This window comes from Bradyrhizobium sp. SZCCHNRI1009 (assembly GCF_032487575.1).
In the GTDB taxonomy this organism is placed as follows: Bacteria; Pseudomonadota; Alphaproteobacteria; order Rhizobiales; family Xanthobacteraceae; genus Bradyrhizobium.
This window is the reverse complement of record NZ_JAUEUL010000002.1, coordinates 57672-519044: the sequence shown is the minus strand read 5'-3', so window position 1 is coordinate 519044 and position 461373 is coordinate 57672. Positions and strand designations below refer to the sequence as shown.

The following is a 461373-nucleotide window of genomic DNA, read 5'->3' as shown; positions in this document are numbered from 1 at the left end:
AGATGTCGCGGATGGCGCCGACCGATTCCTGCGTTGCCGCCTGGATGCTGCCGATCTGCTGGCCGATCTCGCCGGTCGCCTTGGCGGTCTGCTCGGCCAGGGCCTTGACCTCGGAGGCGACCACCGCGAAGCCGCGGCCGGCGTCGCCGGCGCGGGCCGCCTCGATGGTGGCGTTCAAGGCGAGCAGGTTGGTCTGGCCGGCGATTGAGTTGATCAGCTCGACGACGTCGCCGATGCGTGCCGCTGCCTTCGACAGCTCGCCTACGCGATCATTGGTCTGGCGGGCCTGCGAGACGGCCTCCTGCGCCATCCGCGCCGATTCCTGCACCTGGCGGCTGATCTCGGTGATCGACGACGACAGCTCCTCGGTGGCCGAGGCCACCGACTGCACGTTGGTCGAGGCTTCCTCGGACGCTGCCGCGACCTGGGTAGAAATTTCCTGCGAGCGGGTCGCGGTCGATGACAGTGCGCCGGCGGAGTGCTCGAGCTCGGTCGAGGCGGACGACACCGTCTGCACGATCTCGCCGATCGTCGTCTCGAACTGGCGGGTGATGTTGTCGACGCGGCGGCCGCGCTCGATCTTGGCCTCGGCGTCGGCGGCGGCGCGCTCGTCGGCCTCCTTCTTGGCGATCAGGGCCTCCTTGAACACCTGCAAGGTGTCGGCCATCGCACCCATTTCGGTCGGCTCGCCGCGGTGTGGCACCTCGGCCGAAAGATCGCCCTGCCCGAGCGCCTGCATCGGCCTGATGATCGAGGCGATGCCGGCCGAGACGTCCTGCACGAGGTAGAAGCCGACGCCGATGCCCGCAGCGATCGTCGCGATCAGGATGGTTGCCATGATCCAGAAGGCGCTGTTGTAGCCATCGACAGCCTCCTGAGTTGCCGTTGCTGCGCCCTTGTCGTTCAACTCGATCGCCTTGATCAGAAGATTCTCGGACTCGGCCGACGCAACGCCGGTGCCCCTGAACAGCCCCTCGATGTCATCAGGCAGGCGGCCGACGCTGTTGCGGGAGACATCGAGGACCTTGTCGGCCTCAACCGTGTATTTTTCCCAAGCCTTCTTCCAGGCCTCGTACAGCCTGTGCTCCTCGGGGTCCGAGATCAGCGGCTCATAGGTCCGGATGTCCTTCCTGACGTTGTCGAGCATGGCCGCCATTCGCTTGTCGACGTTCGCCTTGGCCTCCGCCGACAGCGCCATCACGTGGGCGCGAAGTGTGAGCCGGTAGACGTTGATGTCGGCACGCAGCGCCCCGAGCACCCGCACGCTGGGAAGCCAGTTTGTGGCGATGTCGACGGTGCGGACGTTGATCGACTGCATGCTGCGCACCGCGAGCAGGCCAAGCCCTGACATCGCCACCAGCATGAAGGCGATGACCGCGATGATCTTCAGACGAATGGAAAGCCTGGACACGTCCTGATCCTCCGAGGGAAAGCATCTCGCTGTCGGCCGCCTGGAGGGAGGCCGGCTTCCGCGGTGACCGACCGCGCCGCGGTGGAGACGAAAAAGCGGCACCTGCTGGGGAGCAGGGTGCCGCCGATTACCGCAAAGTTCCGTTAATGCTGAACGTCGTATGACTACGGGACGCGATCTAATCCCGCTCGTCGGACAGATCAGGCCGCGCGCACCGACTCCAGGAACGTCGCCACCTCACGCTTCAGCCGGTCGCTGTCCGAGGCCAGCGATTGCGCCGCGGCCAGCACGTGCGTGGAAGCCGTACCAGTCTCGGTGGCGCCGCGCTGCACGTCGACGACATTCACGGAAACCTGCTGCGTGCCCTCCGATGCCTGCTGGACGTTGCGCGAGATCTCCTGCGTGGCGGCACCCTGCTCTTCCACGGCCGCCGCGATCGCCGACGAGATTTCCGACAGTTTCTCGATGGTCGTGGAGATCGCCCGGATGGCGCCGACCGATTCCTGCGTCGCGGCCTGGATACCGGACACCTGTTGGCCGATCTCGTCGGTCGCCTTGGCGGTCTGCTCGGCCAGCGCCTTCACCTCGGAGGCGACGACCGCGAAGCCGCGGCCAGCTTCGCCGGCGCGCGCCGCCTCGATGGTCGCATTCAGCGCCAGCAGGTTGGTCTGGCCTGCAATCGTGTTGATCAGCTCGACCACGTCGCCGATGCGCGCGGCCGCCTTGCTCAGCTCGCCGACACGATCATTGGTCGTACGCGCCTGCTCGACCGCCTCGTTGGCCATGCGGGCCGATTCCTGCACCTGGCGGCTGATCTCGGTGATCGAGGACGACAGCTCCTCGGTCGCAGAGGCAACCGACTGCACGTTGGTGGAGGCCTCCTCGGAGGCCGCCGCGACCATCGTGGAGATCTCCTGCGAGCGCGTCGCCGTGGATGACAGCGCGCCCGCGGAATGCTCGAGCTCGGTCGAGGCCGACGATACCGTCTGCACGATCTCGCCGATCGTCGCCTCGAACTGGCGGGTGATGTTGTCGACGCGCCGGCCGCGTTCGATCTTGGCCTCGGCATCGTGGGCCGCGAGCTCGTCGGCCTCCTTCTTGGCGATCAGCGCCTCCTTGAACACCTGCAGCGTATCGGCCATGGCGCCGATCTCGGTCGGCTCGCCGCGATGCGTCACCTCCGCGCCGAGATCGCCCTTGGCGAGCTCCTGCATCGGCTTGATGATCGAGGCGATGCCGGACGAGACGTTCTGCACGAGATAGAATCCGACGGCGATGCCGGCAATGACGGCCGCGGCAATGATCGATGCCACGAGCCAGATCGCCCGCGAGTAGCTCTCGGCAGCCTGCCGCGTGGCGTTGTCGGCGCCCTTGTTGTTGAACTCGATGTCCTGGATGAAGTATTTGTCGGCGTCGCGCGCGATCGCGGCGGCCGATTTTTCCAGCATTTCGGTGGCTTCGTGCGGGATCTTGCCGACGCTCTTGTTGGATTCGTCCATCACCTGCTTGACCGCGACGACGTACTTCTCCCAGGACTGCACCCAGTTGTTGTAGATCGCACGTTCCTCGGCCGAGGTGATCATCGGCTCATAGGTCTTGCGGTCCTTGTTGATCGTCTCGAGGATTCCGTTGACGCGCTTCTCCGCGGACTGCTTGGTCTCGGCCGTCTCCGACATCACATGCGCGCGCAAGGCGATGCGCAGCAGGTTGATGTTGGCGCGCAGCTCGCCGATCGCGCGTACGCTCGGCAGCCAGTTTTGGGCGATGTCGACCGTGTTGGCATTGATCGACTGCAGGCTGGTGACAGCGAGCACGCCGAGCCCGCACATGGTGACGAGCATGAAGGCGATGACCGATATGATCTTCGTACGGATGGACATTGTTGACACGGAGGACCCCAGCTGACTGCGTGGTTCGGCCGCGTTCTGCCAGCGCCAACGGACGGCCCGAACATTCAGGTCTGCGCTGCGCTGCGCGGTCGAAGGTCAGGAGATCGGCAGACTCCGAAAATTCCGGACCCGCACGTCGTCGCTGACGGAACTCATTGGGCGCGAAACAGGCTTATCGGAGGTTAATGCGGGAACCGTAAGATTACGGACAAACCGCATAAAATGATCATCGTGCGCAACGACGCGGTGCTCCGAAACCGGCCCGCGCTGGACCAAGTCTCCCGATACCGTTGCAGGATTGCGTCGAAGCAGGAGCTTCAAACGGTGCGCCGGGCAAAGGGCGATCACTGCCGCCACCCGCACTGGCAGGCGCCGCAGCTACCGACGACGCTGATCATCGTGCGTATCTATCGGAGATGAGTTGGCCGCGGCACGACGCGGAGCTAGGGCCGAACTCTACCGGGTTGCGGCCGACCCGCCCGGAGTGGACGCAGACTTCATCGAAAGATGCCCCGCACGAGCGATCGGCGCCACGGCAAACCGGGCCGGGCTCCGACGGCCCACAACCCAATCACCCGGACAGCCGGACCTCAGCCGACCGCTTCGGACACGAGGCGAATCCGGAACACCGGCTGCTTGGCCTCGTCGAGCAGTTCCATCTGCCACTCGGCCCCCTGCTGCAACGACTTCGAGATCCCACCGATCAGGTCGGAGCAGACAGCCGTCAGCTCGTTCCAGGCGGTTTCCCGGTTGGCGAATTCATAAGGCTGGTCAGCAGCGCCAGAATAGCGGCCCTGGCTGATCCGGAAGAAATAAAGCGACATAACGACCCTTTCTCATGGGCCACCCCCCTGGTCGCAAACTGCACACGAGTCGCTACCGAGGCATGAATTTAAGATTCCGTACGACTACGGCGCAATGACCACTAACGTGCGGTCAGCTTAAAATATTGCTCTATGTTAATAGGGAGCTGGTTTTTCAATGATCGGTGAACTAACAACTAATCGGTCGAGCGACGCAGCTCCGGCGCCGCATCCGACTTCGCGTTATCGGATTTGGTCATCTCAGCCTTCGCGTTTTCGGCCTTGATGTTCTCAGTCTTGGAACTGTCCGCCTTGGCGGCCTTCGCAGCATCTGCCTTCAAGGGTTCAACCTTGCTGCGTTCCACCCGCGGGGTCTCGACCCGCGCCGCGACTTCGGTGTGCGAGCCGTCAGCCGCGGGCGCAGCAGCGCGTGCGCGCGGCCGCGCCACGGCGCGCGCCATCAGCATGGTGGCTCCGCCCTGGTGCTGGAAATCGCAATAGGCGAAGGCGCCCAGCCCGGAGACCGAGCCGCGGAAGCTGCGGTCGTCCTTCTTGTCGAGGTTGAAGCACGGCTCGAACGGCATGCCCTTGATGGCAGCGCAGACATTCTGGCCGCGAATCTGCAGGGTATTGCCGGGCAGACGGATGTGACGCACCGGGCCAGAGCCGGAGAACTGCACCGCGCCGGCGGCGCCCATGTCGTCGAGGATGCGGCCCGCGCCACGGGTGCCGTCGACACAGGTGAAGGCGAACACCTTCCCGGCGACGAATTTGCGGGCCTCGTCGGCGGTCATCGAACCCGCGATCGCGGGAGCAATCACGGCACCGGCAGTCACGGTCCCCAGCAATATACGCGCGAGCATGCATCAAACTCCCACTTAACCCCACGCAGCGGGTAAGGCGGTATCTTTACCCCATGCTTACCATACCAACCATGGCAACAATGGAGCAGCATGGTTTGAAAAGTCTGAACGTCCTCAGGATATTCTTACCACCGTACGGCCGCGGACCTGGCCCGCGAGGATCTGCGGACCCAGCGACGCGACCTGGTCCAGGGCAATTTCGTGAGTGATTTCAGCTAGTTTTGCGCGATCCAGATCGGTCGAGAGGCGCTGCCAGGCCGCCTTGCGCGCCGGCAGCGGGCACATCACCGAATCGATGCCGAGGAGGCACACGCCGCGCAAAATGAACGGCGCCACCGACGATGGCAAATCCATGCCGGCAGCGAGGCCGCAGGCGGCGATGGCGCCGCCATATTGAGTCATCGCCAGCAGGTTGGCGAGCGTATTGGAGCCGACGCTGTCGATGCCACCCGCCCAGCGCTCCTTCGCCAGCGGCTTGGCCGGCCCGGACAGCTCATTGCGGTCGATGATCTCGGCGGCGCCGAGCGACTTGAGATAGTCGGCCTCGGCCAGGCGGCCGGTCGAGGCGATCACGTGGTAGCCGAGCCTGGCGAGCACCGCCGTCGCCACCGAGCCGACGCCGCCGGCCGCGCCGGTCACCACCACCGGCCCGCTCGCCGGCGTCAGCCCGTGCTTCTCCAGCGCCAGCACCGCGAGCATCGCGGTGAAGCCGGCGGTGCCGATCGCCATCGCGTCGCGGGCCGACAGCCCCTGCGGCAGGCCGACCAGCCAGTCGCCCTTGACCCGCGCCTTCTCGGCATAGGCGCCGAGATGGGTCTCGCCCATGCCCCAGCCGGTGCAGATCACGGCATCGCCCGGCTTCCAGGCCGGATGGCTGGACTGCTCGACCGTGCCGGCGAAATCGATCCCCGCGATCATCGGGAAGCGGCGCACCACCGGCGCCTTGCCGGTCAGCGCCAGCCCATCCTTGTAGTTCAGCGCCGACCACTCGACCTTCACGGTGACGTCACCGTCCATCAATTCAGCTTCATCGAACTGCGTCAGCGCCGCGGTCGTTCCGTTGTCCGCCTTGTCGATCCGGATCGCCTTGAACGTTCCCACAGCCGCACTCCCTGCGCTTTCTTCGTCTCACGCCATGTTTAGCCGATCGGGTCGGCAGCGCAACTCAGGTCGCGGGAACGGCACGCGCGACCGGCTTCTCGACGATCGGCAGGTTGATCAGCGCCGACAGCACGCCGAACAGGATCGAGAGCCACCAGATCGGCGTATACGAGCCGTAGCGCTCGAACACGATGCCGCCGAGCCAGACGCCGAGGAAGCCGCCGACCTGGTGGCTGACGAAGGCGAAGCCATAGAGCGTGGCGAGCCAGCGGGTGCCGAACATGATCGCGACCAGCGACGAGGTCGGCGGCACCGTGGACAGCCAGGCGAGCCCCGACACCGCGCCGAACGCGATCGCCGTCGCCGGCGTCACAGGGAACGAGATGAAGGCGAGCGTCGCCAGCGCGCGGGTGAAATAGATGAAGGACAGGATGTAGCGCTTCGGCAGCCGGCTCTGCAGCCAGCCGACGCTGAGCGAGCCGATGATGTTGAACAGCCCGATCGCCGCGATCACCCAGCCGCCGGTCTGCGCCGACAGGCCTCGATCGACCAGGAATGCCGGCAAATGCACGGTGATGAAGGCGAGCTGGAAGCCGCAGGTGAAGAAGCCGAGCACCAGCAGCACGTAGGAGCGGTGGCCGAACGCCTCCATCAGCGCCGTCGTGAACGACTGCTGCTCGGCCTCCGTCGGCTTGGCCTCGGCGGCCGGCGGCGTTGCCACGGCGAGCGAGAGCGGGACGATGAACAGCATCAGGCAAGCGAACACCATCAGTGCGCTCTGCCAGCCGAACTGGTCGATCAGCGCGACGCCGAAGGGCGCGAACAGGAACTGGCCGAGCGAGCCGGCCGCGGTGCCGGCGCCGAGCGCGATGCCGCGCCGCTCCGGCGGCAGCAGCTTGCTGAAGGCCGACAGGATGAGGTTGAACGAGCAGCCCGACAGGCCGAAGCCGACCAGCACGCCGGCGCCGATGTTCAGCGACAGCGGCGAGCTGGAATAGCGCATCATCAGCAGGCCGCCGGCATAGAGCAGCGCGCCGACACAGATCACGCGCATCACGCCGAAACGATCGGCGATGGCGCCGGCGAGCGGCTGACCGAGCCCCCACAACAAATTCTGCACCGCCACTGCAAGGGCGAACACGTCGCGCCCCCAGGCGAACTCACGGCTCATCGGCTGCACGAAGAAGCCGAGGCTGGAGCGCGGACCGAAGCTCAGCAGCGCAATCGCGCAGCCGCACACGATGATGACCACCGGCGTGCGCCAGCTCTGGTTGCGGGACACGGTGCCGAGATCGCCTGCCTGTACCGACATCCGTGTCCTCCCCTGGCGCGGTCGCTGTCCGCCGCGCCTCTCCGGTTAATGCATTTGCATTGAACTCCCAAGCTCAAAAGCGGAACCCAGCCATGAAAAATTTCGATGCGGCGGCCAGCCATGAACAGGTGTCATCCGAAGCGAGTTCCAGCGGCGGAACCCGCTCATGCGTCTTTGTCCCGGGGGCGAAACGTCCTGATGCGCGAGTCGCGAACGACGATTCATCCTGCGCGGGAGCGACCTTCAGAACGGCCGCTATTTGTCGCCAAACACCAATAAACAGCGAAGGAAGTCTCTGAAGAAGAACTAACAGGTACCGCGGTACACATGGGCACGGAATGTGGAATTTGGACAGCACATGGACCACGATCAGATCGAGACATCCGGCCACGTCGTGATCGTCGGCGCCGGAGTTGCCGGACTGTTCTGCGCGCTGAAGCTCGCCCCGCAGCCGGTCACGCTGATCTCCGCCACCTCATTGGGCGAGGCCTCGTTCGGCACGACGATGCAGGCCGACATCGCGGCAGCGGTGTCATCCGGCGACAGCCCCGATACCCACGCCGCCGACATGATCGCTGCGGGTGGGGGCCTGGTCGACGCGACGGCTGCGCTGGCGCTCGCGCGCGATGCTTCGGCCGCGATCGAGGACCTGGTCCGCCTCGGCGTGACATTCGATCGTGATCACGGCGGCAGGCTGGCGACGTCTCGTGCGGCTGCGCACGCCGCGCGACGGATTCTCAGCGTTCGCGGGGACTTCACCGGACAGGCGATCATCACCGCGCTGTCGCAAGCCGTGCGCGCGACGCCCTCGATCCGCATCATCGAGGGCCATGTCGCCGACGCGTTGCTGACGGAAGACGGCGCGGTGCGTGGCCTGCAACTCCGGCCGACCGATGACGACGCGGCCGCGCCGATGCTGATCGCAGCGCCGGCAATCGTGCTGGCCACCGGCGGCATCGGCCGGCTGTTCGCGGCGACCACGAATCCGCCGCACGCCACCGGCATCGGTCTCGCCATCGCCGCGCGCGCCGGTGCGGTGATTGCCGATCCGGAGTTCGTGCAGTTTCATCCGACCGCGATGATGACCGGTCGCGATCCGGCGCCGGTTGTGAGCGAGAGTCTGCGCGGCGCCGGCGCGATCCTGGTCAACCGGCGCGGCCAGCGCTTCATGCTGCCGCGCCATCCGCTGGTCGATCTTGCCCCGCGCGACACGGTGGCCCGCGGCGTCATGGCCGAGATCATCGCCGGACGCGGCGCCTTTCTCGATGCGCGCGACGTGCTCGATGACGACGTCGCCGAGCGCTATCCGATGCTGCACCGGGCCTGCGCCGCCGCGGGGCTCGATCCGACCCGCCAGCCGATTCCAGTGGCGCCGGCGGCGCATTTCCACATGGGCGGGATCGCGGTCGACGCGCGGGGCCGCAGCACGATCGAGGGGCTCTGGGCGGCAGGTGAAGTCGCCGCGACGGCAACGGATGGCGCCAATCACATCGCCGGCAACGCGCTGCTCGGCGCGCTGGTGTTCGCCCGGCGGATTGCCGACGACATCTCCGGCCGGACGTTCACCGCCTCCTCCACCCTGCAGCACGTTGCGTTCGCCGATCCGGCCGGATCCTGTGCGGGCGCTGCGGAGGTGTCGCTGCGCGAGATGATGACGAGCCAGCTCGGCGTCATCCGCGACGAGGAGCGGCTGGCCGAGGCCATCGCCGCGATTGCCAGGATGGAGCGCGACGCCGGCAGCCCGAGGCTGCGCAACATGGCGAGCGCCGCGCTGCTGATCGCCACCGCGGCCTGGAGCCGGCGCGAGAGCCGCGGCGCGCATTGCCGCGCCGATTGCCCGGCCGAGAATCCGGGCTTTGCGCAGCGGACGATGACGACGCTCACGGCGGCGCGCGAAATCGCCGACGAGCTCAGCGCGCGGCCGACGGTGCGCCTGCCACGCTCGCTCAGCGCCTAGCGCCGCGTCCAGTTCGGATTGATCTCGGCCTCGCTCTTGGCGGCCTCGGTGAGCTCGGCCGAAATGGCCGCCGTCTGCTGTGGCGTGCCCCAGCTCGGCGCGTCGCTGCCGTCGCCCCACTTCTTCGGCCGGTAGAAGGTGTGGACGCCGAACTTGTACATCCGCTTCATCTCGGCGACCCAGGATGGCCGCACCCAATAGGCATGATAGTGGGTCGACTTGCCAACCTCCGGCAGCCAGATCTGGCCGTCGAGCATGGCCTTCGCGATCTTCCTGGCGCGGTCCCACATCTCGGGCTCGCGAATGACCTCCGGATTGTTGTCGCAGGCGAAGGTGAACTGGCAGGCGAAGTGGCGGTATTTGTTCTGGTAGACGACGCCGCACACCGTGGTGGGATAGTAGCCGGAGAACGCCCGGTTCAGCACGACCTGCGCCACGGCCATCTGGCCGCGCACCGCCTCGCCGCGGGATTCGAAATAGACCGCTTCAGCGAGGCACTTCTCGGACTTGAAGCGCGCCTTCTCGTCGGTGAGCCCCAGGCGTTCAGCCGGAGTCCTGTCGCGCTGATTGTCGGCGTTGACCTCGCCTTTCGGCGCGATGCTCTCGCCGCCATCACCGGCCTTGGCAGCATCGTCGGCCGGCTGTGACAGCACCGCCATCGGCTTGAGGTCCGGATCCGGCATCACGATCAGCGGCGCCTCGCCCGGCAGCCATGTCTCCATGGTGCCGGCAGCACCGCCCAGCGACGACGTGCCGAAATAGAGATTGGACGTCTTGACGTTGAGGCCGTCATAGCTGACGGCGCCGTCCACCAGGATCTGATCGGTTGCAGGCTTCAGCTCGCCCGAGGGCTGGATCTCGGACTTCGTCGCGTCGTATTGCGCGAGCGGCGGCGCGCTCAGCGCCTCCTGCAATTCGGGATCGAGTGCAGCGCGCTGCGGGAGCGGCGCCTGCGCCGGCGCTTCCGTCGTCTTGGCGCCGAACACGGAGGAGTTCGAATCGGGCTGTGTCGATGGCGTTGGCGCGGGCTCGGACGGCGCGGGCTCGACGGGCGCGGCCGATTCGGTCGGCTGCGCCGGCACCGTCGGCGGGCGCACGACGAGACGATCGCCCTTCAGCGTGCGATCGACCTTGGGAAAGTCGGAGGCTTGGTAGCGCGGCGGAACCTGCAGCACCGGATTGCGCGGCGTCGACCCGGTGATGTCGAGGCCGCGGCCATCGAGGCTCGCGAGGCGGATGCTCCCCGCCTGCGGCGCCGAGGTTCCGATCGGACGGCCGAAACTGTAGGTAGCGAGCTGAATGGAGGCCGCAGCCGAGAACACGCGCTTCTGCCAACGCTCGGCGACGCCCGGCTGGCGGGCGAGCAGAGAAGCGATGTCTTGATACCCGGTCTCTGTCGGCATCAGAGCGAAGACGCAGAGACCGAGTCCGAAGGACGCATATCGCGCGCCCTTCGGACCGGGACGCAGAACTAACATCGGTACGCTCAACGCAACGCTTACTGGATCGACCGAACAACAGTGCTTCCGTGCAATTCGATCTTCTCTCTTCGTATCGGGTTTAGGTTGCCGAGGAGTTAATCCGCGTTGCAATCGTGAGACAGGCAAGCGGGGAAGTTGCAGAGCGTTTTGCGATCGATATGTGTGGTAAACAGCGCGCCGACGAGAACGGTGAACATTCGATCAACGAACGCGGTGAATGAAAATCATCTGCGCATGATTGACGGCGGCGGAGTGTTCCATCGGACCTGCGCCGTTGCTCTCTCCACTCCTCATTCCGGAGCGCCCCCGGAATGACGGCAGAGTCGGAGAAGGAGTGCGCCTTGCGTCACGTGCGCACCCCATCGTGACGAACCTCACCAATGAAAAAGGCCGGCAACATGTGCCGGCCTTCATCAGATCAGATCGATCGCAGCAAGATCAGGCCTGGCTCGCGATCTCCTTGCCGAGCGCGGATTGCGCGGCGGCGAGGCGCGCGATCGGCACGCGGTAGGGCGAGCACGAGACGTAGTTCATGCCGACCTTGTGGCAGAACGCCACCGAGGCCGGATCGCCGCCATGCTCGCCGCAGATGCCGACCTTGAGCGTGGGCCGCGTGGCGCGGCCGCGCTCGACGCCGATCTTGACCAGCTCGCCGACACCCTCGCGGTCGATCGAGATGAACGGATCGATCTCGAGGATGCCCTTGGCGACGTAGGCGCCGAGGAAGCTGCCGGCGTCGTCGCGGCTGATGCCGTAGGTGGTCTGCGTCAGATCGTTGGTGCCGAACGAGAAGAACTCGGCGGCTTCCGCGATCTGGCCGGCCATCAGGGCTGCGCGCGGCAGCTCGATCATGGTGCCGACCTGGTACTCCAGCTTGGCGCCGGTCTCGCGGACCACCGCCTGCGCCATCGCGTCGATGCGCGCCTTGACCAGATCGAACTCGGCCTTGGTCGCGATCAGCGGCACCATCACTTCGAGGCCGACGGCCTCGCCGGTGCGCTTCTCGGCCTCGACCGCCGCCTCGAAGATCGCGCGCGCTTGCATCTCCGCGATCTCCGGATAGGCGATCGCCAGACGGCAGCCGCGGAAGCCGAGCATCGGGTTGAACTCGGAGAGCTCGCGGGCGCGGTCGGCCAGGCGACGCGGATCGGTATTCATCGCGCGGGCGACTTCCTCGACCTCGGCCTGGGTGTGCGGCAGGAACTCGTGCAGCGGCGGATCGAGCAGACGGATCGTGACGGGAAGCCCCTTCATGATCTCGAACAGCTCGACGAAGTCGGCGCGCTGCATCGGCAGCAGCTTGGCGAGCGCGGCGCGGCGCTCCTGCTCTTCCTCGGAGAGGATCATCTCGCGCACCGTGCGGATGCGCGTCTCCTCGAAGAACATGTGCTCGGTGCGGCACAGGCCGATGCCCTCGGCGCCGAACTTGATGGCGGTGCGCGCATCCTCCGGGGTGTCGGCATTGACGCGCACGCCGGTCTCGCGCACGGCGTCCGCCCAGCCCATCAGGGTGCCGAACTCGCCGGACAGCTCCGGCTCGATCATCGGCATGCGGCCGGCCAGCACCTGGCCGACGGAGCCGTCAATGGTGATGACGTCGCCGGTCTTGAAGGTGCGCGAGCCGATGCTCATCGTGCCCCGGCCGTAGTCGACGCGGATGGTGCCGCAGCCGGAGACGCAGGGCTTGCCCATGCCGCGCGCGACGACGGCGGCGTGCGAGGTCATGCCGCCGCGCGTGGTCAGGATGCCCTCGGCGGCATGCATGCCGTGGATATCCTCCGGCGAGGTCTCGATGCGGACCAGGATCACCTTGCGACCGTCGGCCTGCAGCTTGGTGGCTTCGTCCGAGGAGAACACGATCTCGCCCGAGGCCGCGCCCGGCGAGGCCGGCAGGCCGGTCGCGACCACATCGCGCTTGGCGGCGGGATCGATGGTCGGGTGCAGGAGCTGATCGAGCGAGGCCGGGTCGACGCGGAGCACGGCATCGTTCTCCGAGATCAGGCCCTCATTGGCGAGCTCGACGGCGATGCGCAGCGCCGCCTTGGCGGTGCGCTTGCCGCTGCGGGTCTGCAGCATCCACAGCTTGCCGCGCTCGACCGTGAACTCCATGTCCTGCATGTCACGGTAGTGCTGCTCGAGCAGCGTGTAGATCCGGGTCAGCTCCTTGAACGCGTCGGGCATCGCGACTTCCATCGACGCCTTGTCGGAGCCGGACTCGACGCGGGCATCCTCGGTGATGTCCTGCGGGGTGCGGATGCCGGCGACGACGTCCTCGCCCTGCGCATTGATCAGGAACTCGCCGTAGAGCTTGCTCTCGCCGGTCGAGGGATTGCGGGTGAAGGCGACGCCGGTGGCCGAGGTGTCGCCCATGTTGCCGAACACCATGGCCTGGACGTTGACGGCGGTGCCCCAGGATTCCGGGATGTCGTGTAGCTTGCGATAGGTCACCGCGCGCGCGTTCATCCAGGATGAGAACACCGCGCCGATGGCGCCCCAGAGCTGGTCATGCGGGTCCTGCGGGAAGTCCTTGCCGGTCTCGGTGGCGACGGCTTCCTTGTACTTGCCGACCAGCATCTCCCAATCCTCGGACGAGAGGTCGGTGTCGAGCTGATAGCCCTGGGCGTCCTTGAAGCTGTCGAGGATGTCCTCGAAATGATGGTGCTCGAAGCCGAGCACGACATCCGAATACATCGTGATGAAACGGCGATAGCTGTCGAAGGCGAAGCGGCGATCGCCCGACAGCGACGCCAGCGCCTCCACCGTCTGGTCGTTGAGACCGAGATTGAGCACGGTGTCCATCATGCCCGGCATCGAGGCGCGGGCGCCGGAGCGCACCGAGACCAGCAGCGGGTTCTCCGGATCGCCGAATTTCTTGCCGGTCAATTTGCCGATGTAGTCGAGCGCCTTGTCGACCTGCGACTGCAGCTCCTTCGGGTAGGTCTTGTCGTTGGCGTAGAAGTAGGTGCAGACCGAGGTCGGGATGGTGAAGCCCGGGGGCACCGGCAGGCCGAGATTGGCCATCTCGGCCAGATTGGCGCCCTTGCCGCCGAGCAGATCGCGCAGACCGGCCTTACCTTCGGCCTTGCCGTCACCGAAGGTGTAGACCCACTTGTTCGGCTTGATCGCGGTGGCCGCGCTCTTGGCCGGGGCCTTTGCCGCCGACGCCTTCGCAGCCTTGGCGACCGGCCTGGCAGCCGTTTTGGCCGGCTTCTTCGGAGCGGTTTTCACTGGCGCCTTCGGTGCAGACCTGGGCGCGACCTTGGCCGGAGCCTTGGCAACGGGCTTCGACGCCGTCTTGAGCGCCTTGCGCGGCGGAGCGAGTGCTGCGGTCTTGGCCTTACCCGGCTTGGAAGGCTTTGATTTCGCTGTAACTTTCTTAGACTTCGCTACCGCTTTGGCCATGAGGTGCTTCGATCCGCAAATGGGAGGAGAAATCGCGCGCCTTACACCACTTTGAGCGCTACGGCGCAAGCTCGGGGGTTCCCGACCTTGGGACTAGAAGTGCAGCCACTTCAGCAGGCCCATGCCGATCAGACCGTTCAGGATGAGGAAGATCGCAACGATCAGGTTCAGCAGGCGCGGCATGATCAGGATCAGGACGCCGGCGATCACGGACATGATCGGCGAGATATGGGCAACGGTCAGGGTCATCGACGAGCTCTGAATGATTGAAGGACGAGGCTGGGGCGATTCGATTTGGCCGGACTTTATCCTGGCCCATCGTGGCGGAATAGGAGACGCACGGCACGAGTTCCGGTTCCCCCACCACCGGATCTGCCGCAAAAATGCCGCCGGTTCCACCGTCCGCCGCGCGGAACGATGATCTGTTGCGGGCATTGGGAAGCAGGTGCCGGCACGCGCCGGTCTCTCTCAGCGATCAACAGCTCAGGAGTCCCGTCCATGCGAACCCATCTCACCCTTGCTGCCCTCGTGGCCGCAGTCGTGATTCCGGCGACCGCACAGGCGCAATCCTACACGACGGGCGTCGGCCGCAGCGTCGTGGTCGAGGAGGACGCTCCAGTGATCACGGTCGAGCGCCGGCCGGAGTTTCGCGAATATGTCGTCCGCGAGCGCGTTCCCAACTATGTGATCCCCGATCGCGTAGTTGTTGGCGCCGTGCTGCCGGAGTCCGGTGTTACATATTACGACGTTCCGCAGCGCTTCGGCGCGACACCTTACCGATACACCGTGGTGAACGGCGAAACTGTTCTCGTCGAGCCGCGATCCCGGCGGATCATTGAGGTGGTTGAGTAGTTATAGAGCTGCATTTGGTCGCCAACGCCCCCGCAAGCGGCCAGATGTAAAGGCCCTGCCCGGTTCCCCCCGCCGGGCGGGGCTTACTTTTGTGGGATACCGCTTCTGGTCGTCATCGCGAGCGCAGCGACGCGATCCAGGGGCCACACAGACAGTCTGCCGTCGGAGCCCCTGGATTGCTTCGGCGCAAGAGCGCCTCGCAATGACGAGCCAGAGGATGCAGCGCGACGCCCCTTCACTCAACCGGCCTTCTTCACCACCATGCGGTGAATGATCTTGCCTGAGGACTTACTGACGACCTGCTCGTCGAGCAGCGTCGTATCTCCTGCAAAGACCGCGCGGACGGTTGCGAGGTCGACCACCGCATAGAGCCGGCCGTGCCCATCGCGCTGATCGGCCTGCTCCGTCACCCGCCAGCTCAAATACAGGACGCCACCGGGCTTCGTGATCGCGCGCATCCGCCGCACCGACGGCACCACGTCGCTGCGATCGAGATGCATCAGCACGGTCTCGCACAGCAAATTGTCGAAGCTTGCATCCGCGATGCTGGCGAGGGCAGGCAGTTCGGCATGCGTGAACGACGCGTTCGGATAGCGCGTGCGGGCTTCAGCCAGCAGTCCCTCCGACGCGTCGAAACCTTCCGCAGGATACCCGTTGGCATTCAGCCAGCCGACCTCGCGGCCGCTGCCGCAGCCGATGTCCGCGGTGCGGCCACCGGACACGAAGCAGCGCCTGATGATGGCGTGGAGATCGGCCGGCGCCGGCTGCGCATGCCAGTCGGCCGCGAACGCCGCCGCCTCACGGTCATAGGCGGCGAGCGTCGGGTGGTCCATCCTCAGCCCTCGATCTTGGAGAAGTCCGCGACCGCGCGCGTAGCGCTACGGATCTCGTTCAGCAGCCTGAGTCGGTTCTCGCGGATGGCTGCGTCGTCGTCGTTGACCTTCACCTTGTCGAAGAACGCATCGACCGCCGGACGCAGCTTCGCCATGGCACGCATCGCCGCGGCGAAGTCCTCCTTGGCGACGGCGGCGCCCGCTTCCGCAGCGACCTCGCCGATCGCCTTGGCCAGCGCCTTCTCCTCGTCGAGCTTGTAGAGCGCGGCATCCGGCGCACCCTCGAACTTGCGCTTGTCCTTCTTCTCCTCGATGGCGAGGATGTTGGAGGCGCGCTTGGTGCCAGCGAGCAGGTTCTTGCCGTCGTCGCTGTCAAGGAACTTGCCGAGCGCCTCGACGCGGCGGACGACCATCAGCAGGTCATCCTGCCCGCCGAGCGCGAACACGGCGTCGACGAGATCGTGGCGGGCGCCCTGCTCGCGCAGCTGCACCTTCAGGCGATCGGCGAAGAAGGAGAGAAGGTCGCGGCTTAGCCCTCTCGCAGCGGTGAACTCAATCTTCGAGAATCGCTCCGCGTATGCGTTTGCGATCTTCTCAGCATCAATGTGTGAAATGTCCGCTATCCGTCCGGCAGCCTCTGCCCGACTCAGCAGCTCATTGAGGTTGATATAGCCGTCAGTTCCCCCCCCAGCAGCTTCCAACTCTGCCAGATGATCCGCAGCCTTAGTGTGATCCGCAAGTACGCTGGCGACTATTCGATCATGGACAGCTTGAGCTTCCTGCTCAATGTCGAACCCGCGACTCGCCAATACGATTTCCTCAAGATCTAAGCGCAAATCATTTTCAAGGATGATCCGAATCACGCCCAATGCGGCGCGACGCAGCGCATAGGGGTCCTTTGAGCCTGTCGGCTTCTCGTCGATCGCCCAGAAGCCAACCAGCGTGTCGAGCTTGTCGGCGAGCGCCACGGCCACCGCGACCTTGTCGGTCGGCACACGATCTCCCGGCCCCTGCGGCTTGTAGTGCTCTTCGCAAGCGGCAGCGACCGACGCATCTTCACCCTGGGCCAGCGCGTAGTACTTGCCCATCAGCCCCTGCACTTCCGGAAACTCACCGACGACCTCGGTCAGCAGGTCGGCCTTGGCGAGCTTGGCCGCACGCGCGGTCTTCGCGGCATCGGCGCCGACAGTAGGCGCGATCTCGGCTGCCAGTTTCTCGATGCGGGCGATACGCGCGGCCTGCGTCCCCAGCTTCTCATGGAACACGATCTGCTCAAACTTCGGCAGCCGGTCCTCGAGCTTCGTCTTGAGGTCCGTCTCGTAGAAGAACTTCGCGTCCGACAGCCGGGCGCGGATGACGCGCTCGTTGCCGGCGATGATGGTCTTGCCGCCGTCGGTGGCCTCGATGTTGGCGGTCAGGATGAACTTCGGCGCAAGACCTCCCGTCTTGGGATCGCGGACCACGAAGCATTTCTGGTTGTTGCGGATGGTGGCGCGGATCACCTCGCCGGGGACCTTCAGATACTCCGGATCGAACGATCCCATCAGCACCACCGGCCATTCGACCAGGCCCGCGACCTCATCGAGCAATACGGGGTCCTCGACCAGCTCATAGCCTTGCGCAAACGCGAGCTGCTTGGCGTCGGTGACGATGGTGTCCTTGCGGCGGTCAGGATCGAGCACGACCTTGGCGTCGAGCAGCTTCGCCTCATAGTCCTCGAAGCGGCGCACCGAGATCGGCGCGGGCGCCATGAAGCGGTGGCCGAACGTGGTCTGTCCCGCCTCGATGCCGTCGACGGCGAAGCTGATCACGTCGGGCTCCTCGGTCTCCAGGCCGAAGGTCGCGGTGATCGCGTGCAGCGGACGCACCCAGTTCAGCGCACCAGGCTTTTCCGAGCGCTTGCCCCAGCGCATCGATTTCGGCCACGGGAATGTGCGCACGATCACCGGCAGCATCTCGGCGAGCACGTCGAGCGTGGCGCGGCCGGGCTTCTCGATCAGCGCGACGTAGAAATCGCCCTTCTTCGGATCGCGCTGGATCGTGGCTTCCTCGATCGAGGACAGGCCGGTTGCTTTCAGAAATCCCTGGATCGCCGCGTCAGCGCCGCCCACGCGCGGACCCTTGCGCTCCTCTTTCAAGTCAGCCTGCCGCGCGGGAATGCCGTGCACGGTCAGCGCCAGCCGCCGCGGCGTCGCGAACGCCTTGGCGCCTTCATAGACGAGCCCTTCGGCGACCAGCTTGTCGGTGACCATGCGGCGCAGATCGTCGGCCGCCTTGGCCTGCATGCGCGCGGGGATTTCTTCGGAGAACAGTTCGAGGAGAAGGTCGGGCATGTCTCAAGTCTCTCTGCACGAAGAACCACCTTCCCCTGGAGGGGCAGGCCATCGCGAATTGCTAAACTCGTGGAAAGCAGCTTGCCTCCCACCGTCCTTCGAGACGCCCGGCGAAGGCGGGCTCCTCAGGACGAGGTCTGATTTTGCGGCGAGATCCGAAAGACCCTCATGGTGAGGAGCGCCGCCGGCGGCGCGTCTCGAACCATGAGGCCCCGGACGCAGCCGCGTTCGTTCTATCCAGCGCCCGCCCCGCCCGCTTCCGTATGCAGCCAAGCCTCGCCGCAGGCCTTGGCAAGCTCGCGGACGCGCAGGATGTAGCTCTGGCGTTCGGTGACGGAGATGACGCCGCGGGCGTCGAGCAGGTTGAAGACGTGGCTGGCCTTGATGCACTGGTCGTAGGCCGGCAGCGCCATCTGGTGCTCCTTGCGATTGCCGTCACGCCAACCGGCGTCGAGATATTTGCGGCAGGCGCCCTCGGCCATCTTGAACTGCTCGAACAGCATGTCGGTGTCGGCATGCTCGAAATTGTGCCGCGAATATTCGCGCTCGGCCTGCAGGAAGACGTCGCCATAGGTGACCTTGGCGTCGCCGTCGCGGCCGTTGAAGTTGAGGTCATAGACGCGGTCGACGCCCTGGACGTACATCGCCAGGCGCTCGAGCCCATAAGTGAGCTCGCCCGCGACCGGCGCGCATTCGAAGCCCGCGACCTGCTGGAAATAGGTGAACTGCGACACTTCCATGCCGTCGCACCAGCACTCCCAGCCGAGCCCCCAGGCGCCGAGGGTCGGGCTCTCCCAATCGTCCTCGACGAAGCGGATGTCGTGCACGGCGGCGTCGATGCCGATGGCGCCGAGCGACTTCAGGTACAATTCCTGAAGGTTCGGTGGCGACGGCTTCATGATCACCTGAAACTGGTAGTAGTGCTGCATCCGGTTCGGATTCTCGCCGTAGCGGCCGTCCTTCGGCCGCCGCGACGGCTGCACGTAGGCGGCATTCCACGGCTTCGGCCCGAGCGCGCGCAAGGTCGTCGCCGGGTGGAAGGTGCCGGCGCCCATCTCCATGTCGTAGGGCTGCAGGATCACGCAGCCCTGCTCGGCCCAGAACCGTTGCAGGGCCAGGATGAAGCCCTGGAACGAACGTTCGGGGCGCATGTGCAGAGGCAGCGAGTCCATCGTCGGTATCGGTCTTTCGCAGGCGTCGGAAAAGCGCGCGGACCGTATCGGCGGGGCCATCAGGAATCAAGGCAATAGGGCCCTCGAAACGACGGCGACGTCCCGTCGTTCGAAGGTCGGCGGAGCGTGTCAGCCCGGCCGGTAGGCGCCGGTGACGGGATCGCGGCGCAGAGTCTTGATCTCGGCGGCCCGCGCGGCCTCGGCGACGCGTGACAGCCGCGCCTCTTCGAGCTCGCGGTTGATCTTCTGCGCGGCCTTGTAGGCCCAGCGAACCACGGCTAGCCCGCCCAGCATACCCGCGAAAGCAACGAACGGCGGCATTGGTCGATCCTCGTTCATGAACAGAGCCACCCCGACTCCCATTGTCGCCGATCCCGGTTCCCCCCGCAATCGGATTGCGAGGGGCGAAATGGCGCGCCCCCCGGGTTCTAGAACCCGAAACGAGCCCAGATCGCCCGGGTTTCGACCGCGGAGATCAGCTCCTCCGCTAGCCCGGTCCAACCGATCCCCAGGCTCCCGGCGCCTGCCGCCCGCCGTCCGAGCAGCCCGGACAGCAGGCCGCCGGCCGGCGCCACCACGGGCATAGCGACCTTGTCGCCGAAGCGGGCGCGCAGCACCGCACGGAGGTCGCCGATGGCGTCCGCCAGCCCCAGCGTGACGGCGCTGTCGCCGGCCCAGTACTCGCCGGTGAACAGCACATCGTCGGCGCCCTTCAGCCGGGTGGTGCGGCTCTCCTTGACCAGCGAGATGAACAGCGCGTGGATCTCGCGCTGGATCTTCTTCAGCCGCGCCACGTCGTCGGGATTCTCCGGCAGGAACGGATCGAGCATCGCCTTGTGCTCGCCGGCGGTATAGAGCCTGCGCTCGATGCCGATCTTCTTGATCAGGTCCTGCAGCCCGAACGAGCCGCCGACCACGCCGATCGAGCCGAGGATCGAGGACGGATCGCAGAAGATCTCGTCGCCGGCGCACGCAATCATGTAGCCGCCGGACGCCGCGACGTCCTCGACGAACACCAGCACCGGCAGCTTCTTCTCCGCCGCGAGCTGGCGGATGCGCAAGTAGATCTGGCGCGACTGCACCGGCGAGCCGCCCGGCGAATTGATCACCAGCGCCACGGCCTTGGCGTTGCGCATCGAGAACGCCCGCTCCAGCACCTTGGCGACGCCCGCGAGCGTCAGCCCCGGCCGCAACGGCGTCACCGCGCCGATCACGCCGGACAGGCGGACGACCGGCACCACCGGTACGCCGCGCAGCCGCGCCGGAAGCAGCGCCTTCAGCCGATCGAATAGCCCGGCTGCATCGCTGGGTTGTGTCAAATTGTCCACCATTCAGTTACCTCGGATTTACCATTTTTTATCGCGCCGCTGCCATCCAAAGGGCTGGAACGAGCCTTGCAATGCCCTGGGCAATTGCACGGCGAGCACAAGGTGCAGAGTGCGGCGGAGGAATACATGAAGGTCTACCTGTTGATGCTGCTGATCGGTACTCTATTGACTGCGATCCGTTTCACGACGGTAACCGAACGCCAGTCGGAAGCTCAGACGCAATAACGCCCGACCACGATCAACCGTTCAGGGGGTGCTCAAGGCCAGCGCCCCCTGCCCCGACAGCACGCGCACGGCCTCGTCATTCGGCACGCCTGCCACCTCATTCAGCACCACTCCGGCGAGAATCTGGGTCGGCGCCCGCCCTCCCTTAACGGCCCGGACCAGGATACGGATCGCCGGCTTGCCCGCCTGGCCATGCACCGGTTGAACGGCAAGACTGCCGAAGCCGCGCGCCAGCGCCGCGACCACCTCGCTCAAACCATCGGCCCGCCAGATCAAGGTCAGCACGCCGCCGGATTTCAGCATCCGCCGCGCGGCATGCGTCCAGATCTCCAACGTCGTCGCCGTTGCCATGTGCGCGGTCGCGCGCGCGGCGTCGGGCGAGGCACGGTGACGGGCAACATCGTGGAACGGCGGATTCATCAGCACGACGTCGACACTATCGGGCCCGAGCCCTGCGGCAGCGAAAGCAGCCGCGTCCGCGGCGACGTCCAGCGCCACGACCTCCGCCGGCAACGCATTGGCGCGTGCGTTGTCGCGCGCGAGCCGCGCCAGATCCGGCTCGCGCTCGACCAGCGTCAAGCTGAGACCGCCCACGCGCCGGGCCAAGGCCAGCCCGGCCGTCCCCACGCCGGCACCGAGATCGACCACGCGATCGCCCGAACGCGCGGCCGTCGCCGCCGCCAGCAGGATTGCGTCGTGGCCGGCGCGATGGCCCGTCGTGGGCTGCCGCAGGCGCAATTGGCCGCCGAGCACGGCGTCCTCCGAAATGTCGACAGCGTCACTCATCAGGGCGCAGTTCATGCGCCAGACCGGCGTCGGTGAGAAGCCGCCGGGCCTGGAGAATGTCGTCCTCATGCACGAGGATCCGCCGCGGCAGGATGCCGAGCGAGCCCTCGATGATGCTCATGTTCTGATCGAGCACGAGGTGATGGATGTCGGCGCCGTCGAGCAGCGCCCCTATCGCCGAAACCAGCACGATATCATTGGTCCGAACCAATTCCTTCAATCGTTATGTCTCCATGCGGGCCTGGGTCAAGAAGGGCTTGGGTCAAGAAGAAGGCTTGGGTCAACAAGGCCTGGGTCAAGGTTCCGTGTCTGCCCTTGCCGCCTGCGGCCGCAGTTTCTATTGTCGTTTCGAGCATAGCAAAATCGGAGACCAGAGTGGCGGTTATCGTACCTTTCGAGAGTCCATCGGGAGCCTCCATCGATGGGCTGGTCGCGCTGGTCGCAGCCGACATGGAACGGGTCAACGCTACGATTTTGTCGCGCACCGGGTCGGACGTCACGATGATCCCGGAGGTCGCAAACCACCTGATCTCCTCCGGCGGCAAGCGGCTGCGGCCGATGCTGACGCTGGCGATGGCTCATCTCACCGACTACACCGGCGACGGTCACGTCAAGCTCGCCGCGGCCGTCGAGTTCATGCACACGGCGACGCTGCTGCATGACGACGTGGTTGACGAGAGCGAAATGCGCCGCGGCAAATTGTCCGCGCGCATGCTGTGGGGCAACGAGGCCAGCGTGCTGGTCGGCGACTTCCTGCTCGGCCAGGCGTTCCGCATGATGGTCGAGGTCGGCTCGCTGCGCGCGCTCGACATTCTCTCCGCCGCTGCCGCCACCATCGCCGAGGGCGAGGTGATGCAGCTCGCCGCCGCCAAGAACACCGCCACCACCGAGGACGAATATCTCGCCGTGATCCGCGGCAAGACCGCCGAGCTGTTCGCCGCCGCCTGCGAGGTCGGGCCGGTGCTCGCCGATCGGCCCAAGGCCGAGCAGACCGCCTCGCGGTCCTTCGGCATGAATCTCGGCATCGCCTTCCAGCTCGTCGACGACGTGCTCGACTATGGCGGCAAGGCCGCCAAGCTCGGAAAGAATGTCGGCGACGATTTTCGCGAGGGCAAGATCACGCTGCCGGTGGTGCTCGCGTTCCGCCGCGGTAGCGACAGCGAGCGTGCCTTCTGGATCAAGGCGCTGGAGCGCGGCGAGATCAGCGATCACGATCTCGACCATGCGATCGGGCTGATGAACAAGCACCGCGCCCTGGAGGACACGATCAGCCGCGCGCATCACTATGGCGCGATGGCCGTCGATGCGCTGGCGCTGTTCCCGGCCTCACCGATGAAGACCGCGCTGGAGCAGGTGGTGGCGTTCTGTCTGGCCAGGTCGCATTAGTTGCTTCTAGCGACTGCCGCTGCGACTGCGGTGCTCGTGAATGCGCCCTCGCCCCCAAGGCGAAGCGAAGCTTCGCCTTGGGCGCGAGGGCGCTGTATTGGGCAGTCGTTTCGCAGATGCTGATGAGTTAGCTCAGCGTCCCCGCATGCACCCACCATTCGGGATGCGCGGCGGCGATCGCGGCGCCGGCGGCCTTCGCGTCGGCCTTGCTGCCATAGATCGCAAAGCACGTCGCGCCGGAGCCCGACATCCGCGCCAGCAGCACGCCCGCGCTCGTGCGCAGCGCCTCGAGCACGGTGCCGATGATCGGCTGCACCTTCAGCGCCGGCGGCTCGAGGTCGTTGCGCACCTGATCGAGTGCATCGACCCAGCCGCCGACCGAGGCTCCGGCCTTCGGCCAGGACGGCGCGGTGAGAACATCCGTCACCCCGATCAGCAGATCGCCCGGCTTGAGACCAAGCGCCTGGAACACGTCCTTGGTCGCCACCGGCACGCGCGGATTGATCATCACGCAGGGCAGGACGGGAAGCGCGAGCGGCTGCAGGTTCTCGCCGACGCCCGTCATGGTGCAGGCGCGCGAGGGCACGCAAACCGGCACGTCGGCGCCGGTCTTCAAGGCCACCGCCGCGAGGCGCGGGTCGTCCAGGGACAGGCCATTCAGTTTCGCCAGCAACCGCAGCGCCGCCGCCGCATCGGCGGAGCCGCCCCCAATGCCCGCCGCGACCGGCAGCACCTTCTCGAGGGTGAAGGCGCCGAGCTTCAGGCCGGGAACGGCCTCCGCCAGCAGCCGCGCCGCCTTCAGCACCAGATTGTCCGTGGTCTCGCCGCAGGCGTCCGCCAGAGGACCGGTCGTCGTCAGCGTCAGCTCCGGGCCCGGCACCAGCGTCAGCTGGTCCGCGCAGTCGGCAAAAGCAACGACGCTTTCGAGATCATGATAGCCGTCGACCCTGCGGCCGACGACCCGCAGGGTCAGATTGACCTTGGCGCGCCCCTGCTCCTGCAGCGCGCCGGTGACCGTGGACGCCAACATCGGCGCAATGCCCCCAGCATGTTCGGTGGTGGAGGTCGGTTGCCAACGCGCTGCGGCCCAGGCCGAAACGGACGTGGCCGACAACCGCCACCCCTTCATCAAAATCATCCGGGCTCCCCGGCAAGCCGAGGAGCCCGTGATGGCTCTCATATCGCGATCAGGACGAACTAGCCGCCCTTGCCATCGTCCTTCTTGGCGTCGGACGGCGTGTCCTTGGTGTCGTTGCTGGCCGCAGCGGGCGCCGGATCATCGGGCAGGCCATTCTGGATCTTGGCCTCGATCTTCGGCAGCTCCTCGGCCTCCGGCTTCAGGTCGCGGGCATGGGCCCACTGGAACTTGGCTTCCAGCTTGCGGCCGACGCGCCAATAGGCGTCGCCGAGATGGTCGTTGATGGTCGGATCCTCGGGCTTGAGGTCGATCGCGCGCTCGAGGTTCTTGACCGCCTCCTCGTAATTGCCGATGCGGTAATAGGCCCAGCCGAGCGAGTCGACGATGTAGCCGTCGTCGGGCCGCTGCTCGACGGCGCGCTTGATCATCTTCATGCCTTCGTCGAGATTGATGCCCTGGTCGATCCAGGAATAGCCGAGATAGTTCAGCACGTGCGGCTGGTCGGGCTGCAGCTCGAGCGCCTTGCGCATGTCGGCCTCGGCCTTCGGCCACTGCTTGGAGCGCTCCAGGCAGATGCCGCGATAGTAGTAATAGACGCTGTTGGCCTTGTCGTTGTTGGCGGGCAGCGAATCGACGCCGAGCGAATAGGTCTTGGCGCAATCGGCGAACTTCTTGCGGCCGCGCTCGATGTTGCCGAGCGCCATGATCGCCTCGAGATCCTTCGGATCCTGGGCAATCACGTCCTTGAGGATCTTGATCGCCTCGTCGCTGCGGTCGGCGCTGTCGAGATCGGTGGCGAGCTGGATCTGGGCGTTGCGCTTCAGCGGCGAGCTCGCCGGCACGCGCTCATAGACCTTGATCGCCATCTGCGGCTTCTTCACCGTCTCGTAGAGATCGGCGAGCGACAGCAGCGCCAGCGGATGATTCGGCTGCAGGTGCAGCGCGAGCTGCAGATAGACCAGCGCCAGATCCTCGCCGCCGCGGCGGCTCAAGGTGGCGCCGATGCCGTACAGCGCCTCGGCGGCGCCGGCCTGCGGCGAGTCGACCAGCGGCGGCAGCTTCTTGCCGGCCTTGGTCTCGCGCAGGCCCTCCTGCACCAGCGGATGGCGCGCGAGCTTCTTGTCGAAGGCTTCATAGATCGCGGTCGCCGCCGCCGCATCCTTGTTGCGCGACAGCCAATGCGCATAGGCCTCGGTGATGCGCAGCATCGAATCGTCGAGCTTGTAGGCGCGCTCGAACCGGGTGCCGGCGTCCTTCTCCTTGCCGGCCAGCTCCAGGATCATGCCGGCATGAAGGTCCTTGAACAGCGGATACCATTCGGGACCGGTCAGCTTGTCGATATTGGCGACGGCGGTCTTCGAATCGCCCGCGCCCGCCGCGGCCCACGCCGACAGCAAGGTGGCGACGAGATCGGTGATCGGCCCGCGCACCGACTGGTTGATGTTGGTCTGGGCAGCCGCGTATTTCTTCTGCTTGATGTCCTGCACGCCGACCACGAGCCGCGCGATGCGGTTCGACTTGTCGATCGTGAGCACGCGCTCGGCGAGCTTCACGGCCTCGTCGATGTCGCCATCGGCAACCGAGGAGATGAAGGCGCGGTCGAGCAGCTCGTTGTTCTTCGGGTCGCTGCGTAGCGCCGAGCGGTAGAACGCCGCCGCCGAGGCTGCGTCGCGCTCGACGCTGGCGTGGCGGGCCGCCAGATAGCTGCCCGATGTGGTGAGCGACTTCAGATCGACGCTGGTTGGAAATTTTGCGGCGTTATCCGCAGGATGATCCGGCGTCTGGGCCAGGACGGCACCGGGGAGCAGCAAGGCAGAAACGGCAATTGCGGTCCAGCGATTGCGAATTGACAACATCACGGTGCGCTCTGGTTGTTGGAAATGACGGATCGGTACGGACACGAACCCGATCGGCAGCTCTTCAAGGCGCCGACAATGCCGCGTTTGGCGGCCAACCGCAAGGATTTGCAGGATATTCGGGTCAGCCGGGAGCCCCTTTGGCGAAGGTGACCTGCGTCAAACCGCGCCAGTATGGCCGTATCGTGGCCGGCTGCCCTCCCCGGGGCAGCCGACTCACGCAATCGTGCGCATGCGGAGGCTACATCGCCTCGTAGTTCGGCCCGCCGCCGCCTTCCGGAGGAACCCAGGTGATGTTGCCGTTGGGATCCTTGACGTCGCAGGTTTTGCAGTGGACGCAGTTCTGCGCGTTGATCACGAAGCGCGGGCTCGTGCCCTCCTCGACCCATTCGTACACGCCCGCCGGGCAATAGCGGTTGGACGGTCCGGCATAGACGTCGTGCTCTGAGCTCTTCTGCAAGCCCATGTCGGCGACCTTCAGATGCACCGGCTGGTCTTCCTCGTGATTGGTGTTCGACAGGAACACCGAGGACAGCCGGTCGAAGGTCAGCTTGCCGTCCGGCTTCATCGCAGGCTTCGGCTGATGCGCCTTGGCGGGATCGAGCGTGGCGCGATCGGGCTTGGCGTGCGACTGGGTGCCGAACAGCGAGAAGCCAAGGGTGTTGCACCACATGTCGAAGCCGCCGAGGACGACGCCGAGCACGGTGCCGAACTTCGACCACAGCGGCTTGACGTTGCGCACCTTGAACAGGTCCTCGCCCACCGGCGAGCCGCGCCAGGCGTTCTCGTAACTCACCAGCTCGTCATTGGCGCGGCCGGATGCGAGCGCGGCATTGACGTGCTCGGCCGCGAGCATCGCGCTGCCCATCGCATTGTGCACGCCCTTGATGCGCGGCACGTTGACGAACCCCGCCGCGCAGCCGATCAGCGCGCCGCCGGCGAACGACAGCCGCGGCACCGACTGATAGCCGCCCTCGGTGATCGCGCGCGCCCCGTAGGCAAGCCGCTTGCCGCCCTCGAACACGCCGCGGATCGAGGGATGGGTCTTGAAGCGCTGGAATTCCTCGAACGGCGACAGATAGGGATCGTCGTAGTTCAGGTGGACGACGAAGCCGACCGCGACGAGGTTGTCGTCATAGTGATACAGGAACGAGCCGCCGCCGGTCTTCATGTCGAGCGGCCAGCCGAACGAATGCTGGATCAGGCCCTTCTGATGCTTGGCCGGATCGATCTGCCAGACTTCCTTGAGACCGATGCCGAATTTCGCCGGCTCGCTCTTGGCGTCCAGCGCGAACTTGGCGATCAGCTGCTTGGACAGGCTGCCGCGCGCGCCCTCGGCGAACAGCGTGTACTTGCCGAGCAGCTCCATGCCGCGGGTGAACGAGGCTTTCGGCTTGCCGTCCTTGCCGATGCCCATGTCGCCGGTGGCGATGCCGCGCACCGCGCCCTGCTCGTCATACAGCACCTCGGTGGCCGCGAAGCCCGGATAGATCTCGACGCCGAGCGCCTCGGCCTTGCGCGACAGCCAGCGGCAGACATTGCCGAGCGAGCCGACGTAGCAATGATGGTTGTCCATCAAGGGCGGCATCGCGAAGCCCGGCAGCGGGATCGCGCTGCTTTCGGTCATCCAGAAGAACTTGTCGACCTTGACCTGGGTCTTCAGCGGGCAATCATCGTCCGAGCGCCAATCGGGAATGAGCTTGTCGAGCGCAGCCGGATCGATCACCGCACCGGACAGGATGTGCGCGCCGACCTCGGAGCCCTTCTCGACCACGACGATGTTGAGGTCGGCATTGAGCTGCTTCAGCCGGATCGCGGCAGTCAGGCCCGACGGGCCGGCGCCGACGATGACGACGTCGAACTCCATGGATTCGCGCGGAGGTAACTCTTCGGTGCTCATGTCTCTCAATCTCAGGCCCGGCCGGTGCAGTGGATCTGGCCTTTGCATCCCCCTGGCGCGTGCAAAGGTCAAACCCGGAGCTACAACAGCAACAATGACTTAACTAGGGTTCCTGGAGGCGCCGGCGGTTCGCTGATGGGCAGGTCCCGAGGGGAGCGAAGGCTGGCGCCGGAACACTAGGGCGTTCCGTCCCTTTTTTGGGTTATTCCAAGCTCTTGTTTCCGATTTTTCGAGGCAGGACAACCACCGAAATGCATTCCGCCATGCGCCGAGGCGGCGTACACTGTGGCGACGATCGATCATGATGACCCCCGAGCCCCTCCCCGACGTCCGCCAATTGCTCGCCTTCTATCTGGAGGCGGGAGTCGATTGCGCGCTCGCCGACGAGCCGATCAACAGGCTGGTGGAGCCTGAGGCCGCGGCTGCTGCCGCTCCTGCCGCCCGTCAGGCGGCGGCGCCGCAGGCCGGCCGGCTGGCGGCGCCGGCGATCATTCCGCCGCGCGGCGAACCGCCGCCTCCGCCGGAAGCGGCCGTCGCCTCGGCCCGCGAGGCGGCGCGGACAGCGCCGACCCTGGAGGCGCTGCGCGCGCTGCTGGAGAGTTTCGACGGCTGCGCGCTGAAGCAGACGGCGTCGCGGCTGGTGTTCGCCGACGGCAATCCGCAGGCACGCGTCATGCTGGTCGGCGAGGCGCCCGGCCGCGACGAGGACATCGAGGGCCTGCCGTTCGTCGGCCGCTCCGGCAAGCTGCTCGACCGCATGATCGCCGCCATCGGGCTCGACCGCAGCAAGGTCTACATCGCCAACGTCATTCCATGGCGCCCGCCCGGCAACCGCACGCCGACGCCGCAGGAGACGCAGATCTGCCTGCCGTTCATCCGCCGCCAGATCGAGCTGGTCGATCCGGACGTGCTGGTGACGCTCGGCAACCCGTCGACCCAGGCGCTGCTCGGCACCACCGAGGGCATCATGCGCACGCGCGGCAAATGGCGCGACTACGACACCGGCAAGCGCACCATCCGCGCGATCGCGACGTTCCATCCGGCCTATCTGTTGCGCTCGCCGTCCTACAAGCGGCTGTCCTGGCAAGACCTGCGCGCGATCGCGACGGTGCTGGCGGTCTGAGCGCCAGTCTCCCCCGTCATTGCGAGCGAAGCGACTTGTCCGCCGAAGCCTTCTTGGGCGTAGGCGGAAGCGATCCAGAGTCCCGCCCACGATTCTGGATTGCTTCGTCGCTGCGCTCCTCGCAATGACGGAGAGCGCGGCGAAGCGCTACGGCCCTTTCGGTCGCACGATCGCCCAGCCGATGCGCAGCACCGGCTGGCGGCCGTTGATCAGCCAGTCGAAGCTGCGCGGCACCTCCGGCACCAGCCCGGGAAAGCGCTGGGCGATCTCCGGCGGGGGGGTGCCGACCGTGTCGGAGGCGCGCCACACCACGACGCCGCCGCTCTCGGCGAATTTGGCCGGCGTGACCCAGGGTGTCCGCTGCGGGGTGGCATCGAGGAACAGATGCGCGCGGCGGCGGCCGAGCGCGACCAGGCTGGCGAGTTGCGGATCGCCGGCGACCGCCTGCAGCCGCTGGTTGGTACGGCGCTCGAAACTCTCGACGAAGAAACGGGAGATGTCGCGGGCCGGCATCGCCGTCGCGACCTCGCGGTCGCCGAGCAACGGCAGCACCACAGCGCTGCCCGCCGCGAGGATGGCGGGCGCGGCGACCGCAACCGCCCAGACCAGGCGCAGCAGCCGCTGCCGCCGCAGATAGATCAGATCGCCCGACGCGACCACCAGGGCAAGGCCGACCATGGTCAGGGTCACGGCAGTGCCGCCGTACACGGTCGGGAGGCCGAACAGAGCGGAGATCAGACTGCCCGCCAGCGCTGGTGCAATCGCGAAGCAATAGACGAAGTCGCGCGCGAGCGGCGGCACCGAGCGGCGATAGATGATCGGCGCATCGGTCTCGCCGCGATCGATCCAGCCGACGTCGAGCAGCACCAGCAACAGCACGGCCGAGATCGCCAGCAGCAGTCCCCCCGCCAGCGCGAGCCAATGCCAGGCGCGCACCGAAAGCTCGGCGAGAACGGGCAGCGCCGGTAGGCCGACGCTGTCGGAACGCAGCACGAAAATGAGATAAGGCAGTGCCAGCGCCACCACCACAAGCAGCGCGAACAGCGGATCGAACGAGCGCAGCACGCGGCGGCCCTGCGCGGTCGAGACCACGAAGCCCGCGATCAGCAGCAGCAGGCCGGCGGCGGCCGGCGTGGTCAGCAGCAGCAGGCCAGCCTCGATCGACCAGGCAAACCAGGCGTTGCGCCGGCCCTCGCCGAGAATCCGCCAGCTATGGAGCAGCAGCAGCGCCCAGAGCGGACGCGCCAGCACCTCCGGACCGAATTCCAGCGTGGGCGCACCGAACGCGGTGATGGTCATGGTCAGCAGCACGGCGAGCACCGCCTGCTGGCCGCCGACGATCGCCGCCGCCAGGAGATACATCACCCACAGGCTGAGCGCCGAGCACAGCACGGCCAGCACATAGACGCCGAGCAGATGATCGCCGGCGACGCGATAGGCGATGTCCGACAGCCAGAACGACAGCGGCGGGCCGAGATCGGTGCCAACCTGGTACTCGCGTCCGAATGCAATGGTGGTGGCAAGCTGGCCGGGCGGGCTGCGATAGAACAGCATGGCCACGCCGAGCCACATCAGGGCCTGGCACAGCACCACGATGACGACGACCAGCCGCGGCCTTGCGCGGATCAGTTCGACAACCAGGGACGTGAAACGCATGAACGGCTGGATCGCTTGGCTGAATCGCTGACGACGTCGAGGAGGCCGGCAGGACCGTCGCTCATCCGCAGCAGCCTCGCTGTCCGACGCCCGCAATCGATACCGCATGATCGGGGCGCACAAGACCGCCCCCGCTGCGAGGAGTGACACTTCGTGCCGGTTCGCTATCTCAAGCTTTAAGACCGCGGCGCGATCGAGGCAACCAGCATCAGGCCCCGAGCGAGATTTCGGTGGACGTGACCACGGTCACCTCTGCGAAAAGGTCGGGCTCCGGCACCTCGGTCCAGGGCTGATGCTTGCGCCGGGCGGCGACGACCGGCGCAAACAGGCTGCGATGATGTACCGAGGGGCCGAGCCGGTCCAATGCGGCGAGGTGTTCGGGCACAGCATAGCCCTTGTGCTGCTCGAATCCGTAACCAGGGCAGTCCTGCGCCAGTGCGCACATCAGCCGGTCGCGCGTGACCTTGGCGACGATCGAGGCGGCCGCGATCGACATCACCAGACCATCGCCGCCGATCACCGCCTCGCACGCGCAATCGACGTCGATGCGGTCGCGACCGTCGACGAACACGTGCTTCGGCGCCTCGGGCAGCGCCCTCACGGCGCGAGACAGCGCCCACAGCGAGGCACGCAGGATGTTGTCGCGGTCGATTCGGGCCGGCGAGGCGACGGCCACCGCAAACGCAGACGTCTTGCAGATCTTGTCGAACAGCGCCTCGCGCTGCTCCGCGCTCAGCCGCTTGGAATCATCGAGCCCCTTCGGAATGCGCGCGGGATCGAGAATCACGGCAGCAGCGACCACCGGACCAGCCAGCGGCCCCCGTCCCGCCTCGTCGCAGCCCGCGACCGGCCAGATCCCCTGCTTCAGCAGCGCACGCTCCCGCCGGAAGCTCGGCGGCGCCACCGCGATGACGCCCTTGCCGAGCTTGGCGGCGGTCTTGCCCTTGGCGCTCTGCGGCGCAGGCTTGGTCCCGGCCTTTGCAGCGGCGCTCTTCGCCACGGCACCGCTGGCGGCCTTCGCCCTGCCCGGTTTCTTTGACTGATCGCGAATCATGGCCGGCATGGTGCGGAACGGCCCGCGGCGGTGCAACCCGAACGGACCTCAATTCCCCGCTATTCGCACCCTCTCCGGCAACCGGCTACGCCGGCAGATGCACCCGATCATCGTCGCCGACATCGATTCCCGGCGCCACCACCACTTCCCAGACATGACCGTCCGGATCGGCAAAATAGCCGCTGTAACCGCCATAGTCGGTCCGTTGCGCGAGCTTCAGCAGCAGCGCGCCCTTCTCCACTGCCGACGCGAGCGCCGCATCGACCTCAGCCTCCGAACGGCAGTTCCATGCCAGTGTCACGCCGCGGAATGCCTGCGGCCGCGGCGTGTCCGGCACACCCGCGTCGTGGGCGAGCGCGCTCCACGGGTACAGCGCCAGCACCGTCCCGCCAGTGTCGAAGAATGCCACTTCCTCGCCGGTCGCGCGGAATTTTCTGACGAAGCCGAGCGATGCATAGAAGGCGATGCTCCGCCGCATCTCGGATACACCGAGTGTGATGACGGTGAACCGCGGGATAACCGCACCTGCACTCATCGCGCCACCTCCACACATGTCAGAACAGGCTGAGCTGCTGCCCGCCGCCCTTCGGCCGGACGAAATGATCGGTCGTCAGCTTGGTCCGGCGCTTGTTCAGCCCCAGCTTTTCGCAGGCGATCTCGAAGCGGCGGCCGATCATCCAGGCCATCGGGCCTGTCCCCTTCATCCGCGTGCCCCATTGCGAGTCGTAATCGCGGCCGCCGCGCATGTCGCGGATCAGGGTGAAGACGTGGCGGTAGCGGTCGGGATAATGCTCGAGCAGCCATTCGCGGAACAAATCGCGCACCTCCAGCGGCAGCCGCAGCAGCACATAGGAGGCTTCCTTGACCCCGGCATGGGCGGCGGCATCGAGGATGCGCTCGATCTCGCTGTCATTGAGCGCGGGGATCACCGGCGCCACCATCACCGTCGTCGGGATGCCGGCCTTGGACAGCGCCTGCAACGCCTCCAGCCGCTTCGATGGCGTCGAGGCCCGCGGCTCCATGGTACGTGCCAGCTTCGGATCCAGCGTGGTCACTGATATCGCGACCTTCGCCAGGTTCTTCTTGGCCATCCGCGCCAGGATGTCGGCATCACGCATCACCAGCGCCGACTTCGTGACGATCCCGACGGGATGGCCAACCTTTTCCAGCACCTCGAGGATGCCGCGCATGATCTTCCGCTCGCGCTCGATCGGCTGGTAGGGATCGGTGTTGGTCCCGATCGCGATCATCCGCGGCTCGTAGCCGCTGGCCGCGAGCTCCTTCTCCAGGAGCGCGGGCGCATCCGGCTTCACGAACAGCTTGGATTCGAAGTCGAGGCCAGGCGACAGCCCGAGAAACGCATGGGTCGGCCGCGCGAAGCAGTAGACACAGCCGTGCTCGCAGCCGCGATACGGATTGATCGAGCGATCGAAACCGATGTCCGGCGAGTCGTTGCGGGTGATGACCTTGCGCGAGGTATCGGTCGCGACCGTGGTCTTGAACGGCGGCAGGTCTTCGAGGCTCTGCCAGCCGTCGTCGAAGACAACGCGCGCCTCCGCCTCGTAGCGGCCGCTCGCATTGGATTGTGCACCCCGGCCGCGGCGCCGGCCCCGTTCGATGGCGACCGCGAGTTCCGGGAAGTCCTTGTCAGGACCGAAAGAAGGCGCGCCCGCCGGCTCGGAGGGCACCGGGACCGGCGGGCGCTTGAGGGCATGTGAAGATGCTCGGCTCATGGCCAAGACATAGCACACAAAAAGAACATTACAAGAACAAAAGAGAACATCTGCGTGGTGGTTCTGAGCCGGCGCAAGGCCAACCATCACATTCCCGTTCTATCCTCGCAGCGCACTGGAACGGGACGGTGCGGCATTACTCTAATGCACTCTCCCGCGGGCGCGAAGCGGACGGCAAGCGAGGTTACATGAACATCACGTCTTCCCACCAGACGATCCCGGCCGATGATCTCGACCTGCTCGACCGCTACTGGCGTGCGGCCAATTATCTCTCGGTCGGGCAGATCTATCTGCTCGACAACCCGCTGCTGCGCGAGCCGCTGAAAGCGGAGCACGTCAAGCCGCGCCTGCTCGGCCACTGGGGGACGACGCCCGGACTGAATTTCATCTACGCCCATCTCAATCGCGCCATCCAGGCCCAGGATCTCAGCGTCATCTATATCTGCGGTCCCGGCCATGGCGGTCCGGGCATGGTCGCAAACACCTATCTCGAAGGCACATACAGCGAGATCTATCCGGATATCACGGGCGATGCCGATGGCCTGCGCAAGCTGTTCCGGCAGTTCTCCTTCCCTGGCGGCATTCCGAGCCATGCGGCGCCGGAAACGCCGGGCTCGATCCATGAAGGCGGCGAGCTCGGCTACGCGCTGGTGCACGCCTATGGCGCGGCGTTCGATAATCCCGATCTGATCGTGGCCTGCGTGGTCGGCGACGGCGAGGCCGAGACCGGCCCGCTCGCCGCGTCCTGGCATTCGAACAAGTTCCTGAACCCGGCCCATGACGGCGCGGTGCTGCCGATCCTGCATCTCAACGGCTACAAGATCGCCAATCCCACCGTGCTCGGCCGCATGGGCGACGCCGAGCTCAAATGCCTGTTCGAAGGTTACGGTTATGAGCCGCTGTTCGTCGAAGGCGCCGAGCCCAAGGCGATGCATCGGCAGATGGCGGACGCGCTCGATGTCGCGCTCGCAAGCATCCGCTCGATCCAGCAGAATGCGCGTCAGCCGGATGCAACGATCCAACGGCCGCGCTGGCCGATGATCGTGCTGCGCAGCCCGAAGGGCTGGACGGGCCCGAAGGAGGTCGACGGCCTCAAGGTCGAAGGTTTCTGGCGTGCCCACCAGGTGCCGATCGCCAATCCGCGCGGCAAGCCGGAGCATCTCGCGCTGCTCGAAGCCTGGCTGAAGAGCTACGAGCCGGACACATTGTTCGACGCGCAGGGCCGGCTGATGCCGGAGCTGCAGGCGCTGGCGCCGAAGGGCGCGCGGCGCATGGGCGCCAACCCGCACGCCAATGGCGGCTTGCTCAAGCGTGAGCTCAAGCTCCCAAACTACCAGCATTTTGCGGTCGACGTGTCCTCTCCGGGCCAGACCATCGCTGAAGCCACGCGCGAACTCGGCAAGTTCCTGCGCGACGTGATCACGCTGAATGCAGAGACACGCAACTTCCGCATCATGGGCCCGGACGAAACCGCCTCGAACCGGCTCGATGCCGTGTTCGAGGTCACCGAGCGGGTGTGGATGGAGGGCATCGAGCCCTACGACGTCCACCTCGCCCATGACGGCCGCGTCATGGAGGTGCTGAGCGAGCACCTCTGCCAGGGCTGGCTGGAAGGCTATCTGCTCACCGGCCGCCACGGCCTGTTCTCCTGCTACGAGGCGTTCATCCACATCGTCGATTCGATGTTCAACCAGCACGCCAAATGGCTGAAAGTGTCACGCGAGCTGCCGTGGCGGCGCCCGGTCGCGTCGCTGAACTATCTCCTGACCTCGCATGTCTGGCGGCAGGACCATAACGGCTTCAGCCACCAGGATCCGGGCTTCGTCGACCTCGTCGCCAACAAGAAGGCGGACATCGTCCGCATCTACTTCCCGCCGGACGCCAACACGCTGCTGTGGATCGCCGACCACTGCCTGCGCACCTATGACCGCATCAACGTCATCGTCGCCGGCAAGCAGCCTGCGCCGCAATGGCTGTCGATGCAAGATGCGGCCATCCATTGCGACGCCGGCATCGGCATCTGGTCGTGGGCCGGCACCGAGCCCGCCGACGAGGAGCCCGACGTGGTGATGGCCTGCGCCGGAGACGTCCCGACTTTGGAAACGCTCGCTGCCGTCGATCTGCTGCGCAAGGAATTGCCCGACCTCAAGATCCGCGTCGTCAACGTCGTTGACCTCATGACCCTGCAGCCGAAGCAGGACCATCCGCACGGCCTCAGCGACCGCGACTTCGACAGCCTGTTCACGACCGACAAGCCGGTGATCTTCGCCTATCACGGCTATCCGTATCTCATCCATCGTCTCACCTACAGCCGCACCAACCATGCCGGCATGCACGTGCGCGGCTTCATCGAGGAAGGCACCACGACGACTCCGTTCGACATGGTCGTGCTCAACGAGCTCGACCGTTTCCACCTCGCCATCGAGGCGATCGAGCGCGTGCCCGGCCTCAGTGTGTCGGCGGCCCATGTGAAGCAGAAATTCCGCGACGCACTGATCGAGCATGCCCGCTACATCCGGGCGCATGGCGAGGACATGCCCGAGATCCGCGACTGGGTCTGGCCGAACAGCACCGGCGGCACCACGCCGACACAGGCAGGCGACTGACGTCGCCCGCACACCTTGTGTGACGGTTCGATGAATGATCCAACGCAAGGACTTGCGTGCGGTGCTGAGGCACGGTGACGGCATCGGAAACCTGATCGACGCCGTCATGAAATCCCAGATCATCAAGGAGCTCGGCGAAGCCGACATCCTGCTGCCGTCACTGATTGCCGACGGTCTCGCTGCCAACGACCGTGTCAAGGTGCGCATGAGCGCGCTGCAGGCCGCCGCCCAGCACGCTCAGGCGCCGGAACAGCGGCCGACCGATCTCTCGACCGAGTGCCGCGCCGCGCGCATCGCACCGGCTGATCTCGCGAGCCTGATCGGCGGCGCGCATCGCACCGCGACCGGACGCCTTGCCGCTCCCGGTCTCGCCGCGCTGATCGGTGATATCGAAAACGATACGCGCGCGATGATCCGCGCGGTCAACGCCGGACGAAGCTCCGAGGGCCAGTCTGCCGAACGCCGGCTCGGCACGATGCAACGCGCGGGCCTGCTGACGATAGGCGACGAAATCGATTTCACGCGCGTCGCGCGTCTGACTGGCGCCCAGGAAGAAGCGGACAGCCTGCACCGGCTGGTGATGGATCTCCACAAGGCGCTCAACCGCATCGCCGCCGACTGCGCCGAGGACACGCTCGACGGAGCTCATGTGTACGGGCTCGCCGCTGACGACAAGCCCGCTGTCGTCGCCTTCATGCGTGGGCTCAACGCGACGCGCGCACTCAAGTTCGACCATCCCGGCCTGGACACGATGGCGACCCGCGCCAGCGAACGCCTCCTAATCCAGAACGACATCGGCACCACCGATGCGCATGTCATGGTGGTCGCGGTCCAAGGTCTGACGGTCACGGTCACCTACACCGACGTTCACCTCGCCCGCGCGAAGTTCTTCGTTCGCCTGTTCGATGGTTTCGCGGCGACCTGGAGCGGTCTCGACCGTCACACCGGGACGAACCTCGCGGACGAGAACGCGTTCTACCTGGTGACCGGCCAATTCCAGGGCAACACCGCGCAAGCGCGCGACGATTTCCTCACGGCACTCGGCGCCGCGCTGGTGTTCCTGATCGACTGGAACAAGGCCCGGAAACTGCTGCGGACCTGGCTGTCCAAGGATGATGCGATCAGACTTCTCGACTGGGCGGCGCGCAACCGGATCGGCCACCGCGCCTTCCTCGAGCTCGGCGGCAACGAACTGTTGGGTGCGGCCGTCCGAAACGCTGCGCCCCATCGTATCGGCTTCGGCGAACGTCTGGATCGCGCCCTGGGCCGCACCGCTGCAGTCGAATTTCTCAAGGCCGCGTTGCGTGCTGCGACCGAGGGCCTGCAGGCCGGCCGCTCGGTGCGGCTGGTCCGCGACCAGATCGAAGCCGATCTGGTGCGGCATCTCGATCGTGCCGACGGTGCGCTGCTCGCGATCGTGATGCGCCAGCTCGGCCTGGCCCACGACCTCGCCGCCGCGCTGAACCGCGATCTCAGTGCGCTGCAGTCCGGTGTTTCCGGCGACCGCAAGCTGCTGGCCGCACGCGCCAGCAGGATCGAACAGAAGGCCGACCGGATCGCGATCGAGGCCCGCGAGGAGATCACGCGGCTCAAGGCCGAGCCGCTGATCGCGCAACTGGTCGACCGGGTCGAAGAGGCCGTCGACGAACTCGAACAGGCGGCGTTCATCGCCTCGCTCGCGCCGGCTGCGATGCCGCCAACGCTGTCGGCGGCCTTGGCCGAGCTCTGCAAGGTCGCCATTGGCGGGATCGAGGCGGCCGCGAGCGGCCTCGCCGCCGCTGCCGAGGTGCCCGAAGGACGGCGGGCGGATTCCGATGATGCGCTCGCCGCCGTGCTGCGCCTCATGGACAGCGAACACGCGGCCGATGCGCAGGAACGCGCGATCACCGCCCTCGTGTTCACAGCGGGCTTCGACGTCGCGACATCGCTGTCCGGGCTGGAGCTGGCGCGCGCCATCGAGCGTGCGACCGACCGCCTGGCGAGCTTCGGACATCTGCTGCGCCAGTACATCATGATCGATCTCGCGGGTTAGGAACTGCCATGTCCATCATTTGCATTTTCGGCACGAACACCGAGCCATGCTCGGCCGAGACCGTCGGCGCCAAGGCCGCCAATCTGGCGCGCATGGCGACGCTCGGACTGCCCGTGCCGCCGGCCTTCGTGCTTCCCGTCGAGCTCTGCGCCGACATCATTGCGAACCAGGCCGATGCCGAACGGCGCCTGCGCGACGGCCTGCGGGCGGGCATCCGGTTTCTCGAACAGACGACCGGCCGGGTCTTCGGCGATCATCGCCGGCCCTTGCTTGTATCCGTCCGCTCCGGCGCTGCGCGATCCATGCCGGGCATGCTCGACACCGTGCTCAATGTCGGCTGCACCTCGGCTGCCATGCGCGGCCTGATCCGCAGCACCGGACGGCCGCGCCTCGCCTTCGACTGTCGCCGGCGCTTCATCGAGAGCTTCTCCGAAACCGTGCTCGGCTTCGATGCCGGGACGCTCGCGGCGCGGCGCGACGAGCTGGTTGCGCACGAAGGTGTTGCCAACGACCGGGATCTGGACAGCGAAGCCATTGCGCGGCTCGCGGCCGACGAACAGGCGCTGGTCGAGACCGGCAGCGATGGCTGGCTGGAGGATGCCGCAGCGCAGCTCATGGCCGCGGCGCGTGCCGTCTATGGTTCGTGGAGCAGCGAGCGTGCGCAGACCTATCGCAAGCTGCAGAACCTGGAGGACCTGCGCGGCACAGCCGTGACCGTGCAGACGATGGTGTTCGGCAATGGCGGTCTCAGCTCGGGCGCGGGTGTCGCGTTCTCGCGCGATCCCTCCACCGGGGCGCGGCAGCCCATGATCGACCTCGTGCTCGATGCGCAGGGCGAGGACGTCGTCTCCGGCCGCCGCATGCCGGACAGCGAGGATGCGATCACGCGCGCACTTCCCGCTCTGCAGGATGAGCTCGGTGCGGTGCTGCGGCAGCTCGAACAGGCATTCGGCGACGTGCAGGACGTCGAGTTCACCGTTGAAGATGGCCATTTGTGGATTCTCCAGACCCGGGCCGCCAAGCGCACGCCGCGCGCTGCGTTGAGGTTTGCGGTGGATTTGGTTCGCGAGCGGGTCATCGCGCCTCATGAGGCCCTGGAGCGGCTGGCCGACATCGATCTGGAGCGGCTGGTCGAGACGTCGCTGGTCGCGGCCGGCGCCCCGGTCGCAACAGGCATCGGTGCCTCCGGCGGCATCGCCACAGGGCGCGCCGCCTTCGACGCGGACGGCGCCAAGCGGCTGGCCGCCAGCGGCGAGCCGGTCATCCTGATGCGCCCGGATACCTCGACGGCCGATGTCGCGGGCTTCGCCGTCGCAGCCGGCATCGTGACGTCGGTCGGCGCACGCACCGCCCACGCCGCTCTGGTCGCGCGCCAACTCGGGCGGCCCTGCATCGTCGGCTGTCGTGCGCTTGAGGTGCGTGTCGAAGCCGGCTGCGCGACACTCGCCGGAACGCCGGTCGGAAGCGGCGACTGGGTGACCATCGACGGCGATCGAGGCTGCCTCTATCTCGGACGGCTGGAGATCGTGGCGACTCGACCCGACGCCGAGCTGGCCGAGGTCGCGGCCTGGCGCAGCGGTGCGACCCAGCCCGACAAACGGCTGTCCGCCTGACCCTCCCTTTTCCTCCCCGTGCCGCCAAACCGGCATGCTGCAAAATTCCGCAGCGCAGCGGGCTGATTTGGCTATGACAAGATGATAACAATCATGCCGGAGGCGCGACAGATAACGATGCCAGGTTCATGCTGAGCGTGATCATCCCGACCGAAGGTGTCGAGCAGACCGCCGTGGCCACCCTGTCGGCGCTGGTGCCCGGCGCTGCGGCCGGTGTCGTCACCGAGGTGCTGCTGGTCGATCGCTCGCCCGATTCCAGCGTGATCGAACGTGTCGCCGACGTTGCCGGCTGCCACTTCATGAAGTTCGAGGGCTCCCAGGCCGCTGCCCTCGCGGCAGGGGCGGCGAAAGCGCGTGCGCCCTGGCTGATGTTTCTGCCGGCCGGCGCGATGCTCGATCCCGGCTGGATCGACGAAACCATGCAGTTCGTCCAGAGCGTCGCCGCCGCTGGCCGGCCGCGCGCCGGCGTCTTCCGCTATGCCCGGTCTCCCTATGCCGCCATCAGCCTGCGCGACCGGCTGCGCGCGGTTGCGCGGGTCCTGGTCGGACCGCTCGGCGATCAGGGCCTGCTGATCGCCAGGGATCACTACCGGCAGCTCGGTGGATACAAGCCCGACCACAAGCGCGCCGAGACGCGGCTGCTGCGTCAGCTCGGCCGGTCCTCGCGGACGATGCTGCGCAGCCGGATCGTGATGGTGTAGCGGCACGACCATACTTGCCAAAGTCAACCAATTGGTTGACAATGGCAAATATTGGAGGCACCCCCATGAATTCCACCCCAGCCGACGGCCAAGTCGCCGCCATCCGCGCGTTCAACCGCTTCTACACCAGGAAGCTCGGCGCACTGGACCAGCATCTGCTCGACAGTCCGTTTTCGCTGGCCGAGGCGCGTGTGCTCTATGAGCTCGCACAGTACGAGGCCATCTCGGCCAAGGAGATCGGTCTCTCGCTCGGCCTCGATGCCGGCTATCTCAGCCGCATCGTCCAGAGCTTCGACGAGCAGGGGCTGATCACCCGCACGCCTTTGCCAACCGACCGCAGGCAGCAGCAGCTCGGCCTGACCGCGAAGGGACGGCAGGCCTATGCCAAGCTTGACCGCAGCTCGCAGAAGGAGATCGCGGCCATGCTGGCGCCGCTGGCGCCCTCCGTGCGCGACCGGCTGGTCGGTGCAATGACGACGATCGCGACCGCCCTGGAGCCGCAGCAGCCGGGCCGCTCCCCGGTTCTGCTGCGCAGCCATCGCCCGGGCGACATCGGCTGGGTGGTTTCACGGCATGGCGCCGTCTACGCCGAGGAATATGGCTGGGACGTCTCGTTCGAGGCGCTGGTCGCCGAGATCGGCGCACAGTTCATCAGGAGCTACGATCCGGCGCGCGAGCACTGCTGGATCGCCGAGCTCGCGGGCGAGCCGGTCGGCTCGATCTTCCTGGTCAAGGGCAGCGACGAGGTCGCCAAGCTGCGGCTGCTGCTGGTCGAGAAGAAGGCACGCGGGCTCGGCGTCGGCCGGGCTCTGACCGAACAATGCATCCGCTTCGCGCGCGAGAAGAACTACAGGACGATCGAGCTGTGGACGCAGAGCATCCTCACCGCCGCACGCGACATCTATGCCCGCGCCGGGTTTCGCAAGATCGCCGAGGAGCCGCACGCCATGTTCGGCGTCCCGCTGACCGGCGAGACATGGCGGCTGGAGCTGTAGCCGCGCGGCTAGCACAACAACCGCCGGTAGGCCGAGATCACCTCCACAACAGGCTGCGCATGCCGATTGCGAAGTTCCGGCGCGCCGGTAGTATCGCGCCAAACCGGGGCGGGTATCGGCAGTGATGCAATCGATGGTGCGTTCGAAGCTTGCGGCGCTTGTCGCGCTGGCAGGCTTGTTTGGGGTCGAGGCCGGGACGGCGGCTCACGCCGCACCCAAAGGGCGCGCAACGGTCGCGATTACGCGCACGACGGACTTCCTCTATCTGGCGGCGCCGGCGGCGATCGAGATCAATGGCGCCAAGGTGGCGAGCCTTGGCCGCGGCGAGAGCTATAGCGGCCCGATTGCGCCGGGCGCCACCACGATCACCGTATCGACATGGTCCTCGCCGGGCTCGTCGAACATTCGTTTCACCGCCGTGCCCGGCAAGACCTACCGGATGGTCGTGGGGCCGCGCGGCCAGAATTTCGCGGCCAGCATGATGGGCGGCCTCATCGGCGCGGCGATCGAAGGCGGCGGCGCTTTCGATATCGTACCAACGAAGTGAGACGCGCGATCAACGCGCGATACGGCATTGCGCCGTGGCCCTACGCCGTCGCGCCCTGCGCCTTGGGCCGGCGCAGATGCTCGTCGAGCCGCGGCATGATCTCGACGAAGTTGCAGGGTCGCGTGCGATAGTCGAACTGGGCGGCGAGGATGCCGTCCCAGCCGTCACGGCAGGCGCCCGGTGATCCCGGCAGGCAGAAGATGTAGGTCGCCCCGGCGACGCCGGCCGTGGCCCGGCTCTGGATCGTCGACGTCCCGATCTTGGCGTGGCTCAGCATGTGGAAGGCGATCGAGAAGCCGTCCATGCGCTTCTCGAACAGGGGCTCGATCGCTTCCGGCGTGACGTCACGGCCGGTGAAGCCGGTGCCGCCGGTGGTGATGACGACGTCGACGCCGGGGTCGGCGATCCACGACTTCACCACCGCGCGAATCTTCTCGACATCGTCGGTGACGATCTCGCGCGCCGCGAGCTTGTGGCCGGCGGCGGTCAGGCGGTCGCTCAAGGTGGTGCCCGACTTGTCGTCGGCGAGCGAACGCGTGTCCGACACCGTCAGCACGGCGATGTTGAGGGGAATGAAGCTCTTGCTCTCGTCGATCGCCATGAGCGCGTCTCCTACAGCGAACCGGCGCTGAACGTATTGCAGGCCTGCACCGTGCCCTGCTGATAGCCGACCATGAACCAGCGCTTGCGCTGCGCGGCAGAGCCATGGGTGAACGAATCCGGCACCACCCGTCCGGTCGCCTTCCGCTGCAGGGTGTCGTCGCCGATCGCCGAGGCCGTCGTCAGCGCGGCGTCGATGTCGCCATCCTCGAGGAAGCCCGGACGCTTCTTGGCCTCACGATTGACCCACACCCCGGACAGGCAGTCGGCCTGCAGCTCGACCTTGACCTGCAGCGCGTTGGCTTCGGCCTTGTTGTCCGACTGCTGCTGCATCCGCGTGACGCGCGGCAGGATGCCGAGCAGGTTCTGGACGTGGTGTCCCGCCTCGTGGGCAATGATGTAGGCCGCGGTGAACTTGCAGGCGCTGCCCGAGCAGCCCCGGAAGCGCGTCTCGACCTCGCGGAAGAAGTTGGTGTCGAGGAAGATCTGCCGGTCCGGCGGACAGTAGAACGGCCCCATCGCCGACTGCGCCATGCCGCAGCGGCCGCCATTGGTGCTGTTGCGAAACAGCACGATCTTGGGCCCGGTATAATTCTGGCCGCTGGCCTGGAAGATCTCGCTCCAGCGGTCGTCGATCTCGCCGAGCACACCGGAGATCATGTCGCCCATCTCGTCCTTCGGCGCGCCGGTCTTGCCGGGCGACCGCCGGTCGGCCTGCTCCATCGGTGCGCCGCCATGGGTGATCATCTCGGCGCCGCCGATCAGGATACGAGGGTCGATTCCGAAGGCGTAGCCGATCAGGCCGAGCACGATGATGGTGCCGATGCCGAGCCCGCCGCCGCCGATCGGCAGACCCATACCGCCGCCCATCCCGCCGCCTTCATCGCGACGGTCGTCGATGTCGTCGCTGCGACGGAAATCATCGTAACGCATGGCGGCCTTTCCTCACTGTCCTTGCGCGGCTCTGCGCGAAATGCCTAACGCGGCAAACAGGTAAAATTTCCACTGTGTTAATCAATAACCCGGCCGGCAAATTTTGCCTAGCGCGAGCCGAAAAATCCGGCATGTGCAACCTCCCCTCGCCGGGCGGCGGCGTGCGCGCGAAGCGAAAAAGCCCATCGCAATCGCCACGTTGCGCAGAGATCATCGCGCATCGACGAACGGCTCATCATCGTCGGTGCGCGTGATGAACGCGTGCGCATCGATGCGAAAAATTTTCCCGATTAAGTCCATTTTTACTTTGCCACGTCAATGTGTGGGCAGTCGGTTGTTAGGTCCCGCGTCGCCGACAGCGTCGCCTGAGTCAGAGTTCTTGAGTCATGGTAGAGTCGCGTCGCGGGGCGTCTGCAAAGGCGCCCCGCACTAAATTTCAGCCGCTTGAAGAGCAACGAATCATCGTCGGCGACTGCGTCGCCGAGATGTCGAAACTGCAGGCCGCATCCGTCGACCTGGTGTTCGCGGATCCTCCCTACAATCTGCAGCTCAAGGGCGAGCTCAAGCGTCCCGACGAATCGCAGGTCGATGCCGTCGACGACGATTGGGACAAGTTCTCCTCGTTCGCCGCCTATGACGACTTCACCCGCGCCTGGCTGCTCGCCGCGCGCCGCGCGATGAAGCCGAGCGCGACGATCTGGGTGATCGGCTCCTATCACAACATCTTCCGCGTCGGCGCGATCATGCAGGATCTCGGCTTCTGGATCCTCAACGACATCGTCTGGCGCAAGTCCAACCCGATGCCGAACTTCCGCGGCCGCCGCTTCACCAACGCGCACGAGACCATGATCTGGGCCGCGCGTGACGAGAAGGCGAAGGGCTACACGTTCAACTACGAAGTGCTGAAGGCCGCCAACGAGGACGTTCAGGCGCGCTCGGACTGGCTGATTCCGTTGTGCACCGGCGAGGAGCGGCTGAAGGACGGCGACGGCAAGAAGGTTCATCCGACGCAGAAGCCCGAGGGCCTGCTGGCGCGGGTGCTGCTGTCGTCATCGAAGCCCGGCGATCTCGTGATCGATCCGTTCAACGGCACCGGCACGACCGGGGCCGTGGCAAAACGCCTCGGCCGCCGCTATATCGGCTTCGAGCGCGACAAGGTCTATGCGAAGGCAGCAGAGCGGCGCATCGCCGCGGTCGAGCCGCTGCCGGAGGCCACGCTCGCACCATTCATGACGGCGCGCGAAGCGCCGCGCGTCGCCTTCTCGGAGCTGATCGAACGCGGCATGATCGCGCCCGGCACCAAGCTCGTCGACTCCAAGCGCCGCCACGGCGCGCTGGTGCGCGCCGATGGGGCCATCATGCTGGGCGACAAGGTCGGCTCGATCCACCGCATCGGCGCGGTGGCGCAAGGTCTGCCGGCCTGCAACGGCTGGACCTTCTGGCATGTCGAGACGAAGGGCGGCCTCAGGCTGATCGACGAATTGCGCGCCGAGATTCGCTCCGAGATGTCCGTCGCCTGACGCTCACGAATTCCGGCGTTCCTGTCCGGAATAACGCGCCAGCAGGTCTTCGACCTCGTACTGCTCATCGTAGCGAGCGTCGTCGCGCGGCACGACCGAGACCTGCGCAGTCGACTGCGACGATTTACCCCTGCGTCCCGCCAGGGCCGGATAGTAGCTGTCCACCGGCGGCAGCTGCATGCGATCGAGCTCAGGCTCCGCCGGCCAACGCGTGACGCGCCGGGCGGCCGCCGGCTCGATGCGGAGCTGCCGCCTGCCCCGGGCGCGCGCAAACAGCACGCTGATCGAGAAGCCCGCAATCGCGACTGCGCCGAGGAAAGCGAACATCCGCGTCTTGGACGCATCGTCCCCGGACATGCCGATCGTCACGGCCGGCGACGCATCCGCAGCGGCCAGCGCCGGCGTCGCGGGAGCAGCCGCTTCCGCGGCGCTGGTGTCGCTGGCGGCAGCGAGCGTGTAGGAGGATGCGCGCGGCGCGCCGGGCTCCGCCGCTGCCTGCAGCGTGCCGGACTGGTCGGGCCAACGCGTCGCAACAGCAGATTCGTTCACAGCCGCGCCGACCGGGTCGGGCGAACCCGCCGACGCTGACGCGACGGGCGCCGGCGCGGCGACCGGTGCAGGCGCGGGCGAAAATGCAGCAACCGGCGGAAACGCAGACGTCGCCGGCACAGACGCCGCAGCGGTCGGCGTCGAGGACACGACCTTCACCTCATCGGCGGCGTCCTTGGACGACGATTGGATCTCGGCACGTGCATTGGCCGCGGTCGACGAGAGCTGAGCCCGCTCCTTCTGCGAGGCGAGCTTGCGCGTGACCAGCGACGCGCCCTTCGCTTCGCGATCGTCGTCGCGCAGATACCAGCACTGCTTCTTGGTCGCGCGATCGATGCGATAGAACCAGTGCTTCCCCGCCGGCGTCCCCGCAGGCTTTGCAAGGCATTCGTCTGCAGCCGATGCCGGTGTAAACTCGATTGTCGTCGCAGCCGCTCCCGCCAGCACGGCGATAGCAACGCACGGCAACAAACTCGTCGTTCGATTCGTCATCAGACCTCCGACGATTCAACGCGCCCCCGTTGCGCCGTTTCGGCGATGACTTCGTTCGGAATAAGGCTGCGGAGGTTCCATTTGTCGAAACAATGTTAGAACAGCGGTGTCCTTTGGATGCGTTCTAATATTTTCGGGCTGTTTTGTCGCAGCAACAGTGGGAATAGTCGATGCTGTGTCTCCCATCGTGCGTTATGTCGCTCACGACAAACACGCGGATGTGAGAAAACCCAAGACTGCAATCATGAATGCCAATCACCGCGACGCGCAAAGCCGACTTTGATGCGCGTGCGACTCATTTGATCTTCATCAATGCCTTCTCGACGACTTCGCGCGTGTACGGCTTCTGAATCACCGGCATGTCGGACAGCTCCACCGGAATCGGCGCACGCTCGCCATAGCCGGTCGCGAACATGAAGGGCACGCCGAGTTCCTTCAACCGGTGCCCGACCGGCAGGCTGCTCTCCGCGCCAAGGTTGATGTCGAGCAGCGCGAAGCTCGGCACCGCGCGCTCGATCGACTTCAACGCCTGATTGACGGAGGCCGCGGTGTCGATGTGCCGCGCACCCAGCTCGAGCAGAATCACTTCGGCGCCCATCGCGATGATCAGATTGTCCTCGACGATCAGCACCGTACCGGACAGCCGCGGCGTGTCCTCTTCCTTGAACTGATGACGGGAGGGAGCGCCTGTCATCGCCGGCACCATCTGGACGAAATTGGCAGGGATCACGAAACGCGCCTGCACGCCGAGCAGGTCGAAGCGGATCTCGGCGTCGCCCTTGAGGTCGAACGGCACCGAACGCTCGATGATGGTGGTGCCGAAGCCGCGCCGCGACGGCGGCTGCACAGGCGGGCCGCCGCTCTCCTTCCAGTCGATGACCAGGCTCGAGCCGGGATCGAGCCGCCAGCTCACCTGCACCTGTCCGGTGGAGTCGGCCAGCGCGCCGTATTTCGCCGAGTTGGTCATCATCTCGTGCACGACGAGCGCGAGCGTTGCGAACGCCTTGGGGTCGAGCGCGACATCCGGCCCTTCCATCAGCACCCGCCCTGCCCGCGAACCGAGATAGGCCCCCGCTTCCGATTCGAGCAGCGCGCGCAACGCGACCGGCGCCCAATTGAGATTGGTGATCTGGTCGTGGGCGCGCGCCAACGACTGAATGCGACCGCCGAGCACGGAAGCGAACTCCTCGACAGAGCTCGAGGTCTCCTTGCTGTGCGCGACCAAGCCGCGCACGAGGCTGAGGATGTTGCGGACGCGGTGATTCAGCTCCGCGATCATCAGCTCCTGCCGCTCCTGTGCGCCGCGGCGCTCGCGCTCGGCGAGCTCCGAAAGCTGCAGAATCACTTCAAGCAGAGTGATGCGCAGGCCCTCGGCGATGCGCAGGTCCGCCGAAGACCATGGCTTCGACTGGCCGGCCACCGTCTGCTGCCACAGCTCGAAGCTCTTGCGCGGCGTCAGGCGCGGCCCGAGCGGCCCCTCGGCATAGGTCTTGTTCGGATCGCCCGCCCAGTTGACCGAGCGCAACACCTCGCGGCGGAAGAAGATCAGGCAGTCGCGCGGCGTGCGCGAGATCGGGACGGCGAGGAAGCCGGCGGCGCGATCGCGGAATACCTCGCCGGCCGCGTACACCTTGGCAATCTCGGCGCTGGCGCAGATGCGGCCGGGGGAGGTCCGGTTGATGAAGCCGATGAGGTCCTGCACCTCCTCTTCGGTCGGCGTCTCGCCCTCGAGCGTGATCTCGTCGTCGGACCACACGGCGATGCCGTCGCACTCGATCATCTGCCGATAGTCGGCGACAAGGTCGAGGATCGCGCGCTTGCTGTGCGCCTGCGCAGCCGCGCGCTCGATCAGCCGTTCCTGGATCTGATGCGCACGCGCCTCATAGGCGACGTCGGTCTCGCGCTCGCGCGCCTCGAGCAGCCAGGAGTACATCTGGCCGAACAGCTCGGCCGCGGTACGCTTCTCGAACGACAGATGATGCGGCGCATAGTGATGGCAGGCGAACAGGCCCCACAGCTTGCCTTCGCGCAGAATCGAGACCGACATCGACGCGGCGACGCCCATGTTGCGGAGATACTCGATGTGAACGGGCGAGACCGCGCGCAGCACGCTCATCGACAGGTCGAGCAGTCCGGCATTGTGCGTAGGCGTCGACTGCAGCGGCGCAGGCGCGGCGTTGATGTCGGCGATGATCCGGAGCCAGTTGCGCTGATAGAGCTGCCGCGCCTGCTTGGGAATGTCCGAGGCCGGATAATGCAGCCCGAGGAACGGCTCCAGGCCGGAGCCCGCGACCTCGGCGATCACCTCGCCCGAGCCGTCGGGATGAAACCGATACACCATCACACGATCGAAGCCGGTCAGCAGCTTGAGCTGGCGCGCCGCCTCCTGCGCCAGATCCATCATCCCCGTCGTCTTGCGGATGCGGCCGAGCATCAGCCGCACCAGTTCGCCGGAATTGACGCCGGGCTCGATCAGACTGGGCTCGGCCTCGACGACGAGATACGCACCGGAAAAGTGGATGGCGAGGTCGAAAAGCTTGCCACGACCCTGCAGATCGACGCCGAACACGCGCTCGACCGCATCCGGGCCGCTGAGATAGTCGACCCTGGCACGGATCGCGGCCGCGGCCGCCTCCGAGAGCACGGCATCGAGCGGCCGCTGCAGCAGCCACCCGAGGTCGCCGCCGAGAAAGTCCGGCGCGTTCTCCGAGGCCATGCATATGGTGAAGTCCGACACCAGCGCCAGCAGGAATCCGAACGGCTGCACCGTTCCGGGGACATGGATCGGCTCGCGATCGCAATTGGTGAGGTTGACCGGCTCGTTCATGCTGCTGCCATCGCCTTCGCAAACATCGCGAACGCTTCGCGTGCACTCATGATCACTCTGACATCGTCGCCGGGAGGAAGCGGCTCTTCCGCAAGCTGTGACAGGAAGCTGCGCCACAGCCCCTGCCCCGCGCCGTGACGCAGATAGCGCGTTGCCCGTCGCACGCGGGGGTCGGCCGAAGCCGCGACGATGCGCAGCAGATAGGCCGCCCCGAGACGCGAGCCTTCCAGAACATAGAGCGTGCCGAAGACGAAGGCACGATCGAGCGGCCGCGCCGGCAGGTCCATGGGAACGATACGGCCGTTGAGATCGGCAAGATCGGCGCGGATCGCCTCCGCGCGCCGCCGCCGGGTCCAGTCGCCGAGCATCGCGTCGGCGCCGGCACGGTCGAGCATCTGTTCCAGCGGCAACAGCACGGCCGCGCTCGCCTGCAGGAAGCGGCGATAATGCGCCGTCGTGGTCAGGTCGAAGCAGCTGAGGCGCTCGTCGAGGGCATGATGAGCCGCCGACGTGGCGGCCTTCAATCTGTCGCGAATGCCCTCGGTGCCGTCAGCGGGAATTGGATCATCGGAAATGGCAGCCAGCGACATCAAGGGGCTCAGAAAAAGGAGATGGGGCCGCGCGGCGCGCCACGGCCTCATGCAACGTCACTGGAACGGGTGAGTTCCCGCTCCAAGCGACGTTTTTTCTGGCATCCCCGGGGGCCTTGGCATTCCTCAGGCCGAGACCTCGGCAAGCGCCTTCTTCACCGCCGGCCGTTCAGCCATGCGCTTGAAATGAGCGGCGACCTTCGGGAAGGCGTTGATGTCGACGCCGTCGCCCTCGAGCCATTGCGCGATCGTGAACAGATAGGGATCGCAGATCGTGTACTGCTCGCCCATCACCCAGGGACCGCGCAACATCTTCTGCTCGATCAGCGCGAAGCAGGCACCCATCGTCTCCGGCACCTTCTTCTTCATGTCGGCGAAAGAGGAGTCTTCGGTCGCCCAGCGATAGCCGCGCATCTTGTGCGCGTGGGCGATGTGGACCGTCGAGCAGAGATAGCTGGTGAACGACTGCACCTCCGCGAAGGCGAAGACATCGTCGAGCGGTGCAAGACGAGCCTCCGGGAAGCGCTGCGCGATATAGGCGAGCATCGCCGGCGTCTCGGTCAGAACCCCCTGCTCGGTCACCAGCGCCGGAACGCGCCCCTTGGGATTGATCGCGAGATAGTCCGGGCTGTTCTGCTGGTTGGTCTTGAAGCTGAGCTTCTCGGCGACGTAGTCGGCGCCGGTCTCGGCCAGCGCGATGTGTGAAGCGAGCGCGCAGGTGCCTGGCGCCACATAGAGCTTGAGCATGGTGATCCCTGACAAGACGAGACGCGAACCTAGCGGCGGCGGCATCGGCCGTCCATCCCGCTGTCGAGGGAACACGTCTGCGCAGCCAGCATGCGCCGGCGGTCGGGCAAACGGCAAGGCGGCCTCAGGTCACAGCGGCGCCACATCCATCGTGTGGACCGCCGTCGGGAAGTAGCGGAAGCCGTCACCGGCCTTGCCGATGTGCCCGATGCCCGGCCATGGGAAGTGATAACCGAGAATCCGCGTGCGGTTGGCGGCGAGCATGTCGAGCACGCGGACGCGGGTCTTGGCGGCCTGTTTCGGGTCGGTGTCATAGGCGAACTCGATCAGCGGCTTTTCGATCAGCAGCACCGGATGATGGGAGATGTCACCGATATAGGCGAGCTGATCCTTGCCCGACTGGATCAGGAAGATCGTATGCCCGACGGTGTGGCCCGGCGTGAACATCGCCTGGACGCCCGGCAGGAACTCCTGGCCGTCCTTGAAGAAGGTGATGCGGTCCTTGACAGGAACGAGATTGCGCACCGCCTGCTCGTAGAACGCCTTGTAGTTGGGGCCGACCTTGGCCTCGTCGGTCCAGAAGGTGAAGTCGGCTTCGGAGATGAACAGCTCGGCATTGGGGAAGCTCGGCTTGCCGTCCGGGCCGATGACGCCGCCGCAATGATCGATATGGGCATGCGTCATGACCAGCGCATCGACGTCCTTGGCCTCGATGCCCGCCTGCTTCAGGGTCGTCAGCATCTTGCCGGTGGTGTCACCGAACAGCTTCGAGACACCCATGCCGTTGTCGAAGATGATGATCTTGTCTCCCGTGTTGAGCACCAGGATGTTCTGCTCGAGGGTCGCGGCGCCTGTCGGCAGAAAGTTGCTCGTCAGCATCGCATCGAGGTCACCGGGAGAAATGCCGAGGAACGCCGCATGGGGATCGCCAAGCGGCAGCACGCCATCGGAAATGATGGTGGCCTCGGCCGAGCCGAGCTTGAAGCGGAAGAACGTCGGCGCCTGCGTGTTCAGGAACGGCCCCTTGGCCAGGACGGGATTCGTGAGACCGTACAGCCCGGCCGCAGCGCCAAGGCCCAGCATCGAACGACGTGAAAATCCTGTTAGCTTTGTCATCTTTGCCTCCCCAAATCGATCTTATTCCTTGCTCGCGTTGGTCCGAGCTGCCGATCATGATGTTGTCACTTCAACAAGGTGCCGACGCTTTCCCCTTCTCGATCAGCACGCCCGTTCTCGATGAGCACGCCGCTCATGGTCATGTGCAGCACCGGTTTCCGCGCTCAACCCTCATGGTGAGGAAGCGCGCAGCGCCGTCTCCGGACGATGCTACGCATCGCCGGGAGAACCATGAGGCCCCAGGGTGGCCTCGCCCTTCGAGACGCCCGCCTGCGGCGGACTCCTCAGGGTGGGGCGCAGCAGCTCGGAACACGTCTGCGCGCTCGAAGAGCATGACCATCAAACACAATCTAAGATTATCTACATCTGCAATGCAGTCGCAACGTAAAAGACAAGCCAAGCGAAAGGATTCAGCGCTGCAGCCGCGAAACTTGGCGCAGCATCGGCGGTTGCTTGCAGAATGATCGTTCCAGGCGACGCGACGCAGGGTCCATCGGCGCGGATCGGATGTCTGGCTATGCGAGTCAGGCACGCCCCTGCCCTTGAGAAACAGTGTTCCTGTCGATCGATGGCGAAACACGACAGACACGACCTCGCCGTCTCGCGGCGCGACGCGCCCGAGCTGTTGCCGAGAAGGACCCTCGCAAAGAGGAGGGCGCAGGGAATGCCGGGTGCTGGCCGCAACCCATGGCCCGCCTGCAACAAAGAAAGCAGGCGGCAGTCACCACAGGTCCAGCCGGTCATCCGGCATTCCCTGCGCGATGGGCTTCCGTCTTATACGTGATCTCCCCGGGGACCGGCTGTCTTGCCCCCGTCACCGGCGGATCATCATCACCGCCCGCTTGGCATCAGCACCGGGATGCCAGGACCACACGATTTCAACGTCCGCGAAAGACCTCGCACCCACCCCACGCCGGCAAGCCGACGCAGCGCTGCACGAGACCGGTCGACGTCGTTCGTCGGACGACGCCGTCGCAGCCACCGCATCCCGCCCCGCGTGTCGTGACGACGCGTACGCCCCTCCTGCCGGGACGGAACGGGGCTGATAAGACACCTGATTTGGGGGGAGAGTCAAGAGGAATTCTGAAAAACGGAACTTGCGTCTGGATGACTGCCAGGGTTGGCCCGCTGCAGTTGCCTCGTCGCCTCCCGCTCGTCGGAGCAGGTTTTATGCAGCGTCACCGTAGCTCTGTAACTCCGTTCTTCGAACTGGCGAAGCCATCATTGCGGGCGAAGCAGCGCGACTTCCTGTGAGGTGCCGCGTGTTTCTTCCGCTTCAGGAACATCTTCCACGGAGCACCGATCCAGCAGTGAGCGATGCTTGGCGAAGCCGCCGCATCGCCGAAGGATATGACCGAGTTGTCGCATCTTGGCGGGCTCAACGCACGACAGCTGTTGCTCGCCAGCTTAATATCAAACGAGAGTTAGTTCAGGACGCCGAAAATCGGGGATAAATCGATGATCCGAGAACAAGTCGCATCGAGCAATATACGATCGCTCGGCTATGATGCTGCGTCTGAAACTCTTGAAGTAGAGTTCATCTCAGGCTCGATCTATCAATATTACAACGTCAGTGAAGCGCTCCACGAACAGCTAATGCAGGCCCCATCAAAAGGCCAATTCCTCAACTCATATATTAAGAACGCCTACCCTTTTTCTCGCACAGGATAGAGAACCGGGGAGCTCTATTCAGATGCGACGGGAACGACAGGGTGGGCACGCCTCTGCCTGCCTTGGTCACTCTCGAAACCCATCCGCCATGACCTTGCGCATCACGTTCGGCAGCGCCTCGCCATCGAGCGTCGCGATCGGCACCCACCGCATGCCTTCCGGTGCGCGGGTTGGCGCTGGCACGCGCGCGGTGTAGACTACGAGCTTCAGCGGCGAATGCGTGAAGACGTGGGTGACGACGCCGAGCTTGCGGTCGCAGCTTTTCACGCTCGCCAGCTCCGGCGCCTGCGCCAACGCGCCGGCATCTCCTGGCCGGCGAGCCAGTCCGAGCCGGGGACCTCGGTCATGCCGCCGAGCAGGCCCTTTGTAGCGCGCAAACGGACCAGCAACTCTTCACCACGGGTGACTACAAAAGCCGCGCCACGGCGCAGTGCGCCGGTCTTCTTGGCGGCATTGCGCGGAAACGTGTCCTGGTCGCCGCGCTCACGCGCCGCGCAGTCGTTGTTCAGCGGACAGAGCGAGCTGCGCCGTTGATGCGATCAGCGCCGGCCGGTATGCAGCCGTCTCGTCGGGAGCAGCTCGCCACGGCAACTCTTATGCAACGTTACCGCAATACCCGGCGTGATACCGCCACCGACAAAGCGTGGGGCGTTACTTTGCTTTAGCTTCGCGGCATGCTGTCGATTGGTTCGTTGGATGGAGTTGAGCAACGCGAAACCCACCAATTGGTCTACGAGACAATAATGATGGGTATCGCTTCGATCCACCCGTCCCACCCGCTGGCGCGTTTGTCCGATCTGGTGACGCAGAGGAAGTCTTTGACCTCATACGCCCGACGCGGAAGGGCGCCACCATATTCATGTTCATCCTCTGACGGATTGCCTCGCGGCCGATCGCCAGTATGACGACGAACTCACACTGGGCGCTTCCGCTCAAGCTTCGCGACCAAGCGCGCGCCAAGCCTACGCGCAATCGATGGGAAGAGCCGAAGGCCGAGGACGGCCAGCCGGGCACGCCCACCCGGAACGATGAAATGCCGATCGCGCTGGATTCCCCGCAATGTATCCGCAACCACGAGGTCCAAGGGAGTTCTCGGGATGGTCAGCGTATGTCTCCGGTTCTCCAGTGTCCGATAGGAATCGAGCTCCGCGACCATCGGCGTCTCGAATCCGCCGGGCAGACGAGGTGAACCTTGATACCTTGGCGCAGCAGCTCGTAGTGCAGGCATTCGGTGAAGCCGACCAAGGCATGTTTCGCAGATCCATAGGCGGTGAAACCGAAAATGCCGGTCAAACCAGCGATCGATGCTATATTGATCAACCGCCCGCCAGTGGCGCCCAGATGGGGTAAAGCAGCCCTGGTGACGTTCACCACACCAAAGAAATTCGTTTGCATCACGTCCCGGAAGTCATTGTCGGTGAGGGTCTCGAACCGCCCCTCGCGCATCACGCCGGCATTGTTGAACACCATGTCGATCCCGCCTCGGCGACGAGCAACCTCCCCGATGGCCTGGAACGTCGCAATTGGATCGCCAACATCGACGGCCTGAACCTCGATGTCGGCGCCGGCGTGTCGCCGACGAAGTTCGTGAGCCGCGAGGTCCAGATTATCGGTCCGCCGCGAGAGGAGCGTCAGCCGAGCGCCTTGAGGGGTAAGCGCGTTCGCTATCGCAAAGCCCAGGCCTGTCGCTCCCCCGGTGATGACAATGCTAAGTGAACGAAACATGTGAGAATCCTTGCTGAGCTTCCCAGGTGCCGTTGCTGAGCAGGACTTCGGACAAGCTCCCAGTGCTTGAAGCCTCCGGTGAGACCCCGCAGGGCGACGGCCCGTCGCCGCAAGGCATGACCACATCGTCTTCGTGCTGCCACATCCGAGCTATTCCGATCGGTATTTGAGCGACAGCGGACCGCATGCCGGGCTGCGGTCAATCGAGCGCAGCGGCGATGCGGTCGGCGAGGGCGAGCAGGGTTTCTGGTTTACCCATCGGCGCCTCCCCGTGGCCCTTCATCGGCACGTCAGCCCAGCGAGGTATGATGTGGAAATGCAGGTGGAAGACGGTCTGACCGCTGGCAGCCCCGTTCAACTGCACGATCAGGAAACCCTCGGGTGCGAGCGCCTTGACCACGGCCCGGGCGGTGCGTCGGGTGGCTACGGCCATCCGAGCGAGCACGTCCGGCTCCACGTCCAGCAGGGTGCGGGAGGTCGAGGTCTTCGAGATCACCAGGATGTGCCCCTCCGACTGCGGAAAGGCGTCCATGAACGCGAGGACGTGATCGTCCTCCCAGACCTTGGCGGCGGGGACTTCGCCGCGAAGGATTCGGCCAAAGATGTTGTTGGGGTCGTAGGGGGCGGTGAGGGTCATCTGGTGCTCCGGAGTATGGGAGAGGCTGCGGTGGGGCGTTTTGTGTAACGGCGCGGCGCTCCATCGGCCGAGGACGCGTGGTCCGCGGCACGGCGGCGCAATCGCTGAGGGGGTCTCGCGTGCCGGGCGCGGCGCGCGTGACACGGACCGTCGTCTCTTAGTCTGGCCGAGGCTGACCGGGTGCGTGTTGCAAGCGGGCTGTACCGTGTAGGCGGCATTTCCAGATGCCGGCCACGGCAAGAAGCCGCCACAACTCAACAGTCGCAATCAAGAGAGCGTTGGACATCATTTCCCCAAACAGATCTTTCCGCTATGGACGCCGCGTACGACAAAAGCTTGCGCGCCCAGGTCGCTGGATTGCGTCGGCGTGATCTTCTCGCAGCATAGACGTGTGGAGGAATGGTCGCTTGCCAGAATCGGCTACCAACTTCGACGAGAGAGCTTTGTTGTGCCTCTGGCCTCAGCGAATGATGTTCATCGGGCGTCCAGGTGCGCTGCCGCTGCACCGGCATCCAATATCGGTCTGCCTGGTGGCGCTTCAGGGGCCTCTGCGGATCGGCACCACAATGGCCGGGGAAAGCCTGACCTGCCTTACGGCCATCGTCCCCGCAGGCTTGTCGCATACCCTTGATCCAAGCGGGGCGCCGGTCGCCGTGATATACAACAATCCTGACGATCCTTACTATCGGCGCCTCTCGCCCCATCAGGGATGTGGCCTAAGCTCACTGGCCCCTGACGTCGAAAGCTCGCTTATCGTCGCTGTGCGGAATCTCTACGCGTTGCATCAGGCCGGTCATAGACTACGCTTCGACGATTTCGATTTCGCGGCTGAGCAGGCATTGGGGATCGAACCGCGTCCACCACGAGTCGATGCTCGGGTCGAACATATCGTGTCGATCATAAGGGCTGACATCGCCCGCAATCACTCGATCCAGGAACTGGCCCGGCGAGTCGACCTTTCCCCCAGCCGCCTGCAGCATCTGTTCGTCCAAGAGATCGGGGTGCCATTCAGGACGTTCAGGATCTGGATTCGTTTCCGGCACGCTGTGGAGCGTGTGGGAGGCGGCGACTCCATCACGTCGGCGGCCCTCGATGCAGGCTTTGCGAGCTCCAGCCATTTCAGCCACGCCTTCAAGGCAACCTTTGGCGCGACCGCGGCCAGCGTGCTCAAGGACGCTCCGTCCAGGGTCCAGATTCAATTGATCGGGTAGCTACGAGGGCCGCCATGGGCGCGGCGGACGAGCGTCGCGATCGGCCGAGATCAGGTAGGGTGAACAAAGCAGCCGCCCGCCAGGGCGGCAGCGTGCCCACCGCGTCACCGCGCACCCAGAGCCAAACGATGGGCACGGCGCGCGAAACAGCGCGGCCGTGGCGAGCTGTGGTGATGCGCACCTTTGCCCACTCTACGTCAGCTAGCCGGGTTCTTCAGCCTCCGTCACAGACGCATCCTCAATCACCCAACCCATGCGCCACCACCTTGCGCATCACGTTGGGCAGCGCCTCGCCGTCGAGCGTCGCGATCGGGACCCAGCGCATGCCGTCCGGCGCGCGCGTACGTGCCGGCACGCGGGCCGCGTAGACCACGAGCTCCAGCGGAAAATGCGTGAAGACATGTGTGACGACGCCGAGCTTGCGGTGCCAGCCTTTCACACCGGCCAACTCCGGCGCCTGCGCCAGCGCGTCGGCGTCGTCCTGGCCGGCGCGCCACGCCGAGCCGGGGACCTCGGTCATGCCGCCGAGCAGGCCCTTCGAGGGACGCGAGCGCACCAGCAGCTCATCGCCCCTGACGACGACGAAGGCGGCGCCACGCCGCAGCGCGCCGGTCTTCTTGGCGCCTTTGCGCGGGAACGTCTCCTGGTCACCGCGCTCGCGCGCTGCGCAGTCGTCGTTCAGCGGGCACAGCGCGCAGGCCGGCTTCTTCGGCGTGCAGATGGTGGCGCCGAGGTCCATCAGCGCCTGCGCGCTGTCGCCGGCGCGGGACGGTCCGAGCAAGGTGGCGGCTAGCGCCTGGATCTGCGGCTTGGCCTGCGGCAATGCCTCCTCCACGGCGAATAGCCGCGAGACGACGCGCTCGATGTTGCCGTCGACCGGCATGGTCAGGCGATCGAACGCGATCGCGGCGATGGCCGCGGCAGTATAGGGACCGATGCCGGGCAGCGCGCGCAAGCCTTCCTCCGTGTCCGGGAAGGCGCCGTCATGCCCGCGCATCACGGTGACGGCGCAGGCATGCAGGTTGCGCGCCCGCGAATAATAGCCGAGCCCCGCCCACATCCGCAGCACGTCGTCGAGATCGGCGCTGCCGAGCGCAGTGACATCAGGCCAGCGGGCGACAAACTTCTCGAAATACGGCCCGACCGCCTTCACCGTGGTCTGCTGCAGCATGATCTCCGACAACCAGACCCGATACGGATCGGAGCGCTGTCCGGCTGGCGCACGCCATGGCAGCCGCCGGCGATGGCGGTCGTACCAGGCGAGAAGCTGTGCGGGACGCCCTGCTTCCCCGACAGCGATATCATGTTTGCGAGAAGCCTTGAGTTGAGCCACCCCTCCTCCATACGAGGAAACGAGCAACGAGACCAGAACCCTGATCCGGAAGTCCCCAACTCGTGGCAGAGCCAAATAGAATGCGCTCGCATTCTATAACGTCCCGCGTTATAAGTTCCGGATGATCCAGAGCTTCGCGGATCGCGAGACGGAGCTGATATGGAGCGGCCGACGGAGCCGGAGATTGCCGTCCGACATCCAGGATGTCGCGCTTCGCAAACTTCGTCTTTTGAATCAGGCGCGGGTTCTCGACGATCTCCGCGTGCCGCCGGGCAACCGTCTCGAAGCCTTGAAGGCTGACCGCGTCGGCCAGCATTCGATCAGGATCAACGATCAATGGCGAATTTGCTTCGTCTGGGATGATAGAGGACCGGCGCATGTCGAAATCGTCGACTACCACCGCTAGAAGCAACCTGCTGCACAATCCCCATCCCGGCGAAATCCTGCTGGAAGAGTTCCTCAAGCCGATGGGGCTGAGCCAGAACGCGCTGGCGCGTGCCGTTCACGTGCCGCCCCGGCGGATCAATGAAATCGTGCTGGGCAAGCGCGACATCACTGCCGACACCGACCTGCGCCTTGCCCGTTATTTCCGGATCTCGGAGGGCTTTTTCCTCGGTCTCCAGATGGATTATGATCTCATGCAGCGGCGCCGCGAGATTGCGCCGGACCTGAAGGCCATCCGGCCGCGTGCGGCCTGACGCCCGCGCCGTTGCGAGCATTGATCATGGCAAAGCCCGGCCGTCTCACCGCAAAGCCTCTCTCGCTGATGATGGGCGACGTGCTGACGGCCGCCTATGCCAAGCAGGGGTTTGCCGCACGTGAACTCGTGACACGCTGGCCGGAGATCGCGGGCCGCGACATCGCCGAGCATGCCCAGCCGTTGAAGATGCAATGGCCGCGGCCGGTCGAGGGCCAGCCGCAGGAGCCGGCCACCTTGATCCTGCGCGTCGAGGGGCCGATGGCGCTGGAGATCCAGCATTCCTCGGATGTGATCCTGGAGCGGGTCAACCGGTTCTTCGGCTGGCATGCGGTGGGCAAGCTGGCGCTGCGCCAGGGGCCGCTGACCCGGCCGCCGGTGAAGCGCCGCCCGGCCCCGCCCGATCCGAAGACGGTGGCGAAAGTCGCGCAGACCCTGACCGCGATCGAGGACGACGCGCTGCGTGACGCGCTGGCCCGGCTGGGCGCGGCCATCAAGCGAAATTGACGTTCGCCGTTTGATCCCGGCTTGAGCGCCGGCATTGCCTCCAACTGGGTTTCAAGCTAGCGAAAAGCCACGTCACGAGTGTTTCAGGCGCGAGATGCGCCCATTTCGGAGCAGAGCCTTGATCATTACCCGCCGCGCCTTCACCGCAGCCTTGTCGCTGACCGGCCTCGCCGCCCTGGCGGGCCTGTCCCCGCTGCGGCTGATCTCGGACGCGATGGCGCAGAGCGCCGCCGATGTCGCCAAGCCCCAGTCCTTGCCCGACATGGCGATCGGGCCGGCAGACGCTGCGGTGACCATCACCGAATACGCCTCCATGACCTGCCCGCATTGCGCGGCGTTCAACGCCACCGTGTTCCCGAAGCTGAAGGCCGAATACATCGATACCGGCAAGATCCGCTACATCTTCCGCGAGTTCCCGCTCGACATCAAAGCCGCCGCGGGCTCGATGCTGACGCGCTGCATCGCCAATGGCGACGCACAGAAGTATTTTGCCGTCACCGACATGCTGTTCCGCTCGCAGAACGACTGGGTGGTGAAGAACACCACGGAGACCCTGACGCGGATCGGCAAGCAGGCCGGCCTCAGCCAGCAGCAGGTCGAGGCCTGCCTCAAGGACCAGGCGCTGCTCGACAAGATCGCCGCCGACCAGAAATACGCGAGCGACATTCTCAAGGTCGATTCGACGCCGACCTTCTTCATCAACGGCGAGAAGATCAAGGGCGAGGCTTCGATCGAGGAGTTTCAGAAGAAGATCAACCCGCTTCTGAAGAGCTGATTCGAGAGACTGAGTCCGACAAGACACAGCGCGGCCCCTTCGTGGGGCCGCTTCTGATTCGTGGGCCGTTCGCCGCGAGAAAGCCTTGGAAAAGCGGGGCCGCCGGGTTGCCCTCGCGGGCGGCCATCGCCATTGTCCGGCCCCTAGAATGGGGCGCAAAGGCGACTCAGTCCACATTGACATTGCCTTCCATGGTATTGTCGGGGTTGGGAGATTCGTCTCCCGCCAACAGAGAATCTGTGCATGAAACTCACGCGTCTTCGTCTTCACGGTTTCAAGACGTTCGTCGAACCGACTGACTTCGTGATCGAACCCGGTCTCACCGGCGTCGTCGGTCCGAACGGCTGCGGCAAGTCGAATCTGGTCGAGGCGCTGCGCTGGGCGATGGGCGAGACCTCGCACAAATCGCTGCGCGCGGCCGACATGGACGCCGTGATCTTCTCCGGCTCGAACACGCGGCCCTCGCGCAACCACGCCGAAGTGGTGATGACGATCGACAACAGCGATCGCACCGCGCCCGCCGCCGTGAACGACCGCGACATTCTCGAGATCTCTCGCCGCATCGAGCGCGAGGCCGGCTCGGTGTATCGCATCAACGGCCGCGACGTGCGCGCCCGCGACGTGCAGATCCTGTTCGCCGACGCCGCCACCGGCGCGCGTTCGCCGGCGCTGGTCCACCAGGGCAAGATCGGCGAGATCATTCAGGCCAAGCCCGAGCAGCGCCGCCGCGTGCTGGAAGACGCCGCCGGCGTCGCCGGCCTGCATGCGCGCCGCCACGAGGCCGAGCTGCGGCTGAAGGCGGCCGAGACCAATCTGCTGCGCGTCGAGGACGTCATCGGCCAGCTCTCCGGCCAGATGGAAGGCCTGCGCAAGCAGGCGCGGCAGGCGATCCGCTATCGCGAGGTCGCCGCCAAGGTGCGCAAGGCCGAAGCGACGCTCTATCATCTGCGCTGGATGGGCGCGCATGCCGACCTCAACGACGCCGCGCATGTGCACGATGTCGCGGTGCGCGAGATGGCCGAGCGGACCCGCGAGCAGGCCGAATCCGCCCGCATCCAGGCGATCCGCTCGTCGCACCTGCCGGCGCTGCGCGAGGCCGAGGCCCGCGCCGCCGCGACGATGCAGCGGCTGAAGAACGCCCGCGACCTGCTCGACCGCGAGGAGGTGCGCGCCAAGGAGCGCGTCGGCGAGCTCGACCGCCGCCTGATGCAGCTCACCGCCGACGTCGCGCGCGAGCAGCAGCAGAACCAGGATGCGCAGGTCGCGCTGCAACGTCTTGAAACTGAAGATGCGGAGCTGAAGGAAGAGATCAAGGCGCGCGTCGAGATGCGCAGCGGTGTCGACGAGCGCGTCGCCGAAGCCGAGGCTGATCTGGCCGAGACCGAGCGCCAGTTCACCGAGCTGACGACGCAGCTCGCCGATCTCACCGCGCGCCGCAACCAGCTCGAGGCCAACGTCCGCAGCCACCGCGACCGTCTCGCCCGGCTCGACCAGGACATCGCCAATGTCCGCGCCGACGAGGAGCGTCTGGCGCAGGAGACCGCCCATCTCGGCGATCTCGACACGCTCGCCGCTTCGCTCGAAGCGGCGGAGGAATCCGAGGCGCAGGCCGAGGCCGCCGTGCAGACCAACGAGTCGGCGCAGGCCAATGCGCGGCAGAAGCTCGAAGCCTCGCGCGCCCCGCTCGCCGAGGCCGAGAAGCGGGTGCAGCGGCTCGAGACCGAGGCGCGCACCATCTCCAAGATGGTCAACAGCGAGACCAAGAACCTGTGGCCGCCGATCATCGACGGCGTCACCGTTGCCAAGGGCTTTGAGAAGGCGCTCGGCGCCGTGCTCGGCGACGATCTCGATGCCCCGGTCGATGCGTCCGCGCCGATGCACTGGACCGTCGCCGGCGCCGAGGTCACCGACCCCGCATTGCCCGACGGCGTCGAGCCGCTCGCCGCCTATGTGCAGGCGCCGCCGGAGCTGTCGCGTCGTCTCGCCCAGATCGGCGTGGTGTCGCGCGATCGCGGCGCGCAGCTGGTATCGCAGCTGCGGACCGGCCAGCGGCTCGTGTCGCCGGAAGGCGACGTCTGGCGCTGGGACGGCTTCATTGCCGCCGCGCACGCGCCGACCGGCGCGGCCCGCCGGCTCGCCGAGCGAGCCCGCCTGATCGACATCGAGGCCGAGCTGGAGCAGGCGCGCATCGACGCCGCCAACAAGCGCCAGGCGCTGGAGAGCGCCGAGGCCGAGGTGAAGGCTGCGACCGCCGCCGAGAGCGCCGCGCGCGAAGCCTGGCGCGCCGCGCAGCGCGAGGTGAACTCGGCGCGCGAGCGCCACGCCAACGCCGAGCGCGAAATCAACCGCCATTCGGCGCGCAAATCGGCGCTGGTCGAGGCGTCCACGCGCCTCGCCCACGACCGCGCCGAGATCGCCGAGCTGCACCAGAATGCGCTGGAGGCGATCGAGGAGCTGCCGGCGACGACCGAGGCCGACGGCCGGCTGGCGGCCGTGCGCGCCGAGATCGAGACCAAGCGCCGCGCCGCCGCGCAGGTGCGCGCCGAAGCCCAGGCGCTGGCCCGCGAGGCCGAGCTCGCCGATCGCCGCGTGCAGGCGATCATCAGCGAGCGCAACGACTGGTTCAACCGCATCCGCGGCGCCGGCTCGCAGATCGCCACCATCGAGGCGCGCATCGCCGAGGTGAGGGACGAGCGCGCCGAGCTCGACAACGCGCCGGAGATCTTTGCCGAGAAGCGCAGCGCGCTGATCGACGAGCTCGCGATCGCCGAGGAGGAGCGCCAGGTCGCGGCCGACGCGCTCGCCGAGGCCGAGACCGCGATGGGCGACACCGATCGCGCCGCCAAGGCGTCGCTGGAAGCGTTGTCGAAGTCGCGCGAGGCGGCTGCGCGCGCCGAGGAGCGGCTGGAGAGCGCCAAGCGCCGCATCGGCGACGTCGAGCGCGAGATCCACGACATGCTCGAATGCGAGCCGCAGGCCGTCGCGGCGATGGCCGAGATCGGTCCGGACACGCAACTGCCGCCGCTGCACGAGATCGAAGAGACCCTGGAGAAGCTGCGCCGCGACCGCGAGCGGCTCGGCGCCGTCAACCTGCGTGCCGAGGAGGAGCTCACCGAGGTCGAGGGCTCGCACACCGCGCTGACCACCGAGCGCGACGACCTGGTCGAGGCCATCAAGCGGCTGCGCCAGGGCATCCAGAGCCTGAACAAGGAGGCGCGCGAGCGCCTGCAGTCTTCGTTCGAGACCGTCAACGACCACTTCAAGCGTCTCTTCACCGAGCTGTTCGGCGGCGGCGAGGCGGCGCTGCACCTGATCGAGAGCGACGATCCGCTCGAGGCCGGCCTCGAGATCATCGCCAAGCCGCCGGGCAAGAAGCCGCAGACGCTGTCGCTCTTGTCGGGCGGCGAGCAGGCGCTGACGGCGATGGCGCTGATCTTCGCGGTGTTCCTGACCAACCCCTCGCCGATCTGCGTGCTGGACGAGGTCGACGCGCCGCTCGACGACCACAACGTCGAACGCTTCTGCAACCTGCTGCACGAGATGAAGGGCTCGACCGAGACCCGCTTCATCATCATCACCCACAACCCGATCACCATGGCGCGCATGAACCGGCTGTTCGGCGTCACCATGGCCGAGCGCGGCGTGTCGCAGCTCGTCTCGGTCGCGCTCGACGAGGCCGTGAAGATCCTCGACCAGCAGGTGGCGTGATCGTGCTTCCTCATTCCGGACCGCCGCTCGCGCGGCGCCCGGGATGACGCATGGAGAGGACGATGATCTCTCCCGATCTGCCCGCCGCGCTGAAGGCGTCCCTCGAAGCCAGGCTGCACGGGCAGTCGCGGCAGGATGCAGCGGCCCGAGCGGCCCGCATCTCGGCCGCCTATCGCAGCGGCGGCAATTCCGGAACGATCACGAGCGACGCCGACGCCATCGCCTATGCCACCGTGCGGATGCCGGCGACTTATGCCGCGATCGCGGCGAGCCTGAACGCCGTGATGCAGGCCTGCCCGGACTTCGCACCGGCCTCGCTGCTGGACGTCGGTGCCGGGCCAGCGACCGCGAGCTTCGCTGCGGCGGAAGCCTTTCCGTCGCTGACCTCGTTCAGCGCCGTCGATTCCAATCCAGCGTTGCGCGGGTTGGCGCTGACGCTCGCTGAGGACACGATGCGCCTCAGCGGCCTCTCTTATGCGCTGGGACCGGCGCGAGGGCTGCTCGATCGTGCCGGACGTGCCGATCTCGTCATCGCCAGCTACATGATCGGCGAGTTGGCGGACGCTGAACGCTCCGCGATCGTGGACGCGCTGTGGGCGACGACCGGCGATACGCTCCTCATCGTCGAGCCCGGCACGCCCGCCGGCTATCAGCGCATCATCGCGGCGCGCGACCGCCTGATCGCGGCCGGGGCTCATGTCGCGGCGCCCTGCCCGCACGCAGCCCCCTGCCCGCTGGTCGCACCGGACTGGTGCCACTTCGCGCAGCGGCTGGCGCGGTCCCGGGCGCATCGCGAGCTGAAGGGCGCCGACGTCCCGTTCGAGGACGAGAAGTTCAGCTTCATTGCCCTCACTCGCAAGCCAGCAACGCATCGGCCCGCCGCACGCGTGCTCGCGCCGCCGTCGGTCACCAAGGTCGCGACAGCCGCGAAGCTGTGCCAGGCGGATGGCGCTGCCCGCGTCGTCAGCATCCCGCGCCGCGACAAGCCCGCCTTCGCCGCCGCCCGGCGCTGGGACTGGGGCGACGGCGTCGAGCCGCCGCCGCGCCACTGAATACCTGCCCGGCCGCCGATGGTTAACGACAGGTCGAGTTTGTCTCTCATTTTCGCGATTTCGCGAAACCGGCGAGAAATCCGCGTTTGCTACGGTGAGCTGCAACGGGCGCTGACATGCGCTGCTCACAAGGGAATGCATTTCGATGTTCAGGACGATGACGATCGCTGCGATGCTGCTGGCTTCGGCAGGGACCGCCTTCGCGGGCGGCCATGGCGGCGAGTCCTCGGCGCCGCCGCCGGCTCCCAAGCAGGAAGGCCCGCCGGCCAGGGCGATCATCGGCAAGAACGGGCCGGTTCTGACGGACCCGAAAGGCATGACGCTGTACTATACCGAGCGCGACACGACCGGGAACAAATCGACCTGCGACGGCGACTGTGCCCAGAAGCGCCCCCCGCTGGCGGCGCCCGACAACGCGGTCGCGACCGGCGACTTCACCGTCATCACCCGCAGCGACGGCAAGAAGATGTGGGCCTACCGCTACCGGCCGCTCTACACCTCGCAGCTCGACAGCGCCCCCGGCGATATCAAGGGCAACGACCCCACGCAGCAATGGCGGGTCGCCCGTCCCTATTGAGCCTTGCGCGTCGTTGCCTCCGGCGCCAACTCGGCCGCCTGGGCGTCCATCGAACGGACCGGTCAGGCTAAAACGACTTGAACGGGCCTCCATCCTGATGCGACCAATGCACGCCGGTCCACCTGCGGACCGGCGGCGCCGTCGCGTGTCGGCCGCCTCGTCCTCCCGCCCCCTCCCTCGGAGCCCGTCATGTCCGGCTGGATCGTCCTCGGCATCATCGTCATTCTCGTGCTGTTCGCCCTTGGCGCCTACAACCGGCTGGTCGCCCTCAGCCAGCGGGTCGGCCAGGCCTTTGCCGACATCGACGTCCAGCTCAAGCAGCGCCACGATCTGATCCCGAACCTGGTCGAGACCGTGAAGGGCTATGCCGCGCATGAGCGCGGTACGCTGGACGAGGTGATCAAGGCCCGCAATGCGGCCATGTCGGCGCAGGGACCGGCCCAGGTCTCGGCGGCCGAAGGCCAGCTCTCCGGTGCGCTCGGCCGGCTGATCGCGCTGTCCGAGGCCTATCCGGATCTGAAGGCCAATGCGAACTTCCAGCAGCTCGCCAGCGAGCTGTCCGACATCGAGAACAAGATCGCCGCCAGCCGCCGCTTCTTCAACAACGCTGTGCAGGAATACAACACCGGCATCCAGCAGATGCCCGCCGCACTGTTCGCCGGCACCTTCGGCTTCACCCGCAAGGAGTTCTTCGATCTCGGCGCCAGCCGGGCCGACGTCGAGGCCGCGCCGAGCGTCAAGTTCTGATCCCGCGCCTTCCGCGCTGAAGGGTCCGACGCCATGGCCGCCTACGGTCTCTACACCCACATCGCATCGAACAAGACCCGTTCGGTGCTGCTGCTCGGCGGCCTGTTCCTGCTGATCTATGTGCTGGTGTTCGCCGGCGCGCTGATCGCGGAGGTCATGATCAACGGCAATGGCAGCGTCGCCTATTACATGAACGCCGCCACCCGCGACCTGATCAAGGCGCTGCCCTGGGCCACGCTGGGCGCGGCGGCCTGGATCGTGATCGCCTATTTCTTTCACCAGACGATGATCGACGCCGTGACCGGGGGCACCGCGGTCACCCGTCAGGAGCAGCCGCGGCTGTACAATCTGCTCGAGAACCTCTGCATCTCGCGCGGCATCACCATGCCGAAGCTGAAGATCATGGACAGCCCGGCCCTGAATGCCTTCGCCACCGGCCTCAATCAGCGGCAATACGCCGTCACCGTCACGACCGGCCTGCTCGCTGCGCTCGATGACAAGGAGATCGAGGCGGTGCTGGGTCACGAGCTCACCCACATCCGCAACGGCGACGTGCAGCTGATGGTGGTGGCCGTCATCATCGCCGGCGTGGTTGGCTTCTTCGGCGAATTGTTCTTCCGCCTGTTCACCAACATGAGCTGGGGCGGCGGCTGGGGCCGCTCGTCGTCGTCCTCCTCCTCATCCGACTCCGACCGCAAGGGCTCCGGCGGCGGGGCGATCATCGTCGTGATCATCGCGGTCGTGCTGATCGTGGTGGCCTGGCTGTTGTCCCAGGTGGTCAAGCTGGCGCTGTCGCGCACCCGCGAATACCTCGCCGATGCCGGGTCGGTCGAGTTGACCAAGAATCCGGACGCCATGATCAGCGCTCTGCGCAAGATCGAAGGGCGCGGCGAGCTGCCCGGCGCCACCTCCGCCGTCATGGAATTGTGCGTCGACAATCCGCGCGAGGGCTTTGCCGACCTGTTCGCCACCCATCCCTCGGTCGATGCCCGGGTCCAGGCGCTGATCAAGTTCGCCGGCGGCCATGATCCGGGCCCGCTGTCGCTGCCCACGGACGAGGCACAGCCGGACGACACCGGCGCCGACGCGACCGAAAGCGACGCTCCGCCACCGCTGCCGTCCGGTGGTCCCTGGGGCCAGGCCGATGGCCCGGCCACGCCATCCGGCCAGGGACAGGCCGCTCCCGAGGGACCTTGGAGCACACCCGCAACCGGTCCCTGGGGCCGACACTAGACCCCCGCCTTCGCAGCGGAATCAGGGTCCAATCCCGTGCGACGGGCAATCATCCTGCCACTCGCTTGCAAGTGCTTGCTCGCCGGCACGAACGTTTGGCCGGAATGCCTCCATTGCTCCGGCCCGCGGCGGCGAGGGTGCAAATTTCCCTGGTCCCGTGCTGCAATGAATTTGAATTCTCCAGCGTTTCTGCCATGTTCGCGCCCAAAGCAGAATGCAATGCGCCGGCCCCCTGGCCGGCCTCAGGGCTGAAGGACTTTCCATGGCGAAACCGGCAGTGGTTGTGGTGGGCGCGGACAAGGGCGGGGTCGGCAAGACCACGGTGTCGCGGACGTTGCTCGATTATTTCAGCGCCAACAATGTCCCCACCCGGGCGTTCGACACCGAGCATCCGCGCGGCACCCTGAAGCGCTTCCACCCGGAGATCACCGAGATCGTCGACATGAATTCGACGCCGGACCAGATGAAGATCTTCGACACATTGAGCGCGGTGGCGCCCTCGGTGACCGTGATCGACGTCCGCGCCGGCCTGATGTCACCGACACTGGCCGCCTTGCGCGACATCGGCTTCCTCGACGCCGCCCGCTCCGGCCAGATCACCTTCGCGGTGTTCCACATCCTGGGCTCGTCGATCGCCTCGCTCGACGAGATCGCCGAGACCGCGAGCTACATGATCGGCGCGAAATATTTCCTGGTGAAGAACTTCATCAACAACACCAGCTTCTTCGAGTGGGACCAGTCGACCTACAACTCCTACTTCCACCGCATCAAGGACGCGACCGAGCTGACCATCCCCAAGCTCAACGAGATGGCGTTCGAGCAGGTCGAGGTGGCGTCGGTGCCGTTCCTCAAATTCGTCGCCAACAAGGGGCCGCGCGACGAGGCCGCCAACTACTCCTTCGTGCTGCGCGGCTATGTCCGGCATTGGCTCGCCAATGTCTGGAGCGAGTACGACCGCATCAAGCTGACCGACATCGTCGGCTCGACCAAGGCGGCGGCGCCGCGGCCGGCCGGGGAAAAATAGCATTCCCGTGACTGATGGGACTTTATCGCAACCGCATTTGACCTGATATAGGTCGGATGCCCGCGACGCCCGTCTACATCGTCTGCTCGCCCCGGCCGCAATCCGGGAAGACGCTGCTTGCGCGGGTCCTGAGCGAGTTCCTGCTGCTCAAGAACGGCCAGGTGCTCGCCTTCGACGTCACCCTGCGCGAGCCGTCGCTGCTCGACTTCCTGCCGCAGATCACGGAAACCGCGACGATCGAGGACACTTACGGCAAGATCCAATTGATGGACCGGGTGATCCTCAACGACGGTATCCCCAAGGTGATCGACCTCGGCTACTACTCGTTCGACGAGTTCTTCAAAATGTCCGAACAGATCGGCTTTTTGAAGGAGGCCGCACGGCGGAACGTGGTCCCGATCGTGCTGTACTGCGCCGAGGGCGACCGCGTCTCGATGCGCGCCTATGACGCCCTGCGGCGGCAGATCCCGAAGGCACAGCTGATCGTGGTCGAGAACGACCACGTGCTACGCGAGGAGCTCCCCGACCTCTACAGCCGCAGCAAGCATCTGCACATTGCCGCCCTGCCCGCCTTCCTCCGAACCTACATCGAGCGCTTCTCGTTCTCCTTCACCGGCTATCTGCGCCAGGAGAAGGACCCCTCCACCGAGCTCTATCAATGGATCCGGCGCAACTATTATGCGCTGCGCGAGATCGAGAACGAGCTCCTGATGCAGCGGTCCTGACGCCGCCGCGCGCGTTTCAGTGCCCTTCGAACGAGATCAGCGTGCGCACGGGCACGTCGAGCGCGCGCAGCTTGGCGGCGCCGCCGAGATCCGGCAGGTCGATGATGAAGCAGGCCGCCACCACGGTCGCGCCGATCTGGCGCAGCAGCTTCACCGCGCCCTCGGCCGTGCCGCCGGTGGCGATGAGATCGTCGACCAGGATCACGCGCTCGCCGGGCTGCACCGCGTCGACATGCATCTCCATCTCGTCGGTGCCGTATTCCAGCGCGTAGGACATGCTGACCGTCTTGTGCGGCAGCTTGCCCTTCTTGCGGATCGGCACGAACCCGGCCGAGAGCTGATGCGCGACCGCGCCGCCGAGGATGAAGCCGCGGGCCTCGATGCCGGCGACCTTGTCGATCTTCGATCCGGCCCAGGGATGCACCAGCTCGTCCACCGCGCGGCGGAACGCGCGCGCGTCCGCCAACAGCGTCGTGATGTCCCGGAACAGGATGCCGGGCTTCGGATAGTCCGGAATGGTGCGGACCGTGTTCTTGATGTCCAGATCGAACGTCATCGTGCTCTCGCTACCTTGTTTTGCCGTGACCGCGAGGAATTCGTCATTGCGAGCGAAGCGAAGCAATCCAGGGCCGCGAAAACAACTCTGGATCGCTTCGTCGCTACGCTCCTCGCGATGACGGCGACCACCTGTTACGCCGGCTGCTTCAGCCGGAATGCATTCTCCACGATCCGCAAACCGACGGCATCGCCGAGCGACATCAGCGATTCCGGATGGAACTGCACGCCGCCGACCGGCAGCGTCTTGTGCTCGATCGCCATCGCCACGCCGTCCTCGGTTGCCGCCGTCACCGTCAGCACCTCGGGCATGCTGTCGCGCTCGACGAACAGCGAGTGATAGCGGCCGATCACGATCTCATTCGGCAGCCCCTGCATCAGGCGGCCGCCGCGCACCTGGACCCGCGAGGGCCTTCCATGCGCCGGCTGGGCGAGCTGGCCGAGCTGGCCGCCGAAATACTCTCCCATCGCCTGCACGCCGAGACAGACGCCGAAGATCGGCAGCTTCTTTTGAAGCGCGGCATCGATGGTGGTCGAGATCTTGAAGTCCTCGGGACGGCCCGGCCCCGGCGAGAGCACGATCAGATCCCAGCTGCGCTCGGCCAGCATCTTCAGTGCATGGACATAACGCACCACCGTGACGTTGGCGCCGACCTGGCGGAAATAGTCGGCCAGCATGTGCACGAACGAGTCGTCATGATCGATCAGCAGCACGTTCTTGCCGGAGCCTGTCGCGTCCGGCGCCGTCGACGACAGCGGCTTCGGCGGATCGCCGCGCAGCGCCTGGAACAGCGCCGCCGCCTTGACCTGGCACTCGCGATCCTCGGCCGCGGGGTCCGAATCGAACAAACAGGTGGCGCCAACGCGCACCTCGGCGAGCCCGTCCTTCATGCGGATGGTGCGGATGGTGAGGCCGGTGTTGATCGAGCCGTCGAAATTCACGGCGCCGATCGCGCCGGCGTACCAGCGCCGCGGCGAGCGCTCATTGTCCTCGACGAACTGCATCGCCCACAGCTTTGGCGCGCCGGTGACGGTCACGGCCCAGGCGTGGGTCAGGAACGCGTCGAGCGCGTCGAAGCCCGGCCGCAGCATGCCCTCGACGTGGTCGACGGTGTGGAACAGCTTCGAGTAGGTCTCGATCTGGCGGCGCGCCAGCACCTTGATGGTGCCGGGCACGCAGATGCGCGCCTTGTCGTTGCGGTCGACGTCGGTGCACATGTTGAGCTCGAACTCGTCCTTCTCCGAGTTCAGGAGCTGACGGATCTGCTCGGCATCGCCGATGGCGTCGCGGCCGCGCGCGATGGTGCCGGAGATCGGGCAGGTCTCGACGCGGCGGCCGTCGGAGCGGACGAACATCTCGGGCGACGCCGACACCAGGAACTCGCCGTCGCCGAGATTCATCAGCGCGCCATAGGGCGACGGGTTGATCCGGCAGAGCCGCTGGAACACTTCCGCCGGCGAGCGCTCGCACGGCTCGGCAAACAACTGGCCGGGCACCGCCTCGAACAGGTCGCCGCGGGCAAAGGCGGCGCGGGCCTTCTCGACCGTGGCCTGGTACTCGCCCGGCGCGTGGTCGGCAAAGCCCTGGCGCGGCTCCTTCAGATAGACGCTGGCGTCGGTGTCGCGCGGCAGGCCTGATGTCGACTGGCCGTTCCAGGAGAAATCATAAGACAGCACGACGCCGCGGCCGGTGGCGCGGTCATAGGCCAGAAGGCGATCGGGCACGTAGAGCACGATGTCGCGCTGGTCCTTTTCGCGCGGCCGCTTCTGCACGAGGTCCTCGATCTGGAAGACGAGGTCGTAGGCGAAGGCGCCGAACAGGCCGAGCAGCGGATCGTCATTGGCGGACAGCGCGGCGATCATCGCCCGCACCAGCGACATCACGCTGGCGCGGCGGGTGCGTTGGTCCTCCTCGACCGGGGCAGGCCCGCGGACGATGTGTCCGGCCAGCCGCGCCGGCGAAGCCGCAGTAATGACCACGCAGGGCTCGCGCAACGTGTCCTTCAGGAACGCGATCAGCACCTCGCCGCGGCGGTTGAGCGCCTGCAGGGTGAAGTCGGCGCCCTTGGTTTCCAGCACCAGCGGCGGGTCGGCGAAGCCGAGGTCAAAACTCTCGTAGCGGCCGGGCACGGTCGTGCCCGAGGACAGCACCACGCCGCGGCGGCGGTCGAGCAGGTCGATCAGGTCGTCGAGCCGGCTGGCATTGCCGGAAAACTGCTCGACGGCGCGCGTGATCGCGAGCCCGCTGGAGGTGCGGTAGTCGCTGCGGGCCGGAAGGGCGAAAACGGTCCTGTTCATGGGGTCCTCTTGGGCGTCCTCTTACGGAATTTGCCGAGGAAACGCCACACAGGACCAACCGGAAGCCGCCGCTGCGTGGCGGCCCCTCTGCGATCGAATGTCAAATGAATCGCACCGGCCACCTCTTACAAGGTGCGCCACCAGAGACGGGCTGGGCGGACAAGGGTGCTCATGCGGCGGAACTGACCACGGGCGGCGGGCGGGGTCAAGGGGCGGCGGGGACACAGGTGGGGGTGGCGCTTACGTGTGCGCGTCTTTCTCCACCTCGTCATGGCCGGGCTTGTCCCGGCCATCCACGTCGTCCGGCATGCTGAGAACGATGTGGATGCCCGGGACAAGCCCGGGCATGACGGAGCAACTAGTCGGCAGGATAGTTCGCTGGGATAGCTCCGCATCTCCATATGCGACAGCCCTGCCCTGGAGTGCCCCTTGCAGGGAGCGGGGCTCACCGCTGTTGGGCGAGCGGCAACTCACAACTTGCGAAGCTGAGTACTCGCGCGGCAATTGCCCTACAGCAGCCCGCGCGCGGCTTGCTTGAGATGGGCGGCGATGGCGTCGCGGGCTTCGGGTGAGGCGACGCTGCGCGCCATGGTCACGCCGCCCGAGAGAAGCGCCATCAATGCCCAGGCCTTTTGCAGCCGCGCCTCGTCGGTCTTTCCCTGCAACCCTTTCGCGATCTGCCGGGCGACCCGTTCGAGCGCCGCGCCGTAGCTGGCCTTGATGGCCGCGCTGGCGCGCGTGACGTCCGGGGTCAGGCTCTGCAGGCCGCAGCTCGCATCCAGCGCGCAAGTGAGGCGCTCACCGAGATAGAAGGCGACGAACGTCTCGGCCCAGCGGGCGCCCTGCTCCGCCTGAAGGGCTGCAATGCCGGCTCTGAGTTCCTCGAGTCCGGCCAAGGCGGCGGATTCGAACGCGGCGTCCTTCGACTTGAAATGACCGTAGAATGCGCCGGAGGTGACCCCGGCCTCCTTGGCCAGACCATCGACGCCGATCCCGCCATAGCCGAGCCGGCGAAATCCGCGGCCTGCGGCCTCCAACAGTTTTGCCTTTGCTTCCAGCTTATGTTCGGCCTGATACCGCATCTGGCGCCTTTCATAGCGATCGTTATTTCACGATTGACTCATAACGATCGTTATTCTATATATACATCACGGTCGTTATATAATGACCGCCATTCCCCGGACAACCGCCATAGGGCGGGCACAGGAGGACTCATGCCGATCAGTCTCACACTCACCGAAGGCGTCATCGCTGCCGACAAGGCGCCGATCGCGGTCGCGCGGATCACGGAAGCGTTCCTGAGACATCATGGTCTCGCGGGAAACAGGATCATGACGGCGAACGTCACGGCCCATCTGAACATCCTGCCGAAGGGCCAGACCTTCGCCGGCGGCCAACCGGTCGATGGCGCCTGGATCGAGACCAAGACGCCGTCCTTTGCGCTCGCCAGCCGCGACATCCAGACGGCGTTCTTCGGCGAAGCCACCGACATTCTGCATGACCTCTCCGGCGGCGCGCTGGCGAGGGACCGGATCTGGTCCAACGGCGTCCATGCCGTCGACGGCACCTGGAATCTGCACGGCAGGCCGATGACCAACGAAGCGCTTGTGGGAGCCATCACCGCAGGCTGACCACGGCCATCGCGGCCGCTACCGCATCGCGCGGCGGCGGCCGTGACTGAATGCCGACCGCTCACGTCACCGGCTTCACCAGCCCGAGCTCCGCGAACTTCTGCTCCGTGGCCACCACCGCGTTCTCATACACCTCGCCGCGCTCGACGAAGTAGTTGAAGTAGCCGGCCGGCGTCTCCGGCTGGATCTCGACCAGCTCCACGGTCTTGTATTTGGGATCGGTGATGGCGCCGCTCGCGATCAGGTCGTTGATGCGCTTGAGCGCATCGACCTCGGCCTTGTAGCCGACCGAGAACCACATCTCGGTGGTCCAGTCCTGCACCTCGAACCAATTGGCCGGCGCCTGGCCCTGCCACCCCTGTGCGAGCGGGCGGACGGCGAAGACGCGGTCGAAACCGTGCAGCTCGGAGATGATGCTGGCACGGTGATAGGCGCCGTCCATCTGTCCCTGCGGCAGCTTGGTGAAGCCGTAGAGCGACAGCCACAGCGCCGCCTTGACCGCCTCCGGCGTGATCGGGCGGATGGCGCGCTCGGCCAGCACCTCGGAGGCGTAGCGCAGGTCGCGCTTCGCCGCCGATTGCCGCGCCTTGACGGCATGAGCATTGGGAACCGACTTCTCCGACGGCAGCAGCGCCCGCGCCGCCTCGTTGCCGTAGAGATAGCCGGTGCCGGTCTCGGGATCATAGGTGTTGAACACGACGCCGATCGGCGTGGCGTTGAGCGTCTCCGCCGCGTGCGCGAAGTCGGCCTCGCTGCGCACCGGGACATATTGCTGCGCCGGCCACAGCCGGTCGGCGAGGGCGTTGAACGGGCCGTCGCGCCAATCCGGCCAGGAGACGAGGCGCGCCAGCGCCTCGGCATAGGCGGGACGGAACACCCCGGGATAGCCGAACATCACCGTGCGCAACTGCGACGCCGGATCCCGGTGGCGGTCGGAGGACATCAGCTCGTTGCGCAGATCGAGACCCTGAAGCCACGCCGACAGCACCAGGATCTGGCCGGATGTCGCGGTGACGAGATCCGGCGTCACGCCCCAGGCGCGGGCCGTATCGAGGAAGCCGGCGCCATGGGCGTTCAAGCCGCCCAGCCCGGCCAGCGCAAAGGCCACACGCACGGCTTTCTCCATCAGCAGAGGGATCGGGGAATGCTACCTCAGATTGTTTCTGCGACGCAACCGGCGACGAGACGCGGCGAATTCGAACATCGAACGAAGCGACGCGTTTCGAACATGATCAACGCTCATATCCCGGCGAAACAACGGTGATTCGCGGAAACCTCGCAGCGCCAGGCGGCGGAAGGCTGCAGCCGGCGGCTGTGCGGCCCGTCACAACCTCATGTTGCGCGCGTGCATGAGGCCTCTCCTGTCGATCGGCGGTTGTCACAACCGCAAAAAGTTACATAACTTGACCGTGCGTGAGGGCAACACCTGTTGTCTATCTGCCATAGTATGGCAATGATTGGTTAACCATATTGAATTACCTTGGTTAACATGGCTCGCGGCAAACAGCCTTCTGTGTCGCATGCGCTTCCGAAGCAGCAGACGCTGCTCGATTGCTTCCTGGAAGCGCAGGCGAAGAGGACGAAGCGTCGACGGCGCTCCGCCGACGCGGCGACCAGCATCGATCCCGCCCGTCCCTTGGAGCCGACCGACGACGCCTCGTCCCGCGACGAGGCCGAACAGACGTCGGCCGAGATCAAGGCCGTCCGCGCGGTGTAAAGTCCGCGCGGCACCGCTTCGGACCGGTGCGCCCCTGCCCTCAGCTCAGCCGAGATGCTTGTGGAAGAACGCCGTGGCGCGGCCCCAGGCGAGCTCGGCGGCCGCGCGGTCGTGCACGGTCATGCGCTGCTCGTTCACGAAGGCATGCTCGGCGTCGTAGCGGTAGAGCTCGAGCGACTTGCCGGCGGCCTTCATCGCCGCCTCGAAGCCGTCCACCAGCGCCGGCGTGCACCAATCGTCCTTGTTGGCGAAATGGGCCTGCAGCGGAATCTTGACGTCGGCGGGCTTGGCCGCCTGCTCCGGCGGAATGCCGTAGAACACGACGCCGGCGGTCAGCTCAGCGATCCGGGTGGCGCCGATGATCGTCACCGCGCCGCCGAGACAGAAGCCGGTGAGGCCGACCTTGGCGCCGTTACGGGCGAGATATTGCGCGGCGCCGCGCACCGTCTGCGTGGTCGCGTCCATGAAGTCGAGCGAGTTCATCTCGCGGCCGGCGGCGTCCGTGTCGTGATAGGGCACCACTGTGCCCTTGTAGAGATCCGGCGCCAGCGCGTTGAAGCCGGCCAGCGCGAACCGGTCGCACATGCCCTTGATCTGATCCTGCAGGCCCCACCATTCCTGGATGACGACGACGCCCGGCGCATTGCCCTGCGCCGCCTTGGCGAGATAGCCCTTGGCCTCCTGGCCGTCGGGGCGCTTGAAGCTGATGAGTGTGCCCATGATGGTCCTCCGCAATTTCTGTTTGGGACGTTGGGAATGCGGTTTACCGCAAATGCGCGTCCGGCGCGACGGGAGGGGATCGGGTTCGCTTCAACGTGACCGCCTTCGTAGCCGGATGTCGCCACGCTCGGCCACGGGTCGCCGCGCTACACAGGCAGCGACCGTGGCGCGAACAGGATCACGGCCATGCCGGCGAGGCAGATCAGGGCGCCGGCGGCGTCCCACAGATCGGGGCGATGGTCTTCGACCAGCCAGCCCCACAGCAGCGCCGACGTGATGTAGATGCCGCCATAGGCGGCGTAGGCGCGGCCGGCGAGCGGGCTGTCGGCGAGGGTCAGCAGATAGGCGAAGCCGGCAAGCGCGGCCATCCCCGGCAACAGCCATAGCGGCGAATGGCCGAGCCGCAGCCAAGCCCAGAACGCAAAGCAGCCGCCGATCTCGAGCACGGCAGCGCCTGCGAAGGCCAACAATGACGTCATGCGTCCCCTCCTCTGCCGTGCCTCGCCAATGCTACGACGGCCAGAGCGGCCAAAAGAAAAAAAGCCCCCAGAGGGGGCTTTTTCAATCGCATGCGGGCGATGGCTCGCGCTCCGCTCAATGCGCGGCAGCCCAGACCCGCTTCTTGGTGAAGTACATCAGCCCGGCGAAGATGATCAGGAAGATGAACACCTGATAGCCGAGGCGCTTGCGTGCTTCCATGTGCGGCTCGGCGGTCCACATCAGGAAGGTCGCGACGTCGTGGGCATACTGCTTCACGGTGGCCGGCGAGCCGTCGTCGAACGTCACCTGGCCGTCGGACAGCGGCGGCGGCATCTTGATCGCGTGGCCGGGGAAGTACTTGTTGTAGTACGAGCCGTCCGGGATGGTCACGCCGTGCGGCGGGGTCTCTTCATAGCCCTGCAGCAGTGCGTTGACGTAGTTCGGGCCCTGCTCCTGGAACTGGGTGAAGAAGTCGATCAGGAACCAGGGGAAGCCGCGCTTGTAGGAGCGCGCCTTGGCGATCAGCGACAGGTCCGGCGGCGCCGCACCGCCATTGGCCGCACGGGCCGCCTGCTCGTTCGGGAACGGCGCCGGAAAGTAGTCGGCGGGACGGCCCGGGCGCTCGAACATGTCGCCGGCGTCGTTCGGACCGTCCTTGATCTTGTACTCGGCGGCGAACGCGGCCGCCTGGGCTGGCGAGTAGCCCGGGCCGCCAGGCTCGGCCAGATTGCGGAACGCCACATAGTTCAGCGAATGGCAGTTCGAGCAGACTTCCTTGTAGATCTTCAGGCCGCGCTGCACGGCGCCGCGATCGAAGGTGCCGAACGGACCTGCAAACGACCACTTCACCGACGGCGGGTTCTCCTGGCCTTCGCTGGCACGGGCATCGCCCATGCTGCCAGCGAGCAGCGACACCGCGGCGACCAGCGCAATCGCGGCCGAGGCCACCACCTTGCGGCCGGACTTCGCCAGCACGTCGTCGGCGATCGAGTTCGGCAGCGGCCGCGGCCGCTCGATGCGGGCGAGCAGCGGCAGCACGATCAGGAAGTAGGCGAAGTACAGCACGGTCAGGATACGGCCGAGCACGACGTAGACGCCCTCCGGCGGCTGCGCGCCGAGATAGCCGAGGCCGACGCAGACGACGACAAAGATCCAGAAGAACTGCTTGCCGAGCGGACGGTACTTGTTCGAGCGGGTCTTGGCCGAGTCGAGCCAGGGCAGGAACACCAGCACGATGATCGCCGCGAACATCGCGATCACGCCGGCGAGCTTGTTCGGCACCGAGCGCAGGATGGCGTAGAACGGCAGGTAGTACCATTCGGGCACGATGTGCGCCGGGGTCACCGCCGGGTTGGCCGGGATGTAGTTGTCGGCGTCGCCGAGATAGTTCGGCATGTAGAAGATGAACCAGGAATAGAAGATCAGGAAGCAGGCGACGCCGAAGAAGTCCTTGATCGTGGCATAGGGCGTGAACGGCACCATGTCCTTCTCGGTCTTCGGCTCGACGCCGGCCGGATTGTTCTGGCCAACCACGTGCAGCGCCCAGACGTGCAGCACGACCACGCCGGCGATCAGGAACGGCAGCAGGTAGTGGAGCGCGAAGAAGCGGTTCAGGGTGGGATTGCCGACGGAGTAGCCGCCCCACAGCAGGGTCACGATGCTCTCGCCGAAATAGGGCACCGCCGAGAACAAATTGGTGATGACGGTGGCGCCCCAGAAGCTCATCTGGCCCCACGGCAGCACGTAGCCCATGAAGCCCGTTGCCATCATCAGGAGATAAATGATGACGCCGAGGATCCAGAGCACCTCGCGCGGCGCCTTGTATGACCCGTAATACAGGCCGCGGAACATGTGGATGTAGACGGCAAGGAAAAACATCGACGCGCCGGAGGCATGCATGTTGCGCAGCAGCCAGCCGTAGTTCACGTCGCGCACGATCAGCTCGACCGACTTGAAGGCCATGTCGGCGTGCGGCGTGTAGTGCATCGCCAGGATGACGCCGGTGACGATCTGCACGCCCAGCATGATCGAAAGGATGGCGCCGAACGTCCACCAGTAGTTCAGGTTCCGCGGCGTCGGATAGGCAACGAAGGACGAGTGGACCAGGCCGATGATCGGAAGTCGTTGCTCGAGCCACTTCAAGGCGGGGTGGCTCGGCTGGTAGTCAGAAGGTCCACTCATGATGCGTTCCTGAAGAAATTATCTTGCACGATCGAGCGTGAGCTCAAGACAAACGTCTGCTCAGCCGATCTGGATCTTGGTGTCGGAAACGAACTGATAGGGCGGGACGGGAAGGTTGAGCGGCGCCGGTCCCTGGCGCACGCGGCCGGAAGCGTCGTACTGCGAGCCGTGGCACGGGCAGAAGAAGCCGTCGTAATTGCCTTCATGCGCGATCGGGATGCAGCCGAGATGGGTGCAGATGCCGATCACGACCAGCCACTGCTCGTGGCCGTCCTTGGTGCGGGACTGGTCGGTCGCCGGATCCGGCAGGCTCGACACCGGCACCGCGCGCACTTCCTCGACCTGCTTCTTGGTGCGGTGGGAGATGTAGATCGGCTTGCCGCGCCAGAACACCTTGATGTCCTGTCCTTCGGCGACGGGCGCGAGATCGACCTCGATCGGCGCACCGGCCGCGATGGTCGAGGCATCGGGGTTCATCTGGGAGATGAAGGGCCACAGGGCGAGCACACCGCCGACTGCCGCGGTAGCGCCCGTGGCGACGAAAAGAAAATCCCGGCGTGTCGGATGATCCGCAGTAGACGCTGTCACGATTCCAACCCTTTCTTCGTTGCAGCCGGTGGAACCGCCCCGCTCGACGTCTGACGATCTCGACCTGGGAGATCACGTGACCGGGAGATCCTGCCGGCGCCCGCGTCCCCCGCGGCGGCAGAAAACGGCTCGCTCCACCGCCCCTGGGGAACAAGCCGTCCAGAATCGTTCTATTGGCACCCTTGCGATACGAGCGCAAGCCCGCTATCGGCCCTGCAGCACGCCATGCACCAATTCCCGCTTCCGAAGCGGACTTTCAGCCTCAGTCTTAAGACCAATTCGCATGCAGATCGCGCTCTATCAGCCCGACATTCCGCAGAACACCGGAACGATTCTGCGCCTCTGCGCCTGCCTCGGGCTCGCGGCCCACATCATCGAGCCGGCGGGCTTTCCGGTGTCCGACCGCCAGTTCCGCCGCGCCGGCATGGACTATCTGGACCAGCTGAATTGGCGGCGGCACGATTCCTGGAGCGCGTTCGAGGCCTGGCGGTCCGGAGCGGGCCATCGCCTGCTGCTGCTGACGACCAGGGCCGCGACCTGCTATCTCGACGTCAGCTACCGGCCGGACGACATCCTGCTGCTCGGGCGCGAGAGCGCCGGCGTGCCGGACGGCGTGGCGGCAGCGGCCGATGCGCGGTTGCGGATTCCGCTCAAGCCCGGACTGCGCTCGCTGAACGTGGCGATGGCGGCGGCGATCGCCACCGGCGAGGCGCTGCGCCAGACCGGACAATTCGTCCAATTGCAGTCACAAGGAGCCGGAGCGTGAGCTACGCGGTGAAGGAAATCTTCATGACCCTGCAGGGCGAAGGCGCCCAGGCGGGCCGTGCCGCCGTGTTCTGCCGCTTCGCCGGCTGCAACCTGTGGAGCGGCCGCGAGGCCGACCGCGCAACCGCGACGTGCCGGTTCTGTGACACCGATTTCGTCGGCACCGACGGCACGCTAGGCGGCCGTTACGCCAATGCCGCCGACCTGGCCGCGGCCATCGCCGGGCAATGGACAGGCGGGGCGGCCGACCGCTATACGATCCTCACCGGCGGGGAGCCGCTGCTGCAGGTCGATGCCGACCTGATCGAAGCGCTCCACGCCCGCGGCTTCGCGGTCGGGGTCGAAACCAACGGTACGCTCATTCCGCCTGACGGGATCGACTGGATCTGCGTCAGCCCGAAGGCCGGCGCCGAGCTGAACCTGCGGCAGGGCCACGAGCTGAAGCTGGTCTATCCGCAACAGGGAGCCGAGCCGGAGCGGTTCGACGGCCTCGCCTTCGAGCGCTTCTCGCTGCAGCCGATGGACGGGCCCGAGGCGGCCGCGAACACGGCGCGCGCCATCGATTACTGCCAGCATCATCCGCAATGGCGGCTCAGCCTGCAGACGCACAAGATGATCGGCATCAGATAGGATTGTGACTGACACGATGTGGGAATTGACCAAGTCGTTCACCTTCGAGGCCGCGCATACGCTGCCGATCACGACGCTCGGCGAAGCCAGCCAGGAGATCCACGGCCACTCCTTCCGCGCCGAGGTGACGGTGCGGGGCGATGCGACCAATCCCGAGACCGGCATGGTGGTGGATTTCGGCGTGCTGACGCAGCGCCTGGGCGAGATCCAGACCATGCTCGACCACAAGTTCCTGAACAAGATCGAGGCGATCGGGCTGCCGACGCTGGAGAACCTGTCGCGCTTCATCTATGAGCGCGTCCGCTCCATCGGCCATGTCACCAAGGTCAGCGTCCACCGCGACAGCTGCCGCGAGACCTGCACCTATTTCGGTCCGCAGGCCTGATCGATTGTGGTAGGACCGAACCGTAGCGACAACAGCACTGTCACCTCCGGCTGTCATGGACTCTTGACGGCGGGGTGACCGCCAATGTGCCAGGGGGGAGCGTCCATGACCATCGCCGCCATCGAGGATCGCAAGGCCCGCGCCCGCGCCTGGTTCGAGAGCCTGCGCGACCAGATCTGCGCGGCGTTCGAGCGGCTCGAGGACGAGGCGCCGGCTGCGCTCTATCCGCGCGCACCGAGCCGGTTCGTGCGCACGCCGTGGGAGCGCACCGATCATGGCGGCGGGCATGGCGGCGGCGGCGTCATGAGCATGATGCACGGCCGGCTGTTCGAGAAGGTCGGCGTGCACTGCTCGACCGTGCATGGCGAGTTCGCCCCGGAATTCCGCAGCCAGATTCCCGGCGCCTCGGAAGACCCGCGGTTCTGGGCCTCCGGCATCTCGCTGATCGCGCATCTGTGGTCGCCGCACGTGCCGGCGGTGCACATGAACACGCGCTTCGTCGTCACGACAAAAGCCTGGTTCGGCGGCGGCGCCGATCTGACGCCGGTGCTGGACCGCCGCCGCACCCAGGAGGACCCTGACACGGTCGCCTTCCACGCCGCGATGAAAGGTGCCTGCGACGCGCACGCGGCTGTCGCCTCCTATGACAAGTACAAGCGCTGGTGCGACGAGTACTTCTACCTGCCCCACCGCAAGGAGCCGCGCGGCATCGGCGGCATCTTCTACGACCATCACGATTCCGGCGACTGGGAGGCCGACCTCGCCTTCACCCAGGACGTCGGCCGCGCCTTTCTCGCCATCTATCCCGAGCTGGTCCGGCGCAATTTTGCCACCCCCTGGACCGAGGCGGACCGCGAGGAGCAGCTGATCCGGCGCGGCCGCTATGTGGAATTCAACCTGCTTTATGACCGCGGCACCACATTTGGGCTGAAAACCGGTGGCAATGTGGAGTCCATTCTGTCGTCGATGCCGCCTGAAGTGAAATGGCCCTGAAACCCTTGTTTGATTGACCCGTAAGCTCATTATGACCGCCGCCCTGCCCCGCGCCATGCTGATCGACATGGACGACACTATCCTGTCGGCCTATGGCCGTCCCGAGATCGCCTGGAACATCGTCGCCACCGAGTTCGCCGACGAACTCGCGCCGCATACGCCGCAGGCCGTGGCCGCCGCGATCCTGGCCTCGGCCCGCAGCTTCTGGTCGGTCGCGGGCGCGGAGTGGCGGATGAAGCTGATCCAGGCGCGGCAGGAGGTGGTGAAGGGCGGCTTCGCGGCGCTGACCAGCGCCGGCGCCGCCCTGCCGACCGAGCTCGCGATCCGCATCGCCGACCGCTTCACCGCCTACCGCGACGAGCAGATGTTCGTCTTCCCCGGCGCCCACGAGGCGATCGACGCGTTCAAGGCGCGCGGCGTCAGGCTGGCGCTCGTCACCAACGGCGAGGCCGGCCAGCAGCGCGCCAAGATCGAGCGCTTCGCGCTGGCGCATCGCTTCGACCACATCCAGATCGAGGGCGAGCACGGCTTCGGCAAGCCCGAGGAGCGCGCCTATTGGCACGCGATGGAGCGGCTCGGCGTCGGTCCGGACGACACCTGGATGATCGGCGACAATCTCGAATGGGAGATCGTCGCGCCGCAGCGGCTCGGCATCTATTCGATCTGGATCGACGTCCATGGCGACGGCCTGCCCGAAGGCACCGACGTCAAGCCCGACCGCATCATCCGCTCGCTGACCGAGCTGGTGCCGGCCTGAGCGTTAGCCCGTCGTTCACCTTGACGGGACACGCGCCTTTAACCGCGCGCGCCTTTCGTGCCCTCCCCCGGTGACCTGCGGCCTGCCCGTAACCGAATCGAAATTCGCACAAGCGTCTATTCGCTGCGGGGCTTGGAGGGGAATAGGCGCCAGTCCTTGCGCGCCGCTTCGACCGATCGCAAGCCGGTTCGAGCAGCGTCGGTGTCATGGCTCTCAATCTGCCGCAGATCTCCCTGGGCGTGTCGATCAAGAACTCGCTCCTGACGTCCGTCTTCCTGCTGCTGGCGATCCTCGCCGGCGTGTCGGTCATGGCGACGATGCGGCTGTCGGCGCTGCAGGACGCGATCGAGAACATCAACCGCGACCGGCTGCCGAAGATTCACACCCTGGGTGATCTCAACGTCAGCATCGCCCACACCCATCTCGTCGCGATCCGCGCAGCCCTCTCCACCGCGGCCGAGCCACGCGCCGCGTCCGAGCAGGAGCTGAGACGCCGCACCACCGACGTCGATGCGAAGATCGCGCGCTTCCAGGACACGATCGGCACCGACGCGCCGTTGAAGATGGCGTTCGACGAGTTCGTCAACAAATGGGACCTGTACCAGAAGCAGCAGGCGGTGATGCTCGAGCCGGAGGTCGGGGCGAGCCGCGACCGCCTGGAGCATGTCGTCAACATCGAAACGCCGCCGGTCTTCCAGGCCGTGGTCGATGCAATCGGACACGGCATCAGGCTCGCCGACCATCGCGCCGACAGCGCGATCGAGAGCGCGACGCTGGATGCCCAGGTGTTTCGCCTGGTGCTGTGGTCGGTCAACGGCGTCAGCGTGCTGATCGGGCTGGCGACGCTGCTGTTCGTCGTCCACGATGTCTCGATGCCGATCTTCCGCATCACCCGCAGCATGGAGGCGATCGCCAGGGGCGAGCTGCAGACCGAGATTCCCTATGCCGGCCACAGCAACGAGCTCGGCATGATGGCGCGGGCGCTGGCCGTGTTCCGCAAGAGCCTGGTCGAGAACGAACGCCTGAACGCGGCGACACGAACCCTCTCGGAGCTCAGCGAATGGCTGCAGTCGGCCAAGTCCGAGAGCGAGCTCTACGGGATGATCTCGACCGTGCTCGGCGGACTGATGCCGGAATGCACGGGCGCGCTCTACATCTACGCCGACAGCCGCGACGTGCTCGAACTGGCCGCCGAATGGAACGGCACGCTGCCCACCCGGACCCTGCACCCCGACGATTGCTGGAGCCTGCGCCGCGGCCATGTCTACGTCCATGGCACGAGCGAGGTCGAATTCCGCTGCGACCACGTGCACCACGAGACCAATGAGAACTACTGCTGCATCCCGATCCTGGCCCATGGCGAGACTGTCGGACTGCTGCACGTCGCCTACAATTTCGACGACCGCGACACCGCGGCCGAGGCCAAGGCGCGCTTCGCCGATCGGGCCCGCCTCGCGCTCGCCTGCGCCGAGCACCTGTCGATTGCCATCGCCAACATGAAGCTGCGCGAAGGCCTGCGTGACCAGTCGCTACGCGATACGCTGACCGGGCTGAACAATCGCCGCTATCTGATCGAGACGGCACGCCGCGAACTGCTGCGCGCCGCGCGCAATCAGACGCCGCTGAGCGTGGTGACCTTGGACATCGACCACTTCAAGTCGTTCAACGACAATCACGGTCACGAAGCCGGCGACACCGTGCTGCGCCATGTCGGAGAGATCCTCAAGGCCACGTTCCGCGGCGACGACGTGCCCTGCCGCCTCGGCGGCGAGGAGTTCGTCGTCATGCTGCCGAACTGCGGAATCGAGGAGGCCGCGCTGCGCGCGGAGGAGCTGCGCGCCCGCGTCGAGGCGCTCAACATCAGCTATGGCGAGGGCATGCTGCCGCGAGTGACGATCTCGGTCGGCGTCGCCGCCTATCCCGAGGCCGGCCTCGACCTGACGGAGATCCTGCGCGTCGCCGACGGCGCGCTGTACCGCGCCAAGCACAAGGGCCGCAACCGGGTCGAGCTCGCCTCCGGCGGCATGGTCCCGCCGATCGACGAGGTGACCACCTGCGCCGTCGCAACCCTCGATTCAATCGTGGCGCAAGCAGAAACCAAGGCGCTGAGACGATCCGAAAACTCGCCGGACACCGAGGTGGCGTGACGCGGCGACCCGGACGGTCAGGCCTGTTCCAGATATCAGCGCATTGCGCAGGGCCGCGCCTCCATGGAGCAGCTGCCGAGCCCGCGCCGCGTCCAGTGCCGGTGCGCACAGCGCCGAACCCTGTTCCGTCGGATCGACCCGCGTCCGGCGCGCGGCGGCGAGGAGCGACGGATATGGCTTTTGCATTCCAGCATGGCCGCGTGAACCAGTCCTGATGCAGCGACGCCGGCACTGCAACTTGCAACTGCAACGCAATCTTTAATTGCGTCATCTTGATCTGTCGCAACGAACATGCTTACGCAGGACCTATGAATGGCAGCGTTCGCTATCCGATACGCCAAGCGGTAATTTCGATGTCATGTCAGATGCACCGCTCGACCAGAATTCGCATGCGGGGTTTGATCCAAAGGCGTTTCTCGCCAAACCCGGCGCCGGGGTCAGGCTCGAACGTTTTCCAGCGGGCTGGCAGATCCACGCCCAAGGCGACCCCGCCGACAGCGTGTGCTACATCCGCAAGGGACGCGTGAAGGTCGCGACGTTCTCCAACCGCGGCAAGGAAGCCATCGTCGGGATCCTTCAAGAAGGCCAGTTCTTCGGGGAGCCCTGCCTTAGGGACACACGCCTTCGGACCGCAACGATCGTCACCCTCGATGACTGCCTGATCACCTCCGTCTCCAAGGAAGTGATGCTCTCGACGCTCGGCTCAGAGCCCAAGTTCTCGGCGTTCTTCCTCGCGCATCTGTTGTCGCGGACTACCAGGCTCGAGGAGGATCTCGGCGACCAATTGCTGAACTTGAGCGAGCGACGTCTCGCGCGGCTTCTGCTCGTTCTTGCCGACGCCGGTCGCGACGGTGATCGTACGAACGAAATCAACCTCAGTCAGGAAGTGCTCGCAGAGATGGTCGGCACGACCCGATCGAGAATCAGCACCTTCATGAACAGGTTTCGCGAGCAAGGACTGATCAGCTACGACAGCCATGGCCGGAAGATCGTGGTCTATGTCGCCCTCCTCGCCTCGGTGTTAGGCTTGTAGCTGTCCGTACTGCAAGCCAGGATCATTCAAGAGTGCTGAGATAGGCTGCGACGGCCTTGATATGCGCCTGCGTCAGCTTATGGGCGATCGGTTCCATGACCGCCGAGCTGTCGGGATTGGCCTTGTCCTGGCCGCGCTCCTTGTCCCAGTTCGTCAGCTTCTTGATCATGTAGTCGTGGAGCTGGCCGGCCAGGCGCGGAAACGCATCGGCACCTTTGGCGTCCGGTCCGTGGCAGGACGCGCACGGCGGTACATCGGCGGCCGGAACGCCTTCTTCATAGATTTTCGCTCCAGCCGCCAGAGAGTCCCTGGGCGCCCCTCCCAAGGGTTTCGGGACGAGATCCTTGAAGTACGCCGACAACGCTGTGACCATCGCCGGAGTCAGAACATGCGCCACGTTGAACATCACGGGATTGGTCCGCCGGCGTTCGATGAAGGCCTGCAGTTGATTTTTGACGTATTCGGGTTGCTGCCCCGCGAGCCGCGGCATCGGAAACGATCCACGAAACCCCTGTCCGGATAGCCCGTGACATGTTTTGCAGTAGTCCGTCTTGGCCTTGAGCTCCTGCGCAGAAACGGGGGCGCTCTTGTCTTGTGCGAAGCTCGCCCCTGAGACGCCCGCAACGAGAACTGCCGTCAGCAGCGCCGGTGTCAGTTCAGTGACCTTCATGATCGCCCTCCGATGATGGACGCCAAGTAACTCGCAAATCCTTGCGGCAACGCAGCGTGCTGCAACTTTGCTTTGTTTACGCCCAATCTATGTTGCGAAAACGCCTCACACGTCTCAAATCCAATTTGCTGTTCTTTTTTGAACAGTCGACTTTTGCGCTTCAGTTTTAGCTCGGCTGTCCTCGTTGATCATGACCGTGATAACGGCGTGCTGCGAGCAGATGGGATGGCGCGATGCGAGCCAGATGTTGTGTTTTCCTTCGCTCCTATCGAAGCTCGAGGCTGCTCTCGGTAGCAGCAATCCTGTATGCGACGCTCTGGCTGACGATCTATTTTGCTCCGCCTGCGCAGGCATTGCCGAGCTTCGCGCGCCAGACCGGGCAGCCCTGCGGCACCTGTCATACCGACTTCCCGTCGCTGACCCCTTACGGACGACGCTTCAAGCTGCTGGGGTACACGGCCGGTGGCGGCCAATTTCGCACGACCCCGTTTTCGTCCAGCGGCGGCGTCAATGCGCGTGCCGAGCTCGACAAGCTGCGCGGCTACGCCAAGGCGATCAATCCACCCGCGGCGGACGACAGCAAAGTCTACGTCCCACCCGTCTCGTTGATGGCGATCGTCGGCTACACCCATACTCAGGCGGCAACCGTGGCACCGCCGACTGATCCCTACAAGGCCAACGACAACGTGGTGCTGTCACCCTTCAGCGCCTTCTGGGGTGGCGCCATCACGGATCACGTCGGCGCCTTTGCCCAGGTCACTTACAGCGGGCCGGATCCCTTGTCCGCGTTCTCGGGAACGCCGGCGGATCAGTTCAAGCATACCTGGTCTTGGGACAATGCCGACGTCCGTTTTGCGAGCACCGGAAATTTCGGTCCGATCGACTTCGTCTACGGCATCACCGCCAACAACAATCCGACCGTCCAGGACCTGTGGAATACGACGCCGGCATGGTCCTTTCCCTACGCGGTCTCGTCGCTTGCGGGAACGCCGGGCGCGAGCACGATGATCGAGGGCGCCTTTGCCGCGCGCGTCGGCGGCGTCGGCGCCTACACCTCGATCAACGACCTGCTCTATCTGGAGTTCACCGCGTACAAGACCCTCGGCTTCGGCCAGCAGAATTCACTCGGCATGAATCCGTTCGACGGCCCAGGCCTGTTCGGCGGCGTGGCGCCCTATTGGCGTGTCGCGCTCGAGCCGCATTGGGGCCGGCATTCGCTCATGATCGGCACGTTCGGCATGTATTTCGACGTCCACCCGTGGCTCGACTCCAGCTTCGCCACGGGAACGACGGCAACCCTGCCCCAGTCGAACAGGTTCACGGATATCGGCTTCGACACGCAATACCAATATCAAGGCGACAATTACTGGCTGACATTGCGCGGCAGCTATATCCGCGAGTTTCAGAGGCTGGATGCGAGCTTTGCCAATTTGGCCGCGGCCAATCCGACCAATCTGCTCAACAGCATGAAGCTCCAGGCCTCGTTCGCCTACGGCAACGACAACAGAATCGTTCTGACCGGCCAATATTTCAACATCTGGGGCACCGCCGATGCCGGGCTGTTCGGAACCGATCCCAACACCGGGATGGCGATGACGCCGAACAGCAACGGCTGGACTGCCGAGGTCGCCTACATTCCCTTCAGCGCGAGCAAGTCGATTGGCTGGCCCTGGTTCAATGCACGTATTGGCCTGCAATATACCTACTACAACAAGTTCGACGGCACCACGATCGGTGCGCACGATAACAACACGCTGTTCCTTCATGCCTGGCTTGCCATGTAGGCAGGTCTGGTCGCAGACGGAGTTGGTCGAATGAGACGATTGCTGCTCGCACATCTCACTCCCCTGGCGGTGACGCTTGCCGGCCCTGCTGTCGCCGCCGACATGCCACGCAAGACTGAGACACCCTTCGCGGCAAGATTCAATTGGACCGGCTGCTATCTCGGCGGCCATCTCGGCGGTGGCTTCGCCCGCAAAGCCATCACCGATCCGGTCCAACTGGTGCAGGATTCCTTTGGGGGAGCGGGCTCCACGCCCGGTGTCACCAGCGTGAACCCGGGCCCTGCCGGCGCGGTGATCGGCGGGCAGATCGGCTGTGACTACCAGTTTGCTCCGTCCTGGGTGGCCGGCATCGAAGGTGCCGCGTCGGGCTCGACCATGGAACGCTCCACGAACGTGGCGCTCCCGCTCGGCAACCCCGATACGGCATTGGTGCGAGCCAAGACCGATTTCCTTGCCAGCGTGACGGCACGGATCGGCTACACCTTCGACGACGCGCTGCTCTATGCGAGGGGCGGCGCGGCCATGGCATCCGACCGGTACGACGTCTCCGGCTCTTTCGTCGGCACGCCGTTCGGCTTCACGGGACTGGAAAACCGCTTCGGCTGGACGGCGGGCGGCGGCGTTGAATGGGCGTTCACGCAGCATTGGTCTGTCAGCATCGAATACGACTACTACAAATTCGGACATCGCACGGTGGCGATGTCCGACGCGACCAACGCGTTCCTCGGCAGCGTGGATGTCAGGCAGAACATCCAGGTCGTCAAGGCGGGGCTGAACTTTCACATCGGGGCGAACGGTTGGTGATGATCGAATTCCCTGCAGCGAAGCGGACGCGATTGCGTCGGATGATCGGCCTTCGCACGGCCCTGCCGGCGATCATTCTGGCCGCGGCATTCGCCGTTGTGGTCCGAGCAGAGGAGCGCGGCGAGACGGTAAGGGGAGGCTTCGAGGCCAAGCTGGAATATTGCATGACCTGCCATGGGCTGTCGGGCCAAGGGTATCGTGGATATTTTCCAATGCCGCGGCTGGCCGGCCAGCAGCCGCAATACATCGAGAACCAACTGCGAGCCTTCATCGAGCGCAGGCGCAGCAATCCCGTCATGGCCAACGTCGCCCGCGTGCTGAGCCCAGCGATGGTGTCGGCCCTGGCCGCCCATTTCAAGAAGCTCGATCCGAAGCCTCTCGGAGAGCCGCCGCACGGCTCTCCCGCAATCGGCAAGCGAATTTATGATGAGGGGATTCCGGAAGCCAACGTGCCGGCGTGCTCAGCCTGTCACGGCACGGACGGCAAGGGCCAGAACGAAATTCCGCGTCTTGCCGGTCAGCTCTACGACTACACGGTCGGCCAGCTCACAGGATGGTCGAAGGTGCGAGGTCAGGAATCGGCCGCCGGCACATCGGCAGTCATGGGGCAGATCACGCACAACCTGACGCGGTCTCAGGCCGAAGCGGTTGCCGCCTATGTCAGTCATTTGCAATGATGGGAGCCCCGCTTCGAAGCAAGGCGTCCAAGAACCTCAGGGCCCAAAGGCGTGTGGACATGAAGCGCATCGGTTGGACAATCGTGGTTCTGGCTATCACCGGCTCAATCGCGCCCGCGTCCGCGTGGGAGGACGGCCCTGCCCAGGTTCGCAACTGCACGTGGTGTCATGGCACAGCGGGACAAGGATACACGGTCGCGCCGCGGCTGGCTGGTCAGCGTCGGGAATATCTCGAGAGCCAGATCAAGAGCTTTCGCGAGCACACACGCGACGAACCATTTTCCAGGCAGTACATGTGGAGCGCTGTCGCGACGCTCGGGCCGCTGGAGGCGCGCGACCTTGCGACCTATTTCGCATCCATTGCGCCGAAGCCTGCCAACGACGGCGACAAAAACCTGACCGCACGAGGCAAGACCATTTTCCTCGAGGGAATTCCGGAGGCGAACATCGCGTCCTGCTACGCTTGTCACGGACCGAACGCGGAGGGCGTGCGTGAGATTCCTCGCCTTGCAGGCCTTGCCTATCCCTACCTGAAGATCCGGCTCGAGCAGTGGGGCCAGGGCTATCATTCCGGAGCGGGTACTCCGATGCCGATCGTCGCCCGCTCGCTCGGCCCCGCTGAAATTGACGCCCTCGCTTCCTACCTGAGCTTCCTCCGGTAGACCGGACCGTCCGTCGAACGGCAACACCGTGAACCAGCCCCCACGCGGAGCCGATCGATCTGGTTGACGACGGGATGGAGCTTGGATCGGCCGGCATGCCGGCTACGGCGAGACTGCAGGCCATAGGCTTCGCACGGCCGACGCGATCATCACGCCGCCGCCGGTGATCACGGCGGCATCGAGGATGGCGGCGTGGATGTGCACCGGCATGCGGGCAACGAAGGCCTTGGCGAGGAACGCGCCGGGCACCGCGACCGCGCCGATCAGCAGGGCGAAGGCCAGCACCTGCGCCGTGACCACGCCTGCGAGGCCGAACACCGAGATCTTGATGACGCCCGTCGCCACCGAGATCATCGCATCGGTGGCGATGACCGCGGCGCCTTCGAGGCCGGCGGCCATCAGCAGCGACAGCAGGATCACGCCGGAACCAGAGGTGCCGCCGACCAGCACGCCATAACCGACCGCGCCGGCGGCAAGCCCGCCATTGCCGATCCGGACCTCGCGCTTGCGCAGGATCCGCCGCAGCGGAACGCTCATCATGAGCATCGTGCCGATCACGAACGCCGCGCCGGCATTGGTCAGTCGCGTGTAGCCGTAGGCGCCGAGCGCGGTCGTGAGCGCTGCCGCCGCGATGACGATTCCGGCGCGCGCACGGTCGGCGTGGCTGATATAGGCAACGACACGGCTGAGGTTGGTGAGGATCGCGGAGATCGCGATGATCGGCACTACCGGTTCGGCGCCGACCATCGGCACCAGTACGAGCGGCATGAGAGCGCCGGTGCCGTAGCCGGCAAGACCGCCGATGATGGAAGCGAACAGGGCGACGGCGGCGACGAGCAGGAGTTGCGAGAGCGAGATGTCGGCAAAGCCTGCCAGAAAATTCATGAACGTCCGTCGCGATTGACGCGCGCCGCCGCCTGGTCGGCGATCGCGTTCAGCGATGCCTCGTCGAGCGGAAAGTCCGCAGCCAACCAGGCATCCTCTGCGAGGGTGAGCACATGACCGAGAAGCGGTCCCTCCGCAACCCCACGCGCGATGAAATCGGCCGCCTTCAACGGCAATTTCGGCGGCGTGAAGCGCTGCGGCAACAGCGCACGCTCGCGCCATCGCCGGTCGCCGCGATCGCGCGCCCGCGCCCAGCCGAGCATCAGGCGGTCGCGGTAGACGGTCTCGCCGAGACGATACAGCAGACGCCGGACCCGCGCCTCGTCGGCGGAAGCGAACCGCCACCAGCGATGGCCCATGCCGTCGAGCGCCTTGGTCTCGGCATTGGAGAGCTTCAGCCTGACGCCGAGCCGGCGCGCATCCTCGGTCACGGCGACCGCGAGCGCGGCAAGACGGCGGACCGCGCTCGGCGGCAGCTCCAGCTCGCGCTCGATGCCGATCATCGCGGCGAACGGACCGAGATAGGCGACGCCGCCGAGGATCGCCGTCAGCAACCCGCCATCCGCCATCGCCGCGACGGCGCCGACCGCGCCGTCGGTGACGAGCAGCTTCAGCATCTCCATGCGCACGCGCTCGGCTGACAGCGTCGCAAGCCCGCCACGGCCGGCGATGCAGGCCAGATAGCCCTCGCGATCAGGGGCGCCATGCCCGAATGCCGCATGGATGCGGAAGAAGCGCAGGATGCGCAGATAATCCTCGGCGATGCGCTGGGCGGGATCGCCGATGAAGCGCACGCGGCGTTGGGCGATGTCGGCGAGACCGCCGACGTGATCATGCACCACGCCGTCCGGCCCGACGGAGAGCGCGTTGATGGTGAAGTCGCGCCGGTGCGCGTCGCCGACCCAGTCGCGGCCGAACTCGACTTTGGCCTTGCGGCCGAAGGTCTCGGTATCCTCGCGCAGCGTCGTGACCTCGAACGGATGCCCCTCGAGCACGAGGGTCACGGTGCCGTGGTCGATGCCGGTCGGAACGCTCTTGATCGACGCCGCCTTGGCACGCCGGAGCACCTCCGCCGGCAGCGCCGTGGTCGCGATGTCGATGTCGCCGATGGCGATGCCGAGCAGCGCATTGCGCACGGCGCCGCCGACCACCCGCGCCTCCTCGCCGTCGCAATTGAGCAGCGCGAGCACGCGCGCGGCGGGACCGGACGAGAGCCAGGGCGCGTGCAGCACCCGCGCGTCGATCATTTCTCGACCCCTGGAACGAGCCTGCCGTTCTCGACATGAGCGGGGACGTAGGTCGAACGCGGCGGCGCGCCGGAGAACTCGGCGAGCAGGACCAGACTTGCAATCACCAACACCAGCGCCGCCACCGTCAATTTTGTGATCAGATGAAAGGGCCAGCTGGCCGGCACCAACAGCCCCGATTTGGTCGCGAGCAAGAACAACACATAAACCGCAAAAGGAATGAGGAAAATTCCGATTTCCGTCAACACGCCACGGATCATGGCCGACATATCCGTTCGTACAAGACCCGAAGGATGCCGGCTGTGGCGCCCCATATGTAGCGCTCGGCGAACGGCATCGCGTAATACGAGCGCTCCATGCCGCGAAACTCCTTGGAATGCAGCTGATGATTGGCGGGGTCCATCAGGAAGGCCAGCGGCACCTCGAAGGCGTCGTCGACCTCGCCGGCGTTGATCTTGAGCGTGAATCCGGGCCGCACCCGCGCCACCGTGGGCAGGATGCGGAAGCCGAACGCGGTGCCGTAGACGTCGAGATAGCCGATCGGGTCGACGAAGCTGCGGTCGAGCCCGACCTCCTCCTCGGCCTCGCGCAGGGCGGCATCGAGCGGCGAGGCATCGGTGACGTCGATCTTGCCGCCGGGAAAGGCGATCTGTCCGGCATGGCTCGAGAGGTTCGGCGAGCGCTGGGTCAAAAGGACCGTCGGCTCGGGATGGTCGACCACCGGGATCAGCACTGCCGCGGGGCGGATCGGCTGCTCGCGGGAGATGATCTCGAGCATGCGGTCGGTGCCGGAATCTCCGCTGGCCGGAATGACATCGGGATCGAGCAGGGCCTGCGGAACGTCGAAGCGCAGCCGCGCGCGGCCCCGCGCGAAGAAATCCGCTGAATTGACCACAGCGGCGGCCCCGTTCCTCACCATGGGCTGGTTCAAAGCGCCGCCCTCACCTCTTCTGCATCGGCCATGGGGAAGAACGCGCCGCCGGACCCCACGCCGAACATGACACGCCCATCGATCATCCGCTCCTCGCCCATGTCAACAAGCTCGTAGTACAGCGCCCGGGTCACCTTGGCCCAGAGATCGGCCCGCACATGCAGATAGGGCGTCAGGCCGCCGCTGTCGCCGGGCTCGAAGCGCAGCCGGTGCGCGGCATCGCATGCGACCCAATCATCGACATTGGTGCGGAATCGCAGCAGCGGTCCGCGCGCATCGCTCTCCGTCCGCATTTCTACGGCCGTGAAGGGAGCGTCATCGACGCGGATGCCGACCTTCTCCACCGGCGTGACCAGGAAATAGCGGTCACCTTCACGCTTGAGGATGGTCGAGAACAGCCGCACGAGCGCCGGCCGCCCGATTGGCGTGCCCATGTAGTACCAGCTACCATCACCGGCGATTCGCATGTCGAGATCGCCGCAGAATGGCGGATTCCACAAATGCACCGGCGGCAATCCCTTTGCGGACGTGCCGGCCTGCGTTGCCGCCGACGTCAGCCGATCGAGTCCGTTGGCGGTGTCGAGTCCGTTGTCGGTGGTCTGCCCTTGCTTCGCCATGGTTTGCCTTGAGTTTGCGTCCACCTTGGCACGATTGGTGCAAGATTCCATCGCCGTCGTCTGTGCAAAAGTTCCTGGCGGCCCTGCAGGTCAGGTAAGGTCGCCATAACGTGATGCCGTCAATACCCCGTAATGCCGATAATATGGGGATAGTTTAACTCAACGAATACAGCGCCTTCGCATAGATTGGCATCCGCTTCCCCGGCAAACTGGAGCGGAACGTCCGTCCGAAAGTCGAAGACGCGGGGCAGAAGGAGCGACGGGAATGGCTGAGAGTGCCGAGAAGCTCGAGGATGCGATCGTCCGGTCGGCCGAACAGGTCTCCGGCCAGATCCGAGCGGCAAAGGATGCGATCTCCAGCGTCATCTTCGGCCAGGACCGCGTGGTGGAAAACACGCTGGTGACCATCCTGTCCGGCGGCCACGCGCTGCTGATCGGCGTCCCCGGCCTTGCCAAGACCAAGCTGGTCGAGACCCTGGGCGTCACGCTCGGCCTCGATGCCAAGCGCATCCAGTTCACGCCCGACCTGATGCCGTCGGACATCCTCGGCGCCGAGGTGCTCGACGAGAGTGCCGGCGGCAAGCGCTCGTTCCGCTTCATCGCCGGCCCGGTGTTCGCGCAACTCCTGATGGCGGACGAGATCAACCGCGCCAGCCCGCGCACGCAGTCGGCGTTGCTGCAAGCCATGCAGGAGCAGCACATCACGGTTGCAGGCGCCCGCCATGACCTGCCCAAGCCCTTCCACGTCCTCGCGACCCAGAATCCACTGGAGCAGGAAGGAACCTATCCGCTGCCCGAGGCTCAGCTCGACCGCTTCCTGATGGAGATCGACGTCGACTATCCCGATCGTGACGCCGAGCGCCGCATCCTGTTCGAGACCACCGGCGCCGAGGAGAGTGCCGCCAAGGGCGCGATGACGGCGGACGCACTGATCGCCGCGCAGCGGCTGGTGCGGCGGCTGCCGGTCGGCGATTCCGTCGTCGAGGCGATCCTGTCGCTGGTCCGCTCGGCGCGTCCCGGTCCGGAGGCCGGCGAGGCCGGCAAGCTGATCGCCTGGGGCCCCGGTCCGCGCGCCAGCCAATCGCTGATGCTCGCGGTGCGCGCGCGCGCGCTGCTCGACGGCCGCCTCGCGCCCTCGATCGACGACGTGCTCGATCTCGCCGAGCCCGTGCTCAAGCACCGCATGGCGCTGACCTTCCCGGCGCGCGCCGAGGGACGCACCATTCCGGACGTGATCCGCCAACTGAAGAGCCGGATTGGCTGATGGCCGCAGCGACGGGGCACGCCGACAAGGAAATTCTCGCGATACGGCGTGCCGATGGCGAAAGCCGGACGCTGGCATCGTCGCTGCCGCGTCTCGTGCTGGAAGCGCGCCAGATCGCCGCCAACGTGATCCATGGTCTGCATGGCCGTCGTCGCGCCGGCTCCGGCGAAAGCTTCTGGCAATATCGCCGCTTCGTTTCCGGCGAGCCGTCGCAGCGCGTCGACTGGCGCCGCTCTGCGCGCGACGATCATCTCTATGTCCGCGAGCAGGAATGGGAGGCCGCGCACACGGTGTGGATCTGGCCCGACCGCTCGCCCTCGATGGCGTTCGCGTCGAAAGGCGCGCGCGACAGCAAGCTCGAGCGCGCCCTGATCGTGACCTTCGCCCTGGCCGAGCTGCTGGTCGCCGGCGGCGAACGCGTCGGCATTCCCGGCCTGATCAATCCGACCGCGAGCCGCAACGTGATCGACCGCATCGCGCAGGCGATGCTGCACGATGAGGCGGTCAGGCCCAGCCTGCCGCCCTCCTTCGTCCCCTCGGCGCTCGCCGAGATCGTCGTGCTGTCCGACTTCTGGTCGCCGATCTCGGAGATCAGCACCATGCTGGCCGGCCTGTCCGCGTCGGGCGCACACGGCACGATGGTGCAGGTGGTCGATCCCGCCGAGGAGACCTTCCCCTATTCCGGCCGCGTCGAGTTCGTCGAGCCGGAAGGCGGCGAGGTGATCACCGCCGGCCGCGCCGAGAGTTGGGCGCAAGACTACGTCGCCCGCGTGGCGCTGCATCGCGACCAGATCCGCGCCGAGACCGGCAGGCTCGACTGGCTGTTCACCACCCACACCACCAGCCGCTCGGCCGCCGAGCTGCTGCTGTTCCTGCACGCCGGCATGACGACCGCGAAGGTCGGCGCGCGCGGCGGCGTCAAAGTGGGCGCTGGCCCCGGAGGGCTCGGCGCATGATGGGCCTGCCGCTGTCGTTCGCCGAACCGCTGCTGCTGACCGGCCTCGTCAGCCTGCCGGTGCTGTGGTGGCTGCTGCGGGTGATGCCGCCGCGGCCGCGCCGGATCGAGTTTCCGCCGACCCGCCTCCTGTTCGACATCACGCCCAAGGAAGAGACACCGTCGCGCTCGCCGTGGTGGCTGACCCTGCTGCGGCTGATCGCGGCGGCGCTCGTGATCTTCGCCGCGGCCGGCCCGATCTGGAATCCGCGCACCGAGGCCGTCGGCAGCAAGGCGCCGCTGGTGCTGCTGCTCGACGACAGCTGGAGCGCGGCCGCAAGCTGGGACACCCGCATCAGGGCCGCCGACGAGATCATCGCCAATGCCGATGCCGACCGCCGCGGCGTCGCGCTGCTGCCGCTGTCGGAGCCCGCGCGTGACCTCACCTTGATGGCGGCCGGCGCGGCGCGCGTCGCGCTGCGCCAGATCACGCCCAAGGCCTACACGACCGAGCGCGCCGATGCGCTGCCGCAGCTCGATCGCTTCCTGAAGGCGACCGGCGATGCCGAGATCATGTGGTTCTCCGACGGCGTCGATCCCGGCCGCGGCAGCGAGTTCGTGACGGGTCTCGCTAAGACCATCGGCGACCGCAGCCTGACGGTGTTCGAAGGCGGCACGCCCTCGCCGCTGGCGCTCGCCGGTGCCGAGAACGCCGCCGCCAAGATGACGGTGAAGGTGCTGCGCGCCGATCTCTCCGTTCCCGGTGGCATCGTCCGCGCGCTCGATGCCAAGGGCTCGCCGCTCGGCGAGGCACAATTCAGCTTCGCCGCCGGCGCGCACGACGCCGAGGCGAGCTTCGACCTGCCGGTCGAGCTGCGCAACGACATCACGCGGCTGGAGATCGCGGGCGAGCGCTCGGCTGGAGCCGTACAGCTGCTCGACAAGCGCTGGCGCCGCCGCGCCGTCGGCATCGTCTCCGGCGCCACCAGCGACACCGCGCAGCCGCTGCTCGCCCCGACCTTCTACCTCACCCGCGCGCTGTCGCCGTTCGCCGATCTCCGGCTCGGCGACCGCGGTGCGCCGCAGCAGGTCATCACGCAATTCCTCGACCAGAAGGTGCCGATGATCGTGATGGCCGATGTCGGCACGCTGTCTCCGGAGTTGCGCGACCGGCTCAACGGCTGGATCGAGAACGGCGGCGTGCTGGTCCGTTTCGCCGGACCGCGCCTCGCGCAAGGCGACGACGATCTCGTGCCGGTCAAGCTGCGCCGCGGCGGCCGCACGCTCGGCGGCAGCCTGACCTGGGAGAAGCCGCAGCATCTGGCAGCGTTTGCTGCCGACGGCCCGTTCGCCGGCATCACCGTGCCGAAGGACGTCACCGTCAACCGCCAGGTCCTCGCCGAGCCCGACGCCGTGTTGGCGACCAAGAGCTGGGCATCGCTGGAGGACGGCACGCCGCTCGTCACCGGCGAGCATCGCGGCAAAGGCCTGATCGCGCTGTTCCACGTCAGCGCGGACATGCGCTGGTCCGATCTGCCGATGTCCGGCGCGATGGTCGAGATGCTCCGCCGCATCGTCGACATGTCCGGCTACACCTCGACGCCGGGACCGGGTCCCGCCGGCGAGACCGCCAAGGCCACGCTGGCACCGCTGCACATCCTCGACGGCTTCGGCGCCTTCGGACCGCCGCCTTCGACCGCCAAGCCGCTGCCGGCCGATTTCAACGACCGGGCTTCGCTGGATCATCCGCCCGGATTCTATGGCCCAGCCGAGGGACCCACCGCAGTGAACACGCTGAGCCCCGCCGATCGCATTCTTCAGCTCGACACGTCGGCGCTGCGCGCCAACCGCGCCAGCTACACCACCGCCGAGCCGCGCGATCTCCGGGGCATCCTGCTGTCGACCGCACTGCTGCTTTTCCTGATCGACGCGGTCATCGTCGCTCTCCTCGGCGGCGCGCTGGCCTCGCTCGCACGGCGGCGACGTGCAGCACCCGCGTCCATCGCGCTTGCGGTGCTTGCAACCGGCGCCCTGCTCGCCGTCGCAATGCCGACCACCGCGCGCGCCGATGCGGCAAGCGATGATTTCGCGATGCGCGCGGTGTCGCAGACGCGGCTTGCCTATGTCGTGACCGGCAATGCCGACGTCGATTCCATCGTCAAGGCCGGGCTGACCGGACTGACCTTGTTCCTGGCGCAGCGGACTGCGCTCGAAGCCGGCGATCCCGTCGGCGTCGATCCCGCCCATGACGAGCTTGCCTTCTTCCCGCTGATCTACTGGCCGATCGTGCCGGGCGTGCCGAAGCCGCCGCAGGACGCGATCAACAAGATCGATGCCTACATGAAGCAGGGCGGCACAGTGATCTTCGATACCCGCGACGCGGTCGAGGCGCCCCCCGGCGAGAACGGCGCGCAGCAGACCCCGGGCATGCAGTCGCTGCGCGAGATCCTGTCGTCGCTCGATGTGCCCGAGCTCGAGCCGGTGCCGCGCGAGCACGTGCTGACCAAGACGTTCTACCTGCTGCGCGACTTCCCCGGCCGCTTCACCACAGGACAGACCTGGGTCGAGGCGCTGCCGAAGGACGAGGACGAGGACAGCGCCTCGCGCCCGGCGCGCGGCGGCGACGGTGTCTCGCCGATCATCATCACCTCCAACGATCTGGCCGGTGCCTGGGCCATCCGCCCCGACGGCCAGGCCATGCTGCCGATGGTTCCGGGCGAGCCGCGGCAGCGCGAATTCGCCTTCCGCGCCGGCGTCAACATCGTGATGTACACGCTGACCGGCAACTACAAGGCTGATCAAGTGCACGCACCGGCGCTGATCGAACGGCTCGGGCAATGAAATTAGCTGTGCGCGAAGGTCGCGCCAAACCCATAGCCGTCATGGCCGGGCTTGCCCCGGCCATCCACGACCAGCGGCGCACGCTGCGCGACGTGGATGCCCGGCACGAGGCCGGGCATGACGACAACTGCGAGTTTGCCTCATGAACTACGGCATCGCGTTCACACCTCTGGTCCCGCCGATCGTGCTGTGGCTCGCGATCGGCGCGATCGTCGTCATCGCGGCGCTGCTGTTGCTCGGCCGCTCGCGTTCGGCCTGGATCCGCGTCACCGCGCTGGCCTTGATCGCGCTCGCGCTGGCCAATCCGCAGTTCACGCGCGAGGACCGCGAGCCGCTGAGCTCGGTCGCCGCCGTCGTGGTCGACAAGAGCCCGAGCCAGAATTTCGGTGACCGCAACAAGCAGACCCAGGCGGCCCAGGAGTCGCTGGTCGACAGCCTGAAGAAGATCAAGGGCCTCGAGGTCCGCGTGGTCGATGCCGGCCAGGCGGACGGCGAGACCGACGGCACGCATCTGTTCAGCGCGCTGACATCGGCCCTGTCGGACGTCCCCGTCGATCGGGTCGCGGGCGCCTTCATGATCACTGATGGCCGCGTGCACGACATTCCCGGCAACCTCGCCGCGCTCGGCTTCCAGGCTCCGCTGCAGGCCCTGATCACGGGCCAGAAGGCCGAGCGTGACCGCCGCGTCGCGATCACCGCGGCCCCTCGTTTCGGCATCGTCGGCCAGCCCCAGACCATCAGCTTCCGGCTCGATGATCAGGGCATCGCGGGCGCCAGCGCGAAGGTCGTGATCCGCCGCGACGGCGAGGTCATCAGCGAGCGCACCTTGACCAGCGGCCAGGCTGCCAATGTCGACGTCGACGTCAAGCACGAAGGTCAGAACATCGTCGAGATCGAAGCCTCGCCGCTCGACAACGAGCTGACCCTCGTCAACAACCGCGCGGTGGTCTCGATCGATGGCGTCCGCGACAAGCTGCGCGTGCTGCTGGTGTCGGGCGAGCCGCATTCGGGCGAGCGTACCTGGCGCAACCTGTTGAAGTCAGACGCCAGCATCGATCTCGTCCACTTCACGATCCTCCGGCCACCGGAGAAGCAGGACGGCACCCCGATCAACGAGCTGTCGCTGATCGCGTTTCCGACCCGCGAGCTGTTTCAGCAGAAGATCAACGAATTCCAGCTGATCATCTTCGACCGCTATGCCCGCCAGGGCGTGCTGCCGGTCGCCTATTTCGACAACATCGCGCGCTACGTGCGCAATGGCGGCGCGGTGCTGGTCTCGGCCGGCCCGGACTACGCCTCCAACACCAGCATCTGGCGCACACCGCTCGACTCGGTGCTGCCCGCCGAGCCGGTCGGCGTCACCGAGAAGCCGTTCTATGCGCATCTGTCCGACGCCGGCAAACGGCATCCGGTGACGCGCGGCCTCGAAGGCTCGGGCTCCGAGCCGCCGCGCTGGAGCCGCTTCTTCCGCACCGTCGAGACGCGCAATGCGGTCAGCCCGCCGGTGATGACCGGCGCCGACGGCAAGCCGCTCTTGCTGCTGTCGCGCTTCGGCGCCGGCCGCGTCGCGCTGCTGCTATCCGACCACATCTGGCTGTGGGCGCGCGGCTACGAGGGCGGCGGTCCGCATCTCGACCTGCTCCGACGCACGTCGCACTGGCTGATGCAGCAGCCTGACCTGGATGAGGAGGCGCTGCGACTCCAGATCCAGGGCAAGGATCTCGCCGTCATCCGCCAGACCATGGGCGACACCGTGCCGCCGGTCACCGTGACTTCGCCGTCCGGCCAGACGCGTGAGCTGACGTTGAGCCAGGGCGATCCCGGCGAATGGCGCGCGACCTTGCCGGCCAACGAGCTCGGCCTGTGGCAGGCCACGGACGGCACCTTGAAGGCGCTCATCAATGTCGGCCCGACCAATCCGAAGGAATTCTCCGAGGTCACTTCGACCACCGAGACGCTGAAGCCGCTGGCACAGGCCACCGGCGGCGACGCCCGCCGCATCGCCGACGGATCCGGCATCGACATGCCGCGCATCGTCCCCGTCAGGTCATCGACGCTGTTCAGCGGCGACGGCTGGATGGGCGTGCGGATGCGCGACGCCAGCGTCGTCAAGGGCGTCGGCGTGCTGCCGATGTTCGCCGGCGTGATCGGCCTGTTGCTGCTGCTCGGCGCGCTCGCCGCCACCTGGCTGCGCGAGGGTCGCTGACACAACGACACGAGCACGCGCCACCGCCTCGTGCGACGTGGCGCGAAGGGCACAGCGACGGGGATTCCACCCGCCGTCGCAGTGCGCTGATTGACAGGTGTGAAGCCCCCTTGCGATGTTACATTGTAACAACGGCTGATCATCCTCCCAGCCGAACGGGGTGGCCTATTCACATGAGGCCGATTTACATGAGCCAGAGCTGGCGATGAGCTGGTTTCGCGCGAACATCAAGGATGTCTCGCGGCTGGCGCTGTTTGCGCTGGTGCTGCAATTCGCGCTCGCGTTCGGCCACGTTCATTGGCTCTCCGCGCAGGCGCTGGACGGCGGCCGTCTCACGACGGCGCAGGCCCATACCGGCTCCTCTCCAGCAAGCCAGGACCCCGACCAGCAGCCATCCGCTGACGGCTGCGCCATCTGCGCCGTCATGGCGATGGCGCAGTCGATCCTGCTGTCACCGGCGCCCGTTCTGACGCCTCCTGAAGCGGTCGCATTCCGGCTGCCCGATGCGATCACCGCCACTGTCGCGGCCGTCGTCGTCGACACCGCCTTCCAGCCGCGCGCTCCTCCCACCGCCTGATCTGAGCCGCTCGAAACGCTGCCCCGCTGCGCGAGCGCACGGCGGCCGCGTGCAGGAATGGGTCCGTCGCAACCCGACGGCAGGCGCATCCCGCCAGCAACGAAAGACGTGGGACGCCTGATCAGGATCAGGAATTGAAAGATGTTGTCGAGAGCCTTGATGTCGGGCTGCAGCGCCGCAGCCTTGTTGTGCGTTTTGGGTGCGCCCGCGCGCGCTGACGATCCGGCGAAGCCGGCGGCCGAACTGCCCGAGGTCACAGTGACCGCACCGAGCCCGATCCGTGCCCGCAAGCCGGTGGTGCCGCGGCCCAATCCCACCGCGCGCGTGGCGCGCAGCGGCCCACGCACGCCGGCGCCCGCGCGCGAGGCCCAGACCGCGCCGCCCCCGCCGCAGCAGGGCGTAACGCCCATCATCACCGACCAGTTCGCGACCGTCACGGTGGTGCCGAATGAGGAGCTGCGCCGCTCCGGCGCGGCAACGCTCGGCGATCTCCTGAATTCCAAGCCGGGCATCACCGGCTCGAGCTTCGCGCCGGGCGCATCGAGCCGGCCGATCATCCGCGGCCTCGACGTCAACCGCGTCGGCATCGTCGAGAACGGCATCGGCGGTGGCGGTGCGTCCGATCTCGGCGAAGATCATTTCGTGCCGATCGATCCACTCACCAGCGACCAGATCGAGGTCGTCCGCGGCCCCGCAGCGCTACGCTACGGCTCGACTTCGATCGGCGGCGTCGTCAGCGCCACCAACAACCGCATTCCCAATGCGGTGCCGACCTGTTCGACAGCGCCGTTCCAGACCTATGGCCTGCCGGCGAGCGCGCCGGCCGTGGGCAGCGCGCCTTGCGTCACCGCGGAAACGCGCACCTCGTTCAGCTCGGTCGACCGCGGCGTCGAGGGCGGCGTGCTGCTCGATGCCGGCGGCGGCAATTTCGCTGTCCATGCCGATGCCTACGGCCGCAAGACCGGCGACTATTCGATTCCGGGTTATCCCTATCTGTTCGACCAGACCCGCCCGGTGAACGGCCGGCAGCCGAACTCGGCCGTGCAGAACGATGGCGCCTCGCTCGGCGGCAGCTATTTCTTCTCGGGCGGCTTCATCGGTGCGGCGATCACGCAGACCGATGCCCTCTACCACATCCCCGGCATCGACGGCGCCGACAGCCGGACGCGGATCGACGCGCACCAGACCAAGATCACCGCCAAGGGCGAGTACCGCCCGGACTCCGCGGCGATCGATGCCATCCGCTTCTGGGCCGGTGCGACCGACTATCGGCACAACGAGATCGGTCTCGCCGATGTCACCGATCCGACCACCGACGGCGTGCGGCAGACCTTCACCAATCGCGAGCAGGAAGCGCGCGTCGAGATGCAGATGATGCCAGTCAATCTGCGCTTCGCGACGCTCACGACCGCCTACGGCGTGCAGGCCGGACACCAGGAGCTGAATGCGCCGAGCCCCGACAATCCCGGCTCGGTGTTCAACGGACTGTTCGGCCCCAACACCAACAACCGCGTCGCCGGCTACGTCTTCAACGAGTTCGCCTTCACACCGGCGACCAAGGCGCAGGTCGCAGCCCGCATCGAGCACGTCTCATTGAACGGCTCCACGCCGAACTTCCCGGTCGACTATCTGCCGGACGGCACGCCACAGGCCAACATCGCCCGCAATCCGTCGTACACGCCGAAGAGCGCGAGCGTCGGCCTGTTGCAGAACCTGCCGGGCGATCTCGTGGCGAGCGTCACCGCGCAATATGTCGAGCGCGCGCCGAAGCCAGCCGAGCTGTTCTCGCGCGGCGGCCATGATGCGACCGCAACCTTCGACATCGGCAATCCGAACCTGACCATCGAGACGGCCAAAACCGTCGAGGCCGGACTGCGCAAGGCCACCGGCCCTTTCCGCTTCGAGGCCACCGCCTACTACACGCAGTTCAGCAACTTCATCTACCGCCGTCTGACCGGCGTGATGTGCGGCGATGATTTTGCCTCCTGCGGCACCACCGGCACCGGCCTGAACCAGGCGGTCTACTCGCAACGCAACGCGCTGTTCCGCGGCTTCGAGTTCCAGAGCCAGTACGATGTCGCCCCGCTCGGCACCGGCATCTGGGGCATCGAGAACCAGTTCGACGTCGTCCGCGCCACCTTCGCGGACGGCACCAACGTGCCGCGGATTCCGCCGATGCGCGTCGGCGGCGGCCTGTTCTGGCGCGACGCCAACTGGCTGACCCGCATCAACCTGCTGCACGCCTTCGCGCAGAACGACATCGCGCCGATCGCGGAGACGCCGACGCCGGGCTACAACCTCCTCAAGGCGGAGGTCAGCTATCGCACCAAGCTCGATCCGAACATGTTCGGCGCGCGCGAGATGCTGGTCGGCATGGTCGGCAACAATCTGTTGAACGAGAAGATCCGCAACTCCGTGTCCTACACCAAGGACGAGGTGCTGCTGCCCGGCATCGGCGTGCGGATCTTCGCCAATCTGAAGTTTTGAGTGCGAGGTCCTCACCTCGCCCCGCTTGCGGGGAGAGGTCGGATTGCATCGCCAGATGCAATCCGGGTGAGGGGGACTCTCCGCGAGGTTTGTGCGTGTGGCTGCCCCTCACCCCAACCCTCTCCCCGTGAAGAACGGGGAGAGGGAGCGCACCGTGCACGCCGTGCGAGCTTCCTCTCGACCTACTTCGCGTAATCCCAATCGGGCCGGATCGCGCCCTCGACGCCCTCGAACGCGCCCTCGATCAGCTCGTTCACCAGCAGCCGGTTGTAGTCCACCGGTCCCGGCATGATCGCCCTGCCCTTCGGCACCGGCTTGAAGCCGACGCGCGTGTAGTAGGCCGCGTCCCCGACCAGCAGTATCAAGCTGTGGCCCTGCGCCCGCGCGTCCGCGACCGAGCGCTCCATCAGCATGCGGCCGATGCCGTGCTTGCGGAACGGCGGCTCGACCGTCAGTGGCCCGAGCATCAGCGCCTTGGTGTCGCCGACGCAGATCGGCAGTTGCCGCACCGAGCCGACCAGCAAAGTGCCGATATGAGCGGTGAACGACAATGCGAGCAGATGATCGACATGCTCGCGTAAGCGGTAGGCGCTCAGCACGAAGCGGCCGGGGCCGAAGGTGCGCTCATGCAGCCGCTCGATCGCCTGCGCGTCGCCCGGCTTTTCGGCGGAGATCGTAATGGACAGGTCACTCATGTGGGGTGGCGAGATAGCATTCTGGAGCGGCGCGGTCCATGGGCGGGCCGTCCACGTGTTGACAGCATTCTCCCGCTCCGGGGGGCACCGATGCTAATTTTCTGAGCATTCGCGCGGCATGACCGAAGATTGTGCTAAGATGTCAAGTTTCCGGAGCTGCCCTCGCTTAACCTGTCCCAGGTCATGAGCGTTGTGGTCGCCGTCGCGGCCGCTTGGACCGCTCTGACGCAGCACGAGCGGCAGGTCGAAGATGACGGGTGCGTTCAGGTCGCGCCATCGCGGCGAAACTCATGTGTTCGATGATCTCAAGACGCTGCTGGCCTGCGCCTCGCCGCGCCGGTCCGGCGATGAGCTGGCTGGCATCGCAGCCGACAGTGCCGCGCGGCGGGTTGCGGCGCGGATGGCGCTCGCCGACGTGCCGCTGCGGCGTTTCCTCGACGAGCCGCTGATTCCCTATGAGAGCGACGAGGTCACGCGCCTCATCCTCGACAGCCACGATGCCGCCGCATTCGCGCCCGTCGCATCGCTGACCGTCGGCGAATTGCGCGAATGGCTGATGTCCTGGGAGGCGGATGCCGGCCGGCTGGCCGCCCTCGCGCCGGGACTGACGCCGGAGATGGTGGCCGCGGTCTCCAAGCTCTGCGGCAATGGCGATCTCGTCGCCGTCGCCGCCAAATGCCGGGTCGTGACCCGCTTCCGCTCCACGATCGGCCTGGAGGGGCGGCTGTCGTCGCGGCTGCAGCCGAACGATCCGACCGACGATCCCCAGGCGATCGCCGCCGGCACGCTCGACGGCCTGCTGTTCGGCATGGGCGATGCCGTGATCGGCATCAATCCCGCGACCGACAATGTCGAGGCCTGCATCCGCCTGCTCACGATGCTCGATGATCTCAGGCTCAAATTCGAGGTGCCGACGCAGTCCTGCGTGCTGAGCCACGTCACGACCTCGATCCAGGCGATCGAGAAAGGCGCGCCGCTCGATCTCGTCTTCCAGTCGATCGCCGGCACCGAGGCGGCCAATGCCGGCTTCGGTGTGACCCTGAAGCTGCTGGCCGAGGCCCAGGACGCAGCCTTGTCGCTGAAGCGCGGCACGGTCGGCAACAACGTCATGTATTTCGAGACCGGCCAAGGCGCGGCCCTGTCCGCCGATGCGCATCACGGCCTCGATCAGCAGACCGTCGAGGCCCGCGCCTATGCCGTCGCGCGCGCCTTCTCGCCACTGCTGGTCAACACCGTCGTCGGCTTCATCGGTCCTGAATATCTCTACGACGCGAAGGAGATCATCCGCGCCGGCCTCGAGGATCATTTCTGCGCCAAGCTGCTCGGCGTGCCGATGGGCTGCGATGTCTGCTACACCAACCATGCCGAAGCCGATCAGGACGACATGGACGACCTGGCGCTGCTGCTTGCGGCGGCGAACGTCAACTTCCTGATCGCGGTGCCCGGCGCCGACGACATCATGCTCAACTATCAGAGCCTGTCGCATCACGACGTGATGCGGCTGCGGCATCTGCTCGGCCGCCGCCCGGCGCCGGAGTTCGAGGCGTGGCTAGCGCGGATGGGTCTCCTCGACCACAGCGGCCGCGTGCCGCCATTGCCGGGCAGCGCGCCTTCCGTAGCCCGGCTGATCGGCCAGGGGGCGCGGGCATGAGGGACGATCCGTTCGACCTGCTGCGCAGGATGACGCGTGCCCGCGTCGCGCTCGGCCGCGCCGGCGACGGGCTTCCGACGGCGGCGAAGCTGGAATTCCAGATGGCGCATGCGCGCGCGCGCGATGCCGTATGGGGCAAGGTCGATTTCGACGGCATCGCCGGCGCGCTCGCGCCGCGCGAGGTGATCAAGGTCGCGAGCGCAGCGCCGGACCGCGCCAGCTATCTGCGCCGGCCAGATCTTGGCCGCCGTCTCGCCACGGGCGAAGCGTCGCGGCTGCCATCAGGCCCATACGATCTCGTCTTCATCATTGCTGACGGGCTGTCGGCGGATGCGGTCGAAAGCCATGCCGCCGCTGTCGTGATCGCCACCGAGGCTCGTCTGACGGGCCTGTCCATCGGACCGATCGTGCTGGCTTCGCAGGCGCGCGTGGCGCTGGGTGACGATGTCGGTGCCGCGATGCGCGCCCGGCTCGTGGCGGTCCTGATCGGCGAGCGTCCGGGTCTGTCGGCCGCGGATTCCCTCGGTGTGTATCTGACGCTGCACCCGGCCCCAGGCCTGCGCGACAGCGCCCGCAACTGCATGTCCAACATTCACGGCCACGGGCTCTCCGCCGAGCGCGCCGCCGACAAGCTGGCCTGGCTGGTGCGCGAGGCGCTGCGGATCGGCGTCACCGGCATCGGCCTCAAGGAGGCGGCGCCGGACGCCGCGATCGCGACGACACAACCAACAACACAAATCACCCATCACAAGCCGACAGGAGCGAATGGACATGAGTGACGAGGCCAAGCCGACGCTTTCGAAGAGCCTGACCGGACTCCATCTGTGGGGCATCGCGGTCGGGCTGGTGATCTCCGGCGAATATTTCGGCTGGAGCTACGGCTGGGACAAGGCCGGCACGCTCGGCTTCCTCATCACCACGATCTTCATCGCGGTGATGTATACGACCTTCATCTTCTCCTTCACCGAGCTCACCACCGCAATCCCCCATGCCGGCGGTCCGTTTGCCTATTCCTACCGAGCCTTCGGCCCGCTCGGCGGCTTCGTCGCCGGCTTCGCGACGCTGATCGAGTTCGTGTTCGCACCGCCTGCCATCGCGCTCGCCATCGGCGCCTATCTCAACGTCCAGTTTCCGGCGCTGTCGCCAAAGACCGCCGCGCTCGGCGCCTATCTGGTGTTCATGGCCCTCAACATCGCAGGCGTATCGATCGCCGCAACATTCGAGCTGTTCGTCACCGTGCTGGCGATCGCCGAGCTCCTGGTGTTCATGGGCGTCGTGTCGCCCGGCTTCTCCTTCGCCAATTTCGCCGCCAACGGCTGGGCCGGCGAGAATTCATTCTCGCTGGCGAGCATCGGCGGCATCGTCGCCGCGATCCCGTTCGCGATCTGGTTCTTCCTGGCGATCGAAGGCGCCGCCATGGCCGCGGAAGAGACCAAGAATCCGACCAAGACGATTCCGCTCGCCTACATCGCGGGGATTCTGACGCTCGTCGTGCTCGCCTTCGGCACCATGATCATGGCCGGCGGCGTCGGCGACTGGTCGAAGCTCGCCAACATCAATGATCCGCTGCCGCAGGCGATGAAGATCGTGGTCGGCGAGAACTCCGGCTGGCTGCACATGCTGGTGTGGATCGGCCTGTTCGGGCTGATCGCCTCGTTCCACGGCATCATCATGGGCTACTCGCGGCAGATCTTCGCGCTGTCGCGCGCCGGTTTCCTGCCGGCCAAGCTCGCCGCGCTGCATCCGACCTGCCGCACGCCGCATTGGGCCATCCTTGCCGGCGGCGTGATCGGCATCGCCGCGATCTACTCCGACGAGCTGATTCAGTTCGCCGGACAGACGCTGACGGCGAACATCGTGACGATGAGCGTATTCGGCGCGCTCGTGATGTACATCATGAGCATGGCCGCTCTCTTCCGCCTGCGGGCCACCGAGCCCCATCTCATCAGGCCGTTCAAGGCGCCAATCTATCCCGTGCTTCCGGCCGTGGCGCTGGTCTGTGCGACGCTCTCGCTGCTCACGATGATTTGGTTCAATCTGCAGGTGTTCGCGGCCTTCGTGGTGCTGTTCGCGGCCGGCCTGCTGCTCTATCGTCTGACCGCCGGCAAGCGCAGCATGGCGGCGAACGACAGCCTGCTCGACATCGCCTTGACCGAAGCCCGCGCCATGGCCGACTGATCCGGCCGGATCGCGACAATCTCGATCGAGGACCCTCCGCGCCATGTGCTTGCGCGGAGGGGTCATGAATGGCCGCTCCGGCAGGCACGTGACTTGCATAACTACGAGGTGTGAAACAACGGCGCATTTCCTCAAAGGTGAGGATTTCATGGCACAGCATCCGACAGCCGAAAGCCAGCATCCGCGCGATCGGAGCCGCAACATTCTGGCCGCCGCGGCCACCGGCGTCGCTGATTTCATCGCCCAGACAGGCGGCCGTCCGGAAGCGGTGTTCGAGCGGATCGGTATCGATGCCAGCTGCCTCGGCGAGACCCGCCGCGCGCTCGACCTCGCCGACTATGTCGCGATGATGGAAGACGCCGCACAGGAGACCGGCAACGACAATTTCGGCCTTTGGTTCGGCCAACGCTACCAGCCGCGGATGCTCGGCCTGATCGGCGAGATCGCGCTGACGGCGCCGACGCTGGGCTCGGCGATCGAGCATCTCGCGCTGTGGTTTCCCTGGCATCAGCAGGCGACCGAAACCCGCCTGACGCGCCACGACGGCTTGCTGCGGCTCGAATATCGCATTCTCGACGGCTCGATCGTCGATCGCCGGCAGGATGCCGAATTGACCATGGGCATGTTCGCGAACGTCTTCCGTGCGTGCCTGCCATCGGGCTGGGCGCCTGACATGGTGCTGTTCGAACACGCCCGGCCGGCGGCCTGGCGCGATCATGAGGCAGCCTTCGATGCCGACGTCGGCTGGTCGCAAGGCACCAATGCGCTGGTGTTTCGCGATCGCGGCCTGGACCGGGCGATGCCGGGGGCGGATCTTCCACGCCTGCAGCGGCTGACGACGGATCTTGCCGGTGTCGCCGGCTCCTGCGGCACGCCGGCGTTCCTCGATCTGGTCCGTGGCGAGATCCGGCGGCGGTTGTCGGCCGGCGCGCTTCATCTCGAGGAGGTCGCCGATGCGCTGTCGACAACGTCGTGGACGTTGCAGCGCCGGCTTGCCGAGTTCGGCGCCACCTTCTCCGACCTGGTCGAGGCGACGCGGCTCGACCTCGCCCGCCACTATCTGCGCCAAGCGCATCTGCCGCTCGGCGACGTCGCCTTCCTGCTCGGCTATTCCGAAGCCTCAGCCTTCTCCCGCGCGTTCTCGCGCTGGACCGGCTGCAGCCCGCGGCATTGGCGCCAACGGTCATTGCAGGCGACGGCTCGCAGCTAAAGCCGCGCCACCGGCATCAATCTGCCGGCATCGTCTTCTCGACCAGCCGCACCCAATAGGAGGCGCCATGGCCGAGGATGTTGTCGTTGAAGCGATAGGCCGGATGGTGGCAGTCCTTGCCGTCGCCCATCCCGAGGAAGACGAAGGCGCCGGGGCGGGCCTGCAGCATGAAGGCGAAGTCCTCGGCGCCCATCAGCGGCGGCGCATTGTCGACCACCCGCTCCGCACCGACGACGTCGCGGGCGACATCGGCGGCGACCCCGGTCTCGCGCGCATGGTTCATCGTAATCGGGTAGAGCCGCGTGTATTTCGTCGTCGCCTCACCGCCATAGGTGCGGGCGATGCCGTCGGCGACCTCGGCAATACGGCGCTCCACCAGGTCCTGCACCTCGGGATCGAGCGTGCGCACGGTCCCCTTCAGTTCGACGGTCTCCGGAATGACGTTCATCGCCGTGCCGGCCTCGACGACGCAGATCGAGATGACCGCCGACTTGATCGGATCGACGTTGCGCGACACGATCGACTGCAGCGCGGTGATGATGTGCGCGGCGATCAGCACGCTGTCGACCGCCTTGTGGACCCCGGCACCGGCATGCCCGCCCTTGCCGCGGACGGTGATCTCGAGCTGGTCCGACGACGCCAGCATCGGGCCCGGCCGCAGCGCGAAGACGCCTTCGGGCACGCCCGGCGCGTTGTGCAGGCCGTAGACCTCCTGGATGCCCCAGCGGGTCATCAGCCCGTCGTCGACCATCGCCTTGCCGCCGGCGCCGCCCTCCTCGGCCGGCTGGAAGATCACGATCGCCGTGCCGTCGAAATTGCGCGTGTCCGCGAGATGCTTGGCGGCCCCCAGCAGCATCGCGGTATGGCCGTCATGGCCGCAGGCATGCATCAGGCCCGGCGTCTTCGACGCGTAGGGCACGCCCGAGGCTTCCTCGATCGGCAGCGCGTCCATGTCGGCGCGCAGGCCGATGGTGCGACCTGAGCTGGTCCGACGGCCGCGGATGACACCGACCACGCCGGTGCGTCCGATGCCGGTCACCACCTCGTCACAACCGAATTCGCGCAAGCGCTCGGCGACGATGCCGGCGGTGCGGTGCACCTCGTACATCAGCTCGGGATGTTCATGGAAATCATGGCGCCAGGCGGCCATGTCGTCGGTGAGCGCGGCGATGCTGTTCAGGATGGGCATGGAGGCGGTGTTCTCGTTCGGGACGGTGACGCCCGAACCATGACCGGAACGGCGGATGGACACAAGCTCTCGCCCGCATCAGCCCTCGATCGGGGCGTGTGACAGGTACGCGAGCAGCTTCATCTCGCGGCGGCCACGGGTGACGGTGTCGAGCACGAGGCCCGAGGAGGCCGACAGCAGCGCCATGATCATCAGGCCCATCGAGAGCACCGCGGTCGGCAGCCGCGGCACCAGCCCGGTCTCGATATAGGTGACGAAGATGGGAATCGCGAAGCCGATCGAGACCAGCGCGAGGAAGATGCCGATCGCACTGAAGAAGCGCAGCGGCTTCTCCGAGCGATACAGCTTCAGGATCGTGCCGAGGATGCGGAAGCCGTCGCGCCAGGTGTTGAGCTTGGAGACAGATCCTTCGGGCCGCGCGTAATACGGCGTCGCGATTTCGGCCACCGGCAGCGCCAGCTCCAGCGCATGCACGGTGAGCTCGGTCTCGATCTCAAAGCCGTCGGAGAGCACGGGGAAGGATTTGACGAAGCGGCGCGAGAACACGCGGTAGCCGGACAGGATGTCCTTGAAGGCCTGGCCGAACACCTCGGCAAGGAAGCTCGTCAGCATCCAGTTGCCGGTGCGATGGCCCATGCGGTAGGCGGCCTGCTCCTGGTCGACCCGCAGGCCCACCACCATGTCGAGCCGCTCGCTCACGAGACGCGCGATCATGCCGGGCGCGCTCGGCGCGTCATAGGTCGCGTCACCATCGACCAGCACGTAGATGTCGGCATCGACATCGGCGAACATGCGCCGGACGACGTGGCCCTTGCCCTGCCGCCGCTCGCTGCGCACCTCGGCGCCGGCCGCGCGCGCGACCTCGATGGTGCGGTCCTTGGAATTGTTGTCATAGACGTAGACGGTGGCCGTCGGCAGCGCCTGCTTGAAATCGCGGACCACGGTGGCGACCGCGGCCTCCTCATTGTAGCAGGGCACCAGCACGGCGATCCGCATCGAAGCTGAACTCATCGACCCCTCTCCCCCAGGGACGGGAGACTGCCCTCATTCGGTGCAGAAATTCATAATGATCCGGCGACAACGCGCTGTTCCGGCCGCCAGGTGGGAATGACCTTAACGCCGTCCAGCACCTCCCGCAGGCGGGACCGCGTGCCGAGCGTGGTTCCCTCCGGCAGCGCGTCCGGTGCGAAGAAGCCGGTCTCCACGATCTCGAGGTTCGGCTCCGGCGGCCGGTCCTGCGTGAACCTTTTGATAACGAAGACGGCGACGTGGTCGCGCGGCGAGACGTGGCTGTTGAGGAAGATGCCGTGCAGCTCCGGCTCGCCTTCGAGCGCGATCCGGCCCTCCTCGAACAGCTCCCGCGTCAGCGCCTCGATGAATGTCTCGCCGACCTCGACGCCGCCGCCCGGCAGGTGCCAGCCCGAGACATAGCCATGCCGGACCAGGAACACGCGGTTCTCGGCATCCAGCACCACGCCGCGGACGCCCAGCGTCATGCCGCGGGCGAAGCGCCAATAGAGGTGGAAGCCGCGCCGGAGCACCGGCTCGAACCGGATCCGCAGCCGGCTCAGATGTGTCGTCATCGCTGTCGTCGTCCTGGTTGTTCTTGCGCTCGCAGGCGGGGCTTGTCATGAGAGCCGGGGCATCACGAGGGATAGCACGAGATGACATCTGCTGGGCGCGCCTGCATCCGCCATCGGCACCGAGGGGCGTAATGGCTGCCTTCACCCTCGCCCACCTGTCCGACCCGCACCTCGCCCCCCAGCACAAGCCGCGCCTGTCGGAGCTCGCCGGCAAGCGCGCACTCGGCTATCTCAACTGGACGCGCAATCGCTACAAATATCACCGCCGCGACATCCTCGATCTGCTCATCTCCGATCTGCATGCGCAGATGCCGGACCAGATCGCCGTCACCGGCGATCTGGTCAATTTCGCCCTCGAATCCGAATTCCCGCTCGCCCAGGCCTGGCTGCGGACGGTGGGGCCGCCGGACAAGGTCACCGCGATTCCCGGCAATCACGACGCCTATGTGCGCTCGACGCGGCTGCGCTTCGCCGAGAGCTTTGCCGACTATTTCGGCGGCGATGCCGAGGGACCGGCTACGTTCCCGTCGCTGCGCCGGCGCGGGCCGCTCGCGTTGATCAGCCTGTCCTCGGCCGTGCCGTCGGCGCCGTTCATGGCGACGGGACGGCTCGGCAGCGCACAGCTCGCCGCGCTGGAGCAGATGCTCGAATCGCTGGCCCACGAGCAGCTGTTCCGCGTGCTGCTGGTGCATCATCCGCTGCGCTCGGCCCACCGGATGAAGCGGCTGACCGACGCCGGGAAGCTGATCGCGCTGCTCGCGCGCCACGGCGTCGAGCTGATCCTGCACGGCCACGACCACGTGCATTCGACGATCTGGATCGACGGCCCGGAGCGCAAGATCCCGGTCGTCGGCGTGCCCTCGGCGTCGTCGATGGCGCATGGCCACTATCCCGCCGCGGCCTACAACATGTTCGCCATCAGCAGCGACGGCAATCACTGGCGCTGCGACATGACCGTGCGCGCGGTCAACGAGGCGCTGCGGGTGCGCGAGATCCGCGAGGTCCGCCTGCTTTGAGGCGCGGCCACGCCGTCAGATCTGCTGTAGGCTCGCATAGAATGCGACGCCGAACAGCGACAGCGCGCCGAGCACGAAGCCGAGCACGAACGGCCAGACCCCACCGCGCCGCCGCGGCGCCTCGGCGCTCGTCTTCGCCTGAGCCCTTGCGACGCTGAAGGCGCGCTCGCGCTCGACCATGCGGCGGGCGACGTAGTCGGTGACGGCCTTCACGATCGCCGCGATGTCGTGCGACTCGGCGAGCACGACGCGGCCGTTTCGGGTGTCCTGCACGAAGCGATACTGCCGCTTGTCACGCCCCATCACGACGTGGGCGACGACGTCGATCCACAGCCGCGGCGTCTCGCCCTGGCTGATGCCGCGATCGAACAGATCGAGCTGGCTCGGGATCTCCGCGAACAGCGGGTCCAGCGCGTCGTTGAGAATTTCGAGCCGCGCCACCTCGGCGTCGCGCAGGTCGACCACCACGCCCGTTCGGTCTGCGGCCTCGATCCGGGCCTGGCGCAGCGCCTCGCGCAGGCGCACGGGGCGGGCTTCAGTGCTGCTGTCGGCGGCCTCGGACATCGGTCACGCTTTCACGGTTCGGCCCTGGTTTCGCCAGGTTCCCACCGTGTTAACGTAGCAGTAACCCAGTATTCTGCAATCCCCTTTCATCTTCAATGGGTTATAAGCACGCTGGCGTAACCACGAAACGGACGTGGGCGGCCTCCTCCGGCATGACCCGGCTGAGACCGCCCCGTCCTTGGGCTCTTTCCTCGAGCTTATTCAAATACCCGGCAATGCATTCCTTCCGGCGATCAGGCCGCCGGAGCGCGCTGCGGCTCCTCGACGATCGAGAAGCGGACGCCGGCCTTGTGGCGGTTCTCCTCGGACACCTCGCGCCAGCAGTCCTCGGCCTCCTTGCGCGACTTGAACGGACCCTTCACCTGGGCCGAGCCTTCCACCAGCTTGTGGAAATTCATCGAGCCGAACTCGCCGCCGATCACCCAGAAATTGCTGGTCATGAGACCCTCCTTCAACCGTCACAACTTTGACAGTGCATTGCGAATTGCGTGACAGGAGATAAACGCGAAACCGGCAGCTTCGTATAGAGGCCTTGTTTTCGAATGGTGATGTCATGTAACATCATCACTTGTCATAAATGTCATTTTGTCAATTTTGTCACAATCCGAAGGCCGGTCGGCCATGAGGGGATCGCGATGCCCGGTGAGTCCGGAAAGAAGCTGTTCGTCGGGCCCCGCTTCCGGCGCATCCGCCAGCAGCTCGGGCTGTCCCAGACCCAGCTCGCCGAGGGCCTCGGCATCTCGCCGAGCTATGTCAACCTGATCGAGCGCAACCAGCGCCCGGTCTCGGCCCAGATCCTGCTGCGGCTGGCCGAGGCCTATGATCTCGATCTGCGCGATCTCGCCACCGCGGACGAGGACCGCTTCTTCGCCGAGCTCAACGAGATCTTCTCCGATCCGCTGTTCCGGCAGATCGAGCTGCCCAAGCAGGAGCTGCGCGACCTTGCCGAGCTCTGCCCCGGCGTCACCCATGCGCTGCAGCGGCTGTACGCGGCCTACGCCGAGGCCCGGCGCGGCGAGACCCTGGTGGCGGCGCAGATGGCCGACCGCAACGACGGCGCCCGCTTCGAAGCCAACCCGATCGAGCGGGTGCGCGACCTGATCGAGGCCAACCGCAATTATTTCGCCGAGCTCGAGCAGCAGGCCGAAGCCTTGCGCGACGCGCTCGACGTCCCGGCCGAAGGACTCTATGCCGCGCTCGCCGCGCGGCTGCGCGAAAAACATTCGGTGCAGACCCGTGTGATGCCGGTCGACGTCATGCGCGAGACCTTGCGCCGCTACGACCGCCATCGGCGTCAGCTGCTGATCTCCGAGCTGGTCGACGGGCCCGGCCGCACCTTCCAGCTCGCAGTCCAACTCGGCATGGCCGAATGCCTCCCACAGTTCGAGATCATCATCGGCCGCGCCGGCGCGCTCGACGACACCTCGCGCCGGCTCTACCGCATGACACTCGCGAGCTATTTCGCCGCCGCCGTGATGATGCCCTACGCACCGTTCCTCACTGCTGCCGAGGCGCTCAGCTACGACATCAACGTGCTGGCGCAGCGCTTCAACACCGGCTTCGAGCAGGTCTGTCACCGCCTCACCACGCTGTCGCGCCCGAACGCGCGCGGCATTCCGTTCTTCATGCTGCGCGTCGACAATGCCGGCAACGTCTCCAAGCGCTTCTCGTCGGGCACCTTCCCGTTCTCCAAGTTCGGCGGCACCTGCCCGCTGTGGAACGTGCACTCGACCTTCGACACGCCGGACCGGCTGCTGAAGCAGATCATCGAGCTGCCCGACGGCTCGCGCTATTTCTCGATTGCCCAGATGGTCCGCCGGCCGGTGGCGCCGCATCCGCTGCCGCAGCCACGCTTCGCGATCGGCCTGGGCTGCGAGATCCGCCACGCGTCGCGCCTCGTCTACGCCGCCGGCATGGATCTCGAGACGGCCGAGGGCACCCCGATCGGGGTCAACTGCCGTCTCTGCGAGCGCGAGAACTGCGCCCAGCGCGCCGAGCCGCCGATCACGCGGACGCTGATTTTGGATGAGACCACCCGGCGCGTCAGCTCGTTCGCGTTCAGCAATGCGAGGGAGTTGTGAGGGCTCCACTCTCGCCTCCGTCATTCCGGGGGCGGAGTGTGTAGCCCCGCTCTCGCAATGACACTGAAAAAACAACGCACGGACGCGAGCACACGTCACGCGGAGACACGTGAAGCTCGGATATCCGGTGCGGAGAGACATGCAGTCACCTCCTCGCGGCGCATCTGCGCCCGAGCTTTTCTGTTAGTTTGCCCACTTTGAACACAGAGGGCGCAGGGAAGACCGGGAGCTCGCCGCCCCCATGGCCCCCGTGCGGAAAAAATGCACGGGGCAGGAACCACAGGTTCGGCTGGGACATCCCGGCCTTCCCCGCGCGATGGCTTTACGGCTTACTCCGTGCTCTCCCCAGGGACCGGCTGTCTTGCCCCTGTCATCAGCGCCATCGCAGGCGCAAACTTGATCTCAGCACCGGGAGATCAGGACCACACGGCTTGACCGTGCGCATCGAACCGTTCGTCGGCACGATCGCTCGCGCTGCAGTTCGATACGCCCATCGCATCCCGCACCCAACGCTCGTGACGACCGCGAAACGCCCCTCAGATCGAGGCGGGACAAGCGGAGTGAACATCAAATTCTGAAAAATGGAAACAGCAATATTTTTGCCGATAGGACTGGACACGAGTGATCCAGCTGAACTCGCTGACGAAATCAGTCCATCGGCGCACACGGAATTGACAGCTCGACAGGCCATGAGCCGGTAGCGCGCGCCGCAAATCCAACAAATATGCGCGGCCGATTTGCCCGACGGGCGGGCGGGGGTCGCGTAACAAGAGACGCGAGGGGAGGAGACCAGATCGCGCTGGAGCTGAACGTGATCAAGAACTCGGTATCGATAAGGCCTCCAGCTCCTCGATGCCGACAGGAGGCCTGCTTCGCCACCCCATGATGAAAGCGCGCTTGGCCAAGCCGTCCTGAACACGAGCGATCTGGGTCCGCTCTCTGGCAATCCGCGCTTGCAGCAGGGGATCGCGAGTTCCGGAGGCGGCGAGGCATTTGTTGATCACCCAACCGAACGGCTCGATGCCGGCGCGCCGCAGGTCCTCTTGGAGAGCGGCGGCCTCCGAAACGGGCGTCGTTTCCGGCAGGGTCACCAGGATGATCTGCGTGTAGCTGGAATCCTGCAATCGCATCAGCGGCGTGATCAGCCGGCCAGCGGCGCTCGGCTCCAATTGGCTCGTCATCTGGCGATGATAGGCCCCGGTCGCATCGAGCAGGAGCAGAGTATGACCGGTCGGCGCCGTATCGAGCACCACAAAGGCGCTCCGGGCTTCCGCAACCACGTGCGAGAAGGCATGGAAAACGGCGACTTCCTCCGTGCAGGGCGAAGCCAGGTCCTCAAGCAGGAGCGCCTTGCCCTGCTCATCCAGGTCGCGGCCACGGCTCGCCAGTATCTTCGCGACATAGCGCTCCGTCTCGCGCCGAGGATCGATCCGATCCACCGTCAGCCCGGGCATCGCGGCATCAACGACATCCGTGACGTGGGCCGCTGGATCGGTCGTGCTGAGATGGACGGCATGTCCGCGTCTCGCAAGGCCGACAGCGATGGCAGCGGCAACCGTCGTCTTCCCGACGCCGCCCTTGCCCATGACCATGATGAGGCCGCTATTGCGGTGAGCAATGTCATCGACCAAACGGTCGAGGCCCTGCAGGCCGACCGGCACTCCGACTTGCTCGCCAGTCGACGTCTCAAGCCGTGGACTGGACGACGACAACACGGCCCTGAGCGCCGCGAGACCCACAATGTCGAACCCAACCAATGGGACGTCGTCCCGCGGCAGCTTTCGCAGCGAATCCGGCATCGAGGCGAGCGCCTCATCCTGATCCCGCTCGAGTGCGCTTGCGACCGCGTCGGCAGGGTCAGTGGCGTGAAAGCGTCCGTTCACGACGAGTGTCTGATTGGAGAGGTTGAGTGCATCAAGTTCGCTCGACGTTCGCGCCGCCTCCCGGATTGCACTCCGGTCGGCGCGGGTCACCAGGACCACGGTCGTCCGCCGAGGATCGCCCAGCGCTTGAAGCGCTTGTCGAAAACGATCCTCCTGCATCTTCAAACCCGAATGTGGGCCGAGGCACGATGCTCCGCGGTCGTTGTCCTTCAGGAAACCGGTCCAAGCCTTCGGCAGGCTCAGAAGCCGCAAGGTGTGGCCGGTCGGGGCCGTATCGAAGATGATATGGTCGTAACCCGCTCTGTCCCCGTCCAGCAATCCGACGAACTCGTCGAATGCGGCAATCTCGGTGGTGCATGCGCCGGAAAGCTGCTCGCGTATGGTCGATCTCTCCTGATCCGTCACCGTGGGCTCGAGCTGTTCGAGCACGCGAGCTCGGTAGCTCTCGGCTGCGGCCTCAGGGTCGATATTCATCGCGAAGAGCCTTGCCGCGTTCGGCACCGGCACCGGGCTGTCAGTTAGTTCAACTTCCAACATCTCGTCGAGGTTCGACGCAGGATCGGTGCTGACCAGAAGAACACGCAATCCACGGTCCGCGAGACTGATGGCGGTCGCACAAGCGAGCGACGTCTTGCCTACACCGCCCTTGCCAGTGAAAAAAAGAAAGGGCGTCGGAGCGTTCAGCGCACGCAATCGAAGCATTCAAATCCCTTCCAGGTGATCGTGGTGCGGCATTGCCGACCCGGGAGTCGGTAAGATTTTTGTCGCCGGCGTTCGCTCGATTCGGTGCATGAACTCGGCGCGGAGTGCTAGACCGACTTCGACGTCCTTTCGGGTCACCAATCATGGTCCCTTTTCGTGCCTTGATCGGTCGCCGCAGACCAATCGATTCGTAGAGTCCCGGCACGACTCCTTGTTGCGATGGATCAATAATCGTGTTGCAGGAGCGCACCCATCGTCGGCATTGCGGCAGCCGCCGAGTGCGAGTCAGGACGTGGAAGATCCCAGCCCTGGATGTAGCCCCGCACCTTCCGGCGTAAGACACGAGAAGCAAAATTGCTGTGGCTGACGCGAGCAGGTCGAATGCTCACGTCTCGGCTCCATGTCCGTCACGCGGGACCGTCGCTCACGCTGCGTTCAGAACGCCGCGCACATGCTCTGCACGCGCCGGACGGATCGCCGTTGGCGCATTCAGCAGGTCGGAACTCCAAAGCCGCCTCTTGTTGGCTTGCGGTGGAACCGCAGGCCTCCAGAAGGGTTGCTCCGCAGTTCCACGCAACAGAGTGAGAATAAGTTGAATCGCCGTCAGTTCATTCAATCTGCGGCTGCGATCCCGGTCGCCGCGTCCCTGGCGCGGAGCGCGTCCGCAGCGCCGCCTGCGGCTCAGCCGTTCAGTGCAGCCACCGTGCGCGACCTCGCACGCGCCCTCGCGGCCAAGCCATTCGCCGCGCCGGACGACAAGCTGCCGGACGCGCTGGCGAAGCTCGACTACGATGCCTATCGTTCGATCCGCTTCCTGCCGGACCACGCGCTGTGGCGCGGCGACGACCTGCCGTTCCAGGCGCAGTTCTTCCATCGCGGCTCGATCTACAAGGACCGGGTCGACATCTACGAGGTTGCGGACGGACAGGCCAGGCCCGTGGCCTATCGTCCCGAGGACTTCGCATTCGGCCAGCAGGTCGCGGCGTTCCCGGCGGCCGACCTCGGCTTCGCCGGCTTCCGCATCCATGCGCCGATGAACCGGCCGGACTACTATGACGAGGTCTGCGTCTTCCTCGGCGCGAGCTATTTTCGCGCGGTGGCCAAGGGTGAGATCTATGGTCTCTCCGCGCGGGGACTTTGCATCGACACCGGCGAGGCGAAGGGCGAGGAATTCCCCGTCTTCAAGGCGTTCTGGCTGGAGAAGCCGACGCCGGGCGCCACCGCGATGGTGGTGCACGCGCTGCTCGACAGCAAGAGCGCGACCGGTTCCTACCGCTTCACCATTCGTCCCGGCGAGACCACCGTGTTCGACGTCGAGGCCTCGCTGTACCCGCGCGTCGAGATCGCTCATGCCGGGCTGGCGCCGATGACCAGCATGTTCTTCTTCGGACCCAACGACCGCAACGAGGCCGACGACTTCCGACCCGCGGTGCATGATTCCGACGGGCTTGCGATGTTCAACGGCAAGGGCGAGCAGCTGTGGCGTCCCTTGAGCAATCCGCGCGACCTGCAAGTCAGCGTGTTCAACGACCTCAATCCGCGCGGCTTCGGCCTGATGCAGCGCGAGCGCAGCTATGCCGCCTATCAGGATCTGGAATCGCATTTCGAACGGCGGCCGAGCCTGTGGATCGAGCCGATCGGCGACTGGGGCGAAGGCGCCGTGGTGCTGTTCGAGATTCCGACCAAGCAGGAGATCCACGACAACATCGCCGCATTCTGGCGGCCGAAGACGCCGCTCGCCGCCAAGGGCGAGCACAACATGACCTATCGCCTGCATTGGGGACAGGACGCGCCGAAGCCGCACGCGCTGGCGCGCGTCACCCGCACCGGCGTCGGCGTTCACGGCGAAGGCCGGCTGTTCGTGCTGGAGCTCGAGGGCGACGCCCTTAAAGGGCTCGATCCGGCGCAGGTCAAGGGCGTGGTCAGCGCCGACAAGGCCGAGGTGACCAACATCGTCACGCAGCCCAATCCCGAGACGGGCGGATGGCGGCTGAGCTTCCAATGCGCCGTCAATGGCGCACCGGTCGAGTTGCGCGCCGAGCTGACCGCCAACGACAAGCTCGTCTCCGAAAGCTGGATCTACCGATGGACGCCGTAGCCGCAGAGACGATGCGCGCGCCTCGTCGCGCGGAGATCAACGGCCTGCTGCCCCCAGAAGCGCCGCTCGCGATGCAGCCGTCGCCGCTCCATCATGTTCCGGCGGCGACGCAGGCGATCACGAGCGGGCCACGCATCGCGTTCCGACGCATGCTGATCTTCGCCGGCACGGCCGCGCTGACGCTGGCCGGCTGCACCAGGATGTACGAGGTGGTCGAGGTCGGCGGCGTGACCGTGCTGGAAGGCATGGTGCTGGTGCTGTTCTCGACCCTGCTCGCCTGGATCGCCTTTGCTTTCGTGTCGGCCCTGGCCGGCTTCTGCGCGATGTTCGCGCGCCGCCGCGATACGATCGCGATCGATGTCGAAGGTCCGCTGCCCGGGCTCTCGAGCCGCACGGCGATGCTGCTGCCGACCTACAACGAGGAGCCGCACGCGGTGATGGTGCGCTTGCGCGCCATGATCGAGTCCGTGGCGGAGACCGGCCAGGCCGAGCGCTTCGACTGGTTTCTGCTCAGCGACACCACCGATCCCGACATCTGGATCGGCGAGGAGGCCGCGTTCCTGGCGCTGCGCGAGGCGTGCGGCACCGATCGCGTGTTCTACCGGCACCGCGCCGACAATGTCGCCCGCAAGGCCGGCAACATCGCCGAGTGGGTGCGGCGCTTCGGCGCGGCCTATGATCACATGATCATCCTCGACGCCGACAGCCTGATGAGCGGCGCGACGGTGGTGCGGCTGGCGCATGCCATGGAGCACGCCCCTCAGGCGGCGCTGATCCAGACCCTGCCCGTGATCGTCAACGGCACCAGCCTGTTCGCGCGATTGCAGCAATTCGCCGGCCGGCTCTACGGACCTGTCATCGCCGCCGGCAATGCCTGGTGGTACGGCGCGGAAGGTAATTACTGGGGCCACAACGCCATCATCCGCATCGCCGCCTTCGCGCAGGACGCGGCCTTGCCGGAGTTGCGCGGGCGAAAACCATTCGGCGGGCATATTCTCAGCCACGACTTTATCGAGGCCGCGCTGATGCGCCGCGCCGGCTGGGGAATCTACATGACGGTCGACCTCGACGGCAGCTACGAGGAAGTGCCGCCATCGCTGATCGATCACGCCGCGCGCGACCGGCGCTGGTGCCAGGGCAATCTGCAGCATCTGGCGGTGCTGCCGGCGCGCGGCCTGCACTGGGTGTCGCGGATGCACCTGTTGATCGGCATCGGCGCCTACATCACCGCGCCGCTCTGGTTCACGTTCCTCGTGCTCGGCATCCTGATTTCGCTGCAGGCCAATTTCGTCCGTCCGGAATATTTCCCGAAAGGCTTTGCGCTGTTCCCGAGCTGGCCGGCGCAGGATCCGGTGCTCGCCGCCCAGGTCTTTGCCGCGACCCTCGGGCTCTTGATGGTGCCGAAGCTGCTCGCCTGCCTCGCGACCTTGTTCACGCCGGCGCGGCGCCGCGGCTTCGGCGGCGGGCTGCGCCTCTGCGTCGCGGTGTTGGCGGAGACCGTGCTGGCGGCGCTGATCGCGCCATCGATGATGATCTTCCAGTCGATCGCCGTGATCGAGATCCTGCTCGGGCGTGACGCCGGCTGGCAGGTGCAGCGCCGCAGCGACGGCGGCGTGAGCCGGCACGAGATCTACCGAAAGTTCGCGCTGCCCACCCTGTGCGGCCTCGCAATGGCTGCCAGCGCCTATGCGGTGTCGCTGCCCCTGCTCGCCTGGATGTCGCCGGTCATCGCCGGCCTCGTGCTGTCGATTCCGATCGGCGTTCTGACGGGCGGCCGTAGCGCCGGCGCCGGCCTGTTCGTGACGCCCGAGGACCGGACGCCGCCGCGCGTGCTGATCCGGGCGCGGGAGCTTGCCGGTGAGCGCGAGCCTCGCCGCGAGGCCGCGCTGGTCGCGCTGCAGCGGAATGCCGAGCTGCGGCGGCAGCACGTCGATGCCCTGCCCATGCCGCGGCGGCGCGAGCCGGGCGACATCGATGTCGAGCTGACGACGGCGAAGGCCAGGATTGCCGACGCGGCCTGCTTCAGCGACGCGATCGACTTCCTCTCCCGCCGCGAAACGCTCGCCGTGCTCAACGATCGCACCACGATCGAGCGGCTCGTCAAGCTGCCGGCCTCCGAGGCGTGAGCCCGGGCTACTTGGTCAGATGCGCCGAGGCGATCGCCTGCTGGAACAGAGCGGTCAATGCGGCGCCGATGCTGCCGCTGGAATCCACCTCGTAGTAGTAGCCGGGACTGGCGCAAGACTTCATGATGTTGCCGATGTCGCTGCGCCACGGGGCGATGTAGGTCGTGTACCAGCTGTTGTTGGTGATCGCGAGATAGGTGGTGTAGAGCACCGCGATCTTGATGCCGCGCGCCTTCAGGGAGGTGCAGGTGGTGGTGTTCAGCGGCTCCTGGCAGCGTCCGCCGGAGAGCACGGTCTTGCTGCACGTCGTCGGGTAGGAGTAGTCGGCGACGCCGTCGGCGACGAAGAACAGCCATTTCTGCGGCTTGGTCGACGAGCCGTCGCCCTGCGTCGGGATCACGCCGTTCATGGCGGACATCGCGCCGTCGTAATCGGTGCACATGTCGTTGTTGTAGCCGCTATAGGGGATCGTCATCAGGTCCAGCGCGCCGACCGACGACTTCACCGACGACATGCTCGACGACAGGCTGGCGATGGTCGTGAGGCCGAGCGAGCCGCAATCGCTGCCCAGGCTGTAGACCGCCATGCGGTACTGGTTGCTGACGACCTGGCTGGCGGTTGCGGTGTCCGTGAGCGACTGCGTCGCCGACCTGACGACGTCGATCCGCATCGTCACGCCCTTCTTCTTGGCGATGGAATAATAGCTGTTGGTCTGCAGCGTCTTCTTCGTGCTCGACGTATAGGTGTCGTGGCAGGCGAAGGCGCACTTGTCGGAGGTCGCATTCTGCAGCGTCGTCATGTCGGCCGTGGTTGCGCCGAGGCCCTGCGACGGCGAATTGTCGAGCAGAACGTAGAAGTCCATGTAGGTCGGGAACGAGGCCGAAGCCGACGACGAGGCCGAGACCGTCATGGTCGGGTAGCCGAACATGTGCATGAAGGCCGTCTTGACCACCACGCTGGCGCTGCCGGTCACGGTCCGCGCCGTGACGCTATCGCTGATATCGATGTTCAGCGAGTCCGCCGCCAGATTATGCGCCGCCATCTGGCCGTTGAACATGTTGGTCGCCGCCGTCTTGGCGTCCGACGCGGCGCCGCGCATGGCGGTGTAGCCGGTCGCAGCCAGCATCGCGGCGTCCATCGAAGCCGACAGCTTCGCCTTGGCGCGCACGGCCATCGAATAGTCGATCGCCGAGCCGACGAAGGCGAGGATCGGGAGCAGGGCAAGCGCGAAGATGATCGCGATATTGCCGCTCTGGTCGCGACGGAACCGCGACAATAGGCTGAGGTATCTATTTCCGGCCAGCACGGCCACACTCCAACAAACACGGTGATGTTGCCGAAGATGTTGCGGATCAACCGTTGCATTGGAATTGATGGAATTGCAGAGAATTCGTTACGTTGCGTTTCCGATTGTCGTAAGCGGTGTCGATGCACCACTCGAAGCGACATGACCGCCATGCGGACGGTTTTCGTGGGCCGGCACGACACCGAATGACGGACGGGTCTCGTCCGCCCGCCCGCCCGATCTGCGCGGCGCCCCTCCTCTGGTACCCCGATTGCAAAGCGGCTGCGCCGATTGCATAGTCCGCGCGGTTTGCAGCGCCGGGGCGCGCTGATTCTCTGGGGGAGTTGGGGACGACGATGGCGGATGCCGATCTTGATGCCGTGATCCGGCAACTGGCCAAGCAGCAGAACAAGGCCATTCTGGCCGCGGCGAAAAAGCGCAAGGACCGCTTCACCGGCATGGCCGTCAAGGCCAAGGACAAGGATGCCAAGGAGCGCTTCAAGCTGCTCGCGCGCGAGGCGGTCGAGCAGGCCAATGCCGCCGCCCGACGGCTCCTGATCTCCGCCGACAACGTCGCGGACAGCTACGCCCGCGCGATGCGCCAGGCCGCCGCCGCGGAGCTGCCCAGGAAGCCGGAGACCAAGCAGCCGGAGAAGAAGGCCGACGGTGCGGCGGCCAAGCCGCAAGGCGGCAAGGCGACGAGCAAGGCGGCCGGGAACGATCCTGCCAAGCCCACACCGAAGAAGGCCGCGCCGAAGAAGGCCGCCAAGAAGGCTTGAGCCGGGCTCCGAACGTGGGAGCCTCCCTCCGCAAGATTGCGCCCTCGACAACAACCTTCGCCGGGCCTTTCGACTTGCCTCCGCAACAATCTGTCCGGATGACTGCATGAAGGTGCTGGTTTGGCATGTGCCAAGCAGATGTTCATGCTCATCGTGAAGCTACGGCTTCAGGACGACAGAGAACAGGCGAAAGCCCGCGATCTTCGGAAACGCCTCCGCGGCCTCGGGCGAGACCAGGGCCACCACGGCCGCGCTCACCTCGCCATTGTTCAACCGGGTGATCGCGGTGGCCTGCCCTTCCAGCAGCAGCACCTCCGTCGCACCGGCCGCATTCATGGCCGCGGTGATCTTCGCGTTGGACTTGGCATAGCGCTCGTCGATCGCGATCACCTTGCCGCTGAGATCGCCTACGCCACGCACGGTGGGACGCGCCAGCAGCACAGCGACGAGAGGACTTTCGCCGGGTCCTTCGGGGACACGCAGCGCGGTCATCCGCTCGGCGAGCTCGGCGGCCACCGTCACCGCAGCCACCATGACGTCGTTCTGGACCTTGGCCGGATTCGGCGTGTCCGTCGTGGCGGCGGGGGTCTTGATCACCGGCGGAGGTGCGCCGTCAGCCGGCGCAGGCGGACCGGGCCGCGGCGTTCGCGCCGGCGCCGCGAGCGGCTTCTCGATCGGTTTGTCAACCGGCCTTTCAGTCGGCTTCTCAGCCGGCTTGGCGGTGACGATTTGCGACTTGACCCGGCGCTTTGCGGCACGGGCGTGCTTGCGCTGCAGAGCCGCGCGGCGCGCGACCGCAGGCTTGTGGATCGTGGTGATAGGCTCCAATGATTGCGGCGACTGGTCGGCGACGGGACCGTCCACGCATGGCCTTCCGCTCAGATCGACGCAAGACGATGCCACCTGCGGCGTGACCTGGTGGCTGCAGCCGGCCAGCGCCAAGGTTGAAACGACGGCCAACGCGCCGAGACAAAGCGCTCTCACTTTTCCGCTCCTGACGACTCTCCCGCGCACGAGACGCGCCTCTGCTCTGGCCTGCTATTTCAAGGGTCATCGGTTAAACTCAGGCTTAAGCGCCGGTCCCGGCACGCGGACTCCGTGAGGCGTGGTTAATGTCGCGCGCACAAGGTGGCGACATTGGCCGGCCTCGACCGCGAGTGTCGAGCATTCCCCCAGCCGACCTCGAACAGGCTTCACGCCGTCGCGGGGGCGTGCACGAATTCCGTTGATCGGATCGCCGCACGCCGCCATGTTGCGGCAGGTTCGTCGCGACGCCCCGCGTTCCCTGCGCCCGCCGCGGCGGAACGAAGCGCCGCCGCAGATGTTTCTCGAACTTGCGAAGGATGCTCCATGGCCAAGACAGACCCCGCAGCCGGCAAGCCGATCGCCAATGCTGCGCTCGCCAACATTCCGCGGCTGATCACGGCCTATTATGCGCTGAAGCCCGACCCGCACGAGCCGACCCAGCGCGTCGCGTTCGGCACGTCGGGGCATCGCGGCTCGTCGCTGAAGACCGGCTTCAACGAGAACCACATTCTCGCCACCAGCCAGGCGCTCTGCGACTACCGCCGCCAGCAGGGCCTCGACGGCCCCCTCTTCGTCGGCATCGACACCCACGCGCTGGCCGAGCCGGCGCTGGCCAGCGCGCTCGAAGTGTTCGGCGCCAATGGCGTCGAGGTGATGGTCGACAAGGACGGCGGCTACACGCCGACACCGGTGATCTCGCACGCCATCATCTCCTACAACAAGGGCCGCACGGCGCATCTCGCCGACGGCGTCGTCATCACGCCGTCGCACAATCCGCCGGAGGATGGCGGCTACAAATACAATCCGCCGCATGGCGGCCCCGCCGACACCGATGCGACGGGCGAGATCGAGCGGCAGGCCAATGTCTATCTGGCCAACGACCTCGATGGCGTATCGCGCATCAGCTACAGCCGGGCCAAGCAGAGCGGCTCGGTGCACACCTACGACTACATCACGCCCTACGTCGCCGATCTCGCCAACACCGTCGATCTCGAGGCCGTCAAGTCCGCGGGCATCAAGATCGGCATCGATCCGCTCGGCGGCGCGGCGATTGCCTATTGGGCGCCGATCATCGAGCGCTACGGCCTCAATGCCACCATCGTCAACGATCTCGTCGATCCGACCTTCCGGTTCATGACCGCGGACTGGGACGGCAAGATCCGCATGGACTGCTCGTCGCCCTATGCGATGGCGAGCCTGATCGGCATGCGCGAGCGCTTCGACGTCGCCTTCGCCAACGACACCGACGCCGACCGCCATGGCATCGTCACGCGCTCGGGCGGGCTGATGAATCCGAACCACTATCTGGCGACCGCGATCTCCTATCTGTTCGCGCACCGGCCCGACTGGCGCAGCGACGCCGCCATCGGCAAGACCATCGTGTCGAGCTCGCTGATCGATCGCGTCGCGCAGAAGCTCGGCCGCAAGCTGGTGGAGACGCCGGTCGGCTTCAAATGGTTCGTCGAAGGGCTCGGCTCCGGAAGCTTCGGCTTCGCCGGCGAGGAGAGCGCGGGCGCTTCGTTCCTGAAGCGCGACGGCACGGTGTGGACCACCGACAAGGACGGCCTGATCCTCGGGCTGCTCGCCGCCGAGATCATGGCCAGGCGCGGCCGCGACCCGAGCGAGCTCTACAAGGAGCTGACGGCAGAGCTCGGCGCGCCGGTCTATGAGCGCATCGACGTGCCGGCGAGCCCGCCGGCAAAGGCGGCGCTGAAGGCGCTGACGCCGGAAATGCTGAACCTGAAGGAGCTCGCCGGCGATCCCGTCCGCATGGTGCATACCAAGGCTCCGGGCAACGGCCAGTCGTTCGGCGGCATCAAGGTCGAGACCGACCACGGCTGGTTCGCGGCGCGCCCCTCCGGCACCGAGGACGTCAACAAGCTCTATGCCGAGAGTTTTCGCGACGCCGAGCATCTCAAGCGGATCCAGAGCGAGGCCCAGGCGGCGCTGGCGAAGGTTGGGTGAAGAGGGCGAGTAGCGAATGGAGGCTTCCTCATCCCCTATTCGCTACTCCCTATTCGCCATTCGCCCCTTTCCACCATTCGCTTCCCCCTCGCCTTTTCCTTTCCCTCCGTATCGGATATCGATGGATGGACAAGGAATTAGACAGCCATCGGTGAGACCGGATGCGAAGCTCTTCGACTGTCTTGCGCGTCACCTTCAGCGCGCTCGCAACCTCGTTCATGCTGGTTGTCAGCGCCACCGCGCAAATGGCGCCGGAGGCTGCGGCGCCGCGGCCCAAGCCGGCGCCATCGATGCGCGCCGCGGCCTGCCATAACGGCCAGAGCTTCGACCGGTTTCTCGCCGAGCTGAAGCAGCGTGCCATTGCCGAAGGCGTGTCTCAGAGCGCGATCGCGGCCGCCTCGCCCTACCTCACCTACAACCAGGGCATCGTCAATCGCGACCGCGGCCAGCGCGTGTTCGGTCAACTGTTCACCGAGTTCGCCGGCCGGATGGCCGCGCCCTACCGGATGCAGAACGGCCAGCAGCACATCAAGGCGCACGCGGCAGCGTTCGCGCGCGCCGAGAAGGAGTATGGCGTGCCCCCGGCGGTCATCGCCGCGTTCTGGGGTCTGGAGAGCGATTTCGGCGCCAACATGGGCAATTTGCCGGTGCTGCCGTCACTGGTGTCGCTGGCCTATGACTGCCGCCGCAGCGAGCGCTTCCAAAACGAGACCATCGCCGCATTGAAGGTCATCGACCGCGGCGATCTCACGCCGTCAGAGATGATCGGCTCCTGGGCTGGCGAGCTCGGCCAGACCCAGTTCCTGCCGACCCACTACGTCACCTATGCCGTCGACTATGACGGCGACGGCCGCCGCGATCTCCTGCGCAGCGCGCCCGACGTGATCGGCTCGACCGCCAACTACATCGCGACCGGACTGAAATGGCGCCGCGGCGAGCCGTGGCTGGAGGAGATCCGCGTGCCGCAGACGTTTCCCTGGGAGCAGGCCGACCTCACCGTCAAGGCGCCGCGCAGCAAATGGACCGCCCTCGGCGTGACCTATGCCGATGGCCGGCCGCTGCCGAACGATGCGCTCGAAGGCTCGGTGCTGCTGCCGATGGGCCGCAACGGCCCGGCGTTCCTGGCCTATGCCAACTTCGCCGCTTATACCGAATGGAACAACTCGCTGATCTATTCGACCACGGCCGGCTACCTCGCCGCCCGCATCGCCGGCGCGCCGCCAATGCGCAAGCCCGCCGGCCCCGTGGCGCAACTGCCGTTCAACGAGATCAAGGAGCTGCAGCAGCTGCTGGTGAAGGCCGGCTTCGACGTCGGCAAGGTCGACGGCGTGCTGGGACAGCAGAGCCGCACCGCGGTCAAGACGATGCAGCTGCGGCTGGGGCTGCCGGCCGACTCCTGGCCCACGGCAGAGCTGCTCACGCGGATGCGTGGAAACACGCCGCGGGCGCAGGCGGCACCGGCTTCAACGACAGCGACGCGGTGAGCGCACATCGGCGGGCGACGCCCGCGCGTGGCGCGTAAGAGCCCAAACGAGTCGATGACCTCTTACGACCCGGCGCGCAGCCGCGTTGGCCAGCCGACACGGACCAAGGTTTCATCCGGGTCGGATAGCGCGAACTCGTACATCCCCCACGGCTTGTCTTCGGGCGTTTGCTGAAACTCCCGCGCCGCGGCGTCGACATCCTCGACATAGAGGTAGAGTCCAAAGGGGTTTCGGCCCGGCGTCAGCCATCCCTCGACCGCGTCCGTCAGGTGCAGAGATCCACCTTGCGGATTCGACAGCATGCGATAGGTGTCGGGCTCACCCGGAGCCGGCCTGTCGCTGTCCGGGCGCGCAAAGCCGAGCCGATTGTAGAACCGCTCCGAGGCATCGAGATCACGCGACATCGAAAATCGCTGAGAACGCCGGCGACGGCCAGCTCGCATAGACGAGGTGATATGCCGGGAACGGTAGGGCAGCAATCCGCCAGCGCCCGGAAAAACCGGAAAGATGCAGTTGCATTCTCTTGAACGCCGCCCCATCTCCGAGGGCGCGCGCTTTCGTCGCGACGTCTCCTGCCAAGAGAGAGCATCACATGTCCTTCTACGATTCGACCGTCCCGGCCTACCTCCAGATCCTCGGCAGCCTGTCTGGCCTGCTCAGCAAGGCCGAGGCCCATTGCGAAGCCAGGAAGATCGCCCCCGAGGTGCTGCTCGGCGCACGCCTGTATCCGGACATGCTGCCGCTCTCCAAGCAGATCCAGCTCGCCTGCGACTTCGCCGCCAAGGGGTGCGCGCGGCTGTCCCACAGCGAGATCCCCAGCACGCCCGACACCGAGACGACATTCGCCGAGCTCCGCCAGCGGCTCGCCAAGACCGTCGATTACCTCAAGGCGTTCACGCCGGCGCAGTTCGACGGGGCCGATAGCCGCGACGTGACCTTTCCCAGCGGGCCCAACACCACCCTGACCCTGAAGGGGCAGGACTTCGTTAACCGCGTCTCGTTTCCCAACTTCTATTTCCACGCTGCGATCGCTCACGGCATTCTCCGCCACAACGGCGTCGACATCGGCAAGCGGGACTTCCTGGGCGTGGCCTGATCCCCTTTCGTGTACTGCGACAGGCTGTCCAGCGGACGGCCAGTCGCGGCCGCTCCATCGCGCGGCTCGTCTGCGCCGGACGGATACCTCCCGGCATTGCGCTGTTCGCGGCAATGCACAACTGACCTGAACCCCCTCCTCCTCCCTCCTGGAAAGACCCCGATGAGTGCATCCAAACTGTTCGAGCCGTACCAGCTCGGTCCGATCACCCTCGCCAATCGTGTCGTGATGGCGCCGCTGACACGCAACCGCGCCGTTGAAGGCCTCGCCGCTGGTCCGCTGACGGCCGAGTACTACGCCCAGCGCGCCTCGGCCGGCCTCCTGATCTCCGAGGCCAGCCAGGTCTCGCAGCAGGGTCAGGGCTATCAGGACACGCCCGGCATCTATTCCAAGGCGCAGATCGCCGGCTGGCGCAAGGTGACCGACGCGGTGCACGCCAAGGGCGGCCGCATCTTCATCCAGCTCTGGCATGTCGGCCGCATCTCCCATGTCTCATTGCAGCCGAACGGCGGCGCACCGGTCGCGCCGTCGGCCGTTGCCGCCAAGACCAAGACCTTCGTCGGCGGCGCCTTCACCGACGTCTCAGCGCCGCGCGCGCTCGAGCTCGGCGAAATTCCCGGCATCGTCGCGGCATTCAAGCAGGCCGCATTGAATGCCGTCGAGGCCGGCTTCGACGGCGTCGAGATCCACGGCGCCAACGGCTATCTGCTCGACCAGTTCGCCAAGGACGGCGCCAACAAGCGCACCGACGCCTATGGCGGCTCGATCGAGAACCGCGCAAAGCTGATGCTCGAGGTCGCCAAGGCCGTCTCGGAGGCGATCGGCGCCGACAAGACCGGCATCCGTCTGTCGCCGGTGACGCCGGCCAACGACATCTCGGATTCCAATCCGCAGGCGCTGTTCGACTACATAGTCGACCAGCTCGCGGCACTGAATCTGGTCTACATCCACGTGATCGAGGGAGCGACCGGCGGCCCGCGCGACGTTGCACCGTTCGACTACGCCTCGCTGCGCAAGCGCTTCAAGGGCGCCTACATCGCCAACAACGGCTATGACCTCGCGCTCGCGAACAAGCAGCTCGATGCCAACGCGGCCGACCTGATCGCCTTCGGTCGGCCGTTCATCGCCAATCCCGACTTGGTCGAGCGCCTCAAGACGGGCGCCCCACTCAACGAGCTCGACCGCGCCACCCTCTATGGCGGCGGCGAAAAGGGCTACACCGACTATCCGACGCTGAAAGCGGCGCAAGCGGCGGAGTAATCGTCATCTCGTAGGGTGGGCAAAGCGCTGCCGCCAGGCGGCGCGTGCCACCGTGCATCCGCGCAAGCGGAGGGAATGGTGGGCACGGCGCGCAAGAGACCGCGTCTGACGCAGCATGTCGCTTGCGCGCCTTTGCCTACCCTACAGCCCTGCGATCCAGCACATCCCCACCTACATCATGCTGCCCGGCAGGAAGCAGCGCACATCGATGCGCAGGCCCGTATTCAGCTCGCGATAATACACGGGCCATACCATCGTCCGGCCGGCGCGATTGGGCTCAGTCACCACGGCCTCTTCCGGAACGACCCACCATTGGCCTTCAATGCGGACACGATAGCGGCCATCCTTCGTGTCCCAATCCGTGTCCGAGAGCGCGGTGCCATCCGCATCCGAGCAGCACGGCCCCCTGCCCGAACGCAAACTCTCGAACCAGCCCTGGAGCGGAGAATTGGCGTAACGCCCGTCGAGATCGCGCGCCGTCGCATCGCCAAGCAGCAGAGAATGCGCACCTATACCGCCGGCGAGAGTCGCGACCGAGATCGTCGCTCGTACCCAACGGCGGACGTGGGGCCGGCGAACGGCATCCACCAATAATGAGACGATCGATAAAAGGCTTGAAGATCTACGGCTCATGTGCACACCTCGCTGCTCGATACGATGCGCAATAGCTGGTCGGGTTCTGTGGCGGAAGTTCGTAGTTGACGGAGGCCGTCAGCAACTAATCGCGATGCTTCGTAAATTCCAAGAGCGCGTAACGATCCCGCTCACGAGGCCAGCGGGATAATTGCCCGAGACCCGGCGTGAGCAGGCCCCCTCGACGTTTCATGCAGGCTGCGTAGGGTGGGCAAAGCGGCCGCCCCGCAGGCGTCGCGTGCCCACCGTGCACCCGCGCAACCGGAGGGAATGGTGGGCACGGCGCGCGATGGAGTTCAGCTCGCGACATGCAGTGTCGCGCGCGCCTTTGCTCACCCCACGGTAGCGGAGACGCGTCGCGCCGCGCGCTGCGACGATGCAGCGACAAAAAGGCCGGGATTGCTCCCGGCCTCTTCGACGTCGTGCTTCGCAGGCTCTGCCAAAGGCAGACTCTTCAGAACTCCGCCCGCACCTTCAGCACCGCCGACTGCTCAAGATACTGGCTGCCGACCACGGCGTTGTAGCCCAGCGAGATCGACTGACGCTCGCCGAATGCCACCAGCTTGAGCGCGGCGCCCAGCTCGGCCAGGTTGCGTTCGGGCGACGGTCCGGCGGCGAAGAAGGTCGCGCCGCCGCCGGCGAAGCTTGCGGTCACGTTCTGCGCGGTGTTGCCGAACTCGTGCCGCCATGCCGCCAGCGTCTCCAGGCCGAAGCCGTAGGTCGAGGTCACCAGCAACGGAACCGAGGCGCGGAGGCCGAGGTTCGAGCGCACCGAATTGGTGGTCTGCTTGGCGATCGCGAGCGCAGCACCTGCGGTGCTGGTCTCGGTGTAGGCCTGCTGATCGAGGCGGGCATAGGTCACGCCGGCAAACGGCGTCAGCACGGCCTGATCCACCTTCACGGGCAGACCGAATTCACCGCGGAGCAGTGTCAGCCACCCCTTGTGGCTGCCGGAGGCGGTATCGGTGAAGCCCGCGAAGTTGATGCGGCGCGTGGTGGTGTAGTCGACCAGCGCGACGCCGGCGGAGCCGTTGACGTACCAGGACGGCTGGACATAGGCACCGTACACCGTGCCCTGATAGTGCTGCATCCCGACCGCATCGCCGGCGGCGGTCCGATCGTCCATCGCGCTGGTGGCATAGCCGAACGCGGCACCGACGCGGAACGCACCATCGATCCGCTGATCGATGCCGGCAACGAGCCCCCCGGTATTGCCGCTGTAGCCGGCAACACCGGCCACGTCGCGCTGCGACGCATTGGTGCCGATCAGGCTGCCCCAGACGGTGCGTTCCGGTTCGGGCGCGATGGCCGGAGCCAGCGCTGCCTTCACCGTCGGACGGGCCTTGGTCGCATTGAAGGCCATCAGCATCGAGGTGAGCGGATCGGTGTCGTCGGCGAACGCCGAGGCGACGCGCGAATTGGGCGATGCGGCCGCGGCCGTCAGCCGGTTGTCGATCTGGTTCTGGAACAGCGATGCGGTGCTGAGCGGCACCTGGACCTGGGCGCCGTTCACGAACGGACGCAACTGATCGCCGGCGCTGCGCACCTCCCTGTCGGTGCCGAGGCTCTGCACCGCGCCGCCGAGCGCCTGCACCTGCGCGTTGCTGCCGCTGTAGCCAAGCAATCCGTTCAGCGCGGCGAGGCTGGAGGGCGAGATGCCGGCGATGGTCGCGGGCGACCGCACGGATGCATTCAGCAGCAGAGCCCCGGTGGACGTATCGGCCGTGAAGCCGACCAGCGCGCTGGAGAAATCGACGTCGAGCGGCGTCGCCGACACCGCCGTCGCGACGCGGTAGACATCGCCATGGCGCACAATGCCCTGAAGCGTCGGCGCGACCGTGCCCGCGCCCGCAAAGGTCACCGCGCCCGTGATGTTGCCGATCCTGGTCGACGGCGCCGCCGCGGTGCCGCCAGATCCGAAGATCGTGGTCCGCAGCACGACGCCATCGACGAGCTGCACGCCGGCCCCGCCGCTCACGGTGACCTGCGACTTCATCAGGTCCAGCATGCCGAAATTGACGATGCTGGCGAGGCTTGTCACGCCGTCGAGCGTCAGCGAATTGCTGCCGAGGCCGTTCTGCGCGACGACGTTGCCGCTGAAGCCGGTGCCCTTGAGCAGGATGGCATTCGTCGCGCCATCCTCGTCGTTGATGGTGATGTCGCCGCTGAGCGTGCCCGTGTTGACCAGATTGAATGTGCGGGCGCCGAAGAACGTCGCCGCCTGGTTGGTGCTGGCGGCGCAGAGCGGGTCCGTGGTGTTGATGCCGGCCGTCGGACAGGCGTTGCCGTTGGCATCCATGCCCGAGCCGGAACTGCTATAGGTGCCGGCGACGGTACCCGCGGTCGCCTTGGCAAAGGAGCCGCGCGAGGCGCTCTGGTCGACCGAGATCGATCCCGAGATCGTGCCGCTGTTGGTGATGTCATGCTCGCCCGAGCCGAGATAGAGGTTACCCTGGATCAGGCCGGCATTGGCGATGACGCTGTCGCGCGGGCCAGAGTTTGAGCCGCTGCCAGTCAGCGGGAAGGTCGATCCTGCGGCGAGACCGGCGGCGGTGGTCAGCGGATTGGTATCGAGCGCCAGGATGTCGCCCTTGATCACGCCGCTGGCATTGTTGGTCAGCGTCAGCGCCTTGGTCTCCGTCACCGTCACGTTGCCCGCGGAGTCGAACTTGTAGAGCGGCGAATCCGGATTGCTGCCGGGGATGGTATCGAACTCGGCGCCGGCGAACGCTGCGATCGCCCAGTGACCGTCGTAGAAGCGGCTCGCCGCCGTCCAGCTCGTGCTGGCGATGGTGCCGGAGTTGGTGATCGAGGTGTCGGCCCGGCCGTAATAGGCAGCGGCATAGTTGCCGGTCGCCGAGATCGTACCGCCGGCGCGGTTGTTCACCACGAAGCTGTTGGTGTTGTCGTCGGAATAGAGCGCCGAGATGACCGCGAGGTTGGTGCCGTTGTACCGGCCTGTCGCCGTAGCGCCGATCGAAACGCTCAGCTTGCTCGCATCGAACGCGCCGAAGACATTCTGGGTGACGGCGAGCGTCCCGGTGTTGTTGACGGTGAACTTGTTGACCTGGCTGTCGGCGACGACGACGTGAAGCCGGCCGGCGCTGAGCTGGCTGGTGGTGAGGCTCAGCCAGCCGGCATTGTTGATGATGACGTTGTTGACCGCCGGATCCTCGGCATTGGAGAAATTGGCCGCGATCATGCCGCGATCGGCCAGGCCGGTCTGGGTGTTCGTAGTGAGATTGCGAACGGCCGTGGAGTCCAGCGTGACGATCGTCGTGGGAGGGTTGGGATTGTAGCCGGTCGCTGGAAAGACCGGGTTCGCCGGCGTATAAGAATTGCTGCCGCTCGAGGGCGTCGCTGTCGCCGCAGCGGCGTCGTACACGGTGATCGCGGAGGAGATGCTCCCGCTGCAGGTGACCGTGACACCCGGCGTCGTGCACTCGGCCCTTGCCTCGCCGACGACCATCCATGTCGACAACAACACGAAACTAACGACAGCCGCCTCGCTGCGCTTTTTGCTTTTTGATTTCACCTAACGCCCCACGTTACGCAATACACGGCTTCTTGTTGATGACCGATTGTATCGAAACGTTGGCAGGAACCAGCAAGGCGAACTTTTCTATGAACGCACGGGACATTGTCCAACTAACAACGGAATTAGTCCCATAGTAATTCGATTAATCATCATAAGCGGCTTCGCTTGAAGCACCGCTCTCCCGCCAGATCTGAAACTTGACGACGAGGACGGCAGACCGCTCCACCGCGAAGGACATCGCAGAGATGAACTCCGCGCTCGCGGTTCCGGCACCTGCAAGACCCCGACCAGCAAATGAAAAGGCCGGGATTTCTCCCGGCCTTCTTGCCACGGTGGGGGCTGCCGTGGCGCGGCGCGGATGCGCCTATGCGTCGCTGGTGGTCCGTGGCTGAGGCTCAGAACTTCGCCCGGATGCCGGCATAGGCCGCGAGCGGCATTCCCGGCACCATGCTGCGGGGATCGTTCAACGCGAACGCCGTTCCGCCGCCGGCGGTGTTGAAGCCGGCAGGGTCGAACACGGTGCCCGCCGAGTAGTAGCGCTGGTTGAACAGGTTCTGGATCAGGCCGAACACCTCGACGTTCTTGGTCACCTGATAGGACGTGTTGACGTTCACGACCCAGTAGGCCGGAACCTTCGGATAGACGTTGGTTTCGTCGTGCAACAGGTACTGGCTGCCGACATAGTTGACGCTGGCGCCGACCTTCCAGGCGTCGGTCACGGCATATTCCGCGCCGAGCTTCAGGCGATGCGCCGGAATGCCGGGAATGTGGTTGCCGGAGACGACACCGACCGGCGCCCCGAGGAACGGATCGTTGACATCGAAAGCACTGCGGAAGGTGGCGTCGATGAAAGTATAGTTGGCGTATGCGGTCCAGCGATTCCAAGCGAGATCGAGCTTGGCCTCGACACCCTGGCGCAGGGTGGTGCCGGCGTTCTTGAAGTAGCCGCGCACCGGGTTGAGCGGATCGACCACTTGCAGGATGTCGTCGGAATTCTCGGTCCGGAACAGGCTGAGCCCCCAGCGCAGCCGCCAGCCATCATCGACCGCCACCGACTTGATCGGCGCCTTGCGGTAGGCCGGCGGATCGGCGGCGTAGGCCGAGCGGCCGCCGGAGATCTCACCGCGCAGGCCGCCTTCGACGGTGCGCGACACCACCTGCTTGAGCGGCGGATCGGCGATCAGGAAGTTGTCGATCAGGCAGGGATTGGCAGGATCGGAGCAGCCGAGCTCGAGCGGGGTCGGGGCGCGGTTGGCTTCGGAGTAGCCCGCGTAGGCGGTCATATCAGGCGTGATCTTGTAGGTCAGGCCGACCACCGGGTTGAAACGCTGAAAGTTGTTGTTGCTGTTCAACAGCGGCGCGAAGCCGGTCTGGTCGCGCAGGTTTATCTGAGCCCAGTTGAAGCGGCCGCCGGCGGTCAGCGCCAGTTGCGAGGTGATGTCGAAGGTGTTGGTCGCATAGACGCCGAGATAGGTGTTCTTGGCATTCAGATTGACGGGAGCAAGGCCCGCGTTGGGCTGGTCAATATAGACGCCGAGGCCGGTGACGAACAGGTTGTTGTCGATGGTGCCGAGTTCGGAGGTCGCCTGGAAGTTGGTGTTGCCGTGATCGACGCTGGCGCCGACGACGAAATGGTTGTCGTGGCCGAACAGCTGCGTGGTCGAGGTCGCCTGGAGCGAGCCGCCATAGCTGTCGGTCTTCACCGTGTTGCGGTCGATCTGGCCGAGCGCCGCGCTGCCGGCCAGCGTGTTGGCGGTCGGGCCGTTGCGGTTCATCTGGAACTCGGTGCCGGCGGCATCGCTGAGACAGAATTCGCCGGGAAACGCGCCCGCAGGGTCGCAGGCCGCAACCTCGGTGCCGTTGCCGTCGATGCGCGCGGATTTGTAGTTGCGGTAGTAGCCGTTGGCCTGGATCGAGAGCGTGTCGGTCGGCGCCCACTTCATGCTGGCCTGCACCATCTGCATCTGCAGGCGCAGCGACTGCGGCCAGGTGTAGACGCTGGACCAGCGCTGATTCAGCATCTCGATCGGCGTCGCCGCGACCGAGCCGAGCTTGTTGTCGGCGCCGGTGAAGGAGAGGTGGAATTCGGTGTTGTCGCCGCGCGCGCCGAAATCGGCATACATGCGCCGGATCTGCGAGGCCGACGAATAGTCGCGCCAGCCGCGGTCATAGGCGCCTTCCGCGGCAATGTATGTCGAATAGGTGCCATTGTTCCAGCCGTATTGCGCGCCCGACTGGATCCGGCCGAACGAGCCGCCGAACAGCTGCGCTTCGCCGCCCTGGTAGTTGAAGCCGTTCTTCATCTCGATCGAGAGCGCGCCGCCGGTGGCGTTGAGGCCGAACAGCGGATTGTTCGGCATCAGCGTCATGCGCGCGATCGCCATTTCCGGGATCAGGTCCCAGTTGACGACGTCGCCGAAGGCCTCGTTGATGCGGGTGCCGTTCTGGTAGACGGCGATGCCCTGCGGCGTCCCGAGCACCGGCGAGGCGGTCTGGCCGCGGTAGTTCAGGTCGCGCTGAAACGCGTTGCCGGTCTGGTCGCTGAGCGAGACCCCGGGCACCGATTGCAGGATGCCGTCGAGCAGCGTCGGCGCACGGCTGTGGTCGAGCTCCCGCGCCCCGATGGTTTCGACATTGGATGGAATCTTGTCCTTCGCGATCTCGCTGCCCTGAACGGGCGAGACGCCGACCACCTCGATGGTCTGCAGGGTTTGCTGCGCGAACGCAGCCGTGGGCAGCAACGCACACGTCGCGAGAAACGCGCTCTTCAGCGCCGACAGTCTGGTCAAGACGTCCCCCAGTTTCTTGTCGACCGGTTCCGGCAACAGCCCACGCCCCTGAGCCCCACCCGCACCAGAACTGGTCGATTTACCCGTTTACGAACCTTAACATTCGTAAACAGCCGTCCAGTTCGTCGCAACGGGCAATATTCTTCGGCCCCTAGGGACAATCTTCCCGGATCCGGAAAGTGGAGATCAATTCGCCGGGCTCTCTCCCAGACTCGGCCGCACTGTTGCACCCGATCCTGGTTTGCAAGGGAACTCATTGGTAGAGGGAAGCATCGGCGCCGTCGGCGCCATAGGGGCAAGACGACGTCGGATGTATCGCGTTCTTCTCGTCGACGACCACCCGGTCGTGATCACGGCCTGCCGCTGGCTGCTGAACGAAGCCGGGATCCGCTCGCTGTCCGAGGCACACGATGCCGACAGCGGGTACGACGCCTATGTCCGTGACCGGCCGGACGTCGCGATCGTCGATCTGCGTCTGCACGGGCAGGAGCTCGGCGGCATCCGTCTGATCGAACGCATGCGGTCGCACGATCCCCGCGCCCGGATCCTGGTCTTCAGCATGCATGCCGATCCGCGCATCGTCCGCTCGGCGATCGACGCCGGCGCCAGCGGCTATCTGCTGAAGGACGCGCCGCCGCACGAGCTGCCCAAGGCGTTGGAGCAGGTGCGCGCCGGCGGCACCTATCTCGATCCGCAGCTCGCCACCCGCATCGCCCTGCTCCGCGCCGACCCCGACGGCATGGCTGCCCCTGCGCTGACCCCGCGCGAGCGCCAGGCGCTGGCGCTGCTGGCCGAGGCGAAATCCTATCAGGCGATCGCCGACCATCTCGGCATCAGCTACAAGACCGTCATCAACCTGACCTACCGGCTGCGGCAGAAGCTCGGGGCCCGCAGCCTGCCCGACCTGGTTCGTCTCGCAGTGGAAATGTCCCGCCCGAGCTGAAACGCGAGGGGCCTGCGACAGTCTCCCGTCGCAGGCCCCGTGAGTCCATGTCCTGGTCGCGTCCGATACGGACGGCGCCTCACTTCAGCAGCTTGGCGACCGACTTCAGCTCTTTCGAATCGAGCGTGCCGTCGTTGTCAGGATCGGCCGCCTTGAAGCGGCCTTCCACCAGCGCGAGATACTCGTCCTTGGTCAGCGTGCCGTCATTGTCCGGATCCGCGGCCTTGAGATCCTTGGCCGAAACGCGGCCGCGCAGCTCCTTGGCGTCGAGCGTGCCGTCATGGTCGCGATCGAGACGATCGAACAGCGCGCCGGCGGCCGTGCGGACCTCGCTCATGTCGGCGGTGCCGTCCTTGTCGGGGTCGATCGCGGTCAGCAGCTTCGAAGGGGCCGGTGCACTGACAGCCATCGTCGACGTGCCGACGATCGCGGCCATGCCGACGGCGGCGGCCGTCATCATCAGTTTCCAATTCATCGAATTGATCCTTTGTCTCCGCCGTCCGAGGGGCGGCGATGAAGGGCACGAAAACAACGTATGCGAGCGTCGCTGGTTTCATCGGCAACGCGCCACACATCGCTTTGACGTATGGGAGGCCCTGTCATTTCGCAAGTGCAAGAACGCGACGCCCGAGAAATTCCCGCAAGAGCGTCGGGACTAGAACCTCGGTCCGTGCAGGAAATATCTCCCCGGACGGTCGCGACGCGGACCGCTATCGTGGTCGAAGGTGCCTCCCTCCGCCTCGGCCCGGGCGTTGGCGACGTGGCGTCTGCGCTTGGCGACATGCCTTGCGGATTTGGCATCGCTCCCCGACAACGCGTGTTGGGCTTGCCCAACCTGACTTCTCTTGCCGGCGTGGGTTTGACTCCACCAGGCTTCCAATTGGTCCCGCAGCGTCTCCTCCGCGAAGGCGCGTCCGTCCGGCAGCAGCGTGGACAGGAGGAGCGCGACTATCAGCCCGAGCGGCATCGGCTGAGCGGACAAGCGGCGGCGATGACCGGGTGTGTGAAGCACGGGCGTGTCCATTCTCTGGCTGATCCGGCGATCAGCAATGCATGCTGCAACCGATGTTTTCCTCGCTCTATGACCTCAATGTGTTTGCAACACGCCACATTCATCACCGTGTTGAGATTCACTCGCGAAATGGCCGCCATATTGTCTCGGTCAAAATGTCCCGTTCGACTTGCCAAAACATCCCTATTCCTCACCGAAACAGGAAAGGCCGGAGCAAATGCGGCATTCAACGACTGATCGTTTCCCGATCGCGTCATCTTTCAGCCGACAGGCCCGCATGTTTTCGCCCCGGCGACTCGTTAGCTCATCAGTTGAAGGGAGCGCGGGGACATGCAGCCGAACGGCATCGCCAGGAGTGCAAGAAGACGATCGCGATTGTACATGGCTGCCGGTGCTCTCGTGCTCGCGCCGTTCGGCGCAGCGGCCGAGGAGATCCAGGGCAATGACCCCGCCTCGCCCGGACATTTCCAGGTCGAGCAGCGCTTCGGCTATCTGACGACTTTCAATCCGCAACAGAACGGCGGACGCCGCGTGCCGCAGCGTGCGGTCACCGGCGAGACCGAGATCGGCTACTCGCCGACCGAATGGTACGAGATCGCGTTGACCTCGCCTTACGCCTTTGCCCGCACCAATGTGCCGATGGCGCTGGGCAACGTGATGGACAATGGCGTGCCCGGCTATTCATTCCAGTCCGGCGGCGTCACCATCCGCCAGACCTTCATCCAGGGCGACCGGCTCGAGCGCACCGTCTTCATCGGCCTGGTCTCACGCACCATCCTGGCGCCGCAGGGCGGCCTCACCCCCGATCTGTGGGTCGCCAACAAGGCCGGCGCCGGCCAGCCCGGCGCGCCGCGCTTCGTCCAGGAGGCCACGCCGCGGGTGGCGCAGATGTTCACGCCGATCATCGGCGTCAACCTGCCCAACGACTATCAGCTCATCTTCAACGCCAACATGACCTTCGGCATCGACGGCGCCGGCTCGGCGTTCGAGCCGTCGGTGCGCTTCGTCAAGCGCCTCAGCGACCGCTGGACCGTCGGCATCGAGCATTTCTCCAATCTCGGACCGTTCGGCTACATCCTGCCCTGGAATCAGCAGATGCAGACGCTCTACGCAGTCGCCGACACCCGCTTCAAGGGCTTCGAGCTCAGCTTCGGCCTCGGCTACGGCCTGACCAACGCCTCGCGCGGCCTCGCCGTCAAGACCAGCATCGGCAAGGATTTCTGATCCGCGCGCCTTCATCCCGTGACCAATCATAAGAAAAGGACACTCGTCATGCGTCGCCTCGTCACCGCCTGCGCGCTTCTCATGCTGGCCGGCTCCGCCGCGTCCGCCGAGGACGGCCCGCGCTTTCTCAATCGCACCGGCCAGACCATCGTGAAGATGTACCTGGCGGCCGCGGGCACCAAGACCTGGGGCGCCGACCAGTGCAAGAACGACGACGAGGGCGAGGTCGACCACAACGAACGCATGACCTTGGTCGGCGTGAAGTCCGGCCGCTACGACATCAAGCTGTCCGAAAAGGGCGGCCGCACCTGCGTCGCCAAGAACATCGAGCTCAAGGAAGGCGCGCAGTTCGTCGTGCGCGATACGGATCTGACCGAGTGCAGCAAATAGCGGGACGGAGCGCCACCGGACGTAGCTCCGGATGGCGCCGCGTTCAGCGCGGCCTCAGATGCAGCGGCACCGTGCGCGAGACCTGCGCCTGAGCCATCGCCGGCGGAAACCGCGGAAACGGCGCGGCGCGTTCGATGATGCCCATCGCCGCGCGGTCCAGCGCCGGCGAGCCCGAGCTGCCGGCGAGCCGTCGCGACAAGAGTCGTCCGTTGCGATCGATCACGACGTTCAGCATGACGGTGCCGCTCGCGCCATTGCCGTCGGAGGGATAGGCCGCGGCGCGGCGGATCTGCGCCACCACCTCGGCGTTCCAACTGGCCTGGCCCTCGCGCGCCCCGACGCTGTCCTCGCCGGGATTGGGCGCCGACGCGACCCGTGAAGGCCGGGCCGCCGGCGCCGCAGCCGGCTTCGGCGGTGCGGACTTCCTCTCGGCCCGCTCCTTCGTTTCCTTCTTCTCGACCGGCTTGCGCTCGACACGCTCGGGCACGGGAACGGGCTTCGGCTCCGGCGGCTTCGCCTCGATCGGTTTTGGTGGTGGCGGCGGCGGCAGAACGACATCGTCCGCACGCGGCGGCTCGGGCGCGAGGGCGACCTGCGGCGCGGGCTCCGGCGAGGGAATGACATCCGGCTCCAGGTCAGGCTGGGCCACGACCTGCGGCTCCGGCTCGGAGGGAGCCGGCGGGACAGGCTCAGCGACGGCCTCACGCGCGACCGGCTCGTCCTTCACCTGCTCTTCCTTCGGCGGCTCCGCCGACGTTGGCTCGGACGCCGGCGCATCCTGCGCCGTCGGCGCCGGCTCGCTCACCACCGCCGGGGTGAACACGACGTCGAAGGCCGGCGCCTGGGCACGCCCCTGCGGCGCGGGGCGCAGCAGCAGATAGCCGACGGCGAGCCCGACATGCAGCGCGGCCACCACCAGCGCAGCGATGGTCCACAGCGTCCGCTCACGGCGCTGCTCGTGTTCGAACGGATCGAGCGTCAGGACGCTCACTGCGCGCCCCGGTCTTCCAGTGCGACGAGTGCGACCTTGGTATAGCCGGCGCGGCGCAACGTGTTCATCAGCGCCATCACCTCGCCATAGGGCAGCGTCTGATCGGCGCGCAGCAGCACGCGCTGCTCATGATCGGACTTGGTGGCGGCATCGAGCGAGGCGGCGATGTCGGCCTGCGCCACGCTCTGGTCGCCGACGGCGAGCGAGCGGTCGGCCTTGAAGGTGACGAAGACCGGCGTCTCCGCGCGCGGCTGCGGCTCGGCCGAGATCGCCGGCAGGTTGACCGGGACGTCGACCGTGGCGAGCGGCGCGGCGACCATGAAGATGATCAGGAGCACCAGCATGACGTCGATGAACGGCGTCACGTTGATGTCGTGCGTCTCCTCGAACTCGTCGGTGCGCCGGGCGAGCTTGACGGCCATGGCTCACTCCGCCGGATTGGCGATCGACAGCATCGGCGCCTCGACCGCGCGGATGGCGCTGCGCCGCGCCTCGGCGGGCCCCGCATGCTGCCGGTCGAGATCGCGGCTCAGCAGCCGCATCACCGCCACCGATGCATCGGCGATGACGGCGCGATAGCCGCCGGTGGCGCGCGCGAACAGGTTGTAGATCACGACCGCGGGAATCGCGGCGGCGAGGCCGAAGGCGGTCGCGAGCAGCGCTTCCGCGATGCCCGGCGCCACCACCGCGAGGTTGGTCGTATGCGCATGCGAGATGCCGATGAAGCTGTTCATGATGCCCCAGACCGTGCCGAACAGGCCGACGAACGGGCCGACGGCGCCGACGGTGGCGAGAATGCCGATGCCGCGGCCGATGCGCGCCACCGCCGCCGCCTCGATCCGCTCGAACTGCCAGGAGACACGCTCCTTGATGCCGTCGGCAGGCAGGCCGCGCGACTTGTCGATCTCGTCGTCGGCCAGGGCGAGAAGTCGGCCGACGACACCCTCATCGGCCGAAATGCGTCCTGTCGCATCGGCCAAGGAGCGGGCCGCCATGGTGATGCCGAGCGCGCCGCGGGCCGTGCGCAGCGCCGAGCGGAGCTGAATGGTCTTGACGACCAGCACCGTCCAGGTTGCCACCGAGGCTAACGCCAAGCCGATCATCACCGACTTCACGACGATGTCGGCCTGCATGAACATGGTCCAGGGCGACAACGCCTCCGGCAGCGTGCTCGCGATATTGGCGATGTGCGCCTGATCCATGGCCGTACTCCCTGTAAGGGACCTTGGGGGTCCTCGATGCAGCCGCGGAGCCCCGTGCCGTCCACCGTTCTCCCCGGAGGGCTCTTGGTTTTGATACCCGGGCAGAGCTGCAATGGAACGGCTGCACTGTTCGCAAGCCGAGAGTGCCGCCTGTTCTCGGCAGCTTCAAGACACTTGCCTCATGGAATATGTCCCCAGGCCGATGGGAAGAATTCCCGGATGGAACGGGCGCGAGCGGTTGCTGCGCTACGGTGGTGCGCATCGGCCTCAAGTTCGCCCAGCTCGAGCCGGCGAGGGCACCGCTCGCATCACCGCGGACGATGAGTCCGGAGCCGGCACCCGAGTTCAGTTGTCCGGCCCGACCGTATATGATCGTGAATATGAGCGAGACCACCGAAGAGATCGCACGCCGCGCCACGGCCGCCTTCAACGCAGGGCGCGCGGCAGAGGCGCAACGGCTGTGCGAAACGGGCTTGAAGCAAAGTCCAGACGAACCGATGTTGAGCCATCTGCTTGCCGCAGTGCTGTTCGCGGTCGAGGACAACGCCGCCGCACGGTTGCGCATCGAGGCCAGTCTGGCCCGCCGGCCGGACCATGCCGCAGCTCGGCTGCTTGCCGCGCGCATCGCGCGGGTGGCGAAGGATTTCGAGCCCGCGCTCGCCCATGTCGACCGCGCCATCGCGCTGTCACCCCGCCGCGAGGTCTTCATCGAAAAAGCTCGCATTCTCGATCAGGCGGGAATGGCAGCCCAGGCGCGGGCCGCTTGGCTGGCGATTCTCAAGGTCATGCCGGAGCACGACGAAGCGCTAGCGCGGCTCGGACGCCTGTCCTGGGAGAACGGCGACTTCGATACGGCACGGACCGTTCTCGAACGCGCAGCCAACCCGGCCGCGCCGGCCTCGGTCTGGTTCGATCTCGGCCTCGTGCGACAGGATGTTGCGGATCTCGCGGGAGCTGCCGCAGCCTATCGCCGCGTACTGGCGATAAGGCCGGATCACGCCGAAGCGGCGCTCAATCTCGGCATCGTCCTGCAGGAGAGCGGCGACCCCGACGCGGCCATGCAGGCCTATGCTTGTGCCTATCGGCTTCGCCCACAGATGTTCGGGGCCATCGCCATGGCGCTCACCTCGGCTCCGCATGGCCGACTTTGGATCGACCCTGCCGCGTTGAAGCGCGCCCTGAACTCAGCTGGTTAGGCGGCCGCGGCGTGCGCGAAATTTCTTGCGGTACACGTTGGGTGTCGCGAGCACCTCGGCGACCGTCCCGGCATACGTCTCCCGCTGCGCATCGTCGAGCGGCTCGAACACGAGCTGCGGCGGCTCGCGCAATACGGCGAAGCATTGCGCCACCGGCGTTCCCCTGGCCAGAATGCCGGTGAAATCTGGATCCAGCCAGAGCGCCGGAAAATTGATGCCGCCGTCGTGGAAGCGATCCGCATCGACCAGGCCCGACAGGGTCCGGAACGGCAGGTCCTCGCGGTTGATCGGATGCGTCGCGAACAGCGACCACCCGGCGTCGCACTCGATCGTCCAGAAGGAATTGAACTTGATGGCCGCCTGCTTGTCCGACGCAAACGGCGCACCGGCCAATTGGGCCGCGACATGAAAGCTCAACGGCGCACGCGGATGTCCCTTGGTCGCCGGCGCCGGAATGTCCCATTCCCAGGCGAATGCGCCGCGCTCGACCCTGACGTCGCAGGGCAGCAGAATCGTCACGCCATAGGCCATCGCGTCGACGAAGGGGGGACACTGCTTGACCGTGCGGATGTCGCGCCCGTGAAGCTCCGAATGCGCCGAGGCCGGCATCTGGCGCAACCATTCCGGCAGCATGGTTCGGGCCGGCACCGGTCGCAGCAGGTGATCCGCAAGGACGGGGTCGCAGCGAAAGATCATGCGCATCGCAAATTCCAGAGCTCGACCCGGTCTCATCCGGGCCACTGGCATCCAGATCCGAACTCGCACGACCGAACAAGTCAACGAAAAAGAAGAAGGCCGGGATTGCTCCCGGCCTTCCAAACTCCCCGGGGACGACCGACCTGTCGCCGGTCGTCCGAAGGAGAGGTTGCTATTTCGCCTCGGCGCGCTTCGGAGGCGACGCCGGCCACGACTTGATCAGCGTGTCGTAGTCGATCGTCTCGCCCTTCGGCTTCTCGTTCGCGAGCTTGCGCTGCGGAGCGATGTTGCCGTCCTTCGCCGACTTGTTGAACCAGTACTCGGCCGACTCCTTCTTGTTCAGCTTCGGCCCGCAGTCGCCCTGGACCTTGGACTTCTCAAGACGCTCGAGCACGGAGTCCTGCGCGGCTGCGAGTGCGTCCATCGCCTGCTGCGGCGTCTTCGCACCGGACGACGCATCGCCGATGTTCTGCCACCACAGCTGCGCGAGCTTCGGATAGTCGGGCACGTTGTTGCCGGTCGGGGTCCACTGCACGCGCGCGGGCGAGCGGTAGAACTCGATCAAGCCGCCGAGCTTCGGCGCGCGCTCGGTGAACGACTTGTCCCAGATGTCCGATTCACGGATGAAGGTCAGACCGACATGGCTCTTCTTCAAGGACACCGTCTTCGAGACGATGAACTGCAGATAGAGCCAGGCCGCCTTGCGGCGATCGACCGGCGTGGACTTCAGGAGCGTCAACGATCCCACGTCCTGATAGCCGAGCTTCATGCCGTCCTTCCAGTAGGAGCCGTGCGGCGACGGAGCCATGCGCCACTTCGGCGTTCCGTCGGCGTTCATCACCGGCAGGCCGGGCTTGACCATGTCGGCGGTGAAGGCGGTGTACCAGAAGATCTGCTGAGCGATGTTGCCCTGCGACGGCACCGGGCCGGATTCCGAGAAGGTCATGCCCTGGGCCTGCGGCGGAGCATACTTCTTCATCCAGTCGAGATACTTGACGATCGAATAGACTGCGGCAGGTCCGTTGACGTCGCCGCCGCGCTCGACCGAGGAGCCGACCGGACGGCAACCTTCCATGCGGATGCCCCATTCGTCGACCGGCAGGCCGTTCGGGAGGCCCTTGTCGCCGTTACCGGCCATCGACAGCCAGGCGTCGGTGAAACGCCAGCCGAGCGAGGGATCCTTCTTGCCGTAGTCCATGTGGCCATAGACTCGGACGCCGTTGATCTCCTTGATGTCGTTGGTGAAGAACTCGGCGATGTCCTCGTAGGCCGACCAGTTCACCGGCACGCCGAGGTCGTAGCCATACTTGGCCTTGAACTTGGCCTTGTAGTCCGGGTTGGTGAACCAGTCGTAGCGGAACCAATACAGGTTGGCGAACTGCTGGTCGGGCAGCTGATACAAATGGCCGTTGGGCGCGGTGGTGAAGGACTTGCCGATGAAGTCGTTGACGTCGAGCATCGGATCGGTGACGTCCTTGGCGTCCTTCGCCATCCAGTCCGTCAGGTCGACGGCCTGGCCGTAGCGGAAGTGGGTGCCGATGAAATCGGAGTCGTTGATCCAGCCGTCATAGACATTCTTGCCGGACTGCATCTGGGTCTGGATCTTCTCGACGACGTCACCTTCCTGGATGATGTCGTGCTTGACCTTGATGCCGGTGATCTCTTCGAACGCCTTTGCCAGAGTCTTGGACTCGTATTCGTGGGTTGTCAGCGTCTCGGAGACAACGTTGATCTCCATGCCCTTGAAGGGTTCAGCGGCCTTCATGAACCACTGCATTTCCTTCATCTGGTCGTCCTTCGAGAGCGTCGACGGCTGGAACTCGCTGTCGATCCACTTCTTTGCGGCGGCCTCGTCGGCCTTTGCCGGAACGGACATCGTCATGCCCGCGGCAAACAGCGCTGCGGCGCTGGTCATCGCGAGGTAGCGGGCCTTGGTCAAGTGATGCTTCCTAGGCTTCAAGTGTCGCATGCTTTCCTCCTTGAGCGACAATATTCCAGGTCCGGGTTGCCCCCGGATCTGCCCCTTTTCACTTGCGTCAGACGGTGCGAAAGATCGCAACGGCGGACGCAAGCGAAATTGCGGTTGCGAGCCACAGGCTCGAAACCTCAAACCCTTCCTCGCCGATCGGCAAGGTCGTAATCGTGTCGGTGCCGACCAGGCCGATCCAGGCAAGATGGATGATCGCCGCCAAGATCAGCGAGATGAACAGACGATCGCCGCGCGTGGTCGGAATGCGCAGCACTCCGACCCGCTCGGCCTCGGGGTAGCGGGCCGCGAGCCAGGTCATGACGACCAGCGTGCAGGCCAGCGCGGCGAAGAAGATTGCTGTCGGCAGGGTCCATGCCATCCATGCGATGTTGTCCATGGCTCAGTGACTCCAGGCGGTAGCGGCCCCCCTCCCCCGCTTGCGCGGGAGGGGTGGGGTGGGGGCGCCGCGAGTCGAACTGCCCGAGAGGACAGAGGCCCCCACCCGCATCGCATCTGACGATGCGACGCGACCTCCCCCGCAGGCGGGAGAAGTGGAGCGGAGACTGCGGCGACATGAAATCATCATCACACCCGCCCCAGCGCGAAGCCGCGCGCGATGTAGTTGCGGACGAACCAGATCACGAGCGCGCCGGGGATGATGGTCAGCACGCCGGCGGCGGCGAGCAGGCCCCAGTCCATGCCGGCGGCAGACACGGTTCGCGTCATGATCGCCGAGATCGGCTTGGCTTCGGTCGCCGTCAGCGTGCGTGCCAGCAGGAGTTCGACCCAGGAGAACATGAAGCAGAAGAACGCCGCCACGCCGATGCCGCTGGCGATCAGCGGCACCAGGATCTTGATGAAGAAGCGCGGAAACGAGTAGCCGTCCAGAAACGCCGTCTCGTCGATCTCGCGCGGCACGGACGAGACGAAGCCCTCGAGAATCCAGACCGCGAGCGGGATGTTGAAGATGCAATGGGCCAGCGCCACCGCCCAGGGCGTATCGAACAGCCCGATCGCCGAGTAGAGATTGAAGAACGGCAGCGCATAGACCGCGGCCGGCGCCATGCGGTTCGACAGCAGCCAGAAGAACAGATGCTTGTCGCCGAGGAAGCGGTAGCGCGCAAAGGCGTAGGCCGCCGGCAGCGCTACGGCAATCGAGATCACCGTGTTGATGACGACGTATTTCAACGAGTTGATGTAGCCGGAATACCAGCTCTCGTCGGTGAAGATGCGCATGTAATTCGCGATGGTCGGCTGATGCGGCCACAGCGTCATGGTCGAGACGATCTCGGTGTTGGTCTTGAAGCTCATGTTGACGAGCCAATAGATCGGCAACAGCAGGAAGACCAGGAACAGCGAGATGATGATTCGGCGGCCCGGAATCGTGTTCATCACGCGCCCCCTTCCACCGGCCGGCGCTCGGCGCCGGCATTGGTCATGATGGTGTAGAACACCCAGCAGACGATCAGGATGATCAGATTGTAGACCAGCGACAGCGCCGCGGCCTTGCCGAGGTCGAACTGGCCGAGCGCGATCTTGACCAGCTCGATCGAGATGAAGGTGGTGGAATTGCCCGGGCCGCCGCCGGTGACCACGAACGGCTCGGTATAGATCATGAAGCTGTCCATGAAGCGCAGCAGCACGGCGATCAGCAGCACGCGGTGCATCTTCGGCAGCTGGATCGCGGTGAACACCGCCCAGCGCGAGGCGCCGTCGATCTGGGCCGCCTGGTAGTAGGCGTCCGGGATCGATTTGAGGCCGGAGTAGCATAGGAGCGCCACCAGGCTGGTCCAGTGCCAGACATCCATCAGGATGACGGTGAACCAGGCGTCAGCCTCGTTGGAGACGTAGTTGTAGTCGAGGCCGATGGCGTTGAGCACATAGCCGAGCAGGCCGATGTCGGGACGCCCGAAGATCTGCCAGATGGTTCCGACAACGTTCCACGGAATCAACAGCGGCAATGCCAGCACGACCAGTGCGAACGCCACGGTCCAGCCCTGCCGCGGCATCGCCAGCGCGATCACGATGCCGAGCGGGACCTGGATGGCGAGAATTGCGCCGGAAAAGATCAGGTTGCGCCACAGCGAGGCGAGGAAGCGGCCGCCGAGGTCGGTCGAGGGATCGAGCAGCTCCTTGAACCAGCCGACACCGTTCCAGAAGAACTGGTTGTTGCCGAAGGTGTCCTGCATCGAATAGTTCACCACCGTCATCAGCGGCAGAATGGCGGAGAACGCCACCAGCAGGAACACCGGCAGCACCAGGAACCAGGCCTTGTTGTTGATGGTCTTGTCCATCACTCAGGCTCCCTCGACGAGACGGCTGTCGGCGTAGACGTGGACATAGGCTGGATTGAACTTCAGCCCGATCGCGGAGCCCTGCGGCGAGAAGCCGGCCGGCAGTCGCGCGGCGAACTTGACGTCGCCGACACGGACGCGCGCGAAGCGGATGCGGCCGAGATCGTCGACGCGCTCGATATTGGCATCGAGCAGGCCGGGTCCGGGCTGCGCGACATCGACGAATTCCGGACGGACGCCGATCTCGATCTTGGCTCCGGCCGGCAGCGCGTCGTAGCTGCGCGACAGCGTCAGCGTGTGACCGTCGATGCGGGCCTCGCGTCCCTTCACCTCGGCGGAGAGGATGTTCATGCCCGGTGAGCCGATGAAGTACCCGACGAAGGTATGCGCCGGCTTGTCGAACAGCTCTGCCGGCGTGCCGCTCTGCACCACGCGGCCGTCATGCATGACGACGACGGTGTCGGCGAAGGTCAGCGCCTCGGTCTGGTCGTGGGTGACGTAGATCATCGTCAGGTCGAGCTCGCGATGCAGCGCCTTCAGTTTCGAACGCAGCTGCCATTTCAGCTCGGGATCGATCACGGTCAGCGGCTCGTCGAACAAGACGGCGGCGACATCGGAGCGCACCAGGCCGCGGCCGAGCGAGATCTTCTGCTTGGCGTCGGCGGTGAGCCGTGTCGCCTTGCGGTTGAGGTCCGGAGTCAGATCGAGGAGACGCGCGATCTCGGCGACGCGCTTGTCGATCTCGGCCTTGGGCACGCCGCGGTTCTTGAGCGGAAAGGCGAGGTTCTCGCCGACCGTCATCGTGTCGTAGATCACCGGGAACTGGAACACCTGCGCGATATTGCGCTCACGGGTCGAGGCTTTGGTGATGTCGGTGCCGTCGAACAGGATCTTGCCGTGCGAGGGCGTGAGAATGCCCGAGATCAGGTTGAGCAAGGTGGTCTTGCCGCAGCCGGACGGGCCGAGCAGCGCATAGGCGCCGCCCTGGCGCCAGGTCATCGTCACCGGCTTCAGCGCGTAGCTCTCGATATCGCCGCTGTTGCCGTTGTAGGCGTGGGCGAGATCGACGAGGTCAATGCGGGCCATGCGGCATCTCCCTCAGATCGCCGGCGCGGCGACCAGGCGGTCGCCGGCGTCGAACACGAACACATTGGACGGATCGAGCACCGCGTCGAGGATCTCGCCGGGCTCATATTCATGGACGCCGTGCAGCACGGCGACCCAGTTCATGCCGTCGCGCGTCAGATGCACGAAGCTCTCCGATCCCGTGATCTCGGTGACCGAGACGATCGCGGGAAAGGCATGGCGGCCGTGGCTGCCGTCGCCTTTGCCAAGCCCGAGCTGATGCGGGCGGAAGCCCACGCGGTAGGCGCCATCGGACAGATCGGCATAGAGGCCGACCGCCGGCGCCTTGACTCCACCGGCATACTCCACGCTCTCGCCGCGCTTCTGGATCTCGACCGTGTTCATCGGCGGGTCCGAGAACACCTGGCCGACACGCAAGGTATCGGGTCGGCGATACACGGCCGCGGTATCGCCGGCCTGCAGCGCCTGCCCTTCCCACATGCAGATGGTGCGGCCACCGAGCAGCAGCGCCTCCGACGGCTCGGTGGTGGCGTAGACGAAGATTGCGCCCGAGGCTTCGAAGATGCGCGGCAGCTCGGTGCGCAGCTCCTCGCGCAGCTTGTAATCGAGATTGGCGAGCGGCTCGTCCAGCAGCACGAGGTCGGCCCCCTTGACCAGGGCGCGTGCGATCGCGGTGCGCTGCTGCTGGCCGCCGGAGAGCTGCAGCGGCGTACGCTTCAAATAGGGCTCGAGCCGGAGCAGCCGGGCCGCTTCCGCCACGCGCTTCTCGATTTCCTGGCGCGACTTGCCCTGCACGCGCAGCGGCGAGGCGATGTTCTCATAGACCGTCAGCGAGGGATAGTTGATGAATTGCTGATAGACCATCGCGACCGAGCGCTGCCGCACATCGGCGCCGGTGACGTCCTTGCCGTCGACCAGCACGCGGCCGGTGGTCGGCTTGTCGAGGCCGGCGAGCAGCCGCATGATCGAGGTCTTGCCGGACAGCGTCGGCCCGAGCAGCACGCTCAGCGTGCCGCGCTGCAAGGTCAGCGAGACGTCGCGAATGGTGGTCACGCCGTCGACAATTCGGGAGACGTGATCGAGCGTGACGCTCATGCGCGTCCTCCCGCCTCACGCGCCGGCAAAGTGGAGCGCTCGCGATTGGCTGTGATCCACGCCTCGAGGGCGGCGATCTCAGCCGCCGACATCCGCAACCCCAGCTTCGATCGACGCCACACGATGTCCTCGGCCGTCAACGCCCACTCGTCCGTCATCAGGTACCTGACTTCACGCTCCGTCAAGGTGCCACCGAAGTCCTGGCCGAGATCGGCCAAAGATGTCGCACCGGCGAGCATGGCCGCAGCCCGCGTGCCGTAGGCATGGGCGATGCGCTTCGCATGTGCATCCGACAGGAACGGAAAGGTCTTGCAGAGATCCGCAATCAACGGCCCGACGGCCGAGACCTTCATGTCGCCGCCGGGCAGCGGCGCCTTGCCGGTCCAGCCTTCCTCCGCGTCGCCCCCTTTCAGATAGGGCGCAAGACGCTCCAGCGCCTCTTCCGACAGGCGCCGGTAGGTGGTGATCTTGCCACCATAGATCGACAGCAGCGGCAAGCCGCCGGGCGTATCGAGCTCGAATACGTAGTCGCGGGTCGCTGCCTTGGCCTCGCTGGCGCCGTCATCATAGAGCGGCCGCACGCCGGAATAGCTCCACACAACGTCGGCCGGCGTCACCGGCTTGGCGAGATATTCCCCGAGCGCGGCGCAGAGATAGGCGATCTCCTCGTCGGTCGCCTTCACCTTGGCCGGATCACCCTGATAGTCGCGATCGGTGGTGCCGATCAGCGTGAAATCCTGCTGATAGGGAATGGCGAAGATGATGCGGCCGTCGGCGTTCTGGAAGATGTAGGCGCGGTCGTGATCGTAGAGCTTGCGCACCACGATGTGCGAGCCCTGCACCAGCCGCACCTTCGCTTTCGCATTGACGCCGGCGCCGGTCGCCAGCACCTGCTCGACCCAGGGACCGGCGGCATTGACCAGCGCGCGCGCCTTGATGGTCTCGCGCTCGCCGGTCTGCGTGTTCTCGGTCGTGACCAGCCAGTGGCTGCCATCCTGATGGATCTCGGTCGCACGCGTGCGGGTGCGGATGACGGCGCCGCGATCGGCGGCATCCCGAGCGGTCAGCACGACCAGGCGCGCATCGTCGACGAAGCAGTCGGAATATTCGAAGCCCTTGCTGTAGCGCCCGGGGATCAAGGGGCGGCCGACCTCGTCGCTGCGCAGGTTCACCGACCGCGTCGGCGGCAGCAGCTTGCGGCCGCCGAGATGGTCATAGAGGAACAGGCCGAGGCGCAGCAGCCAGGCCGGGCGCAGCCCCGAATGATGCGGCAGCACGAAGCGCAGCGGACGGATGATATGGGGCGCGATCTGCCACAGGACTTCGCGCTCGATCAGCGCCTCGCGGACCAGCCGGAACTCGTAATATTCGAGATAGCGCAGGCCGCCATGCACGAGCTTGGTCGACCAGGACGAGGTCCCGCTCGCCAGATCGTTCATTTCACACAGGAAAACGGAATTTCCGCGTCCGGCCGCATCGCGCGCGATGCCGCAACCGTTCACGCCGCCTCCGACAATGGCGAGGTCGTAGATCCGCTCCAACAGACGCATCCCCCGGCAATCGCCTTGACTGCGGCGATTTCACTTTCGGTTTCGAGTTAAACACAAACGAAAGTGAAAGCAAATCGAAATTCGCATGTTGGGCCGCGGTTGGGCAAAAGCTGCCCAAACCGGGATCAAGGAGCCTGCGAGAGTGGCGGAAAGTCAGGCGCGGCGGAGCACGGCGGACCCCGCCGTTTCGGTTGCCTCTGCGGCGTCGTCGGCATCGTCGGCGGGCATCGCCGAGACCACCTCGATGCCGCGGCTATGGCAGAGGCTGGCCAGTCCGTCCGGCAGGGGGCGGTCGGTGACGAAGGTCTGGATCTGGCTGAGATGGGCGATGCGCACCGGCGCGCTGCGGTGGAGCTTGGTGGAATCGGCGACCAGCATCACGCTGCGGGCATTGGCGATGATGGCTTGCGCAACCTGGACCTCGCGATAGTCGAAGTCGAGCAGCGCGCCCTCCTCGTCGATCGCCGACGCGCCGATGATCGCATAGTCGACCTTGAACTGGCCGATCAGTTGCGTCGCGGTCGATCCGATGACGCCGCCGTCCGAGCGCCGCACGGTGCCGCCGGCCACGATCACCTCGATGCGCGGATGCGGATAGAGCAGCATCGCGACGTTGAGATTGTTGGTGATGACGAGCAGGTCCTGGTGCGACGACAGCGCGCTCGCCACCTCCTCCGTCGTGGTGCCGATATTGATGAACAGCGAGGAGCCGTTCGGAATCCGCGCGGCTGCGACCGCACCGATCGCCTTCTTCTCGTCGGCAGCGACGAAGCGCCGCGCCTCGTAGGCGAGATTCTCGACCCCGGAGGCGATGATGGCCCCGCCATGAATGCGCGTCAGCGCGCGCTGCTCGCACAGATCGTTGAGATCCTTGCGGATGGTCTGGGCCGAGACCTCGAAGCGGCGCGCGAGATCCTCCACCATGACGCGGCCGGAGGCGCGGGCGATGTTGAGGATGTCGGTCTGGCGTTGGGACAGGACGGCCATGGCAAGCTTTCAGGACAAGCTGCACCATGGTGATGCTGATCGAGTCAAGCGTCAATCGGCGAAGCATTGGGCGCATCGCAGCAATCGCTCGCCCCGGAGCAGCTCAGACGCGGCCTTAGTCCGGCCTACGTCCACGTGCGCCGAGCTCGCTCAGGCGGCTGCGCTCAGCTCACCGGTCACGAGCCGAATCGCGGCGCGTTCGGCTTCGCGGGCATTGCGAAACACCTGGCCCTCGAGGGCATTGAAGCGATGGGACGCCGCGAAGAAGCGAAAGCCGCCGCGGTCGCGGATGACGATCCCCGCCGCCTGGGAGCTGACCTCGATGATATAGGTTTCGGACATTGCGCAATCCCGTCGTTCATTCCGGGGCGTATAACCGAGCTCCATGACGAATGTTCCGTGCAGGGAGCACCGGCTATTCCGACGTGAATGCCAACAGGAAATTGTGTGGATGTTATGTTGGCTGCGCTGCACGCCCTCACGCCGTGACGCCTTGCCGAATCAGTGCGGATCATCCGGGACGAGCGTCGCCTTGTGCAGCGATGCATCGGCTCCGCCGAGACAGTGCTGATGCCGACCGAGCAACTGATAGATCGTGCGCAGATCCCTCAGCACCTCGACGTGATGTTCACGAAACGCGCTGAGCTGATGCTCGTAGACGCCAATCCTGCGCTCGGCATGGAGGAGCCGCTGCTGCAGCTTCTTCAGCACCTGCAAGGTCAGTTTCTCGTCGACGTCCGACATGGACTTCCTCCCACCCTGTTCGCGCAACATGCCCCCACCATTTCCCCTGTGCCGGCAATTTTTTCCGGCTGGCATTTTTTGCCTTGTTGGTCGGAAACGGACTGCCGTGATTGCTGTCCGTCCGGCGCGCCACTCGAAGCGCGCAATACGGCAGAGACGCGGCAACGCGCATCCAAGCAACCAGAACTTGCAAACATCGTAAAGACGCCTGCCCTGTGGACCGGACGTAGATCGCGCGAGATTGATCGGCGCAGACGCCGCGCGAACGTGCTCGAATGAACGCGCATCGCCGGATGCCGGTTCCTATGCCGAGCGAGCGGCATATGCCGCGCATTAACGGAGGTTATTTGCGGCCGCCGACCGCGAATGTGATCAGGTCGCGATCACGCCATCACGCTGGATCGGCTGCGGCCGGCCGCCGTCGTCGATCGAGACGTAGGTGAAATTGCCGTCGGTGACGAGGATCGGCTGCTCCTCTTTCCGGCGCAGCACCCAGGCTTCGAGACGCACCGTCATCGACGTCCGGCCGACGCGGACGAGATGTGCGTAGACCGACACGAGGTCGCCGACATAGACCGCCTTGCGGAAGTTCATCGCCTCGATCGCGACCGTCACCGTGCGCGACTTCGCGACCTTGGCGGCGAACACGCCGCCGCCGACGTCCATCTGGCTGAGCAGCCAGCCGCCGAAGATGTCGCCATTGGCGTTGGTGTCCGCCGGCATCGCCAGCGTGCGGATGCAGAGATCGCCGCGGGGCTCGGTCGGCGCGGCATGGGCGGTCGCTTCGGTCACGTCGGATGGTCTCCAATTGCGGGAGCGTTCAAGAAGGCGCCAAGCAGGGCCGTCAGTCCGGCCTCGCCATTTCGAACATCGCCTCCTGCATGATCTCGAAATAGTCGCCGCGACGGCCGGCGCGGACGATCGGATGCGCGAGCGCTGTCTGGTAGACACCGTCCTTGATCAGCGTCTTGTCGATATGCACGCCGACCACCTCGCCGAGCGTCAGCCAGGCCTGGGCCTTGGTGCCGTCGGCGCCCTGCAGCTGGATGATCTGCGTCACCTTGCATTCGAACGCGACGGGGCTTTCGCCGACCCGCGGCACGTTGACGAACTTGCACGGCACCGGCGTCACGCCCGCGAGCTTGAACTCGTCGACCTCGCGCGCGACATGCGCGGCGGTCGCATTCATCTGCGTCGCAAGCCCGCGCGTCACCAGGTTCCAGACGAACTCGCCGGTGTCCTGGATGTTGGCAACCGAGTCCTTCCACTGCGTCGAGGAGAAGCCGATGATCGGCGGCGTGTAGTTGAACGCATTGAAAAAGCTGTAGGGCGCAAGGTTGACGTGCCCATCCGGATCACGCGACGAGATCCAGCCGATCGGACGCGGCGCGACGATGGCGTTGAAGGGATCGTGGCGCAGGCCGTGGCCGTTCTTCGGTTCGTAGAAATGCAAGTCGCGTTCGATCACGCCGTCGTCTCCTAAGCAGCAGTCATTCCGGGGCGCCTCGCGCGACAAAAATGGCGAAGCCACTTTGATCGGAAGAGGCGAACCCGGAATCTCGAGATTCCGGGTTCGATGCTTCGCATCGCCCCAGAATGACTGCAACCTAGACCGCAGCGCCCCTGGAACCAAGCCCTGCCAGCACGAAATCGATCATCTCGTCGATCGTCGGGCCCGGCTTGGTCGCGCATTGCGCGATCATCTGCGGATGGAAGAAGCGCATCATCGCGGTCGTCGCACATTTTGCCGCCAGCGGCAGGTCGGTGACCGCGAATTCGCCGGACGCCGCGCCCTGCCCGATCACGCGGCCGATGATCTCGGTGATCAGCAGCATGTGCGCCTCGCAGACGTCCCAGCTCTCCTCCATCGCCACCGCGACCATCTCATGCAGCTTGTTGTCGCCGACATAGCGCTCGGTGTTCATGCGATGGATCGTGCCGAGCAGCTCGCGCAGCCGCGGCGCCGCCGGACCGGGCCGCTCCGCGATCGCGATGGCGGCCGCCTCGACCTGGGCCATCAGCGTGCGGGCGACCCCGCGGTGGATCGCCTTCTTCGAGTCGAAGAACCGGTAGACATTCGCCGGGCTCATGCGGAGCTCCTTGGCGATGTCGGCGACGGTCGTCTTCTGGTAGCCGATCTGTCGAAACAGGCGCTCAGCAACGACGAGAATGCGCTCGTGCGTGTCGGATTCGATATGGTCGGAAACCAGGGTCATCATGCCTGCGATCTTGTTGGTCCTTCATTCGGCGGCCTCGGCCAGAGGAAGCGAAGGCCTCGGCACGTCAACGTGCTGCGCTGCGGAATGATCCGCGTCTTTTGCTCCGCGCTCGTCCAGACTCTTGCGGAACCATAGGGCATACAATCCAGGCAAGTACAGCAGCGTCAGGAAGGTTGCAACGAACAACCCGCCCATGATGGTGATCGCCATCGGGCCCCAGAACGCCGAGCGCGACAGCGGGATCATGGCCAGGATCGCCGCCAGCGCGGTCAGCACCACGGGGCGGGCGCGGCGCACCGTAGCCTCGATGATCGCCTCCCTGCGGGTCAGGCCATGGACGACGTCGGTCTCGATCTGATCGACCAGGATCACCGCGTTGCGCATGATCATGCCGGCGAGCGCGATCAGGCCGAGCAGCGCGACGAAGCCGAACGGCGCGTTGGCGACATTCAGTCCGAGTGACGCTCCGACGATGCCGAGCGGCGCGGTCAGGAACACCAGGATCAGCCGCGAGAAGCTCTGAAGCTGGATCATCAGCAGGGTCAGCATCACGATGACCATCAGCGGAAACAGCACGAAGATCGAGGCATTGCCCTTGGCGGATTCCTCGAACGCGCCGCCGGCCTCGATCCGGTAGGCGGGCTCGAGGCGGTTGCGGATATCCTGCAGCTTCGGCGAGATCTGGTTGGTGACATCAGGCGCCTGCACGCCATCCGCCACGTCGGCGCGCACCGTGATCGCCATGTCGCGGTTGCGCCGCCACAGGATCGGCTCCTCGTGGGAATATTCGATCTTGGCGATCTGCTGCAGCGGCACCGCCACGCCGTTCTTCGAGGTGATGGTGAGGTCGCCGACATGGGCGAGATCCAGCCGCTCGGACGGTGCCGCGCGCGCGACGACGCCGACCTTCTCGATGCCGTCACGGATGGTCGTGACCTGGACGCCGGAGATCAGCATCGCCAGCGACTGCGACACGTCCTGCGGGGTCAGGCCGAGCGCACGGGCACGATCCTGGTCGACGACCAGCTTGAGGTAAGGCGACTGCTCGTTCCAATCGAGCTGCGGATCCCTGACATTCGGGTTCTGGCGCATGACGTCACGCACCTGATGGGCGATCTCGCGCACCTTGGCCGCATCGGGGCCGATGACCCGGAACTGGACGGGGAAGCCGACCGGCGGACCGAAATTGAAGCGATCGACGCGGACGCGCGCTTCGTTCAGCGCGCCATTCGCAGCCGCGGTCTCGATCTTGGCCTTGATGCGCTCGCGCGCGGCGACGTCCTTGGCGACGATCACGATCTCGGCGAAGGCCTCGTTCGGCAGTTGCGGGTTGAGGCCGAGCCAGAAGCGCGGCGAGCCCTGCCCGACATAGGCGGTGTAGGTCTCGATGTCCTTGTCGTCCTTGAGCAGCGCCTCGGCCTCGCGCGCCGCCTTCTCGGTGACACCGAACGCGGTGCCCTCCGGCAGCCGCAACTGCAGGAACAGCTCGGGGCGTTCCGACAGCGGGAAGAACTGCTGCTGGACGTGGCCGAAGGCGACGATCGATGCCGCGAACACGCCGACCGTCGCAGCGACGGTGGTGATGCGGTGATCGACGCACCAGCGCACGATGGCGCGCAGGCCGCGATACATGCGCGTGTCGTAGACCGCATGCTCGTCATGGCCGTGATGGGCCTTCATGTCCGGCAGCAGCTTGACGCCGATATAGGGCGTGAAGATCACGGCGACGAACCACGACGCGACCAGCGCGATGGCGACGATCCAGAAGATGCTGCCGGCATATTCGCCGACCGCGGAATTGGCGAAGCCGATCGGCAGGAAGCCCGCGGCCGTGACCAGGGTGCCGGTCAGCATCGGGAACGCGGTGGACTCCCACGCAAACGACGCCGCGCGCATCCGGTCCCAGCCCTGCTCCATCTTCACCACCATCATCTCGACCGCGATGATGGCATCATCGACCAGAAGGCCGAGCGCAATGATGAGGGCCCCAAGCGAAATGCGGTGCAGGTTCAGCCCCATGATGTTCATGACGATGAAGACGAGCCCCAGCACCAGCGGCACCGACAGCGCCACGACGATGCCGGTGCGCCACCCGAGCGCCAGGAACGACACGAACAGCACGATCACCAGCGCCTCGACGAACGAATGCACGAACTCGCTGACGGCGTGCTCGACCACCTTGGGCTGGTCGGCAATCTGCTCGATCTCGATGCCCTGCGGCACGGCCTTCATGAAGTCGTCGGCCGCGGCGTGGACCTCCTTGCCGAGCTCCAGGATGTTGGCCTCCTTGGCCGTGACGACGCCGATGCCGAGCGCGGGCTTGCCTTCCTGCCGCACCTTGAAGCTCGGCGGATCGACGTAGCCGTGGGTGACGGTCGCGATATCGCCGAGCCGGAACACCCGACCGTTGCTTTCGACCGGCGTCTCCGCCACCGCCTTGGCGCCGTCGAGCGCACCGGTGACGCGCAGCGGCACGCGCTGCGACGAGGTCTCGACCGTGCCGGCCGGTGTCACATTGTTCTGCTTGGCAAGCGAATCGAACAGCGCCTGCGGCGTGATGCCGAGAGTGGCGAGCTTGGCATGGCTGAACTCGACATAGATGCGCTCGTCCTGGGTGCCGTAGAGATTGACCTTGGTGACGCCGGCGACCTTCAGCAGGCGCTGGCGCAGACCTTCGGCGGTCTTCTTCAATTGCGCATAGTCGGCGCCGTCGCCGGTCATCATGAACAGGATCGAATCGACGTCGGAGAACTCGTCATTGACGAACGGACCGACGATGCCCGACGGCAGCGAGGACTGCACGTCGTCGAGCTTCTTGCGGATCAGGTAGAACAGATGCGGCACCTCCTTCGGCGGCGTCGAATCGCGGAAGGTCACCTGCATCGCGGTGAAGGCCGGCTTCGAATAGGTCTGCACCTTCTCGAAATAAGGCAGCTCCTGCAGCTTCTTCTCGATGGGGTCGGCGACCTGGCTCTGCATCTCCACGGCGGTCGCGCCCGGCCACATCACCGAGACGTTGACGACCTTGACGGTGAAGAACGGATCTTCGGCGCGGCCGAGCTTCTGATAGGAGAAGAAGCCGGCGACGCCGAGCGCAATGATCAGGAACAGCACCAGCGGCGGATGATTGACCGCCCAGGCCGACAGGTTGAACCGCTTCATGGGTGCTCTCCGATGAGGACCTAGTTGCTTCGCGCTTCGGTGGCCTCAATCCTTCGAGACGGCGCTTCGCGCCTCCTCAGGATGAGGATTTAGCTCCTCATGGTGAGGAGCGCGGCGTCGCCGCGCGTCTCGAACCATGAGGCCATCATGCCATCAGAACGTCAGCGCCGACACGACGCGCACTCTCTGCGCGGGATCGATCTTCTGCACGCCAAGCGCCACGACCTTCTCGCCCTCGTCGACGCCCGAGGTGACCAGCACGTCCTTGCTGTCATAGGCCTTCACCTTCACCGGCTTCAGCGTCACCTCGCCCTTGTCGTTGACCACATAGAGCGACGGATCACGGCCCTCGCTGAACAGCGCCGACAGCGGCAGCCGCGCGACGCGCGTGGTGGCGGGATCGGCGAGCGTCAAGGTCGCGGTCATGCCAAGCGAGACGGCTTCGCCGGCGTCGGGCAGCGAGAACTTGGCGAGATAGGTCCGCGTGGCAGGGTCGGCGGCCGGCGCGATCTCGCGCAGCTTCGCCGCATATTTCTTGTCGGCCTCCGACCACAGCGTGACGTAGGCGCTGCCGGTCTTGGCGCGTTCGAGCAGCGTCTCGGGGATCGCGACCACCGCCTCCTTCTCGGCAAAGCGCGCGACCCGGATCGCGGCCTGGCCGGCGGCAACCACCACGCCCGGCTCGATCATGCTCGCGGTGACCACGCCGCGCGCATCCGCAACCAGCGTCGCATAGGACAGCGAGTTGCGGGTCAGCTCGACCGAGCGTTCGGCACGGTTGAGCCGTGCCCTCGCCTCGTCGGCGGACGCCCTGGCCTGGTCCATCTGGGCGTCGGTGGTCCAGCCCTTGGCCCGCAGCTCCTTGGCGCGGGTCTCGGCGGCGGACGCCTGCGCCAGCACGCCGGTGGCGGCGCGGAATTCGGCTTCGGCCTGCTCGGCCTGGAGCTTCAGGTCGACCTCGTCGAGCGTGGCGAGCGGCTGGCCGACATCGACGGTCTGGCCGATCTCGACCAGGCGCTTGGCGACCTTGCCGGCGACGCGGAAGCCGATATCGGCCTCGATGCGCGGGCGGATGGTGCCGACGAAGCTGCGTTCGGGCGTCTCGGCCTCATAGTGGACCGGGGCGACCAGAACCGGCCGGACCGGCTCGGCCTTCTGGGCGACGGTTTCATTGCACCCGGCCAGGGCGACGGCTATGGTGGCCAGCGCAAGACCGGTCAACAGCTTGGAATAGCTCGCGAAAATCAGGCGGATCAACATGGCGCACCCTCGCTGCAGTTGCGAGCAAGTGTCGAATGTCGAGTGACGATTGTCAATATTCGTCAGTGATCATGACTTCGTGAACATCTGGACACGTTGCCGCAGGTGCTCGGCTCCCGTGCGCTGTCCGCCTTTGCTCCTCGGTGTCTAATGGATGCCCCAGTGTCCTAGCCTGGGAACCTGTCTCCAAAACAACCCAGAAGTGAAAAATCGAATGTGCAAAACGCACTATGTTCACTGTATGTTCTTTAGGCTAAATCGTTAACGAGTTAGCAACAAACTGAGCTGGAATAACGATTCGTCTTGAATTGCGAAGAAATAGCGGGAGAATGACCATGATGCGCCTCAAGATTGAAAAGCACGGGGAAGGTCTACACCCCAACGAGGTGGTGGTTTCCGTCAACACCAAGGACGGGCCAGTCATGATGGTTGTGGATCCGACGATAATTTTTTCGGATGATAGCGTTGTCATTGGTTGGCCCGTAGCCCGTGACCCGAATACGTCCCAATATTTGGTGGAACTGCCGCGAGAAACCGAGCATGGTTCTTGGCGCGTTTGGGTACCAGAAAGCGAGCTTCGGCAGGACGAACAACGTAAACGGGCCTAATGATCCTAACGGATAGAGAAATCAGAAACTCGTTAGAGGCGGGGCAATTTGACATCCTGCCCCGCCCTCCCATTGACCATTATTCATCCACTACCGTTGACCTTACACTCAGTCCTGTATTGAGGATTTACAAAACTCCACCTCAGGGAATGAAGCAAGCCGTCGACCCCGGTCAGCCAGGCTTCAACGCGACTAGGCTAATCAACAGCCTTACGGATCGGCAGGACATTGATCCGAGCAACGGGTTCGATCTTGATCGGGGAGTTCTTATACTCGGTTGGACAAATGAGACCGTTGATCTCAAAGAGAACTGTCGGGTAGCAGCGCGTGTCGAGGGCAAAAGCTCATTGGCCCGAGTAGGTCTTGGTATTCACGTCACCGCGCCAATCATTCATACAGGTTTCAAAGCCCCAATCCAGCTTGAGATTATCAACCATGGTCCGCTGCCGATTTGCCTCCGGCGCGGAATGAGAATTTGTCAGCTCGTGTTTGAACAGACTCTTGGTATGCCGGATAGGGCCTATAAAGGGCAATTTCTCGGGCAAACAGCGTCCTAAGGCCGCCTCAGTTAGCGGCTTCTTTCATTACAGGCCTTTACCCGTATCGGGCTCATCGTCTCCGAAATCCATACTGTATTGCGTCGGCCGTCCCTGTCTTGGATAGTTTCTATCGAGCTTGGTTTTAAAGTCATGCCAATCCTGGCTGAGTTTCATCGTGGCGACCACTGCGCCAAGATGTTCGCGCAACTTCGGATATCCGCGATTGTTTGTTAGCCACTGAAAATGCTTGTGCTTTCGATGACCGCTTTTGCGCGTAAGCGTGGCGGAGCCGGCTATGGCAGCGAGCCTACCGCTGCGAATGACGCAGCGGCGCTTTCCCCGGCTGACGAACGGCTTCTCAACGAAGCTGGCGAACCACGAAGCCGCCCTGAGCCTTTGAGTTGCCCATTACAATCTGTGCCGTGTCCATGAGGCGTTGCGAACTACGCCGGCCGTCGCGCTAGGCATCGCTGACCGCGTTTGGACCATCGGCGACCTGATTGATGCCGTGCTGCCGTTCGGGCCGAACCGGTCGGCGCGGGTGAAGCGGAACTTCCGGGCAACTAAAGGCGGAAAAGACGTTGATTAATGTGGAGTGTCGCAAAAACACATCACGACCGATTCGGCCAAGCCCCGGAAATCAGATATCTTGATCCGTAAGCGATTCGCCCCGCCTTGTTAAGGGCGGGGCGAATGCTGAAAGCCGTTTGCACCGGCTTTCGGGCTCGTAGCTCAGCTGGATAGAGCGGGTCCGTCGTAAGGCCATGGTCGCAGGTTCGAATCCTGCCGAGCTCACCAACTTCACTAGAGCCGGGCGTCCGCGAGGACGTCCGGTTTTTTCTTTACCGCGTCCACGAATCGGTGTCGCTGTGAATCGCTGTGAATATACATTTTTGTATGAAAATGTACATGGAGATATCAGCCGCGAAATTGTATGAACATGCATGGGCAAACGTGGAGAAGGATCGCGCCTGATCCAGTTGGGGCTGGATAAGGAGTTGGTGGACGATTTCACCGACTTTCGGGAAGGCTATCTCGGTGCTCCGGAACACCGAGTTCTGGCGGAAGCGATCAAATTGTTCATGGCGGACCGGTTGAATGCGGAGCCGGAAGTAAAGAAGCGATACGAGATCGCGCGAGAGCGCCGACGCGGATCGAAAGGAAAAATTGTACAGCTGGTCGATAAATGAAGTGTCCTATTTCGCTATTGCGAGTGCCCTAAATAGGACAGCCCCCGGCTCTGCGAGCCACCGCCCGGAATGACGGCGAGGTCTCATTCCGCCGGCGTCTGCCCTGCGAATTCGACCTTGCTCTCGTGGCCGCCGAAGAACACCAGCAGCCCGGCGATCAGCGGCAGCACCGACAATGCGAGCAGGCCGTGGGTGGTGGAGCCCGTGGTGTCCTTGATCCAGCCGACCAGATAGGGTCCGCCGAAGCCCGCGAGATTGCCGATCGAGTTGATCAGCGCGATGGCGCCGGCCGCGGCCGTGCCCGACAGCCACGCCGTCGGCAAGGTCCAGAATACGCCGAAGACGCAGAACACGCCGATCGCCGCAACTGTCAACGCGACCATGGTGAGCGTGGGATCGCCGATCACGCTCGAGGCGGCCAGCGCCACCGCGATCAGGATCAGTGGCGCGCCGACATGCACGACGCGCTCGCGCGTCGCATCCGAATGCCGCGCCCACAGGATCATCGCCACGGTGCCGAACGCATAGGGGATCGCGGTGACGAAGCCGGTCTGCACATTGCTCAGGCCGAACGCCTTGACGATCTGCGGCAGCCAGAACTGCATGCCGTAGAGCGCGCCGACGAAACCGAAATAGATCAGGCTGAGCACGATCACCTTGGGCGACGACAGCGCCTCACCGAGCGTCATGTGTCCGGCGGCCTGCTTCGCCGCGGTCTCGGCCTCGAGCTTTGCCGCGAGCCAGGCCTTCTGCTCCGCCGACAGCCAGGTCGCGTGCTCCGGCCGGTCGGTCAGGTAGAACCAGGTGACGACGCCGAGGATGACCGAAGGGATGCCCTCGATGATGAACAGCCACTGCCAGCCCTGCAGTCCCATCAGGCCGTGCAGGCCGAGCAATAGCCCCGACACGGGCGCGCCGATCACGGTCGAGATCGGCACGGCGACCGCAAAGGCGGCGAGGAAGCGCGCGCGATACTGCGCGGGGTACCAGTAAGTGAGATAGAGGATGATGCCGGGGAAGAAGCCGGCCTCGGCGACGCCGAGCAGGAAGCGCAGCGTGTAGAAGCTCCAGGGGCCCGAGACCAACGCCATCAGCGCCGAGATGATGCCCCAGGTCACCATGATGCGGGCGATCCAGCGGCTGGCGCCGAACTTCTCCAGCGCCAGATTGCTCGGCACCTCGAAGATGAAATAGCCGATGAAGAAGATGCCGGCGCCCCAGGCGAACACCAGCGGCGAGAACTTCAGCTCGGCGTTCATGGTCAGCGCGGCGAAGCCGAGATTGACCCGGTCGAGATAGGAGAAGAAGTAGGCCAGCACCAGGAACGGGATCAGCCGCCAGGAGATGGCGCGGATGGTCGCGGCCTCGATGTCGGAGCGGCCAGGCGCGGCCGGGGTGGTGGCGGACGGACTCATCGATCTCCTCCCGGGAGCATTGCAGACATTGGTAGTTGATGGGCGGTGTTGAGCATCGGTCGTGGCAAGTCAATCGGAAAGCCTGACATCCCACAGCCCGTCGGCGCATCGCGGGGGCGCGGCACGCGCATGACGCTCTCGTCACCCGGGATGCTCACCCGCGCTGACGGGCGCCGCCGCGCAGCACGAGCGCTCGCGATGGCGCTGATCGTGATCGTGGTCGGGCTCGAGCTCCGCTTCCACGGTCTCGGTCTCGGCCTTCCCGCCTTCATCGTCAAGTATGGCGGCTCCGTGCTCTGGGCGACGATGCTCTATATGCTGCTCGTCGCGCTGCTGCCGCGGATGTCGCCGTGGCAGATCGGCGGGCTCGCGCTCGCCGTCACCGTGATCGTCGAGGGCAGCCGTCTGGTCCACACGCCGTGGCTCGACAGCTTCCGCCTGACGCTGACGGGCGCGCTGCTGCTCGGCCGCATCTTCTCGCTGTGGAACATTGCCGCCTATGTGGTCGGCATCCTCATCGGCGTCTGGATCGACCGGATGGCGATGCGGCCGGCTTCGGCATAGGCTTGCCCCGGGCAAGCTACGACATCGCGCGAGAGCTCAGCCCGACGCGGTACCGACGCGGCTGAAAAAGGCGTTCAGCTCCTCGGCCAGAACGGCAGGCTGCTCTTCCGGGATGTAGTGGCCGCACGAAGATATGGTGATGCCCTCGACGTGATCAGCGACCTCCCTGAGCGGCGCGGCCATGTCCACGATCGATCCCTGGTCGGCGTCGACGGCCAGCACCGGCGGCTTCAGCTTGCCCCGGGCTTTCAGCTCGCGATTCTGGAGCGCGGACAGTGCGGCGGCACGATAATAGGCGAGCCCGGCGCGCAAGCCGCCGGCCTTGGTCAGCACCCGGGCGTATTCGTCGAGATCGCTTTCGGAGAAGGCTTGGGGATTGGCACCTTTCCGCCGCAGGAACCAGGCGAGATAGTCGCGTTCGCGACCGTGGATCAGCATCTCCGGGAGATCCGCGACGGCGTGGAACGCGAAGTGCCAGGTGCGCCACGCGCGGTCGGGCGTGAACGGCAGCGCCTCCGGCAAGGTGACGCCGGGAATTCCCGCGTCGAGCAGGGCCAGGCTGCGCACCTCGGCTTCGAACAAGGCCGCATAGGGATAGGCCACCCACGCGCCGATATCGTGCCCCACCAGATGATAACTGGTGAGGCCGAGTTGCTGCAGCAGGCGATGCACCGCCGTCGCCAGGGCCTGCGTGTCGTAGCCGTCGGCCGGCCGGTCCGAGTCACCCTGCCCTGGGACATCGACGGCAATGACCCGATACCGCGACCCGAGCAGCGGCATGACCTTGCGCCAGGCAAACCAGCTTTCGGGAAAGCCGGCGAGCAGCACCACGACATCGCCAGCCGGCGGGCCACCGCTGACATAGTGCAGCCGGACGCCGTCGACGGTTTCGAAGCGATGGGTGAATCCCGGCAGCGACGGCTCGGCGCGACTGAACGGCTCCGCCGCGACCAGCCGCGGTGGAGTTTTGGCAGGGATGGCGTTCATCAACTCGGGCATTGATCACTCTCCTATTTTAGAACAAACGTTTCCTATTTCGGCACGACATCATGCGAGCAACGCCGCGGCCTGATTTGCGACGCTCATCATCTCGCTCCTTGCACGCCCCGTCTTGCCAACCACCCGCAGCCCTTGGATCACGCAGAAGAGCGCGCCCGCGACGGCTTCCGGGTCGAGCGCCGGCCGGATCGATCCGTCGGCCTGTCCCAACTTGATCAGGTCGCGCAACAAGGTCTCAACCCGGCGCAACGCCCCCCGGACCTTGGCGGCAGCCTCCGCATCCAAGGTAGCGAGTTCGGTCGCGCTGGTGACGACGAGGCAGCCGCGCCGGCCTTCGCTGTCGCTGGCGGATTCCGCGTAGAACTGCAGCAAGGCCTTGAGCTTGTCGCATCCGCTGTGGTGTGGATCGAGGCAGTCGCGAAGCTGCCGGTCGCGGCGCGCGATGTAGTGATCGAGCGTCGCCAGAAAGATCGCGTGCTTGTCCGCGAAGGCCTTGTAGAGGCTTCCGGTGGTGAGCTTCATGGCAGCGCGCAATTCGGCCAGCGACGCGCCGTGGTAGCCGCGCTCGCTGAAGACCACCAGGGCCCTGTTCAGTGCAGTGTCCATATCGAACTCGCGCGGCCGACCGGGGCCGCGGCGCTCGGATGAATTCGTTCGTGACCGCGTCATTCCTTCTTTTAGGAAACATTCGTTTCCAAATCAAGAGCACGACGGGACTCTCCGGCGCAGCGGTCAGTCTCCAAGTTGAAAGCGCTGGAACCGGTGCAACTCGTCCTCGATCTGCCGCTTCAGCGCCTTGCGCGGCTCGCCACGCGCGGCCTTGCCCTGGCCGACCCAGCTCCATTTCTGCATCAGGAGCTTGCCGTTCTGGCGGTCGGTCTTGAGGTCGAGCGCGGCGACGATCTCGTCGCCGACCAGGACGGGCAGCGCGAAATAGCCGAACAGGCGCTTGTCCTTCGGGACATAGGCCTCGAAGCGATGATCGTAGTCGAAGATCGCCTGCGTCCGCTTGCGCTGGATGATCAGCGGATCGAACGGCGACAGGATGTGCACGCGCGCCGGATCGATTTCAACCGGCTCGTCCAACGCTGCTGGCGTCGCCCAGTGCTCCTGCTTGCCGGCGCCCTCCAGCGCCACCGGCACAAGCGTGCCGCGCCTGACCCTGGCATCGATCACCCGGCGCACCGCGGCCTTGCTGGGGGCATTGAGATGGCAGAGCGAATCGAGGCTGACGACGCCTTGCGCGCGCAGGCCGCGGTCGAGCAGATAGGCTGCGATCTCGCGATCGTTGGCGCCCTTCGGCAGCCGTTCCCAGCCGAAATGCCGGGTGGTGAGGTCGTAGGTCTTGAGCATGCCGTCGCGGCCCGACACCGTCAGCACGCCCTCGTAGAAGCCGAGCTGCAGCGCGCGCTTCGACGGCTTGCGACTGGCCCAGGCGTGGTCCTTCTCGCGCAGCACGTCGTCGTCGATGTCGCGGATCGTCAGCGCGCCGCCTTGGCGGATCAGCCGCATGACCTTGCGCGTATCCTCCGGCTTCACGGTGGTGAGCCAGCGATGGCCCTCGCGGCGGTGGCGGCGCATCGCCGGAACGAAGTAGCGGAAGTCCTGCACCGGAATATAGGACAGCGCGTGGGTCCAATATTCGAACACGGTCTTGTCCGCGCTCTGCGCCTGCCTGAGATCGGCGCGGCGATAGGCGGGAATGCGGCTGAACAGGATGTGGTGGTGGCAGCGCTCGATGACGTTGATGGTGTCGATCTGCACATAGCCGAGATGGGCGATGGCGGCGGCAACGGCCTCGGGGCCCGCGCCGAACGGCGCCTCGGCATCGAGCCGCTGCGCGCGCAGCCAGATGCGGCGCGCCTGCGGCTTGGAGAGCGGGATGGGCGTGGAAACGGCGGGCATGCCGCGCAATGGTGCGAGATTCGCCCCCGCTCCCGCAACGGCGAATCAGGCCGACGGGAACCCCTTGCGGAACCTCAAGGCTTGGACTTGTCCGGAATGCTGCCGGTGGCGATCTCGGCCTTGCAGCTGGCGCGGCCGGGATCGGGCGCACGGCATTTGTAGATGCGGCCGGTCAGGCGGTCGACCAGCCAGGCCGTATCCTCGGAGGGACTTTCCAGGCCGACATAGCGGTTGCCGACGGCCGTGAACAGCGTCGACAGCAGGATCGATGCGGCAATGATCCCTGCTCCAATCAGCGTCGACATGGAACCGGATGATCCCGCCTGATCCTGGCTGCTCGCCCGATGGGACTGATAGTCGCGCCTGTGCGATGGGTTGAACACGGCTCTGCTTTTCTGTTCGCGTTTCTTGACTACGAATCCACTCGCCGTTCGCGTCCCTCAGGTTTGCGATTTTTTCCCGGCGAGCGCTATCCGGTAGAACCGCATCTGGCCGATTTGTTGTTCGCGGACCGGCCAGCTGCCGATCGCTTTGCGGCAGCGCGCGGCGCGTCCCGCGGACCGCTCGCTTCGCCCCTCGAGGGCCGCCCGGCCCGACAACGTGACGTCGATCACATTGGACGCTTTGAACCCGTTCTATCGTTCACGCATCCAATGGCCATAGGGCATGACGACCCGAGGATAACGACGATGACCCCATATTTTGGACGTTTTGCAGTTCAGGCGGCGGCGTTCTCCGCGATGCTGGCGATCGGCGCAGGCACCGCTCTCGCCGGCGAGGCCGTGTCGGCCGACAAGATCCTCAACGCGCTGAAGCCGAAGGCCGTGACGCGCGGCATCTCGATCGGACCGCAGGCGAACCCGCAGGCCGACACGGCGACGCAGGCGAAGCAAGCGGCCTTCATCGACAGCATGCGCAACCGCAAGACCCGCTCGCTGTCGCTCGGCGAGCGCGAACAGATCGCCGAGATCGCGGCGACCAAGCCCAAGATCGATCTCGAGATCCAGTTCGACTACAATTCGGCCGACATCAGCAAGGCCTCGATGCCGGCCGTGCAGGAGCTTGGCAAGGCGCTGTCCGATCCGAACCTGAAGGGCTCGACCTTCGTGGTCGCCGGCCATACCGACGGCATCGGCAGCGACGGCTTCAACCAGGATCTCTCGGAGCGCCGCGCCGACACCATCAAGCGCTATCTGGTCGAGAAGTTCGCCCTCCCCGGCCAGGACCTCGTCACGGTCGGCTACGGCAAGACCAAGCTCAAGGACGCGGCCAACCCGGCCGATCCGCTCAACCGGCGGGTCCAGGTCGTCAACATGGACACCAAAACCGCGGCGAAGTGAGCGCTCCGCCGCGCATCGCCCCGCCTGCTTACGGTCCCTGGCGGGCGGGGCGCTTTTTGTCCGCGTTCAGATCCAGCTCTGGAACAGCATCAGCCGGGTGAAGGTCTGCATCGTCGTGCCGATGAAGGCGGCGCTGATCGGCAGCATCGCGACGAAGCCCAGGATCGCGACGGCGACATAGCTCACCAGCACCCAGCGCGGCCAGCGTCGCAGCGCATGGACGAGCGCGAGGCTCGCCAGCGTCGCCGACGGCAGGTAGTAGTAGATGAAGCTTAGCGCGCGCGGCAGCAGCGCCCAGGGCAGATAGCAGCCGAGATAGAACGCCAGGATCAGGAACGCCGTCGCGCTGCGCGTCGCGATGAAATCCCGGGCGCAGATCGCGAGCGCGGCCAGCGCCGGCCACAGCACCAGCGGATTGCCGAGCAGCACCACCGCGGCGATGTCGGTGTCACCATTCTTGTCGAACAGGAACCAGACCGGACGGACCAGCAGCGGCCAGGTCGGCCACGCGCTCATATAGGTGTGGCCGGCGATCGCCGTGGTGACGCTGTCGGCGAAGATGCGCCGCTGCGCCTCGAAGATGCCCATGACGGACAGGCCGTGCAGCGGGACGAAGGTCGCGAGATAGCAGACAGTAGGCATCGCGACGAGGCACAGCACGATCTGCAGCCAGCTCAGTTGCGGCCATTGCTCGGGCCGATACCAGTCGGTCGGCTCGCCATCGCCGAACGAGGTCTGCCAATGCTGCAACAGCTTGATGAGACCGACGATGAGAAGCGCCGTCAAGAGCGGAAACAGCCCGCTCCATTTGCAGGCGATCGCAAGGCCGAACAGCGCCCCCGCCAGCGCGAACACGACCTGCGGCCGGCGCTGCCTGAACGAAAACAGGAACGCCGCGATCCCGAGCAGGCTGAAGGCGAGCGCGCCGATGTCGAGCATCGCGATGCGCGCCTGGACGAACAGCATCTGGTTGAAGGCCGCGAGCAGCGCCGCCGCGATGGCGGGCCATTGCGCCGCGAACAGCGCCAGGCCGCACAGATAGATCGCGGCGACGGCGAGCCCGCCGAGCACGGTACCGGGATAGCGCCATGCAAAGGCATTGTCGCCGAACGTCCTGATCGACAGCGCGATCAGCTCCTTGGCGAGCGGCGGATGCATCGGGTTGAGCTGCGGCGTCGCCGGCCCCAGTCCCAGCATCTGCCGCGCCGCCGGCACGTAATGCACCTCGTCGAAGACGAATTTCGGCGGCGAGGCGAGCCCGATCATCAGCACGACGTGCGCGATCGCGAAGATCAGCAACGCCGTCATCACGCCGCGGCGGACCGACAGAGCGCCATCCTGCGCAACCTCGCCGTCATCTTCGTCGTCATCCCGGCGAGCAGCAGATACCTTCATGGGCCTCCGCGTTGAACTGATCCCACGGTGACGGCAACTAACCACCGAACGGTCATCGAGGCAAACTTGTGCCCATTTTACAACAACCCCGCGCGCCGTCTTCGGCTAGATTGAGCAGGGAACGACCTTCGGTGTGGATATGAGCCTGCGTCGCCGAACCTGTGTTGCTGCGATCTCGGCCGCCGCCCTGCTGGGCGTCGCGGGCGGCGCGAGCGCCGACGGCCGCATCGGCGAAGCCGTGCTGGTGCAGAAGGACGTGCTGCGCGTTGCAGGCGCGTCGAGCAGCCCGATCAATGTCGGCGACGGCGTCGTACGCAACGAGACCGTGCGCACCGGCAATGACAGCGCCGCGCGGCTCGTCATGATCGACAGCACCAATCTCTCGCTCGGCGCCAACGCCACCCTGACGCTCGACCGCACCGTGTTCAACGACGAGACCAGCTATCGCGACATCGCGATCCGGCTCGGCACCGGCGCGTTCCGCTTCGTCACCGGCCATTCCGAGAAGACCGCCTACAAGATCAACACGCCGCTCGCGACCATCGGCGTGCGCGGCACCATCCTCGACATCCGCTCGCAGCGCGGCCAGACCATGGTCGTGCTGCAGGAAGGCGCGTCGCGGGTCTGCACCCTCACCTTCCAATGCCTCGAGCTGACCCAGCCCGGCGACACGGCCATCATCACCGCAACCGGCAACGGCAGGAGCACGATCAAGAAGACCAGCAATCCGTCCTGGAGCTTTGCGGCGAGCTGCGCGTCGACATCGGGCCTCTGCACGGTCACCGATCTCGCCAGCAATGCGCCGCCGCAGGACTTCACCGGCATCCTGTGCGGGCGATGACGATGAGGACGCGACGCGGTCAGCTTGCTCTCCTGATGACGGCCATCGCCGGCGGGCTGCTCGCGCTCGCCCTGCACGCCGCGCCGGCCGCCGCGCAGAGCAATTGCGGGGTGGACAACTTCGCGGCGGCGCCGTGCCCGACCCCGTCGCCGTCTCCGACCTCCTCGCCCACCGCGACGCCGACGCCGTCGGCCACGCCGACATCGACCGCCAGTCCGACGCCGACGCCCTCGCCCTCGAGCACGCCGACCCCGTCGCCGTCGCCCACCGGCGCGGGAAACAGCGCCAACGCGATCAACAGCCTCGCCGACCAGCGCTTTAACCAGATGATCACCAACCGCGTGCTCGGGCTGGTGCTGCTCGGCGTCAATGAGCAGGTCAACTGCAGCGACTGCGTCAGCGCGTTCGGCTCGGCCGGCTCGTTCTCGGCGGGCATCCATGGCCGCAAGCAGCTCACCAGCAATCTGGCGCTGCTCGCCGGCCTCGCCTACACGCACTACGACGAGAACGGCTATCACGTGACGTCTGCGCCGATCGGCGCCTTTGCGCTGCGCTACGACTTCGCCGATTGGGGCTCGTCGCGGCCGTTCTTCGACGTCGGCACGATCCTGACGCCCTATGAGCGCGTGCGCTACGGCCGCAGCTATGCGACGAGCCTCGGCAACGTCACGGTGGACGGCACCACCACGGCATCGAACTACGCGGTCTATGGCCGCGCCGGCTGGATCAGCCGGTTCTCGCCGCGCGACGAGCTCGCGGCCTCGGTCGAGCTGTGGCAATTGTGGCAGCACGTCGCCGGCTATCGCGATCCCACGGTGGCCTTCAACCCGTTCGACGCGACGATCGCCGGCGGCACCGACCGCACCAGCCTGGTCAAGGTCGGCGGCCAGTGGACCCACCTGTTCGGCACGAGCATCGAGGCCAACATCAATGGCGGCTACGTCCAGTCGTTCGCGACCAGCTCCGGCATCGTCGCCACCGTCACCGGCAACGGCACGGTGACGCCGACCATGGGCAACCAGGGCTGGTTCGAATATGGCGGCCGGCTCGGGTTCCGCCTGCCGCAGGGCTGGATCGCCGACCTGTTCGTCAACGGCACGCTCGGCCCGCAGCCGGTCGGCAACACCATCCACGGCGGCATCGGCCTGCGCGTCCATTATTAGCGGCTGCTGGCGCCGGGCGGGCGCACCACCTCGCTCCTTCAACATTTCATGATCGGTCTGCGCCAGGGTCGCCTTGACCCGCGCACGGCCGCTGTCATATTGAATGATGATCATCATTCAAAAGCAACGGCTCGCCAGGGCGCACGGAGATCCGATGGACGTTTCCACCCAGGCGACCGGCGAGGCCCGGCGTAGCGGCACGGCAGCTCCGGAGGCGCCAGCGCCGCTTGTCACGCCGGCCCCGGCTCCGTCGCGCGCCAAGGCCGCGTCGGCCCGCACGGCATTGCTCTCCGGCCCGGTGCTGCCGGCGCTGTTCCGCTTGGCGTTGCCGACGATGACGGTGCTGGTGGCGCAGACCGCGGTCAACGTCGCCGAGGCCTACTACGTCGGCTTCCTCGGCACCGATGCGCTGGCCGGCGTCGCGCTGGTGTTCCCGATCTTCATGCTGATGACGATGATGTCCAATGGCGGCATCGGCAGCGGCGTCTCCTCGGCGGTGGCGCGCGCCGTCGGCGCCGGGCACAACGCCGATGCCGATGCCATCGCGTTCCATGCGATCGTGCTGGCGGTGATCGCCGGCGGCCTGTTCACGCTCGCGACCGCCCTGCTCGGCCCGGCCCTGTACCATGCGCTCGGCGGACGCGCAGGCGCGCTGGAGGCGGCGCTGCGCTACTCCAACTATCTGTTCGCCGGCGCCATCCCGGTGTGGATCGTCAACCTGCAGGCGGCGGCGCTGCGCGGCGCCGGCAATGTGCGCGTGCCGGCGCTGGTCACCCTGGTCGGCGCGCTGGTCATGATCCCCGCCTCGCCGCTGCTGATCTTCGGCCTCGGCCCGCTGCCGGGGCTCGGCATCGCCGGCGCGGGCATCGCCTTCGGCCTGTATTACTGCGGCGCCATGCTGGTGCTGGTGCGCTATATGGCCTCCGGCCGCTCCAGCCTGCATGTGCGCGTTGCGCCGCTGCAGGCCCGGCTGTTCGCCGACATCCTGAGGGTCGGACTGCCGACCGCGCTGAACGCGGTCATGGTCAATCTCACCGTCATCCTGGTGACCGCGCTCGCCGGCCGCTTCGGCACCTCCGAGCTCGCCGCCTACGGCATCGCCTCGCGGCTCGACTACATCATGATCCCGATCCTGTTCGGACTGTGCACGGCCACCCTGACCATGGTCGGCATCAATGTCGGCGCCGGACAGCGCGGCCGTGCGCGCCGCATCGCCTGGATCAGCGCCCTGGCGGGCGCCGCGCTGGTCGGGACCATCGGCGTGATCGTGGCGCTGCATCCGCCGCTCTGGCTCGGCCTGTTCAGCCGCGACGCCGAGGTTGTGCGCGAGGGCGCGACCTATCTGCGCACCGTAGCGCCGGCCTACGCCGCGCTCGGCTTCGGCTTCGTGCTGGCTTTTGCCGGCCAAGGCGCGGGGCACGTGCTGTGGCCGTTCGTCGGCTCCGCCCTGCGCGTGCTGATCGCGGCGGGCGGCGGCTATGCCGCCATCGTCATGCTCGGCGGCGGCATGGCCTCGCTCGCCGCGATGGTCACGCTGTCGCTCGTCGCCTACGCACTCGTTTGCAGCCTCGTTCTCTCGCCCCGGATCTGGCGCTCGCGCGCTTAGCGGACACTAACCGGCAAGAGCAATTCAAACGACCTGCAACTCACAAGCGGCCACCGCCGAATACAAGCAATTCGCGCGGCTACTACCAGTGAGTGGTGCGAACAAGCACCTCTCGATGATCCGGCAAATACACTGATAACCTTCGGCTTCCGCAACGACGTCGCAGGGTTCCTTTACGGAACCGGATTCAGCATGCGGTAATGTCTGGCCGCCACTTCCTTGCAGCACGGGCTCGCATCCGCCGGCGTCGAGCCTCGGACAGCCATCAGCAGGAAGCGTTGCACATGACCGTATCGATTTCGTCGAAGACACTTCGCGATCTGGCATGGAGATTTGGCCGCGCGAAGGACGGCCAGATCAGCATGATCTTCGCCATCACCATCATCCCCATCCTGGTGTCGGTCGGCGCCGCCGTCGATTTCGCCAAGTCCAGCGACACCAAGGCGCAACTCCAGAAGTCGGTCGATGCCGCGGTCCTCGCCGGCGTGACCCAGGCCAGCGCGCAGCAGGTCTCGACCGCGAGCGCGGTGTTCTCGGGCAGCTTCAAGGGCCGGTTCGGCACCGGCACGTCGGCGACCTTCACGGCCAACGGCGACGGCTCGCTGTCGGGCACCGCGACGACCACGGTGAAGACCTCGTTCCTCAATGTCATGGGCACGACGTCGCTCGGCGTGACGGCGTCCGCTACGGCGAAAGCCGGTGCGCAGGCCAGGTCGCCGGTCTGCATCCTGCTGGTCAGCACCATCAACGCGCAATCGTTGCTGGTGAATTCCGGCGCCCAGCTCAATGCGCCGAGCTGCGAGGTTCACGTGCTGTCGACGCAGAGCCCGGCGGCGATGTTCAACGCCACGCTCAACGTCAAGCGCATCTGCATCAAGGGCACCAACATCACCAAGAACGGCGGCGTCACCCCGCCGGCCGAGACCGGCTGCGCCGCGATCGCCGATCCCTTCGCCGGCAAGCTGCCCGTCGTCACGGTGGGCGCGTGCACCACCAACAACAAAGTCTATGATCCCGGCTCGGTCACGCTCAGCCCCGGCGTGTATTGCGGCGCGACCAATTTCAACGGCTCCGGCACGCTGACGCTCAATCCCGGCCTTTACATCATCAAGGGCGGCGCGATGACCTTCAATTCGGGGTGGACGGTGACGGGCAGCGGCGTCACCTTCTACCTCGTCGACCAGAACGCGACGCTCACCTTCAACGGCAACGTCAATGCGACGCTGTCGGCGCCGACCAGCGGCACCTACGCCAACATCCTGATGTACGAGCCGTCAGGCCTGTCGACGACGAACCTGCCGATCAACGGCACCAGCAGCTCGTCCTACACCGGCCTGATGTACCTGCCGAGCCGCAACGTCACCATCAACTCGGTCTCGACCATGAGCAGCAACAGCGTCACGATGGTGTTCAACACGCTGATCCTCAACCAGACCAACTGGGCGATCGCGCCCGGCGCGCTGTCGATGTCGGCGACCAGCGGCCAGGCCGGCACGGCGTTTTTGTCGAAGTAGCTTGCTGCATATGAGGCACGCTCCAGCCGCAATGACGGTGCGCCCCCTCTCCCCGTTCTTCACGGGGAGAGGGGTGGGGTGAGCGGCAGCCGCACGAGCGGTTTGAGTCGATAGCCTCCACCCGTCTCACCTGAATCACAGAGGTTCGGATCACATCACGAACGTCCTCACGCCAAGAAAGAACGGACCTAACAACTAAGACTTCTTGTGTGGCTGCCCCTCACCCCGACCCTCTCCCCGTAAGAACGGGGAGAAGGAGCGCACCAGTCGTTGATCTTGCAGCGTTGTTCTTGCAGCGTCGCTCCTGCAACATCGCTCAAGCGGATCGGTGTCCCGACGGTTCTAAAGCACACCGCTGAACCTGCTCTGCTCCTTGAGGCCGACGCCTGCCCCGCGCGTCCACCGCCCGCGGCAAGACCCCACGTCATCACGCCTCTCACACCTTTGTCACCACTCTCCCTTGACACCCAGCGCGACTTGAGATGATGTTATGTTATAACATAACGATTGAGGCCGCATGCCCGTTCGCCGGCACCGACCCCTTCCCCTGAAGAGGCTGTTCGATCTCGATGCGCAAACTCCCCGTCACGGTCTTGTCCGGCTTCCTCGGGGCTGGGAAGACCACTTTGCTGAACCACGTCCTGAACAACCGCCAGGGTCTGAAGGTGGCGGTGATCGTCAACGACATGAGCGAGGTGAACATCGATGCGGACCTCGTTCGCGATGGCGGTGCCAATCTGTCACGGACGGATGAGCAACTGGTCGAGATGACCAATGGCTGCATCTGCTGCACCCTGCGCGACGACCTGCTGAAGGAAGTCCGCACGCTGGCCGAGAGCAGTCGTTTCGACTATCTCGTGATCGAGGCCACCGGCATTTCAGAGCCGCTGCCGGTGGCGGCGACCTTCGACTTCCGCGACGAGCATGGCATGAGCCTGTCGGATGTCGCGCGCCTCGACACGATGGTGATGGTGGTCGACGCGGTCAACCTGCTCAAGGACTATTCGTCGTCCGACTTCCTGACTGACCGCGGCGACCAGTTCGACGGCGACCGGCGCGCGCTGGTCGATCTGCTGGTCGAGCAGATCGAGTTCGCCGACGTGATCGTGCTCAACAAGGTCGACGATGCCAGCAGCGATCAGCGCGACGCCGCGCGCAAGATCATTCGCGCGCTCAATCCGGACGCCGACATCATCGAGACCAACCAGGGCCGTGTGCCACTGGAGCGCGTGCTTGCGACCGGGCGCTTCGACTTCGACCGCGCCCAGCAGCACCCGCTCTGGTACAGCGAGCTCTACGGCTTCGCCGACCATGCGCCGGAGACCGAGGCCTATGGCGTGACGAGCTTCGTCTACCGCGCCCGACGGCCGTTCATTCCGGCTCGCTTCGACCGGTTCCTGCGCGAATCCTGGCCGGGCGTGATCCGCGCCAAGGGCCATTTCTGGCTGGCGACCCGGCCGCAATGGCTCGGAGAGATCAGCCAGGCCGGCGCCATCGTCCGCACCAGCGCGCTCGGCTTCTGGTGGGCTGCGGTGCCGCAGAAATTGTGGCCCGAGGACCTCGACTGGCGCACGCGCATGCTCGGGCGCTGGGACGAGGTCTATGGCGACCGCCGCCAGGAGATCGTGTTCATCGGCAGCAACATGGATGAGGCGGGCCTGAGCGCGCGGCTCGACGCCTGCCTGCTGCCGGGGAAGCCTGCGATGGATGTCGCCGCATGGGCGCGGCTGTCGGATCCGTTTCCGGTCTGGCGCCGCGCCGACGAGGCGGCCTGATCGGCATTCATCCGAACTGCGGCTCGAGACAACGAACCGCGAGACACACGCGCGACAGTCGCCCCTGCTTCGCGTGTGAGAGGGAGGGCGGTATAGCCACTCCCTGCCCGGCGGAGCCGTCGCGAGACGGCTCCGCCATTTCCTTGATGGCTACGGCTTCGACTCGGCGGGATCGCGGTGCACCGGATCGATCCACAGCACCGTCTCCGGCTTCTCGACCGGCTCTATGTCGATGTTGATCGCGACCGCCTCGCCGTCGCTGCGCACCAGCACGCATTCCAGCACTTCGTCCGGGCTGGCGTTGATCTCCTGGTGCGGCACATAGGGCGGCACGAAGATGAAGTCGCCGGGGCCGGCCTCCGCGGTGAATTGCAGCCGATCGCCCCAGCGCATCCGCGCCTTGCCCTTGACGACGTAGATCACGCTTTCGAGATGGCCGTGATGATGCGCGCCGGTCTTGGCGTCCGGCCGGATCGTGACGGTGCCGGCCCACAATTTCTGCGCGCCGACGCGCGCGAAGTTGATCGCGGCCTTGCGGTCCATGCCCGGTGTCGACGGCACGTTGCCATCGAGCTGATGACCCGGAATGACGCGGACGCCGTCGTGCTTCCAGCGCTCGTCGCCGTGATCGTGGGAATGGCCGTGCGCGTGATCGTGAGAGCCTGACATGATTTTCTTCTCGGGATTTCGTCGGTTCGAGGGAACCGACAGTTCTTAGCCGAAATACCGCAACGAAGCTATTCGCAGTTCCGCGCGAACCTTTCTGCATTGGGTGCGTTGGGTCGGTGGAGTTCACACGAACAACGGAGGACGAAATCATGGGTGCCACCACCGACAAGATCAAGGGCGTCGCCAACGAGGCGATCGGCAAGGCCAAGCAGGGCATCGGCGAAGCCACCGGCAACGACCGTCTGCAGGGCGAAGGCGCGATCCAGGAAGTGAAGGGCAAGGGCCAGCAGGCGCTGGGCGATGCCAAGCAGGCGACCAAGGACGCGGTGAACACCGCCGCCGGCGCTGCGAACAAGAACCTCTGAGCAGGATCGGCGCGGTCGCTGAGGTCGCGCGATGACGATCTCCAGAAACTAACAAGACCGGCCCCTCGCGGGCCGGTCTTCGCGCCGTTGTTAGTTGACGACGAATAGCAACTATCGGCGTCCCAACCGGCGCCTATGAATGCGCCCTCTCCCCTTGTGGGAGAGGGCATGCAGGACAGTCCCCACAAGCTTCGTCGGGTGAGGGGTATCTCTCCCCGAGCATCGCTCGCCGAAGGATACCCCTCACCCTATAGCGTTCGCGGATGGGCCGGTGATGTCCTCTCCCACCCTGGCGAAGCTTCCGCTTCGCCTTGGGGGAGAGGACGCTGTATCGCACAGCACGCTTGCTGACCGAACCGCCCTCACTCTCCCAGACCTACTTCACGCCCAGCAGCTCGACGTCGAACATCAAGGTCGCGTTCGGCGGGATCACGCCGCCGGCACCGCGTGCGCCATAGCCGAGCTCGGGCGGAATGATCAGCGTGCGCTTGCCGCCGACCTTCATGGTGGCGACGCCCTCGTCCCAGCCGGCGATCACGCGCTTCATGCCGATCGGGAATTCGAACGGCTCGTTGCGATCCACAGACGAGTCGAATTTCTTGCCCTTCTGGCCGTTCTCATAGAGCCAGCCCGTATAATGCATCACGCAGGTCTGACCGCGCGTCGGCGTCGCGCCGGTGCCTTCCTTGGTGTCGATGATCTGCAGTCCGGAGGGAGTGGTCATGGTCTTTCCTGTCGGTTGGGCGGAACTGGTCTGTGCCGAGACCGCGCGGGAGCCCAGCACGCCACCGGCCGCGGCCGATGCCGCCATCATCAGCGCAACTCTTCTGTTCATCGGACGCCGCATGCTCCAGACCGCCTCTGCTCGTTCACGGGAGCCGCGGTTTAGCCCAAGCGGGAGCGGCTGACCAGCCCGGCATCTGCTTCCGAAAAAAATAATCCTATTGCCAATAATCGGAAATCATGATTATCTCCGCGCATCCCGCCTCACCGCAGAGGGGCGTAGCGCGCGATCGTCACGACACGCGAGGCGGGGTGCGATGGCCGCGAGAGATCGCAGCATTCTCTTCGACGAGGATGCGGACGAACGATATCTTGCGGACGTGAAGTCGCAGCGTCCTGACACCCCGACGCTGGTGTCACCCGCGCGATGCGCAAGCATCGTCGCGGCATGGTGGCCAACAAGCCCGGCGCACCAGGGAGACTGCGTATAAGCGTGAAGACCGTCGCGCAGGGAATGCCGGAGTGTTCGGCTTTGCCTGTGGTACCTGCCGCCTGCATTTTTTTCGCAGGCGGGCCATGGGTGAGGCCTTCACCCGGCATTCCCTGCGCCCTCTGCATGATTGCGAGGGACGACCAAGTGCAGACCTCGGGCGAGTCTCGCCGCGAGATCACGTCCTCATGTCTTCAACTCGATGGCTGTTTGAATTGTAAATCCGCCAAACCCACCGCTGTCGTCCCGGACAAGCCGTGACGCGCGCCAGCGCGTCGCGGCTCCGATCCGGGACCCTTGCGCCGCAGCAGACGTGATGGGCAAAAAGCCAATTGCCAGCCTGCCTCAAACCGCTCCCTGGGGGCATGGGTCCCGGCTCAACGCCGGGACGACAGCGGAATGTGTGGACACGACTGGGCCCAAGCGCAGTGATGGTGAGATAGTCCGCGAGAACGCGCCCGCCTCAATATCCCAGCGCGCAGCCGTCCTTGCGCGGGTCGGAGCCGCCGGTGAGCGTGCCCTTGTCCCAGTCGATCCAGATCGCCTGGCCGCCGCCGAGCGGCGACACCACCTTGGTGGTCTTGTGGCCGATCTTCTGCAAGCCTTCGACGACATCGGCCGGCACGCCGTCCTCGAGCTGATAGACGCCCTCGTAATGCAGGCCGCGCGCCATATCGATCGCTTCCTGCACGTCGCAGCCATAATCGAGGATGTTGGTCAGCACGTGGGTCTGGCCGACCGGCTGATACTGGCCGCCCATCACGCCGAACGACATCTGGGCGCGGCCGGCCTTGGTGGCGAGCGCCGGGATGATGGTGTGCAGCGGACGCTTGCCCGGACCGATGCAGTTCGGATGACCGGGCTGGATGCGGAAGCCGCCGGCGCGGTTCTGCAGCAGCACGCCGGTCTCGTTGGAGACGATGGCCGAGCCGAACGAATGCGCGATCGAGTTGATGAAGGAGCAGACGTTGCGGTCGCGGTCGACGACGGTGATGTAGACCGTCTCCGGATTCATCGGCGGCGCAACGTTCGGCAGATCGAGCAGCTTGTCGAGGCTGATCTGCGAGATGTACTCGTCGGCGAACTCCTTGGCGAGGATGCTCGCGACCTCGGTGGTCATGTGCGCGGGATCGCCGATATGCTGCTCGCGCATCATGTAGGCGATGCGCGCGGCCTCGGCCTCGAGGTGGAAGCGCTCGACGCTGAGCGGATCGATCCGCGTGAGGTCGAAGCGGGAAAGAATGTTGAGCATCACCAGCATCGTGATGCCCGGGCCGTTCGGCGGGCACTGCCAGACGTCGTGATCCTTGTAGGTGGTGCCGATCGGCGAGGTCACCTCGGTCTGGTGATTGGCGAAGTCCTCCAGGGTGTGCAGGCCGCCGATGCCGCGCAGCGTCTGCACCATGTCCTCGGCGACCGCGCCGGTGTAGAAGCCCTTCGCCCCCTCCTTGGCGATCACGCGCAGCGTCTGCGCCAGCTCCGGCTGGCGGATCACGTCGCCGACCGCCGCCGCCTTGCCGCGCGGCAGGAAGTAGCGCGCGGTGTTGGTGCCGTTCTTGAGCTTCTCGAACTGGTTGTTCCAGTCGAAGGCCACCCGCGGCGCCACCACATAGCCGTCCTCGGCGGCGCGGATCGCCGGCTGCAGCAGCCGGTCGAGGCCGAGCCGGCCATGGTCGTGCAGGATGCGCGCCCAGGCATCGATGGCACCGGGCACGGAGACGGCGTGGGCGGAGGTCAGCGGCACCGAATGGATCTTGCGCTCGAGGTACCAGTCCACGGTCGCGGCGGCAGGCGCCCGGCCCGAGCCGTTATAGGCCATGATCCGGCCCTCGCCCCTGGGCTGGACCAGGGCGAAGCAGTCGCCGCCGATACCGGTCGATTGCGGCTCGATCACTCCGAGCAGGGCGCAGGCTGCCACCGCCGCATCGGCCGCGGTGCCGCCGGCCCGCAGCACCTCGATCCCGGCCAGCGCCGCCTGCGGGTGCGATGTCGCGATCATTCCGTTCTGGGCGTGGACCGTCGACCTGCCGGGGAAATGGAAGCTTCTCATCGTTGCTCGCTGCGTGATCGTGTGGTGGTTGGAATACCAGTGCTGGCCGGCTACATCGCACATTCCTTCCGGGCTCGGCAATGCCCGGGGATACCAGCTTTTCTATGGTCAGCTCTGCTGGTAAACGGCCGCATGCCCCTCGCCGTCGCCGCCTTCTATCAGTTCGTCGCCCTGCCGGATTTTCGCGACCTGCGTGCGCCGCTCCACGCCTTTTGCGCCGAACGCGGCGTCAAGGGCAGCGTCCTGCTGGCCGAGGAGGGCATCAACGGCACCGTGGCCGGGACCGAGCCGGCAATTGCCGCCCTCGTCGGCGAGTTTCGCGACGGAATGCTGTTCGCCGGCCGGCTGGACAATCTGGAGCTGAAATACTCGCGCGCCACCGCCATGCCGTTCCGGCGCCTCAAGGTGCGGCTGAAGCGGGAGATCGTGACGCTCGGCGATCCCGCCGCCGATCCGACCCGCCAGGTCGGGACCTATGTCAGTCCCGCCGATTGGAACGCGCTGATCGCAGCGCCCGATACCGTCGTGCTCGACACCCGCAATGCGTTCGAGGTGGCGATGGGCACGTTCGAGGGCGCAATCGATCCGGGCCTGCAGAGCTTCGGGCAGTTCAAGGATTTTGCCGCACGCGCGCTCGATCCTGCCAGGCACAAGCGGATCGCGATGTTCTGCACCGGCGGCATCCGCTGCGAGAAGGCGAGCGCGCTGCTGCTGGCGCGCGGCTTTTCCGAGGTCTACCACCTCAAGGGGGGCATCCTGAAATATCTCGAGGAGACCCCGGAATCCGAGAGCCGCTGGCGCGGCGGCTGTTTCGTGTTCGACGAACGGGTGGCGCTCGGTCACGGGCTGCGGGAGCACAGCGAGGCCACGATCAAGGCCGTTCCGGAGGGCGCACGCGATGAACAGCTCTGAGCAATCCAACGCGCAGCTCGGCGAGCGGATCGACACGCTGGAGATGCGCCTGACGTTTCAGGACGACACGATCGAGACGCTGAACCAGACCATCACCGCGCAGTGGCGCGAGATCGATGCGCTGAAGCGACAGGTCGCCCTGCTGGTGGAGCGGCTCGAGGAGGCGCAAGGCAATACCGAGGGGCCGCGCAATGAGCCGCCGCCGCACTACTGAGCAGGCGGCGATCTCACGCCGGGACGGTCGCCGGCGCCTTGCCGGCGGGCAGGTCGACCACCTCGCCGGCCATGATCAGGCGGTCGCGGCCGGCGTCCTTCGCGGCATAGAGCGCGCGGTCGGCCGCCTCGATCAGCGAGGCCGGGCCGGCGGAGCGTTCGAAGCCCGGCCGGCACACCGCACCGCCGATGCTCGCGGTGACGATTCCCGCCGGGTTGTGATCGTGGACGATGCGGGCCTCGTGCAGTGCCCGCCTGATCCGCTCGCCGAGCCTGGCGCAGCCCCCGGCATCGGTGTTCGGCAGCAGGATGGCGAACTCCTCGCCGCCGTAGCGGGCTGCCAGATCCGAGCTGCGCTGCGCCTCGTCGGCGAGAATGCCGGCCACGGTGTGCAGGCACTCGTCGCCGGCCGGATGGCCATAGGCGTCGTTGAAGGCCTTGAAGTGGTCGATGTCGATCATCAGCAGCGCCAGCGAGGTCTTGTCGCGGTAGGCCCTGCCCCACTCCTCCAGCAGCCGCTCGTCGAACCGGCGGCGGTTGGCGAGCCCGGTGAGGCCGTCCTCGATGGCCAGTGTCTCGAGCCGGCCCTGCAGCGTCTTCTGCTGGGTCACGTCGCGGGTGACCGCGACGAAGCCGTCGAGCGCACCATCCGGCTGACGGGTGGCGCGGATCGTGGCCTCGACCCAGATCTCCGACTTGTCGCGGCGGCGCATGCGATAGGTGGCACGGGCTTCGTCGACGGCCCCTCGCCTGAGCTGATCGAGGATCTCCTGCAACTGCGGGCGATCGAGCGGATGCACGCCGGAGAGCGCGCGCTTGCCCAGGAGCTGCGACGGATGCCAGCCCAGCACGCGCATGGTCGAGGGCGAAACGTAGCCGATGCATTCGTCCAGCTCGATCCGCGTCACGATGTCGCTGGAGCCTTCGGCGAGCAGCCGGAAGTTTTCTTCCTTGGCGGCCAGCGCCGCGGCGAGCTGCTGGCGCTGCAGCAACTGCTTCGCGAGGAAGATGCCGATCGCAATGACGAGCGCAACCAGACAGACCAGCACCGTGAGCCGAATGAGCGCATCACGCTTCCATTCGGCCAGGACCTCCGCCTCCGTGCGCGTCACCAGAATGAGGAACGGATAGCGCTGCGCGTGCTGATAGAACCCGATGCGGTCGGACGTTTCGCCGAGCCGCCGGAAATGCAACGGTCCCGATGCGGGATGATAGGGAATCGATTCAAGGACGGGGCGCCCGACCGCCTGCGGGTCTGGCCCGACATTGTCGGCGAGGACGGCTCCGTCCCGGCTCATCAGGCTGATCGTGCCCTGACGACCGACGGCAAACTGACGGTAGAACTGAGCAAAATAGGCAACGTCGATGGTTGCCAGCACGACGCCGCCGAACCGGCCATCCGCGTGATTCCAGCGCCGCGACAGGGTGATGACCCACTGGCCGCCAGCCCTGCTCTGCACCGGGCGACCGATCAGCAGCGAACGATCGGCGGAAACCCTGTGGTGCGCGAAGTAGTCGCGATCGGCATTGTTGTAGTTGGTGAGCGTGACGTCCTCGGTGGTCGCGAGCCAGTCGCCGTTTTCGCCATACGCGAAGATGCCGCGGATGCGCCCGAGATTGCGCTTCCTCGCCTTCAGGATCGTCTGCAGTCGGGTGATCGCGCCGGGCTTGCCGTCATCGGTTTCCAGCGCCGCGACGACGCCGCGCAACAGCGAATCCGCAAGCTCGAATGTGTCCTCGACGTGCTGGGTGAGCGAATGAGCGAGATTGCCGAGATCGGTTTCGGCATTTCGCACCTCCGCCTGGCGGGAGGTCCATTCGCCCCAGATGCTGAAAGCGAGAATGGCGACCGACACGAGCGCAAGCACGCCAGCCGCCCACATGGGCAGGCGGCCTCGATCAACTCTGGTCGCACCAACGTCCATTCCGCGGGACTCTCCGGACGCGCCGAGGTTCCCATGGACATCTTATTTAACTCTGAAATGCGGCTGCTCCGAAGGTGTCCTCAGCGGCCCGTAAGACTACGGCTGCTCCCGTACAAATACGGAGCCACACCGAGAAATCCGCGGTCGCAAGCGGCGTCCCGCTTGTTAGTTCAACGGGCGAACACCGATCGCACCTTGTCCCACAACGATGACGCATGCGCCGGATCGTGGTCGACGTCGTCGTCCTTCGCTCGGGTCGTCGAGGGCTGTTGCAGGCTCACCGGATCCGATGCCGGGAACGTATCCATCAGTCCCTTGTCGAGTTGCGTAGCCGTCTCACGATCGAGACGCGCGGCCTCGCGCGGATCGACCGCGTGCTTGTCGTGGGGCGCAGGATTGAATTTCTCAGCCATGGTCAATCTCCCTGTGGAACGACAACGCAGTGGCGAAAGACGTGTTCCGCGAGATGTGGCGGCCGGCGACCGCAATGGCGCTCGTATCTCCCGCCGCTTCCGCGTCGATATCACCTTGGCCGGAACCGCGTGGGCATGTATCACGGACGGTAAACTGTTCCCGAAAGTTGCGGAGCCCGAGCGTGAGTGAGACTGCCGTGAACAAGCCCTTCATCGACGTGCTGGCCGGACGGCGGCAGAGCGTGCCCCCGATCTGGATGATGCGGCAGGCCGGCCGCTATTTGCCGGAGTACCGCGAGGTCCGCGCCAAGGCCGGCGGCTTTCTCGACCTCTGCTTCAATCCCGAACTCGCGGCCGAAGTCACGCTGCAGCCGATCCGGCGCTTCGGCTTCGATGCGGCGATCATCTTTTCCGACATTCTGGTGATCCCGCACGCGCTCGGCCGCAGCGTCCGCTTCGAAATCGGCGAAGGCCCGCGGCTGGACCCGCTCGATACGCCGGACAAGATCGCGACGCTGTCGGCGAAGGCCGATTTGTCGAAGCTGGAAGCGGTGTTCGAGGCGCTGCGCAGGGTGCGGGCCGAGCTGCCGCGGAGCACCGCGCTGATCGGCTTCTGCGGCGCCCCATGGACGGTCGCGACCTACATGGTCGCAGGCCAAGGCACGCCTGATCAGGCGCCAGCGCGGCTGCTCGCCTATCGGCATCCCGATGCGTTCGGCAGAATCATCGATGCGCTGGTCGAAAGCTCGATCGCCTATCTCCTGAAGCAGCTGGAGGCCGGCGCCGACGCACTGCAGATCTTCGACACCTGGGCCGGCGTGCTGTCGCCGCGCGAGTTCGCGCGCTGGTCCGTCGCGCCGACACGGCGCATCGTCGAGGGCGTCCGCAAGGTACGTCCGGATGCGAAGATCATCGGTTTTCCGCGCGGGGCCGGTGCGCTGTTGCCGGGCTACGTCGCCGAAACCGGCATCGATGCCGTCAGCATCGACTGGACCGCGGAGCCGGGCCTCGTGCGCGAGAAGGTGCAGAGCAAGGTCGCGGTGCAGGGCAATCTCGATCCGCTGGCACTGATCACCGGCGGCGCGGCGCTCGACCAGGCGGTCGACGACGTGCTGGCGAGCTATTCCGGCGGCCGCCACATCTTCAACCTCGGCCACGGCATTCTGCCGGAAACCCCGATCGCCCATGTGGAGCAGATGCTGGCACGGGTACGCGCCTACAAGGGATGACTTGCTAGCGCGGCCGGCTGCGCTCGATCAGCTCCGCCGCGCCGTTGGCAAGCAGATCGAGCCCGACCGCCCGGCCGAGCTCGCGCGGACGATCCGCCGGCGCCGAGCGCTGCGCCTCGATGAAGTGGCCGCCATCCTCGTCGAGCACCGAGGCGGTCAGCGTCAGCTGACCGCCGTCGATGGTCGAAAAGCCAGCGATCGGCGAGTTGCAGTGACCGTTGAGCACCCACAGCACCTCGCGCTCGGCGTCGGCGCAGGTCCGCGCCGCCGCATCGTCGATGGTCGCCAGGATGCGCCGCGTGTCCCAGTCGGAGGCCGGGCATTCGACGGCGACGATGCCCTGCCCGACCGCCGGCAGCATGTCGGCGACCGGGAAGTCATAGGAGGCGCGGTCGGACAGGCCGACCCGCTCCAGCCCGGAGCGCGCCATGATCAACGCATCAGCCGGCCCCACGGCGCCGCCGTCCGGCAGCTTCTGCAGCTCGCCATTGTCGAGCTTGCGGATGCGGGTATCGGCCGCGCCGCGAAAATGGATCAGCTCGGCCTGCGGAAACAGTCGTCGCGCATAGGCGGCGCGGCGCACGGCATTGGTGCCGATCTTGAAGCCCCGGCCGCCATCGTTGCGGAATTCGTCCAGCGACAGCCCCCGCCGCAGCACCAGCACGTCGCCCGGCGGATCGCGCGACAGCAGCGCCGCAACCACCAGCCCCGGCGTTTCCTCGTTGCCCGGCATGTCCTTCAGCGAGTGCATTGCTGCATGCAGCCTGCCATCCAGCATGGCGCGGCGGATCTCGGCCACGAACGCCCCGCCCTTGCCGCCATGGGTGAGCAGCTTGCTGGTCTGGTCGGAATCGCCCGTCGTCTCGAACTTGACGATCTCGATGTCGAGCGACGGAATCGCGGCCTGCAGCCGGCGGGCGATCTCCTCCGTCTGCGCCAAGGCCATCGTGCTCTTGCGGGTGCCGATCCGGAAACGTGTCACGAACTCATTCCTGCGTCAGCGCGCGTCCTGCAAGATCATGTCGGAGGCCTTCTCCGCGATCATGATGACCGGCGCGTTGGTGTTGCCCGAAACCAGGTCCGGCATGATCGAGGCATCGACCACGCGCAGGCCGTCGATGTCGCGCACGCGCAGGCGCTGATCGACCACGGCGACAGCATCGGTCCCCATCCGGCAGGTCGAGGTCGGATGGTAGATCGTGCTGCCGGTCTGCCGGCAATAGGCCAGGATGTCGTCATCGCTCACGATCTTGGACCCCGGATAGGCTTCACCCGAGACATACGGCTTCAGCGCCGGTGCCGCCAGGATTTTCCGCAGGATCCGGAGGCCATCGACGTTGGCCCGCCGGTCGGTTTCACTGGCGAGATAATTGATGCGGATTTCCGGCGGCACCGTCGGATCCGCGCTCCTGATCCGCAGCGAACCGCGGCTTTCGGGCCTGAGCTGGCAGACCGAGGCGGTGAAGCCGGAGAAGGTGTGTAACTTCTCGCCCATCTTGTCGGTCGAGAAGGGGATGAAGTGGATCTGGATGTCCGGGCTCGCGAGCCGCGGATCGGTCTTGAAAAATGCGCCGGCCGTCCCCGCCGCGATCGTCAGCGGACCGTTGCGGAAGGCCGCATAGCGTGCGCCGGCCAGCACCTTGCGCACCGGATTGTTGACGATGTCGTTGAGCGTGATGCGCTGGCTGCAGCGCATCACGATACGCACCTGCAGATGGTCCTGCAGGTCACTCCCGACACCGGGCGCATCGAGGACCACGTCGAGGCCGTGCTGCTTCAACAGCTCGGCCGGACCGACCCCGGACAGCTGCAGCAGTTGCGGCGAGTTGTAGGCGCCGCTCGACACCAGGATCTCCCTGCGGGCGCGGGCCGTCCGCATCCGGCCGCGCTGGCTGAACGTGACGCCGCCGGCCCGGCGCCCCTCGAACAAAATCCGCTGGGCCAGCGCGTCGGTCTCGACGTGCAGGTTGCTGCGACCGAGCGCCGGCCGCAGGTAGGAGGCCGCGGTGCTGGCGCGACGGCCGCGCCGGGTCGTCGTCTGGAAGAACCCCGCGCCCTCCTGGCTCGCACCATTGAAGTCGCCATTGAAGGGCAACCCGGCCTCGACCGCCGCCTTCACGAAGGCTTCAGACAAGGGGTCCTCGTGCCGCCAGTCTGACACCGGCAGCGGGCCGTCGATGCCATGATAGTCGTCGGCGCCGCGGGACTGATTTTCCGCCCGCTTGAAATAGGGCAGCACGTCGTCATAGCCCCAGCCGACATTGCCGCGCTGCCGCCAGCGGTCGTAGTCCTCGTGCTGACCGCGCACATAGAGCAGGCCGTTGATCGAGCTGGAGCCGCCGAGCACCTTGCCGCGCGGCTGAAACACCGAGCGGCCGTCGAGCCCCGGCTCCGGCTCGGTCTGGTACATCCAGTTGACGGTCTTTTCCTTGAACAGCTTGCCGTAGCCGAGCGGAACGTGGATCCAGATGTTGGTGTCCTTCGGACCGGCCTCGAGCAGCAGCACCGTGTGCTTGCCGTCACTGCTGAGCCTGTTGGCGAGAACGCACCCGGCCGAGCCGGCACCGACCACGATATAGTCGAACTCCAGGTCCGTCTCACGCAACGCTGCGCTGCCTTCCATCGCTTCCCCACCGGCCTTGTTGTTGTTTCATCCTCGATGATACCAAAAGCCGGCGCATGCAAGCGGCAAATCAGCAGGTCTGGTCGGCCATCTCAGTCATGACTGCTTCAGCAGCCGCGCGGCGTGCCGTGCGATCATCATCTCTTCATCGGTATTGACCACCCGCACACGCACCCGCGACTGGTCCGAAGAGATCAAGGAATGGCTCGCGCGGTTGCGGCTTTCGTCCAACGCGATCCCGAGCCACTCGAATCCCTGGCAGACGCGCTCGCGAATGCGCCATGCATGCTCGCCGATCCCGCCGCAGAACACCACCGCGTCGATGCCAGAGAGGATCGCGGCCATGGCGCCGAGCTCGCGCCTGATGCGGTCGACGAAGTAGTCGATCGCCTGCCGCGCCTCCGTCGTGCCGGCGGCCTCCAGTTCGCGCATGTCCTGCGACAACCCCGACAATCCCTTGAGGCCCGAGTGATTGTAGAGGAGATCGGTGACCGCCTCGGCCGTCATGCGCTTCTCCTCAAGCAGATAGAGAACGACGCCAGGGTCGAGCTGACCGCAGCGCGTGCCCATCGGCAGACCGTCGAGTGCCGTGAAGCCCATCGACGAACCGATGCTCTGCCCATCCCGGATCGCACACATCGAGGCGCCGTTGCCGAGATGCATCACGACCACCCGGCCCTTCTCGTCGAGCGGAGCGATCTCCTTCAATCGCGACACGACGTATTCATAGGACAGGCCGTGAAAGCCGTAGCGGCGGACGCCCTGATCGTAGAGCTCGCGCGGCAAGGCGTAGGTGTCGTTAACCCAGGGGTGCGAGCGATGGAACGCGGTATCGAAACATGCGACCTGCATGGCGCCAGGAAAGGCGCGATGGGCGGCGCGGACACCAGAGAGATTGTGAGGCTGGTGCAGCGGCGCCAGCGGAATGAGCTTTTGCAGATCATTCAGAACATCGTCATTGACGACGATCGGCCGCGTGAATGCGAGCCCGCCATGAACGACGCGGTGACCGACCGCGTCGACTTCGGTGCGGCCGATGGCGCGCTGCAGGACCTCGAGCACGACGCCGAGAGCCGCTTCGTGATCGGCGGCGCTCGCTGCATCCAGGCGTTCATCGGCCAGCGGAGCGCCCCTCAGCTTTGCTTCGAGATGCGGCGCGTTGCGGCCAAGCCCCTCGATCTGGCCATGCACGGTCTCGACAAGGACGGCATCTTCCTCGAACAAGGCGAATTTGATCGAGGATGAGCCGGAGTTGAGAGTCAGGATGTGTTGCATCGGTGATGCCGCCTCGTGACGAATGTTGAACTGATAAACTGCAGAAAATACGAATTATTTCCATGACGATCCGAAGACGAACAAAACGCTAGGTTGCATTCTGACACCGAATTATCGTCTGCCATCGTACCCAAGGTTGAGTCGGACCCGCGGGAGGGCCATTGCGTGAATATGCCTCGACATCTCCTCCCGACCACCGTGGTCGGAAGCTACCCGCAGCCGGATTGGCTGGTCGATCGCGCAATGCTCTCGAAATCCGTTCCTCGCATTCGCATGCAGGGCATGTGGCGCATTCTCCGGCCGCTGCTCGACGACGCCCAGGACGACGCGACCATCGTCGCGATCCACGACATGGAACAGGCGGGGATCGACATCGTGTCGGATGGCGAGATCCGGCGCGAAAGCTACTCCAACCGGTTCGCGACCGCGCTCGACGGCGTCGATGCCGACAATCCCGCCATCATCATCTCGCCGTCCGGAATCAAGACGCCAGTGCCGCGCGTCGTCGGTCCGATCCGGCGGACGCAGCCGGTCGAGCTGCGCGACATGGAGTTCCTCCGCCGTAACACCCGGCGTGCCGCCAAGATCACCCTGCCCGGGCCGTTCACATTGAGCCAGCAGGCCCAGGACGACTTCTACGGCGACGACGAGGCGCTCGCGATGGCTTTCGCCGAGGTCGTCAATGCCGAGGCCCGCGACCTGCAACGCGCCGGCGCCGACGTCATCCAGCTCGACGAGCCCTGGGTCCGCAACAATCCGCAGGCGGCGCGGCGCTATGCCGTCAAGGCGATCAACCGGGCTCTGGATCATATTACGGTGCCCACCATCGTTCACGTCTGCTTCGGTTATGCCGCCATCGTGCCGGGCTCCAGCAAGCCGAGCGGATATGCGTTCCTGGCCGAGCTTGCCGATTGCCACGCTGCGCAGATCGCGATCGAGGCGGCGCAGCCGCGGCTCGACCTCGGCGTTCTCAGAGATCTCTCGACCAAGACCATCGTGCTCGGCGTCCTCGATCTCGGCGATCCCGAGATCGAGCCGATCGCTGTCGTGGCCGAGCGCATCCGCAACGGCCTGAAAGTGGTGGCGCCGGAGCGGCTGGTCGTGGCGCCCGACTGTGGCATGAAATATCTGCCGCGCGCGACCGCCTTCGGGAAATTGAAGGCGATGTGCGCGGCGGCGGCGCGGGTGCGCGAGGAACTCGCCTGACAGCCCAATGTGGCAGATGCGGCGCATGTCGGGCGCGGCGCTCCACGATGGCGCCACCCTGCAAACCCATTTCCGGAATAAGGCAGGCGGTGAGCGCCGGGGGTCGGCTGGCCCGATGTCGTCGCGAGGGAGGCTCCGATGGCCGTCTGCATCACGACGAGGAACGTCGCCGCCGCGATCGGCATGCTTGCCGGCGCAGCGGTGAGCGGGACCGCGATGGCCGACCCGCTCGACGATATCATGGGCGGCCTGATGCGCGACGCGCGCAGCTCGTTTGCGCGGATGGTGCCGATCGGGCTCGTGCCGACCATGCCATCGCTCCAGCCGCCTCCCATCCAGCAGCCAACGGCACTGCCACCACCCTCTCGGCCCGCGTTCCCGCCGCAGGCCCAGGCCGTCAAGCCGCAGGCGGCAGCGAAACCATTGCGCCCCCGGCCGCCGCTCAGTCCGGCCGCGGCGACGCTGGCGGCTGCCGATGCGGCCGAGACGGTCGCCGACGCCAATCTCGATGCCGCGCTGGCGGCCAACGAGAAGGCCATTTCCGACCGCGACGCGGCGGAGGCGGTGGCAAAGGCCAATCCCACCGCAGCCAACATCGCGGCGGCCAAGGCCGCGGCCGAGGCGGCGTACACCGCCGAAGCGAACCTCACCGACGCGCTATTGGCCGACAAGGAGACCGATGCACGCCTGAAGGCCGCACGCGCCGCCGTCGCAGCCGAGCAGAGCGGCCGGAAGTCCTCAGGCAAGCCGCCGTCGGCGATGCCGGTCAACCTGCTCGCCGACAAATAGCCGGCAGTGCGCTCACAGCGCGTCGGTCCGCTCCAGCGTATCGATCGTGACCACGCCGTGGGCGCGGGAAACGCAGGCGCAGAGCTTGCGGCTCTCGTGCTTCTGCTCGGCGCTGAAGAACACGTCGCGATGATCGATCTCGCCCTCGACTTCGACGACGTCAACCGCGCAGACGCCGCACTCGCCGCGCCGGCAATCCGCCATGACCTCGTGGCCGGCGGCATTGAGCACGTCGAGCATCGAGCGGTCGCGCGGCACCACGATCTCCTCGCCGCTGTCGCGCAGCCGGACCTTGAATGGCTCGGTCGACAGCCGGCCGCTCGATCCGAACGTCTCATAGCTGAGATCGGCCGGCGCGCGGCCGCACGCCGCCCACGCGCTGCGCGCGGCATCCAGCATCCGCATCGGTCCGCAGAACAGCACGGCTGCTCCGGACGGCAGACTCGAAAAAAGATCGGTCAGGTCGAGCCGCTGCGACTGGTCCGCGGCATACACCGCGAGACGGTCGCCGAGCAGCGCCGAGAGCTCATCGAGGTAGGCCGCATCACCGCGGGATCGCACCGCGTAATGCAGCGAGACGCTCGGCGTCTTACGCAGCAGCGCATGCGCCGCCCCGACCAGCGGCGTGATGCCGATGCCGCCGGCGACCAGACAATAATGCTGATACTGCCAATCGACCTGCAGCAGCGAGGTCGGGCTCGCCACGTCCAGCCGCGCGCCGGGCTGCAGCGACCACAGATAGCGCGATCCGCCGCGGGAATCCTCGGCGAAGCGCACGGCGATCCGGTAGCCCCGCGGGTCCGCCTCGCCGACCAGCGAATAGGAGCGGACATCGGGCTGGCCGCCGGCGAGGACGCCGACCTTGATGTGGCTGCCGACCGCATAGGGCGCGCAGACATAGCCGTCGGGCCGCAGGATGAATTCGCGGATGCCCGGCGCAAGGTCGCGTGTCGAGACCAGGGTCGCAGGCGACCAATTGTCCTGGAAACGCATGATCGCCTCCTCAGCCGTTGATCTGCGTCTTGATCAGCACCGCCGCCGGCACCAGGTCCATCGGACCACGCGCCTTCACGGCCAGCCGCAGGTTGCGGGCGGCCAGCCGGGCATGCTCACGCATGATGCTCTCGGCGCGGGCGCCCTCGCGGTTCTCGATCGCATCGATGACGATGCGGTGATGCTCCTGCGCGACCACCAGGATGTGGCGCGCCTCCGGCAGCGCCGATTGCGCCATCACGAATCCGCTCGGCGAGGCGAACGGCAGCGCGCTGGCGCGGTCGACCTGGCGGATCACCGGCGGACTGCGCGACAACTCGGCCAGCAAGGCATGAAAGCGCGCATTCAGCGCCACATAGGCCGAGAAGCCGTCGAAGGAGAGCTCGGCGGGCGCGATCAGTTCGTCGATCTGGGCGAGGCATTCGCGCATCGGCTCGGTGTCGCGCACGGACACGCCGCGCTCGGCGGCGAGCCGCGCCGCCAGTCCTTCCATCGTGCCGCGCACCTCGATGGAGTCGAGCACGTCGCGCTCGGAGAACGATTTCACCATGAAGCCGCCGGACGGAATCGCCTCCAGCAGCCCCTCCTCCTCGAGCCGGACCAGCGCCATGCGCACCGGCGTGCGGGAGACGCCGGCGGCCTCGACCGCCTGCAGCTCGGATATGCGCTCACCGGGGCGCAAGCCGCCGGTGAGGATCAGGTCGCGCAAGGTGAGCTGCGCTCGGACGGTCTGCGAGATCGAACGCTCGCTGTCACGCTCGGCCATTCCATTCTACTCCGCGGCTTCACGCAGCGGCGTTTCGCGCGCGATCATCCGATCGATGATCCGCCGTGCCCACATTGCGCCTGCATCGATGTTGAGATTGTAGAACACGCGCCCCGGATTCTCGTCCATCGCGCGCTGCTGCGCTTCCAGGATCGTTTCGTCCTCGCGGAAGATGCCCGACACACCTTCGCGGATCTCGGTCGTCAGCCGCTGCTCGGTGAGCTGGTAGTTGCGGGCGAACGCCCAGAAATAATGGCAGGTCGTGTCGGTCTCCGGCGTGATGGTGTTGAGCACCATGCCGTTGACGCCCTGCGAGCGGTCACCCTCCGGCGCGCCCGTCCCGGTCGGCGCGACGCCGACGTCGATCGTCACCGTGCACGGCGCCTCGAAGCGGATGATCTGCCAGCGGTCCACCAGGCCCGGCTTGCCGAGCTGCTTCGCCCAGAATGGGGGCGGCTCGATACCGCGCATCCAGCGCGTCACGGTGGCGGTGCGCTCGCCATGGGTGACGTCGAACGGCGCTTCGGCCACCGCGTCGTTGCCGATCGACGAGCCGTGCACGAAGGTCTCGTGCGTGAGATCCATCAGATTGTCGACCACCAGCCGGTAGTCGCATTTGACGTGGATGGTCTTGCCGTCGCCGGCCCAGGCCGGATCGTGATTCCAGTGCATGTCGGGAATAATAGCGGGATCGGCCAGCGCCGGATCGCCCATCCACAGCCAGATGAACCGATGCCGTTCGACCGCCGGATAGGCACGTACGCAGGCCGAGGGATTGATGGTCTCCTGCGACGGCATGAAGGTGCAGCGGCCCTGCGGGCTGAATTTCAGGCCATGATAGCCGCAAACGACGGTGTCGCCTTCCAGCCGGCCCTTGGACAGCGGCACCAGCCGGTGCCAGCAGGCATCTTCGAGCGCGGCGATGGTGCCATCGGCCTTGCGGTACATCACGACGTGCTTGCCGCAGATCGTCCGCGGCAGCAGGGCCTGCTTGACCTCGGCGTCCCAGGCCGCGGCGTACCATGCATTCATCGGAAAAGAAGCGGCCATGGCGTGTCCTCGTGTCAGTATACTTCCAACTGAGCATTGTATACAGCAAGCAAAGGATGAGACGCAAGTTCCGCCTTCTTTCGGCAAAAACTGCCGATCCTGTATACAGCACCCGCGCGACGGTTCCGCTCCAAGGAACAAGGCTGACAGACAATCTTTTCTGATTCAGGTACTTGCGCTGATTCCTCGCTACGCACTCCGAGCCACAGTCACCCGCTCTGTAACGGCACCAGAGATCCGCCGGATCAGCCCCTCACGGCGAGAGCTGGTCCCGTTCGGAGCGCGGCTCCGGCGAGGCAGGGGTCGACGATCACAGCCCCTCGCCCCGAAGCCACGCGGCGCCGCGTGCATAGAGCGCTTCGACCTCCGGCCCCTTCAGCCCGGGCATGTCGCGCTTCACCGTGTAGCCGATGCGCGTCTGCAGATAAGCGAGATGCCGATACCCCACGGGAAACTGCTCCAGCAGCGCACGGTCCAGCGCCGGCACCGCGCCGGGCGTCACCGGGTCCATGCGGTCCTTCTCGTAGATCGGCTGGCGCAGCACGATGCCCCATTTGCCCGCGCGCTTCTCGAGGAAGTCGTAGAAGCGGCCGGTGCACAGCACGTCGCAGACGACGCCCTCGACCTCGGCCCGCTGCGAGATCGTCATCTTGGTCTGGGAGATCGCGCAATGACCGGCGAGATCGACCGAGATGCCGCCGAGGAAGTGCAGGATGTTGACACCCTTGGCCCAGGCCGCCTTGCTGATCTCGATGAACTCGTCGCCGGTGCCCTGCGTCCACGTCGCCATCATCCGCCCATCCGGATGCCACACCGTGCGGAAGCGCTCCCAATCGCCCGCATCGCGCCAGATCGCCCAGTTCTGCAACAGCTCGCGAATCTGGCGGTCGTCCTCGATCTCGGCGGCGGTCTTGGTCATGGTGGTTTCCTCTTTGCGTTGTTGCTGCTGGATACGGGATCGGGAGTGCGCTGCAAAGGCACGGCTGATCATGGCTGCCCGGTGCGTGCGACAAATTCGGTGTTGTCCCGGCCTTGAGCCGGGGCCCAGAACCACCGGCCCTCGGGGTGAGGCGAGATCGGTCGGCCATCATGCCTCGAACGTCTCCCTGGGGTTATGGGTCCTGGATCGGTGCGCGCGTGGCGCGCTTGTCCGGGACGACACCGAATGTGAGGCGAGCGCGTGCTCCCCGCGGCGCGCAGCGCCCGAGTGATGCATTCGTCATGCCCCCCTGAACAACGAGAGGGCGCGGAGAAGGCCGGACCTCGGCTGAGGCCCGTGGCCCGCCTGCTCAAAAGAATGCAGGCGGCAGGTACCACAGGTACAGCCGGACAGACCCGGCCTTCCCCGCGCGATAGTTTTACGGTGTCCTTCGTGCTCTCCCTGGGGATCGGCTTTCTTGCCCCCATTTTGCGACAACGCGCCTTTGGCGCGTTGCGCAGACCTCAGCGTCGAGAGGCCAGGACCACACGACTTCGCCGTCCGTGCCAACCGCGCTCGTCGCGCGCAGCCGTCACGTCCATCGCAGCCCACCTCAACGTTCGTGACGACGCGTACGTCCCTCTGCTCGAGGCGGGTTGCCGGCATAGAAGCATGATTTCTGAAAAAACGCAATACAATTTTTTCACTGCAGGGCGATCACCGCCAGATGCCCTCGGCGTCCGCGGGGGACCGGACAGCTCCATGCGCGGGCCGCAGGGATGCGAGGAGCATGGCAGGCTGCGGCTGCAGCGCGAGCTTTCGCCTTTGCCCGCTCACATCCAATTGACCGGTCGTGATCGATCCAGGGCGGCTGCCCCCGCTTGATTCATCTGCTCGCGTTCGATTAGTTAGCCGCAACCAACAGAACGGCGGGAAACAAACGCTTCACGACCTCCCAAGGTGTTGCACAAGGCTTCGTCGCACGATGTGCTCTTCCGGATGATGACTCCCCCCATCGCATAGGCCGGGCCGCTCTGAACCGCTGCGCTCGGCGCGCCGATCTCTCAGCTTCCATGCCGACGACCACCGGTTCGGTCGGCCCGATCCTCTCAGCTGCATCCGACGCGCGTGCCGCCGGTGATCGATCCTGCATGTCGATCAGGATCCGGCGCCGCGACGGCCAACTCAGGAGCGACACGTCACATGATCTCCGCCGAACACCTGACCCGCCAATACGGGTCATTCACCGCCGTCGACGACGTCTCCTTTGAGGTCGGCGACGGCGAGATCGTCGGCCTGCTCGGGCACAATGGCGCCGGCAAGACCACCATCATGAAAATGCTGACGGGCTATCTCGAGCCGACCGCCGGCACGGCGACCATTCATGGCCACGACATCGGCAGGCAGCGCCGGCAGGCGCAGGCACTGATCGGCTACCTGCCCGAGAATTGTCCGCTGTATCCCGAGATGACAGTGGTCGAATTCCTCGACTACGCGGCGGAGCTGAGAGGAATCCCGCCGGGCGCCCGGGCGCAGGCGCTGCGCGATGCCATCGCCGCGACCGGCCTTGCGGAAAAGGCCACCGCGCCGATCGCGAGCCTGTCGCGCGGCTACCGGCAGCGCACCGGCGTCGCACAGGCGATCCTGCACAAGCCGAAGATCGTGATCCTCGACGAGCCGACCAACGGCCTCGATCCGTCGCAGATCGCGCAGATGCGGGGATTGATCCGGGATCTCGCGAAGACAGCCACCGTGATCCTGTCGACCCATATCCTGCAGGAGGTGCGCGCCGTGTGCGAGCGCGTGCTGGTGATCAACCGCGGCCGGCTGGCGCTCGACACAAGGATGAGCGATCTCGGCGGTCCTGGCCGGTTGCGTCTCGTCACCAGCGGGCCGCCCGACCTGATCGAGCGGCTGGTCACGGGGATTGGGCTCGTGAAGAGCGTGGAGCGGCTGACGGCGGCCGAGCCCGGCCATGCCTATGCCCTCAACCTCAATGGCCACGCGGCCAGCGCCGTGGCGCCGGCCGTCGCCCGCGTCATCACCGACAACAAGCTCGATCTGTTCGCCCTGCATCCCGAACAGCGCGATCTCGAAACCCTGTTTGCCGACATCACCGGCGCCGGCGCGCCGACCCCGGAGGCCCTGCATGCATAACGTTCTTCGTATCGCTCGCAAGGAGCTGGCCGTCTTCTTCGCCTCGCCCGCGGCCTTCATCTTCATGGCCGCGTTCCTCGCCGTCACCCTGTTCCTGTTCTTCTGGGTCGACCGCTTCTTCGCCCGCAACATCGCCGACGTCCGGCCGCTGTTCGAATGGATGCCGGTGCTGATGATCTTCATCGTGTCGGCCATCACGATGCGGATGTGGAGCGAGGAGCGGCGCGCCGGCACGCTGGAGTTCCTGCTGACATCGCCGGTCGCGCCGCTGCAGCTGGTGCTCGGCAAGTTCCTCGCCTGCCTCGCTTTGGTCGCGATCGCGCTGGCGCTGACGCTGCCGCTCCCGATCACGGTCTCCATGATCGGCCGGCTCGACTGGGGACCGGTGGCCGGCGGCTATCTCGCCGCGCTGGCCCTCGCCTCCGCCTACATCTCGATTGGCCTGTTCGTCAGCGCCCGCTCAGACAACCAGGTCATCAGCCTGATCGTCTCCACCCTGATCTGCGGCGCGTTCTATCTGCTCGGCTCCAACACGCTGACCTCGCTGACCGGCAACGAAGGCGGCGAGCTGCTGCGCCAGCTCGGGGCCGGGTCGCGCTTCGAGTCGATCGCCCGCGGCGTCATCGACCTGCGCGACCTCTATTACTATCTCAGCATTTTCGGCGTCTTCCTGGTGCTCAATCTCTATGTGCTGGAGAGCCTGCGCTGGTCGTCGCAGGGCCGCGCGCCGCAGCACCGGCGCTGGCGCATGGTGGCCGCGCTCACGGTGGCCAATCTCGTCGCCGTCAACCTGTGGCTCGGCCAGCTCCCGGCCGCACGGGCCGATCTCACCGCGGGACACATCTACTCGATCTCGGACGAGACAAAGAGCTATCTCGGCCAGCTGCAGGAGCCGCTGCTGATCCGCGGCTATTTCAGCGCTCAGACCCACCCGCTGCTGGCGCCGCTGGTGCCGCGGCTGCGCGATCTCCTGAAGGAGTACGAGATCGCAGGACAAGGCAAGGTCCGGGTCGAGTTCGTCGACCCGATGCAGAACGCCGCGCTCGAGGCGGAAGCCAACAAGCAGTACGGCATCCAGCCGGTGCCGTTCCAGACCTCGAGCAAGTATCAGGCGTCGGTGACCAACTCCTACTTCAACATCCTCGTCAAATATGGCGATGAGTACACGACGCTCGGTTTCCGCGATCTCATCGAGGTCAAGGAGCGCGGTGACGGCGACAGCGAGCTCGACGTCAATCTGCGCAATCCCGAGTATACGATCACGCGCGCGATCAAGAAGGTGCTGAACGGCTATCGCGGCTCCGGCGACGTTCTGGCCGGCCTGCCGCAGCCGGTGACGCTCGAGGCCTATATCTCGGCCAAGAACCTGCCCGAGCCGCTCGCCAAGCTGAAGACCGCGCTGCAGGAGCTGATCAAGGACTACCAGAGCAAGACGCCGGGCAAGCTTGACGCGAAGATCGTCGATCCCGACGCCGATGGCGGACAGATCGCCAAGACCCTGCAGGACGAATACGGCCTCGAGCCGCTTTCGGTCGGCCTGCTCAACCCGAAACGCTTCTGGTTCCATTTGATCCTGAAGAGCGGCGACAAGACCGAGCAGATCCAGCTGCCGGAGCAGCTCGACAAGGACGGCTTGAAGCGCAACATCGACGCCGAGCTGAAGCGCTTCACGCCCGGCGCGCTGCGCACCGTCGCGCTGTACACCCCGCCGGCGCAGCAGCCGATGCCGCAGCTCGGCATCCCCGGCAGCAGTGGGCCGTCGTTCGATCTGCTGCAGCAGAAGCTGCAGGAGAACACGCTCGTCGACGCCACCCAGCTGAAGGATGGACGCGTTCCCGAACGCGCCGACATCCTGTTCGTCGCCTCGCCGCAGCAGCTCGATCAGAAGCAGCTGTTCGCCGTCGATCAGTTCCTGATGAAGGGGGGCACGGTGATCGTCGCCACCTCGCCCTATCAGCCGTCGCTGCGCGGCAATCTCGACGTGACCAAGACGCCGTCCGGCCTGGAGGACTGGCTGGCGTTCCAGGGCGTGAAGGTCGGCGACAGCATGGTGCTCGACCGCCAGAACGCCTCGTTCCCGATCCCGAGCGAGCGCGACGTCGGCGGCGGCATCAAGGTGCGGCAGATCCGGCTGATGGACTACCCGTTCTTCGCCGACATCCGCAGCGACGGGCTGGCGCAGGGCGCGGCACCCTCGGCCGGCACCCAGCAGCTGACGCTGTCCTGGGCCTCGCCATTGACGATCGACGCCGACAAGGTCGGCAAGAAGCGAAAGATCGTCGATCTGATCCAGAGCTCGCCGCATTCATGGACCGCCAAGACGACCAACGTCGTGCCGGACTTCAAGGCGCATCCCGACACCGGCTTCCCTCCTGCCGACAAGCAGGGGCGCCAGCTGCTCGGGGCCATGATGGAGGGCGAGTTCACGTCGTTCTTCGCCGGCAAGCCATCGCCTCTCGCCAAGGACGCTGCTGAGCCCAAACCCGACGCAAAGGCTGATGCAAAGCCCGATGACGCGGCGAAGACGGCGGCTGCCGACGCCAAGCCCAGCATCACCGGCGTGATCTCCCGCTCGCCCGAAAGCGCGCGGCTGATCGTGATCGGCTCGGGCACTTTCCTGTCGGACGACGTGCTGCAGCTCGCCTCCAGCGTCGACCGCACGCAGTATCTGGCGCCGCTCGACTTCGCCCAGAACCTGGTCGACTGGTCGCTGGAGGACCGCGGGCTGCTGGCGCTGCGCAGCCGCGGCGGCCAGTTCTCGCGCACGCTCGCCCCGATGCAGAGCGGCGGCCAGATGTTCTGGGAATACCTGAACTATGCGCTCGCGCTCGCAGGGCTCGCCCTCGTCTACATCGTGCGCCGCGCGCTGCGGCTCGGCGCCCAACGGAGATATCTCAACATGCTCGGCATCGCGGAGGCGCGGACATGAAAGGGCTTCCCATCCTGCTCACGGCGCTGCTGGGTGGCCAGCTCGCGCTGGCTCTCACCTTCGCGGTCAACCGCTCCGATCATGCCGCGTTCGACGCCAAGGAGCCGCTGGTCGCGTTCGCGCCGGCCAAGGTCGATCAGGTCGCGATCGACGACGATGCCGGCCACACCGTCACCCTCGCGCGCAAGGACGGCAAATGGGTGATCCCCGCCTTGTCCGACTTTCCCGCCGACACGACGAAGGTCAATGGCCTGCTCGACCGCATCGCCGGCCTGAAGAAGGGCTGGCCGATCGCGAAGACCGAGGCCGCAGCCGAGCGCTTCAAGGTCACCGAAAAGGTTCATGAGCGCCGCGTGGTGCTGACGAGCGGCGGCAGCCGGGTCGGTGCGCTCCTGGTCGGGACCTCGCCGGCGTATCGCCAGGTGCATGTGCGGGCCGGCGATGCCTCTCCGGTCTTTGCCGTCGAGCTGGCGACCTACGACATCGGCGCGGAGCCCAGCGCCTGGATGCAGCAAGACATGCTGGACACGCCGCGCGACAAGATCGCCAGCGTCAATGTCGGCGACGTCACCATCGAGGGCAAGGACGGCAAGTTCACGCTGGCGGGGCTCGGCAAGGACGAGAAGCCGCGGCCCGACAAGATCGACGCCCTGGTCAGCGCGATGGCGCATCCCCCCTTCGATAACGTGCGCGGCAAGGGCAAGGCGGCGCTGGCGCAGACGGACGCGCCCGACGTCACCATCACGCTGAAGCGGACCGATGGAAGCGCGCTGACCTATCGCTACAAGAAGGACGCCGGTGGCGGCTATCTGTTCACGCGGTCGGCGGAGGACTATCTCTTCCATGTCAACGCCGACGCCGCCGCGCCGGTCGTGCAGGCCACGCGCGCGGCATTGATCGAGCCGCCGAAACCGGACAAGGCGCCGGACGCCAAGAGCTCGAACGACAACAGCTCGAACAATAAGAGTTCGGACAACAAGGGCGCAGACGCCAAGAACCCTGATGACAACGTTAAGAAGGCCGAGACCTCAGGCGCCAAGACGGATCAGGCGCCGGCAGCGTCAGAGGCTGTTCCGCCGTCATCCCATGGCGCCGAGCAGGCCGCTCACGGCGGCGCGGAACCGCCAAAGTCGCCCGGCGGCTAGCGCACCGCGATGCGCAAATCCGGCTTCGCTGCGCAATCAGTGGAGCCGGATCACGACTTCCCAACACGGATCGACATCACCCGTCCGCCCTTGAGCTCGAAGGAGAACGCATGCGGCGGATAGGTCCAGAGCTCGACGCCCTTCAATTCGCTCGGCTCGAAATGGTTGGGCTGGCCGAACACCTTCACCAGATCGTCGGTGGGGGCGCCGAGACCGACGCTGCTGAGCTCGTAGCCCGGAGCCGTCGTGGTGCCGTCGCCGGTGACCTGCAGCGCGACGATCTTATCGGCGGCCACGGTGACCACGAAATAAGGATAGTGCTCGCGCTGGCCGACGAAGTAGATCCAGGCGACCTTGTCCTGCGCCTGCTTCAAGGTGCGGTGGGGCTGCCCGAGCGCAGCGGTCGCCGTGTCAGCACCGTCGCCGACCACCAGCGGGCCCAGCCGCATGCAGGCGCGCGCCATGACTGCGAGCAACAGCTCCTGTGACAGCTCGCGCGGCGGGGTCACGACGCAGCCGAAGCCGGCGCCGGCGCGCTTCCATTCGCCGCGCAGGTCCTTCAGATCGGCAGGAACGGCTGGCGCCGGTGGTGAGGGCGCCGGACGTGCCGGCGGCGGCGACGCCGGTCGCGGCGCCGATTGTGCATGCGCCGATGGCGAGAGCCACCCGGTCAGCATCGCCGCGGCGATCCCCACAAGCACCGCTTGAATGCGGCCCCCAGTCTTCACCATGTCGACGCCTACTTCCCACGCTTGCCCAGACCGCCAAAGGCGTCGGGATCGAACTTCCTCGGATCCACCGGCTCGTAGCGTGACCACTCCATGTCGGCAATCCCGTCGTATTGCTTAGTCCACCCGGAATCCACCGTCGCGTTGCCTTGCGCAACGGGCCGCAACTCGAAATGCATGATCTTGCCGGGGCCGGCCTCGGCGATCTTCTCGCCGCGCTTGAAGCGCGCGCCGACGGCCGGCATCTCGCCTTTGCCATCGACCAGACGACCGAGATGGGCATAACGGGTGAAGAGGACGGCGCCGTTCGGATAGCTGTGCTTGAGCACGACGTAGCGCCCGCAGCCGCCGACAAGCGGCAGGTCAGCGGGCGCCTGATCGGCCGCCTCCACCTTGACCACGACGCCATCCTCCATCACCCCGATCGGTGCCCCCTCCGTCCCGGCGTCGACATCGATACCGGGATGATCGCGCAGCGACCAGCAGCCGCACGAGGCCATTCCGGCTTCGGACGGCTGCTGCTGAGCCGGCGCGGCTGGCTGCACCGTCTGGAATTCGTTGACCAGCAGTCCGGGTCCCTGGAGGTGTAGATGTGGACGGCATAGAGCGTCAGCTTGCCGCCGACCTTCACCTCGCGCGGCAGGAAGCCATAAACGATGTCCTGCACGAAAACCTTGAGCTCCCGCCCCTTGGATGAACGCACCGTGATGCAATTCGAGACGCCGAGCTTCTCGACCTGGTCGAAGCCCGACATCGCCATCGACTTCTTCAAGAACCCCGTCTGACATGGACCCCCGGCACTCGCGAGGATGACCTCGAGCTTGAACGGCGCACCCGTCTTGATGTCGACACCCTTGGCCGGGCGCGGCAGCGCCAGAAGGTCGTCGAGACCGGCCTCCTTGTAGCGGGCGTAGTCGAACGCGGCTTCGGCGCGGTGGCCGCTGAGGACCACCAATGCCAGCAGGGTGAACACACCCCGGCGCGCGGCACGCGTGACGCTCATCTCACCACCCCCACTCACCGGTCGATCCCCCCGCGAGCCTACACGACAGGGCCGCACCCCGGCTACTGCTGCGTGATGAAGAATCCGCCGCGCAGGCCGGCCACAAAAAGTTCGTCCAAGGCAGATCATGATGTCGGATCGCGGCCGGCGGCTGCGTCCTTGGATCAAGCCGGATCGCGACGAGCCGGCGCGATCACAACCCCGAGCGCCGCGTCGTGAACCAGCGCGCGGCCTGCACTGAAATGGAAGGAAGCCCTGCCATGGCAAAGCCCAAGAACACGATCTGTCTGTGGTTCGACAAGGACGCAGAGGCCGCCGCGCGCTTCTACGCCGAGCTGTTTCCGGACAGCAAAGTGACGGCAGTCCATCGCGCGCCGGGTGACTACCCTTCCGGCAAGGCTGGCGACGTGCTCACGGTGGAATTCACCGTCTGCGGCATCCCCTGTCTCGGCCTCAATGGCGGACCTGCGTTCACCCACAACGAATCCTTCTCGTTCCAGATCGCCACCGATGATCAGGCGGAGACGGACCGCTATTGGACTGCCATCGTCGGCAATGGCGGCCAGGAAAGCCAGTGCGGCTGGTGCAAGGACAAATGGGGCATCTCCTGGCAGATCACGCCGCGCGCGCTCACCGATGCGATGACCGAAGGCGGCGCCGCCGCCAAGCGCGTCTTCGGCGCGATGATGACGATGAAGAAGATCGACGTTGCAGCAATCGAGGCGGCCCGGCGCGGGTGACGCCCGCGCGAAGCCGGAGCGCGTCGCGGCGTTCCGGCCCTACGGGCGCAGGCAGCGCAGATGGAGGAACAGCGGCACGCGCAGCCAGCGCCGGCTGCTGTCGCGGGTGATCGCCGCTTCGGGGATCGACGGCTCGCGCAGCGCCTCGATCAGGAAGCCCGCCTCCTCCAACGCCGCAAAATAGCGCTGCAGAGGACGATGCGCGCTGTGAAAGATGATGCTGAAGCCGTCGCGCTCCATCGGATCGCTGTAGTTGAAGGAGTCCAGGTAGCTCCCCTGGATCACGAACGGCGCGTCCGGCGCCAGGCTGGCGAAGCGGCCGGCCGAATTGAGCGGATGGACGATCGCCATGCACAGCCGGCCGCCGGGCCTCAGCACTCGCGCCGCCTCGCGCACTGCGGCCGGCATCGCATCGACGTCCTGCAGCGACATGAAGGCGATCGCGAGATCGGCGCAGGCATCGGCCAGCGGCAGCGATGCCGCATCGGCGCGCACGACGGAGATGGCGGGATCGGCGGCGCGCGCCGCCGCGATCAGCGAGGGCGAAGCGTCGATGCCGATCACCCTGTGCCCCGAGGCGTTGAGATGACGCGACAACCGGCCCTCGCCGCAGCCGATGTCGAGCGTCAGCGCACCCGGCCCCGGCAGCAGGCTGGTGAACTGCTCGCGATGATGGCGCCAGAAGCTGTCATGGCCCGGCGCCCTCGCCCAGGCGAGCCACTGGGCGGCCTGATCTTCCCATTGCTGGCGCAGATTCATGGCGGCTCTCGTAAGGGGTCAACTCAAGAGCCGCGCGTCTTAGACCTCTTTCCGGGGCCTGTCATGTGACGTTTTGGCAGCAGCCCGCTCAACCGCGCGCGGACGGGCTGCAGATCTCCTCGAGAAAATCGAGGAAGGCGCGGGCGCGCGAGGAGATCAGCTTGCGGCTCGGAAAGATCGCGGTGAGCTGCGCGGCGCGGGTGTCGAACACGACCCCCCTGCCGATCTCGACGAGCCGGCCCTCGCCGAGCAGCTCGACGCAATAGTGCTCCGGCAGAAAGGAAATGCCGGCGCCGTGGGCGACGGCGCGGCGCACCGCCAGCGGATTGTTGATGCGGGCGACATGCGCCCCGACGTCGAAGCGGACGAGATGACCATGCTGCTTGATCACCAGGGTGCGGTCGCCGTAGCGGCGCTCGCAGATCATGAGATGGCGCTCAAGCGCGCGGACGTCCTCGCCGATGTCGTGCGCGGCGAGATAAGCGGGGCTGGTCACCCAGATCAGGCGGCCGCCGATCAGCACCTTCTGCGCCAGCTCGGAATTCTCCTGCACGCCGACCACGACCGCGATGTCGAAGCGGTCGGCCAGCATGTCGATCGCGCGCGTCGTCGCCTCGACGTCGAGCTCGATCCGGGGATAGCGGCGGTGGAATTCGGCGAGTTGCGGCGCCAGGATCTCCTCGCAGAACGCCGGCGGCAGCGCCACCGAGAGCCGGCCGCTGGGGACGCCGGAGAGCCCGGTCATGACCGCGTCGGCCTCCGAGACCTGGTCCAGGATCTTCTGACATTGCTGGAAGAACAGCTCGCCCTCGCGGGTCACCCGGACGCGCCGCGAGTTGCGGTCGAACAGCCGGATGCCGAGATCCTGCTCGAGTCGGGCGACCGATTTGCTGACCGAGGATTTCGGCATGCCCAGCGACCGCGCGGCACCGGTCATGCCGCCGGTCGCCACCACCGCATGGAACACCGGAATGTCCTCGATCCGCCATTTCATCCTAGGGCTCTCGTTCATCGAGAGAAACGATCCGTGCACGTTAGCATGATTGTCTAGCATGGGAAACTTCGTAAGGTCGGCCCCGGCGCGGCCGCGGGTGACAGTCAGCCGCGGCCCATTTCGCGGAGGGACACATGGCCCGGATCATCGGCGGCATCGGCGCATCGCACTCGCCCACCATCGGCTTCGCACTCGACACCAACAAGCAGAGCGACCCTGCCTGGAAGCCGATCTTCGACGGCTTCGCGGCGGTGCGCGACTGGGTGAAGCGCAAGGACATCGACGTCCTGTTCATGATCTACAATGATCACATCACCTCGTTCTTCTTCGATCACTACTCGGCGTTCGCGCTCGGCATCGACGACCGCTATGTCGCGGCCGACGAGGGCGGCGGACCGCGCGACGTGCCGCCGGCGAAGGGGCATCTCGGCCTGTCACAGCACATTGCGATGGCGATGGTCGCCGACGAGTTCGACATGTCGTTCTTCCAGGGCAAGCCGGTCGATCACGGCCTGCTGTCGCCGCTGTCGATGATGGGCGATGCCAGCGGCCCGTGGCCGGGCCGCGTGGTGCCGCTTCAGGTCGGCGTGCTGCAGCTGCCGATCCCCAATGCGAAGCGGATGTGGAAGCTGGGCAAGACGCTGCGCAAGGCGATCGAGAGCTATCCGGAGGATCTGAAAGTCGCCATCTTCGCCACCGGCGGGCTGTCGCATCAGGTGCATGGCGAGCGTGCCGGCTTTCTCAACGAGGACTGGGACAACGAATTCCTCGATCTGCTGGAAAAGGACCCGGAGCGGCTCACGGCGATGCGGATCGCCGATTATGCGGTCAAGGGGGGCATGGAAGGCGCCGAGGTGATCATGTGGCTGATCATGCGTGGTGCGCTGTCGGACAAGGTGAGGCTCGTGCACAGGCAGACCTACGCGCCGTCGGTGACCAACATCGCGACCCTGGTGTTCGAGGATCTCGGCGGCACGCCGGATCCGCAGGAGGTCGCGGCCTATCGCGCGCATATCGGACACGAGCTCGCGGGCGCCGAGACGCTGGCTGGCACCTATCCGTTCACGCATCGCCGCAGCCAGGCCAATTTCCGCATCAACGACTTCCTGCACCGGCTCGTGATCCCCGCGCATCGCAAGAGATTTGTTGAGGAATTCGACGCGCTCGCGGACGAGTACGAGCTCACGGGCGAGGAGCGCGAGCTCATCAAGAACCGCCGCTGGATCGAGATGATCAGGCGGGGCGTCAGCTTCTTCGTGCTGGAGAAGATGGCCGCGGTGATCGGCGTCTCCAACCCGGAGGTCTACGCAGCCTTCCGCGGCGAGACCCTGGAGGCGTTCCTCAAGACCCGCAAGGTGCCGATGCGCTATTCCGTCGCCGGCGGCGCCAAGGCGGATGCGATCGACGCGCATTGACTGGCGCGCACGACCTGCGCCGCCCGGAACGGGCGACGCAGATCATGTCTCCGGCAGGTCGATGCCGCGCGCCTTGGCCCAGCGCTCCAGCACCTTGCGCTCACCGGCGTGAGCCACGCGGTTGGCGAAGCCACGCACCTGCACCGCGCGACGCTGCCGATCGAGCTCGATCGTCAGCAGCCGCTGCGCCGCGCCGCCATGGCGATGCCGCAGCGACCAGATCGAGGAATGGCCGGCGATGCACCTCGTCGCGTAGCTCGACACGCAGTGACGCATGGCCCTGGACTCAGCGACGAGGTCCTCCGCGGTCCGCAGCTGCGTGATCACATATTCGTCACGCTTGGCGAAGGCCTTGGCCGACGGACTCCACGACCAGTCCGCGAGTTGCGCGCCCGGCCAATGCGCCGCAAGCTCCGCCGCCTGCGCTGCCGAACGGTGACGCGCCATCTCGGCACGCCGGCGCGCCGCCTCGATGCGGGCGATCACCGCGAGATCGCGGTGCCATTCCCGCGCCAGCCGGCGCAGCGCCGCGAGCGAGCGGCCCTTGAGGCTGAACGCCCGCTCGCGCCGGCGACGATCGGCGATGTAGTCGCAGAGATCGTCGATCTCCTCGACGGTGGTCGGCTGCGCGCAGAAGAACTGCGCCGCCTCGCGCCAGAACGCGTGCTCGCCGCGCGGCGTCCGCGCGATCCGGGACCGGGTGATCCGCGACACGATCGCCGGATCGCCCGTGTAGGACCGCGCGATCGCCTGCCAGATCGCCTCGTCGAAGCCGACCTGCCCGAAAGGATGGAGGAAGCCGTGAACCTCCTTTCGCGACAGGAACGCCGACGCGCCAGCCTTGTACAGCGAGCCGCCACCGGCTGCCGCGATGTACCAGCGCTTGCGACGGACGATCTCGTCGTGGCCGAGCCCCGACGCCTCGATCCAGATCTGCTCCAGATGCGAAGGCACGGGATAGCGCGCGAACAGATGCCGCGCCGCCGCCAGCCGCAGGCGCGCGGCATCGCGCGTCTTGAGCTGCGGCTTCCAGCTCTCGGGATCCCGGATGATGTCGGCTTCGAAGCCACGCCCCGCCTCGCGGATCGCGTTGTGCAGATCCGGCGGCGGCCGCGTCGGCCGTGCCGCGCGGCGCAGCGTCAGCTCATAGGCTTCAACCCGCGCGCGCTCGGCCTCCTGCCGTCGTGCAATCGATGACTTTGCCATTGTCGTTCAACATGATCGAGAAACTATCAGCCGGACGCACTGCGGGCGTCGGCACGGATCGTGTCGCGCACAGTGGATTCGACATGGCTGATGGCCTCTCGCGTTGAACACCGTCGGGGTTGAAACGGGCGACGCTGATACATCCAATCTGCAGCGAGCACAAGCGGAAAAGCCGCCGCGCTCCGCGGCGAACGCGGTTTGGCCTCGCCCTTGCATCGGCTTCTCATGAGCCGGCTCGCAAGATGGAGTTGTCAGATGTCCGACAGCCTGCACACGGTCGTCGTGGCCAAGAAGGCCATCGAGGCGCACAACATGGCCTCGTTCGAGCTCGTTCCGGCGGACGATCAGCCGCTGCCGGGCTTCACCCCCGGCAGCCATATCGACGTCACATTGCCGAATGGACTGACGCGGCAATATTCACTGCTGAACAGCGCCTCAGAGCGCAACCGCTACTGCATCGGCGTGTGGAAGGACGGCAACAGCCGCGGCGGCTCCAAGGCGCTGCATCTCGACATCAACGAGGGCGACCGGCTGCAGGTCAGCCGCCCGCGCAACCGCTTCAAGATCCCCAAGGACACCAAGCGCGCCCTGCTCGTGGCGCGTGGCATCGGCGTGACGCCGATCCTGTCGATCGCCGACACGCTGAAGGCCAAGACCATCCCGTTCGAGCTGCACTACGTGTTCGCGCTGATGTCGCCGGACTCGTTCCGCGGCACCATCGAGGCGTCGCGTTTCGCCGAAGACACCAGATACTACAAGGAATCCAGCGAGGACAATCAGTTGCTGAAGGCTGCCGAGCTGCTGGCCGACCGACCCGACGACACGCAACTGTTCATCTGCGGCGTCGACTGGTGGATGGATCCGATCATCGCGCTCGCCAGGCAGAAGGGCTTTGCCGAGGAGCGCATCCATGTCGAGCGGTTCACCGCCAAGGCGGCGGCCGCGCTGCTCGACAAGGTGTTCGACGTCACCATCAAGAGCACCGGCGCGACCTTCAAGATCCCCGGCGACAAGACCGTCACCGCCTTTCTCGAGGAGAACGGCGTCAAGATCGCGACCTCCTGCGAGCAAGGGATGTGCGGCACCTGCAAGACCCGGGTGATCGACGGCGAGATCGATCATCGCGACAAGCGCCTCTCCGCGGCCCAGCGCGCCGAGGGCTATTTCCTGCCGTGCGTGTCGCGCGCCAAGGGCGACCGGCTGGTGCTCGATCTCTAGCAGGCATCGGCCGTGACCAGCGAGACCGATCTGTGGCAGACCGCGTGGATCATCGCCCAACAGCACGGGACCGAGGGGCCGGCGTTCGCGGCCCGCATGGCCGACAGCTTCAAGCTCGGCCACAAGCTCGCCGCGCATCGGGCGTGGCTGTCGATCGCGGCCAAGGTCACCGTGCTGATCGACGCCAGCGCATCGGCCGGCGCGCACCGGCATTGAAATGTCGAGAAGCCCACAGTTCCGGTCGCGCTGTTCGGAATCGGACACGCTCTCCCGTCGCGTCACTCCGAGACGATGCGCAGCGAGGCGCTCGGATTCCAGATCCACCGGCCGTGGCGATGAGCTCCGAGCCCGCGCCCGACCGGCGCATTCCAAAATGACGATGCGGAGGCAGTTGCGGCCGTTCGGAACGGTTCTTGCTCCGCCCGACGCCGTTACCGAGCGACCGTCCAACATGCGCGACCGCGCAGGTCGCGCCTTGTGAGGAAGCATGTCCGTGTCATCGTCCGGCACGGCGGACGTCCCAGCCGCCGCCGACATCGCGTTGGCCTATCACGCCCGCACCAAGCACAGTCTCAAGCGCTATGCGGCGGGACCCGAGACGCTGGACTGGGACGCGCAGCCGAATCCGTTCCGCGAGTTCGCCGGCAGCCCTCGGCTGCATCTGCCGCTGACCTCGGACCGTCTCGCCGTGAGCTTCGCCGAGGCCTGCGACGCCACGGCGCCGGTCCAGCCGTTGACGATCGACGGCGTCGCGCTGCTGCTCGAACTGTCGTTCGGACTGGCCGCATGGAAGGAGCTTGGCCCGGACCGCTGGGCGCTGCGCTGCAATCCCTCCAGCGGCAATCTGCATCCGACCGAGGCCTATGTCATCGCGGAGAACGTGCCGGGGCTCAGCGACGGTCTTCACCACTATGTCAGCCGCGATCACGCGCTTGAGCAACGTTGCCGTCGCGGCAGGACATCGCCCGGCGAGCCGCGACTGTGGCTCGCGCTGTCCTCGATCCATTGGCGCGAGGCGTGGAAATATGGCGAGCGCGCGTTCCGCTACTGCCAGCTCGACCTCGGACATGCGATCGGCGCCGTCAGCTACGCCGCCGCTGCGCTGGGCTGGAGCGCGCACGTGATCGACGGCATCGACAGCGCGCAACTCGCAGCACTGATGGGACTCGATCGCGCGGATGATTTCGCCGGCGTCGAGACCGAGGACGCCGATGTGCTGCTCGCGATCGTGCCGCGCGATGCGCGCTCTCGGCCGCCGACAGCCCTGCCATCGCCGGCCAAGATCGACGACAGTTGGAAGGGCCAGGCGAACCGGCTCGATCGCCATCCGCTCTATCGCTGGCCCGTCATTCCCGAGGTGAGCACGGCCACGGCCGGTGCGGCGCAGGATGCGGTCTCCGTTCCGTCGCAGTGCCCGCCGCTGCCGCGGCGGTCAGGCGCGCGCGCGGCCGAGCTCATTCTCAGCCGGCGCAGCGCGCAGCGCTTCGACGCCAGATTCACGATGGACCTCGCAGCGTTCCTTCACCTTCTCGACGCGCTGCTGCCGCGCGCCGCGCCGCCATGGACCGCCTGGCCATTCGCGCCACGGCTGCATCCGCTGCTGTTCGTCCACCGCGTCGACGGCCTCACGCCCGGGCTCTATGCGCTACCGCGCAACGGCGAGGCGGAGAGCAGCCTGCGGCGCGCGCTGCGTCCCGACTTCGACTGGCAGCACGTCGAGCGCGCAGCCGACCATCTGCCGTTGTTCCGGCTGCTGCCGACCGACAGCCGCGGCGTGATCCGCACCGCGAGCTGTCACCAGGCGATCGCGGGCGATAGCTGCTTTGCGATGGCGATGCTCGCCGAGTTCACGCCTGCCGTGAGCGACCATCCGTGGCGCTATCGGCAACTGCATTGGGAGGCCGGCCTGATCGGCCACGTACTCTACCTTGAAGCCGAAGCGGCGGGCCTGCGCGGCACCGGCATCGGCTGCTTCTTCGACGACTCCGTGCACGAGATGCTCGGCGTCGTCGCAGCCGATTTCCAGACGCTCTACCACTTCACCGTCGGCCGTGCCCTGACCGATGACCGCATCACGACACTGGCCGCCTATCCGGGCCGCACACGCAACGAAGCGGGAGACCTGCGATGAGACCGCGCATTCCGTTCCAGCGCATCGACGTCGACCACGCGGCCGAGCTGTTGCAGCGCGACGACGTGCTGCGCTTCGACGTCCGCGACCCCGCCTCGTTCGACACTGCGCATTTGCCCGGCGCGCGGCATCTCACCCAGCGCAATCTCTCCGAAATCATCGCCGGCACGACCAAGCGCACGCCGATCCTGATCTACTGCTATCACGGCAATGCCAGCCAGGAGTATGCGCAGACCTTCTCCGATTTCGGCTTCGCGGAGGTCTATAGCCTCGACGGCGGCTATGAGGCGTGGCGCCAGCGTTATCCCGCGCGGAGCGGCGCGGCGAACGTCGGTCCGGCCCTGGCGGCGTGGCTCGCCGCCGAGGGCTTTCCCGCCGAGGACGTCGACGCCATCATCGCCAATCGCACCACGCCGCTGATGAAGGCGGCACATCTCGGCAACGTCGCCGTCATCCGCGAGCTGCTCGCTGCCGGCGCCGACGTCACCGCCAGGAACGCCGACGGCAACAACGCAGTGTGGCTCGCCTGCGTCGGCCGGCATCTCGCCGCCATCGACGCGCTGGTCGAGGCCGGCATCGATCTCGACAACAGCAACGACAATGGTGCCACCGCGCTGATGTATGCGTCGTCCTCCGGCAAGGCCGAAATGGTCGCGCATCTGCTGGCCGAGGGCGCGGACATCAGCACCGAGACGCTGGACGGCTTTTCCGCGCTCGACATGGCCGCCTCGCTCGAATGCCTCACCTTGCTGCGCCGCGCCGCCAAAGCGGCGGCGTCGAAGGCGGCCGCGCCCGAGGCCCGGCCATGAGCGTCATCGAGCACGATTTCGGCATGCAGCAGCGCCAGGTCGAACGCCGGTTTCGCACGCTGCTCAGCCTCGATGCGCTGCACGAGGCCAATGTCCGTGCCAATCCCATTCCCTATCTGGAGCGCGCCAGCGAGCGCATCTATCAGCTCGAGAAGGCCCTGTTCGATGCGCTGCAGGCGGCGACGACCGCAGCCGACTCCGGCGATGAGACGATAAGCATCGGCAAGGCCGAGCATCAGCGCCTGCTGCAATGCCGGGCGATCGTGGAGCGCGCCTATGCGCAACTGGTCGCCGATCAACCCGAAACCTGAATCAACGACGAAATGGAGATCGAAATGTCGAGTGACGGCTTCTTCGTGGACTGGGACGGCAATCTGCGCAGTGCCGCCGATCCCGGCGGCGGCTATCTGTGCGACATCGACACGGTCGCGCGCTATGTCGCGGTGACGACGAAGAACGGCACGCTGGTGCACGAGGCGACGTTCTTCAAGACCAAGGCCGATGTCGAGAAAGCCGGCATCAAGGCGCCGCTGGTGCCCGGAAGTCATCCGTGGGGAACGAAGGCGGATGGGTTCTGAGCCCCCATCACCGTGACGACGTCGTTGCGAGCGCAGCGAAGCAATCCACGACCACGCGCGCGGCCCTGGATTGCTTCGTCACCCCCGCTCCACGCAATGACGGGCGGATGGAAGAATGCCTCACTCGGGATGGATCATGATCTCCATGGTCTCATCGAGATCATCGAACGGATCGGGAAAGCTCGTATCCTCCACCAGCGCGACGCCGCACAGGCAGACCTCGCCGTCGATGACCGCGAGCGCGATCGGCTCCAGGCTCTGGCCCTCGCAATCACCGCTGGTGCACAATCCGGTGTCGATCTCGAAGATCGCGCCGTGCCGGCCACAGCGCAGCATCGTGCGCTCCGCGTTGAAGAATTGGCCGCTGCCGATGTTCAGCCATTTGCCTTCGTGCGGGCAGCTGTTGACATAGCCGACGAAGCCGCCGCACACGGTATGGATGATCACGATCGGAAACGGCCGCGCCTCGCCATTGTCGCCGATCCGCGACAGGCTGAACGCCCTGGCTTCACCCGGCGCGATGCTCGTCGTCGGACAGATGACGAAGACTTCCGGCTCACGTTCCGTCATGCGCGACGCTCCCTCGACGAGGCGACGGAGCTGCGGGACCGTGAAGAGTCTCCTGTCGCAAACCTGACGGCAGCGGCCCGAACTGGCGGGCCTCGGCGCGTCACTCTCGATCTGTCCCGATCCTTGCATGAAGCATGCCGCCTGCGCGCGCGCAGTCGGCTGGGGAGACAATGATGGCCACGATGAAGTTCTATATGACGCCGGGATCGTGCTCGACCGGCATCCACATCATCCTCGAAGAGCTCGAGGAGGTGTTCGAGGCCCATATCGTCAATCTCCCGGCCGGTGACAATTTCAAACCCGATTATGTGGCCATCAACCCGAAATCGACGATTCCGGCGCTGGTGCGCAGCGACGGCAGCGTGCTGACGGAAGTGCCGGCGATCGCCTATTGGCTCGGCCGCTCGCGGCCACGCGCCGGATTATGGCCCTCGGATATCGAGACCGAAACGCGGCTGCTCGAAGCCATGAGCTACATTGCCGGTACCGTGCATGGCCACGGCTTCGCGCGCATTTTTGCGACGCCGACCTTCAGCCGCAACGAGGCCGACCAGGAGTCCGTGCGCGCGCTCGGCCGCAACATCGTCGCGAAAGGCTTCGCAGTGCTCGACAAGATGCTCGGCACGCGGCCCTATCTCGGCGGCGAATTCTCCGTGGCGGATCCGATCCTGTTCTACGTCGCGTTCTGGGCCGACAAGACCGGCATTGCGCTGCCGGCCAACCTGCTCGCGCACTACCGGCGGATGCTGGCGCGGCCGGTCGTGCAGCGGGTGCTGCGCGAGGAAGGCTACAATCCGGCGACGCTGGGGCAGACGACGACGCCGTGACTACTCAGCGGCCTCCGGCAGCAGCGCGTGGTCTCCGAGATCGATGCCGCGGAAGATGGCGCAGCGGCGGAAGACCTCGATGGTCGGACGGACGCGCTTGTGGTGGCAATATTTGGCGACCAGCTTCGCAAGCCCCTTGATGTCGCGGCCCGAGGCACCCGGGAACGTCTCCACCAGCGGCTCCACCAGGCCGGCATCGATCTTCAAGCCGAACTGCTCGCACATCACCCGCCAGATCCGGCCGCGCGCTGCGGCGTCCGGCGCCTGGAACTTGATCAACGCAATGCAGCGCGACACGATGGCTTCGTCGATGTCGTCGATGCGGTTCGTCGTGAGGAACAACAGCCCATTGAAATATTCCAGCACGCGCAGGAACACGCCGACGACGGCATTCATCGTCATGTCGTCCTCGCGCCGCTTGATGTAGACGTCGGCCTCGTCGATCAGCATGACCGCGCCCCAGCGCTGCGCCCGGGTCAGCGCATCCTTCAGCGCGCCCTCCATTGCCGCGACGTTCAGCCCGAGCTGGCCGGAATGCACGCGATAGAGCGGCCGGCCGATGATCTCGGCGTAGACCTCCGCCGTCAGCGTCTTGCCGACCCCGGGCGGGCCTGCGCACAGCACCGTAGTGCCGCCCGACTTGCCGGCGACGATGTCGTCCATCAGCAGGTCCATCTCGGCCGTGAGAATGTCGATCAGGTCGGTCTGCTCCTCCGGCAGCACCAGCTTCTGCTTGAGCTCGGGCTGATAGGCGTAAGGCACCATGTCGTCGGCGTGCACCCAGAGATAATGGTGCAGGTCGAGATGGAACATCAGCATGTAGGGATGGACGGGGATCTTGCAGAAGAGGCCCTTCGGGATCGCCGCCCTGGAGTCCGCGACCTCCTGCTCGGCATCATAGAGATTGCTCTTGGCGGCCTTGCGCAGGTACTGCCCGAGAATGTCGCCGGTGACCTCGAGCGTCAGCGCCCGCTCGGTGAGAACGCCCTCGTCGTTGACGAGGCGCGCGCTGCCGCCGCCCGACGACAGCACGATCACGTCCTTGCGCGACCAGTCCATGTCGCGATGCGAGGAGTTCGGATCATCGGCGAAGAAGCCGATGCCGCGGCCGGAGAACTGCGCGCCATAGCGACCGCGCCAGGCGAAGTACCGCTCGGCCGTCTCATCGTAGGCGGATATCAGCTCGGGCGTCTCCTTGAGGAAGCCCTTGGCGGCGAAGATCTCGGCGACCGTCCTGCCGACGATGTCGCCGGCGGAGATGCGCAAGGTGGACGTGGTGATCGCGCCCTTGGCATTGGCCTTGAGCTCGATGAAGACACGGCCGGCCTCGTCGTTCGACGGCGCCGTGTAGTCGAGCCGCGTCACGACATAGGGCAACGGACGGCTGGCGACGTTGGCGGTGAACATCCAGCCGCGGATGGCGCCCGAGATCAGGTAGCGCGCAATCGCCGGCAGCACCGATTCCAGCTCGTGCTCGGCGAAGCGGGCGCCGGAATCGGCAAAGGCGCGCTGCAGGGTCGCGATCTGCGCCGCACGGGCGTGCCATTCGGGACCGGCCTTCTGGTAGCTGTCGCGCAGGAAGTCGAGCTCGGCGGTCGCGAGCTGCGCCACGTCGACCTCGACCCTGTCGCCGAAGCGCAACTGCTCCTTCAGCGAGGCGAGGTGCGGAAAGGCCGCCGCCATCGCCTCGATGGTCGGACGTTCGATCTGCAGCTTCATGGTTCGCATCTCGATGCCGCCCCACTCACGACGGCACTCTCGTCGGCGGGCGCATCGCCGCGTCCGCCTTCGCCAGCAGCAGACGGTTCGCGGCGAGCGAGAATTCCTGCCAGGCGGCGGCGATGTCGCGCAGGATCGTCTGCACATAATCCTTCGACGGCTTGTGCTCGAACGGAAAGTTCGACAGCGCGCAGGAGGTGCGGTTGAAGGCTATGGCATCGTCGAGCAGCGACTGCATGACATCGCGAAACGGCTTCTGGATCTCCGGCATCAGGACGGAGCGTCCGCGCTCGACGGCAACGTCGCGCATGTCGAAGGTCAGTGCGTCCAGCACCTGCAGCGCCGCAGCGAACACCTGCTCGGTGGCTCCGAGAAGAGCGAGCTGGGTCAGTTGCTCGCGCTGCTGCGCGGCGAGGCCGCGATTGAGCCGCTGCCGATAGTCGTCGAACGCGGCGTCACGCTGCGCGGCGACCCAGGCGCCGAACCAGGCGAGGCTCGCGGCGTTGCCCGACAGCCCGTCGCCGGTCGCGGCGACCGCGCGCGGCGCGGCGGTCTCGCCGATGCCCCGGGCGATCGCGCGCTCGATGCGCCTGGCGGCGTTCAGCGCGCCTTCGAGATAGCCGGCCGCGTGACTTGCGGTTTCAGCGCCGCCAAGATACAGCCGCCCGTCCCACAGCGCCCGCCGCAGCATCGGATTGGCGATCTCGCTGTGCTCGCCGCGTGGCGTGGTGCGATCCAGTGCGCTGCAGGTGAAGCGCTCGGCCGCCCAGTCCTGGTAGTGCTGCTCGCCGCCTTCCAGCGCGGAGCCGAACAACTGCACCATCTGGCTGTCCATCAGCAACGGCAGCCCGACGCTGAAGGCCGCGCGCAGATCGGGCGAGAATGCGAGGAAGCCGCCGAGCGCAGCGCGGTCGCCGCCCGCATCGCAGGCATCGAAGATCTCGCCGATCACGGCCTGCTCGTGGCTGACGAACGCATTGCCGGACCGGCCCTGGTCGCGCCAATGCGCCTGGTCGTAGGCGATCACGACCTTGGCCTGCGCCGCCATCCAGGTCTCGGCGCCACGCATCGCCTCGAAGGTCGCGTCGTCCAGCTCGGGAAAGAAGCCGACGTGGTCGATCAGCAGCCGCGGCGGCAGCGCGAGCACGGCGCGCCTGGCCTCGATCGCGACCGATTCCGTTGCTGTGGCGAAGATCAGCCGCACATGCGTGCCGCAGTCGACGATGCGCATCAGCTCATGGCCGAGATGGATAAAGGGCTGCGGCAGATCGCGTGCCAGCGCCTCGATCAATTTCGCCATGCCGCCGGAGAGCCGGCGCGCGCCCTGGTGGACCGGCGGCCCGCCGATCTGCTCGGCCGGCTTGTCCGCCTCTCTCAGATGAAGATGCGTGCCATCATCGTGCTGGGCAAAGTCAGACAGGCCGAGCTCCGCGACCAGGCCGGCGAGCAGCGGCTGGGTGTCCGGCCAGAACCAGGTCGGGCCGAGGTCCAGCGCAAGCCCGCCCTTGCTCCTGGCCGACAGCACCCGCCCGCCCAGGCGATGTCGGGCTTCGAACAAAGCGAACGTGCTGCCGCGCTGCTGCAGGCTGCGCGCGAGTGCCATTCCGCACAATCCACCTCCGACAATGGCCGTTTCGAGCATGGCAGGACCTCGGCTGATGCGTTGCGATCGCGTCTCGACCGGGTCCTGCAAAAAGCTTGCAAGTTTTTGCAGGCGCGCGCGTGTGCGTTTCCAAACATTGCTTGATTTTCGCAACGGCTTGGCTCACCTCATCACAATGAGCGACGAGCGCGAGATCCTGGCCGCCAATGCGGCCTTCTATGCTGCCTTCACGGACGGTGATTTCGCGGCGCTCGTCGCCCTCTGGGCCGATCGCGACGGTATCTCCTGCATTCATCCCGGCTGGCCGGCGATCGTCGGCCGCGCCGCCGTGATCGGCAGCTGGCGCGATATCCTCGCCAACCCGGGCCGGCCGAACATCGTCTGTGCGGATCCGCACGCGATCGTCAGCGGCGATCATGGTCACGTGCTCTGCATCGAGCTGGTGGATGGCGCGGCGCTCGCCGCGGCCAATCACTTTGCGCGCATCGACGGCGCCTGGCGGATGATCCACCACCAATCCAGCCCGATCGCGCAGCTCGCGACACCGGAAGACGACGCCGACGGCCATCGCCTCCACTGATCGTCGCATCTGGCACGAAACTTGATGTGTCCTCCCTGACCGGCAGCAATGTCGGAGATTGTTGATTTTCGTCGCGTCGGATTCGGACCGGATGTCCGTCTCCACGCAAGGCGATCTGCGAAGGCTGCGACCAGCAGTGTGCAGATGCCGACGGGAGACACGGGATGGCACGCGTTCTGACCGCCTATCTGAAGCGCAGCGATGTGCCGACGCGCACAGCGTTGCAGCACGCCATCGACCTCACGTTCGGCCAGGCGCGGGGAGCACTGGGATGAACATCACGGCTCCGCTACAGCCGACCGCGATCCACGCCGTTCCCGCCGAGCTCTGCGACTGCGGCTTCCGCTTGCTGATGATCAGGCAGTTCAACGTCGGTGCCGTGCCGCCGGCGTTCGCCATCATCGATCAGCGCGTCATGCGGATGCCGCAACGGCTCGGACGCCACGGCGTGTCGTTTGCCGCGACGTTCCTGCCCGAGGTGATGGCGTGGCTGATCGATCACCTCGGCCGTCCCTCGCTGCATGATGAGACCGGCCGCTCCTATCGCAATCCGCGCTGGCCGGTGGTGTGCTGGCATGACCAGGAACGCTACTGGCCGAGCGGCGCAGTCACGGTCGAGTGGTTCGCCGAGGTCGCGTTCCAGGATCACGCCTCTTGGATGGCGTTCCGTACCCATTGGCATGACGACCTGATGGGACGGAATGGCGACGTTCACGCCTCCGGTGGAGAAGCAGAGCTGTGCGACGAACGCGCAGCGGGAAAGGAATTTGCCGGCGAGGCGTTACAGCGAGCATGATTTGTCAAAGTCGGGGCCACGGCATCAACGGCCCTTGTCCAGGCAGTCCTGCCGCGTGATAGTCGAGTGGCCACAGCAGTTGCGGAGGATCTCGTGCGCTACGTCTCGTGGTTTGAAGGCTGGCTCGGCACCTTCCGTTCCGAGCGCATGTCGGAGCAGAGAACGACCGGACGAAACGCCGCCGTTCTTCCGCGGCGGTCCGCCGGGCTCTCCAGCGAGGACCTGTTCTACATCGCCATGCTGGGACCGCACGTCTGACCGGCGCTGCTGCCGAGCGCAATCAGGGGCGGCGGGCTGGACAAACGGCCGCCATGCCGCCACACAGGTGCGACATCCCATGCGCCCCGGCCCGGGCTGCGCACCGTGATTGCCGCTCCATGCCGCAGGTTTGCTCCACGGACGCATGAACGGTTCCGGAAGCCGCGGCGGAGCTCACCTGCGGACTCCCGAATGACATCGCCGACGCCTTCTCGCCTGTTCCCGAATGCATCTGATCAGCCGCGCCTGATGGCTCCGACCGAGTTGCGGCGGCGCTGGCGCGCCGGCGAGGAGGTGGCGCTGCTCGACGTCCGCGAGGAAGGCCCCTATTCGCTGTCGCACCCGTTCTTCGCGGTGTCGCTGCCGCTGTCGCAGATCGAGCTGCGCATCCTCGATCTCGTGCCGCGGCTAAACGTGCCTGTCGTCGTCTATGACGATGACGAAGGCTATGCCGCGCGCGCGGTGCCGCGCATCCGGGCGCTGGGCTACACTGACGTGTCGGTCCTCGATGGCGGACTGTCCGGCTATGCGCGCCATGGCGAGGTGTTCCGCGACGTCAACGTGCCGAGCAAGGCGTTCGGCGAACTGGTCGAGGCGATCAGGCACACGCCGTCGCTGTCGGCCGACGAAGCCAAGGCCCTGATCGAGCGCGAGTCGAACCTGGTCGTGCTCGATGCCCGCCGCTTCGAGGAATACCGCACCATGAGCATTCCGCGCGGGGTCAGCGTCCCCGGCGGCGAGCTGGCGTTCCGGGCGCGCGAGATCGCGCCCTCACCCGACACCACGATCATCGTCAACTGCGCCGGACGCACGCGCTCGATCATCGGCACGCAGTCGCTGATCAATGCCGGGCTGCCGAACAGGATCTATGCGCTGCGCAACGGCACGATCGGCTGGACGCTGGCCGGCCATCAGGTCGAACGCGGCAGGACCGCGCGCATGCTGGAGCGGCCAGCGGCGAGCTACGCGACCGCGCTGGCTGATGCCAAGGCCTGGGCCGAGCGCGTCGGCGTCGGCGTGCTGGATGCCGCGACCTTCGCGCGCCATCAGGCCGAGGCCGGGACGCGCACGCTGTATTGCCTCGACGTTCGCACGCCCGAGGAATATGCCAGCTCGCATCCAGCCGGCTTCGCGTCGGCGCCGGGCGGCCAGCTCGTGCAGGCGATCGACGAATGGGTCGGCGTGCGCGGCGCCCGCCTGGTGCTGTTCGATGATGACGGCGTGCGCGCGCGCATGACGGCGTCGTGGCTCAAGCAGATGGGCTGGGACGTGTCGGTCGTGGGACCGGATGTCGTTGCAGCCACCGAAACCGAAATCCGCGCCGCACGCCGGCCGCCGCTGCCGCAACTTGGCGAAGCGACCATCAGCGCCGAGCAACTCGCGGCCGATGCGGCGGCGTGGACCATCGTCGATCTCACACGCAGTCCGAGCTACAAGGCCGGGCACATTCCCGGCGCACATTTCGTGCTGGCGTCGCGCTTTGCCAACGATCTGGCCAAGCTGCCCGGCAGTAGCGCAATCGTGCTGACCAGCGATGACGGCGCCGAGGCGGCTTTCGCGCTGGCCGACGCACGGGCTGCGACGCCGCGCGAGGTCCGCGTGCTTTCAGGTGGCACGCGCGCATGGACGGCCGCGGGTCACGCATTGGAGACGGAGCGGCAGTCCCGGATCTCGCCTGCCGACGACGTCTACAAGCGGCCCTATGAGGGCACCGACAACGCGGCCGAAGCGATGCAGGCCTATATCGACTGGGAGCTGCAGCTCGTCGCCCAGCTCGCCAACGACAGCGTGTCGAATTTCCACGTGGTGTAGGTCGATCGAACCGTATGGTGGGCACGCGCCGCCTTGCGGCGGCGCTTTGCCCACCCTACCTCGCAGCGTCGCCGGACGCTGCGCGCCGAACTCAGCGGCGCTGGTTGTAGACGTCGATGCAGACGGCGCCGAGCAGCACCAGGCCCTTGATGACCTGCTGATAGTCGATGCCGATGCCGAGGATGGACATGCCGTTGTTCATCACGCCCATGATCATGGCGCCGATGACAGCGCCGCCGACCCGCCCCACGCCGCCATAGGCCGAGGCGCCACCGATGAAGCACGCCGCGATGACGTCGAGCTCAAACCCGAGACCGGCCTTCGGCGTCGCCGTGTTGAGACGCGCGGCAAAGATCAGGCCGGCCAGTGCCGCCAGCACACCCATGTTGACGAAGGTCATGAACACCAGCCGCTCGGTCTTGATGCCCGACAGCTTGGCGGCCTTGGCGTTGCCGCCGACCGCATAGATCTGCCGGCCGACCACGGTGCGGCGGGTCATGAAGCCGTAGAGCGCGATCAGCGCGGTCATGATGACCAGCACGTTGGGCAGGCCGCGATGCGAGGCGATCAGATAGGTGAAATACATCAGGGCGCCGGCCAGCACGACGTTCTTGGCAGCGAAGAATCCGAACGGCTCGACCTCGATGCCGTGCTCCACCTCGCGCGCGCGGCCCTTGACGCTGGCATAGACCAGGATGAGCGTCAGCACCGCGCCGATCGCGAGCGACGTCGGATAGAGGTGCGCCGCGCTCGGCATGAACTCAGGGATGAAGCCGGACGACAGCTTCTGGAACGTGCCCGGGAACGGCCCGACCGACTGCCCCTGCAGCAGCGCCAGCGCCAGCCCCTTGAACACCAGCATGCCCGCCAGGGTCACGATGAAGGAGGGAATGCCGAAATAGGCCACCCAATAGCCCTGCGCGGCGCCGATCGCGGCGCCGACGATCAGGCAGGCAATGATCGCGAGCGGGAAGTCGACGTGATAGCGCACCATCAGCACGGCGGCGACCGCGCCGACGAAGCCCGCGACCGAGCCGACCGACAGGTCGATGTGCCCGGTGACGATCACCAGCAGCATGCCCAGCGCCATGATGACGATGTAGCTGTTCTGCAGCACCAGGTTGGTGAGGTTGAGCGGCTGCAGCAGGGTGCCGTCCGTCATGAACTGGAAGAACAGCATGATCACGAACAGCGACAGCAGCATGCCGTAGCTGCGCAGATTGTTCTTCAGGAAGCCGCTGTGCGACTTCTCCTCCGGGAGCGAAACCGTCTTGTCGGTCATTGCTGGCGTCCTCCCGGCCGCTTACGCGGCCGTCTCCTGGTTCTTGATGGTTTCGTTACGCATGATGGCGCGCATGATCTTTTCCTGCGTCGCCTCCGGCCCGGCGAACTCGCCGACGAAGGCGCCGTCATTCATCACGCAGATGCGGTCGCAGATCCCGAGCAGCTCCGGCATCTCCGAGGAGATCACCACCACACCCCGGCCGGCATCAGCGAGCTCCTGGATGATACAGTAAATCTCGTACTTTGCGCCAACGTCGATGCCGCGCGTCGGCTCGTCCAGGATCAAGACCTTGGGATCTGTCATCAGCCATTTCGACAGCACGACCTTCTGCTGGTTGCCGCCGGAGAGCTGGCCGGCCTCCTGGTAGACGTCCGAGCAGCGAATCCGCATCCGGCCGCGGTAACCGGACGCCGCCTTGAGCTCGGCGATGTCGTCGATCACGCCCTTCGGCGCGACCTGGGAGAGAGACGCCAGGGTGATGTTCTTGCGGACGTCGTCGGCCAGGATCAGGCCGAGCTGCTTGCGGTCTTCGGTGACATAGGCGAGGCCGGCATCGATCGCCGCCGGGACGCTGGTGAGATGGACGTCGTGGCCTTCGAGCCGGGCGCGGCCGGTGATGTTGATGCCCCAGGAGCGGCCGAACAGGCTCATGGCGAATTCGGTGCGCCCCGCCCCCATCAGGCCGGCGATGCCGACGATCTCGCCGCGGCGGACCTGGAAGTCGACGTTCTTGATCACCTGCCGATCGGTATGCTGCGGGTGGTAGACTGACCAGTTCTCGACCGTGAACACGGACTCGCCGATCTTGGGTTGCCGCTCCGGGAAGCGGTGCGCCATGTCGCGATTGACCATGCTCTTGATGATGCGGTCCTCCAGGACCGGCTCGGCGCGGCAGTCGATGCTGTCGACGCTGCGCCCGTCGCGCAGCACCGTGATGCGGTCGGCGACGCGGGCGACCTCGTTGAGCTTGTGCGTGATCAGGATCGAGGAGATGCCCTGCTCGCGGAAGGCGACGAGGCGGTCGAGCAGCGCCTGGCTGTCGGCCTCGTTCAGGCTCGCCGTCGGCTCGTCCAGGATCAAGAGCTTGACGCGCTTGGACAGCGCCTTGGCGATCTCCACGAGCTGCTGCTTGCCGACACCGAGATCAGTGATCAGTGTATCCGGCGATTCCTTCAGGCCGACCTGGGCCAGCAATTGCTGGGTGCGCCGGTAGACCTCGTCGCGATCGATGACGCCAAAGCGCTGCGGCGCATGCGACAGGAAGATGTTCTCGGCGATCGACATCAGCGGGATCAGCGCGAGCTCCTGGTGGATGATGATGATGCCGAGCGCCTCGGAATCGTTGATGTCGCGGAAGCGCCGCTCCTCGCCCTCGAAGATGATCTGGCCCTCGTAACGGCCATAGGGATAGACGCCGCTGAGCACCTTCATCAGGGTCGACTTGCCGGCGCCGTTCTCGCCGACCAAAGCGTGGATCTCGCCCGCCTCGACCGTGAAGCTGACGTCGCGGAGCGCCTGCACGCCCACGAAGCTCTTGCTGACGCCGCGCATTTCGAGGATTGCCGTCATCGCTCTGTATCCCGCAACTTGAGCCGTCTTGGAGGTGGCCGGCGAGCGCATGACCGCGCTCGCCGGCCACCGGTGATCACTCGACCTGCGACTTCTTGTAGTAGCCGCCCTCGATCAGGACCTTCTCCCAATTGCTCTTGTCGACCACGACCGGCTTGAGCAGATAAGCGGGAACGACCTTGACGCCGTTGTTGTAGGTCTTGGTGTCGTTGACCTGCACCTGCTTGCCGTTGAGCACGGCATCGACCATATCGGCGGTCACCTTGGCGAGGTCGCGGGTATCCTTGAAGATCGTCGAGTACTGGTCGCCGCGCAGGATCGCCTTGACCGACGGCACCTCGGCGTCCTGGCCTGAGATGATCGGCATCGGCTGGTTGCCGCTGCCATAGCCGACGCCCTTCAGCGACGAGATGATGCCGATCGAGAGGCCGTCATAGGGCGACAGCACCGCGTCGACACGCTTGTTGCCGTAATAGGCACTGAGCAGGTTGTCCATGCGGGCCTGGGCGGTGGCGCCGTCCCAGCGCAGGGTCGCGACCTTGTCCATGCCCATCTGGCCGGACGCAACCTTGAGCTTGCCCGAGTCGATGTACGGCTGCAGCACCGACATCGAGCCGTTGTAGAAGAAGTAGGCGTTGTTGTCGTCCGGCGAGCCGCCGAACAGCTCGATGTTGAACGGGCCCTTGCCGTCCTTCAGGCCGAGCTTGTCGACGATCGACTGCGCCTGCAGCACGCCGACCTGGAAATTGTCGAAGGTCGCGTAGTAGTCGACATTCGGCGTGTCGCGGATCAGGCGGTCATAAGCGATGACGGTGACGCCCTTCTCCTTGGCCTGCTTCAGCGCATCGGACAGCGTCGTGCCGTCGATCGCGGCGATGACCAGCACCTTGGCGCCCTTGGTGACCATGTTCTCGACCTGCGAGAGCTGGTTCGGGATGTCGTCCTCGGCATATTGCAGGTCGGTGTTGTAGCCGCGCTCCTTCAGCACCTTCACGATGTTGTTGCCGTCGTCGATCCAGCGCGCCGAGGACTTGGTCGGCATCGCGATGCCGACGGTTGCCTTGCCCTGCGCCATTGCGGCGCTGGACAGCGCCACGGCGCCGAGGCCGGCCAGCGCGGCGGCCATGATGGTCTTGAAATTCAGCATGCTTCACTCCCTCTAAGATTTTCAGATTTGAACTAGGAATACGCGATTGCGTATCTTGATACCAGATAGCTGTTAGGCTGAACGACGCTCGACTCGATTGTTCCTCCTCTCAGATCGAAAGCTTCACGTCAGGCTCGGCGCGACCGCGGGCGCCGACCTCAAGCAGGAAAGTCTGGCCGTGGCCGGGGTCGGCCGCCTTGGCCGCCGCGTCCATGTCCTGCCAGGCCGACGTGACCAGCAGGCGCGACAGACCGGGACCGACGAAGGCCGGGCAGCTCGCCTGGCTGGCCGGGACCGCGATGCAGCGCAGATGCTCGCCCTGCGGGCTGTAGACATCGACACAACCGCCGCCCCAGCGCGCGTTCCAGATCCGCCCCTCGGCGTCGACGACGGCACCGTCGAGCCCGCCGACGCCGGCATGGCGCAGCAGCACCTCCGGCTCGCCGCGCGGCAGGCCGGTCGTCGGGTCGAGCGCGACGCGGTAGAGCACGTTCTCGTCCGTATCGGCGAAATAGCCGATCGCGCCATCCGGCGAGAAGCAGATTGCGTTGGGAATGGTGACGTTGGGGAACAGGCGGATGATCTCACCGCGATGCAGCGCATAGATCGAGCCCAGGCCGCACTCGGCGTTGCGCCCCATGGTGCCGATCCAGAACGTCCCGGAGGGATGGACCCGCGAGTCGTTCGACCGCGTCGCAGGATTGTCGGCCTCGAGCGGCAGGAACAGCGACAGCGCGCCGTCGGCGACGGAGCGGACATAGAGTCCGTCCTCGGCGACGATCAACTGCCTCACGGCATCGATGCGGCCGAGCGCGCTCGCCATCCTGCCGAGCCCGTGGCGTCGGACGTCGCCGCTACCGATATTGGCCTCGAACAGCAGGCCTTCGCGGATGTCGAACCACCAGGCGGTGTCGGTGTGAGGATCGTAGGTCGGCCCCTCGCCGAGATGGCAGCGCTCGTCGCAAAGGATCGTGGTCGGCACCTGCTCCATCATGCGGACGCTCCCGCGATCGAGAAGCGATACACCGTCTCGTGCTTGTAGACGTCGTCGGGCGCGAGACGCGCGCTCGGAAAATCCGGACGGTTCGGACTGTCCGGCCAGACCTGCGGCTCCAGGCAGAGCGCGTCGGATTGGCGATAGACGCGGCCCTTGCCGCTCACGGTCGCGTCAATATAGTTGCCGGAATAGACCTGCAGGCCCGGCTGATCGGTGAGCAACTCCATGATCCGTCCCGACCGCCGCGACTCGATCCGTGCCGCGAAGCGCACGCCGTCGCCGGCGCGCAGACAGAAATTGTGGTCATAGCCGCGGCCGCATCTGATCTGCGCATCGTCGGCACGAATGCGCGCGCCGATCGCATGCGCGTCGCGGAAATCGAACGGCGTACCAACAACGCTGTGCGGCGGCCCCTCCAGCGGGATCGCCGTTTCGTCGATCGCCAGGTAGTGGTCCGCAGCGAGCGTCAGACGGTGATCGAGAATATCGGTGCCGGCGGCCAGGCCGTCGAGATTGAAGAAGCTGTGATTGGTCAGGTTGACCACCGTCGTCCGGGTGGTCCGGGCGCTGAAGCTGACAGCCAGCTCCATCGGCCCGGTCAACTGATAGGTGACACGGACGTCGAGCCGCCCCGGATAGTTAGCCTCACCGTCGGGGCTGACATAGAGCATCGTGACCGAGGGCTGGTCGCCGTCTTCGGTGGCGACGATCTGCCAGAGCTTGCGGTCGAAGCCGCCAGGGCCGCCATGCAAGGCGTGCGCGCCATTATTCGCTTCCAAACGGATGTCCTGACCATCGAGCACGAAACGTGCCTTGGCGATGCGGTTGGCGTAGCGTCCGACCGTCGCGCCGAAAAATTTCCGGAGCAGCAAGTAGCTCAGCAGGTCGTCATGACCGAGCACCACGTCGTCGACGACGCCCTGCGCATCCGGCACCAGCAGCGCCTGCAGTACCGCTCCGTAGGTGATGATCCGCGCCTCGAAGCCGTCGGCGCCACGCAAGGTGACGCGCTCGACCTCGCGGCCGTCCGGCAGGCTGCCAAACACATCCCTGGTGATATCAGCCTCTGCCATCGCTCTAGTCCTCGAACGGCTCGACGAAGTGGCGGCGGCCGAGCAGGAACGCGTCGGCCACCAGCCGCAGCGGCGCGAGATCGACGTCACCAGCGCCCGTCTTCGTCAGCTCGACGAAGCGGCGATAGAGGCCGGGATATTCGCGCTCCTTCTCGTCGATCATCACTTGGTCATCCGCGGTCATCCGCGCGCCGCCGAGCGACAGCTTGAGTTGCCCGGCGTCGGTCTCGATCCGGATGTCCCAGCTCTGCGGCCCGGTCTGGCGGAAGTCGAACTCGGCCGCGATCGGCAGGTCGCCGGCTGTCGACAATGACAGGTTGGCCGCGATCGGCGCCTGACGGTTGGACGGAAACGACAGCTCCGCTTCGGTCAGGAACACCGGCTCGGGCAGGATGCGGGTCAGGATCGACAGTGCGTTGATGCCGGGATCGAACACGCCGAGACCGCCCGGCTCCCAGATCCAGGCCTGGCCGGGATGCCAGACACGCACGTCCTCCTTCCAGTCGATCCGCACGCTGCGGATTCGACGCTGTGACAGCCATTGCCGCGCCGGCTCGACTGCGGGCGCGTAGCGCGAATGCCAGGTCGCGAACAGCGTGCGCCCCTTTGCGGCGGCGAGTGCAATCAGCGGATCGAGCTCGCTGACGGCGGCACCGGGCGGCTTTTCCAGCATCACATGCTTGCCGGCCTCGAGCGCCGCCAGCGCCTGCACACGGCGCACCTGCGGCGGCGTGCACAACGCGACCGCGTCGATCTCGGGACCGTCGCGCAGCAGCTCCTCGATGGTGCCGAAATGCGGCAGGCCGGGCAGCGAGGCGTTACGGCTTGCGACGGCCGTCAAGGTCACGCCCGCGGTGGCGGCGATCGCCGGGACGTGCTGGTCGCGCGCGATCTTGCCGAAGCCGACGATGGCGACACGAAGCTCGCTCATCTCAGCGTCCCCAGCGCAGCACGACCGGGTCGAGCCGGCGCGCGATCTCGATCAGACCCTTCTGTGTCGCCGGATGGATCGGCGGCTGCGGCGCGCGCAGCGTGTCGTGCTTGATCACGCCGCCCGCCTTCATCAGGATCTTGCAGGTCGCAAGGCCGCACTGCCGGTTCTCGTAGTTGATCAGCGGCAGCCAGCGCTCATAGGCGGCGGCCGCGGCCTCGCGGTCGCCCGCGAAATACGGATCGATGATCTTGCGGATGCCGTCGGGATAGCCGCCGCCGGTCATCGCGCCGGTGGCGCCGGCATCGAGATCGGCCATCAGCGTGATCGCCTCCTCGCCGTCCCACGGACCTTCAATCGCCAGGCCGCCGGCCTCGATCAGCGCCCGCAGCTTGTCGGCGGCGCGCGGCACCTCGATCTTGAAGTAGGCGAGGTTTTCGATCTCCTTGGCCATGCGCGCCAAGAACGGCACCGACAGCGGCGTGCCGGCGACCGGCGCGTCCTGTACCATGATCGGGATCGAGATCGCGTCCGACACGCCGCGATAGAACTCGTAGATCGAGCTATCCGGCACGCGGAAGGTCGCGCCATGGTAGGGCGGCATCACCATGACCATGGCGGCGCCCCTCTCCTGCGCCCGGCGCGAGCGCTCGGCGCAGACAAAGGTCGAGAAATGCGTCGTCGTGACGATGATCGGCACGCGGCCGGCGACATGCTCGAGCACGGTCGTCATCACCAGATCGCGCTCGTCGTCGGTCAGCACGAACTGCTCGGAGAAGTTGGCGAGGATGCAGATGCCGTGCGAGCCGGCATCGATCATGAAGTCGATCGCGCGCTTCTGGCCCTCGAGGTCGAGACGGCCGTCGGCGTCGAACACGGTCGGCGCCACCGGGAAGACGCCCTTGTAGAGCTTTTTGGCGGAAGCGGTCATGGGCACCTCTTTAGTGATTGTCGCGCGGCACGGGCGAGCCGGTGCGGCCGACCAGAAAGTCGAAATCGACGCCGCGATCGGCCTGCAGCACGTGATCGATGTAGAGCTTCTGATAGCCGCGGGCCGCATGCGGCTTCGGCGGCGTCCAGGCGGCGCGGCGTGCGGCGAGCTCCTCGTCGGTGACATGCAGGTGCAGCCGGCGCCCAGTCACGTCGAGCGTGATCATGTCGCCGTTCTTGACCAGCGCCAGCGGTCCGCCGACGGTGGCCTCGGGGGCGACATGCAGCACCACCGTGCCGTACGCCGTGCCGGACATGCGTGCGTCCGAGATTCGGATCATGTCGCGCACGCCCTGGCGCAGCACTTTCGCGGGCAGCGGCATGTTGCCGACCTCGGCCATCCCCGGATAGCCCTTCGGCCCGCAATTCTTCAGCACCATGATGCAGGACGCATCGATGTCGAGAGTGTCGTCGTCGACCGCGTCGTGCATTTCCTCGACGCTTTCGAACACGACGGCGCGTCCGGTGTGGTTCATCAGCTCCGGCGAGGCCGCCGACGGCTTGATAACGGCGCCGTTGGGGGCGAGGTTGCCGGTCAGGATCGCGATGCCGGCTTCGGTCTTGAACGGCGTCTCGAACGGCGTGATGACCTCGGCATTGTAATTCGGCGCCTCGGCGACATTGTCCCACAGCGTCCTGCCATTGACGGTCCGGGCGTCCTTGTGCAACAGGCCGCGCTCGCCGAGTGCGCGCAGCACCGCCGGCAGGCCGCCTGCGTAGTAGAAGTCCTCCATCAGGAAGCGGCCCGACGGCATCAGGTCGACCAGGCAGTGCACGTCGCGACACAGACGGTCGAAGTCGTCGAGCGTGAGCTCAACGCCGACACGTCCGGCGATCGCAAGCAGATGCACCACAGCGTTGGTCGAGCCGCCGATCGCCGCGAGCGTGCGGATCGCATTCTCGAACGCCTGACGGGTCAGAATGTCCGATGGCTTGAGGTCTTCGCCGACCATCTCGACGATGCGCCGTCCCGCCATGCGCGCGAGCAGGTTGCGGCGCGCATCGGCGGCGGGGATCGCGGCATTCTCGGGCAGGCCGATGCCGAGCGCCTCGACCATCGAGGCCATCGTCGAGGCCGTGCCCATGGTCATGCAGCTGCCGGCCGAGCGGTTCATGCCGGCCTCGGCCTCATGAAATTCCTTCAGCGTGATCTCGCCGGCGCGCAGCTGCTCGCTCATCGAGATGATGTTGGTGCCGGAGCCGATGATCTGGCCGCGATAGACGCCGCGCAATTGCGGGCCGCCTGAGACGCCGATCGCCGGCAGGTTGGCCGAGGCCGCGCCCATCAGGAGCGCCGGCGTGGTCTTGTCGCAGCCCATCAAGAGCACGACGCCGTCGAGCGGATGCGCGCGGATCGCCTCCTCAACATCCATCGAGGCGAGGTTGCGGAACAGCATCGCGGTCGGACGCATCGTCACCTCGCCGAGCGAGGAGACCGGAAACTCCAGCGGATAGCCGCCGGCATCGAGCACGCCCTGGCGGACATGCTCGGCGATGACGCGGAAATGCGCATTGCAGGGCGTCAGCTCCGACCAGGTGTTGCAGATGCCGATGACCGGGCGGCCCTCGAAGCGATCCTGCGGCGTGCCGCTGTTCTTCAAGAACGAGCGATAGTAGAAGCCCATTTTGTCCTGGCGGCCAAACCACGCCTGGCTCCGCAGCGTCTTCTGCTCGTTGTCGTTGCTCATTCCTGGTCCGTTCGTGCAGCCGATTGCGCATGACGCCGCCGGCCGTTGTAGATGACTTCGATCATGGCCTCCGAGGCGCCCTCGGGATTGCCATCTGCGATCGCATCGATGATGCGCTGGTGCCAGACCAGCACGGTGTCCCGGTCGGCGGTTTCGATCGGCGCGCTCAGGACGAACGACGCGCGCAACGCCGCCTCGATGACCGCGCCGATCGATCGCATGAAGGGATTGCCCGAGGCATTGGCGATCGCGATGTGCAGAGCGAGGTCGGCTTCGGCAAAGGCGATCGAGGTCGACGGCTCGCGCTCCATCTGCGCCATCGCCTGGTTCATCGCGGCGAGATCGTCGTCGCTGCGGCGCTCTGCCGCGAGCGCCGCGGCGCGCGGCTCGATCGCCAACCGGATCTCGGCGAGGTCGGCAAGAAAGCGCTTGTCGATCCCCGCGTCGAGGTGCCAGGCGAGCACGTCGGGATCGAACATGTTCCAGTCCGAGCGTCCGCGCACCACGGTGCCGACGCGGGCCTTGGTCGACAGCAGACCTTTTGCAACGAGGGTCTTCACGCTCTCGCGCAGCACCGGCCGTGAGACGCCGAAAGTCGCGGTCAGCTCGGCGTCACCCGGCAACCGCGCGCCCTCGGCCAGACGGCCCGAGATGATGTCGATGCCGATGCTGCGGGCGACCTCGGCATGGTTGGAATGCGCGCGCCGGGTCGGAATCGAGACGATGTGCGACGTCGTCATGTCGGCGCCCCCACCGGCTTGGCCGCGGCGGGCTTGACGGATGAGCGGCGCGCGAGCGCCATCAGACCTTGCTGCAGCGCAATGAAAACGAACAACAGAACCCCCGTGGCGATCTTGGTCCACCAGCTCGACAGCGTGCCGTCGAAATTGATGTAGGTCTGGATCATGCCCTGTATCAGGACGCCAAGGAAGGTGCCGATGACCGAGCCCTGTCCGCCGGTCAACAAGGTTCCGCCGATCACCACGGCAGCGATGGTATCGAGTTCGACACCGACGGCCGAAAGCGAATAGCCGGCCGCGGTGTAGAACGAGAAGACGATGCCGGCGAGGCCCGCAAGCACGCTCGACAGCATATAGATGCGGATCGTCATCGGCCCGACCGGAATGCCCATCAGGGCTGTCGCCGCACGGCTGCCGCCGAGCGCGTAGACGTTGGCGCCGAACCGGGTCAAATGCAGCAGCAACGCGCAGAGCACCAGGATCACCAGCATCGCAATCGCGATCGCGGTGAGCCGTCCGCCACCTGGCAGGCGGATCGCGAAGTCGGAGACGGCACTGTAGATCGGGGCGGTGATCGGAATCGATTCGGTCGACAGCAGGAAGCTGACGCCGCGCGCCAGGAACATGCCGGCGAGGGTCACGATGAAGGGCGGCAGCTCGAACACGTGGATCACCGCGCCCATCGCGGCACCGAACAGCGCGCACAACACCAGCACCAGTGCGAAGGCGGCGAAGGGCGGGATGCCCCAGCGCTCGACCGCGAGCGCCACGAATACCGTGGTGAAGCCGATCACCGAGCCGACCGAGAGATCGATGCCGCCGGAGATGATGACGAAGGTCATGCCCGCGGCGACGATGCCGAGGAAGGCATTGTCGGTGAGCAGATTGGCGACGACGCGGGTCGAGGCGATGTTCGGGAATTGCAGCGCGCACAGCGCAAAGCCCGCGACCAGCACAAACGCCGTGATCGCAACCGAGGTCGAGGCCTTCATGGCTTGGTCCTCCGCCAGCGCGCGGTGAAGCGCGAGAGATCGCCGAGCCGCGGCGACTGCGCCAGCAGGACGGCGAGAACGACCACGGCCTTGACCAGCAGATTGAGCTCCGGCGGATAGCCCGACAACAGGATGCCGGTGTTCATGGCCTGGATGATCAGTGCGCCGGCCACCGCCAGCACCAGGCTGAAGCGGCCGCCGAACAGCGAGGTGCCGCCGATCACGACCGCGAGGATCGCGTCGAGCTCCAGCCAGAGCCCGGCATTGTTGGCGTCCGCACCCATGATGTCGGCCGCGGCGATGACGCCGGCGAGCGACGCGCACAGGCCGCACCAGACATAGACCGCCAGGATCATGGCGCGCGTGCCGACGCCCGAAAGCTCGCTGGCGCGCGCGTTGCCGCCGGTCGCCTCGATCAACAGCCCGAGCGCAGTGCCGCGCACGACCGCCCCCGTCAGCAGCAGCATGCCGATCGCGATCACGACCGGGGTCGGCAGGCCCAACACGGCGCCGTTGCCCATCCACACCAGATCCGGCGAGGTGAAGGTGACGATGCGCCCTTCGGTGATGAGCTGCGCGATGCCGCGTCCTGCGACCATCAGAATGAGCGTGGCGACGATCGGCTGGATACGCAAGAAGGCAACGAGGATGCCGTTCCAGAGCCCGCACACCAAACCGACAGCGAGCGCGGCGCCGATGACCACCGGCAGCGAATGCGTATCGGCGAGGCTCGCCGCGGTGGCGCCCGCGATCGCCATGACGGCGCCGACCGAAAGGTCGATGCCTCCGGTCGCGATCACCAGCACCATGCCGAGCGACAACAGCGCCACCGGCGTGCCGCGGTTGAGCACATCGATCACGCTGCCGAACAGCCGGCCATCCTGCAGATGGAGATTGAAGAACTGCGGCGACACCGCGCGATCGATGATCAGGATCACGATCAGCGCGAACGCCTGCGCGAGACCACGGCGCGGAATGCGAAGCATCATGACACGGCCTCGCGCACAGGCTCACCATCGGCCGCGATCGCCGCAAGAATGCTGGAAACCTCGACCGCCTCGCCCTTCAGCTCCTCGACATGGGCGCGGTCCCGCAGCACGACGACGCGGTTGGAATAGGTCACGATCTCGTCGAGCTCCGAGGAGATCACGAGCAGCGCCAGCCCCTGCTCGCACAACTCACGCACCAGACGGATGATCTCGGCATGGGCGCCGACGTCGATGCCGCGCGTCGGCTCGTCGAGGACGAGGAGCTTCGGCGACGTCGCGAGCCAGCGCGCCAGTAGCGCCTTCTGCTGGTTGCCGCCCGACAGCAGCCCAATGGGACGTTCCGGATCCGGCGGCCGGATGTCGAGCATGCGGATGTAACGCATCGCGATCTCGTCCTGCTCGCACCGCGACAACGGCCGGTGCAGGCCGCGCCGCGCCTGCAGCGCCAGCACGATGTTCTCGCGCACGGTGAGATCGGCGACGATGCCCTCGGTCTTGCGCTCCTCGGGGCAGTAGCCGAAGCCGAGCCCGGCGGCATCGCGCGGCGAATTCAGCCGGACGGTCTCGCCGTTGACGGTGGCCTCGCCGCTGTCGGCGCATTCGGCCCCGAACACCAGCCGCGCCGTCTCAGTGCGGCCGGAGCCGAGCAGGCCCGCGAGCCCGACCACCTCGCCGCGGCGCAGTTCGAGATCGAACGGCGCAAGATAGCCCTGCTTGCCATAGCCCTTGAAACTGATGCAGACCTCGCGCGCCGTGTCGGGCTGGCTCGCCGCGCGTTCGTGCGTGGTCTCGGCCAGCTCGCGCCCCAGCATCATTCTGATAAGGTCGAGCCGCGGCAGATCGGCGATCTCGCGCGTGCCGATCAGCCGGCCGTTGCGCAGCACCGTGACGCGATCGCAGATCTCGTAGACCTGATCGAGGAAGTGGCTGACGAACACGATGCCGATGCCATCAGCCGCGAGCTTTCGCATCACCTTGAACAGGATCTCGACCTCGTGGCGGTCGAGGCTGGCCGTGGGCTCGTCGAGAATGAGGACGCGCGCCGACAGATCGACGGCGCGCGCGATCGCGGTGATGTGCTGGACCGCGACCGAGTAGCTCGAAAGCGGCGCGCCGACGTCGATGTCCAGCCCATAATCCAGCAGCAGCGCGTGCGCGCGCCGGCGCATCTCGGCCTCGCGTACGACGCCGAACCGCGTCGGCTGCCGGCCAAGGTAGAGATTTTGTGCCACCGAGAGGTTCGGCAGCAGATTCACTTCCTGATAGACCGTGGCGATGCCGGCATCGACCGCGTCCTTGGCCGAGCGTGGCACAATCTCGCGATCGGCGAGCCGCACGGTGCCGGCGTCACGCGCGAACACGCCGGTGACCACCTTGATCAGGGTCGACTTGCCGGCGCCGTTCTCGCCGAGCAGCGCATGGATCTCGCCCTCCCCCAGAGTGAAGTCGACGTCATCAAGCGCCTTCAGCGCCCCGAAGCTCTTGGTCAGGCCGCGGATCTCCAGCAGGGCTGGACGCGTCGCCGGCGGAGCTGAAGGATCAGACATGACGAGCTACTTGGCGCGACGATTGGACATCAGCCAGGAAGCTGACGCCCGCCGAATGAGCGGACGCCAGCACCTGATTTCGTCGTCCCGGCGAACGCCGGGACCCATACCGCGGAATAGTCGATTGAGGCACTGGGCCAATACCGCAGACCTCACAAAGATCGGTGGCTATGGGTCCTGGCGTTCGCCAGGACGACGGCAACAACATAGGCTTCAGCTCAGTAGCCCAAGCCCTTCTTGCTGTCGTAGACCTTCTGCGGATCGTCAGTCGCGGTGTAGAGCTTCGATTCCGTCTGGATCCACTTCGGCGGAACGGTGCCCTTCTCCTTGAAGGCCACGATCGCGTCGAACGCCGGCCCCGCCATGTTCGGCGTCAGCTCGACGGTGGCGTTGGCCTCGCCGGCGGCGATTGCCTTGAAGATGTCCGGCACGGCGTCGATCGAGACGGTCAGGATGTCCTTGCCCGGCTTCAGGCCGGCCTCCTTCATTGCCTGGATCGCGCCGACCATCATGTCGTCGTTGTGGGCGTAGACCGCGCAGATCGACTTGCCGCCGTTCTCGGCCTTGATGAAGCTCTCCATCACCTCCTTGCCCTTGGCACGGGTGAAGTCGCCGGTCTGGCTGCGCACGACCTTCAGGTTGGCGTTCTTGGCGACGACGGCGTCAAAGCCCTTCTTGCGGTTGGTGGCGACGCTGGCGCCGACCGTGCCCTGCAGCTCGACGACGTTGCAGGCCTTGCCGCCGACCGTCTTGGCGAGCCACTCGCCGGCGACCTCGCCCTCATGCACGCTGTCCGAGGTGACGGCGGTCAGATAGAGGTCCTTGCCGGAGGGATCGATGTCGCGGTCGAGCAGTACGACCGGGATCTTGGCTTCCTTGGCTTCCTTCAGCACGGCGTCCCACCCCGAAGCCACGACCGGCGCGAGGAAGATCGCGTCCACGCCCTGGGCGATGAAGGAGCGGATCGCCTTGATCTGGTTCTCCTGCTTCTGCTGGGCGTCGGCGATCTTCAGGTTGATCTTGCGCTTGGCGGCTTCCGACTTCGAGACCGAGGTCTCGGCGGCGCGCCAGCCGGACTCCGATCCGATCTGCGAGAAGCCGACGGTCAGCTCCGCGGCGCCAGCGGACGTGGCAAGCAACAAGGCGGCCGTGGCCGAGGCCGCAAAGAGGGCTTTCAGGGTCATCAGACGTTCTCTCCCAAAAAGGTACTGTTTTTTGATGCGCCGCCGCGACAGCGGTGTTGACGCACCTATTCACCCGCCTCGACGGCCGGTGACGTCCGTTATTTCACGGAACCCAGGGGATGACTAGTCATATTATTTGACTGTAATACTTTTTGAGAATGACAGGCGCCGGCGCAGCCCCGCTGCCGCCGAAGATAAGCGTCTGACACAAACAAAACTTTAAGTTGTGGATAGGCTGGATCAGCGCAGCTTCGTCGCCTCGCGGGCGCGCTGCTCGATCGCGGCCCACGCACCGGCCTTGATGTCGGCCGCGGGTGCGACCCACGAGCCGCCGATCGCAACGACCTTCTTGTGCGCCAGCCATTGCGCGGCGTTGCCGGCATTGATGCCGCCGGTCGGACAGAAGCGCACGTTCGGGAAGGGACCCGCTAGCGCGTCGAGCGCCGCGAGCCCGCCGGCCGGCACCGCGGGAAAGAACTTCACCAGCTCATAGCCCCGCGTCACGCAGGCGATGAGATCAGAGGCGGTCTGAATGCCCGGCGCGAACGGCATCTCGCCGGCATTCGCGGCGTCGAGCAGGCCGAGCGAAAGGCCCGGACTGATCGCAAAGGCGGCGCCCAGCCTGGCGGCGCGTTCGTAGTCCGCCGGCGTCAGCACCGTGCCGATGCCGACGACGGCGTCCGGCACCTCATCGATGATCGCGCGCGCGGCATCGAGCCCCGCCTGCGTCCGCAAAGTGATTTCGATGACGCGGAGGCCGCCGGCGACGAGCGCACGCGCAAGCGGCACGGCATGCGCCGCGTCCTCGATCGTGATCACCGGGATCACCGGCGCCAGCGCGAAGACCGCATCGAGCTTCGCGCGCTTGTCCAAATTGTTCATCACGCCTCGCTCATCGTCAGAATGTCCCGCGGCATCGCGGTGGCCGGGATCACGGCCCCCGGCGCCATGATCACGGCACCGGCGAGCCGGTGCCCTGCCAACGCCGCCTTGCGCGGCGGCGCGCCCTTGATGCGCGCGGCGAGATACCCCGCATTGAAGGAATCGCCGGCCGCCGTGGTGTCGATTGGCTTGAGCACCGCAGGTGGCGCGATGTCGACCAGCACGCCATCGGCATGGATCAGGCAGCCGCGCGCACCGCGCTTGACCACGACCTCGTTGACCCCGGCGTCCTTGAAGCGGCGCAGGCTGACGGAGGCGTCGGCATCGCCGAACAGCATCTGCTCGTCCTCCAAGGTCGGCAGCGCAACGTCGACCAGCGGCAGGATCGCACGGAACGCGCGCTGGGCGACCTCGCGGCTGGCCCAGCCGCGCGGCCGGTAGTTGCCGTCGAACACGACCCGCGCGCCGCGCTTGCGAGCCACCGTCAGGAGCTCGCGCAGCTTGGCCTTGCCGGTCTCGCCATAGAGCGAGAGGCTGATGCCGGAGAGATAGATCCAGTCGAAGCGCGAGAGCCTGTCGAGCATATCGCGATCGGCGCGATCGAACAGCTCGCGCGCCGGCGCGCGGTCGCGCCAATACAGGAAGCTGCGCTCGCCCTTGGCATCGCGCTCGATCATGTACAGGCCGGGCACGCGGCCCTCGACCTGCAGCACCTCCGAGGTGTCGATGCCCTCGGCCTGCCAGGCCGCCAGCATCATGGCACTCAGGGGATCATCGCCGAGCGCCGTCACGTAGGAGGTGGGCACGCCGAGCCGGGCCAGATAGAGCGCGGTGTTGAGCGTGTCGCCGCCGAAGCCGCGCCGGAACAGCGAGCCGTCCTCCTGCGCAAACTCCACCATGCACTCTCCGATGCAGGCGACTTTCATCGGCGTCAATCCATCCATCAAAACGTCAAATGAACCTTCATCGACCGGCTGCGATCGCTGGCGAGCTCGAAGGCGGCGACCGCCTGCTCGAATGGCAGCGCAGCCGAGATCAGCGGCTTGACGTCCAGCAGCCCCTCGCCCATCAGCCGCAGCGCCAGCTCGAATTCGCGGTCGAACCGGAACGTGCCGCGCAATTGCAGCTCCTTCGTGACCAGCGTGTTGAGCGGCAAGGTCATCTCGCCGCCGAGCCCGAGCTGGACGATGACGCCGCCGGGCCTCATGACGTCGAGCGCGGCCCGCAAGGCGGCCTGGTTGCCGGAGGCCTCGAACAGCACGTCGAACGTGCCCTTCCCGCTCCGCCACGGATCGAGCGCCGACGGCTCCGCCCCGACATTGAACGCATGGCTGGCACCGAGCGTGCGCGCCACCGCCAGCGGCGCATCGGCAATGTCGGTGACCACGATCTCGGCCGCACCGCCGTAGCGCGCCACCAGGATCGACAGCGCGCCGATCGGGCCGCAGCCGGTCACCAGCACGCGCTTGCCGAGCAGCGAGCCGGCCTGATGCGCCGCATGCAGGCAGACCGACAGCGGCTCGGCCATCGCGGCCTCACCGAGCGACAGCGACGGCGCGATCGGCACGGCCTGCGAGGCATCGACAGTGACGAACTCGCGGAAGCCGCCCTGCACGTGGGGATCACGCATCGCGCTGCCCATGAAGCGCATGTCGAGGCATTGGTTGCGCAGCCCCTCGCGGCAATAGCTGCAGCGGCCGCAGGGCAGGCTCGGATTGACGGCGACGCGCGTGCCCTCGGCGAGGCCGGTCACGCTCGCGCCGACCGCGGCGACGACGCCTGCGATCTCGTGCCCCAGCGCCATCGGCTGCCTGATGCGCACGGTGCCGAAGCCGCCGTGATGATAGTAATGCAGGTCCGAGCCGCAGATCCCGCCGGCCTCAATCTTGACCCGCACCTCGCCGGGTCCCGGCGCCGGATCGGGAAAGCTGTCGATGCGCAGATCTTTCGGCGCGTGAATGACGACCGCACGCATGGCCGGCCTCCCTGTCTCTTGTCTTCCGCGATCCTACATCGCCGCCAGCATGCCGCCGTCGACATAGATGGTCTGGCCGTTGACATAGGTCGACGCCTCCGAGGCCAGGAAGATCGCGGTGCCGACCAGCTCGTCCGGCCGGCCCCAGCGCTTCGACGGGACGCGCGACATCAGCCAGTTGTTGAAGTCGGGGTTGCTCATCAGCGCCTGGTTCATGTCGGTGAGCATGTAGCCCGGTCCGATTGCATTGGCCTGGATGCCGTGCGCCGCCCATTCGACCGCCATCGCGCGGGTCAGGTTGCGGATGCCGCCCTTCGCCGTGGTGTAGGGCCCGATGGTCGGCCGTGCCAGCTCGCTGCCGAGCGAGCCGATATTGATGATCTTGCCGCTCTTGCGCGGGATCATGCGTTTGGCCGCCTCGCGCCCGATCACGAAGGCGCTGGTGAGGTTGGTCTCGATGACGCGGCGCCACTCATCCGTGGTGAACTCGACCAGCGGCTTGCGGTGCTGGATGCCGGCATTGTTGACGAGGATGTCGATCGCGATCCCCTCGGCGTCGAAGCGCGTGAAGGCGCCGACGACGGCGTCCTCATCGGTCACGTCGAACGGACAGGCCTCTGCCTGATGGCCCGCGGCGCGGAATTCTTCCACGGCAGCCAGGGTACGCGCGGGGTCGGTTCCGTTAATGACGAGCCGCGCCCCCGCCTTGGCAAAACCCTCCGCGATGGCGCGGCCCAGGCCGCGCGAGGAGCCGGTCACCAGCGCGGTCTTGCCGGAGAGATCGAAGAGCGAGGTCGACATTTGTTCAACTCGAATGGGCAAATGCGGGCCGGCATCCTCGGCCACGGGACGCGCGCTGACAAGCGGGTTGTCCGGCACCGGCGGGATCAGACCGGCAAGCGGTTAATGGCCGCCACCGCGGTCATGATCCCGCGAATCTCGGCGAGGCCCTTGAGGCGGCCGACCAGCGGATAGCCCGGATGGGTGCCGCGGCCGATGTCGTCGGCGAGCTCATGGCCGTGGTCGGGCCGGAACGGGATCCGCCAATCCGGCTCGCCTTCCGCCTTGCGCCGGGCCTGCTCCTTCAGCAAAGTCGTCACGACCGCGACCATGTCGACGTCGCCGCGCAGATGCTCCGCCTCCATGAACGAGCCGTCGAGCATCTTGGTGACGTTGCGCAGGTGCACGAAGCGGATGTGCGGCGCGAACCGCTCGGCGAGCGCCGGGACGTTGTTGTGGCCGCCGGCGCCGAGCGCGCCGGTGCAGAAGGTGAGGCCGTTGGCCTTCGACGGGGCGGCATCGACGATGAACTGCAGATCCTCGGCTGAGGACACCACGCGCGGCAGACCGAACAGGTCACGCGGCGGATCATCGGGATGGACACAGAGGCTGACGCCGCATTCCTCGGCCGTAGGCACCACCTCGCGCAGGAAGCGCGCGTAGTTGGCGCGCAGCTCGGCATGGCCGATGCCGCGATATTTCTCCAGCATGCGGCGCAGACCGGGCACGTCATAGCGGTCATAGGCGCCGGGCAGCCCAGCCATGATGGTCGCGAGCAGCCGGTCCTTGTCGGATTCGGACGCCTGTGCCACCCAGGCCTTGGCGCGGTCGAGCACGTCGGCGGAGAACTCCGCCTCGGCACCGGGCCGCTGCAGGATGTAGCAGTCGAACGCAGCAAGGCGATCCATATCGAAGCGCAGCGCCGTGGCGCCGCCCGGCAGACGGAAGGCGAGCTCGGTGCGGGTCCAGTCCAGCACCGCCATGAAATTGTAGCAGACGGTGGTGACGCCGCAGGCGGCGAGGTTGCGCAGCGACTGGCGGTAGTTGTCGAACAAGGACGTCAGATCGCCCTCGCCCAGCTTGATGGCCTCGGAGACCGGCAGGCTCTCGACCACGCTCCAGCGCAGCCGCAGCGATGAATCGCCTTCAATCACGCCGATGCGCTTGATGATCTCATCGGTGCTCCACACCACGCCGTAGGGGATGTGATGCAGCGCCGTCACGATGCCGGTCGCGCCGGTCTGGCGAACCTGCGGCAAAGTGATGGGATCATCGGGTCCGAACCAGCGCCACGTCTGTTCCATGTCGTCACCTTCCAAAATGAATCACGCGCGCGATCAGCGCCGCCGCCGTGCCCGCGTCCGCGACTCGGCCTGCGCCATCTCCTCCTGCCGGGCAAAGATGCCGTCGGCGCGGCGAAACACCTCGCGCAGATGCCGGCGCATCGCCGCGACCGCCTGGGCCTCGTTGCAGGCGGCCAGCCCGTCCAGGATCTCCTGATGCTGCGCGATCAGGAGCGGAATATGGCCGGCGTCCTCGATCAGGGTGAGATGGCGGACGCGGTCGAAATGGATCTTGGTCTGGCGGATCACCTGCCAGACATGCGGATGCCGGCTGGTGCGGGCGATGGTCTGATGAAACGCCTCGTCATGGGCGTAGAACTCCGCCGGCGTCGCCGCCGCCTTCTGCTTGTCGATCAGCTCGGTCAGCTCGCGCAGCGCCGTCGCATCGATGTAGCGGACGGCCTCGGCAACCAGCGCGCATTCGAGATGCTCGCGGATGAACTGCGCCTCGCCGAACGCCTCGCGCGACACCGGCGCCACCACGCTGCCGCTCTGCGGATAGATGCGCACGAGGTCGACATCGGCGAGCTTGATCAGCGCCTCGCGCACCGGCGTGCGGCTGACGCCGAGCCGCTCGCACAGGTCGAGCTCGGCCATCGGCGTGCCCGGTGGCAGCGCGCCGGACACGATGTCCTCGAGCAGCCGCTCATAGACCTGGTCGGCGAGCCGCCGGCCGGCCTTGCCGTCCAGTCGCGTCAATGGTGTCAGATCGTCATCCATGACGGCAGTCTACCCGATTCACAGGAAGCCGATCGAGATCCACGGCAGGAACACGATTAAGAGCAGCGCAACGACGAGTGCGGCGAGATGCGGCCAGACGTGGCGGATGACCTCATCCGGCGAGGCGCGGCCGATGGCGCAGGCGAGATAGAAGCCGACACCGAAGGGCGGCGTGAACAGGCCGAGGCCCATCGCGAACACTGCGATGATGGCATAGTGCACCTCGTGCACGCCCATCATGCGCGCGATCGGGAACAGCAGCGGCCCGAACAGCACCACCGCCGGCACGCCTTCGAGCACGCTGCCGAGCACGACGAAGGCGAGCGCCGAGATCAGCAGAAAACCCCAGCGGCCGCCCGGCACGGCGACCATGAGGTCGACGAGCTGCTGCGAGAAGCCGGACTGCGTCAGCGCCCAGGCCATGCCGGTCGCAGCCCCCACCACCAGCAGAATCGCGCCGGACAGCGAGGCCGTATCGACCAGGATGGGATACACCCGCTTCCAGTCGAACTGGCGATAGACGAAGATGCCGACCAGCACCGTGTAGATGACGCCGATCGCCGCGACCTCGGTCGCGGTGGCGACGCCCTCGACCACAGCCGAGCGGATCACGATCGGCAGACCGAGACCGGGAATGGAGATCGCAAACAGCCGCAGCCGCGTCTTGGCATCGAAACGCTGCGCGCCGCTCATGTCCTCCTTGCGCGTCTGCAGGAAGACGACGACGGAGAGTGCGATCAGGCCGACCACCGCCGGCAGCAGCCCGCCGGTGAACAGCGCCGCGATCGACACGCCCGTCACCGAGCCCACCGTGATCAGCACGATCGAGGGCGGGATCGTCTCCGACATCACAGCGGAGGCGGACAGCAGCGACACCAGGTCGCCTTCCGAGCTGCCACGCTGCTTCATCTCCGGAAACAGCGCCGGCGCCACCGCCGCCATGTCGGCCGCCTTCGCACCGGAGATGCCCGAGACGAGGTACATCGCGCCGAGCAGCACATATTGCAGGCCGCCGCGCAGATGGCCGATGAGCGAAACCAGGAACAGGATCATCGCCCGCGCCAGTCCGGCGATCTCGATCAGCGCGCCGAGCAGCACGAACATCGGCACCGCCAGCAGCACCATGTGCGACATGCCCTCGCTGACCCGGCCGGGAACGATCAGGACCGGCACGGTGGTGCTGAAATGCAGATAGGCCACGGTGGCGAGCAGGAAGGTGAAGGCGATCGGCGTGCCGATCACCATGGCGCTGGCGACGAGCACAAAGAAGAAGATGAACAGATTGTAGTTGCCGAGCTCCTCCAGCACAGGCGCGGCGGCATAGAGCGCCCCTGCACCGGCGAGCACGAGCGCCAGAGCGCCGACGATCTGCATGAGGCTCGCCTGCTGGATCAGCCGGTCGACCGCGGTCAGCAGCATCAGCAGCACGCCGACCAGCATCGCGGCCTCGCGATAGCCTTCGCTGATCTCGAGCACGGGCATCTGGCTGATCAGGTGGCTTTCGAGGTGGTGCCAGGACGGCATCACCAGCGCCACCAGGACGGTGCAGACCAGCATCAGGCCGAGCGCATCGGTGCGCGCCCGCCACGCCGGCGACAGATTGCGGACGAAGGCGGTGAGCCGCATGTGCTCGGCGCGTCGCAATGCGACGACGGCGCCGAGCATCGCCAGCCACACGAACAGCACGGTGGCGAGCTCGTCCGACCAGATCAGCGGCGCATTGAAAACGTAGCGCGCGGCGGTCGCCGCGCCGAGCAGAACGAGTTCGGCGATGACGATCGCCGCAGCCAGCGCCTCGACGGCGCGGCCAAGCAGATGATCGAAGCGCGCGAACGCGCCATGCGACGGCACCGAGGTCGTCGCTGTCATGTCAACGGCCATTGCATCCTCCCCGGCTCACACAGGCCGACCGTATTTTCCACCGATCGCAGCTGAAGTCGAAACTACTCTGGCCTCATGGTTCTCAAGGCGATGCAATTGCATCGCCTGAACGCGTCGCAAGGCCGACGCTCCTCACCATGAGGGACAGGATCTCACCGCAAAATCAGCCCTCGTCCTGAGGAGCCTGCCGGAGGCAGGCGTCTCGAAGGACGGTGGCAGGCACGCTGTCGACTACGCGGTCTCTCACGCAAGTCTCACAGCTGACCGACGGATTTCTCCAGCAGCCCCCACGCCTCGGTGCCGAACTTGGTCTTCCATTCGGTGTAGAAGCCGGCGGTGCGCAGCGCATCGCGGAACGGCTTGGTGTCGACCTTGTTGAAGGTCACGCCAGCGGCCTGCATTTCCGCCTGCGCCTTGTCGTTGAAGCTCTGGATGTCCTGGCGCTCCTTGACGGCGGCCTCCGACAGCGCCGCGGTGACGGCGTCGCGGACGTCGGCAGGCATGACATTCCAGCGCGCTGCATTGGCGAAGATGTAGTGGCCGTCCCAGATATGGCCTGATAGCGCGATGTACTTCTGCACCTCGTAGAGCTTGGCGCTCTGGATCAGCGCCAGCGGATTCTCCTGGCCGTCGACGATGCGGGTCTGCAGGGCCGCATAGAGCTCGCCGAAATTGATCGGCGTCGGCGCCGCGCCGAGCGTCTTGAACAGCGTCACCCACAACGGATTGCCGGGCACGCGGATCTTGAAGCCCTTGAGGTCGTCGGGCGAGGCGATCGGCTTCGCACCGGACGTGATGTTGCGATAGCCGTTGTCGAGGCATTTCGGCAGCACGTGCAGGCCGACCTTGGCGAACTCGCGGCGCACATGGTTGCCGAGATCGCCGTCCATCGCCGACCACACCTGGTCGTAGCTCTCGAACGCGAAGGCCACCGCATTGATGCCGCCGATCGGCACCACCGTCTGGTTCACGCCTGACGTCGACATGAAGTCGAGCGCGCCGCTGCGCACCTGCGAGAACATGTCGGGCTCGCTGCCGAGCTGGCTGTTCGGATAGACCTGCAGGTCGACCAGACCATTGCTCTGCTTCTTGATGACCTCCGACGCCTCGATGATGCGGACGACGCCGGGATGGGTGGCGGGGAACGCCGTGCCGTAACGCAGGCGATACTTCGCCGATTGCGCCCGGGCGGGTGCGAACGCCAAGGCCGAGGCTCCCGCGAGCGCGGTGCCGACGAAGCTGCGACGAGACATGGATGTGGGCAAAGACACTGGCAAACCTCCCCTGCCGGCCCGCTGCGGGGGCCTTTGTATGTCATTCCTGTATCTCAAGCCTATAAGGGATACCAAATAGGCTTTCAATAGGAAACTTGTATCCAAGTTTTCGGGTTGCTATACGATGGCAGCCTGCGGTCGAGATTGGCGAGAAGGATGGAGGAACGCGTGAAGAGCCTCGTGGTGGAGCGGCCCGGCCGCCTGTCGATCGAAACGCGCCCCGTTCCCGAGCCTTCGACGGGCGAGGTCCGCATCAAGGTCGAGCGCGCCGGCATCTGCGGCTCCGACATCCACATCCTCCACGGCAGCAACCCGTTCGCGCGCTATCCGCGCGTGATCGGCCATGAATTCTTCGGCAGCATCGACAAGCTCGGCGACGGTGTCAGCGCACGGCTCGGCGCCCGCGTGGTGGTCGATCCTGTCGTCGCCTGCGGCCACTGCTACCCCTGCTCGGTCGGCCGCCCCAATGTCTGCGCCCATCTCGCCGTGCTCGGCGTCCACCGCGACGGCGGCTTTTCCGAATATGCCTGCGTGCCGGCGGCCAACGCGCATCTGCTGCCGGACAGCGTCGACGACGACAAGGCGCCGCTGGTCGAGCCGTTCTCGATCGCCGCCAACATTACCGACCACACCCGCGTGTTCGCCTCAGACGTCGCGCTGGTCTACGGCGCCGGGCCGATCGGGCTGACCGTGATCCAGGTGCTCAAGCACGTCTACGGCGTGAAGCAGCTGATCGTCACCGACCGCATCGATGCCCGGCTCGAAGCGGCGCGGCACAACGGCGCCGACCGCGTCATCAACACCGCCAGGACCGCCCTGCCCAAAGCCCTCGCCGCGGCCGATGTGACGCCGACCTTAATTGTCGATGCCGCCTGCCATCCCGCCATTCTCGCCGAGGCCATCGAGATCGCCTCGCCTGCCGCACGCATCGGCCTGCTCGGCTTCTCGGCCGAGCCGTCGACGATCGTGCAGCAGAAGGTCACCGCGAAGGAGCTCGCGATCCACGCTTCCAGGCTCAACAGCGGCAAGTTCGCCAAGGTCATCGACTGGTTCGCCAGTGGCGCGCTGCAGCCGGAGCGGCTGATCACCCACCGCTTCGGGCTCGACGCCTACGCGACCGCGTTCGACACCTTCGAGCACAACCAGACCGAATGCTGCAAAGTGCAGCTGATCTTCTGAAGTCCCGGCATGGATCGTCTCAGCCCCGCAACGCTTCCCCGCCTGCCCGCCGGCATCATCAAGCCGGATTACGACCGCGCAGCAATCACAACCGGCATCGTCCATCTCGGCCTCGGCGCGTTCCATCGCGGGCATCAGGCGGTCTACACCGATGCGCTGCTCAAGCACGATCCGCGCTGGGGCATCCTCGGCGTCTCCCTGCGCTCGCCGGACACCCGCGATGCGCTGGCGCCGCAAGGCGGGCTCTACAGCGTGACGGCGAGCGACGGCGCCGGCCGGCAGCGCCGCATCATTGGCGCACTCACCGGCCTTGCGGTGGCGCCCGAGGATCCGGCGGCCCTTCTGGCACGCCTCGCCGATCCCGCCATACGCATCCTCTCGACCACCGTCACCGAGAAGGGCTACAGCCACGATCCGTCGACCGGCGCGTTGCGCGTCGACGATCCCGACATCCTGCACGACAGTCTCAACCTCGGCCATCCCCGCAGCACGCTCGCCTTCATCGTCGGCGGCCTGCAACTGCGGCGACAGCGCGGCCTGCCGCCCTACACGGTGCTCGCCTGCGACAACCTTCCGGCCAATGGCCACACCTTGCGCGGTCTGGTCATCGCCTTCGCCGGGCTGGTCGATCGCGATCTCGCCGCATGGATCACGGACGACGTCCGCTTTCCCTCGACGATGGTCGATCGCATCGTGCCCGCCACCACCGATGCCGACCGCGCCGATGCCGGCGCCGCGCTCGGCCTCGATGATGCATGGCCCATCGTCACCGAGCCGTTCAGCCAATGGGTGATCGAGGATGATTTCGCCGGCGCGCGCCCCGCCTGGGACGTCAGCGGCGCACAGTTCGTGCGCGACGTCGCCCCGTTCGAGCTGATGAAGCTGCGGCTGCTCAACGGCGCGCACTCGACAATCGCCTATCTCGGCTATCTCATGGGCTGCGAGACCGTCGCCGCGGCCATGGCCGAGCCCGAGCTGGCCGGCCTCGTCGAGGACATGATGCGCGAGGAGGTGACGCCGACGCTGCCCGCGCTCGGCGGCTTCGACGTCGCAGCCTATCGCGCCGCGCTGCTGCAGCGCTTCCGCAATCCCGCGCTCAAGCACAAGACCGCGCAGATCGCGATGGACGGCTCGCAGAAGCTGCCGCAGCGTCTGCTCGGCACCATCGGCGACCGCCTCGCCCGCGGCCTTCCCATCACCCGGCTTGCGCTTGCCGTCGCCGGGTGGATCCGCTACGTCAGCGGCACGGACGAGCGCGGCCAGCCGATCGCGCTGCGCGATCCGCTGGCAGCGCAGTTGCGCGCGCTCGCCGACGAGGCCGGCCCGGTCGCCAGCCGGCTCACGCCGGCGCTGCTGTCGCTCACCTCGGTGTTCGGCAGCGAGCTGCCACGAGACCCGCGCTTCGAGTTCGCAATCGAAACGGCCCTGGACGATCTGTTCCAGAAGGGTACCCGTGCCACGGTGGCGGAGACGCGACGGGCCGCCCGCTGAACATCGGCTTGGACGCAGCTCCGGCTCCGGCGACCGCCGACATCAGCCGCCTGGCAGCAGCTTGCCGGGATTCATCAGGCCGTGCGGATCGAGCGTGCGCTTCAGTTGCAGCATCAGCTCCAGCTCGAGCGGCGGCTTGCACAGCGGCATCTCTGCCGTGCGGAGCTGGCCGATGCCGTGCTCGGCGCTGATCGAGCCGCGGCGGCGGGTGATTTCGTCATGGACCAGGCGGGTGATGCGCGGACCGTACCGATAGAACTCGTCTTCGCTCATGTCGAGCGGGCGCATCAGATTGTAGTGCAGGTTGCCGTCGCCGAGATGGCCGAACACCATCGGACGGATGCCGGTCAGCGCCGCGCCGACCGCAGCGTCCATGACCGTGACGAAATCGGCGATCTCGGCGACGGGCACCGAGATGTCGTGCTTGAGCGCCCTGCCCTCCCGGACCAGAGCCTCGGAGACGCTCTCGCGCACCCGCCAGAACGCCTTGGCCTGGGTGCCGTCCTGGGCGACGACGGCGTCGGAGGCGAGCCCTTCCGTCATCGCGGCGGCCAGCGTGGTTTCGAGCCGTGCGGTCAGCGCGGCTTCCTCGCCGATATCGCTCAGCTCGATCAGGACAGCAGCCTCGGGAAGTGCAGCGAACGGCAGCCGTATATCCGGCATCTGCCGCAGGATCATCTCGAGCGTTGCCGAGGTCAGGAACTCGAATGCGGTGAGGCGATCGCCACAACGCGCGCGCGACAGCCGCAGCAGGTTCAGCGCGGCGGCCGCATCGGCGACCGCGACGAACGCGGTGGCCCGTGCGGTCGGCCGCGGAAACAGCTTCAACACGGCGCCGGTGATGACCCCCAGCGTGCCTTCGGAGCCGATGAAGAGATCGCGCAGCGCATAGCCGGTGTTGTCCTTGCGCAAGGCGCGCAGGCCGTCCCAGATGCGGCCATCCGGCAGCACCACTTCGAGCCCCAGCGTCAGCTCGCGCATCACGCCATAGCGCAGCACGGCGACGCCGCCGGCATTCGCGGCGAGATTGCCGCCGACGGTGCAACTGCCCTCCGAGCCGAGGCTGAGCGGAAAGAACAGGCCGGCCTCGCGCGCCGCGTCCTGCACCCTCGCCAGCACGATGCCGGCGTCGACGACGATGGTCTGGCCGACGGGATCCACCGCTCGGATGCGGTTCATCCGCGACAGGGACAGCACGATCGCCCGGCCGCTCGCATCCGGAGTCGCGCCGCCCGACAGGCTGGTGTGTCCGCCCTGCGGCACGACGGCCACGCGGGCGGCGGCACAGGCCTCCATCACGGCCGCGACCCCGTCCGTCGATCCCGGCCGAACCACCGCCAGCGTGGCCCCGTGATATTTGCCGAGCCAGTCGTGCAGATAAGGCGCCTGATCCTCGGCCGCGACGAGAACATGCGCGACACCGACGAGGCGTTGCAGGCGTTCGATCAGCTCCGTCATGACGCGCACTTCGATGGCTCCAGAGGCTGCACTTGCGATGCGCACAAACTAACAGGACAGTGCCTCGCGTCCCCAATACCGAGTTGTCCGCCACCCATAATCGAATGTTATGGGCTGCTCAGGCGGACGCGAAAGCCACCGGCGGGGCGATATGCGGGACGGCGTCGACCAGCTCGCGCGTGTAGTCGGTCTGCGGATTGGCGAACAGCGCCCGGCTCTCGCCCTGCTCGATGATGAGACCTGTGCGCAGCACGATGGTGCGGTCGCACATCATGCGCACGACGTTGAGATCGTGGCTGACGAACAGGAAGGCGAGATTGTCCTCGCGCCTGAGCTTGTTGAGAAGCTGCAGCACCACGGCCTGCACGGAGACGTCCAGCGCCGCGGTCGGCTCGTCCAGCACCAGCAGCCGCGGCTTGCAGGCAATGGCGCGGGCGATGCCGACGCGCGCCTTCTGCCCGCCGGAGAGCTGATGCGGAAAGCGCGACAACAGCTCGCGCGGCAGGCCGACGCGATCGGCGCATTCCTCGACGCGCTGACGCAGTCTGTCGCCCGAGCGCATGTTCATCAGCCGCAGCAGCGGATGGGCGATGCAGTCGAACGCCGTGTAGCGCGGATTGAGGCTGTCGTTCGGATCCTGGAAGACGATCTGGATGTCCTTGCGCAGCTCGCTCGCGTGAAAGTCGCGAGCCGGAATCTGGCCGATCGCCTGGCCGTCGAACAGGATCTCGCCGGCGCTGGCGTCGATCAGACGGCAGATCATCCGCGAGGTCGTGCTCTTGCCGGAGCCGCTCTCGCCGACGAGACCGACGCTCTCGCCGCCGCGCATCGTCATCGAGAAGTCGGCGACGCCGACCGTACCGTCGTCGAATCGCTTGCTGACGCCCTTGACGTCGAGCAGGAGCGGCGTGCCGTGAGGCAGCGGCGGCAGCTCCGTCACAGCGACCAGCGGAATTTTTTCGCCGTCCGGCACCAGATCCTCGACACGCGAAGTTGCCGTCGGCGACGCCGCGACGAGGCGCTTGGTGTAGGGATGCTGCGGCCGGTGGAACAGCGTCAGCGGCGCGGCCTCCTCGACCAGCCTGCCCTGCTCCATCACGACCACGCGCGCGCAATAGCGCGCGGCAAGCCCGAGATCATGCGTGATCAGGATCGTCGCCATGCCGCGCTCGGCGGCGATCTTCGCAAGAAGATCCATGACCACCTTCTGCGTGGTGACGTCGAGGCCGGTGGTCGGCTCGTCCGCGATCAGCAGCTGCGGGCTGCAGGAGATCGCGATTGCGATCATCACCCGCTGGCACATGCCGCCGGAGAGTTCGTGCGGATAGGCGCCCATGCGGCGCTCGGGATCGCGGATCTGCACGGCCTTCAGCAGCGACAAGGCCTCCGCATGCGCCTCCTGCCGCGACAGCCGGCGATGGGCGAGGATCGCATCCGCGATCTGCTGGCCGACGGTGCGGATCGGGTTGAGCGCGGCACGCGGATTCTGGAAGATCATCGCCATGACCGCGCCGTGCAGGCTGCGCAGATCGGCACCGCCGGCCCGGGTGACGTCCTGGCCCTTGAAGCGGATGCAGCCATCGGTGATGCGGCCGGCCTTGTCGAGCAGATGGGTGATGGCAAAGCCGGTCACCGACTTGCCGGAGCCGCTCTCGCCGACGAGACCCAGCATCTCGCCCGGCTGGAGCGACAGCGACACGCCGCGCACCGCCTCGACGAGCCCACGACGGGTCGAGAAGGTCACTTTGAGATTCTCGACCTCGAGCAGCGGCTTGGAAATATCAGGCGCCGTCACGTCCGCATCCTCGGATGCGCCCCAGCTATTTGTGTTCTGACGAGACATCATGTGCGCATCCGGGGATCCAGGATGTCGCGCAGGCCGTCGCCGAGCAGATTGAAGCACAGCACGGCGCTCATCAGCGCGAAGCCGGGAAACGCCACCAGCCACCAGCGCCCGGTGGAGATGAAGCGGGCGCCCTCGGCGACCATGATGCCCCATTCCGGCGTCGGCGGCTTGACGCCGAGGCCGATGAAGGAGAGGCCCGCGGCATTGAGGATCGCCCAGCCGAGATTGAGCGACATCTGCACCGCCATCGCCGGCAGCACGTTCGGCAACAGGAAGCGCAGCACGACAGCAACATGGCTCTCGCCACAGGCACGCGCGGCCTCGACCCAGCCGAGATTGCGGCGGATGTTCACCTCGGCGCGGGCGAAGCGGATGTAGAACGGCAGGTTGATGATCGCGGTCGCGATCACGATGTTCTCGACGCGGTTGCCGAGCGCCGCGACCATCGCCATCGCCAGCACGAACAGCGGAAACGCCATCAGCACGTCGACGAAGCGGCCGACCGCCTTGTCGAGACGGCCGCCGGCATAGCCGCACAGCGCACCGATGACGGAGCCGAGCGCAAAGGACACCGCGACCGCCGTCACCGCGATCGTGAGGTCGAGCCGGCTGGCGACGATCAGGCGGCTGAGCACATCGCGGCCGAGCTGGTCGGTGCCGAACCAGTGCGCGGAGCTCGGCGGCTGCAACGCGGCAGAGACCTCGGACGCAACGGGATCGTAAGGCGCCAGCCACGGCGCAAAGACCGCGATCAGCGCCAGCAGCAGCGCGCCGCCAGCCGCGACGGCGGTGACCGGATTGCCGCGCAGCACGAAGGCCGTGTGGCGCAGGGTTGAGGCGGTCTCTATCGTGCTCATGCTCACGCCACCGTCGCCCTGGGATCGGCGATGCCATAGAGCACATCGACCAGGAGATTGACGATCACGAAGATCGTCGCCATCAGCAGCACGAAGCCCTGTACCGGCGCGTAGTCGGAGACCAGCAGCGCATCGAGCGCGTAGGAAGCGACGCCGGGCCAGGAGAACACCTTCTCCACCAGCACGTTCGCGCCCAGCATGGTCGAGAACACGATGCCGGCGATGGTGATGACGGGAAGGATCGCGTTCCTCAAGGCATAGGTGACGACGATGCGCCACCACGACAGCCCGACCGAGCGCGCGGTGCGGACGAAATCGCTGCCGAGCGAGACCAGCATCGAGGCCCGCGTGATGCGCGCCAGCGGCGCGATCACGAACAACGCCATGGTCAGCGCCGGCAGCATCAGCTGCCGCGCCGCCGCCCACCAGCCCTCGACATCGCCTGCGAGCAGGAAGTCGATGATCAGGAAGCCGGTGCGCGATGGCGGCATCGTGGTGAAGATATCGATCCGCCCTGTCGGATCCGGCGCGAAACCGAGCAGATAATAGAACACGTAGATCAGCAGGAGCCCGGAGACGAAGGTCGGCACGCAGACGCCGAACGAACAAAATAGCCGGACGCCGTGATCGACCAGCGAGCCCGGCCGCAGCGCAGCCAGCACGCCGAGCGGCACCGCCGAGACCAGCGCGATCAGCAGCGCCGTCAAGGTCAGCTCCAGCGAGGCCGGCAGTCGCTCCTTGAGATCCTTGGCGACCGGCTGCCCGGTCATCATCGAGCGGCCGAGGTTGCCGCGACCGACATCATAGAGGTAGATCGCGAGCTGATTCGGCAGCGGCTTGTCGAGCCCGAGCTGCCGGCGGATGACCTCGATCTCCTCCTGGCCGGCATTGGGGCCGGAGGCAAAGAACACGGCCGGATCCCCCGGCAGCACGCGCATCAAGAGGAAGGTGAAGACCAGGACACCGAACAGTGCCGGCAGCGACGAGACGAAACGCCGTCCCGCCCGCAGCAATGTTGCGCCGATCGTGCCCATGGTCCTCAGCCGTCCCGGTTACTTGCGGCTCAGGTTACGATAATCGACCTGTCGCGTGAACTGGTAGACGTAGCCGTCCACCGTCGGCTGCATCACCGCATCCTGCGCCGCCTGCCAGATCGGGATCTGGAACATCTGGTCGAAATGGATCGCGTTGAGCGCCTTGCCCTGCTCCTCGTATTTCGCCTTGTCGGCCTCGAAGCGCGCCTCCTGCGCGATCTTCTCCAATTCGGCATTGTCGGTCGAGGAATAGTTCCAGCGCTGCTTGCCGGTGTAGAAGTTGCGGTAGAAATAGTCCGTCGAGGGCAGCCAGGCGACGATGCCCTCGGTGAAGAACGGCAGCTTCTTCTCGTTGATCGCGGTCGACATCTGCGCGTCCGGCAGCTTCTGGATGTCGACCTTGATGCCGATCTTGGCGAGCTGCTCCTTCACCAGCGCCGCCATCGGCTCGGCGGTCGCGGCCTGGCCGACATTGAAGCTGAAGGTGGTCGAGAAGCCGTCGGGCATGCCGGCGTCCTTCAGATAGGCCTTGGCCTTCTCCAGGTCGAGCTTGATCGGCTGCGGGATCGGATAGCCGCCGCTCGGCGGCTTGCCGTCGGCCCAGGTCGCGCCATAGAGCGGCGCGCCGCGGCTGAACAGCGCGGCCTTGAACATGTCGTCATAAGGCAGCGCATAGGCGATCGCGCGGCGCACATTGACGTTGTCGAACGGCGGAATGGTGTTGTTCATCGAGATGAAGGTCACCGCATTATACTGCGGCGTCGAGATCACCTTCAGCTTGCCCTTGCCCTCCAACGACTGCACGTCGCTGGCCTGCAGGTCGATCACGAGATCGGCGTCTCCGCGCTCGACGAGGTTGGCGCGCGTCGCCGGCTCCGGCACCGACTGGATGATCAGGCGCTTGAATGCCGCCGGCTTGTCCGGCGTGCCGCGATTCCAGGCCTCGTTGCGCTTGGCGATCACCTGCTCGCCGGGCTTGAAGGTCTCGACGATGTAGGCGCCGCTGCCGGCCGCATTCTCCTTGGTCCAGTTCAGCGCCCACGGATCTTCGGCCGTCGCATGCGCCTTTGCGAGCTTGGAGTTGATTATGATCGGGTAGACGGTCGCGAGATTCGGCAGTGCCAGCTTGTCCGGCTTCGGCAAGGTCACCTCGAACGTCAGGGGATCGATGACCTTGAACTGATCGGCCGACGTCAGCGACCCCGTCAGCAATTGCGCCTTGCCGAGGATCGGCGCGGTGACGCAGCGGTCGAGCGACCATTTGACGTCCTCGGCGGTGACCGGCGAGCCGTCCTGGAACTTCGCATCAGGGCGCAGCTTGAAGGTGATCTTCAGACCGTCGGCGCTGACAGAATAGGATTCGGCGAGCTCGCCGGTGATCGTGTCGAGATCGAACACCCACTTACCATTGAGCTGCTTGCGGCCGAACGACACCAGCCGGTCGTAGCTCGACATCGACAGCGCGAAGGCCTCGCGCGTCGAGCCCGGAATGTTCGGATCGAGCGTGTTGACGGTGGCGCCGGTGACGTAGCGCAGAGTCTCGGCGCGGCTCTGCGCATGCACCGACGGCGCAGCCAGCATCACCGCGAGCCACGCGGTCGCCGCGAACAACGAACGTTTGGACATCTCGAAACTCATCGCCCCTGTTCCCTCATTGGTCTCAAAATCCGGCACTGAAATCGCGCGTCGGCGGAGATCCGCGACGCGCTACCATGAGATCGACGTACAAGATCGACTCTCGGCATCGACGCTCAACAGCAAATCACGTGCCACGGCGCACCGTCGCCTGCTTCACATCATAGGCCCGGAAGTTCGCCCAATGCTTGTCGATATCAGCCGTGAACAGCCCACGCGTCAAACCATGCACGAGCTTCGGCACTGCGGTCGTCATTGCGTTGATCGACGATCCCGACGCGCCGAAGCTCATCGTCGAGGCGATGGCGAACACGTGAATGTTGCCGATCCACGGCGTCTCTCCCGCGTTGCGCTCGCACAGCGCATAGTCGTCTGCAAGATAAGGGAAGGCGCCGAGCCGATCGTTGCGTTCGCTCGCATCGGGCGTGTAGCGGTCAGACCAGCGCGCGATGTTGGCCGCGAAGCGCCGCAGCTCCGGCCGCTTTGCGAAGTCCATCGAGATGCCGGTTGCGCTGATCACGAAGTCCGCCGTGATCTCGCCCTTCGCTGTCTGCAGCACGACGCCGTCGGCCGTCTCGCGCGCGCCCGTGACCGGCGCGCCTTCTTGCAGGCGGAACGCCGCGTGGCGGGCGCAGCGATCATAAGTGTGCTGCGGAAAACCTTCGCGCAGTTCCAGGACTGCGCGCATGAAGCGCCAGCGCCAGGCATCGTCGAGCTCGGAGAAGTGCCTGAGAAAGCCGCGGAACGTCAGCCAGCGATAGGGCTGGATCAGCTGGATTTCCGCGCGGCGGCATAGCAGATCGACGCGCGCCGCACCGGCTTCGAGTGCAGCCGCCGCATTGTCGAACGCCGAGGCACCGGCGCCGATCACGGCGACGCGGCGGCCGCGCAGGCTGTCGAAATCGATCTCGGCGCCGGAATGGGCGCCGCGCGTGGCGGGCAGATGGCGCAGCGGCTCCGGAATGCTCCAGTCGCCCATCCCCTCCTGCCCGGTCGCCAGCACGATCTTGCGGGCATGGATCGTCGTCTCACCATCCTTGCTGCGCACGGTCGCCTGCAGCAGTCCGTCAGCGGCGGGTGCGATATCGACGACGTCGCAGCCGTTGCGCACGGGAAGGTCGAGCACCTCGCGATACCAGGCGAGATAGTCTGCCCAATATTCGCGCGGAATCAGATCAAGATTGCGCCAGCTCTCGCCGCCGAACTTCGCCTCGTGCCACGCCTGATAGGTCAGACAAGGTATGTCGAGATCGGGTCCGGTGAAGTCTTTCGGGCTGCGCAGGGTCGGCATGCGCGCATAGCTGAGCCACGGTCCTTCGCGGCCTGCCTCAGCCTTGTCGAGCACGAGAATGTTGCCGACGCGGGAGCGCAGCAGCGCGAAGGCGGTCGCGAGACCCGATTGCCCGCCCCCGACGATCAGCACATCGAACGCAGGTCCGCCATCGGGACCGGTGACAGGCGTCAGCCATGGCATGCTGGGATGCGCGATCCTGGCAAGATCGCTGCGAACCTGGGCCGTCAGCGCGGCAAGACCGTCGCTCATGCCGGCCACCGGATGAAACACGCGCAATCGCGATCGGAACGCTCGCTGTCGCTCACGCTCTCTCCATCAGTCATGTCACCCGGCACGCGAAGCTTAGCAAAGCAGGTCTGGGACCGACCATACCGATTTGTCCGCCGCCCATAACAGCTTGTTATGGGGCGGCAGCCGCGGCTAGAGTCGACAGCCATCCACAGCGAGACAAGAGGTCGCATGCCGCTCAATCTGCGCCAGATCGAGGTGTTCCGCGCGATCATGATGACAGGCTCGATCAGCGGCGCTGCGCGCCTGCTCTCGGTATCGCAGCCCGCGATCAGCCGGCTGCTGGCCTATACCGAGGATGGCCTCAAGCTCAAGCTATTCGAGCGCATCAGCGGCCGGGTGCAGCCGACGCCGGAGGCCAAGCGGTTGTTCGCCGAGGTCGAGCACGTCCATCGCGGCGTCGCGCGCATCAACGACCTCGCCGACGAACTGCGCGCCGGCGGCACCGGCACCATCCGCGTGGTGGCGAGCCCGAGCGCGGGCCACGGCATGGTGCCGGAGGCACTGTCGCGGCTGCGCGGCCGCTTTCCAGATCTGCGCGTCGAGTTCGAATCGTTGACCCTGCTGGAGATCGTCGGCCGCGTCGGCACAGCCCGCGCCGATCTCGGCATCACTGTGCTGCCGGTCGACGAGCCGACAGTCGCGGTAGAGACGATCGCGGAGGGCGCGCTACACGTGATCATGCCGGCCGACCATGCCCTGACGAGGCTGCGCAGCATCAGGCCGAAGGACATGCTGCCCTATCCGCTGGTCGGCTTCGGCCCGCAGACGCCTTATGGTCACATCGTCACGTCGGCCCTGGCCGGCGGCCCGGAGCCAGCCACGATCGTGCGCTACACGCCCGACGCCTGCGCCATGGTGCGCGCCGGCGCCGGCCTCGGCGTCGTCGACGAGTTCGTGCTGCGCGGCCACGCCTGGCCCGACCTCGCGGCACGTCCCCTGGCGCCGAAGACGCCGATGCGCGCTTATCTGCTGACGCCGCGCTTCGAGCCGCTGTCACGGAATGCGGCGGCACTCGCGGATATCTTGCGGGGGCGTGATCGGAAGGGAGCGGCGACGAAGCGGTGAGTTACGGAAACGGCGTGACAGAGATGACAACCGGATTCCGTCATTTTTGTCACGAGCCGCTGCGTCGCAGATGGTGAGAGCCGAGCTATGGCGCCGACAGCAGTGCGCTCCCTCTCCCCGTCCTTACGTCCTTACGTCCTTACGGGGAGAGGGAGCATACCGGTTCTTGCGGCGATGGTTCCGCTCAAACGATGAGAGACAAGTTGGCTCTATTTCTACGCCGCTAACCACCCGCCATCGACCGGCAGCACGATGCCGGTCGTGAACGACGCCTCGTCGCTGGCCAGGAACAGCGCGGCCGCAGCGACCTCGTCGGCCGCGCCGAACCGCTTCATGGCATGGCGCTGGCGCGAGGCCTCGCGCACCGGCTCCGGATCGGCGTGGCGCGCAAAACTGCGGCGCAACAGCGGCGTGTCAATCGCGCCGGGCGCCAGCGCATTGACGCGGATGCCATCGGTGGCGAAGTCCACCGCCATGGTGCGGGTCAGGCTGATGATCGCGCCCTTGGCGGCGATATAGGCGCTATTGCCCTTGCCGCCGGCGACCGCGAGTTGCGATGCGACGGTGATGATCGAGCCGGCCTTCTGCTTCTGCATGATCGGCACCGCGACCTTGGCCCACAGCCAGGTGCCGCCGACGTTGGCTCGGAACACCGCATCCCAATCCGCCGGATCGGTCGTGACGACGGTGCCGCCACAGGAGAAACCGGCCGCGGTCATCAGCACGTCCAGCCGGCGGCGCGCGGCGGCCACGCTCTCGATGGTTGCCTTGGCAAAGTCGGCGTCGCCGACATCGCCGACATGGACGCTGCCGTCGCCGCCCGCATTGCGCACCAGCGCCAGTGTCTCCTCGGCGCCTGCAGCATCGCGATCGACCAACGCGAGGAACGCACCTTCGCGCGCGAACATCACGGCACTGGCGCGGCCGATGCCGGAGCCGCCGCCGGTGATGACGGCGACCTTGGCCTTGAGCCTCATCTCAGTCTCTCCCGTACTGATCGAACCAGCGGCCGAAATGCTCGGCGGAAGCCGCGCAGTCGAAGCGCGCGCGCCAGCCGAACTCCTCGGCCAGCCGCGTCGTCGACAGCCGGCCGCGATTGGGTGCGAACACCGGCACCGTCGGCGTTTCCCCCTGCTCCTTGAGCCGGCAGGTGAATCCAGCTCGACCGGTCGCGAAGGCGCGGCCCCAGGTTTCGGCTGTGAACGTCGCCGCGTTGGAGATGTTGTAGAGCGCGTGCTGCGGCTTCTCAGCCTCCAACAGCAGACAGACAGCATCCGCGACGTCGACCGCGTAAACCCAGTCCTTGTCGCCCGGCTCGCTCAGCAGCGCAGGCTCGTTGCGCGCGCAGCAGGCGGCGATGAGCGCCTGCGGCGAGGGCGTGTCGCGCACGCCGCCGCCGCGCTCGAACGGGCCGAACACGGCGGACAGGCGCACGCTGATGACATCCGTCTTCCACAGATCGCTCAGCCGCGCGGCGACGCGCTCGGAGGCGAACTTGCTGATCGCATAGAGCGACACCGGCTCGCACGGCGTGGTCTCCTCCAGCACGGCGAAGCGCTGGCCGCTCGCGCCATAGGACGTCGCCGAGGACAGGTTGATGACCCGGCGGATGCCGCTGCCGCGCGCCGCCCGCAGGATCGGCACCTGCGCCAGCAGATTGACCGCGAGGATGCGCTCGGGGTCGGCGGCATCGCGCTCGGCGCCCGCGGTGATCGCGGCGCCCATCACGACGGCATCGCAGCCATTGCTGATCGCGGCCGCCACAGCGCTCGCATCGGTGACGTCGCCCTGCACCAGGTGCAGACGCTCGCGATAGGGTTCAAACGCACGCTGCGCCGCCGCGGGCAGACCTGTTGCGTCGAAGATCGTCACGGCATGGCCGCGCTCCAGCAGGCCTTGCGCGATGTTGAGGCCGACGAAGCCGGCCCCGCCGAAGATCAGGACATGCATGCGAAACACGCCTCCCCGAGGGCCTCATGGTTCGAGACGGCTGCTGACGCAGCCTCCTCACCATGAGGGGACACGGCTCGCGCGCCGCGAACCTCGCCCTCGCTCCTTATGCTGAGGAGGGCGCGTAGCGCCCGTCTCGAAGCACGAGGCCACCGGCCGACGTGTGCTCGCGCCCTCACAGCAGCGTCGCCCCGAAATTCTGCTCCGGGTCCATGTCCGCTACCAGCCGTCCCGTCGGCTTCGCCGCCTCGCCGCCGCTGCGGGCGAGGAACTGGCCCGAGCCCGGCTGCACCGAGACCTTGCCGCCATCGACGATCACCCGGCCACGCGACAGCACGGTCACCGGCCAGCCCTGCACGCTGCGCCCGGCGAACGGCGTGTAGCCGGCAAGGTCGTGCATGGCGGCATCGCTGATCGTGACGTGCTTGTCGGGATCCCACAGCGCGATGTCGGCATCGGCGCCGATCGCGATCGCGCCCTTCCGCGGATGCAGATTGTAGATCCTGGCTGGCGCCGTCGCGGTGAGCTCGACGAACTTGTTGAGGCCGAGCCGGCCCTTCGACACCATCGCGTCGAACAGCAGCGGCAGCCGCAGCTCGAGGCCCGGCAGCCCGTTGGCGATCTGCTTGAAGTTCGGGCTCGGACCGGCGCGCAGCTTGCCGGTTTCGTCGAAGCGATACGGCGCGTGGTCCGACGAGATCGTCTGCAAATCGCCGAGCGCCAGCGCCTGCCACAGCGCCTCCTGGTCGGGCGCGCGGCGCGGCGGCGGGCTGCACATCCACTTCGCGCCATCGATGCCGGGCTTGTCGAGATCATCAGCCGTCATGAACAGATATTGCGGGCAGGTTTCCGCGAACACCTTCAGCCCCTGCCCGCGCGCGTCGCGGATCACCTTGGCGCCTTCCGCGGTCGAGACGTGGAAGATCATGATCGGCTGATCGACCAGCGCCGCCATGCCGATCAGGCGGTTGAACGCCTCGGCCTCGGAGAAGCGCGCATGGCTGATGGCGTGGTATTTCGGCGCGGTGTAGCCGCGCGCCAGCAGCCGCTTCACCATCCATGAGATGATGCCGTGGTTCTCGGCATGCGCGCACAGCATCGCGCCGCCCTCGCGCGCGGCGACGAGGATGTCGAGCAGCGGCTCGTCGTCGATCTTGAGCCGGTCATAGGTCATGAAGATCTTGATCGAACCGTGCCCCTGCCGGATCAGCGCCGGCAGGTCGCGCTCCAAGGTCTCCTTGGTCGGATCGGCAATGATCATGTGGAACGCGTAGTCGATCACCGCGCCCTTGCGCGCCAGCGCGTGGTAGTCCTCGAGCACCTGCGGCAGCTGCATACCGACATGCTGCGCGGCGAACGAGATCACGCTGGTGGTGCCGCCGAACGCGGCGGAGGTCGTCGCGCTCTCGAACGTGTCGGCATTGACGATGCCGGCAGCCGAGAGCTGCTCGATGTGGCAATGGCTGTCGACGCCGCCGGGCAGCACATATTTGCCGCGCGCATCGATCTCGCGCCTGGCGGGCCCGAGCCCGCGGCCGATCGCCGCGATCGTCTCGCCTGATACGGCGACATCGGCCTCGAACGTATCCGTGGTGGTGGCGACGCGCCCGCCCCGGATGATCAGGTCATAGGCCGGCTCGGTCATCGCGATCTCCTAGTTCTGTCAAATGGAACGCCGTCGACGCGAGATGGCCGCATCGGCCCCATTGCGTCAGCCGTGGCATAGTGATTGCCTGTCACGCGCCGTCAACACTGAAGAAGCAGGTAGCTCCCATGTCCCGCCCGCGCATCACCGTGATCAACCCGAACTCCAACCAGGTGGTCACCGACGGTCTCGCGGCGGCGCTCAAGCCGCTGATGTTCGCGGAGGGGCCCGAGATCGTCTGCGAGACACTGAAGGAAGGCCCCTACGGCATCGAGAGCCAGAAGGACGCGGACAGCGTCACTCTGCCGCTGCGACGCTTCGTCGAGGGCGACAACGCCTCCAGCGCCTTCGTGATCGCCTGCTACAGCGACCCTGGGCTGCATGTCTGCCGCGAGGCCACGGCACGGCCGGTGCTCGGCATCGCCGAATGCGGCGTGCTCACCGCGCTGACCCGCGCCGATACGTTCGGCGTGCTCGCCATCGCGCAGCGCTCGATCCGCCGCCACATCCGCTATCTCCGCCAGATGGGGCTGATGGACCGCCTCGCCGCCGAGCGTCCGCTCGACATGACGGTGGCCGAGACGGCATCTGGTGAAGGCACCTTGGCGAAGATGATCGCGGTCGGCCGCGCGCTGAAGGAGGAGGACGGCGCCGGCGCCATCGTGATGGGCTGCGCCGGCATGGCGCGGCATCGCAAGAACCTGGAGGACGCGCTGGGGATTCCGGTGATCGATCCGACCCAGGCTGCGGTGACCATGGCTCTGGGCGCGGTGGCGTTTGCCAGCTGAGCGCATTGTTTGGTGGCAACACTCGCGCGGCGACCTCGGTGCACCTCGCCCCGCTTGCGGGGAGAGGTCGGATTGCATCGTCAGATGCAATCCGGGTGAGGGGGACTCTCCGCACGGTCGGTGCGCGTGGCTGCCCCTCACCCCAACCCTCTCCCCGTAAGAACGGGGAGAGGGAGCGCACCGAGATCCGCGCGAGGATTTCGCCTACAAACTACAACATTGGGTCACTCCGGCGGCACTGCGCCGGTGCGGCTGGTGATGAGCCCGTAATGCTCGACCCGGCGATGCCGCCCGAAGTCGAAGATCGTCTCCTTGCCGAACCGTGTCGCATCGAGATCGCAAGGTACGACCAGCACCTCGTCGCCCTCCGTCAGCGCTTCCGCGACGATCTCGCCGTCGGGATTGACGATCAGGCTGCCGCCGATCAGGTGATGACCGTCCTCGACGCCAGCCTTCGCGACCGCCACGACCCAGCACGAGTTCTGATAGGCGCCGGCCTGCGCGGACAGCCGGTTGTGGAACAGGCGCTGCTGCAGTCCCTCCGCTGACTTCAGCGAATTCACCGACGGCGTGTTGTAGCCGATCAGCACCAGTTCGACGTCCTGCAGGCCCATGACCCGATAAGTCTCCGGCCAGCGGCGGTCGTTGCAGATCGCCATACCGATGATGCCGCCGAGATTGCGCCAGACGGGAAAGCCGAGATCGCCCGGCTCGAAATAGCGCTTCTCCAGATGCTGGTGGCTGCGCTCCGGTTCGAACTCCTCGTGGCCTGGCAGATGTACCTTGCGATACTTGCCGACGATGTTGCCGGCGCGGTCGGTGAGAACTGCCGTGTTGTAGTGATGCCCATCCGGCGTCAGCTCGGCATAGCCGAGATACATCGCGATGCCGTGCTGCGCTGCGCGGTCGAACAGCGGCTGCACCGCGGCGTTGGGCATCTCGCGCTCGAACCAGGCATCGACATCGGCCTGATCCTCCATGTACCAGCGCGGAAAGAACGTGGTGAGCGCCAGCTCCGGATAGACGATGAGATCAGCGCCCCTGCGCTTGGCCTCGTCCAGCAGCGCGATCATGCGCGTGACGACGGCCTCGCGGCTGTCAGCGCGCTGGATCGGCCCCATCTGGGCCGCGGCAACGTTGATGATGCGCATGATGGAACTCCACAATCAGTTCGTATATGCGCCCTCTCCCCTTGTGGGAGAGGGCATGTATGACGTCTCGGCAAGCTCGGTTGGGTGAGGGGTCTTTCTCCACGAGCGGCACTCGTCGAACGAGACCCCTCACCCGACCGCGTACGCGGATGGCCGTACATGCCCTCTCCCACAAGGGGAGAGGGCGCTGCATCGGACAGCGCTGAGATGACCGGCGGCACCGAACCGATATCGAGAGAGCGGCGTGTGCCACTATGCCGAAAGTACCTGGTGCCGCCATCATCCCGGCCGATGCAGCACCGGGCGCGTGCGCGAGAACGACGGCCGCCCCCGCTTCAGGCCCCACAGCGGTTGCGCCAGCGTTGCGACCGCCTCGGTCGGATCGGCGGCATCGATGCAGACGAGATCGGCCGGCGCGCCGACGGTGATGCCGTAGTTGCCGAGCCGCATCAGCTTCGCCGCATCATGGGTCACCATGTCGAGGCAGCCGGCGAGATGGTCAGGGCGCGAGACGTGGCAGACATTGGCGTAGAGGTTGGCCATCCGGATCAGCGAGCCGTCGCCATAGGGCGTGAACGGGTTGAGCACGTTGTTGGTCGAGAGCGAGCAGGTCACGCCCCTCTCGCGCAACGGCTCCAGCGGGACCACGCCGCGCGGGATCGCATGATCCTGCCGCCGTCCCATCAGATGCAGGTCGGTCGAGGGCAGCACGGTCACGGCGACACCGGCATTGGCGAGCTGCGCGGCGATCGCGTTGAAGCGTTCCGGCGGCAGCAGCGACAGCTGCGTGACATGGCCGACAGCGACGCGCCCGCCCCACTTGTACTCCTCGGTCTTGCGGCAGACATATTCGATCTGCATGTGGTCGAGCGTCTCGGCGAGATCGAGATGCATGTCGATGTCGACGTCGTGTTCGCGCGCGATCGCGAAGATGCGGTCGATCTGCGCCGGCGGGTTGGTGTCGAAATACGGGGCGGCGCCGATGGTGCGCGCGCCACGACGCAGTCCTTCGATCAGCAGCTCCTCGGTGCCCGGATAGTTCGTCAGGCCTTCCTGCGGGAACACGCAGATCTCGAGATCGAGCGCCCAGGCGTAGTCGCGCGCGAGCTGTTGGATGGCTTCGAACGCGATGAAGCCGATGCCGGGATCGAGCTCGACATGGGTGCGCATCCGCATCGTGCCATGGCTGACGCAGCGCTCAACGGTCTGCTTCGCCCTGGCATAGACATCCTCCGGCGTGAAGTTGCGCTTGGCCGCCGCGGTCTCCCGCACCGCCTCGGCGACTGTCCCCTCCCGGATGCTGCAGCGGTCGAGGATGCAGGTCTTGTCGAGATGGATGTGCGTCTCGATGAAGCCGGGAACGACGAGGCAATGTTCGGCGTCGCGCTCCTCCACCTCGGCCGGCAGCGCGGACTCGATGGCGGCGATGCGGCCTTTGGAAATTCCGATATCGGCGCGGCGCAGCTCGCCCTGCTGCGCCAGCACCGCGTTGCGAATGATCAGGTCCATGCCGCCTTTGCCGCCGAAGACTCCCTACGCGCGCCAAGCTGGCGGCGTCGCGTCCAAAAGGCAAGCGCCATGCCAGCGGGCGAGGCCGCGCTGCATTGCAAGCCGGCCGTCGTCACCATTCGTTTACAAATAGATGCCGCCCGGGATACCCTTGTTTGCTGCAGAAAAACTGCTATATTGATGCATGGAAAACGTGAACGCGTTCTGCTCAGGCCCGTCGTCAAGGCGGGCCGTTGCCGTTTTGGGGGTGGCTGTCCGATGACTCGCTCCAACCGCACGGATCATATCCGCCTGACCTCGCACCCGGTGCCAGGCGCCAAGCATAATTTCCCGCTCCACTGGGGCGCCGAGACCGCGCGCGAGCGCGGGCCGATCATCGGCACCGTGTCGCGGCCGCAGGACCGCAACGTGATCGGCAGCCATGGTGGCTCCTACACGGTCTACCGCGCGCTCGCGGTATCATCCGGTGCGCTCGATCCGATCCGCCGCCCCGATCTCACCAACACCCATCCCGCCGCCACGATCGGCCCGTTCGCGCAGTGGCGCGATCCGGCGAAGATCGTCGCGCTCGATCCCTGGGGCCATCTGGTGGCCGAGAATTTCGGCGGCGAGATCGCGGAAGGAATCGATATCCGGCCGACCATCGCCGTGACCAAGGCACGCATCGAGCTCCCCGAGCTGCATGCAGCGCTCGCGGCCAAGCGCCTCGTCCATGACGGCGACGTCGTGCATGCCAATGGCAGCGTCTCGGTGGTGAAGGTCGCGATCGACCCGGTGTGGTACCTGCCCGGCGTCGCCGCGCGCTTTGGCACCAGCGAGACCAGTCTGCGCCGCGGCCTGTTCGAGCAGACCGGCGGCATGTATCCGGAGCTGGTGACCCGGCCCGATCTGCAGGTGTTCCTGCCGCCGATCGGCGGCACCACGGTCTATCTGTTCGGCGACGTCACCAAGCTGAACGACGGCCGAACGAAGATCACGTGCCGCGTACACGACGAGTGCAACGGCTCCGACGTGTTCGGCTCCGACATCTGCACCTGCCGCCCCTATCTGATCCACGGTATCGAGGAATGCGTTGCGGCCGGGCAGAACGGCGGGCTCGGCATCATCGTCTACAACCGCAAGGAAGGCCGCGCGCTCGGCGAGGTGACGAAATTCCTGGTCTACAATGCGCGCAAGCGCCAGGAGGACGGCGACGCCGCGGCGGCCTATTTCGAGCGCACCGAATGCGTCGCCGGCGTGCAGGACGCCCGGTTCCAGCAGTTGATGCCCGACGTCATCCACTGGCTCGGCATCAAACGCATCGACCGCTTCATCTCGATGAGCGACATGAAGCACGACGCGCTGGTGGGCCAAGGCGTCGACATCGTCGAGCGCGTGCCGATCCCAGACGAGCTGATTCCCGCCGACGCCCATGTCGAGATCGCGGCCAAGAAGGCGGCCGGCTATTTCTCGCTGGAGCCGCAGAAACCCGAGGCGCTCGGCGACACCGTCGGCCGCCCGCTCGAGAAGTATTGAGCGCAGCAGCAGATCATGGACGACGTCTCATATCTCCTGTCGGCCCGCGCCGTGCGCGAGCGGTCGCATCAGCTGCTTGCGCTCGGTCTCGCCGACAAGCTGCCGCATTTCCGCATCGACATCGCCCGGCTCGACGCGATCGCCGACGTCGTGCTCGATGTGACCCGCAAGGCCTATCCCGACGGCGAGGTGCCGTTCCACTCGCGCTGGCGGCATTTCGTGGTCGGTGGTGTCGATCGCTGGGCCGCGATCGCCGACAAAGTGAATTGGCCGAATGCGGCGTCGCGGGCGCGCGCCGAGTTCGATCTCGCCATCGCGAGCGTGCTGCTCGACGCCGGCGCCGGCGCGGCGTGGCGCCATCATGACGAAGCCAGCGGCTTCAGCGTCGGCCGCTCCGAGGGGCTGGCGCTGGCCAGCCTCGAGATGTTCGCAAGCGGCGCGTTCTCGTCCAATGCGAGCGATCCGCTGCGGGCCGATGCGGCGAGGCTCAGGCAGCTCACGGTCGCGGATCTCGAACGCGGTTTTCAGGTCGGTGCCGACAATCCGCTGGTCGGGCTCGAGGGGCGCGTGGAGTTGCTGCGGCGGCTAGGCGCCGTCGTGGCGGCAAGCCCCGAGGTCTTCGGTGCGAAGGACGGTCCGCGGCCGGGTGGCCTGTTCGATCGGTTGGCTGCTGGCGGCCGCATCGAGGCCCCTTCGATTTTGCAGCAGGTGCTGCGTCAGCTCGGCCCGATCTGGCCGTCACGCCTGACGCTGCACGGCACGGCGCTCGGCGATTGCTGGCGGCATCCATCATTGATCACCGATGACGCGACCACCGGTCTCGTCCCGCTGCACAAGCTGTCGCAATGGCTGAGCTATTCGCTGATCGAACCGCTGCAGCGCGCCGGCCTTGTGGTGGACAACATCGACGGCCTCACCGGCCTCGCCGAATACCGCAATGGCGGCCTGTTCGTCGACGGCGGTGTGCTGAGCTTGCGCGATCCCGCCGATGCCGCGCGCGTGCATGAGGTCGATTCTCCGCTGGTGGTGGAATGGCGCGCGTTGACCGTCGCCCTGCTCGACCGGCTGGCCGAACTGATCCGCCGGCGCACCGGCCAGACCGCGGAGCAGCTACCGCTGGCGCGCATCCTCGAAGGCGGCAGCTGGGCCGCCGGCCGCAAGCTCGCCTTCGCCCGCCGCCCGGACGGTTCGCCGCCGCTGACCATCCTCACCGACGGCACGGTGTTTTAAGGGGTTTGGGCCTGAGGTCGCCGACCTCGCGGTTCCGTCATTGCGAGCAAAGCGGGAAGGACGTCTGGATTGCTTCGTCGCTTCGCTCCTCGCCATGACGAAACTGATCAGTTGCGCGTACGGTGGGCAAAGCGCAGCGTGCCCATCATTCCAAGCTGAGCTAAGATCGCGGTGGGCACGGCGCGTCGCGCCTTTGCCCACCCTACGCTTCGGAGATGAAAGCCATGGAAGGCGTCACGGTCGTCGATCATCCGCTGGTGCAGCACAAGCTGACCCTGATCCGCGACAAGTCGATCTCGACCAAGTCGTTCCGCGAGCTCTTGAAGGAGATCGGCATGCTGCTCTGCTACGAGGTCACGCGCGACCTGCCGCTGACCGAGGTCGAGGTCGAGACGCCGCTGGCGCGGATGCAGTCGGCCAAGATCGCCGGCAAGAAGCTGGTGTTCGTGCCCGTGCTGCGCGCCGGCGTCACCTTCGTCGACGGCATGCTCGATCTGGTGCCGACCGCTCGCGTCGCCCATATCGGCCTGTACCGCGAGCCGCAGACGTTCACCGCAGTCGAGTACTTCTTCAAGGCGCCGTCCGACCTGCAGGAGCGCCTGGCCGTCGTCGTCACCCCGGTGCTCGCGACCGGCAACAGCGCCGTCGCCGCGGTCGACCGGCTCAAGGAGCGCGGCGCCAAGGACATCCGCATGGTCTGCATGATCGCCGCCCCCGAAGGTGTCGAGCGCGTCCGCGGCCTGCATCCCGATGTCACCCTGTGGACCGCCGCGATTGACGATGGCCTCGACGATGACGCCTTCATCGTCCCCGGCCTCGGCGACGCCGGCGACCGCGCCTACGGCACGCGGTAGCAGCATTCAGCCGGCGAATGCCGCCTCTGCCTCCGGCAGCGCCCAGATCCTCTCGATCGCAGCAGTACCCGCGGCGGTGATGGCCGCCTCGTCGCCGTGGAGATAGCGGCCGTCGTGGATCAGCAGCCGGCCATCGATCATCACCTGGTCGATGTTGGCGCGGTTGGCGAGCGCGATCAGGCCGCGGCGCGGGTCATGTAGCGGCCGAAGATGTGGATGCGTCATGTCGACGACGGTGAGGTCGGCGGTCGCCCCCGCCGCGAGGACGCCGAGATCGTCGCGCTTGATCATGGCGGCGGCCGTCGTGGTGACGGCGTCGATCAATTCCGGCGCGCTCGCCGTCTCGGCGCTTCCCAGCGCGACCTTCGAGATCAGCGACGCCGCATTGAGTTCGCCGAGCAGGTCCATGTTGTAGCCGTCGGTACCGACGGCGGTGCGCACGCCGTGCGCCGCGAAGCGGCCGAAGGCGGCGGTGACGCCGGCGCGCGCGAACACGCGCGGGCAGTTCAGCACGCCGGCGCCGCGCGCCGCCATCAGCGCGAGGTCGGCATCGGTCGAGGCATGGCAGTGCGCGGCCAGCAGATCGGGACCGAGCAGGCCGAGCCAGTCGAGATATTCGGCCGGCGTGCGGCCGCCATGGCGCTGCGCAATCGTCGCGACTTCGCCTGGGCTCTGCGCCATGTGCGTCGTGATGGGAACGTCGAGCTCGCGCGCCCGGCTCGCGGCCGCGCGCAAGAGATCCGGCCCGCAGGTATCCGTCGCGTGCGGGCTCATCGCGAGCCGGATGCGGCCGTCGCCCTGGCCGTGCCAGCGCTGATGCAGCGCGTTCCAGGTCGCCATGTCGGCTTCGCCGTCGTCACCGGCATAGTGCACGGTGCCCGAGGCATCCGCCTTGGCGTCCGAGGTCGAGAACAGATAGGGCGCGCCGTAGAAGCGCAGGCCCATCTCGAATGCCGCATCGAACAGCTCCGGGATGGCGTTGCGGAACGGCTCCATCACCGTGGTCGCGCCGCCCTTCAGGAGCTGCAGCACGCCCATGCGGCCGATCGCCAAGCGCTCCTCCGCGGTGAGGATCTCCGCGCCGCGCTTGGACAGCGGCAGCAGCACCGTGTAGACGATGCTCTTGTTGTTGCGGCGGCCGTTGCCGTCCTCGGTCAGCGTGCGTGCGATCGCCTCGCTGAAGACGTGGTTGTGCAGGTTCAACAGGCCCGGCAGCACGAATCGGCCCGGACGATCGAACACCTCGTCCGCCGCCGGCCTGTCGCGCGTCACGGCCGCGATGCGCCTGCCCTCGACCAGCACCCAGTGATCGCGCAGCACGTCCTGGGCGCCGTCCCTGCGCGTCAGCACATAGCTGCCGAAGATCGCGGTCGTGCTCATGCGCTCTTCGCTTCCGCCGCCTCGTGACGCTGGTAGTTCGCGGCGATCTCGGCGCCGGTCGTGATCCAGACGTCCTGGCACGATTTGGCGTAGGTCAGGAACTCGCGCAGCAGGCGGAAGCGCATCGGCCGGCCCGAGACCTGCGGATGCAGCACGGTCGTCACCATCGCGCCCCAGTCGCGGACTTCGTCCAGCTCATCCTTCCACATCGACAGCACGTGCTCCTTCGGAAAGATCGAGCGCGGCGAGAACCGCGCCGACAGGCCGTGCATCCAGTCGTCATAGCTCGCGGTCACCGGGATCTCGATCGTGCCCGGCCTGCCGTCGGCGGGGCAATGGCGATAGGGCCTGACGTCGTCGCGGAACGACGACGTGTAGACGATTCCCTGGTGCACCAGCGCTATCCGCAGCTCCTCGCAGAACTCGCCGAACGGCGCGCGGTAGCCGATCGGGCGGATGCCGAGCCGGCGCTGGATCGCCTCGAAGCCGCGCTCGATCTCCTCGACGATGAAGGGATCGCCCGGATCGGGCAGCAGATGGTGATAGCCGTGATGGCCGATCTCGTGGCCCGCCTTCAGCACGGCCTCCGCCATCGCCGGATGCGCATCGACCGCCCATCCCGTGATGAAGAACGTCGCCTTGAGATCGAGCTCGGCGAGCAGCTCGAGCAGCTTCGGCGTGCCGACGCGCGCCTCGAAGCCGCCGAAGCTCATCGTGACCAGGCGCGCGGCATGCGCGGGATCCTTCGACGTCCAGGCGCTCTCGGCGTCGATGTCGAACGACAGGAACATCGCCGCTCTGTACGGCGCAGGCCACGGATAGTCCGGCGCCGGCGGCGCAGTGTTGGCGGGAACGACCGGGATCCCCGCGAGCGCCTTACTGTCCAGCATTGATCAGCACCTTCTCGATTCCGTTGTCGCTGAGCTTCCACTTCGCCAGAAGCGCCTTGTAGCTGCCGTCGGCGATCAGGCCCTCCAGCGCAGCGTGCAGCGCGCCACGGAGCTCGTCCGCCTTCACCGGCGTCGCGAGTCCGGTATATTGCAGCGCGATCATCTCGCCGACCGGCGCGTAGGCGTTCGGCTCGAGGTCCATGATGTAGGGCAAGGTCTCGTTGCCCTGCACGGCGGCGTCGATGCGGCCCTGCTTCAATTGCGTCCGCGCATCGGCCGAGCCTTCCGTGCCGACGAACTGGATCGGGCTTGATCCGCAGTTCTTCTCGCTCCAGGCCGCGATCTGGTCCGGAAACTTGGTGCGCCTGGAGGCGCCGACCTTCCTGCCGCACAGCGCGGTCGGCTCCTTGAGCTCGGCCGCGCGCGACGCCTGCACGAAGAAGCGCGGGCCGCTGCGCAGATAATCGATGAAGGTCGCGGTGTCCTGCCGGCTCTTGTAGTCGGTCATGCCGGTCAGGATGATGTCGAAACGCTGCGTGGCGAGGCCCGGCATCAACTGGTCGAAGCTCGTCTCCTGCCAGACAGCCTTGACGCCGAGCTTCTTGGCCAGCGCCTCGCCGAGCTCGACATCGAAGCCGGTCAGGGTCGATGTGGCCGGATCCTTGAACTCCATCGGCGGATAGTTCGGCACCACCGCGATGCGCAGGCCGTTCTGCTTGATCTCGGCCGGCAGTTCGGCGGCGAGAGCCGTGCCCGCCACGGCGGCGCTCATGAGTCCAGCCAACACGATCCACTTCAAATCCATCACCTCACCCCACTTCCGCTGCCAGAAACGCTCTTGTTCTCGCCTCGCGCGGCGCGCGCAGCACCTCGCGGGCCGGGCCGCTCTCCACGATCACGCCCTGGTCCATGTAGACCACCCGGTCGGCGACCTCGCGCGCAAAGCCGAGCTCATGCGTCACCACCAGCATGGTCATGCCGGATGTCGCGAGCTCCTTCATCACGGCAAGCACCTCGCCGACCAGCTCCGGATCGAGCGCCGAGGTCGGCTCGTCGAACAGCACCAGCCGCGGCTTCATCGCAAGCGCCCGCGCAATCGCGACGCGCTGCTGCTGGCCGCCCGACAATTGTGACGGATAGGAGCCCGCCTTGTCGGCGAGGCCGACCCGGCGCAGCAGCGCCATCGCCTCGTCCTTCGCCTCGGCCGGCCTGCGCCTCTGCACCTGCACCGGCCCCTCGATGACGTTCTCCAGCGCCGTCATGTGCGGAAACAGGTTGAAGCGCTGGAACACCATGCCGCAGGCGAGCCGCTGCCGCGCGATCTCGCGCTCCGACAGCCGGTGCAGCCGGCCGTCCTGCTCGCGGAAGCCGAGCAGCGCGCCGTCGAGCCAGATGCCGCCGCTGTCGGCCGTGGTCAACTGGTTGACGCAGCGGAGCAAGGTGGTCTTGCCGGAACCGGATTGCCCGATCAGGCAAACCACCTCGCCCTCGAAGACGTCGAGCGAGACCTGCTTCAGCGCCTGAAATTCACCGAAGCGCTTGCTCAGTTGGCGGATGGCGACCAGCGGCCTCATCAGCGGCCGCCTCGCGCGATGCCGCGGGCAAAGCGGCGTTCGAGCAGCATCTGCAGCGGCGTGAGGATCGAGACCACGAGCAGATACCACAGGCCGGCGACGATCAGGAGCTCGATGACGCGCGAATTGGCGTAGTAGATGTTCTCGGCCGAGTGCAGCACCTCCGGATACTGGATCACGCTGGCGAGCGAGGTCGCCTTGACCAGGCCGATGAACTCGTTGCCGAGCGGCGGGATCACCACGCGCATCGCCTGCGGCAGAATGATCCGGCGCAGCGCCTGCAATCGTCCCATGCCGATCGCCTGCGCCGCCTCGTATTGCCCGATATCGACCGACAGCAGGCCCGCGCGCATCACCTCGGACGTGTAGGCGCCCTGGTTGATGCCGAGCCCGAGCAGCGCGGCCAGGAACGGCGTCATCACATCGACCGCGCGCGCGCTCCACAGGCCGGGAATGCCGATGGTTGGAAACACCAGCGCCAGATTGAACCACAACAACAACTGGAGGATCAGCGGCGTGCCGCGGAACAGCCAGGTGTAGCCGGCGGCGACCGACCGCAGCACCGGATTGGGCGACAGCCGCATGATCGCAACGACGACGCCGAGCGCGATTCCGAGCATCATCGCCAGGACCGCCATGACCATCGTGTTGACGATGCCGCGCAGGATCACCGGCGCCGTCAGGAAGCGTTCGACGAACACCCACTCGATCTGCCCCTTGGCGAAGGCCCGCCCGATCGCGACGAGGACGACGACGATGACCGCGGCCGCGAGCCAGCGGCCCCAATGCGCCTGCCGCGCAATCCCGTGTCCGGACAGATCCGGGAAGCCGTCGGCCAGGGCCTCGCTGCGGCTCATTGCGGCGCCGCGTTGAGCATGGGCTCGCGGACCGCATTGGCCCCGAGCCCCCATGTGTCCAGGATGGCCTTGTAGCTGCCGTCGGCGATCATCGCCTTGAGCTGCTCGGTCACCACTTCACGCAGCGCGGCATCATCCTTGCGGAACATGATGCCCTGGTAGCCGAAGGCGATGGGCTCGCCGACGATGCGATACTTGCCGGCCTCCTGCGACTGCGCATAGGGCAAAGTCTCGCTGCCCTGCACGGCAGCATCGATGCGGCCCTGCTTGAGCTGATTGCGGACATCGATCGAGTTCTCCCCCGGCGCATATTGCGCGGCGGGCTTCCCTGCGGCCTCGCAACTGGCCTTGCTCCATTTCTCGATCTCCTGCGGGAAGCTGGTCGAGCGCGTGGTGCCGATCTTCCGGCCGCACAGATCGGTCGCGGCCTTGGCATCGCTGTCCGCCAGCACGAAGAACTGCGGACCGGTGACGAGATAGTCGACGAAATCGGCGGTCTCGCGCCGCGACGCACGATCCGAGATGCCGGAGATGATGAAGTCGGCGCGCTTCGTCTGCAGCGACGGAATGAGCTCGGCGAACGGCGTCTCGCTCCACACGATCTTGACGCCGAGGCGCTTCGCCAGCGCGTTGGCGAGGTCGATGTCGAGACCCTTCAGCTCGTTGGTGGCGGGGTCGTGATATTCCATCGGCGCGTAGGTCGAGTTGACCGTGAGCTTGAGCACGCCAGCCTGCTTGATCTCAGCGGGCAGCTCCGCCGCCCCCGCCGCAGCAAACGAGGCGAGGATGACGAGACCTGCAAACAACGAACGGCGCATCCTGCAACACTCCCCCATGTGAACGGCTAATCGACCACGACCGGCTCGACGACGCCGGCGCGCTCGGTGATGAGCCCGTACTGATCCGGCCGGCGATGGGCCGCGAAGTTGAACATCTTCTCCTTGCCCTGGCGGCACAGATCGAGGTCGATGTCGGCGACGACGACCTCGTCAGCGAGCGTCCTCGCCTGCGCCACGATGCAGCCATTGGGATCGACGATGCAGGAGCCGCCGATCAGCCCGCTGCCATCCTCGTCGCCCGCCTTTGCGACCGCGATCGCCCACGTCGCATTCATGTAGGCGTTGGCCTGCGCCACCAGCGTGGAATGGAAGGTGCGCAGCGCGGCATCCTCGGTGTTGCCGCCGTTCGGATCGTAGGCCGCGGAATTGTAACCGACGCAGACCAGCTCGACGCCCTGCAGTCCGAGCACGCGCCACGATTCCGGCCAGCGCCGGTCGTTGCAGATCATCATGCCCATGATGGCGCCGCCCCACTCGCGGCCGGCGCGCACGGCCGGAAAGCCGAGATCGCCATAGCCGAAATAGCGCTTCTCCAGCTGCTGATACTTGGCACCCGGGCGCGGCTCGACGGAGCCGGGCAGATGCACCTTGCGATATTTGCTGATGATCTCACCGTCGGGATCGACCAGGATGGAGCTGTTGAAGCGGCGTCCGTCCGGTGTCAGCTCGGCATAGCCGACATAGAAGCCGACGCGAAGCGCCCGCGCCCGGTCGAACAGCGCGGCAACGGACGGATTCGGCATCGAACGCTCGAAGTGGCCGTCGAGCGCCTCGCCTTCGAGGATCCAGCGCGGGAAGAAGGTCGTGAATGCGAGTTCGGGGAAGACCACCAGCTTCGCGCCCTCGCTGGCGGCCTGATCCAGCAGCGCGATCATGCGGGACAGCGTGTGCGTCCGGCTGTCGGCGCGCTGGGTCGGTCCCATCTGGGCCGCGGCGGCGCGGAAGATACGGCTCAATAGTGCCTCCAATCTGTGCGTCATGCCGAACGATCAGGCGGAACGCCGCCTGAATGCGCGCACTGAAAGAAGGGATCATTTGGCGAAAGCGGCGCGGGATTTGCAATCTGCCCACACGGCCGCGCGCTATGATATTTTGGCCGAGACCATAACCTGGGCTTATAGGGCGTTCACATGAACCTGCGCCAGCTGGAGATCCTGCGGGCGGTCATCCGCCACCACACCACGGTCGCCGCCGCCGAGGAGCTGGCGCTGTCGCAGCCCGCGATCAGCAATGCGCTGAAGGCGATGGAGGCGCAGGCCGGCTTCACGCTGTTCGAGCGCGTCAACAACCGGCTGTTCCCGACGCCCGAGGCGATGACGCTCTATGAGGAGAGCGAGGCGATCTTCACCTTGCATGCCCGGCTGGAAAGCCGCGTGCGTGACCTGCGCGAGCAGAAGACGGGTCATCTGTCGATCGTCGCCACGCCGCCGCTCGCCTACAGCATCATCCCGCCGACCTTGTCAGGCTTCCTGCGGCGCCGGCCGCAGACGCGGATGTTCTTCGACGTGCGCCGCTACGAGGGCATCATCGAGGGCGTGCTCGGAAACGTCGCCGAGCTCGGTTTCGCGCTCGGACTGTCTGACCATCCCGGTATCGCGCACGAGGTCGTGCACACCGGCGAGATGGTGTGCGTGATGCCGGCCCGGCATCCGCTTGCGGAACGCGACATGATTTCAGCGCGGGACCTTGCCGGGTTCCCGCTGATCGGCCTCGAACGCGGCACACGCCTCGGCGAAGCCGTGCGCGAGAGCTTCCGGCAAGCCGACGCCGACTTCCAGCCGACGGTCGAAGTGCGTTACTGCAACACGGCCTGCGTGCTGGCTTCGACCGGCGTCGGCGTCGCCGTGGTCGATCCATTCTCGCCGCGCCAGGGCGGGCATGATCTCGTGGTACGGCCGTTCACGCCGAGCACCAAAGTCTCGGCCTATGTGTTGTGGTCGGAGGCGCGGCCGCTGTCGAACCTGGCGAAGACGTTTCGCAGCGAGGTGCGAAACGCGAGCCGCAGTCTCGCGGATGGCCTCGACGCGGCGGCTCCGAGTCTCGCCGCTTCCGCGGAACGCGGCTGATTGCCGATCGGCACGACGCGTCCAATAGACCCGTGGACGTATCGTTTGCGGTCCATCATCCGAAATGCCTGCCTGCGGCGGCCTTCTCGCGATGATGCTCTGCGCCTCCGTCATCTTGCGGCTGGCGGCGGAATGGTTGCAGGAGACATTGTGGACCATGGCTCGCCCGCCCGCAATCGCGCCGCCAGCGCCGCCGCGCAGCCGACGAGCAGCTTCTCGCCCTTTGCAGCAGATGCCTTGCGCGCATCGCCTGCGACGCCGGAGGTGGTGATGTCGGCGAACGATCTGAACATTTTCAGCGACGGCACCATCGAGCCCATGATGTCGAAGCTCGGCCCGAAGGCCGCGTCGAGCCTCGCCGCATCGACGAGGCTCGGATGAGCCGCCATCATCATCGACGTCTCGGCTTCGCAGGCGTGCATCACACCGTCCTGATCCTCGAGGACCTCGGCCATCGTCTCCCGCCCTTCCATGAAATAGGTCGTGGTCGCGATCGGGGCATTGAACTCGCGCGTCAGTTCGCCGGTGAGGGCGGCCAGCGCCTGGATGTTGCCGCCATGGCCGTTGACGATCACGATGCGGCGGAAGCCGGCATTCAGGATCGAGCGGCAAAGGTCCCTGAGCACAGCGTGGTAGGTGGAGAGACTGAGGGTAAAGGTGCCGCCGAATGGAACGTGATGGTCGGCGAGCCCGCACCAGACAGTCGGCGCGACCACGATGGGATGGTCTGGAGCCAGCTCCAGCGCGGTGCGGCGGCAGACCTCGCTGCACAGGAAGTCGTCGACTCCCGTCGGCAGATGCGGGCCGTGCTGCTCGGTCGAGGCCACCGGCAACAGCACGAGCGCGTCACGGGCCGCGAGCGCGCGAAGCGCTGCGGCGGAAAGTCTATTCCAGGCGGTTTCGGTCATGATGGCTGCTCGCGTGGTCGGAGATGAGGCAGATTGGCTCAGATCACGCAGCGACCGCAACAGCCCATCTCGGCGTCTCTTGCGCGCAGGCCGACAGTGGCCTGCGTGCAGCCAGGCCTGCACGCCACTGCGCGATACAGCGGCCTCTCCCACAAGGGTGACGGCGCGGCAACCCGGACCGCACCCTCGGCTACATCAGGAGCATGCTCTCCATACGCTCAAACATCGACAGCGATTTCGACCTCGACAAGGTGCAACGGCCCTGCGTCCTCACAACACCACGGCTCGCGCGGCGGGCCAGTCTCACGCCCGCGTCAATTCGATGTCGTGGGTCTGCTTCGTCTCCGCGTCGTACACCCTGATCTGCAACATCGGAAACCGGCGCTTGAGGTCATGCGCGCCGTTGTGTGCGCCATCCTTGGTCTTGAATTCGGTCTTGATCTGACCATCGACCACGACGGCATAGCCGGTCAGCGGAAGGTCTTTGCCGGATTTGTCTTGAGCAGGCTTGTTGTGAACAGACTTCTCTTGGGCAGACTTGAGCATTGCGAGCCGACGTCGATTCGTGAGTTGAAGGGGTGCCGAGCGCGCGATCTCTCCGCCTCGGACGACTCCGATGTAAGGTGAGTCTGTCGCGACGAGCAAGCGAAGACGTGTTCTTCACAAGCAGGACAACTACGGTTCAACCTGACGGCGCAGCGCCGGCCCGCGATGATCTCGGGATGTTCAGCGCGAACGAGTCGCGCAAGTTCCAGACTTGCGACGCGAACGTTCCGGTGGCTCGGCATCATGCTCGCCACCGCGAACGAGGAGCGCTGTGGTCGCGCGTCTCTCAGCGCCCGCAGCGCCCACCTCGCACCACCCCCAAGGCAGCAGCTCGATGCCAACTTGAGATGCGCTCTCCGACTGAGCACGGGTAGACGCAAAATCCCGCCACCATCGAACGAACGAATCAGCATGGCCGCCATGCGCGAATTGCCCGTCGTGTTAGTTCGTCGCACGTTTGGCGCTTGCGCCGTCGGGCAAATCACCTGCACATTTCCGCGCATCCCGCCTCATGAAGAGGGGCGTGTCGCGAACGTCACGAGACGTGGAGTGCGGGATGCGATGGACGCGACGTGTCGCAGCGGGTGTCATGCCTGCGGACGAACGGCACGGTGCGGACGGCGAAATCGCATGGTCCTGGCGCCGCGACGCTGGCGTCAAGCTCGCGACGAGGTTTCAGCCTCGCGCGGGTGACGGTGGCAAGACAGCCCGTTCACCGGGGAGAGTGCGTATAAGCCGTAACACCGTCGCGCAGGGAAGGCCGGGATGTCTCGGCCGAACCTGTGGTTCCTGCCCCGTGCATTCTTTCCGCACGGGGGCCATGGGGGCGGAGAGCTCCCGGCCTTCCCTGCGCCCTCTCCCTTGAAGAGGGTTCCGTCAAGCAAGACTCGGGCGCGATCCGCGCCGCGAGATCGCGACGTGCTGATTTGTAGACGTTCTGTTTGTCGATGGCTGTTTGTCGATGGCTGTTTGTCAGAGTGAACTGCTGACCAATGTTGCGTGCCGTGCACGGGGGCACGACGATCTCCGTAAGATGACGGATGGGCTTGCCGACCGCCGGTGCCGCTCCGGCAGCCAGGGATCGTAAACGGCTGGGCAGACCGTTGACCCGCCATTTACCTCACGGTCCGACCACGACATCGTGATTTGATGCAGGTCAACATGCCCGGCCCGGACGCACCACCTACTGACAAGGCGTTCAAGCGAATCAGGCCTTGCCGTTACCTCGTTCGGCGTCCCTCGAACGGTCCTGTGCACTTGTCATCATGGAGAACCACATGAGCGAGACCGGCGTGACCGCCCTGGATCACACCGTCCAGGAAACCAACATCTGGCTGAAGGCCATCGAGCAGCGCCTCGCGCTGGCGAGCCGGCAGCAGGCCTACAATGCACTGCGTGCCGTGCTCCATGTGCTGCGCGACCGCATGCCCCTGGCCGTCGCCGTGAATTTCGGCGTCCAGTTGCCGATGCTCATTCGCGGGATCTACTACGAGGGCTGGCACCACGCGGCAACCCCGACCAAGGACCGCCATCTCGAATATTTCGTCGATGACATCTTCCGCCAACTGCCGCCGCAATTCCCGGTCGATCCGCTCACGGCGGCGCGCGGCATCTTCGAGATTCTCTGGGAGAAGCTCGATCCCGGCGAGTTCGACAAGCTGATGGCCCACCTGCCCGTGTCGCTGCGCAATCTGCGCGAGCCGGCGACGTAAGCGTCAGTGCGCCAACTGCCGGTACAGCGCCGGCAGTGCGGCCGGTAGTCGCCGGATGTTGCCGACGATGGCGTAGCCGCCGCGACCGAACAGGGTTGGAAAATACGACTGCGCCGACGCATCGATGGTCACGCCGAACACCGCGACGCCGCCGCGTCGCGCTTCCTGCACCGCCTTGCGCGTGTCCTCGATCGCGAACCGTCCCTCATAGTGATCGACGTCGTTCGGCTTGCCGTCGGTCAGCACCAGCAGCAGGCGCTTGCGCTCGGATCGCTCGGCGAGCTCGCCGGCGGCGTGACGCACCGCCGTGCCGATACGCGTGTAGTAGCCGGGCCTGAGCGCGCCGATGCGGCGCTCGACCCGCCCGCTCATCGGCTCGCCGAATGCCTTCACGGTCTCCAGGCGGACCCACGAGTTGCGCCGCGAGGTGAAGGTGAGAATGCTGTGGCTGTCGCCGCAGGCCGACAGCCCATGCGCCAGCACCAGCAGCGCCTCCTTCTCGACGTCGAGGACGCGCACGCCATCGATCCATGCATCGGTCGACAGGGACACGTCGACCAGGAGAGTCACCGCGAGATCATGCGCCAGCGGGCGCATCGCGAGGTGCACGCGGTCGATGCCGCCATGGCCGGCATTGAGATCGCTGCGCGCGCGCACCAGCGCGTCGATGTCGAGGTCGTGGCCGTCGGCCTGCGCGCGCATGATCTCGTGGCGCGGCCGCAAGGTCTCGAACCTGCGCCGGACGCTGCGGATCCGCCGGCGCATCGCGTCGTCCGGAGCCCACGCCTCGCCCGCTTCGGCGGCGTCGCCGGTCACGACGCGGCAATGATCCGGCAGATAGGCGCCGCTGCGATAATTCCATTCGGGATACAGCCGGCCGCTGTCGAGCCTCGCGGTGTCGACCGCCTCGGGCGGCAGATCGAGGTCGAACTTCAGCTTGCTCGCCGGCCGCCCCTTGCGCCTGGCGATCGCAAGCTCGTCGAGATCGTCGGCGGCCTTGCGGGCGTCGTCATCGTCGGTATCGTCGGACGGACGATCGACATTGACCATCTCCGCCATCGCGAGGATCTTCTCGAAGCGGTTGAGAATGAATGGATCGCGCTTGGCCGTGTCGTCGCGCTCGCGCCGCGCGAATCGCTTGCGGGTGTCGGGTGCCCCCTCCTGCTCTGCGGGCGTCTGCGTCTCGTCGTCGTCGCGCGCCGCGGCAACGGCATCGCGACCCCAGCAATCGCCCCACAGCGGACACGGCAGCATCGGCCGATAGCCGGGCGGCGCGGCCTGCGGCAAGGGGCCGCCGGCGATGACCGCATTCCACAGCGCGCCTTTGGGCGGCGCGCCCGCGCCGAGCAGCGCCATGACGATGTGCTCGACCTGCTGCTCGAGCCGAGGCAGCGGCCGCCGCGGCCGCGCCGCAGCCAGCGCTTCGGCGAGTTGCGCATGCGGACGCGCCAGCCCCGGGAAGCGCGCCAGCACCAGCGAGGTCGTCTCACAGGCCCGGCGCAGCGCCAGCAGATCACGCCGCAGCGGATCGCGCTCCGCGATCCGCTCGACTGCCATGGTCGCGAACCACGCCGCGAGCCAGTGATAGAGCTGCGCATTGAGCGCGCGATCCGGCAGCAGCGCGATGGTCTCCGGCAGGAACACGGTGGCGCCGTCGCGCCCGGCCTGATCGAGGCATTCGTCGCCGAGGCCAATGCGCTGGCGCCAGCCGAGCCGATGGCCCGATTTGCGCGCCTTGGCTCCGGCGACCTGCACGCCGCTCTCGCCGCCCAGCGCGCGGAACATGACGGCGATGCGGCCGCTGATCTCGTTCAGGGCGACGGCCTGGTCCGGATGGACCGGATAGCTCGAGGTCGTGCCGACCATGCGATGCCAGGCACGGCCGACGGTCTCCTCCAGTTCGAGGAAGTCGAGCATGGCTCACCCGATCACGGCATGCGCGACCTCGCGCAGCGCGGCCTTGACGTCGGCGTCGTCGGTGAGCGGCTCGATCATCGCAGCGAGCACGGCGTCCGCGATGGATGCTCCGGCGGCGACGAGCGTCGCACAATAGACCAGCAAGCGCGTCGAGACGCCCTCCTCCAGGTCATGGCCCTGCAGCGCGCGCAGCCGATGCGCGAGCGCCACCAGCGGCCGAACGCGCTCCGGCGCCAGCCCGCTCTCGGCGGCAACCACCACGATCTCCTGCTCGGCCGGCAGGAAGCCGAATTCGATGGCGATGAAGCGCTGCCGTGTCGACGGCTTGAGCGCCTTGTGCAGCGACTGGTAGCCGGGATTGTAGGAGACCACGAGCATGAAGCCGTCGGGCGCGATCAGCTCCTCGCCGGTGCGCTCCAAGGGCAGGATCCGGCGGTCGTCGGTGAGGGGATGCAGCACGACGGTGACGTCCTTGCGGGCCTCGACGACCTCGTCCAGATAGCAGATTCCGCCCTCGCGCACCGCGCGGGTCAGCGGGCCGTCGGTCCACACGGTGTCGCCGCCCTTGAGCAGATAGCGCCCGGTGAGGTCGGCGGCGGTGAGGTCGTCGTGACAGGCGACCGTGTGCAGCGGCAGGCCCAGTCGCGCCGCCATGTGCGCGACGAAGCGGGTCTTGCCGCAGCCGGTCGGCCCCTTCAGCAGCACCGGCAGGCGATGTCGGAACGCATGCTCGAACAGCGCGCATTCATGGCCGGTCGGCGTGTACGAGGGGAACGACGGGGCGGTATGGATCGCGTGCAGCGCGGGCTTCATGACAACTCTCCGTATCAGGGGGATGCAGGCGGCGGCATCGAGGCCGCCGCCTGCGGGATTTCACTCCGCCGGCTGCAGCGCGCCGGGCAGCGCAGCCTCCTTGGTGCGGCCGGGCACCAGCACGGCCCAGACGAACATCAGCGCCGCGATCGCCACGAACACGCCGGAGCCGAGCCGCACCCAGTAGAACATCGCGAGCTGGTCCTGCACGTCCATGTAGCTCTGGCCGAGCACGCGCTGCAGATGCACCTGGATGATACCGGCGAAGGTCAGTGCAAAGGTCATCGTCATCATCGCCGTGCACATGATCCAGAAGCTCGCCATCGAGAGCCACTGGTTATACGGCGCACGCTGGCGCAGCTGCGGCACCGCATAGGCCATGACGGCGAGGTTGAGCATCACATAGGCGCCGAAGAAGGCGAGATGGCCGTGTGCCGCCGTGACCTGGGTGCCGTGGGTGTAGTAGTTCACGCTGGACAGCGTGTGCAGGAAGCCCCACACGCCGGCGCCGAGGAACGCCATCACGGAGCAGCCGACCGACCACAGCAGCGCGGAGCGGTTCGGATGCTTGCGGCCGGCCTTGAGCGTCATCTGCACCGTGAAGATCACCATGGTGAAGAACGGCGCGACCTCGAGGGTCGAGAACAGCGAGCCGATCCACTGCCAGTAGCCGGGGGCGCCGATCCAGTAGAAATGATGGCCGGTGCCGAGGATGCCGGAGAACAGCGCAAGGCCAATGATGACGTAGAGCCACTTCTCGACCACCTCGCGATCGATGCCGTTGAGCTTGATCATCAGGAAGGCCAGGATCGAGGCCATGATCAGCTCCCAGACGCCTTCGACCCAGAGATGGACGATGTACCACCAGTACATCTTGTCGACGGCGAGATTGGCCGGATTGTAGAAGGCGAACAGGAAGAAGATCGCCACGCCCCACAGCCCGAACAGCAGGATGTTGGTCACCGTGGTCTTGCGACCCTTAAGCGCCGTCATCGTGACGTTGAACAGGAACATCAGGCAGACGACGACGATGCCGACCTTGATGATGAAGGGCTGCTCGAGAAACTCTCGGCCCTCATGGTAGTGGAAGAGATAACCGACGACGGCAGCCCCCGCGGCGCCGAAGAACATCCAGAACTGGATCTTGGCGAGCAGCGGGCTGTAGAGCTCGGTCTCGGTCTCCTCGGGCAGCAGGAAGTAGGTGGCGCCCATGAAGCCGATCAGCGACCACACGATCAGCGCGTTGGTGTGGATCATGCGGACGATGTTGAAGGGCAGCAGGACCGACAGCGTGTTCGGCAGCACGTAGATCGTGCCGGCGAGCAGGCCGAAGATGACCTGAGCGAGGAAGAGCGTCAGCGCGCCGTAGAAATACAGCATCGCGACCTTCTGGGTCTCATATCTCATCGCGGATCTCTCTCATGACGGGGGGGCGGGATGCCGGCTCAGCCGGCCTTGTTCGGCGGCCAGTCCTGGCGCTTGATCGTGTCGGTCCATTGCAGGAAGTCCGCGAGATCGTTGAGCTCCTGGTCGGACAGGTTGAACTGCGGCATCTGCCGGCGGCCGGGCGCGCCGGAGGGTTGCGACTGCATCCAGGACTTCAGCATCTCGCGCGCGGCGGCCGGGTCCTGCCTGCCGCCCCAGCGGTCCCAGACATTGCCGACCTCTGGCGCGAAATAGGCGCCCTCGCCGAGCAGCGTGTGGCAGTTGATGCAGGAGTTTTTCTCCCAGACGTGCTTGCCGCGAGCGACGCCGTCGGACAGCGTCGACGCACTGGTCGAGGTCGTGACCATGTAGTAGTGGCTGTGCGCTGTGAGCCCGAGGAAGATCGCAAAGAAGAAGGCCGAACCGCCGTAGAAGACGTTCCGTGCGGCAGACTTGGTCAGGCGTTCCGCCATGACACGTCCTTTCCGTTTGGTGAAGGTCGATGGTGAAGGCAATCTACCGGCACTGCCGGGAGTCTCTTTGTCGCCGCGCAAGCAGCATGGCGATGGCGCGTCAGACCAGTGCGCGGATAGCCACCGCGAGCCCGGCGAGCGCGACCAGGCCTAGGAGCCACGATGTGAGCAGGCCCCGCCACAGCGCGGGCGCATGGCGCAGGCCGAGAAAATCCAGCACGATCACCCTGCCCTTGGCCAATGCGAGCACGAGCACGAGAGCATCGGCGAGCCAGCGATTCGGCAGCAGCAGCGAGGCCGCGAGCGTGGCGGTGGCGAGGCTCAGCAATTGAAGCCAGGCGAGCGTGAGGCGATCGCGGACCATGACTCATCCCACCAGATAGAGGATCGGGAACATCACGATCCAGACCAGGTCGACCATGTGCCAGAACGCCGTCCCGGTCTCGACGCTGTCGGGCGCGGCATGACGACCGACGCCTCCCAGGATGACCATCCCGAGCACGACGTGGAGCAGATGGAAGCCCGTGAGCAGAAAATAGAGCGTGAAAAACGGCGACGTCTCCAGGCCTGCGCCGGCGGCAATCTCCCTGCCATACTCGGTCAGCTTGACGGCAATGAAGGCCGCGCCGAGCAGGATCGCCAGCATGATCCAACGCCGTGCGGTGGGCGGCGATGCGCCTCTCGCCGCTGCCGCCGCGCGCGCCGCAGCCCACCCGCTCGTCACAAGCACGATTGTGTTCAATGCGGCGAGAGGTCCGTCCAGCATGGCCTGCCCGGCCGCGAACACGACTGGATTGACTGCGCGCGCCACGACGAAGGCGCCGAGCAGCAGGCCGAAAGCGACGAGCTCGCTGAGGATCAGGACCCACATCATGGGGTCGCCCGGCAACCCGTCGAGCACGCCCCAGCGCTCCGTCGGTTCCGGTTCGTATGTGAGTGCCGACACCACCACCTCCGATCAGATGTCGGCAAAGCTAATCGGGGCGGCAGACATGCTCTTTGTCGGCGCACAAACAGCACGGCGCCTGGATGCGCTACGGGATCGGCATCAGGAGCATGTCCATGACCGAAGCGCAGCTCGGCCTCGTCACCGCCACCCCGATCATCATCGTGTTTGCAGCGGCGCTGCGGCGCATGGGCGTGCTGTCGACCACCGGGACGGTGTCCGCGATCGCGCTCTCCGTTGCGATTGCGGTTGTCCTGTTCACCACGCAGTAACCGGGCCTGGAACCTTTGCCGCTCTCGGGCGTCAGATCGTCCGGAGGTGCCGCATGGACGACAACCGGTTCGCAGAGCTGCTCGGAAGCGCCGCCATCGGCGTCTGGGGCGACATGCCGCGCGACATCCAGGAGGCGCTGTTCGAGACGGCGATGCGCGGTCACGACGATCTGAGGCACGAACTCGCCAAGCTGCTTCACGACCGGCATCCGCGGACACAGCATCCGCCGCGCCCGGCGTGAGCGGTCTCAGTCGCGATGATCATCAGCCCCGAACTGTGATGGTTCGTCGTAGCCCTTGCGGCTGCTGTAGAACAACAGCACCATCAGCCCGATCCCCACGATGAGCGAAAACACCACGCCGAGCGTGAGCGCGATCCAGCCCTCGGCCGGCATCGGATCGCCAGGCAGGGTCATGCCCTGATAGGCGAAGATGACGGCGGCTGCGAGAATCAGCAGCAATGCAACGATGATAGTGATCGGTCCTGCCCGCATGGCGGTCGCACTCCTGACACGAGAACAGGACGGGACAACAATGGTTCCAGGACGGATGCGGCAACGGCGCACGGCGGCAGTTCCGAAATTCGAGGACGGAGTCCCCACCCTTCTCGCTGCGCCGCCGAAAGCATCGCGCTGCATCCCATCGCAGCATCATCTGCTCAAAGGATGACGCGCGCTCCTCCGCGCCTTGCCGCGGGCCGCATGGCTGCTCTCGCGGCGGATCGCTAGGCGTCGGGGAACTTAGCTGATAACCATACCGGCTTCCTATCGGCTAAAGAGGACAAGACCGGAGATGGACAACCGCAGCGAGATCTGGCGCGGCGTCGACGCGATCAAGACCCGTTTCATCGAGCTCAGCGACCGGGTGTGGAGCATGCCCGAGGTCTGCTACACCGAGGCCCGCTCATCTGCCGAACACCTCGCCGAGCTCAAGCACCAGGGTTTTCGCATCACTGAAAAGGTCGCGGGCATTCCGACGGCGCTGATGGGCGAATGGGGAGAAGGCGGTCCGGTCATCGCCTTCATGGGCGAATACGACGCCCTGCCCGGCCTCAGCCAGGAAGCGGGAGTTGCCGAGCATCGTCCGATCGAGACCGGCGGCCACGGCCATGGCTGCGGCCACAATCTCCTGGGCTCGGCGGCGCTGCTCGCGGCCACCGCCGTGAAGGACTGGCTCGCCGCCAACAAGGTCCCGGGACGCGTGCGCTACTACGGCTGCCCTGCCGAGGAAGGCGGCGCCGCAAAGGCCTTCATGGTGCGCTCAGGCGCGTTCGAGGATGCCGACATCGCGATCACCTGGCATCCGTCGAGCTTCTGGGAAGTGGTGATGACGCCCTCGCTCGCCAACACGCGCGCGGACTTCATCTTCACCGGACGCACCTCGCATGCGGCCGCCTCGCCGCATCTCGGCCGCAGCGCGCTCGACGCGGTGGAATTGATGAATGTCGGCGTCAACTACATGCGCGAGCACATGCCGAGCGACGCCCGCGTGCATTACGCACTGCTCGACACCGGCGGCATCGCACCCAACGTCGTGCAGGCGCATGCGCGCGTGCGCTACTCGATCCGCGCGCGCGACCTGCCCGGCATGAACGAGCTGGTCGGGCGCGTGCACAAGATCGCGCTAGGTGCCGCGATGATGACCGAGACCAAGGTCGAGATGAAGATCATCTCGGCGGTCTCCAACATCCTGCCCAACACGCCGCTCGAAGAGGCGCTGCACGGGATCATGGAAGAGCTCGGGCCGCCGCATTTCGACACGACCGACAAGGATTTCGCCGGGCAGATCCAGGCGACCCTGACCGACAAGGACATCGAATCCGTCTACTACAGCATCGGCATGGACCCGACCGACAAGCCGCTGGCCGACTTCCTGGTGCCGCTGAACGCCAAGCGCAATCCGCAGATCGGCTCGACCGATGTCGGAGACGTCAGCTGGGTGGTGCCAACGGTGCAGGTGCACGCGCCGACGGTGGCGATCGGCACGCCGTTCCATACCTGGCAGGTCGTCGCGCAAGGCAAGACGCCGGCCGCGCACAAGGCGATGGTGCAGGCCGCGAAGGCGATGGCCGGTCTCGGCATCAAGGCGCTCAATGAGCCGGCGCTGATCGCAGCCGCCAAGGCCGACCTGAAGAAGCGGACGCAGCGCACGCCCTATGTCAGCCCGCTGCCCGCCGAGGTCGAGCCGCCGCTGACGATGTCGGTCGTTTGAGAGATAGATAACTGGGGGAAACACGATGGCGAAGACAGCGACAAAGAAGAAGCCGGCGGCGAAGACCGCCAAGCCGGCTCCGAAGCGCGTGTCCGCGCGCGCCACGGCTGGCAGGAAGCCCGCAAAGACGAAGCCGCAGGCCAGACCACAGGCAAAGGCAGCCGCGCCAAAGCCGCGGCTGCCGAAAGGACCGGTCTGGCAGTGGTCGGCGCTCGACACCGCCGCTGCGATCCGCTCCGGCGCGGTCTCCTCGGTCGAGGTGACCGAGGCTCATCTCGCGCGCATGCATGAGGTCAATCCGAAGCTGAATGCGGTCGTCGTCGATCTGTCCGAAGAAGCCTTGAAAGCTGCGCGCGCCGCGGACAAGGCGCGCAACAAGGACGGCCTGCTGCATGGCGTGCCCGTCACGATCAAGGAGAACGTCGACTACGAGGGACGGCCAAACCCCAACGGCGTTCCGGCGCAGATGGGGATCATCGCGCCGTCGGACGCGCCCGTCGTGCGCAACCTCAAGAAGGCGGGCGCGATCGTGCTCGGCCTCACCAACACGCCGGAATTCTCATTCCGCGGCTTCACGGACAACCCGCTGCACGGGCTGACCTTGAACCCGTGGGATCCCGAGATCACCTGTGGCGGCTCGTCGGGCGGCGCCGGGGCTGCGGTCGCCGCCGGCATCGGCACCATCGCGCATGGCAACGACATCGGCGGCTCGCTGCGCTGGCCGGCGCATTGCAACGGCGTTGTCACGATCAAGCCGACGCAGGGGCGCATCCCGGCCTACAATGAAAGCGCCGCGGCCGAGCGGCCGATGCTGGCGCATCTGATGTCGTCGCAGGGGCCGCTGGCGCGCAGCGTCGCCGACGTCAGGCTGGCGCTGGAGGTGATGAGCCGGCGCGATCCGCGCGATCCCTGGTGGGTGCCGGCCCCGCTCGAGGGCGAGACGCCCAAGCGGCCGATCAAGGTCGCGCTCGCCAAGATTCCTGATGACATGGACGTCGATCCCTCGGTGCAGGCCGCGCTCCGGCAGGCCGCGGATCATCTGGAGCGCTCCGGCTACCGGGTCAGCGAGGTCGAGGTCCCCGACATCTCCGGCGTCTGGCAGACCTGGTGCGACGTCATCACCACCGAGGTGGTCGTGATGCAGGAAGCCAAGATGCTCGCCGTCACCTCCGAAGACTTCCACAAGGCGTGGGGCGGGATGCGGGCCAAGGCCGAGATCCTCGACCTCGCAGGCTGGATGAACGCGACGGCGCAGCGCTCCACCCATATCCGCGCCTGGCAGATGTTCTTCGAGGAGTATCCGGTGGTGCTGGCGCCAACGACGGTCAAGCCGACGCCGGGCCCGCGCGAGGACACGGTAAGCCCGGAGCGCGTGCGTGATATCTTCTTCAACGAGATCCGCTTCATCTCGGCCATCAACGTGCTCGGGCTGCCCGGCGCGGTGGTGCCGGTGGCGGTTCACAATGGCCAGCCGATCGGCGTGCAGCTGATCGCCGGCCGCTATCGCGAGGACCTCGCGCTCGATGCCGCCGCGGCGATCGAGAAGCGCGCGGGCATGCTGGTGCGGCAGCTCTGGGAGCGGATGGCTTAGTCTCGCGCCGGCCCGAAGACCCCTGGTTCTCGGGCCGTCACGTTTCCGACATCGCTTCAGCCTCGATTGTCGAAAGTCGAACACTGACGCCCATCGCGTTTGCCCGAGGGAGCCCCTCGGGTTGACGGGACGTCGCCGACCTGTCTATTTTGATGTATACGAATGAATATAGCACGGCATCGGTACGGGCCGCTGCGCCGGAACGAGACTTGCAATTCACCGAAGCGAACCCGTCTCTGTCGATATGAACGAGGACAATTGTGATGAGATCGATGCGCTTCGTCGCCGCTGCTCTGTGCGCGGCTGCCGCTCTCCTGACTGGGGCAAACGCGTTTGCCGGCAGCGCCAACATCGCCGTGGCCGCCAACTTCACCGAGCCGGCGAAGGAGATCGCCGGCCTGTTCAAGGCCAAGACGGGACACGAATTGGTGCTGAGCTTCGGCGCGTCCGGACAGTTCTACACCCAGATCAAGGAGAACGCGCCGTTCGCGATCCTGCTCTCCGCCGACGACGAACGGCCTAAGAAGCTGGTCGACGAGGGCCTCGGCGTCGCCGAGAGCCGCTTCACCTACGCCATCGGCAAGCTCGTGCTGTGGAGCAAGGATCCGAAGGCGGTGAAGGGCGAGGAAACGCTGAAGGCGAACGCGTTCAACAAGCTGTCGATCGCCAATCCCACCGCCGCGCCCTATGGCGCGGCCGCAGTGGAGACGCTGAAGGCGCTCAAGCTCTATGAAGCGATCCAGCCCAAGATCGTGCAGGGCAACACGATCTCGCAGGCGTTCCAGTTCGTCGATACCGGCAATGCCGAGGTGGGCTTCGTCGCGCTGTCGCAGCTGATGCCGAATGCCGGCGGGTCGCGCTGGCTGGTGCCGCAGACCCTCTACACCGAGATCCGCCAGGATGCCGTGCTGCTGAAGGCATCCGCCGGCAACGAGGCGGCGACTGCGTTCCTGACCTTCCTCAAGACTCCGGAAGCCCGTGCGGTCATCGAGAAGTTCGGCTATGCTCTGGACCCGAAGTCCGGCAGCTGAGCGCTCACGTCGATGAACTTCCAGGGATGAATTTGCACGTCTCGGCCGATATCTGGCAACCGGTCAGCCTGACCCTCGAATTGGCAGCGATCACGACCGTCATTCTGATGATCGTGGGAACACCGATCGCATGGTGGCTGGCGCGGTCGCAGGCGTGGTGGAAAGAGGCGGTCGCAGCCCTGGTGGCGATTCCACTGGTGCTGCCGCCGACCGTGCTCGGCTTCTATCTGCTGGTCGCGCTCGGCCCGAGCGGTCCGGGCGGGGCACTGGCTTCCTTGTGGGGCGCACGCACCCTCGCCTTCACTTTCCCGGGCCTCGTGATCGGCTCGGTGCTGTTCTCGATGCCGTTCGTGGTGCAGCCGATCCGCAACGCCTTCGAGGCCATGGGCGAGAAGCCCCTGGAAGCAGCCGCCACGCTGCGGGCCTCGCCCTGGCGCGCGTTCTGGACGATCGCCGTGCCGCTGGCGAGCCCCGGCTTCCTCACCGGCGCGATCCTCGGCTTTGCCCACACTGTCGGCGAGTTCGGCGTCGTGCTGATGATCGGCGGCAACATTCCCGGCAGGACGAAGGTGCTGTCGGTCGCGATCTACGACTACGTCGAGACCTCGCAATGGACCGAAGCCTCCGTGCTGGCGCTCGGCATGGTCGTGTTCTCGTTCGGCGTCATTCTGACGATGATGCTGATCGAGAAGAAGATGACGCGACGGGCGTCATGAGCACCGTCAAGGTCGATTTCCGCGGTACGCTCGGGCGCTTTGAGCTGAACGCGCGGTTCGAGGTTCCGGCGCGCGGCGTCACCGCGATCTTCGGCCCGTCCGGCTGTGGCAAGACCGCCGTCATGCGCAGCATCGCCGGCCTCAACCGCCTGGACGGACGATGCTCCGTCGCCGGCGACGTCTGGCAGGACGAGAAGACCTTCCGCCCGGTGCACCGGCGCCCGATCGGCTACGTGTTCCAGGAAGCCAATCTGTTTCCGCATCTCTCCGTCCGCCGCAACCTCATGTACGGCCATCCCGGCCCGTCCGGCCCCACCGCCATCGGCTTCGATGAGGTCGTGTCGCTGCTCGGCATCGCCAAGCTGCTGGAGCGCTCGCCGCGCCATCTGTCCGGCGGCGAGCGGCAGCGCGTGGCGATCGGCCGCGCTCTGCTCAGCCAGCCGAAGCTGCTGCTGATGGACGAGCCGCTGTCGGCGCTCGACCAGATGACCAAGGACGAGATCCTGCCCTATCTGGAGCGCCTGCATGCCGCGCTCGACCTGCCGATCCTCTACATCAGCCACGATATCGCGGAGGTCGAGCGGCTCGCCGATCAGCTGGTGCTGATGCGCAATGGCAGCGTCCTGGCTTCGGGCCCGCTGTCCGTGCTCCAAGCCGACCTGACACTGCCGCTCGCGCTCTCCCGCGATGCTGCGGTGAGTCTCGACGCCACCGTTCTGAAGCACGACGCCATCGACGGCATGGTGACGCTTGCGGTGCCCGGCGGGCATTTCGTGCTGCCGGCCGAGCCGCTTGCGTCCGGAACACGCCGCCGCCTGCGCGTGCTGGCCGATGACGTCAGCCTCGCCGTGGAAATGCCGAGCCGCAGCACCATCGTCAACGTGCTGCGCGCGAAGATCCTGGAAATCCGCAGCCAATCGGACCACCGCGTCACCGCCCTGCTCGGCCTCGGCGAGGACGGTGAGGGCGCGCGATTGCTGTCGCGGGTCACCCAACGCTCGTGGAACGAGCTCGGCCTGCAGGCGGGGCTTGCCGTCTACGCCCAGGTCAAGGGCGTCGCGCTGGTTCGGCGCGAAGAGCCCATCGTCTGATCGGCACGCGCCGACCCTCCCCCCACCATCGCAACACATGTTGTATAAGCGACAATATAGCGTCCGATGTTATATCCTAAACAATATAGCTTTGGATCGCAAAACCGAAGCCTGCCTGCTTTTCCTCAATGCAATGAACAAGTTGGTCGGCGCCTGACGAACTGGCCCGCGGCTTGCTCATTCGATCTCGCAACACGAGGTCATCAGCATGAAAGCCGCCGCCGTCACCTGGCATCCGAACGCGCCCAAGCCGCTCGCGCTGGTGCTGGGCACCAACGAGATCGCCTCCGCGATCGCGGCCAAGCTCAACCAGGCGTGCTTCGCGCTCGTCCTTTGTCACGACGCCTTTCCGCCGGTGATCCGACGCGGCATGGCGTTTCACGACGTCCTGTATGGTGAGACGTGCGACATCGACGGCGTGATCGGCTGCCGGGCCGAGGGCATCGCGGACGTCGTGCGCATTCATCGCGAGCCAGGCCGGGTCGCCGTCACCGGGATGCATCTTACCGACATCATCGCGTTCCGCTATCCCGCAGTCATCGTCGATGCACGGATGCAGAAGCATCTTGCGACGCCGGATCTGCGCGGCGTCGCCGGCATCGCCGTCGGCATTGGGCCGCGCTTTGCGGTCGGGCACAATTGCGACATCGCGGTCGAGACACATCCTTGCGAGACCGGCGCGATCGTGGCGCACGGCACGACGCGCGATGCGGACGGCAAGGCACGCGATCTCGGCGGCGCAGGCCGCGAGCGCTTCGTCTATTCCGATCAGGATGCCGTCTGGCATACGCCGCTCGACATCGGCACCCGCGTCTACAAAGGACTGCAGCTCGGATCGCTCGGCGGCACGCCGTTGCTGGCGCCGCTCGATGGCGCACTGCGCGGCATCGCGCGCGACGGTCTGCGCGTGCCGGCCAACGTCAAGCTGCTGGAGATCGATCCGCGCGGCCGCCACGCCGCATGGACCGGCATGGACGACCGCGGGCGATCGATCGCCGCGAGCGTCGTCTCGGCTGTCCAAGAGATCATGCGAACCGGTCGGAAGGCGGGCCGCGTCTCCGCCAATGCGTGAGGAGGACTGCCATGGGTGTCGCTGAGGTCGGGACATGTCAGATCGTGGCGCTGCAGGGCGCCGCGTCCACCGTCATCCAGGAGCTGCTCGACGAACTCGCCACGCGGCTCGCAGGCATGGGGCTGCGCGTCTCCGGCGTGATCGAGAGCAACGTCGACAAGACCAGGCCGTGCAAGGCCATGATGCTGCGCAGCCTCGACGACAACCGCATGTTCTCGATCTCGCGGGATCTCGGCCCGGGATCGCAGGCCTGCAACCTCGATCCCGAAGGATTGGTGCTGGCCTGCGCCGCCGTGCAGCAGTCGATCGCGCGTGGCACGGATGTCGTGATCCTCAGCAAGTTCGGCAAGCAGGAGGCGGCGGGAGGTGGCCTCGCCGACGCCTTCGGCTCGGCGATGTCAGCCGGGCTTCCGATCATCACGGCGGTATCGCCTGCGATGATGGAGGCGTGGACGCGCTTCGCCGGCGTGTTCGCCGAATGCGTCCCGGTCGAAGTCGCGCGCCGTGCCGGCTGGATCGAAGCGTGGTCCGGCCGCATGGTGACAGCGCAGAGCCCGCGTGACATGATCGGCTCACAACGCGAGCGGATCGGAATAGGATGAAGCGCGAAGCTCAGATCGCATTGACCATCACTTTCGGCAACGGCGGAAGTCTGTCGCCCGAGGATCTGCTGCTGATCGACTTCATCCGCCGGGAGCGCTCGATCCTGGGCGCCGCGCGCGCGAGCGGCATCTCCTACCGCAAATGCTGGCTGATGGTCGATGCGCTCAACCGCACCTTCGAGACGCCGGTGTTCGAGACCCATCCCGGCCGCCGCGGCGGCGGCGCCGAGATCACGCCGTTCGGCGAGCGGCTGATCGCGCTGTATCGCTCGATGGAGCGGCGCACCCGCACGGCCACCGCTGCGGCGCTCGTCGAGCTGCAGAAGGCTACCGATCCCCGCTATCAGAAGCGGGCCAGCGGCGCGGCCGAGGCAGCTCCGAAGGCCGAACCGCGCCGGGTCCGATCGCGACGCTCTTGATCATCGCCCAGGCCGATAGATCCGGCTCCAACGCCAGCCGCTCGACCGATTCCAAGGTCACGAGCGCGTGGAGCCTGGTCGCACCGAGATCGAACGTCACGCGCACATAGGGCGGATCGAGCGGCAGGATCTCCTCGATCCGGCCCGGCAGCCGGTTGGTGATCGACACATCCATCGGCCGCGACAGCGCGATCGAGACGTCGCGGGCCTCGATGGTCACGGAGACGCCGGCGTCAACAGCCGCATCGACCATCGGCACGCGCAGCTCGCCGTCGGCGAAGAACAATGTCGACATGCCGTATTGCGGATCATGGCGCAGCACGCGCGCCGGCACCGTCGTGCTGAGAACGACGGACGAGGCTGAAGACGATGCAGACGAGCCGGTCATCGCGCGGCAGCCTCCACAGCCTCAGGGCCGGTCGTGATCGTACAGGACGCGCACGCGGATCGTGCCCTCCACCGCGCGCAGCTCCGACAGCAGCGCCTCGCCCTCACCGCCGACCACGTCGGTCTCGAGCACGACATAGCCGACCTCGGGATCGGTCTGCAGATATTGCGCAAGGATGTTGATGTTGTGCCGCGACACCGCATCGTTGACCTGGCGCAGCACGCCCGGCACGTTCCGGTGGACATGGATGAAGCGCGTGCCGGTCGGGCGCGCCGGCAACTGCACCTGCGGGAAGTTCACGGCGCCGAAGGTCGAGCCGACATCGGAATAGTCGATCAGCTTGCGCGCAACCTCGCCGCCGATGCGGTCCTGCGCCTCCTCGGTGGAGCCGCCGACATGCGGGGTCAGGATCACGTTGGGCAGGCCCTGCAGCGGCGAGACGAACGGATCGGCGTTCGAGGCCGGCTCGACCGGAAACACGTCGACGGCGGCGCCTGAGAGCTTGCCCTCGCGCAACGCGCTGGCCAGCGCCTCGATGTCGACTACCGTGCCGCGCGAATTGTTGATCAGATAGGCGCCGTCCTTCATGTGACGGATCTGGCGCTCGCCGATCATGTTGGCGGTCGCCGGCGTCTCCGGGACATGCAGCGACACGACGTCGCTGATCGCCAGGAGCTCGTCGAGGCTCTCGACCGGCTCGGTGTTGCCGTGGCGGAGCTTGTCGGTGAGATCGAAGAAGATCACCCGCATGCCCATGGCCTCGGCGAGGTTCGACAGCTGCGAGCCGATGTTGCCGTAGCCGACAATGCCGAGCGTCTTTCCGCGCACCTCTCGGCTGCCATTGGCGGACTTGTCCCAGCCGCCCGCATGCGCCGACACCGAGCGCGGGAAGATGCGGCGCATCAGCATCACGACCTCGGCGATCGTCAGCTCGGCGACGCTGCGGGTGTTCGAATAGGGCGCATTGAACACGGGGATGCCGAGCCGCTTCGCGGCATCGAGATCAACCTGGTTGGTGCCGACGGAGAAACAGCCGACCACCATCAGCCGATCGGCGGCCTGCAGCACTTCCTCGGTCAGATGCGTGCGCGAGCGAATGCCAAGCATGTGCACGCCCGACAGCATACGTTTCAACTCCGCCGAACCGAGCGCCTTCGGCAGCCGTTCGATTTCCGTATAGCCGTTGGCCTCGAACATGCGGACGGCCGAGTCGTTCACGCCCTCGAGGAGCAGAACGCGGATCTTTTGCTTGGGCAGCGATAGCGGCATGGGCCTGGCCTGATTCAGTCGTGGAGGTGGCGTAGTGTAGCGGTTGTTACAGTCGCGATGCGTTGGAACTTGGTGAATGCGACGCGGCAGGGTGGCTTTCTGTCGCTTTCTCAGGGTCTTGTCCACTCCGTCGCGGCCTTTTGACCGGCGATGCAAAATCAGCGCCTGGCATACCTGCCGCGCTGCACGGTCCGCACTGCAACAACCGCAGATCGTTGTTTTGGCTGCTGACAAACCATGCGAGCAGAGCTAGCCTTTCCTCCAATCACAAAATCATCGGGAGGTCAGCATGTCAGACGGGATTGTCGAGACACGCGCGTCGGAGGCGTCGGGCGGTGAAACGCAGACGGTCGATGTCGCCGTCGTGGGGGCCGGATTTGCAGGGCTTTACCTGCTGCACCGTCTGCGCAAGGCGGGCTTCTCGACCGTCGCTCTGGATACGGCCAACGACGTCGGCGGCACCTGGTACTGGAACCGCTATCCCGGCGCGCGCTGCGACATCCAGACCGTCGACTACAGCTACACCTTCGATCCCGAGCTCGAAAAGGCCTGGCAGTGGTCGGAGAAATACGCCACCCAGCCGGAGATCCTGCGCTATCTCGGCTTCGTCGCCGATCGCTACGATTTGCGCCGCGACATCCGCTTCGGCACCCGCGTGCTCGGCGCCGCCTGGGATGAGGCCAGGGAGCGCTGGCTGCTGACGACCGACCACGGCCCTGCCGTGTCCTGCCGCCACTACATCATGGCGACCGGCTGCCTGTCGCAGCCGAAGCCGCCGGAGATCGACGGCGTGCACGACTTCAAGGGCGAGATCTACTTCACCAGCCGCTGGCCGCATGATGGCGTGGACCTCCGCGGCAAGCGCGTGGCCGTGATCGGCACCGGCTCGTCCGGCATCCAGTCGATCCCGATCATCGCCGAGCAGGCCGCGCAGCTCACGGTGTTCCAGCGCACGCCGAATTTCGCGCTGCCGGCGCATAACGGTCCGCTCCCGGCCGATCGCGCCGCGCAGCTCGCGGAGGATCGCAAGGGGCTGCGCGAGCAGGCACGCTGGTCGATGACCGGCGTGCCGATCCCGCCGGCCACCGAGTTCAGCTGGGCGCTGAGCGAGGCCGAGCGCCGCGAGCGCTTCGAGAAGATGTGGGCCTCCGGCGATCTCGTCGGCATGCTGACGCAGCTCTGGGCCGACCAGGGCGTCGATGCCGACGGCAACGCGCTGCTCGCTGACCTCATCCGCGAGAAGATCCGCGAGATCGTCAAGGACCCGGAGACGGCCGAGGCGCTCACGCCTCACGACCATCCGTTCGGCGCCAAGCGGCCGTGCCTGGACACCAACTACTACGCCACGTTCAACCGCCCGAACGTGACGCTGGTGAACCTGCGCAAGGAGCCGATCGCATCCATCACATCCAATGGCATCAAGACCGACAAGCGCAGCTTCGACATCGACGTCATCGTGTTCGCGACCGGCTTCGATGCCATGACCGGCGCGATCCGCGCGGTGCATCCGATCAAGGGCCGTGGCGGCAAGTCGCTCGACGACAGCTGGGCTGATGGCCCGGAGAGCTATCTTGGATTGACGGTCGCCGGCTTCCCCAACCTGTTCCTGATCACCGGTCCCGGTAGTCCATCGGTGCTGTCGAACATGGCGGTGTCGATCGAGCAGCACGTCGACTTCGTGGTCGATCGTCTCGCCGCGATGCGCGACGCCGGCTTCACCACCATCGAGCCGACCGAGACCGCGCAGGCCGGCTGGATGCGCCACATGGCGGACTGCTCGACGGTCACGCTGCACCGGCTCGCCAACACCTGGTACACAGGCGCCAACGTGCCGGGCAAGCCGCAGACGCTGATGCCATACACCGGCGGCGTCGGGCCCTATCGCGGCATCTGCAACGAGGTCGTCAGCCGCGGCATGCTCGGCTTCAAGCTCACGGGCCCGAACGGTGCGAGCCAGTGCAACGACGGCGAGATCGTGAAGCTGCAGCCGGATGTGCGGCTGGTGCTGAACATGCTCACCGAGATGAACCTGCCGCCGATCGAATCGATGGGCGCGCAAGGCGCACGCGACTTCGTCGCCGAATTCAACAAGGCCCGACCGCCGGGCCGCCCCGTGGGCGAGGTCAAGGACGGCACTCTGCAAGGCGCCGAGGGCCCTCTTGCCTACCGCCTCTACCGTCCGGCCACGCCCGGGCCGCATCCGATCGTCGTGTATTTCCATGGCGGCGGCTGGGTGCTCGGCGACGAGCAGTCGGACGATCCGTTCTGCCGCGACATGTGCCGCCGCTCCAACATGATCTTCGTCAGCGTGAATTACCGCCACGCGCCCGAGCACCGCTTCCCGGCGGCGGCCGAGGACGGCTATGCAGCGGCGCGCTGGGTCGCCGAGCACGCCGCCGAGCTCGGCGGACGCGACGGACCGGTGCTGGTGGCCGGCTGGAGCGCCGGCGGCAACATCGCAGCCGTCACCTGCCAGCTCGCTCGGGATCGCGGCGGGCCTGCGATCGGCGGTCAGCTGCTGGTGTGCCCGGTCACCGACTGCAGCTTCGATCGTCCCTCCTACACCGATAATGCGGCCGGCTACTTCCTGACGCGCGGCCTGATGTACTGGTTCTGGGACATCTACTGCTCGCCGGCGGATCGCACCGATCCGCGCGCGTCGCCGTTGCGGGGCAAGCTGCAGGGCCTGCCGCCGGCCTACATCGTCACCTGCGAGTTCGATCCGCTGCGCGACGAGGGTGTCGCCTATGCGGAAGCGCTCGCCGCCGCCGGCGTGCCGGTCGGGCAACTCAAGGCCCACGGCCACTTCCACTCGTCGTTCACGATGGTCGACGTCGTCATCACCGGCGTCGGCGGCCGCATGCAGATGGCGGAGGCGCTGCAGGCGTTCACGCAGTCTGCGGAGGAAGGCGAATCGCCCGAGATCAACGCCGCCGCGAGCTGACCAGCGGAGGCCGCCGCCGAGCGTTGTCGCAACGACCCGCAGCTTTGCGGGCCGTTGCCGTGACGCGCAGCTTGCGCCGGATCGTCCACGCTGTCACCGAGACAACGAGCCAGCCGGTCGTTGCGGTGACGAAGGCGGTCGCGACGCTCGTCCGACAACATCACGAGACCGTCATCGAGCGTGGACGCACTCAGCTCGCCGCTGCGATGGCCTCGTCATAGGCACGAACCGAAGCGGCCGCGGTCTGCCGTACATCACTCGCGCTCATGCCCGGCTTGTACAGGCTCGAGCCCAGTCCGAAGGCCCGCACGCCGACTGCAGCATAGGAGGCGAGATTGCTGTCCGATACGCCGCCGACGACGCCGACCACGACGCCCTTCGGCAGGACGGCAAGCTGCGCGGCAATTCCCGACGGACCGAGCACTGAGGCAGGAAAAAATTTCAGGGCCGAGGCGCCGCAGCGCAGCGCGAGAAACGCTTCGCTCGGCGTGAACACCCCGGGCATGGTCACCATGTCATAGGCCTGCGCGGTCGCCAGCACTTCGACGTCGACGTTGGGGCTGACCATCAGACGCCCGCCGGCCTCCGCGACCCGCACGCAATCTGCGGCATTGACGACCGTCCCTGCACCGATCATGCAGAGCTTGCCGAACCGGGTGGCGAGACGCTCGATCGAGACGAACGGTTCCGGCGAGTTGAGGGGAACCTCGATCAGCTCGAAACCGGCTTCGATCAGGACATCGACGACAGCCTCGGCCTCGTCGGGCTTGATGCCGCGCAGGATCGCGACGAGCGACCGCTTGACGTGCGGCCAGGTGACGGACTTTGTCATGGTCGGAAACGCGCTCCCCAGATCTGCCGCGCGGCCTTGACCAGGCCGCGCCGGGACGCCTGCTCGGCATCACATTCGTTCACGTCGAAATCAGCAGCCGCCAGCGCCGCGCAGTAGAGACGGCCGAGCCGGCCCGCTCCGATCAACCGCAGCGGAAGCTCGGCGCCGAACCGCACCCGCGCGTCGGCGATCTCGCTGCCGATCAGAAGCCCGGAGAGCCTCGCAGCCCCGTCGGACCGCTGCTCGAAATTGAGGAGCTGGGCTGCGCGGAGCCGGAATAGCGCATTGGTCAGTGACGTCGGCGCGGCAAGCGCCGCCGCAAGGCTCTCGCGGAATGCCGCGTCGTGCGCGACGGTCGAGGCTTCCGGTTCGACGGCGTGCATCAAAATGCTATGCTGAGAGACGACAGCGAACAGCTCGCCAGTCATGTAGGTGGCAAAATCGATCACAGCGCCGGCATCGATCCGGATCCATTTGCTGTGCGTGCCCGGAATACAGACGATCCCGGTGAAGTCAGGCTCGGTGACGCCGAGCAGCTGGGTTTCCTCGCCGCGCATCACGTCCGGCTGATCTGCACGGGCCTGCGCCAGCCCCGGCAGAATCCTGACGTCGCCCTCGGTGTCGACGCCGATCGCGCCGGCGTGCAACGCCTCCAGCCGGGTCGGCGTGTGCAGATACGGCGCCTCGACCCAGCCTTGCCGGGCGCCGGCCATGCCGCAGATCAGCACCGGAACATCGGCCGGCGCGCCGAGTTGCGCCAGATGATCGCGCAGCACCGGCGCAAAGCCCGATGTCGCGCAATGCAGCATGCCCTCGCCACCACGGCTCTCCGCCTGCTCCGTGCCGTCTCCTGCCATTAGCCAGGCACGGAAACTGGAGGTGCCCCAGTCGACGGCGACAAAGGCCGGCGTTGCTGACGAATCGACGGCGGTCACGTCCTGCTCCCGAACAGTTCGACATCTGGCAATGACATGCCCAGCTGGCCGCGCAAACAACAAATTGCATCGTGCACGATTATGCACGTTGTTATTCTTGTTCCTGCCTGATATGAGGAGGCATGTCAGACCTTCCACTGGCGCGTCGCGACCAGATCGCCGGCCGCCTCGCTACAGGGCACGCGGTCATCGCGGCCGCCCTGGCCCATGAATTCGGCGTCTCCGAGGATGCGATCCGGCGCGATCTTCGCGCGCTTGCCGCCGAAGGACGCTGCCGCCGGGTGTACGGCGGCGCATTGCCGATCGCCGGCGGCATGACCCCGATGGCGGCGCGGATCGGGCAGGATCGCGAACGCAAGCTGGCGCTCGCCCGGACAGCCGCCCGCGGCATCGCGCGTGGCGAATTTCTTTTCCTCGATAGTGGCAGCACCAACCTCGCGCTCGCTGAGGTCCTGCCCGATGATTTCGATCTCACCGTCGCAACGAACGCCATCGACATTGCCGCAACCGTGCTGCATCGGCAGGACCTGCAACTGATCATGATCGGCGGCTCCGTTCATCCCGCAGTCGGCGGCTGTGTCGACGCCGACGCCCTCATGCAGATGCAGCGCTTGAACATCGACCGCTGCTTCATCGGCGCCTGCGCCGTGTCGGCGCAAGGCGGCATCAGCGCGATTGATCCGACCGACGCAGCGTTCAAGCGGACGCTGCTGTCGCTGAGCCGCGTCAGCGTCGCAATGGTCACCAACGAGAAGCTCGAGACCCGAGCGCCTCACCGTGTCGCCGGCGCCAAGACGATCAGCCAGCTCACCGTCGAGCATGATGCGCCGGCGGCTCGACTTGCCCTGCTCAAACGGGCGGGAGCGACCATCGTGACGGCCGCTCCGCCGGTGTGACAGCGCCTTTCAGAAAGTCAGGAATCTTCCAAATGAGTTCTGATCACAGCGCGGCGCGGCTCGCGACCCGCCTGGCCTTTTTCGTCGCCGGCTTCGGCATCGCCTGCTGGGCACCGCTGGTGCCGTTTGCCAAGCAGCGGCTCGTCGTCGACGATGCGACGCTCGGCCTGCTGCTGCTCTCGCTCGGCGTGGGCTCGGTCGCATCGATGCTGGCCGCCGGACTGCTGAGCGCCCGCTATGGCAGCAAGCCTGTCGTCGTCGTCAGCGGCATCGCTCTCGCGCTGTTCCTGCCGCTGCTGGCGATCGCCGCAACGCCAGCGACGATTGCGCTCGCATTGTTCGCCTTCGGAGCGGCGCTGGGCTCGCTCGACGTCGCCGTGAACATCCAGGCGATCGACGTCGAGCGGCTGAGCGAGCGTCCGCTGATGTCGGGTTTCCATGCCCAGTTCAGCATCGGCGGCTTCGCGGGCTCCGGCGTCATGACCGCGCTGCTTGCGTTCGACGTCGCGCCGCTGCTCGGCACGCTGGCCTGCTGCGCACTCGCCTTGGCCGCGATGATCGTCGCTGCCCCACGACTGATGGCGAGCAAGCCCGCGCAAACGGGGCCTCTGCTCGTGCTTCCCCATGGCGCGGTGCTGCTGCTGGCGGCGCTCGCGGCGATCATGTTCCTGGTCGAAGGCGCGACGCTCGACTGGAGCGCGCTGCTGCTCGCCGGTTCCGGGCGCCTGCCGGCCGCACAGGCCGGACTGGGCTACATCATGTTCTCGATCGCAATGACCGCCGGGCGCCTCGTCGGGGATGCCGTGGTTGCCCGGATCGGTGATCGCGCAACGCTGTTGGGGGGCAGCGCGATCGCGATCGCCGGCTTCGTCCTGCTGCTCACGGCTCCCTTGGTTGCTGCTGCCATGGCGGGCTTTGCGCTGATCGGCCTGGGCGCGTCGAACCTCGTCCCGGTGCTGTTCCGCCGGGCCGGGGCGCAGACCGCGATGCCGGTCGGGCTGGCCGTCGCTGCCGTCACCACCGCAGGCTACTCCGGCGTGCTGCTCGGACCGGCCGGCATCGGGTTCGTCGCCGCGGCCACGAGCCTCCCGGCCGCGTTCTGGATGTTGGCCGCGCTGCTGGTGATCGTACTCTTGAGCGCACCGCTGGCCGCGCGGACACCGCCCTAGGAGCGCTGTGCGCGGCTCAGGCTCCAGCATCTCATGGCTCGACCATTCGCCTGCACGAAACGGCGACGTCTGACCGCTGAGCCGCCAATCTCACGCCGAAGCCGAACCATCTTGCAGCAGGCTCTCACGCATTTCCTGATAGCGGGCGCCGGTCTGCGGCTTGACGAACAGCGCCGCGACGATCGGATGCCGCGCCCTCAGCTCGCTTTCGATCGCCACGACGGCCCGCTCGATGTCGTCGGCGCGCTGATCGTCCGCAAACTCGATGCTCAGCGCGACGACGACCTGCTGCGGCGACAGCTGCACCGTGAGCAGCCCGTTGGCCGACTTGACGCTTTGCCTCCTGCGCGCGATGTCGAGGATCGAACGCGCCAGCTCGGGATCCGCGGGCTCGCCGATCAGGAGGCTCTTGCTCTCCCGCGCGAGCACCATCGAGGTCACCGCAAGCAGCACGCCGATCAGGATGGACCCGATGCCGTCCCATGCCGGCTGATCGAAGGCGACGGCCGCGGCCATGGCAGCAGCAGCGATGACGATGCCGATCAGGGCCGCGGTGTCTTCGAACACGACCATGAAGGCCGGCGGGTCCTTGCTGCGCCTGAACGCCTCGAGGTAGGAGAGACCCGGGGCAGCCGCACGAAAGCGTCGCACCGCCACCCACCAGGACCCAGCCTCGAAGACGAATGAGAGCGCGAGCACGATGTAGTTCACCGTCGGGTCTTCGATCGGCAGCGGATGCATCAGATGCGCGACGCCTTCGTACAGCGAGACGCCGGCGCCGAGCGCGAACAAGAGCAGCGCAACGATGAAGCTCCAGAAGTAGAGCTCACGACCATGCCCGAGCGGATGCCGTCGGTCGGGCGGACGGCTCGCGCGATGAAAGCCGTAGAGCAGCAGGAGCTCGTTCGAGGTGTCGACGACGGAGTGGATCGCCTCGCTCATCATGGCCGAGCTGCCGGTCCAGATCGCCGCGGCGATCTTGGTGCAGGCCACGAGCAGATTGCCGGCAAGCGCCGCATAGACGGCCACCCTGGAATCCGCGTTTGCCGCCATGTCGCCTGCCCGCTCTCCGCACTCGTGCGCCGGGAAACGCGAGCCGCGGGCCATCAGTTCCCGCGGTTGCGGACGTCTCCGCGCCGGCGCAGGATCCCCCGACCCGCAACGGAGCAGAGTGGCGATGGGACCGGCAGATCAGGCAAGAGACGGACAGAGGCAGGCCGACGCACAAGACCGGGACGCACATTTCCTGCGCCACAGCTTCGCCATCGCGCGCCGTGCGACGTCCAACGGCAATCATCCGTTCGGAGCCGTGCTCATCGCGGCCGACGGCCGCGTTCTGATCGAGGCCGAGAACGGCTATATGCCGGCACATGACGCCACGGCGCATGCCGAGCGGCTGGCCGCGACCCAGGCCTGCATTTCGATTGCGCCCGAAATCAGAGCGGCTGCCACCCTGTATTCGTCGGCCGAGCCATGCGCGATGTGCGCGGGCGCGATCTACTGGGCGGGCATCGGACGCGTGGTCTATGGGCTGAGCGAAGGGCGGCTGCGCGACCTCACCGGCAACCATCCGGAGAACCCGACCCTCGACCTGCCCTGCCGCGACGTGTTCGCGAGCGGCCAGCGTGCGACCGAAGTCGTCGGCCCCCTGCTGGAGGACGAAGCCGCGACGCTGCATGAGGGAGCCTGGGACAAATGAAGCAGGCGCCGCGACCGGAGGCGCGGCGCCTGCTTGCGTGGCTCGGTCGATATCAGAACTTCACGGTCACGCCTGAATACAGCGACGACTCGGTGCAGGCGCCCGTGGCGACGCGGGTGCCGCCGACTCCGGCGACGGAACAGCCGACCGCGTTGTTGTGGTCGAGGCCGAACTTGTTCTGCCAGTACCGATAGGCCACCCAGACGTCGATCATGTGGCTCTGCTTCTCGCCCCACATCGCCTTCGACGCGTCGAAGGTCAGGCGGATCGGCTCGGAGTTGAACTCGACCTTCGTCGGATAGACGCCGTTCGCGACGCTCGCCGGGAGCGGCTCGGTATCGGTGCCCTTCTTGCCGTACCAGCCGGCGCGGCCCGAGATCGAGAAGAACTGCATGCTCTCGGGCAGGAAACCGAGATCCATGTAGTAGTTGGTCTCGACCGCCCAGGTCGGCTTGAACGAGGTATTGCCGTCAGTAATGCAGGGGTTCGACCAGCCGGCGCCGCACTGTGAGAACGAGTTGTGGTTGGCGAACTCCCAATACATCAGGGGAGCGACGTTGAAATAGCCCTTGTAGGGCAGGTTGAACGCGAACTGCAGGCCGGCCACCACGTCGCGCTTGGCGGCGCCGAAATAGCGATTCTCCGTGTTGGCATCCATGCCCACCTCGAACGAGATGTTCTGCAGCGGGCCCATGGTGAAGGCCTTGGTGTTGAAGATCTGATTCCAGCCGAAGGTCGAGCGGAACAGGCCGTAGATCTCGGTCGCGCCGGCGCAGCTCGCCGGCGTGAACGCGAAGCCGGCGTTGGGCGAGACGATGCCGCCGGTCTGCGTGCACGGTCCGGCGGGATCGTTGTGGTCCGACTTGAACAGCGAGATCGTGAAGAAGTTGGTGCCGTAGCCCCAGACGTCGAAATGGGTGAACGAGTAGACCTGCTTGGCGGTCTTGGCGTTGAATGTGCCGTTGCCGTTCACGCTCCATGCACCAGGCTGGCTGGCATCGAAGATGTAGGAGTAGCTGACGCGATTGTCGACGACGAGGAAGAACGGCACCTCGGCCGGAGCCTTTTTCGCGACCGCCTTGGCGGGCAGATCAGCGGCCCCAGCGACACCGACTGACGTCAGTGCGACCGCGCCCAGCGCGACGGCCGCCGCAATTATTTGACGAAACGACATTCCGAACACCCCCAGTTGACAAGCGCAGATTCCCGACTTGCATGCACAGTTGCGCCGTTCCACCGGCCGGAGAAGCCTCAACTTTCTCCAGGACTTGCCCGCAGTTTGATCAAGGTTATGCCGTATTGCGGCGTCGACGGTGGCGGTCACGGGCGCAGCCATGGGACGATTGGCCGCGGCCGCGACGCTCCCGGATCACGATCTTGCTGCTTCACATTGCTGAAGTTTTTCCGAAAAGCGTCGCCTGGCCTCTCGCACGATTTCGCGATCACCCGTGAGCGCAAGCGCGCCATTGGACGCGCATTGCATGACGCTGCTCATCCAACGTGCAGCCTGCTGCGACCGGATCGATTTCCCGGCCAGTGTCGCAGAAGTGCCACAGAACTTCATGGGGCGCTGCGCTCGACTCGATTGCGGCCTGCGATGCCTGCAACCGACGGCGCGCTGCATTCGCCGGTCTCTGCGGATGAACCGTTGGACAAGAGTTGGGCAAAGGATGGCGCTTTTCGCCTCTTACGCGCCGCGGCAAATTAGATCACAATTGAGGCAGCTTCATTCCCCCTGCCCCATGACGCAGCAAATGCCTGACCCAGCGCCGGTCGATCCGAAATCTACGCCTCCGCTCCTGCAGACGGTCGGATTGACCAAGCGCTATGGCGACTTCGTTGCCAACGACAAGATCGACATCGAGATCCGGCCACGCGAGATTCACGCCCTGCTCGGCGAGAACGGTGCGGGGAAATCGACCCTGGTGAAGACGATCTATGGACTGGTACAGCCGAGCGCCGGCGAGTTGCGCTGGCAGGGTGAGCCGGTCCAGCTGTCCGGCCCGGCCGAAGCGCGATCCCTCGGCATCGGCATGGTGTTTCAGCATTTCTCTCTGTTCGACAACCTCACCGTGGCCGAGAACGTGGCGCTCGGGCTCGACGGCAAGGAGCCGTTCAAGGCCATGTCGGCGCGGCTCGCGGATGTCGCGCGCGATTATGGCCTGCCGCTGGATCCGAAGCGCGAGGTATGGCAATTGTCGGTCGGCGAGCGGCAGCGCATCGAGATCGTGCGCGCGCTGATGCAGAATCCGAAATTCCTGATCCTGGACGAGCCCACCGCCGTGCTGACGCCGCAGGAGGCCGACCAACTGTTCGTCGTCCTGGAGCGCCTGAAAGCGGAAGGCCGCGCTGTTCTCTACATCAGCCACAAGCTGGAAGAGGTGAAGCGGCTGTGCGACACCGCCACCATCCTTCGCGGCGGCAGGAAGGTCGCGACCTGCAATCCGAAGCTGGAGACGGCTGCCTCGCTGGCCCGCATGATGGTGGGCACCGAGATCAAGGAGGTGAAGCCGCCGGCCGAGCGGCACACCACCGTGCCGCGTCTGGTCGTCAATGATCTCACCCTCGCCCCGGGCGAGCTTCATGGCGTGGCTCTCAAGAACATTTCCTTCGAGCTGAAGGGCGGAGAGATCCTCGGCATCGCTGGTGTCGCCGGCAACGGCCAGGACGAGCTGTTTGCTGCGCTGTCCGGCGAACGCCTCGTCAAGGAGCCCGGCACGATCATCATCGACGGCCTCGCCTGCGGGAATCTCTCGATCACCCAACGGCGCAAGATGGGCGCGGCGTTCGTGCCGGAGGAGCGGCTGGGGCACGGCACCGCGCCGCGGATGCGGCTGTCCGAGAATGCGCTGCTGACCGGACACGCCGCGAGCGACATGGTCCGGCACGGCTTCATCAACGCGGCCGCGACGTTGCGGACGGTCGATCTGACGACCGAGACATTCGACGTCCGCAAGGCCAAGCGGGATCCGGAGGCGGCGAGCCTGTCCGGCGGCAACCTGCAGAAGTTCGTCGTCGGCCGCGAGATCCTGCGCACGCCGGCGGTGCTGGTCGTCAACCAGCCGACCTGGGGCGTCGACGCCGGCGCCGCCGCGATCATCCGCCAGGCGCTGATCGATCTCGCCAGCGCCGGCGCTGCCGTCCTCGTCACCAGCCAGGACCTCGACGAACTGATCGAGATCGCCGACCGCATCGCGGTGATGTTTCATGGACACTTGTCGGAGGCGCTGCCGCGCGCCGAGGCCACGCGGGAGAGGCTCGGCCTGTTGATGGGCGGCGCCAGCCTCGAGAAGGAGGCGGCGCATGCAGCTCGTGCTTGAGAAGCGCGCCGAGCGTTCGCGCACCATCGCGCTGGTTTCGCCGCTGATCGCGATCGGACTGACACTCGTCACGATGAGCGTGCTGTTCGCCGTGCTCGGCAAGAACCCGATCACCGCGCTCGGCGTCTACTTCGTCGCGCCGCTCACCGACGGCTATTCGCTGCAGGAGATCGCGGTGAAAGCGACGCCATTGGTGATGATCGCGATCGGTCTGTCGCTGTGCTACCTCGCCAACGCCTGGAACATCGGCGCCGAAGGCCAGTTCCTGATCGGCGCCGTTGCCGGCAGCTGGATCGCGGTCAAGACGCAAGGCACCGAGGCCGGACATTGGGTGCTGCCGGCGATGCTGGTCGCAGGCGCCGCAGCCGGCGCCCTCTACGCGCTGATCCCGGCGCTGTGCCGCGTCAAGTTCGGCGCCAGCGAGATCCTCACAAGCCTGATGCTGGTCTATGTCGCCGATCTCCTGCTCGACTATCTCGTCCGCGGCCCCTGGCGCGATCCCGCCGGCTTCAACTTCCCCACCACGGCGGAGTTCGACCCGGTCGCCACCGTGCCGGTGCTGATCGAGGGCGGACGCCTGCATCTCGGCAGCGTCATCGCGCTGCTCGTCGTTGCAGGCGCCTTCGTGCTGCTCGAGCGCACCATCAAGGGGTTCGAGATCCGCGTCGTCGGCGCGGCCCCCCGCGCGGCACGCTTCGGCGGCTTCAACGCCAACCAGCTCATCCTCCTGACATTCGCGGTGTCCGGCGCATTGGCCGGTCTCGCAGGGATCATCGAGGTGGCGGGCCCCATCGGACATCTGCAACCAGGCATCTCGCCGGGCTATGGCTTCACCGCGATCATCGTGGCCTTCCTGGGGCGGCTCAATCCAGTTGGAATATTCATTGCAGGGCTCTTCCTCGCATTGACATTCATTGGCGGCGAGCAGGCCCAGATCACGATGAAGATTCCACTCGATGTGACCAAGGTGTTCCAGGGCATCCTGCTGTTCTACGTGCTCGCCTGCGATTCCCTCATCCTCTACCGTTTCAAGCTCGTCTTCGCCGCGCGGCAGGTGCAAAGTGGTGCTGGTTGAAGCAATCATCCTGTCGGTGCTCGCCGCATCGACGCCGCTGCTGCTGGCGGCCACCGGTGAGCTGGTCACCGAGCGCTCGGGCGTGCTCAACCTCGGCGTCGAGGGCATGATGATCGTCGGCGCGGCCTGCGGCTTCGGCGGGGCCTGGCTGTCCGGCTCGATCGTCGTCGGCGCATTGTGCGGCATCGTCGCCGGCATGCTGATGTCACTGATCTTCGCGTTCATGACCCTTGGCCTCGCCGTCAATCAGGTGGCCACGGGCCTCGCGCTGACCATCCTCGGCATCGGTCTCTCCGGCCTGATCGGCGCGCGCTTCGTCGGCGAGCGCATCGGCACCGCGCCGCACCTCTCCATTCCCGGCCTCAGCGACATTCCGCTGGTCGGCCGCATCCTGTTCGGCGAGGACGCGTTCGTCTATCTGTCGCTCGCGCTGATCATCGCCGTCTGGTGGTTCCTGTACCGCACCCGTGCCGGCCTGGTGCTGCGCGCCTGCGGCGACAACCATGTCTCCGCCCACGCGCTCGGCTATCCCGTGCTGCGCATCCGTTTGCTCGCGGTGCTGTTCGGCGGCGGCTGCGCCGGGCTCGCCGGCGCCTATCTGCCGCTGGCCTATACGCCTTTCTTCATTCCCGGCATGACCGCGGGACGCGGCTGGATCGCGCTGGCGCTGGTCGTGTTTGCATCCTGGCGACCGGGCCGCCTTGTCGTCGGCGCCTATCTGTTCGGCGCGGTGACGATCCTGCAGCTCCATGCGCAGGGTGCGGGCGTGGGCATCCCCTCGCAGTTCATGTCGGCGCTGCCCTATCTCGCCACGGTGATCGTGCTGGTGCTGCTGTCGCGCGCCCGCACCGGCGGCTCCACTGCGCCGGCGGCGCTGGGGACGGTGTTCGTGCCGGATCGCTGAAGCAATCATCCGGAGCGCCAGCGATGGGGCGCGGCGCTCTGGCTCACGAGGTTTCCCCCGATTGTTTGGAGGCATGGACGATGATGAAAAGGCTTCTGGGGGCTGCCGTTGCGCTGGTACTGGCGGGAAGCATCGCCGGCGTGGCGCACGCCGCCGACAAGCTGAAGGTCGGCTTCATTTATCTCGGACCGATCGGCGACCTCGGCTGGACCTATCAGCATGAGCTCGCGCGCCAGGCGCTGGTGAAGGAGCTCGGCGACAAGATCGAGACGACCTATCTGGAGAACGTACCGGAAGGCCCGGACGCCGAGCGCGCCATCGAGCAGTTGGTCCGCGCCGGCAACAAGCTGATCTTCACGACCTCGTTCGGCTACATGGATCCGACCCTGAAGGTCGCCAAGAAGTATCCCAACGTGCATTTCGAGCATGCCACGGGCTACAAGCGCGACAAGAACATGTCGACCTATTCGGCGCGCTGGTATCAGGGCCGCTACATCCAGGGCATCATCGCCGGCAAGATGTCGAAGGCAGGCGTGCTCGGCTATATCGGCTCGTTCCCGATCCCCGAGGTCATCTCCGGCATCAACGCCACGATCATCGGCGCGCAGACGGTCAATCCGAACATCAAGGTCAAGATCATCTGGGCCAACACCTGGTTCGACCCGGGTAAGGAAGCCGACGCCGCCAAGGCGCTGATCGACCAGGGCGCCGACATCATCATGCAGCACACCGACAGCCCGGCTGCCATGCAGATCGCGGCCGAGCGCGGCAAGCTCGCCTTCGGCCAGGACTCAGAGATGATCAAGTTCGGCCCCAAGGCGCAGCTCACCTCGATCCTCGACACCTGGGGCCCCTACTACATCGCGCGCGTCAAGGCCGAGCTCGACGGCACCTGGAAATCGGAGGACACCTGGGGCGGCCTCGATTCCAAGATGTTCGAGATGGCGCCCTATACCAACATGCCTGACGACGTGAAGAAGCTGGCCGAGGAGACGCAGGCCGCGATCACCGCCGGCAAGCTGCACCCGTTCAAGTGCCCCGTGCTCGGCCAGGATGGCAAGGAGATCGAGTGCAAGGGCGGCGACCATCTCGCCGATGGACAGATTCTCGGCATGAACTTCTACGTCAAGGGCGTCGACGACAAGGTGCCGGGCAAGTAGACGCAGTACACCGCTAGAACTCTCCCCCACAAGTCGGGGAGAGTTCTCGAGCGAATATTTTCCAACGCTGCGCGCTTCACCCTCCCCGCATGGCCCTGGCTGCCGCGCTGTGCCGATCGATCAGCCCGCCGACGTCCAGTCCCGGAATTGCGCCGTCGACCACGGTCCAACGGCCGCCGACCATGACGCGATCGGCGCGGTGCGCGCCGCATAGCACCAGCGCCGCGATCGGATCGCCTGCACCCGAGAAGCGCAGCTCGTCGAGCTTGAACAGCGCGAGGTCGGCGGCCTTGCCCAGCGCGATCTCGCCGAGCTCTGGCCGGCCGACGCAGGCGGCCGAGCCCTTGGTCGCCCAGCGCAGCGCATCCTTGTGGCTGATCCGGCCAACGCCATAGCGCGCCCGCTGCAGCAGGAATGCGGCACGAACCTCCTGCATCAGGTTGGAGCCGTCGTTCGACGCCGAGCCGTCGACGCCGAGGCCGATCCCGACGCCCGCCTCCTCCATCTCGCACACCGGACAGCAGCCGGAGGCAAGCAACTGGTTCGAGCAGGCGCAATGGCTGATCGTGGTCCTGGCCTTGCCGAGCCGCTTCATCTCCTCGGCATTGAAGAAGATGCCGTGCGCCAGCCAGGTGCGCGGGCCGAGCCAGCCGTTCTTCTCGAGATAGTCCAGCGGACGGCAGCCGAACATCTGCTCGCAGAAGCGGTTCTCATCCTCCGTCTCGGCGAGATGCGTGTGCAGCCGCACGTCGAGCTTATCGGCAAGCGCAGCGGTCTTCTGCATCAGCGATCCCGTCACCGAGAACGGCGAGCACGGCGCCAGCGCGATCTGCACCATCGCATCGGGTCCGCGCTCGTGATAGGTCGTGACCACGCGCGCGCTGTCGGCGAGGATCGTGTCCTCGTCCTGCACCACGCTGTCCGGTGGCAGTCCGCCGTCGCGCTCCGACAGGTTCATCGAGCCGCGGGTCAGCAGCACACGGATGCCGAGCCGCTTCGCCACCGCGACCTCGATGCCGACGGCATCTTCGAGCCCGGCGGGGAAAACGTAGTGATGATCGGTCGTGGTCGTGCAGCCCGACAGCATCAGTTCGGCCATCGCGACCGTGACCGCCGCATCCAACGCCTCCGGCGTCAGCTTCGCCCAGATCGGATAGAGCGCCTTGAGCCAGGGGAACAGCTCGCGGTCCATCGCAGCCGGCAGCGCGCGCGTCAGCGTCTGGTAGAAGTGATGGTGCGTGTTGATCAGACCAGGGATGACGACATGCGCGCTCGCATCATAGGCCACCGCGCCCGCAGTCGCCGGCTCGGCACCGGCAGGCACCAGCTCGACGATGCGACCGTCCTTGACGACGACACCGCGCGTGGCGCCCTCGGCGAGAATGGCGAGCGGGTCCTTGATCCAGATCGGCGTCGTGCTCATGGCTGCCTCGTCTCGGTGATTGGGCGCTTGCATGTGCCGGTAGCTTGCAAGCGGAAGGCCAGCGTCATCCTATTGCCAGTTGGCGCTGGTCTTGCAAGGATTCCACCCGCGACAGGCTGCGCCCACGAGCTGGCATCACCATGGACCTGAACACCATCACGGAGGTCGTGCGCCCGAGAACGCGGGCCGAACTGCCCGCCTGGCAGGCAGGCGACGCCTGGCTGGCCGGCGGCACGTGGCTGTTCTCGGAACCGCAGGCGCGCCTGTCGCGGCTGATCGATCTCAGCGATCTCGCCTGGACGCCTCTCGGCATCAGCGATCAGGGCCTGTGCATCGCCGCGACCTGCAGCGTCGCCGCGCTGGACGGGCTGTCCTGCCCGGCCGAGTGGGTCGCGGCGCCGTTGATCGATCAATGCTGCCGCGCGTTCCTGGCTTCGTTCAAGATCTGGAAGACGGCGACCGTCGGCGGCAATCTCTGCATGTCGCTGCCGGCCGGGCCGATGATCTCGCTGCTCGCCGCGCTCGAGGGCATTTGCTTGATATGGAAGAATGACGGAGGCGAGCAGCGCGTCCCCGTCGCCGATTTCGTCACCGGCAACAACAGCAACGTGCTCGCGCCCGGAGATCTGCTGCGGCAGATCGACATTCCGCTGGCCGCGCTGAAGCGCCGCGGCGCTTTCCGCCAGATCGCGCTGACGCCGGTCGGGCGCTCCGGCGCACTGCTGATCGGCACGTCGGGCCGCGACGGCGACCTGCTGCTCACCGTGACCGGATCGACCATCAAGCCGCAGCAACTGCGCTTTGCCAGCATGCCCGACGCGACCACGTTGCGCGCCGGCCTGCTCGTCGAAATTCCAGATGCGTCGTACCACGACGATGTTCATGGCAAGCCTGCCTGGCGCAAGGCGATGACCCTGCGCCTCGCTGAGGAGATTCGCGCCGAGCTCGCGGACTTCAGGCCATGAGCGTGATCGTCAATGGCAGGGAAGTCGACACCGCGCCGCGCGCCGGACAATGCCTGCGGACCCTTCTGCGCGACACCGGCCATTTCGGCGTCAAGAAGGGCTGCGACGCCGGCGACTGCGGTGCCTGCACCGTGCTGCTCGACGGCGAACCGGTGCATAGCTGCCTGATCCCCGCCTTTCGCGCCGAGGGCAAGGCGGTCACGACCGTGGAAGGTCTCGCCGCCGATGACGACCTGCATCCGATGCAGCAGGCCTTCCTCGATGCGCAGGCGTTCCAATGCGGCTTCTGCACCGCCGGCATGATCGTCACCTGTGCCTCGCTGAATCAGGCGCAGAAGAAGGATCTCGGCGCGGCGCTGAAGGGCAATCTGTGCCGCTGCACCGGCTATCGCGCCATCGAGGACGCGCTGCTCGGCCACGTTCACGTCGAGCAGGTCGCGGCCGGCGAAGCCTTCGGGCGCAGCCTGCCCGCCCCTGCCGGCCCCGACGTGGTGCGCGGCCGGGCGCGCTATACTTTCGATACCACGATCGACGGCCTGCTGCACGTCAAGCTCGCGCGCTCGCCGCACGCGCATGCGCGCATCGTCGGCATCGACAAGAGGGCCGCGCTGGCAGTACCTGGCGTGCATGCCGTGCTGACGCACGAGGATGCGCCGGCGACGCTGTTCTCGACCGCGCGCCATGAGCAGGCCTGGATGGATCCGGCGGACACCCGCGTGCTCGACGACGTCGTCCGCTTCATCGGCCAGAAGGTCGCGGCCGTCGTCGCCAAGACCGAGGCCGCGGCCGAAGAGGCCTGCCGGCGCCTCGTCGTCGACTACGAGATCCTGCCTGCCGTGGTCGATCCCGCTGACGCGATTACGCCCGGTGCGCCGATCATTCACGCCGGCCGCGGCAGCGAACATCGCATCGCCGACGTCGGCCGCAACATCGTCGCCGAGACCCACGGCGAGTTCGGCGACGTCGCCGCCGCGCTGGCGTCGGCCGCCGCGAGCTATGAACGCACCTTCACCACGCAGCGCGTGCAGCACGCCGCGCTGGAAACGCATGGCGGTCTCGCTTGGCTCGACGACGACGGCGTGCTCACCCTGCGTTCCAGCACACAGGTGCCGTTTCTGACGAAGCGGGCGCTGTGCGAGATCTTCGACCTCAAGCCCGACAAGGTGCGCGTGTTCTGCGAGCGCGTCGGCGGCGGCTTCGGCGGCAAGCAGGAGATGTTCGTCGAGGATATCCTGGTGCTGGCGGCGCTGAAGACAAGGCGGCCGGTGAAGCTCGAATTCACCCGGGAGGAGCAGTTCATCGCCACCTCGACGCGGCATCCGATGCGCGTCACCGTCAAGGCCGGGGCCGACAAGGATGGCAAGCTGACGGCGCTGCAGCTCGACGTGCTCTCCAACACCGGCGCCTATGGCAATCACGCCGGGCCCGTGCTGTTCCATGCCTGCGCCGGGTCGATCTCGGTGTACAATTGTCCGAACAAGAAGGTCGACGGGATCGCCGTCTATACCAACACGGTGCCGGCCGGCGCCTATCGCGGCTACGGCCTGCCGCAAACCACCTTCGCGGTCGAAGCCGCGATCGACGAGCTTGCGCGGCAGCTCGGCATCGACGCGTTCGAGATGCGACGCCGCAACATCATCAGGCCCGGAGATCCCATGCTGGCGCCGCCGGCATCCGGGCATAGCGACGTGCTGTACGGCTCCTACGGGCTCGACCAGTGCCTCGATCTGGTCGAGCGCGCCATGGCCGAGGCCACGCCGACGCCGGAGCTGTCGGCCGAGTGGCTGAAGGGCGACGGCATCGCGCTGACGATGATCGACACCGTGCCGCCCGACGGCCACTTCGCCGACGCCGTGATCAGCCTGCGCGACGACGGCGGCTTCGTGCTCACCGTCGGCACCGCCGAGTTCGGCAACGGCACCAGCACGGTGCATCGCCAGATCGCCGCGACCGTGCTCGGTACCACCGTCGATCGCATCAGCCTCAGACAGTCCGACACCGCCCATGGCGGCCACGACACGGGCGCCTATGGCTCGACCGGCACCTTCGTCGCGGGACGCGCGACCCAGGCGGCGGCGGAGGCGTTGGCCGAGACGATCAAGCGGTTCGCCTCCGACAGGTGGAACGTCGCTCCCGGCGCCTGCGTGATCGCCGATGATGCAATCACCTGTGGCGCACATCGTCTCGCTTTCGCCGAACTCGCCAAGGCCAGCGGCGCGCCGCTCACCGCGAGCGGTAATTCGCAGGGCACGCCGCGCTCGGTCGCGTTCAACGTCCAGGGTTTTCGTGTCGCCGTGAACAAGGGGACCGGAGAGGTCAGGATCCTCAAGAGCGTCCAGGCCGCGGACGCCGGCCAGGTCGCCAACCCGATGCAGTGCCGCGGCCAGATCGAGGGCGGCGTGGCGCAAGCGCTCGGCGCCGCGCTGTACGAGGAGATCGTGATCGACGACACCGGCCGCGTGATCAATCCGCGCTTCCGCGACTATCATCTGCCGTCCTATGCCGACGTTCCGCGCACCGAGGTGCTGTTTGCCGATACCCACGACACGATCGGCCCGCTGGGGGCGAAGTCGATGAGCGAGAGCCCGTACAATCCGGTCGCCGCCGCGCTCGGTAACGCGATCCGCGCCGCGACCGGCATCCGCTTCACGGCCGCGCCGTTCAAGCCGGACCGGCTGTTTCCGCAGTTGCAGGAAAAGTTCGGCGAATGAGGCGGTCTGGGGAAACGGCTGCGCTATGGCTTGGGTCGGCGATCGTACGACCAGCCGAACAGCCCGCTCCGCTGGGTCTCGGGCTCTGGTTCCGCAGCCGGCTCCGACGGCTGGGCGGCCGCCTGTGGCGGGGCGGCGGGAGCGACCGGCTTCGGGATGCTCTCGCATTTCATCGCATAGACCAGCTTGCCGTCCTCGGTGCGTCCGATCGGCGCGCAGGCATCGGCGCGCTTGGCCGTGCTCTGCTTGGGGGCGGTCTGCGCCATCGCCAGAGGCACACCAGCGAACTGTCCCAGCACCAGCATGATCAGAACCAGTCTCGTCATCCCGCCCCGTCCCGCTTGTCAGACCGCCACATTGAACGCAATCGCGCCGCCGGAGTCCACTGCGTCACGCGCACATGGCAGCTAATCTGTTGTGCACCGACTGCCACAGCGACGTGCTGGAAATCAGATGCGATCGATGCCACAGATGAGACGCAGGCACTCGGCTCTGGACTTGCCCTGTCGAAGGAGATGAGCGCGCGATGTGGGCCTCGATCATATCGGAATGGCTGAGCCTGATCTTCCGCTGGCTGCACGTGATCGCCGCGGTCGCCTGGATCGGCAGCTCGTTCTACTTCATCGCGCTCGATCTCAGCCTGAAGCCGCGGCAAGGCCCGCCGACCGGCGTGATGGGCGAGGCCTGGCAGGTGCACGGCGGCGGCTTCTACCACATCGTCAAATATCTGGTGGCGCCGGCGCAGATGCCGGGCGAGCTGACCTGGTTCAAATGGGAGGCCTACACCACCTGGCTGTCCGGCTTCGTGCTGATGATCGTGGTGTACTATCTCAACGCCGACCTGTTCCTGGTCGACAAATCGATCCTCGACCTCACGCCCCTCCAGGCCGGCCTGTTCAGCTTCGGCTCGCTGGCGCTGGCGTGGCTGCTCTACGAGGCCGCCTGCCGCAGCGGCCTCGCCCGGCACGAGCTGCCGTTCGCGATCGGCGGCTACGTCTTTCTCGTCGCGCTCACCTACGCCTTCACCCATGTGCTGAGCGGCCGCGGCGCCTTCAACCAGATCGGCGCGATCATCGGTACCATCATGGTCGCCAACGTGTTTGCCGTGATCATCCCCAACCAGAAGAAGATCGTCGCCGCGCTGCTCGCAGGCCAAGCGCCGGACCCCAGGCTCGGCAAGGCCGGCAAGGAGCGTTCGGTCCACAACAACTATCTGACCCTGCCGGTGGTGGTGCTGATGATCAGCAACCACTATCCGCTCCTGTTCGGCACCCGCTACAACTGGGCGATCGTCGCCATCGTGCTCGCGCTCGGCCCGGTGATACGCCATTTCTTCAACGAGCGTCACAAGGGTCATCCGTCGCCATGGTGGGTGTGGGGCGTCGCAGCCGCGGGCATGATCGGCATCCTGCTGCTGTCCGCAGCGGGCCCTCGCGACGCCAAGGCGGCCACGAGCGCGCCGCCACGCTTCGCGCAGGTCGAGGAGATCGTGACCTCCCGCTGCAGCATGTGCCACGCCGCCGAGCCCGTATGGGACGGCATCGTCACGGCGCCCAGGGGCGTGCGGCTCGACACTGCCGACGACATCCAGCGCAACGCGCGGCTGATCGCACGCAACGCCGCGTGGTCGAGCGCCATGCCGCCCGGCAACATCACCGAGATCACCGGCGAGGAGCGCGCCGTGCTCGCGGCGTGGGCCGGTGCGCAATAGCGGTCGCAGTTGCCGCCGGCATGACGACCGCTGCTTTGCCTCCCCGAGGCAGTCTGTGGGGCGGGCAAAGGCGCGCCAGCGCGGTCCGCGCAATGCGCCGCCATGTCTCGATGGTAGCGCAGTTAGTTGCGCTGCGGCCCGCAAGCGCTTCGCTGTGCGGCTGACAGCTCCGCTCATCGCGCGCGCGGCAATGGATGCTCGCTCGGTTCCCCACGACGATTGCGTGAAGCCGGCACAAGGACAACCGGATTTTCGCAACGCGGAGTTGAACTGCGATGCATGCGACGACGATTGAGCTGGAGCACATCCGATTGTCGTCATGAGCTTGCGGCAAAATTTACCACCCGTTGGGACGCGGCTTGGCTGCAGAAAACATGGCGCTAGAGTGGCGCCCACAATCAGCTCTCAGCGAAACGCCCCATCATGTCGATCTCCGTCAAAGGCCGGCTGGCCATTGTCGCGCTCATCGCGCTTGCCTGCTTCGCAAGCTCGGTACTGAAGCTCTATCTGGGGCTGCTGTGCATCTCGCTGCTTTTGAGCTTTGCCGTGGTCGGCGTCGTGGCCCGGCTGGTCGAAGGGATCGTCATCAGGCGCGACCGGAGCAGCGAGCGACGGCTGGCACATCGCAGCGATCGCTCCGCTCGCGTCGACGAAACGCAGCCGCTGTCGATGACGACGATGGATCATGTCGACACGCCATCGCCGGCCGAACCCGCGCGATGAGCGGGATTCTCCGTCTGGCGATCGCGCGCTGACGAACAGGGATACCGCACATCGGAGAATGGCAATGGTGCTACGAGTTCGACCGCTGGAACGGCGACGACCAGATCATCCTTCCGAACCAGCCGATTGCGGACGCGACGACGCCGTGCTCGGTGGCGACACATCGGAAGAGCAGCACGTGGCCGTTCAAATCGCCGCGCTGATCGCCTCGATACGCCGGCTGTACCTCATCCCTTCGTCCGCTTCCGCTTCGCCTCGAGAGCGCTCAGATAGGTAGCCATCATCTCGGGCAGCGCTGCGACGACGACATCGCGGCTGCGCGGATCCTGCTCGCGCGTGAACAGCAGTGTCCCGAGCACGACGGCATCGAGCGTCGTGGCCGCCTGCCTGCCGAGTTCGTCGCCGAGCCTGGCGCGCATGACGCGGTCGATGACGACCCTGAACTCGGCGTGCATGGTCTGGTCGTGCAGATCGAGCGTCGCCAGCGCATCGGGGTGGCGAACGAAGTAGCGGATCGCCCAGCCAATCAACTGCTCGATGACCTGCGGCGGCGACATCGCCGCCCATTCCGCATCGCTTCGCTGCACCACGCGGTCGAACGCCGGCTGCAGCTCGGCATCGTGACGCTCGGCGAGTGCATCGAGCATCTGATCCTTGTCACGGAAGAAGTGATAGACCGAGCCGATCGACGCGCCGGCGCGCTGGGCCGCGGCATGCATGCTGACGGCACCGATCCCGGACTCGGCGATGATGGCGGCTGTCGCGTCGAGCAACTGCTCGCGGCGCTCACGGCCACGCGCCTGCCGCGGCGCACGTGATGTCGTGCGCACGGGGGCATTCAGGTCGGTCGCAGCTTTGCGTCGCACGTTCGCGTCATGCCTTGGCTCGCCGCGGCGGCAGCGCTGGCCGATGTCCCAACGGGAGCGCCCGGGCAACCCGCACAGGGGGAATTCGAAACCGCCACGAGAATGTTACTAGACGAATTATTCTAGATTTGATTGTCTAATTCACGCACTGTCAAGAGGACGGTGTTCAACTTTCGCGTGAACCTGCTTGCCTGCAACGGCGGGCGGGTTTTGCGGGCTGCTGACGACCAACAGGTGCTTTCCGGTCCCTGCGTGCTTGCGCGGCAGGACGGGAATGATCGCCACCACCCAACCGGACCGAAGATACGACCATGTCTCCATTCACAGGATCCTCTTTCCTTCGGGCACCGGGCTCACGCCTGCTGGCCGCGGCCGGCTGCGCTGCCGTCGGCCTGCTGCTGGCCGGCTGCGAGCAGAAGACGGCCGCAACCGCTCCGCCGTCCCGGATGGTGCGGACCGAGGTGGTCAAGCTGTCGGAGCGCCGGCAATCGATCACGCTGACCGGTGACGTGCAGGCGCGGGTGCTCGCAGACCTGTCGTTCAGGGTCAGCGGCCGCGTCACCGAGCGGCTCGTCGAGGTCGGCGCGCACGTCAAGGCCGGCCAGTTGCTCGCCAGGATCGATCCGGCCGAGCAGCAGGCCGATCTCGATTCCGCGGAGGCCGCCGTGGCGGCCGCGGAGTCGCAGGTAAAGGTCGCAACCTCCAATTTCAACCGCCAGCAGACGCTGATCACGAGCGGCTTCACGACGCGCGCGACCTTCGACCAGGCCCAGGAGACGCTGCGCACGGCGGAGGGATCGCTGGAGGCCGCCAAGGCCCAGCGCGACACCGCCAAGGACGCCCTGACCTACACCGAGCTCCGCGCCGACGCGGACGGCACCATCACCGCGCGCAACATCGAGGTCGGGCAGGTCGCCCAGGCCGCGCAGTCCGTGTTCACGCTCGCGCATGACGGCGACCGCGACGCGGTCATCGACGTCTACGAAGCCGCGCTGTCGCTCAAATTCGACGACAGCAAGGTCGCGCTGGCGCTGCTGTCGGATCCCTCGGTCACGGCCAAGGGCACCGTACGCGAGGTCTCGCCGACCATCGATCCGAAGTCGGGCACCGTCCGCGTCAAGATCGCGATCGAGAATCCGCCGCCAGAGATGACCCTCGGCAGCGCCGTCAGCGCCACCGGCTTCATCAAGCCGGAGCAGCGCATCGTGCTGCCGTGGAGCGCGCTGACCGCCGCCGGCAAGACGCCGGCGGTCTGGCTGGTCGACGGCGGCGACAAGACCGTGTCGCTGAAGCCGATCACGATCGAGGACTATGAGACCGGCGCGATCGTGGTGTCGGCCGGGCTTCGACCGGGGGATCGCGTCGTGACCGACGGCGGCAAGCTGCTCAGCGTCGGCCAACAGATCACATTCAACGAGGAGAAGCGGTCGTGATGACGCCGATGCGCTGTGTTCTTCCGCTCGGCGCGCTCGCTCTGCTCGCCGGCTGCAACGAGAAGGCCGCCGCTCCCGAGCCGGTCCGGCCGGTGCTGTCGATGAAGGTCGAACGGCAGACGGCCAATGTCTCGACGGTCACCGGCACGATCGAGCCGCGCTACAAGGCCGATCTCAGCTTCCGCGTGCTCGGACGCCTGATCGCGCGGCCCGTCTATGTCGGCGACATGGTCAAACAGGACCAGGTCGTGGCGGCGATCGATCCCGCCGCGCTCGAACTCGCCGTGCGCGCCTCGGCCGCCGAGGTCTCGCGCAGCCAGGCGCAACTCACCAACGCGACCGGCACCGAGGGCCGGCAGCGCACCCTGCTGGAAACCGACGCCACCACCAAGGCGACGCTGGAGAGCGCCGAGCAGTCGCGTGCGGCCGCCCAGGCCTCCGTGATCAAGGCGCAATCCAACCTCGCCAAGGCGCGCGAGCAGCTCGGCTACGCCCAGCTCAAGGCCGATTTCGCCGGCATCGTCACGGCCGTCGGCGCGGAAGTCGGACAGGTCGTCTCGCCCGGCCAAAGCGTGGTCACGGTGGCGCGGCCCGACATTCGCGAGGCGGTCATCGACGTCGGCGACGACATTGCGGGCGCGCTGCAGGTCGGTACGCCGTTCACGGTGCGGCTGCAGGTCGATCCGACCATCAGCACGACCGCGAAGGTCCGCGAGATCGCGCCGCGCGCCGACGCCACGACGCGCACGCGTCGCGTCCGCATCACGCTCGACAACCCGCCCGAAACCATGCGGCTCGGCACCACCGTCACCGCGACCGTGAACACCGAGCAACGGACCGTCATCCGATTGCCGTCGACGGCGATCCTGGAGCAGGACGGCAAGAGCTTCGTCTGGCTGGTGGATGACGCCAACAACTACGTCAAGCGCCAGGAGATCATGGTCGCCCGCAACGAGGACGGCAGCATCCGCGTCACCGGCGGCCTCGAACCCGGGCAGCGTGTCGTCACCGCCGGCGTGCACAGTCTCAAGGATGGCCAGTCCGTCCGCATCGATCAGGAATCTCAGCCGTGAAGTCCTTCAACCTCTCCGACTGGGCGCTCGAGCACCGCTCGCTCGTCTGGTATTTCATGATCGCCTTCATGGCTGCGGGCCTCTTCTCCTACGTGCATCTCGGCCGCGAGGAGGATCCGTCCTTCACCATCAAGACGATGCTGATCCAGGCCAAATGGCCCGGCGCCTCCGCCGAGGAGATGACGCGGCAGGTCACCGACCGCATCGAGAAGAAGCTCGAGGAGCTGCCGGCGCTCGACTACACCAAGAGCCTGACCGTGCCCGGCCAGACCACGGTGTTCGTCAACCTGCGCGACACGACCAAGGCGCGCGACGTCGTCCCGACCTGGCTGCAGGTGCGCAACCTGATCAACGACATCAAGGGCGACTTTCCGTCCGGCGTCGTCGGGCCAGGATTCAATGACCGCTTCGGTGATGTGTTCGGCAACATCTACGCCTTCACCAGCGATGGCCTCAGCCAGCGCCAGTTGCGCGACCGCGTCGAGGAGGTCCGCGCCAAGGTGCTGACCGTGCCCAATGTCGGCCGCGTCGACATCGTCGGCGCGCAGAACGAGGTGATCTATCTCGAATTCTCGCCACGCAAGGTCGCCGCGCTGGGCATCGACCAGCGCACCATCCTCAACGCGCTGCAAGCGCAGAATGCGGTGTCGCCGTCCGGCGTGCTGCAGGCCGGCCCCGAGCGGGTCGCGGTACGCGTCTCCGGCCAGTTCACCTCCGAGGAGAGCCTCAAGGCGATCAACCTGCGCATCAACGACCGTTTCTTCCCGCTCACCGACGTCGCCACCATCACCCGCGGCTACGAGGATCCGCCAACCTCGCTGTTCCGCTTCAACGGCCAGCCCGCGATCGGGCTTGCCATCGGCATGAAGGCCGGCGCCAACCTGCTCGATTTCGGCGAGGCGCTGAAAGAGGAGATGACCAAGGTCGTGGCCGATCTGCCGGTCGGCGTCGGCGTGCATCTGGTCTCGGACCAGCCCAAGATCGTCGAGGAAGCGGTCGGCGGCTTCACCAAGGCGCTGTACGAAGCCGTCATCATCGTGCTCGCGATCAGCTTCGTCAGCCTCGGCGTCCGCGCCGGCCTCGTGGTCGCGATCTCGATTCCGCTGGTGCTCGCGATCACCTTCCTGTTCATGGCCTACACCGGCATCTCGCTGCAGCGCATCTCGCTGGGCGCGCTGATCATCGCGCTCGGCCTGCTGGTCGACGACGCCATGATCGCGGTCGAGATGATGGTGGCGCGGCTCGAGGTGGGCGACTCCTTGCGCAAGGCCGCGACCTACGTCTACACCTCGACGGCGTTCCCGATGCTGACGGGCACGCTGGTGACGGTCGCCGGCTTCATTCCGATCGGCCTCAACAGCAGCGCCGCCGGCGAGTTCACCTTCACGCTGTTCGTGGTGATCGCCGTGTCGCTCGTCGTGTCCTGGATCGTGGCCGTGCTGTTTGCGCCGCTGCTCGGCGTCACCATCCTGCCCGCGACCTTGCCGAGTCACCATGCCGAAGGCGGCCGGCTGACGCGGATATTTCGCGCCATGCTCAATGCCTGCATGCGCAACCGCTGGACCACGATCGTCGCCACGGTCCTGATCTTCGGCCTGTCGGTGTTCGGCATGCGCTTCGTGCAGCAGCAGTTCTTCCCCTCCTCCGACCGCACCGAGCTGGTGATCGACTTCAACCTGCCGCAGAATTCCTCGATCGCCGAGACCAACGCGCAGATGGCGAAGTTCGAACAGGAGGCGCTGAAGGGCGATCCCGACATCGACCACTGGTCGACCTATGTCGGCTCCGGCGCGCAGCGCTTCGTGCTGTCGTTCGACGTGCAGCCCGCCGACGTCTCGTTCGGCCAGATCATCATCGTCACCAAGAGCCTCGAGGCGCGTGACCGCGCCCGCGCCAAGCTGCAGGCCTATCTCACCAAGACGTTCCCCGGCACCGACGCCTATGTGCACCTGCTCGACATCGGCCCGCCGGTCGGCCGCCCCGTGCAGTACCGTGTCAGCGGGCCTGATGTCGCCAAGGTGCGCGAGACTGCGCAGGAATTCGCCGGCGTCATGCGCGGCAACAGCCATCTCGGCGCCGTCATCTTCGACTGGATGGAGCCGGCGCGCGTCGTGAAGGTCGACGTCCTGCAGGACAAGGCCCGCCAGCTCGGCGTCACGTCCTCCGACATCGCCAACGCGTTGAACGGCGTGCTCGACGGCACCTCGATCACCCAGGTGCGCGACGACATCTATCTGATCGACGTGCGCGGCCGCGCCCAGGCCAAGGAGCGGCAATCGCTGGAGACCCTGCGCGACCTGCAGCTGTCGGGCTCGAACGGCCAGTCGATCCCGCTCGCGGCGCTGGCGACCTTGCGCTACCAGATCGAGCAGCCCGAGATCTGGCGCCGCTCGCGGCAGCCCACGCTGACCCTGAAGGCCAGCGTCATCGATCAGGTACAGCCGAACACGGTGGTCGATCAGCTCAAGCCCGCCCTTGCGGCGTTCAACGCCAGGCTTCCGGCCGGCTATCAGGTCGTCACCGGCGGCAGCGTCGAGGAGAGCGCCAAGAGCCAGGCGCCGATCATCGCGGTCGTTCCGATCATGCTGTTCACCATGGCCACGATCCTGATGCTGCAGTTGCAGAGCTTCCAGCGCCTGTTCCTGGTGTTCGCGGTCGCGCCGCTGGCCTTGATCGGCGTCGTCGCGGCGCTGCTGCCGAGCGGTGCGCCGCTCGGCTTCGTCGCCATCCTCGGCGTGCTCGCGCTGATCGGCATCCTGATCCGTAACTCGGTGATCCTGATCGTGCAGATCGAGCATCTGCGCGACGAAGGCCGCCCGCCATGGGAGGCCGTCATGGAGGCGACCGAGCACCGCATGCGGCCGATCATGCTGACAGCAGCCGCGGCCTCGCTGGCGCTGATCCCGATCGCGCGCGAAGTATTCTGGGGTCCGATGGCCTATGCGATGATGGGCGGCATCATCGTCGGCACCGTGCTGACCCTGCTGTTCCTGCCGGCGCTCTACGTCGCCTGGTTCCGGATCAAGACGCCGGACGCCACCGCGGCGGCCGAGACCGCCCCGCACGGGGCGTGAATCGCGGATAATTGCGTGGGATAAACCGCCCGCGTGGGTTAAAGCCCGCGCGGCGGCCGGGTAGATTCGGTCCTCATGGAAGAATGCGAATCATGACCGATCCCCAGATCGTCTGCCCCTCCTGCCGCACCGAGATCAAGCTGACCGAGCAGCTCGCAGCGCCCCTGATCGCGGAGACGCGCCGGCAGTTCGAGAAGCAGCTTCAGGCCAAGGAAGCCGATTTCGGCCGCCGCGAGGCACAGCTCAGGGCCGCGCAGGAGCAGATCGCGCAGGCCAAGGCTGCGATCGACCAGCAGGTCGCCGCCAAGCTGAAGGCCGAGCGCACCGCGATCGCGCAAGCCGAAGCCGAGAAGGCGCGGCGGGCGGTGGCCGATGAGATGGGCAATCGCGACCGCCAGCTCGCCGAGCTGCACGAAGCCATCGTCAGCAAGGACGCCAAGCTCGCCGACGCGCAGAAGGCCCAGGCCGAGATGATGCGCAAGCAGCGCGAGCTCGACGAGGCCCGCCGCGAGCTCGACCTCACCATCGAGACCAAGGTGCAGGAAAGCCTCGTCTCCGTCCGAGACAAGGCCCGCCTCGAAGCCGAGGACGCGCTGAAGGCCAAGGTCGCCGAGAAGGAGACCCAGATCGCCGGCATGCAGCGCCAGATCGAGGAACTCCGCCGCAAGGCCGAGCAGGGCTCGCAGCAGCTGCAGGGCGAGGCACTGGAAATCGAGCTGGAGTCACAGCTGCGCGCGCGCTTTCCCCGCGACCTGGTCGAGCCGGTGCCGAAGGGCGAGTTCGGTGGCGACGTGATCCATCGCGTGGTCGGCCCCGGTGGCCAGGCCTGCGGCGCGATCCTGTGGGAATCCAAGCGCACCAAGAACTGGAGCGACGGCTGGCTGGTGAAGCTGCGCGATGATCTGCGCGCGGCGAAGGCGGACATCGCGCTGATCGTCTCCACCGCGCTGCCCAAGGGGGTCGACGGCTTCGACCTGATCGACGGCGTCTGGGTCGCCGAGCCGCGCTTCGCGCTGCCGCTGTCGCAGGCGCTGCGCCAGTCGCTGATCGACGTCGCCTGCAGCAAGCTCGCGCAGGAGGGCCAGCAGACCAAGATGGAGATGGTCTACGCCTATCTCACCGGGCCGCGCTTCCGTCACCGCATCGACGCCATCGTCGAGCGCTTCACCGAGATGCAGTCGGATCTCGATCGCGAGCGCAAGACGATGATGCGTCTCTGGGCCAAGCGCGAGGAGCAACTGCGCGGCGTGCTGGATTCGACGGCGGGCCTCTACGGCGACCTCCAGGGCATCGCCGGCCGCGCGATGCAGGAAATCGAGAGCCTCGACGTGCTGCTGATCGAGGGCAAGAGCGAGGCGGCGGAGTAGCGCGCTCCGGCCGCGCCGATCCGAGGCGGGCCAGCGTCACATCGCGTCGGCGCTTTTCCGGTGCGGCCGCATCGGGCCGCGTCCTGCTTCGCCACGGAATGCGGATGCAGATGGCCGCTACTGCTTCGCCATCTGCGTGCTTGCCTGGGCGTCGCTCGGGACAGCCCCCTTGTCGACCCATTCCGGAGGTGCGCCCAGACGGTTGGCGACCATGCCGATGAGCCCGGGGTCCCTGCCGAACGCCTCACACGCCGCGTTCTTGGGCTTGCCGCCGAGTGCCGCGCCGATGCGTTCGATCGACGGCAGCCTCAGTGGCTTGCCGAACGGGGTCTCGCCGGTCACGAGCATCTGGCCGAAATCGGCGCTGAATGAGCCCGCCAGATCGTAGGCATCGCCGGCCTGCGACAGCACCGGCGAGTTGGTGAACGAGTTGGCGCCGCGCGCCCACACCATCGCGGCCTGCTGCCGGCCCTTGCGGTCGAGCGCTTCCGCCTCGATCGTGAGACTGCCGAGCCCGATCGGCAGCCGCGGCACCGGGACGGGAACGCCGAGCGCGCCGGGCACGGCCGATACGACCTTCGACGCGCCGGCGGCGACCGGATCGGTGGGCGTCGCCTGGGTGATGAAGGTGCGCGTCATCAGATCAGCCCTCTGATTGGGCGCCACGACCGTGAAGCGTTCGCTCAAATTGAGACACAGCGCGCGGTCGACCGCATTGGCGACGAGCTGCCGCTGCTGGTCCGTCAGCACCGCGCCGGCCTGCCCCGAGAAGGACGTCGGCATGATACGCACGGTCTGGGCCGCGAGCACATTGTCCTTGTCGACGTTGAGCTGCGACTTGGCGAGCAGGCCGTTCGATTCCGCCAGCGACTGATAGGATGCGAGCGCACCGCTCTGCGTCATCTGCGCCGTGGCGCAGCCCGACAGGCCGAGCGCCGCGCACAGCATCGTCAGGCGGATGGTGGCGGGGGCACAGGATCTCACGAAAGCCGCGACGTCGATCTCGACCATGCTTCTCCCGCCTCACGCCAACGATCATCGCCCTCTCGCGGGCGGCGCATCCTTCTCCGAGATTTCGGACGGCGTGGGGCGGAAGCATGGAGAGATGTTTCGAAACGGCACCAACCAAGGAGAGAGTGCGGCGAGCGTGTGCGTGGCACACGCCGCTGGTGATGGCGATGACGCCTGCTACGGCCAGCACGGCGCCCAGCCAGGCCGCCGGCGCGGGCCTTCGCCCGGTGTGCCACCACAGCAGCGGCAGGATCATGACGGGCGTCGTCGACGACAGGCTAGAAACGATTCCAACGGGCCGGCTCGTCAGAGCAAACAAGACGAGCGTCATGCCGATGCCCATCCCGAGCACACCGCTGAGCGCCGATCGGATGACGATTGATCTATCCACCGCGGCCGAGTTGCGGAAACCCGGAACGGCGGACAAAGTGAGCAAGGCTGCCAATCCGATCGCGGCACGAATGGACGTGGCCAACGCCGGGTCGAGGCCGGCAGCCATCACGGGACGCGCGATCAGGACAGCCGCCGCTGCGAACAGCGCCGCCGCGAGACCGAACACGAGCCCCACGCGCAGCGAGCCGTGTGTCTCCTGGGCGATGGTGCCAGGCTGCCTGAAGATGATTGCGACGGACACGCCGCCGACGATACACCCTACTCCCATGATCTTGATCGCCGACAGTGCTTCACCAAGCCACAAATAGCCGAGCACGGCCGCAAATGCAGCCCAGCTGGCATAGACGACGGCCGTCAGGCGTGGCCCCAGTCGCGCCAGTGCAGCATAGAAGCAGGAGTCGGCGACGACGACCCCGAGCAGGCTCGATGCAGCCAGCATCAGCAGCTGATCCCCCGGCGGCGCGGCCCAGCGGCCTTGCAGCGTCACCAGGGCCAGCATGGTGAGGAGCGCCGCTGCGAGACGGATCGCGTTGAACCTGACGGGACCGAGTTGGCGAACGGCCGACGGCGCAATGAGGTTGCTGACGGCGATGCTGAAAGCAGCCGCCAGTGCAGCCAGATCGGAGAGCATGATGAACGGCCACACTGCAGAGCGATCTGTTCTGATCGTCCAGCAATCTGGCCCTGGCAACGGCCGCGGTCAAGCAATCACATCGCCGACGACACACGCCATCGTCCCGCGGGAAGCCAGTACCCCACGGCATTGGTCACGACAGTGCCGCCGAGCCGGATGCCCGCCAGCGCGGGACACGACAATGGTCGTGACGCACATTCACTAACATTGGCCTCACAGTTGGAGCCGTTCTGGGATCTTCCCCGAGACCCCTGACAGCCGTCGGCTGTCGGGGGCGAGACCGGCTCACCCCACGACCTTGTCCAATGTGATCGGCAAATCCCGAATACGCTTGCCGGTGGCGTGATAGACCGCGTTGGCGATCGCCGCGGCGACGCCGACGATGCCGATCTCGCCGACGCCCTTGATGCCCATCTTGTTGATGATGCGATCCTCCTCGTCGACGAAGATCACCTTGATATCGTGAACGTCGGCATTCACCGGCATGTGATACTCGGCGATATTGGCGTTCATGATGCGCCCGAAGCGCTGGTCGATCTGGGCTTCCTCGTGCAACGCCATGCCGATGCCCATGACGACCCCGCCCATGATCTGGCTCGAAGCCGTCTTGGTGTTGAGGATGCGCCCGGCGGCGACGGCATTGACGATGCGCGTCACCCTGACGACGCCGAGCTCCTCGTCGATCTTCACCTCGGCGAAAACGGCCGAATGCGTGTTGTGCGCGTGCTTGTCGTCGTCCTCGAACTCCGAGCCGCGCTCCTTTTCGATCCGGTCCATGCCGCCATGGCGCATGACGTCGGCCATGGGCACCGAACGATTGCGATCCGCGATGGCAACGATCGCGCCATCCGCGAGCGTCACCTCGTCGGCCTCAAGCCCCTGCAACGGCGAGCCCGGGACGGTGTGCGCGATCTTCAAAAGCTCCGCCCGGATATCATCAGCGGCGTTGACGATCGCATGCGAGATCGAGGCTGCGGTCCATGAGCCGCCCTCCACCGGCGCCTTCGGCAGCGTGGAGTCGCCGAGCTTCACATTGATGCTGTCGAGCGGCACGCCGAGCATGTCGGCGGCAACCTGCGCCATGATCGTGTAGGTTCCGGTTCCGATATCGGAGGTCGCGCTCGACACCTCGACATGTCCGTTGGCCGTCATCACGATCCGCGTCGCGAACGGCATCTGCAAGGCCTCCCAGGCCCCGCTCGCCATCCCCCAGCCGACGAGTTCTCGGCCGTCACGCATCGAACTCGGTTCCGGGCTGCGCTTCGACCAGCCGAAGGCCCCGGCGCCCTGCTGATAGCACTCCTTCAGCCGCTTGCTGGAGAACGGCAGATCCTTGTCCTGATCCCGATCGGAATAGCAGCGCAGGCGCAATTCGAGCGGATCCATCTTGAGCGCGACGGCGAGCTCGTCCATCGCGCATTCGAGACCGTAGACGCCGCTGGCGGCGCCGGGCGCGCGCATGTCGCCCGGCGTCGGCACGTCGAGCCTGGCGAGCCGATGCGTCGCGCGCGAAGTGACGGAGGTGTAGAGCACCTCGCCCCAGCCGATGTCGTTGCGCGAGAACGCCTCGTGCTGCGAGGTCATTGCGATGGCTTCATGCGTCAGCGCCGCCAGCGTGCCGTCCTCACGGGCGCCGAGCGCCAGCCGCTCGATCGTCGCCGGACGATAGCACAAGCCATACATCTGGGCACGGCTGAGCACGACGCGCACCGCGCGCTTCAGCTTCAGCGCCGCCATGGCCGCGAGCACCACCTGGTATTGCGGGCGCAGGCCGGAGCCGAACGCGCCGCCGACGAATGGCGACATCACCTGGACGTCGTCCTCCTTCAATCGGAAAACGCTGCAGACATAGCGCTGCACGTTCTGGACGCCCTGGGTCTTGTCGTAGACCACGAGCTTGCCGCCCTCGCGCCAGAGCACGGTCGACGCATAGAGCTCCATCGGGTTGTGATATTCGATCGGCACGCCATAGTCGGCATGGTGACGCACGGCTGCGCCGGCGAGCGCCTTTGCCGCGTCGCCGCGCGGCTTGACCGGCTTGTCGACCTTGAACGCCTGCTCGCGCCGCGCATGCAGGTCCGTCGCGAATCTCTCGACCTCATAGTCGATCTCGACCAGCGTTGCGGCGAAGCGTGCGGTGTCCTCGTCCTCGGCCACGACCAGCGCGACCGGCTGGTAGTTGAAATGCACTCTGTCATCGTAGAGCGGGCGATAGGGCGAGCCGTCCTCCGGCGCGACCTCGTCGCGATAGTCGTCATCCTTGTCCGCCATGCTGACCCGGTTGGCGTGAGTCAGCACGTCGATGACGCCGTCAACCGCCAGCGCGCGGCTGGTATCGATGCGCATGATCCGCCCCCGCGGAATGGTGGAACTGACCACGACGCCGAAGGCGAGATCGGGCGCGGTGAACTCGGCGGCATATTTGGCGACACCGGTGACCTTGGCGCGGCCGTCGACGCGGGAGGTGGCAGTGCCGATGTGAGCTGTCATGACATCACCGGATGGTCTTGATGGCTTGAATCTGGGGCGTTGCGTTCGCGGCCTGGGTCAGGGTGCGGACGATGGCGCGGCGCGCGAGCGGGATCTTGAAGGCGTTGTGCCCGGAGCTTTGGGCCTCCTTGAGCAGAATGTCCGCGGCGCGGCCGAATGTCTGGGGATCCGGCGCCTGCCCGCGCAGCGCCTCCTCGGCAGCCTGGTTGCGCCACGGCTTGTGGGCGACACCACCGAGCGCCAATCGCGCTTCGCGGATCTGGCCGCCGTCGAGCGCGAGCGCAGCGGCAACTGAGACCAGCGCGAACGCATAGGACAGGCGGTCGCGGATCTTCAGATAGCTGTGATTCGAAGCAAAGCCCCGCGGCGGCAGCTCGATCGCGGTGATGATCTCGTCGGCACGCAGCGTGTTGTCGAGATCCGGACGGTCGCCAGGCAGCCGGTGGAAATCGGCGAAGGCGATGAGGCGCTCGCTGGAGGCGCCTGTAACATGCACCGTGGCGCCGAGCGCGGCCAGCGCGACGCACATGTCGGAGGGATGGGTCGCGATGCAGTCGGCGCTGGTGCCGAGGATGGCGTGGCCTCGGTTGAGGCCATCGATGGCCGAGCAGCCGGCGCCGGGCGTGCGCTTGTTGCAGGGCGTGGCGACGTCGTAGAAATAGGCGCAACGTGTCCGCTGCAGCAGGTTGCCGCCGGTCGAGGCCATGTTGCGCAGTTGCGCCGAGGCGCCGGCGAGGATCGCGCTCGCCAGCAGCGGATAGCGGCTCTCGATGACCGGGTGATAGGCCAGCGTGCTGTTCGGCACCAGCGCGCCGATCCTGACGCCGCCGGCGCTCGTCTCCTCCACCTTCGTCAACGGCAGGCGGCTGATGTCGATCAGCTGACGCGGCTGCTCGACGTGATACTTCATCAGGTCGATCAGGTTGGTGCCGCCGGCGATGAACCTGGCTTCCGGTACCGCCGCCTTGAGCTTGACGGCCTCGGCGACATCGCTCGCGCGGGCATAGTCGAAATTGTTCATCGTCCTCCTCCCATCGCCTGTTCGATGGCGCCGACGATGTTCGGATAGGCGCCGCAACGGCAGATGTTGCCGCTCATCAGCTCGCGGATCTCCTCCTTCGTCTTCGCCCTGCCCTCGGCGATCAGGCCGGCCGCCGAGCAGATCTGGCCCGGCGTGCAATAGCCGCATTGGAAGGCGTCGTGATCGATGAAGGCCTGCTGCAGCGGGTGCAGGTCATCGCCCTTGGCGAGTCCCTCGATGGTCGTGATCTCGGCGCCATCCTTCATGACCGCGAGCGTCAGGCAGGAGAGCACGCGGCGGCCGTCGATCAGCACGGTGCAGGCGCCGCACTGGCCGTGATCGCAGCCCTTCTTGGTGCCGGTGAGATCGAGGTGGTTGCGCAGGAGATCGAGCAGCGTGGTCCAGGGCGCCACCGGCAAAGTACGCAATTCGCCGTTGATCTGAAGCGTGACGGACAGAGGCGCAGGCCTGGAAAGGGGTAAGGCATTCTCGCGCGACGCGCTCATGCGGGGTCTCCATTGACGGACCCGCATCAACCCGCGATGGCGCCAATGGTTCGCAACAATTTTTCAGCAGCGGCCCGCGGGACTTGCCCAGGCCAGCACGTGCAAAGGGCGGACGGTACAACCGCCTGGTCGGTCGCGTCGCCGTCCGGCTCAAGCGGCGCGGCCGAGCCACGCCCGCATTTTCTCCGCCAGGCTGCGGCGGCGCGGTCCGTCCTGCGCCTCGTCATCGACGGCGGCCGCATCCTCAGGCGGCATGGCCTCAGCGCCGGGATCAAGCCCGTCCTCACTTTGGCGGCTCACATCGGCATCCGGCGCGACCGGGGTGGGCAGCAGCGACTTGATCGCGGCGGCGACCGCTTCGATGCGCTCGAGGTCGGCGGGCTCGCGTTCCATCGCTACGGGTTCGGCCGGCAGCGGGGCTAGGTCCGCCTCCACCGACATAGCCGTCGTCTCCAAGACGATCGGTTCGGATTGATCGAGGCCGGGCGCCGCAGCCGCAAGCACGGCTTCGGCGGGCTGCTCGCCCTGCACGTCGATCGCGAGGTCGGCGATCTCCGGCGCCGGGGCGGGCTGCTCTACGATCCGGCTGCGGCGCTTCCTGGCCGTTGCAGGCTTTGCCGCGAGCGCCGCCGTCTCCACCGCGGGCTTCTCGACCGGCTTCTTGTCAGCGGCGGTCTTCGCCGCCACCTCGGGCGCGGACTTCGCTTTGGTCTTGCGGATCAGGCCTGCCAGCGCGTAGGGCCCGACGGTCTCCAGGAAGGTCTTCTCATGGTCGCGCGACAGCCGCCCCACTGCCGCATCGAGCGGCAGCCAGTCGACGGCGCGGACATCGTCCATCAGCGGCTGCGACGGCTCGCCGGCCGCTTCCATGCGCCAGTAGTGCACGACCTTGGAGCGCGTGCCCGTGTCGTAGACCAGGGTGCCGAGGAATTCATGCACGGTGACCTTGTGGCCGGTCTCCTCCAGCACCTCGCGCTTGGCGGCGTCGCGGGGCGTCTCGCCATCGTCGAGCTTGCCTTTCGGCAGCACCCATTCGTCACGCTTGCGCAGGCGCACGACCGCGATGCGCGGCGGCTGTTCCCGCCGCAGCACGATGCCACCTGCCGCCATGATCGGCGCTCTCGCCATCGCCTCTCCCGAGCCGCAACGACCGCAACTCCCGCGGTCTGATTCGTCAGTTGAACGCTCCGATATAGGACTGCGCAACGACGAAATCGAGATTGCGCAGGCAGGGACCCGACATTCATCCGGCGGCGACGCGCCTGCGCCACAGTGGCTGGCCGGCGCGAATGCGGGCGCCCTCCGTGACATTGGGACAGAACGTGAAGTCGCCCGGCGCGAGCAGGATGATGGTCGAGCCGTGCTCGAACCAGCCGAGCTCGTCGCCCTTGCGCACATTGTTGTGACAGGGGTAGGCGAGCGGCCGCTCGGTCTGCGCGTTCAATACACGGTCGAGCGCATGCAGGCGGATGCTCGCGACCAGGATCGCCGCCACCGGCACGATCGTGAACGGCTCGCCCGAGGCGAGATGCGTGCGGATCACGGCGCGCTCGTTCTTGCAGAACAGCCGCTCGACCCGCTTCAGCGCGATCGGATTGACGTTCCAGACGTCGCCATGGATCAGGCTGACATGCTCGAGCGTCATGTCGTAAGGCGCATGGAAGCGGTGATACATGCTCGACGTGAGACGCAAGGTGACGAAGCAGCTGTTGCGGTGGGTCTCGACCACGGCGGGATCGACGACGAGCTCGCGCAATGAATAGGGTGCGCCCTTGATCTGATAGAGCTCGCCGTCGCGGATCAGACCGTGCGCGCCGATGATGCCGTCCGACGGGCTGGTGACGATGGCAGGATCGGGATCGAACGGCCGCAGGCCGGGCTTCAGCTCGCGCGTGAAGCAGGCGTGCAGGCTCTTGAAGCGGTTCTCCTTGGCCTCGGAGAGATCGAGGTCGGAGAACAGCTTCCACAGCGCGATCGAGGCGTCGCGGACCAGCGGATTCTCGATCTTGGAGAACCAGCCCATGAAACGGGTCAGCGCGGCGCGCGGCACGCGGTTGGTGAGCAGGAAGTTGAGGTCTTCCTGTTGGGTGACGGAGGCGATCAGGCTTTTGACTGTCATGAATCTGTCAGCAGGAGTGGTTAGCGCTTTTGGACATGATGGAAAACTCGATTCCTTATGTATCGCTCGCCGTTGGCGCTGCCGTGACGGCCGCCATGGCCCCGAAGGTCAAGGCCCGCATCGAGCTGTCGCGCGCCAAGCACCGCTCGCTGGCCGGCCATTCCAAGTTGTCGCGCCGGATCTCCAGGCTGATCCCGCGCTATGAGTTCGAGATCGACGACTTCTTCCGCTCTGACGGCGCGCCGCAGGCGGTCGCCACGAAGCGCCAGGACGGCTTCTTCCGGCTCGGCGCGCTGTTCCAGGAGAAGTTCGCCAAGAGTCGCGCGCTGACGGCGGAAGCCGCAAGCCGCATCTCCGACCTGCAGTTCACCCAGAGCTACCGCGTGCCTTTCCAGTACAGCCGTCTGGTCAAGGAGCAGCTCGGCGCCGGCTCGTTCATGCAGGCCTCCTCGGGCGTGACCCTGACCGATCTCGACGGCAACGTGTTCTACGACCTCACCGGCTCCTACGGCGTCAACATCTTCGGCTACGACTTCTACAAGGAGTGCATTGCGGCGGCCGAGCGGCGCGCGAGCGCGCTCGGCCCGGTGCTGGGACTCTATCACCCTGTCGTCGCCGACAATGTGAAGCGGCTGACCGAGCTGTCCGGCATGGACGAGGTCTCGTTCCACATGTCCGGCACCGAGGCGGTGATGCAGGCGGTGCGGCTCGCCCGCTACCACACCGGCCGCAGCCATCTCGTGCGGTTCGCCGGCGCCTATCACGGCTGGTGGGGCGACGTGCAGCCTGGCGTCGGCAATCCGATCGCCCCGCACGAGACCTACACCTTGGCCGAGATGTCCGAGCGGACGCTGCACGTCCTGCGCACGCGGCGCGACATCGCCTGCGTCCTGGTCAATCCGCTGCAGGCGCTGCATCCGAACGGCAACGCGCCCGGCGATTCGGCGCTGGTCGATTCGTCGCGCAAGGGCCGCTACGACCGCGAAGCCTATACCGTATGGCTGAAGCAGCTGCGCGAGGTATGCACCGAACGCGGCATCGTGCTGCTGTTCGACGAGGTCTTCCTCGGCTTCCGGCTCGCTCCGGGCGGCGCACAGGAGTATTTCGGCATCACAGCCGACATGGTCACCTACGGCAAGAGCCTCGGCGGCGGACTGCCGATCGGCGTCGTCTGCGGCAAGCGCGAATTGATGCGCCGCTTCCGCGACGACCGCCCGGCCGACATCTGCTTCGCCCGCGGCACCTTCAACTCGCATCCCTACGTGATGGCGGCGATGGACGAGTTCCTGAGCCGGCTCGACAGCCCCAACTTCCGCGCCATCTATGACGGCCTGGATGAAACCTGGAACGGCCGCGCCGCGCAGCTCAACGCCGCGCTGGCCGAGCATGATTTGCCGGTGCGCGTCTCCAACCTGCAGTCGATCTGGCTGGTCGAGTACACCGTGCCGTCGCGCTACAATTGGATGCTGCAATACTACCTGCGGGCCGAGGGCCTGGCGCTGAGCTGGGTCGGCACCGGTCGCTTGATCTTCAGCCTGAACTACACCGACGCCGATTTCGCCGAGGTGACCAAGCGCTTCGTCACGGCGGCCGACAAGATGAAGCAGGACGGCTGGTGGTGGAATGACGGCACGCTCACCAACAAGGCGATCAAGCGCCAGATCCTGAAGGAGATGCTCGGCGCCGCCTTCGGGCGGTGAGGCCAGCGCCTCCCCCGCTTGCGGGGGAGGTCGGCAGGCTCGCAGAGCCCGACGGGCGCGGGCCGCGGCACGACGCGCTCTCACGGTGAGCGGAGCAAGCCTGCCCCCTCCCCAGCCCTCCCCCGCAAGCGGGAGAGGGAGCGCACCGCGCGTGTCGCAATAGCTCACGTCCGACCTCAAGCGTTTCCTCACAAACACCGATGCCCGGGACCGGCCCGGGCATCGCGCAACTCTGACACCTCGGTCCGATCAGGCGTGCTGCTCTTCGAGGGTCTCACCCATGAGATGCAGGCCGGGATCGATCAGTTCGCCGCGCAGCAGCGCCAGCGGCGCCGAGCGGTACTGCATGAAATCGTTGAACGGGTCGGTGATGATCTTGGTCATCCAGACGAGGCCGGTCTCGACGTCGCGGATGAAGAACAAATGGATGGTGCGGAACAGCAGGCCGCCGATGCCGATCACCAGCCAGAGCTTGGCGGTCTCGCGCACGAACTCCATCGCCGAGGTCCAGGGCGGCAGCAGGCCGAACAGCGTCGGCTGCAGATAGAGCACCACGGGAGCCGCGGCCCAGATCGACATCAGCACGACCTTGCGCTGCAGATTGTAGCCGACCTTGATCTCTTCCTTGTGCTCGTGGGTCGCCTGGTTGACGTGATCGTAGCCCTTCGGCTCGAAGAAGAAGTGGCCCGCCTGGCGCGAGGTCATCGACACCAGCCAGCCGATCAGCGCCGAGACCAGCGGATCGAACACCATCATCACATAGGCGATCATGAAGCTGAGCGCGCTGACGAAATGGAGGCTCTGGTTGATGCGGCTGTGATGATAGTAGCGGTGGTCGTCCCAGCGCTGGATCCGCAGCTGCTCCAGGAAATGCTTGATCATGGTTGCTCCGAAGAATGAGTTGCAGGTCGTGTACAGGGATTCGGTGTAGATCGTGTGACATCATCAAGATGTCACACGATGGGACGCGGCGAAACGTTTCGGACTATGGAGAGCGCCGCAGCTGCGGAAGAGAGCCGGCCGCGGCCTCAGGCCGCGGCGGCACGCTCCAGCTTGCGGAAGCGGACCAGCGAGAAATGGCCGAGCGGCGGGATCAGGCGGCGCTCGACCAGCTCCATGCGCTGCGCGCCGGCGAGCCAGCGCATGTAGCGCGACCAGCCGAACTCGGCGGTGCGGAAGCCGAGCCGCCGCACGACCGGCTGCAACGCCTGCTCGATCACGCGGCGCATGCCGTCATCGGCGCTGACGCGGGTCAGGATGATCAATTCGCCGCCCGGGCGCAGGACGCGGGCAAACTCATCGAGCGCGACCTCCGGGTTCGGCACGGCGGTGACGACATATTGCGCCATCACGACGTCGAAGGAGTCGTCGGGGAAATCGAGCTGCTCGGCGTCCATCACCGCGAGACCCTCGACGTTCTTCAGCCGCTGGTCGGCGACGCGGCGCATCGCCTTGCCGAGCATCGCCTCGGAGATGTCGGTGCCGAACACGCGCACATTCGGCGCATAGAGCGGCAGCGAGATGCCGGTGCCGACACCGACCTCGAGCACGCGGCCGCCGAGCTTGTTGGTGGCTGATATCGCGGCCTTGCGGCCCTTCTCGAACACGCCGCCGAACACGAGGTCGTAGATCGGCGCCCAGCGATCATAGGCCTGCTCGACCTGCTCGCGATCGAAGTCGAGCTCCCGCGCGCCGTCGAGCTTCATGGTTTCTGCCATCGTTACATCTCACTTGGTTTGGAATTGATGGAGTGACGCAAGATCCGCCGTCAGCCGCGCACCGCGCTCTGGCCGGCCAGCACCGGGGTCGGACGCACGACGCGGGACGGCTGCAGCACGGCGAGATTGCCGATGAACTGGCGCGCACTGTTCTCCCAGGAGCGGTCGAGCGCGAACGCGCGGCAGCTCTCGCGCGACATCGTCAGCGCCTTCAGGCACGCCGCGCGCAGATCCCAGTCGATCGCCCCGATCGGATGATCGGCGATGACGTCGAGCGGACCGGTGACGGGGAAGGCCGCGACAGGCGTGCCGCAGGCCAGCGACTCCAACTGCACCACGCCGAACGTATCGGTCAGGCTCGGAAACACGAAGACGTCGGCAGCCGCCATGTGCGCGGTCAGGTCCTTGCCGGTCTTCTCGCCGAGGAAATGCGCTGTGGGGAAGCGACGCTCCAGCTCCGCCTTCTGCGGGCCGTTGCCGATCACGACCTTCGAGCCCGGCAGGTCGAGCGACAGGAACGCCTCGAGGTTCTTCTCGACCGCGACGCGGCCGACCGTCATGAACACCGGACGCGGCAGATCGAGCGCGACCGGCTCATCCGGATTGAACAGTTTCGTATCGACGCCGCGGGTCCAGAAGCCCAGTTTCTTGAAGCCGCGCGACGCGAGGTCCTGCTTCAGCGAATTGGTCGCGACCATGGTCATCGCGGCCGCGTCGTGGAAGCGGCGCATCACCCAGTAGCCGACGGCATCGGGAATGCCGGTGCGCACCGAGACATATTCCGGGAAGCGCGTCGTGTAGGACGTCGTGAACGGCAGGCCGTGGCGCAGGCAGTAGCGACGCACCGCCCAGCCGATCGTGCCTTCGGTGGCGATATGGATTGCATCCGGTGCTGCGGCCTCGATGCGCCGGGCAATCTCGCGGCCGTTGGTCACGGCGAGCCGCAGGCCCGGATAGGTCGGCACGCCGAACGACGGAAAGCCTTCCGGTGTGAGGAAGGTGATGTCGGCGCCGAGGCCTGTGGCCGCGCGCGCGAGCGAGGTGAGCGTGCGCACGACACCGTTGACCTGCGGGTGCCAGGCGTCGGTTGCGATTAAGATCCGCATAAGGCGATCCGGAAAGTTGCAGCGATTCTGAACCGCCGCAAATTCCGACATTGTTATTTCAGGCGTGTGACGTCATCGAACTGTCGAAGGGTCTTTTTGCCCGCCAACTGCTGTTTTCCCCGCGATCCGTGGCCGTCCGGCGCGGTCGTTGTCGTGAAACCGTCATGAAACAAACGGTTAAGCCGACGAAACCGTTTTGCGTGCAGTGCGCAAACGCAACGAAACTTTTCTCTCCTATGAGTTGCAGCATCGGGCGCGGTCAATGCGCCGAAAGGAATGATGACAGGCAACTGATTTTGACGACGCCGGCCGAGACGAGAGCGGCGCGCACCAAGCGATCAAACAAGGGGACGTCCATGTACACGTCGGGCACAGTCGGTTTCCAATCCCGCATCCTGTTCGCTGCACTGATCGTCGGCACGTTCGCTGCGGCAACGCCGACGCAAGCCGCACCTCCGGCCCCGCTTCCCTTCCCCTTCCTGCTGCCGCCGCCGATGGCAACCTATGAGCCGCCGGCGACGGCGCCGCAGCTGATCACGCCGCGCGAGGACGAGGCGACCGCCTATGAGTTGCCGGCGCGGCTGCGCCGCCAGGTCGTGAGCTATTCGACTCGCGAGGCGCCGGGCACGGTCGTGATCGATACGCCTAACAAGTACCTCTACTACGTGCTCGGCAGCGGCCAGGCAATGCGCTACGGCATCGGCGTCGGCCGCGACGGCTTCACCTGGTCGGGCGTGCAGTCGGTGACCAGGAAGGCGGAATGGCCGGACTGGACGCCGCCGCCGGAGATGATCGCACGCCAGCCATATCTGCCGCGTCACATGGCCGGCGGTCCCGGCAATCCGCTCGGCGCCCGCGCGATGTATCTCGGCGGCACCGTCTACCGCATCCACGGCACCAACGCGCCGGAGACGATCGGCACCCATGTGTCGTCGGGCTGCATCCGCCTGACCAACCAGGACGTGATCGACCTCTATTCCCGCGTCAGCGTCGGCGCCAAGGTGATCGTGCTGCCGATGGAGCGCCGCGCCGATCTCGGCCGCATGACACGCTAGCCCGCGCCGCTCGTTCCTTCCTCCGGATCCTCCCTGACTGGACCGCCGAGGCCCAAAAGCCGCGGCGGTCATTTCTTTGCGCGCATGTCGGCGTTCACCATCACGGCCGATTGATGATGATCCGCGTCACGGGCTGCCCTGGCGCGCCTCCGTCCGGCCCTGTAAGCTCGGCAATCTTGTATTAACCGCGATCTCGCCGCTTCCGGCATGGGCCGGCGTGGCAGCTGGAGTCCGTGGATCCGACATGAACCTTCCGACACCGCGACCGGATTGGCAGAGCAGGCCGCATCCGCTCGCCCCGAGAACGCAGCCTCCGCCGCGGCGCTCGCCGCCCCGGCTGCGGCTGATCTTGATCGGCGCCGCCGGCCTTGCCGCCATCGTGCTGGTCGGCATCATCATCGTGGAGGTGTTTCTGTTCTCGGGCAGCACGCCGGCGCCGCAGCTGACCCAACTGCCGCCGCTGCCGCCGGCCACGCGCAATTCGATCATCATGACGCCGGTCTCGATCTCGCTCGGCGCGATTCGCGACGCCGCCGAAAAGGCCACGCCGCGCAATTTCGCCGGCAAGGCCGACAATCCCGTCAACCAGATCCTGCAGAATGCCGACATCGGCTGGACCGTCACCCGCGGCGCCATCGCCGCCACCGGCACCCAGGACACTCTGTCGCTGGCGACGCCGCTCTCGGGCCGGCTGAACGTCACCGGATCGCTGTCCGCCAAAGCAACCGGCGCGCTCGGCGACGCCATCGGCGGCCTGCTAGGCTCGGATGCGGCCAAGCAGATCGGCGGCATCAACATCAAGAATCTGAACGCTACCGCCGACATCAAGGGCAACGTGCTGATCGCGATGCGGCCGCGGCTGGCCGCCGCCTGGTATGTCGAGCCGAACTTCACCGCCCAGGTCAATCTCGGCGACACCGCGCTGACCGTCGCCGGCGCCCGCGTCAACGTGCCCGCGCAGATGAAGCCGGTCATCGACAAGACCGTCAACGACCAGCTCAGCGCGCTCAGCGACAGGCTGCGCAAGGACCCGACCGTGCGGCGCGTGGCGCAGGCGCAGTGGGCCCGCGCCTGCCGCTCGGTGCCGCTTCAGGGCACCACGCCGGGACTGCCCGCGGTCTGGCTCGAGATCAAGCCGACACGGGCGCTGGCCGCGCAGCCCGCGATCGATGCCAACGCCGTCAGCGTCACCATGGGAATCGAAGCGGAGACCCGGGTCACGGCCGCCGAGACCAAGCCGGAGTGTCCGTTCCCGGACAAGATCACGATCATTCCACCCACCGCCGGCGCCATCAACGTCGCGGTTCCGATCGACGTCCCGTTCACCGAGCTCAGCAAGCTCGTCGACTCGCAGCTCGCCGGGCGGACGTTCCCCGAGGACGGCTCCGGCCCGGTCGCGGTCACGGTGAAGCACGCGACCGTCGTGCCCTCGGGCAACCGGCTGCTGATCTCGCTGCAGGTGAAGGGCAAGGAGAAGGAGAGCTTCTTCGGCCTCGGCGCCGACGCGACCGTGCACATCTGGGGACGCCCCATGGTCGATCAGGCGCAGCAGATCCTGCGGCTGTCGGACCTGCAGCTCGCCGTCGAATCCGACGCGGCGTTCGGCCTGCTCGGCGCCGCCGCGCGCGCCGTGGTGCCGCATCTGCAGCGCGCGCTGCTGGAACGTTCGGTGGTCGATCTCAAGCCTTTCGCCGACAACGTCCGCGACAAGATCGCGACCGCGGTCGCCGAGCTGCAGAAGAACGAGAACGGCATCCGCGTCGATACCGACATCAACAACCTCGCTTTGACCGACATCGCCTTCGACGCCACCGTGCTGCGCGTGATCGCCTCGGCGGAGGGCACGATGTCGGTTCGAGTCAATACGTTGCCGGGACTGTGACGGGCCGTTTCGGAATGTCGCATCCCGTCGCTGCGGGCGTTCGGATCGTGCAACGACCGGCAACGATTCAATCGGGCCTGACCTGGTCTGCGGCCACTCACGAATGTCCGCACCGTTTCCGGTAACCCGATGCAGCCGCATCGCGCGAGCGTGCTGCGGCCCCGAGGCCATACGTTTCGCGAGGCTTGACGCGCCCTCACGGAAGCCGCAACACGGCGCAGAGAGATGTTGTCGGGCCTTGTCCGCGCGCCCGTCGCAGGAAACATTCCGTAACAAAATTCTTCGCAAAACGCCGCGATTCTAGGTCACTTGTCGGTATGGCCCAGACACAACCACACATTCTTGTCGTCGAGGACGACCGCGAGACGCGGACGCTGATCGCGAAATATCTGCGCAACAATGCCTGCAACGTGACCACCGCGACCGACGGCCGCGAGATGACCCGCATCATGGGCGACCACCGTGTCGATCTCCTGATCCTCGACGTCATGCTGCCCGGCGAGGACGGCCTGACCTTGTGCCGCAAGCTGCGCGCGGAATCGCAAGTGCCGATCATCATGCTCACCGCGCGCGGCGAGGACGTCGACCGCATCCTCGGACTGGAGATGGGCGCCGACGACTATCTGCCAAAGCCGTTCAATCCGCGCGAGCTGCTCGCCCGCATCAACGCGGTGCTGCGCCGGCAGGCGGCCGCGATGACGGCGAGCGCAACCGAAGGCGCGACCGCGCTGAGCTTCCTCGGCTGGACGATCGACTTCCGGCTCCGCGAACTACGCAATCCCGAAGGCGCGCGCGTCGCGATGACGAGCGCGGAATTCGATCTGCTCCGCACCTTCTGCGAGCGGCCGGGCCGCGTGCTGTCGCGCGACAGCCTGCTCGACCTGACGCAGGGCCGCAACGCCGGCTCGTTCGAGCGCTCGATCGATGTGCTGGTCAGCCGCATCCGCCGCAAGATCGAGCCGGACCCGCAGGAGGCCACCATGATCAAGACCGTGCGCTCCGGCGGCTACATGTTCACGCCCGTCGTCGAGGTGGTGACCGGCCCGCAAAGCCATTGACCGGCCGGATCGAATGGCGATGTCATGATGTCGTTCGGCTTTCTCAACCTCAAGGGAATCCGCGGCCAGATCACGGCGCTGGTGGCCATTTCGATCGTGGCGCTCCATGCCATCATCACGGCGACGTTCCTGATCTATCGCGCCGAGCAGCCCGACCCCGAAAACGAAGTCGGGCCGTTTCAGCTCGCGACCGCCATCCGCATTCTTGGACGCGCGCCCGCTGCCGAACGGCCGCGACTGATCTCCGACATTGCCCGCGCCTATCCCGAGTTCGAGCTCAAGCCTCACGCGGGACCTCTGCCGGATGGCCGCCGGCGCGAGCCGGCCGGCCCCGACGTCGAGGCCGGGACCGGTGGCGACGAGCGCCACCCGGCGCCTCAGGAGATGGCCGACGGACGGCCTCACGGTCCAGGCGGCTTTCGCGGCCTTGGCCCCGGCTATCGCATCTTCATGCCGCCGCCCGGCTCCCAGACGCGCACCGTCGTCTTCGCCCTTCCCGACGGCAACATGGTCTCTGCGCGGATGGCCGACCGGCCACACCGGCCACCGTTCTGGGGCGCCCCCTGGCTGACGACGATCATGTTCGCGCTGATCAGCACGACACTGCTCGGCCTGTGGGCGGCCCGTGCGCTGACCTCACCGCTGTCGAGCTTCGCGAAGGCTGCCGAGAGCTTCAGCCTCGATGGCGATGCCACTGCCCTGCCCGAGCGCGGACCGGAAGAGATCCGGTCGCTGGCGCGCGCCCTGAACCGGATGCGCCAACGCATCACGGCGCTGATGAACGACCGGACCAAGATGCTGGCGGCCATCAGCCACGATCTGCGGACACCGCTGACCCGCATGCGGCTGCGCTGTGAGTTCGTCGAGGACGAACTGCAGCGCAATCGCATGCTGGCCGATCTCGATCAGATGCATGCGATGCTGGGCTCGGTGCTGTCATTCCTGCGCAACGGCCGCAAGCTCGAGCCGATGACGCTGGTCGATATCGCGAGCATCCTGCAGCTCGTCGCCGACCAGTTCGCCGATGTCGGCCACAGCGTCACCTATGTCGGCCCGGCGCACGCGATGGCAACGGTGCGGCCCGACGACCTGATGCGTTCGGTCACCAACCTGGTCGAGAACGCCGTGAAGTACGGCAAGGAAACCGTGATCAGACTGTCGGCGTCGGGGAAGTGCCTGACGATCGACGTGGAGGATGACGGACCGGGGATCGCCGATGCGCGCAAGCCCGACATGCTGGAGCCGTTCGTGCGCGGCGACGATGCCCGCAACATGGACGAGGCCACCGGGTTCGGCCTGGGCCTCTCGATCGCGAAGGCGATCGTCCAGGCGCATGGCGGCGAGCTGTCATTGCACGATCGCAAGCCGCGCGGGCTGATCGCCCGCATCGAGCTGCCGCTCGGCCAGACCACCTTGCGCCCCGCAGCATGACGCGCGAACGCGCCCGGACGGATCCGGGCGCGCCGCGATCGAGACGATCGACTAATCGTCTGTGACGCCGTTACTCCGAGTACTTGAACTCGGGCATCGCCTTGAGCTGGTCCTTGGTCGCGTTGATCATCGCATGGTCGGGATACCAGCGGTTCTTCGAGCTCATCGACGAGGACGACGTGCCGGTGGCGGCACCGGTCGTCGTGGTCGAAGCCGGCGGGTTGGTCGACGAGGTCGTGCCAGAAGCCGGAGCGTTGGAAGCCGTGGTCGACTGCACCGGCTGATCCGAGAACTTCACCTGGTCGAAAGTGACCGCGACGAGGTGCTCGCCCATGCCGAGGAAGCCGCCGACGCCGATCACGACGCCCTTGACCGCGCCGCTCTTGTCGACCAGCAGGTCGTCGATCGAGCCGACGTTCTCGTTGTTGTTGTTGTAGACCTTGACGCCGACGAGCTTCGAGCTGCGCCAGTCGCCCTGATAGGACGCAGCGGTGGTGTTGCTCTTGATCGTGGTGCTGGTCGTGGTGGTGGTGCTCTCCGCAGCGAAGGCGGCGGTCGCGAGCAGCAGGGAACCGGCGAGGCCGGCCGCAACAGTCTTCATCACCATGTGGTGTCTCCTCTCAGTGAATGGTGACGAGAGAACGGCAATGGACAGTCGGCGTTCCCAGGGAACCACGATTTCGTCACGCTGCGCGACAAGCGGTCTCACTGCGACGCGGAAGTGTTAGTTTGTGACGGTTCGGGTGGACATGGCTGACGTCGTCAGTACGGTATGACGCAGGTGCGTGGAGCTTGTTAGCTGCTGACCGCGGTGACGGTCGGCTCCCGCTCCCTGTTCTTACGGGGAGAGGGTTGGGGTGAGGGGCAGCCGCACCGGTGGTGGGCATGGTGAGACCTGTACCCCCCTCACCCGGATTGCATCTTCGATGCAATCCGACCTCTCCCCGCTTGCGGCAGGGCGATCGCATATGGTGAAAGAGGCTGGGCGCGCCGTCTTTTCGCGACCATCCTTCGAGACGCCCGCCTTCGGCGGGCTCCTCAGGATGAGGGCCTTTCTCCGCCGCAAAGCTGTTGAACCTCATGGTGAGGAGCGTCGCTCTTGCGACGCGTCTCGAACCATGAGGCCATGAAGGTTCCGCCCAGGAAAACCATATGCGATCGCCCAGCCGCAAGCGGGGAGAGGTCGAGCGGAGCAAGCCGCAATCGCCGTACTCACATCGGCATCAACCGATAGACCATCTGTTCAGCATTCCGTCCAAGCCAATTGAATTGCTCGGCTGCGGGACGCCTACCCCTACGCCGCCATCGCGCCGTCCTGATCGACGGACTCGGCATAGAAGGCGATGGTTTCGTACCGATAGTCGCAGAGGCGGCAGTACCAGAGATACGCGGTGCGGCGGCCGTCCTTTTCGACCCAGGACGGCAATGCGATCGCCTCGCCACATTGGGCGCAGGGATTGTTTCGCGGCAGATCCACGACGCGAACCGTGGATGGCGTCGCGTCGATGTCGAATGAACGGTCAATGCTGGGTGAATGATCGTCGGCTGCCTTCACGGCCATGACGCGCTCCCTCTCTGTTCAGTCTTCTTGAATGAGTCAGGTTGAATGAGTCAGGCATGCTGTCGAACTGACGGCCGCGATCTTACCCGCGCGGCGGCGGATTTGCACGCGCCGGGATGCCGCGCGACATCCAACCTCACGCGGATGGGATCGACGTCTTTGATTCAATTGCCGTCGGAGGTGACCGCCGGTTCCGCGACATGGCGGGCGCCCGCCTTGCGCAGATGGATGGTGGCGATGTCGTCGGCATAGACCTTCTGCCAGCCGTCGACGTGATCGAGCAGCTTGGTCGCAGCACTCTGGGTGCGCAGCAGGGTCGCCTCGATGTCGTAATCCTTGAGCAGGCGGAACAGATTGTCCGGCTCCATCAGGCCGGAGGCGGCATTGTGGTCGACGAAGAACTTCTCGCCATAGAGCTCGGTGCGGCCGTCGATGAACGGTGCGACACCGGCTGAGATCAGGTAGCCGCCGAAATCATAGTCGTTGAGCACCCGCGTGAGGTTGAGCTTCTTCAGCTCGGTCACGGCCGCGACGGGGGTGCCGCGCATGTTCGGCGCGTAGTTCAGGATCGCGGCCGACGCGATGGTGCCGGCGCCGAGCGCGAGCATCACTGCCGCCGTCAGCGCCGCGCCCGGCGCGCGCGCCTGCGGCGGCACGGGCGACGCGCCCGCCTGCCGCGCCAGAGGCGCGGCGAGCACCAGCGGGCCCACCAGCGCCAGGATCTCCGCCGCGCGCGCCTGCGCCAGCGCCATGTGCAGCAGGCCGAGCAGCATGAGGATGCGCACCGTCGGCAGCCTGAGGCCATTGAACAGCGCGAACCCGATGGCGATCAGCAGGCAGATCTCGAACGGACCGAGCCCCTGGAAATCGGTCGCCTTCCATTCCACGATCAGCGGCAGCGCCTGACCCAGCGAGAGGATCTTCTGCGACGCCAGCAGCGCATTCCAGCCATAGGGCGTGCAGCAGCTCGCCACCAGCGCGAGCGCTGCAAACCCGGCCCAGCGCAGCGCGAGGCTACGGCGGGCCGAGGCATCGGCATTGACCAGCGCGTCGAGCGCGGCGGGCGCGATGAAGAACAGGCCGAACACGAATCCGCCATGCAGATTGGCCCACAGCGCGATCAGCAGCACCAGCGGCCATGGCGGCGCGGCCTTGCGATCGGCGGCATCGACAAGTCCGGCGATCCAGGCCACCAGAATCGGAAACGCCAGCACATGCGGCCGCGCCAGCAGATGCGGCAGGCAGAGCAGGAACGCCGCGACCACGAACACCAATGTCGTGGCGTCGCGCAGATGCCGGCTGAGGGCGCGCGCCAACAGCGCGAAGGACAGCGCGGTCGCCGAGGCCGCCAGCACCACCGGCCCGGTCCAGCCGGCGAACCTGTAAGCGGCGGCATAGGCGACCTGCGCCAGCCACTGCGTGGAGATCCAGGGCGCGCCGCGCATGGTGAAGGAATAGACGTCGACCTCGGGCACCGCGCGGTGGTCGATGATCCACTGCCCCACCGTGATCTGCCACAGCGTGTCGGGATCGTTGAGCAGCCGGTTGCCGGAGATCAGCAGCAGCGCATAGACGCCGGCGCCGACCCATAGTGGCAGCAGCGCCTGCGTGCGCCCGGCGGTCGCTTCGGTGTGGGTGACGGACAGCGTCATCGCGGCAGGGCCCCGTTGGCGGAATTGCTCCGCCAGCCAAGCATGCACGGCATAATTCGCGGTAAACCGCCGGCGCATCCGCACTCGCCCGGCGTCTCCGCCCCATTATTGCCACATTATCGCCCGGCGTTCGCGCCAATTACGGTGTGCAAAGTGTAAAGCGCGTGCTGGGGGGCTGCTCGGCATGCGTGTGGTTCCCGGGGGATCCTGACACATGAGACGTCTTGTGCTGACGGCCTGCATTGCAGGCTTCGCGATGGCTGGTCCCGTGCCGTTCGCAATGGCTGCCGATGATGCGAGCACCGCATCGGACAATGCAGCCAAGCCGAAGGCCGGCAAGGTCAAGCTCGCCCATGTCCGCTCCGACGGCACCAGGGAGCTGGCCGCACGCAGCGCGGTGACCAAGGCCGCGCGCGAGGTCGAGGCGATCGAGGCCGTCAGCAGCGCCGACACCTCGCCGCCGATGGACGCCAATGCCTCAGCGCCCGCCGACACCGACGCCATCCCGGCCGCTGCGGCCGAGCCCCGCGAGGCCGAGCGCAGGGCGGCCGAGACCAAGCCGCGCCACATCGACACCGGCCATCCGCACATCGACGCGCTGGTGGCGGTGCACGCCGCCGCCAACAACATTCCGGAATCGCTGATCCACCGCGTCATCGTGCGCGAGAGCAAATACCAGAAGGACCTGGTCGGCCGCTGCGGCTGCATCGGCCTGATGCAGATCAAGCTCGGCACCGCGCGCGGCCTCGGCTACACCGGCGACGCGCAGGGCCTGCACGATCCGAACACCAATCTCACCTATGGCGTGCGCTATCTCGCCGGCGCCTACCGTGCCGCCCACGGCGACCACGACCGCGCCGTGCTCTACTTCGCCAGGGGCTACTACGAGGAGGCCAAGCGGCAGCGCCTCGCCGACGCGCGGCCCGCCGGCCGCTCCGAGCGCACGAGCGGCCCGCTCGACATCACCCCGAAAATCGCGACCGGCCGCCACGCGCGGGCGCACTGACGGCGCTTGGTTCCTCACCGCCCCAAACTGTCTTTCCGTGACACTCCGTTGACACGGGGCCGTATCGGTCTATTTTAAGCGCGTTCCGAGGGGAGCTCCGAGGGGGAGCTGAGATACCGCAGCGTGATGCGGTGACCCTTTGAACCTGATCCGGGTCATGCCGGCGAAGGGACAGGGATGCAGCAGACAACCACGCGCGGGGATGTCCCCGTATCCATCATCGGTGCAGGCATCGCGGGTGCCTGGCAGGCGCTTCTGCTCGCGCGCGCGGGCCGCGAGGTCACCCTGCACGAGCGCAGCGATTCCGACCTGGTGCTCTCCACCAGCCATTGGGCCGGCGGCATGCTGGCGCCCTATTGCGAGAGCGAGGTCGCCGAGCCGATCATCAGCCGCCTCGGCCTCGCCGCGCTCGACATCTGGCGGCGCGAGCTGCCGGACACGCCGTTCAACGGCTCGCTGGTGATCGCGCATGCCCGCGACCGCGCCGATTACGACCGCTTCGCCCGCCGCACCTCCGGCTATCAGCGGCTCGACGCGCAGCAGCTTGCCGCGCTGGAGCCGTCGCTGGAGGGCCGCTTCCGCGAGGGCCTGTTCTATCCGACCGAGGGCCATGTCGAGCCGCGCCGCGTGCTGCCGAAGCTGCATCAGCGCATCGTCGAGGCCGGCGGCCGGGTGCTATTCAACAGCGACGTCACGGCTGACGACCTCGACGGCCTCGTGATCGACTGCCGCGGGCTGGAGGCGCGCGACGCCGAGCCCGAGCTGCGCGGCGTCAAGGGCGAGATGATCCTGATCGAGACCGCCGAGGTGCAGCTCGCGCGGCCGGTGCGGCTGATGCATCCGCGCTTCCCGCTCTATCTGATCCCGCGCGAGGACAATTTGTTCATGCTGGGCGCGACCTCGCTCGAGGCCGAGGACACCGGCGTCAGCCTGCGCTCCGCTCTGGAGCTGCTCGGCGCCGCCTACTCGGTGCACCCGGCGTTCGGCGAGGCCCGCATCCTCGAATTCGGCTCGGGGCTGCGGCCGGCCTATCCCGACAATCTGCCGCGCATCACCATCAAGGGCGAGCGCGAGATCCGCGTCAACGGCCTCTACCGCCACGGCTTCCTGATCGCGCCGGCGCTGGCGCAGGCGACCTTGAACTATCTCGCGCACGGCCAGATCGACAACGAGGTGATGCGATGCGCGTGACCGTCAATGGCGAGGCCCGCGACATCAACGCGACCAGCGTGACTGCGCTGTTGTCCGAGCTGGACTACGAGGGCACCCATTTCGCCATCGCGCTGAACTACGACGTCGTGCCGAAGAGCCGCTGGTCAGAGACGGCATTGAAGGCAGGCGACGAGATCGAGATCATCACCCCCCGGCAGGGAGGGTGAGTGATGGCCGTGAGACGCGCGCTCGCCCGCCACTTGCAGCTGTCGTCCTTGCGAAAGCAGCGACCCATAGCCACCCGCCGCGGTGATAGCGCCGGGACGACCACCGTCCGCAACGACGGAGACAACTAATGCCCACCTTCTACGACAAGACCTTCGCCTCCCGCCTCCTCATCGGCACCGCGCTCTACCCCTCGCCCGCGATCATGCAGGACGCGATCCGCGCCTCGGGCGCCCAGATCGTCACGGTGTCGCTGCGGCGCGAGGCCGCCGGCGGCAAGACCGGCGACGCGTTCTGGAAGCTGATCAACGCGCTCGACGTCACCGTGCTGCCGAACACCGCCGGCTGCCGCAGCGTGCGCGAGGCGGTGACGACGGCGAAGCTCGCGCGCGAATTGTTCGGCACGAGCTGGATCAAGCTCGAAGTCATCGGCGACAACGACACCCTGCAGCCCGACGTGGTCGGTCTCGTCGAAGCCGCTGATATCCTGATCAAGGACGGTTTCGAGGTCTTCCCCTACTGCACCGAGGATCTCACGGTCGCGATGCGGCTGGTCGATGCCGGCTGCAAGGTCGTGATGCCCTGGGCGGCGCCGATCGGCTCGGCCAAGGGCATCACCAATCGCGATGCGCTGAAGCTTTTACGCGACCGCCTGCCCGACATCACCCTCGTGGTTGACGCCGGCCTGGGCGCGCCGAGCCACGCCGCGGAAGCGCTCGAGCTCGGCTACGACGCCGTGCTGCTCAACACCGCGGTGGCAAAAGCCGCCGATCCCGTCGCGATGGCCCGCGCCTTCCGGCTCGGGGTCGAGGCCGGCCGCACCGCCTACGAGGCCGGGCTGATGGACGCCCGCGATTTCGCCTCGCCCTCCACCCCTGTCGTTGGGACCCCGTTCTGGCATGCCGTATCCTGACCGCTTCTATCCCGTCGTCGACAGCCTCGCCTGGGTCGAGCGCCTGACCAAGCTCGGCGTCGGCACCGTCCAGTTGCGCGCCAAGGACCTGAACGACGGCGAGGCGCTGCAGATCGTGACCGACGCGCTCGCCATCACCAGGGGCACCGCGACGAAGCTGATCGTCAACGACTACTGGCGCGCCGCCGTCGTCGCCGGGGCGGAGCACGTCCATCTCGGCCAGGAGGATCTGGCGGAGGCCGACGTCGCCGCGATCAAGCAGGCCGGCCTGACGCTCGGCCTGTCGACGCATGACGATGCCGAGCTCGAGACCGCGCTCGCCGCCGAGCCCGACTACGTCGCGCTCGGCCCGATCTTCCCGACGACGTTGAAGGCGATGCGCTTCGCGCCGCAGGGCGTTGCGAAGATCAGCGAGTGGAAGAGGCGCGTCGGCAACATCCCGCTGGTCGCGATCGGCGGCATCAAGCTGGAGCAGGCCGCGGAGATCTTCGCCGCCGGCGCCGATTCGATCGCCGTCGTCAGCGACGTCACCCAGAACCCCGACCCCGACGCCCGCGTCCGCGCCTGGCTCGATGCGACCAGGGAGCCGGCCTGATGCGCGCAGCATTTGCGAATGCCTCTGACAGTGATTGGGCCCTGACGTCGCCCCGCTCTCCGTCGTTCCCTCCCCCCTTGTGGGAGAGGGCTAGGGAGGGGGGTAGCGCCGGGGTCACTGGGTGCGGCTCACCCCCCTCCCCAACCCTCCCCCACAAGGGGGGAGGGAGCCTGAACAGTCTGCGTCCCTCACAGCGCCAAATCATCTCCGCTCGGCATACGCGGCGAGCCAATGTGAGCCGCAACTCTCTCCATCGTCATTGCGAGCGGAGCGAAGCAATCCAGGGCCGCGCGTGCCGCCCTGGATTGCTTCGTCGCTCCCGCTCCTCGCAATGACGGCCCCCATTCACTCCGACAACAACAATTGAGAAGGAGGACCCCATGAACATCCGCTCCAATCCCGACACCACCCTGCCCGCCGTCACCACCGGCCCGCTGCCGTCCTCGCGCAAGATCTACGCCGTGCCCGACTCCGCGCCCGATTTGCGCGTGCCGCTGCGCGAGATCATTCTCTCCGAAGCGGCCTCCGAGCCCAACCTGCCGGTCTACGACACCTCCGGTCCCTACACCGATCCCTCCGTCACCATCGACGTCAATGCCGGCCTGGCGCGCGCCCGCTCCGCCTGGGTGCGCGAGCGCGGCGGCGTCGAGGAATATGTCGGCCGCGACATCAAGCCGGAGGACAATGGCAATGTCGGCGCCGACAAGGCGGCGAAGGCGTTCACCGCGCATCACAAGCCGCTGCGCGGCCTCGACGGCCACAAGATCACCCAACTCGAATTCGCCCGCGCCGGCATCGTCACCAAGGAGATGATCTACGTCGCCGAGCGCGAGAATCTCGGCCGCAAGACCCAGCTCGAGCGCGCCGAGGCCGCGCTCGCCGACGGCGAGAGCTTTGGCGCCGCCGTCCCCGCCTTCATCACCCCGGAATTCGTCCGCGACGAAATCGCGCGCGGCCGCGCCATCATCCCCTGCAACATCAACCACGCCGAGCTGGAGCCGATGATCATCGGCCGCAACTTCCTCACCAAGATCAACGCCAATATCGGCAACTCGGCGGTGACCTCGTCGGTCGAGGAGGAGGTGGACAAGATGGTGTGGGCGATCCGCTGGGGCGCCGACACCGTGATGGACCTCTCGACGGGCCGCAACATCCACACGACGCGGGAATGGATCCTGCGCAACTCGCCGGTGCCGATCGGCACCGTGCCGATCTACCAGGCGCTGGAGAAGTGCAACGGCGATCCGGTGGCGCTGACCTGGGAGCTCTACAAGGACACCCTGATCGAGCAGTGCGAGCAGGGCGTCGACTACTTCACCATCCATGCCGGCGTGCGCCTCGCCTACATCCACCTCACCGCGAGCCGCGTCACCGGCATCGTCTCGCGCGGCGGCTCGATCATGGCCAAGTGGTGCCTCGCGCATCACAAGGAGAGCTTCCTCTATACGCATTTCGAGGAGATCTGCGACATCATGCGCAAGTATGACGTCTCGTTCTCGCTCGGCGACGGCCTGCGCCCCGGCTCGATCGCGGACGCCAACGACCGCGCGCAGTTCGCCGAGCTGGAGACCTTGGGCGAGCTCACCAAGATCGCCTGGGACAAGGGCTGCCAGGTCATGATCGAGGGCCCCGGCCACGTGCCGATGCACAAGATCAAGATCAACATGGACAAGCAGCTCAAGGAATGCGGCGAGGCGCCGTTCTATACGCTCGGGCCGCTGACCACCGACATCGCGCCCGGCTACGACCACATCACCTCGGGCATCGGCGCCGCCATGATCGGCTGGTTCGGCTGCGCCATGCTGTGCTACGTGACGCCGAAGGAACATCTCGGCCTGCCCGATCGCAACGACGTCAAGACCGGCGTCATCACCTACAAGATCGCCGCCCACGCCGCCGACCTCGCCAAGGGCCACCCCGCCGCACAGCTCCGTGACGACGCCCTGTCGCGCGCCCGCTTCGAGTTCCGCTGGACCGACCAGTTCAACCTCGGCCTCGACCCGGACACCGCCAAGAGCTTCCACGACGAGACGCTGCCGAAGGAAGCCCACAAGGTCGCGCATTTCTGCTCGATGTGCGGCCCAAAGTTCTGCTCGATGAAGATCACCCAGGACGTCCGCGACTACGCGGCAACGCTGAATGATCCGGCGACGGTCGGCATGACCATCTCCGGCACCATCGCGGACGGCATGGCCCAGATGAGCGCCAAGTTCAAGGAGATGGGCGGCAGCGTATATCTGGACGCGGAGAAGGTGAAGGAGAGCAACAAGGCGTTGTCCTGACGCCCGCTCAGCTCTCTCCGTCGTCATGGCCGGGCTCGACCCGGCCATCCATCAAGCCGGGCGCAAGCCCGGCTTTTTGTTAGATGAACTCAAAGATATGCCGCAGAATTTTGGCCTTACTCTCCGCACACGAGGGAAGAATATCTTCATGCCCATCCACCACATCCCCGCCCCGCCGCACGTCAAAGCCCCGCCGCTGTCTTTCGGCACCCGCGTCGGCGATCTCCTCTTCATCTCCGGCATTCCCGGTTTCGACGCTGACGGCAACCTGCCCGATGAGTTCGACGCGCAGTTCGCCAATGTCGTGACCAACTTCACGCGCGTGCTGAGCGAGGGCGGCGCGAGCATCCGCGATCTCGTCAAAGTCAACGTGCTGCTGACCCGCGCGGCCGACGTGGCGGCGATGAACCGGCTCTATGCCGCGGCGTTCGGGCCGGCGCCGTATCCGGCGCGCACCACCTGCGTGGTGGTGGCGCTCCCCGATCCGAAGATGCTGATCGAGATTGAGGGTGTCGCGGCGTTGGCGACGGCGTAGCGATGTGGAGGACGCTGTTCAGGCGCCTCAACCACAGAGAACGGCGCGCGTGAATGCGTCCTCTCCCCTTGTGGGAGAGGACATGTAGGACAGAGCGGCAAGTGCGGTTCGGTGAGGGGTATGTCTCCGCGAGTCGAGTTCGCCGAGACATACCCCCATTGGCGCTAACTTACCATTTTGCTGCCGGAAATGGATGATTCCTCGGTCGAGTGACTGACGAATCGCTTTCGAACACCGAATGGCTGCGCACTATCGCTCGGTTGGGCGGCGCTGACCTGCTTGAGCATGAGGCTCGGGAATTTGGGGCTTTCAAACGAGCCCGCAAGGTCGAATGTGCCGTGGATCAGCTGCGGCTGGTGCTCGCGTATTGTTGGGGGACGCGCGGGCTGCGATTGACCGCCGCATGGGCTGAGGCGATGGGACTTGCCTCATTGTCGAATGTCGCGCTTCTCAAGCGGCTACGCAACTCGGCGGATTGGCTCGAACAACTGGTCAGCCGGCTGCTCGTTGGGAGCGCAGGTGAGACCTGCCTGGCCGCGGCGAAAGGCCGACCGGTCCGTCTTGTGGATGCCACGGCGGTGGCAAAAGCCGGCCGCAATGATCGAGAATCCGGCGGCGTATGGCGGATACATTCAGCTTTCGATCTGGCGAGCGAACGCTTTACCGCCTTCGAACTGACGGATGAGAGCGAGGGCGAGGTCATCGATCGCGCCGGTGTCGTGCCGGGCGAAATTCGCGTCGGCGATCGTGCCTATCTGCAGCCCGATCGGGTCGCCAAGGTGCTTGCTGAAAGCGCTGATATCGTAGTGCGCGCCAAATGGAATGGCGCTCGTTGGCTCGACGCCGACGCGAACCGTCTCGATCTCATTGCTCTGCTAAAAAAGTCGCGTGGCAAGGGACTGGTTGATCGGCCCGTCTGGATCAAGGCTTCGGCGAAAGAGCCTATCGCATTACGTCTGGTGGCGATCCGAAAGCCGAAGCAGGCGCGCGATGCCACGATCGAAAAGATCACGCGCCGGGCACGAGACATGGGCCGCAAGCTGCAGCCCGAGACGTTGGTCGCGGCCGAATGGGTCATCATCATCACCTCGCTCGATCGCGATGAATATCCACTTCCAGCAATCAGCAGCCTCTATCGATTGCGGTGGCGCATCGAGATCGCCTTCAAGCATCTCAAGAGCAGTATCGGCCTCGCGCGACCACCGGGCGAGGATCCCAGGAGTGCGAGAGCGCACATCCTCTGTCATCTTCTGCTGGCGCTGCTGACCGAGCCGCTCATCGCGGAACATCTCGGTGACTCTCCCCGCCGGGAGGCCGCGTGAAGAACGGCGTCTGGCGCCTATTGCGCTTGATCGTCGAGGCCCTCGTCGACGCCGTCATCCCCAAACCCGACGTGCAAACGTTGCGGGCCGCTGCGCGGAACATTCAACGCCATCTCCAAGAGCCGCCAAGAAAACGAGAATACCAAGCGTTAATTTGGTAAGTTAGCGCCAATGGACATACCCCTCACCCGACCGCATGGATGGATGGATGGGCCGTACATGCCCTCTCCCACAAGGGGCGAGGGCGCTGTATCTCGCGGCGCCATGCTCGGCCGCGTGACGCCAAAGCGTGGCTGTGGAACCGATGCCCCCCCCCCCGCACCCGGCCCTCGCCCTTCCTACGGCACGTTGATCTGCTTCCTGCTGGTGGCGCCGATCACTTCGATCCCCTTTTTGCCGCGCAAATGCGTGATGTCGAGGACAACGTGATACGGCGCGGTCTGCGGCAGGCCGATGCCGCTCTGGCAGCCGACCACCTCGATGCCCCAATATTCGGGTTGCCGGATATAGATCAGTGGATGCAATTCGACCTTCATCGTGACCCAGGGCTTGGTGCCGGTGACGATCAGGAAGTAGGTGTCCGGAACGATGCCAGGCACCACGGTCGCGCTGTCGAACGTGATGATCCTGCACGAGGTGGACTGAGGCAGAGCCTCGAATGCCTTGATATGGGCTTCTTCCATGACAAGCTCCGTTGAAATGACACTCAAAAATTGGCTGCACTCAAACAATCGACGATCTTAAACTTCAATTCCGCAACTCACAACCAATGATTGTTAATCTGCGCTGCACACCAACGACGTGGTTGACGCGCATTCGCCGTGTGGGCGCTCGCACTCCGGAAGATGCTGATCGAGGGCGTCGCGGCGATCGCGACACCGTCGGGCGGGCAGAGCGTTCGACGGCGCTCGCAGAGCGGCGGCGGAGGCGTGCCCGCCGCGGTGGACACGGTGGGTACGCTCCCGCCGGCGCGTGGTGATGCAGTGAGCAAGACGTCGCTTTGCTTTGCCCACCCTGCGGTTCTGCCGGTGAGGCGACAGTCAATGGCTACGATGGTCGTCCGGCGATGGTGATGCCGATTGCAGGCGGCGAAGACGAGACGCGCGGAATACGCCGACCGAGCTAAACGCGTCGCCTCCTCCGCATCCTCCGCATCGGCATCGCGAGTTCCCTCGCCTTCACCTGCCCTGACGCCGTCATCTGCCGCCGCATCCGGCGACTTGCCTCATTTCATCGCAACCCTGCGTCGTCATGACACCCGCCCTGCTATTTCGCTGCTTGCGGATTATTTAATTTTTAAATAGGATTTAATAGTCTGAAACATTATCTCCGAAAATCTAGCGATAAATGTTTTATCCATGGCCCTTTCATGCCCTGTTCCGCCTCGCGGCCGCCGCCACGGCGCCGTTGCGGGAGGCGATCCGGGAGGCCTTCCAGGCCCAGGTCTATCCGCTCGGCTACGTTCCCTCGCATGACGGCATGCGCGGGCTGATGACCCTGGGCGTCGTCACGGCGCACGTCTCGCATACGCTCGTGCCGGGCGCGGTGCTCTATATCGACCTGTTCTTCGTCGCCAGCGCCTATTACATCACCGGCCTGCTGCTGCGGGACATCGACAAGCACGGCCACATCAGGTTCCGGCAGTTCTATGCGCGGCGCTTCGCCCGGATCGTGCCGCCGCTGCTGCTGATGCTCGCCGCCTACCTGCTGTTCACCTGGCTGCTGCGGCCGCCGTTGCTGCCGGCGGTCGAGCGCGCCGCGATCGCGCTCTCCTACATGTCCAACTACTGGTACGTGTTCGATCCGAAGACGATCGAGGATATCGGCCACACCTGGACCTTGTCGACCGAGGAGCAGTTCTATCTGCTGTGGCCGCTGACATTTGTATTCCTGGTGAAGCGCTTCGGCGTCACCTGGCGGCTGGTCGGCGCCATCTGTGCCATTGCGGCCGCGATCTGGGCCTGGCGCGTCGCGCTGGTGCTCGATGGCGCCGAATGGCGGCGGCTCTACACCGCGTTCGACACCCGCGCCGACGCCCTGATGGCGGGATGCGCGATGGCCGTCGTGCTCAGGCTGGTGCCGCACGGCTCCTCGCCGGCGCTCGACCGGCTCTGGCCGAAGCTCGCATGGCCGCTGCTGATCTATTGGGGCACGGTCACCTTCCTGTTCTGGCCGGCGGACGGACCGAGCATGAACTACTATCTGTTCGGCAGCATGGTGTGCGGCGTGCTTCCCGGCATCCTCGCGCTGACCATGCTGGCGCGCAGCCACGGCACGATTGTCCACCGCATCTTCGAATGGCCGGTCGCGCTCTTCCTCGGCCGGATCTTCTACGGCATCTATCTCTGGCACCTGCCGATCCTGAATTTCCTGGACAGCTACGGCGTCTGGTGGCCGCTGCGGCTCGCGATCGGGCTGCCGCTGTCGGTCCTGGCGGCCACGCTGTCCTACGCCTATCTCGAGCGCCACTTCCTGCGCCGGCGCGCGCGGCCGGTGGCCCCGCAGCCGCCGCCCATCGGCGTGGTCCCGGCTTTCGTCCCGACAGCGAGCTTCGCGGCGGATCTCAGGTTCTCCTCCCGCCAAGGCACCGAGACCGTCCGCCCCTGACGCTCGCGCCGACGTCGCCGACGTGACGGCGTCGGATGGCGGCGGCCGCAATCCATGCGGCGCGCCGCGCATCCGGTGAGGCTCCGTTCGCTGCCATCCGCCTCGTCAGCCGTGATCGCGCGCTTTTGCCGCATGATTCCTGCGCGGCTGCCTTCAAAATGAACGAGACCGCTCCGACACAGGGCCGGCCGCGGGCTGGGGCCAGTTTGTTGCCGGAGTTTTCACGATGCCTCGTTTCACCACAGTCTGTTTGGCCGCAGGCCTCGCCGCGGCCACCCTGCTGGCCGCCGCGCCGGCGCAGGCCGGCTACTACATCATCCGCTGGGACAATACCGGCATCTGCCAGGTCTGGAGCGAGGCCTTCGCATTCAAGCCGGTCGCATGGCCGTCGAGCTATCAGGTCATCAGCCGGCCGGTGCCGACGTTCAACGACGCCGTGACCCGGCAGATCAGGCTGCGCCAGCAGGGCCGCTGCACGCTCTGAGCCCGCGCCCGCCTGATGGCATCATGTGACGGCGGCATGTCGTCGTTCACATCCCGGACATCGCTGTGAATGACGGCACGCGCAAGCTTGCGTTGCGCGCGCTTTTGTCGCACCACTTTCGCCTTGGTCCGGCCGCACGGCCGGTGGCCCGCGCGGGCGGGCGATTGTCGTTGTTTCGTTTGAGGAGATTGATGATGCGTCGCCTGACCACGCTCGCCGCCGCCGCGGCCATTGCTGCCGCCTCCATCGTGCCCACCGCATTCGCCGCGCCTGCGCCCAAGTCCGGCTACTACGTGATCCGCTGGGACAACACCGGCATCTGCCAGATCTGGAACACCGAGCTGCAGTCGAAGCCGGTGGAGTGGCCGTCGACCTACAAGATCGTCTCCAAGCCGGTGCCGACCTTCGTCGAGGCGACCAACATCCAGATCAAGCTGCGCGACGAGCGCCGCTGCTTCCTGTAAGCGGCGTCCGCACGCCGTCGTGCATGAGAGCATGATCCGGAACAGTGGAAACCAGTTTTCGGAAAAGATCATGCTCAAACAAGGAGATGAGATCATGATGCGATTCCGTTGAATCGCATCATGATCTAGCGCCGGTCAGGCTGCGCTGACCGCGCTGGCCTGCATCGGCACGAAGCCGGGCAGATCCCTGATCCGCGTCAGCCACGCCTGCACGTTCGGGAACGGCGTCAGCGACACGCCGCCTTCCGGCGCGTGCGCGGTGTAGCTGAACAGCGCGACGTCGGCGATGGTCGGTGCCGCGCCGGCGAGATATGGCCGCGCAGAGAGCTCGCCTTCCATCACCGTGAACAGGCCGTGGGCGAGCTGGTGCGCCTTCGCCATGTCCAGCGGCGCGCCGAACAGGGTCGCAACCCGCGCCGCCGCCGGACCGAACGCCAGCGGACCGGCCGCGGCCGACAGCCAGCGCTGCACCTGGGCCTGACCGAGCGGATCGCGCGGCAGCCATTTGCCAGCGTCGTCGTAGCGGCCGGCGAGATAGACCAGGATCGCGTTGGAATCGGGGATCACGGCATCGCCGTCGACCAGCACCGGCACCTGGCCGAACGGATTGAGCGCAAGAAAGTCCGGCCGCTTGTGCGCGCCGCCCTTGAGGTCGACCTCGATGAGCTCGCAAGGCAGGCCGAGCAGGCTCAGCATCAGCCGCGCGCGATGCGCGTGGCCGGAGAGGGCGAAATGATACAGACGACGTTGTGACATCAGGTGCTCCCGTGGCTTCCCGTCACATAGACCAGGGGCATCGCGGCAACAATGCAGCCCGCCGGCAACAGGCTGTTGCGGCGACCGCAACAATGCGACAACGACGCCATGGACCGCCTGCCCGATCAGCTCCAGCCCGGCCTGCGCCTCGTCTTCGTCGGCACCGCCGCGAGCGAACGGTCAGCCGCGACCGGACACTACTACGCTCATCCCGGCAACCGCTTCTGGCGCACGCTTCAGGCAATCGGCCTGACGCCGCGGCTGTACCAACCGCAGGAGTTTCCGGCGCTGCTGTCGCTCGGCATCGGCTTCACCGATCTGTGCAAGCAGGGCGCGGGCATGGACCATGTCGCGCTGAAGGCCGGCGTCGACGTCGCCGGCTTTGCCGCGAAGATCCGGCGCCATCGGCCGGCGACGGTCGCCTTCACCAGCAAGAAGGCCGCGAGCCTGTTCTACGCCCGGCCGACCAGTGCGATCGCGCTCGGGCGGCAGCCGGAGCAGCATCATTTCCCGACCACGTTCGTGCTCGCCTCCCCCTCCGGCGCGGCATCGGGCGCGTGGACGCTCGAACCGTGGTGGGAGTTGGCGGCGCATGTCGCCGGGGATCGCGTCTGAAGCAGCGCCTGTCACCGCTTTCGATGAGGATCGGTAGGGTGGGCAAAGCAGCCGCCCGCAGGGCGGTCGCGTGCCCACCGTCCATCCGCATGGGCGCAAGCAGGCGGTGGGCACGGCGCGCATCGCACACCGTATCGAGCAACGAGCAGCATGCGCGCGCCTTTGCCCACCCTACACACTCGCTGACGACGATCCGCGCATGCCGATGACTGCGCCCTCTCCCCTTGTGGGAGAGGGCATGTAGGACAGAGCGGCAAACGCGCTCGGGTGAGGGGTCTCTCTCTCTCCGAGTGTCGTTTACTGAGAGAGACCCCTCACCCAAGCGAGTGAGCTGATAGGCCGGAGATGCCCTCTCCCACAAGGGGAGAGGGCGCAGCATCGCAGAGCGCAGTGCTGGCGATCCGACGCGCGGTTATGGCTATCCACGTCACCGACGTGAAGCATCCCCTCCCTGCCCGACGGGCAATCCGCGCATCCGTGCCATGCGCAAACTGCCCGTCGTGTTAGTTTGCCGCAGGCATTAGAGCTTGTCATGTCGGGCAAATCAGGACGATGTTTTCGCTCAACCCGCCTCATGCAGAGGGACGTACGCGTCGTCACGATACGTGGAGGTGGGCCGCGGTGGACGTGATCGCTGCGCCGGACGAGCGCGAGTGGTCACGTACGGCGAAGTCGTGATGTCCTGATACCCCGACGCTGGTATCACGTGCGTGCTCATGCGGAAGCGTGGCGCGTGCAATGGCGGCCAACAAGCCGGCGCGCCAGGGAGACCACGTATAAGCCGTCAGACCATGCGCGCAGGGAAGGCCGGGATGTCTCCGCCGAACCTGTGGTTCTGCCGCGTGCTTTTTGTTGCACGCGGACCATGGGAGCGGCGAGCTCCCGGCCTTCCCTGCCCCCCTCGATATCAGACGGGGCTCGCACGATGCATTCCTCGCGCACGCGGTGCGGCGAGAACGCGGAGTCATGAGTCCGGAGAGATAGATGTTGGCGTCGCGCTCAGCACGGAAAACGCTGTCATCGCCGGCGCAGGCGGGCGACGACAGCTCGTTGCGTGGGGCTGACCGGGCGACGCGACAACTACCTGATCGTGATCGCGAGACCCGACAGGTCGACGTTCGCCAGCAGCCCGATCTGCTCACCCGACAGCTCCAGCACCGCGCCCTTCTGGTTGGTCAGCACGATGCCGCGCACGCCGCGGCCGACGGCGAGGCCCGCGCCGGCGGCACCGTAGACGCCCTCGACGTCGGACGGACGCCAGATGTTGCTGACGCGGCCGCGCAGCACCGTGCGCGAGCCGCCGAACACCAGGCCCCAATCGAGGCCGCCGGTCGACAGCGGATAGGCGCGGCCGTGGAAGTTCAACACGCCGCTGCCGCCGGAGCCGCCGATGATCCACCCCGCCTTGTAGATGGTCAGCGTGATGAAGCCGCCATCCGCATGCGCCGTAGCCGGAATGACGGCGCCGCAAGCAGCCGTCAGTGCCACCAGCAGACCACGGACGAAGGATGCAATTCTCATGGATGAAGTCTCCAGCGAAGTGAACTTGAGGTAATTCGATGGCCACGTGTGACGATCGCGCCCCATCAAGCGAATCGATCCGGCCGAATTTAGCCCTTTGCGCGGCACCGCGCATGCGCCGCCGCCGGTGTGTTCGAAATGACGCGCTCGCAGTGCAGGAACTGTGGCGGCGCGAATGTCAGCCGCCCGCATGGCGTGGGACGAAGGCCAGCCGACCGGGATGTGCCGCGGGCGCTGGCGAAATGGGTCGAGACCCGCGCAGAACCAAGGCGATTTCGGGGTATTTGGCGCGTGCAAGGCCGCCGGGCGCCGGCGTTAAGGCCCCATTAACCTTGTCCGACCACGGTGATTTACGGGCTGGATGTTTAGTTGGTCTCGATGTTTGCGCGTCGTTTCTGTCGGCGCGGGCGTTGATCGGGAGGTGTTATGTCGCAAGAGTTGTCATCCGAAGCCGCAAGTCCGTCACTCGTGCCGCTTGCCATGCCACCGTCGCGCTCCGCGGCGGAAGTCCTGCCGCTGTTGATCGGCACGCCCCTGTCAGAGATCGAGCGCGAGCTGATCGTGCAGACCCTGGCGCGCTGCAACGGCAACCGTACCCACGCCGCAAGGCTGCTCGGCATGCCCGTGCGCACCTTGCGCAACAAGATCCGCAGCTACACGGCCGACGGCATCGCGGTGCCGGCCTACTCGGCCTGATCCGACGGCGGCCACGCGATATCCCATCGCGTGGAACTCATCAGGATGCGGCGCCGATTGATGTTGATCAATCGGCCTCGCAGCCCTGCTGCAATTGCTGCCGTCGTCGCCGCTCTGTTAGGCTTCGCTGCGAATCAAAGACGTGTAGCGGAGTTGCGGTAGTGGCAAAGAATCCGGCCGGACGCGGCCTGCAGGGCCTGGTGGGTCCACGTGGCCCGCAAGGGCAGCCCGGGCGGCGCGGACCGGATGGTCAGCGCGGCAAGCCGGGTCCCGACGGCAAGGCGGGTCCGCAAGGCAGGCCCGGCCCGCAGGGGCCGCGCGGCGAGGCCGGTCCGCCCGGCAAGCCGGGACCTGCCGGACCGCAAGGTCCCCAGGGCGAGCCGGGGCCGCCGGGCACCTTGCCGACGATCGATCAGCTGATGCCCTGGCTGGAGCAGATCTTCGCCGCCTATGACGACTACAAACGCGCGCGGGATCGCGAGGCGCATGAGCGCGAGGCCGAGCTGGTCGCGGTGCGCGACATCTTCGCCGCCACCACGCATGACGATGCGCTGGACGAGGCCTTCGAGGACGACGATCCGCACGAGATCGACCTCCCGAAGAAGAAGAAAAAGAAGAAGGGCAAGAAAAAGAAGAAGCACGAGAAGCACGCCGAGGGCCGCGACGACCACGACGATGAGGGCTTCTGAGCTTCGGCTGCGTCCGGGTGCGGCGGGCCTCAGCGGGGGCCGAACCTGGCCGCCGAGCGCTCCCGCGCCTTGGCCGCCTCGATCTCGCGGTCGCGCGGCGGCGCCTGGGTGTGCAGCGAGGTCAGGAGCCGCCGCGCGGCGTCGGCCACCTCCTCGACCGCCCGGGTGAAGGCGGCCTCGTTAGCCTGCGACGGCGCATTGAAGCCGGACAGCTTGCGCACGAACTGCAGGGCCGAGGCCTGGATTTCAGCCTCGGTCGCCGGCGGCTCGAAATTGAACAGCGTCTTGATGTTGCGGCACATGATGGGTCCCATCAATCCGGTACTGAACCAGGTCGCGGACCGTGCTATCATGCCCCCGACGCAGCCGGAAGAGCTGCGCTTGATCAGGGGGAGTCCATGTTTCGACCGCTTGCCGCCGTTTTTGCCGCCGTCATCGTTTTTTGCGCGCCGGCCCGCGCCGCCGACTATCCCGCCCCGAAGCAGGGCGACTTCGTCGTCAAGGATTTCAAGTTTCACACCGGCGAAACGCTGCCGGAGCTGAAGCTGCACTATACGACGGTCGGCGAGCCGACCGGACAGCCGGTGCTGGTGCTGCATGGCACCGGCGGCTCCGGTGCAAGCATGCTGGGGCCGACCTTCGCCGGCGAATTGTTCGGCAAGGACCAGCCGCTCGACGCGAGCAAGTACTACATCATCATCCCCGACAGCATCGGCCACGGCAAATCGTCAAAGCCCTCCGACGGGCTGAAGACGAAATTTCCCGCCTATGACTATGCCGACATGGTCGACGCGCAGCACCGCCTGCTGACCGAGGGGCTCGGCATCAAGCACCTGCGGCTCGTGATCGGCAATTCGATGGGCGGCATGCATAGCTGGGTGTGGGCCACGCGCTATCCGGAGTTCATGGACGTGGCGGTGCCGATGGCCTCGCAGCCGACCGAAATGGCGGCCCGCAACTGGATGCTGCGCCGGCTGATGCTGGAGACGATCCGCAACGATCCCGACTACAACGGCGGCAACTACACCGCACAGCCGCGCATGATGAAATACGCCGTCACGGCCTACGCCACCGCCTCGGCCGGCGGCACCGTCGCCTATCAGCTCGCGGCGCCGACCGCCGCCAAGGCCGACAAGCTGGTCGAGGAGCGGCTCGCCACGCCGATCCCCGCCGACGCCAACGACTTCATCTATCAGTGGGATTCCTCGCACGACTACAATCCGTCCGCCGATCTCGACAAGATCAAGGCGACCGTGATGCTGATCAATTCGGCCGACGACGAGCGCAACCCGCCGGAGACCGGCGTGACCGTGGACGCGATGAAGCGCGTCGCCAACGGCAAGCTCTTCCTCATCCCGACCTCGGCCGCGACGCGCGGCCACCTGACCACCGGGAATGCGAAGTTCTACGCCGAGCCGCTGCGCGACCTGCTGGCGACGGCGCCGCAGCGCGGCATGTAGATCGACGAAAGGGAGCAGCGCATGCGCAGGATGGTGGTGGCTGCTCTCACGATCGGCTCGCTCGCCTGCGCGACCGTGGCGGCCGCTTTCGACAACGGGCAGTTCGACAATGTCCCGCCCGACATTCGCGCGTGGTTCAAGAGCGTGATCGCGCCCAACGGCGTGCCGTGCTGCGATATCTCCGACGGCCACCGCACGACCTATGACGTGCGCGACGGCACCTATTGGGTACCGATCGAGGGCCGATGGATGGCGGTACCGGAGCGCGCCATCATCCGCGACCGCGGCAACCCGATCGGCGAAGCCGTGGTGTGGTACGTCCATCACCGCGGCGACATCATCATCAGCTGTTTCGTTCCAGCCGATGCCGTGTGAGACGCTGGCGCGTGCGATGCCACCAATGCGACTCGTTGGCGGTACGAGAAGTAACCTCCCGGGTTCGTGACCAGCTCCGATTGACCCAAGTCAACAGTCGCGGAAATCTGCCGAAATAGTGTACAGAATGTGTCATGCATGCACCTGAAGATTCCTAGTCGAGATGCCCAAGCGATTCCTCCACCGGTCTGCGGCCCGTCTGTGCCGCGCAGCTCTCGCGCTGGCTCTCGTCGTCGGGCCTTGCGCCGCGTCAGGCGATGATGAGCTGAAGCTCACGCCGAGCCAGGCGCAGAACCTCGGCGTGCGCGTGACGCATCCGATCTCCAGCCGGATGGACAGGACGCTGCCTTATCCCGCGCAGATCGTCATTCCCACGCCTCAGCTGTGGGTCGTCAGCGCGCCCGTCGCGGGGATGATCACCAACCTCGCCGTTGCCCGCGGCGATCGCGTGGCCGTCGGACAGCCGCTGCTCACACTGGAGAGCCCGAGCTTCGTCTCGCTGCAGCGCGACTACCTGCATGCGCTGGCCCAGGAGGGCCTCGCGGCTCAGCAACTGAAGCGCAACGCCGACCTGTTCGAAGGCAAGGCCATCCCGCAACGCGTGCTGGAGTCGAGCCAGGCGGAAGCGCGCCAGGCCAGCATCGTCGTCGCCGAACGCCGGCAGATGCTGCACATCAGCGGTCTGTCCGACGAGGCGATCTCCCGGCTTAGCAGCGATGCGGCGATCAGCGCCACGCTTACCGTCACCGCGCCGCGTGCTGCGTCGGTGGTCGAGATCGCGGTATCGCCGGGCCAGCGCCTGGAGCAGGCCGCGTCCCTGGTGAAGCTCGCGCGGCTGTCGCCGCTCTGGGCCGAGATCGCGATTCCCGCGACCAACATCGGCGCGATCAAGACGGGCGCCAAGGTCGACATCGAAGGCTATGCGACACCGGGCCAGGTCATCCTGGTGTCCGAGACCACGGATGCCGCCACGCAGACCATTCTCGTCCGCGCCGAGATTCCCAACAATGGCGAGCTGCATTCCGGACAGATGGCGGCCGCTCGCATCGGCTTCATCTCAGCAGGCGAAAGCGCATGGGAGATTCCCTATAGCGGCCTCGTCCGTCGCGGCGAGCAGACCTCGGTGTTCGTCGCCACGGAAGGCGGTTTCCGGCTCGTCCCCGTGACGCTGCTCGCGGAGGATCAGGATCACGTCGTCATCGCCGGCCCCCTCACGGACAAGGACGAGATCGCCATCGGCGGCATCTCGGCGCTGCGCGGCATCCTCTCGCGACTGGGGCAGTAGATGCTGCAGCGGCTGGTCGCATTCGCGCTGTCGCAGCGGCTCTTCGTCATCCTGAGCACGCTGCTGGTGATCGGCGCGGGCGCTGTCGTCCTGCCGAGCCTGCCGATCGATGCCTTTCCGGACGTCTCGCCGGTCCAGGTGAAGATCATCATGAAGGCCCCCGGCCTGACGCCGGAAGAGGTCGAGCAGCGCATCACGGTCCCGATCGAGCTGGAGCTGCTCGGATTGCCGAACAAGAAGATCCTTCGGTCGGCGACCAAATATGCGCTGGCCGACATCACCGTCGACTTCGAGGACGGCACCGACATCTACTGGGCCCGCAATCAGGTGTCGGAGCGCCTCTCCAACATTTCGCGCGACTTCCCCGAGGGCGTGAGCGGCGGCCTTGCGCCGATCACCAGTCCGCTGGGCGAGATGTTCATGTTCACGATCGACAGTCCGGATCTGTCGCTGGCCGAGCGCCGGACCTTGCTCGACTGGGTCATCCGCCCGGCCCTGCGCACGGTGCCCGGGGTTGCCGACGTCAACGCGCTCGGCGGCTATGTTCGCGCCTTCGAAATCGTGCCGCGGAACGATGCGCTGGCGGCGCGCGGCATCTCGTCCGAGCTGTTTCGCAAGGCCATCGAGGCCAACAGCCGCAACGACGGTGCCGGGCGGGTCAACCAGGGCGAGGACAGCGCGCTGGTCCGCATCGAGGGCAGCATCCGCGGCATCGACGACATCCGCGCGATCATCGTCGACACCCGCGACGGAATCCCGATCCGGGTCAGCGACGTCGCGCGGGTCAAGATCGGCGCCCTCACCCGCTATGGCGCCGTCACGAAAGACGGCAAGGGCGAGACGGTCGAGGGGCTCGTGCTCGGCTTGCGCGGCGCCAACGCCGGACAATTGGTGCGCGACGTTCGGGCCCGGCTGGATGAGCTGAAGCCGTCGCTGCCGAGCAGCGTCACCATCAACGTGTTCTACGACCGCAGCCGGCTGGTCAACCGCGCCGTCGGCACGGTGGTCCGGGCGCTGGGCGAAGCCACGGTGCTCGTCGTCGTGCTGCTGCTGCTGTTCCTCGGCAATTGGCGCGCCTCGCTGGTGATTGCGCTCAGCCTGCCGCTCGCGATCGTAATGGCGCTGATCGTGATGCGGGCTGTCGGCATGTCCGCCAACCTGATGAGTCTCGGCGGCCTTGCGATCGCAATCGGCATGCTGATCGACGCGCTGGTCGTGGTGGTCGAGAACATCGTCGGCAATCTCGCCAAGCACGATCACGCAAGCACCACGCCGCTGATCCACATCGTCTACCGCTCCGTCTGCGAGGTCCTGCAGCCGGTCGCCTCGGGCGTCCTGATCATCATCATCGTGTTCGTTCCGCTGCTGACCTTGCAGGGGCTGGAGGGCAAGCTCTTCATTCCGGTCGCGCTGGCGATCATCTTCGCCCTGGCCGCGTCGCTGCTGCTGGCGCTGACGGTGCTTCCGGTCGCAACATCCTTCGTGCTCACATCCGCGTCGCATGACGATCCAGTGCTGATCCGCGCAGCGCAGCGCGTCTATGCACCCGCGCTCGACTGGGCGCTCGGGAACGAGCGCAAGGTGATCATAGCGGCGCTGGTCGGCCTCGTTGCCGCAGGATATGGCTACACCCAGCTGGGCAAGACCTTCATGCCGACGATGGACGAAGGCGACGTCATCGTCAGCGTGGAGACGCTGCCGTCCGTCAATCTCGACGAGTCCCTCGCCATCAATGCCCGGCTGCAGGCGGCCCTGATGAAGGTGCCCGACGTCGCCGGCATCATCGCGCGCACCGGCTCCGACGAGCTCGGGCTCGATCCGATGGGCCCCAATCAGACCGACACGTTCCTGGTGCTCAAGCCGGCGGACCAGAGGCAGACCAGCGATCGGGATGCCCTGCTCGAGAAGCTTCGCGAGGTCCTGACCGGCTTTCCCGGCGTCTCGCTCAGCTTCACGCAGCCGATCGACATGCGCGTGCAGGAGATGATCAGCGGCGTGCGCGGCGACGTCGCGGTGAAGATCTTCGGCCCGGACATCACCAAGCTCAACGAGATCGCAGCCAAGCTGTCGGCGATCATGTCCGACATCGACGGCGCCCAGGACGTCTACACGACGCTCAACGAAGGCGCGCAGTACTACACGATCGCCGTCAACCGCATGGAGGCGGGCCGCCTCGGGCTCACGGTGGACTCGATCTCGGCCTCCCTGCGCACGCAGATCGAAGGCCGGACGATCGGCACCGCGCTCGAGGAGGGACGCCGGACGCCGATCCTGGTCCGCGGCAGCGAGGCCACGCGGCAGGCGCCCACGATGCTGGCGGCATTGCCGCTGACGCTTGCGTCCGGCCAGCATGTCGCACTCTCTCAGGTCGCACGCATCCAGCGCGTCGACGGCCCGGTGAAGATCGACCGGGAGGACGGCAACCGCATGAGCGTGGTTCGCAGCAATGTCCGCGGCCGCGACATGGTCGGCTTCGTCCAGGCGGCCCAGCAAAGGGTCGCAACCGAGCTGCCGCTGCCGTCCGGCTATCGGCTGACATGGGGCGGGCAGTTCGAGAACCAGCAGCGTGCGGCCGCGCGTCTGTCCGTGGTGGTGCCGGTCGCGATCGGCTTGATCTTCGTGCTGCTCTTCACCACGTTCGGCTCGGTGCGCCAGGCCCTGCTCGTCCTCGTCAACATTCCGTTTGCGCTGATCGGCGGCGTGTTCGCGCTGGTCTCGAGCGGCGAATACCTCTCCGTTCCAGCCTCCGTCGGCTTCATCGCACTGCTCGGAATCGCCGTGCTCAACGGTGTCGTGCTGGTGTCTCATTTCAACCAGTTGCGCGCTCACGGGGTCCCCGAGCAGCGTATCGTGGTCGAAGGCGCCAAGCGCAGGCTGCGGCCTGTGCTGATGACGGCGAGCATCACGGCGCTCGGTTTGATCCCGCTGCTGTTTGCATCGGGGCCCGGATCGGAGGTCCAGCGGCCGCTCGCGATCGTCGTGATAGGCGGCCTGCTGTCGTCCACGCTGCTGACGCTGATCCTGTTGCCGATCCTGTATCGCCGCTACGGCGCCGCTGCGAAGGAAGCCACATGAGCAGCCAAGCCGTCTGCCTGACCCTGATCGTGCCGGATGCGCTTCACAGCGAGGTGCTCGACCATCTGAGCGAGCAGACCGATCTCGTGACGGGCTTCACCGCCTCGGAAGCGGCCGGACACGGCGCGCGCGTCCGGCTGCGGAGCGCCGCAGAGCGGGTGAAAGGACATGCCGACGAGGTCGTCGTGCGGATCGTGTTGCCGGAAGAGGATCTCGAGCGGCTACTGGAGCGGCTCAGGAGCGCGTTTGCGGGAACGCAGCTCGTCTATTGGGTCGTGCCCGTCACCGCCTTCGGCATCATCCAGTAGGCACGCCCGAGGTCGAAGGCGGTCGATTCAAGGCTTGAAACACCAGCCCTGAATCGCCCCGTTCCGAAGCGGACTGCCCCCTCGCCGCCGCCGTCAGTGCTCGCTCTCGAGGCCGCCGACGTGCTTCTGCGTGTAGAGCTCGAGCCCGATGCGGTTGATGAGGTCGAGCTGGGTCTCGAGGAAATCGATGTGATGCTCCTCGTCCTTCATCAGTTGCTCGAAAAGGTCGCGCGACACGTAGTCCTTGACGCCGTGGCAATAGGTGGCGGCCTCCTGATACAGCGTCCGCGCACCGATCTCGGCGGCGAGATCGCATTCGATGATCTCCTTGACGTTCTGGCCGATGCGCAGCGGATCGAGCACCTGCATGTTGGGGAAGCCGTCGAGGAAGAGAATGCGGTCGGTGAACTTGTCGGCGTGCTCCATCTCCTCGATGGATTCCTTGCGCCAGACCTTCGCCATGTCGAGAAGGCCCCAATTGTTCAACAGGCGATAGTGCAGCCAATATTGGTTGATGGCAGTCAGCTCGCTGCGCAATCCCTTGTTGAGATATTCGATGACCTTGGGGTCGCCCTGCATGGATAAGCTCCGAAAAAGTTAGAGGCCGCAGGCGCTCAATAACAGGTTCGAAGTGCGGAGACGACCCCCGTTCATGTGCATTTTTCGGGCGGAGAACGACGCGACCGAGTGCAATGCCTGTCAGCAGGCAGCAAGCGCGAAACGGCTCTGAAGGTCGTCATCGATCGCCTTCGCCGGCGTCGTCCCATGATGGTGGCCGTGCTGACAGCCGGCCTGGCAGGCGCGGGCACAGGGACCCAGCGCCTCGTCGATGATCGTCTTGATCGTGCGCGCACAGCGGCCGCATTCCGCGCTGCACCCCAGGCAACCGTAGACCTGCTTCGGGTTCCGCGGCAGTTCGTCCGCGGACTTTACCGCGTTGCGGATGTCGTGATCGCTGATGACGTTGCAGGAACAAACAATCATGAGAAACCGGCCAATCGTCCTTGGTCAGGTATCGATAGTCATCCGCAGCTACCCGCGCAAAGGGAAAACGGCGCTTTTGAAGCTATTCCAATTTCCCGATCAATCTAGAATGCCTCCAACTATACGAGCTTGCCGCAGATCAAAGTTGCCGCCGAATATGGGCGGGCGGCGATCAAGCCGCTGCAACTCAGTCGCCCCCACCACCGTCCCCTCCACCACCGTCGCCACTGTCACCTCCGCCGTCGATCGGGTTTCCCATCACGTCCGACGAGGTATTGGAAAACCAACTTGCGACACCGCTCCCCTGACTGGAGCTGGACGCCCCATCGGAATCGACGCTGGTGCTGTCCGCGGACGAGCGGCGGTGGTGGGGCCGGCGGCCGGCGCGAACCAGCAGCGCGTAGCAGGCGGCCGAGGTCAATCCGATGGCCACGACGATCGTCATCACGGGGGTCATGCCTGCTCCTGACCGGCGGCGATTTTTGTGCAATGCAGCATTGAACGTATCCCGGAGATGGGTCGTCCAATGGGACGCGCCCGTTCATTGATCATTCAAGCGGGATGTGTGAACCTGCCGTATCGCCTGATGCGCGATCCGCCGACCTGGAGTGAGAGAGGTTAAGGTCATGAAGAAGACTCTTGCGGCTCTGGCCGCCGTCGCGACGCTGTCGACCGCAGCGCTGGCCCCTGCTCCTGCTGAAGCGCGCAATGGTCGTGTCGCCGCTGGTGTCGCTGCCGGCCTGCTCGGCGGCGCCCTCATCGGTGGCGCCATCGCTGCGGGCAGCAATCCCTATTATTATGGGCCCGGATATTCTTACGGGCCGGGCTACTCCTATTACGGCGGGCCTGCCTACATCGCCGATCCTGGCTACGCCTGCTATTGGCAGCGCCAGCGCTTCTGGGACGGCTACGGCTGGCGGATTCGCCGCGTCCGGGTTTGCGAGTGATCGTTCACCTTCATTAATTCCATGACCTTGCACCGGAATTTCGAGAACGGCGGCTGACACGGCCAGAAAAAACCGTTTTTCCGTCGCATCAGGTCGGACAGAGTTTACGAAGGGTTGACGGATTGTCGTGTTTTCTCGCGACGCTGACGGCCCTGATCGTGCGTGAATCACCAACCCGGCGCTCGCGAGGGCGCCTTCCAGGAGATCTCGGAACATGAAGAAGATCCTGACCGCAGTGCTTGCGGTTGCGACCATCGCCGGTTCGCTGAGCATGACGGCACCGGCCGCCAAGGCCGGCGACGTCGGTGCCGGCGTGGCTGCCGGCCTGATCGGCGGCGCCCTGCTCGGCGGCGCGATCGCGTCCAGCCGTCCGGCCTATGGCGGTCCGGTCTACGTCGAAGCCCCTCCGCCGGGCCCGCCGCCGTGCGTGTGGCGTCGTGAGCGCTATTGGGACGGTTATGGCTGGGTGTCCCGCCCGGTTCGCGTCTGCTACTGATCCCGACGACGCATAGCTCGCAACAAGCCCGGCCCTGCGGCCGGGCTTTTTGCTGCCCGCCTGCTCGGCTGATTTCACTCGATCAGCGCGCGGCGTCGATCGCCTGCAGCACTGATTCGCTCGGCCAGCAGTCGACCTTCAGGCCCGCCTTCTTCTGAAATACGCCGAGTGCGGCACGGGTCTGCATGCCGGCCTTGCCGTCCAGCTTATCGCCGTAGAGACCGAGCCGCATCAGGCCCTTCTGCATCGCCTCGACGTCCTTGCTCCGAAGCTGCTTCGACGCCGACCATGGTGTCGCGAACGGGGCCGGGCTCGTCATGCGATCCGCGAGGTGACCGACGAACAGCACGTAGAGATCGGAGAAATTGTATTCCTTGATGACGAAGTAGTTCGCAGTCGTCAGGAACGCCGGACCATAGATGCCCTCGGGCTGCAGCAGCGACGCCGGCTGCTGCTGCTCGGCAGCACTCAACCGCTGGCCGCGCACCGGCACGAAGCCCGCGCGCAGCCATTCGCCGATCGGCTTCTTCACCTCCGGCACGCCGATCGCGCAGTCCACATTTGCCGGCGGCTTGACCTCGTAGGCCCAGCGCACGCCGCGCTGCCAGCCCTTGTTCGCAAGCTGCAGCGCCGCCGAGCCCAGCGCGTCCGGCACCGAATGCCAGAGATCGACCTTGCCGTCGCCATCGAGATCGACACCGTGCTTGTAGTACTCCGACGGCAGGAACTGTGTGAGCCCGACCGCCCCGCCCCATGACGCCCTGAGATCGCGGCGCGACACCACGCCGTCGCTCAGCATCTTCAGCGCCATGATGAATTCGGTGCGGTACTGGTCCTTGCGGCGACCGACATAGGCCTGGGTCGCCAGCACGCGCAGCGCATCGTAGGGCAGCGCGTAGCGGCCGAAATCGGTCTCGCGGCCCCAGATGGCGAGCACGACAGGTCCCGGAACGCCGAAGCGGCGCTCGATCTCGGCGAGCGCGGGACGATATTGCTGGATCAGCTTCTGGCCATACGCGGCGAGCCGCGCGATCGAGGCTTCCTTGATGTAGTCGGCCGGCACCTGCACGAACTCGGCCTGCGCCGGAGCGCCTGTTGCCGGACGGCCTGGCAGCAGCAGGTCGGGAAGCTTGTAGTCGGGCTCGAGCTCGCGCGTCTCGGCATCGAACGTCGCGCGCGAAACGCCCTGCTCCTTGGCCTCGGGCCAGAGCGAAGCCACGAATTGCGTGAAGTCGCCGTCGGCGGCGCTCGCCTGGCCATCGCCGAGGATGCAGAGCGCCACACCAATCAGGACGAGCCTGCGCAAACCGAAGAGCAACTGCCGAGCCATGCAATAGGGTTAGCATGGCTCGCGGCGGTTGTGAACGTCAGCAGCCCTGCGCCGGAACCCGACTCTTCCGCTCAATGCCCCGCCGCCTGCTTCGCCTCCTCGATCGCGGCATTCGACAATTTGTCGACGACGGCGATTCCGATGGCGGAGAGAATGAAGACCGTGTGAATGATGGTCTGCCACATCACGCCGGTCTCGGTGTAGTTCGACTTGCCTGACGACAGCGCGCCGGCTTCGATGAAGGTGCGCAGCAGATGGATCGACGAGATGCCGATGATCGCCATGGCGAGCTTGATCTTCAGCACGCTGGCATTGACGTGGCTGAGCCATTCCGGCTCGTCCGGATGGCCCTGCAGATTGAGCCGCGACACGAAGGTCTCGTAGCCGCCGACGATCACCATCACGAGCAGGTTCGAGATCATGACCACGTCGATCAGGCCGAGCACCGCGAGCATGATCTGCTGCTCTGAGAAATCGAAGGCGTGGGCGAACAGGTGCCAGAGCTCTTTGAGGAAGAGCACGACATAGACGCCCTGCGCGATGATCAGCCCGACATAGAGCGGCAGCTGCAGCCAGCGCGAGCCGAAGATCAGCATGGGTATGGGGCGCAGCGCTCCGCCCTTGGAGGACAGGGTCGCGTCGGGGGAAGACATGATGGGATTTTCTCGCGGCTGGATGGGATTGCGGAACGACTATCTACGCAATCACGTCGCACATGGAAGCGACAACTGGCCGCAGCCTGGGCGCGACGCTTTGTCCCGGAACGAAGACAGCGTCGCGCCTCGCGATGTCCTGAGATCAGCGCGTCAGCTTCTTGTACTTGACCCGGTGCGGGATCACGCTGTCCTGGCCGAGACGGCGCATCTTGTCCTTCTCGTAGTCCTGGAAGTTGCCTTCGAACCATTCGACGTGGCTGTCGCCCTCGAAGGCCAGCATGTGGGTCGCGATACGGTCGAGGAACCAGCGGTCGTGGCTGATGATGACGGCGCAGCCGGCGAAATCCTCCAAGGCCTCTTCGAGGGCGCGCAAGGTGTCGACGTCGAGATCGTTGGTCGGCTCGTCGAGCAGCAGCACGTTGGCGCCCGACTTCAGCATCTTGGCGAGATGCACGCGATTGCGCTCACCGCCCGAGAGTGCCCCGACCTTCTTCTGCTGGTCGGCGCCCTTGAAGTTGAAAGCCGAGCAATAGCCGCGCGAGTTGACTTCCTTCTTGCCGAGCAGGATCAGCTCGTTGCCGCCGGAGATCTCCTCCCATACCGTCTTGTTGCCGTCGAGAGCGTCGCGCGACTGGTCGACATAGCCGAGATGCACGGTCTCACCGATGGTGATGGTGCCGGCATCCGGCTTCTCTTGTCCCGTGATCATGCGGAACAACGTGGTCTTGCCGGCGCCGTTCGGACCGATCACGCCGACGATGCCGCCCGGCGGCAGCTTGAAGGTGAGGTTGTCGATCAGCACGCGATCGCCGAAGCTCTTGGACAGCCCGTCGAAATCGACCACATTCTGTCCGAGCCGCTCGGCGACGGGAATGATGATCTGCGCGGTCTGGGTCTGCTTCTCGCTGGCCTTCTTGAGCAGCTCCTCATAGCGCTGGTAGCGCGCCTTGGACTTCGCCTGGCGGGCCTTCGGCGACGCCGCGATCCACTCCTGCTCACGCGCCAAAGTGCGCTGATGCGCGGCATCCTCGCGGCCCTCCTGCTCCAGCCGCTTCTGCTTCTGCTGCAGCCAGGACGAATAGTTGCCCTCGTAGGGGATGCCCCTGCCGCGATCGAGCTCCAGGATCCAGCTGGTGACGTTGTCGAGGAAGTAGCGATCGTGGGTCACGATCAGGATCGCGCCCGGATAATTGCGCAGGTGACCTTCGAGCCAGGACACCGATTCAGCGTCGAGATGGTTGGTCGGTTCGTCCAGCAGCAGCAGCTCGGGCTGGTCGAGCAGCAGCTTGCACAAGGCGACGCGGCGACGCTCGCCGCCGGACAGCTTGGTGACGTCGGCATCGTCGGGCGGACAGCGCAGCGCATCCATCGCCTGGTCGACCTTGCTGTCGAGATCCCAAAGGCCCTGCGCCTCGATCTCGTCCTGCAGCTTGGTCATCTCGTCGGCGGTCTCTTCCGAGTAGTTCATCGCCAGCTCGTTGTAGCGATCGAGGATCGCCTTCTGCTTGCCGACGCCGAGCATGACGTTCTCGCGCACCGTGAGCTTCGGATCGAGCTGCGGCTCCTGCTCGAGATAGCCGACGCGGGCACCCTCGGCCACCCAGGCCTCGCCGGTATAGTCCTTGTCGATGCCGGCCATGATCTTGAGCAGGGTCGATTTGCCCGAGCCGTTGACGCCGAGCACACCGATCTTGGCGTCCGGATAGAACGACAAGTGAATGTTATCGAGCACCTTGCGGGTCGGGTAGGTCTTGGACAGACCCTGCATGAAGTAGACGAACTGGCGCGCCATCGCGTGTCCCTTGAAGCCTGCCGGAATTTTCGGAAAATGGTTGCCGCTGATGTAACCGCGCGGTCCCCAAAGGGCAACCGGCGAGCCGGTCTCGGCCGGAACAAATGCCGGGAGAATCCCGGTCAAACTTCGCGCCGGCCCGGCCTGCCGTCCACGGACGATTACGGGTCCGGCACCTTGTGTGCGGCCGATCACGACAATTGCAACCATCTTTTAATTAATTCGGCGGGACACTCGGTCTCGGCCCGCAAGACCCGCGTGCCCAAGCGGCAAAAGCCGCGACCGACAACAGCGAGAGCCCGTCATGGCAGCCTTCACGTCAGCCTCCCTGCCCGCTTCGGCGGCACACCGCAAAGACCGATCCGGGATCGCGGACGACATCCGCGGCTTCTGGCGCGAATTCGTCGCGCGCGCCTTCAACCCGTACCGGCCAGAATTGCACTACATGCGCGGCCCCGGCCCCGCCTGGCGCGCCAAGTACGGCCATGACGCCGCGTTCCGGCTGAAGTCCCGCCTCGATTGACGTCGCCTGGGTCCGCGTAAGAGCGTGACGATGCCTTGCGCAACCAGCCCGTTGCGCGCAAGCATGGCTCCATTCCTGACGGCATTCACCATTGCCGCCGTCCCCCGATGAATGGACCCTGCCGATGACACGGCTGCGCTGTGCGATCCTCGACGACTATTACGATACAGCCCTCTCATTGGCCGACTGGCCCCGGCTGGCCGACAGGGTGGATGTGACGGCTTTCACACAGCCGTTCGGCAACGAGGAAGCGGCCGCCAGCGCGCTCGCCGATGCCGACATCATCTGCGCGATGCGCGAGCGGACGCCATTGCCCCGCTCCCTGATCGAGCGATTGCCGAAGCTGAAGCTCCTGATCACCTCGGGCATGCGCAACGCCGCCATCGACATGGAGGCCGCCAAGGCACGCAGCGTCGTCGTCTGCGGCACGCAATATGGCCGTGACCCCACCGCACCGCTCACCATGGGCCTGATCCTGGAGCTGACGCGCAGGATCGGCCAGGAGAACGCGCGCATGCACGCCGGGGAGCCCTGGCAGGCGCTGGGCGGCGTGGAGATCGAGGGCAAGACGCTGGGCGTAATCGGGCTGGGCAAGCTCGGCACCAAGGTCGCAGAGCTCGGCAAGGCGTTCGGCATGAACGTGATCGCCTGGAGTCCCAATTTGACGCCCGAACGCTGCGAGGCGGCGGGAGTAGGCTACGCGACCAAGGAGAAGCTGTTCACCGCCGCCGATGTCATCACCGTCCACGTCGTGCTCAGCGATCGCTCACGCGGGCTGGTGGGCGCGGCCGACATCGCGCGCATGAAGCCGACCGCCTATCTCGTCAACACCTCGCGCGCGCCGATCGTCGACGAGGCCGCGCTGCTGCAGGCGCTCCGCGACCAGCGCATCGCCGGTGCCGGGCTCGACGTGTTCTCGGTGGAACCGCTGCCGGTCACCCATCCGCTGCGCGGGCTCGGCAACGTCGTGCTCACACCACATCTCGGCTACGTCACCGAGGAGAGTTTTCGCGCCCATTACGGCCAGATGGTCGATTGCATCGCCACCTGGCTCGCAGGGGCCGAGCCGCCGCGCCGGCTGGCTTAAAAGCAGACGAGAGCGGCCCTCATAGCAAAACACCCTCCGAGGAGGGTGTTTTCAACGTGATCAGCTCGCACGCGCCCGCCTCAGCGGATCGTCACCGGCGGCGGCAGCGGCTGCATGTTGGCGGGCTGGCCAGCCGCCGGCACGGTCGCCTGGGCCTGGACGGGCGCCTGGGCCGGGGCCGCGGCAGCAGCCATGTTCTTGCTGGAACCTGGAGGCGCACCGCCCGGCATCACGACCACACGGGTGCCGACCTTGACCCGGTCGAACAGGTCGGCGACGTCGTCGTTCAGCATGCCGATGCAGCCCGACGACACGAACTTGCCAATCGTCGACGGCTGGTTGGTGCCGTGGATGCGGTACACGGTCGAGCCGAGATACATCGCGCGGGCACCGAGCGGATTGCCGGGACCGCCGGCCATGAAGCGCGGCAGATAGGGCTGCCGCTCGATCATCTCGCTCGGCGGATACCAGTCCGGCCACTCGGTCTTCTTGGTGATCTTCTGCACGCCGGTCCAGGTGAAGCCTTCGCGGCCGACACGGACGCCGTAGCGCATCGCCCGGCCGTTGCCGAGCACCAGATAGAGGTAGGTGTTGGGCGTATCGACGACGATCGTTCCCGGCGGCTCCTTGGTGACGAAGTCGACCTCCTGGCGGCGCAGGTTCGGCGGCAGCGGCGCCGGCGCCGCATCGGGTTGTTCCTCGGGCGGCAGAGCTGCCACCGTCATCGGTCGATCTCCGGCGGCCGGGGCCTGTGCCGCGCCTGCGACGGCCGGAGCGCCACCGACGGCGCCGGGCGGCCGCGGCGCGCCTGCGTCGCCACCGGGCGCGCTGGCGCCACCATAGGCCTGCTGGCTGGAGGCGGGACGATCACCGTAGATCACCGGGGGCGGACCAGCCGGGCGGCCATAGCGCGGATCATCCGGGGACATCACCGGGCCGGTCGGAGCGGCTCCGTAGACCGTCGCACCGGCCGGACGTCCATAACGAGGATCGTCGGGAGAAAGGATGGGACCGGTCGGAGCCGCAGCACCATAAACCGGCGCATTGGCTGGACGACCGTAGCGCGGATCGTCCGGCGAGATCACCGGGCCGGGCGGCGGCAACGCCGCGGAATTGCCAGGCGCATTCTCATCGTCGAGCGCGTCAAAATCCTGCCCCTGCCCGCGCGCATCGGCCGGGTAAGGCGTCGGCGCCGGTGAGTACGCTCCAGGCGCGGTCTGATAGACCTGCTGTGCCTCGGCAAACGAAGTTGCCGTCACGCCCGCTGCCGCGACCGCGCAAACCGTCAGGATTTGTCTGATCATCATCGCCCTTGCAGTATCCCCAAGCCGCCGATTGGGACCTTTGCTGTGCCAGATGGCCGAAGATAGCGGCGCATTCAAGACAATTCCGGCCTGAGCGGCCCGACTTCGGCAATTTGTGATCATGTCTCCGTCGTTGCACGGAAGTCTCACGCCGCCGAAAAAGTGCGGCGGAGCCCCCGCAGGCCCCATGGATGCCGTGATTTGCCGAGCGGGCGGGAACACTTCCGGTATTCTGACCTGAGCCTGATTCGCGATGCACGGCAGAAGCCGGCCTCGTCGCGAACGCGGCATTCCCTGTGATCACCGCGTTCCCTACTGGCTCTAAGGTCTCGGCAGTCACGCTGCCGTGGCGAGAGTTACCGTCAATGCTTCCCGGCTTTCGTTTTCTGGTCGCCGCGATCGTCTGTTCCATCTCTCTCACCATCTTCGGCATGGGCGCTGCGGCCCTGTTGCGCGCGGCCCACGAGCAGTTCGCCAGCAACGCGTCCTGGCGCACGACTCAGGCCTCCGGCTTCACCACGTTCCTGCCGCCGGCCGAACCCACGCCGGTGCTCGCGGTGCTGCGGGTGGATTCGATTCCGACACCGCCGGTGACGCCGCCGCCGGTCGTGGCCGATGCTCCCCCGGCAGCGTCCGAGCCGCCGAGCGCGCCGTCGACGGCGGCGCCGGCCGCCGAGACGCCCGAGGCGACGCCCGTTGCGGTGGCCACCGATGTGCCGACGCCCTCGCTGCCGGCGGAGACGGTCGACACGTCCCGCACCTCCGCCATCGTCGAGACCGCGTCCGCGACGAACGACCGGTTCGAGAGCACCAAACCGGAGCGCCCCATTCCGGACACGTCCGCTTCGATCGTCGTTCCGGTCGAAAAAGTCTCCGACAGGCCGAGCATGGACAGTTCGCCCGCGACTGCAGCGCCGCCCCCGCCGCCGGCGTCGACCGAAGCTGCGGCCGCCGTGGTCTCACCGCCGCCGCCGGCTCCTCAGATTCTCGCCAGCGCCGATCCGATGATGACGACCGCAGCCGCCGCCGCGCCCGTTCCGGCGGTGCTCGACCCGATCGCGGCCAAGCTCGCCGCGCTGGCCGAGCAGCCGGCGCACCAGGAGCGGCCCGCGGCCGGCGAGCATCGTGCCTCGGTGAAGGTCGCGAGCGTTCAGTTGCGCCGGAGCATCCTCAAGAAGCGCCAGGCCCGGGAGAAGCAGGTTGCGGCGCGCCGCGCCAAGCAGCGGCGCATCGCCCAGCGCGTCAGGGCGGCGCGGCAGGCAGCGGCCCAACTGCAGCAACAGACCGCGTTCCCCGATCCATTCGGACAGCAGCCATTTGGTCAACCGCAGGCGGCCGTCCAGCAGGCTGCCGGGCCGCGCACGCGGTAGGCGGAGCTAGCGATCAGGCCGGCCCGGTCGCAACCGGCGGACCGTTCTCGACGCCCCATTCCGACCACGAGCCGTCGTAGAGCGCGGTGTCGCGGATGCCGAGACGATAGAGCGCCAGCGTCAGCACCGCCGCCGACACCCCGGAGCCGCAGGAGGTGACGATCGGCCTGGCGAGATCGACGCCAGCGGCGCCGAACGCCTTACGTAGCTCGTCTAGCGGCTTCATCACGCCGGTCGCCGCGTCGAACAGCTCCGCATAGGGCAGATTGCGGCTGCCGGGGATATGGCCGGATCGGAGACCGGGCCGCGGCTCGGCGACCTCGCCCGCGAAGCGCGGCGCCTGCCGCGCATCGATCACCTGCTCGGCATTGCCGGCGAGATTGGCAACCATCTGCTCGATCCGGCGCACGCGCGCGGCATCGAACGTCGCGCTGAACGTGCCAAGCGCCGGCGTGACCTGCCCGCTCTCGAGCCGGCGCCCCTCCGCCATCCACTTCTTCAGCCCGCCGTCGAGCACGCGCACATCCGTGTGGCCGAACGACAGGAACATCCACCAGGCGCGCGGCGCGGCGACCCAGCCGCCGGAATCATAGACCACCACCGTATCGCCATTGCTGACGCCGAGCCGGCCGGCGTCGCGGCCGAACTGCGCGGCGCTCGGATACATGTGCGGCAGCGGATTGGAATGGTCGGAGACCTCGTCGACGTCGAAAAACACGGCGCCGGGGATGTGCGCCTTCAGGTAATCGTCCTTCGGCAGCGGCAGCACACCCGGCATCTTGAAGGTCGCGTCGAGCACCTTCACCTTGGGATCGCCCAGATGCGCAGCGAGCCAGTCGGTGGAGACGAGAGGGTCGTCGTGGATGGTCATGCGCAAAAGCTCCGGGCTTCACATTCGATCGTCATCGCCGGACTTGATCCGGCGATCCACCTTGTCGAAGCGATGGACACGCGGGTCAAGCCCGCGTGCGACGGGCAGCGATCAATCCTTCTTCTTCGGCGCCCAGGCCTCGACCGGCCCGCCGCAGTCGCGCCACGCCGCGAAACCGCCACCGATATGGGCGACCGGCTTCAGGCCCATGTCCTGCGCGGTCTTGGCCGCGAGCGCCGAGCGCAGGCCGCCGGCGCAATGAAAGATGAACGTCTTGTCCTGCTGAAAGACCGGCTTGGCATAGGGGCTCTGCGGGTCGATCCAGAACTCCAGCATGCCGCGGGTGCACGAGAACGCGCCGGGAATCCTGCCCTCACGCTCGATCTCTCGGGGGTCCCTGATATCGACGATCACGACATCGTCGCGCTTCGCCGCCGCGATCGCCTCAGCCGCCGAGAGCGTCTCGATCTCGGCATTGGCTTCATCGAGCAGCGCCTTGATCCCGCGCGTGATGGTCTGGGGCATGTCTTCTTCCTTCGTCTTTTCCAGCCGCCGAGCGGCGTCGTTTCGCGTCTACATTCCGGGGTCGTCCGTCAGGACCGAACCCGGAATCCAGAGCCGATCGCACAAGCTCGATATTCCGGATTTGGTCGCTATCGCGACCGCCCGCAACGACGGCCTTGCATCGCGCGCCGCAGAACGAGCGCCTTACCTCACCAGCTCCTTCATCGCCGCTTCCAATCCCTCGATCGTGATCGGATACATGCGCTCGGAGAAGATGCGGCGAATGATGGTGGTGGACTCCGAATAGTCCCAATGCTTCTGCGCCACCGGATTGAGCCACACCGCGTGGGGATAGGTGCGGATGACGCGGTCGAGCCACACTGACCCCGGCTCCTCGTTGACGTGCTCGACCGAACCGCCGGGCACCATGATCTCATAAGGCGACATCGAGGCGTCGCCGACGAACACGACCTTGTAGTCGTGCGGGTACTTGTGCAGCACGTCCCAGGTCGGCGTGCGGTCGGTGAAGCGGCGCTTGTTCTGCTTCCACACGCCCTCATAGAGGCAGTTGTGGAAGTAGAAATATTCCATGTGCTTGAATTCGCTCTTGGCGGCCGAGAACAGCTCCTCGACCTGGGCGATGTGCGAATCCATCGAGCCGCCGATGTCGAAGAACACCAGCACCTTCACCGCATTGCGCCGCTCGGGCCGCATGTGCACGTCGAGATAGCCGTGATTGGCGGTCTCGCGGATCGTGGTGTCCAGATCGAGCTCGTCCGGCGCGCCGGTGCGGGCGAACTTGCGCAAGCGGCGCAGCGCCACCTTGATGTTGCGGATGCCGAGCTCGACATTGCCGTCGAGATCCTTGAACTCGCGCCGGTCCCACACCTTCACGGCGCGGTTGTTGCGGTTCTTCTCCTGGCCGATGCGGACGCCTTCGGGGTTGTAGCCATAGGCGCCGAACGGCGACGTGCCCGCCGTGCCGATCCACTTGTTGCCGCCCTGGTGACGGCCCTTCTGCTCTTCCAGGCGCTTCTTCAAGGTCTCCATGAGCTTGTCCCAGCCCATGGCCTCGATCTCTTTCTTCTCTTCCTCGGTGAGGTATTTCTCGGCCAGCTTCCTCAGCCATTCCTCGGGGATTTCGGCCTTCTCCATCGCGTCGAGCAGGCTCTCCAGCCCCTTGAACACGGAGCCGAACACGCGATCGAACTTGTCGAGATTGCGTTCGTCCTTCACCAGCGCGGTGCGCGACAGATAGTAGAAATTCTCGACCGAGTGCTCGGCGAGGTCGGCGTCGACCGCCTCCATCAGCGTGAGATATTCACGCAAGGAGACCGGGACCTGCGCGTCGCGCAGTGCTGTAAAGAATTGCAGGAACATACCCATTAGATCGCGCGGCTGGGAGGGCACGTCAAGGGCCGCTCCCCGCCCCGCGCTGGACCCGCCGGCATTTTGCTCTACAATCCCTGGAACAACAGGCGGAATGGGGGCTTTCATGGGTATCATTGCAGCACTGATCATCGGCGCCGTCGCGGGCTGGCTGGCGGGGCTGATCGTGCGCGGCGCAGGTTTCGGCCTGATCGGCAACATGGTCATCGGCATCATCGGCGCGCTGGTCGCAAGCTACGTGCTGCCGGCGCTGCACATTGCGCTTGCCAGCGGCACGCTGGGGGCGATCCTGGACGCCACGATCGGCGCCGTCATCGTGCTCGTGATCCTCTCATTGATCAGGCGCGCTTGATTATTTCTGCTTCCGATGGCAGCCATCATCTCAAAGCCGCAGCGGCGTTGCCGCTGCGTAGCCACTCAACACAAGTTCGAACGATGAGCGAGACGCGATGAAATTTACCGGCACCCAGGACTACGTCGCCACCGACGACCTCAAAGTGGCCGTCAATGCGGCGATCGTGCTCGAGCGCCCGCTGCTGGTGAAGGGCGAGCCGGGGACCGGCAAGACCGTGCTGGCCGAGGAAGTCGCCAAGGCCGTCAACGCGCCGCTGCTCACCTGGCACATCAAGTCGACCACCAAGGCGCAGCAGGGCCTTTACGAATACGACGCCGTCTCGCGACTGCGCGACAGCCAGCTCGGCGACTCCAGGGTGTCCGACATCAAGAACTACATCAAGCGCGGCAAGCTGTGGGAGGCCTTCACGGCCGAGCAGCGGCCGGTGCTCCTGATCGACGAGATCGACAAGGCCGACATCGAGTTTCCGAACGACCTGCTGCTCGAGCTCGACCGGATGGAATTCCACGTCTACGAGACCAACGAGACCATCAAGGCGAAGCTGCGCCCGATCGTCATCATCACGTCCAACAACGAGAAGGAGCTGCCGGATGCGTTCCTGCGCCGCTGCTTCTTCCACTACATCAAGTTCCCCGATCCGGATACGATGGGCCGGATCGTCGACGTGCACTTCCCGAACATCAAAAAGCGGCTGGTCGAGGAAGCGCTACGCATCTTCTTCGAGGTCCGCGACGTGCCCGGCCTGAAGAAGAAGCCGTCGACCTCCGAGCTGCTCGACTGGCTCAAGCTGCTGCTCAACGAGGACATCGGTCCCGAGCAGCTGCGCGAGCGCGATCCGCGCAAGCTGATCCCGCCGCTGCACGGTGCGCTGCTCAAGAACGAGCAGGACGTCCACCTGTTCGAGCGGCTCGCCTTCCTCAGCCGGCGCGAGGTGTGAGGGCGCCCGGCTCAATCCGACCGGCGTGTCATTGCGGCGCCGTCCTCTTGATCAGGCGTCCGAGCGCACGCATGATCCCATCGACGGCAATCGGCTTCTCGCAGCGGAGGATCTTCGAGAAGCGGTCCGGGATCACCGATTCGTCATAGCCGGTGGTGAAAACGAAGGGCACGCCGCGTTCGACCAGCAGATCGGCGACCGGAAACGCCATGTCGCCGCGCAGGTTCACGTCGAGAACGGCGCCTTCGATCCGCCCCTCGCGTTTGATCAAGGCGAGCGCGTCAGGGACGGTTCCGACCGGGCCCAGGATCGTGCCGCCGGCACTACCGAAGGCGCAGCGCAGCTCGTCGGCAAGCATATACTCGTCCTCGACGATGAGGATATGACGGTCGCGAAGCGAGCGTTCAGGCATGATCCTCAAGCTCCAGTGTGGTGAGCGAAACGGGAATCGATATCGTGCAACGGACACCGTCGGATGCGAAAGCGTACGAGGTCCTCGCGCTGAGCTGATAGGGCAAGGCCTGTTCGATCAGCTCGCGCCCTTGCCCCGTGCCGACGGGCATCGTGGCTGGCGGCGGCATGTCGACGCCGCTCTCGCGCCACTCGACATGCAGCCAGGGCTGGCCTTCCGCGCCTTCGCGATCGAGCGACCAGACCACGCAGAGCCGGCCCGAGGGCTGCGCCAGCGCGCCATACTTGACCGCGTTGGTGGCGAGCTCGTGCAGGGCCATGGCAAGGGTCTGAACGGTCGACGACCGCAGCCTGACGCCGGACGGTCCCGACAGCCCGATGCGCTCCGAACCGCCGGCGACAGCCGACAGCTCGCTACGGATCAGATCGTCGAAGGTGACGCGATCATTCTCCTTGAGGCGGGACAGCAGGCCCTGGGCTCGGGACAGCGTATCCAGCCGATCACGGAAGCGGGCGCGAAAATCGCCGAGATCGGCGCTGGCACGCGCCGTCTTGTCGGCCATCGAGCGCACCACGCCCAGCAGGTTGCGGGTGCGATGCTGCAGTTCGGCCACCAGCACCTTCTGCCGCTCCTCCCATTCACGCCGCTCGGTCACGTCGACCATGGCGCCGGTCATGCGGATCGGTCGTCCCGCGTCGTCATAGAAGAAGCGCCCACGGCCGTACAGGCAGCGAATTGCGCCGCCCGGATGCACCACGCGAAACTCGCTGACATATTCCTGGTGCGCCTCCATCGCGCGGTGAAGCGCGGCTTCGGCTGCGGGACGATCGTCGGGATGGATGCGCGCCGCCCAGGCCTCGTAGCTCGGGGTCAGCTCGCCAACAGCATAGCCTTCCATGCGAAAGTGCTCGTCCGACCAATAGACCTCGCCGGTCGCGACGTTCCAGTCCCACAGGCCGAGCCGCCCGACCTCGACCGCGCTGCGCAGGCGCTCCTCGCTCTTGCGCAATTCCCGTTCGGCCTTGTTCTGCTCGGAGATGTCGCGCGCCGTCCCGAACCACTCGATGATCTCGCCGTCACGCCCGAGAATGGGGATGGCGCGCGAATCGATCCAGCCGAGGCTGCCATCGATCCTGATCACGCGGTGCTCCAGCTCGAACATGCCCTTCGTCGCGACGGCCCTGCTGATCGCCGCAGTCACCTGCGCCTGATCGTCCGGATGAATGTATTTGGCGAGCCAGCCCTGGCTCGGTTTCATCGTATCGGCGATGAAGTCCTTGCCCTGCAACTGGCGCATCTCCCGCCAGTCCGGGCTCATGCGATAGACGACGTCGGAGCTCGCGGTTACGAAAGCGCGATAGCGCTCCTCGCTGGCGCGCAGTCGCTCCGTCGCTTCGGCACGCAGACGGGCCATCTTGAGATGCGCCTCGACACGCGCCAGCAGTTCACGCGCACTGAACGGCTTGATCAGATAATCATCCGCACCGGCCTCCATGCCTTCGACGCGGCTCTCTTCTCCGGCCCGGGCCGACAGCAGGATCACCGGGATGGTACCGACCCGTTCATCGGCGCGCAGCCGTGCCAGCAACTGCATGCCGTCGATGCGCGGCATCATTACATCGGACAGAACGAGGTCGGGCTTGTCGCGGGCGATGGCCGCGAGCGCGGCTTCACCATCGGCGACGGTCTCGACATCGTAGCGCGCGGCGAGCAGGCGGCGGACATAGTCGCGCATGTCGGCATTGTCGTCGGCCAGGAGGATGCGGGGGCGCGGCCCGGCCCTGTCGGCTGACGTGGTGGTGATGTCGATGTCCGGAACGGCATGCGCGTCGAGCGACGGCGGATCGGGCAGCCAGCGCAATGCCTCCGCGATGAACGGCCGCGCACCGCGAAGCATGGGTTCCTGCGCCGGCGCCGCATCGGACGGGAGATGACTTCGTCCCCTAGGGATTCTGACCGCGAACGTGCTCCCCTGCGACGCTTCGCTGGTCGCCACGACGGATCCGCCGTGCAGCTTGGCGAGCTCATGCACCAGTGCGAGCCCGATGCCCGAGCCTTCATGGGTGCGGCCGAACGCGCCGGCGACGCGATGGAAACGCTCGAAGAGCCGCGGCAGCTCGTGCTGCGGGATGCCGGTCCCGGTGTCCTTCACGCTCAGCTCGAAATGACGATCGCAGGTGACGAGCCGGACCTCGATGTCGCCCGTGAAGGTGAATTTGAACGCGTTGGAGAGCAGGTTGAGGACGATCTTCTCCCACATTTCGCAATCGACATAGGCCGGCTCCGGCAGCGTCGGGCAATCCACGATCAGCCTGAGGCCGGCGGCTTCGATCGCCGAGCGGAAGGTGCTGGCGATCTCCGCGGTCAGGCTCGCGAGGTCAACCGGCGCGTAGACCGCCTGCATCCTGCCGGCCTCGATCCGCGAGAAATCCAGCAGCGTGTTGACCAGCTTGAGCAGCCGCAAGGCATTGCGCTGGGCGATCTCCAACCGGTCGCGATCTGCCGGCGGCAAGCTCTGCGACCGCAGCACATCTTCGAGCGGACCGAGCATCAGCGTCAGCGGCGTACGGAACTCGTGGCTCACATTGGCGAAGAACGCGGTCTTGGCGCGATCGATCTCGGCGAGCGTCTCAGCGCGGCGCCGCTCCTGCTCATAGGCGAGCGTCTCGGAGAAGGCGCTGCCGAGCTGAGCGGCCATCAGATCGAAGAAGCCCTGATGCTCGGCGTCGAGGGCGCGGCGCGGATTGACGCCACAGATCAGGATCACCGTCGCCTGCTCCCGCCCCGTCGCAACCGGCAGCGCCAGTGCCAGCTGCGGCGGCTCGGGCCATGCGCCGGTCGGGACGCCGGCAAATTTCGCACGATCCAGCACGACGCGAATCGGCGCCACCGCGCGCGCCGCCGCCCGGACCGGCCACAGCCCGTCCCCATCGCTGTCGAGGGCAATCTGCGCCGGCGCGATTGCACTGTCCGGGTGTACCCCCGCGGCGCTCAGCAACCGTGCCGATCGCTGGTCCTCGCCGAGTTGGTAGATCAGCGCAAACGGGACATCATGCGGATTCTCGGCGAGGACGTCGGTGGCTTCGCGACAAGCATCCGCCAGACTGTCGGCACGGCCGCGCGCGGCGAGATCGCGCAAGGTCCGCATGCGGCGTTCGCCCACGACCCGGGCCGTCGTCTCGATGACGGGGGTGAAGACACCGCCGACACCGCCGGTCTCGTCGCGAATCGGCGAATAGGAGAACGAAAAATAGGTCTCTTCGAGGTAGCCATGGCGGTCGATGAACAGCGGCATGTCGCGCGAACGGGTCGCTTCGCCAAGCCCAATGACGTGCCGCAACATCGGGCCGATGACCTCCCAGATCTCGGACCATACCGCGTGCCCCGGCGCCCCGAGCGCGGCCGGATGCTTCTGCGAGCCGAGGATCGGGCGATATTCGTCATTGTAGAGCATGACGAGCTCCGGGCCCCACCAGATCAGGATCGGGAACGCGCAGTCCAGGCAGGTGCTGATCGACGTGCGCAACGACTGAGGCCAGCTCTCGGGCGGCCCCAACGGCGTCCGTGACCAATCATGGATGCGCATGAGCGCTCCCATCTCCCCGCCTCCCTGCAGGAAGTCGGCCGCGCGCGCGAACGCCTGAAACGTCGCGCGACCGGCATCCGAATGCTCGTTCACTCCTGGCCCCTTTTTCATCGCACAATATCGTGAAATGCGCGCGGGCGCCAAGCACTGGCCCGAACGGGCAACGAGCGCATCAACGAGGAACTCGGCGGCGCGGCGGGATCCATCCGTCCATCCACAGCCGATCTCGCAACTTGGGACAGTCCAACGCAAACGCTCGACGTGCGCGGCTGCGCTTGTTAAGCGCCAGCCTCTGCGTGAAGCGGGGTTGAGTCGGGGCACATGACGGTTGCGATCGAGATGGGGCAGACGGCGGCGGGATCGCCTGCCGCCCTGGACCTCGAGGAACTGCTGGCGACCCGGCTCCTGGTGCAGGGCAATTCCGGCTCCGGCAAGTCGCATCTCCTGCGCCGCCTGCTGGAGCAGAGCGCGCCCTGGGTGCAGCAGACGATCATCGACCCCGAGGGTGACTTCGTCACCTTGGCCGAGCGATTCGGCCATCTCGTGATCGAGGCCGAGGACCACACCGAGCGCGCCCTGCAGGTCGCCGGCGAGCGGGCCCGGATGCATCGCGTCTCGACGGTGCTCAACCTCGAAGGCCTCGATGCCGAGAATCAGATGCGGCGCGCGGCCGCCTTTCTCAACGGCCTGTTCGAGATCTCCCGCGACCATTGGTACCCGATGCTGGTCGTGGTCGACGAAGCCCAATTGTTCGCACCGGCCGTCGCGGGCGAAGTCTCCGACGAGGCCCGCAAGGCGTCGCTGGGCGCGATGACCAACCTGATGTGCCGCGGCCGCAAGCGCGGGCTGGCGGGCGTGATCGCGACGCAGCGGCTGGCGAAGCTCGCCAAGAACGTCGCGGCCGAGGCCTCGAACTTCCTCATGGGCCGCACCTTCCTCGACATCGACATGGCCCGCGCTGCCGACCTGCTCGGCATGGAGCGGCGCCAGGCCGAGGCGTTCCGCGACCTCGAGCGCGGCCAGTTCATGGCGCTGGGCCCCGCGCTGTCGCGCCGGCCGCTGGGCCTGCGCATCGGCCCGACCGACACCAAGCCGCGCAACGCGACGCCGCGGCTGATGCCGCTGCCGGAAGCGTCGCTCGAAGACGCCCGCGCGGTGATTCTCGCCGCACCGCCGCCCGAGACCAACGCGCGGCCGCAGCGCAAGCCGCAGCCCGAGCTGCTCGACCAGCTGATGGCGGCGAAGTCTGCTGCGCTCGAGCTGCGCCCCGAGCCGCCGGCGCCCGCCGTCAGCGAGGAGGAGCTCGCCGAGCGCAAAGCCCGCGTCGAGCGCGTCTTGCGCGCGGTGCTGGCCGAGCCCGACGCGGGCTTCCGCGCCGTCGGCGTGCTCTACCAGGAGTTCGTCGTCCGCTGCCGCATCGAGGGGCTCGGCACGGCCGTGCCCGACCTCAACGAGTTCCGCCGCATGCTGACCCGCGCCCGTGCCGGCCTCGGCGGCGATGACGCGGCCGACGACGCCGGCTGGCAGGACGTCACCTTGCGCGCCTCGCTGCTGCCCGAGGACATGCAGGGCGTGTTCATGATGATCGCCCGCGCCGCCAAGGACGGCCGCCCCTGCCCGAGCGATGCCGCGATCGCCCGCGCCTACGGCTCGCACTCGCTGCGCCGGGCGCAGCGCCTGCTGACCTATATCGAGGACCAGGGCCTCATCGTCTGCCAGCTCGACGGCGCCGGCCGCCGCATCGTCACCCTGGTCGAGCTCGCCTGGGCCACCGCGCCAGGCGATCCCAATGCCGACGATGCGACCAACGAAGGCCTCGTCGCTTCGTCGTCGTGAGAGGTGCCCGGTTTGCTCCGGGCGCCTCCCGCCGTCGTCTGCGATCAGGTCGCGGCGATCCTTCCCATCGCCGGATCGCTGATGCTGGGCCGACCGTTCTCGACGTGGCCTGCAAGCTGCCAGTTGAAGTTGGCGTCGCCGTCCGTCGTGACCGTCAGGTCGTACCAGCCATGGGTCTGCTGCAGGCGAACCCGCGTCTCCAGCCGCTGGCCGCGCTGCAGCCGGTGCCGCTCGCTGCGTCCGGTGTAGTTGTCGGCCAGAGTCACCACGCAGCTCGCGCCCTTGTTGGTGAGCGCGATCGCAAGGCTGCGGGCATCGTCGCCGTCGTCCCAATCGCAGAGATGGACGGTATCGACATCGACGAGCGCCGCGGTGGTGGCGACGCCGCCCTTGAAGTGGCGGAAGAAGCCGTTCGGCCCGTACACCGACAGATCGTACTGGCCGGCGCTGGCCGCGAGGTCCCACACGCCGTGCAGCGATTTCCCGGCTTCGACGGTGTAGCTCCACGGGCCGGCCGCGGTGTTGCCGGAACGAACGTGGAAGCAGACGCCGGCCTGCCCCGGATTGACGAAGCGGATTCCGAACGTCTTGTGCGCGGCATCGGCATCGCCGTCGACACGCAGATCGTAGGGCAGCGCGCGCGCCGGACGGATGCCCGGCTCCTGCTGCGGCAGGACCTGCTTGGCGGGCGGCACCGGATGATAGTCGTCGAAGCGCGCGCCCGAGGTGATGTCGGCGACCGGCGGCTTGTAGCCGGCCGTGCTCGGCAGCGGCGCCATGCCTTCGTTGGGCGATGTGAAGTTGAACGCCGAGGTGAGATCGCCGCACACCGCCCGCCGCCATGCCGGGATGTTGCTCTCGAACAGATCGGGCGCCTTGTGGTGGAAGCGGCGCTCGATGAAGCGGATCACAGAAGTGTGGTCGAACACTTCCGAGCACACGAAGCCGCCGCGCGACCACGGCGACACCACCAGCATCGGCACGCGGACGCCGAGGCCGTAGGGACCGGCCATGTGGCTGCCATCGCCGGCGAAGAGGTCCGTGCTCACATCGACGGTCGACTGTCCCCAGGCCTGCGACATCGCTGGGTACGGACCGACGACATGGTCGAAGAAGCCGCCGCCTTCGTCGTAGTTGATGATCAGCGCGGTCTTGCTCCACAGCTCCGGATTCGACGTCAGGATGTCGAGCACCTTGGAGATGTACCAGGCGCCCGGCCCCGGCAGCCAGTTCGGATGCTCGCTGAACGCCTCGGGAGCTGCGATCCACGAGACCTGCGGCAGGGTGCCGTTGCGGACGTCGTTGCGCAGCCCGTCGAACAGGTTCTCGAACGTGCCGCCATTGGCGATGTTGCTGCCGCGCAGCGCCTTCTCGTACAGCGGACTGCCTGCTTGCGAATTCTGGTACTGGTGGAAATACAGCAGCGAGTTGTCGCCGTAATTGCCGATCCACGGATTCTGGGTCCAGCCCCAGGAGCCGGCTGCATTCAGCCCGGTGCCGATGTCCTGATAGACCTTCCAGGAGATGCCCGCCTTCTCCAGCCGCTCCGGGAACGTGGTCCAGTCGTAGCCGGCTTCCGCATTGGTGATGACCGGTCCGCCGCCCTTGCCATCGTTGCCGTCCCAGCCGGTCCACAGGTAGTAGCGATTCGGATCGGTCGGTCCCATCACCGAGCAGAAATACTGATCGCACACCGTGAAGGCGTCGGCCAGCGCATAGTGCCAGGGCAGATCCTGCCGGTTCATGCAGGTCATGGTCGTGGTGCCCTTGTTGGCGATCCACTTGTCGTAGTTGCCGTTGTTCCAGGCCTTCTGACCGTCGTTCCAGCCATGGGCGACGTCCTCGACATAGACCTGGCCGGCATTGTCGACGCGGAACGGCATCACCGCCCCCGCGCCGTTCGGCTGCTGCCACACCGGGTTGCCGTTCGGCAGCTTCACCGCGCGGGGATCGTTGAAGCCGCGCACGCCGCGCATCGCACCGAAATAATGGTCGAAGGCGCGGTTCTCCTGCATCAGCACCACGATGTGCTTGACGTCCTCGATGCTGCCGTGGCGATTGAACGCCGGAATGGCATGCGCGCGCTCGATGCTCTGGCCGAGGGCGGCGGTCGCAGCCGACGCTCCGAGCAGCCGCAGGAACTCGCGCCGGTTGTGCGCGATCGTGTTCGACATCTCGTTCATTCCCCATGGTGATGACGGTGTCGAGCGGCTTAGGTCGGCGCGTTAACAACCGCGTGACCGGGCGGTAAAGGATGTGTGGCAGGCTTTTGACGCCGCGCGGCGGAGCGGCATTCGCGGCGAGGGCGCCCTGCCGCGATGCACGTCGAAGCCGCCATTGCCCTTGCACCCGAGACGAAAAGCTGAATGATCCGTTCGGGTTGCGACGACGACAGACCGGGCGAGCCCGGATTTGGCGGGTTGCGTTGTTGAGGATGGTTTGCATATGCCGACGTTGACGGTGCAAGCGGCGGGTCTGGAGGGCGCGGTGGCATGGACATGGCTGCAGGTCGTGTCCAACGGACTGATCGCCAGCGCCTTCTTCACCATCGCCTTCGTCGTCGGCACGTTCCTGCGGCGGCGCTGGCGCGACGTCATGTTCCGCGGCATCGTCGGGGCGCTTGCGACCTTCGTGGCCGTCGTCGGGGTCACCCGCCTGCTCGCGATCGTCGATCTCTGGGTGCCGACCTCGACCATCACGGACATCATCAACGTCTTTCTCGGCGTCACCTCGATCGGAATCATCGTCATCATGATCAAGATGCTGCCTCAGCTTCTGGTCCTGCCGACGCGCATCACCTTGCAGAAAGCCTATGCGCAGCTCGAGGAGGAGATCCGGCAGCGCCGCGCCGCGGAAGCGATGGTGCGGCGATTCCAGGAAATCGAGGCCAACGAGGCCCAGGTCCGTCAGGCGCAGAAGATGGAGGCGATCGGCCAGCTCACCGGCGGCGTCGCGCACGACTTCAACAACATCCTGACCGTCATCACCGGGACGATCGAGATCCTTGCCGACGCCGTCAAGGACAAGCCCCAGCTCGCCGGCATCGCCGGCATGATCAGCGCCGCCGCCGAGCGCGGCGCCGATCTGACCCGGCATCTGCTCGCCTTCTCGCGCCGCCAGCCGCTGCAGCCGCGCGCCACCGACATCAATGCACTCATCGTCGAGGCCGGCCGCCTGCTGCGGCCGACCCTCGGCGAGCAGATCGAGATCGAATCGATGCTGGCCCATGACAGCGCGCCGGCGCTGATCGATCCGAGCCAGCTCTCGACCGCGATCCTCAACCTCGCGCTCAACGCCCGCGACGCGATGCCGGACGGCGGCAAGCTGACCCTGGAGACCAAGAACGTCACGCTCGACGAGCACTATGCGCAGTTGAACCGCGACGCCAAGCCCGGCAGCTACGTCATGATCGCGGTCAGCGACACCGGCCAGGGCATTCCCGGCCCGCTGCTCGACAAGGTGTTCGAGCCGTTCTTCACCACCAAGGACGTCGGCAAGGGCTCGGGCCTCGGGCTCAGCATGGTCTATGGCTTCGTCAAGCAGTCGAACGGCCACGTCAAGATCTACAGCGAGGAAGGCCACGGCACCACCGTGAAGCTCTATCTGCCGCGGGCCGCGGGCGCGCCGGAGCTGCCTGCCGCCGACACGGCACGTCCGGCGGTGGCGCGCGGCGGCGAGACCATTCTGATCGTCGAGGACGATGCGCTGGTGCGGGACTACGTGGTCGCGCAGGTGCGGCGGCTCGGCTATCGCACGCTCGCCGCCAGCAACGCCGCCGAGGGCCTGGCGCTGATCGACAATCCGGAACGCATCGACCTGCTGTTCACCGACGTCATCATTCCAGGCGGCATGAACGGCCGCCAGCTCGCGATCGAGGCCGAGAAGCGCCGTCCCGGACTGAAGGTGCTCTACACATCGGGCTACACGGAGAACGCGATCGTGCATCATGGCCGGCTCGATGCCGACGTGCTGCTGCTGGCGAAGCCGTATATGAGCGCCGATCTCGCGCGCATGATCAGGACGGCGCTGGAAGCGTGAGGCGAACCGCGATGGTGGCGCCGGTCGGTCGATGTCTCGCTTGCCAGAGCTCGCGCGTCACAACCGGTGTCGTCCCGGCCCTGCGCCGGGACCCATAGCCACCGGCCATGGTGGTGAAGCGAGATCGATCCACCAGCGTGCCTCACACATCTTCCTGGGGTTATGGGTCCCTGTGCAAGGCCGGGACGACGGCTGAGATCGCGGTTGGCGCCTTCCATCACACTGTGCCCGAGACAACCCATAAAGACGCGACGCCGCCTTCCCGCCGCCCATGAGGCGCAGGTGATGCGGCAATCATGTCCCTCCTGAAAATCGAGAGGGCGCGAGGAAGGCCGGACCTCGGCTGAGGCCCGTGGCCCGCCTGCTCAAAAGAATGCAGGCGGCAGGTACCACAGGTACAGCCGGACAGACCCGGCCTTCCCCGCGCGATGGTTTTACGGTGTCCTTCGTGCTCTCCCTGGGGATCGGCGTTCTTGCCCCCATTTTGCAACAACGCGCCTTTGGCGCGTTGCGCAGACCTCAGCGTCGAGAGGCCAGGACCACACGACTTCGCCGTCCGTCACGACTGCACTCGTCTGGCACAGCCGTCACGTCCATCGCAGCCCGCCTCCACGTTCGTGACGACGCGTACGTCCCTCTGCTCGAGGCGGGATGGGCAAGACCATCGTCCTGATTTGCCCGACGACGCAAGCCGGCGCGGCTGCGGCAAACTAACTCGACGGGCATTTCGCGCATACGAAGCATGCGGAGATTGCCCGTCGGGCACATCTGGCCGGCGCTCCATCCAGATGTGAAGCCGTGAAGATCGGCTGACAATCAGCGGACGGACGGAGCAGCGGCGGCTTCCCCCCGCGCCGCAAGCGGCAATGACGCCTGCCTCAGACTTTCCGACGGCGTCTCACCGTAGATCTTTCGATACTCCCTGGCGAAATGCCCGGGATTGCTGAAGCCACATCGCAAGGCGATCGACGTCACCGTGTCACCTGCTTTCGCATCGTACAGCAAGCGGTGCGCATGTTGGATTCGCGTCAGCTTGATCTTCTCGGCCAAGGAGACGCCGCTCTTCGCGAAGTACTGATAGAGCGTGCGAGGGCTGACGCCGTAGCGAACCGCGAGCTGCTGGATCGATATCTTCTGATCCCAGTTCGTCTCAATGTGTTCCAGGATCCTGCGAATGGACTCCGGCACCTGGCGATCGCGATCGAGATGATCCGTGGTGACGTCGATCGTCGCACCGACGAGATGGGTTCGTCCGTCGGACGGGCTGTAGACAGAGGTCGCCATGCCACGGACCCAGCGCACCGTACCGGCTTTGCCAAGCACCCGGTAGTCGCGCGTATAGCCGGTTCGCTTCATGATCGCACGACGGATGACCTGCGCGAGCCCGTTCCGATCCTCGGGATGCACGTGGCACAACATGTCGCGCAGCGACGATGGCGACGCCGGCGGAAAATCTCCCTTGGAATCGTCTGCATCGACGATCAGATTGAACGTCGACAGCCCAGCGAGCTTCTCCGCGGCCGCAAGCTGTTCTTCCAGGATCCTGGTTGTCGTGATGTCCTCGACTACGGCGCAGAACCACTTCAGGCGACCCCTGGCGTCCCTGACCGGATTGACGGTCACGCGTCCCCACACGATGCTTCCGTCCGGCCGGAGATAGCGCTTGTCGAGCTGATAGGTCGCGATCTCGCCTGCAAGCAGCTTGTCGTGCTGCAGCCGATTGCGCTCCCGGTCCTCTGGATGCGTCAGATCCACAAAGGTCAGCCCACTGGTCTTGAGCTGCTCCAGCGTGTATCCGACGATCCGGCAGCATTCGGCGTTCGCAAACCGGATATGTCCCGTTGCACTGTCGACGATCGAGATGCCGATGCCGAGGCTGTCGAGAAACACCCTCGGCACCGCGATGACTTCGGCAATGTCCTTCCCTGGCATGTCGAAGCCGATACCATCCAATCCGGATGGAGCCTAGCGCCGAGGATCATGTCGATCTTGATCTAAGGCAATCCCGGCCCTGCGACACCTGAACACGCCCCGCAGATTCACGGCCATTCCTGCACAATCAGAACATCGCTGCAGATTGCTGCCTAACCGAATCTTACTGACGAGCTGTTAGATTGAATAAAGCCCCCGGGAATTTACGGGAATCATCGAGTTCAGGAATGATCGCAGTCAGCGCCGTCTCCGGATCGCGGCAACTGCCGCGTGATCACGAGCATGTGCACATCGCTGACGTGATCGCTTGCACAGGAGACCATCATGTTTGGCCGCAAGAACAACGCTGCATCCCTGGCCGCCCTGGCCGCAAACGCGATCACCGCGAAGGTGATGGTCGCTGACGACAAGCTCAACATCGTCTACATGAACGAGGCGGTAAGGGCGCTGATGCGTGAGGCGGAGGCCGATCTCAAGACGCAATTGCCGAACTTCCGCGTCGACGGACTCATCGGCACCAACATCGACGTGTTCCACAAGGACCCGACGCACCAGCGCCGCATGCTGCAGGCCCTTACCTCCGAGCACCGGGCCACCATCAAGATCGGCAAGTGGACGTTCGATCTGGTCGCGCAGCCCTTGAAACACCCGGATGGAACCCGCGCCGGAACGGTCGTCGAGTGGTCCGACGCGAGCGTGCGGCTGCAGAACCTCGACTACAGCGCCCAGGTCGCGGCAATCGGCCGATCACAGGCCGTGATCGAATTCAACCTGGACGGCACGATCGTCACCGCCAACGACAACTTTCTGCATGCGCTTGGCTACAGCCTGCCGGAGATCCAAGGCAAGCATCACAGCATCTTCGTTTCGCCGCAGGAGCGCGACAGTGCCGGCTATCGCGAGTTCTGGGCCGCCCTGAACCGCGGCGAATACCAGGCCGCAGAATACAAGCGGATCGGAAAGGGCGGCAAGGAGGTCTGGATTCAGGCGTCCTATAATCCGGTGTTCGATCAGAACGGAAAGCCCTTCAAGGTCGTCAAGTTCGCCACCGACGTGACCGCCCAGAAGCTTCGGAATGCCGATCTCGCCGGACAGATCGCCGCCATCAGCAAATCGCAGGCCGTGATCGAGTTCGAACTGGACGGCACCATCATCAACGCCAACGACAATTTCCTGCAGGCGCTCGGCTATACGCTGTCCGAGATCAAGGGCCGTCACCATTCGATGTTCGTCGATCCGTCGGAGCGCGACAGTCCGGCCTATCGCAACTTCTGGGCCGCCCTGAACCGCGGCGAATATCAGGCATCGGAATACAAGCGGATCGGCAAGGGCGGCCGCGAGGTCTGGATTCAGGCCTCCTACAATCCAATCCTCGACCTCAACGGCAAGCCGTTCAAGGTCGTGAAATACGCCACCGACGTCACCAAGCAGGTGCTGGTGCGGATGGGCAATGAGCGCGTTCGCGGCATGATGGAGTCCGTCGCAGCGGGTGCCGAGGAGTTGAACGCCTCGGTGCGCGAGATTTCCGAGGCCATGACCAAGTCGCGCGAGACCGCCATGGGGGCGGCTGACCGGGTCGCCTCAGCCGATTCGCAAGCCAAGCGGTTGAGCGAGGCGACACAGGCGATGAGCGGCATCGTCGAACTGATCGGCAACATCACCGGGCAGATCAACCTGCTGGCGCTCAATGCCACGATCGAATCGGCGCGCGCCGGCGATGCCGGCCGCGGCTTTGCCGTGGTCGCGTCGGAGGTCAAGAATCTCGCCACGCAGGCCAAGGCCGCCACCGACAAGATCGGCGCGGAGATCTCCGGACTGAACGGGATCTCCAGCGAGGTCGTGAATGCGCTGAACGCGATCAAGGTCGAGATCCAGAACGTCAGCGAATACGTCACCTCGACCGCCGCCGCCGTCGAGGAGCAGAGCACGGTCACCGGCGAGATGTCGTCCAGCATGCAGCGCGCAGCCGCAGAGGCGCAGGCGATCGCAGCAGGCAGGGCGTAGAGACCGCCCGAGCGCGGCGCTTCCCCGCGAGGGCCGCGGCCAGGATCAATCCCGCGTCGCGTCCCAGGTCACCGGCAGATTGAGCAGACCGCGAAACGCCCAGCCGCCGATGCGCACCGGCTCGGTGTCACGCAGGCGCAGGTCCTTGAGCCGCGCGAACAGCGTCGGCAGCGCGACGTCGGCGATCATCGCGCGCGAGGCCCAGGCGCCCGCGCAGAAATGCGGGCCTGCGCCGAAGGCGATGCTCTTGGAGACGTCGCGGCGGATGTCGAAGCGATCGGGATCGGTGAAATGCGCCTCGTCGCGGTTGGCCGAGCCGAACATCAGGAACACGCGCTCCTCCGGCTCGAAGGCGACGTCGCGGATGCTCCATGGCCTGGCGATCCGCCGCGGCGACATGCCGATCGGCGAGATCCAGCGGGCATATTCCTCGAACACCTGGAGCCAGCGCACCTCGCCAGTGATGGCCAGCGCGAGCTGCTCGGGATGCGTCAGCAGCGCCCACACCGTGCCAGCGATCGCGTCGCGCGGTTCGTTCTGGCCGCCCGAGATGGCGAGCTTGATGTTGGCGCGGATGCTCTCCATCGGCATTTGCGCGGCGAGCATCACGCCAAGCAGGCTCTGGTTCGGGGTCTTCTCCAGCACCGGCAGCATGTCGTCGATCGCGGCATCGATGCCGGCGGTCGCGGCGTTGCAACGCGCCTCGACCGCGGGATCGCCGGTGTAGTTGGCGATGCCGTCGATCATCGCCTGCGACCACGCATTCATGTCCTGGAAGCGCATGTTGGTGAGGCCGGTGATCAGCTTCAGGCACTCGGCCGAGAACGGCAGAGCGAAATCGCCGACGAGATCGACATCCGTGGCCGGATCGAGCGCATCGATCAGCCGGTCGGCGTGCGCCTGGAACTGCGCCAGCCAGTGCACGCGCACGGCGCGCGGCGACACCGCCGGCGCGATCGCCTGACGCTCCGCCATGTGCGCCGCGCCGTCCTTGCGCATCATGTTGTGGCCCATCAGCCGGTTCATCAGTCCCTGCGGCTGATGCGAGCTGAAGACGTCGATCTGTTTTTCGGAGACGAAGATGTCGTCGCGCCGGCACAGCAGCGTGCTGCCGAGCTGCGGCACGAACGCGATCGGCGCCTCCTGGCGCATGCGCGCCAGCGCCGGATAGGGATCTGCCCAGAACGCGGCGGGATCGATGTCGAAATGCGGTGCTGTGCTCACTCTCGGTCTCCGGTCTGACGGCGCAGGCTAGCCGCACGCTCCGGCAACGTCTGTCCCGGTGATGGGTGACAGCAGGCGGGCCCCGCTCAGTTCAGCGGATGCGCTGTCGCCATCAGCCGAAGGGCGATCGCGAAAAGCTCGTTTTGCGAGGCGATGCCGACCTTCTCATACGCGCGCTTGCGATAGGTGAAGACGGAGTTGAGGGCGATGCCGAGATCCCCGGCAATCGCCTCGGAGGTGAAGCCTTCAAGGATGCGACGGCAGACGTCCTTCTCCCGCGCGGTCAGCACCGACAGCGGACCGCCGGCGGCGAACAGCAAGGCAAATTTGTCGGCGGGATCCAGCGCGGCGGCGCGAGCCTGGCAGTGCCGGGCGACGATGGCAGCCACGACCGGGGCGACGGCGGTGATGCGCTCGCGCTCGTCCGGCGCGAAGCCGCCTTGCGCCGCCGTGCGATAGAAATTCACATAGGTGCAGTGATCGCCGACCCAGATCGCGGTGGCGGCCTTGTCGACGATCTCGGAATCCTCGAAGAACAGCTTGCGGTAGCCCTTCGGGTACATGCGGCGTGCGAAGTTCGGCAGCAGGATGTGGCGCGCGTCTCCGCGCGCGCGAAAGATCGCCTCCCGGTTCGGATCGGCGGTGTGGAAATGCTCCGAATAGGCCGCGCCGAGGTCGGGCCCGATCGCGATGTTGCCCGTGCTGAGCAGGCAGCGCGCCGAGCGCTGGTTCTCGAAGGTGAACACCATGCAGTGACCGACATCGGCAACGATGCGCAACGCCTCGATCAGGACTTGCGGAAACGCGGGCTGTCCGATCGCGAGCACCATCGCGCCGACGGCGCCGGCCGCCTCGATGCCAGGCTCCTGAGCCTCCATGCGTTCCTCCCGGATCTTTTTGTTCGCCGAAACCTAGCAGCAACCCGCCTCGGCTGGAAGCGCCGCGCCCCGCGTCACCAACCACGGGGACAGACACGGGGCTGCCGGTCCGGCTACGCTCATCGGCCAAGGTCTCGGCCAGTCAACGCGCCGAGCACGCTCAACGGGGGAGGATACGCGATGAGAGCCGCGCTCACGGCGATCGGAATTGCTGCAACGATGGCTTTCGGCTCGCCCGCGCGCGCCGACATCAAGGTCGGTATCGTGGTGTCCGCAACCGGGCCGGGCTCCGCGCTCGGCCAGCCGCAGATCAAGGCGGTGGCGGCGCTGCCGAAGGAGATCGGCGGCGAGAAGATCGTCTACATCGCGCTCGACGACGAATCCGACAGCGTGAAGGGATTGCAGAACGCGCGCCGGCTGGTGATCCAGGACGGAGTCGACGTCATCATCGGCTCGTCGCTGACGCCGGTGACCATGCCGATGCTCGACGTCGCGCTCGAAAGCAGGACGCCGCTGCTGTCGCTGGCGGCCTCGACCGCGATCGTGCAGCCGATGGACGACAAGCGCAAATGGGCGTTCAAGGTCGTGCCCAATGACGACATCATGGCGGCGGCCATGCTCAAATACATCGCCAAGAGCGGGGTGAAGACGCTCGGCTTCATCGGCGTGTCCGACGGCTATGGCGAGGGCTATTATCAGGAGGTGAGCAAGCTGGCGCCGAAGCTCGGCATCACCGTCACCACCCACGAGGTCTATGCGCGCGGCGACACCAGCGCGGCCGGCCAGGCGCTGAAGGTGATCGCAACCAATCCGGATGCGGTGTTCATCGCCTCGGCCGGCACGCCCGCGGTGCTGCCGCAGCAGGCGCTGCGCGAGCGCGGCTATGCCGGCAAGATCTTCCAGACCCACGGCGTGGCAACGCAGGAGTTCATCAAGCTCGGCAGGGAGACTGTCGAGGGCGCGATCTTCGCCGGCGAGGCGTTCTCGATCGCCGACGATCTGGCGCCCGAGGATCCGTTCCGCCGCGCCCACGATGCGTTCGTCTCCGCCTATCAGGCCGCCAATGGCGACAAGCCCAACATTTTTGCCGCGCATCTGTGGGACACCGCAACCCTGCTCAAGGGCGCCATTCCCGGCGCACTGAAGGCCGCCAAGCCCGGCACGCCGGAATTCCGCGCCGCGCTGCGCGACGAACTCGAGCGCGGCAAGGATATCTATCTCAACAACGGCCTTTCCAACATGAGCCCGACCGACCACAACGGCTACGACGAACGCTCGGCGTTCCTGATCAAGGTCGAGGGCGGGAGGTTCAGGCTGGTGAAGTAGTCGGGCTCGCGATCGGAAGCATAGTCTGCCGCGCAGGCGCTGCACGCCCCTCCCCCTTGCGGGGAGGGGGGCGCACTGGTCGTGCGGCACGACACTGGCTCGAACGATAAGCGGCGACGGCCCCAACTACGCCGACAAACTCTCCGGCACCGGCGCCTTGCCCAGAATCAGGTCCGCCGCCTTGTCGCCGATCATCAAGGTCGCGGCATTGAGGTTGGCGGAGATCATGCGCGGCATGATCGAGGCGTCGGCGACGCGCAGGCCCGAGAGGCCGTGGACGCGGAGCTGGTCGTCGACCGTGGCCCAGGTCGAGTCCGCCGGGCCCATCCGGCAGGAGCAGCCGGGATGGAAGGTGGTGGTGGCGCGCTGCGTCGCCGCGGCCAGGAACTCGTCGTCGCTGTTCACCTTCGGTCCCGGAAAATCCTCGTAGGCGTAATACGGCGCGAGCGGCGCCGAGGCCAGCAGCCGGCGCGCCAGCTTCATGCCGGCGACGACGACGCGGCGGTCGAGCTCGGCGGTGAGGTAGTTGGTCTGGATCAGCGGTGGCGCGAACGGATCGGCCGAGCGCAGCCGCACATGGCCGCGGCTCTCGGGGCGCTGCTGCCAGGACGCCACCGTCATGCCGGGCTCGTCCTCGAGCTGGCCCTGCACGCCCTCCTTGTAGCTCGCCGGCGTGAAGGTGAGCTGCAGGTCGGAGCTTTCGGCGGTCTCGCCGGAATGCCAGAAGCAGTAGACCATGGTCGGCGACAGCGACAGGATGCCGCGCCGCGTCACCGCCCATTTCAGCGCCTCGCCCCACAGATTGAGGCCGCGCGCGAGCTCGTTGACGGTCTTGATGTTCTTGACACGCGCCACCGTGCGGGGTGCGTAATGGTCCTGCAGGCCCTCGCCGACGCTTCGGAGTGCATGACGCACCTCGATGCCGTGCTCCTGCAGCAGCTCGGGCGCGCCGATGCCGGAGAGCTGCAAGAGCTGCGGCGAATTATAGGCACCACCGGACAGGATCACCTCTTTACGCGCGCGCACCTCGACCGGCACGCCGCCGCGCCCGCCGCGATGATAGCGCACGCCGACCGCGCGTTTGCCTTCCAGCACAACGCCGGTGGCATGGGCGTGGGTGCGAACCTCGACGTTCGGCCGCTTGCTGGCCGGACGCAGGAATGCGGTCGCCGACGACACGCGGCGGCCGTTCTGGATGGTGCGCTGGACGTAGGAGACGCCTTCCTGGATCGCGCCGTTGTAGTCCGGGTTGCGCGGGATGCCGAGCGAGACAGCGCCATCCATGAAGGCCTCGCACAGCGTGTCCTTCCACTCCATGGTGGTCACGATGAGGTTGCCGTCGCGGCCGCGATACTGGTCCTCGCCGGCGCCGATGCGCTTCTCCATGCGCTTGAAATTCGGCAGCACGTCGGAATAGCTCCAGCCGCGATTGCCCATCTGCGCCCAGGTGTCGAAGTCCTGGCGCTGGCCGCGATTGTAGACATGGCCGTTGATCGACGAGGAGCCGCCGAGCGTCTTGCCGCGCGGCGCGTAGATGCTGCGCCCGGCCGTGTAGGGCCCCGGCTCCTGCTGATAACCCCAGTTGATGCTCTTCATGTAGAAGGTCTTGATGAAGCCGGCCGGCAGATGGATGTAGGGATGCCAGTCGCGCGGCCCCGCCTCCAGCACGCACACCGTGACCTCAGGGTCCTCGCTGAGGCGGCTCGCCAGCACGCAGCCGGCGGAGCCGGCGCCCACGATCACATAGTCGAAGGTATCCATCTGGTCGTTCGTCCCGGTCTCATCGTCATCAGCCGCGCGAGGCGGCAAGCGGCCATAGCGCGGTCAGCGCGGCTTGTCATTCAATTGGTAGTCGAGATGCGCCTTCACGGTCGGCCATTCGGCTGCGGTGATGCTGTAGACGACGGTATCCCGCAGCGTGCCGTTCGGCGCGATCTGGTGGCTGCGCAAAATGCCGTCCTGCCTGGCGCCGAGCCGCTCGATGGCGCGGCGGCTCTGGTGGTTGAAGAAATGGGTGCGGAACTCGACCGCGATGCAGTCCATGGCCTCGAAAGCATGCGCCAGCAAGAGCCGCTTGCACTGGGTGTTGAGCGCACTGCGCTGCACCCGTTTCGCATACCAGGTCGAGCCGATCTCGACGCGACGGTTGGCGGCATCGACGTTCATGTAGGTGGTCATACCGGCAACGCGGCCGTCGGCATCGAGCACCGTGAACGGCAGCATGCTGCCGGCCGCGAGCAGGCCGAGCCGGCGCTCGATCTCCCTGGCCATGGTCTCGGGTTTCGGAACTGCGGTGTACCACAGCTTCCACAATTCGCCGTCACTGACGGCCTCGACCAGCGCATCGTGATGGTCCGCCGACAGCGGCAGAAGGCTCGCATGCGGGCCGCGAAGGGTGACTGGTTCAAGAAAGGGCATCAAAGACTCCTTCCCCTCATCCCGAGGAGCAGCGCGCAAGCGCTGCGTCTCGAAGGATGAGGCCACGATGGAGGCCTCATGGTTCGAGACGCGCCTGCGGCGCTCCTCACCATGAGGAGCAATTCCGACGACGTTCCAGCCAGCTGGTTATCACCGGCGCGCCGTGATGACGATGCCCAGCCGCATTCACTTGTTCAGAAAATTCAGCGGCAGGCCCTGCCGGGGCCAGTCCATCGCCACCAGCTCGCCCCGGCCCGACAGCGTGATGTAGGCCGTCTTCAGCTCGGGGCCGCCGAAGGCGATGTTCGTCGTGACGCGGTCGCCGGTCGGGACCTGCTCGACCAGCGTGCCGTCCGGCGCGATCACGCTGATGCAGCCGGAGATCAGCGTCGCGACGCAGACATTGCCGTTCGCTTCGACCGCGAGCGAGTCGAACATCTGGTAGCCGCCGAGGCCGCAGATCGGCCGGCCGCGCTCACCACGATAGATCACCTCGCGCGGCTTGACGGTGCCTGGCTCCGGAACGTCGTAGGCCCAGAGACGCGCGGTCGGCGTCTCCGCGATGTAGACGGTCTTCTCGTCCGGCGAGAGCCCGATGCCGTTGGCGGGCAGAATGCCGTGGACGGCCTCGACGATCTCGCTCATGCCGGGCTTGAGGTAATAGAACGCGCCGACATCCATGTCGCGGGCGCGGCGCTTGCCGAGGTCCGAGAACCACAGGCCACCGTGACGGTCGAACACCAGATCGTTCGGCCCGCGCAGCGCGTGCTCGCCGCAGCGGCTGACGACGGTCTCGATCCTGCCGCTCTGCAGATCGACGCGCTGGATCGAGCCGCCGAGATAGTCCTCGGGCTGCGGGCCCGGCATGATCATCTTGCCAGTCGGAATCCAGGAGAAACCGCCATTGTTGCAGATGTAGATCTTGCCGTCGGGCCCCAGCGCCGCGCCATTCGGCCCCCCCGGAATCTGCGCCACGATCTCCTTGCGGCCGTCGGGAAACACCCGCGTCAGGCGCTTTCCGCGGATCTCGACCAGCACCACCGAGCCGTCGGGCATCACCACGGGCCCTTCCGGAAATTCCAGATCGGTGGCGAGCACGCGCATGTCGGACATCGGACGACCTCCCGCTTTCGTCGCCGCGCCGCGGCGCATTGTTGTTAGGCGTGAGGTTATCGCAAACGTGCCGCTGCTTGCCAAGCAATCGGCAGGGTCCGGCGCCGCAGGGCTGGCCTGCAGCGTCTCGACACAATTCGGGACCGCCTCAGCGAATCACCGGAACCCAGATCTCGAAGCCGCCATCACCGGTCCTGGAATCGAAGCGCTGATCGTAGCGTTCGAAATTTGGTGCATCGGCGACCGTGCAGCCCGATTGCGGCAGCCAGTGATTCCAGATCGTGCTGACGGTGCGACGGATGGTCGAGACGTGGCCCGGATGGGCGAACACGGCAAAGGTGGCCGCGGGAATCCGAACCTTGGCGAAGCTGCGCGGCAGGTTGGAGAAGTCGGCTACCGCGACGCCTGCGATATAGCCGAAGTTTCCGGCGTCGTCACCGTTGCAGCAGACGCCGTAAGCGACGTCGCCGACGCGCGCCGGGATATCCTGCTCGACCAGGTGGAAGCGCTGCCAGAGCGCCGGAATGCCGGCCCCGTTGTCATGGCTGAAGCGCTCGGCCACACCGGCAACGAGCAGCGGCTTGGCCGTGACGAAACGTGGTGCGGCGAGATCGGCGAGCGGAGTCTGGTCCATCATGATCGGCTCCTGAAGCGACAGGCCATCGAGGCGTGAGCTGGCGCGCACCGATTCCGGCGTGACGCCGAACTGGTCGCGGAACGCGCGCGTGAACGCTTCGTGGGAGCCGTAGTCGGCCTCGAGCGCGAGACTGAGAATGTCCGGCGCTCCCGAGGCCAGAGCCCGTGCCGCCTCGCTGAGACGGCGCAGCCTGACATAGCGCATCACCGAGACGCCGGTCGCCGCCGCGAACGCGCGCACGATGTGGAAGCGCGACACGCCGGCAATGGCAGCGACATCATCCAACGTCAACGGCGCCGACAGATGGCTCTCGATGAACCAGAGCGCCCTCTCGGCCGGGTTGTTGGACACGCGCCTCTCCTTGTCGAAGCGGCCGATCATGCGCGCGGACGTCCTCGTGCGCTTGATCGTTATTGCGCTGCGGACCGTGCTATTTGCCGGCCGGCTTCGCCGGCGCCGCGTCCTTGGCGCCCGGCGCATCGGCCTTCTTCCTCAGTTCGTCCGCAAGCTTCGCCTGCGACGCCTTCAGTTCGTCGATCAGGCCCTGCTGCGAGATCAGCGCAGCCTTCAGCGCCTGGATCTGCCGATTCGCCGCATCGAGCTTCTGCTGCTGATCGAGCGCTTGCTTGGTCATCGTCTTCTGCAGGAAATCGATGTTGCTCTGCAGACATGATGTCCGACGATCCATCGCCTTTTCTGCAGTGCATATCTCGATGCCCGGAATATCCTGCGCATGTCCGGCAGAACTCACACACATCGCGAGCACACTCGCGGCAAAAATGATTCCCGCGGCAACGATTCTTCGCATCACAATTTTCTCATTGGCTTGCCCAACACATGATTTTGCGTGGAACTGACGGAGTTTCCTGATTGATACCATACTGAGACCTCAATCGCGCATTGAAGTTCCGGCCGGGACCCGTTTTTAGGGAGATGGACAGAATGGCTACGCGCGAAAAACGGCTGGCGCAATTCGACGGCAGCGGTGAGCCGCCGCCCGGACAGACGGTCGAGGTGCTGTGCGAGGATCACAGCGGCACCTACCAACTACCGTTCCCCTGTTTCTACATTGATGGCAAATGGCACAACAAGGAATCCGGCGGCGCGCTCGAAGCCACCGTCATCGGCTGGCGCTTCCCACGCTCGCGATTTGACGAGCGCAATGGACGCCGTCCGCAGCCGAGCTTCGTTGCCGATCGCGCTTCGTCTTATTGATCATGCCGGGCCCTGAGTTCTGCTCAGGGCCGGTCTTGCCGAAAATATGGTTTCGAACGCAGATTGAGCATCACGACCGGATAGGCCATCAGCAGCGCGCCGGCGACGACCGCGAGGACAGCCGTTCCAACGTCGAGCAGACCGTCGCCCCACGCCCGCCGCCACATTGCAATGGCAATCGGAAAGAACAGAATCAGCGCCGTCGCCAGCCCCGGCGAGAATCTGCCTCCGCTGCGCAGGAACGGCAGAATGTGAAAGAAGATGGCGTTGATGATCATCAGCGCCGCGTAGGTGAGCGCGGCCGGCGGCCATGTCTCGGCAAGCTCCGCCTGCACCGCGCCGAGCACGACAACCAGCGCGTTCGTCACGTAGAAGTCGCTCCACTCGACCGGCAGCTTCATCACCGTACGCGCCCAATTGCGCCAATCGAACGTGTATTCCTCGAGAATATGCGCGCCGTAGGCCGCGAGCGCGAGCCAAGCCAATGTGGTCAAGGTCATGATCGATGCTCCCCTTGCGGGTGATGGACCGGCACCAGACCGGTCGCAAGGGGCAATGTGGAGCACCAAGGCGCGAGACAGGCAGCGCGCGTGCCGTGTGTCAAAACGCGACGGCGCTGCCTTGCAGTCTTAATCCTTGGAACGCTGCCGGAACGAATCGCGTCCGAATCGGACGCCGCATCTGGTGCGCGATCCGTTCACGCTAGATGTCGGACACATCGGAGACGACCCACCACATCGTGAGGAGACGCCTCCGGCCGCTTGCCGCAACCGGATGCCAAAGACTAACGGAGAAGGCGCTCAGGTCCAGGGCGTGACCGGCGGCACGTTGTCGGTCGCCGGCGGCATCTCGACCGTCTTGAAGTCGGCCGGGCTGACGATCTCCATATATTCCATGTCAGGGGAATAATCGTAGAGGTAGTGCACGATGCCGGGCCGCTGGTGCACGACGTCGCCGGCCTTCACCAGGGTCGGCTTGTCCTCGTACATGAAGCGGGCCCAGCCCTTCATCATGATGACGATCTGGAAATCGCAATCGTGGCGATGCCAGCCTGTGCCATCCACCGGCGGACAATCCGGATTGGCCTTGACGAGGTGGCAGATCACCTGCCCGCCGGTGGCGTCGGCGATGCCGAGATCGCGATACAGAAAGAAGTCGCGCAACCCACCGCCCTTGTAGTCGGTATCCTCGGGCTTCACGTGCGAGAACTTGGTCACCACTGCATGCTGGTTCATGACGGCCTCCACCGGTTGATTGCGACATCGGCGACCGTTGCGGCCCATCGATCGGCCACAGCGGCCACCACGTCAGAAAGCGGATTGTGCCATGCGAAAACCACGCCACGCCCTGTTCGCAACGCAAAGATCGGCAGGCGGTGACGGCATCGCGCGCCGAACTGATTGCCAACAACCGGGTTTTGGCCGACGCCACACGGCAATGGTGACGTGCTGACAGCTCACGCCACGCGCCGAGAGGACGCAAATCCGGCTTCAAATTGAGCAGCACCTGCCCGCGACATGAGCCGTTCTCGCCGGGGCCGGCGGCTGCCAAGGGCCGCGGGCATGGACCGCTGACGGCAGGACACCTAGTACTCGACCTCCAGCTCCTCGATCTCCTCGGGCTCGGCCTTGGCGGCCTCGATCCATTGCTGCATCTCCGGCATCGCCATGATCAGGTCGGCATAGGCCCTGAGCTGCGGCTCCAGCTTCACGTCATAAGTCACGAAGCGCGTCACCACCGGCGCATACATCGCATCCGCCATGCCGCGCTGGCCGAACAGAAATGGACCGCCGGATCTCTCCAGGCAGTCGCGCCAGATCGCCCAGATGCGATCGATGTCGGCCTGCGCCCGCGTCCAGACCTTGAAGCCCGGAAAGTGGCCCTTGAGATTGACCGGCAGCGACGCCCGCAGAGTCGTGAAGCCGGAATGGATCTCGCCCGAAATCGAGCGGCAATGCGCGCGCTGGATGCGGTCGGCTGGCAGCAGGCCCGCCTCCGGAAAGGTCTCGTTGAGATACTCGCCGATCGCCAGCGTATCCCAGATCGTCGCACCATCGTGGCGCAGGCACGGCACCAGGATCGAGGACGACAGCAGCAGGATCTCGGCGCGAGCCGACGCGTCGTCCGGACCGACGATCACCTCGTCAAAATCCAGTCCGGCAAACCTGGCCAGCAGCCAGCCGCGCAGCGACCACGACGAGTAATTCTTGCTACTGATGGTCAACGTCGCTTTGGCCATGTCGCCCTACCCTGTTGCCGCATTGTCGATTGTCGTCCGCCCATCGTGCCGCTCGTGCAAGCGGCGCGATGGGCGGAGCCGGATATGTGAGAGATTTCATCGAGCAAGCGACATGCCAGTTTTTCAGGCAAGACTCGGCCGCTCTGGCTTCGATATTGCATACACCAATGCATGTAATGGATCGGACGCGATGGCGCTGCTGTACCAAGCCTATCAGAACCACATGGACCTGACCGAGCCGTGGCGCCAGAGCGCGGCAGCCGCCATGCGCTATCTCAACCTGATCCCATCAGGGCTATCCAGCCGCGCCATGCGGCGTCTGTCCGCCGCGCTCGAGCTGATCTCCCGCTCGGCCTTGACCTACGCCCGCCCGGCCTATGGCATCGACAGCGTGATGGTCGGCAACCGCGAGCTCGCCGTCACCGAAGAGGTCACGTTCAAGACGCCGTTCGGCTCTCTGCTGCACTTCAAGAAGGATGCCGCACCGGATCAGCCCAAGGTGCTGCTTGTCGCGCCGATGTCCGGCCATTTCGCCACCCTGCTGCGCGGTACCGTGAAGACGCTATTGCAGGATCACGACGTCTATATCACAGACTGGCACAATCCGCGCGACATCCCGCGCGATCATGGCCGCTTCGGCCTCGAAGATTACACCGATCATCTCATCACCTTCCTCGGCCAGCTCGGGCCGCGCCCTCACATGGTGGCGATCTGCCAGCCGTCGGTCTCCGCGCTCGCGGCCACCGCCGTGATGTGCGAGGACAACCATCCGTCGCGGCCGGCCACCTTGACCTTGATGGCCGGACCGATCGATACGCGGATCCAGCCGACCAAGGTCAACGAGTTCGCCAAGAGCAAGCCGATCGACTGGTTCGAGGACAACCTGATCCACTACGTGCCCTTTCAATGCAGGGGCGCCTTCCGCAAGGTCTATCCTGGCTTCGTGCAGCTCACGGCATTCGTCTCGATGAATCTCGAGCGCCACGTCAAGCAGCACATGGATCTCGCCAACCATCTCGCCAAAGGCGAGGTCGAGAAGGCCGAGACGATCAAGACCTTCTACGACGAGTACTTCGCGGTGATGGACCTGCCGGCGGAGTTCTACATCGAGACGGTGCGCGACGTCTTCCAGGACCATCTGCTGCCGCAGGGCAGACTGATGCACCGCGGCCGTCCCGTCGACCCGAAGGCAGTCCGGCGCATCGGCCTGATGACGGTCGAGGGCGAGCGTGACGACATCTGCTCGATCGGCCAGACGCTCTCGGCGCAGGACATCTGCACCAACGTGCGCGCCTATCGCCGCGTCCATCACATGCAGGCCGGCGTCGGCCATTACGGCGTGTTCAGCGGCAAGAAGTGGAACAACGAGATCTATCCGCTGCTGCGGGATTTCGTGCACGTCAATTCGTGAAGCGGCCGCGCTGTGCGCGTTGCAGCGTGGCCGACGGCGCCTCCCCGAACTTGTCGCGATAGGCCCCCGCCATCCGCCCGAGATGGGTGAAGCCGAGGTCGAAGGCGATGTCGATGATCCGCGCCTCCGGCGCAGCCGTCATCAATTGCGCATTGAGCCGCGCCAGCCGGATGTCGAGCAGCATGTCGGAGATCGACATGCCGAAATGGCGGCGGAAGCCGCCCTGCAGCGCCCGGATCCCCACGCCTGACGATGCCGCAAGCTGCGCCAGATCGAGCGGTTCGGCTGCGTGCGCTGCCAGGAGATCACGCGCCCGGCGGACGGCCTGCGGCAGCGTCTCGACCCGGCCGGAATGCAGCCTGATCGCCTCCGCCAGGCCATTTCCCGGCTGCGCGAACAGAATATCCAGCAGCGTCTCGCGCCAATTGGCGGCCGCGACCGCTGGCAGTCCGCGCCCACCGCCGAGACGCTCGGCGAGGTCGGCGAGCCCGAGCATGTGAGCCCGGAGCCGCGAGCCATGACATCCCGACAACGCGATTGCGGGATCGAATTCGATCGGTTGCACCGCGCGCCCGGACAGCGCTGCTGCGCGCTGTTCCACGAGACGGCGGTCGAGCAACAGGATCAACTGAGCGCACCCCTCCCAGACCATGCGCGTGGGCAATGTCGGCGACAGCAGCGACGCCGCATGATCCGGCGCCGTCGCGACCTCGCCGGTCCCGGCGAAGACCCGCGCGGTCCCCGCCAGCGGGAGCTGCAGCAGGAAGAAGCGGTCGAGACAGCCCGGATCAATGGTTACCGCACCGCCATAGGCGACGTAGTTGATGGAAAAGCCATCGAATGCCGCGCAATTATGCAGAGCGAGGAAATCGCGCGCAGTATCCGCCTCCGGTTGCAGCCCATGCGGACAGAAGATGCGGCCTATTTGTTCAGCGGCCTCATCGACATCGTGCGTTGCAACACGACCATAGGCGGTCAGCCGCGGCACCGCCGGTGACTTCCAACTACGATCAGCGGCTGCATCTGCATCTGCAGTCATGGCCTACATCGCCCGTCGAGATCGTTTGAAACCTATAATAATTAGCAACTGACGTCGAGGGATTCGTTTTCCGGATAGACTTGGGCAGGCCCCGGCTCGATCCTCCCATGCGTGCAGCAAGGAGATCCGCCATGATCACACTCGAAAAAGGCATCACGCGCGCAGGTACCGGCTATGCCGGCAAGACCTGGAATATCCTGGGTCAGCTCTATTATCCCAAAGCCATCACCGACTCCACGTTCGCGTTCGAGACCAACAGCGAGCCCGGGCAGTTCGTGCCGGTTCACGTTCATCCCACCCAGGACGAGTTCATCCTGGTGCAGGAAGGCGTACTCGACCTCAAGCTCGACGGCGTCTGGGTCAAAGCGAATGCCGGCGACCTCGTGCGCATGCCGCGCGGCATTCCGCATGGCTACTTCAACAAATCCGACAAGCCGGCGCGCGCGCTGTTCTGGGTCTCGCCGATGCAGAAGCTGGAGGCGCTGTTCAACATGCTGCACAATCTCGCCGACCCGGCCGAAGTGGTGCGAATCTCGGCGGAGCACGAGGTCGACTTCCTGCCGCCGGAGGCCAACGACTAGGCGACAGCGCGGGCCCCAGCGAGCGCCCCCCGATTGTTGCGGTACGAACGGCGCGCGATCATCGCTGTCGGCTCCGTGCGCCTGCAGCATGAGCAGCCGCTGCGCTCGGACGAGATGCGACCGGCGAGATCCTTCTCGCCCTGATTTCGATGCCGACCCATCCGTCGGCATCGCACGTCTCGGTCGCGCCGAGCGACCTTCGTCACCATCGAACTCTCGCGGGCTTCTGCAGCGCGGCGGGCGAATGCCGCCCGAACGCGGCTGCGCGCTCGACAACAAGGAGGTCCCATGATCAGCCGAAAGAATGTCTGTGTGATCGGCGCCGGCGTCTCCGGCCTGGCTGCAGCCAAAGCATTCACCGCCCGCGGGCACGACGTCACCATCGTCGAGCGGAGCGCCGATCTCGGTGGCGTCTGGGAGCCCGCGCGGTCCTATCCCGACGTGCAGACGCAGAGCCCCAAGGAGCTCTATCGCTACACCGACAAGGCGATGCCGGATCACTACCCCGAATGGCCGAAGGGACCGCAGGTCTATGCGTATCTTGCCGACTACGCGAAATCCCACGACCTCGTCCGCCTGATGCGGTTGAACACGACCGTGCTTGCGATGCAGCGCCGCAGTGACGGCAAGCCTGGATGGAGCCTCGACCTCAAAACCGGAGACCGAACGAGCCGGGAGGATTTCGATTTCGTCGCCGTCTGCACCGGTCAGTTCAACGAGCCGCAGACGTTGTCGCTTGGCGGCGAAGATCAGTTCGCGGCCGCCGGCGGCTTGATCCTGCATTCCTCGAAATACAACAATGCCGCGCTCACGAAGGGGCGCGACGTGGTGGTCCTCGGCGGCTCGAAATCGGCAACCGACATTGCAGTCAACGCCGTACGCGCCGGCGCGCGCTCGGTCACGATCGTGCTTCGCGAAGCGGTGTGGCGCATTCCCTACTTCGTCGGCGGTCTGATCAACTTCAAGCGCATCCTCTATATCCGTGCCCAGGAGCAGATGTTCGCAAGCTGGGGCATCGGCCCGCTCGCGCGCGTTGCCCATCTGCTGGCCAAGCCGCTCGTCTGGGCCAATTGGCGCGGCCTGGAGAGCGTGCTCAAGACGCAGTTGAAGCTCGCCAAATGCAACATGGTGCCGAAGGGCAGGATCGAGGACGGCGTGAACTGCTCCGTCCCGATCGCCACGCCCGACTTCTTCCCGATGGTCGCAGACGGCCGGATCAAGCCGGTCTACGGCACCTTCGACCACTACGAGCCGAACACCATCGTGACCAGCGGCGGTGAACGGATTCCGGCCGACGTCGCGATCCTCGCCATCGGCTACAAGCTCGGGGTCCCATTCCTGTCGGATGCCGACCGCGCCAGACTGGTCGATCCGGACGGGCAGTACCGGCTCTATCGGCTGATCGCCAATCCCGATCTGCCCGACATGGGATTCGTCGGCTTCAATTCGAGCTTCTGCACCGTGCTCTGTGCGGACATGGCCGCCAACTGGCTGGTGCGCTACGCCGACAAACAGCTGGCGCATCAACCGAGCGAGCGCGAGATGCGCGACAACATCGAGATGATGCTGCATTTCAAGCGGATCGAGCGCCCTGCCGCGGGCGTGTATGGCGGACTTTGCGTCGCGCCCTATCACTTCAAGCATTTCGACGAACTGCTTGCCGACATCGGCGCTCGGCGCCGACGGCGCAATCCATTGGCGGAGATGTTCACGCCGCCCGACGCCGACGCGTATAACGACTTTCTCGCATCCGCGCCGGCCTATCAGGCCGGCTGAGGTGGCGGCGAACAGTCTCGCCGCGCTGCAGACACAGTGACGCCGCGAGCGAGACGCATTGCGGAGGGATGGCCGGCCCCGCGGGGCGCTGGCCTTCCCGGCACAGTCGGGCTATCCAAAGCGCCCCCGGCCTCCAGCCGTTCGTCTCGGAGCCTGCCATGATCCTCTCGACCCATCTCCGCACCATCGGTCTCGCCGCTTCGGCCGCGTTCCTCCTGACCACCGCGGCCCAAGCCGCAGAAGTTCACGTCATGATCTCCGGCGGCATGACCGCTGCATTCAAATCCCTGGTGCCGGAGTTCGAGCGGCGCTCGGGTCACAAGGTCGCGATTGCGTACGGCCCGTCGATGGGAACAACCACGAATGCGATTCCGGTTCGCCTCGAGCGTGGCGAACCTGCCGATGTCCTCATCATGGTGGGCTACGCGCTCAGCGATCTCACCACCAAGGGCAAGGTGACGCCGGATAGCCGTGCGGACCTCGCCAACTCGCCGATCGGCGTCGCCGTCAAGTCGGGGACGCCGCATCCCGATATTTCGAACGCGGAAGCCGTGAAACGCATGCTGATCGCCGCCAAGACCATCGCCTATTCGGACAGCGCCAGCGGCGTCTATGTCTCCACCGAGATGTTCGACAGGCTTGGCATCAAGGACGAGATGAAAGGCAAGGCGCGGATGATTCCGGCCACTCCCGTCGGCGAGATCGTCGCCCAGGGCGAAGCGGAGATCGGCTTTCAGCAGATCAGCGAGCTCAAGCCGGTGAAGGGCATCGACATCGTCGGGCCGCTGCCGGCCGCACTGCAGAAGATCACCGTGTTCTCCGCCGGCATCGCCACGGCCGCCAAGGAGCCGGAGGCCGGCAAGGCGCTCATCAAGTTCCTGCAATCACCGGATGCGCGTCACGTGATCGCGGAAAGCGGCCTCGATCCGATCGTGAGGCGGGCGCCGAACTGACGCCGCAGGAGCCCGGCTGAGACGACGGCTCCCCCCCCCGTGGCGCGGGAGAGTCCGGCAGGCAGCGTCGGTGCGCTTACTGGGTGAGCAAAGTCGACTCGCTCAGATTGTTGGCGCCGTAGGCCTTCTTGAGCAGACCGTTCGCCTTGGACTCCGTCATGAACTTGGTGACGAAGGCCAAGGACTGCGGATGCTTCAGAGGCACCGCGACCGCCGTGTCCGTCTTCTTGAAGGTCTCGGCGAGCACCTTGGTGCCGGGAATCTGCTTGGCGATGAGATTCAGTTGATCGCGGGCCAAGGCCAGCGCGTCGATCTCGCCGGCACTCAGCAGCGCATAGACTTCCTCATAGGACTTGAAGCCGGTGACGGTCGCCTTCTTCAGGAAGGCCTTGGCGCCGCGCATCACGGTCGTATCGTTGATGGCCGCAACCTCGGTGCCGGCCTGGTCCAGCGCCGCGATGTTGGCGACGTCGAGACCGGCGCGGACGATGAAGGTGGTCTCGACCGAATCGTAGACCGGACCGAACGAGACCTTGGTTTCGCGCTCCGCGTCCTTCGGCATGAAGGCCACATCCCAGATGCCCCGCGCAGCATCTTCGGTGATCGCATTGGAATTCGGATGCTCGACGAATTCGACGGGCACACCGACCTGCGCGGCCATGGCCTTGCCCAGTTCGACCGGAACGCCTGAATAGCCGCTGTCCGACTTGACGCACCAGAACGCCCCGCCGGCGGCGCCGACGGCGATGGCGACGCGAAGCTTGCCGGTCGGCGCGATTTCTTCCTTCAAACCGGCTGCGCCGGCGGCGTTGCCGGCAAACGTGACTACCGCAGCTGCCAGGGCTGCGTCACGCAGCCAGCGCCAAAACGCCATGGCCCTCTCCCATCGAATTGCAAGTTGGATACGAGCCGCACCTTGCCGGGAGCACCGTTAAATACAGCTTACCTCGCTTGCGCAAAGCAGCATGCGACGCGCAAAACTTGCGCGTCGCAATTACGGTTTCAAATAACTCGATACCGAAAACCAATTAAGCGTCGCTTAAACGCAGCGCCGAACCGCGACGCCATTGACGATCACCGTGCGGCACGCCGCAGCCGCCACCGGCGGCTTGCGAACCACCACGGCGCCCGCCGCACCGGCGCAGCCGGCTCGCACGACGCCGCGTGCGCAGACCACGGCGTTGGCATCCGACATCGACACGAACGGCATTACCGCCAGGATGAACAATCCGCACAGCGTGGAAATAATGGCACGTGAAAGAATGGCGCTCATCTTCAAACTCCTGATCATGATCTGATTGGTCAAATATCCACCCTGTTGCGACCTTGCCTGGGACGTCCCCACCCGACAATTGGGACAATTTGGGTGGATTCGCTCTCCTGTGCATCCCCGCATGCGCTGCAGTGGTAACCGTGAACGGCGACAGCCACCCTGCATCAGCGATTGGCGGCAAACTGCGCGAGCATGCCCTTGCAGCCAGGTGTCAGCGCACCGGCATTGGCCGCGAGGCACTGCGCGATCCGGCCGCCGCCCGGCTCGATGCCGCTACACAACGCCCGCGCGTCCGCGCCGCACGCGGCCCTCACGATACGCAACTCCTCGAGCGGCCGCAGCGGTCGCAACACCAGCGCGGGCGCCGCCGGTGCAGCGGCGGTTGTCGCCGCGGGCCGGGCAATAGCCGCGGTCGCCGTCGATGCCCCGCTCGGCGTGACGCCGCCGCTCGAAGACGCCATCGCCTGAGCGCAGGGGCCGGACACTCTCACCTTGTTCTGCTCCAGGCACTGCAGCGCCGCCGCGCCGCCCGGCGGCACGCTGCTGCAGACCTTGCGGTAATCGGCGCCGCAGGCAGTTCGGATCGCGGCCACCTGGGCCTCGCTCGGCTTGCCCGCAGGCGCCGCCGCAGCCGGCTTGGCCGCAGCCGTGGCCAACTGGGCAGGCGCGGCCGGGACGGACGCGGCCGGCTGCGCCGCAGCCTTTAGAGGTTCGACGGAAGGCTTGCTCGCCTCGGCGGCGACCGGCCCGCTCGCGGCCGGTGGCGCCGAAGCCGGCTTGGCCTCCACGACAGGCTTGGCGTCTGCCGGAGGCCTTGCCTCTGACGCGGGCTCGAGCGCCTTGACCGCCGTCTGGCAAGCTGAGGACAGGCCCGCGATGTTCTTCTGCAGGCATTGGAACGCCGCCGCGCCGCCGGGCGGCACGCTGGCGCATTTCGACATGTAGTCCGACCGGCATGCCGACTTGATCGCGTTGCGCTGCGCATCGCTCTGCGCCAGCGCCTGCGTTGCTGCGAGGCCGGCCGCTGCGGCCATCCCGAGCACCAGCAGTCTCTTGAAGCAATTGATCATCGGCGGATCCTCAATGGTGTCGTGCTTCAATCTCTTGTCGCCACCGCAGTCGCCCGCAGGGTGGCCAATCGGGTCTCATCAGTATCAGCACGCGCATATCGGCCCAGGCTGCGCCGGCGGCGCAGGCCTGGCAATTGGGAAAATTTGGGTGGATCGCATTCTCACTCCGCCGGCGCCTGCCGCAGCGCCGGCTGCACCGCCGGAAGCTCCGGCGGCAGGATCAGCGCGGCGATGACCGCGACCAGGCAGAGCGCGGCGAAGGCCTGCAGCATGGTGACGAAGCCGCCGTGCTCATACAGCCAGGCGACCAGGCCGACCGAGGCGCCGGCCGCGGTGAAGCCGATGAAATAGCGCACCGCATAGGCGCGCGAGCGCCACTCCTCGGCGGTGTACTTGCCGACCATCGCGTCGTTCACCGTGACCTGCCCGAACGCGCCCATGACGATGCCGATCGAGGCCACGATCAGCGCCCAGTCGCGCGCATCGGCGGCGAGATACAACAGCGGCGCCAGCACCAGCGAGAGCGGCAGCGCGATCGTCTTCAGCGCGTGGCGATCGAGCAGCCGCCCGATCGTATACTGCGTCATGGCGCCGAACACGTAGACGCCGGCGGCGATCACGCCGAGCAGCGCCGGGCTCTGCGTCAAGCCCGCCAGCCGCTCCGCAAACAGCTTCGGCAGCGCCACGGTGATCGCGTTGAACGTCGTCGAGATCGCGATCACCACCAGCAGCAGCGCCAGCACCACGCGCCACATCTGGTCGCGCGCGACGCGGGCCTGCGCCGCCGCCTGCTTCGATCCGCGGCGATCCTCATGCGCGACCGCCAGCGCGAACACCGCGCCGATGCCGACCGTGATCACGCCGGGCACGATGAAGGCGAAGCGCCAGCCGAGATACTGCCCGACCACGCCGGTGACCAGCGCCGACGAGGCGACGCCGAGATTGCCGAACACGCCGTTCAGCCCCATGTCGCGGCCGAGCCGGTCGGCATAGGACACCAGCATCGCGGTTCCCACCGGATGGTAGATCGAGGCGAACAGGCCGATCGCGAGCAGCGCCGCGCCGAGTTGCCACGGCGTCTGCACCAGGCCGACCGAGATCATCGACAGGCCGATGCCGATGTAGAAGATCAGCATCATGTGCCGCCGGCTCCAGCGGTCGCCGAGCCAGCCGGTCAGCAGCGAGCCGGCGCCGAAGGCGATGAACCCGGGCGTCGCATAGGGCAGCAGGTCCGCATAGGCCATGCCGAGCGCGGGGCCCATGATGATGACCGCGGCTGCGAAGATCAGCATCGCATAATGGTCGATGAAATGGGCCGCGTTGACGAAGCCGATGACGCGGCGGGGACTGTTCATGGGAGCTGTCCTCGATTCCTGACAGATCGGTTATAGTCGACGCGACCAACGAGAAGCCGCCAATGACCATCGTGGACACGCCATTGAAGCCGCTCGGCGCCGACCGGGTGACGACCGAGCCCGGCGTCCACCTGATCGCGCGCCTCTATCACAAGGGCGCCCGGCTCGATCCGCACATGCACCGCGAATCCCAGTTGATCTACGCCTCGCGCGGCACGATGCAGGTGACGACGCCGCGTGGACGCTGGCTGGTGCCGCCGGACCGCGCCGTCTGGGTTCCGGCGCATCACGGCCATGCCATCGACATGCTGGCCGACAGCCAGATGCGGACCTTGTATTTCGAGCAGGACTGGCTGACGCGGGAGGCGCGAGGCGCGCGGCTCGACCGCGAGTTCGTGGTGCAGGTCTCGCCGCTGCTGCACCAGGCGATCCTGGCGCTGTTCGCCGCCGACGGCGACCGTGCGCGCACCGCGCTGCTGGTGCGGCTCGCGCTGCTCGAATTGCGCCGCGCCGAGGATTCCTCGACCTTCATCCCCCTGCCGCAGGATCCGCGCGCACGCCGCGCCGCCCAGCTCGTCCTCGCCTCTCCCGCGAGTGAGGAGGATCTGGCGACCCTGGCGGGCAAGGTCGGCAGCTCGGCCCGCACTCTGTCGCGGCTGTTCGCGGCGGAGACGCGGCTGAGCTTCAAGGCGTGGTGCCAGCGCGCCCGGATCGCCGCCGCGATCGAGCGGCTGTCCACCGACCGTCAGCTCTCCATCAAGCAGCTCGCCGCCGATCTCGGCTATGCCAGCGTGCCGGCGTTTTCGCATGCCTTCAGGCAGGTCACCGGCCGCACTCCGACCGAATTCGCGGAGCAGACAGGTGCATGACACGCCGGCCGCATATGCACGCCGCGACGGCGGCGTTGACGATTTGTTATGTTTGAATGTCGCCAGCTTTGCCATAAATCCATGTAACATCGCCCTCATCACGCTCCGGGATTCGACCGACATCAGATGGCCAACGCCTTTTTCACCGACCTGATCACCACAATTTCCGAGCGAGGCCGGACGCTGCTGCGCGGCGGCGGCGCCCCTACCGACAAGCATGATGCGAAAAGCCTGGCCGAGCTGTGCGAGGCGCTGGTGTCCGGCGCCGGCGAGGCCTCGGGCACGGCGATGGCCCGCGACGTGCTCGACGGCTATCACGATCTCGACCCCGAGGGCCGCAAGGCGTTCTTCACCGCGCTGGTGCATGATTTCGGGCCCGACAAGGCCAAGCTCGCCAAGGCGATCGACGATTGGCGCGCGGCACCGTCGGACGAAGGCGCGAGCGCGCTGCATTTCGCCTCCGAGCCGCGCCGGCAGGAATTGATCCGCCGGCTCAACCGCGCGCCGGGCGGCACGCCCGAGCTGGTCGCGATGCGCACCGATCTCCTGGATCTCATCAAGGGCAATCCGGAACTCGCCGCACTCGATCGCGACGTCGTGCATCTCTTGAGCTCATGGTTCAACAGGGGGTTTCTCGTGCTGCGTAAGATCGACTGGTCGACGCCGGCGAACATTCTGGAGCAGATCATCCGCTACGAGGCGGTGCACGAGATCCACGACTGGGACGACCTGCGCCGCCGCATCGATCCGGTCGATCGCCGCTGCTACGCCTTCTTCCATCCGGCGATGCCCGACGCGCCCTTGATCTTCGTCGAGATCGCGCTGACCGAGACCATCCCCGGCGCGATCGCGCCGCTGCTCGCCGTCGACCGCCCGCCGGTGCCCGCCGATCGCGCCCGCACCGCAGTGTTCTATTCGATCTCCAACACCCAGCGCGGCCTCGGCGGCATCTCGTTCGGCAACTTCCTGATCAAGCAGGTGGTCGAGGAGCTCCGGCGCGAGCTGCCGAAGCTCGACACCTTCGTCACGCTGTCGCCGGTGCCCGGCTTCATGAACTGGCTGAAGTCGACCCCCGATGCGACCGAAGAGGATCGCAACGTGCTGAAGCTGCTCAACGAGCCGCGCTGGGTCGAGGATGCCGAAATGACCGCCGAGCTGCGCCCGGTGATCGAGCCGCTCGCCGCGCACTACTTCCTCAAAGCGCGCACGTCGAAGGGCAAGGTGATCGATCCCGTCGCCCGCTTCCATCTCGGCAATGGCGCCAGACTCGAGCGCATCAACTGGCTCGGCGACCTCTCCTCCAAGGGCCAGCGCGAATCCGCGACCGTGATGGTGAACTACCTGTACCGCCTCGAGGACATCGAGAAGAACCACGAAGCCTATGCCAATGACGGCGAGGTCGTCGCCTCCAGCGCGGTGAAGAAGCTGCTGCGCGGCGAAGGCCGGCGGCTGCTGGATATGAGGTTGTCGTCGTAGTCTTGCGCTCACAAGGCTCATGAGACGGAACGCTCAAGCTACAAAGTCAGTGTCATCCCGGCGCACGCCGGGATCCATAACCACAGGCAGTCGTTTGAGGCAGGTCCGGTCGTTAGACCTCGCCAGGCCACATCCGCCGCGGCGTATGGGTCCCGGATCGGCGCCGCGACGCGCCTTGCGCGTCACGGCTTGTCCGGGACGACAGCGGAGGAAAACGGCTGCGTCGGTAGCTCTCAATGGCCTCCATGAGGCAGCGCGCTCCTGCAACAACCACCGCGTCATCCCGGCGAACGCCGGGATCCATAACCACAGGACCTCGTTTGAGGCAGGCTCGTCGTTGGACCTCGCCAAGCCACTTCCGCCGCGGCGTATGGGTCCCGGCGTTCGCCGGGACGACGATGGGGCTAGACCGGATTCACATCTCAAACAGCTCAAAGGACGTGCGACCGTAGCCTCGCGGCGCGTGGCGCCCGAGTGCTGCATCGACATGTCCCTCCGATCAAAACAGAGGGCGCAGGGAAGACCGGGTGCTGGCCACACCCATGGCCCCCGTGCGAGAAAAATGCACGGGGCAGGAACCACAGGTACGACCGGTGCATTCCGGCCTTCCCTGCGCGATGGTTTTCACGGTGTCCTTCGTGCTCTCCCTGGGGATCGGGCTCTTTTGCCCCCATCGCCCGCGCGCGCCGTCAAGCAACAACGCGGACTTGACCTCAGCGTCGAGAGGCCAGGACCACACGACTTCTCCGTCCGCAAGGACGCCGGTCGTCTGCCGACATCCTCACAGCCACCGCATCCCTGCCCCGACGTTCGTGACGACGCGTACGCCCCTCTGCGATGAGGCAGGATATCAGCAATATTGCTGATTTTCGGAATTTGTCAAGGGAGAAGATTCAGGCCGTTCACGACGCCCCCCATCGGGACGCCGTGCGCCCGGCACGCTCAGGACGCCTTCGCCTCCACGTGCCGTTTGAAATTGTCGAGAATGGCCTGCCAGCCTTGCTGTTGCATCTCGACCGGGTGCGTCGTTTCAGGATCGAAGACAACGCGAACGAGAACGCCGTTCGGACCGGTCTCGAAATGGACGTCCGCTTTCCGGTCGCCGAAGGCGTAGGCGATCAGCTTGTGCTCGACGATCTTCGTGTAGGTCCCGGCGAAGTCGAAGCCCATGCTGCCGTCCTTGGCCTCCATGCGAGAGGAGAAATCTCCGCCCTCCCGCAGATCGATCGTGGCCTTGGTCGTATGCCAGTCGTCCGAGGCAGCGTTCCACTTCACGATATCGGCCGGCGTCGTATAGGCGCGCCAGACCTGATCGATCGGGGCTGCGACGGTGGTTTCGACGGTGATCCGCATGACCATTGCTCCTTGGTTCGATTTGACGGCTCGCTGCAGACGTGCAGGAGTTTGTGCTCGAAGGACGATACAGACTGGCAGATGCCGACAGACCGTAGAACAATCTTGCCTCCAGGGATGCCGCAGGCTTGCGATGGGAAAAGCGATACGAGCGTCATTCGTTGCCGCCACCGCGCTGATTGGCGGCGCGCTTGGAGCGGTCGGTCTCGGCTACACGGCCTTGGCAGCCGGCTTCTTTGCTCTCAGTTTCGCGCCTAGGGGCATTCACAGCGACTGGAGCATGCTGGCGCTGTTGGGTGTCGTGGTTGGCATAGGTCTGGGCGGCCTCCTTGGAATTTGGGCGGGCGTGACAGCGGCAAAATTCTTGCTCCGGGAGAAGCAGACACCGGAACTCCGAGGACATTCCGACACCGAGAGATATTCATGAGCACCTCAGCGGAGATTTCGAAACGCATATCCGAATTGCTCTCGGAAGATGGCTTTCGGCAGCCTTCCCGCGGGATCTATGTGAAGCCATGGACCAACGCGTGGCGAGGATGGATCGGTGTGGACTCCGGACGTTACAGCCTGGGCCCGGTTGTCGGCGTGTTCAACGACGAGTTCCTGAAGGCCAGCAGCGAAGCGCTGAAGATGTCGGGTGCTCCATGGCGATACGGCAAGAATGGACCGCCACTGATCATGATCAACTTGCAGCAACTTGCCGAACAGGACGCTGACAATCGGGCTAGGATTTCTTGGACTTATCGCGGCAAAGCGTTGGAGCCAACCGTTGCGGACGACATCGTTCACTGCATCCGGACCTGCGGGTACCCATACATTCAGGCGCACACCAACATAGAGTCCTTGTGGCGCGAAGCCGTGGCTGAACGAAGGGCATCACCTGCCTTCGTGATGTATGTGCCGATCTTCCTCATCAAGCTCGGCCAGCTCGATACCCTTCGTCAATACGTCGCTGCCAACCGGGAGCGCCCTGTCAGCGCCGATCTCTCTGTCAGCTACCCGCAATATGTCGATGCGATGCTGAAAATCCATGGCATCGCACCGCTCGGATCGTAGCGTCGCGCCCAGGCGCCAACCGCTCGGGGCTCATGGTTCGAGACGCGCCGCGAGCGGCGCTCCTCACCATGAGGAACGAAGCCGTCTCAGCGGATACGGACCTCGTCCTGAGGAGCGCGCCGAAGGCGGGCGCCGCGAAGAAGGGCCGTAGCGCAGGCTTTAGGCCGCGGCTTGCTGCGGCCGCAGCCGCAGCACCGCTGCCGGCAGATTGGCCGTGAGCCACGCCGCAATCACCTGCTGCTTCCTATGATACGCCAAGCCCACCCCAACCACCGCGACGCCGATCAGCGACAGCGCGAACGGGAATAGCAGCGAGTTCTTGAACACGACGTCGGCGAGGTGGCCGAGATACATCGTGATGCCGATGGCGCCGAACACGGCGTAGGCGCGGCGGACGATGATGACGGCGATGGCGAGCAGGCCGACGTTGAGCAGACAGTAGACCGCCTTGCCGAGCTCGGTCGCGCCTTCGGTGGCGCTGATGCCGCCCCAGAAGGCCATCAGGCCGAACAGGTGCAGCCAGAAGCCGAAGTCGCGGCTGTGACTGTTGTAGTCGACGATCCAGGCGACGCTGAGAATGCCGAGGCCGAACCAGATCGAGACGATGCGGCGCATCTCCCAGTCGATGTGGCTGACGTTGAAGATCCAGGGCGTGAGGTCCATCGACATGAACCACAGCGCGACCGAGATGATCGCGACGATGAAGGGCACGCGATAGAAGCGTAGCGCGATCGCGCCGGCCGCGAGGGTGGCGAGCTCCATGAACAGCCAGCTGCCCTTGATCCAGACGTAGAAGTCCTGGACCGTGCCGGGCTTGCCGAACCTGCCCCACCAGCCGAGCTCCTCCTGCACGCCGTAGACGGCGAGCGGCGCCATCGACACGGCGATCGCGATCAGCAGGCCGCCGGGGACGCGCAGGTCGCGGCGCCAGAGGTGGTTGCCGGCGAGACCGAAAGCGGCGGCGTAAGCGAGCGCGCAGGCGGTCAGGGCGCGGCCGCCCAGCTGCGAGAACGCCACCGTCGAGAACAGGCCCATGGCGCCGATCACGATCAGCGCGCCGGCGTACCAGAGCAGATGCGCGGCATCGAACTTGGCGCGGGGGGCTGCCGTTGCGACGCGCTGGTGCAGGAAGGCGAGCAGGCGCTGCAGCTCGTCGGGACCGATCGCGCCGGCAGTTTCGGCGGCACGGAGGTCGTGGTCGGAATAGGACATGGTCGTCACCTCATGGGCGCGCCGGACATGCCCGTGGCGTTCGCGCGAACGCTATTGCGTTGCGCGTCGCGATACGCGGATGCCGGTGCGAACAGGGGGTAGTCTAACGGAACTTGAGCGACGTTCAAGAAAATTCTGAGCGTCGCTCATGTTTTTGAGTGAAGGGTTGCTGTTTGGCGCCGGGCGCCGTGCCCTCGTTGGCTCACGCTCTCTCCACTCGTCATGGCCGGGCTTGTCCCGGCCATCCACGTCCGAGCCCAGAAGGCCGACGTGGATGCCCGGGACGAGCCCGGGCATGACGATGGGGTTGGCAGGGTGCCCCATCCTGAGGGCGGACGATCGTTGAGGGGCCGATGCCTCAGACTTGAGGACGGGCGCAAGAGGCGGCGCTCGACCCTATCCTCAATCCTTGAAATACGGCTCGACCGGCCCATGCACCTTGATGGTCAGAGGGTTGCCGTGGCGGTCCTTGGCGTTCCCCGCGGCGACGCGGATCCAGCCTTCGCTGATGCAGTATTCCTCGACATTGGTCTTCTCGGCGCCCTTGAAGCGGATGCCGACGTCGCGCGACAGGATCTCCGCGTTGTAATAGGGGCTCTTCGGATCGACCGAGAGACGGTCGGGAAAGGTGAAGGTCTCGTTGTCGCTCACAGCAGTGCCTCGATCTCTTTCTTCAACGCCTCGGGCGTGGTGGTCGGCGCATGGCGCGACACCACGTGGCCGGTGCGATCGACCAGGAATTTGGTGAAATTCCATTTGATCGCCGAGCCCAACAGGCCGGTCTTCTCGCCCTTCAGGAACCTGTACAGCGGGTGCGCGTCGGCGCCGTTGACGTCGATCTTCGCAAACAGCGGGAAGGTGACGTCGTACTTGGCCGAGCAGAACGCGCCGATCTCCTCGGCCGTGCCGGGCTCCTGGGCGCCGAACTGGTTACAGGGAAATCCGAGCACGGCAAAGCCCCTGTCCGCATAGGCGCGGTGCAGCGCCTCGAGGCCGCGATATTGCGGCGTGAAGCCGCAGGCGCTCGCGGTGTTGACGATCAGCAGCACCTGCCCCTCGAAGCGCTTCAGCGGCACCGCCTCGCCGGTCAGCGAGGCGGCGGTGAAATCATAGATGCCGGCCATCAGCCCAGCACCGGATCGATCGGCGACGGCGGCGTGCCGCCGGCCTCGATCGCCTCGCCGGCGAGAAGGCACATGTCCTCACGAAAACGCTGGCCGACGAGTTGGACGCCGACGGGGACGCGGCCGACCATGCCGGTCGAGACCGTCAGGCCCGGCAGGCCGAAGAACGGAATCGCGATCTGCGTCAGCTGGGCGTGCCAGACCTGCTTGAACGATTCCTCGTCCTTGCGGTCGAGCTGGTCGGCGAACGGCAGCATGCCCGAGACCGGCATCAGCAGCAGCGGATGCTGCTCCATGAACAGCAGCCATTGCCGGGTCAGCGCGGCACGGCGCGCCAAGGTCGCGGACAGGTCGAACGGGTGCACCTTGTCACGGTTGCCGCGCAGACACGCGAGCGCGCCGGGATCGCCTTCCTTCTCGGCTGCGGCGAGTTGCGCCTCGTAGCCGTCGCCGAGCCAGAGCCGGGTCTGCAGCAGCGCGGCCTCCTGCAGCGGCGGCGTGTCCGCGATCTCCTCGACGGCCCAGCCGGCGGCTTCGAGCCGCCTGGCGGCATCGCGCAGCGCGGCGACGACTTCCGGCACCGGGTTGAGGCCGTCGGGGTTGACGCAGAGCGTAACGCGCTTCGGCAAGGGAGGGCCCTCGAGCGGCACCGGCATCCACCAGACGTCGCGGACGTCGCGCGCCGACATCGCCGCCAGCGCGATCCTGACATCGTTGACCGTGCGGGCGAGCGGGCCGGAAACGGCGCTGATCTGCGGACCGATCGGGCGCTCCGGCAGGCAGGTGTTGAAGGCGGGGATGCGGCCGACCGTCGGGCGCAGGCCGTGGATGCCGCAGGCGTAGGCGGGATAGCGCACCGAGCCGGCGATATCAGTGCCGTGGCCGATATGGCCGATGCCGGCGGCGGTCGCCGCGCCGGCGCCGCCGGAGGAGCCGCCCGGGGTGATGCCGGGGTCGCGGGGATTCCTGGTGTGGCCATGGATGAGGTTGCTGGTGAACCAGCGATACGACACCGCAGGCGTGTTGGTGCGGCCGAGCAGCACGGCGCCGGCCTTGACGAAGTTGTTGACGACCGGATTGTGGGCCGAGGCGATCGCGTCCTTCTGCAGATTGAGGCCGTTGGTGGTGGCGAAGCCTGTCTGGTCGACATTGACCTTGATCGTCACTGGCACGCCGGCGAGCGGCCCGGGGTCCTCGCCGTTCGCCAGCCGGGCGTCGATGGCGTCGGCCTGTTTCAGAACCTCGTCTGGACGGTGATCGATCACGGCGTTGATCGCGGGGTTCACCGCATCGAGCCGCGCCAGCGCGGATGTCGCGGCCTCGCGGGCGGAGACCTGTTTCGACTTGATGAGGGCGGCAAGATCGGCAGCCGGCAGGCGCCAGAGATCGGTCATGGGGAGCTCCGTGGTGGTCTCGCGTTCTTAGCGCGACGGAGAGCACGGAGAAAGCCGCGCCAGGCGAGGTGGCCATGCACAAGCGCGGTCCCGCTGGCCTGCGTCTCACGCTCATGTTGCAGAGCAGCCGTGCCCGCGGCCGTCCTTCGAGACGCCCGAACGATCGATACCCAACCTGCATCGATCGATCCGGAATCAGGCTTGGTCAAGCTTCACATTCGACTTTAAGAGCTGAAGCAACAACATCACAAAGGGGGAAACAGATGATCAGACCGGGCACCATCATGGCCGCAACCTTCGTTCTCGCCGCTGCAGCAACGCTGGCGCCGCGCGCCGGCCAGGCCGAGACCTACGCCTATGTCGGCAACGCCGACAGCAACGACATCAGCGTGTTCAAGTTCGACGCCGCCTCGGGCGAGATGACCCCGGTGCAGACGGCTGCCTTCGTGGGCGTGGAGAAGCCGGGCTCGTCGACCCCGCTCGCGGTCAGCCCGGACAAACGGGTGCTGATCGCCGGCGTCCGCTCGCAGCCATTCGTCGCCGAGAGCTTCGCCATCGACGCCAAGACCGGGCGGCTCAGCCACATCGGCAACGGGCCGCTCGCCGACAGCATGGCCAACATCGCCTTCGACCGCACCGGCAAGGTGCTGTTCAGCGCCTCCTATGGCGGCAACAAGGTGGCGGTGAACCCGGTGCAGACGAACGGCGTCGTCGCCGCACCTGGCCAGGTGATCCCGACCGGGCTGAACGCGCATGCCTTCCTGCCCTCGCCCGACAACCGCTTCGTGTTCGCGACCAATCTCGGCTCCGACCAGGTGCTCGGCTTCGCCTTCGACGCCGCGACGGGCACGCTGACGGCCAAGGAGGCGCTGACGGTGAAGACGCCGGAGAAGTCCGGGCCGCGGCACTTCATCTTCCACCCGAACGGCAAGTTCATCTACCTTCTGCACGAGCTCAACGCCGATCTCGCCGTCTACGCCTATGATGCCGAGAAAGGCACGTGGAGCGAGCAGCAGCGCACGACCGCCCTGCCCTCGGGCTTCACCGGCAAGCCCTGGGCGGCGGATCTTCATGCGACGCCCGATGGCAAGTTCCTCTACGCCTCGGAGCGCGGCTCGAACACGATTGCCGGCTTCAAGGTCGATGCGGCCAGCGGGCGCCTGACGGCGATCGGCAGCGTGCCGACCGAAACCCAGCCGCGCGGCTTTGCCATCGATCCCACCGGGCGCTACCTCGCCGCTGTCGGCGAAGTGTCGAATGGGATGACGGTGTATCGGATCGACCCGGCCAGCGGCGTGCTGGAGAAGACGAAGTCGTACGCGGTCGGCAAGAAGCCGAACTGGGTGGAGTTCGTCAGCCTGCCGTGACCGGCGGGCTGCAACACCGCTGTTGCGGCCATCCTTCGAGACGCCCGCCTCCGGCGGGCTCCTCAGGATGAGGGGCTGAGGGTGCGGCAGGAATTCTTCCGCGTTGTGATGCCTCCCCTCATGGTGAGGAGCCCGCCGGAGGCGGGCGTCTCGAACCATGAGGCCCGGATGGCTCCAGCGTTTCCATCGGCGCTGCGAGTGCCTATATGCAACGCCATGACCATGCCTGCCGCCAAGCCCGACCGCCATCCCCTCGCCGTTCAACATCCGGAACTCGACGACGCCTCGATCCGCCTGCTGGTCGAGACCTTCTACGGCCGCGCACGGGAGGACGAGCTGATCGGCCCGATCTTCAACCGTACGGTGGAGGATTGGGACGAACATATCGGCAGGATCAGTGATTTCTGGTCGTCGATGTTCCTGAAGACGGGCCGCTACAGCGGCGCGCCGATGCGGCCGCATCTGCTGCTGGAGTTGCAAGGCGGGCATTTCGACCGCTGGCTGCGGCTGTTCGAGACGACGGCGAAGGACCTGTTCGCGCCCGAGCTCGCGGAGCTCTTCATCGTCCGCGCCCGCCGCATCGCCGACAGTTTCGAGATGGGCATCGCCAGCACGCGCGGCGACATCGCGCGCCCGCGCCATTCGGTCTGACCGCGGCCGCAAGCAAGCCGGCGTTCGGGAAGCGGCGATGCGGCCGTCCTGCGCTCAATGGCGCGTCATCGACTGCGCCGGCATGTTGAAGATCGCTTCGGAGAACGGGAACTCGAGCACGATCTCGCCGTCCTCGTCGGTGACCTCGATGACGGCCGTCATCAGCGCCGCGTTGCCACCTTCGGTGCGCAGCAGTTCCTTGATCATGTCGCGCGCGACTTCCCAGGCGCGGTCGGGATTGCGCAGCACCTCGCCGTCGGTGTCGGAGACCAGTTCCTCGCCGATCCGTGTGTTGAAGAAATATCTAGGCATCATCAGCTTCCAATGGGGTCGCGCGCTGGGGTTTTGAAGTCTCGAACATCTCACGACTGCTTTATCCGGCCAGCTCAGCCCCTCAAGCTAGGGGCTGAATTGTACGGCGTTGCGAAGCCATCGATCACGAATTCGTTGTTTTCACGGCTCAATCCGACGAAAACGGCAGCAACTCGCATCTGCAACTTCGCACTGCAATAAACAGGCCTGAGAGGCTCAAACAAAAAGATTCCACTGGCGAACTTTTCGTAGCACGGTAGTTTATTATTGAGGACGATAACCGTCCCGTCTTGAAGGAGAGGACAATGGCCTGGAAAGCACCGAAGATCGTTGAAGTGCCGGTCGGCATGGAAATCAACATGTACGCCTGCGCGGCCCGCAAATAATTCGCGGGTGTGACGTCCAGGTCTCGGCGATCAGGACGTCGACGCTTGAGGGTGGGGATCAGCGACCGCGTATGTGCCAGCCCGTGCGCTGGTCGGATGTCCCACCCTCGTCACCTTCCCTGCGGGCGATCCTGACCGTCGGTCAGCCTGTCCGTCGGTGATCCTGCCGCTGGTAATCGCGTGCGCCACCACAGCTGAATTCCAGGAGACGGCTCATGCTTCGCCTCGTCGTCCTGGGCGCCGCCGCGGGCGGTGGAGTGCCGCAGTGGAATTGCGGCTGCGCCGTGTGTCGTGCCGCGCGCACCTCACATCCCGAGATCAGCAACAGTCAGGCCTCGGTCGCGGTCAGCGCAGACGGCGCCAACTGGTTCCTGATCAACGCCTCGCCCGATCTGCGTCAGCAGGTCACCCGCACGCCGCAGCTGCATCCGAAGCCAGGCGCCCTGCGCCACAGTCCGATCGCCGGCGTGATCCTGACCAATGGCGAGATCGATGCGGTGACCGGCCTGCTGTCGATGCGCGAGAGCTCGCCATTTTCGATCCATGCGCACCCCAAGGTGCTTGCGATCCTCCGCTCGAACAACATCTTCGATGTGCTGAAGGACGAGACCGTCAAGCGCGTGCCGATCGTGATCGACGTGCCGTTCCGGCCGCTGCTGCAGGACGGCAGGCCCTCGGGCCTGGAGATCACGGCCTTCGCCGTCTCGGGAACGAGCGCGTGGTATCTGCGCGACAAGCAGCATCCCGGCGGCAGCTCCTCGACCGGCGACACGCTGGGCCTGAAGATCGCCGATCTCGAGGGCGGGCAATATTGCTACGTCATCGCCGCCTGTGCGGCCGTGGACGATGATCTGAGAACGAGATTGAGGGGCGCGCCCTTGGTGCTGTTCGACGGCACGGTGTGGCGCGACGACGAGATGATCCAGGCCGGACTCGGCAACAAGACCGGGCAGAGCATGGGGCATATCGCGATGTCCGGAGAAAGCGGTGCGATCAAGCAGCTGGCGGACCTCGCGATCGGCAGGAAGGTCTTCCTGCACATCAACAACTCCAATCCGGCGTGGCTGCACGCCTCACCCGAGCGGCAAACGTTGGAACGCGAGGGATGGGAAATCCCCGCTGAAGGGATGGAGATCGTACTGTGAGTGAGGTCAATCTGAGCGGAATGACGGCGCTGTCGATCGGCAGCGGCGTGACGCTGAACAATGCGAGCGAATTGGAAGCGGCGCTGCGTCACATCGGGGCGACGCGCTATCACAACCATCATCCGTTCCACAAGCTGCTGCACGGCGGCAAGCTCAACAAGGGCCAGGTGCAGGCCTGGGCGCTGAACCGCTACTACTACCAGTCGACGATCCCGCTGAAGGATGCGATGGTGATGACGCGCTTCCGCGACCGCGCCACGCGGCTGGAATGGCGGCACCGCATCGAGGATCATGATGGCGATGTCGGCAGCGAGGGCGGCATTGAGCGCTGGATCAAGCTGACCGAAGGCCTCGGCCTCGACACCGCCTACGTGGAATCCACCGAAGGCATCCTGCCGGCCACGCGCTTTGCGGTCGAAGCCTATGTGCACTTCTGCCGCGACCGCTCGCCGCTGGAGGCGATCGCCTCGTCGCTGACCGAGCTGTTCGCACCGAGCATCCATGAAGAGCGCATCTCGGGCATGCTCGAGCACTACAATTTCGTCAACAACGACACCATGAGCTACTTCAAGCGCCGTCTCACCCAGGCGCCGCGCGATGCCAATTTCGCGCTGCATTACGTCAAGGAGCACGCCACCACGCCGGAGCAGCGCGCCGCGGTCTGCAACGCGCTGATCTTCAAGACCAACGTGCTCTGGGTGCAGCTCGACGCGCTGTATCATGCGTATGTCGAGGGCCACATCCCGCCGGGCGCGTTCGTGCCGAAGGAAGGATAGCATGCTCGGTTTGGACCACTGCTCTCACGCCGCGATTGGTGCGCTCCCCTCCCCCTTGCGGGGAGGGGAGTTGCACCCCGTGCTGTGCAGCCACTGTGCTCCGACAATATCAAACGCCCTAGAGACCCACCATGGCCCCGCGTCACATCCAAGTCACCGAGACCAGCCGCGTGGTGCTGCCGCGGCATACGAAGTTGAAGTTCGACGAGACGCGCCAGGTCTGGGTGATCCTCGCCCCCGAGCGGGTGCTGGCGCCGGATGAGATCGCGGTCGAGGTGCTCAAGCTGTGCGACGGTACGCGCAGCGTCGCCGGGATCATCGACGAGCTGGCGGCGAAATACGCCGCGCCGCGTGACGTGATCGCGATCGACGTCGTCGCCATGCTGCAGGATCTCGCCGACAAGGGATTCCTGACCGAGGTTCGGGAGACGACATCATGACCGAGCTGACCGACACCTCACCGCCCAGCGACAGCAATGACGGCCTCGCCGTGCTGGAGCGGCGCGGCTCCGTGGCCGAAACCTTCGGCATTCCGCTCGCCGTGCTGGCCGAGCTCACGCATCGCTGTCCGCTGCAATGCCCCTATTGCTCCAACCCGCTGGAGCTCGACCGCGCCGGCCAGGAATTGACCACGGCAGAGTGGAAGAAGGTGCTGTCCGAGCTCGCCGAGATCGGCGTGCTGCAGATCCACTTCTCCGGCGGCGAGCCGACGGCGCGCAAGGATCTGGTCGAACTGGTGCAGCATGCCAACGACGTCGGACTCTACACCAACCTGATCACCTCGGCCGTGCTGCTGACGCGCGAGCGGCTGAAGGAGCTGGCCGATGCCGGGCTGTCCCATGTCCAGATCAGCTTCCAGGGCAATGAGCCTGATGTCGCCGACCGCGTCGGCGGCTACAAGGGCGGCCACGCCAAGAAGCTCGAGGTGGCGCGCTGGACCCGCGAGCTCGACATGCCGCTGACGGTGAACGCCGTGATGCACCGGCAGAACCTGCATCAGCTGCCCGACATCATCCAGATGGCGGTCGATCTCGATGCCGACCGGCTCGAGGTCGCCAACGTGCAATATTACGGCTGGGCGCTGAAGAACCGCGCCAGCCTGATGCCGACCTACGCCCAGTTGGAGGAGACCGACCGCCTGGTCGAGGAGGCGCGCGAGCGGCTGAAGGGCACGCTGACCATCGACTACGTCGTCCCGGACTACTACGCGCTGCGGCCGAAGAAGTGCATGGGCGGCTGGGGCCGGCAGTTCTTCAACATCTCGCCGTCGGGCAAGATCCTGCCGTGCCACGCCGCCGAGAGCATCACCGGGCTCGACTTCATGTCGGTGCGCTCGAACCATTCGATCGCCTGGATCTGGCAGAACTCGGAGGCCTTCAACCGCTATCGCGGCACCGGCTGGATGAAGGAGCCGTGCAAATCCTGCGAGTTCCGCGAGATCGATTTCGGCGGCTGCCGCTGCCAGGCCTTTGCGCTGACCGGCGACGCCGCCAACACCGATCCGGCCTGCACGCTGTCGCCGCTGCACGAGAGCATCTTCAAGCAGGCCGAGCGCGATGCCGCCTCCGGCCAGGACCGCTTCCTGTATCGCAACTTCGCCGGCGGCACGCCCGAGAGCAATGATGCCTGACGCCGAAGCCGGCCGCGCCTCCGCGCGCCGCAGCGATCCGTTCGCGCCGCTGACGTCGGAATGGCTCGACGTCTCTGGCGGCCATCAGATCTATGTCGAGAGCGCCGGGCGAGTCGGCGGCCTACCCGCCGTCTACCTGCACGGTGGACCCGGCTCCGGCTGCCAGCCGGATCACCGCCGGCTGTTCGATCCCGAGCGCTTCCACGCCGTGTTGTTCGACCAGCGCGGCGCCGGCCGCTCGCGTCCCGCGCGCAGCCGCGACAACAACACTCTGCACGATTTGATCGCCGACATGGAGGCGATCCGCACGAAATTCGGCTTTGAGAAATGGATCGTCGCCGGCGGCTCCTGGGGCGCGACCTTGGCGCTGGCCTACGCCCAGGCGCATCCAGCGCGCGTGAGCGGCCTGGTGCTGCGCGCGACCTTTCTCGGCACGCGCGCGGAGGTGGAGACGGCGTTCGGCGAGACGCTGGCGCGCTTTCACCCTGCCCTGCATCGCGACTTCCTGGAGATGCTGCCGGAGAACGAGCGCGCCAACCCCTGCGAGGCCTATTTCCGCCGCATCCTCGATCCCGATCCGGCGATCCACGGTCCGGCCGCGCGCGCCTGGCACGACACCGAGCGGGCGCTGTCCGAGATCAAACCGGCGCGCGCCCATCTGGATCGGCTCGCCATCCGCTCCGGCAGCGCGCTGCCGGCGACGCCGTTCATGGAGGCGCATTACTTCTCTCAGGACAGCTTCATGGCGAAAGACCAGTTGCTGCGTGATGCGAGCAGGCTCAGCGGGATTCCCGGAATCATCGTGCAGGGCCGCTACGACCTGCTCTGTCCGCCCTCCACCTCGGCAAGGCTCGCGGACATCTGGCGCGACGCCGAAATCCGTGTCGTCGAAGCCGCAGGTCACAATCTTTATGACCCCGGCATCCGCGATGCGGTCATGAAAGCCATCTGCGATCTGGCGACGCGCACGACAGCGCCTTAAACACATCACTCATTCCCCTCATGCTGAGGAGGCGCGCCAGCGCCGTGTCGAAGCATGAGGCCCGCGACGCTTCGGGCCTCATGCTTCGACACGGCCGCCTTTGGCGGCCTCCTCAGCATGAGGATCAGCCACACGCACCAGGAGGCTCGAGATGCCCATCGCCGGGAAAGGCATGCTGTTGACGTCGATGAACATCGATGCCGCTCACGAGGCTGACTTCAACCACTGGTACGACAGCGAGCATCTCGAAGAGCGCGTCGCCATTCCCGGCTTCATCGAGGCGCGACGCTATGTCGCCGAGCAGGGCAGCCCGAAATATCTGTGCCTGTACTCCGCCGAGACGATCGGCGTGCTCGACAGTCCGGCCTATCGCGCCCGGCTGGAGTCGCCGACAGAATGGTCGAAGGCGGTGATGGCGCGGTTCAAGAACATGATCCGCAGCGTCGCACGCATCACGATCTCGAAAGGGGCCGGCCGCGGCGCCGTGCTCGGCATCATCCGGCTGCGCCCGAAGCCGGAGCAGGACAAGGCGTTGCGCGAGGCATTGCAGATCGAGCTTGACCCGTACGACCTCAAGGGCGTGATCTCGATGCACCTGCTCGAAGGCGATGCGGATCTGTCCGGCCCCGCCGCTGGCGTTCCAGCGAGCTCGCGCGACGCCGACTGGTTCATCCTGATCGACGGCACCGACGGCCACGCCATCGCGACCTTGATGACGACGCGTTTTGCGGCTGTCGACGGCCCGCTGGCGACGCAGATTTCCGCCGGGATCTATCGCCTGATGTGGGACCTCAGCCGCGCTGATATTGCGGCGCGTTAGTTGGCCAGTCTGATTCCCCGCCGTCATGGCCGGGCTTGACCCACGGCTGTCCGGTTCAGCTTCCGCATATTGCGAGGCTCAACTGTTGTGGGTTTTTGGCAAGTTGGGGTGGCCCCGTGAGCAATTGATCGATGGGGCGGCGATGCATGAGGTTGGTGCGGACCAATCTGGCAAAGACCAAGGGGCTTTGGATTGCCTTCTGAAGGTCTTGCGCGAGGCGAAGCAAGAGGAAGGCGATCAGGGCAACGGCGATCTGGATACGAACGGCGTTCTCAGAAGTCCCGAGGAACCTGGTGATCTTGAGGGTCTGCTTGACCCAACGAAAGAACAACTCGATGGCCCAGCGGCGACGATAGAGGTCGGCGATCTCTTGAGCGCTGGCATCGAGGTCGTTCGACAGGATGCGCAGGATCTTTCCCGTTTCCAAGGTGACGCGCACTTCGCGCACCGCAGTCTGCATTGGATTGCGGCGGCTGTAGGCTTGGCGTTGTGGAAGGAAGCCGATGCGGTCGGAGAGGATGTTGCCATCCGCGATGACAGGCAACTCCTCCACGACCCGCAGCGGCGTATTGGATTTGAACCGGGTCACGATTCGACAACCGGCGGCGTCCAGTTGAGCCCACCAAGCATATTCATAATAGCCGAGATCGAAGACGTAGGTTGCTCCCGGCTCGATGGGCATCTGATGCGCTGCAGTATTGTCGTTGACGTTGGCTCCGCTGATTGCCGCATAAATCGGCCGGTCGGCGTCGGCATCATAGATCACATGCACCTTGGCACCGCAGACACCGGTAGAGAACCGTGCCCAGCCAGCGCTGGCTTCTGTCAGCCGTACGCTGGTCGAATCAATCAAATACGTCGTCTCGGCAAGCTTGCGGCGTAACCGGCGATGGGCCTGCTTCATCATGATGGCCAACAGGGCGGCAAACATCTCCGCAGGCCGATTCATATTGGCGTCCGCGAAAGTCGAGCGGCGGACAGGGCCCCCACCCAGGTGATAAAGCCGCGCGGTGTGGCTCGACAGCCCGGTGACAATCTCACGCAGACTGGAAGCCCCCGAAAGCTGACCGTACAGCAGCGCCACAAATTGGTCTTTGGTGGAAAGCCGTCGAATCCGCGCGTCCGTGCCATGCTCGTCCACAAGCGCCTCGAAGCGATGCCAGGGGACCAACTTCAGAATGTCTCGGAATACTGTATTCTGATGCGGCATGGCGGGACCTTCCTGGTGTGTCTCGAACATTTGGCGATGCTCAAGACCGCAGAAGAATCCACGCCATGCACCATGTCCAGTCTGTCTTGAACCGGACAGCCGTGGGCTTGACCCGGCCATCCATCCTCTTCGGAGATCTTGGAAAGGTGGATGCCCCGGTCAAGCCCGGGCATGACGACCGAGTGCGGAGCAACTCGCGTGTCCGCTCATTCGTTCTGTAAAGGCCACCATCGTCACCAGTCCGTCATCGTTTGTCGCACCACCTCCCGCATCGCAGCACGCGACGGCATCGCGCCTGCAATGCGGCAGCGCACACTGTGCATGAGGGGCAGCGTTGCAAATTTGCCTTTGTGTGCGCCTTGGAATGGCTCTAGTCTGATAAGACTATTCAATTGAGCCATTCAAAAAGCAGAAGGGCGACGAACAGGACCTGCTCCGGACCCACATCGATCCCCAGCCGATCCTGAACAAACAGTCGTCCTCACGTCAGGAAGGCCGCGCGCTCATGGTTCGCCGCGCGGACAGGGTATGAATGAGAGCGACTGATATCTCGGCCCCCGACTACTTTCACAAAGTGGTCGATTGCCAATGGGCTTGTCCCGCACACACTCCGGTCCCTGAATACATCCGCCTGATCGCTGAGGGTCGCTACAGCGACGCCTACATGATCAATTGGAAATCGAATGTATTCCCGGGCATTCTCGGACGCACTTGCGATCGCCCCTGCGAGCCCGCCTGCCGACGCGGGCGTGTCGAGGAAAGCCCGGTCGCGATCTGCCGCCTGAAGCGCGTTGCGGCCGATTTCAAGGACGACGTGCACCAGCGCATGCCGCGCCCTGCCCCGAAGAACGGCCGGCGCATCGCGCTGGTGGGCGGCGGCCCGGCCTCGCTGACCGTCGCACGCGACCTCGCGCCGCTCGGCTATCACTGCACCGTGTTCGACGCCGATCCCAAGCCCGGCGGCATGATGCGCTCGCAGATTCCAAAGTTCCGTCTGCCCGACAGCGTCATCGACGAGGAGACGGGCTACGTGCTCAGCCTCGGCGTCGACTACAAGGCCGGCCATCGCGTCGACAGCCTCAAGACGCTGCTGGCCGAGAACTACGATGCCATCTTCATCGGCTCCGGCGCGCCGCGCGGCCGCGAGCTGAACATCCCCGGCCGCAAGGAAGCCGCCGCGAACATCCATCTCGGCATCGACTGGCTGTCCAGCGTGTCGTTCGGCCATACCGACAAGATCGGCAGGCGCGTGATCGTGCTCGGCGGCGGCAACACCGCGATGGACTGCTGCCGGACCGCTCGGCGGCTTGGCGGCGAGGACGTCAAGGTCATCGTGCGCTCCGGCTTCGAGGAGATGAAGGCCTCTCCCTGGGAGAAGGAGGACGCGCTGCACGAGGACATTCCGATCCTCAATTATCTCGTGCCGGTCGCGTTCACTCACGACAATGGCAGGCTGACCGGCGTCACCTTCCAGAAGGTGAAAGCCGAATATGACGACAAGGGCCGGCGCTCGCTGGTGCCCTCCGGCGAGCCCGACGTGACCTATGAGTGCGACGACGTGCTGGTCGCCGTCGGCCAGGAGAATGCCTTCCCCTGGATCGAGGCCGATTGCGGCGTGGAGTTCGACAAATGGCACATGCCGAAGGTCGACCCGGCCACCTTCGTTTCGACCAACCCGAAGGTGTTCTTCGGCGGCGATGCCGCATTCGGCCCCAAGAACATCATCTGGGCTGTCGCGCAAGGCCACGAGGCGGCGCTGTCGATCCACCGCCTGCTCTCCGGCGAGGACATCACCGAGCGGCCGCTGCCCGAGGTGCACGTCTCCTCGCAGAAGATGGGCATCCACGAATGGAGCTATGACAACGACGTCTCGCCGGAGAAGCGCTTCAAGGTGCCGCACCGCGACAAGGTGGTCGCGCTGAAGGACATCCGCGCCGAGGTCGAGCTCGGCTACGACGTCAAGCTCGCGCTCGGCGAGGCGCATCGCTGCCTGAACTGCGACGTGCAGACGGTGTTCTCCGACACGCTGTGCATCGAATGCGACGCCTGCGCCGACATCTGCCCGATGGACTGCATCACCTTCACCGACAATGGCGAGGAGGCCGATCTGCGCGCGCGGCTGAAGGCGCCGTCTGTTCATCCCGACCAGAGCCTCTACGTGTCGTCGGATCTGAAGACCGGGCGCGTGATGGTGAAGGACGAGGACGTCTGCCTCCATTGCGGCCTGTGCGCCGAGCGCTGTCCCACCGGTGCGTGGGACATGCAGAAATATTTCATCGAGACGACCCACGCAGGTAACGCATGTCCCAGCAAGCGCCGCTCAGCAGCGTAAACGACTTCGTCGTCCGCTTCGCCAACGTCAACGGCTCCGGCTCGGCCAGCGCCAACGAATTGTTCGCGCGCGCCGTGCTGCGTCACGGCGTGCCGGTCAGCCCCCGCAACATCTTCCCGTCGAACATCCAGGGCCTGCCGACCTGGTACGAGGTTCGCGTCACCGAGGCGGGCCATCTCGGCGCGCGAGGCGGCGGCACCGACCTGATGGTCGCGATGAATCCGCAGACCTGGGACAAGGACGTCGCCGGCATCGTGCCCGGTGGCTACCTGTTCTACGATTCGACGAAGCCGATGCCGTCGACCAAGTTCCGCGACGACATCACCGTGATCGGCGTGCCACTGACGGCGATCACCAACTCGACCTACTCGGATCCGCGCCAGCGCCAGCTCTTCAAGAACATCATCTATCTCGGCGCGCTCTCCGCCCTCCTCGACATGGACCCGAAGCTGATCGAGCAACTGATCGGCGAGCAGTACAAGGGCAAGGAGAAGCTGCTCTCCTCCAACGTCCATGCGCTGCATCTCGGGCGCGATTGGGCGCTGCAGAATTTGAAATGCCCGATCGGCCTGCGCATCAGGAAGGCCGACAAGGTCGGCGACCGCATCTTCATCGAGGGCAACAACGCCGCCGCGCTCGGCGCCGTCTATGGCGGCGCGACTGTCTGCGCCTGGTACCCGATCACGCCGTCGTCGTCGCTGGCCGAGGCGTTCAGCAACCACTGCAAGAAGCTGCGGCACGATCCGGAAACCGGGCAGGCCAAATACGCGATCGTGCAGGCCGAGGACGAGCTCGCCTCGATCGGCATCGTGGTGGGCGCCTCCTGGAACGGAGCCCGCGCCTTCACCACGACATCAGGCCCCGGCGTGTCGCTGATGACCGAGTTCATCGGCCTGTCCTACTTCGCCGAGATTCCGGCCGTGATCATGAACGTGCAGCGCGCCGGCCCTTCCACGGGCATGCCGACCCGCACCCAGCAATGCGACCTGATCGCCTGCGGATACGCCTCGCATGGTGATACCAAGCATGTGATGCTGTTCCCGGAGGATCCGGCGGAGGCGTTCGAATTCGCGGCGGCGGCGTTCGATCTGGCCGAGCGGCTGCAGACCACGATCTTCCTGATGCTCGACCTCGACATCGGCATGAACCAGCGGCTGTGCCGGCCGCTGAAGTGGGACGATGCCAAGCAGTATGACCGCGGCAAGGTGATGACGGCCGAGATGCTCGACGAAGGCCGCGACTTCGGCCGCTATCTCGACGTCGACGGCGACGGCATTCCGTTCCGCACCTACCCCGGCACGCATCCGACGAAGGGCTCCTACTTCACCCGCGGTACGTCACGTGATCGCTACGCGCGCTATTCCGAGGAAGGCGCCGTTTATGCCGACAACGTGCAGCGCCTGCTGCGCAAGTTCCAGACCGCGCAGGACATGGTGCCGCGGCCGCTGCAGGCCAACGCGGCCAAGCCGACCAAATACGGCGTGATCTATTTCGGCTCGACCGCGCCGGCGATGGACGAGGCGATCGAATTGCTGGAAGCCCGCGGCCACCAGCTCGACCGCCTGCGCATCCGCGCCTTCCCGTTCCATTCGAGCGTGGCGAGCTTCATCGCCGAGCACGACTTCGTCTATGTGGTCGAGCAGAACCGCGATGCCCAGCTGCGCCAGCTGATCGTCACCGAGAACGGCATCGATCCGGTCCGTCTCGTGCCGATCCTGCACTATGACGGCACCCCGATCACCGCGCGCTTCATCGCGGATGCGATCGGCACGCATCAGGACCAGATCAAGGTCACCCCGCTGCGAAAGGCCGTGTCGTGATGCGGCCTCGGCTCTCTCCTTCGTCATGCCCGGGCTTGACCCGCCTGCGCGGCCGTAGCCGCTTCGGCGCGGCGAAGGCCCGGGCATCCACGTCTTTCGTTTTCCGGGCTCCCACGTGGATGGCCGGGACATCTTGGCGAAGACGCGCCCCGCGCTTTAGCCCGGCCATGACGAATTCGAGATCCATGGTGCTCTCATGACCTACATCGCAAAGCCGAAATTCCAGCATCCCGGGATCAAGAAGAACGCGCTTGGCTACAGCCATCGCGACTACGAGGGCAAGATCTCGACCCTGTGCGCCGGCTGCGGCCACGATTCGATCACGGCCTCGATCATCGAAGCCTGCTTCGAGCTGTCGATCGAACCGCATCGGGTGGCAAAAATCTCCGGCATCGGCTGCTCGTCGAAGACGCCGGACTATTTCCTCGGCAATTCGCACGGCTTCAACACCGTGCATGGCCGCATGCCGTCGGTGCTGACCGGCGCCAACCTCGCCAACCGCGAGCTGATCTATCTCGGCGTCTCCGGCGACGGCGATTCCGCCTCGATCGGCTTCGGTCAGTTCGCCCATGCGATCCGGCGCGGCGTCAACATGACCTACATCGTCGAGAACAACGGCGTCTACGGCCTGACCAAGGGTCAGTTCTCGGCGACCGCCGACCGCGGCTCGAAGTCCAAGAAGGGCGTCACCAACACCGACAACCCGATCGACCTCGTCGGCATCGCGCTGCAGCTTGGGGCCACCTATGTCGCGCGCTCGTTCTCCGGCGACAAGAAGCAGCTGGTGCCGATCATCGCCGGCGCGATCCAGCACAAGGGCGCCGCCTTCATCGACGTGATCAGCCCGTGCATCGCCTTCAACAATCACGCAGGCTCGACCAAGAGCTTCGACTACGTCCGCGAGCACAATGACGCCGTGAACCGGCTCGACGTGCTGACCGGGCGCGACCCGATCGAGATCGACCAGGATCCGGGCACGGTGCAGATCGTCGAGCAGCACGACGGCTCGCGGCTGGCGCTACGCAAGATCGACGCCGACTACGACCCGCACGATCGGCTGGGCGCGATGACCTTCCTGCAGAAGCATGCGGCGCAGGGCCAGATCGTGACCGGGCTGCTCTATGTCGACCCTGAGGCCGACGATCTGCACAGCCATCTCAATACGGTGGAGCGGCCGCTGAACCGGCTGGAGGCGGCTGATCTGTGCCCGGGGCAGAGCGTGCTCGACAAGATCAATGCGAGCCTGCGCTAGGCTGATCGCTACGTTGACAGCTTCCCCCATAGCCGTCCTTCGAGACGCCCGCCTTCGGCGGGCTCCTCAGGACGAGGTCTGAATGTGTGGCGCCCCTCCTTCAAGGGCGCCTCGCCGTCCCCCCTCATGATGAGGAGCGCCGCGCCACCGGTCGCGCCATCGTCAACAGCCGGCCTGACGGCGCGTCTCGAACCATGAGGCCCCGATCTCATGACCGCAGCGCATTCGCCCACACCCGTTCGAGCTGCACAATCGCATCGGGCAACGGCAGCGCCGACAGCGCATCATCACCGCCGCTGATAAGGCCGAACTCGCGCAACCTGATCAGCGCCTCATCGATATTGAACGCCCGACCCAGCCCGAACATCTGCTGCAGCAACTCCTCGACATGACTGCCCAATGCAGCCCGCGAGAGCGGCACCGACGCCAGCAGCAGGCCGCCATAGGCCAGCACGGCCTCCTTCCAGTCCTGGTCCTCGGCCTCGCCGATCAGGTAGTTGAAGATGCCGGAATTGTTGTTGACGTTACGGAAGTAGATGTTGTCGGTGACCTGCTTCTGATGGATCAGCGACCGGCGATGGAAGTTGCCCCATTGCCTGAGAATGAAGGCGCCGAGCGCGAACAGGCCCGACAGCGCCGCCAGCGCCTGCTCGGTATCGTTGTCGTGCACGGTGCCGCTGAGGCCGAGATAGAAGCCGGCGACGATGAACAGCACGGTGAGCGTCGAGGCCAGCTTGAGCAGAATGGGCACGCCGCCGACCAGCGCCGGCACGCCCAGCGTCAGTTGCTCGCGCAGCCCCATGACGACACGGACGTTCGGCAGCAGCGCCTCGAGATCGAAGCGCGCGATGTGACGGAAATATTTGAACAGCACCGCCCCGCCGCGGATCTTGTTGCGGCCGCGCCAGGCGGCAGTCTTGCGCTTCGTCCGGGTCGGCTCGTCGGGCCTGGTCGCGACCATCAGGATGATGTCGTCATAGACCTCGATCTCATGCTTGCGCCGGCGCAGCCCATACAACATGGGGACCTCGATCGTCTCCTGATGCTGGCCGCGCCGGAACATGCGGACGGCGCGGTAGTCCGAGATCGACGCCTTCAGCTTGACCCTGACAAGCGCATGCTCGGCAAACGCGCGCTCGATCTCGGCATGGCTGATCTCGATGAAATTGGCCTCGCCGAGCACCTGCACGACTTCGTCGGCGAGGCTGCGATAGGCCGCGTCGAGCTCCTCGGGCGATCGATGGCGCCCGACCGGCACTTCGGGATCGAAGTCGAAATAGGCGTCGCGCAGGCGATCGAGCTCGTCGAAATACTCGTGATGCAGGATGGCACCGAGCATCTGGGCGAGCCGGCGCAGGTCGGCCGATTGCGTGTCGTCCAGTCCACCGTGCGAAATCACGGCGTCGAGGACCTCGGACTTGCGTATCGGAATGAACCGGTCCCGCCGGCTCGTCGTCTCCCCTGGTCCAACCACGCGTGTCACGCCCGACTTGCCACGTTCTCAACAGCCGATCCCGCTGCTGCTGCCGGGCGGCTCCCCCGTAACATAGCGAGCTCAGCCGACTTGCGCTACTCGCCGGGGACCGGATTGCGCGCGCTCCTCAGTGACGCAAGACGATGCCCGTATGCATAACGCCAAGTCGACGGCGGTTGCTGTTCTCGCGCTCGTCATGCCCGGGCTTGACCCGGGCATCCATGCACTTGGCGAAGAGATGGATGGCCGGGCCTTCGCCGCGCCGAAGCGGCTACGGCCGCGCAGGCGGGTCAAGCCCGGCCATGACGAAGCGAGGTTTGGACACGCACATCATCTTCATGGTCTAGAGTGGGCTGACAGAGAGGGAGAACCCGATGACCGGCCCCCCGGAGATCAAGTCCGCCTTCAACGCCATTCGCGCCATCGACTATACGATCATCCTCGTCCGAGATTCGACGGCGATGCGCGGCTTCTATGAGAACGTGCTGGGCTTCCCGATCGCGCGCGAGCTGTCGCAGGGCTGGATCGAATACCGGATCGGCGCCAATACATTGGCGCTGGCGCAACCGAAGCGGCTCGCATCGGACCAGCTGACGCCCCGAGGCGCCGCCTCGCTGCAGCTCGCGTTCAAGGCGGGCCGTAACGATGTCGACCGCTGCGCGGCAGAATTGACCAGCAAGGGCGTCGCTCTCATGGAGCCGCCGACGGACCAGCCCTTCGGGCACCGGACCCTGTTCTTCAGGGACCCGGACGGCAATCTGCTCGAAGTGTACGCGGAGATCTAACAGCTGATATCTAAGGCTTGGCGGCCGCGCTAGGCGGCCGCCGGTTGTATCCGGGGATTGAGCACGTACTCCTTCAGCACCTTGTCGGTGGCGGCATCGACTTCGACCAGCGACACGTCGTAGCTCCAGAGATCGGCGAGATGCTGCAGCACGCGCTTGGTGTCGGTCTCGTTGAGCTGGGCGCCCTTGACCACCGTATGCCGCAGCATCAGGCGGCGATCGCCGGCGAGATCGACATCGACCACCTCGATGTTGGGGTCGATGTAGCCGACGTCGTACTGCTTGGACAGCTCGCGGCGGATGCGGCGATAGCCGCGCTCGTCATGGATGGCATCGACGAGAATGCCGGCGCGCTCAGCCGGATCGTCATGCAGGTGGAACAGTCTGAGCTGCCGGATCAGGTTGGGGCTGAGGAACTGGCTGATGAAGCTCTCGTCGCGATAGTTCGCCCAGACGTCACGCAGCACCGCCATTTCGTCGCCGGTGCCGGCGATGTCCGGAAACCATTCGCGATCCTCGTCGGTCGGATCCTTCACGATGCGCTCGATGTCCTGCATCATCGCAAAGCCAAGGGCATAGGGGTTGAAGCCGGAGTAGCGCGGATCGTCGAACTCCGGCTGGAACACGACATTGGTGTGCGACTGCAGGAACTCCAGGAAATTGCCGTCGGTGAGTCGTCCTTCCTGGTGCAGACGGTTCATGATGCGATAATGCACGTAGGTCGCCGTGCCCTCGTTCATGACCTTGGTCTGGCCCTGCGGATAGAAATACTGCGCGATGTGGCGGACGATGCGCAGCAGCTCGCGCTGCCAGGGCGCCAGCCGCGGCGCGGTCTTCTCCAGGAAATAAAGCAGGTTCTCCTGCGGCAGGCCGAGCAGCGCGCGGCGCCGCTCGACGTTCAGCATCGCATTGGTCTTGACCGGGCCGGTCGGCACCGTGCGCCAGAGATCGTTGAACTGGCCCTCCTCATAGAGCCTGCGCTTGCCGGCGCGCTTCTCCTCCTCGCGGAAGTCGAGCTTCTTCTTGCCGGGATAGCGGTCGACGCCATGCGACATCAGCGCGTGGGCGGCATCGAGCGTATGCTCGACCGCGAGCCGGCCATAACGTTCCTCGCATTGCGCGATGTAGCCGCGGGCGAAGTCGAGATAGTCGAGGATGCCGTCGGCATCGGTCCACTGCTTGAACAGGTAGTTGTTCTTGAAGAAGTGATTGTGACCGAACGCGGCATGCGCGATCACCAGGGTCTGCATCGTCGCCGTGTTCTCCTCCATCAGATAGGAGATGCAGGGCGAGGAGTTGATCACGATCTCATAGGCGAGGCCCATCAGCCCTTTGCGGTACGAGGCCTCGTGATAGGCGAAGTGCTTGCCGAACGACCAGTGCTTGTAGAACAGGGGCATGCCGACCGAGGAATAGGCGTCGAGCATCTGCTCGGCCGTGATCACCTCGATCTGGTTGGGATAGGTGTCGAGCCCGAGCTCCTTGTGCGCCACCCTCTCGCAGGTATCGTGAATGCGCTGCAAGGTGAGGAAATTCCAGTCGGCGCCCTCGAACAGCAGTCCGCTCATGACGCCGCCCTCTCCTGCGTGGTGCCGCGACGCTGAAACAGGTCGTGGAACACCGGGAAGATCTCGCTCCGGTCGCGCACCTTGCGCATCGACAGCGGCTCGCCATTGGCGCGCAGCCGCTCATACAGCGACCACAGCGCGGAGTCCGGCATCTCGAACGAATAGGTGCCGGACTCGCCGACCTCGAGATAGGCGAAGAACTGTGACACCGGCAGGATGTTGTCGGTCAGGAGCCGCGCGACATTCTCGGAATCCGAGGTGGCGTTGTCGCCGTCGGAGGCCTGCGCCGCGTAGATGTTCCAGTCTGAGGGCCGGAAGCGCGAGCGGACGATGTCGTGCATGCATTGCAGCGCGCTCGACACCAGGGTGCCGCCGGATGCCGGTCCGTAGAAGAAGGTCTGCTCGTCGACCTCCTCGGCACGATCGGTATGGCGGATGAACACGATCTCGACATGGCGGTAGCGCCGGGTCAGGAACACGTAGAGCAGCATGTAGAACCGCTTGGCGAGGTCCTTCATGTGCTCTGACATCGAGCCGGACACGTCCATCAGGCAGAACATCACGGCCTGCGCGATCGGCTTCGGCACCGCTTCGAAGCGGCGGTAGCGGATGTCGATCGGATCGATGAAGGGGATGCGCTTGGCCTTGGCCTTCAGCGCCTCGAGCTCGGCCAGCAGCGCGGCGCGCTTGTCGTCGTCGGTCTCCTGCTCCAGCTGGGCTTCGAGCTCGGCAATCGCCTCCGGCCGCGGCCGGCGCAGCGCGACGCGGCGGGCCAAGGCGCGGGTGACGGTGCGGCTGATCGAGATATTGGCCGGCGAACCCGACGTCGAATAGCCCGCGCGCACCAACCCTTCGCTCTCGGCCTCGGCGAATTTGCGCTTGGCGAGATCGGGCAGCTCGAGATCGTCGAGGAACAGGTTGACGAACTCCTCCTTGCTCAGCACGAAGCGGAAGGCATCCTCGCTGTCGCCCTGCCCCGGCGCCGACTTGCGGCCGCTGCCGTCGCCGGAGCGCGGCAGGATATCGCCCTCGACGAACTTCTTGTTGCCGGGCAGCACCATGTCGCGGGTGCCGCCCTCGCGGCGGAAGCGCGGCTCGTCCATGCCATCGAGCGGGATGGAGACCTCACCACCCTCGAGCACGTCCTTGATGTCGCGGTCCTGCGACGTCTTCTTCACGGCTCCTTGAACCAACGCCTTGGCTCGGCGCAAAAATCGCTGACGGTTTTCGAGACTTTTGCCGCCCGGATTCAGGCGCCGATCAATGATATGCATGACCACGTTTCCATACGCCTCCTGCTGCAGCGGTTTCGACTCCTGCTCTCCCCCGCCGCGATGCCGCGGTGCAGTATCAGACCCGATACCGGACCCGCATCATTCGCTGCCCGACGCGTCCCATCAAAGTTCAGCGTCGAACGTTCCGCTCGCCTCGTTGTCCCGGCGCCAACATCCGCCGATGGCCTGCAGCACATGCAGTGAACATCGGCGCCGGACCGCGATCAACCTGCCTGCTTCACCCGCATGTACCACTCGACCAGCCGGCGGACCTGCCGCTCGGTGTAGCCGCGTTCGACCATGCGCGCGACGAAGTCGTCGTGCTTCTTCTCGGTCTCGCCGTCCTTCTTGGTCCCGAACGAGATCACCGGAAGCAGATCCTCGACCTGCGAGAATATCCTCTTTTCGATGACCTCGCGGATCTTTTCGTAGGAGGTCCAGGACGGATTTTTTCCGCCGTTCTGGGCCCGGGAGCGCAGCGAGAACTTGACAACCTCGTTGCGGAAGTCCTTCGGGTTGGCGATCCCGGCCGGCTTCTCGATCTTGGTCAGCTCCTGGTTCAACAGCTCGCGATTGAGCAGCTGTCCCGTATCGGGATCCTTGAAGTCCTGATCCTCGATCCAGGCGTCGGCGTAGTCGACGTAGCGGTCGAACAGGTTCTGGCCGTAATCGGAGTAGGATTCCAGATACGCCTTCTGGATCTCGTGACCGATGAACTCGGCGTAGCGCGGCGCGAGATCCGCCTTGATGAATTCGAGGTAGCGCTTCTCGACCTCCTCGGGCAGTTGCTCGCGCTTGATCGACTGCTCCAGCACATACATCAAGTGCACGGCATCGGCGGACACTTCCGACGTGTCGTGATTGTAGGTCGCGGCCAGGACCTTGAAGGCAAAGCGGGTGGAAATGCCGTCCATGCCCTCGTCGACGCCGGCGGCGTCGCGATATTCCTGCACGCTGCGCGCCTTCGGATCGGACTCCTTCAGGCTCTCGCCGTCATAGACCCGCATTTTGGCGTACAACGTCGAGTTCTCGTGCTTGCGCAAGCGCGACATCACCGAAAAACGAGCCAGCGTGTCCAAGGTCGCCGGCGCGCAGGGCGCGGTGGCGAGCTCGGAGCCCTGGATCAGCTTCTCGTAGATCTTGCGCTCCTCGGTGACGCGCAGGCAGTACGGCACCTTGATGACGCAGATGCGGTCGATGAAGGCTTCGTTGTTCTTGTTGGTCTTGAAGCTTTGCCACTCCGCCTCGTTGGAATGGGCGAGGATCACGCCATTATAGGGAATCGCGCCGATGTTCTCGGTGCCGATATAGTTGCCCTCCTGCGTCGCCGTCAGCAGCGGATGCAGCATCTTGATCGGCGCCTTGAACATCTCGACGAATTCGAGGATGCCCTGGTTGGCGCGGTTGAGGCCGCCCGAATAGGAGTAGGCGTCGGGATCGTTCTGGGCGTAGGTTTCGAGCTTGCGGATGTCGACCTTGCCGACCAGCGAGGAGATGTCCTGGTTGTTCTCGTCGCCCGGTTCGGTCTTGGCGATCGCGATCTGCCGCAGCCGCGACGGCTGGATCTTGGCGACGCGGAACTGCGAGATGTCGCCGCCGAAGGCCTCGAGTCGCTTGTAGCACCACGGGCTCATCAAACCGGATAGACGGCGGCGCGGAATGCCGTATTTCTCCTCGAGCATCGGGCCCAGCGTGTCGGGATCGAACAGGCCGAGCGGCGATTCGAAGACCGGGCTCAGCTCATCACCGGCCTTGAGCACGTAGATCGGATGAGCTTCCATCAACTGCTTCAGCCGTTCGGCGAGCGACGACTTGCCGCCGCCGACCGGTCCGAGCAGATAGAGGATCTGCTTGCGCTCTTCGAGACCTTGCGCGGCGTGGCGGAAGAAGCCGACGATGCGCTCGATCGTGTCTTCCATGCCATAGAAGCCGGCGAACGCGGGATACAGCCGAACCGTCCGGTTCAAAAAAATACGGCCAAGGCGTGGGTCCTTGGCCGTGTCGATCATCTGAGGCTCACCGATCGCAGCTAGTAGTCGTTCAGCGGCGTTCGCGTATCGCATCGGGTCGGTTCGACACGATTCTAGATATTCCTGCATCGACATGTCGGTCTGGCTGCGTGCCTCGAACGACCTTGCGAACGCGTTGAACAACGAATCGTTGTACATGATCCCTCTCCACGTAGGTTCCGCCGCACTGCTGCAACGGGCCGAGATCTAAGTACGTTCCTGCTGATCCCGAACCGACTCAGAGTGAAGCGCGCTAGCCCCCATTGGGCACCGTCTTCGTCCTTTTCCGCAACGCAAAGTGCATGCAGCATATGCCCTATCAACATGCACTTCGCTCAATAGTTCGGCAAAAGCCGGCCGACTCTCCCCATTTGTACCTCATTGTCTCTGCTTCGCAACATCCGCAATACCCCGGCACCGTAGTCTTCCTGCGCCGCACAAGGTGTTGTGAAGCCACGTGAACTGGTGGCGTGACAGCTCCGCAATCAGTCTCCCTTCCGGAAGTGAACCGCGAGTGAACGCCAATCGTCGCGCATCTGCGCCGGGCAGCGAATGTCTCATTCGTGGCGCGACGTGATGCGCGCCAGCCACGGCTGGTCAAACAGACACAGCCAAGCTGCAAGCGCGTCGGCCGGCGCTCATACGATGTCATCATGACCCGGCGAGCGATGAACGCGCGCATCTCACAGCGCCATCCGCACACATGTTCACCGCTAGAACCGAATGTCGTGACGCAACGCACCGCCGAAGCCGGACGGATCACTCGATGCTGATCATTGCCATGATCAGGGTGCGGCTCGCCACCGAATGTCTGCAAGCAGAAAGCATCATAGGTTATCCGCCAATCACGAGGCGCAGCCGAGGCGACAATCGCAACACGCTCGCCCTGATCTGTGACGTCAGGCACCATTACCCAGAACACATGTGGCCCCTTTCCAGCATTGCAAGGCGGAGAAGGTTTGATCGACGGCATTTGCTCGCCCACGATGGGAGACCTCCGGCGCGGGAGCCGCAGAGACCGACGCGAGCCGAACACCGGCCGCGCTTGGCGGGCCTTTCCCCCGCCTTGGTCGTACGGCCGGCCGCAGGCTTCAGACTGCCTGCTTCAGAGTACCTGCTTCAGAGTGCCTGCAAGTCTCCCGCCGAGCGCACGCCGCCGGCACGTCGCACCCGGCACGAAGCTCTTGGGATTCCAGAGGGATCAATCCATTATGAATGGCGTTCTCCTGTGGGCTGGCGCATAGTTATTCATGTGAGGTCCACGACTTGGCAGGCCGCCAGGCGGGAACCCGAAAAAGCAAGCCGACGCACATAGATAGGCATCATGAATCCGGTCAAAGCTCTCGAAGAACACGGCCAGGCGGTCTGGCTCGATTTCCTCGCACGCGGCTTCGTCGCCAGAGGCGACCTCAAGCGGCTGATCGATGAGGATGGCGTCAAGGGCGTCACCTCGAATCCCGCGATTTTCGAGAAGGCGATCGGCAGCTCCGATGAATATGACGCGCCGATCGCCGCGGCGCTGAAGAACGGCGATCGATCGCCGACGCAGCTGTTCGAGGCCGTCGCCGTCGAGGACATCCAGAATGCCGCCGACGTGTTGCGGCCCGTCTACGACCACTTCGATGGCAATGACGGCTTCGTCAGCCTCGAAGTCTCGCCCTATCTGGCGATGGACAGCAAGGGCACCATTTCCGAGGCAGAGCAGCTCTGGAAGGCGGTCGACCGCAGGAATCTGATGATCAAGGTGCCGGCGACCGACGCCTGCCTGCCGGCCATCCAGCACCTGATCGCCAAGGGCATCAGCGTCAACATCACCTTGCTGTTTTCGCAAGAAGTCTACCGGCAGGTCGCCGAAGCCTACATTGCCGGCCTCGAAGCCTATGTCGCCGCCGGCGGTGATCCGTCGCATGTCGCCAGCGTGGCGTCGTTCTTCGTCAGCCGCATCGACAGCGTGGTCGACAAGCAGCTCGACGCGAAGATCGCCCAGGCCAACGATCCCTCGGAGAAGGAGCGGCTGGCCGCGCTCAAGGGCAGGATCGCCATCGCCAACGCCAAGATGGCGTATCAGGACTACAAGCGGCTGTTCGCCGGCGCGCGCTGGGAGCGGCTGGCCGCGCACGGCGCCAAGCCGCAACGACTGCTCTGGGCCTCCACCGGCACCAAGAACAAGGATTACCGCGACGTCCTCTATGTCGAGGAGCTGATCGGACCGAACACCGTCAACACCGTGCCGCCGGCCACGCTGGATGCCTTCCGCGATCACGGAGAGGTGCGCGACAGTCTGGAGGAAGACGTCGACGCCGCCCGGGCCGCCCTGGAGGATCTGGCGAAGACCGGCATATCCCTCGACGACATCACCGCGGATCTCGTGGTCGACGGCGTCAAGCAGTTCGCGGACGCCGCCGACAAGCTCTACGGCGCGGTTGCGCACAAGCGCGCCGTCGTGCTGGGAGCAGGACTTGGGCAGCAGACGATCGCCATTGCTGCTGATCTGGAGAAGAAGGTCGCCTCCGCTACCGAGGACTGGCGCAAGGACGCCAGGATCCGCCGGCTCTGGCACAAGGATGCGACGGTCTGGACCGGCCATGACGAGCACAAATGGCTGGGCTGGCTGACCAGCGCTGACAAGGCCGATATCGCCGATTATGAGGACTATGCGCAGCGGGTGAAGGGACAGAAGTTTTCCGACGCCGTGGTCCTCGGCATGGGCGGCTCCAGCCTCGGGCCGGAGGTGCTGGCCGAGACCTTTCCGCGCAAGGCCGGCTTCCCCAGGCTGCACGTGCTCGACTCCACCGATCCCGCGCAGGTGCGCGCGATGGAGAAGGCGATCGACATCACCAGGACGGTGTTCATCGTCTCCTCGAAGTCGGGCGGCACCACCGAGCCGAACGCGATGAAGGACTATTTCTTCGCGCGTGTGTCCGAGGCGATCGGGCCGAACAAGGCCGGCCACCGCTTCATTGCCGTGACCGATCCCGGCTCGTCGCTGGAGAAGGCGGCCAAGGCGCAAGGCTTCGCCCGCATCTTCCATGGCGAGCCGAGCATCGGCGGCCGCTATTCAGTGCTGTCGCCGTTCGGCCTGGTGCCGGCCGCGACCGCGGGCATCGACGTGCGCAAGCTGATCACGCAGGCGCTGTCGATGGTGCGCTCCTGCGGGCCCGACGTGCCGCCGCTCCAGAACCCGGGCGTGCAGCTCGGTCTGGCAATGGGTCTTGCCGGCCTCGAAGGCCGCGACAAGGTGACGATCTTCGCCTCGCCCAAGATCGCCGATTTCGGCGCCTGGGCCGAGCAGTTGATCGCGGAGTCCACGGGCAAGGAGGGCAAGGGCCTGGTCCCGATCGAGGGCGAACCGGTGGCGTCGCCTGAGCTTTATGGCAGCGACCGCTTCTTCATCGATATCAAGATCGACGGCGACGACGTGACCGGCCATGATGCGAAGCTCGCCGCGCTCGAGGAGGCCGGCCATCCGGTCGTGCGCATCGTCATGACGTCGATCGACCAGCTCGGGCAGGAATTCTTCCGCTTCGAGATGGCGACCGCCGTCGCCGGCGCCGTGCTCGGCATCAACCCGTTCGACCAGCCCGACGTCGAAGCCGCCAAGATCAAGACCCGCGAGCTGACGGCGGCGTTCGAGCAGAGCGGCGCGCTGCCGGAGGAGCAGCCGGTTGCATCGATCAAGGGCTGCGAGCTCTACACCGATGCTCAGAACGCCGAGAGCCTGCGCGAGCATGGCGCCGACGGCACGCTCGCGTCCTGGCTGAAGGCGCATCTTGGCCGCGCCGGCGCCGGCGACTACATCGCCCTGCTCGGCTATGTCGACCGCAACGCCGGCAATATCGACACGCTACAGCGGATCCGGCTGAGGCTGCGCGATGCCAAGCACCTCGCCACCTGCGCCGAGTTCGGTCCGCGCTTCCTGCACTCGACCGGCCAGGCCTACAAGGGCGGTCCGGACAGCGGCGTGTTTCTCCAGATCACGGCTGACGACGCCGAGGATCTGCCCATCCCCGGGCAGAAGGCGAGCTTCGGCGTGATCAAGGCGGCGCAGGCGCGCGGCGATTTCGACGTGCTCACCGAGCGCGGGCGCCGGGCGCTTCGGGTCCATCTCAAGGGCAATCTGAAATCGGGCCTGAAGATGCTCGACAGCGCGATCAGTGAAGCGCTGAGCTAGGAAGGGCGTCGTCGATGCAATTGGGAATGATCGGTCTCGGGCGGATGGGCGGCAACATCGTGCGCCGCCTGACGCGCGCGGGACACGCCTGCGTGGTCTATGATCGCGACGCAAAGGCGGTCGCTGCGCTGGTCTCCGAGGGTGCGGTGGGCGCCGCGAGCCTTGAGGAATTCGTCGGCAAGCTCGCTCCCCCGCGGCACGCCTGGATCATGCTGCCGGCCGGCAAGATCACGGAAGCCACCGTCGAGCAGCTCACCAAGCTGATGAGCCAAGACGACGTCGTCATCGACGGCGGCAACAGTTTCTGGCAGGACGACGTCCGCCGCGGCAAGGCGCTGAGGGAGCGCGGTCTGCACTATGTCGACGTCGGCACCTCCGGCGGAGTCTGGGGCCTTGACCGGGGCTACTGCATGATGATCGGCGGCGACAAGCCGGTCGTCGACCGGCTCGATCCGATCTTCGCGACGCTGGCGCCAGGCATCGGCGACATCCCGCGCACACCGGGCCGGCACGGCCGCGACCCGCGCGTCGAGCAGGGCTACATCCATGCCGGGCCGACTGGCGCCGGCCACTTCGTCAAGATGATCCACAACGGCATCGAATATGGCCTGATGCAGGCCTATGCCGAGGGCTTCGACATCCTCAGGAACGCGAACAGCGAGGCGCTGCCCGAGGCACATCGCTTCGACTTCGATCTCGCTGACGTCGCCGAGGTGTGGCGCCGCGGCAGCGTCATTCCGTCCTGGCTGCTCGACCTCACCGCCAGCGCGCTGGCGCGGCAGCCCGGCCTGGAGAAATATTCCGGCTATGTCGAGGATTCCGGCGAAGGCCGCTGGACCGTGAACGCGGCGATCGACGAGGCCGTGCCGGCCGAGGTGCTGACGGCCGCTTTGTTCGCGCGTTTCCGCTCGCGCCAGGAGCACACCTTTGCTGAGAAGATTCTCTCGGCGATGCGCGAAGGCTTCGGCGGGCACAAGGAGCCCGAACAGCACCCAGATCCGGCGCGCCAGAGCGCGCCTGGGATCGTCAAGCCCAGGGACGACCGCGCGTGACCCCGCTGTATCCGCACCAGCCGCGACATCAGAAGCCTGACGCCTGCGCCTTCGTGGTCTTCGGTGTGACCGGCGATCTGACCCATCGGCTCGTTCTGCCATCGCTTTACAATCTCGCGGCCAATCATCTGCTGCCTGACAGGTTCTGCATCGTCGGCATTGCCCGCAAGGGCGTGTCGAGCGAGCAACTGCGCGACAATCTCATGGAGGGCCTGCGCAAATACGCCACACGCCCAATCGAGGATGAGATCGCGCAGCGCCTGTTGCAATGTGTGACTGCGATCGAGGCCGATCCGAAGGAGCCGGAAAGCTTCGATCAGTTGAAGGCGAGGCTGGAAAAGCTCGAAGCCGCGCGGGAGACCCACGGCAATCGGCTGTTCTATATGGCGACGCCGCCGAGCGCCTTTGCGCCGATCGCGCAACAGCTCGGGCGCGTCGGGCTGCTTCGCGAGGACGGCAAGGCTTGGCGCCGCCTTGTGGTGGAAAAGCCGTTCGGCACCGATCTCGCCTCGGCCAAAAAACTGAACGACACGCTGCTGCAACTCGTGACCGAGCACCAGATCTACCGGATCGATCATTACCTCGGCAAGGAGACGGTGCAGAACATCCTGGTGCTGCGCTTCGCCAACGGCATGTTCGAGCCGATCTGGAACAGGCATCACATCGACCACGTTCAGATCACCGTCGAGGAGAAGCTCGGCGTCGGCACGCGCGGCAGCTTCTACGACGCGACCGGCGCGCTGCGCGACATGGTCCCCAACCATCTCTTCCAGTTGCTCTCGCTGGTGGCGATGGAGCCGCCGGCGCGGTTCGATGCGCATACCGTCCGCTCCGAGAAGGCGGAGGTGCTGTCGGCGATCCAGCCATTGAGCGAACGGGAGGCGCTGCTCAACTCGGTGCGCGGCCAGTACACGGCCGGCATGATTGGCGACGCCGAGCTGCCGGATTATGTGAGGAGCAAGGACGTTCGCCCCGACAGCACCACCGAGACCTACGCGGCCTTCAAGCTCACCATCGATAATTGGCGCTGGGCCGGCGTACCGTTTTATCTGCGCACCGGCAAGGCGCTCGGCGCCAAGCGCACCGAGGTCGCGATCAAGTTCCGCCAGGCGCCGTTCGCGATGTTCAGCTGCACCCCGATCGAGACCCTGGCCGAGAACTATCTCGTCATCGGCATCGAGCCGACCCAGAGCATCACCTTGCAGTTCAACACCAAGATCCCGGGGCCGACCATCCGCACCGACGGCGTGCAGATGAAGTTCAACTACAAGGACTATTTCCAGGCCGAGCCCGCCACCGGCTACGAGACGCTGATCTATGACTGCATGATCGGCGACAACATCCTGTTTCAGCGCGCCGACAGCGTCGAGGCCGGCTGGAAGGCCGTCGAGCCATTCATCGAGGCCTGGAAGAAGGCCGGCCGCGATGGCCTGCATTCCTACGCGGCCGGCAGCGAGGGACCTGAGGCGGCGGCCGATCTGCTGGCCCGCGACGGCCGCAGCTGGCGCAAGCTGGTTTAGCCGTGGTCGGACCGCAGGACTGCAACCTCGTGCGCGTCGCCGACCGGGCGACGATGGCGAGGGTCGCGGCCGAACATCTCCTGGCCCGGATCGATGCCAATCCGGCGACGATAGCCGTTTGCCTCACCGGGGGATCGAGCCCGAAGCAGCTCTATCAGCTGCTGGCGACGGACGCGTATCGCGAGCGGATTCCCTGGACGCGCGTGCACTGGTTCATCGGTGACGAACGATATGTTCCGCCCGGCGATCCCCTGCACAACATGACCATGGCGTGCCACGCGTTCCTCGATGCCTGCGCGCCGGCCGCCAACATCCACCCGATAGCGACCGATAGATCGGACCCGGAGGCCAGTGCCTGCGACTATCAGCGCGCGCTGGAAGCGTTCTACGGCGCCGCGCGGCTCGACTCTGCGCGGCCGCTGTTCGACCTCGTGCTGCTCGGAATCGGTTCCGACGGCCATGTCGCGTCGCTATTCCCCGGCTTTCCCGCTGTTGATATCGCCGATCGCTGGGTTGTCGGCGTCGACAAGGCTCACGTCGCACCCTTCGTGCCGCGGATCAGCCTGACCTTGCCTGCGCTCGCCTCCTGCCGAACCATGCTGTTCGAGGTCGCCGGCGCCGACAAGCGCGCGATCATGACGCGCGTGCTGGCCGGCGAAGACCTGCCCGCCAATCGCGCCCGCTCGATTCGGGAGACGATCCTGCTGATCGACAGCGAGGCCTGGCCGGAGAGGCAAAGTGGCGACATCTGACCTGCCCCATGCGCTCATTATCATGGGCGTCTCCGGCTCCGGCAAGAGCACGATCGGGCAAGCATTGGGCCAACGCCTCGGCTGGCGCTTCGAGGATGGCGACAGCTTTCACCCGCCCGCGAACGTCGCCAAGATGAGCGCGGGCCACCCGCTCACCGACGAGGATCGCTGGCCCTGGCTGCATGCCATTGCCACGGAGATCGCGCAATGCCGCAGCGCGGGCCAGCACATCATCATCGCCTGCTCGGCGCTCAAGAAGGCCTATCGCGATATCCTGGTCGGCGGCCGCGACGATGTCCGCATGGTCTATCTCCAAGGCACTCAGGAGCTGATCGGCGAGCGGATGAAGCATCGCGCCGGGCACTTCATGCCGCCGGGCCTGCTCACCAGCCAGTTCGCCACCCTGGAACCGCCTGGCACCCCCGAGCATCCCATCACGGTCTCGGTCGACGCGCCGGTCGCGGCGATCGTGGACGACATCCTGCAACAGCTTCACAGCGGTCAGGGACGAGCCTGACCGCAAACAGGAAGGGCTCATGACCCGCATCGCTCTCGTCGTATCCGACGTCGACGGCACGCTGCTGACCAAGGACAAGGTTCTGACCGAACGGGCCGCGAAGGCGGCGCGGCGGCTGCACGAATCCGGCGTTGGCTTCACGCTCACCTCGAGCCGCCCCGCGATCGGAATGCGCTTTCTGATCGAGCCGCTGCAGATCAGCCTTCCGGTGGGGCCGTTCAACGGCAGCTCAATCGTCGACGCCGCCATGCGCCCGCTCGAGCAGAGCCTGATCCCGCCCGCGGCCGCCGCACGCTGCGTCGACCTGCTGCATCAAGCCGGCGTCGACATCTGGGTCTTCACCAACGACGCCTGGGTGACGCGCAATCCGGACGGTGAGTACGTCCCGAACGAGCGGCGCGCGATACGCGCGGAGCCGACGATCGTCGGCGATTTCTCGCCCTATCTGGCGAACGCCTGCAAGATCGTCGGCGCGAGCAGCGATTTCGCGCTGCTGGCGGGCTGCGAGAGCCAGATGCAGCAGGCATTGGGCGCGGAAGCGACAGCGGTGCGCTCGCAGAGCTACTATCTCGACATCACTCCGCCCGGACATGACAAGGGCACCTTCGTCAGCGCGATGGCTCAGCGGCTCGGTATCCCGCTCGACCAAGTCGCGACCATCGGCGACATGCACAATGATGTCGCGATGTTCGAGGTGAGCGGATTGTCGATCGCCATGGGCAATGCCAGTGACGAGGTGAAGAGCAAAGCCAAGCGCATCACCACGTCCAATCAGAACGAAGGCTTTGCCAATGCCATGGAGATGATCCTGGCGGAAAACGCGCAAGGCTGATCCGCAAGCTGACGTGCGGGAGCTCAGGCCTCCGACCGCTGCCTTGCGGGTTTGTCGCTGGCCTTCCTGGCGCTGCTCAGATTCTGCGCCGTGTTGATCAGCGCGATATGCGTCAGCGCCTGGGGAAAATTGCCGGTCTGCCGCCGGGCCTCGCTGTCGTACTCCTCGGCCAGCAGTCCGACATCGTTGGCGATGTTCACCACGCGGCGGAACAGCGTCTCGGCCTTTTCCGTATCGCCCGCCAGGACATGGGCGTCGGCCAGCCACAGCGTGCAGGCAAGGAACGCGCCTTCGATCGGCTGCTGCTCGTCCGGAGGGACATCGCGCGGATCGTGCCGGAGCACGAAGCCGTCCCGTAGTAAATGCTGTTCGATCGCGTCCACCGTGCCGCGAATGCGCGAATCGGAGCTGGGGAGGAAGCCGACCGCCGGCAACAGCAGCAGGCTGGCATCGAGCAACCGCGAGCCATAGGACTCGACGAAGCTGCCGAGGCTTTCGTCATAACCCTTGGCGCAGACGTCGCGATGAATGGTCTCGCGCAGCCGCCGCCAGCGCTCCAGCGGCGCCTTGAACCCGAATTTCTCCGCGCTCTTGATCGCGCGATCGAACGCCACCCAGGTCATCACCTTGGAAAACACGTAGTGACGGCCGTCGCCGCGGCGTTCCCATATGCCGTGGTCGGGCTGGTCCCAGACGTCGGTGAGATGATCGAGCACCGCGCATTCCAGGTCCCATGTGCCGTCTTCCAGTTTGAGCCTGGTCATGCGGGCCTGGTGGAAG

General features: G+C 66.1%; 413 protein-coding genes, 1 tRNA gene, 2 pseudogenes and 1 riboswitch (2 of these 417 running past the window's edge). Of the genes and pseudogenes, 192 read left to right on the top strand and 224 right to left on the bottom strand.

Annotated elements, in window-relative coordinates:
* Positions 1-1411 carry the 5' portion of a methyl-accepting chemotaxis protein gene (locus QX010_RS05910; protein WP_315802846.1) on the bottom strand. 275 nt of this gene lie to the left of the window's left edge, so 1411 of the gene's 1686 nt are visible here — the first part of the coding sequence; its start codon is at positions 1409-1411; the stop codon falls past the left edge of the window.
* A gap of 200 nt (positions 1412-1611) precedes the next feature.
* Positions 1612-3300 (bottom strand): methyl-accepting chemotaxis protein, encoded by a 1689-nt coding sequence (locus tag QX010_RS05905; protein WP_315802845.1) that lies wholly within the window; start codon positions 3298-3300, stop codon positions 1612-1614.
* Between the two features lie 222 nt (positions 3301-3522).
* Here QX010_RS05905 and QX010_RS05900 point away from each other — a divergent pair, with 222 nt between their 5' ends.
* On the top strand, positions 3523-3720 hold the full coding sequence (locus QX010_RS05900; protein ID WP_315802844.1) for a hypothetical protein: 198 nt from the start codon (positions 3523-3525) through the stop codon (positions 3718-3720).
* 170 nt (positions 3721-3890) lie between these two features.
* On the opposite strand, the gene QX010_RS05895 is transcribed toward QX010_RS05900, so the two are convergent.
* The 4 genes from QX010_RS05895 to QX010_RS05880 all read right to left on the bottom strand — a co-directional run bounded on the left by QX010_RS05895 (position 3891) and on the right by QX010_RS05880 (position 7379).
* Positions 3891-4124 (bottom strand): DUF6894 family protein, encoded by a 234-nt coding sequence (locus QX010_RS05895; protein ID WP_015668557.1) that lies wholly within the window; start codon positions 4122-4124, stop codon positions 3891-3893.
* A 176-nt stretch (positions 4125-4300) separates the two neighbouring features.
* Positions 4301-4966: a hypothetical protein gene (locus QX010_RS05890; protein WP_315802843.1), complete on the bottom strand. Its 666-nt coding sequence runs from the start codon at positions 4964-4966 to the stop codon at positions 4301-4303.
* A gap of 114 nt (positions 4967-5080) precedes the next feature.
* Positions 5081-6067: an MDR family oxidoreductase gene (locus tag QX010_RS05885; RefSeq protein ID WP_316178216.1), complete on the bottom strand. Its 987-nt coding sequence runs from the start codon at positions 6065-6067 to the stop codon at positions 5081-5083.
* A gap of 64 nt (positions 6068-6131) precedes the next feature.
* Positions 6132-7379 (bottom strand): MFS transporter, encoded by a 1248-nt coding sequence (locus QX010_RS05880; RefSeq protein ID WP_316178215.1) that lies wholly within the window; start codon positions 7377-7379, stop codon positions 6132-6134.
* Between the two features lie 358 nt (positions 7380-7737).
* Here QX010_RS05880 and QX010_RS05875 point away from each other — a divergent pair, with 358 nt between their 5' ends.
* Positions 7738-9336, top strand: coding sequence for an L-aspartate oxidase (locus QX010_RS05875; RefSeq protein ID WP_315802840.1), 1599 nt, complete (start codon positions 7738-7740; stop codon positions 9334-9336).
* On the opposite strand, the gene QX010_RS05870 is transcribed toward QX010_RS05875, so the two are convergent.
* The 3 genes from QX010_RS05870 to QX010_RS05860 form a co-directional block, all read right to left on the bottom strand.
* Positions 9333-10814: a cell wall hydrolase gene (locus QX010_RS05870; RefSeq protein WP_316178213.1), complete on the bottom strand. Its 1482-nt coding sequence runs from the start codon at positions 10812-10814 to the stop codon at positions 9333-9335. The genes QX010_RS05875 and QX010_RS05870 overlap by 4 nt on opposite strands.
* Before the next feature lie 441 nt (positions 10815-11255).
* Positions 11256-14219: a pyruvate, phosphate dikinase gene (gene ppdK / locus QX010_RS05865; protein WP_316178211.1), complete on the bottom strand. Its 2964-nt coding sequence runs from the start codon at positions 14217-14219 to the stop codon at positions 11256-11258.
* Between the two features lie 93 nt (positions 14220-14312).
* Positions 14313-14468, bottom strand: coding sequence for a DUF3096 domain-containing protein (locus QX010_RS05860; protein ID WP_012042558.1), 156 nt, complete (start codon positions 14466-14468; stop codon positions 14313-14315).
* Between the two features lie 249 nt (positions 14469-14717).
* Here QX010_RS05860 and QX010_RS05855 point away from each other — a divergent pair, with 249 nt between their 5' ends.
* Positions 14718-15071, top strand: coding sequence for a DUF1236 domain-containing protein (locus QX010_RS05855; RefSeq protein ID WP_316178209.1), 354 nt, complete (start codon positions 14718-14720; stop codon positions 15069-15071).
* Between the two features lie 239 nt (positions 15072-15310).
* Here the strand turns inward: QX010_RS05855 and QX010_RS05850 are convergent, their stop codons facing one another.
* The 7 genes from QX010_RS05850 to QX010_RS05820 form a co-directional block, all read right to left on the bottom strand.
* Complete coding sequence (locus QX010_RS05850; protein ID WP_316178207.1) at positions 15311-15904, bottom strand: class I SAM-dependent methyltransferase; 594 nt, start codon at positions 15902-15904, stop codon at positions 15311-15313.
* Between the two features lie 2 nt (positions 15905-15906).
* Positions 15907-18237, bottom strand: coding sequence for a glycine--tRNA ligase subunit beta (gene glyS / locus QX010_RS05845; RefSeq protein WP_316178204.1), 2331 nt, complete (start codon positions 18235-18237; stop codon positions 15907-15909).
* 233 nt (positions 18238-18470) lie between these two features.
* Entirely contained in the window at positions 18471-19409 is a 939-nt protein-coding gene (locus tag QX010_RS05840) for a glycine--tRNA ligase subunit alpha (protein WP_316178202.1), read from the bottom strand.
* Positions 19410-19538: 129 nt separating this feature from the next.
* Positions 19539-19730, bottom strand: coding sequence for a hypothetical protein (locus QX010_RS05835; RefSeq protein WP_315802833.1), 192 nt, complete (start codon positions 19728-19730; stop codon positions 19539-19541).
* A gap of 107 nt (positions 19731-19837) precedes the next feature.
* On the bottom strand, positions 19838-20740 hold the full coding sequence (locus QX010_RS05830; RefSeq protein ID WP_315802832.1) for a S49 family peptidase: 903 nt from the start codon (positions 20738-20740) through the stop codon (positions 19838-19840).
* A 243-nt stretch (positions 20741-20983) separates the two neighbouring features.
* Positions 20984-21748, bottom strand: coding sequence for a tRNA1(Val) (adenine(37)-N6)-methyltransferase (locus tag QX010_RS05825; RefSeq protein ID WP_315802831.1), 765 nt, complete (start codon positions 21746-21748; stop codon positions 20984-20986).
* Positions 21741-21968, bottom strand: coding sequence for a DUF2007 domain-containing protein (locus QX010_RS05820; protein WP_315802830.1), 228 nt, complete (start codon positions 21966-21968; stop codon positions 21741-21743). Before QX010_RS05820 ends, QX010_RS05825 begins: the two co-directional genes overlap by 8 nt.
* A gap of 155 nt (positions 21969-22123) precedes the next feature.
* Here QX010_RS05820 and QX010_RS05815 point away from each other — a divergent pair, with 155 nt between their 5' ends.
* Positions 22124-23134, top strand: a complete 1011-nt coding sequence (locus QX010_RS05815) for a polyprenyl synthetase family protein (RefSeq protein ID WP_315717243.1) — start codon at positions 22124-22126, stop codon at positions 23132-23134.
* Between the two features lie 127 nt (positions 23135-23261).
* On the opposite strand, the gene QX010_RS05810 is transcribed toward QX010_RS05815, so the two are convergent.
* The 3 genes from QX010_RS05810 to QX010_RS05800 all read right to left on the bottom strand — a co-directional run bounded on the left by QX010_RS05810 (position 23262) and on the right by QX010_RS05800 (position 28028).
* Positions 23262-24164 carry a 4-(cytidine 5'-diphospho)-2-C-methyl-D-erythritol kinase gene (locus tag QX010_RS05810; RefSeq protein ID WP_315802829.1) on the bottom strand — a complete coding sequence of 301 codons (903 nt, stop codon included), beginning with the start codon at positions 24162-24164 and terminating at the stop codon, positions 23262-23264.
* Between the two features lie 167 nt (positions 24165-24331).
* Complete coding sequence (locus QX010_RS05805; RefSeq protein ID WP_315802828.1) at positions 24332-26128, bottom strand: tetratricopeptide repeat protein; 1797 nt, start codon at positions 26126-26128, stop codon at positions 24332-24334.
* Positions 26129-26369: 241 nt separating this feature from the next.
* Positions 26370-28028, bottom strand: coding sequence for an electron transfer flavoprotein-ubiquinone oxidoreductase (locus tag QX010_RS05800; protein WP_316178199.1), 1659 nt, complete (start codon positions 28026-28028; stop codon positions 26370-26372).
* 304 nt (positions 28029-28332) lie between these two features.
* Here QX010_RS05800 and QX010_RS05795 point away from each other — a divergent pair, with 304 nt between their 5' ends.
* On the top strand, positions 28333-29151 hold the full coding sequence (locus tag QX010_RS05795) for a uracil-DNA glycosylase (protein WP_316178197.1): 819 nt from the start codon (positions 28333-28335) through the stop codon (positions 29149-29151).
* 147 nt (positions 29152-29298) lie between these two features.
* Here the strand turns inward: QX010_RS05795 and QX010_RS05790 are convergent, their stop codons facing one another.
* The 4 genes from QX010_RS05790 to QX010_RS05775 all read right to left on the bottom strand — a co-directional run bounded on the left by QX010_RS05790 (position 29299) and on the right by QX010_RS05775 (position 33594).
* Positions 29299-30807 carry a glycosyltransferase family 39 protein gene (locus QX010_RS05790; RefSeq protein ID WP_316178195.1) on the bottom strand — a complete coding sequence of 503 codons (1509 nt, stop codon included), beginning with the start codon at positions 30805-30807 and terminating at the stop codon, positions 29299-29301.
* Between the two features lie 208 nt (positions 30808-31015).
* Positions 31016-31870 carry a ribonuclease HII gene (locus QX010_RS05785; protein WP_315802825.1) on the bottom strand — a complete coding sequence of 285 codons (855 nt, stop codon included), beginning with the start codon at positions 31868-31870 and terminating at the stop codon, positions 31016-31018.
* Positions 31871-31946: 76 nt separating this feature from the next.
* On the bottom strand, positions 31947-32396 hold the full coding sequence (locus tag QX010_RS05780; protein ID WP_316178193.1) for a VOC family protein: 450 nt from the start codon (positions 32394-32396) through the stop codon (positions 31947-31949).
* 19 nt (positions 32397-32415) lie between these two features.
* On the bottom strand, positions 32416-33594 hold the full coding sequence (locus QX010_RS05775) for a PA0069 family radical SAM protein (protein WP_315802880.1): 1179 nt from the start codon (positions 33592-33594) through the stop codon (positions 32416-32418).
* Between the two features lie 188 nt (positions 33595-33782).
* Between QX010_RS05775 and QX010_RS05770 the strand changes: the two genes are divergently transcribed.
* From QX010_RS05770 to QX010_RS05745, 6 genes are all read left to right on the top strand, one after another.
* Positions 33783-36200, top strand: coding sequence for a phosphoketolase family protein (locus QX010_RS05770; protein WP_316178191.1), 2418 nt, complete (start codon positions 33783-33785; stop codon positions 36198-36200).
* A gap of 106 nt (positions 36201-36306) precedes the next feature.
* Positions 36307-38232, top strand: coding sequence for a hypothetical protein (locus tag QX010_RS05765; RefSeq protein ID WP_316178465.1), 1926 nt, complete (start codon positions 36307-36309; stop codon positions 38230-38232).
* A gap of 8 nt (positions 38233-38240) precedes the next feature.
* Positions 38241-39845: a PEP/pyruvate-binding domain-containing protein gene (locus tag QX010_RS05760; RefSeq protein WP_316178189.1), complete on the top strand. Its 1605-nt coding sequence runs from the start codon at positions 38241-38243 to the stop codon at positions 39843-39845.
* 128 nt (positions 39846-39973) lie between these two features.
* Positions 39974-40546 (top strand): glycosyl transferase, encoded by a 573-nt coding sequence (locus tag QX010_RS05755; protein ID WP_315802821.1) that lies wholly within the window; start codon positions 39974-39976, stop codon positions 40544-40546.
* 65 nt (positions 40547-40611) lie between these two features.
* Entirely contained in the window at positions 40612-41541 is a 930-nt protein-coding gene (locus QX010_RS05750) for a helix-turn-helix domain-containing GNAT family N-acetyltransferase (RefSeq protein ID WP_316178188.1), read from the top strand.
* A gap of 133 nt (positions 41542-41674) precedes the next feature.
* Positions 41675-42088, top strand: coding sequence for a hypothetical protein (locus QX010_RS05745; protein WP_316178186.1), 414 nt, complete (start codon positions 41675-41677; stop codon positions 42086-42088).
* 40 nt (positions 42089-42128) lie between these two features.
* Here QX010_RS05745 and moaB read toward each other — a convergent pair whose 3' ends face one another.
* Positions 42129-42689: a molybdenum cofactor biosynthesis protein B gene (moaB, locus tag QX010_RS05740; protein WP_316178184.1), complete on the bottom strand. Its 561-nt coding sequence runs from the start codon at positions 42687-42689 to the stop codon at positions 42129-42131.
* A gap of 11 nt (positions 42690-42700) precedes the next feature.
* Positions 42701-43621, bottom strand: coding sequence for a neutral zinc metallopeptidase (locus QX010_RS05735; RefSeq protein ID WP_316178183.1), 921 nt, complete (start codon positions 43619-43621; stop codon positions 42701-42703).
* Between the two features lie 386 nt (positions 43622-44007).
* Here QX010_RS05735 and QX010_RS05730 point away from each other — a divergent pair, with 386 nt between their 5' ends.
* Positions 44008-45141 carry a site-specific DNA-methyltransferase gene (locus tag QX010_RS05730; protein ID WP_316178181.1) on the top strand — a complete coding sequence of 378 codons (1134 nt, stop codon included), beginning with the start codon at positions 44008-44010 and terminating at the stop codon, positions 45139-45141.
* Positions 45142-45144: 3 nt separating this feature from the next.
* Here QX010_RS05730 and QX010_RS05725 read toward each other — a convergent pair whose 3' ends face one another.
* The 5 genes from QX010_RS05725 to QX010_RS05705 all read right to left on the bottom strand — a co-directional run bounded on the left by QX010_RS05725 (position 45145) and on the right by QX010_RS05705 (position 51462).
* Positions 45145-46158 (bottom strand): hypothetical protein, encoded by a 1014-nt coding sequence (locus QX010_RS05725; RefSeq protein WP_316178179.1) that lies wholly within the window; start codon positions 46156-46158, stop codon positions 45145-45147.
* A gap of 319 nt (positions 46159-46477) precedes the next feature.
* Positions 46478-49009, bottom strand: a complete 2532-nt coding sequence (locus QX010_RS05720) for an HWE histidine kinase domain-containing protein (RefSeq protein WP_316178177.1) — start codon at positions 49007-49009, stop codon at positions 46478-46480.
* Complete coding sequence (locus tag QX010_RS05715) at positions 49006-49599, bottom strand: biliverdin-producing heme oxygenase (RefSeq protein WP_316178176.1); 594 nt, start codon at positions 49597-49599, stop codon at positions 49006-49008. The genes QX010_RS05720 and QX010_RS05715 overlap by 4 nt, the downstream gene beginning before the upstream one ends.
* Before the next feature lie 126 nt (positions 49600-49725).
* Positions 49726-50346: a glutathione S-transferase family protein gene (locus QX010_RS05710; protein WP_316178174.1), complete on the bottom strand. Its 621-nt coding sequence runs from the start codon at positions 50344-50346 to the stop codon at positions 49726-49728.
* A 129-nt stretch (positions 50347-50475) separates the two neighbouring features.
* Positions 50476-51462, bottom strand: coding sequence for an MBL fold metallo-hydrolase (locus tag QX010_RS05705; protein ID WP_316178172.1), 987 nt, complete (start codon positions 51460-51462; stop codon positions 50476-50478).
* 1458 nt (positions 51463-52920) lie between these two features.
* On the opposite strand from QX010_RS05705, the gene QX010_RS05700 reads away from it, so the two are divergent.
* Positions 52921-53133: a KTSC domain-containing protein gene (locus QX010_RS05700; protein WP_316178171.1), complete on the top strand. Its 213-nt coding sequence runs from the start codon at positions 52921-52923 to the stop codon at positions 53131-53133.
* 66 nt (positions 53134-53199) lie between these two features.
* Here QX010_RS05700 and QX010_RS05695 read toward each other — a convergent pair.
* The 3 genes and pseudogenes from QX010_RS05695 to QX010_RS05685 all read right to left on the bottom strand — a co-directional run.
* A pseudogene (locus QX010_RS05695) lies at positions 53200-53654 on the bottom strand (NUDIX domain-containing protein); the annotation flags it as partial.
* 580 nt (positions 53655-54234) lie between these two features.
* Positions 54235-54858 carry an SDR family oxidoreductase gene (locus QX010_RS05690; protein ID WP_316178169.1) on the bottom strand — a complete coding sequence of 208 codons (624 nt, stop codon included), beginning with the start codon at positions 54856-54858 and terminating at the stop codon, positions 54235-54237.
* Positions 54859-55057: 199 nt separating this feature from the next.
* Positions 55058-55495: an HIT family protein gene (locus tag QX010_RS05685; protein WP_315802805.1), complete on the bottom strand. Its 438-nt coding sequence runs from the start codon at positions 55493-55495 to the stop codon at positions 55058-55060.
* Between the two features lie 467 nt (positions 55496-55962).
* Between QX010_RS05685 and QX010_RS05680 the strand changes: the two genes are divergently transcribed.
* Positions 55963-56706, top strand: coding sequence for an AraC family transcriptional regulator (locus tag QX010_RS05680; protein ID WP_316178167.1), 744 nt, complete (start codon positions 55963-55965; stop codon positions 56704-56706).
* A gap of 238 nt (positions 56707-56944) precedes the next feature.
* Here the strand turns inward: QX010_RS05680 and mutY are convergent, their stop codons facing one another.
* Positions 56945-58039: an A/G-specific adenine glycosylase gene (gene mutY / locus QX010_RS05675; protein WP_410051921.1), complete on the bottom strand. Its 1095-nt coding sequence runs from the start codon at positions 58037-58039 to the stop codon at positions 56945-56947.
* A 121-nt stretch (positions 58040-58160) separates the two neighbouring features.
* On the opposite strand from mutY, the gene QX010_RS05670 reads away from it, so the two are divergent.
* From QX010_RS05670 to QX010_RS05620, 11 genes are all read left to right on the top strand, one after another.
* Positions 58161-58445 carry a type II toxin-antitoxin system RelE/ParE family toxin gene (locus QX010_RS05670; protein ID WP_315802801.1) on the top strand — a complete coding sequence of 95 codons (285 nt, stop codon included), beginning with the start codon at positions 58161-58163 and terminating at the stop codon, positions 58443-58445.
* The gene (locus QX010_RS05665; RefSeq protein ID WP_315802800.1) at positions 58417-58737 is read left to right on the top strand and encodes a HigA family addiction module antitoxin; all 321 of its coding nucleotides are present in this window, start codon (positions 58417-58419) and stop codon (positions 58735-58737) included. The genes QX010_RS05670 and QX010_RS05665 overlap by 29 nt, the downstream gene beginning before the upstream one ends.
* A gap of 26 nt (positions 58738-58763) precedes the next feature.
* Positions 58764-59243: a DUF721 domain-containing protein gene (locus QX010_RS05660; protein WP_315802799.1), complete on the top strand. Its 480-nt coding sequence runs from the start codon at positions 58764-58766 to the stop codon at positions 59241-59243.
* Positions 59244-59361: 118 nt separating this feature from the next.
* The gene (locus tag QX010_RS05655; RefSeq protein ID WP_315802798.1) at positions 59362-60018 is read left to right on the top strand and encodes a DsbA family protein; all 657 of its coding nucleotides are present in this window, start codon (positions 59362-59364) and stop codon (positions 60016-60018) included.
* 243 nt (positions 60019-60261) lie between these two features.
* Positions 60262-63726 carry a chromosome segregation protein SMC gene (gene smc, locus QX010_RS05650; protein WP_316178163.1) on the top strand — a complete coding sequence of 1155 codons (3465 nt, stop codon included), beginning with the start codon at positions 60262-60264 and terminating at the stop codon, positions 63724-63726.
* Between the two features lie 62 nt (positions 63727-63788).
* Positions 63789-64778, top strand: a complete 990-nt coding sequence (locus tag QX010_RS05645; protein ID WP_316178162.1) for a small ribosomal subunit Rsm22 family protein — start codon at positions 63789-63791, stop codon at positions 64776-64778.
* A gap of 145 nt (positions 64779-64923) precedes the next feature.
* On the top strand, positions 64924-65355 hold the full coding sequence (locus QX010_RS05640; protein ID WP_316178160.1) for a hypothetical protein: 432 nt from the start codon (positions 64924-64926) through the stop codon (positions 65353-65355).
* Positions 65356-65544: 189 nt separating this feature from the next.
* A complete protein-coding gene (locus QX010_RS05635) occupies positions 65545-66102 on the top strand; it encodes a LemA family protein (RefSeq protein WP_315802794.1) in 558 nt (185 codons plus the stop codon).
* Between the two features lie 33 nt (positions 66103-66135).
* The gene (locus QX010_RS05630) at positions 66136-67335 is read left to right on the top strand and encodes a M48 family metalloprotease (protein WP_316178157.1); all 1200 of its coding nucleotides are present in this window, start codon (positions 66136-66138) and stop codon (positions 67333-67335) included.
* A 262-nt stretch (positions 67336-67597) separates the two neighbouring features.
* Complete coding sequence (locus QX010_RS05625) at positions 67598-68359, top strand: hypothetical protein (RefSeq protein ID WP_009025709.1); 762 nt, start codon at positions 67598-67600, stop codon at positions 68357-68359.
* A 56-nt stretch (positions 68360-68415) separates the two neighbouring features.
* Positions 68416-69084: a hypothetical protein gene (locus QX010_RS05620; RefSeq protein WP_316178155.1), complete on the top strand. Its 669-nt coding sequence runs from the start codon at positions 68416-68418 to the stop codon at positions 69082-69084.
* A 16-nt stretch (positions 69085-69100) separates the two neighbouring features.
* Here the strand turns inward: QX010_RS05620 and QX010_RS05615 are convergent, their stop codons facing one another.
* From QX010_RS05615 to QX010_RS05605, 3 genes are all read right to left on the bottom strand, one after another.
* On the bottom strand, positions 69101-69640 hold the full coding sequence (locus tag QX010_RS05615) for an adenine phosphoribosyltransferase (protein ID WP_315802791.1): 540 nt from the start codon (positions 69638-69640) through the stop codon (positions 69101-69103).
* A 134-nt stretch (positions 69641-69774) separates the two neighbouring features.
* Complete coding sequence (locus QX010_RS05610; RefSeq protein ID WP_316178153.1) at positions 69775-71937, bottom strand: anthranilate synthase component I; 2163 nt, start codon at positions 71935-71937, stop codon at positions 69775-69777.
* 509 nt (positions 71938-72446) lie between these two features.
* Positions 72447-73019: a TetR/AcrR family transcriptional regulator gene (locus QX010_RS05605; RefSeq protein WP_315802789.1), complete on the bottom strand. Its 573-nt coding sequence runs from the start codon at positions 73017-73019 to the stop codon at positions 72447-72449.
* Between the two features lie 132 nt (positions 73020-73151).
* Between QX010_RS05605 and QX010_RS05600 the strand changes: the two genes are divergently transcribed.
* Positions 73152-73568 (top strand): 4-oxalocrotonate tautomerase, encoded by a 417-nt coding sequence (locus QX010_RS05600; RefSeq protein ID WP_315802788.1) that lies wholly within the window; start codon positions 73152-73154, stop codon positions 73566-73568.
* Between the two features lie 61 nt (positions 73569-73629).
* Here QX010_RS05600 and QX010_RS05595 read toward each other — a convergent pair whose 3' ends face one another.
* Entirely contained in the window at positions 73630-74682 is a 1053-nt protein-coding gene (locus QX010_RS05595; RefSeq protein WP_315802787.1) for a hypothetical protein, read from the bottom strand.
* Between the two features lie 399 nt (positions 74683-75081).
* Here QX010_RS05595 and QX010_RS05590 point away from each other — a divergent pair, with 399 nt between their 5' ends.
* Positions 75082-75285, top strand: a complete 204-nt coding sequence (locus QX010_RS05590) for a hypothetical protein (RefSeq protein ID WP_315802786.1) — start codon at positions 75082-75084, stop codon at positions 75283-75285.
* A 45-nt stretch (positions 75286-75330) separates the two neighbouring features.
* On the opposite strand, the gene QX010_RS05585 is transcribed toward QX010_RS05590, so the two are convergent.
* The 4 genes from QX010_RS05585 to petA form a co-directional block, all read right to left on the bottom strand.
* Positions 75331-76005, bottom strand: a complete 675-nt coding sequence (locus tag QX010_RS05585; RefSeq protein WP_315802785.1) for a dienelactone hydrolase family protein — start codon at positions 76003-76005, stop codon at positions 75331-75333.
* 146 nt (positions 76006-76151) lie between these two features.
* Positions 76152-76484, bottom strand: a complete 333-nt coding sequence (locus tag QX010_RS05580; protein WP_316178150.1) for a YnfA family protein — start codon at positions 76482-76484, stop codon at positions 76152-76154.
* 115 nt (positions 76485-76599) lie between these two features.
* Entirely contained in the window at positions 76600-78666 is a 2067-nt protein-coding gene (locus tag QX010_RS05575) for a cytochrome c1 (protein WP_316178149.1), read from the bottom strand.
* 60 nt (positions 78667-78726) lie between these two features.
* A complete protein-coding gene (petA, locus tag QX010_RS05570; protein WP_315802877.1) occupies positions 78727-79257 on the bottom strand; it encodes a ubiquinol-cytochrome c reductase iron-sulfur subunit in 531 nt (176 codons plus the stop codon).
* A 280-nt stretch (positions 79258-79537) separates the two neighbouring features.
* Between petA and QX010_RS05565 the strand changes: the two genes are divergently transcribed.
* The 7 genes from QX010_RS05565 to QX010_RS05535 all read left to right on the top strand — a co-directional run bounded on the left by QX010_RS05565 (position 79538) and on the right by QX010_RS05535 (position 85964).
* Positions 79538-80020, top strand: a complete 483-nt coding sequence (locus QX010_RS05565) for a tRNA (cytidine(34)-2'-O)-methyltransferase (protein WP_316178147.1) — start codon at positions 79538-79540, stop codon at positions 80018-80020.
* Positions 80017-80649, top strand: a complete 633-nt coding sequence (gene queE / locus QX010_RS05560) for a 7-carboxy-7-deazaguanine synthase (RefSeq protein WP_315802781.1) — start codon at positions 80017-80019, stop codon at positions 80647-80649. Before QX010_RS05565 ends, queE begins: the two co-directional genes overlap by 4 nt.
* A 16-nt stretch (positions 80650-80665) precedes the next feature.
* Positions 80666-81034: a 6-carboxytetrahydropterin synthase gene (locus tag QX010_RS05555; protein ID WP_315802876.1), complete on the top strand. Its 369-nt coding sequence runs from the start codon at positions 80666-80668 to the stop codon at positions 81032-81034.
* 105 nt (positions 81035-81139) lie between these two features.
* Complete coding sequence (hemF, locus tag QX010_RS05550; protein ID WP_316178145.1) at positions 81140-82027, top strand: oxygen-dependent coproporphyrinogen oxidase; 888 nt, start codon at positions 81140-81142, stop codon at positions 82025-82027.
* Positions 82028-82058: 31 nt separating this feature from the next.
* Positions 82059-82784: an HAD family hydrolase gene (locus QX010_RS05545; protein WP_316178143.1), complete on the top strand. Its 726-nt coding sequence runs from the start codon at positions 82059-82061 to the stop codon at positions 82782-82784.
* A 206-nt stretch (positions 82785-82990) separates the two neighbouring features.
* Positions 82991-84931 carry a diguanylate cyclase gene (locus QX010_RS05540; protein WP_316178141.1) on the top strand — a complete coding sequence of 647 codons (1941 nt, stop codon included), beginning with the start codon at positions 82991-82993 and terminating at the stop codon, positions 84929-84931.
* Positions 84932-85289: 358 nt separating this feature from the next.
* Positions 85290-85964 carry a Crp/Fnr family transcriptional regulator gene (locus tag QX010_RS05535; protein ID WP_316178139.1) on the top strand — a complete coding sequence of 225 codons (675 nt, stop codon included), beginning with the start codon at positions 85290-85292 and terminating at the stop codon, positions 85962-85964.
* A 22-nt stretch (positions 85965-85986) separates the two neighbouring features.
* Here the strand turns inward: QX010_RS05535 and QX010_RS05530 are convergent, their stop codons facing one another.
* On the bottom strand, positions 85987-86634 hold the full coding sequence (locus tag QX010_RS05530) for a c-type cytochrome (RefSeq protein WP_316178137.1): 648 nt from the start codon (positions 86632-86634) through the stop codon (positions 85987-85989).
* A gap of 353 nt (positions 86635-86987) precedes the next feature.
* Here QX010_RS05530 and QX010_RS05525 point away from each other — a divergent pair, with 353 nt between their 5' ends.
* Genes QX010_RS05525 through QX010_RS05510 form a run of 4 tightly spaced genes read left to right on the top strand, consistent with a single transcriptional unit; the run spans position 86988 to position 90561 of the window.
* The gene (locus QX010_RS05525; protein ID WP_316178135.1) at positions 86988-88418 is read left to right on the top strand and encodes a cytochrome C; all 1431 of its coding nucleotides are present in this window, start codon (positions 86988-86990) and stop codon (positions 88416-88418) included.
* A 30-nt stretch (positions 88419-88448) separates the two neighbouring features.
* Positions 88449-89222: an outer membrane protein gene (locus QX010_RS05520; RefSeq protein ID WP_316178134.1), complete on the top strand. Its 774-nt coding sequence runs from the start codon at positions 88449-88451 to the stop codon at positions 89220-89222.
* Positions 89222-89899, top strand: a complete 678-nt coding sequence (locus tag QX010_RS05515; RefSeq protein WP_316178462.1) for a c-type cytochrome — start codon at positions 89222-89224, stop codon at positions 89897-89899. Before QX010_RS05520 ends, QX010_RS05515 begins: the two co-directional genes overlap by 1 nt.
* Before the next feature lie 59 nt (positions 89900-89958).
* The gene (locus QX010_RS05510) at positions 89959-90561 is read left to right on the top strand and encodes a c-type cytochrome (protein ID WP_316178133.1); all 603 of its coding nucleotides are present in this window, start codon (positions 89959-89961) and stop codon (positions 90559-90561) included.
* Positions 90562-90663: 102 nt separating this feature from the next.
* Here the strand turns inward: QX010_RS05510 and QX010_RS05505 are convergent, their stop codons facing one another.
* The 5 genes from QX010_RS05505 to QX010_RS05485 are packed head-to-tail and all read right to left on the bottom strand — an operon-like array spanning position 90664 to position 94241.
* A complete protein-coding gene (locus QX010_RS05505) occupies positions 90664-91446 on the bottom strand; it encodes a TSUP family transporter (protein WP_316178130.1) in 783 nt (260 codons plus the stop codon).
* Positions 91443-92693, bottom strand: a complete 1251-nt coding sequence (locus QX010_RS05500) for a CCA tRNA nucleotidyltransferase (RefSeq protein WP_316178128.1) — start codon at positions 92691-92693, stop codon at positions 91443-91445. Before QX010_RS05500 ends, QX010_RS05505 begins: the two co-directional genes overlap by 4 nt.
* Complete coding sequence (locus QX010_RS05495) at positions 92690-92953, bottom strand: DUF6111 family protein (RefSeq protein WP_315802775.1); 264 nt, start codon at positions 92951-92953, stop codon at positions 92690-92692. Before QX010_RS05495 ends, QX010_RS05500 begins: the two co-directional genes overlap by 4 nt.
* Positions 92950-93612 (bottom strand): CoA pyrophosphatase, encoded by a 663-nt coding sequence (locus tag QX010_RS05490; protein WP_316178126.1) that lies wholly within the window; start codon positions 93610-93612, stop codon positions 92950-92952. The genes QX010_RS05495 and QX010_RS05490 overlap by 4 nt, the downstream gene beginning before the upstream one ends.
* A gap of 8 nt (positions 93613-93620) precedes the next feature.
* Positions 93621-94241, bottom strand: coding sequence for a DUF1285 domain-containing protein (locus QX010_RS05485; protein WP_316178124.1), 621 nt, complete (start codon positions 94239-94241; stop codon positions 93621-93623).
* 265 nt (positions 94242-94506) lie between these two features.
* On the opposite strand from QX010_RS05485, the gene QX010_RS05480 reads away from it, so the two are divergent.
* The 7 genes from QX010_RS05480 to QX010_RS05450 all read left to right on the top strand — a co-directional run bounded on the left by QX010_RS05480 (position 94507) and on the right by QX010_RS05450 (position 104550).
* Positions 94507-95505 carry a MoxR family ATPase gene (locus QX010_RS05480; RefSeq protein WP_315802772.1) on the top strand — a complete coding sequence of 333 codons (999 nt, stop codon included), beginning with the start codon at positions 94507-94509 and terminating at the stop codon, positions 95503-95505.
* Positions 95505-96461: a DUF58 domain-containing protein gene (locus tag QX010_RS05475; RefSeq protein WP_316178122.1), complete on the top strand. Its 957-nt coding sequence runs from the start codon at positions 95505-95507 to the stop codon at positions 96459-96461. The genes QX010_RS05480 and QX010_RS05475 overlap by 1 nt, the downstream gene beginning before the upstream one ends.
* Positions 96458-99280: a DUF4159 domain-containing protein gene (locus QX010_RS05470; protein ID WP_316178120.1), complete on the top strand. Its 2823-nt coding sequence runs from the start codon at positions 96458-96460 to the stop codon at positions 99278-99280. The genes QX010_RS05475 and QX010_RS05470 overlap by 4 nt, the downstream gene beginning before the upstream one ends.
* On the top strand, positions 99277-99426 hold the full coding sequence (locus QX010_RS05465) for a hypothetical protein (protein ID WP_316178118.1): 150 nt from the start codon (positions 99277-99279) through the stop codon (positions 99424-99426). Before QX010_RS05470 ends, QX010_RS05465 begins: the two co-directional genes overlap by 4 nt.
* Positions 99423-101486, top strand: a complete 2064-nt coding sequence (locus QX010_RS05460) for a hypothetical protein (RefSeq protein ID WP_316178116.1) — start codon at positions 99423-99425, stop codon at positions 101484-101486. The genes QX010_RS05465 and QX010_RS05460 overlap by 4 nt, the downstream gene beginning before the upstream one ends.
* Before the next feature lie 205 nt (positions 101487-101691).
* Positions 101692-102063: a DUF2946 family protein gene (locus QX010_RS05455; RefSeq protein WP_316178114.1), complete on the top strand. Its 372-nt coding sequence runs from the start codon at positions 101692-101694 to the stop codon at positions 102061-102063.
* A gap of 159 nt (positions 102064-102222) precedes the next feature.
* The gene (locus QX010_RS05450; protein WP_316178460.1) at positions 102223-104550 is read left to right on the top strand and encodes a TonB-dependent receptor; all 2328 of its coding nucleotides are present in this window, start codon (positions 102223-102225) and stop codon (positions 104548-104550) included.
* 182 nt (positions 104551-104732) lie between these two features.
* Here the strand turns inward: QX010_RS05450 and QX010_RS05445 are convergent, their stop codons facing one another.
* On the bottom strand, positions 104733-105245 hold the full coding sequence (locus QX010_RS05445; protein WP_316178112.1) for an N-acetyltransferase: 513 nt from the start codon (positions 105243-105245) through the stop codon (positions 104733-104735).
* A gap of 250 nt (positions 105246-105495) precedes the next feature.
* On the opposite strand from QX010_RS05445, the gene QX010_RS05440 reads away from it, so the two are divergent.
* The 4 genes from QX010_RS05440 to QX010_RS05425 all read left to right on the top strand — a co-directional run bounded on the left by QX010_RS05440 (position 105496) and on the right by QX010_RS05425 (position 110284).
* The gene (locus QX010_RS05440; RefSeq protein ID WP_316178110.1) at positions 105496-106896 is read left to right on the top strand and encodes an ethanolamine ammonia-lyase subunit EutB; all 1401 of its coding nucleotides are present in this window, start codon (positions 105496-105498) and stop codon (positions 106894-106896) included.
* Positions 106893-107675: an ethanolamine ammonia-lyase subunit EutC gene (eutC, locus tag QX010_RS05435; protein WP_315802765.1), complete on the top strand. Its 783-nt coding sequence runs from the start codon at positions 106893-106895 to the stop codon at positions 107673-107675. Before QX010_RS05440 ends, eutC begins: the two co-directional genes overlap by 4 nt.
* Positions 107668-109074 carry an ethanolamine permease gene (gene eat / locus QX010_RS05430; protein WP_315802764.1) on the top strand — a complete coding sequence of 469 codons (1407 nt, stop codon included), beginning with the start codon at positions 107668-107670 and terminating at the stop codon, positions 109072-109074. Before eutC ends, eat begins: the two co-directional genes overlap by 8 nt.
* A 148-nt stretch (positions 109075-109222) precedes the next feature.
* A complete protein-coding gene (locus tag QX010_RS05425; RefSeq protein ID WP_316178108.1) occupies positions 109223-110284 on the top strand; it encodes an AraC family transcriptional regulator in 1062 nt (353 codons plus the stop codon).
* 16 nt (positions 110285-110300) lie between these two features.
* Here QX010_RS05425 and QX010_RS05420 read toward each other — a convergent pair whose 3' ends face one another.
* The 3 genes from QX010_RS05420 to QX010_RS05410 form a co-directional block, all read right to left on the bottom strand.
* Complete coding sequence (locus QX010_RS05420; protein ID WP_315802762.1) at positions 110301-111473, bottom strand: M20 aminoacylase family protein; 1173 nt, start codon at positions 111471-111473, stop codon at positions 110301-110303.
* 78 nt (positions 111474-111551) lie between these two features.
* A complete protein-coding gene (locus tag QX010_RS05415; RefSeq protein WP_316178105.1) occupies positions 111552-112484 on the bottom strand; it encodes a glycosyltransferase family 2 protein in 933 nt (310 codons plus the stop codon).
* Between the two features lie 50 nt (positions 112485-112534).
* Entirely contained in the window at positions 112535-113056 is a 522-nt protein-coding gene (locus QX010_RS05410; protein ID WP_316178103.1) for an NUDIX domain-containing protein, read from the bottom strand.
* 131 nt (positions 113057-113187) lie between these two features.
* Here QX010_RS05410 and QX010_RS05405 point away from each other — a divergent pair, with 131 nt between their 5' ends.
* Entirely contained in the window at positions 113188-114072 is an 885-nt protein-coding gene (locus QX010_RS05405) for a metallophosphoesterase (RefSeq protein WP_316178101.1), read from the top strand.
* Between the two features lie 15 nt (positions 114073-114087).
* On the opposite strand, the gene QX010_RS05400 is transcribed toward QX010_RS05405, so the two are convergent.
* Entirely contained in the window at positions 114088-114636 is a 549-nt protein-coding gene (locus QX010_RS05400) for a hypothetical protein (protein ID WP_315802758.1), read from the bottom strand.
* A 233-nt stretch (positions 114637-114869) separates the two neighbouring features.
* Entirely contained in the window at positions 114870-115076 is a 207-nt protein-coding gene (locus tag QX010_RS05395; RefSeq protein ID WP_006612464.1) for a hypothetical protein, read from the bottom strand.
* Between the two features lie 195 nt (positions 115077-115271).
* Between QX010_RS05395 and QX010_RS05390 the strand changes: the two genes are divergently transcribed.
* Complete coding sequence (locus QX010_RS05390; RefSeq protein WP_315802757.1) at positions 115272-116717, top strand: short-chain fatty acyl-CoA regulator family protein; 1446 nt, start codon at positions 115272-115274, stop codon at positions 116715-116717.
* An 815-nt stretch (positions 116718-117532) separates the two neighbouring features.
* Here QX010_RS05390 and arsA read toward each other — a convergent pair.
* Complete coding sequence (gene arsA, locus QX010_RS05385; protein WP_316178099.1) at positions 117533-119302, bottom strand: arsenical pump-driving ATPase; 1770 nt, start codon at positions 119300-119302, stop codon at positions 117533-117535.
* 592 nt (positions 119303-119894) lie between these two features.
* Here arsA and QX010_RS05380 point away from each other — a divergent pair.
* A complete protein-coding gene (locus QX010_RS05380; RefSeq protein WP_316178097.1) occupies positions 119895-121400 on the top strand; it encodes a glucan biosynthesis protein G in 1506 nt (501 codons plus the stop codon).
* Positions 121388-123526 carry a glucans biosynthesis glucosyltransferase MdoH gene (gene mdoH / locus QX010_RS05375; RefSeq protein WP_316178095.1) on the top strand — a complete coding sequence of 713 codons (2139 nt, stop codon included), beginning with the start codon at positions 121388-121390 and terminating at the stop codon, positions 123524-123526. Before QX010_RS05380 ends, mdoH begins: the two co-directional genes overlap by 13 nt.
* 7 nt (positions 123527-123533) lie before the next feature.
* Here the strand turns inward: mdoH and QX010_RS05370 are convergent, their stop codons facing one another.
* A complete protein-coding gene (locus tag QX010_RS05370) occupies positions 123534-124832 on the bottom strand; it encodes a TadE/TadG family type IV pilus assembly protein (RefSeq protein ID WP_316178093.1) in 1299 nt (432 codons plus the stop codon).
* A 335-nt stretch (positions 124833-125167) separates the two neighbouring features.
* Between QX010_RS05370 and QX010_RS05365 the strand changes: the two genes are divergently transcribed.
* Positions 125168-125590: a hypothetical protein gene (locus tag QX010_RS05365; protein ID WP_316178092.1), complete on the top strand. Its 423-nt coding sequence runs from the start codon at positions 125168-125170 to the stop codon at positions 125588-125590.
* A gap of 159 nt (positions 125591-125749) precedes the next feature.
* On the opposite strand, the gene QX010_RS05360 is transcribed toward QX010_RS05365, so the two are convergent.
* A complete protein-coding gene (locus QX010_RS05360) occupies positions 125750-126454 on the bottom strand; it encodes a hypothetical protein (protein WP_316178090.1) in 705 nt (234 codons plus the stop codon).
* A 486-nt stretch (positions 126455-126940) separates the two neighbouring features.
* Here QX010_RS05360 and pgm point away from each other — a divergent pair, with 486 nt between their 5' ends.
* Positions 126941-128581 (top strand): phosphoglucomutase (alpha-D-glucose-1,6-bisphosphate-dependent), encoded by a 1641-nt coding sequence (pgm, locus tag QX010_RS05355; RefSeq protein WP_316178088.1) that lies wholly within the window; start codon positions 126941-126943, stop codon positions 128579-128581.
* Positions 128582-128826: 245 nt separating this feature from the next.
* A complete protein-coding gene (locus QX010_RS05350; RefSeq protein WP_316178458.1) occupies positions 128827-130065 on the top strand; it encodes a lytic murein transglycosylase in 1239 nt (412 codons plus the stop codon).
* A gap of 62 nt (positions 130066-130127) precedes the next feature.
* On the opposite strand, the gene QX010_RS05345 is transcribed toward QX010_RS05350, so the two are convergent.
* A complete protein-coding gene (locus QX010_RS05345; protein WP_316178086.1) occupies positions 130128-130469 on the bottom strand; it encodes a VOC family protein in 342 nt (113 codons plus the stop codon).
* Positions 130470-130657: 188 nt separating this feature from the next.
* Between QX010_RS05345 and QX010_RS05340 the strand changes: the two genes are divergently transcribed.
* Positions 130658-131161, top strand: coding sequence for a DUF1993 domain-containing protein (locus QX010_RS05340; RefSeq protein ID WP_316178084.1), 504 nt, complete (start codon positions 130658-130660; stop codon positions 131159-131161).
* Positions 131162-131323: 162 nt separating this feature from the next.
* Positions 131324-132421 (top strand): alkene reductase, encoded by a 1098-nt coding sequence (locus tag QX010_RS05335; protein WP_316178082.1) that lies wholly within the window; start codon positions 131324-131326, stop codon positions 132419-132421.
* A 171-nt stretch (positions 132422-132592) separates the two neighbouring features.
* On the opposite strand, the gene QX010_RS05330 is transcribed toward QX010_RS05335, so the two are convergent.
* The 3 genes from QX010_RS05330 to QX010_RS05320 all read right to left on the bottom strand — a co-directional run bounded on the left by QX010_RS05330 (position 132593) and on the right by QX010_RS05320 (position 139381).
* A complete protein-coding gene (locus tag QX010_RS05330; protein ID WP_410051926.1) occupies positions 132593-132961 on the bottom strand; it encodes a hypothetical protein in 369 nt (122 codons plus the stop codon).
* A gap of 547 nt (positions 132962-133508) precedes the next feature.
* Positions 133509-136541, bottom strand: coding sequence for an autotransporter domain-containing protein (locus QX010_RS05325; RefSeq protein WP_316178080.1), 3033 nt, complete (start codon positions 136539-136541; stop codon positions 133509-133511).
* Between the two features lie 446 nt (positions 136542-136987).
* Positions 136988-139381, bottom strand: a complete 2394-nt coding sequence (locus QX010_RS05320; protein WP_316178078.1) for a TonB-dependent receptor — start codon at positions 139379-139381, stop codon at positions 136988-136990.
* A gap of 310 nt (positions 139382-139691) precedes the next feature.
* Here QX010_RS05320 and QX010_RS05315 point away from each other — a divergent pair, with 310 nt between their 5' ends.
* Positions 139692-140324 (top strand): response regulator transcription factor, encoded by a 633-nt coding sequence (locus QX010_RS05315; RefSeq protein WP_315802742.1) that lies wholly within the window; start codon positions 139692-139694, stop codon positions 140322-140324.
* A 79-nt stretch (positions 140325-140403) separates the two neighbouring features.
* On the opposite strand, the gene QX010_RS05310 is transcribed toward QX010_RS05315, so the two are convergent.
* A complete protein-coding gene (locus QX010_RS05310) occupies positions 140404-140760 on the bottom strand; it encodes an EF-hand domain-containing protein (protein ID WP_315802873.1) in 357 nt (118 codons plus the stop codon).
* A gap of 957 nt (positions 140761-141717) precedes the next feature.
* Between QX010_RS05310 and QX010_RS05305 the strand changes: the two genes are divergently transcribed.
* Entirely contained in the window at positions 141718-142560 is an 843-nt protein-coding gene (locus QX010_RS05305; protein WP_315802741.1) for a hypothetical protein, read from the top strand.
* 48 nt (positions 142561-142608) lie between these two features.
* On the top strand, positions 142609-142950 hold the full coding sequence (locus QX010_RS05300; protein WP_315717331.1) for a hypothetical protein: 342 nt from the start codon (positions 142609-142611) through the stop codon (positions 142948-142950).
* Positions 142951-142993: 43 nt separating this feature from the next.
* Here the strand turns inward: QX010_RS05300 and QX010_RS05295 are convergent, their stop codons facing one another.
* From QX010_RS05295 to exbB, 3 genes are read right to left on the bottom strand one after another with little or no spacing between them, the layout of a single operon-like run.
* Positions 142994-143941, bottom strand: coding sequence for a TonB family protein (locus tag QX010_RS05295; RefSeq protein WP_316178076.1), 948 nt, complete (start codon positions 143939-143941; stop codon positions 142994-142996).
* Entirely contained in the window at positions 143938-144363 is a 426-nt protein-coding gene (exbD, locus tag QX010_RS05290; protein ID WP_315802739.1) for a TonB system transport protein ExbD, read from the bottom strand. Before exbD ends, QX010_RS05295 begins: the two co-directional genes overlap by 4 nt.
* A 3-nt stretch (positions 144364-144366) precedes the next feature.
* On the bottom strand, positions 144367-145143 hold the full coding sequence (exbB, locus tag QX010_RS05285) for a tonB-system energizer ExbB (protein ID WP_315802738.1): 777 nt from the start codon (positions 145141-145143) through the stop codon (positions 144367-144369).
* A gap of 251 nt (positions 145144-145394) precedes the next feature.
* On the opposite strand from exbB, the gene QX010_RS05280 reads away from it, so the two are divergent.
* Positions 145395-146339 (top strand): tetratricopeptide repeat protein, encoded by a 945-nt coding sequence (locus QX010_RS05280; protein ID WP_316178073.1) that lies wholly within the window; start codon positions 145395-145397, stop codon positions 146337-146339.
* Here the strand turns inward: QX010_RS05280 and QX010_RS05275 are convergent.
* The 16 genes from QX010_RS05275 to QX010_RS05200 form a co-directional block, all read right to left on the bottom strand.
* Positions 146328-147158, bottom strand: a complete 831-nt coding sequence (locus QX010_RS05275) for a hypothetical protein (protein WP_316178071.1) — start codon at positions 147156-147158, stop codon at positions 146328-146330. The genes QX010_RS05280 and QX010_RS05275 overlap by 12 nt on opposite strands.
* Positions 147159-147207: 49 nt before the next feature.
* Positions 147208-149004 (bottom strand): ABC transporter substrate-binding protein, encoded by a 1797-nt coding sequence (locus tag QX010_RS05270; protein WP_315802736.1) that lies wholly within the window; start codon positions 149002-149004, stop codon positions 147208-147210.
* Positions 149005-149071: 67 nt separating this feature from the next.
* Positions 149072-149401 (bottom strand): DUF2160 domain-containing protein, encoded by a 330-nt coding sequence (locus QX010_RS05265; protein ID WP_315802735.1) that lies wholly within the window; start codon positions 149399-149401, stop codon positions 149072-149074.
* 188 nt (positions 149402-149589) lie between these two features.
* Complete coding sequence (locus QX010_RS05260; protein ID WP_315802734.1) at positions 149590-150396, bottom strand: carbohydrate ABC transporter permease; 807 nt, start codon at positions 150394-150396, stop codon at positions 149590-149592.
* The gene (locus QX010_RS05255) at positions 150396-151298 is read right to left on the bottom strand and encodes a sugar ABC transporter permease (RefSeq protein ID WP_316178068.1); all 903 of its coding nucleotides are present in this window, start codon (positions 151296-151298) and stop codon (positions 150396-150398) included. The genes QX010_RS05260 and QX010_RS05255 overlap by 1 nt, the downstream gene beginning before the upstream one ends.
* 3 nt (positions 151299-151301) lie before the next feature.
* Positions 151302-152384, bottom strand: a complete 1083-nt coding sequence (locus QX010_RS05250; protein WP_315802732.1) for an ABC transporter ATP-binding protein — start codon at positions 152382-152384, stop codon at positions 151302-151304.
* A 12-nt stretch (positions 152385-152396) separates the two neighbouring features.
* Positions 152397-153479, bottom strand: a complete 1083-nt coding sequence (locus tag QX010_RS05245; RefSeq protein WP_315802731.1) for an ABC transporter ATP-binding protein — start codon at positions 153477-153479, stop codon at positions 152397-152399.
* Positions 153476-155029, bottom strand: coding sequence for a glycerol-3-phosphate dehydrogenase (gene glpD / locus QX010_RS05240; RefSeq protein ID WP_316178066.1), 1554 nt, complete (start codon positions 155027-155029; stop codon positions 153476-153478). The genes QX010_RS05245 and glpD overlap by 4 nt, the downstream gene beginning before the upstream one ends.
* A gap of 153 nt (positions 155030-155182) precedes the next feature.
* The gene (locus QX010_RS05235) at positions 155183-156016 is read right to left on the bottom strand and encodes a DeoR/GlpR family DNA-binding transcription regulator (RefSeq protein ID WP_316178064.1); all 834 of its coding nucleotides are present in this window, start codon (positions 156014-156016) and stop codon (positions 155183-155185) included.
* 150 nt (positions 156017-156166) lie between these two features.
* Positions 156167-156358, bottom strand: coding sequence for a hypothetical protein (locus QX010_RS05230; protein WP_315802729.1), 192 nt, complete (start codon positions 156356-156358; stop codon positions 156167-156169).
* A 159-nt stretch (positions 156359-156517) separates the two neighbouring features.
* Positions 156518-156760 (bottom strand): hypothetical protein, encoded by a 243-nt coding sequence (locus QX010_RS05225; RefSeq protein WP_315802728.1) that lies wholly within the window; start codon positions 156758-156760, stop codon positions 156518-156520.
* 372 nt (positions 156761-157132) lie between these two features.
* Complete coding sequence (locus tag QX010_RS05220; protein ID WP_315802727.1) at positions 157133-157552, bottom strand: acyl-CoA thioesterase; 420 nt, start codon at positions 157550-157552, stop codon at positions 157133-157135.
* 52 nt (positions 157553-157604) lie between these two features.
* Positions 157605-158228, bottom strand: coding sequence for a flavin reductase family protein (locus tag QX010_RS05215; RefSeq protein ID WP_315802726.1), 624 nt, complete (start codon positions 158226-158228; stop codon positions 157605-157607).
* 139 nt (positions 158229-158367) lie between these two features.
* Positions 158368-158976 carry a TetR/AcrR family transcriptional regulator gene (locus QX010_RS05210; RefSeq protein WP_316178454.1) on the bottom strand — a complete coding sequence of 203 codons (609 nt, stop codon included), beginning with the start codon at positions 158974-158976 and terminating at the stop codon, positions 158368-158370.
* 24 nt (positions 158977-159000) lie between these two features.
* Positions 159001-162141, bottom strand: a complete 3141-nt coding sequence (locus QX010_RS05205) for an efflux RND transporter permease subunit (protein WP_316178061.1) — start codon at positions 162139-162141, stop codon at positions 159001-159003.
* 153 nt (positions 162142-162294) lie between these two features.
* On the bottom strand, positions 162295-163401 hold the full coding sequence (locus QX010_RS05200; protein ID WP_316178060.1) for an efflux RND transporter periplasmic adaptor subunit: 1107 nt from the start codon (positions 163399-163401) through the stop codon (positions 162295-162297).
* A gap of 335 nt (positions 163402-163736) precedes the next feature.
* On the opposite strand from QX010_RS05200, the gene QX010_RS05195 reads away from it, so the two are divergent.
* The 4 genes from QX010_RS05195 (at position 163737) to QX010_RS05180 (ending at position 165738) form a co-directional block, all read left to right on the top strand.
* Positions 163737-164009, top strand: coding sequence for a hypothetical protein (locus QX010_RS05195; protein WP_316178058.1), 273 nt, complete (start codon positions 163737-163739; stop codon positions 164007-164009).
* Positions 164009-164566, top strand: coding sequence for a dCTP deaminase (gene dcd, locus QX010_RS05190; RefSeq protein WP_316178056.1), 558 nt, complete (start codon positions 164009-164011; stop codon positions 164564-164566). Before QX010_RS05195 ends, dcd begins: the two co-directional genes overlap by 1 nt.
* 703 nt (positions 164567-165269) lie before the next feature.
* Positions 165270-165346, top strand: a tRNA-Thr gene (locus QX010_RS05185).
* 146 nt (positions 165347-165492) lie between these two features.
* The gene (locus QX010_RS05180; protein WP_316178054.1) at positions 165493-165738 is read left to right on the top strand and encodes a hypothetical protein; all 246 of its coding nucleotides are present in this window, start codon (positions 165493-165495) and stop codon (positions 165736-165738) included.
* Between the two features lie 83 nt (positions 165739-165821).
* Here QX010_RS05180 and QX010_RS05175 read toward each other — a convergent pair whose 3' ends face one another.
* On the bottom strand, positions 165822-167153 hold the full coding sequence (locus QX010_RS05175; protein ID WP_316178052.1) for an MFS transporter: 1332 nt from the start codon (positions 167151-167153) through the stop codon (positions 165822-165824).
* Between the two features lie 129 nt (positions 167154-167282).
* Here QX010_RS05175 and QX010_RS05170 point away from each other — a divergent pair, with 129 nt between their 5' ends.
* On the top strand, positions 167283-167717 hold the full coding sequence (locus QX010_RS05170; protein ID WP_410051920.1) for a DUF2809 domain-containing protein: 435 nt from the start codon (positions 167283-167285) through the stop codon (positions 167715-167717).
* A 36-nt stretch (positions 167718-167753) separates the two neighbouring features.
* On the opposite strand, the gene QX010_RS05165 is transcribed toward QX010_RS05170, so the two are convergent.
* The 5 genes from QX010_RS05165 to QX010_RS05145 all read right to left on the bottom strand — a co-directional run bounded on the left by QX010_RS05165 (position 167754) and on the right by QX010_RS05145 (position 171235).
* The gene (locus QX010_RS05165; RefSeq protein WP_316178048.1) at positions 167754-168716 is read right to left on the bottom strand and encodes an alpha/beta hydrolase; all 963 of its coding nucleotides are present in this window, start codon (positions 168714-168716) and stop codon (positions 167754-167756) included.
* A 48-nt stretch (positions 168717-168764) separates the two neighbouring features.
* Complete coding sequence (locus QX010_RS05160; RefSeq protein ID WP_316178046.1) at positions 168765-169322, bottom strand: TetR/AcrR family transcriptional regulator; 558 nt, start codon at positions 169320-169322, stop codon at positions 168765-168767.
* 126 nt (positions 169323-169448) lie between these two features.
* Positions 169449-170621 carry a winged helix-turn-helix domain-containing protein gene (locus QX010_RS05155; RefSeq protein ID WP_316178044.1) on the bottom strand — a complete coding sequence of 391 codons (1173 nt, stop codon included), beginning with the start codon at positions 170619-170621 and terminating at the stop codon, positions 169449-169451.
* 74 nt (positions 170622-170695) lie between these two features.
* Positions 170696-170926: a hypothetical protein gene (locus tag QX010_RS05150; RefSeq protein WP_315802718.1), complete on the bottom strand. Its 231-nt coding sequence runs from the start codon at positions 170924-170926 to the stop codon at positions 170696-170698.
* Between the two features lie 135 nt (positions 170927-171061).
* Positions 171062-171235, bottom strand: coding sequence for a hypothetical protein (locus QX010_RS05145; protein ID WP_316178042.1), 174 nt, complete (start codon positions 171233-171235; stop codon positions 171062-171064).
* Positions 171236-171310: 75 nt separating this feature from the next.
* Between QX010_RS05145 and QX010_RS05140 the strand changes: the two genes are divergently transcribed.
* Positions 171311-171961, top strand: a complete 651-nt coding sequence (locus tag QX010_RS05140; protein ID WP_316178041.1) for an OmpA family protein — start codon at positions 171311-171313, stop codon at positions 171959-171961.
* A 66-nt stretch (positions 171962-172027) separates the two neighbouring features.
* On the opposite strand, the gene QX010_RS05135 is transcribed toward QX010_RS05140, so the two are convergent.
* Positions 172028-173356: a phospholipid carrier-dependent glycosyltransferase gene (locus QX010_RS05135; RefSeq protein WP_316178040.1), complete on the bottom strand. Its 1329-nt coding sequence runs from the start codon at positions 173354-173356 to the stop codon at positions 172028-172030.
* Positions 173357-173495: 139 nt separating this feature from the next.
* Here QX010_RS05135 and QX010_RS05130 point away from each other — a divergent pair, with 139 nt between their 5' ends.
* The 5 genes from QX010_RS05130 (at position 173496) to zigA (ending at position 180255) form a co-directional block, all read left to right on the top strand.
* Positions 173496-174197, top strand: a complete 702-nt coding sequence (locus tag QX010_RS05130) for a FecR domain-containing protein (RefSeq protein WP_315802715.1) — start codon at positions 173496-173498, stop codon at positions 174195-174197.
* Positions 174194-175360, top strand: coding sequence for a hypothetical protein (locus tag QX010_RS05125; RefSeq protein WP_316178037.1), 1167 nt, complete (start codon positions 174194-174196; stop codon positions 175358-175360). The genes QX010_RS05130 and QX010_RS05125 overlap by 4 nt, the downstream gene beginning before the upstream one ends.
* Positions 175361-175514: 154 nt before the next feature.
* Complete coding sequence (locus QX010_RS05120) at positions 175515-176966, top strand: MATE family efflux transporter (protein WP_316178035.1); 1452 nt, start codon at positions 175515-175517, stop codon at positions 176964-176966.
* Between the two features lie 284 nt (positions 176967-177250).
* A complete protein-coding gene (locus tag QX010_RS05115; protein WP_316178033.1) occupies positions 177251-178480 on the top strand; it encodes a TadE/TadG family type IV pilus assembly protein in 1230 nt (409 codons plus the stop codon).
* 569 nt (positions 178481-179049) lie between these two features.
* Positions 179050-180255 (top strand): zinc metallochaperone GTPase ZigA, encoded by a 1206-nt coding sequence (gene zigA, locus QX010_RS05110; protein ID WP_316178030.1) that lies wholly within the window; start codon positions 179050-179052, stop codon positions 180253-180255.
* A gap of 150 nt (positions 180256-180405) precedes the next feature.
* Here zigA and QX010_RS05105 read toward each other — a convergent pair whose 3' ends face one another.
* Positions 180406-180924, bottom strand: a complete 519-nt coding sequence (locus QX010_RS05105; protein ID WP_315802710.1) for a cupin domain-containing protein — start codon at positions 180922-180924, stop codon at positions 180406-180408.
* A 149-nt stretch (positions 180925-181073) separates the two neighbouring features.
* Here QX010_RS05105 and QX010_RS05100 point away from each other — a divergent pair, with 149 nt between their 5' ends.
* Positions 181074-181289, top strand: coding sequence for a CsbD family protein (locus tag QX010_RS05100; RefSeq protein ID WP_316178028.1), 216 nt, complete (start codon positions 181074-181076; stop codon positions 181287-181289).
* A 376-nt stretch (positions 181290-181665) separates the two neighbouring features.
* On the opposite strand, the gene QX010_RS05095 is transcribed toward QX010_RS05100, so the two are convergent.
* Both QX010_RS05095 and ggt read right to left on the bottom strand, forming a co-directional pair.
* Positions 181666-182124 (bottom strand): FKBP-type peptidyl-prolyl cis-trans isomerase, encoded by a 459-nt coding sequence (locus tag QX010_RS05095; protein ID WP_316178026.1) that lies wholly within the window; start codon positions 182122-182124, stop codon positions 181666-181668.
* Between the two features lie 841 nt (positions 182125-182965).
* Positions 182966-184552 carry a gamma-glutamyltransferase gene (ggt, locus tag QX010_RS05090; protein ID WP_315805858.1) on the bottom strand — a complete coding sequence of 529 codons (1587 nt, stop codon included), beginning with the start codon at positions 184550-184552 and terminating at the stop codon, positions 182966-182968.
* 132 nt (positions 184553-184684) lie between these two features.
* On the opposite strand from ggt, the gene QX010_RS05085 reads away from it, so the two are divergent.
* Entirely contained in the window at positions 184685-185464 is a 780-nt protein-coding gene (locus QX010_RS05085) for a rhodanese-related sulfurtransferase (RefSeq protein ID WP_316178024.1), read from the top strand.
* On the top strand, positions 185451-185678 hold the full coding sequence (locus tag QX010_RS05080) for a SlyX family protein (protein WP_315805856.1): 228 nt from the start codon (positions 185451-185453) through the stop codon (positions 185676-185678). Before QX010_RS05085 ends, QX010_RS05080 begins: the two co-directional genes overlap by 14 nt.
* Before the next feature lie 13 nt (positions 185679-185691).
* On the opposite strand, the gene QX010_RS05075 is transcribed toward QX010_RS05080, so the two are convergent.
* Positions 185692-187602, bottom strand: coding sequence for a diguanylate cyclase (locus tag QX010_RS05075; RefSeq protein WP_316178022.1), 1911 nt, complete (start codon positions 187600-187602; stop codon positions 185692-185694).
* 170 nt (positions 187603-187772) lie between these two features.
* Positions 187773-188015 (bottom strand): hypothetical protein, encoded by a 243-nt coding sequence (locus tag QX010_RS05070; protein ID WP_315805854.1) that lies wholly within the window; start codon positions 188013-188015, stop codon positions 187773-187775.
* A gap of 197 nt (positions 188016-188212) precedes the next feature.
* On the opposite strand from QX010_RS05070, the gene hemE reads away from it, so the two are divergent.
* Entirely contained in the window at positions 188213-189244 is a 1032-nt protein-coding gene (gene hemE, locus QX010_RS05065; protein ID WP_410051925.1) for a uroporphyrinogen decarboxylase, read from the top strand.
* Positions 189245-189248: 4 nt separating this feature from the next.
* Here the strand turns inward: hemE and hemC are convergent, their stop codons facing one another.
* The 3 genes from hemC to QX010_RS05050 all read right to left on the bottom strand — a co-directional run bounded on the left by hemC (position 189249) and on the right by QX010_RS05050 (position 193142).
* Positions 189249-190226 carry a hydroxymethylbilane synthase gene (gene hemC / locus QX010_RS05060; RefSeq protein ID WP_315805852.1) on the bottom strand — a complete coding sequence of 326 codons (978 nt, stop codon included), beginning with the start codon at positions 190224-190226 and terminating at the stop codon, positions 189249-189251.
* Positions 190227-190241: 15 nt separating this feature from the next.
* Positions 190242-191867 (bottom strand): choline dehydrogenase, encoded by a 1626-nt coding sequence (locus QX010_RS05055; protein ID WP_316178017.1) that lies wholly within the window; start codon positions 191865-191867, stop codon positions 190242-190244.
* A gap of 96 nt (positions 191868-191963) precedes the next feature.
* Complete coding sequence (locus QX010_RS05050) at positions 191964-193142, bottom strand: acetate/propionate family kinase (RefSeq protein ID WP_316178016.1); 1179 nt, start codon at positions 193140-193142, stop codon at positions 191964-191966.
* Positions 193143-193313: 171 nt separating this feature from the next.
* Here QX010_RS05050 and QX010_RS05045 point away from each other — a divergent pair, with 171 nt between their 5' ends.
* Positions 193314-194348: a cobalamin-independent methionine synthase II family protein gene (locus QX010_RS05045; RefSeq protein ID WP_316178453.1), complete on the top strand. Its 1035-nt coding sequence runs from the start codon at positions 193314-193316 to the stop codon at positions 194346-194348.
* A 138-nt stretch (positions 194349-194486) separates the two neighbouring features.
* Entirely contained in the window at positions 194487-195137 is a 651-nt protein-coding gene (locus QX010_RS05040) for a hypothetical protein (protein ID WP_316178014.1), read from the top strand.
* Positions 195138-195149: 12 nt separating this feature from the next.
* On the opposite strand, the gene QX010_RS05035 is transcribed toward QX010_RS05040, so the two are convergent.
* The 4 genes from QX010_RS05035 to QX010_RS05020 form a co-directional block, all read right to left on the bottom strand.
* Positions 195150-196130: a PDR/VanB family oxidoreductase gene (locus QX010_RS05035; protein ID WP_316178012.1), complete on the bottom strand. Its 981-nt coding sequence runs from the start codon at positions 196128-196130 to the stop codon at positions 195150-195152.
* A 10-nt stretch (positions 196131-196140) separates the two neighbouring features.
* Positions 196141-196896 carry a GntR family transcriptional regulator gene (locus tag QX010_RS05030; protein WP_315805847.1) on the bottom strand — a complete coding sequence of 252 codons (756 nt, stop codon included), beginning with the start codon at positions 196894-196896 and terminating at the stop codon, positions 196141-196143.
* A gap of 6 nt (positions 196897-196902) precedes the next feature.
* Positions 196903-197946: an aromatic ring-hydroxylating dioxygenase subunit alpha gene (locus tag QX010_RS05025; protein WP_316178010.1), complete on the bottom strand. Its 1044-nt coding sequence runs from the start codon at positions 197944-197946 to the stop codon at positions 196903-196905.
* A 310-nt stretch (positions 197947-198256) separates the two neighbouring features.
* Entirely contained in the window at positions 198257-198865 is a 609-nt protein-coding gene (locus QX010_RS05020) for a nuclear transport factor 2 family protein (protein ID WP_316178008.1), read from the bottom strand.
* A gap of 1203 nt (positions 198866-200068) precedes the next feature.
* On the opposite strand from QX010_RS05020, the gene QX010_RS05015 reads away from it, so the two are divergent.
* The 3 genes from QX010_RS05015 to QX010_RS05005 are packed head-to-tail and all read left to right on the top strand — an operon-like array spanning position 200069 to position 205096.
* Complete coding sequence (locus tag QX010_RS05015; RefSeq protein WP_316178007.1) at positions 200069-201022, top strand: ABC transporter ATP-binding protein; 954 nt, start codon at positions 200069-200071, stop codon at positions 201020-201022.
* Positions 201015-203951 (top strand): Gldg family protein, encoded by a 2937-nt coding sequence (locus QX010_RS05010; RefSeq protein ID WP_316178005.1) that lies wholly within the window; start codon positions 201015-201017, stop codon positions 203949-203951. The genes QX010_RS05015 and QX010_RS05010 overlap by 8 nt, the downstream gene beginning before the upstream one ends.
* A complete protein-coding gene (locus QX010_RS05005; RefSeq protein ID WP_316178003.1) occupies positions 203948-205096 on the top strand; it encodes a DUF4340 domain-containing protein in 1149 nt (382 codons plus the stop codon). The genes QX010_RS05010 and QX010_RS05005 overlap by 4 nt, the downstream gene beginning before the upstream one ends.
* 50 nt (positions 205097-205146) lie before the next feature.
* On the opposite strand, the gene QX010_RS05000 is transcribed toward QX010_RS05005, so the two are convergent.
* From QX010_RS05000 to QX010_RS04990, 3 genes are read right to left on the bottom strand one after another with little or no spacing between them, the layout of a single operon-like run.
* Entirely contained in the window at positions 205147-205827 is a 681-nt protein-coding gene (locus QX010_RS05000) for a hypothetical protein (protein ID WP_315804493.1), read from the bottom strand.
* Between the two features lie 8 nt (positions 205828-205835).
* Positions 205836-206240, bottom strand: a complete 405-nt coding sequence (locus tag QX010_RS04995; RefSeq protein ID WP_316178002.1) for a M23 family metallopeptidase — start codon at positions 206238-206240, stop codon at positions 205836-205838.
* Positions 206240-206827, bottom strand: coding sequence for a hypothetical protein (locus QX010_RS04990; RefSeq protein ID WP_316178000.1), 588 nt, complete (start codon positions 206825-206827; stop codon positions 206240-206242). Before QX010_RS04990 ends, QX010_RS04995 begins: the two co-directional genes overlap by 1 nt.
* Positions 206828-207087: 260 nt before the next feature.
* Here QX010_RS04990 and QX010_RS04985 point away from each other — a divergent pair, with 260 nt between their 5' ends.
* Positions 207088-207567, top strand: coding sequence for a VOC family protein (locus tag QX010_RS04985; RefSeq protein WP_315804491.1), 480 nt, complete (start codon positions 207088-207090; stop codon positions 207565-207567).
* A 39-nt stretch (positions 207568-207606) separates the two neighbouring features.
* On the opposite strand, the gene QX010_RS04980 is transcribed toward QX010_RS04985, so the two are convergent.
* Both QX010_RS04980 and QX010_RS04975 read right to left on the bottom strand, forming a co-directional pair.
* Positions 207607-208326, bottom strand: coding sequence for a class I SAM-dependent methyltransferase (locus QX010_RS04980; protein WP_315804490.1), 720 nt, complete (start codon positions 208324-208326; stop codon positions 207607-207609).
* Between the two features lie 88 nt (positions 208327-208414).
* Complete coding sequence (locus QX010_RS04975) at positions 208415-209320, bottom strand: LysR family transcriptional regulator (protein WP_315804489.1); 906 nt, start codon at positions 209318-209320, stop codon at positions 208415-208417.
* A gap of 134 nt (positions 209321-209454) precedes the next feature.
* On the opposite strand from QX010_RS04975, the gene QX010_RS04970 reads away from it, so the two are divergent.
* Positions 209455-210735: a gallate dioxygenase gene (locus QX010_RS04970; protein ID WP_316177998.1), complete on the top strand. Its 1281-nt coding sequence runs from the start codon at positions 209455-209457 to the stop codon at positions 210733-210735.
* Between the two features lie 42 nt (positions 210736-210777).
* Here QX010_RS04970 and QX010_RS04965 read toward each other — a convergent pair whose 3' ends face one another.
* Positions 210778-211941, bottom strand: a complete 1164-nt coding sequence (locus QX010_RS04965; RefSeq protein ID WP_315804487.1) for a PcfJ domain-containing protein — start codon at positions 211939-211941, stop codon at positions 210778-210780.
* Positions 211942-212196: 255 nt separating this feature from the next.
* Between QX010_RS04965 and QX010_RS04960 the strand changes: the two genes are divergently transcribed.
* The 6 genes from QX010_RS04960 to QX010_RS04935 all read left to right on the top strand — a co-directional run bounded on the left by QX010_RS04960 (position 212197) and on the right by QX010_RS04935 (position 216677).
* A complete protein-coding gene (locus QX010_RS04960; RefSeq protein WP_316177996.1) occupies positions 212197-213159 on the top strand; it encodes a PDR/VanB family oxidoreductase in 963 nt (320 codons plus the stop codon).
* Between the two features lie 12 nt (positions 213160-213171).
* A complete protein-coding gene (locus tag QX010_RS04955) occupies positions 213172-213375 on the top strand; it encodes a hypothetical protein (RefSeq protein ID WP_315804485.1) in 204 nt (67 codons plus the stop codon).
* Positions 213376-213646: 271 nt separating this feature from the next.
* Positions 213647-215290 (top strand): nitroreductase family protein, encoded by a 1644-nt coding sequence (locus QX010_RS04950; RefSeq protein WP_316177993.1) that lies wholly within the window; start codon positions 213647-213649, stop codon positions 215288-215290.
* A 65-nt stretch (positions 215291-215355) separates the two neighbouring features.
* Positions 215356-216099, top strand: coding sequence for an ankyrin repeat domain-containing protein (locus QX010_RS04945; protein ID WP_316178451.1), 744 nt, complete (start codon positions 215356-215358; stop codon positions 216097-216099).
* Positions 216096-216410, top strand: a complete 315-nt coding sequence (locus QX010_RS04940) for a hypothetical protein (RefSeq protein ID WP_316177992.1) — start codon at positions 216096-216098, stop codon at positions 216408-216410. The genes QX010_RS04945 and QX010_RS04940 overlap by 4 nt, the downstream gene beginning before the upstream one ends.
* 24 nt (positions 216411-216434) lie before the next feature.
* Positions 216435-216677: a hypothetical protein gene (locus QX010_RS04935; protein WP_316177991.1), complete on the top strand. Its 243-nt coding sequence runs from the start codon at positions 216435-216437 to the stop codon at positions 216675-216677.
* A 120-nt stretch (positions 216678-216797) separates the two neighbouring features.
* On the opposite strand, the gene QX010_RS04930 is transcribed toward QX010_RS04935, so the two are convergent.
* Complete coding sequence (locus QX010_RS04930) at positions 216798-217247, bottom strand: Rieske (2Fe-2S) protein (RefSeq protein WP_316177989.1); 450 nt, start codon at positions 217245-217247, stop codon at positions 216798-216800.
* Between the two features lie 182 nt (positions 217248-217429).
* On the opposite strand from QX010_RS04930, the gene QX010_RS04925 reads away from it, so the two are divergent.
* On the top strand, positions 217430-218074 hold the full coding sequence (locus QX010_RS04925; RefSeq protein ID WP_316178449.1) for a glutathione S-transferase family protein: 645 nt from the start codon (positions 217430-217432) through the stop codon (positions 218072-218074).
* Here QX010_RS04925 and QX010_RS04920 read toward each other — a convergent pair whose 3' ends face one another.
* Complete coding sequence (locus QX010_RS04920; RefSeq protein ID WP_316177987.1) at positions 218075-219793, bottom strand: ATP-binding protein; 1719 nt, start codon at positions 219791-219793, stop codon at positions 218075-218077.
* 25 nt (positions 219794-219818) lie between these two features.
* On the bottom strand, positions 219819-221435 hold the full coding sequence (locus tag QX010_RS04915) for a flavin monoamine oxidase family protein (RefSeq protein ID WP_316177985.1): 1617 nt from the start codon (positions 221433-221435) through the stop codon (positions 219819-219821).
* 136 nt (positions 221436-221571) lie between these two features.
* Here QX010_RS04915 and QX010_RS04910 point away from each other — a divergent pair, with 136 nt between their 5' ends.
* The 4 genes from QX010_RS04910 (at position 221572) to QX010_RS04895 (ending at position 224842) form a co-directional block, all read left to right on the top strand.
* On the top strand, positions 221572-221976 hold the full coding sequence (locus tag QX010_RS04910) for a nuclear transport factor 2 family protein (protein WP_315804532.1): 405 nt from the start codon (positions 221572-221574) through the stop codon (positions 221974-221976).
* A gap of 277 nt (positions 221977-222253) precedes the next feature.
* A complete protein-coding gene (locus QX010_RS04905; RefSeq protein WP_315804531.1) occupies positions 222254-222772 on the top strand; it encodes a hypothetical protein in 519 nt (172 codons plus the stop codon).
* Positions 222773-222838: 66 nt separating this feature from the next.
* The gene (locus QX010_RS04900) at positions 222839-223030 is read left to right on the top strand and encodes a hypothetical protein (RefSeq protein ID WP_316177984.1); all 192 of its coding nucleotides are present in this window, start codon (positions 222839-222841) and stop codon (positions 223028-223030) included.
* A gap of 192 nt (positions 223031-223222) precedes the next feature.
* Complete coding sequence (locus QX010_RS04895) at positions 223223-224842, top strand: rhodanese-like domain-containing protein (protein ID WP_316177982.1); 1620 nt, start codon at positions 223223-223225, stop codon at positions 224840-224842.
* Between the two features lie 91 nt (positions 224843-224933).
* Here the strand turns inward: QX010_RS04895 and mmsB are convergent, their stop codons facing one another.
* The 21 genes from mmsB to QX010_RS04790 form a co-directional block, all read right to left on the bottom strand.
* Entirely contained in the window at positions 224934-226124 is a 1191-nt protein-coding gene (gene mmsB, locus QX010_RS04890) for a multiple monosaccharide ABC transporter permease (protein WP_315755454.1), read from the bottom strand.
* Between the two features lie 21 nt (positions 226125-226145).
* Entirely contained in the window at positions 226146-227696 is a 1551-nt protein-coding gene (gene mmsA, locus QX010_RS04885) for a multiple monosaccharide ABC transporter ATP-binding protein (RefSeq protein ID WP_316177980.1), read from the bottom strand.
* Positions 227697-227772: 76 nt separating this feature from the next.
* Positions 227773-228843: a multiple monosaccharide ABC transporter substrate-binding protein gene (gene chvE, locus QX010_RS04880; protein WP_316177978.1), complete on the bottom strand. Its 1071-nt coding sequence runs from the start codon at positions 228841-228843 to the stop codon at positions 227773-227775.
* A 109-nt stretch (positions 228844-228952) separates the two neighbouring features.
* Positions 228953-229834 (bottom strand): SMP-30/gluconolactonase/LRE family protein, encoded by an 882-nt coding sequence (locus QX010_RS04875; protein WP_316178447.1) that lies wholly within the window; start codon positions 229832-229834, stop codon positions 228953-228955.
* A complete protein-coding gene (locus QX010_RS04870; protein ID WP_316177976.1) occupies positions 229834-230913 on the bottom strand; it encodes an aldose epimerase family protein in 1080 nt (359 codons plus the stop codon). The genes QX010_RS04875 and QX010_RS04870 overlap by 1 nt, the downstream gene beginning before the upstream one ends.
* A 4-nt stretch (positions 230914-230917) precedes the next feature.
* Positions 230918-231844, bottom strand: a complete 927-nt coding sequence (locus QX010_RS04865; protein WP_316177974.1) for a Gfo/Idh/MocA family oxidoreductase — start codon at positions 231842-231844, stop codon at positions 230918-230920.
* Between the two features lies 1 nt (position 231845).
* Positions 231846-232775, bottom strand: coding sequence for a dihydrodipicolinate synthase family protein (locus QX010_RS04860; RefSeq protein ID WP_316177973.1), 930 nt, complete (start codon positions 232773-232775; stop codon positions 231846-231848).
* 10 nt (positions 232776-232785) lie between these two features.
* Positions 232786-234522, bottom strand: coding sequence for an IlvD/Edd family dehydratase (locus QX010_RS04855; RefSeq protein WP_316177971.1), 1737 nt, complete (start codon positions 234520-234522; stop codon positions 232786-232788).
* The gene (locus QX010_RS04850) at positions 234519-235262 is read right to left on the bottom strand and encodes a FadR/GntR family transcriptional regulator (RefSeq protein ID WP_316177969.1); all 744 of its coding nucleotides are present in this window, start codon (positions 235260-235262) and stop codon (positions 234519-234521) included. The genes QX010_RS04855 and QX010_RS04850 overlap by 4 nt, the downstream gene beginning before the upstream one ends.
* Positions 235259-236254 carry a galactofuranose ABC transporter, permease protein YjfF gene (gene yjfF, locus QX010_RS04845; protein WP_316177967.1) on the bottom strand — a complete coding sequence of 332 codons (996 nt, stop codon included), beginning with the start codon at positions 236252-236254 and terminating at the stop codon, positions 235259-235261. The genes QX010_RS04850 and yjfF overlap by 4 nt, the downstream gene beginning before the upstream one ends.
* Positions 236251-237243 (bottom strand): ABC transporter permease, encoded by a 993-nt coding sequence (locus QX010_RS04840; RefSeq protein ID WP_316177965.1) that lies wholly within the window; start codon positions 237241-237243, stop codon positions 236251-236253. Before QX010_RS04840 ends, yjfF begins: the two co-directional genes overlap by 4 nt.
* Complete coding sequence (locus QX010_RS04835; RefSeq protein ID WP_316177964.1) at positions 237240-238790, bottom strand: sugar ABC transporter ATP-binding protein; 1551 nt, start codon at positions 238788-238790, stop codon at positions 237240-237242. Before QX010_RS04835 ends, QX010_RS04840 begins: the two co-directional genes overlap by 4 nt.
* A 218-nt stretch (positions 238791-239008) precedes the next feature.
* Positions 239009-239974, bottom strand: coding sequence for a galactofuranose ABC transporter, galactofuranose-binding protein YtfQ (gene ytfQ / locus QX010_RS04830; RefSeq protein WP_315718196.1), 966 nt, complete (start codon positions 239972-239974; stop codon positions 239009-239011).
* Between the two features lie 240 nt (positions 239975-240214).
* A complete protein-coding gene (gene eda, locus QX010_RS04825) occupies positions 240215-240859 on the bottom strand; it encodes a bifunctional 4-hydroxy-2-oxoglutarate aldolase/2-dehydro-3-deoxy-phosphogluconate aldolase (protein ID WP_316177963.1) in 645 nt (214 codons plus the stop codon).
* Entirely contained in the window at positions 240856-241752 is an 897-nt protein-coding gene (locus tag QX010_RS04820) for a sugar kinase (RefSeq protein WP_409997971.1), read from the bottom strand. The genes eda and QX010_RS04820 overlap by 4 nt, the downstream gene beginning before the upstream one ends.
* Before the next feature lie 47 nt (positions 241753-241799).
* A complete protein-coding gene (locus QX010_RS04815; protein WP_316177961.1) occupies positions 241800-242831 on the bottom strand; it encodes an L-idonate 5-dehydrogenase in 1032 nt (343 codons plus the stop codon).
* Positions 242832-242864: 33 nt separating this feature from the next.
* Positions 242865-243632: an SDR family oxidoreductase gene (locus QX010_RS04810; protein WP_315804462.1), complete on the bottom strand. Its 768-nt coding sequence runs from the start codon at positions 243630-243632 to the stop codon at positions 242865-242867.
* Positions 243633-243718: 86 nt separating this feature from the next.
* Positions 243719-244915 (bottom strand): mannonate dehydratase, encoded by a 1197-nt coding sequence (gene uxuA, locus QX010_RS04805; protein ID WP_316177959.1) that lies wholly within the window; start codon positions 244913-244915, stop codon positions 243719-243721.
* Between the two features lie 33 nt (positions 244916-244948).
* Positions 244949-245674, bottom strand: a complete 726-nt coding sequence (locus QX010_RS04800; RefSeq protein ID WP_316177957.1) for a GntR family transcriptional regulator — start codon at positions 245672-245674, stop codon at positions 244949-244951.
* A gap of 18 nt (positions 245675-245692) precedes the next feature.
* A complete protein-coding gene (locus tag QX010_RS04795; protein WP_315804459.1) occupies positions 245693-247555 on the bottom strand; it encodes a TRAP transporter large permease subunit in 1863 nt (620 codons plus the stop codon).
* A gap of 254 nt (positions 247556-247809) precedes the next feature.
* Positions 247810-248826: a TRAP transporter substrate-binding protein gene (locus QX010_RS04790; protein WP_315804458.1), complete on the bottom strand. Its 1017-nt coding sequence runs from the start codon at positions 248824-248826 to the stop codon at positions 247810-247812.
* A gap of 171 nt (positions 248827-248997) precedes the next feature.
* On the opposite strand from QX010_RS04790, the gene QX010_RS04785 reads away from it, so the two are divergent.
* Together QX010_RS04785 and QX010_RS04780 are read left to right on the top strand one after the other, a co-directional pair.
* Entirely contained in the window at positions 248998-250008 is a 1011-nt protein-coding gene (locus QX010_RS04785) for a Zn-dependent oxidoreductase (protein WP_316177954.1), read from the top strand.
* Positions 250009-250017: 9 nt separating this feature from the next.
* Complete coding sequence (locus QX010_RS04780; RefSeq protein WP_316177952.1) at positions 250018-251499, top strand: mannitol dehydrogenase family protein; 1482 nt, start codon at positions 250018-250020, stop codon at positions 251497-251499.
* 42 nt (positions 251500-251541) lie between these two features.
* On the opposite strand, the gene QX010_RS04775 is transcribed toward QX010_RS04780, so the two are convergent.
* The 6 genes from QX010_RS04775 to QX010_RS04750 form a co-directional block, all read right to left on the bottom strand.
* Entirely contained in the window at positions 251542-252957 is a 1416-nt protein-coding gene (locus tag QX010_RS04775; protein ID WP_316177950.1) for an FAD-binding oxidoreductase, read from the bottom strand.
* 118 nt (positions 252958-253075) lie between these two features.
* Complete coding sequence (nikE, locus tag QX010_RS04770; RefSeq protein WP_316178446.1) at positions 253076-254737, bottom strand: ABC transporter ATP-binding protein; 1662 nt, start codon at positions 254735-254737, stop codon at positions 253076-253078.
* Between the two features lie 62 nt (positions 254738-254799).
* Positions 254800-255660, bottom strand: a complete 861-nt coding sequence (locus QX010_RS04765) for an ABC transporter permease (RefSeq protein ID WP_315804454.1) — start codon at positions 255658-255660, stop codon at positions 254800-254802.
* Between the two features lie 2 nt (positions 255661-255662).
* Entirely contained in the window at positions 255663-256694 is a 1032-nt protein-coding gene (locus tag QX010_RS04760) for an ABC transporter permease (protein WP_316177948.1), read from the bottom strand.
* Between the two features lie 18 nt (positions 256695-256712).
* The gene (locus QX010_RS04755; RefSeq protein WP_315804452.1) at positions 256713-258332 is read right to left on the bottom strand and encodes an ABC transporter substrate-binding protein; all 1620 of its coding nucleotides are present in this window, start codon (positions 258330-258332) and stop codon (positions 256713-256715) included.
* A 124-nt stretch (positions 258333-258456) separates the two neighbouring features.
* On the bottom strand, positions 258457-259872 hold the full coding sequence (locus QX010_RS04750; protein ID WP_315804451.1) for an NAD(P)/FAD-dependent oxidoreductase: 1416 nt from the start codon (positions 259870-259872) through the stop codon (positions 258457-258459).
* Positions 259873-260082: 210 nt separating this feature from the next.
* Here QX010_RS04750 and QX010_RS04745 point away from each other — a divergent pair, with 210 nt between their 5' ends.
* A complete protein-coding gene (locus tag QX010_RS04745; protein ID WP_316177946.1) occupies positions 260083-260979 on the top strand; it encodes a LysR family transcriptional regulator in 897 nt (298 codons plus the stop codon).
* Between the two features lie 215 nt (positions 260980-261194).
* Here the strand turns inward: QX010_RS04745 and QX010_RS04740 are convergent, their stop codons facing one another.
* From QX010_RS04740 to hydA, 3 genes are all read right to left on the bottom strand, one after another.
* Entirely contained in the window at positions 261195-261956 is a 762-nt protein-coding gene (locus QX010_RS04740) for an SDR family oxidoreductase (RefSeq protein ID WP_316177944.1), read from the bottom strand.
* Position 261957: 1 nt separating this feature from the next.
* Positions 261958-262929 carry an NAD(P)-dependent oxidoreductase gene (locus QX010_RS04735; protein ID WP_316177942.1) on the bottom strand — a complete coding sequence of 324 codons (972 nt, stop codon included), beginning with the start codon at positions 262927-262929 and terminating at the stop codon, positions 261958-261960.
* A 175-nt stretch (positions 262930-263104) separates the two neighbouring features.
* The gene (gene hydA / locus QX010_RS04730) at positions 263105-264574 is read right to left on the bottom strand and encodes a dihydropyrimidinase (protein WP_316177940.1); all 1470 of its coding nucleotides are present in this window, start codon (positions 264572-264574) and stop codon (positions 263105-263107) included.
* Between the two features lie 128 nt (positions 264575-264702).
* Between hydA and QX010_RS04725 the strand changes: the two genes are divergently transcribed.
* Entirely contained in the window at positions 264703-265362 is a 660-nt protein-coding gene (locus tag QX010_RS04725) for an aspartate/glutamate racemase family protein (protein ID WP_315804446.1), read from the top strand.
* Positions 265363-265586: 224 nt separating this feature from the next.
* Here QX010_RS04725 and QX010_RS04720 read toward each other — a convergent pair whose 3' ends face one another.
* Both QX010_RS04720 and QX010_RS04715 read right to left on the bottom strand, forming a co-directional pair.
* Positions 265587-266513, bottom strand: coding sequence for an N-carbamoyl-D-amino-acid hydrolase (locus QX010_RS04720; protein ID WP_315804445.1), 927 nt, complete (start codon positions 266511-266513; stop codon positions 265587-265589).
* Positions 266514-266792: 279 nt separating this feature from the next.
* A complete protein-coding gene (locus tag QX010_RS04715) occupies positions 266793-268022 on the bottom strand; it encodes an amidohydrolase family protein (protein WP_316177938.1) in 1230 nt (409 codons plus the stop codon).
* Positions 268023-268280: 258 nt separating this feature from the next.
* Here QX010_RS04715 and QX010_RS04710 point away from each other — a divergent pair, with 258 nt between their 5' ends.
* The 3 genes from QX010_RS04710 (at position 268281) to upp (ending at position 271621) form a co-directional block, all read left to right on the top strand.
* Complete coding sequence (locus tag QX010_RS04710) at positions 268281-269537, top strand: GTP cyclohydrolase II (protein WP_315804443.1); 1257 nt, start codon at positions 268281-268283, stop codon at positions 269535-269537.
* 15 nt (positions 269538-269552) lie between these two features.
* Positions 269553-270767, top strand: a complete 1215-nt coding sequence (locus QX010_RS04705; RefSeq protein ID WP_316177935.1) for a URC4/urg3 family protein — start codon at positions 269553-269555, stop codon at positions 270765-270767.
* Between the two features lie 224 nt (positions 270768-270991).
* Entirely contained in the window at positions 270992-271621 is a 630-nt protein-coding gene (gene upp, locus QX010_RS04700) for a uracil phosphoribosyltransferase (protein WP_315721502.1), read from the top strand.
* Between the two features lie 6 nt (positions 271622-271627).
* Here upp and QX010_RS04695 read toward each other — a convergent pair whose 3' ends face one another.
* The 7 genes from QX010_RS04695 to QX010_RS04665 are packed head-to-tail and all read right to left on the bottom strand — an operon-like array spanning position 271628 to position 278141.
* Entirely contained in the window at positions 271628-273001 is a 1374-nt protein-coding gene (locus QX010_RS04695; RefSeq protein ID WP_316177933.1) for an amidohydrolase family protein, read from the bottom strand.
* Entirely contained in the window at positions 272998-273891 is an 894-nt protein-coding gene (locus QX010_RS04690) for a polysaccharide deacetylase (RefSeq protein WP_316177931.1), read from the bottom strand. The genes QX010_RS04695 and QX010_RS04690 overlap by 4 nt, the downstream gene beginning before the upstream one ends.
* Positions 273878-274696: an ABC transporter substrate-binding protein gene (locus tag QX010_RS04685; RefSeq protein ID WP_316177929.1), complete on the bottom strand. Its 819-nt coding sequence runs from the start codon at positions 274694-274696 to the stop codon at positions 273878-273880. The genes QX010_RS04690 and QX010_RS04685 overlap by 14 nt, the downstream gene beginning before the upstream one ends.
* A gap of 4 nt (positions 274697-274700) precedes the next feature.
* Positions 274701-275468 carry an amino acid ABC transporter ATP-binding protein gene (locus QX010_RS04680; RefSeq protein ID WP_316178444.1) on the bottom strand — a complete coding sequence of 256 codons (768 nt, stop codon included), beginning with the start codon at positions 275466-275468 and terminating at the stop codon, positions 274701-274703.
* Positions 275465-276322 (bottom strand): amino acid ABC transporter permease, encoded by an 858-nt coding sequence (locus tag QX010_RS04675; protein ID WP_315804438.1) that lies wholly within the window; start codon positions 276320-276322, stop codon positions 275465-275467. The genes QX010_RS04680 and QX010_RS04675 overlap by 4 nt, the downstream gene beginning before the upstream one ends.
* The gene (locus QX010_RS04670; RefSeq protein WP_316177927.1) at positions 276319-277140 is read right to left on the bottom strand and encodes an ABC transporter substrate-binding protein; all 822 of its coding nucleotides are present in this window, start codon (positions 277138-277140) and stop codon (positions 276319-276321) included. Before QX010_RS04670 ends, QX010_RS04675 begins: the two co-directional genes overlap by 4 nt.
* A 26-nt stretch (positions 277141-277166) precedes the next feature.
* Positions 277167-278141 carry an N-carbamoyl-D-amino-acid hydrolase gene (locus tag QX010_RS04665; RefSeq protein WP_316177925.1) on the bottom strand — a complete coding sequence of 325 codons (975 nt, stop codon included), beginning with the start codon at positions 278139-278141 and terminating at the stop codon, positions 277167-277169.
* Between the two features lie 150 nt (positions 278142-278291).
* On the opposite strand from QX010_RS04665, the gene QX010_RS04660 reads away from it, so the two are divergent.
* Entirely contained in the window at positions 278292-279227 is a 936-nt protein-coding gene (locus tag QX010_RS04660) for a LysR family transcriptional regulator (protein WP_316177923.1), read from the top strand.
* A 110-nt stretch (positions 279228-279337) separates the two neighbouring features.
* On the opposite strand, the gene QX010_RS04655 is transcribed toward QX010_RS04660, so the two are convergent.
* Both QX010_RS04655 and QX010_RS04650 read right to left on the bottom strand, forming a co-directional pair.
* Positions 279338-280135, bottom strand: coding sequence for a creatininase family protein (locus QX010_RS04655; protein ID WP_316177921.1), 798 nt, complete (start codon positions 280133-280135; stop codon positions 279338-279340).
* A 303-nt stretch (positions 280136-280438) separates the two neighbouring features.
* A complete protein-coding gene (locus QX010_RS04650; RefSeq protein ID WP_315804433.1) occupies positions 280439-280681 on the bottom strand; it encodes a hypothetical protein in 243 nt (80 codons plus the stop codon).
* A gap of 1277 nt (positions 280682-281958) precedes the next feature.
* Between QX010_RS04650 and QX010_RS04645 the strand changes: the two genes are divergently transcribed.
* Positions 281959-282393: a DUF2267 domain-containing protein gene (locus tag QX010_RS04645; RefSeq protein WP_315804432.1), complete on the top strand. Its 435-nt coding sequence runs from the start codon at positions 281959-281961 to the stop codon at positions 282391-282393.
* A gap of 3 nt (positions 282394-282396) precedes the next feature.
* Here QX010_RS04645 and QX010_RS04640 read toward each other — a convergent pair whose 3' ends face one another.
* The 6 genes from QX010_RS04640 to QX010_RS04615 all read right to left on the bottom strand — a co-directional run bounded on the left by QX010_RS04640 (position 282397) and on the right by QX010_RS04615 (position 287967).
* A complete protein-coding gene (locus tag QX010_RS04640; RefSeq protein ID WP_316177919.1) occupies positions 282397-284310 on the bottom strand; it encodes a nitric oxide reductase activation protein NorD in 1914 nt (637 codons plus the stop codon).
* A 3-nt stretch (positions 284311-284313) separates the two neighbouring features.
* A complete protein-coding gene (locus QX010_RS04635) occupies positions 284314-285123 on the bottom strand; it encodes a CbbQ/NirQ/NorQ/GpvN family protein (protein ID WP_315804430.1) in 810 nt (269 codons plus the stop codon).
* 60 nt (positions 285124-285183) lie between these two features.
* Positions 285184-286530: a cbb3-type cytochrome c oxidase subunit I gene (locus tag QX010_RS04630; RefSeq protein ID WP_316177917.1), complete on the bottom strand. Its 1347-nt coding sequence runs from the start codon at positions 286528-286530 to the stop codon at positions 285184-285186.
* A 38-nt stretch (positions 286531-286568) separates the two neighbouring features.
* Positions 286569-287021 carry a cytochrome c gene (locus tag QX010_RS04625; RefSeq protein WP_315804428.1) on the bottom strand — a complete coding sequence of 151 codons (453 nt, stop codon included), beginning with the start codon at positions 287019-287021 and terminating at the stop codon, positions 286569-286571.
* 100 nt (positions 287022-287121) lie between these two features.
* Positions 287122-287385, bottom strand: coding sequence for a cytochrome C oxidase subunit IV family protein (locus QX010_RS04620; RefSeq protein ID WP_316177915.1), 264 nt, complete (start codon positions 287383-287385; stop codon positions 287122-287124).
* A gap of 3 nt (positions 287386-287388) precedes the next feature.
* Positions 287389-287967 carry a cytochrome c oxidase subunit 3 family protein gene (locus tag QX010_RS04615; RefSeq protein WP_315804426.1) on the bottom strand — a complete coding sequence of 193 codons (579 nt, stop codon included), beginning with the start codon at positions 287965-287967 and terminating at the stop codon, positions 287389-287391.
* A gap of 116 nt (positions 287968-288083) precedes the next feature.
* Here QX010_RS04615 and QX010_RS04610 point away from each other — a divergent pair, with 116 nt between their 5' ends.
* Positions 288084-288239, top strand: coding sequence for a hypothetical protein (locus QX010_RS04610; RefSeq protein WP_315717764.1), 156 nt, complete (start codon positions 288084-288086; stop codon positions 288237-288239).
* A gap of 53 nt (positions 288240-288292) precedes the next feature.
* A complete protein-coding gene (locus tag QX010_RS04605) occupies positions 288293-288481 on the top strand; it encodes a hypothetical protein (protein WP_315804425.1) in 189 nt (62 codons plus the stop codon).
* A gap of 6 nt (positions 288482-288487) precedes the next feature.
* Here QX010_RS04605 and QX010_RS04600 read toward each other — a convergent pair whose 3' ends face one another.
* Positions 288488-288733 carry a hypothetical protein gene (locus tag QX010_RS04600; RefSeq protein WP_315804424.1) on the bottom strand — a complete coding sequence of 82 codons (246 nt, stop codon included), beginning with the start codon at positions 288731-288733 and terminating at the stop codon, positions 288488-288490.
* 298 nt (positions 288734-289031) lie between these two features.
* Here QX010_RS04600 and QX010_RS04595 point away from each other — a divergent pair, with 298 nt between their 5' ends.
* From QX010_RS04595 to QX010_RS04560, 8 genes are all read left to right on the top strand, one after another.
* On the top strand, positions 289032-290450 hold the full coding sequence (locus tag QX010_RS04595) for a M20 family metallopeptidase (protein WP_316177914.1): 1419 nt from the start codon (positions 289032-289034) through the stop codon (positions 290448-290450).
* Positions 290451-290475: 25 nt separating this feature from the next.
* Positions 290476-292041, top strand: a complete 1566-nt coding sequence (locus tag QX010_RS04590) for an amidase family protein (protein ID WP_316177912.1) — start codon at positions 290476-290478, stop codon at positions 292039-292041.
* A 263-nt stretch (positions 292042-292304) separates the two neighbouring features.
* Positions 292305-293072, top strand: coding sequence for a molybdate ABC transporter substrate-binding protein (modA, locus tag QX010_RS04585; protein ID WP_315804421.1), 768 nt, complete (start codon positions 292305-292307; stop codon positions 293070-293072).
* 26 nt (positions 293073-293098) lie between these two features.
* Positions 293099-293788: a molybdate ABC transporter permease subunit gene (gene modB, locus QX010_RS04580; protein WP_316177910.1), complete on the top strand. Its 690-nt coding sequence runs from the start codon at positions 293099-293101 to the stop codon at positions 293786-293788.
* Positions 293785-294879: a molybdenum ABC transporter ATP-binding protein gene (gene modC / locus QX010_RS04575; protein ID WP_316177908.1), complete on the top strand. Its 1095-nt coding sequence runs from the start codon at positions 293785-293787 to the stop codon at positions 294877-294879. The genes modB and modC overlap by 4 nt, the downstream gene beginning before the upstream one ends.
* Positions 294880-295087: 208 nt before the next feature.
* Entirely contained in the window at positions 295088-295951 is an 864-nt protein-coding gene (locus QX010_RS04570; protein ID WP_316177906.1) for a xanthine dehydrogenase, read from the top strand.
* Positions 295952-295962: 11 nt separating this feature from the next.
* Positions 295963-296553 carry a DUF2478 domain-containing protein gene (locus QX010_RS04565; protein WP_316177903.1) on the top strand — a complete coding sequence of 197 codons (591 nt, stop codon included), beginning with the start codon at positions 295963-295965 and terminating at the stop codon, positions 296551-296553.
* Positions 296550-296972, top strand: a complete 423-nt coding sequence (locus QX010_RS04560; protein ID WP_315804416.1) for a LysR family transcriptional regulator — start codon at positions 296550-296552, stop codon at positions 296970-296972. The genes QX010_RS04565 and QX010_RS04560 overlap by 4 nt, the downstream gene beginning before the upstream one ends.
* On the opposite strand, the gene QX010_RS04555 is transcribed toward QX010_RS04560, so the two are convergent.
* Complete coding sequence (locus QX010_RS04555; RefSeq protein ID WP_316177901.1) at positions 296881-297360, bottom strand: TOBE domain-containing protein; 480 nt, start codon at positions 297358-297360, stop codon at positions 296881-296883. The genes QX010_RS04560 and QX010_RS04555 overlap by 92 nt on opposite strands.
* 21 nt (positions 297361-297381) lie before the next feature.
* Positions 297382-298629, bottom strand: a complete 1248-nt coding sequence (gene serA / locus QX010_RS04550; protein WP_315804414.1) for a phosphoglycerate dehydrogenase — start codon at positions 298627-298629, stop codon at positions 297382-297384.
* Positions 298630-298918: 289 nt separating this feature from the next.
* On the opposite strand from serA, the gene QX010_RS04545 reads away from it, so the two are divergent.
* Positions 298919-301573, top strand: a complete 2655-nt coding sequence (locus tag QX010_RS04545) for a flavin-containing monooxygenase (RefSeq protein ID WP_316177899.1) — start codon at positions 298919-298921, stop codon at positions 301571-301573.
* 190 nt (positions 301574-301763) lie between these two features.
* Here the strand turns inward: QX010_RS04545 and QX010_RS04540 are convergent, their stop codons facing one another.
* Positions 301764-302405, bottom strand: coding sequence for a 2-dehydro-3-deoxy-6-phosphogalactonate aldolase (locus tag QX010_RS04540; RefSeq protein ID WP_316177897.1), 642 nt, complete (start codon positions 302403-302405; stop codon positions 301764-301766).
* Positions 302402-303340, bottom strand: a complete 939-nt coding sequence (locus tag QX010_RS04535; protein ID WP_316177896.1) for a 2-dehydro-3-deoxygalactonokinase — start codon at positions 303338-303340, stop codon at positions 302402-302404. Before QX010_RS04535 ends, QX010_RS04540 begins: the two co-directional genes overlap by 4 nt.
* Positions 303341-303462: 122 nt before the next feature.
* On the opposite strand from QX010_RS04535, the gene QX010_RS04530 reads away from it, so the two are divergent.
* The gene (locus QX010_RS04530; protein WP_315804410.1) at positions 303463-304236 is read left to right on the top strand and encodes a DeoR/GlpR family DNA-binding transcription regulator; all 774 of its coding nucleotides are present in this window, start codon (positions 303463-303465) and stop codon (positions 304234-304236) included.
* 32 nt (positions 304237-304268) lie between these two features.
* Positions 304269-305405, top strand: a complete 1137-nt coding sequence (locus QX010_RS04525) for an MFS transporter (RefSeq protein WP_316177894.1) — start codon at positions 304269-304271, stop codon at positions 305403-305405.
* A 90-nt stretch (positions 305406-305495) separates the two neighbouring features.
* On the opposite strand, the gene QX010_RS04520 is transcribed toward QX010_RS04525, so the two are convergent.
* Positions 305496-306458 carry a cation diffusion facilitator family transporter gene (locus QX010_RS04520; protein ID WP_315804408.1) on the bottom strand — a complete coding sequence of 321 codons (963 nt, stop codon included), beginning with the start codon at positions 306456-306458 and terminating at the stop codon, positions 305496-305498.
* A gap of 124 nt (positions 306459-306582) precedes the next feature.
* Between QX010_RS04520 and QX010_RS04515 the strand changes: the two genes are divergently transcribed.
* The gene (locus QX010_RS04515; RefSeq protein ID WP_315804407.1) at positions 306583-307104 is read left to right on the top strand and encodes a nucleoside deaminase; all 522 of its coding nucleotides are present in this window, start codon (positions 306583-306585) and stop codon (positions 307102-307104) included.
* 52 nt (positions 307105-307156) lie between these two features.
* Here QX010_RS04515 and QX010_RS04510 read toward each other — a convergent pair whose 3' ends face one another.
* The gene (locus QX010_RS04510; protein WP_316177893.1) at positions 307157-308278 is read right to left on the bottom strand and encodes a hypothetical protein; all 1122 of its coding nucleotides are present in this window, start codon (positions 308276-308278) and stop codon (positions 307157-307159) included.
* Positions 308279-308858: 580 nt separating this feature from the next.
* Between QX010_RS04510 and QX010_RS04505 the strand changes: the two genes are divergently transcribed.
* The 4 genes from QX010_RS04505 (at position 308859) to QX010_RS04490 (ending at position 313563) form a co-directional block, all read left to right on the top strand.
* Positions 308859-310424, top strand: a complete 1566-nt coding sequence (locus QX010_RS04505) for an ABC transporter ATP-binding protein (protein WP_316177892.1) — start codon at positions 308859-308861, stop codon at positions 310422-310424.
* Positions 310408-311499 (top strand): ABC transporter permease, encoded by a 1092-nt coding sequence (locus QX010_RS04500; protein WP_316177891.1) that lies wholly within the window; start codon positions 310408-310410, stop codon positions 311497-311499. The genes QX010_RS04505 and QX010_RS04500 overlap by 17 nt, the downstream gene beginning before the upstream one ends.
* Positions 311486-312403: an ABC transporter permease gene (locus QX010_RS04495; RefSeq protein ID WP_316177890.1), complete on the top strand. Its 918-nt coding sequence runs from the start codon at positions 311486-311488 to the stop codon at positions 312401-312403. The genes QX010_RS04500 and QX010_RS04495 overlap by 14 nt, the downstream gene beginning before the upstream one ends.
* An 80-nt stretch (positions 312404-312483) precedes the next feature.
* Positions 312484-313563: a BMP family ABC transporter substrate-binding protein gene (locus QX010_RS04490; protein WP_315804403.1), complete on the top strand. Its 1080-nt coding sequence runs from the start codon at positions 312484-312486 to the stop codon at positions 313561-313563.
* Positions 313564-313639: 76 nt separating this feature from the next.
* On the opposite strand, the gene QX010_RS04485 is transcribed toward QX010_RS04490, so the two are convergent.
* Entirely contained in the window at positions 313640-314986 is a 1347-nt protein-coding gene (locus QX010_RS04485; RefSeq protein ID WP_315804402.1) for an 8-oxoguanine deaminase, read from the bottom strand.
* Between the two features lie 140 nt (positions 314987-315126).
* Here QX010_RS04485 and QX010_RS04480 point away from each other — a divergent pair, with 140 nt between their 5' ends.
* Together QX010_RS04480 and QX010_RS04475 are read left to right on the top strand one after the other, a co-directional pair.
* Complete coding sequence (locus QX010_RS04480; protein WP_316177889.1) at positions 315127-315951, top strand: FAD binding domain-containing protein; 825 nt, start codon at positions 315127-315129, stop codon at positions 315949-315951.
* Entirely contained in the window at positions 315948-318662 is a 2715-nt protein-coding gene (locus QX010_RS04475; RefSeq protein WP_316177888.1) for a molybdopterin-dependent oxidoreductase, read from the top strand. Before QX010_RS04480 ends, QX010_RS04475 begins: the two co-directional genes overlap by 4 nt.
* A gap of 23 nt (positions 318663-318685) precedes the next feature.
* Here QX010_RS04475 and QX010_RS04470 read toward each other — a convergent pair whose 3' ends face one another.
* The gene (locus QX010_RS04470) at positions 318686-318988 is read right to left on the bottom strand and encodes a hypothetical protein (protein ID WP_315804399.1); all 303 of its coding nucleotides are present in this window, start codon (positions 318986-318988) and stop codon (positions 318686-318688) included.
* Between the two features lie 200 nt (positions 318989-319188).
* Here QX010_RS04470 and QX010_RS04465 point away from each other — a divergent pair, with 200 nt between their 5' ends.
* Together QX010_RS04465 and QX010_RS04460 are read left to right on the top strand one after the other, a co-directional pair.
* Entirely contained in the window at positions 319189-320373 is a 1185-nt protein-coding gene (locus QX010_RS04465; RefSeq protein ID WP_316177887.1) for a urate hydroxylase PuuD, read from the top strand.
* Between the two features lie 423 nt (positions 320374-320796).
* Positions 320797-321096, top strand: coding sequence for a hypothetical protein (locus tag QX010_RS04460; RefSeq protein ID WP_315804397.1), 300 nt, complete (start codon positions 320797-320799; stop codon positions 321094-321096).
* Positions 321097-321323: 227 nt separating this feature from the next.
* Here QX010_RS04460 and QX010_RS04455 read toward each other — a convergent pair whose 3' ends face one another.
* Positions 321324-321962, bottom strand: a complete 639-nt coding sequence (locus QX010_RS04455; protein WP_315804396.1) for a TetR/AcrR family transcriptional regulator — start codon at positions 321960-321962, stop codon at positions 321324-321326.
* 311 nt (positions 321963-322273) lie between these two features.
* On the opposite strand from QX010_RS04455, the gene QX010_RS04450 reads away from it, so the two are divergent.
* The 4 genes from QX010_RS04450 to QX010_RS04435 all read left to right on the top strand — a co-directional run bounded on the left by QX010_RS04450 (position 322274) and on the right by QX010_RS04435 (position 328909).
* On the top strand, positions 322274-323395 hold the full coding sequence (locus QX010_RS04450; protein ID WP_316177885.1) for an efflux RND transporter periplasmic adaptor subunit: 1122 nt from the start codon (positions 322274-322276) through the stop codon (positions 323393-323395).
* Entirely contained in the window at positions 323392-324468 is a 1077-nt protein-coding gene (locus QX010_RS04445; protein WP_316177883.1) for an efflux RND transporter periplasmic adaptor subunit, read from the top strand. Before QX010_RS04450 ends, QX010_RS04445 begins: the two co-directional genes overlap by 4 nt.
* Complete coding sequence (locus tag QX010_RS04440; RefSeq protein WP_316177881.1) at positions 324465-327542, top strand: efflux RND transporter permease subunit; 3078 nt, start codon at positions 324465-324467, stop codon at positions 327540-327542. Before QX010_RS04445 ends, QX010_RS04440 begins: the two co-directional genes overlap by 4 nt.
* A 92-nt stretch (positions 327543-327634) precedes the next feature.
* Complete coding sequence (locus tag QX010_RS04435; protein WP_316177880.1) at positions 327635-328909, top strand: DUF2130 domain-containing protein; 1275 nt, start codon at positions 327635-327637, stop codon at positions 328907-328909.
* 117 nt (positions 328910-329026) lie between these two features.
* Here the strand turns inward: QX010_RS04435 and QX010_RS04430 are convergent, their stop codons facing one another.
* The 7 genes and pseudogenes from QX010_RS04430 to asd form a co-directional block, all read right to left on the bottom strand.
* A complete protein-coding gene (locus tag QX010_RS04430; protein ID WP_316177878.1) occupies positions 329027-329920 on the bottom strand; it encodes a DUF3313 domain-containing protein in 894 nt (297 codons plus the stop codon).
* Between the two features lie 217 nt (positions 329921-330137).
* Positions 330138-330944 (bottom strand): annotated as a pseudogene (locus tag QX010_RS04425) (EamA family transporter); the annotation flags it as partial.
* Positions 330945-331232: 288 nt separating this feature from the next.
* The gene (locus QX010_RS04420; RefSeq protein WP_316177877.1) at positions 331233-333437 is read right to left on the bottom strand and encodes a xanthine dehydrogenase family protein molybdopterin-binding subunit; all 2205 of its coding nucleotides are present in this window, start codon (positions 333435-333437) and stop codon (positions 331233-331235) included.
* 4 nt (positions 333438-333441) lie between these two features.
* Positions 333442-334458 carry a xanthine dehydrogenase family protein subunit M gene (locus QX010_RS04415; protein WP_315804388.1) on the bottom strand — a complete coding sequence of 339 codons (1017 nt, stop codon included), beginning with the start codon at positions 334456-334458 and terminating at the stop codon, positions 333442-333444.
* Complete coding sequence (locus QX010_RS04410; RefSeq protein ID WP_316177874.1) at positions 334455-334964, bottom strand: (2Fe-2S)-binding protein; 510 nt, start codon at positions 334962-334964, stop codon at positions 334455-334457. The genes QX010_RS04415 and QX010_RS04410 overlap by 4 nt, the downstream gene beginning before the upstream one ends.
* A gap of 150 nt (positions 334965-335114) precedes the next feature.
* Positions 335115-336092, bottom strand: a complete 978-nt coding sequence (locus QX010_RS04405; protein WP_315804386.1) for an NUDIX hydrolase — start codon at positions 336090-336092, stop codon at positions 335115-335117.
* A gap of 115 nt (positions 336093-336207) precedes the next feature.
* Complete coding sequence (gene asd, locus QX010_RS04400; RefSeq protein ID WP_316177872.1) at positions 336208-337083, bottom strand: archaetidylserine decarboxylase; 876 nt, start codon at positions 337081-337083, stop codon at positions 336208-336210.
* A gap of 35 nt (positions 337084-337118) precedes the next feature.
* Here asd and QX010_RS04395 point away from each other — a divergent pair, with 35 nt between their 5' ends.
* Positions 337119-338783, top strand: a complete 1665-nt coding sequence (locus tag QX010_RS04395; protein ID WP_410051924.1) for an aminotransferase class III-fold pyridoxal phosphate-dependent enzyme — start codon at positions 337119-337121, stop codon at positions 338781-338783.
* A gap of 249 nt (positions 338784-339032) precedes the next feature.
* Here QX010_RS04395 and QX010_RS04390 read toward each other — a convergent pair whose 3' ends face one another.
* From QX010_RS04390 to QX010_RS04380, 3 genes are all read right to left on the bottom strand, one after another.
* Positions 339033-339665: a hypothetical protein gene (locus QX010_RS04390; RefSeq protein WP_316177869.1), complete on the bottom strand. Its 633-nt coding sequence runs from the start codon at positions 339663-339665 to the stop codon at positions 339033-339035.
* Between the two features lie 146 nt (positions 339666-339811).
* Entirely contained in the window at positions 339812-340501 is a 690-nt protein-coding gene (locus QX010_RS04385) for a class I SAM-dependent methyltransferase (RefSeq protein WP_316177867.1), read from the bottom strand.
* Between the two features lie 50 nt (positions 340502-340551).
* On the bottom strand, positions 340552-341607 hold the full coding sequence (locus QX010_RS04380) for a glycosyltransferase family 1 protein (protein ID WP_316177866.1): 1056 nt from the start codon (positions 341605-341607) through the stop codon (positions 340552-340554).
* Positions 341608-341963: 356 nt separating this feature from the next.
* Here QX010_RS04380 and QX010_RS04375 point away from each other — a divergent pair, with 356 nt between their 5' ends.
* From QX010_RS04375 to QX010_RS04360, 4 genes are all read left to right on the top strand, one after another.
* Complete coding sequence (locus QX010_RS04375) at positions 341964-342662, top strand: L,D-transpeptidase (protein ID WP_316177864.1); 699 nt, start codon at positions 341964-341966, stop codon at positions 342660-342662.
* Between the two features lie 244 nt (positions 342663-342906).
* A complete protein-coding gene (locus QX010_RS04370; protein ID WP_315804380.1) occupies positions 342907-344544 on the top strand; it encodes a DUF4403 family protein in 1638 nt (545 codons plus the stop codon).
* 317 nt (positions 344545-344861) lie between these two features.
* The gene (locus QX010_RS04365) at positions 344862-345602 is read left to right on the top strand and encodes a response regulator (RefSeq protein WP_316177862.1); all 741 of its coding nucleotides are present in this window, start codon (positions 344862-344864) and stop codon (positions 345600-345602) included.
* 24 nt (positions 345603-345626) lie between these two features.
* Positions 345627-347033, top strand: a complete 1407-nt coding sequence (locus QX010_RS04360; RefSeq protein ID WP_316177860.1) for an ATP-binding protein — start codon at positions 345627-345629, stop codon at positions 347031-347033.
* 70 nt (positions 347034-347103) lie between these two features.
* Here QX010_RS04360 and QX010_RS04355 read toward each other — a convergent pair whose 3' ends face one another.
* The 3 genes from QX010_RS04355 to QX010_RS04345 all read right to left on the bottom strand — a co-directional run bounded on the left by QX010_RS04355 (position 347104) and on the right by QX010_RS04345 (position 350246).
* Positions 347104-347640, bottom strand: coding sequence for a PRC-barrel domain-containing protein (locus QX010_RS04355; protein WP_316177858.1), 537 nt, complete (start codon positions 347638-347640; stop codon positions 347104-347106).
* A gap of 687 nt (positions 347641-348327) precedes the next feature.
* Positions 348328-348594, bottom strand: a complete 267-nt coding sequence (locus QX010_RS04350; RefSeq protein ID WP_316177856.1) for a hypothetical protein — start codon at positions 348592-348594, stop codon at positions 348328-348330.
* Between the two features lie 164 nt (positions 348595-348758).
* Entirely contained in the window at positions 348759-350246 is a 1488-nt protein-coding gene (locus QX010_RS04345; protein ID WP_316177854.1) for a hypothetical protein, read from the bottom strand.
* A gap of 214 nt (positions 350247-350460) precedes the next feature.
* Between QX010_RS04345 and QX010_RS04340 the strand changes: the two genes are divergently transcribed.
* The 8 genes from QX010_RS04340 to QX010_RS04305 all read left to right on the top strand — a co-directional run bounded on the left by QX010_RS04340 (position 350461) and on the right by QX010_RS04305 (position 358276).
* Positions 350461-351252, top strand: a complete 792-nt coding sequence (locus tag QX010_RS04340; protein ID WP_316177852.1) for a lytic transglycosylase domain-containing protein — start codon at positions 350461-350463, stop codon at positions 351250-351252.
* Positions 351253-351330: 78 nt separating this feature from the next.
* A riboswitch (TPP riboswitch) is annotated at positions 351331-351442 on the top strand.
* Positions 351430-352443, top strand: a complete 1014-nt coding sequence (locus QX010_RS04335) for an FAD-dependent oxidoreductase (RefSeq protein WP_316177850.1) — start codon at positions 351430-351432, stop codon at positions 352441-352443. (Overlaps the previous riboswitch by 13 nt.)
* Positions 352434-352631 carry a sulfur carrier protein ThiS gene (gene thiS / locus QX010_RS04330; protein WP_316177849.1) on the top strand — a complete coding sequence of 66 codons (198 nt, stop codon included), beginning with the start codon at positions 352434-352436 and terminating at the stop codon, positions 352629-352631. The genes QX010_RS04335 and thiS overlap by 10 nt, the downstream gene beginning before the upstream one ends.
* A 128-nt stretch (positions 352632-352759) precedes the next feature.
* A complete protein-coding gene (locus QX010_RS04325) occupies positions 352760-353542 on the top strand; it encodes a thiazole synthase (RefSeq protein WP_316177847.1) in 783 nt (260 codons plus the stop codon).
* Positions 353529-354137, top strand: coding sequence for a thiamine phosphate synthase (locus QX010_RS04320; protein ID WP_316177845.1), 609 nt, complete (start codon positions 353529-353531; stop codon positions 354135-354137). Before QX010_RS04325 ends, QX010_RS04320 begins: the two co-directional genes overlap by 14 nt.
* Positions 354138-354517: 380 nt before the next feature.
* Positions 354518-356419: a phosphomethylpyrimidine synthase ThiC gene (gene thiC, locus QX010_RS04315; RefSeq protein ID WP_316177844.1), complete on the top strand. Its 1902-nt coding sequence runs from the start codon at positions 354518-354520 to the stop codon at positions 356417-356419.
* A 148-nt stretch (positions 356420-356567) separates the two neighbouring features.
* The gene (locus QX010_RS04310; protein WP_316178443.1) at positions 356568-356954 is read left to right on the top strand and encodes a RidA family protein; all 387 of its coding nucleotides are present in this window, start codon (positions 356568-356570) and stop codon (positions 356952-356954) included.
* Between the two features lie 209 nt (positions 356955-357163).
* The gene (locus QX010_RS04305; protein ID WP_316177843.1) at positions 357164-358276 is read left to right on the top strand and encodes an IS4 family transposase; all 1113 of its coding nucleotides are present in this window, start codon (positions 357164-357166) and stop codon (positions 358274-358276) included.
* Positions 358277-358614: 338 nt separating this feature from the next.
* Here the strand turns inward: QX010_RS04305 and QX010_RS04300 are convergent, their stop codons facing one another.
* Positions 358615-358959, bottom strand: a complete 345-nt coding sequence (locus tag QX010_RS04300; protein WP_316177841.1) for a hypothetical protein — start codon at positions 358957-358959, stop codon at positions 358615-358617.
* 664 nt (positions 358960-359623) lie between these two features.
* On the opposite strand from QX010_RS04300, the gene QX010_RS04295 reads away from it, so the two are divergent.
* The 3 genes from QX010_RS04295 to QX010_RS04285 all read left to right on the top strand — a co-directional run bounded on the left by QX010_RS04295 (position 359624) and on the right by QX010_RS04285 (position 361831).
* Positions 359624-360883 carry an acyltransferase gene (locus tag QX010_RS04295; protein WP_316177840.1) on the top strand — a complete coding sequence of 420 codons (1260 nt, stop codon included), beginning with the start codon at positions 359624-359626 and terminating at the stop codon, positions 360881-360883.
* A gap of 226 nt (positions 360884-361109) precedes the next feature.
* Positions 361110-361367 (top strand): hypothetical protein, encoded by a 258-nt coding sequence (locus tag QX010_RS04290; RefSeq protein WP_315804366.1) that lies wholly within the window; start codon positions 361110-361112, stop codon positions 361365-361367.
* Positions 361368-361561: 194 nt separating this feature from the next.
* A complete protein-coding gene (locus tag QX010_RS04285) occupies positions 361562-361831 on the top strand; it encodes a hypothetical protein (RefSeq protein ID WP_316177837.1) in 270 nt (89 codons plus the stop codon).
* A gap of 135 nt (positions 361832-361966) precedes the next feature.
* Here the strand turns inward: QX010_RS04285 and QX010_RS04280 are convergent, their stop codons facing one another.
* Positions 361967-362587 (bottom strand): glutathione S-transferase, encoded by a 621-nt coding sequence (locus tag QX010_RS04280; RefSeq protein ID WP_316177835.1) that lies wholly within the window; start codon positions 362585-362587, stop codon positions 361967-361969.
* Between the two features lie 108 nt (positions 362588-362695).
* Between QX010_RS04280 and QX010_RS04275 the strand changes: the two genes are divergently transcribed.
* Complete coding sequence (locus QX010_RS04275; RefSeq protein ID WP_316177833.1) at positions 362696-363202, top strand: mismatch-specific DNA-glycosylase; 507 nt, start codon at positions 362696-362698, stop codon at positions 363200-363202.
* 1080 nt (positions 363203-364282) lie between these two features.
* On the opposite strand, the gene QX010_RS04270 is transcribed toward QX010_RS04275, so the two are convergent.
* Positions 364283-364723: a hypothetical protein gene (locus QX010_RS04270; protein WP_316177832.1), complete on the bottom strand. Its 441-nt coding sequence runs from the start codon at positions 364721-364723 to the stop codon at positions 364283-364285.
* A 426-nt stretch (positions 364724-365149) separates the two neighbouring features.
* Between QX010_RS04270 and QX010_RS04265 the strand changes: the two genes are divergently transcribed.
* Both QX010_RS04265 and QX010_RS04260 read left to right on the top strand, forming a co-directional pair.
* Complete coding sequence (locus QX010_RS04265; protein ID WP_315755333.1) at positions 365150-365419, top strand: helix-turn-helix domain-containing protein; 270 nt, start codon at positions 365150-365152, stop codon at positions 365417-365419.
* 161 nt (positions 365420-365580) lie between these two features.
* Entirely contained in the window at positions 365581-366108 is a 528-nt protein-coding gene (locus QX010_RS04260; protein ID WP_316177830.1) for a collagen-like protein, read from the top strand.
* A gap of 29 nt (positions 366109-366137) precedes the next feature.
* Here QX010_RS04260 and QX010_RS04255 read toward each other — a convergent pair whose 3' ends face one another.
* A complete protein-coding gene (locus tag QX010_RS04255) occupies positions 366138-366410 on the bottom strand; it encodes a DUF2277 domain-containing protein (protein WP_316177828.1) in 273 nt (90 codons plus the stop codon).
* A 96-nt stretch (positions 366411-366506) separates the two neighbouring features.
* On the opposite strand from QX010_RS04255, the gene QX010_RS04250 reads away from it, so the two are divergent.
* The 5 genes from QX010_RS04250 (at position 366507) to QX010_RS04230 (ending at position 372611) form a co-directional block, all read left to right on the top strand.
* Complete coding sequence (locus QX010_RS04250) at positions 366507-367568, top strand: alpha/beta fold hydrolase (RefSeq protein WP_316177827.1); 1062 nt, start codon at positions 366507-366509, stop codon at positions 367566-367568.
* A gap of 21 nt (positions 367569-367589) precedes the next feature.
* The gene (locus QX010_RS04245; protein ID WP_315804358.1) at positions 367590-367943 is read left to right on the top strand and encodes a hypothetical protein; all 354 of its coding nucleotides are present in this window, start codon (positions 367590-367592) and stop codon (positions 367941-367943) included.
* A gap of 163 nt (positions 367944-368106) precedes the next feature.
* Positions 368107-369228 (top strand): efflux RND transporter periplasmic adaptor subunit, encoded by a 1122-nt coding sequence (locus tag QX010_RS04240; protein WP_315804357.1) that lies wholly within the window; start codon positions 368107-368109, stop codon positions 369226-369228.
* Entirely contained in the window at positions 369229-372303 is a 3075-nt protein-coding gene (locus QX010_RS04235) for a CusA/CzcA family heavy metal efflux RND transporter (RefSeq protein ID WP_316177825.1), read from the top strand.
* Positions 372300-372611: a DUF3240 family protein gene (locus QX010_RS04230; RefSeq protein WP_315804523.1), complete on the top strand. Its 312-nt coding sequence runs from the start codon at positions 372300-372302 to the stop codon at positions 372609-372611. The genes QX010_RS04235 and QX010_RS04230 overlap by 4 nt, the downstream gene beginning before the upstream one ends.
* Positions 372612-372704: 93 nt before the next feature.
* Here the strand turns inward: QX010_RS04230 and bfr are convergent, their stop codons facing one another.
* The 3 genes from bfr to QX010_RS04215 all read right to left on the bottom strand — a co-directional run bounded on the left by bfr (position 372705) and on the right by QX010_RS04215 (position 374052).
* Complete coding sequence (gene bfr, locus QX010_RS04225; RefSeq protein WP_315717837.1) at positions 372705-373190, bottom strand: bacterioferritin; 486 nt, start codon at positions 373188-373190, stop codon at positions 372705-372707.
* Between the two features lie 120 nt (positions 373191-373310).
* A complete protein-coding gene (locus tag QX010_RS04220; RefSeq protein ID WP_315804522.1) occupies positions 373311-373595 on the bottom strand; it encodes a bacterioferritin-associated ferredoxin in 285 nt (94 codons plus the stop codon).
* Positions 373596-373782: 187 nt separating this feature from the next.
* Positions 373783-374052 carry a hypothetical protein gene (locus tag QX010_RS04215; protein ID WP_315804521.1) on the bottom strand — a complete coding sequence of 90 codons (270 nt, stop codon included), beginning with the start codon at positions 374050-374052 and terminating at the stop codon, positions 373783-373785.
* Between the two features lie 169 nt (positions 374053-374221).
* Between QX010_RS04215 and QX010_RS04210 the strand changes: the two genes are divergently transcribed.
* Positions 374222-374542 (top strand): hypothetical protein, encoded by a 321-nt coding sequence (locus QX010_RS04210; protein ID WP_315804520.1) that lies wholly within the window; start codon positions 374222-374224, stop codon positions 374540-374542.
* A gap of 214 nt (positions 374543-374756) precedes the next feature.
* The gene (locus tag QX010_RS04205) at positions 374757-375038 is read left to right on the top strand and encodes a hypothetical protein (RefSeq protein ID WP_315804519.1); all 282 of its coding nucleotides are present in this window, start codon (positions 374757-374759) and stop codon (positions 375036-375038) included.
* An 82-nt stretch (positions 375039-375120) separates the two neighbouring features.
* On the opposite strand, the gene QX010_RS04200 is transcribed toward QX010_RS04205, so the two are convergent.
* The 3 genes from QX010_RS04200 to ettA all read right to left on the bottom strand — a co-directional run bounded on the left by QX010_RS04200 (position 375121) and on the right by ettA (position 378816).
* The gene (locus tag QX010_RS04200; protein WP_315804518.1) at positions 375121-376368 is read right to left on the bottom strand and encodes a lytic murein transglycosylase; all 1248 of its coding nucleotides are present in this window, start codon (positions 376366-376368) and stop codon (positions 375121-375123) included.
* 71 nt (positions 376369-376439) lie between these two features.
* Positions 376440-377021, bottom strand: coding sequence for a TIGR00645 family protein (locus QX010_RS04195; RefSeq protein ID WP_315804517.1), 582 nt, complete (start codon positions 377019-377021; stop codon positions 376440-376442).
* Positions 377022-377166: 145 nt separating this feature from the next.
* Positions 377167-378816, bottom strand: coding sequence for an energy-dependent translational throttle protein EttA (gene ettA, locus QX010_RS04190; protein ID WP_315804535.1), 1650 nt, complete (start codon positions 378814-378816; stop codon positions 377167-377169).
* 304 nt (positions 378817-379120) lie between these two features.
* Here ettA and QX010_RS04185 point away from each other — a divergent pair, with 304 nt between their 5' ends.
* Positions 379121-379339, top strand: coding sequence for a hypothetical protein (locus QX010_RS04185; protein ID WP_315804516.1), 219 nt, complete (start codon positions 379121-379123; stop codon positions 379337-379339).
* A gap of 124 nt (positions 379340-379463) precedes the next feature.
* A complete protein-coding gene (locus QX010_RS04180) occupies positions 379464-380426 on the top strand; it encodes a D-2-hydroxyacid dehydrogenase family protein (RefSeq protein ID WP_315804515.1) in 963 nt (320 codons plus the stop codon).
* Between the two features lie 80 nt (positions 380427-380506).
* On the opposite strand, the gene QX010_RS04175 is transcribed toward QX010_RS04180, so the two are convergent.
* Positions 380507-381733, bottom strand: a complete 1227-nt coding sequence (locus tag QX010_RS04175) for a L,D-transpeptidase (protein WP_316177822.1) — start codon at positions 381731-381733, stop codon at positions 380507-380509.
* Positions 381734-382026: 293 nt separating this feature from the next.
* On the opposite strand from QX010_RS04175, the gene QX010_RS04170 reads away from it, so the two are divergent.
* Positions 382027-383100, top strand: a complete 1074-nt coding sequence (locus tag QX010_RS04170; RefSeq protein WP_316177820.1) for a hypothetical protein — start codon at positions 382027-382029, stop codon at positions 383098-383100.
* Positions 383101-383113: 13 nt separating this feature from the next.
* Here QX010_RS04170 and sseA read toward each other — a convergent pair whose 3' ends face one another.
* The 3 genes from sseA to QX010_RS04155 all read right to left on the bottom strand — a co-directional run bounded on the left by sseA (position 383114) and on the right by QX010_RS04155 (position 385855).
* Positions 383114-383971, bottom strand: coding sequence for a 3-mercaptopyruvate sulfurtransferase (sseA, locus tag QX010_RS04165; RefSeq protein ID WP_316177818.1), 858 nt, complete (start codon positions 383969-383971; stop codon positions 383114-383116).
* Positions 383972-384082: 111 nt separating this feature from the next.
* A complete protein-coding gene (locus tag QX010_RS04160) occupies positions 384083-384496 on the bottom strand; it encodes a rhodanese-like domain-containing protein (protein WP_315804511.1) in 414 nt (137 codons plus the stop codon).
* A 183-nt stretch (positions 384497-384679) separates the two neighbouring features.
* A complete protein-coding gene (locus tag QX010_RS04155) occupies positions 384680-385855 on the bottom strand; it encodes a VWA domain-containing protein (RefSeq protein WP_315804510.1) in 1176 nt (391 codons plus the stop codon).
* Between the two features lie 115 nt (positions 385856-385970).
* Between QX010_RS04155 and QX010_RS04150 the strand changes: the two genes are divergently transcribed.
* Complete coding sequence (locus QX010_RS04150) at positions 385971-386216, top strand: GlsB/YeaQ/YmgE family stress response membrane protein (protein WP_315717851.1); 246 nt, start codon at positions 385971-385973, stop codon at positions 386214-386216.
* A gap of 97 nt (positions 386217-386313) precedes the next feature.
* Positions 386314-387156, top strand: a complete 843-nt coding sequence (locus QX010_RS04145) for a MoxR family ATPase (RefSeq protein ID WP_315717852.1) — start codon at positions 386314-386316, stop codon at positions 387154-387156.
* Positions 387157-387184: 28 nt separating this feature from the next.
* On the opposite strand, the gene QX010_RS04140 is transcribed toward QX010_RS04145, so the two are convergent.
* A complete protein-coding gene (locus QX010_RS04140; protein ID WP_315804509.1) occupies positions 387185-387568 on the bottom strand; it encodes a response regulator in 384 nt (127 codons plus the stop codon).
* The gene (locus tag QX010_RS04135; RefSeq protein ID WP_316177815.1) at positions 387561-391166 is read right to left on the bottom strand and encodes a PAS domain-containing protein; all 3606 of its coding nucleotides are present in this window, start codon (positions 391164-391166) and stop codon (positions 387561-387563) included. The genes QX010_RS04140 and QX010_RS04135 overlap by 8 nt, the downstream gene beginning before the upstream one ends.
* Positions 391167-391475: 309 nt before the next feature.
* Between QX010_RS04135 and QX010_RS04130 the strand changes: the two genes are divergently transcribed.
* On the top strand, positions 391476-392990 hold the full coding sequence (locus tag QX010_RS04130; RefSeq protein ID WP_316177814.1) for an ATP-binding protein: 1515 nt from the start codon (positions 391476-391478) through the stop codon (positions 392988-392990).
* 44 nt (positions 392991-393034) lie between these two features.
* Here QX010_RS04130 and QX010_RS04125 read toward each other — a convergent pair whose 3' ends face one another.
* Complete coding sequence (locus QX010_RS04125) at positions 393035-395164, bottom strand: phosphocholine-specific phospholipase C (protein WP_316177812.1); 2130 nt, start codon at positions 395162-395164, stop codon at positions 393035-393037.
* Between the two features lie 271 nt (positions 395165-395435).
* Here QX010_RS04125 and QX010_RS04120 point away from each other — a divergent pair, with 271 nt between their 5' ends.
* Positions 395436-397028 (top strand): ATP-binding protein, encoded by a 1593-nt coding sequence (locus QX010_RS04120; RefSeq protein ID WP_316177810.1) that lies wholly within the window; start codon positions 395436-395438, stop codon positions 397026-397028.
* 816 nt (positions 397029-397844) lie between these two features.
* On the opposite strand, the gene QX010_RS04115 is transcribed toward QX010_RS04120, so the two are convergent.
* Positions 397845-398960 (bottom strand): PAS domain S-box protein, encoded by a 1116-nt coding sequence (locus QX010_RS04115; RefSeq protein WP_316177808.1) that lies wholly within the window; start codon positions 398958-398960, stop codon positions 397845-397847.
* Between the two features lie 324 nt (positions 398961-399284).
* Here QX010_RS04115 and QX010_RS04110 point away from each other — a divergent pair, with 324 nt between their 5' ends.
* Positions 399285-400964, top strand: coding sequence for a PAS domain-containing methyl-accepting chemotaxis protein (locus tag QX010_RS04110; protein ID WP_315805772.1), 1680 nt, complete (start codon positions 399285-399287; stop codon positions 400962-400964).
* A gap of 45 nt (positions 400965-401009) precedes the next feature.
* Here the strand turns inward: QX010_RS04110 and QX010_RS04105 are convergent, their stop codons facing one another.
* Together QX010_RS04105 and QX010_RS04100 are read right to left on the bottom strand one after the other, a co-directional pair.
* Positions 401010-402188, bottom strand: a complete 1179-nt coding sequence (locus QX010_RS04105) for a cytochrome P450 (RefSeq protein WP_316177806.1) — start codon at positions 402186-402188, stop codon at positions 401010-401012.
* 86 nt (positions 402189-402274) lie between these two features.
* A complete protein-coding gene (locus tag QX010_RS04100; RefSeq protein ID WP_316177804.1) occupies positions 402275-403066 on the bottom strand; it encodes a helix-turn-helix transcriptional regulator in 792 nt (263 codons plus the stop codon).
* Positions 403067-403246: 180 nt separating this feature from the next.
* Between QX010_RS04100 and QX010_RS04095 the strand changes: the two genes are divergently transcribed.
* A complete protein-coding gene (locus QX010_RS04095; RefSeq protein WP_316177803.1) occupies positions 403247-404392 on the top strand; it encodes an ABC transporter substrate-binding protein in 1146 nt (381 codons plus the stop codon).
* Positions 404393-404518: 126 nt separating this feature from the next.
* Here QX010_RS04095 and QX010_RS04090 read toward each other — a convergent pair whose 3' ends face one another.
* The 5 genes from QX010_RS04090 to QX010_RS04070 form a co-directional block, all read right to left on the bottom strand.
* Complete coding sequence (locus QX010_RS04090; RefSeq protein WP_316177801.1) at positions 404519-406153, bottom strand: GMC family oxidoreductase; 1635 nt, start codon at positions 406151-406153, stop codon at positions 404519-404521.
* A 63-nt stretch (positions 406154-406216) separates the two neighbouring features.
* Complete coding sequence (locus QX010_RS04085) at positions 406217-406810, bottom strand: GNAT family protein (RefSeq protein ID WP_315805777.1); 594 nt, start codon at positions 406808-406810, stop codon at positions 406217-406219.
* Between the two features lie 186 nt (positions 406811-406996).
* Positions 406997-407923, bottom strand: a complete 927-nt coding sequence (locus QX010_RS04080) for an SMP-30/gluconolactonase/LRE family protein (protein ID WP_316177800.1) — start codon at positions 407921-407923, stop codon at positions 406997-406999.
* Positions 407924-408071: 148 nt separating this feature from the next.
* The gene (locus QX010_RS04075) at positions 408072-408941 is read right to left on the bottom strand and encodes a GyrI-like domain-containing protein (RefSeq protein WP_410051919.1); all 870 of its coding nucleotides are present in this window, start codon (positions 408939-408941) and stop codon (positions 408072-408074) included.
* A 49-nt stretch (positions 408942-408990) separates the two neighbouring features.
* The gene (locus tag QX010_RS04070; RefSeq protein ID WP_316178441.1) at positions 408991-409317 is read right to left on the bottom strand and encodes a hypothetical protein; all 327 of its coding nucleotides are present in this window, start codon (positions 409315-409317) and stop codon (positions 408991-408993) included.
* A gap of 185 nt (positions 409318-409502) precedes the next feature.
* Between QX010_RS04070 and QX010_RS04065 the strand changes: the two genes are divergently transcribed.
* Positions 409503-409775 (top strand): hypothetical protein, encoded by a 273-nt coding sequence (locus tag QX010_RS04065; RefSeq protein ID WP_315805780.1) that lies wholly within the window; start codon positions 409503-409505, stop codon positions 409773-409775.
* 23 nt (positions 409776-409798) lie between these two features.
* On the opposite strand, the gene QX010_RS04060 is transcribed toward QX010_RS04065, so the two are convergent.
* From QX010_RS04060 to QX010_RS04050, 3 genes are all read right to left on the bottom strand, one after another.
* The gene (locus QX010_RS04060; protein WP_316177796.1) at positions 409799-410275 is read right to left on the bottom strand and encodes an HXXEE domain-containing protein; all 477 of its coding nucleotides are present in this window, start codon (positions 410273-410275) and stop codon (positions 409799-409801) included.
* 300 nt (positions 410276-410575) lie between these two features.
* Positions 410576-411010, bottom strand: coding sequence for a cupin domain-containing protein (locus QX010_RS04055; protein ID WP_315718052.1), 435 nt, complete (start codon positions 411008-411010; stop codon positions 410576-410578).
* 350 nt (positions 411011-411360) lie between these two features.
* Positions 411361-412014: a glutathione S-transferase family protein gene (locus tag QX010_RS04050; RefSeq protein ID WP_315805782.1), complete on the bottom strand. Its 654-nt coding sequence runs from the start codon at positions 412012-412014 to the stop codon at positions 411361-411363.
* A gap of 190 nt (positions 412015-412204) precedes the next feature.
* Between QX010_RS04050 and QX010_RS04045 the strand changes: the two genes are divergently transcribed.
* Positions 412205-413425 (top strand): polyhydroxyalkanoate depolymerase, encoded by a 1221-nt coding sequence (locus tag QX010_RS04045; RefSeq protein ID WP_316177794.1) that lies wholly within the window; start codon positions 412205-412207, stop codon positions 413423-413425.
* Here the strand turns inward: QX010_RS04045 and QX010_RS04040 are convergent.
* On the bottom strand, positions 413415-414464 hold the full coding sequence (locus QX010_RS04040; protein ID WP_316177792.1) for an AraC family transcriptional regulator: 1050 nt from the start codon (positions 414462-414464) through the stop codon (positions 413415-413417). The two genes, QX010_RS04045 and QX010_RS04040, sit on opposite strands and share 11 nt — an antisense overlap.
* Positions 414465-414595: 131 nt before the next feature.
* Between QX010_RS04040 and QX010_RS04035 the strand changes: the two genes are divergently transcribed.
* The 3 genes from QX010_RS04035 to QX010_RS04025 all read left to right on the top strand — a co-directional run bounded on the left by QX010_RS04035 (position 414596) and on the right by QX010_RS04025 (position 417774).
* Positions 414596-415045, top strand: coding sequence for a cupin domain-containing protein (locus QX010_RS04035; protein WP_316177791.1), 450 nt, complete (start codon positions 414596-414598; stop codon positions 415043-415045).
* A gap of 288 nt (positions 415046-415333) precedes the next feature.
* Positions 415334-416821, top strand: a complete 1488-nt coding sequence (locus QX010_RS04030) for an NAD(P)/FAD-dependent oxidoreductase (protein WP_316177789.1) — start codon at positions 415334-415336, stop codon at positions 416819-416821.
* A 158-nt stretch (positions 416822-416979) separates the two neighbouring features.
* Positions 416980-417774 (top strand): substrate-binding domain-containing protein, encoded by a 795-nt coding sequence (locus QX010_RS04025; protein WP_316177787.1) that lies wholly within the window; start codon positions 416980-416982, stop codon positions 417772-417774.
* Positions 417775-417850: 76 nt separating this feature from the next.
* On the opposite strand, the gene QX010_RS04020 is transcribed toward QX010_RS04025, so the two are convergent.
* From QX010_RS04020 to QX010_RS04005, 4 genes are all read right to left on the bottom strand, one after another.
* The gene (locus tag QX010_RS04020) at positions 417851-418648 is read right to left on the bottom strand and encodes a transporter substrate-binding domain-containing protein (RefSeq protein ID WP_316177785.1); all 798 of its coding nucleotides are present in this window, start codon (positions 418646-418648) and stop codon (positions 417851-417853) included.
* Between the two features lie 165 nt (positions 418649-418813).
* Positions 418814-419047, bottom strand: a complete 234-nt coding sequence (locus tag QX010_RS04015; protein WP_315805809.1) for a hypothetical protein — start codon at positions 419045-419047, stop codon at positions 418814-418816.
* Between the two features lie 164 nt (positions 419048-419211).
* A complete protein-coding gene (locus tag QX010_RS04010) occupies positions 419212-420117 on the bottom strand; it encodes a hypothetical protein (protein ID WP_316177784.1) in 906 nt (301 codons plus the stop codon).
* Between the two features lie 161 nt (positions 420118-420278).
* A complete protein-coding gene (locus tag QX010_RS04005) occupies positions 420279-421472 on the bottom strand; it encodes an MFS transporter (RefSeq protein ID WP_316177782.1) in 1194 nt (397 codons plus the stop codon).
* A gap of 62 nt (positions 421473-421534) precedes the next feature.
* Between QX010_RS04005 and QX010_RS04000 the strand changes: the two genes are divergently transcribed.
* Together QX010_RS04000 and QX010_RS03995 are read left to right on the top strand one after the other, a co-directional pair.
* Complete coding sequence (locus QX010_RS04000) at positions 421535-422341, top strand: helix-turn-helix transcriptional regulator (protein WP_316177780.1); 807 nt, start codon at positions 421535-421537, stop codon at positions 422339-422341.
* 126 nt (positions 422342-422467) lie between these two features.
* Positions 422468-423817 (top strand): malonyl-CoA decarboxylase, encoded by a 1350-nt coding sequence (locus QX010_RS03995; protein WP_316177779.1) that lies wholly within the window; start codon positions 422468-422470, stop codon positions 423815-423817.
* A gap of 942 nt (positions 423818-424759) precedes the next feature.
* On the opposite strand, the gene QX010_RS03990 is transcribed toward QX010_RS03995, so the two are convergent.
* Positions 424760-425170, bottom strand: a complete 411-nt coding sequence (locus tag QX010_RS03990) for an SRPBCC family protein (protein WP_316177778.1) — start codon at positions 425168-425170, stop codon at positions 424760-424762.
* A 423-nt stretch (positions 425171-425593) separates the two neighbouring features.
* Between QX010_RS03990 and QX010_RS03985 the strand changes: the two genes are divergently transcribed.
* Positions 425594-426226 (top strand): hypothetical protein, encoded by a 633-nt coding sequence (locus QX010_RS03985; RefSeq protein WP_316177776.1) that lies wholly within the window; start codon positions 425594-425596, stop codon positions 426224-426226.
* 159 nt (positions 426227-426385) lie between these two features.
* On the opposite strand, the gene QX010_RS03980 is transcribed toward QX010_RS03985, so the two are convergent.
* The 4 genes from QX010_RS03980 to QX010_RS03965 all read right to left on the bottom strand — a co-directional run bounded on the left by QX010_RS03980 (position 426386) and on the right by QX010_RS03965 (position 429956).
* The gene (locus tag QX010_RS03980; RefSeq protein ID WP_316177775.1) at positions 426386-427438 is read right to left on the bottom strand and encodes a hypothetical protein; all 1053 of its coding nucleotides are present in this window, start codon (positions 427436-427438) and stop codon (positions 426386-426388) included.
* Positions 427439-427840: 402 nt separating this feature from the next.
* Positions 427841-428089 carry a DUF3297 family protein gene (locus QX010_RS03975; protein ID WP_009029378.1) on the bottom strand — a complete coding sequence of 83 codons (249 nt, stop codon included), beginning with the start codon at positions 428087-428089 and terminating at the stop codon, positions 427841-427843.
* Positions 428086-428562: a glutathione peroxidase gene (locus tag QX010_RS03970; RefSeq protein WP_316177772.1), complete on the bottom strand. Its 477-nt coding sequence runs from the start codon at positions 428560-428562 to the stop codon at positions 428086-428088. Before QX010_RS03970 ends, QX010_RS03975 begins: the two co-directional genes overlap by 4 nt.
* Complete coding sequence (locus QX010_RS03965; RefSeq protein ID WP_316177770.1) at positions 428562-429956, bottom strand: amidase family protein; 1395 nt, start codon at positions 429954-429956, stop codon at positions 428562-428564. Before QX010_RS03965 ends, QX010_RS03970 begins: the two co-directional genes overlap by 1 nt.
* Positions 429957-430219: 263 nt before the next feature.
* Between QX010_RS03965 and QX010_RS03960 the strand changes: the two genes are divergently transcribed.
* Entirely contained in the window at positions 430220-431323 is a 1104-nt protein-coding gene (locus QX010_RS03960; RefSeq protein ID WP_316177768.1) for a lactonase family protein, read from the top strand.
* 216 nt (positions 431324-431539) lie between these two features.
* Positions 431540-431974, top strand: a complete 435-nt coding sequence (locus tag QX010_RS03955) for a group III truncated hemoglobin (protein WP_316177766.1) — start codon at positions 431540-431542, stop codon at positions 431972-431974.
* A gap of 54 nt (positions 431975-432028) precedes the next feature.
* Here QX010_RS03955 and QX010_RS03950 read toward each other — a convergent pair whose 3' ends face one another.
* Complete coding sequence (locus tag QX010_RS03950; protein ID WP_172111173.1) at positions 432029-432286, bottom strand: DUF6894 family protein; 258 nt, start codon at positions 432284-432286, stop codon at positions 432029-432031.
* Positions 432287-432591: 305 nt separating this feature from the next.
* Between QX010_RS03950 and pqqA the strand changes: the two genes are divergently transcribed.
* From pqqA to QX010_RS03915, 7 genes are all read left to right on the top strand, one after another.
* The gene (gene pqqA / locus QX010_RS03945; protein WP_012029362.1) at positions 432592-432672 is read left to right on the top strand and encodes a pyrroloquinoline quinone precursor peptide PqqA; all 81 of its coding nucleotides are present in this window, start codon (positions 432592-432594) and stop codon (positions 432670-432672) included.
* A gap of 215 nt (positions 432673-432887) precedes the next feature.
* Complete coding sequence (gene pqqB, locus QX010_RS03940) at positions 432888-433817, top strand: pyrroloquinoline quinone biosynthesis protein PqqB (protein ID WP_316177764.1); 930 nt, start codon at positions 432888-432890, stop codon at positions 433815-433817.
* Between the two features lie 20 nt (positions 433818-433837).
* On the top strand, positions 433838-434593 hold the full coding sequence (gene pqqC, locus QX010_RS03935) for a pyrroloquinoline-quinone synthase PqqC (protein ID WP_410051923.1): 756 nt from the start codon (positions 433838-433840) through the stop codon (positions 434591-434593).
* A gap of 131 nt (positions 434594-434724) precedes the next feature.
* Positions 434725-435033, top strand: coding sequence for a pyrroloquinoline quinone biosynthesis peptide chaperone PqqD (gene pqqD, locus QX010_RS03930; protein ID WP_315805801.1), 309 nt, complete (start codon positions 434725-434727; stop codon positions 435031-435033).
* Positions 435030-436223, top strand: a complete 1194-nt coding sequence (pqqE, locus tag QX010_RS03925; RefSeq protein ID WP_316177760.1) for a pyrroloquinoline quinone biosynthesis protein PqqE — start codon at positions 435030-435032, stop codon at positions 436221-436223. Before pqqD ends, pqqE begins: the two co-directional genes overlap by 4 nt.
* Complete coding sequence (pip, locus tag QX010_RS03920) at positions 436216-437205, top strand: prolyl aminopeptidase (RefSeq protein WP_315805803.1); 990 nt, start codon at positions 436216-436218, stop codon at positions 437203-437205. The genes pqqE and pip overlap by 8 nt, the downstream gene beginning before the upstream one ends.
* Before the next feature lie 151 nt (positions 437206-437356).
* Positions 437357-438025 (top strand): DUF4286 family protein, encoded by a 669-nt coding sequence (locus tag QX010_RS03915; RefSeq protein ID WP_316177758.1) that lies wholly within the window; start codon positions 437357-437359, stop codon positions 438023-438025.
* A 55-nt stretch (positions 438026-438080) separates the two neighbouring features.
* On the opposite strand, the gene QX010_RS03910 is transcribed toward QX010_RS03915, so the two are convergent.
* A complete protein-coding gene (locus QX010_RS03910; protein ID WP_315800429.1) occupies positions 438081-439235 on the bottom strand; it encodes an IS4 family transposase in 1155 nt (384 codons plus the stop codon).
* Positions 439236-439767: 532 nt separating this feature from the next.
* On the opposite strand from QX010_RS03910, the gene QX010_RS03905 reads away from it, so the two are divergent.
* The 3 genes from QX010_RS03905 (at position 439768) to QX010_RS03895 (ending at position 444639) form a co-directional block, all read left to right on the top strand.
* Positions 439768-441567 (top strand): FAD-dependent oxidoreductase, encoded by a 1800-nt coding sequence (locus tag QX010_RS03905; RefSeq protein ID WP_316177756.1) that lies wholly within the window; start codon positions 439768-439770, stop codon positions 441565-441567.
* Positions 441537-443387, top strand: a complete 1851-nt coding sequence (locus QX010_RS03900) for a 2-oxoacid:acceptor oxidoreductase subunit alpha (protein ID WP_316177754.1) — start codon at positions 441537-441539, stop codon at positions 443385-443387. The genes QX010_RS03905 and QX010_RS03900 overlap by 31 nt, the downstream gene beginning before the upstream one ends.
* Before the next feature lie 196 nt (positions 443388-443583).
* The gene (locus QX010_RS03895; protein WP_316177753.1) at positions 443584-444639 is read left to right on the top strand and encodes a 2-oxoacid:ferredoxin oxidoreductase subunit beta; all 1056 of its coding nucleotides are present in this window, start codon (positions 443584-443586) and stop codon (positions 444637-444639) included.
* A 208-nt stretch (positions 444640-444847) separates the two neighbouring features.
* Here the strand turns inward: QX010_RS03895 and QX010_RS03890 are convergent, their stop codons facing one another.
* Positions 444848-446113, bottom strand: coding sequence for a TMEM143 family protein (locus QX010_RS03890; protein WP_316178439.1), 1266 nt, complete (start codon positions 446111-446113; stop codon positions 444848-444850).
* Positions 446114-446487: 374 nt separating this feature from the next.
* Here QX010_RS03890 and QX010_RS03885 point away from each other — a divergent pair, with 374 nt between their 5' ends.
* Positions 446488-446898, top strand: coding sequence for a VOC family protein (locus QX010_RS03885; protein ID WP_316177751.1), 411 nt, complete (start codon positions 446488-446490; stop codon positions 446896-446898).
* Positions 446899-446927: 29 nt separating this feature from the next.
* On the opposite strand, the gene QX010_RS03880 is transcribed toward QX010_RS03885, so the two are convergent.
* From QX010_RS03880 to QX010_RS03870, 3 genes are all read right to left on the bottom strand, one after another.
* Complete coding sequence (locus tag QX010_RS03880; protein WP_315805439.1) at positions 446928-448466, bottom strand: SpoVR family protein; 1539 nt, start codon at positions 448464-448466, stop codon at positions 446928-446930.
* A complete protein-coding gene (locus tag QX010_RS03875) occupies positions 448463-449740 on the bottom strand; it encodes a YeaH/YhbH family protein (RefSeq protein WP_315805438.1) in 1278 nt (425 codons plus the stop codon). The genes QX010_RS03880 and QX010_RS03875 overlap by 4 nt, the downstream gene beginning before the upstream one ends.
* A 224-nt stretch (positions 449741-449964) precedes the next feature.
* A complete protein-coding gene (locus tag QX010_RS03870) occupies positions 449965-451908 on the bottom strand; it encodes a PrkA family serine protein kinase (protein ID WP_316177748.1) in 1944 nt (647 codons plus the stop codon).
* Positions 451909-453073: 1165 nt separating this feature from the next.
* Here QX010_RS03870 and QX010_RS03865 point away from each other — a divergent pair.
* From QX010_RS03865 to QX010_RS03840, 6 genes are read left to right on the top strand one after another with little or no spacing between them, the layout of a single operon-like run.
* On the top strand, positions 453074-455920 hold the full coding sequence (locus QX010_RS03865) for a bifunctional transaldolase/phosoglucose isomerase (protein WP_316177746.1): 2847 nt from the start codon (positions 453074-453076) through the stop codon (positions 455918-455920).
* A gap of 14 nt (positions 455921-455934) precedes the next feature.
* Entirely contained in the window at positions 455935-456972 is a 1038-nt protein-coding gene (gene gnd, locus QX010_RS03860; protein WP_316177744.1) for a phosphogluconate dehydrogenase (NAD(+)-dependent, decarboxylating), read from the top strand.
* Complete coding sequence (zwf, locus tag QX010_RS03855; protein ID WP_316177742.1) at positions 456969-458492, top strand: glucose-6-phosphate dehydrogenase; 1524 nt, start codon at positions 456969-456971, stop codon at positions 458490-458492. The genes gnd and zwf overlap by 4 nt, the downstream gene beginning before the upstream one ends.
* Before the next feature lie 2 nt (positions 458493-458494).
* Positions 458495-459244 carry a 6-phosphogluconolactonase gene (gene pgl, locus QX010_RS03850; RefSeq protein WP_316177740.1) on the top strand — a complete coding sequence of 250 codons (750 nt, stop codon included), beginning with the start codon at positions 458495-458497 and terminating at the stop codon, positions 459242-459244.
* Between the two features lie 22 nt (positions 459245-459266).
* A complete protein-coding gene (locus QX010_RS03845; protein ID WP_316177739.1) occupies positions 459267-459761 on the top strand; it encodes a gluconokinase in 495 nt (164 codons plus the stop codon).
* Between the two features lie 19 nt (positions 459762-459780).
* Positions 459781-460593 carry an HAD family hydrolase gene (locus QX010_RS03840; RefSeq protein ID WP_316177737.1) on the top strand — a complete coding sequence of 271 codons (813 nt, stop codon included), beginning with the start codon at positions 459781-459783 and terminating at the stop codon, positions 460591-460593.
* Between the two features lie 23 nt (positions 460594-460616).
* Here QX010_RS03840 and QX010_RS03835 read toward each other — a convergent pair whose 3' ends face one another.
* Positions 460617-461373 carry the 3' portion of a glycoside hydrolase family 15 protein gene (locus QX010_RS03835; RefSeq protein ID WP_315805430.1) on the bottom strand. 1055 nt of this gene lie beyond the right edge of the window, so only the last 757 of its 1812 coding nucleotides appear in the window; the start codon falls outside the window, past its right edge; its stop codon occupies positions 460617-460619.

Excerpts from the sequence above, each read along its gene's own strand:
- QX010_RS04650 (WP_315804433.1), bottom strand. The coding sequence starts at position 280,681 with ATGCTCAAGTCTGCCCAAGAGAAGTCTGTTCACAACAAGCCTGCTCAA.
- QX010_RS04775 (WP_316177950.1), bottom strand. The coding sequence starts at position 252,957 with ATGACGGAGCTGATCGAACGCCTGCAACGCCTCGTCGGTGTCGCGCAT.
- QX010_RS05180 (WP_316178054.1), top strand. The coding sequence starts at position 165,493 with ATGGGCAAACGTGGAGAAGGATCGCGCCTGATCCAGTTGGGGCTGGAT.
- QX010_RS05000 (WP_315804493.1), bottom strand. The coding sequence starts at position 205,827 with ATGGTGAAGACTGGGGGCCGCATTCAAGCGGTGCTTGTGGGGATCGCC.
- chvE (WP_316177978.1), bottom strand. The coding sequence starts at position 228,843 with ATGCTGAATTTCAAGACCATCATGGCCGCCGCGCTGGCCGGCCTCGGC.
- QX010_RS04960 (WP_316177996.1), top strand. The coding sequence starts at position 212,197 with ATGTCCGACAGCCTGCACACGGTCGTCGTGGCCAAGAAGGCCATCGAG.
- QX010_RS04145 (WP_315717852.1), top strand. The coding sequence starts at position 386,314 with ATGAAATTTACCGGCACCCAGGACTACGTCGCCACCGACGACCTCAAA.
- QX010_RS04385 (WP_316177867.1), bottom strand. The coding sequence starts at position 340,501 with ATGGCAGAAACCATGAAGCTCGACGGCGCGCGGGAGCTCGACTTCGAT.
- QX010_RS05140 (WP_316178041.1), top strand. The coding sequence starts at position 171,311 with ATGACCCCATATTTTGGACGTTTTGCAGTTCAGGCGGCGGCGTTCTCC.
- QX010_RS05890 (WP_315802843.1), bottom strand. The coding sequence starts at position 4,966 with ATGCTCGCGCGTATATTGCTGGGGACCGTGACTGCCGGTGCCGTGATT.
- QX010_RS04980 (WP_315804490.1), bottom strand. The coding sequence starts at position 208,326 with ATGAATCTGCGCCAGCAATGGGAAGATCAGGCCGCCCAGTGGCTCGCC.
- zigA (WP_316178030.1), top strand. The coding sequence starts at position 179,050 with ATGCGCAAACTCCCCGTCACGGTCTTGTCCGGCTTCCTCGGGGCTGGG.
- QX010_RS04250 (WP_316177827.1), top strand. The coding sequence starts at position 366,507 with ATGTTTCGACCGCTTGCCGCCGTTTTTGCCGCCGTCATCGTTTTTTGC.
- QX010_RS05620 (WP_316178155.1), top strand. The coding sequence starts at position 68,416 with ATGCCCGCGACGCCCGTCTACATCGTCTGCTCGCCCCGGCCGCAATCC.
- QX010_RS04530 (WP_315804410.1), top strand. The coding sequence starts at position 303,463 with ATGTCAGACCTTCCACTGGCGCGTCGCGACCAGATCGCCGGCCGCCTC.
- pip (WP_315805803.1), top strand. The coding sequence starts at position 436,216 with ATGCCTGACGCCGAAGCCGGCCGCGCCTCCGCGCGCCGCAGCGATCCG.
- QX010_RS03885 (WP_316177751.1), top strand. The coding sequence starts at position 446,488 with ATGACCGGCCCCCCGGAGATCAAGTCCGCCTTCAACGCCATTCGCGCC.
- QX010_RS05830 (WP_315802832.1), bottom strand. The coding sequence starts at position 20,740 with ATGGTGGACAATTTGACACAACCCAGCGATGCAGCCGGGCTATTCGAT.
- QX010_RS04220 (WP_315804522.1), bottom strand. The coding sequence starts at position 373,595 with ATGATTGTTTGTTCCTGCAACGTCATCAGCGATCACGACATCCGCAAC.
- QX010_RS04335 (WP_316177850.1), top strand. The coding sequence starts at position 351,430 with ATGCAGCAGACAACCACGCGCGGGGATGTCCCCGTATCCATCATCGGT.
- QX010_RS05410 (WP_316178103.1), bottom strand. The coding sequence starts at position 113,056 with ATGACGACACATCTGAGCCGGCTGCGGATCCGGTTCGAGCCGGTGCTC.
- QX010_RS04675 (WP_315804438.1), bottom strand. The coding sequence starts at position 276,322 with ATGAGCCGCAGCGAGGCCCTGGCCGACGGCTTCCCGGATCTGTCCGGA.
- QX010_RS04325 (WP_316177847.1), top strand. The coding sequence starts at position 352,760 with ATGCCCACCTTCTACGACAAGACCTTCGCCTCCCGCCTCCTCATCGGC.
- QX010_RS05390 (WP_315802757.1), top strand. The coding sequence starts at position 115,272 with ATGCCCGGTGAGTCCGGAAAGAAGCTGTTCGTCGGGCCCCGCTTCCGG.
- QX010_RS04520 (WP_315804408.1), bottom strand. The coding sequence starts at position 306,458 with ATGGCGGCAAACGCGGATTCCAGGGTGGCCGTCTATGCGGCGCTTGCC.
- QX010_RS05225 (WP_315802728.1), bottom strand. The coding sequence starts at position 156,760 with ATGTCGGACGTCGACGAGAAACTGACCTTGCAGGTGCTGAAGAAGCTG.
- QX010_RS04875 (WP_316178447.1), bottom strand. The coding sequence starts at position 229,834 with ATGGAGCAGGTGCCGACCACGATCCTTTGCGACGAGCGCTGCCATCTC.
- QX010_RS04815 (WP_316177961.1), bottom strand. The coding sequence starts at position 242,831 with ATGCGTGCGGTCGTCATTCACGCGCCGAAAGATCTGCGCATCGACAGC.
- thiC (WP_316177844.1), top strand. The coding sequence starts at position 354,518 with ATGAACATCCGCTCCAATCCCGACACCACCCTGCCCGCCGTCACCACC.
- QX010_RS05310 (WP_315802873.1), bottom strand. The coding sequence starts at position 140,760 with ATGGCCGCGATCGTCGGCACGTCGACGATGGCTGTCAGTGCACCGGCC.
- pqqE (WP_316177760.1), top strand. The coding sequence starts at position 435,030 with ATGACCGAGCTGACCGACACCTCACCGCCCAGCGACAGCAATGACGGC.
- QX010_RS04045 (WP_316177794.1), top strand. The coding sequence starts at position 412,205 with ATGGCGCTGCTGTACCAAGCCTATCAGAACCACATGGACCTGACCGAG.
- QX010_RS04800 (WP_316177957.1), bottom strand. The coding sequence starts at position 245,674 with ATGGATGACGATCTGACACCATTGACGCGACTGGACGGCAAGGCCGGC.
- QX010_RS04995 (WP_316178002.1), bottom strand. The coding sequence starts at position 206,240 with ATGGAGGATGGCGTCGTGGTCAAGGTGGAGGCGGCCGATCAGGCGCCC.
- QX010_RS05835 (WP_315802833.1), bottom strand. The coding sequence starts at position 19,730 with ATGCCGCCGTTCGTTGCTTTCGCGGGTATGCTGGGCGGGCTAGCCGTG.
- QX010_RS04660 (WP_316177923.1), top strand. The coding sequence starts at position 278,292 with ATGAACCTGCGCCAGCTGGAGATCCTGCGGGCGGTCATCCGCCACCAC.
- pqqC (WP_410051923.1), top strand. The coding sequence starts at position 433,838 with ATGACGGCGCTGTCGATCGGCAGCGGCGTGACGCTGAACAATGCGAGC.
- QX010_RS05455 (WP_316178114.1), top strand. The coding sequence starts at position 101,692 with ATGAGCTGGTTTCGCGCGAACATCAAGGATGTCTCGCGGCTGGCGCTG.
- QX010_RS04185 (WP_315804516.1), top strand. The coding sequence starts at position 379,121 with ATGGCAGCCTTCACGTCAGCCTCCCTGCCCGCTTCGGCGGCACACCGC.
- QX010_RS05150 (WP_315802718.1), bottom strand. The coding sequence starts at position 170,926 with ATGTCGACGCTGATTGGAGCAGGGATCATTGCCGCATCGATCCTGCTG.
- QX010_RS03840 (WP_316177737.1), top strand. The coding sequence starts at position 459,781 with ATGACCCGCATCGCTCTCGTCGTATCCGACGTCGACGGCACGCTGCTG.
- QX010_RS05260 (WP_315802734.1), bottom strand. The coding sequence starts at position 150,396 with ATGAACACGATTCCGGGCCGCCGAATCATCATCTCGCTGTTCCTGGTC.
- QX010_RS05785 (WP_315802825.1), bottom strand. The coding sequence starts at position 31,870 with ATGCCGGCCATGATTCGCGATCAGTCAAAGAAACCGGGCAGGGCGAAG.
- serA (WP_315804414.1), bottom strand. The coding sequence starts at position 298,629 with ATGCCGCTATCGCTGCCCAAGCAAAAGATCCGCGTTCTGCTCCTCGAG.
- QX010_RS05425 (WP_316178108.1), top strand. The coding sequence starts at position 109,223 with ATGGCACAGCATCCGACAGCCGAAAGCCAGCATCCGCGCGATCGGAGC.
- QX010_RS05490 (WP_316178126.1), bottom strand. The coding sequence starts at position 93,612 with ATGGTGAGGAACGGGGCCGCCGCTGTGGTCAATTCAGCGGATTTCTTC.
- QX010_RS04160 (WP_315804511.1), bottom strand. The coding sequence starts at position 384,496 with ATGCCCCAGACCATCACGCGCGGGATCAAGGCGCTGCTCGATGAAGCC.
- QX010_RS05625 (WP_009025709.1), top strand. The coding sequence starts at position 67,598 with ATGGCGAAACCGGCAGTGGTTGTGGTGGGCGCGGACAAGGGCGGGGTC.
- QX010_RS05095 (WP_316178026.1), bottom strand. The coding sequence starts at position 182,124 with ATGAACAGAAGAGTTGCGCTGATGATGGCGGCATCGGCCGCGGCCGGT.
- QX010_RS04655 (WP_316177921.1), bottom strand. The coding sequence starts at position 280,135 with ATGACCGAAACCGCCTGGAATAGACTTTCCGCCGCAGCGCTTCGCGCG.
- QX010_RS05600 (WP_315802788.1), top strand. The coding sequence starts at position 73,152 with ATGCCGATCAGTCTCACACTCACCGAAGGCGTCATCGCTGCCGACAAG.
- QX010_RS04150 (WP_315717851.1), top strand. The coding sequence starts at position 385,971 with ATGGGTATCATTGCAGCACTGATCATCGGCGCCGTCGCGGGCTGGCTG.
- QX010_RS03865 (WP_316177746.1), top strand. The coding sequence starts at position 453,074 with ATGAATCCGGTCAAAGCTCTCGAAGAACACGGCCAGGCGGTCTGGCTC.
- QX010_RS04175 (WP_316177822.1), bottom strand. The coding sequence starts at position 381,733 with ATGATGATCAGACAAATCCTGACGGTTTGCGCGGTCGCGGCAGCGGGC.
- QX010_RS05200 (WP_316178060.1), bottom strand. The coding sequence starts at position 163,401 with ATGTTGATCCGCCTGATTTTCGCGAGCTATTCCAAGCTGTTGACCGGT.
- QX010_RS04545 (WP_316177899.1), top strand. The coding sequence starts at position 298,919 with ATGTCAGACGGGATTGTCGAGACACGCGCGTCGGAGGCGTCGGGCGGT.
- QX010_RS05710 (WP_316178174.1), bottom strand. The coding sequence starts at position 50,346 with ATGCTCAAGCTCTATGTGGCGCCAGGCACCTGCGCGCTCGCTTCACAC.
- QX010_RS04030 (WP_316177789.1), top strand. The coding sequence starts at position 415,334 with ATGATCAGCCGAAAGAATGTCTGTGTGATCGGCGCCGGCGTCTCCGGC.
- uxuA (WP_316177959.1), bottom strand. The coding sequence starts at position 244,915 with ATGGAACAGACGTGGCGCTGGTTCGGACCCGATGATCCCATCACTTTG.
- QX010_RS04840 (WP_316177965.1), bottom strand. The coding sequence starts at position 237,243 with ATGATGCTTCGCATTCCGCGCCGTGGTCTCGCGCAGGCGTTCGCGCTG.
- QX010_RS04625 (WP_315804428.1), bottom strand. The coding sequence starts at position 287,021 with ATGGCGGAACGCCTGACCAAGTCTGCCGCACGGAACGTCTTCTACGGC.
- QX010_RS04970 (WP_316177998.1), top strand. The coding sequence starts at position 209,455 with ATGGCCCGGATCATCGGCGGCATCGGCGCATCGCACTCGCCCACCATC.
- QX010_RS05555 (WP_315802876.1), top strand. The coding sequence starts at position 80,666 with ATGTGGGAATTGACCAAGTCGTTCACCTTCGAGGCCGCGCATACGCTG.
- QX010_RS03875 (WP_315805438.1), bottom strand. The coding sequence starts at position 449,740 with ATGCATATCATTGATCGGCGCCTGAATCCGGGCGGCAAAAGTCTCGAA.
- QX010_RS04715 (WP_316177938.1), bottom strand. The coding sequence starts at position 268,022 with ATGGACCTGATCATTCGCAACGCGGTGCTGGCGCAGCAGGGCGAGCTG.
- QX010_RS03845 (WP_316177739.1), top strand. The coding sequence starts at position 459,267 with ATGGGCGTCTCCGGCTCCGGCAAGAGCACGATCGGGCAAGCATTGGGC.
- QX010_RS04490 (WP_315804403.1), top strand. The coding sequence starts at position 312,484 with ATGATGAAAAGGCTTCTGGGGGCTGCCGTTGCGCTGGTACTGGCGGGA.
- QX010_RS05765 (WP_316178465.1), top strand. The coding sequence starts at position 36,307 with ATGAAATCCCAGATCATCAAGGAGCTCGGCGAAGCCGACATCCTGCTG.
- moaB (WP_316178184.1), bottom strand. The coding sequence starts at position 42,689 with ATGGCGATCGACGAGAGCAAGAGCTTCATTCCCCTCAACATCGCCGTG.
- QX010_RS05475 (WP_316178122.1), top strand. The coding sequence starts at position 95,505 with ATGGCCGCAGCGACGGGGCACGCCGACAAGGAAATTCTCGCGATACGG.
- thiS (WP_316177849.1), top strand. The coding sequence starts at position 352,434 with ATGCGCGTGACCGTCAATGGCGAGGCCCGCGACATCAACGCGACCAGC.
- QX010_RS05465 (WP_316178118.1), top strand. The coding sequence starts at position 99,277 with ATGAAATTAGCTGTGCGCGAAGGTCGCGCCAAACCCATAGCCGTCATG.
- QX010_RS04050 (WP_315805782.1), bottom strand. The coding sequence starts at position 412,014 with ATGGCCAAAGCGACGTTGACCATCAGTAGCAAGAATTACTCGTCGTGG.
- QX010_RS05810 (WP_315802829.1), bottom strand. The coding sequence starts at position 24,164 with ATGTTGGCGTCCACGGTCACCGGCGCGCTGCAGGAGCAGGGGCGCGCC.
- QX010_RS05500 (WP_316178128.1), bottom strand. The coding sequence starts at position 92,693 with ATGATCGACGCGCGGGTGCTGCACGCGCCCTGGCTCTCGTCCGGTCCC.
- modB (WP_316177910.1), top strand. The coding sequence starts at position 293,099 with ATGAATTTGCACGTCTCGGCCGATATCTGGCAACCGGTCAGCCTGACC.
- QX010_RS04355 (WP_316177858.1), bottom strand. The coding sequence starts at position 347,640 with ATGGTGATGAAGACTGTTGCGGCCGGCCTCGCCGGTTCCCTGCTGCTC.
- QX010_RS04740 (WP_316177944.1), bottom strand. The coding sequence starts at position 261,956 with ATGAGGCTCAAGGCCAAGGTCGCCGTCATCACCGGCGGCGGCTCCGGC.
- QX010_RS04180 (WP_315804515.1), top strand. The coding sequence starts at position 379,464 with ATGACACGGCTGCGCTGTGCGATCCTCGACGACTATTACGATACAGCC.
- QX010_RS05635 (WP_315802794.1), top strand. The coding sequence starts at position 65,545 with ATGTCCGGCTGGATCGTCCTCGGCATCATCGTCATTCTCGTGCTGTTC.
- QX010_RS04060 (WP_316177796.1), bottom strand. The coding sequence starts at position 410,275 with ATGACCTTGACCACATTGGCTTGGCTCGCGCTCGCGGCCTACGGCGCG.
- QX010_RS04380 (WP_316177866.1), bottom strand. The coding sequence starts at position 341,607 with ATGCGGATCTTAATCGCAACCGACGCCTGGCACCCGCAGGTCAACGGT.
- QX010_RS05350 (WP_316178458.1), top strand. The coding sequence starts at position 128,827 with ATGGCGCCGGAGGCTGCGGCGCCGCGGCCCAAGCCGGCGCCATCGATG.
- QX010_RS04555 (WP_316177901.1), bottom strand. The coding sequence starts at position 297,360 with ATGACCGGCTCGTCTGCATCGTCTTCAGCCTCGTCCGTCGTTCTCAGC.
- QX010_RS04795 (WP_315804459.1), bottom strand. The coding sequence starts at position 247,555 with ATGGCCGTTGACATGACAGCGACGACCTCGGTGCCGTCGCATGGCGCG.
- QX010_RS05195 (WP_316178058.1), top strand. The coding sequence starts at position 163,737 with ATGATGCGCCTCAAGATTGAAAAGCACGGGGAAGGTCTACACCCCAAC.
- QX010_RS05780 (WP_316178193.1), bottom strand. The coding sequence starts at position 32,396 with ATGAGTGCAGGTGCGGTTATCCCGCGGTTCACCGTCATCACACTCGGT.
- QX010_RS05010 (WP_316178005.1), top strand. The coding sequence starts at position 201,015 with ATGCATAACGTTCTTCGTATCGCTCGCAAGGAGCTGGCCGTCTTCTTC.
- QX010_RS04255 (WP_316177828.1), bottom strand. The coding sequence starts at position 366,410 with ATGTGCCGCAACATCAAGACGCTGTTCAATTTCGAGCCGCCGGCGACC.
- QX010_RS05025 (WP_316178010.1), bottom strand. The coding sequence starts at position 197,946 with ATGGCCGCTTCTTTTCCGATGAATGCATGGTACGCCGCGGCCTGGGAC.
- QX010_RS05315 (WP_315802742.1), top strand. The coding sequence starts at position 139,692 with ATGTATCGCGTTCTTCTCGTCGACGACCACCCGGTCGTGATCACGGCC.
- QX010_RS04005 (WP_316177782.1), bottom strand. The coding sequence starts at position 421,472 with ATGAACAGTCCCCGCCGCGTCATCGGCTTCGTCAACGCGGCCCATTTC.
- QX010_RS04725 (WP_315804446.1), top strand. The coding sequence starts at position 264,703 with ATGTCCCGCCCGCGCATCACCGTGATCAACCCGAACTCCAACCAGGTG.
- QX010_RS05565 (WP_316178147.1), top strand. The coding sequence starts at position 79,538 with ATGCAGATCGCGCTCTATCAGCCCGACATTCCGCAGAACACCGGAACG.
- QX010_RS04630 (WP_316177917.1), bottom strand. The coding sequence starts at position 286,530 with ATGAGATATGAGACCCAGAAGGTCGCGATGCTGTATTTCTACGGCGCG.
- QX010_RS05460 (WP_316178116.1), top strand. The coding sequence starts at position 99,423 with ATGAACTACGGCATCGCGTTCACACCTCTGGTCCCGCCGATCGTGCTG.
- QX010_RS05540 (WP_316178141.1), top strand. The coding sequence starts at position 82,991 with ATGGCTCTCAATCTGCCGCAGATCTCCCTGGGCGTGTCGATCAAGAAC.
- QX010_RS04415 (WP_315804388.1), bottom strand. The coding sequence starts at position 334,458 with ATGAACAATTTCGACTATGCCCGCGCGAGCGATGTCGCCGAGGCCGTC.
- QX010_RS03965 (WP_316177770.1), bottom strand. The coding sequence starts at position 429,956 with ATGACCGATCTCTGGCGCCTGCCGGCTGCCGATCTTGCCGCCCTCATC.
- QX010_RS05745 (WP_316178186.1), top strand. The coding sequence starts at position 41,675 with ATGGTGCGTTCGAAGCTTGCGGCGCTTGTCGCGCTGGCAGGCTTGTTT.
- QX010_RS05690 (WP_316178169.1), bottom strand. The coding sequence starts at position 54,858 with ATGTTTCGTTCACTTAGCATTGTCATCACCGGGGGAGCGACAGGCCTG.
- QX010_RS04450 (WP_316177885.1), top strand. The coding sequence starts at position 322,274 with ATGTCTCCATTCACAGGATCCTCTTTCCTTCGGGCACCGGGCTCACGC.
- QX010_RS05470 (WP_316178120.1), top strand. The coding sequence starts at position 96,458 with ATGATGGGCCTGCCGCTGTCGTTCGCCGAACCGCTGCTGCTGACCGGC.
- QX010_RS05130 (WP_315802715.1), top strand. The coding sequence starts at position 173,496 with ATGAGCCTGCGTCGCCGAACCTGTGTTGCTGCGATCTCGGCCGCCGCC.
- QX010_RS05335 (WP_316178082.1), top strand. The coding sequence starts at position 131,324 with ATGAGTGCATCCAAACTGTTCGAGCCGTACCAGCTCGGTCCGATCACC.
- QX010_RS05365 (WP_316178092.1), top strand. The coding sequence starts at position 125,168 with ATGGCGGATGCCGATCTTGATGCCGTGATCCGGCAACTGGCCAAGCAG.
- upp (WP_315721502.1), top strand. The coding sequence starts at position 270,992 with ATGGAAGGCGTCACGGTCGTCGATCATCCGCTGGTGCAGCACAAGCTG.
- QX010_RS05840 (WP_316178202.1), bottom strand. The coding sequence starts at position 19,409 with ATGGACTCGCTGCCTCTGCACATGCGCCCCGAACGTTCGTTCCAGGGC.
- QX010_RS04310 (WP_316178443.1), top strand. The coding sequence starts at position 356,568 with ATGCCCATCCACCACATCCCCGCCCCGCCGCACGTCAAAGCCCCGCCG.
- QX010_RS04000 (WP_316177780.1), top strand. The coding sequence starts at position 421,535 with ATGACCATCGTGGACACGCCATTGAAGCCGCTCGGCGCCGACCGGGTG.
- QX010_RS04125 (WP_316177812.1), bottom strand. The coding sequence starts at position 395,164 with ATGTCGAACACGATCGCGCACAACCGGCGCGAGTTCCTGCGGCTGCTC.
- QX010_RS05670 (WP_315802801.1), top strand. The coding sequence starts at position 58,161 with ATGATCCAGAGCTTCGCGGATCGCGAGACGGAGCTGATATGGAGCGGC.
- QX010_RS04640 (WP_316177919.1), bottom strand. The coding sequence starts at position 284,310 with ATGCTCGACTTCCTCGAACTGGAGGAGACCGTCGGCCGTGCCTGGCAT.
- QX010_RS04390 (WP_316177869.1), bottom strand. The coding sequence starts at position 339,665 with ATGATCAAGCATTTCCTGGAGCAGCTGCGGATCCAGCGCTGGGACGAC.
- QX010_RS05170 (WP_410051920.1), top strand. The coding sequence starts at position 167,283 with ATGACGCTCTCGTCACCCGGGATGCTCACCCGCGCTGACGGGCGCCGC.
- QX010_RS05645 (WP_316178162.1), top strand. The coding sequence starts at position 63,789 with ATGATCTCTCCCGATCTGCCCGCCGCGCTGAAGGCGTCCCTCGAAGCC.
- QX010_RS04600 (WP_315804424.1), bottom strand. The coding sequence starts at position 288,733 with ATGCGGGCAGGACCGATCACTATCATCGTTGCATTGCTGCTGATTCTC.
- QX010_RS04410 (WP_316177874.1), bottom strand. The coding sequence starts at position 334,964 with ATGAGCGCGTCGCGCGAGAATGCCTTACCCCTTTCCAGGCCTGCGCCT.
- QX010_RS03960 (WP_316177768.1), top strand. The coding sequence starts at position 430,220 with ATGATCAGACCGGGCACCATCATGGCCGCAACCTTCGTTCTCGCCGCT.
- QX010_RS05585 (WP_315802785.1), bottom strand. The coding sequence starts at position 76,005 with ATGGGCACACTCATCAGCTTCAAGCGCCCCGACGGCCAGGAGGCCAAG.
- QX010_RS03900 (WP_316177754.1), top strand. The coding sequence starts at position 441,537 with ATGTCCCAGCAAGCGCCGCTCAGCAGCGTAAACGACTTCGTCGTCCGC.
- QX010_RS05730 (WP_316178181.1), top strand. The coding sequence starts at position 44,008 with ATGGTAGAGTCGCGTCGCGGGGCGTCTGCAAAGGCGCCCCGCACTAAA.
- glyS (WP_316178204.1), bottom strand. The coding sequence starts at position 18,237 with ATGCCCGACCTTCTCCTCGAACTGTTCTCCGAAGAAATCCCCGCGCGC.
- QX010_RS05880 (WP_316178215.1), bottom strand. The coding sequence starts at position 7,379 with ATGTCGGTACAGGCAGGCGATCTCGGCACCGTGTCCCGCAACCAGAGC.
- QX010_RS05755 (WP_315802821.1), top strand. The coding sequence starts at position 39,974 with ATGCTGAGCGTGATCATCCCGACCGAAGGTGTCGAGCAGACCGCCGTG.
- QX010_RS04685 (WP_316177929.1), bottom strand. The coding sequence starts at position 274,696 with ATGGATTTGAAGTGGATCGTGTTGGCTGGACTCATGAGCGCCGCCGTG.
- QX010_RS04720 (WP_315804445.1), bottom strand. The coding sequence starts at position 266,513 with ATGCGCATCATCAACGTTGCCGCGGCCCAGATGGGGCCGATCCAGCGC.
- QX010_RS05085 (WP_316178024.1), top strand. The coding sequence starts at position 184,685 with ATGCCCCTCGCCGTCGCCGCCTTCTATCAGTTCGTCGCCCTGCCGGAT.
- QX010_RS05685 (WP_315802805.1), bottom strand. The coding sequence starts at position 55,495 with ATGACCCTCACCGCCCCCTACGACCCCAACAACATCTTTGGCCGAATC.
- QX010_RS04375 (WP_316177864.1), top strand. The coding sequence starts at position 341,964 with ATGTACACGTCGGGCACAGTCGGTTTCCAATCCCGCATCCTGTTCGCT.
- QX010_RS04065 (WP_315805780.1), top strand. The coding sequence starts at position 409,503 with ATGGCTACGCGCGAAAAACGGCTGGCGCAATTCGACGGCAGCGGTGAG.
- ytfQ (WP_315718196.1), bottom strand. The coding sequence starts at position 239,974 with ATGACCCTGAAAGCCCTCTTTGCGGCCTCGGCCACGGCCGCCTTGTTG.
- QX010_RS04765 (WP_315804454.1), bottom strand. The coding sequence starts at position 255,660 with ATGAGCACGATAGAGACCGCCTCAACCCTGCGCCACACGGCCTTCGTG.
- QX010_RS04745 (WP_316177946.1), top strand. The coding sequence starts at position 260,083 with ATGCCGCTCAATCTGCGCCAGATCGAGGTGTTCCGCGCGATCATGATG.
- QX010_RS04035 (WP_316177791.1), top strand. The coding sequence starts at position 414,596 with ATGATCACACTCGAAAAAGGCATCACGCGCGCAGGTACCGGCTATGCC.
- QX010_RS04010 (WP_316177784.1), bottom strand. The coding sequence starts at position 420,117 with ATGATCAATTGCTTCAAGAGACTGCTGGTGCTCGGGATGGCCGCAGCG.
- QX010_RS04870 (WP_316177976.1), bottom strand. The coding sequence starts at position 230,913 with ATGGCAGAGGCTGATATCACCAGGGATGTGTTTGGCAGCCTGCCGGAC.
- QX010_RS04090 (WP_316177801.1), bottom strand. The coding sequence starts at position 406,153 with ATGGATACCTTCGACTATGTGATCGTGGGCGCCGGCTCCGCCGGCTGC.
- QX010_RS05680 (WP_316178167.1), top strand. The coding sequence starts at position 55,963 with ATGATGTTCATCGGGCGTCCAGGTGCGCTGCCGCTGCACCGGCATCCA.
- QX010_RS04015 (WP_315805809.1), bottom strand. The coding sequence starts at position 419,047 with ATGAGCGCCATTCTTTCACGTGCCATTATTTCCACGCTGTGCGGATTG.
- QX010_RS03895 (WP_316177753.1), top strand. The coding sequence starts at position 443,584 with ATGACCTACATCGCAAAGCCGAAATTCCAGCATCCCGGGATCAAGAAG.
- QX010_RS04910 (WP_315804532.1), top strand. The coding sequence starts at position 221,572 with ATGAGCGACGAGCGCGAGATCCTGGCCGCCAATGCGGCCTTCTATGCT.
- QX010_RS05515 (WP_316178462.1), top strand. The coding sequence starts at position 89,222 with ATGATCGAATTCCCTGCAGCGAAGCGGACGCGATTGCGTCGGATGATC.
- QX010_RS04665 (WP_316177925.1), bottom strand. The coding sequence starts at position 278,141 with ATGACGCACAGATTGGAGGCACTATTGAGCCGTATCTTCCGCGCCGCC.
- QX010_RS04635 (WP_315804430.1), bottom strand. The coding sequence starts at position 285,123 with ATGAAGCCCGCGCTGCACGCGATCCATACCGCCCCGTCGTTCCCCTCG.
- QX010_RS05630 (WP_316178157.1), top strand. The coding sequence starts at position 66,136 with ATGGCCGCCTACGGTCTCTACACCCACATCGCATCGAACAAGACCCGT.
- QX010_RS05015 (WP_316178007.1), top strand. The coding sequence starts at position 200,069 with ATGATCTCCGCCGAACACCTGACCCGCCAATACGGGTCATTCACCGCC.
- QX010_RS04985 (WP_315804491.1), top strand. The coding sequence starts at position 207,088 with ATGGCAAAGCCCAAGAACACGATCTGTCTGTGGTTCGACAAGGACGCA.
- QX010_RS04835 (WP_316177964.1), bottom strand. The coding sequence starts at position 238,790 with ATGTCTGATCCTTCAGCTCCGCCGGCGACGCGTCCAGCCCTGCTGGAG.
- QX010_RS05420 (WP_315802762.1), bottom strand. The coding sequence starts at position 111,473 with ATGCCCATCCTGAACAGCATCGCCGCGCTCACCGACGACATGGCCGCC.
- QX010_RS05510 (WP_316178133.1), top strand. The coding sequence starts at position 89,959 with ATGAAGCGCATCGGTTGGACAATCGTGGTTCTGGCTATCACCGGCTCA.
- QX010_RS04215 (WP_315804521.1), bottom strand. The coding sequence starts at position 374,052 with ATGACCCCCGTGATGACGATCGTCGTGGCCATCGGATTGACCTCGGCC.
- dcd (WP_316178056.1), top strand. The coding sequence starts at position 164,009 with ATGATCCTAACGGATAGAGAAATCAGAAACTCGTTAGAGGCGGGGCAA.
- QX010_RS04405 (WP_315804386.1), bottom strand. The coding sequence starts at position 336,092 with ATGGCGAGAGCGCCGATCATGGCGGCAGGTGGCATCGTGCTGCGGCGG.
- QX010_RS05605 (WP_315802789.1), bottom strand. The coding sequence starts at position 73,019 with ATGCGGTATCAGGCCGAACATAAGCTGGAAGCAAAGGCAAAACTGTTG.
- QX010_RS05230 (WP_315802729.1), bottom strand. The coding sequence starts at position 156,358 with ATGTCCGAAACCTATATCATCGAGGTCAGCTCCCAGGCGGCGGGGATC.
- QX010_RS05875 (WP_315802840.1), top strand. The coding sequence starts at position 7,738 with ATGGACCACGATCAGATCGAGACATCCGGCCACGTCGTGATCGTCGGC.
- QX010_RS04290 (WP_315804366.1), top strand. The coding sequence starts at position 361,110 with ATGCCTCGTTTCACCACAGTCTGTTTGGCCGCAGGCCTCGCCGCGGCC.
- QX010_RS05255 (WP_316178068.1), bottom strand. The coding sequence starts at position 151,298 with ATGGACAAGACCATCAACAACAAGGCCTGGTTCCTGGTGCTGCCGGTG.
- QX010_RS03905 (WP_316177756.1), top strand. The coding sequence starts at position 439,768 with ATGAGAGCGACTGATATCTCGGCCCCCGACTACTTTCACAAAGTGGTC.
- sseA (WP_316177818.1), bottom strand. The coding sequence starts at position 383,971 with ATGACCATCCACGACGACCCTCTCGTCTCCACCGACTGGCTCGCTGCG.
- QX010_RS05495 (WP_315802775.1), bottom strand. The coding sequence starts at position 92,953 with ATGATCCGTGGCGTGTTGACGGAAATCGGAATTTTCCTCATTCCTTTT.
- QX010_RS04755 (WP_315804452.1), bottom strand. The coding sequence starts at position 258,332 with ATGAGTTTCGAGATGTCCAAACGTTCGTTGTTCGCGGCGACCGCGTGG.
- QX010_RS05055 (WP_316178017.1), bottom strand. The coding sequence starts at position 191,867 with ATGGAAGGCAGCGCAGCGTTGCGTGAGACGGACCTGGAGTTCGACTAT.
- mdoH (WP_316178095.1), top strand. The coding sequence starts at position 121,388 with ATGGACGCCGTAGCCGCAGAGACGATGCGCGCGCCTCGTCGCGCGGAG.
- QX010_RS04595 (WP_316177914.1), top strand. The coding sequence starts at position 289,032 with ATGGACAACCGCAGCGAGATCTGGCGCGGCGTCGACGCGATCAAGACC.
- pqqD (WP_315805801.1), top strand. The coding sequence starts at position 434,725 with ATGGCCCCGCGTCACATCCAAGTCACCGAGACCAGCCGCGTGGTGCTG.
- QX010_RS04200 (WP_315804518.1), bottom strand. The coding sequence starts at position 376,368 with ATGGCTCGGCAGTTGCTCTTCGGTTTGCGCAGGCTCGTCCTGATTGGT.
- QX010_RS04750 (WP_315804451.1), bottom strand. The coding sequence starts at position 259,872 with ATGAGCGACGGTCTTGCCGCGCTGACGGCCCAGGTTCGCAGCGATCTT.
- QX010_RS03910 (WP_315800429.1), bottom strand. The coding sequence starts at position 439,235 with ATGCCGCATCAGAATACAGTATTCCGAGACATTCTGAAGTTGGTCCCC.
- QX010_RS05860 (WP_012042558.1), bottom strand. The coding sequence starts at position 14,468 with ATGACCCTGACCGTTGCCCATATCTCGCCGATCATGTCCGTGATCGCC.
- QX010_RS04925 (WP_316178449.1), top strand. The coding sequence starts at position 217,430 with ATGAAGTTCTATATGACGCCGGGATCGTGCTCGACCGGCATCCACATC.
- QX010_RS05210 (WP_316178454.1), bottom strand. The coding sequence starts at position 158,976 with ATGACCCTGGTTTCCGACCATATCGAATCCGACACGCACGAGCGCATT.
- QX010_RS05795 (WP_316178197.1), top strand. The coding sequence starts at position 28,333 with ATGACCCCCGAGCCCCTCCCCGACGTCCGCCAATTGCTCGCCTTCTAT.
- QX010_RS04485 (WP_315804402.1), bottom strand. The coding sequence starts at position 314,986 with ATGAGCACGACGCCGATCTGGATCAAGGACCCGCTCGCCATTCTCGCC.
- QX010_RS04695 (WP_316177933.1), bottom strand. The coding sequence starts at position 273,001 with ATGAGCACGACCGCGATCTTCGGCAGCTATGTGCTGACGCGCAGGGAC.
- QX010_RS04760 (WP_316177948.1), bottom strand. The coding sequence starts at position 256,694 with ATGGGCACGATCGGCGCAACATTGCTGCGGGCGGGACGGCGTTTCGTC.
- QX010_RS05345 (WP_316178086.1), bottom strand. The coding sequence starts at position 130,469 with ATGTCGCGTGATCTCGATGCCTCGGAGCGGTTCTACAATCGGCTCGGC.
- QX010_RS04280 (WP_316177835.1), bottom strand. The coding sequence starts at position 362,587 with ATGTCACAACGTCGTCTGTATCATTTCGCCCTCTCCGGCCACGCGCAT.
- QX010_RS05040 (WP_316178014.1), top strand. The coding sequence starts at position 194,487 with ATGGCCGTCTGCATCACGACGAGGAACGTCGCCGCCGCGATCGGCATG.
- QX010_RS04935 (WP_316177991.1), top strand. The coding sequence starts at position 216,435 with ATGTCGAGTGACGGCTTCTTCGTGGACTGGGACGGCAATCTGCGCAGT.
- QX010_RS05165 (WP_316178048.1), bottom strand. The coding sequence starts at position 168,716 with ATGCCCGAGTTGATGAACGCCATCCCTGCCAAAACTCCACCGCGGCTG.
- QX010_RS04850 (WP_316177969.1), bottom strand. The coding sequence starts at position 235,262 with ATGACGACGTCGCACATCGTCTCGATTCCGACCCGGCGCGCGCATTCC.
- QX010_RS05175 (WP_316178052.1), bottom strand. The coding sequence starts at position 167,153 with ATGAGTCCGTCCGCCACCACCCCGGCCGCGCCTGGCCGCTCCGACATC.
- ettA (WP_315804535.1), bottom strand. The coding sequence starts at position 378,816 with ATGGCGCGCCAGTTCGTCTACTTCATGCAGGGTCTGTCCAAGACCTAC.
- QX010_RS05305 (WP_315802741.1), top strand. The coding sequence starts at position 141,718 with ATGGCTGCCGGTGCTCTCGTGCTCGCGCCGTTCGGCGCAGCGGCCGAG.
- QX010_RS04780 (WP_316177952.1), top strand. The coding sequence starts at position 250,018 with ATGGATCGTCTCAGCCCCGCAACGCTTCCCCGCCTGCCCGCCGGCATC.
- QX010_RS04360 (WP_316177860.1), top strand. The coding sequence starts at position 345,627 with ATGATGTCGTTCGGCTTTCTCAACCTCAAGGGAATCCGCGGCCAGATC.
- QX010_RS04270 (WP_316177832.1), bottom strand. The coding sequence starts at position 364,723 with ATGAGAATTGCATCCTTCGTCCGTGGTCTGCTGGTGGCACTGACGGCT.
- QX010_RS04340 (WP_316177852.1), top strand. The coding sequence starts at position 350,461 with ATGAGACGTCTTGTGCTGACGGCCTGCATTGCAGGCTTCGCGATGGCT.
- modC (WP_316177908.1), top strand. The coding sequence starts at position 293,785 with ATGAGCACCGTCAAGGTCGATTTCCGCGGTACGCTCGGGCGCTTTGAG.
- QX010_RS05870 (WP_316178213.1), bottom strand. The coding sequence starts at position 10,814 with ATGTTAGTTCTGCGTCCCGGTCCGAAGGGCGCGCGATATGCGTCCTTC.
- eutC (WP_315802765.1), top strand. The coding sequence starts at position 106,893 with ATGAGGGACGATCCGTTCGACCTGCTGCGCAGGATGACGCGTGCCCGC.
- bfr (WP_315717837.1), bottom strand. The coding sequence starts at position 373,190 with ATGCAGGGCGACCCCAAGGTCATCGAATATCTCAACAAGGGATTGCGC.
- QX010_RS05750 (WP_316178188.1), top strand. The coding sequence starts at position 40,612 with ATGAATTCCACCCCAGCCGACGGCCAAGTCGCCGCCATCCGCGCGTTC.
- QX010_RS05530 (WP_316178137.1), bottom strand. The coding sequence starts at position 86,634 with ATGAAGGTCACTGAACTGACACCGGCGCTGCTGACGGCAGTTCTCGTT.
- QX010_RS04055 (WP_315718052.1), bottom strand. The coding sequence starts at position 411,010 with ATGAACCAGCATGCAGTGGTGACCAAGTTCTCGCACGTGAAGCCCGAG.
- QX010_RS04855 (WP_316177971.1), bottom strand. The coding sequence starts at position 234,522 with ATGAGCAACGACAACGAGCAGAAGACGCTGCGGAGCCAGGCGTGGTTT.
- QX010_RS04645 (WP_315804432.1), top strand. The coding sequence starts at position 281,959 with ATGAGCGAGACCGGCGTGACCGCCCTGGATCACACCGTCCAGGAAACC.
- QX010_RS05020 (WP_316178008.1), bottom strand. The coding sequence starts at position 198,865 with ATGACCAAGACCGCCGCCGAGATCGAGGACGACCGCCAGATTCGCGAG.
- QX010_RS05805 (WP_315802828.1), bottom strand. The coding sequence starts at position 26,128 with ATGTTGTCAATTCGCAATCGCTGGACCGCAATTGCCGTTTCTGCCTTG.
- QX010_RS04930 (WP_316177989.1), bottom strand. The coding sequence starts at position 217,247 with ATGACGGAACGTGAGCCGGAAGTCTTCGTCATCTGTCCGACGACGAGC.
- yjfF (WP_316177967.1), bottom strand. The coding sequence starts at position 236,254 with ATGAAGGCCTCGACCTCGGTTGCGATCACGGCGTTTGTGCTGGTCGCG.
- QX010_RS03915 (WP_316177758.1), top strand. The coding sequence starts at position 437,357 with ATGCCCATCGCCGGGAAAGGCATGCTGTTGACGTCGATGAACATCGAT.
- QX010_RS05005 (WP_316178003.1), top strand. The coding sequence starts at position 203,948 with ATGAAAGGGCTTCCCATCCTGCTCACGGCGCTGCTGGGTGGCCAGCTC.
- QX010_RS05045 (WP_316178453.1), top strand. The coding sequence starts at position 193,314 with ATGCCTCGACATCTCCTCCCGACCACCGTGGTCGGAAGCTACCCGCAG.
- QX010_RS03985 (WP_316177776.1), top strand. The coding sequence starts at position 425,594 with ATGAGCACCTCAGCGGAGATTTCGAAACGCATATCCGAATTGCTCTCG.
- QX010_RS04865 (WP_316177974.1), bottom strand. The coding sequence starts at position 231,844 with ATGAGCGAGCTTCGTGTCGCCATCGTCGGCTTCGGCAAGATCGCGCGC.
- gnd (WP_316177744.1), top strand. The coding sequence starts at position 455,935 with ATGCAATTGGGAATGATCGGTCTCGGGCGGATGGGCGGCAACATCGTG.
- hemF (WP_316178145.1), top strand. The coding sequence starts at position 81,140 with ATGACCATCGCCGCCATCGAGGATCGCAAGGCCCGCGCCCGCGCCTGG.
- QX010_RS04975 (WP_315804489.1), bottom strand. The coding sequence starts at position 209,320 with ATGAAATGGCGGATCGAGGACATTCCGGTGTTCCATGCGGTGGTGGCG.
- QX010_RS05760 (WP_316178189.1), top strand. The coding sequence starts at position 38,241 with ATGTCCATCATTTGCATTTTCGGCACGAACACCGAGCCATGCTCGGCC.
- QX010_RS04085 (WP_315805777.1), bottom strand. The coding sequence starts at position 406,810 with ATGCCCTTTCTTGAACCAGTCACCCTTCGCGGCCCGCATGCGAGCCTT.
- QX010_RS05160 (WP_316178046.1), bottom strand. The coding sequence starts at position 169,322 with ATGGACACTGCACTGAACAGGGCCCTGGTGGTCTTCAGCGAGCGCGGC.
- QX010_RS04435 (WP_316177880.1), top strand. The coding sequence starts at position 327,635 with ATGACCGATCCCCAGATCGTCTGCCCCTCCTGCCGCACCGAGATCAAG.
- QX010_RS05480 (WP_315802772.1), top strand. The coding sequence starts at position 94,507 with ATGGCTGAGAGTGCCGAGAAGCTCGAGGATGCGATCGTCCGGTCGGCC.
- QX010_RS04240 (WP_315804357.1), top strand. The coding sequence starts at position 368,107 with ATGCCCAAGCGATTCCTCCACCGGTCTGCGGCCCGTCTGTGCCGCGCA.
- QX010_RS03990 (WP_316177778.1), bottom strand. The coding sequence starts at position 425,170 with ATGCGGATCACCGTCGAAACCACCGTCGCAGCCCCGATCGATCAGGTC.
- QX010_RS05125 (WP_316178037.1), top strand. The coding sequence starts at position 174,194 with ATGACGATGAGGACGCGACGCGGTCAGCTTGCTCTCCTGATGACGGCC.
- QX010_RS04130 (WP_316177814.1), top strand. The coding sequence starts at position 391,476 with ATGACGGTTGCGATCGAGATGGGGCAGACGGCGGCGGGATCGCCTGCC.
- QX010_RS04690 (WP_316177931.1), bottom strand. The coding sequence starts at position 273,891 with ATGCTGGACAGTAAGGCGCTCGCGGGGATCCCGGTCGTTCCCGCCAAC.
- ggt (WP_315805858.1), bottom strand. The coding sequence starts at position 184,552 with ATGAGAAGCTTCCATTTCCCCGGCAGGTCGACGGTCCACGCCCAGAAC.
- QX010_RS05715 (WP_316178176.1), bottom strand. The coding sequence starts at position 49,599 with ATGTCGCTGGCTGCCATTTCCGATGATCCAATTCCCGCTGACGGCACC.
- QX010_RS05610 (WP_316178153.1), bottom strand. The coding sequence starts at position 71,937 with ATGAACAGGACCGTTTTCGCCCTTCCGGCCCGCAGCGACTACCGCACC.
- QX010_RS05615 (WP_315802791.1), bottom strand. The coding sequence starts at position 69,640 with ATGACGTTCGATCTGGACATCAAGAACACGGTCCGCACCATTCCGGAC.
- QX010_RS05700 (WP_316178171.1), top strand. The coding sequence starts at position 52,921 with ATGATCCGAGAACAAGTCGCATCGAGCAATATACGATCGCTCGGCTAT.
- QX010_RS05545 (WP_316178143.1), top strand. The coding sequence starts at position 82,059 with ATGACCGCCGCCCTGCCCCGCGCCATGCTGATCGACATGGACGACACT.
- QX010_RS05450 (WP_316178460.1), top strand. The coding sequence starts at position 102,223 with ATGTCGGGCTGCAGCGCCGCAGCCTTGTTGTGCGTTTTGGGTGCGCCC.
- QX010_RS04350 (WP_316177856.1), bottom strand. The coding sequence starts at position 348,594 with ATGGCCGTGAAGGCAGCCGACGATCATTCACCCAGCATTGACCGTTCA.
- QX010_RS04525 (WP_316177894.1), top strand. The coding sequence starts at position 304,269 with ATGAGTTCTGATCACAGCGCGGCGCGGCTCGCGACCCGCCTGGCCTTT.
- QX010_RS04115 (WP_316177808.1), bottom strand. The coding sequence starts at position 398,960 with ATGCCAGGGAAGGACATTGCCGAAGTCATCGCGGTGCCGAGGGTGTTT.
- QX010_RS05790 (WP_316178195.1), bottom strand. The coding sequence starts at position 30,807 with ATGCGTTTCACGTCCCTGGTTGTCGAACTGATCCGCGCAAGGCCGCGG.
- modA (WP_315804421.1), top strand. The coding sequence starts at position 292,305 with ATGAGATCGATGCGCTTCGTCGCCGCTGCTCTGTGCGCGGCTGCCGCT.
- QX010_RS05340 (WP_316178084.1), top strand. The coding sequence starts at position 130,658 with ATGTCCTTCTACGATTCGACCGTCCCGGCCTACCTCCAGATCCTCGGC.
- QX010_RS05800 (WP_316178199.1), bottom strand. The coding sequence starts at position 28,028 with ATGAGCACCGAAGAGTTACCTCCGCGCGAATCCATGGAGTTCGACGTC.
- QX010_RS05535 (WP_316178139.1), top strand. The coding sequence starts at position 85,290 with ATGTCAGATGCACCGCTCGACCAGAATTCGCATGCGGGGTTTGATCCA.
- QX010_RS05035 (WP_316178012.1), bottom strand. The coding sequence starts at position 196,130 with ATGCGTTTCCAGGACAATTGGTCGCCTGCGACCCTGGTCTCGACACGC.
- QX010_RS05775 (WP_315802880.1), bottom strand. The coding sequence starts at position 33,594 with ATGAGCCGAGCATCTTCACATGCCCTCAAGCGCCCGCCGGTCCCGGTG.
- QX010_RS04515 (WP_315804407.1), top strand. The coding sequence starts at position 306,583 with ATGGGACCGGCAGATCAGGCAAGAGACGGACAGAGGCAGGCCGACGCA.
- QX010_RS04895 (WP_316177982.1), top strand. The coding sequence starts at position 223,223 with ATGACATCGCCGACGCCTTCTCGCCTGTTCCCGAATGCATCTGATCAG.
- QX010_RS04605 (WP_315804425.1), top strand. The coding sequence starts at position 288,293 with ATGGACGACAACCGGTTCGCAGAGCTGCTCGGAAGCGCCGCCATCGGC.
- QX010_RS03980 (WP_316177775.1), bottom strand. The coding sequence starts at position 427,438 with ATGTCCTATTCCGACCACGACCTCCGTGCCGCCGAAACTGCCGGCGCG.
- QX010_RS05415 (WP_316178105.1), bottom strand. The coding sequence starts at position 112,484 with ATGAGTTCAGCTTCGATGCGGATCGCCGTGCTGGTGCCCTGCTACAAT.
- QX010_RS04075 (WP_410051919.1), bottom strand. The coding sequence starts at position 408,941 with ATGATCGGCCGCTTCGACAAGGAGAGGCGCGTGTCCAACAACCCGGCC.
- QX010_RS04940 (WP_316177992.1), top strand. The coding sequence starts at position 216,096 with ATGAGCGTCATCGAGCACGATTTCGGCATGCAGCAGCGCCAGGTCGAA.
- QX010_RS05075 (WP_316178022.1), bottom strand. The coding sequence starts at position 187,602 with ATGGACGTTGGTGCGACCAGAGTTGATCGAGGCCGCCTGCCCATGTGG.
- QX010_RS05265 (WP_315802735.1), bottom strand. The coding sequence starts at position 149,401 with ATGGACAACATCGCATGGATGGCATGGACCCTGCCGACAGCAATCTTC.
- QX010_RS04590 (WP_316177912.1), top strand. The coding sequence starts at position 290,476 with ATGGCGAAGACAGCGACAAAGAAGAAGCCGGCGGCGAAGACCGCCAAG.
- QX010_RS05155 (WP_316178044.1), bottom strand. The coding sequence starts at position 170,621 with ATGCCCGCCGTTTCCACGCCCATCCCGCTCTCCAAGCCGCAGGCGCGC.
- QX010_RS04990 (WP_316178000.1), bottom strand. The coding sequence starts at position 206,827 with ATGAGCGTCACGCGTGCCGCGCGCCGGGGTGTGTTCACCCTGCTGGCA.
- QX010_RS05245 (WP_315802731.1), bottom strand. The coding sequence starts at position 153,479 with ATGAGCGTCACGCTCGATCACGTCTCCCGAATTGTCGACGGCGTGACC.
- eat (WP_315802764.1), top strand. The coding sequence starts at position 107,668 with ATGAGTGACGAGGCCAAGCCGACGCTTTCGAAGAGCCTGACCGGACTC.
- QX010_RS05030 (WP_315805847.1), bottom strand. The coding sequence starts at position 196,896 with ATGGCCGAGCGTGACAGCGAGCGTTCGATCTCGCAGACCGTCCGAGCG.
- QX010_RS04245 (WP_315804358.1), top strand. The coding sequence starts at position 367,590 with ATGCGCAGGATGGTGGTGGCTGCTCTCACGATCGGCTCGCTCGCCTGC.
- QX010_RS04810 (WP_315804462.1), bottom strand. The coding sequence starts at position 243,632 with ATGTCGACCTCGCTCTTCGATCTCTCCGGCAAGACCGCGCTGGTGACC.
- QX010_RS05850 (WP_316178207.1), bottom strand. The coding sequence starts at position 15,904 with ATGGACCACCCGACGCTCGCCGCCTATGACCGTGAGGCGGCGGCGTTC.
- QX010_RS05520 (WP_316178134.1), top strand. The coding sequence starts at position 88,449 with ATGAGACGATTGCTGCTCGCACATCTCACTCCCCTGGCGGTGACGCTT.
- QX010_RS04710 (WP_315804443.1), top strand. The coding sequence starts at position 268,281 with ATGACTCGCTCCAACCGCACGGATCATATCCGCCTGACCTCGCACCCG.
- QX010_RS04480 (WP_316177889.1), top strand. The coding sequence starts at position 315,127 with ATGGACCTGAACACCATCACGGAGGTCGTGCGCCCGAGAACGCGGGCC.
- exbB (WP_315802738.1), bottom strand. The coding sequence starts at position 145,143 with ATGGATCAGGCGCACATCGCCAATATCGCGAGCACGCTGCCGGAGGCG.
- pqqB (WP_316177764.1), top strand. The coding sequence starts at position 432,888 with ATGCTTCGCCTCGTCGTCCTGGGCGCCGCCGCGGGCGGTGGAGTGCCG.
- arsA (WP_316178099.1), bottom strand. The coding sequence starts at position 119,302 with ATGCTTCGATTGCGTGCGCTGAACGCTCCGACGCCCTTTCTTTTTTTC.
- QX010_RS03950 (WP_172111173.1), bottom strand. The coding sequence starts at position 432,286 with ATGCCTAGATATTTCTTCAACACACGGATCGGCGAGGAACTGGTCTCC.
- QX010_RS04195 (WP_315804517.1), bottom strand. The coding sequence starts at position 377,021 with ATGTCTTCCCCCGACGCGACCCTGTCCTCCAAGGGCGGAGCGCTGCGC.
- QX010_RS04365 (WP_316177862.1), top strand. The coding sequence starts at position 344,862 with ATGGCCCAGACACAACCACACATTCTTGTCGTCGAGGACGACCGCGAG.
- pqqA (WP_012029362.1), top strand. The coding sequence starts at position 432,592 with ATGGCCTGGAAAGCACCGAAGATCGTTGAAGTGCCGGTCGGCATGGAA.
- QX010_RS04735 (WP_316177942.1), bottom strand. The coding sequence starts at position 262,929 with ATGCATGTCCTGATCTTCGGCGGGGCCGGCTTCGTCGGCCTCAACATC.
- QX010_RS05720 (WP_316178177.1), bottom strand. The coding sequence starts at position 49,009 with ATGAACGAGCCGGTCAACCTCACCAATTGCGATCGCGAGCCGATCCAT.
- QX010_RS05580 (WP_316178150.1), bottom strand. The coding sequence starts at position 76,484 with ATGACGTCATTGTTGGCCTTCGCAGGCGCTGCCGTGCTCGAGATCGGC.
- QX010_RS04965 (WP_315804487.1), bottom strand. The coding sequence starts at position 211,941 with ATGGCAAAGTCATCGATTGCACGACGGCAGGAGGCCGAGCGCGCGCGG.
- QX010_RS04470 (WP_315804399.1), bottom strand. The coding sequence starts at position 318,988 with ATGACGAGACTGGTTCTGATCATGCTGGTGCTGGGACAGTTCGCTGGT.
- QX010_RS04140 (WP_315804509.1), bottom strand. The coding sequence starts at position 387,568 with ATGCCTGAACGCTCGCTTCGCGACCGTCATATCCTCATCGTCGAGGAC.
- QX010_RS04860 (WP_316177973.1), bottom strand. The coding sequence starts at position 232,775 with ATGACCGCTTCCGCCAAAAAGCTCTACAAGGGCGTCTTCCCGGTGGCG.
- QX010_RS04070 (WP_316178441.1), bottom strand. The coding sequence starts at position 409,317 with ATGTGTGTGAGTTCTGCCGGACATGCGCAGGATATTCCGGGCATCGAG.
- QX010_RS04620 (WP_316177915.1), bottom strand. The coding sequence starts at position 287,385 with ATGGTCCGCGATCGCCTCACGCTCGCCTGGCTTCAATTGCTGAGCCTC.
- QX010_RS04265 (WP_315755333.1), top strand. The coding sequence starts at position 365,150 with ATGTCGCAAGAGTTGTCATCCGAAGCCGCAAGTCCGTCACTCGTGCCG.
- QX010_RS05115 (WP_316178033.1), top strand. The coding sequence starts at position 177,251 with ATGACCGTATCGATTTCGTCGAAGACACTTCGCGATCTGGCATGGAGA.
- QX010_RS04020 (WP_316177785.1), bottom strand. The coding sequence starts at position 418,648 with ATGGCGTTTTGGCGCTGGCTGCGTGACGCAGCCCTGGCAGCTGCGGTA.
- QX010_RS05575 (WP_316178149.1), bottom strand. The coding sequence starts at position 78,666 with ATGAGTGGACCTTCTGACTACCAGCCGAGCCACCCCGCCTTGAAGTGG.
- QX010_RS05505 (WP_316178130.1), bottom strand. The coding sequence starts at position 91,446 with ATGAATTTTCTGGCAGGCTTTGCCGACATCTCGCTCTCGCAACTCCTG.
- QX010_RS04610 (WP_315717764.1), top strand. The coding sequence starts at position 288,084 with ATGACCGAAGCGCAGCTCGGCCTCGTCACCGCCACCCCGATCATCATC.
- QX010_RS03995 (WP_316177779.1), top strand. The coding sequence starts at position 422,468 with ATGGCCAACGCCTTTTTCACCGACCTGATCACCACAATTTCCGAGCGA.
- QX010_RS04950 (WP_316177993.1), top strand. The coding sequence starts at position 213,647 with ATGTCCGTGTCATCGTCCGGCACGGCGGACGTCCCAGCCGCCGCCGAC.
- QX010_RS05080 (WP_315805856.1), top strand. The coding sequence starts at position 185,451 with ATGAACAGCTCTGAGCAATCCAACGCGCAGCTCGGCGAGCGGATCGAC.
- QX010_RS05120 (WP_316178035.1), top strand. The coding sequence starts at position 175,515 with ATGGACGTTTCCACCCAGGCGACCGGCGAGGCCCGGCGTAGCGGCACG.
- QX010_RS04420 (WP_316177877.1), bottom strand. The coding sequence starts at position 333,437 with ATGACAGCTCACATCGGCACTGCCACCTCCCGCGTCGACGGCCGCGCC.
- QX010_RS04565 (WP_316177903.1), top strand. The coding sequence starts at position 295,963 with ATGGGTGTCGCTGAGGTCGGGACATGTCAGATCGTGGCGCTGCAGGGC.
- QX010_RS04210 (WP_315804520.1), top strand. The coding sequence starts at position 374,222 with ATGAAGAAGACTCTTGCGGCTCTGGCCGCCGTCGCGACGCTGTCGACC.
- QX010_RS04095 (WP_316177803.1), top strand. The coding sequence starts at position 403,247 with ATGAGAGCCGCGCTCACGGCGATCGGAATTGCTGCAACGATGGCTTTC.
- QX010_RS04500 (WP_316177891.1), top strand. The coding sequence starts at position 310,408 with ATGCAGCTCGTGCTTGAGAAGCGCGCCGAGCGTTCGCGCACCATCGCG.
- QX010_RS05445 (WP_316178112.1), bottom strand. The coding sequence starts at position 105,245 with ATGAGTGACCTGTCCATTACGATCTCCGCCGAAAAGCCGGGCGACGCG.
- QX010_RS03955 (WP_316177766.1), top strand. The coding sequence starts at position 431,540 with ATGACCATGCCTGCCGCCAAGCCCGACCGCCATCCCCTCGCCGTTCAA.
- QX010_RS05660 (WP_315802799.1), top strand. The coding sequence starts at position 58,764 with ATGGCAAAGCCCGGCCGTCTCACCGCAAAGCCTCTCTCGCTGATGATG.
- QX010_RS04155 (WP_315804510.1), bottom strand. The coding sequence starts at position 385,855 with ATGTTCCTGCAATTCTTTACAGCACTGCGCGACGCGCAGGTCCCGGTC.
- QX010_RS04345 (WP_316177854.1), bottom strand. The coding sequence starts at position 350,246 with ATGACGCTGTCCGTCACCCACACCGAAGCGACCGCCGGGCGCACGCAG.
- QX010_RS04025 (WP_316177787.1), top strand. The coding sequence starts at position 416,980 with ATGATCCTCTCGACCCATCTCCGCACCATCGGTCTCGCCGCTTCGGCC.
- QX010_RS05050 (WP_316178016.1), bottom strand. The coding sequence starts at position 193,142 with ATGCAACACATCCTGACTCTCAACTCCGGCTCATCCTCGATCAAATTC.
- QX010_RS05440 (WP_316178110.1), top strand. The coding sequence starts at position 105,496 with ATGACGGGTGCGTTCAGGTCGCGCCATCGCGGCGAAACTCATGTGTTC.
- QX010_RS04430 (WP_316177878.1), bottom strand. The coding sequence starts at position 329,920 with ATGGTCGAGATCGACGTCGCGGCTTTCGTGAGATCCTGTGCCCCCGCC.
- QX010_RS05100 (WP_316178028.1), top strand. The coding sequence starts at position 181,074 with ATGGGTGCCACCACCGACAAGATCAAGGGCGTCGCCAACGAGGCGATC.
- QX010_RS04205 (WP_315804519.1), top strand. The coding sequence starts at position 374,757 with ATGAAGAAGATCCTGACCGCAGTGCTTGCGGTTGCGACCATCGCCGGT.
- QX010_RS04080 (WP_316177800.1), bottom strand. The coding sequence starts at position 407,923 with ATGTCCGACATGCGCGTGCTCGCCACCGATCTGGAATTTCCGGAAGGG.
- QX010_RS05400 (WP_315802758.1), bottom strand. The coding sequence starts at position 114,636 with ATGTCCGAGGCCGCCGACAGCAGCACTGAAGCCCGCCCCGTGCGCCTG.
- QX010_RS04230 (WP_315804523.1), top strand. The coding sequence starts at position 372,300 with ATGAGCAGCCAAGCCGTCTGCCTGACCCTGATCGTGCCGGATGCGCTT.
- QX010_RS04370 (WP_315804380.1), top strand. The coding sequence starts at position 342,907 with ATGAACCTTCCGACACCGCGACCGGATTGGCAGAGCAGGCCGCATCCG.
- QX010_RS04395 (WP_410051924.1), top strand. The coding sequence starts at position 337,119 with ATGATGGAAAACTCGATTCCTTATGTATCGCTCGCCGTTGGCGCTGCC.
- QX010_RS04275 (WP_316177833.1), top strand. The coding sequence starts at position 362,696 with ATGGACCGCCTGCCCGATCAGCTCCAGCCCGGCCTGCGCCTCGTCTTC.
- QX010_RS05395 (WP_006612464.1), bottom strand. The coding sequence starts at position 115,076 with ATGACCAGCAATTTCTGGGTGATCGGCGGCGAGTTCGGCTCGATGAAT.
- QX010_RS03970 (WP_316177772.1), bottom strand. The coding sequence starts at position 428,562 with ATGGCCGGCATCTATGATTTCACCGCCGCCTCGCTGACCGGCGAGGCG.
- QX010_RS05135 (WP_316178040.1), bottom strand. The coding sequence starts at position 173,356 with ATGAAGGTATCTGCTGCTCGCCGGGATGACGACGAAGATGACGGCGAG.
- QX010_RS04560 (WP_315804416.1), top strand. The coding sequence starts at position 296,550 with ATGAAGCGCGAAGCTCAGATCGCATTGACCATCACTTTCGGCAACGGC.
- QX010_RS04505 (WP_316177892.1), top strand. The coding sequence starts at position 308,859 with ATGCCTGACCCAGCGCCGGTCGATCCGAAATCTACGCCTCCGCTCCTG.
- QX010_RS05855 (WP_316178209.1), top strand. The coding sequence starts at position 14,718 with ATGCGAACCCATCTCACCCTTGCTGCCCTCGTGGCCGCAGTCGTGATT.
- QX010_RS05705 (WP_316178172.1), bottom strand. The coding sequence starts at position 51,462 with ATGACAAAGCTAACAGGATTTTCACGTCGTTCGATGCTGGGCCTTGGC.
- mmsB (WP_315755454.1), bottom strand. The coding sequence starts at position 226,124 with ATGACCGACAAGACGGTTTCGCTCCCGGAGGAGAAGTCGCACAGCGGC.
- mmsA (WP_316177980.1), bottom strand. The coding sequence starts at position 227,696 with ATGACGGCAATCCTCGAAATGCGCGGCGTCAGCAAGAGCTTCGTGGGC.
- QX010_RS05250 (WP_315802732.1), bottom strand. The coding sequence starts at position 152,384 with ATGGCCCGCATTGACCTCGTCGATCTCGCCCACGCCTACAACGGCAAC.
- glpD (WP_316178066.1), bottom strand. The coding sequence starts at position 155,029 with ATGCGTCTGTTGGAGCGGATCTACGACCTCGCCATTGTCGGAGGCGGC.
- exbD (WP_315802739.1), bottom strand. The coding sequence starts at position 144,363 with ATGGCCGTCAAGCTCGCCCGGCGCACCGACGAGTTCGAGGAGACGCAC.
- QX010_RS05300 (WP_315717331.1), top strand. The coding sequence starts at position 142,609 with ATGCGTCGCCTCGTCACCGCCTGCGCGCTTCTCATGCTGGCCGGCTCC.
- QX010_RS05770 (WP_316178191.1), top strand. The coding sequence starts at position 33,783 with ATGAACATCACGTCTTCCCACCAGACGATCCCGGCCGATGATCTCGAC.
- QX010_RS04320 (WP_316177845.1), top strand. The coding sequence starts at position 353,529 with ATGCCGTATCCTGACCGCTTCTATCCCGTCGTCGACAGCCTCGCCTGG.
- QX010_RS04110 (WP_315805772.1), top strand. The coding sequence starts at position 399,285 with ATGTTTGGCCGCAAGAACAACGCTGCATCCCTGGCCGCCCTGGCCGCA.
- QX010_RS04915 (WP_316177985.1), bottom strand. The coding sequence starts at position 221,435 with ATGCTCGAAACGGCCATTGTCGGAGGTGGATTGTGCGGAATGGCACTC.
- QX010_RS04465 (WP_316177887.1), top strand. The coding sequence starts at position 319,189 with ATGTGGGCCTCGATCATATCGGAATGGCTGAGCCTGATCTTCCGCTGG.
- QX010_RS04300 (WP_316177841.1), bottom strand. The coding sequence starts at position 358,959 with ATGGAAGAAGCCCATATCAAGGCATTCGAGGCTCTGCCTCAGTCCACC.
- QX010_RS05485 (WP_316178124.1), bottom strand. The coding sequence starts at position 94,241 with ATGGCGAAGCAAGGGCAGACCACCGACAACGGACTCGACACCGCCAAC.
- QX010_RS04570 (WP_316177906.1), top strand. The coding sequence starts at position 295,088 with ATGAAAGCCGCCGCCGTCACCTGGCATCCGAACGCGCCCAAGCCGCTC.
- QX010_RS05895 (WP_015668557.1), bottom strand. The coding sequence starts at position 4,124 with ATGTCGCTTTATTTCTTCCGGATCAGCCAGGGCCGCTATTCTGGCGCT.
- QX010_RS05205 (WP_316178061.1), bottom strand. The coding sequence starts at position 162,141 with ATGAAGCGGTTCAACCTGTCGGCCTGGGCGGTCAATCATCCGCCGCTG.
- QX010_RS04100 (WP_316177804.1), bottom strand. The coding sequence starts at position 403,066 with ATGGAGGCTCAGGAGCCTGGCATCGAGGCGGCCGGCGCCGTCGGCGCG.
- QX010_RS05640 (WP_316178160.1), top strand. The coding sequence starts at position 64,924 with ATGTTCAGGACGATGACGATCGCTGCGATGCTGCTGGCTTCGGCAGGG.
- QX010_RS04040 (WP_316177792.1), bottom strand. The coding sequence starts at position 414,464 with ATGACTGCAGATGCAGATGCAGCCGCTGATCGTAGTTGGAAGTCACCG.
- QX010_RS04540 (WP_316177897.1), bottom strand. The coding sequence starts at position 302,405 with ATGACAAAGTCCGTCACCTGGCCGCACGTCAAGCGGTCGCTCGTCGCG.
- QX010_RS05070 (WP_315805854.1), bottom strand. The coding sequence starts at position 188,015 with ATGGCTGAGAAATTCAATCCTGCGCCCCACGACAAGCACGCGGTCGAT.
- asd (WP_316177872.1), bottom strand. The coding sequence starts at position 337,083 with ATGACAGTCAAAAGCCTGATCGCCTCCGTCACCCAACAGGAAGACCTC.
- QX010_RS05825 (WP_315802831.1), bottom strand. The coding sequence starts at position 21,748 with ATGAGTGACGCTGTCGACATTTCGGAGGACGCCGTGCTCGGCGGCCAA.
- QX010_RS03870 (WP_316177748.1), bottom strand. The coding sequence starts at position 451,908 with ATGTACAACGATTCGTTGTTCAACGCGTTCGCAAGGTCGTTCGAGGCA.
- QX010_RS05405 (WP_316178101.1), top strand. The coding sequence starts at position 113,188 with ATGGCTGCCTTCACCCTCGCCCACCTGTCCGACCCGCACCTCGCCCCC.
- QX010_RS04135 (WP_316177815.1), bottom strand. The coding sequence starts at position 391,166 with ATGGGAGCGCTCATGCGCATCCATGATTGGTCACGGACGCCGTTGGGG.
- QX010_RS04920 (WP_316177987.1), bottom strand. The coding sequence starts at position 219,793 with ATGAAGCTGCAGATCGAACGTCCGACCATCGAGGCGATGGCGGCGGCC.
- pgm (WP_316178088.1), top strand. The coding sequence starts at position 126,941 with ATGGCCAAGACAGACCCCGCAGCCGGCAAGCCGATCGCCAATGCTGCG.
- QX010_RS05235 (WP_316178064.1), bottom strand. The coding sequence starts at position 156,016 with ATGGCCGTCCTGTCCCAACGCCAGACCGACATCCTCAACATCGCCCGC.
- smc (WP_316178163.1), top strand. The coding sequence starts at position 60,262 with ATGAAACTCACGCGTCTTCGTCTTCACGGTTTCAAGACGTTCGTCGAA.
- QX010_RS04295 (WP_316177840.1), top strand. The coding sequence starts at position 359,624 with ATGTTTTATCCATGGCCCTTTCATGCCCTGTTCCGCCTCGCGGCCGCC.
- QX010_RS05900 (WP_315802844.1), top strand. The coding sequence starts at position 3,523 with ATGATCATCGTGCGCAACGACGCGGTGCTCCGAAACCGGCCCGCGCTG.
- QX010_RS05665 (WP_315802800.1), top strand. The coding sequence starts at position 58,417 with ATGTCGAAATCGTCGACTACCACCGCTAGAAGCAACCTGCTGCACAAT.
- QX010_RS05105 (WP_315802710.1), bottom strand. The coding sequence starts at position 180,924 with ATGTCAGGCTCTCACGATCACGCGCACGGCCATTCCCACGATCACGGC.
- hydA (WP_316177940.1), bottom strand. The coding sequence starts at position 264,574 with ATGACCGAGCCGGCCTATGACCTGATCATCCGGGGCGGGCGCGTCGCC.
- QX010_RS04460 (WP_315804397.1), top strand. The coding sequence starts at position 320,797 with ATGTCGATCTCCGTCAAAGGCCGGCTGGCCATTGTCGCGCTCATCGCG.
- QX010_RS04510 (WP_316177893.1), bottom strand. The coding sequence starts at position 308,278 with ATGTCGTTTCGTCAAATAATTGCGGCGGCCGTCGCGCTGGGCGCGGTC.
- QX010_RS03880 (WP_315805439.1), bottom strand. The coding sequence starts at position 448,466 with ATGAGCGGACTGCTGTTCGAGGGCGCCGACTGGAATTTCCTCACCTTG.
- QX010_RS04235 (WP_316177825.1), top strand. The coding sequence starts at position 369,229 with ATGCTGCAGCGGCTGGTCGCATTCGCGCTGTCGCAGCGGCTCTTCGTC.
- QX010_RS04120 (WP_316177810.1), top strand. The coding sequence starts at position 395,436 with ATGCCGACGTTGACGGTGCAAGCGGCGGGTCTGGAGGGCGCGGTGGCA.
- QX010_RS04475 (WP_316177888.1), top strand. The coding sequence starts at position 315,948 with ATGAGCGTGATCGTCAATGGCAGGGAAGTCGACACCGCGCCGCGCGCC.
- QX010_RS05735 (WP_316178183.1), bottom strand. The coding sequence starts at position 43,621 with ATGCGTTACGATGATTTCCGTCGCAGCGACGACATCGACGACCGTCGC.
- QX010_RS04705 (WP_316177935.1), top strand. The coding sequence starts at position 269,553 with ATGGACGACGTCTCATATCTCCTGTCGGCCCGCGCCGTGCGCGAGCGG.
- QX010_RS04285 (WP_316177837.1), top strand. The coding sequence starts at position 361,562 with ATGCGTCGCCTGACCACGCTCGCCGCCGCCGCGGCCATTGCTGCCGCC.
- ppdK (WP_316178211.1), bottom strand. The coding sequence starts at position 14,219 with ATGGCCAAAGCGGTAGCGAAGTCTAAGAAAGTTACAGCGAAATCAAAG.
- QX010_RS04670 (WP_316177927.1), bottom strand. The coding sequence starts at position 277,140 with ATGCGCCGTTCGTTGTTTGCAGGTCTCGTCATCCTCGCCTCGTTTGCT.
- QX010_RS05270 (WP_315802736.1), bottom strand. The coding sequence starts at position 149,004 with ATGCGACACTTGAAGCCTAGGAAGCATCACTTGACCAAGGCCCGCTAC.